The following is a 461,373-nucleotide window of genomic DNA, read 5'->3' as shown; positions in this document are numbered from 1 at the left end:
AACCTACGAGTCCATGCATCATTTGATGCTAAGCATACAAATAAAGAAAGCCTCTATCAATTTCTCACAAGCTACCCTAACTCAAGCTCAAGTAGAACTAAGAACAACTGTTCTAAGGCCGCCTTTTTCACAAATCAGTTCAACTGCATCCGCATTGCTAAAGTTCTCAAAAAACTCCCTCTCATTTCCGTCAGATTTGACTTTTCCAACACTCTGGTAACCGAATGATTTAACTATTTCGGTTCCTCTTTCCCAAGATGACGCAGCAAGGGATACGGAATAGCCCAGTGAGAACAGCGCCTCCAAGACCGGACGGAAATCATTTTCTTCTGTATAGCGACTAAGATGAGTCTCGAAAATCACGGTCGGTCTAATCTCACCATTTCTGATCGCCTCAACCATCCCAGCAAGGACCTGCACCTCATGCCCCTCAACGTCCATTCGAAGAAGGTCTGGTGCACCGTATTCTTTAGCAAGATCAGGCACTGTATATGTCTGAACGTCAATTGACTTTCCAGACAGATGCTCCACCCCTGAGCCCACATTATGAAACGTATTCAGGTTACTCTGGCGAGCCAAATGGAATTTTTTGGTTTCAGCCTTGTCAGAAACCGCACCTTCCCTCACGATTGTATTCGTTACACCGTTCAATTCTAAGTTTCTTTTTAGCAGCGCAACGTTTGATGGTGAAGGCTCAACAGCGATAATAGAACCACTATCCCCGACAAGTTTACTTTCCATAATCGCGTAATAGCCGATATTTGCACCAACATCGAATACACGCATTCCCGGCTTCAGAATACGCTCAAGCATTATCTTGTGCTCCAGCTCCCTTTCCCCGAACAGCACCAATGTGCGCGAAATCCCGCGATCAGTCATATCCAGCAACAGCTGATAATCATAAACACGTCGCTTAACAAATCTCTGACCAAATAAATTTGCCTGGACAAGCGCTGTAGACAAACTGAAAACTGCACGTGCCAGGTGCTTGGGGCCACGTTCGACAAACGTTGAATAAATACTTGAAAACACGATTAATTCCCAATTTTAGGCTGCAAACGGTATTCGGCTAACCGGAACTTTTCTACTGGAGCACCATCGATCTCCGAAACGATATATCCTACATCCTCAAGAAACTCTTCCATTTCTTTGATGGATGCCCCCATCATTTCAATATGACGTGGATGCACACTCAAGAACACGATGGGCTTACTTCTAATGAGGACATTGCGTGCCCCTTTCAGAGCAGCTACCTCTGCGCCTTCAATATCCATTTTGATTATCTCTGGCGCGAGATTGTTTTCTGCACAATATGCATCCAACGTTACTTGCGGTCGCAATACTTCGCTATAAAGCTCGGGATTTTTCGCCACAACCCTTGAATTTTGCCCAGCTGCGTCAGCTTGCTCAAAAAAGGAAACAGTTTCGACTTTGTCTCCAACAAGACATTCTTCAAGAGTTACGTTATGCGCTTCATTTTTTTGCAGATGTTGCTTCAAATACCTCAGGTTTCCGGCACTCGGCTCAAACGTAATCAAGCAACCGCCCGCTGCCAAAACTTTACTGATGGGAAGTGAGACCAAACCAATATGACCACCAACATCCAAAACGCATTTCTTTCCACGACACGCTTCTACTGTAGCAACGAAACCGTTGTTGTGACCATCCCCCCAACTTTCAAGATCACTGAACATAAAGTTCGCGTTGAGCTTAAAAGGGCCATAGCCACCAATCTTTTGTGATACGTAAAATTTCTGACCTAATAACTTGAGACAGTATCGTGAACAGTCACCTGCAAACACCCATACTGGCCCCAACCCCCTTAAAGGACCATGCCGCAGCTTCCTTAAAATGTTTAGGATCGCCATTTTCCTATTCCGCACCCCGCCTTTTAAATTCAAACCTTGTTTTACAATTGGGCCGCCCGAAAGCAACCAAAAATAAATACCGGCACAACAAATATCGACAGCAAACAAAGAGTGATAGCCAAGAGAGAATTGCTTAGGATTTTGGGAACTTAATTTCCGGAACCTTTTTGCCAGCTTCGGAACACCGCCAACGTCTCCTCGCTGACATGGTGTTCGATCCCCTCGGCGTCGAATTCCGCGATTTCGGGATCGACGCCGATGGATACCAGGAAGTTATAGACGATCTGGTGGCGTTCGCGACACTTTTTGGCGAGTGCTTCGCCTTTTTCGGTCAGAAAAATTGCACGATAGGGCCGTGATGTGACGAAGCCGTCGCGTTCAAGGCGTTTGATGGTGTTGTTCACGGTTGCGGCCGTCACGCCGAAGCGTTCGGCAAGGGCGACCGAGCGGGCCTCGCCTTCCTCGGCGATCAGGTCGCCGATCATTTCAACGTAATCCTCGGTCACTTCCCTGGCATGCGCGTCGCGCAGGCGGGCGAAGACTTCGGCCTTGTTGTGACGCGGGTTTACCACGGCTTTGTCGCCCATTGATCTCTCCAATTTCTGTCCCGCAACCTTCATAACAACTAAGTTTGCAAAAATCAATTTAGCCTTGACTAACTTTAAAAGTCCGCACATAAATAGTGGGTATTCGCTGGACTGATTTCAATTTGCTTTCGGGACATCTGATGAGCCTTTTCCGATCCGCACGCCCCATTTTGCTAAGCGCCCTTATCCTTGCAACCGGTCTTTTCGCCGATGCCGATCATGCCATGGCAAAGCCGCTGAATGTTGTTGCCACCACCTCCATGATCGCCGATGCCGCGCGCCAGGTTGCCGGCGACCGGGCCGAGGTCAAGGCCTTGATGGGCCCCGGCGTTGATCCGCATTCCTATCGCCAGACCCGAAGCGACATCGCCGCCATGGCGCGTGCCGATCTTGTTCTTTGGCACGGGCTGTATCTTGAAGCCCAGCTTGAGGAATTCTTCCTTGATCTGGAAAAGCGCCGCAATGTCGTCGCGGTTGGCGAAGCCATCGCCAAGGACAATCTTCTGAGCCATGCCGAATACAAGGGCCGTTATGACCCGCATGTCTGGATGGATCCGCAATTGTGGGAAACCGTCGTTCTGGCCGTGCGCGATGCCCTGATCAAAACCGATCCCGAGGGTGAGGCCACATATCGCGCCAATGCGGACCACCATATTGCCGAGATCGCCAAGCTGATCGACTATATGAAAAAGGTCACGGTCACCGTCCCGGAGAAAAGCCGGGTTCTTTTGACCGCCCATGACGCCTTCAGCTATTTCGGGCGCGGCTATGACTTTGACGTGCTGGGCATCCAGGGCATTTCAACGGAATCCGAAGCGGGCCTGCGCCGGGTCGAAGACCTGGTCAACACCATCGTCGATCGCAAGATCTCGGCGGTGTTTGTCGAAAGCTCTGTGCCTGAGCGCAATGTGCGCGCCCTGATCGAAGGCGCGGCTGCGCGGGGTCAGAATGTGGTGATTGGCGGCACCCTGTTTTCCGATGCGATGGGCGAACCGGGAACCTATGAAGGCACCTATATCGGCATGATCGACCATAACGTTACCCTGATCACCCGTGCCCTTGGCGGCACCGCCCCAAAAGACGGGTTTCAGGGTAAACTTGCGGCCGGGTCCTGATCAGACAATATTTGACGCCAGCCAAGACAATGTACGCACAAGCGAACAAGGAAGCCCCCATGAGCAATGCCAAACTGGTTGCAGAGTCCGGCAAAATCGTTGATGTCGCGGCCAAGGACGCGCCACTGACCGTGCGCGGCCTGACCGTTTCCTATGGCAACAAGCCGGCGGTGTTTTCGGTTGATGCCTCGATCCCGGCCGGATCCATGACCGCGATCATCGGTCCGAACGGGGCGGGAAAATCCACCTTTTTGAAAGGTGCGCTTGGCGTTGTGCCGCGCCTGTCGGGCGAGGTCCGCATTTTCGGCAAACTGTTTGCCGAGGCCCGCGACCGGGTTGCCTATGTGCCCCAGCGCGCCAGCGTTGACTGGGACTTTCCGGCCCGCGTCATTGATGTGGTCCTGATGGGGCTTTACGGATCGGTCGGGCTGTTCCGGCTCTGGCGATCGCGCCACCGCGAACAGGCGATGGACTGCCTTGAGCGGGTCGGCATGGCCGATTTCGCCGACCGTCAGATCGGCCAGCTTTCCGGCGGGCAGCAACAGCGCGTCTTTCTGGCCCGCGCACTGGCCCAGAATGCGGAATTCTATTTGCTCGATGAACCGTTCGCCGGGGTCGATGCCGCCACCGAACGCGCCATTGTATCGGTTCTGAAGGAACTGAAGGCCGAAGGCCGCACGGTTGTTTGCGTGCATCATGATCTGTCGACCGTGCCGGAATATTTCGACCGTGTGCTTCTGATCAATGTCCGGCGCATTGCCGAAGGCCCGGTTGAAACCACCTTTACCGCCGAGAACCTTCAGGAAACCTATGGCGGGCGTCTGGCCGCAACCCATATCGACGAATTGCATCTGGCATAGGCGGGTGGCAAAGGGCGACGGGCAAAGGCAGATATCGTCATGAGTTTTATCGAGTATTTCATAAGCGCCCTGTTTCTTCAGGCCGGATATAACAGCGCCCTGGTCGCGGTTGGCGCAGGGTTGCTTGGCCTGTCTGCGGGCAGTGCCGGGGCGTTTATTTTCCTGCGCAAACGCGCCCTTGTGTCTGATGCCATCAGTCATGCGACCCTTCCGGGTGTCGGTCTTGCCTTTATGATCATGGTCGCGTTTGGCAGCGACGGCCGATGGCTTCCGGGGCTGATCATCGGATCAGCCGTGTCATCGGCGATCGGGCTTTTGATGGTCGAATGGATCACGCGCAAAACCCGCCTGACCGAGGATGCGGCAATCGGTGCGGTGCTGTCGGTGTTTTTCGGGGTTGGCATTGTCCTTTTGACCGTGATCCAGACCATGTCATCGGGCCGTCAGGCCGGACTTGAAAACTTCCTTTTGGGATCAACGGCCGGGATGCTGATTTCCGAGGCCATGACAATAGCCATTGCCGGCGCACTGGCCGCCACATTCGTATTTCTGTTGCGCCGCCCGATGACGCTTGTGGCCTTTGATCCGGAATATGCTGCGACCACGGGCGTCAATGTGCGCAATATCGATCTGGCGATGATGGGGCTGGCGCTGATTGTGACGGTGATCGGGCTCAAGATTGTCGGGCTGATCCTGATTGTTGCGCTTTTGATCATTCCGCCGGTGACCGCACGGTTCTGGACCAACCAGGTCGGACCGATGATCGGCATTGCAGCAGGCGTTGGCGGGCTTTCGGGATATATCGGTGCGGTTCTTTCCGCAGCCGAGGCATCACTTCCGACCGGCCCGATCATTGTTCTGATTGCCTTTGGCTTTTTCCTGGTTTCAGCCCTGTTTTCGCCGTTGCGTGGCGGGTTGGCATCGGCACTTCGTCATCAGCGTTTCCAGCGCCGGGTCCACCGTCGCCAGGGGTTGCTGTCACTTGCGCGGCGTGAACCGATCTATGACGGATTGACCCTGCGTATCCTGCGGCGGTCGGGCATGATCCGGCGCGACGGGGTTGCCACGGCGCGCGGCCGGGTCGCGGCACAAAAAGCCGCCCGTGACGAGGCACGCTGGGCGGTTGCGCGGCGCATGCTGCCCGATGATTCCGCCATTGAACGCTATGACGGGTTGACCCCGATCGAACGCATGATGACCCCCGACCAGATTGACGAGATTGATCGCATCATCGCAGCCCGGAACGGAGCAAAGGCATGATCGACGACCTTATCACAGCCCTTGGCGCCGAGTTTGTCCAGCTGAGCCTGAGCCCGATTGTAATCGGCATTCTGGCAGCAGTTGCCTGTGCGCTTCCGGGGAATTTCCTGTTGCTGCGTCGCCAGGCACTGATTGGCGATGCGATCAGCCATGTGGTTTTGCCCGGTATTGTCGGGGCGTTTCTGGTGACCGGAACCATCACCGCGGTTCCGATGATGCTTGGTGCCGGTGTGGCGGCAATCATCGCGGTTGTCATGATCGAAATCGTCAAGCGCCTTGGCCGGGTTGAGCCGGGGGCAGCGATGGGGCTGGTTTTCACCACATTGTTCGCAGCAGGCGTTCTGTTTCTTGAAGTCACTGATACCAGTTCGGTTCATATCGATGTGCAACATGCGCTTCTGGGCAATCTGGAAAGCCTGATCTGGTTTGATGCCGAGGGATGGGGATCGCTTTTTGATCCGGCGGCCCTTGCGACCTTGCCGCCGCAATTGCCGCGTCTGGCGATTGTTCTGGTCGGCATCGGGTTGTTTATCCTGTTGTTCTGGAAGGAGCTCAAGATATCGACCTTTGACGCCGCCTTTGCCGAGGCAATCGGCATTCGCACCAGACTGCTCAGCTTTGCGCTTGTAGTGGCAACCGCAATTGCCGCTGTTGCGGCGTTTGATGCGGTCGGGTCGATCATTGTCATTGCGATGTTTGTCTGCCCGCCGGCCAGTGCGCGCCTGATGACCAATCAGCTCGGCCGACAGGTTGGCTGGTCAGTGGTGTTTGCGGTTATTTCGGCAGTGCTCGGATATGTCTTTGCCGGATACGGGCCGGGCTGGTTCGGATCGCCCTATGCGGTCAGTGCCGCGGGCATGATTGCCACCATTTCGGGGATCATTCTGATCCTGACCTGCCTGTTCGGGCCGCAACGCAAACGAACCGGTCAGCGCGCCGAAGCCTGAGACACCCGAAATCGGTTCCAAAACATCAAATGTGACCGATTGCTATCGTATCAGCCGGTCAAAGCCCCCATAATGAAGGGATGATCAAACATCCCCCATATCCGGCACGCCCGACTGTCAGGGCCAGTTTCAGGGCCAGTTTCAGGATCACTTTCACAGCCATCCTGACTGTCCTGATCGTGCTTTGGTCTGGCGTCCCGTCCGCGGTCGCGCAACAGACTAGTAACGCCCCGACGGGTGGTGACATCCGTGACGAATTGCAGCGGTTTGGCAATATCGATCTGTTTGTTTTCAGCGATCGTGCGGCGTTTCTGGCGCGGATGGACGAGACACTGGGACTTGCCAATATCAAGGATCCGGACAAGACATTTGCCAAATTGCCGCGATCACCCTTTACCGTTACCGGTCAGCAAAATGGCCAACAGATTGCCACCTGTCAGATTTTTGTCCCGGAAAATGTCACCCCGCAAAGCGGTAATGAGATATTTGCCGAACTGATGCGTGGCTGGTTCGGGAAAAGATTGTCCTATGGCACGGATCCCGCCATGACATATCGCTGGCTGATCTATCACGAGATCCGCCATTGCCAGCCCGATCATTTTGGCGGTGACGATATCGAAAGCCATCGCGACGAACGCGATGCCGATCTTTTCGCACTGGATCAAATCGCAACGAGTCAAAACCGTGACGGGCTGATCGCTGATATCATTGCATTTCGTATGATCACATCGGCCCTGTTTGCCGACCGGTCGCATATGACCGGCCTGTCGGTGCGCTATGCGCTGGACCCGGCATCAGATGGCAAAAGCATCACAACAGATCAGGAAGTGGCAGCGTTTCTGGCAACACGTCGCATGATCGGCGCACATGCCAAGGCCATTGCCGCCAATGTCACGCCGACCAATCTTGAACTTGTTCGCGCGATTACCAAACTTCGCAGCGCCGCCGAGGCCGGGACACTGACACCCGTCATCGCCCATGCGCCCGAAATCCTGATCGGTCTGGATGATGCGATAGCCCATTTTGCCCCGACCCTGCATGCCAGGGTGGCAACAAAACGTTAGGCCATATCGATCAGGCCTGGTCGGTCTTGCGCCAGAATGTCATGGCCGTGCACTGATCACGCCCAAGGCCAAGTTCCTTGCGCCAGTAAGTGTGGATCGGCTTGTAATCGGCATTTTCCACACCGGCCCAGCAATAGATCGCACGACCATCACGCGGCACTTCGACAGCGCGAATTGCATCCTGGATCAGGCTGTGGGTGACTTCTTCGACACTGTCGCGCAAGATCCAGGTCACCTTGATCCCGCTTTTGCTGGCAAGCGGAATAATGTCATCCTTGCTGCCCACTTCGATCAGCGCATGGCCCGCCACATCGGCAGGCATTTCATTCAGATAACGCCCGATCGCCGGAAGCGCCGTTTCATCCCCGGCAAACAGCATCCAGTCAGAAGCCGGCAGATCATTGCCCAGCGGCCCGGTCATCGCCACCAGATCGCCCGGACGCGCATGCAGGGCAAAGGCCGAACCCGGCCCGTTATCGCCATGCATGACAAAATCGACATCCACCCAGCCGCCCGCAGCATCAATGTCGCGAATGGTATAGACCCGCTGTTCGACCAGATCATCACCGCTTGGCCAGACCGGCATGCCATTTTCAGCCAGCGTCGGCCATTTCGGTTGCGCCTTGCCACGTGGCGGGATCAGAAGACGGACATGAATGCCTTCCTGCTCATAGGCGCCCATATCGACCCCGTGCAGACGCAGGCGTCGCATATGGGGCGACAGATCGGTGATCGCGCCAACAGTCAATTCGCGAAAGTTCGGAAGTTTGCCATTGCTTTGTCCTGCCCCCTTCCAGCGGCAGTCGAAACTGGTACCCGGTGCAGCACCCTGTTGAAGCAGTGAAATGATCGCGGCCTTCATCTGGACCACGCCGACCTCGGTCGTGGCCCCGACTTCCACATCAAGACCGTTTTCACGGCTGCACAATTTGATATGCCCGATCGATACCGAAATGCGCGTTGCGATGTCATCCCCCTGCACATCGCAATCATGACTTTTGTAATAGTCGGCAGTCTGCCGGATCAAAGCGGCACTTTCGGGCAAATCGATGCGGGTGGTTGCAGTCAGGATGGAGGACGGCATTGGGGCCTCGGCGCGATGGTGTTGGGATAAAACCACGGAGGCCTATTGATAATAAAAGTGATAGGCATTCTCAACAATATTTATCATGATTTTTCCACCACGGTGCCAGGCCCGGAACCAGTTGGTCCGCTTGGAATGGCTGCGTTCATGTTTGTGAAACCATGGTGATATCACGCCAGGCCTATTGGCATTCGCACAAGGGGTTTGACGTCGGCGTTTGCAAATATAAACTTCGATCGACCATTCAAACCAAATTAACCGGCCCTGCCCCGGCTCTGCCACTGGATGTTTATCCGCCGATCCTGTAAAGGGACGGGCTTGTGACCCAGTTGATTATCGATCCGGAAGATTGAAGACATCGCCATGACAGACAAGATCCGCCGCCTGAAATCATTCGAATTCCCGCTGGCCGTTGAATGGGCCGCCAATGAGGGCTGGAATCCCGGACTTGCCGATGCCGAGGTGTTTTACAATAGCGATCCTGACGGTTTCTGGGGTGCCTTTGACAAACAGGGCATGGCCGCGGTGATTTCCGCGGTTCAATACAGTTCCGATTTCGGCTTTGTCGGGTTTTACATCTGCCGCCCGGACCGGCGCGGATCGGGTCTTGGCTATAAATTGTGGCAGACGGTTCTTGATGACAGCGTCATGAAAACCATCGGGCTTGATGGTGTTGTCGATCAGCAGGACAATTACCGCAAGTCGGGCTTTGAATTTGCCCATCGCAATATCCGCTTTGGCGGGGTGGTCCATGCCAGCGCCCCGACTGATGACGATCTGTTTGCCCTGGCAATTGATGACATCGCCGTTGTCGATGCCTTTGAGCAGACCTGCAATCTGTTTGCCGAAAGCCGGATCGAATTCCTGCGTGGCTGGATCGGCAATGACAACCATACGGCACTGGCCCTTAAAGGGCCGATGGGACTTCGTGGCTATGGCGTGATCCGCCCGTGTAAAGAAGGTCACAAGGTCGGCCCGCTTTTCGCAGCCAATGCACAAGATGCCCGGACCCTGTTTGGCGCCCTTTTGCAAAGCCGCGATAATCAGGACGGCAAGGTCTATCTTGATATTCCCGAACCCAACCAGGCGGCCCGCGAGCTGGTCAATGACCATCAGATGATTGCCGAGTTCGAAACCGCGCGCATGTATAAGGGAACAGCACCCAAGCTGAACCTTGATATGACGTTCGGCATTTCATCGTTCGAGCTGGGATAACCTGCGAGCCAGGTCATCATACAGCCAGACAGCCAGACAGCCGGGCAGCCCGGCAATCGGGCAGGCAAAAAACAGCACCATTCAATCACGCGCCCCCATGATCGCGGCGATACCGGCCATGCGCTATTCAGGGCCGGTTTGCCAGACTGTGCCTACATCGCTTGATCAAGTCGGATTATCCTTACGGCGGGGTTGACCGCGCGGCGATTTCTGGCAACAAACATTTAATGCCAAAGGTATAGCATCCCCTAACCTAATGCCGTAATTTTACAATCGGGCGGCTCTTTTTGTTTGGTCCATTCCGCGCCGTAACGCAGGAAGTTATCGTTTGGTTCTGGAAAACAGGTTGTAGAAACCCAATTTTGAGGAGTGCAGCACCTAAAATCCTGCTTTTATGTAATGGGGTCAGTATGGACTTTAGAAATGCAACCGCACGGCAATTGAAATTTATGCCCGCTGCCGCGCGTTCTTTGCCAATTTTCATCAAGCACGCTTCGAAACAAAAGTTTTAACGCCGGATACAAATAACCGACATGGATATAGCTACACTCATTGGGATTATCGCCGGGGCTGGCGTTATTTTTGGCGCCATCATGATGGGCGGCAGCCTTGATTCTTTTGTTGATATTCCATCCGTCATGGTTGTGTTCGGCGGGACTGCGGCCGCGACCCTGATCAAGTTCCCGATGCGCGACGTCATAAAGTCGCTGAAAATCGGGGTGGGTATTGCATTCAAGAACCCCAAGGAAGACCCGCTTTCGATCTATGAAAAGGCCATCGAACTTGCCGGTCTGGTTCGCAAGAACGGTCTGCTGGGGCTCGAAAATGTTGAAGTCGAAAACGAAATCATGGCGCGCGGCATCCGCATGTGTGTGGATGGTCACAGCGGCGAAGTGATCAGAAGTTCGATTTCAAGCGAAGTGGAAAAATCGATCCAGAATGACGAGCTTGGCGAACTGATGTTCCGCGGGATCGGCGATACCGCACCGGCATTCGGCATGATCGGAACCCTGGTCGGTCTGGTGCAGATGCTGGCCAACCTTTCGGACCCGGATGCGATTGGCCCGGCAATGGCAATTGCGATGCTGACAACATTCTATGGCGCGGTTCTGGCCAACCTGATTGCGCTGCCGATTGCCGACAAGCTGGCCCTTAAGGTCGATCGCCTGCGCAACACCAAACAGCTGATCATTGAATCGGTTGTCCAGATCCAGGCAAGCCAGAGCCCGATGGTGATGAAAGAAATTCTTGGTCCATATCTTCCGGGTGGCGTGCCCGCTGATGCGGAAGACGGAGAATAAGAATGCTGTCATCTGATCTTCAGGTAGCGGTATAGACCCATGGCCAAGAAACCCGCAGCAGGCGCACCGGCTTGGATGGCGACGTTCGCCGATCTGATGTCATTGCTGCTTGTTCTGTTTGTTCTGTTGCTGACTTTTGCCGAGATGGATGTCATCCGCTACAAGCAGATCGCCGGATCGGTCAAAGCCGCATTCGGCTTTTCCAAACAGGACCAGTTGGCCGGGGTGATCGAACTGGACGGGTCGATTGTCGGCAAGTCGCTTAAGGCGCCAACCCCCGACAGTCCGCGCGTGGTTTCGGAAATCCCGCAGGCAGAAACCCCGAAAATCGAAATCGAGAAAACCGACACCAAGGAACAAAAGGCCGAGGCCCTTGAAGAAACGCTTGAAAGCGTTCTTGAGAATATGAGCCTGGAAGATCAGGTCGGGCTGGAACGCATTGACGGCGAAGTCGTGATCCGCTTTCCGAACGAGCTGGCCTTTCCGTCCGGATCATCGGGCATGACCGAAGAATTTGCCGCCATCCTCAATCGGCTGGCACCGGTCATCAACCAGACAGAGGGGGAAGTTCTGGTGGCCGGTCATACGGATAATATTCCGGTATCGTCTTCGTCTCCCTATATATCAAACTGGGACCTTTCCGCAGCACGTGCGACATCGGTTTTGCATTTTCTGATTGATCAGAACGGAACGGACCCCAGACGGATGGTTATTCAGGGCTATGGTGACAGCCGCCCGATCGCCAGCAACGACACCCCCGAAGGGCGGTCCGAAAACCGGCGTGTGGAAATCACCATCCAGATGGTCGAAACAAATGCACCCGATGGTGCAACAGGAAGCGGAGAAAGCGTAAACGATACTGATGCGACGGACTTTGATGCGCCCGATACCGGCAGTTCCGATTCAGGAACCTTCAGCATCGACAATCCCGGTGCAGGCGGGGCGGGTAGCGGCACAGGCAACACCGCCGACACGCCGGGCTCCACATTGCCGCGGCGCTCGTTCAGCATTCCGTCCGCACAGTAACAATTACGCGCAAAAAGGCCGGACATTCCCGGGACAGGAACCGGCTTGCGAATAAGGGAAATCGCGGAACATGGCGAGCAAGGACAATAAAAACAAAACGATCCTGTATGCCGACTACAGTGAACGGAACATGCTTGCCGCCCGCGAAGCAATCGAACCGCTTGGCTTTGGCAATTTCGTCCATTGCGACGACCGCGAAAAGACCGTCGAGCTGATCGGTGAAATGCACCCGGAGCTGGTTCTTGTCGGATTGTATCTTGATGGCATGCGCGGCATTTCGACCATTCGCGCCATTCGCGATTCCGGAAGCGACGAAAACCCGATCGGCCGCACGGTCCCGATCCTTCTTGGTGCGCCGAAACTTGACCGCCGCGGCATGCGCGATGCGGTCGATGCCGGGATCGAAGGGGTGTTTCGTCAGCCGATTGATCCCAAACGCCTGCGCAAGATCATTGAAACAGTCATGCGGTCACCCCGCCGTTTCGTTCTTAAGGAAAACTATTTTGGTCCGGCCCGGCCACAGGACATGATCCGGGCGGGTACCACCATGCCCAAAGCCCCGGCGACAAAGACCCCGTCACAGGCCACCACCCCGGTCGACGAAAGCACCCCGGAAAATCCCGGCCGCCGCAAGCGTGACCGCATCAAGGCCGCAATGCTTGAAACCCCGCCTGTCGTCAGTGCAAGTCCTGCTCCCGCGCGTCGTCGGGCGGCGGTTGGCAAGCCGGCACCCGCCAAAAGCACGCAGCCCGTGGAAACCGTTGCCGATATCCGCGATGACAAATCCCCCCTGGTCGGAATGAGCGACACCATCGAGGTTGCCAATGTACAAGCACGGTTGAATGGCAGCGGGCAGGTCTTTGATGACAGCGACCTTCCCGAAGTGCCGATCGCCCATGACCGCGATACCGGCCCCCAGAATATCGAAGCCGTACAATCCGCGCGCGAGGCATTGTCCCCGGTTATCGAACCGGCATCCCAAGAGCACGAGACCGAAGAACCCGATGACGACCCGATCGAAACCGCAGCAGATGACGACAGCGAAGAGCTGGTTGAAATCGATCTGCATGAAGCCTTGATCAGTCACAAGCTTTGGGTTGATACCGGCGGCAAGGAAGGCACGGTCATGTCGATTGACCATGCCGATCTGCGTGAAGCCGAACTTGAAGGCATTGATCTGAGCCGCTGCGGCCTTCCCTTTGCCAGTTTCAAGCGCGCCAATTGCAAGGATGCGGTTCTTCGGCGCTGTAACCTGACCGGGGCCGATTTCATCGAAAGCAATCTTGATAGTGCCAATCTTGCGGCAAGCCGTCTTTCGGGGGCGCGTTTCAATGATGCGATGCTGCGCAACACGGTATTTCTGGGATCGGATCTTTCGAATGCCAGTTTCCGGGGCCAGCATTTGCTTAATTGCGATCTGAGCGGCACCAATCTGGCCGGGACCGATTTCCGCGATGCGGATCTTACCGGCACGCGCGGACTGTTTGCCGAACAAATTCAGCGCGCGCGGGTCAATGCCAATACCCGCCTGCCCCGCAATCTTAAACTGCGTGATTAAGGCGGCCCCTATCGGCGGCCGAACATCTTTTCGATGTCATGAAGTTTCAGTTCGACATAGGTCGGGCGCCCGTGGTTGCACTGCCCGGAATGCGGGGTGGCTTCCATCTGGCGCAAAAGCGCATTCATTTCATCGGCATTGAGTTTGCGTCCCGAACGCACCGACCCGTGGCACGCCATGGTCGCGCAGACATACATCAGGCGATCTTTTAATGCCATGCCCTGCCCCAGTTCGGCGATCTCGTCGGCCATGTCACGGACCAGGGCGGCAACATCGACCTTGCCCAGCATGGCAGGGACTTCGCGCACCACGATGGCACCGGGGCCGAACGGTTCGATCACCAGTCCGAGTTCGGCGAATTCTTCGGCGCGGTCGGCAATGCGGTCGGCCGATGCTTCGTCGAGTTCGACCACTTCGGGCAGCAGCAATCCCTGACGCTTGACACCATTGGCGGCAAGATCGGCCTTCATGCGTTCATAGACAATGCGTTCATGGGCGGCGTGCTGATCGACAATCACCAGACCGTCGCGGGTCTGGGCAATGATGTAATTGGCATGGACCTGCCCGCGCGCAGCACCAAGCGGATGATCGACAAACTTGCCTTCATCGGCAATGTGATCGATACGGGCCGACGGTGCGGCACTGTCATAGCCGCCCGACAACGCCGCGGCTGCCGCTGCGGCAAAACCGTCACTGCCGGTATCGCGCGCATCATCCGGTGTCCCGGCAAAATCCCGCCCGCGATCAAACAGACCGCCATATCCCGCCCCGGAATCGACCGGGGACTGGGCGGCATAATTGCGTTCGACCGCCGCATGGCTTGGAATACTGGGTTGATACTGCCCGATGTTAAAGCCGCTGCCGCCACCGCTGCGCCCAGCACCACCATACGGAAGTGAGGGTCCCTCACCTTCGCGGCGAACCGCCCCAAGTGCCATATCGGCAACCGTGGTCGAGGCCCGGTGTCCGGCCCCGGCCAGCGCATGTTTGAGCGCCCCGACAATCAGACCACGGACAAGGCCCGGATCACGGAAACGGACTTCGGTCTTGCCGGGATGGACGTTGACGTCAACATCGCGCGGTGACAATTCAAAGAACAGCGCCAGCAACGGATGACGATCCCGCGCCAGGAAATCCTGATACGCACCGCGCACCGCCCCCTGCAACAGCCGGTCCTTGACCGGGCGGCCATTGACAAACATGAACTGCATCTGGGCATTGCCACGGTTCAGGGTCGGCACACCGGCATAGCCGGTCAAACGGATGCCTTCGCGTTCGGCTTCGATCTGAAGGGCGTTTTCCTGAAACTCGCGGCCCATGACAGCGCCAAGGCGTTTGAGGCGCGCATCAAACAGATCGCCTTCGCAGGCCGGGTAATTCAGGATCGATTTATTACCATCCCCCGTCAGGGTAAAACCGACATCGGGCCGTGCCATGGCAAGGCGATCCATGATTTCACGCGCATACATCTGTTCGGTGCGCGCGGTCTTGAGGAATTTCAGACGCGCCGGGGTGGCATAGAAAAGATCGCGGACCTCGACCCGGGTGCCATAGGGATGGGCGGCCGGTTCCGGTTCGCCCTTTGCCCCGCCTTCAATGCTGAGCGACCAGGCATTTTCAGAGCCCCGCACCCGGCTGGTCAGGCGCATCCGCGATACAGAACCGATGGATGGCAATGCTTCACCGCGAAAGCCCATGAACCCGATATTGAACAAATCATCATCGGGCAGCTTTGACGTCGCATGACGTTCAACCGCAAGCGACAGTTCCTCGGGCGTCATGCCCTTGCCGTCATCGGTGATCGACAAAAGCGTCCGCCCGCCATCACGCAGATTGACATCGACCCTGGTGGCCCCGGCATCAAGCGCGTTTTCAACCAGCTCCTTTAACGCCGCAGCCGGGCGTTCGACCACCTCACCGGCGGCAATCTGGTTGATCAGGTTCTGGGGCAGGACGCGCAGGGTCATGATGAAGGCAATGCTCGTGATGTTCGGATTGTTTATCTTGGTTGCCTTGAACCTATCAAAGCACAAAGCGCGGCGAAATCCCTTTCACCGCGCTTTGACATTTTTAGATGTGACTGACGGATCAGAAGGCCAGTTCGCCTTCGGGTTTGCCAACCACGGTCACCGTCACATTGGCCGGGTCCATCAGTTCGGCGGCAACGCGGTTGACATCATCAAGGGTGACGGCATCAACAAGGCTGTTGCGACGATCAAGGAAATCCATGCCAAGGTCTTCTTTCTGCATGCCGACCAGCATGCCCGACAGATTGCCAAGACTGGTAAAGCGCAGCGGGAAGGCCCCGGTCAGATAGGATTTGGCGTTATCGAGTTCTTCCTGGGTAACGCCCTTTTCCTTCATCTTGGTCCATTCGGTGCTGATCAAAGACAGGCTTTGGCCAATCGCGTCATTGCGCGTGGCAACCCCGCCCATCACCATTTCGGCATGGTCCAGATTGGCAAGGTAGCTATAAACCCCATAGGCAAGGCCACGCTTTTCACGCACTTCTTCGGTCAGGCGCGATGAAAAACCGCCCCCACCGAGAATGTAGTTCATGACATAGGCCGCATAGAAATCAGGGTCGGTGCGTTTGATGCCCTTTTGCCCCCAGATTGCCTGGCTTTGCGGGATGTCCTGATCAACCACATCAAGACCACCAAAGGTCGGGGTCACATCAGGAATTTCAGGAAGGTCACTGTGTTCAGGCAGACTACCAAAGGCCTCATCAAGCAGCGGGCCGAGTTCGTCGGCCGTGATATCACCGGCAACACCAATGATCAGATTGTCCTTTGCAAAGGCACGCCCGACGAAATTGCGGAAATCATTGGCATTGAACGACGCAACCGTTTCAAAGGTGCCTGAAACCGGACGGGCATAGGGATGATCGCCAAAGATCGAACTGAAGAATGTCCGGCTGGCAATGTCACCCGGATCATTTTCCGCCCGTCTCAGACCGGCAATGATTTGCGAACGGATACGCTCGACCGCCTCGTCATCGAAACGCGGTTCGGCCAAGGCCAGACGCAGAAGATCAATTGCGGTATCGCGTTCGCGGGTCAGCGTGGTCAGGGACCCGGAAAAATCATCGCGACCGGCATCAAAGGTCAGACTGATTGAACGGTTTTCCATCTCGCCGCGGAAAGTCTGACTGTCCATGGCGCCGGCCCCTTCGTCAATCAGGCCCGAAACCATATTGGCAAGGCCAAGCTTGTCAGCCGGATCGGTTGCCGCCCCCGCACCGGTAAAGGCGATATCCATCGTCATCAGCGGGTTCATATGGTCTTCGATCAGCCAGGCGCGAATGCCGCCTTTGGAAATGACTTCCTGGACTTCGACCGCGTGGGCGGACTGGGTGATACCGACAAAGGTCAGGGCCGCAACGGCAAAACCGGCGGCGTGTTTCATGATCTGGTTCATATCAATGTACTCCTGCGCCGGAATCGATGGGCAGTGCCGGACCCCGGCCGGAAACCGGTCCGTCTTTTGGCGGCATCAGCCAGCCGGTGACAGATTGCTTGTCATTAAAGACGCGCTTGGCGGCGGCGTTGACCTGATCAACAGTAACCGCCGAAATCCGGTCCGGCCAGCTTTCGACCTGATCGACCGTCAGACCAACCGCAAGCGATTTGCCCAGAACACGTGCGCCTGCCGAAAGTGAATCACGGGCAAAGACCGCACTATCAAGCAACTTCTGCTTGGCGCGGGCCAGTTCGTCTTCGGTCACGCCATTGGCAATGACATCGGCAATCTGGTCATCGACCGCCTTTTCAAGATCGGCCAGTTCGACATCGTCACGCGGCACGGCATAGACGCCAAAACTGGCAAGATCGACCGCAACCGGGTCATAGAATGTCCCGACGCTGGTCGCGATGGCCTGATCAACGACAAGCGACTTGAAGAAACGGCTGGTGGTGCCGGACCCGATAATTTCACTGAGCACTTCAAGCGGGGCAGCATCAGCCGCATTGTCGCTGTGATAGGACGGCGCAAGGTAATAGCGCGACATCGATGCCTGACCAACGCGCGGATCATGCATGGTGACTTTGCGCGGGGCGTGCTGGACCGGTTCCTTGACCCGGTTGCGGGTCAGAACATCACCACGCGGAATGACGCCGTAATATTTTTCGGCCATGGGCAGCAATTCATCCATGGTGATGTCACCGGCCACAACCAGAATGGCGTTATTGGGTGCATACCATTTGCGATAGAAATCAAGCGCATCTTCGGTCGAAAGCTGTTCCATCTCGTTGCGCCAGCCAATGATAGAGCGGCCATAGGGATGGGCCATGTAAAGACTTGCCCGCATCTGTTCGCCCAGAAGCGCACCGGGATTGTTATCAATTCGCGACCGGCGTTCTTCGATAATCACATCGCGTTCGGGCAGAACCACATCGTCAGACAGCTGAAGATTGGTCATGCGGTCGGCTTCCATCTTCATCACCAGATCAAGGCGATCGCGTGCGATATTCTGGAAATACCCGGTATAGTCCCAGGTGGTAAAGGCATTGTCATTGCCGCCATTGCGCGCAACGATTTTCGAAAAGTCGCCCGGGGCGATGTCGTTGGTGCCCTTGAACATCAGATGTTCGAGAAAATGGGCAATGCCCGATACGCCAAGCGGCTCGTCGGCCGAGCCGACCTTGTACCAGACCATCTGGGTCACGACAGGCGCCCGGTGGTTTTCCACCAGCACCACCTGCATGCCGTTATCAAGGGTCGCTGTCTGGGGGCTGAAGACCGCGGCTGCGGACATATTCGGGATCAATGCCACCATGACCGCTGCCAGCAAGCCGGCAACTGTACGGTCGCGCATCGAAATTACGGAAAGTCTTGGAATTCTCATTACTTCATCCCATTCGATATCAGGCGTCTATCCCGAATTTCTTAAAAAGCGAATATGACAGAACAAGGGCGCGAAATCTCCGCGCCCTTGTTCATTCTGTTCAAATTTTCGTATGTCGCTGCAAAGCGGCCGGTCCGATCACAATCAGATCAGAAAATGTCTTCCAGCCAGCCTTTTTGCTTGCGCTCGATCACCGGGGTCGAACCACCGCCCGAGACATTGTCACCCAATGCCTGCTGGTCGCGGATGCGCTTTGCCTCGGCAGCCGGATCAACGACGGAATTCGGGTCCTGTTTTTCCTGCCAGAACAGCAAATCGTCGATCACGCTTTCGCTTTCGGAAATAAAGATCGAGGTTTCACGATCCACGGTCGAACGGATTTCCGGATCGGCATATTGCGCGCCCGATGCCGACAACAGCGCAACCTGGCCTTTGCTGCCGGTGCCGGAAATGTCGCGCTTGACCTTGGTCGGGTCATCGCCAACCAGAATGCGGCGCGCCTGATCGGTGGTCGAGCCGGTCTGCGGACGGGCCGCACCCGGTTCAGGAACGCGCATGGTGAAATCAGGCGGCAGGCTGAGCGGCGCACGCGAAACGACCTGGAACTCGTCCGGGGACTGTTTGTTCAGGCCAAAGGTTTCACGGGTCGATTCACAACCGGAAACACCAAGTGCAAGTCCGCCAAGCAGCGCAATTCTGAAAATACTGGTCGTAAGCTTCCGGGCCATTTGTGCCTCTTTACCACTCCGGGACCGGGATCAGATCACCCGGCCAAAAATTCATCAGGCAGATTTTTTACCGCCAAAAAGGGAATCGATCAACAGTAGCGCGGCACCAACCGTAATTGCACTGTCAGCGACGTTGAAGACCGGCCAGTGATAACCGGCAACATGCAGATCGATAAAGTCGGTCACAGCCCCGTGGCGCAAGCGGTCGACAAGGTTGCCGATCGCACCGCCGACAATCATGGCCAGCGCCAGACGCAGCATGGAATCACGCGTCCGCCACATCCAGACACCAAACCCGATGGTGATCGCAGCAGTCACCGCAATCATCACCCACGGGGCCTGGCCCTGGAACAGGCCAAACGACACGCCCGGGTTCCATGCCAGAACAAAATTCATGAATGGCGTGACTTCAATCACCCGAAACGGATTGGACAAGCCGTCAATGGCAAGGGCCTTGGTCCACTGGTCGACACCAAACACAATCGCAATGACGATCAGACCAAACACAAAGGCGCGATGTTTCATTGATACTCTTTCTGACTTGCCGGTATCAGCCTGCACCATGGCAGGACTGATACCAGAAACCACAGACCTTACTGGTCCGCGGTAATTCCCATTTCATCAACGGCATCTGCACAGCGGTTACAGACGGTTTTATGTTCTGCGTGGCTGCCGACTTCCGGCAGGGTCTGCCAGCAACGTTCGCATTTTTCGCCATCTGCCAGCGCCGGAACAACACCAACACCTGCAACATCATCAAGGGTATAGGCACCATCCGGTGCGTCACCCGTGATCAGTTCGATGTCAGATGTAATGGCGATTTCGGCAAGATTAAGGCCGTCAAGTGCTTCGACATATTCAGCCGTTGCGTAAACCTTGGGCGCAGCATCGAGGCTGGCACCAATGCGTTTTTCCGCACGTTCAAGTTCCAGCGCACCGGTGACGACACGACGCAGTTTGCGGATTTTTGCCCATTTGGCGGCAAGAGTTTCGTCTTTCCAGCCATCCGATACCGTGTTGAAGGTTTCCGAATGGACCGAGCTTTCCGCACCATAACGTGCACGCCATGCTTCGTCGGCGGTAAAGCACAGAACCGGTGCCAGCCAGCGCACAAGGCAATCAAACACGCGATCCATGACCGTGCGGGCCGCACGACGGCGCAGGCTGCTTGGCGCATCGCAATAAAGCGCGTCCTTGCGGATATCAAGATAGAAGGCCGACATGTCGAGCGCACAGAAGTTGTGCAGTTCGATGAACATGGTGTGGAAGTCGAAATCACCCGTCGTCTTGCGCACCATATCGTCAAGGTGGCTCAGACGATGCAGGACCCAGCGTTCAAGTTCCGGCAGTTCGTTATCAGCAACTTTTTCCGCATCATCAAATCCGGCAAGGTTCCCCAGCAGGAAGCGCAGGGTATTGCGCAGACGACGATAGATGTCGGAATGGCGCTGAATGATTTCGTGACTGATGCGCAGATCATCATGATAGTCGGAACTGACGACCCACAGACGCAGGATGTCGGCACCAAGCTTGTTGATGATGTCGTTTGGCGCAATCACGTTGCCCAGCGACTTGGACATCTTGCGGCCTTCGCCGTCCAGAACAAATCCGTGAGTCAGAACTGCTTCATACGGTGCGCGACCGCGGGTTCCGCATGATTCCAGAAGCGAGCTGTGGAACCAGCCGCGATGCTGATCCGATCCTTCGAGATAAAGGTCAGCCGGCCATTTAAGGTCCTGGCGTTCCTCAAGCACGAAGGCATGGGTCGAACCGGAATCAAACCATACGTCAAGAACGTCGGTGACCTGTTCATAGTTCGCCGCATCGTATTTATCGCCGAGGAAGTCCTGCGGATCGCGGGTGAACCATGCATCGGCACCTTCTTCGCAAAAGGCTTCATACACGCGATCCAGAACCCCCTGATCACGGAGCGGCTGACGGGTATTTTTATCAATGAATACCGTGATCGGCACACCCCATGCGCGCTGACGCGATACGCACCAGTCCGGACGGTTGGCGATCATGGAATGCAGACGGTTGCGACCGGCTTCGGGCACAAAGCGGGTTTCATCAATCGCCTTGAGCGCCTTTTCACGCAGGTCGTTATCCTGCATGGAAATGAACCATTGCGGCGTGGTGCGATAGATGATCGGGGCCTTGGAGCGCCAGGAGCACGGATAGGAGTGCTTGAGACGGCCACGCGACAGCAATGCGCCAACTTCGATCAGTTTGGCGATGACGGCTTCGTTGGCGTCGGCTTCCTTGCCGTTTTCATCATAGATGCGCTTGCCCGCAAACATCGGAACGGTCGGGTAATAGGCACCGTCACCATCCACCATTTCCGGAATTTCCAGACCGTATTTCAGACCGGTCTGGTAATCGTCCGGGCCGTGAGTCGGTGCGGTATGGACAAAGCCGGTACCGGTATCGGTCGTGACGTAATCAGCTGCGAGAAGCGGTACGTCAAAGTCATAGCCCTGACCGCGGAACGGATGGGCTGCAACCGTGCCGTCAAGCTCCGCACCCTTGAAGGTGCCGACAACCTTGTGACAGGTGATGCGACCGTTTTTGCACAGATCTTCAAGAAGGTCGTTACAAACCGCCATTTTCTCGCCAACGGTGGCCCATGCTTCTTCAGCCGTTTCGGTGACTTCGATCACCGCATATTCGATTTCCGCACCATAGGAAATTGCGCGGTTGCCCGGAATGGTCCAGGGGGTGGTGGTCCAGATGACGATGGTGGCATCTTTCAAGACATCAACCTTGGTCTCGGTGACCGGGAAGCGCACATGAATGGTTTTGGAGGTATGGTCGTGATATTCGACTTCGGCCTCGGCAAGGGCGGTCTTTTCGACCACCGACCACATGACCGGCTTGGAGCCCATATAGAGCGACCCGTTCATCAGGAATTTGCCAAGTTCGCGGGCAATCGATGCCTCTGCCTTGTAATCCATGGTGACATAGGGATTGTCCCAGTCACCCATCACGCCAAGGCGCTTGAATTCTTCGCGCTGGACATCAAGCCATTTCTGGGCGAACTCGCGGCATTCCTTGCGGAACTCGGCAATCGGAACATCATCCTTGTTCTTGCCCTTGGCGCGGTACTGTTCTTCGATTTTCCATTCGATCGGAAGACCGTGGCAATCCCAGCCCGGAACGTAAACAGCGTTCTTGCCCAGCATCTGCTGGGAACGGGTGATGACATCTTTCAGGATTTTGTTCAGCGCATGACCGATATGCAGATGGCCGTTCGCATAGGGGGGGCCATCATGGAGGACAAACATTTCACGGTCGGCCGAAATACCGCGAATTTTGCCATAGAGGTCCTCTTTCTTCCACTGCTCGAGCAGGGTGGGCTCCATCTTTGGCAAACCCGCCCGCATCGGGAAATCGGTCTGGGGCAGGATAACGGTTTTCTTGTATTCGACACTCATCGTGACGGTCCTGTCGTCTTGAACAAATTAAAAGGGCGAACCCCCGGTGAATCCGCAAAAAGCGCGCGGATCATAGCGGGTTCGTCGACAAATTCAAATCTTGCCGAGAATCTCTTTGGCTGCAATCACATCAGCCGCAATCTGGGCCTTGAGGGCATCAAGCCCGTCGAACTTCTGTTCGCCCCGGATAAAGCCGTGCAAACGGACCCGCACGTGGCGATCATAGATGTCCTGATCGAAGTCAAACAGGTGTGCTTCGAGCCCGGCATCGTCATCGCCGCCAAAGCTTGGCCTTACACCAATATTGGCGACTCCGGGCACCCAGCGTTCAACCGTCTGGCCATCCGCATCAGAAATCAGGCCAAGTTCAATGGCATAAACCCCGAATTTGGGACGCAGATGGTCACCCAGCGCAACATTGGCCGTCGGGAAGCCGATCGTCCGCCCACGCGCATCGCCATGGGCAACAATTCCGGCAATTTCCCACGGACGTCCCAGAAGGTGGGCTGCGTCTTCGGGGCGGCCTTCGCGCAGGGCCTGGCGGATGGCGGTCGACGAATAAATGATCCCGTTATCGTGGGTCACAGCTTCGACCGCGGTCACGCCAAATCCGGATTTCTCGCCGATGGCACGCAACAGATCGACATTGCCTGCCCGGCCCTTGCCAAAACAGAAATCCCAGCCGACCACCACATGTTTGACGCCAAGTCCCTTGACCAGAACGCGCTCGATGAATTCTTCGGCACTCATGGCGGCGAATTCGCGATTGAACTCGGCCTCGTAAAACAGATCGATATCGATGCTGCCCGCAGCAGTTTCGCGATCCTCGGCCGAGGTCAGGCGAAATGGCGGATCATCGGCACGGAACAACATGCGCGGATGGGGCTCGAATGTCAGGATCGCAAGCGGCACACCGAGATCGCGGGCAATTTTGCGTGCCTGATCCAGAAGCGTCTGATGCCCCAGATGCAAACCGTCAAAATTGCCGATCGCCACAACAGCGCCGCGCGCCTCATCGGTCAGGTTTTCAAAAGATCGAAAAACGCGCATCCGCGCCGGTCTCTCTTTGCTGCTTTTACCCATGTCAGCCGATCGCATATCGGCAAATCCAGCAGGCAGCTATAAAGGTCCCGCCCCCGGAGCGTAAAGACTTTTCCGCTAAAAAAGCGCAGCCCGTCCTGCATGGCTGATACGACAGCCGTCAAGATCATCCAGATAAGGAAGCGTCTTCGGGGCTGCAAGCGGCAGGCGAACAAACATCCGCCTGCGCCAGATCATTGGTTAGCCGCGGCTTGGCACCATGACGGTTGCTTCGCCCGAAATCACGCAGCGATCCCCGACATAGCAATTGGTTTCAAGGATCGCGCGCTTCTTACCAGCAATGATTTCACGCACGATAACCTTGGCCGTGACGGTATCGCCGATCCGCACCGGTGCCTTGAATTGCAGGTTCTGTGACAGATAAATCGTGCCGGGCCCCGGCAGGCGCGTCCCAAGAACCGTGGAAATGAAGCCGGCCGACAACATCCCATGGGCAATACGGCCTTCAAACATCGTGGTCCGGGCATATTCATCATTGAGATGGACCGGGTTGGTATCCCCCGACAGGCCGGCAAACATGACGATATCGGTTTCCGTCACGGTTTTGGCATAGTTTGCGGCCAGCCCCACCTCGAGATCTTCGAGATACAGCCCTTCCAGTCCGTTCAAATCTTTCATTTCCTCACCTTCCTTGCCTGTCATGGTCGGATTTGACCAACGCGTTATCGCGCTTATGGTTAATTTTGCATCGCAGCATTTGTAACTTTATTGCGCAATTTGAAATTTGGGCAATCCCTATTTCGTCGAATAGGCAAAACTGTTGGACTTGCAATAAATGAAATCAGCGACACATCAGGTACTTGGCTGATGTGTGGGGCATCCGTCATAACCACAAAAAAGATGCCGCCAACCGGCCGCCAGCCCGAAGGAAACAACACCCGATGAACATGACAATTGCCGATACCTATGAAATCGCAATGGGCCGATGGAGCCGCCGTTTGTCGCGCAGTTTCCTTGATTTTGTCGCGGCCCCGTCCTGCGGGGCGCTGGTGGATGTCGGGTGCGGTACGGGCAGTCTGACATTGGCCGCGGCCACCCGTTATCCCAAGGCCGACATTGTCGGGATTGACGTGATGCCCGACTATATGACCGACGCGTTACGCAATTCCGCGCCGAATGTACGGTTCGAGACCGGGGATGCCACCGCCCTTCCCTTTGCGGATGACAGCTTTGACACAGCCTTTTCCCAGCTTCTGTTAAACGATCTTGACGGACCGGCTGGTGCGGTTGGCGAAATGGTCCGGGTTACCCGCGCCCAAGGCCGCATTGCCGCAACCGTCTGGGACCGTGTCGGGGGCCTGACATTCATCCGGCTGTTTCTGGATGTGGCGGCGCTGCTTGCCGATGGCGAAGGCGAAGAATTGCGCGCCAAGGTCTTTGATGTTCCCTATCAGGATGAAGACGATCTTTTTGATCTTTGGTCCGATGCGGGACTGGAAGATGTTTCGACAGCCACACTGGCCGTCAGGATGGATTTCATCGATTTCGATGATTACTGGCAGGCCCTGATGGGGGCACACAGCCTGATCCGGAATTTCTTTGCCAATCAGCCCGCCGATCTTGCCCATGAAATCCAGCAGGCCACCATGCGGGCCTATCTTGGTGGCAAACCGGACGGGCGGCGATCCCTTGTGGCATCGGCCCTTGCGGTGCGCGGGATCGTGCCGGCCTGATTATGGCTGGCGGAACGGCAACCACAACACGCCAAGCAGGCTTTGACTGTTGCGGTCACGGAATTCTTCAAGCCCGATCTGCATGTCATGATCATTGGTCCGGGTGTGATCGGTATAGCTGACAAACAGCCGATCCCAGACCGACAGGATGTTTCCATAATTGCTGTTGGTTTCATCCATGACGCTGGAATGGTGCACCCGGTGCATGTCCGGTGTGACGATCAATAACCGCAACGCACGATCCAGACTTTTGGGCAGATGGACATTGCCATGATTGAACAGGGCAAAACCGCTTAGCATGCTTTCATAAATCACCACCGCCCACGGGTCGGCCCCGATCAGCAAAACGAAAAAGGATTTATAAAGCGCCGAGGCCACGATTTCGAACGGGTGAAAGCGCACGGCCGTTGTGACATCAAATTCGACATCACAATGATGCACGCGATGAAACCGCCACAAAATCGGGATCATATGGGCCAGGCGGTGCTGCCAGTATATGGCGCAATCAAGCACGATGATCGTAATCACCCCGCCCAGAAGTGCCGGCATCCCCACCAGGTTGTTCAGTCCAAGCCCCTGTTGCTGCGCCCAGATGGCCGTCGCAATCATCACCGCACCAATGGTAAAGCGCGCAAGAGCCGCACTGACCAGCAGCAACCCGAAATTGGTCAGCCAGCGCATCGGCCGCCGCACCACTTCCTTGGGGCGATAGGGGGCGATGGCTTCCCACAAGGCCATGACAGCAAGAATGGCCGCGAAAATCCCCAGTCTCAGCAATCCGTTCTGATCCATTCCAAAATGCCCTGGTCGTTGGTCCGCACAGCCGTTTGACAAGAATTTGCCACCCCGGCGGGTTTGATCACCATATAGGAATTGATAGCGATACCTGCCCTTACGAACAATATCTTGCGCGTCGCAGATGCATCACCTTTGTGTTAGATAATAAGTGTTTCGTGATAAATCGCAGTTTTAAACAGTTTGATAATAACAAGGAGGCCCCATGCCACACCCATCCGGACATTTACGGACACTTTTTCTGACCGTGTTCGCAACCCTGTCCCTTGGTGGTCTGGCAAAGGCAGATGGGCCGCCCTTTGATCTTCCGGTCGATTGCCCGAACAATACATGTGACATCGTCCATTATGTCGATCACGATCCCGGCCCGGAAATCCGTGATTATGCCTGTGGCACCACGACCTATGACGGTCATCGCGGCACCGATTTTTCCGTTCCCGACGAAGCCACCATGCTCGAAGGTATTTCTGTCCGGTCTGTTGCCGATGGCACGGTGGTTGCCCTGCGCGAAGGGGTCGAAGATATTGATTCAGGCCGGCTTGCCAAAAACAGCCTGGATGGCATCGAATGTGGCAACGGGTTATTGATCGACCATGCCGATGGCTGGCAAAGCCAGTATTGCCATTTGCGGCGCGGCTCGATCGCGGTCAAGAAAGGCGACCGGGTCACACGCGGACAGATGATTGCCGAAATCGGCATGTCCGGTCAGGCAACATTCCCGCATCTGCATTTCAACTTGCGCAAGGATGGCCAGCTTGTGGATCCGTTCAGCGGATCGGCAATGGGATCAAGCGACCGCAGTCAGTGTTCGGCCGATCAGGCTGTGCTGTGGTCGTCATCGGCGCGTGCCCAGTTGACCTATCATGACATCACGCTTTACGGGCACGGCTTTTCAATGGCGCGCCCGAACGCATCCGATATCAAGCGTGGCTATGGCAAGGAAACTGAACTGCCCCGCACAAGCCCCGGACTTTATTTCTGGGCCTATCTGATCGGGGCCAATAATGGCGACATCATCCGGCTGAGCTTGCAGACCCCGACCGGCAAGGGCGGGCATCGCGACTTTGTGATTGATCAGCCCAATGATCAGGGACCACGCGCCAAGTGGTTCTATATCAATATGGACCGGCCGGGTGCTGCATGGCCATCGGGCAACTATACCGGCGAAGTCATTTTCACCCGCCCGGGCAAACAGCCCAGAACAATCGGGCAGACCGATCTGACGATCCGCTAAGCCGCTAGGCCGCTAGGCCGCTAGGCCGTTATACCTCAACCCAAATCAGTCCCCCACCGCGCCCGGTCAGACCGGGCGCGATCCGTTTGGTATGCGCAAAACGCAACCAAATGAACTGCCGGTATTTTATTGCGTGATCTGCAATTGATACGCAGCCGTAAAACAGTAAACGTGGAATTTTACTAAACAAATTCCGGTCCGAATTCCTGTATTCGCGAAAACAATTGCACGGACATTACATTATCATTTGCGTTGATTGTAATTCAGGAATTAAAATCAAATCAGCAAGCGGCCTTACGCATTGAAACCATTGAATAATGAAATTTATCGGCGTCTGAATGTATAGAATATATGACTGCCTAGCGACCCAGCATGACATTGTATTGGTTCTGGTTGCCATCGCAATCGGCCTGGGCGGAATTCATACGGCCTTTAACCTGTATGCCCGCGCCTGTATGGGGCGGTTGCAGCAACGGTTTGCATGGCTGTTTCTGACCGGCGTTGTCACCGGTGGCGGCATCTGGGCTACCCACTTTATCGCGATGCTGGCTTATGACCCGGTTTTGCCGGTCGGCTATGAGCCCGTTCTGACCGCAACGTCGCTTGTGATTGCCATTGGCGCAACCATGTTCGGCTTTTCGATTGCATCGGTCGCCGGACCGCATTTGTTGCTGTCGCGGCTGGTCGGGGGCCTGGTTGTCGGTCTGGGCATTTCGGCGATGCATTTCACCGGCATGATGGCCATGAGCGTGCCGGGCGTCATCAGCTGGCATATGGATATCGTCATCGCAGCCATTCTGATGGGGGCGGTGTTCGGGATGATTTCGCTGTGGCTGGCCGGCCCGGCGCGGACGCCCAAACAAAAGCTTCTGGGCAAGGTCAATCTGACCATTGCCGTTGCAACCATGCATTTCAGTGCGATGGGCGCCCTTATTGTTACCCCGGACCCGACGGTTCCGGTTCCGGCCCAGCTGATTTCGCAGCAATATCTGGCGATTGGCGTTGCGATTGTCGCTGCCCTTCTGATTGCGATCGGCTTTGTCACCGCACTGGTTGACCGACAGATGCGCGCCCATATCAACAACCGCATGCACATCCTTGGCGATTCCGCGATCGAGGCCCTGGTCCTGACCCAGAACGGGCGGATCATTGATGTGAATGAAAGCTTCCTGCGCCTGACCGGCACCAAACAGCATGACGTTATCGATCAGGACTTCCTGGCGCGCTGGCTTCCGGAAACGCCATTGGCATTTCAGCAAGGCAACCTGAATTATGTCGAAACGTCCTTGCGGCTGGAAAACCAGAAAGAGCTTCCGGTTGAAGTCATTCGCCGTGAAATTCCGGCCGATGACATTGCCGATGACACCACCATTTTCGGTCTGCGCGACCTGCGTGAACGCTATGCGGCGGAAAAGCATATCCGGTTCCTGGCCGAACATGATTCACTGACCAAACTTCTGAACCGGACGACCTTTAACGACCGTCTGTCAGAGGCGCTTCAGGAATCAGACGAAACCGGCGTTCCGACCACCGTGATGTGTGTCGATTTCGACCATTTCAAGGAACTTAACGACAGTTTCGGCCATATCGCCGGGGACCATGCGCTGCGTGAACTTGGCGAACGGCTGGGCAAACTGATCAGTGATGAACTGACCATTGCCCGTGTCGGCGGTGACGAATTTGTTGTGTTGTTGCATCATCAGAACCGCACCAACCCCAACAGCATCAAGACCCATACCCAGGAAGTCGCGCAGAAGATCCTCGATTGCATCGCACTTCCGATCTTTATCAATCAGGAAAACCGCGCCAAATTGTCGGCCAGTATCGGGGTTGCCCATTATCCGCAAGACGGTGCTGATGCCGAAAGCATCCTGTTCCATGCCGATCTTGCGATGTATCGGGTCAAGCAATCGGGCGGCAATGATGTGGTGTTCTATTCTTCCGAAATGGATGAAGAATACCGTTTCAAGCGCCAGCTGGCGTCCAATCTTCGGGTCGCACTCGAAAACGAGCAGCTTGAACTTTATTACCAACCGCAATGCCATGCCGATGACAAGGAAATCCAGTCATTCGAAGCGTTGCTGCGCTGGAAAGATGCCGAACTTGGCCAGGTTCCGCCGGGCCGTTTCATTCCGATCGCCGAGGAAACCGGCCTGATCATTCCGCTGGGTGAATGGGTCTTGCGCACCGCCTGCTTTGAGGCGGCCGGCTGGGACAAGCCGCTTGGCATCGGGGTCAATCTTTCTGCAGTTCAGCTTCAGAAACATGAACTGCCCGAAGTGGTTGCCGCCATCCTTGAGGAAAGCGGTCTTGATCCCAAGCGCCTTGAGCTTGAAGTCACCGAAACCGCCCTGATCCACAACCCGGCACGTTCGATGAAGATCCTTTCCGACATCAAGAAACTTGGTGTGCGGATTGCCATGGATGATTTCGGGACCGGCTATTCATCGCTGGCGACCTTGCAGAACTTCCCGGTTGACCGCATCAAGATCGACCAGTCCTTTGTCACCAAGCTGGTGGGCAATGCCCAGGCCGGGGCGATTGTACGGGCCGTCATAAATCTGAGCCGTGACCTGGCACTTGATGTCATTGCCGAAGGTGTCGAAACCGATGAACAGGCCAACTTCCTGACCGATCACGATTGCCGCGCGGTTCAGGGATACATGTTTGGTCATCCGCGCCCGATCAGCGATTACGCCCATATCGTTCACCCCCAGATACCCGCGCCCGAACCAGCGCCGGAACCCGCCAAAAGCGGCAAAAAACCGGCGAATCGGCAAAGCGGCATCGAAACCGTTTAATCAGGTTGCGGGCGATTCCCCCAATCCTCGGGGGGATTGCACTGCAAAAAGCCGATTTGTGACAAATTCGACGAGAAAAAAGCGACCTTTTCCACGCAGTTGAAAGTTTTTTGACGTTTTTTGACTCACAAGCCTTGTATCGCGGCCATTGCCCTGCATATATTTGTCGAGTGCCCTGTTGGCACGAACAAGCTACCTGTCAGAAGACGGAGTGAACATGATGAATAAGCGCAAAGCCGTTGCTATCGCCGTTGCTCGTGAACAGCAAATTGCCCGTTCGATGGAAATCCTGTTCGCAGGCACCATTGTGGCCCTGATTGCATCGCTACTGGTTCTCTGATCCAGTTATCGCCTTCATCATCCTGTGATCTGTTTCAAACCAGCTGGTTCTGAAATCCACCCTGCTTAGATAGCTTCATGACCAACCGCCACATTTTCACTGCCATCATTACGCGAATTATCTGCCCGGTTGTCTAAGGACACCGGGACGTACCTGTTCGCCTGTTTGATGCACTGAAAATCCGTGAGCATTGTCATGACCAATCATGGTTTTGCGGCGTCCCAAGAAGACGCACGCACCCCAAAATCCGTTTATTGCTTTTCTGTTCATGCGGCTGCTGAACCCGATGTGATGCCGCGCGTTCTTGAACTGTTTGCCAAGCGCAATCTGGTCCCGGCCAGCTGGCATTCCACCGTTGCCGACGGCAATCGCGGTTTCGAAGAACTGCAGATCGACATTCAGGTCCAGCAGCTTGAAACCAAGGTGGCAGAACATATCGCGCGCTGTCTGCGTCAGGTTGTGCACGTCAACACGGTGCTGACATCGGAAAAAGGCTATTCCAATTCTGCACTGAGCGCGTAGGCTGTCGCGGTCGCAGCGCTGCCCCACCGGGCAGCGCGTTCCACCCGACAGGAGTCCCAATTGGCTTATCTTGACCATATCAATGCCTGCAACAATGCCAACCTGTCGCGCTATGCGCGGTTTCGCATTGATGATCAGCCGGTCGGGGCCATTCGGTCGGACTTTGCCACGGCACTCACCGCACTTGGATCGGATTTCATCCGCGACGAGAATGGCGAATACGGCTTTGCCGCGCATATCGAAACGCCGGAACATCGCAACGAAGTCCTTGTCGCTGCGACCCGCCGCCTGTGCGAGCAGGGGGTGATCAAACGGCTTCACGGTGAAAAGTTCGACATCCGCAATCAGTTGTCCGATCCCCCACTTTGTCAGCTGGACCGGTTTGCGATGCCCTATTTCGGGTGCCGGTCGTGGGGCGTGCATATGAACGGCTTTGTGCGCAAATCCGACGGGATCCATATGTGGATTGCCCATCGCGCCAAGGACAAGCCGACCTATCCCGGGATGCTTGACAATATGGTTGCCGGTGGCCAGCCGACCGGGCTTGGTTTCCGCGAAAACATGATCAAGGAATGCGCCGAAGAAGCCGGCATTCCCGAAAGCCTGTCCCGCCATGTCCGCCCGATCGGAGCAGTTTCATATCTTTATGAGACTGCCGAAGGACTGAAACCCGATGTCATGATCAATTTCGATCTCGAACTGCCAGAAGATTTCATTCCACAATGTACCGATGGCGAAGTTGATCGGTTCGAATTGCTGCCCCTTGCCGAGGTCGCAGGAATTGTCCGGTCGGGTTTTGATTTCAAGTTCAACTGTGCGCTGGTGGTGATTGATTTCCTGATCCGCCACGGCTACCTGACCGCAGACAATGAACCAAGCTATGGCGAACTTCTAAGCGGGCTGCATCGCCCGTTAAATGTCTGACAGTTTGCCCCCTAGGCATTCCGTCCCGGTTTCTGACCTGCGATCCCTGCCCCTGACCCACCGACAAAAAAGCACCCGTAATCGGGTGCCATATGCAAATCCATATCGAAACAGGGCGGCATTGATGGGTGCCCACGTGGCTAGCTTGGTTATTGGCGCGTATTGGGTCCGCCCATCAGCGCCCCCACCGCCATCACGGTCAGTTTGGCACGCAAATCGGGATCGAGCCGGTCGAGATCACCCTGCTTGCTGCGCAGGGCCTTTACCGCCTCGTTGATCAGTTCCTGACGGCGCTCATCGGCTTCGGTCGGGATTTTGCTTTTTTGTTTGCCAAGTTTGGCATCGGCCGCGTTCAGGGCCTTCATGATTTCGGTGTGCGGGGTGTCTGCCTGTTCTGTCAGGGTCTCGGCCAGGGCAAGGGCGCGTGCTTCCTCAAGCGACATGCCTTCATCCTGATGGGCAAGGGCACGGTCTTCGATGCGTCGCGCCTGACGGGCCTGGGCGGCGGCCTGTTCGGCGGTGGCCGGATCACGGACCTGAAGGGATTGCGCATCGTTATAGGCACGAATGGCATCTCGGCCCTTCTTGCCGACAAAGACGCGCATCAGCGTTTCCTTGAGCAATCCCATCAATTGATCCTTCGATTATTTTTCCCGCAGGGGGATTCAACCATTATGCACATAAAGGGTTTCGAAATCATTGCCCGGCTTCGTGTGCAAAACCGGCAATGATTTAAATATGTTGTGCAACACGGCCTTCTTCAACTGCCAGAATATAGGCAATCAGCGCTTCGCAATCGGCTGTCTGAAGATGTTCGAGATCACAGACAAAATCGACATTCGCACGCGCCGGATCATCAGAATGGCCAACAATGCCGAATTTGACATATTCCGCATCCATCGCATCAAGCGCCGAGATCAGATCGGCAACACTGACCCGGTCCGGGGATGTCATGGATGTTCGGATCAGCACCAGCATGTCGGCATCGCAATCAATAACCTGGCGGGCAATTGACTGGGCATCGGAATGCGGCGGGGCGACATCCACATCAAAACCGCCATCGGCAAACAGGGTGGCGACATGTTTGTGATGGGCCTGTTCCTCGGACGAGGCGGTGGCCAGAAGAAGCCTTGGATGACGGCCTTCTATTTCTGCAAATCTGGCAAGATTGGTCGCGAGTTGGGGAGACGTCATGATACCTCGCTTGGTTGTGCCCACGATTGCCAAAAGCGACAATCGCCGGACATATCTTTGCGGTATGCCTTTGCCACAGTATCCCTTTGATCGCCGGGGCTGACAAGCCTTGCGCTGCGAGTGCCCCTACCAACCGGCCAATTCAAGCGGATTGACCCCGATCACATGGGCATGCCCGCCCAGAAGCACGGCATAAATCACACATCCAAGCAGCAGATCACGCCACCCGATCGCCCCTTTGAGCAGCCCGGACGGCGAAAACCGCCGAGTCCCTTGTAAAATTGCATCCCGACGGGCCGCAGGCATGTCACGCAGGCGGATTTTCTCCATGCGCCAAAATCCGATCAGGGCAAAGATTGCACTGCCGCCAAAAAAGATCACAGCCACCAAATCGCCATTGGCAACGACATGACCAGCCCCCCACAGCATCACGCCCAGCAACAAAGGATGACGGCAAAAAAGATTGATGCCCGGACGGTCCGGATCAAAGCCGGATCGACGCCCGATTGACAACGGACAGGGTTGAAGAATGGCGCAGGCCCACAAAATAGAAGCGGGTAACATGATGATAATCAACAGTTTTGCACGCACAGGATGAAAATCCCAGAGCCATGACGACTCTGCTGCGATCACCTCGTGAATGACCCATGCAAACAGGATGGTCGAAACAAGTGAGAAACCAACAACATAGGTCCGATACCCGATCAGACCGACGATTTTACCCCTGAGCAGACCGGGAATGACATGTGTCCCAAGGAAAACCGCGAGCGAGATGAAAAACCAGACCAAAGTGCGATCCCCTCTTTACATTGCTGCTTCAACATGCAAATTGCGCTGTTCCCGCATACGGGTCGGGGTGCGAATCTCCAAGACCCTTGCGTTACGAGATATTAGCGGATACCTCTGTATCCCTGTTTGACATCGGACAATTTAGCAACTGCCTGCGGACTGAAACCGTCGGGCGGACAACGGAACACGGAATATACTCGAAATGAGCTGGACGCCGGAAAAGATTGAACTGCTGACCTCGCTCTGGAATCAGGGCTGGACCACGGCACGCATCGGTGAAGAACTGGGTGTCGGCAAAAATGCCGTCGTGGGCAAGGCGCACCGCCTGGGCCTGCCGAAACGCCCGTCCCCGATTCAGCGCCGTGCAGAGGAAGCTGAACAGAAAAAAGCCCCGGCCCCCAAGCAGCAGAGCAAAGGCATTTCGATCTTTGATCTTGGCGCTGGCATGTGCCGCTGGCCGTTTGGTGATCCGGGTGATGATGATTTCCACTTCTGTGGCAAGAAGATCGTCCCGAGCAAGCCCTATTGCGAAGAACATTGCGCACAGGCTTATCTGAACGGCAAGAACCCGCGTGAAGACAACCCGCCTGCACAGCAGGGTCAGGGTGGCAAAGGTCCGCAGGCCGCCAACAAGAAATAACATTTGATCGGGATAGAATGCCCGCCCGAATAAAAAAGCCGCCCGTTTCACCGGGCGGCTTTTCTTATGGTGCATTGTTATGATGCGAAACAAGCAGACAGACTATTTGGTCTGCAGGACATATTTGGCAAAGCCGTCCTGATCTTCACCGATGAAGCTGATATTGTCCGGGGCATTGGCGGCCGCCGATGCCTTGGGGCTGGTGACAAAGGTCACCTTGGACGCATCGCCAATCGGGGCAAAGGTCCAGTTGCCATCGGCCTTGGGATCGATTTCCTTTTCGGTCAGGATATAGTTGGCAAGAACCGTGCGGTTTTCATCGGGGGCCTCGACAATGATGGTCGATCCGTCCAGCCCTGGGAAATTCCCGCCACCGCCAGCGCGATAGTTATTGGTCGCAACGACAAACTGCTGATCTTCGGTAACCGGTTTGCCATCAAAGCTCAGATTGACGATGCGGTGACTATCGGCATTCACCACTTCACCGGCCTTGTTATAGCGGGCAGGTTTGGTCACATCGATCTGATAGGTCACCCCGTCAATCACGTCATAGTTATAGGTCGGGAAATCAGGGTTGATCAGCGGCTGTTCATCGCTGTTGTTCGGGTCAATCTGATTGAACTGGCCCGCCGACATTTCAAGCCATTCACGGACCTGATCACCATTCAGCAGAACCGCACGCACCGTGTTGGGATAGATATAAAGATCAGCCACGTTTTTAAGCGCGATCTTGCCTTCGGGGATGTCGGTGAAATAGTCCGGACCACCACGCCCGCCGGCCTTGAACGGTGCCCCGGCCGACAGGATCGGAATGCCGTCATATTCCGATCCGTTCAGGATCTTTTCCAGATACCATTTTTGGGCATTGGTCACGATCTGGATCGAGGGATCATCAGCCACCAGCGCAAAGAAACTGTTGATCGGGGCCGATGTCGTACCCACACCTTCGCGCATATAGGCGATCGTTCCTTCGTGCTCTTCCTTGACCGCGGCGATGATTTCGGGATCGGCTTCAACCAGCGGGGTGATGGTACGGCCTTCGCGCTGATAGATCGGACGGGCGTCTGACAGGCTGTCAACGACGGTCCATTCCCCCGCATCAGAAACATTGAGCGTCAGATCAATCACGCCAAGATGACTGCCCCAGAAGCCCGGCATGACCGCGGCAACACCATTGATCGTGCCTTTGGCGATATCGACACCTTCAAGATCGGAAAAGGCATCGGACGGGAAGACCGTATGGGCATGACCAAACAGGATGGCGTCAATGCCATCGACCTTTGACAGGTAATAAGTGGCATTTTCTTCCATGCCGTGGCGTTCCATGGTCGAAAGACCCGAATGCGGAACGGCAATGACAATGTCAGCCCCCTTTTCACGCATTTCCGGGACATATTTTTCGGCCATTTCAACAATGTCCTTGGTAAAGACCTTGCCTTCCAGATTGGCCTTGTCCCATTGCATGATCTGGGGCGGGACAAACCCGATCACCCCGACCTTGGCCTTGTGGCTTTTACCTTCGTCATCGACGAATTCGCGATCAAGCAGCACATAGGGCTGGAAGTAGGGTTTGTCATTTTCGGCATTGCCATCACCATCATCAACAAAGATGTTAGCGCTAACATACGGGAAGTTTGCCCCGGCAATCGCGGTTTCAAGGAATTCCATCCCGTAATTGAATTCATGGTTCCCGAGATTGGCCGCATCATAGCCCAGCAGGTTCATTGCCTTGTAGACCGGATGGGTTTCGCCCTTTTTCAGGCCGCGTTCCTTGGCCATGTAATCGCCAAGCGGATTACCCTGGATCAGATCACCGTTATCAACAAAGACGACATTTTCTGCCTCGCCGCGTGCGGTCTTGAGCAAGGTGGCAACCTTTGCCAGACCGACCGTGTCCGATTCACCATCACGGTAATAATCATAATTGACCAGATGGGTGTGAATATCCGTGGTTTCGAGGATACGCAGCGAAACCGTGCTGTCGGCCAGTGCTGTGCCGCTGAGCAATGCCAGCGAAAGTCCGATGGCGGATGCGCCAGCGGTGCGAAGGCCGGCCTTGTGGATGAATGTCATGGGTCTTTTCCCTGTTCGAGTGCTCGGTCGATCAACTTTATTCTTGTTCAGATGGTCAGGTTTTGAAGATTTTGCGAAAAAGATGGGGCAAATACAAATGGAAACGCCCGCGCATCTGCACGGGCGTTTCCGGATTTGAAACAAAGCGCCAAAAAGGCCATTGAGATCAGGCAGGAACGGCATGCGGCGATTTGTAGCCCCGCACCACTTCGTTCCCCGGTTCCGGATCATGGGGCACATTAAGCGCAAGCACCAGCGACACAGCCGCCATCGCCGCACCGGCCAGGAACACCGCACTTGGCGAAAACAGCCACAACAATCCGAATGCCGCGGGGATGAAGACCGCTGCGATATGGTTGATCGTGAAGCTGACCCCTGCTGTTGACGAAATATCGGCCGGATCGGCGATCTTCTGGAAATAGGTCTTGATGGCGATTGCCATGGCAAAGAACAGATGATCGATCACATAAAGGCCACCGGCAACCACATGGTTGTCAACAAAGGCATAGGAGACGAAGACGATGAACAGACCGATATATTCAAAGGTCAGGGCACGGCGTTCCCCCCATTTGCCGATCAGCTTGCCGATCTTGGGTGCAAGGAACATGTTGATCGCATGGTTCAGAAGATACAGCAACGTGATGGTTGCCGCGTCATATCCGAACTTTTCAACCATCAGGAAGCCGGCAAACACGGTAAAGATCTGACGTCGGGCGCCACTCATGAAGGTCAGCGCATAATAAAGCCAGTAGCGTTTGCGCAAGATCAGCTTTTTGGTTTGCGGATGGGCGTCGGAGAATTTCGGGAAAGCGCCCCAGACAAACAACGCCGCAATCACCGTCAGCGCCCCGCCAAACAGATAGACATAACGATAGTCGACATCGAAGATTTCCAGCATCAGCCAGACAACCCCGAACATCACAAGCGATGAAATCGACTTCGCCGAAAGCTGTTTGCCCATCACCATGGCAGTGCGTTCCTTTTTGACCCACTGCAAGGAAAGCGCCTGTTGCATGGTTTCAAAATAATGGAAGCCAATCGACATCAGAACCGTGGTGCAATACAGACCAATCACCGTCGGGAAATATCCCGAAATTGCCACCCCGATCCCCAGGATCAGCAAGGACAGCAACGCAAATGTTTGTTCGCGCAGCACCAGCAAGACAAAGATCGCAGTAAAGGCAAGGAACCCCGGAATTTCACGCAGGGACTGCAAAATTCCGATCTCACGTCCCGTAAAGTCCGCCATCTCGATCGAAAAGTTGTTCAAAAGCGCCATCCATGTCGAAAAGGACAATGGCATGGCCGCGGCCATCACAATCAGAAGAACTTCCGGATTGCGCCAGCCCTTATAGACCGGAACACCGGCCGCCGCCGCATCGGGCACCTCGCCGATCGGGGCCGCGTGGTTGGAGGCTTCGGGTATGATTTCTTCCTTGGACATTTTGTCTCCCCGGACTGGGCCGCATTGGTGGCGGTTCCGCTGTCACGCATCGTATGTTTTGGAATGAAACCAAATTAAACCTATTGCAGACCGTCTGTCTTACGATAATCTGCCATCATATATCGCAAAACAGACACACGAGGCGTTCCGATGGACCGTCCAACCCCGATTGACGAAGCCAACCATATCCGTCCGCGCCCCTATGCGTTGCCGCGCCCGATCTATGTCCGTATGAGCGACGTGCCCGCAGGGCACAGCATCGGTGCGCACAGCCATGACTGGTGTCAGCTGATTTACGCATCCGAAGGGACGATGAAGGTCATTACCGAAGCCGGGATATGGATCGTGCCGCCGCAACGCGCGGTCTGGGTACCGCCCCATCTGGAACATGCGGTGACCCATGCGACCTTTACCCGTGCGCGCCATATCTATATTGACCGCACTGCGCCGGTGAACCTGCCTGATCGGTGCATGGTGCTTGATGTCAGTCCGCTGTTGCGTGAACTGATCCGTGCGGCAACCGAAATTCCGATCGAATATGACGAAGATGGCGCAGAAGGCCGTTTGATGCGGGTTCTGCTTGATCAATTGCGGGCGCCGGATCAGGAAAACCTGCATCTTCCGGCCCCGAAGGACCCGCGGCTTGGCAAGATTTGCGACGCGCTGCTTGAAAACCCGGCAGATAACCGCACCCTGGATGACTGGTCGCGCATCTGCGGGGCGTCGTCACGCACATTGGCACGGCTGTTTCTGCGCGAAACCGGCATGCCGTTTCGCGATTGGCGTCAAAAACTGCGCCTGCTTTATGCACTTGAAAAACTGGCGAATGACCGCCCCGTCACCGAGATCGCGCTTGATCTTGGCTACGAAACGCCATCCGCCTTCATCGCCATGTTCCGCAAGGTTACCGGACGTACACCGGGCGGCTATTTCCGCTGATCATCCCGCGGCGCCAGCACGGCAAACCCGGCCCGCCATCCCGTGCAACGTCAATCGTTCCTGAAATTGCGCAGCGGCGGAAAGATGTCATTGTCGGGTTCGGGATCGATGTCATATCGGCGGATGGCTTTGGCGTGGGCCTGTCCGGATTTGCGGTTCTGGGCACACAGATTGTGAATTTCAACCATCATGTCCGACGACCAGCAAAGGGCATTTGCCTTGCCTTCTGCCCGGGCTTTTTCAGAAGCCTTGTCAGATGCGATGCCGGTTTTGTCTTGAAGGGCTTCTTCATGAAGGCTTTCGCCATCACGACCAACAAGCATCCGATCAAGGGTCGGCATCACATCGGCAATGCTTTTGAGAACCGAGACACTTTCACCGATGGTGCGGATCATTGCCATGGCCATTGCCTCATACGGATCAGAGGGCGGCGGTCCATCGGCAATTTCCTTGCTGCTTTCGGCGATCAGATCAAAATTGGACCGCGACCGCGCCAGCAAGGCCACCGGACTGTTCCCGGCCTTGTAATTGGGTTCGTTAATGCGGCGACCTGGCACAATATGGCAGGCCGGCCCCCAGTCACGTCCCGGATCAGAGAAGTTGCGTTCTCCTTTCCGACGTGCCGGGTGTGAATCGACTGAATTCATGTTCTCCCCCAGAGAGAAATCTCAGCGTTGCCCCGAATGCCCCGCTGTTTCTTCAATCGACCGCAGAGCTTTATATTTTGATGCGCTTGTCTAGCACAGCTTGTGGTTGTCCAATGCACACGGCGTCCAAATCGCTTTGCATTGAGTCCAAAAAATCATCGAAAACCGCCTGTTCCGTAACGTCCATACCTTTGGACCCACCCTTGGGAATAGGCAAATTGACGCCCGCTATACCAAAGGTCTTTTGCACCGGATGGCGATTGGCTGTAGTTAAATTAGAAAAGCTGCAAATTAAAAAAGCGGCAAAAACAATGACCGTCATCACACATGGTTTCCTGCAATACGCAGCGTCGGGTAACGCGACGTATCACCGGATGATGATCACGATCAGGCACATCGATGTCGGGGGAAAGGAGGCGATCGGGATGTGTTATGGCCAATTGCGGCACAGACCATTAAATCAGAATAAACTAATTTAAATTATCCGAATTTAATAGCTTTACCTCATTCGTTAGTTTACTTAATCTCGACCTGTGGATAGGCAAGTACGCCTGACCCAATCCACACCGCATACATTCGTTGTAAGTGTCCGCCACGTAGGCAATTGGGGTAGCAAGATGCAACCGGATCAAGATTCTGCTGGAACCACCAGCACGTTCTTCACTGTCGACAATCTGCCGATGCAGGACCGTTTTGCGGTCTGGAAAGAGTCGATATCCTGTCTTTTCGATGTAGATGCCGAGAAACAGGTTCGGGAAGATGATTTCCGAACAACGATCCGATCCCATCTGTTTGGTTCCTTGATGTTGATGGAAGTTGAGTCCCGCCAGCAGCAATGGCGCCGTGGCTATCAACAGATTGTCGGCAATGGCATGGATCATTACGGCATCGGCGTTTATCAGCGTGGCGAGATCGAATGCGAAACATCGCGCGGGCATGACCGACTTAAACCCGGCGGCATTCTTATTTATGACCTGACCCAACCCTTCACGGCACAGACAAGCGATCATCTGACACTTAATCTTGTGATTCCGCGGGCCCTGCTTGAAGACCATTTGCAGCATCCCGATGACCATTGCATGCGCTTTTTGGCGCCCGATGACCCGATGGTGCAGATCATCCGTGACATGGTTCTGTCGCTTCAGCGCAATGTCTGTGAACTTGGCCATCAGCAAGCCCAAATATTTGAAAAGATGTTCCCCACCATGCTGGCGACCTGTTTGAATTCGGTCAGCAGCCAGACCGCCGATAGCAGCCATGAACGCCAGAACATCCTGAGCATGGTCAAGATGCGGCGTTATTTCCGTGAAAATCTGTGTTCGCCGGACCTCAATCCACGGCGGGCGGCCCAGGATTTGGGGGTATCACGGTCCAAGCTTTATAACTATTTCGCGCCCTATGGCGGGGTTTATACCTATGTCCGTGACATGCGGCTGCGTAAGGCGATATCGCTTTTGAATGATCCGCATTGTGCGCGGTCTTCGATTTATGACATTGCACTGGAATGCGGCTTTTCGAGTGACGCCAGCTTCATCCGGGCATTTCGCGACAAGTATGACGCCACGCCGGGTGAAGTCCGAAACGGGGCCGCGATCCATTCCCGCAAAACCCAGTGCATTGCCGGGCTGGTCAACAAACAGTTTGAAAACTGGATACACGGGCTTGGCTAAGGCCCCGGTGCGGTCTTTGCAAGGCAACAGCACGCACCGATCAGATACGAAACGCAATCGCGTCAGATTTTCCAGATACCGGTAATCTTGGTGTCGGATTTGCAGATGGCGTCATGCCCGAACAATCCTTCGATCGCCAGAATTTCCACATCTTCGGATTTGAAAAGCTTGATCATCCGCAAGCCGATATAGGCATTGGGCACCAGAATGATATCGGCCAGTCCAAGGTACTGATCGATCAGGTGGTCCAGATTTTCCTGATTTTGTTCAATGATCACGACGGGCCGCTGATTGCTGAATCGGCCATATACCAGTGGATCATCACGACGCACTTCAGATACGTTCTGCATTTGCCGGTCTTCCCTACTTGGTTGACGACCTGCACCAACGCGTCATGAAACGGTTTCATTGCCATTGGTACTATTCGTGATCTCCGACAGTTTGGACCATTCCCGGGCCCGTCACTATTCCAGCGGTCCATATTTATGCGCAAAGCGTCCAGAATTTGTAACAAGCAGTCGCGGCATCCCCATTACAATTTCGACATGTAAATTTTTATCAGCCCAGACATGAGAATTTGTCATTCATCGAATGTGGCCAAACTCCGCTATTGATTACATCAGCGCCCCCGGAGTTATCAGCAATGAACAGTGTTTGGACCGGCATAGGATTACGTCTGGCAGCAACCGGCTTGTTTGCCATCATGAGCCTGTTTGTCCGCATGGCGTCCCTTGAAGCGCCGGTCGGCCAGATCATGTTCTGGCGCAGCTCTGTCGCGATTGTGCCGATCGTGCTGTATCTGATGTGGCGCCATGAATTTCCGCGCGCACTCAGGACCAAGCGGCCGTGGGGGCACCTCAAACGCAGCACATTTGGTGGCGTTTCGATGTTTCTTTCCTTTGTGTCGCTGGCATATCTTCCGCTGGCACTGGCCACCGCGCTGGGCTTTCTGGCCCCGCTTGTGGTGATCCCGGTTGCAATCATTGTGTTGCGTGAAAATCCGGGCTGGCTGGTTACGGGCGCGACCGTTGCCGGATTTGCCGGGGTGTTTCTGATCCTGTGGCCGATGATTTCAACACCGGGGCTTGATCATGAAACGATGATCGGGATCGGGGCCGGTATTGCCTTTGCAATTACCACCGCCTTTGCCAAAACCCAGATCAAGGCCCTGACCACGACCGAACCGTCGGGCACGATTGCCTTTTACTTTGCACTTGTCTGTTCGATTGGCGGACTTTTGACCATTCCGTTTGGCTGGGCACCGGTGTCATCGGGCAATCTGGTCTGGCTGATCGGGGCGGGACTGACCGGGGGGCTTGCCCATATCGCCATGACAGAAGCATTGGCACGTGCGCCGGTTTCAACGCTTTCGGCATTTGAATATACCGCGATGATCTGGGCGATCGCGCTTGATCTTCTGGTATTTGGCGTATTGCCGGCCCCCGTAAGCCTGATGGGGGCGGTCCTGATCGTTCTGGCCGCGGCACTGGTGATGTTCAATGACCGGCTTGTCGATTTGGCCAAACGCCAGCTTGCCAAAACCGCACCGGCACTTGATGCGGGGCCACTGTCAGATGCGCCCCCGACCGCACCGGCCAAGACACCAGCTGAATAGCTGGCCGAATATCGAGCATCATCACGCCGAAGACAAAAAAGGGTCCGGAGACCCTAGATCGCCTTTTTGCCTTCCTGAAGCTTGGTAAGGGCAAACAAGGTCAGATTGGTCGGGGTCGGAATGCCGAGTTCCCGGCCCTTGCGCACGATATAGCCGTTAAGATAGTCAATCTCGCTGGGCTTTCCGCGCGCCAGATCCTGCGCGGTTGAGGAAAATTGCGCCGGCATGGTATCAGCAATTTTTTCGATCGCTTCCCAGACATTACCGGGCACGGTGACACCATTGGCCTTTGCCACGGAAAGACATTCATCAACCGCATTGCGCATCACATCCCAGACACCGTCCCCTTCGACCAGTTTTCCATAAGGAAGCTGGGTAATAGCAGACAGCGCGTTATAAGCACAATTCAAGATCATCTTGGCCCACAGGGCGCCGGGGGCGTTTTCGGAAATCTCGACCGGGATGCCGGCCGGACGCAGGGTGTCCGCAACCAACTGGCTTTGATCGGACGGCCCGAAAACCAGTTCCCCGCGCCCGTGATGCTTGACGTGACCAGCCCCGCCCATGCTGGTGGCAACATAGACCACCACGGGAATGACTGCCTGCCCCAGGACAGCACCAAGCCGTTCGGCATTATCGACACCGTTTTGCAAGCTTAGAACAATTGTATCGGGTGAAATGAACGGTTTGATCTGTTCGCCAGCCGATTGGGTATCGGTCGATTTGACGCAAAACAGAACGAGTTCCGCCCCGGCAATCGCCGCGGTGTCGGTTGCGGCATGAACCGCAACATATTCCTGCGACGTCCCGAAATCGAGCAACAGGCCATCGCGGTTCATCGCCTCGACATGGTTGGGACGCCCGATCAGGGTGACGTCGTGACCTGCACGCGCCAGCATCGCCCCGTAATAGCAGCCAACGGCCCCTGCCCCCATAACCGCGATTTTCATATTGCCCGCTCCTGCATTTATTGATGCCCCGGCAATGGCATGGATGACCGCGCCTATTACCGACAAACTTTCCTTTGGCCCTTCATCGCGCAAAACCTGCGATCAGACAACCGGGATCGCAGGTTTTTCACATCGTGGGGATTATCCAGGTTTTGGAAAGCCCCACCACATCAGGGCCTTGGTCTCAAAGCAAGGCCTTGTTCAAAGGCTGTCATCCATGTTTGCGCACAGAAACGTGCGCTGCCGACCAGCCGCCCGGCCAGACTTCGGCATCACCGTTACGCAGGGACCGGATCAACCCGACAGGAACGTCTTCTGCGATCAGAAGCGGTCCGTCCGCGCCATCATCAAAACCGGGTTCAGCCCGGGCAAACAGGCCGCTATGACCCAGTTGCGGTTCGCACGGGGTAAAGACCGAACATCCCGAATAGTTGGTCGGGTTATTGGTGGTGTTGATCGCCGTCCCGGTCGTGCCGCAAGCCGCAACAACTGTCATCAGTTCAACCGCGCGCGCTTTTGCGCAACCGAACACCCGGTTATAGCCCGACGGCGTCATGGTCATCGACGGCACGAGCAAAACATCAATATCAAGCGGCGCAAGCAAACAGGACAAAGCCGGCATTTCGATATCAAGGCAAATCAGAACGGCAACCGTCAGCCCACGCCATTCAATTACATTGAATGCCTTTCCCGGTGTCAAAAACCAGTTTTCCGGTTCCTGTTCCCCCGGGGTCAGTGACAATTTGTCCTGAATGATCGCATCCCCTTCCGGGGTAAAGATCATCGCACTATTGGTTTGGCCGCCTGCCGGTTTTTTAGGGTCGATGTGCCAGGGCATACTGCCCGCCACCAGAAGCATATCGTGCTTTTTGGCAAGCGCAGCGGCGTGTTTGCGGGCCTCGGGGGCAAGATCGGCCATCCATGCGATTTCCTGACCGGTTTGCAGACCGTCGGGCTTGAAAGCCAGCCATTGTTCGCTGGCATATTCCGGCAGGACAAAGATCTTTGCCCCTTTGGCGGCGGCCGTTGCCATCTGGGCATCAACATGCGCGGCCCAGTCGGCCATATCCGTGACCTTGCGGCCAAGATTGGTCGCCCAAAGTGCCAAAGTCACATGTTCGGTAAGAGAAGCCGCAGCGGTCATGATCAGGGGTTCCTGCCAGTTCAATTCACATCGTGTATTCAAAATCATGATCCGGCCCGAATACTCACGGGCCGGATCATCAAGACCGGTTAAAACCGGACCTAGTTTTTAAGTTTGGTCCAGACACGGTTACGCAAATCGCGCGCCTTGACCGAGCAGTTCTGCGACGGGATCAGAAGATCTGCATATTCTTCTGGCATGTTCACAGCCGGATCGGAATTGAGCGACGGATCCATGAATTCGCCAGTCCCCTTGATCGAGTTCATGTAACCGGCATAGTTCGAAGCCTCTGCCGCGTTTTCCGGTTTCATCATCCAGTTGATGAAGGTCTTGGCATTTTCCAGGTTCGGCGCACCGGTCGGAATGACAAAATGGTCAGCCCAATAGGTCAGACCTTCCTTCGGATAGACAAAGACGGCCTCAGGGATGCTTTCCTTGGTCCGATGGGCAGCACCATTCCACTGCATATGCATCTGGACTTCGCGGGCCGACATGCGGTCAATCGTGCCTTCGGAGCTGTAAACCGCGATATAGGGCTTTTGCTTGAGAAGGACATCAAGAACCTTCTGGGCTTCGGCCGGGTCTTCGGTGCATTTTTCAACGCCTGCGTAATAGGACGCGGCATTGAACATTTCGACCTCGTCGTTCAAGGCACCGATCTTGCCGCGGAATTCTTCGCGCGGTTCAAAGAATTCTTTCCAGCTTCGTTCAAGTTCGCCATCAACCACCGAACCGTCATAGGTAAAGCCGGTCGTTCCCCACAGATAGGTGACCGAATATTCGCGGTCGGTATCATATTTCATAGTGTCATGGGGCTTTGCGACATTCTTGAAATTCTCAAGCGACTTGGCATCAAACTTGGTCGCAAGACCTTCCTTGATCATGACATCGACCATGTAGTCGGATGCCACGGCAATGTCATAGCCAGATGCACCAGCTTGCAGCTTTGCCAACATGGTTTCGTTGGAATCATACACATCAAGGGTCACCTTGATGCCGGTTTCCTTTTCGAACTTTTCCATCAATGCAGGCGGGAAATAGTTCGACCAGTTATATAAAAACAGTTCGCCATCCGCCTTTGCCGACCCAACCGACAAAACGGCCATTGCGGATGCTCCCAGAATTACGGAACGTAGTTTCATTGTGAGACTCCCAATTAAGGACGGTTCATTGCTTGTTGTTCGGATGCCCGACCCGTCCGGAAACCGGGCGTCCATTTTTCGATCAATACCGAATGCGATCTATCAGGAACGAGACGCTGACAAACACGATCGAAACGATCAGCATCATCGCGGAAACCGCGTTGACTTCCGGGGTGATACCGATGCGGATCATGCCGAAAATATAGATCGGAAGCGTTGTCGCCCCGGCCCCGCCGACGAAATAGGAAATGACGAAATCATCAAGCGAGATGATGAAAGACAACATCGCCCCCGACAAAATTCCGGGCCACAGCAACGGCATTGTTACGCGCCTGAAAGACTGCCATTCATTGGCATAAAGATCATTTGCCGCCTCGGCCAATGCGGGGTCCATCCCCTCGAGACGGGCACGGATCGGCAAATAGGCAAAGGGAATGCAAAAGACCGTATGCGCAATGATCACGGTAATCAGGCCTAGCTTGATGCCAAGTGCCACAAAGAACAGCAATGTGGCAATCGCGGTCACGATTTCGGGCACCAGCAACGGCAGAACCAGCATTGCCGATACGCCGACTTCACCGCGGAACCGTCCACGCGCCATACCCATCGCAGCAAAGGTTGCGGCAATGGTAGCAAGAATGGTCGCCGAAACGGCCACAATGATCGAATTTTTGGCCGCACGCAGCATATCGTCATTGGAAAGGGCCGTGACATACCAGTCGGTGGTAAAACCCGTCCAGATCGTCGCCAGCTTGTTTTCGTTAAACGACAGCGCCAGCAAAATGACGATTGGCAGATAAAGGTAGGCAAAAAAGAACATTGCCGTGGATGTAATCCCGCGGAAACGCCAAAGCGGGTTGGAAACATCGACTTTCATCGGCTTTCCTCCGGCAATGATTTGAATTTAAGCGAATAGACCATCATCGCGATCAGAACCAGGGCGAGCAGGACAAAACCAAGCCCTGCGCCAAGCGGCCAGTTGCGCGCAGCCCCGAACTGGCTGCCAATCAGATTGGCAATCATCATGAACTTGCCCCCGCCCAGCAATTCAGGCGTGACATAGGCCCCAAGGCACGGAATGAACACGAGAATGCACCCGGCCGCAATGCCCGGTGCCGCAAGCGGCAGGATCACCCGGCTCATCGCACGACGTTTGTCGGCCCCCAGATCAAAGGCTGCCTCGACCAGACGATGATCAAGCTTTTCAAGGCTGGCATAGATCGGCAACACCATGAACGGCAAATAGGTGTAGGTCAGACCGATCGAGACGGCATAGGGCGTATACAGGATATCAAGCCCGCCGGTTTCAATACCGATCCAGCCCAGCATACCGTCGACGAGACCGCCATTGCGCAGCAACAGCATCCAAGCATAGTTACGAACCAGAATGTTGGTCCAGAACGGAATGGTAACCAGAAAGATCAGGAAATTTCGCCGTCCCTGCGGTTGGGTCGAAATATAAAAGGCCGTCGGGAACCCGAGAATCAGCGCAAAGACCGTGGTCATGGCCGACAGCCCGAAGGACCGGGCGAAAACCTGAAGGTAATCGGTATTGAGCACCAGATTATCCATCAGATCGCGTTCAAACAGGAAACTGACATAGGCGTCCATCGAAAACACGCCCCAGTTCACCCCGCCATAATCGCCCCGTTCAAGGATCGAGACATAGGCCATCTGCACCAGCGGCACGGCCATGAAGAAGCCGATATAAAGAACCGCAGGTGCAATCAGCCAGAACCGTTTGGATCGCAGCATTGCTTTCATGATCAGTCCACCAACACCCGGATGGCATCGGCAGGCACATGTACCCCGACCCGTTCACCCCGGCCGAAATCATCCATGGCACCGGTGCCGTTCTGGGTACGCACCTTGACTGTCTGATCATTGCCCAGATCGATTTCATAGGTCGTGTCCGTGCCGAAATAGATCACGGATTTGACCGATCCCATCAGATGGGTCTGATCGGCAAGGTTTTCGGCCACCAGTCCAAGCCGTTCCGGACGGATCGAAATGGTAACATCGCCGGTTTTCTGGCCTGACCTTACGGATGGAAGTTCGATGACATGCTGATTGGCAAGCGTCAGCGCATGTTTGCCATCCGCGGCCGCCACAAGATTGCCGGGCAAAAAGTTACTGTCGCCAATAAAGTCGGCAACAAAACGATCAGTCGGTTCGTCATAAATTTCGCGCGGCGCACCGATCTGCTGGATTTTGCCAAATTGCATGACCGCGATCCGGTCAGACATCGCCAGCGCTTCTTCCTGATCATGTGTGACAAAGACAAAGGTAATGCCGGTTTCGGTCTGAAGACGTTTCAGTTCAACCTGCATTTCCTTGCGCAGTTTAAGATCCAGTGCTGAAAGCGGTTCATCAAGCAACAGCACCTTGGGGGCCGGTGCCAATGCACGCGCAAGGGCGATGCGTTGTTGCTGACCACCGGAAAGCTGGCTTGGCACCCGGTCGCCATATTGGGCCAGCCGAACCAGTTCGAGCATCTCGTCAGCCCGGTGGTTGGCCTTGGCGCGATCAATGCCCTGCATTTCCAGCCCGAATGTAATGTTCTGGCGTACAGTCAGATGCGGAAACAGCGCATAGGACTGAAAAACGGTGTTAATCGGCCGTTTATAGGGCGGCAAATCATTCAGTTCATTGCCTTCGAGCAGAATTTTGCCCGAACTTGCTTCTTCAAAGCCACCGATCAAGCGCAACAAAGTGGTTTTGCCGCAGCCCGACGGACCAAGCATTGTGAAAAATTCGTTCTGAAAGATATCAACCGATACCGCATCCAACGCGGTAACCTTATCTGCACCCGAGCCAAAAATTTTACTGACTGAGCGTGCCGAAATTACAACTTCTGACATGCACATCCCCGATATGTATTTTTTAAAATGATATAAAATCTTCGGAGAGTTTCAAATGCGGGATAAGGAGAACACCGTAGATTGTATAAATTCCGCAGTATCCGCCGCGAATGGCCGCTTTAAGTGACTGCAATTGCGTCAGGACGACCCTTTACAAAATAATGTGCAGCGCACCATTCAACCATAGGAAGGCGCATCACCGGATCCAACAATCCAAAGGTGTTGCACCGTTCCATCCGAAAATTCCAGATCAGACAATTCCTGCGTCGCGCAGTTTGGCAATTTGATCGTCACTCAGGTCGGCGACCTTGCGCAGGATTTCGTCGCTATGCTGCCCCAGCATCGGCGGGGCTTTTTCATCCGTAATCGGCGTTTTGGAAAACCTGATCGGATTGCCGACCGTCGGCACAGTGCCGGCCGTCGGGTGATCAAGATGTTTGACCAAACCACGATGTTTGACCTGCGGATTGTCAAAAACACGATCAAGGGTATTGATCGGCCCGCACGGCACATTGGCCTTTTCAAGGGCCGAGATCCATTCATCGGTGGTTTTCAAAACCATGGCCTGACGGATCAATGGCACCAGCGTATCGCGGTTGGCGACACGATTGCGGTTGGTGGCATAGCGTTCATCAGCCGGTAAATCGTCCAACCCCGCCACCGCACAGAAACTTTTGAACTGACTGTCATTGCCGACCGCCAGGATCAGATAGCCATCGGCACTCGGGAAGGCTTCATATGGCACGATATTGGGATGCGCATTACCCAAACGGCCCGGCGCATTGCCGGTTGTCAGGTAATTCATCGCCTGATTGGCAAGAACAGCGGCCTGCACATCAAGCAGGGCAAGATCAATATACTGGCCTTCGCCGGTTGCATCGCGATGACGAAGTGCCGCCAAGATACCGATCGTCGCATAAAGCCCGGTAAAGATATCGGCAACCGCCACACCGACCTTCATCGGCTGACCACCCGGGGCGCTATCGGGCGCACCGGTGATGCTCATCAGGCCGCCCATGCCCTGGATCATGAAATCATACCCCGGGCGATCCTTATAGGGGCCATCCTGACCAAATCCGGTGATCGAACAATAAACAAGCTTGGGATTGATTGCCGACAGGGTCGCGTAATCAAGACCGTATTTGGCAAGACCACCGACCTTGAAATTTTCCAGAACCACATCGCTTTGGGCCGCGATATTGCGAACGATTTCCTGACCTTCGGGCTTGGTGATGTCAATCGTCAGCGACTTTTTGCCACGGTTGGCCGTCAGATAATAGGCGGCCTCGGTGGTGTCATTGCCGTTGGCATCCTTGGCAAAGGGTGGGCCCCAGCCGCGCGTATCATCACCCGCACCGGGACGTTCGATCTTGATGACCTCGGCCCCCATATCGGCCAGGGTCTGGCTGGCCCATGGTCCTGCCAACACACGCGAAAGATCAAGAACACGAAGCCCGGAAAGTGCGCCAGTCATTTGAATATCCCGAAAGTCGATTTGGAAACATGTCGCAGAATCAAAACGGGCGGCAACATTGCTGCTGCCGCCCGGTCAAAACTTGATCAGCCTTCGGCGGAGAAGGCCTGAATGCCGGTCTGTGCACGGCCCAGGATCAGGGCGTGAACATCGTGGGTACCTTCGTAGGTATTGACCGCTTCAAGGTTCATCGAATGACGGATGACATGGAATTCATCCGCAATACCGTTACCGCCATGCATGTCACGGGCAACACGGGCAATGTCGAGTGCCTTGCCGCAGTTGTTACGCTTCATCAGCGAAATCGCTTCCGGTGCGCCTTTGCCTGCGTCAAGCAGACGGCCCAGCTGAAGCGCGCCCTGAAGACCGAGCGTGATTTCGGTCTGCATGTTTGCCAGTTTCAGCTGGATCAGCTGATTGGCGGCAAGCGGACGACCGAACTGTTTGCGATCAAGGGTATATTGACGTGCCGCATGCCAGCAGAATTCAGCCGCACCCATTGCCCCCCATGCGATGCCGTAACGGGCTTTGTTCAAGCAACCGAACGGACCGCCAAGGCCCTTGGCATTCGGCAGCATGTTTTCTTCGGGCACGAAGACATTGTCCATGACGATTTCGCCGGTGATCGATGCACGCAGCGAAAACTTGCCTTCGATTTTCGGAGCCGACAGGCCGTTCATATCCTTTTCAAGGATAAAGCCGCGAATGACACCTTCGTCATCCTTGGCCCAGACGACAAAGACGTCGGCGATCGGGCTGTTGGTGATCCACATTTTCGACCCGGTCAGGGTGAAGCCACCCTCGGTCTTGCGGGCACGGGTTTTCATACCACCCGGATCGGAACCATGGTCCGGCTCGGTCAGACCAAAGCAGCCAACGAATTCACCGGTTGCCAGTTTCGGCAGATATTTCTTGCGCTGTTCTTCGCTGCCATAAGCAAAGATCGGATGCATCACCAGCGAGCTCTGAACCGACATTGCCGAACGATAGCCGGAATCAACGCGTTCGACTTCGCGGGCAACCAGACCATAGGCAACGTGGTTTACACCCGGTCCGCCGTATTCCTCGGGGATAGTCGGGCCAAGCAGGCCAAGTTCACCCATCTCGGTCATGATTTCACGATGGAAAATTTCATGACGGTTTGCTTCGAGAACGCGGGTTTGCAGGTTTTCCTGACAATATGCACGGGCCGCATCGCGGATCATGCGTTCCTCTTCGCTCAACTGCTCTTCAAGCAGGAGCGGATCTTCCCAATGAAACGGTGCGCGGCTTGCCATTTGCCTGATCCTTTTATGAATTTTTCGATAGAAAGCAGGGGCAGCGCCATAGAAGGGCGAGATGACGCTACCCCTGTAAGCTTATTTGCTTATGCCGTTAAGCTAGGAATTGGCAGACAAAGTTGCAAATGATAAAAGCGATGGAGTTTATGCAAAAAACTCATAAACTTTGAGATATCCAACAAGTCAAAGGTGACGATTGAGCCGTCGTATCCCCAGTCTCAAGGCACTAAGTTGCTTTGAACAAACCGCCCGGTTCGGCAGTGCGTCGCGCGCGGCTGATGAATTATATCTGACCCAAAGCGCGGTCAGCCGGCAGATTCAGGGGCTTGAAAACTGGCTGGGATGCAAGCTTTTTGCCCGCGAGAAGCAACGCCTTGTCCTGACACCCGAAGGGGAAAGTTACCTGCAATCCATCCGCCCGGCCCTTGATCAATTGGAAAGCGCGACCCTGACCGTTCTTTCGGGCGGATCGGAGAGCGGGGTTCTGACGGTGGCTGCCCCGCCAACATTCGGATCGCGGTGCCTTATTCCCTTATTGCCGCAATTTCGCACCAAGCATCCGGAAATCGCGATCAATTTCATCTCACGGATCGGAATGCCCGATTTTGATCGCGAACAGATCGATATCGCGGTTCTGTTTGGTCAGGGCAGTTGGACCGATCTTGAAGCCCATATCCTGCATGGCGAGGAAATGGTGCCGATTTGCGGACCGCAATTGATTGCCAATCTGGATCATCCGCCTTCTGCCGATGACCTGCGCCATTTTCCATTATTGCATATTGCCACCCGCCCGCGTGGCTGGGCCGACTGGCTTGATGCCAGCGGGTTGCGAGATATCGACGGCGAAAACGGCCCGAAGTTCGAGCATTTCACCATGGCCATGCAGGCCGCAGCAGCCGGACTTGGCGTCGCCCTATTGCCGACATTCGCGATCGAGGATGAACTTAAATCGGGCCGGATCGTTGCCCCGTTTGGCCCGCCAAAGGCAAGCCCGTTTCATTATTACGCCTGCTGTCCATCATCACGCGCGCGCCTTCCCAAGATCCGCGCCTTCATGAGCTGGCTTGATCAGCTTGATACGGCATCACAGTTGGCCGGAAAAACGACGGGTACGAAAACCTGATGGATGGCAAAGGCAAGGATCAAACGATCAGCTTGCCTTTTGGCTGGTAAGGGCGCGAATGGCCGACATGCCGCGACGGCGCAAAACATCTGCGTCTTCGGGGCCATCAACGATTTCCAGCAACCGCACTGTTGCCATCAGATTGCGTTGTGCATTGGGGATTTCTTCGGGCGTCAAACGGCCCATACCGTCAACACCGGCACGCCCAATCTGATTGAGCTTTTTCTTAAGCTCAACCACCGCCTTGGCGGCCGAACTTTGTGCGGCCAGCACGTCCGAAATCCGGGCAGTTTCCGCGATTGCTTCGGCCGACTTTTCCGCGGCCAGGACTTTTTCATCGTCAAAATCCTGCGCAAACAGCGGTCGCGCCAAACCCTTGACGCCGGAACCGGGCCCCTGCCGGACTTCCATTTTGGGCAGTGCGTCAATCACGCGTTCCGGGGTTGCGCCAAACATCGTATCGGCCAGAGCGCGCGATACCCGACGGCGCGTTTCCAGAAGCTTTTCACCCCAACGGCCATCCTTGCGAATTTTGAATTCGCGGGTGATGCGGGTGAATTCGGATGCGTACCATCGCGCCAGCGACAGGATATGTGCCTCATCCTTGCCGGTGACAACACCCTGTTCGATCTCGGTCACGGTTTCTGCCAGCAGATCAATGATCAGGTCGCCGGTCTCGGCCAGATTGGTCTTTTCAATCGTGCTGTCATCGGCCTTGGTCGACAAGACACGGATCAGTTTGAACAGTTCACTTGGGCGCAGCAACCGGGCAAGCACGGCCAACAGGAACATCGGCTCGAACCCGGGTTTGTTTTTTGAAATTTCCACAAACCGGTCACGCAGCCAGGTAACGTCGTTGGCATCAAGGCCCCTGATCGGCGCCGACGGAAAACGTGCACGCACCTGGGCGATTTCTTCGCCCACATTCAGAATACGGCCGACTTCGGCAAAGGCCTTCAGATGGACGCGCGATCCAAGGCTTGTTGCAAGGGCACGCTCTTCCTTTATCCCGCCGTGGGACCGGGCGATCTGATCTTCGATGATCCGTGCGCCTGCCTTCCACAGCTTGCTTTCGGCTGCGGCAAGGCTTGTTGTGTCGCGCTTGCCCGCCGCCGCATCAATTTCCTTCATGGCCTCGGCAAATTCCGGGTCATTCGCACCGGTGACCACCCGCCAGATCGGAATCAGGGATGAACGACTGATGCGGATGCTTTTTTCACTGGCCTCGCCCGACGTCAGAAGATCTTCGAACGGATCGCAGAATTGACGCATCGGGGTCGGATAGCGTTCGGGTTTGAGCGATGCAAGACGCGGACGCAGGATTTGCAAAATGGTTTCATGGGGGAGCGGCAATTTGGGGTCTGCGCGATCGCTTTCAATCGCACGGGTAAATCGTGCGATTTCAGAACCGCTTAAGGATTCAAACAGTTGCCCGAGTTGCGAAACACCAAGATTACCTGCGTCTTCAATCTTCATGCAGACTGTCTCCTGAAGCGTTCGAGACGATCCACCATATCGGCATCAATTTCCCCACTGCCCAACTTGCGCAATTCACCGGCCCACAGCATCTGGTTGACGCGAATATCGATCCAGAATTGCTGTTCTGCGGTCGTAATTTCCTCGACCGGGAGTATAGGTGCGAAACTTGCGACTTCTTCGATGATTTCGCGCTGCTTCACCCGATCTGCCACCGGTCTTTTATGCCACAGGTCGATCATTTCCTGCCAGCCATCAAGAAGCCACCACAATTTTTCGATGGTCTTGCCGATATCCTGCTTGGCCCGTTCCCAATCGGTCAGAACCTTGCCCAGTTCGCGGTTCCAGCTATCGACTTCCTCGACACATTTCAGGGCGTGCTTATAGGTCGCGGTTGTCGCACTCGAAATACGTCCGGCCATAAAGCGGAAATCGGATTGTTCGGAATTCGCCCATTCCTCGACGTCATTTGCAAATTTCGCAAGACCGTTGGTCAGTACTCGTAACGGCCCCTTGCAGCCATCAAGCTCAAGCCCGACCGGGGCGATCATTGTGCTCCATTCACCAAGGCTGTCGATGATGGTGTCATTGGCGACTTTATGTTCGGATGCAAAGCGGTTCAGGGCCTTGCGCGCGCGGACCTGACCTTCCATGGTCAGCAATTCTTCGCGCTGCATATCCTGAACGGCGCTTCCGCCAAGCTGGCGCAGTGCCTGATGCAGGACAGCCAGCTGGCCCAATTCACGCGATGACTTTTCCGACCCGCCGCGCTCAATCGCGGTTCTTGCCAGCTCGACCCCGCCAACGCCGGTTACCGCAACCGCACGCGCCTGTTCAAGAACGGTGCCCGGACGAATGTCTTCTAGTTCCAGCAAACGGTCAAACAGCATGCGGTCATGCACGGAAAGATCAAAAACCTCGCGCAGGGTATCAAGCGGCAGTTCATAAGTCCCCAGACCACCGGCAAGGCCGGGCAGCATGATCATGGATCGCCCGCCTTTGCCCGCCGCCACACGGGCATAGCGCAGGGTTTTGGTCGTAAACGGGGTCCGGACCCCGCGCGAAAGAAAGGTGTTGGGCAAACATGCCAACGGGTCTTCCGGCGCCTGGGACGGTTCAGGAGTTTTATGACTGACGGATTTGACGATCTTCTGTTTGGTCATTCTGGGCTTTGGTCAACCTGTGCGGCGCTATTGATTTTCGCCATATGATAAGCGTGTTACAGCCAGATGGCAGACTGTCGGGTGCAGTGCAAACCGGCCTGTGCAAACACGCAAATCCTACATTTGTTACTCAGCATAAATTAACCCGACAAGTTGACAATAACATTAACAACCTTTCGCAAGTTTTGCGGCATCCGACTGCCGACCGAGAGTGCCATTCCCCCATGGCCGGGATCAAGACCTTATAGGGTTTCCTGCGACTTTTCCCAAGTTTTGACATAGGCCTTCCATTCCGCACCATCCGGGATTGAGTCGTCCACCGCCAGGAAATCGTGACTATCGATCATGACGGCCACTTCGTCTGTTTCGACCGGCGCCTTGATCATTTTTTCCTGATAGGATTTCGGATGCGGACCGTGCGGAAAGCCGCTGGGATGGAATGTTGCCATGCCGGCCTTTATTTCCCCGCGGCTGAAGAATTCACCACGATGATAAAAGACAAATTCGTCCATATCCTCATTGGAATGATAAAACGGCACACGCAACATGCCGGATTGGCCTTCACCGACCTTGGGCACAAAGGTACTGACTGAAAACGTGCTGGCAACAAAGGTACAATAAGCTGCTGGCGGGACCTTGTGCCCCGACCCATTTTGCCGCCTGAGATCACGCCAATTCAGTTTGACGACACACAGATCACCTTCCCAGCCGGCGGCATCAAGCGGGTTATAGGGATATGTCAGCGTTGACACCTGACCTTTGCGTTTGATGTGAATTTCCCAGAATGCATCATCCTGCTGGGCGCGAAATGTGTCATCAATGCGCGGCATTGTGAACATCATCGGATCAAGTGGCGTGCCACCGGCCATGGTGCCGGGTTCAGGCAATCCAAACGCATCGGCCGTTGCCTCGATCAGCATGAACTCGCAATGACCGGCCGGTTCCACCCGCCAGGCGGTGCCGCGCGGCAGCAAAATGTAATCACCATCCCGATAGGGCAAATGCCCGTAATCGCAAAATAGCGCCCCCTCGCCATTATGGACGAACATCAGGGTATCACCATCGGCATTGCGTGACAGGGCATGCATTTTGGCATCGGTTTTCCAGTAACGAACTTCCATACTGTCACTGCGCAAAATGCGCCTTGCCTGTAACGGGCAGGCCGGACCGGGGGCGAGCTTTGCCAGATCAAAGGCCCGCGGACGCAATGGCCCTTCAAAGGTTGCCCAGCCGACCGGGGGATGGCGATGATAGATCTGGGCTGATGGCCCTTGAAAACCCTTGCGTCCGATGTGCCTTTGATAGGTTGGCTGATCAGATCGCGTATCGGATTGCGGCGTGCAGGCACCTTCGCTGTTGGGAAGCCTGATCCAGTTTGTCATTGTTTCCTCCCGGCCCTGTATTATGGCATTGCGGCCCGTTATGTTCAGAGCAGTCGCGCATAATATGGATATGAGAAGAAACCTGATGGCTTTCAAGCTATAGGCGTGAAAGCCAGAACGGATCAAAATCCGCACATCAAGGCCTGAAAGGATGGTGCGCCCGACAGGATTCGAACCTGTGGCCCCCAGATTAGGAATCTGGTGCTCTATCCTGCTGAGCTACGGGCGCACACCACAAAAGTGGCCTTCAATTAGCAGCAATTCTGCCGGTGATCAATCCGGGAGGTTATCATATGACCGATCGCAGGACTGCTTGGCTCCCCTCATAGCAACCGGTGATCAAGACCGCAAAAGCAACAAGAGCCTTGGGAAGAAGTTTCTCTTTCCAAGGCTCTTGCTGATTATTCCATGCGGTCTTTTAAGACTGACGCAATATGCGTTGATCAGTCAAAAAGACGGTCAATCGGGAAGGAATAGGTCAGAGAAAGGATTTCCGTGCCCGGGTTTTCGTCGCCGATGCTGGCGTTCGAAATGTGGGCAATACCGAGGCTGAGACGTTCGTGGCTGTCGAAGCGGAAGCCAAGTTCAAGACCGGAACGGAATTCGATCCAGTGTCCGAGGTCTTCGCCATTTCCCTGGTGGTAAGCACCGACAGAGGTATAGACGCTCGAGACGAAATGGTCACCCCAAAGCACGTCAACCGCAAGCCCGCCATACCCATGAACCGCACCTTCAGACGTGACCATAACGCCGCCAATCGGGCGGGTTACGTCAAACATCGCATGCTGGGCGCGGTAATTGATGCGGAATTCGGCAGCTTCTTCGTCCTGAGTGATATCGACCATGCCAGTCGAAAATTCGAGAAGCCCGGAATCTTTGTCATTGCCAAGAATTTCTTGCGCAGATGCCGCGTTTACAAAGCCAAAAAAGACGCAAACTGCAAGCAGTTTCCCCAAAGTCATTTTCATTAATCAAGTCCCCACTGGATCAACACGTCGGACATACTAACCAAGCATGCGGCAAACTCAACCACACATTGGTGTATGTACATCAATTTCCCGCAAAATTTTTGCCATCGAATGAATCCGTTGCCCGGACAAGCTCGCGGACAATCCCCGGTTCACTGGCGGCATGCCCGGCATCGTCAACAATCACCATCTTTGATCCGGCCCATGCATTGTGCAGTTCAAATGCCGACATTGGCGGACACACAACGTCATAGCGTCCCTGCACAATGACAGCAGGCAAATGGGAAATCCGGTTCAAATTGCGAAGAAGCTGGTCTGGTTCGAAGAAGCAGCGATGGACAAAATAGTGATGTTCAAGCTTTGCCAGCGCGAGTGCGATTTCATCGCCTTCGAAATCTTCGACCAGACCGTGATCCGGCAAAAGAGTACAGCAGGTAGCTTCATAGGCCGACCAGACACGTGCGGCATCAATCGCGGCATCCTCACCATCCTTGCCTGCGAAAATCTCGGCATAGCGGTACAGCATTCGCTGCCAGCCGGGATGCGCGTCAAATCCGGCGGTTGCCAAGAAACTGCGTTCGACTTCGGGGAAAAACCGGCCCATGCCATCCATGAACCAGGCAATTTCGGTTTCACGACCAAGGAAAATGCCGCGCAACACAAAGGCCCGAACACGATCCGGGCATGCCTGACCATAGGCCAGCGCCAATGTCGATCCCCAGGACCCGCCAAAGACCAGCCATTTATCAATCCCCCGACTTTCGCGCAGCGCTTCGATATCAGCGATCAAATGGTCGGTGGTGTTGTTTTCAAGGCTTCCGAACGGCTTTGATTTTCCGGAGCCGCGCTGATCAAACAGGATGACGCGGTATTTTTCCGGGTCAAAAAATCGGCGACTATTGGGAGAAACACCGGCCCCTGGCCCACCATGAAGAAAGATGACCGGAATACCGTCGGGGTTGCCGACTTCTTCCCAATAGATTTCGTGACCGTCGTCACGTGACAACATCCCCGTCATTCGGGGCGCAATTTCGGGATAGAGCACGCAGGAACCTCTTTGTGTCTGAGCGGAAACGAGAATGTGCAATTTGCTGGTGGCAACGCATATCTAGAAGTCTCATGACCGGGGGAACAAACACAAGCCTCTATTCCGGTTGAACACAAAGCCAGTCCGGATTTTCCAAAGAGACATAGGGACCACCGCGACTTTCAATAATGCCGCGCACCCGGACTTTCCGCCCGGACCAGCGATCCATCACCTTTTCGAAGTTGTCGCCCCCTGCGATGCTGCGCCGGACCGCATCATCCAGTGCAATGGTAAAATCGCTGCGCCAATCGCCCCCGAAATTCAGGTAGCTGCGCCATTCCTGATGCTCGACCGAGCGAACGACCCCATCAACAACCACAAACCGGCCAATCGCATCCTCTACCGACGGGATACCCGATGGTTGCGCACCAGCCCCATCAGTATTTGCGGCAACAAAATAGGCATGACGGGCATCCCGGATTGACCAGATACCTGCCCCTTGGCGGATCGCGGCATCTTCGGCTTCCATCAAAGATGCGCCATCAGAACCGGTCTGCGGCAATGCCATCACCAGGCCGGCCAAAAGCAACCGTTGCGACCATGGCACACTGTTGTCGCCACCAAGCCCGCCAGAAGGCCTGCTTGTGATCCATGCCGGTCGGCGCCCCAGAAAATCCGGATCATCCAGAAGCAAAAGCGCCTTGTCACTTTCGCGAGACGCTGCCTGAAGCCAGTTCAATGCCAGATCTTGGTATTCCCGGACAAATTCGACATCGGCCAGTCGAAACGTCACATCTGGCAAGTCGGAAGCCGTTAGTTGGTCAACGCGGTGAATATCGATTTGGGATATTTCATGCCAGTTGCGATCGGTCTGATCAGACTGCACGGATTTTGCAATGTCATGATTTGCCGCAACACCGCATTGCCAATCCGGACCGGCATGACCATCAATGGGAAACAGGGTCCCAATGGTCATTATTGTTGCGAGCAGAAACCGGCAGGGAAAACCGGCCTTTGGCATGACCGTAAAATTTCCCCATTTTGGATGTCTGTTCGAAAACTGTGAATCTGTTGAATGATCTTGGAACACGCGCTACCAATTCCCACTTGGTTTCGCTGACAATGACCTGCAGCTTACGCGGCAGAGCGACATGAGGAAAGGTATCAATGAGCTGGTTTAAGTTCAGTCCCAACAAGCACCTGATGGCACTTCTGACTGCTGTTGCGCTCAGCACGGCACTTGCTGGCTGCTCGACCAACCGCGCAACGGGTGAGGACAGCTTCACCGCCTTTATGTCGCCTGACGAGGAAAAGAAAATCGGGTCGCAGGAACACCCGAAAATGGTCAAGGAGTTCGGTGGCCAATATACGGAAAAGGATCTGCAAAGCTATGTCACCGAAATCGGTGAAAAGCTGGTTGCCGTTTCCGAAACCCCGAATGAGAAATTCACCTTCACGGTTCTTGATTCCCCGGTGGTCAACGCATTCGCCCTGCCGGGCGGGTATGTCTATATCACGCGTGGTCTGGCCGCCCTTGCCACCAACGAAGCTGAACTGGCCGGCGTCATTGCCCATGAAATCGGTCACGTTGTCGCCCGCCATTCGGCACAGCGATACAGCCGTGGTGTCCTGACCCAGATTCTGGCCGGTGGCCTGTCAATCGCGATTGGCAACGGGGCTGGCGAACTGATCAATACCGGGGCGAGTGCCTATCTTAAATCGTTCTCGCGTGAGCATGAATTTGAAGCCGACATGCTTGGCGTACGCTATATCACGCGGGCCGGATACGACCCGGATGCCATGGCAACATTCCTTGAAAAACTGCGCGCCCATTCGCGCTTGCAGGCGGTTTTCGCCGGACGTTCGGCCGATGATGTTGACCAGTATGACTTTATGGCAACCCACCCGAGAACCCTTGACCGTATCGAGCAGGCCCATCAAAGCGCCAATGTCACCGCGGTTCAGAATCCTGAACTTGGCACGGTCCGCTATATGACAGCGATTGATGGTATCCTTTACGGGGATGGCCCGGATCAGGGCTATGTTCGTGGCCGGGAATTCGTCCATGTTCCCCTTGGCTTCCGATTTGAAGTGCCCGAAGGCTTTACCATCAACAATCAGCCATCCGCCGTCATTGCGACCGACGGCAAAGGGGCGCAGATTGTCTTTGAAGGCGCACCAAAGGCCAAGGACACCCGACTGGATCGTTATCTTGAAAGCGGTTTTTCAAGCAAGATTTCGCTTCGCGATGTCGAGATGATCGATATTAACGGGCTTGAAGCTGCCACCGGCAGCACGGATGTATCCCTGCGATCGGGTTCGGCAAGATTGCGCGTGGTGGTCATTCGCCACGGTGATTCCGCCTATCAGTTCCTGTTCATCACCCCGCTTGATCAAACCGAAAGCTATAACCTGCCCCTGCGGCACACGACCTATAGCTTCCGGTCACTGAGCACGAACGAGAAGAAAATCTATACCCCGCTTCGGATCAAGGTCCGTGCTGTGAACCCGGAATATAGCTTGCAGACATTTATCGACGACATGGAGGTTGACCGCGCACCGGCAGAAACCTTTGCCACCATTAACGGATTGCGCGAGGGCGAAGCCCCTGAAACCGGATCCCTGGTCAAGGTTGTCCGTCACTAGGCACAAGCAGGCCAAAACAGCAAAAGGCAGCATGAAAATGCTGCCTTTTTTATTGGTCAAAACAGACCAGAGATCCCGGCGCACGATCAGGCGTCGCTTGTAACCTGTTCGATGATTTTGCCCTGACCATCAAGGGCCAGCGCGATCAGCACACCGCCCCGCCCGGCACCACCGTCCACCGACAGGGTAAATTCACGTTCCTGAAGCCCGGTCTGTGACAGTGATGCACCGCGGACAATACGCGCGCAGTCGTAATAACGTTCGGTAATTGCCTCAAACATCGAGCCACCCCACCAGAACGTATCGGTCTGACCGGTAAGAGGACGTGAACCATCAAGCCCGGCATGAACAAAGATCAGACGACCATCCGTGGTATAGGCCGCGTGTTTGAGATCGGATAGCAATGCGCTATGCCCGCTGTGGCGGCGCAATGCATCGGAAAACTGGGACGTCCATTGCGAAATGGCGTGCGCGCCCTGTCGCATGATCGACTGGACATGCGCCGGGTCGAAACCATAGGCACGGGTTGTTCCGGCAATACCGCGGGTCAACATCCAGTCAAAGACTTCGCCGGGATTGGGGGCAAACTGGATCTGCTGCAATTTCGACAGCATTTCTTCGGCCGCACCGCGCAAAAAGGCGATATCGGCGATATCAACCCCGTCCAGGGCGATGAAATAACGACGGAACAGAAGCAATTCGTTGATGGTCGCAACAACGGATTCCGCCGTGCCATCCCCCCAGTAATTGCCAAGATAGACAAGCCTGTCACCGGGTGTGATACGTTCAGCAAGCTTCTGATGAACGGTACGCAACGCACCGTGATCGCCATTGATTGCGCCGACAACCCAGATTCTCTCGGCCGGTTTTATCGGCGCCAGAACTGCACTCATCGCTGTAACCTGCCTAAAACAAAAATAAAACCGGCCCAAGGATAGCTTGCGGGCCGGCTTTTATAAATAGTTGTATAGCTGACTTATTCAATCAGGCAGCTTTTTGCAGAAGCTTTTCGAGCTTGCCCGATGCTTTGTCCTTGTCGATCTTTTCGATCGCGGCCAGTTCGTCCACAAGGCGCTCGAAAGCAGCTTCATAGATCTGGCGTTCGGAGAAGGACTGTTCCGGCTGGGTCGCGCTGCGATGCAAATCGCGCACCACTTCGGCAATGGAGACCGGATCACCGGAATTGATTTTTGCTTCGTATTCCTGTGCACGGCGCGACCACATGGTGCGTTTGACGCGAGCACGGCCCTTAAGCGTAATCAACGCCGAGTCCATCTGCTTTTTGGAGGAAAGTTTACGCAGACCGGAGTTACCCACCTTGTTGACCGGCACGCGCAAAGTCATGCGGCTGGATTCAAAGGTAATTACATAAAGGCGCAATTCCTGACCCGCGATTTCCTGGGTTTCCAGGCCACCAACACAGCCAACGCCGTGTGCGGGGTAAACAACATAATCGCCAACAGCAAAGGGCAACTTATCCGACATCAAGCATCCTTCCGGCCCATTCAGGCCTGGTCATTCAACTGTAACAATATAGACCCAGTGACGCGAAGAGCTGCACACGACCAAGCTTTTGGCGAAGTCGCGGTTTCAGACAGGAATACAAAAAACGGAAATCCGGCAATTCGGAACGAGCCTGTCGAGCCCTTAACGCGAGTTGCCCACAATAGCACAACACGCCACTGGTTCACAGATTTTTTCGGCGCTAATGGCTCAATGCAGCCATGCATTTAACCCGCTGGCATATGCCAACGGGTTAAAAACCGTATGTAATCTGGGGGGTTAGTCCGACAATCAGTCGCCTTCGCCCGGCGCTTCGCTGAGCAATTCGGTCTTGCCGGTTTTACCGTTCCATTCATCAGCATCAGCCGGCGCATCACCTTTGCGGGTGATATTGGGCCAAACTTCCGCGAATTTTCGGTTGATTTCCAACCAGTTGTCCAGATTCGGCTCAGTATCGGGAATAATCGCTTCGGCGGGGCATTCGGGTTCGCAGACACCGCAATCGATGCATTCATCAGGGTGAATAACCAGGAAGTTCTCACCTTCATAGAAGCAATCGACGGGGCAAACCTCGACGCAGTCCTGATACTTACACTTGATGCAGTTTTCCGTCACCACATAGGTCATGGTGTAACTCCGTACAGGTTGCGAGGCCATGTTGCGGCTGCACCCGCGCTTGGCCTTGTTCTCTCTCTGGGGATTGGGTTATCACGCACAGCTGTTGTGTGCAACTCCAATAAAATCCCATTTTTTTGCGTAGTATAGATTTTGTGATGCGATGCGGCGTGGCGACATCCGGTATTTCGGGACCGCACACGACAAAGCAGCGCAGAACATACAGATTTCTTCACAATTTTCCAGTTTGCAGACGCCGCGGATAATTGCTTTTACCCCCGCAAAGCCATAGTGTGCTTCTGATTGAGTGGGAACTGCGGATTTTTGGGGTTACGCGTGCCTGACAAAAGCCTTGATCAGCAACGGCTTAAATGGCGGGATCGCTTGTCTGTCAAACAGGCAAGGATCGCGGTTGCCCTTACCTTGCTGATCGGCCTGCTTTTCAGCGGCATCCAGATTGTCTGGGACTTGCGCGAAGAAAAGAGCCTGATTGACCGCACCGTCATGCAGGTTCTCGCGACATTGCGCGAATCCGCGACACAGGCGGCATACGGCCTTGATGAGACACTTGCCGCACGCGTGGTTTCCGGCCTTTTTGAATATGAACCGGTCTATGCGGCGGTTCTGCGGGACAATTTCAACAATATTCTAGCCCAGAAGACCGAACAGCAGGTCAGCTCCAACCGTACGGTCCTGACCAAACTGATGTTTGGCGAAAACCAGGAATATGAAATCCCGCTTGAAACCGGAAGCGGACGCGATCTGGTTGGCCATCTGAGCGTCAAGATCGATACGGACATGATCGCGGACGGGTTTCTTAATCGCGCCACCCGCATTCTGACATCGGGCATCCTGCGCAACCTGATTCTCGGTCTTATTCTGGTTGTCTTTTTCTACGTCACCCTGACCAAGCCGCTGCTGCGGGTTTCAAGTCTGCTGCGCAAAATTGATCCGCAAAACCCGACCCCCGATGCCATTGTCATCCCCGAAAATCATGACCGCGACGAACTGGGCATGATCCTTCGAACCACGCGGGGGCTGATCGAACGTATTTCAGCAACACTTGATAAGCTGCGCACCACCGAACAACAGGTCCGTGATCGTGAAAACCAGCTGACCGCGATTGTCCAGAACGTTGCGGACGGTATCCTGACAATCACCCCGACCGGCCGGATTGTTGAATATAACGGGGCAACAAAGCAGCTTCTTGGCCTGATGCGCGATGAAACGCCGCAAGGCCGGACATTGCACGAATTCCTGATGCCGCGCGCCATTCCGCTTTTGGAGCACAGTCTGGAAGAACTTGCTGCCCAGTCTTCGGAAAATCAGATGACGGAAAAGCGCCTGACGCTTCCGATCAGACGCGCCGACCAGACCGAAATTGATGTTTCGATTGCGCTGCGCATGATCCCGGATGCGGCAACGCCAATGATGACCGCGGTCCTGACCGACATCACGGTGCGCAAACGCTATGAGGAACAGTTGGTCTATATGGCCAACCACGACACGCTGACCAACCTTCCCAACCGCAGCATGCTTGAATCCAGCCTGTCAAAGGCACTCGACAAGCACAAGGAAGCAAGCAGCACGCGGCACGGTGCGACGGCTGTGCTGTTTATCGATCTTGACCGGTTCAAGGTCATCAATGACAGTCTGGGCCATGATGTCGGTGACCTGTTGCTCAAGGCAGTCGCCGGACGCTTGCAGAAAGTGATCGGTCGTCAGGAAATCGTCGGTCGGCTTGGCGGTGATGAGTTCCTGATCATTATTCCCGATCTGAAAGAAACCCAGGACGCCGCCATTCTGTCACAAGCCGTACTTGATGCACTGGCACCGGCATTTGACATCAAGGGACGCGTTCTGTTTGTGTCGCCATCGATCGGGATTGCGCTTTATCCATCGGACGGCGAAGATTTCCCGGCCCTGATGCGCAACGCCGACACCGCGATGTATAGTGCGAAATCCGGCGGCGGGGGCACCTATCACTTCTTTACCAAGACGATGAATGAAAGTGCCATGGCGCGTCTGGTGATCGAAAATGATCTGCGCGAAGCCCTGGCCCAAAATCAGTTCGAACTGCATTACCAGCCCAAAGTCGATCTGCGTACCAACCGGATTTCCGGCCTCGAAGCACTGATCCGCTGGAAACAGCCCGGGCGCGGCTATATTTCGCCGATGCAATTTATTCCGGTCGCAGAAGAAACCGGCCTGATTGGCAAGATCGGCGAATGGGTGATCGCGGAAGTCTGCCGCCAGATCGCAGAATGGGACGCGCAATCAGTCCCGCCACTGCCGATCGCAATCAACCTGTCGCCCCGACAGCTTATTGAAGGCAGAATTACAGAAACCATATCTCGAATATTGACCGACACCGGCACCCCGGCCGCACGCATCGTTCTGGAAGTAACCGAAACGGTGATGATGCAGGAAATCAAGAAATCGGCCGCCATTCTTGAAGAACTGCGTCATTTGGGGTTGCAGATTGCCGTTGATGATTTCGGGACAGGCTATTCGTCCCTTGCCTATCTGAAACGGTTGCCGATCAATTCGATCAAGATTGATCGATCCTTTGTGCGGGACGTGACAATCGATACCGATGATGCCGCGATTACGCGTACCATCATCGTTATGGGCCACAATCTTGGCCTTAAGGTCATTGCAGAAGGCGTGGAAACCAAAGAGCAGATGGCATTCTTGCGCGAAAGTGAATGTGACGAAGTTCAAGGTTTCCTGATCGCCACCCCGCAACCGCCCCAGGAAATCGTCAAACATATCCTGCGACTTTCCGCAAATGCCGAGACTGAACTATAATCGCAGCCCCGATACACATTGAACCGGTTACCTGAGAAGACATATGGCCCAACAACGTTCCGTTCTGCTTGTCGATGACAGCAAATTTGCCCGCCTTCTGGTCAAGGCTTTCATTTCCAGTAACTTTACCGACTGGGAAATTGACGAGGCCGAAGATGCCAGCAAGGCGCTCGAAATGGTTGAAGGCAAGTCGTATGACTATTTATTGCTTGATTTCAACATGCCGGGGATGAACGGACTGGAGCTGGGCGAACAATTGCGTGGACGGTTCCCGGACTCGGTAATCGCCCTTCTGACTGCCAATATTCAGCAGGAAATTCAGAAAAAGGCTGCAAACCTTGGCCTTGAATTCCTTGCAAAGCCACCGACCGAGGAAAAAATGCGTGACTTCATTCTGGCGCAGGAAGCGTCCAGATGATCGACCTTAGCGAACTTGAACATGACACCATCAGCGAATTGATCAATATCGGGGTTGGTCGCGCAGCGTCGTCATTGTCCGAGATGGTCGAACAGCCCGTCGAACTTACTGTCCCGCGTATTACATTTGTCGAACGTTTTTCCGATACGGAACTTGCCAAGGCCCCGACCGAGGTTGTCTCGGCGGTCAGTCAGACATTTGACGGCCCGTTCAAGGGCGAAGCCATGCTGGTCTTTCCCGAAGAACGCAGCCTGGAGCTGGTGCGCAGTCTTCTGAAGGTCGAAGTGCCGCTTGATACCCTGACCGATCTTGAACAGGAAGCCCTGATGGAGGTCGGCAACATCATTCTGAATGCCTGTCTTGGCAGCATTTCGAATGTGCTTGGCGAACCGATCAACTGTTCAATGCCGTCATTTCGCAAACGTGAAAGCCGGTCGCTGCTTGACGTTGATCAGGCCGAACTTAATGCCGGCAGCATGCCGGTCCTGATGATCCTGCATGTTCAGTTTATGCTGCGTCATAACGACATTGACGGGTATGTTCTTTTTGTCATGGATCTGGATTCCATTCAGATGCTGCGTGAACTGGTTCGTCGCTTTCTTGCCAATTCGCTTGGTTAACCGGTGAGGTGAATGAAAAAGCCATCGTCCAAGCCCCAAAAGGACGCAACGCCGTCATTCGATCTTGATCGTGAAGGCAATGCCGCAGAATTGTTTGCCGCATTGCTTGATACGGCCGATACCGGTTTGGTTGCGCTTGCCCCGGACCGGACCGTTTGTCACTGGAACCAGTGGATGCAAACCCGTTCGGGATTGCGCGCCGACGAGGTTCTGGGCAAGGCGCTTCATGATATCTTTCCCGAAACACGGATGGGACGTGTCAGCCTTGCCATCGAGGATTGCCTGAAATTCGGAATGCCTGCGGTGATTTCACCGTCGCTCAATCAGGGGGCCTTGCCGCTTTCGCCATTGCCGCAATTTGCCGCAAGCTTTGATCGCATGGAACAATCGATCCGCGTCCATCCGATCAAGACCAAAAGCAATGGCACGTTATGTTCGCTGATCATTCGGGACGTGACCCTTGCCGTACAGCGCGACCGTCTGTTGCGCAAACAGGCCGCTGAACTGGCCGAACTGGTTACCCAGTCAAAACGCAGCGAAGACCGCACCAAGGCAATTTTGCAAAACACTATCGATGCCATTCTTGTGGCGTCCGACGATGGCAATATCGAACCACTGAATTCCCGGGCACAGGAACTTTGCGGACCGGATGGTGATCCCGAATTGCGCAATATTATCCGGTTTCTGCTTCCTGACAGTGATCATATCGCAATCACGCCGCCCCCACCCAACCGGCTTCTGACCGATCTTGGTACCGGCGTCATCGAAGTCCTGGCCCTTACCAAAACCGGGCGCAGTGTTCCGCTGGAAGTTGCGATCAGTCATTTTTCGGCGGATCAGCGATATCATTACATCATCACCCTGCGTGACATTTCCCAGCGCAAGCGCCACGAGATGGAAATCCAGCGCACCATGGCCGAGCTTGAACGATCCAACAGCGAACTTGAACAGTTCGCCTATGCGGCGTCCCATGACTTGCAGGAACCGCTTCGCATGGTGTCGAGCTATACCCAGCTTATTGCCCGGCGCTATGAGGGCAAACTTGATGATACCGCCGATGAATTCATCCATTACGCGGTTGATGGCACCCAGCGCATGCAGCGCATGATTGACGATCTTCTGACCCTGTCGCGGGTCGGACGCCATGGCAAGCCGTTTCACCCGGTACCGCTTGATGATCTGTTTGATGCGATTGTTGCCAACTTCAAACGCGCCGGATCGGCCCCGGAAGGCAACATCATCCGCGAAGATCACCTGCCAACGGTCATGGGCGATGCCAGCCAGTTGCTGTTGCTGTTCCAGAACCTTGTGTCGAACGGCTTGAAATACAGCGATCCGCAAAATGGCCGGGTGCGGATTTTTTCCGCTGACACCCCGAACAGTCACCGGATTTTTGTCGAAGATAACGGGATCGGCATTGATCCCCAGTATCACGAAACCATTTTCGAGATTTTCAAACGCCTGCACGGATATGGTGATTATGCGGGTACGGGAATTGGTCTTGCGATCTGTAAAAAGATTACCGACCGGCATGGCGGAATACTTAGCGTTACCAGCAATGTTGGCGAAGGCAGCACCTTCTGCGTCGAGTTACCCAAGGAATTGCCGATTGTCGCGACATCCGAAAGCATGTAGCTTGCAGTTTACGTAAGCGTAAAGATGATTGAGCTACCATGACCGACAGTTACTCCATCACCGATCTTGCCCGCGAGTTCGAGGTCACCACCCGAACCATCCGGTTTTACGAAGATCAGGAACTGATTTCCCCCGAACGCCATGGCCAGACGCGCATCTATAGCCAACGTGATCGCGTGCGGTTGCGCCTGATCATGCGCGGCAAGCGGCTTGGCTTTTCGCTTAAGGAAATCCGTGACCTGCTTGATCTGTATGACGGTGATCGCAGCGAAATCACGCAGCTGACCACCCTTGTCGACAAGATCAATGAACGTCGCGAAACCTTGCGCAAGCAACGCGAAGACATTGATGCCACACTGGACGAGCTCGATAAGCTGGAAGAAACCTGTCAGGAAGAGCTTGGTCGCAAAAAGGCCGGTTAATCCGCCCCGTCCCGGTCATCGCCAACCGCTGTTACTGTCCAGGCCCGACCGAACCTGACGGGGATGCCGACGCCTTTGACAGGCTGACGTCGGATGGCCGAGACAGGATAAAACAACTGACCGGCAAGGCGACCAGCAACTGGATCATCACGATCCAGCGGTTTTCGATAAAGATCAGGGATGCGGTAATCACCACCAGAAAGGCCAGCATGGCAAGAAGCTTGGCCCGACGGTTGATCACGCCATGTTCATTCCATTGACGGATGGACGTACCAAAACGTGGGTGATTGCAAATCCAGTCATGCAGACGCGGCGATCCCTTGGCAAACAGCCAGGCCGCCAGCAACATGAAGGGTGTGGTCGGCAAAAGCGGCAAAAAGATTCCGATCACGCCAAGACCAACCGAAAGCCATCCAAGGGCAAGATAGATATGCGCTATACGCACCATAGATTTCCTGTTTACAGTCCGTTCCACCCCTGACAGGCTAGGACAGGTAATTTAGGCGCTGCGATTGCGAAATTCAACAAATAGCCGACCATTACACTCAGTTATTTTTACCCTCTTTGACACCTTATGATTCCGAACGGTTGACCATGCTTGAAATTGAAAATGGCCTTTATCTGGATGAACGCCATCTGCATTTTCAGTTCGTCCGTGCATCCGGTCCCGGCGGGCAGAATGTCAACAAGGTGTCCAGTGCGGTCCAGATGCGGGTGCGCATTGATGATCTGACCGAACTGCCCCAACGGGTGCGCGACCGGTTGCGTGAACTGGCCGGAAGCAAGCTGACCAATGACGGGGAAATCATCTTTGACGCCCAACGACACCGAACCCAGGAACGCAACAAGCAAGACGCCATTGAAAGATTGCTGGCCCTGTTGCGCAAGGCTGCCGAGCGCAAGAAATACCGCGTCAAAACCCGCCCGTCCCTTTCGGCCAAGCGCAAACGCGTTGAAACCAAGAAAAAGCGCGGCGATATCAAGAAAATGCGCCAACGCCCGATCGACTGAGGCCCGGCTATTGGCCACAGGCACACGGCCCTTTCCATCCTGTTTACACCGGCTGCAACGGGCTTTTAAAACCGAACGGACATGACATTCAGGTTCAGAACATGATCATCGACTGGGATCACATCGCCAAAGCCCCCCTGCCGACCAATTGCGGTTGGAAAGGCACCTATCGTGTGCGCTATTCCGAAATTGGTGAAAACGGCAAAGTCATGATGCCGGCCCTTGCCGACTATATGCAGGATGCTGCCGGTTGGGGCGCGCGGATCCTGAAACTGGCTTATGACGATACGGTTGACCAGGGCATTGCATGGGTTCTGGCGCGTATGGTGATCCATATCCGCGACTATCCCGGCAATGGCGAGGAAATTCTGGTTGAAACCTGGCCGTCAGGTGTATCGCGCCGGGTTGCGACCCGCGATTTCCGCCTGTCGAACAGCAAAGGGGATGTGATCGGCGTTGCGCAAAGTTACTGGGTGATGTTTGACCTGCGCGAACGGCGCGCGGCCCAATGGCCGGACTGGATTGAAGAACGCCTGCCTGATCCGCCCGGCCCCAAACTGATTGAACCGCCCTTGCGCCCGGCCTTTACCACCGATCCCCTGCCTGCAATTGACACGATCAAGGCACGGCCATCGGACCTTGATCTGTATGGGCATGTCAATAATGTGCGCCTGATGCAGTGGGTGCTGGGGGTTTCGGGGCAAAACAGCCGTCCTGATTTCCATCCCGAAAGTCTTGATATCCAGTTCAGAACAGAATGCCGCGTTCATGAACGGGTCGAGCTGCGCCATGCCAACGGCTTTGCCGCGGTCAGTCGCGAAGAAGACGGCACGGACCTTGTGCGTGCCCATATTGTGGCGCGCAATGCCCTGGCACTGGCGTAACGCGGACAAGGATCACGATAACCGGCACCCGGATCGCCTCACGCCCGGTCCATCATGGCATCAAAAAGATCGGCAATCGGTTTGAAGCTCTTGCGGTGATGCGGGGTTGGTCCGACTTCGCCAAGCCCGGCCATGTGTTTTTTCACCCCATACCCCGCATTGCCTTCCCAGCCGAAAAAGGGATAGCGCGTTGCAAGCCGTGCCATGGCGCGATCGCGCACGACCTTGGCCACAATTGATGCTGCGGCAATTGACAAGGATTTGCTGTCGCCCTTGACCACGGTTTCGACATGGCATGGCAGGCCGGGATCACGATTACCATCCACCAGTGCCTGATCGGGCACCACTGCCAAACGTCCGACCGCGCGGCGCATGGCGACGTAGGTTGCCTGCAAAATATTGATCTGGTCAATTTCACGAACGGATGCCGCCCCGATACCGACTTCGGCGCATTCCATGATCACGCCAAAAAGCTTGTCGCGCTTTTTGGCTGACAGCTTTTTGGAATCATTGAGTTCTGCAACCAGAATATCGGGCAATCTTGCATCCCGCGGCAAGATGACCGCGGCCGCCACCACCGGACCGGCCAGTGGCCCGCGACCGACTTCGTCGATCCCGGCAATACGCCCGCTATACTGATCTTCGATGGTAAAGTCCGGCATGTTTCTGGTCACTCTCTCTTTCCACCGTCATAGCAAGCTGCCCGGTGACCGACAATATCGCAGTTTGTCCGGGCTGCTTCCTTGGGGTGAATTCACGCACCAGCATAACAAAAAACGGCACCGGATAACCGGTGCCGTTTGATCAATTAAAGGTCCCCTGCCTTTCAGGTTTCCTTTTCCTTGTATTCTTCGCTTGGGTCGTAACCTTCGGGTCCGATCGGATCAAAGGTGGCCCAGCCTTCATCCTGCTTCGATGGCGGAAGATCCTTGTGCGGATCGACATTCAGCAGCATGTAGGCCTTGGCAATCAGATTTGCGGTGATGGGTGCTGTCAGGAAGATGAACAGCGTAATCAGCAATTCGTGAATGGTGAAATGGCCACGTTCAACCCAGAAGAACAGCATTGACGCGATCAGCACACCGCCAAGCCCGACAGTACTGGCCTTGGTCGGTGCGTGCAGACGCGGTAGCAGTTCTTTGAGTTTGATCATCCCGAAAGACCCGATCAGCAAGAAAGCCCCGCCAATCACGATCAGAAGCGAAATGATGAGTTCAACAACAAACGGCATCTTATCGCTCCCTTATTCGATGATGTCGCCACGCAAGACGAACTTGCAATAGGCCACCGTTGAAACAAACCCGAACATTGCAAACAGCAACGCGCCTTCGAAATACATCGCCGTTGATTTTCCGATGCCATACAGCACCAGAAGCGCAATCGCATTGATCGCCATCGTATCAACCGCCAGAACCCGGTCGGCCGTGGTCGGCCCCACGGTCAGGCGATACAGGTTCATCAAAAGCGCAAGCGCCACACAGACAAAGCCGAAATTCAGTGCATATTCGATCATTCGAAGATCTCCTTCAGACGGCGTTCGTAGCGGTTCTTGATGTCATCGATCACGCCCTGTGGATCGGGGGCATGCAGGCAATGAACCAGAAGGCTTTTGGCATCGGCACTCAAATCGATGGTCACCGTGCCCGGCGTCATGGTGATGGTTCCGGCAAGGGTCGTGATCGCCTCGGGCGAGGTCAGATCAAGCGGAACGACAACGCATTTTGACTCAAGGCTTTCGGTTTTGCGAAACAGGATAAGACCGGCAACAATGACGTTTGCCACCAGAATGTCCCACAAAACCACCAGACCATATTCGCAAATCGCATAGGCATTGCCCACCTTGGGACGGGCCGGCCAGAAACTTGCGGTGATCAACGGAATGATGACCGCAAGAATAAGGCCGAAGATAACGGCACCTGCCGAAACCTCGTTGACCAGAAACACCCACACCACCAGCAAGGCCAGTGTCAAAAGCGGATGGGGGAGATAACGTTTCATCATTATGTTCCTTGTCCTTTCCGCTTACTGGCCCAGCAATGCCAGGGCACCTTCGCCCAGCACCGCCTGGATATAGCCCGAAGTATCAAAAATCTGCGCAGCAACACCGTGCAGATAATCGGTAATCGGACCGGCAAAGACCGTCAGGGCAACCAGTCCACCCAGCATGCCGCACGTGGCAATGATCGGCAGAACCGGCCATTTCGCGCCTTCGACCGTGATTTCACCTTCGACCGACGCACTTTTCCAAAACAGGACACTGCCCGCCCGGCCAAAGCCGATAATGCACAGCAGTGACGTCACCAGAATGATCGCCCAGATCCAGACCATGGCATCGCTTCCACGCGCCGCATCAAGGATCTGAAGTTTACCGATAAAGCCGCTTAGCGGCGGCATACCGGCCATGGCAATTGCCCCGACAAAGAACAGAACAGCCAGGAAGCCCGACTGATGGAATGTCGGTGCGGTATGCAGGCTGTCGCCAAACTGTCCGCGACGTGACACCACCAGATCAGCAATCAGGAACAGGGCCGCGCCCGAGAAGGTCGAATGCAACAGGTAATAAAGGCCCGCCGCAATACTTTCGGGTGTGAACAGGGCAATGGCAATCAGCAGCGTTCCCATCGACCCGATCACCGAAAAGGCGATCAAGCCGTTAAGACGTTTTGCCGCAACCACGCCGACCATACCCAGAACAAGCGTGATCAAAGCTGCCGGCATCAGATACGGCTGTGCAAGCCAGGCCATGTCCCCGGCCGCATCGCCAAAGGCCAGTGAATAGACACGCAGCACGGAATAGGCACCGACCTTGGTCATGATGGCAAACAGGGCAGCAACCGGTGCCGGTGCATTGGCATAGGTTCCCGGAAGCCAGAAATGGATCGGAACCAGTGCCGCCTTGACACAGAACACCAGAAGCAAGACCAGCGCACCAGCCCGCAAAAGAGCAGCATCACCCGGCGCGACATTGGCCACCTGAACCGCGAGATCGGCCATGTTCAGCGTACCGGTCACGGAATAGATCATGCCAACCCCGATCAGGAACAGCGACGATCCCGTCAGGTTAATCACGATATATTGCATGCCGGCCTTCAGCCGTTCAGCCCCTGCGCCATGCAGCATCAGGCCGTATGACGCGATCAGCAGAACTTCGAAGAACACGAACAGGTTGAATACGTCACCGGTCAGGAACGCACCATTGACCCCCATCAGCTGGAACTGGAACAGGGCATGGAAATGCTTGCCGCGCTGATCCCATTCGCTTGAGGCAAACAGGACAACACCAAGTCCCAGAAGCGATGTCAGAAACACCATCATCGCTGACAGGCGATCCAGCACCAGCACAATCCCAAACGGTGCAGGCCAGTTCGACAAGGCGTACATTTCCGGGTCATTGCCATTGGCAAAAACCACCAGTGACAGCGTCACCGCCACAAGGGCCACGGTCGCCGTGATCGAAAATACGCGCTGCAACAAAATGTCGTGACGGACCGCCAGAACAATCAGGGCGGCCATCACGGCGGGCAGCACTATGGGAACAACAATCCAGTCACCCATCAGTTTTTATCTCCTGCTTCGGATGGCTCGCCAACCGGGCGACCGTCAACATGGTCATTGCCGATTTCAAGATAAGCCCGGATCGACAGAACAACGATCAGGGCGGTCATGCCGAACGAGATCACAATCGCCGTCAGGACAAGTGCCTGGGGCAACGGATCGGTATATTCGGTCACGCCATCACGCAGGATCGGCGGCATATTGATCGTCAGGCGGCCCATCGCGAACAGGAACACGTTCACCGCATAGGACAGCAAGGCCAGACCGATCACCACCGGGAAAGTCCGCCCGCGCAGCAACAGATACGTGCCGCACGTGGTCAGAAGCCCAATACTGCTTGCTACAAGAAACTCCATATCAGGCCTCCTTTTCCGGGGTTGCTACAGATGCAGACGGATCATGATCCATCGGATCAAGGTTCACATCGACATGTTCGGCCATGCGTTCAACCTGTGACAGTTTGGCAAGGGCCAGCATCACCGCCCCGACCACGGTCAGGAACACGCCAAGGTCAAAGCCCATGGCAGATGCCAGTTCAAATTCGCCAACAATCGGCAGATGAACATGGGTGAAACCGCTGGTCAGGAACGGAAGCCCCGCAACCCATGCCGAAACACCGGTAATCGCAGCCGCAATCACGCCCAGACCGATCATGCCGTGATAGTTCACCTTCATGCGGTTCTGGGTCCAGCCAAAGCCCGACGCCATATATTGCATGACCAACGCAACCGAAACGACCAGACCGGCGATAAAGCCACCGCCCGGCTCGTTATGGCCACGCAGGAAGATGTAAACACCCACCATCAGCGACAGCGGCAACATCACGCGCGTTGCCACCACCATCATCATCGGATGGCGATCAGCCGACCGGCGATTATCGACAACCCAGTTGGCAAGACGCTTGGCGGCTTCGCCCTGGGTGACGGTTTCAATCAGGGCAAAGATCGACAGTGCCGCGATGCCCAGAACGATGATCTCGCCAAATGTATCAAAGCCACGGAAGTCGACGAGGATCACGTTCACAACGTTGGTACCGCCGCCTTCTGTTTTCGAATTCGCCAGATGATAAGCCGAAATCGAGTTGGGCAGATCACGTGTCATGATTGCCCAGATCGCCCCGCCAATGCCAAGTCCCGCAGCAATGGAAACAATCCCGTCACGCATCTTGCGGCCCGGCAGGCTTTCCTTTGGCGTTTCCTTGGGCAGGATATTGAGTGCCAGCAACATCAGGATGACCGTCACCACCTCGACCGAGATCTGCGTCAGGGCAAGGTCCGGTGCCGAAAGATAGATGAAGCCAAGTGACACGATCAGGCCGATCACACCGACCAGAAGCAAGGTCAGCAACCGGTTGTGATGCATGAAGACCGACGCGATACAGGTCACGACCAGCAACAGCCAGGCAATGGCCGCCGGCGGTGAAACTTCAAGAAGTTCACGCGAACCCGACAGGTAATCGGGTTTGGCATAAAAGCCCGAAACACCGATTGCCACAGCCGAAACCACCATGATCGCCAGATAACGCTGCAAGGAGCCGTTATGCAGGTTGTCCGAGACAAAGCGGCTGAGTGCTACCAGCTTGGCCATTGCGCAATCAAACATGGATTTGGCATCGGGACGCGACAGGTTTGCTGTCGCCGACAGAAGCCCCGCATGACGCATCAACAAAAGCGCCCCCAGAACCAGGGCAATCGCACTCATGCCAAGTGCCGGGGTCAAACCATGCCAAAGTGCCAGATGATATTCCGGCAGTTCCCCGCCAATCACCGCACCGGATGTCGCCGCCACCAGCGGACCGGCAATGGTTGCCGGGAACAGGCCGATCAGAACCACAAGAACGGTCAGGAATGCAGGCGGCGCCCACATGCCGAACGGCGGGTCATGCGGATGATGCGGAAGGTTTTCATCACGCGGTTTGCCCAGCCAGACATGGAAGATAAACCGGAAGGAATAGGCAACCGAGAAGATCGCACCAATCGTGGCCAGCAGCGGCACAAGCCAGTTCTGATCGAACCAGACCGTATGCCAAGCTTCCTCCAGCATCATTTCCTTGGACAGGAAGCCGTTAAACGGAATGACACCGGCCATCGATGCCGCCGAGATAATGCCGATGGTCCCGGCAATCGGCATCAGGTTCAGCAATCCGCCTAACCGGCGAATATCACGGGTTCCCGTTTCATGATCGACGATACCCGCCGTCATGAACAGGGCCGCCTTGAAGGTCGCATGGTTGATGATGTGGAAAACACCGGCAACTGCGGCCATCGGCGTTCCAAAACCAAACAGCATGGTGACAAGACCAAGGTGACTGACCGTCGAATAGGCCAGAAGTCCCTTAAGGTCATGTTTGAAGATCGCGATCCATGCGCCCAGAACCATCGTGACCAGACCGGCGGTCGCCACGATATAGAACCATTCCGGTGTGCCCGACAGAACCGGCCACATGCGCGCCATCAGGAAGATACCGGCCTTGACCATGGTTGCCGAATGCAGATAGGCCGAAACCGGGGTCGGTGCGGCCATGGCATGGGGAAGCCAGAAATGGAACGGGAACTGTGCCGATTTGGTGAAACAGCCTAAAAGGATCAGAACCAGTGCCGGAACATACATCGGCGATGCCTGGATCAGATCGGCATTGGCAAGAATATCGGTCAGGTTATAGGAGCCGACGATATCGCCAAGGATCAGCATCCCCGCAATCATCGCCAAACCACCAGCACCGGTCACGGCAAGCGCCATGCGCGCGCCCTGACGGCCTTCTGGCAGATGTTTCCAGTACCCGATCAGCAGGAACGATGACAGGGATGTCAGTTCCCAGAAAATCAGAAGCAGCAGAATATTATCGGAAAGAACGATACCGACCATGGCCCCCTGGAACAGGAGCAGGAACACATAAAAGCGCCCCATGGGATCGTTCTTTGACAGATAGAACCGCGCATAGATGATAATCAGCAAACCGATGCCAAGGATCAGTGTCGCAAACAGCAATCCAAGACCATCCAGGAAGAAGGTCACATTCAGACCCAGTTCCGGCAGCCAATTATAACTGACCTGAAATACCTCGCCGGCAATGACCGCTGGGGCCTTTGCCATCAAAAGGATCAGGGCAAGCAGCGTGACAGAACCGGTGGCAGTTGCACATGCATTGCGCCCGGCCCTGATCATTATGGCGGGCAAGACCGCCCCAATGAAGGGAAGCAAAACAATGAGGGTGAGACTCATGAAAGACCCTTATTTTTGGATAATCGCCGCATCGCCCCCAACGCGAGACAGCAAGAAAATTCCGGCAGAAGGTAATATTTGTTCAGAAAATGGTCAAGAAAACCCAAACGGCGCAGCTTTTTACCTTGAGCCTGTCAAGTGACACCGATCACGGCACCTGCATTTAAAACTTTCCTGCAACCAAGCATCTCCCACCTCATCCAACACTTGATAGTTGTAACATGCTTAGGAAACCGACTAATAATTTAGATAATTCTTTTGAAAAATAGCTATCGTGAACGAACTCCTCCCTCCGTAAGGCCGTAAAATGATTGAGTATCTTCCAAGCATTTCAAACATTCTGAGTGAATTAATTACTGGCACATTGGGCGGTGTTGTCGTGGCAACAGCCACGTTAGGAGTAAAGTTTTACAACAGGAAAAAGATTGAAGCGAAGTTTCCTGTCTCTGGCGAATACATCTCGTTCTTCGAGGATGTGGTAGGCGGAGAGCAAATTGTGGTACCCAGCATGGCCACAATCAAACAAAAAGGCTCAGAAGTTAGAATTACCAATTCGATGTCTGGGGGAAGAAGCTGGACGCTGGACGGAACCATTCTTCAGGGCGGTCATGTATCGGGGGTATACTCGGCGGACGCCGTTTACGACGAGGGCGTCGGCTCATTTTACCTCAGAATCCAACCGAATATTCTTGACGGCATGTGGAATGGATATGACCACGATAATAAGATAACAAACTCAGGAAGGTATTGGTTTCGCCGTGTTTTAGACTGCCAAATAGTCCGTTATGAATCTGAATACCTAAACGACATCCTTCACACATCTGCGAATGCATTTGGAAACGGATATATTGATCGAACGGCAATTAAAAACGACACAGAACATTATGCTGTTGTTGCACTAGTTAACGGTGAGTTCGCCGGATATTGTTTTGGAAAAGTCGAACCCGCGCATTCCATCAAACATTTGACAAAACTTAATATGGCCGTGCTTCCTGATGACGTTAGGGTAGCGGATGAAGATGGTAATCTAGGAACAATCAAAACTATCGCTGTCCGACGTAAGTTTCGAGGGCACGGGATAGGGACGAAGCTGATCAAGTTTTCTGAGAATGAGCTTAAAGAGCGAGGTTCAACGTGCTTGATCGTACCTGCTTGGACAGTTGAAGGAAAAACTCCGATAAAAAGTCTGTTGCTGCATAACGACTACGCAGAATGGGCGGAAAATAACTGTTACTGGAAAGAAGAGTGCGAAGCCAAGAAATTTGAATGCATTTCTTACGGCGAGAGATGCCATTGTTCAGTTAAGTTCTACCGAAAAGGAAGAATCTGACCCTATTCCGGGCTATCCTGTAGCTCAAATTTCCAAATTAAAATCTTCACTTCCGCCCACCAGCAAGAAGCGATGCTTCGGGCATCATGCGCAAACGGATCATGGCAATTGTGCCGGCTACCGGCCCGATCGACAGCATGGCAAACGCCCCCCACCAACCGGCCCAGTCAGCAACAACCGGCACCAGATGGATCGATACCAGCGCGATCAGAAAACCGATGGCATTTTGCAGAGTCAATGCCGTACCGACCTGATGGGGATCGGCCAGTTCAATCACGCAGGATGAAAACTGTGCGGAATCCGCCACCACCGAAATACCCCAGACAATACAGATCAGAAGAAGGACCGCAAATGGCGCATCCCCGAAGGCACCGGCAACCAGTGCGCAGGCACCGCTGATGACCATGGCGGTAATTGTAACGGTCGTCCGCCCGATCCGGTCGGCATAATATCCCCCGGCAAGCGATCCGAACGCCCCGATCCCGACGATGGCAAAGGTGGATAATGCCGACCACATGCCGGGATTATCGACCATCCGATCTGAATAGGCCCCGTACAGGAACAACCCGATCCAGCCCCACATGGCATAAAGTTCCCACATATGCCCGAAATAACCATAACAGGCATGGCGCAATGGCTTGTTGGACCAGATTTTACCAACCATGCGCGGATCAAAGCGCGGCGACCTTCCCGGTGTTCCGCCCAGATGCACAAACAAAACGGCAAAGGCCGCCAGATAGGCCGACACACTTGCCGTTACGATCACCAATCGCCAATCAAGGGGAACCGCCACCGAAAACAGATGCGGCAAGGCCGACCCCATGGTCAACGCCCCAACCAGAAGCCCGACCAGAAATCCGGTATCGCCGCGCGACCAGGTCGCAACCATTTTCATGCCGATCGGATAGATGCCCGCCATGCATATGCCGGTGATCAGGCGCAGCAAGATCACCACCACACCATCAATCGGCACCACAAGGATCAGGATATTGGCGGTTGCGGCAATGATCGCCGACGCGGCCCAGAAACGACGCGGTTCGATCCGGTCGGCCAATCCGAAAACCGCACTGGTTACCGTCCCCAGTACAAAGCCAAGAAGAACCGAACTGGTAAACAGCGAAGATTGCAATGCGCCGATATCGAATTCGCTGCGCAATTGCGGCAGCACCGCGGTCGCCGAAAACCACAGGGCAAGTGCCATTAACTGGCAAACCGTAATCATTGTAACGGCAAAGCCTTTGCCCGTGCGCGCCATTGTCCCCCCGCATGTTTGATGTTTTGCACATCATACACAGATGCGGACAAAAACCTATCTTGGAACTCTTTGAAATTCTGACCGTTAGATGTTTATCCCGATGAATTTCCAATTCCGAGCGGACGGCAGAAATGAACATTCTTGATCAATATGCATATGGCGTTGTAACGGCCCTTGGTTTTTTCTGGAATGCGCTTTGGGCTTTCGTTCTTGGCTATGCCATCAGTGCTGCAATCCAGGTCTTTGTGCCCAAACGCCGACTGGTTGACCATATGGGCGATGGCGGTGCCAAAAGCATTTCACTGGCCGGGATGTTTGGCGCGCTTTCAAGTTCCTGTTCTTTTGCCGCGCTGTCCGCTGCGAGATCGCTTTTTCAGAAAGGCGCGCATTTCATCGCAACCGTCGCTTTCATGTTTGCATCGACCAATCTGGTCATTGAACTGGGCGTTCTGATCTTTCTGTTTCTCGGATGGCAGTTTCTGGTCGCAGAGATCGTCGGTGGAATCATCATGATCGTGATTTCGGCCATCCTGATCCGTCTGACATATCCGACCAAACTGATTGACAAGGCCCGCGATCATGCAGATGACGCGACCGGTCATGAGGATGACGATTTCGACTGGAAAAAACGCATTGCATCGATCGAGGGATGGCAACAGGTCGGCAACCGTTTCGTCATGGAATGGCAAATGGTTTGGCGTGAAATCCTGATCGGTTTTACCGTTGCCGGATTTATTGCGGTGTTTGTGCCAGACCATGTTTGGCAGACGCTGTTTCTTGCCGATGATGGCGCAAGCGGTGCCGATCTGCCATTCCTGCGGGTGTTGGAAAACGCATTGATTGCCCCGTTTGTTGCCGCTGCGACCTTTATCGGGTCCATGGGCAATATCCCGCTTGCCACTGTGCTGAGTGCAGGCGGCGTCAGTTTTGCCGGTATTATGGGCTTTATCTATTCCGATTTGATGGTCCCGCCGCTGGTGAAAGTGAATGCACGCTATTACGGCTGGAAGACCGCGCTTTATATTGCGGGTGTGATGTATGTCAGTATCGTCGCAACGGCGTTGCTTCTGCATTATGCATTTGCGGCACTTGACCAGGTCCCCGAAAGCAGCCGGGACATTGCCGAAATCAGCGCATTTGGCGTCAATTACACATTGTTCCTGAACATTGCGGCATTTGTACTGGCAGCCGTTTTGATCCGGTTGCGCGCACTGGCACAAAAAGCTGGTTCCGGCGGGCATGGTCACAACCACGATCATGATCACGAACATGACCACGGACATGATCATCACGGCAGCAAGACATCGATACTGACCCCGAAAAATGCCCTGATCGGTGTGATATTCCTGATATTGGCAGGTGGACTTGTGGTGCAGATCGGAACAGCGGTGTCCTAAAAAAACACCGCCCGGTCAGACCGGACGGCGCAAGTTATCCCGAGCGGGAATAAAATTTGGCACTATCGGCGCGATTATCCGTGATCGCGCCGGTCATCAATGACCTTGCCGTCATTTGGCAATGTTCCGGACGGGTTAAAGGCAACCACGCCGCGCAGCTTGCAAACACCGGCCATGGTTTCACCAATCGCGTCCAGATCTGCTGATGCCTCGTTGCCTTCGCACAGAAGGGTCATGACATCATTGTCATTTTCACGGGTTACAACCAGACGCGCCTTGGTGATGGCGTCGTGGCGTTTGACGATTTCGGCAACCTGACTTGGATGGACAAACATGCCTTTGACCTTGGTGGTTTGATCGGCACGGCCCATCCATCCCTTGATCCGGTCATTGGTGCGCCCGCACGGGCTTTGCCCAACCGCAATCGCCGAAAGATCACCCGTAGCAAACCGGATCAGCGGATAATCCATATTCAGGGTCGTGACCACCACTTCGCCGACTTCGCCATCTGCAACCGGTTCCCCGGTGCCCGGGCGCACGATTTCAAGGATAATGTCTTCGGCAATGATCATGCCGTCCTTGGCGTCACTTTCATAGGCAATCAGACCAAGGTCGGCACTGGCATAACATTGCAGCATCGCAATCCCGCGTTCCGCAAACCAGTCGCGCAACGACGGCGGTAATGCTTCGCCCGAAACAAGGGCACGCTTGATCGATGAAATATCGGCGCCGAGTTCATCGGCCTTTTCCATCAGGATTTTCAGGAAAGATGGCGTGCCGCTATAGCCAGCCGGTTTGAGATCACTGATCGCTTTGACCTGGGCTTCGCTTTGCCCGACGCCGGCCGGTACGACCACACAGCCACAGGCACGCGCCCCGCTGTCGAAAATGAACCCACCCGGTGTCAGGTGATAGGACAGGCAGTTATGCACGATATCGCCCGGACGGAAACCGGCCGCAAAGAACGCACGGCCCATGCGCCACCAGTCATCGCCTTTTCCCTGCGGATCATAGATCGGGCCGGGGCTTTGGAACATGCGCGCCATCGCCGGAACCGGCGTTGCATTCAATCCGGCAAGGGGAAGTTCCCGGGCCTGGGCATCAATCAGATCGGATTTGCGGGTTACCGGCAAGTTTGCCAGCGCATCACGCGATGTAATTGTTCGCGGGTCGATATCGGCAAGAATGCGGCCATAGCCGGTCGACTTTTCCTTTGCATGATGAAGGATGCGCGGCAGTGCCGCCATCAGACCGGCTTCGCGGTCTGCGGGATTGCGCGTTTCACGTGCGTCGTAATATGTCGTCAGCATCCTGCCCGTCTTTCTTCAAAATTCAGTCACCAAAGCATTCAGGCCGTTACAGCCAACGCTTGCGGCGTTTGTAGGACTTGATGTTCTTGAAGCTTTTGCGTTCTTCGGAACCACCGCCAAGATAGAATTCCTTGACGTCTTCGTTGTTCAAAAGCTCGTCGCGGGTACCGTCAAGAACCACTTTGCCGCTTTCCATGATATAGCCATAGTCGGCAACCTTAAGCGCAAAGTTGGCATTCTGTTCAACGATCAGCATCGTGATGCCCTGTTCGCGATTGATCTTTTCGATAATCCCGAACACTTCCTTGACCAGAAGCGGCGACAGGCCCATGGACGGTTCATCAAGCAGGATCATTTTCGGACGCGCCATCAGGGACCGACCGATTGCCAGCATCTGCTGTTCCCCGCCCGACAGATAACCGGCAAGCCCGGTGCGTTCCTTCAGGCGCGGGAAATATTCAAAGACCATTTCGATATCGTCTTTGACGCCCTTGTCCTTGCGGGTATAGGCCCCCAGACGCAGGTTCTCGATACAGGTCATGTCTTCAATGATGCGGCGGCCTTCCATCACCTGGAACAGGCCGGAACGCACGATTTCTTCCGGGCTGCCATTGGCGATCTGCTGGCCCATGAAATTGATGTCGCCACGGGTGACTTCGCCGTCTTCGGTTTTCAGCAAACCTGAAATCGCCTTAAGCGTGGTCGACTTGCCAGCACCGTTCGGCCCCAGAAGGGTAACGATCTTGCCTTGCGGAACTTCCAGCGATACGCCGCGCAGGACAAGGATGACCTCGTCATAAACAACTTCGATGTTATTGACCGACAGCATCGGTTCGGCGGTCTCAATTTTGCGGGCGGGCTCTGCCATGGTGTCCCCTTCGAATTATCGCTTGGTGATCCCCCCTGTCGGGGACAAGGCATCTTGCGTCTTATGCCTTGCCCCCGAACAGACTGGGAGACATTCGTCTGTCTGGACTCAGATCTTAGTAACCGAGCCAGTCGTCACGACGCGGCAGGGTAACGGTCGTTTCTTTTTTGACCGTGACTTCGCCGCCTTTGGCGCTGCCGTTATAGATGTTGACGGTGTTGATGCCGCGATGGTCTTCGGCAGTCCAGGTTGCTTCCATGCACACACCTTCAAGGCCTTTGGGGACCCAGTTGGTGCGGGCATACATGCCGGCCTTGATGTTTTCACCGGTAATGCCGCCATTGGCCTTTGCCCATTCCATGGCTTCTTTCATGTAATAGGCCGAGCAAATGCCACGGATGTAATGGTGGGTGCGGAACTCGGTGCCCGAACGATCAGACATCTTGGAGATTTCGCGGACCAGTTCCATGCCCGGAACGCCTTCGTCGGTCCAGAAGCTGGTCATGGCCGGGAAGACATAGTTTTCAACATCGCCAATGGTTTTCAGCGTTTCGTAGTCACCCGCCCAGATGTTGGCCAGCCATTTCGGGGTCGCGCCAACCGTGTCACAGGATTTCACCAGCGACACAACCGACGGGCCAAGGTTGCCAAGATACCCATAGTTGGTCCCGGCTTCTTTCAGGGTCAGGCATTGTGCCTTGAAGTCACCCGGCTTCATCGAAACAACCACCGGTGCGGTTACTTCAAAGCCAAGCTCGTTGGCATATTCTGCACAGGCTTCTTTCGGTGCGTTCGGATACGGGTGGTTGTCCCCGATATGCGAGAAGACCGGCTTGCCCGAACCACCGGAGTTTTTCCAGTCTTCAGCAGCCCACTGAACCATTGCACGGCAGGCATCGGAATAGGATGCGCCATAGAAGAAGTTATACGGTGCCGGTTTTGCCGTTTTCGGGTTTTTCGCGGTCGGGTCGGTCAGGTGACCGGAATAGGATGCCGAGTAGACCGGAACCTTGTCCTTGGCAACGAAGCTGATCAGTGCTTCAGTATCGCCTGTACCCCAGCCCTGCATGGCAACCATGTTGTTGCGCGAACGCCATTTCTTGTAGTTCGCAATCGCCTGGGGAACCTTGTAGGCATAGTCAACCGATTCAGAATCCAGAACCGTACCGTCAATCCCGCCATGGGTGTTGATGTAAGACAGCGCATCACGCACACCATCAGCATAGAACTTGCCGATAAAGCCGGTCGCACCGGTAATATCCATCAGATGGCCGACAAATACTTCGTCTGCTTTGGCTGCCGAGAACGACAAGCCGGTTGCAACCATCGCGGTCGCAGCAATCAGTCTCTTCATAACGACGTCTCCCTTGGACGTTTTCATCAAAGATAGCCTCCCGGTCTCCCCGTTTTGGTCCCGGCCCTTTTTGTTTTTTAAGCGGGGCGGGTTCGGGGTCTTTATCAGTACGAGAAGGGATAAAGCTTCCAGTACGCCCTGATCTGTTGCCAGCGATGGGCAAGCCCATCCGGCTCAAAGATCAGGAACAGGATGATGGCCAGACCAATTGCCATCTCCTTGATATAAGCCAGCCCGTCGGTCACAGCCGTCGAACTTGCCCATTCAAAAACGCTTAATGCGCTGACACCGCTTTCCATGACTTCGGGCAGAAGCACCATAAACACGGTTCCCATCAGGGTGCCTTTGACCGATCCGAGACCACCGATAATGATCATGCCAAGGAACTGGATCGACAGCAGAATGGTGAAACCTTCGGCCGAAACAAAGCCGAGATAATGCCCATACATCGCCCCGCCGACACCGGCATAGAAGGACGAGATGGCAAAGCTCATCAGACGGTATTTCGTCAGATTGATGCCCATGATTTCAGCTGACAGGTAATGGTCACGTACCGCAACAAAGGCACGACCATCACGGGTCCGCATCAGGTTGGTGCCCAACAGATACATCAGCACCAGGAAGAACAGCGACACATAGAAGAAGCTGAAATCATCAAGAATTTCATAGCCGAACACATTGATCGGGTTGGCCGCAGCCCCGTACGAACCACCGGTAAACCATTCGGCACGGGCAAAGAAATCTTCAAGAATGAACTGGGCCGCCAGGGTGGCAATCGCCAGATAAAGCCCCTTGATCCGGGCCGCAGGCAGACCAAACAGCATACCAACAGCCGCTGTCATCAGGCCGGCAAGCGGAATGGACAGCAACACCGGAATACCGGTCGTGTTGTTGATCCAGGCCGATGCAAAGGCGCCAAATCCAAAGAACGCCGCATGGCCCAGTGAAATCTGACCGGTAAAACCGACCAGGATATTCAATCCAAGTGCCGCAATCGCAAAGTACGAGATCTGGATGAACAGGTTGACGTAATAGCCATCCAGAACAAACGGGATCATTGCCACCGCAAGAATGCCAAGGATCGCGGCATTGCGGATATAGGTCGTATCAAAAATCCGCGTATCCTGACGATAGGTCGTTCGGAAATCACCGCAGGGACGCATCGAAAATCCAGCCATAGTACTTTTCCTCGTCCCTTAGATACGTTCGATGTCTTTGGTGCCAAACAGGCCATATGGCTTGATGCACAGAATAATGATCAGCACATAGAACGGCGCGATCGAGAACAGGTTGCCCCAGTTCAGATACTGGCCATCCACAAACTCGGCCGTGTTTTCAAGAAGACCGATAATCACACCACCGACAATCGCACCGACGATGGAGTCAAGCCCGCCCAGAATAACCGCCGGGAACACCTTGATCCCGATCACCGACAGGGCCGAAGACACACCATTGACCATCCCGATCACGATACCGGCGATCCCCGAAACCAGGGCCGAAATCGCCCAGGACATCGCAAAGACGGTTTTGACCGAAATGCCAAGGCTTTGTGCGACCTGCTGATCAAAGGCGGTTGCGCGCATCGCAAGGCCAAGCTTGGAATATTTGAAGAACCAGTAGAACCCGGCCATGATGAACAACGAGATCACGAAGCTCATGATGTAGGCCGTTTCGATCTGCATCCCCAGAAGGTTGATCGAACGGGTTTCAAATACCTGCGGATAAGTTGCTGTGGTGGCCCCGAAAATCCATTTGGTTGCCGCCTGGAAAAAGATCGAAAGCCCGATGGTCACCATGATCACGGAAATGATCGGTTCGCCAATCATGGGCCGCAAGACAACCATCTGAAGAATGATGCCAAACGCCATCATAAACAGCAGCGTAAACAGGAAACCCAGCCAGAAGGGCATACTCATTTCCACAAGGAACGCATAGCAAACCCACGCGCCAATCAGCAGAAACTCGCCCTGGGCAAAGTTAACGATCTGGGTTGATTTATAGATGAGCACGAAGCACATCGCGACGACACCATACAGTGTCCCGACGATCAACCCGTTCAGCAGAAGCTGGAACAGAAGTTCGAAATTCATGTTGCCATCCCTGTAATGGCGGTCCGCGATCCGGTGATCGGGACCACAGTTTTGCTGCTGCCTTATTCGGCGGCTTTCGGGGCCGTCTGTGCGACCTTGTTATCTTCGAGATCGACGACCTTCACGCTTGTCTGGATGCGGGTCTTCGACCCATCCTGGAAGGTGATCATGGTGTCGATATCAACCTTGTCATTGCCGGCATAAACCGCATCGATGATGTCGGCGTATTTTTCGGCAACCACGCCACGGCGCACCTTGCGCGTACGAGTCAGTTCGCCGTCATCGGCATCCAGTTCCTTGTAAAGAAGCAGGAAGCGTTTGATGCGCTGTGCCTCTGGCAGGGTCTTGTTCACCTCGCGGATTTCCTCGGTGATCATGTCATAGACCTGCGGCTGGGCGGACAGGTTGGTATAGTTGGTAAAGGCAATCCCGCGCTGTTCGGCCCATTTCGCCATGATCGAATAACGAATACAGATCATGGTCGACAGGAACGGAAGATCCTTGCCAAGGATCACGGCCTCGGCAATGAAGGGCGAGAATTTCAGTTTGTTTTCAATAAACTGCGGCGAATAACGCACCCCGGTCGAGGTTTCCGCCAGATCCTTCATGCGATCGATCACAACCAGATGATTGTTTTCTTTCTTGAAGTAACCGGCATCACCGGTATGCATCCAGCCATCTCTGACATCTTCGTCATAGGCGGACTGGTTTTTGTAATATCCGGTGAACATGCCCGACGTCCGGGCAACGATTTCGCCAACTCCGTTTTCATCGGTATTGATGACCTGGATGTCGGAATTGTCAAAGGCAACACCGACCGTATCAAAATCGATATCATCGGGCTGATGAATGGTATAGGCGCCGCAAAGTTCGGTCTGGCCATAAAGCTGACGCAACGGCACGCCCATCGCATGGAAGAACTTGAAGGTTTCCGGACCAATCGCCGCCCCGCCGGTTGCGGCTGAGCGCAGGTTGGAAAAACCAAGACGGTCTTTGAGCGCATTCATCAAAATGACGTCGGCCATCTTGGAATGACCGCCATTATCCAGCGCCGTGCGGGCCAGAGCCATGCCGAAATCAAACATCTTTTGCTTGAACGGCGTTGAATCCATCATCCGGGCCCGCACATCGGCGGCAATGGTTTCCCAGACGCGCGGCGCAAGCAGCACGAAGTTCGGACCAATTTCGCGCAGGTCGGCCATCATGGTTTCCTGCTCTTCGACGAAATTGACGATCTGGCGACTGACCAGCGACTGACCAACCACATAGACCTGTTCCATAATCCACGGAAGCGGCAGGACAGATACATAGTTATCACCCGGATATTTCGGGTCAGCACGCAGATACGCCGCGCAATGATCCAGAAAATCACCGGAATTGAGCATCGCCATTTTCGGCTTGGACGTCGTGCCCGATGTCGTGCACAGGATCGCGCATTCATCACCCTTGGTATCGGCGACCATTTGGTCATAGATACCGGGATTTTTTTCTTCGAGTTCGCGGCCAAGCTCGTAAAGCTTTTCGACATCCATCAAACGCGGATCGTCATATTTGCGCATCCCGCGCGGGTCGCAATAAACGATATGTTCCACGGTCGGAATGTCGTCGCCAAGTTCGATCAGCTTGTCACACTGTTCTTCGTCTTCGGCGATCAGGATACGGGCACCCGAATAGGTGATCAGATAGGCGACTTCTTCGTGAAGGCTGTCCTGATACAGACCGACCGACATTCCGCGAAGGGCATGGGCAGCAATTTCGCCCCAAACCCATTCCGGACGGTTTTCACCGATGATGCCAACAACATCGCCCTGCCCGATGCCAAGCGCACGCATGCCAAGCGTCATCCATTTGACGCGGTCATTGTAATCTTTCCAAGTGAATTCCTGCCAGATGCCGAATTCCTTTTCGCGCATGGCAACGTCACCACCCCAGTTGCGCGCATTATAGGCCAGCACTTTCGGGAAGGTATCAAGCGACTGCACGTCGGCATAATCGGGGATATTGCTGCTCATGATCAGGCCACCTGCTCGTCTTCATCCGTTTCGTCGTCTTCTTCACCCAGATAGGCCTTCTTGACGTGACTGTTGGCCATCACCTCGTCGGGGAGGCCTTCGGCAATCTTGCGTCCGAAGTCGAGAACCATGACCCGGTTCGAGATATCCATGACAACACCCATGTCATGTTCAATCATCACAACCGTCATGCCCCATTCTTCGTTGAGGTCGATGATAAAGCGCGCCATGTCCTCTTTTTCTTCGAGGTTCATGCCCGCCATCGGCTCATCAAGCAGGATCAGATCAGGACGCAGTGCAACAGCACGCGCCAGCTCGACGCGTTTGCGCAGACCATATGAAAGCGTGCCGGCCGTTGCCTTGCGGATATGGGAAATTTCAAGAAAATCGATCACGTCTTCGCAGAAGCGACGGTGTTCGAGTTCTTCCTTCTGCGCACCGCCAAACCAGTAAAGCGGCCCGTTCAGGAAGTTGTTTTTCAAAAGATGGTGGCGACCGACCATGATGTTATCGAGAACATTCATATGGCCAAACAGCGCCAGATTCTGGAATGTACGACCGATGCCCAGTTCGGCACGATCATTGGGTTTAAGCCCCGTAACATCCTGACCTTTGAACGATACCGATCCGGTGGTCGGGGTGTAACGCCCCGACACGCAGTTCAGCATGGACGTCTTGCCCGCGCCGTTCGGGCCGATGATCGAAAACAGTTCGCCCGGCTGGACGGAAAAGCTGACATCACTCAGCGCACGTACACCGCCGAAAACCAGCGACACATCGCTGATCTGTAAAATAGGACTCTGTGACGTCATGCCGTCGCATTCCTCCCTGACTTGGGCCGCAAATGCCGCAGAACCACATTTCGGGTTCATCTTGGTGAAATTCGCGAACCGATATTCAGTTTCCCTGATGATGTGTCGGATTTTTTTGGGACCCTGACCTTACGGAAACCGGGCCTGACACATTTAATAGGCATTTAAGTACCAATTTCAGCATATTGCGTCAATGCAATGATCAGCAAGGGATTGCGACTTTTCTACAAATTCGCAATGCACAATTTAAATTCGCCTACCGCGCACCATCTTTCTACCCTTGATTACGTAACGTTATCTGACGGTGAGATCAGTTAGGCAGCCCCGCGCACGTCGCATTGCAAAAAATTTTCGCGATCATGCACCGCACAATATTTGACGGGTGAATGCCCCCGAATAAGGCGGATCCAGATCAGCGCGATTGATCGAATCGGAACGGATTCGGGGCGGGCTTTTACGGCGTCTGGTATCCTCGTTCGCGATCAGCGCACCACCGCACCCCCGACATGCCCCGAAAACGCGCAAGCAATATGGCCAGCAACAGACTCGGCCTCCGAACAGCCCCTATTGAAAGGCGAAATGCGCCTTCACATATCGATCAAAGGTTTACCGATGCTTGTTGGACTTTGCCAATATGCTGTGATCAGCGGGTTTTACTGAATACCCCTTCACTGGGTCTGGACTTTCACAGGGAATTGTGGTGTAACCCCGGTGCACATGCATATGTAGCCGTGACCCGCGTCACGCAACACAGATAGCCCACCGCTCGGCGCTCCGACGGTCGGGGTGTCTTGTCACGACAAGCCCTTTTAACCACCTTGAGGAGGGTCTGATGTCCATTTGTGGCAAAGACAACCTGAAAACGCGCCGCACGCTGAAAGTCGGGGATAATTCCGTCGACTATTACAGCCTCAAAGTTGCTTCCGAAAAACTCGGCGACGTTTCCAAACTTCCCTTCACGCTGAAAGTGGTTCTTGAGAACCTTCTGCGCTATGAAGATGACTTCACTGTCAAAACCGACGATGTTCAGGCTGTTGTAGACTGGCTCAAAGCCCGCAAGAGCAGCCATGAGATCAACTATCGTCCGGCCCGCGTTCTGATGCAGGACTTCACCGGCGTTCCCGCCGTCGTTGACCTTGCCGCGATGCGCGATGCCGTTGTCAACATGGGTGGCGACGCCCAGAAGGTGAACCCGCTTTCACCGGTTGATCTCGTCATTGACCACTCGGTCATGATCGACTTCTTCGGCACCGATGATGCACTCGACAAAAACATGGAAGTCGAGTTCGAACGTAACGGCGAACGTTATGGCTTCCTGCGTTGGGGTCAGAACGCGTTCAACAACTTCCGCATCGTTCCGCCGGGCGCAGGCATCTGCCACCAGGTCAACGTCGAACATCTTGCCAAGGTCGTCTGGACCGGCAAGGACGAAGACGGCAAGACCGTTGCATATCCTGATACCCTGGTCGGCACCGATTCCCACACCACCATGGTGAACGGCCTTGCTGTTCTTGGTTGGGGTGTTGGTGGTCTGGAAGCCGAAGCAGCAATGCTTGGCCAGCCGATCTCGATGCTGATCCCGGAAGTCGTCGGCTTTAAGCTGACCGGCACCATGAAAGAAGGCATCACCGCAACCGACCTTGTTCTGCGCGTCGTTCAGATGCTGCGTGAAAAAGGCGTTGTCGGCAAATTCGTCGAATTCTATGGCGATGCACTTGACCACATGAGCCTGCCGGACCGTGCGACCATCGGTAACATGGCACCGGAATATGGTGCGACCTGTGGCTTCTTCCCGATCGATGACGAAACGCTGAACTACATGCGTTCGACCGGCCGTGACGAAGACCAGATTGCCCTGGTTGAAGCATATGCCAAAGAACAGGGCATGTGGCGCGAGCCGGGCTTCGAAGCAGAATACACTGCAACGCTTGAACTTGACATCTCGACTGTCGAGCCGGCCCTGTCGGGTCCGAAGCGTCCGCAGGACCGCGTCCTTCTTAAAGACGCCGTATCGAGCTTCAATGGCACCTTTGCCGACATGGCACCGGGTGTAGATGCTGATCGTTCCGTTCCGGTTTCGAATGAAAACTTCGAAATGAAAGACGGTAACGTCGTCATCGCCGCAATCACGTCCTGCACCAACACCTCGAACCCGAGCGTGCTGATCGCAGCCGGTCTGCTGGCGAAAAAAGCTGTCGAGCTTGGCCTGAACCGCAAACCGTGGGTGAAAACCTCGCTTGCACCGGGTTCGCTCGTTGTTGCCGACTACCTAGAAAAAGCCGGCCTTCAGGATTACCTGGATCAGCTTGGCTTTAACGTTGCCGGTTTCGGTTGCACCACCTGTATCGGTAACTCCGGTCCGCTTGCCGGCCCGATCGCCGAAGCAATCGACGGCAACGACATGCTCGTTACCGCCGTTCTTTCGGGTAACCGTAACTTCGAAGGCCGTATCAGCCCGCACGTCAAGGCAAACTACCTTGCCTCGCCGCCGCTGGTTGTTGCCTATGCCCTTGCCGGTAACCTGAAGGTCGATCTGAACAACGACCCGATCGGTACCGACAAGAACGGCAATGACGTCTTCCTCAAAGACATCTGGCCGAGCAACAAAGAAATTGCCGACACCATTGCGTCGTCGATTTCGGCTGCGATGTACAAAGAGCGTTACGACAACATCTTTGCTGGTCCGAAGCCGTGGCAGGCCATCGAAATCACCGAAGGCGAAACCTTCGCGTGGGATGGCAAATCCACCTACGTCCAGAACCCGCCTTACTTCGTCAACATGGCGGCAGAGCCGAACGACTTCGCAGAAGTCCACGGTGCACGTCCGCTCCTGATCCTGGGTGACTCTGTTACCACCGACCACATTTCTCCGGCCGGTTCGATCAAGGAAGAAAGCCCGGCAGGTGAATACCTCAAGGCGAATGGCGTTGCGGTTCGTGACTTCAACTCCTATGGCGCACGTCGTGGTAACCACGAAGTCATGATGCGCGGTACCTTTGCCAACATTCGTATTCGTAACGAAATGGCACCGGGCACCGAAGGCGGCATCTCGGTCCATTACCCGTCGGGTGAACAGGGCTGGGTTTATGACGTTGCCATGCGCTATCAGGCCGAAGGCACCCCGCTGGTTGTCGTCGCCGGTAAAGAATACGGCACCGGTTCTTCGCGTGACTGGGCAGCAAAAGGCACCAACCTGCTTGGCGTCAAAGCTGTGATCGCGGAAAGCTTCGAACGTATTCACCGCACCAACCTGGTCTGCATGGGCGTCCTGCCGCTGCAGTTCAAAAACGGTGAAGGTCGTGCGACCTACAAGCTTGATGGTTCTGAAACCTTTGATGTCCTTGGCATCGGTGATGGTATCACCCCGCTTCAGGACGTTACGGTTCGCATCACGCGCAAAGATGGCAGCACCGAAGAATTCGTTGCCACCTGCCGTATCGATACCGAGAACGAAGTTCTCTACTACCAGAACGGCGGCATCTTGCAGTTCGTTCTGCGTAACATGATGAAAGCTGCCTGATTTCAGTACGAAGTCAGACGCTGACCAAAAGACACCCCGCCGGTTTTGTCCGGCGGGGTGTTTTATTTCCGGTTGATGTCAAAACCGGCGAAACAATTCCGACATGTGTCCTTGATCCAAAACAATCCTAAACTGCTTGTTGTCTGCTAAGTCAGGTGCAATTCGAATTGTCTTCTGAGCAGGATCAAATGATACGCCCTACCCCAGCCGAAGACCGGTCTTTTGGTCTGACGGTCGGTACGCTGTCACCCGGAACTGTTTTAAGTTGCTCGCCTGCAACGCCACTTGCGCAAGCCGTCACCAAAATGCGCAATGCCAACAGCAGTTCCATCATTGTGGTACAGTCGAACAAGCCGGTCGGAATACTGACAGAGCACGACCTGTTGTCGTTACCAGCCAACAGCAAAGCTGTGCTGTCGCAACCCGTCGAGATGCGCATGTCGCATCCGGTTCACACCATCTCCATCCATGCCAGCCCGCAATCAGCCATCGTCAGGATGCGCGAACGCAATGTCCGCCACCTGGTCACCGTCGATGAAAATGATTGTCTGGTCGGCATCATCAGCCGGACCGATCTGATCCGGCAGATCAGCAACAAAAAGCCGTTCAGCGCAAATGACGTTGCCGATGCGGTCCGACGGTCGACAATCTTTGTCGATGCCCGGATGCCTGTGTCGGAATTGCGACACCGCATGCATGGCGAAAAATGCGACAGCGCCATCGTTACCGGTTTTCCCGCCGACCTGCCGGTCGATCAGCAAACCGGTATCATTACCGAACGCGATATCCTGCGCGGTTTTGCCGATAACAATGATGGCCTGACAGCAGGTGATATTGCCACCCGTCCGGTTATGGTCATTAACGGGGATGTGAACCTTAATGATGCGCGCACCATCATGTTGCGCAAGAACATCCGCCACCTTGTTGTTCATAACCAGCACCGGGAAATCATCGGCGTTCTGTCCTTTGCCGATCTGCTTGAATTTATCGAGCAGGACTATCTGATCTATCTGAACAACATCAATGATGACAGCGACAGCGAACTGGTCAAGGCCCGCCAGTCACTTGCGCTTGCCCGAAAGCTGATTGAAAACTCGCCAGACTGCGTCATGGTCTGTAATGCCCGCGCCGAGATCGAGGCCGTCAACCCCGCCTTTACCCGTGTCACCGGTTATCAGGCCGAAGAAGTCATTGGCAAAAACCCGAGCATTTTGCAGTCCGGTCGCCAAAGCAAGGACTTCTATCGCCAGATGTGGGTCGAACTTGCCCGGACCGGCAAATGGGAAGGCGAGATCTGGAACCGTCGCAAATCGGGTGAAACATTCCCGGAATGGCTTTCGATCATGGCCATCCGCGACAGCGATGGCACCATAAGCCATTATGCATCGATCTTTACCGACATCAGTGAACGCGAAAAAAACCGCGAAGATATCCTTCGGATTGCCTTTACCGACGAACTGACCGGCATGCCCAACCGCCGACGTTTTTCGGAATTGCTGTCGCTTCATGTCGGGCGCGCCCGGCAGCATGGCCGGCCATTGACTGTCATGATGCTGGATCTTGATAACTTTCAGCGCGTCAACAACGCACTGGGCCACAATGCCGGAGATGATGTTCTGGTTGAAGTATCCCGACGCATCAGCCGCGAACTTGGCCATGATGCGGTCATGGCCCGTGTCGGTGCCGATGAATATGCCGCCATCCTGCCCGACATAAAAACCGAACAGGAAGCCCTGAACCTTGCCGAACGCGTTCTTGTCCGGCTTGGCGAACCGCATCTGACCAGCAAGGGTGATGACCTTTATCTTTCGGCCAGCATCGGCATTGCCTCTTTTCCCAAGGATGCCAATGACACCAGCAATCTTTTGCGCTGTGTTGAAATTGCCATGCTTCAGGCAAAGGAACAGGGACGCAACCGGGTCGGCCGGTTCAGCGTGTCGCTGCAAAGTCAGAAGGGTGCTGATCTGGCACTTGAAACGGCGTTGCGGCGCGCGCTTGATAACAATGAACTCCATCTTGCCTATCAACCGCAATTTGACACCAAAACCGGCCAGTTGTGCGGTGTCGAAGCCTTGGCAAGATGGACAACGGCAAGCGGCGAACATATCCCGCCATCGACCTTTATCCCGGTCGCCGAAGAAATCGGTGTCATCGGCGAACTGGGCCGCTGGGTCATGCGCACGGCCTGTCGTCAACTGGTCAACTGGCGCAGCGAAGGTCTGCACAATCTGCGGCTGGCGGTGAATGTGTCGGTTCAGCAATTCTATGGCACGGTCGATCTTGCAGAACAGCTGCGTGCCATTCTGGTCGACAAGGGGTTGTCTGCCGACCGGCTTGAAATCGAAGTCACCGAAAGCCTGTTCATGCGCGATATGGCCGACATGCGTGCCAAACTTCAGCGTATCCAGGATCTGGGCATTCGCATTTCGCTTGATGATTTTGGCACCGGCTTTTCCAGCCTGAGCTATCTGCGGACCCTGCCATTTGATCAGATCAAGCTCGATCGCAGTTTTGTCACCGACATCGATCGTGGCGAAGAAGGCCGGACATTGGCAATCACCATCATCAATATGGCGCGCAACCTTGGCAAAACCTGCATTGCCGAAGGGGTTGAAAACGACCGCCAGCTTGAAGTTCTGCGGGATGCCGGGTGCGACCTTGTGCAGGGTTACCTGCTTGGCCGACCAATGAGCGCACAGGATATTTCAAGGCTTGCCACCGCAACGGATGGCTGAACCCCAAAAGCAAAAGGGCGGGATTATTCCCGCCCTTTCAAACTTCATGAACCGGTTCTTCTGATCCTAGAAGATACCGAGCCCCTTAAGCAGGATGAAGGCAATCGCAACCGGGGCAACGAATTTGACAATCAGTCCCCAGGCATTGATCCACATCGGGACGATACCGTCATGTGCTGCGATTTCTTCTTTGGCCTTGCCCCAGATGACCCAGCCAACAAACAGCGAAATGAACAGGCCACCGATCGGCAACAGCAGGTTCGAACTGATGAAGTCCATCAGATCAAAGAAGCTTTTGCCAAAGATGGTGACATCCGACATCACGCCAAGCGACAACGAAGACGGGATACCGAGCGCAAAAATGATCACGCCAACCACGATGGCTGCGGTTTTGCGGCTGACACCACGGTCATCAACGAAATAGGCCACAACCACTTCAAGGATCGATACCGCCGAAGTCAAAGCCGCAATGCCCAGAAGCAGGAAGAACATAAAGGCAAATAGCGAGCCCATCGGCATATGTGCAAACACAGCCGGAAGCGTGATAAAGGTCAAGCCGGGACCGGCACTCGGATCAAAGCCGAATGCAAAGACCGCCGGCAGGATCAAAAGACCCGCCATTACGGCAACCGCGGTATCAAGCAGCGTCACCCAACCGGCAGAACCGGCGATGTTTTCTTTTTTCGACAGGTACGAGCCATAGGTGATCATCGCGCCCATACCGAGCGAGAGCGAGAAGAATGCCTGCGACAACGCACCCGATACAGTTTCCCAGGTCACTTTGGAAAAGTCTGGCGACAGCAGGAAGGCGACACCTTCGCCACCACCAGGCAGCGTGACCGAACGGATGATCAGAATGATCAGAAGTGCAAACAGGGCCGGCATCAGGATTTTCGATGCGCGTTCAATCCCGGAACCAACACCGGCCAGAACCACGAAAATCGTCAGCGCCATAAAGATCGCATGGAAGATCAGCGGCGAAACCGGATCGGAAATGAAATCACCAAACAGGCTTCCCAGCGCGGCCGGATCTTCGATCGCCAGCGCACCGGTGATCGATTTGATCATATAGGAAATCGTCCAGCCAGCGACGACGCTATAGAAGGACAGAATGATAAAGGCAGCAGCCACACCAAAGAACCCGATGACCGGCCAAAGACCGCCTTTGAGCTTGGCGAACGCGCCAATCGCATTCTTTTCAGACATGCGGCCAATCACGAATTCGGCCAGCATGACCGAAATCCCGATGGTAAAGACCAGTGCCAGATAAATAATCAGGAAGGCGCCACCGCCGTTTTCGCCCGCCATATACGGGAACTTCCAGATATTCCCAAGTCCGACGGCCGACCCCGCAGCTGCCAGAATAAAGCCGAGGCGCGAGCCCCAGTGTTCACGTTTCATCATTAACCTGCAAACCTTGTTTCGGACCGGAATTGCCGGATGAAGCTCCCGCCGGCAGACCGATTCCAGATTTTTATCATTTAACGCACAGGCGAATTCACCCGATGCGCTGCGACCGTTCCCTCAAGGTGGTCCCGATTGGTCCGCAGCTATTAACATCAATCTTTGGAAATCTCATTTCGAAATTCACCCAAAAAGCGCAAGAATCCGCCCTTTTGGTCTTCCCGTTGCTTTCAAGGCCTTGTGATTAGGGGTTGATGGCAGTTCTCGGGCATGATGATGGGCATGAAACATATTCGCCCCATCATCTGCATGCTTGCACTGGCGTTCATGATGCTTTCCGGCCCGGCATATGCCGCCGAAAGCACAACTCCCCACGCCGTGATAGAGCTTTACACCTCGCAAGGATGCAACTCCTGCCCGCCAGCAGATCGTGTTCTTTATCAGATAAATCAGGAACATACCGACCTTCTGGCACTGTCATACCATGTCGATTACTGGAACTATCTGGGCTGGACGGATCCGTTTTCCGATTCCCAATACAGCGACCGGCAACGCGACTATGCCAACCGGATGCGCGAACGGTATGTCTATACCCCACAGGTCATTATCAATGGTGACAATGTGGTTCAGGCAACCGCAAAACGGCGTATCGAGTCGACCGCCGATGCCCTGCCCGGTTTAAAGGACATCTCGGCAATCACACTGGCATCAGACAGCACCGGTCTGCCCGCCCGCGGTACGGTCGCACTGCGCAACATCACGATGCCGGGTTCGGGAAACGCCCATCGTATCTGGATCATCGGTTTTGACCGTGAACACCAGCGTGACGTTCTATCGGGCGAGAATGCCGGGAAACGGCTGGTACATGCCAATGTCGTCCGCGAGATGATCGACCTTGGTCCATGGGACGGATCATCAAAAGACATTCCGTTTGCCATGACAAAGGCCTGTGACGGTGGCATTGCGGTCCTGGTTCAAAACGGAAATGGTGGCCCGATCATCTCGGCATCTGTCATCCGCTATTAAAATCCGCTGCCCCCCGCACGCCTTTAACGCCCCTTTTATATGTCATTTCATTTGCCCAAACATTCACCGGTTGGAAACCCGTCCCCTGATATGCCCGCACCAGTGCGTGCCAATCTTTCCCGACCTTGTTTGGATTGATTTGAAACAAAGCCATCGCGGCCGCGCTCGGTTAAAGAATGGATAATCAGCCTAAACGCGTTATAGAATACGGCGACCACGGCTGAGACACTGACTATTGAACGGGTTACATGGCAGATTTTAGCGGTTCTGATTTGACCTGCCTGCGCGGCGAGCGACTGGTATTTGGCGGCCTATCCTTTGCCGCCCGATCCGGTGACGCGATTGTGCTGCGTGGCCGGAACGGTGCCGGAAAATCCAGCCTGTTGCGGGTCATGGCCGGACTGCTGTCCCCGCGCGCCGGGCAGATTTGCTGGGACGGTGAAAACATCCTCGAAGACCGCATCGGCCATCAGGCCCGGCTGCAATATCTTGGCCATCAGGATGCCGTCAAACCGGTGCTGTCCGTGCGCGACAATTTGCGCCTTTGGGGGCAGATGCGCGGGGTCGATGACCTTGATGGTGAAATTGATGCGGCCCTTGATGCGCTTGATATTCATCACCTGTCACGGGTCGCTGGCCGTTATCTTTCAAGCGGACAGAAACGCCGCACCGCCCTTGCCCGTATTCTGATCGGTCAAAGTGATCTTTGGCTGCTTGATGAACCGACCGTCGGACTGGACCGCGAAAGCTGTGGCGAAGTCGCCCGACTGATTGCCGAATTTCGGGCGCGTGGCGGCATTGTGATCTATTCGACACATATCGATCTGGATGTCGATGCGCCAACCGTACTTGATCTGGATGAATTTGCCATTCCGATGGTCGAATGGCTAATCGAACATCCGGAAATGGACGGATCGGCGCCGATATCCGCACAGGAGGCCGCCCAATGAACGGTTTCCTTGCCATTTTACAGCGCGACCTGCGTCTTGCACTGCGTCAGGGGGCAGATTCGGTCATGGTGGTTGCCTTCTTTATTGTGACCACCACATTGTTTCCGTTCGGCGTCGGCCCGGAAGCCAATATTCTGGCCCGGATTGCATCCGGGGTGATCTGGGTATCGGCACTTCTGGCAGCGATGCTGTCGCTTGAGCGGGTCTTTCAGACCGATTATGAGGACGGCACGCTTGAACTTTTGACCCTGTCGCCGGTTTCACTGGAATTGCTGGTACTGGGCAAGGTATGTGCCCATTGGCTGACCACCGGCTTGCCATTGATCATTGCAGCCCCGTTGATGGCCGTGATGCTCAATATGGATCAGGACGGGTTTGTTACACTGATGCTTGCCATGCTGCTTGGTACCCCGGCTCTTAGTCTGATCGGCGCGATTGGGGCGGCACTTATTTTGGGGGCACGGCGTGGCGGGGTTCTGGTGTCGCTTCTGGTCTTGCCGCTTTATATCCCGGTTCTGATTTTCGGGGCCGGTGCGGTCGAGGCCGCCTTGCTGGGCATTTCGGCCACCGCACAGTTACAGATCATGGCTGCCATTTTGCTGATCGCACTGGCAGCAACGCCATTTGCCACCGCCCATGCGGTGCGTCAGGCAATGGAATAACGGACAGAAGAATATGCATCGTTTTGCCAAACCAAGTGTTTTTCTGAAGCTGACCGACCCGCTATTGCCGTGGCTGTCCGGGGCGACGGCGATCCTGATTGCCGCTGGGCTATATTTTGCGCTTTTCGCATCCCCGGTTGACTATCAGCAGGGCGATACGGTCCGGATCATGTATCTGCATGTCCCGGCGGCCTGGATGGGGTTGTTCTGTTATGTCGGCATGGCGGTTTGCGGTGCCATGAGCCTGATCTGGAAACACCCGCTGGCCGATATCTGCGCGCGTGCCACGGCCCCGATCGGCGCCACCTTTACGGCATTGTGCCTGATTACCGGATCATTGTGGGGTGAACCGATGTGGGGCACCTGGTGGGTATGGGATGCGCGCCTGACCTCGATGCTGATTTTGCTGTTCCTGTATCTTGGCTATATCGCGCTGGTAAATGCATTTGATGACCCCGAACGCGGGTCCAAGGCCGGATCGGCACTGGCACTGGTCGGGGCGGTCAATGTTCCGATCGTCAAGTTTTCGGTCGACTGGTGGAATACCCTGCATCAGCCGGCCTCTATCGTGCGCATGGACGGCCCGACGGTTGATCCCAGCATGCAATTGCCGCTTGCGCTGATGATCCTTGGATTTACCTGCTATTACTTTGTCATGCTGATTTTGCGGGTAAGGCTTGAACTCAATGAACGGCGTATCCGGGCATTGCAGCTTTCCGGCATGTTTGATGAACGATCCCCCGGCCAGAATACCGACACCCCAAGCTATGATGCGGGTCACAACGCGGAGGCCAGCCAATGAGTGAATTCTTCTCAATGGGCGGATATGGCGGCTATATCTGGGGCAGTTATGCCATCACGGCAATTGCCATGATTGCCTTGTTGGTGGCGACCTTGCGCAGTCTGCGCAACAGCCGCATTGAACGCGACCAGCTGGAAGCCGTGCTGCAATCGCGTCGGTCGCGCCGAAACAAAAAAACCCCAAAGGCACCCTGACCGGAGAATAACTGTGTCACTTTCCCGTGCAAAAGCCCGCAAACGCCAACGCATGTATATCATCGGTGCGGCTCTTTTGGCCGTCGCCGGTGCAGCGGCACTCATACTGACCGCCTTTGAAGATTCGGTTGTCTTCTTCTTCAGCCCGACCGAAATCATCGAAAAATCCCCGATTGATCCGGACCAGCGTCTGCGGATCGGAGGACTTGTCGTCGAAGGGTCTGTTCAAAAGCTTCAGGACGGCAAAACTATTGCCTTTGCCGTAACAGACATGGCGCAAACCGTCCCGATTTCCTATAGCGGCATCTTGCCCGACCTTTTCCGCGAAGGTCAGGGCGTTGTCGCCGAAGGCCACATGTCATCTGACGGGACCTTTGTTGCATCGGAAGTCCTGGCAAAGCATGATGAAAACTACATGCCGCCCGAAGTCGCAGAATCGCTTAAGAAAAGCGGCTACTGGGAAGAAATCGAAGCCAAAAATGCGGAACAGATGCGCAATTAAGCCACATTCTGTGGCCATAAAGTCAAACCAAACGCGTAAGAAAAACCTGTCTTTGACATAACTGTGCCATCAGTGTCCCGTCACACCGCCAGATATGTCATAGGGGATCAATTCGGGGAAGCCTTAGACGGAGATGCTTGCAGAACTCGGACATTTTGCCCTGCTCCTGATTGTGGTGACAGGCTTTGGGCAGGCTGTGCTGTTCAGCCCGCTTTGGCTGCGGTCGTCCATACGCGCGACCTTGCAGGGACGCCCGACCGTTCTCGCCGCGACCGGCCCCAACGGCATATCCCCTGAATTCAACGGAACCGGGCCCGTTTCAGCATCGCTGCCATTTGACAGCCAGATATCCCGACCGGGGCACTATCTTGTTCTGCCTGCCGGATTGTTGCTGATGGCGATCGTTGCACAGGCGGCGTTGCTGCATGCCTTTATCGTCAGCGATTTCAGCCTGCCGATTGTTGCAAATGTCAGTCACTCATCCACCCCGCTTCTTTTCCGGATCGGTGCCGCCTTTACCCCGGATGGCGGGGCGATGATCCTGTGGCTTCTTGCGGCATCGCTGGTCAATGTTGTGTTGGCAATGCAGCTTTTCGGGGCGGGTCAATCGACCTATGCACAGGATGATGACCGCACACTGTTTTACAATGCGATGTCCGTGCTTGGCCTGCTGGTTGGTGTGCTTGGCCTTGCGACCCTGATTGATGCTGATCCGTTCCTGCGTGTTGCCGTGGCACCGCTTGACGGGCGCGGGATGAACCCGCAAAGCCAGGATGTTCTGCGGGTTCTGCGTGAACCGTTTTTGTATCTGGGTCTTGCCGGACTCATGGTGATTTATGCACTGACGCTATCAGGATTGCTGGGCCGCAAATTCGATCGCCGGATTGCAGAAACCTTGCGGTTTTGGGTGATTGCATCATGGGTTGCGCTGGGGGCGGCGATTGCGATCAATGCCTATCGATCCTATAGCCAACAGGCATGGGGAAATTGGTGGTATTGGGACACAGCAGAAAACAGCCTGTTATTGCCATGGCTTTTGACCACCGCGCTTGTGCATTGCCGGGCGGTGTTGGAAAAAACCGAAACCCTTAAGGGCTGGACTGCGTTCCTTGGGCTTTCTGCACTGGCTGTTGGCTGGTTCGGGGTGTATCTGACGCGGTCCGATCTGTTTGGTCCGCTCAATGAAACCCTGATGAAGCCCAATGACAGTATTGCACTTCTGGTCGGGTTCTGCGCGATATTTGCAGGCTCATACTATCTGTTCTGGCGCCGGGGTGATGAACTCGGTGAACCGCGTCCTTTTGAATTGCTGTCGCGCGAAAGCAGCATGTTCATCAACAGTGTGATGCTGGCACTGATTGCTGCTGTGGTACTGATCGGGACGATTTACCCGCTGGTTTTGCGCTGGCTTGACGGTGAAAACATCACGGTTGGTGGCCCGTTCTATGTCGAAGTACTGGTGCCGATTGTTGTTCCGTTGCTGTTTCTGATGGGCTTTGCCCCGACCTTGCGCTGGCGACAGGATGAAATGTGGATGATCGGACGGCGCATGAAGCTGGCGGCAATCCTGTCGATCATCATCGTTCTGTTTGTATCGATCCGCTTTATTGACCTGTCACCCGCACCTTTGATCGGGATCGGACTGGCCGGATGGATTTTGACAGCGTCGCTCAGTGATCTGTGGGCAAGATTGTGGCGCCAGCCCGATCACGGTGAAAGCAAATACCGCAATCTGCAACTGCTTGGCCCACGTTATCTGAGCATGACGCTTGCCCATATCGGCTTGGCCGTGATGCTGGCCGGCGGGGCAGCAAGCAGCGTCTGGGAAGAACAGGTTGTTGTTTCCGCACGGGCGGGGCAAAGCATCCAGGCTGGCCCCTATAACCTGCAATATGAAGGTGTGGCTTTGCTTGCCGGGGAAAACTATGCCACGCGTCAGGCGACCTTTATCCTGTATCGACATGCACTGCCGGTAACCGAACTTTTCCCGGAAATCCGGTATTACCCGATCCGCGGCGTTGAAACACGCGAAGCCGGTATCTGGCATGGCCGTGACGGGGATCTGCATGTCTCGATCGGGGACAGGGGCGATGATGGCGGTCGGGTTGTTTCGGTCCGGTTCCTGCCAATGATGCCCTGGGTCTGGGCAGGCATGATTTTGATGCTGACGGGTGGAACCATCAGCATCCTTACGCGCATCTTCCTGCGTTTTCAGAAGAACGGAGTTTCCGCTTCATGAGATTTTCGATCGCCGTGATCCCGCTGGTTCTGTTTGCGGCACTCGCCGGGGTTTTCCTGATGAATATCGACAAGGACTCTTCTGTTGTGCCCTCTGTCCTGATCGACAAGCCTGCACCGGAATTCTCCTTGCCGCCACTTCCCGGGCGTGAAGCCGGACTGTCACGTGCCGATGTTACCAAGGGTGAAGTTTCGGTTCTGAACGTCTTTGCCAGCTGGTGCATTCCTTGCCGTGCCGAACATCCGTTGATCAAACGTCTGTCACGCGAAGCCGATGTCCCGGTCTATGGCCTGAACTACAAGGAAAAAGACCCGCAGGACGGTGTCAAATGGCTGGCTGAACTTGGTGATCCCTATGCCGCGGTCGGCATGGATTTGTCGGGACGCACCGGAATTGATTTTGGTGTCTATGGCGTGCCCGAAACATTCATCATCGATGGCGCAGGCCAAATCAGATACAAACATGTCGGCCCGGTAACCGCAGATGTTCTTGAAGATGTGCTTCTGCCCAAAATCGCGGAGTTAAAAGAATGACCCGTCGTCTTTTGACCATGATCGGTGCATTTGGCCTGGTGGTTGGGCTTATGGCCGGCACACCGGCATGGGCGGTTAATCCCGATGAAATGTTATCGAACCCGGTTCTGGAAAAACGCGCCCGCGACATCAGTCAGGAACTGCGTTGCCTTGTCTGTCAGAACCAGTCAATTGATGATTCCGATGCCGAACTGGCGCGCGATCTGCGTGTGCTTGTTCGTGAACGCCTGATTGCAGGCGACACCAACGAAGAAGCCATCGATTACATTGTCGCGCGGTACGGGGATTATGTTCTGCTCAACCCGCCGCTGAAACCGGAAACCTATATTCTGTGGGCAAGTCCGGCGGTTCTGGCAATTCTTGCACTGCTGGCGGTTTTTGCCTTTTATCGTCGCAAGCAGCGCGAAGCATCAAATGCGACAACATCGCTATCGCGTGATGAACAGGCCCGCCTTGACGAGATTTTGGGTACCTCAAACGGAGATAAAAAATCCTGATGCGGTGCCTTGTCGGGAAATATCACCATCCTGCCGGAGGTGACCGGTGACCTGGATTGGTCTGTCTTTACTGGCATTGATCGGAATTGCGGTTCTTTACGCAAGCCTTCCCAAATGCGGTGACAAGGTATTTTCACCACGTCGGCTGACCATGGCTGTCGCGCCGGTGCTGGTGGCATTTGGTGTCTATCTGGTCATTGGCAATCCATCCCTGCCCGCCAAGCCGTTTGCCGAACGGGCTGGGGAACGCAACCTTGCAGCCGCCGCCGCTGTTGCCGGGAATGTGACCGATCCCAATTACAAAACCGATCAGCAAATCCAGCGACTGTTGAACCAGATCGTACTGTCGCTTGAAGTGAACCCCCGCAATCTTCAGGGCTGGGTGGCCCTGGCACGCGGGTCATTGCGACTTGGCAATATCGAACGTGCGGTTGCCGCCTTTGCCCAGGCCTATGCGCTTTCCGGGCATAACCCGTTACTGGCAATCGAATATGCCGATACCCGGATTACCGCCCAGAACGGTCAGATCGACAGTACGTCACGTGATCTGGTTCTGCATGCATTGGGTCAGATGCCCAATCATCTGCTTGCGCGGTATTATTACGGCATGATGCTGAAACAAAATGACAAACCCGAACAGGCTTTGCGCGTGCTTCGTGATCTGTATCGGGATTTGCCAAAGGATGATCCGCTGGCCAACGCCACCCAGGGCGAAATCAAGACGCTTCAGGCCGTTTCAGATGCCAGAACCGACACCCAGTAAAACAGCGACCTTTATCAGCGACTAGATCAGAACCTGGATCACGCCCCGAACAGATACAGCACACCAAGAAGCAGGGCGGTGATCATCAACAATGTCCCGCCAAGCGATACCAGCTTCATCACCGGATGAAGCCCGGCAAAGTCGCTTTGACCGGTTTCCGGCCCCTGCCCGTCTGACGAATGACCGTTTTCATGAAACCGGCGCAGGGCTTCTTCGCCGCTCATTGGCGGCATTTTGATACGGTCAAGAACCGTTCCCTCATCCGGGGTACGGTTCTTGCTTTTGCTGCCATTATCTTGCGGCTTGCTGGCGTTGTTGCCGGTCATGAAAGGTATCTGGTGCTTAACGTTGCGCGGTCAAGCCACGATCGCTGTCACCATCTTGCGGCTGGTATGTCGGCCACTGCCCGGCGGCAAGAAGATCAAGCGACGGTGCTTCCTGACCAAAGCGCGAACGATACATCCAAAGATTGGCCATCACACGTTCGATAAACAGACGCGTCTCGCGCGACGGGATGCTTTCGATGAAATACAGCGGATCAACATTGTCCTTAAGCGCCTTTTGCCAGCGACCCAGATTGCCGATCCCGCCGTTATAGGCCGCCATCAACTGCAAAAAGCCGTTATCAACGCCGTTCTGTTCAAGCAAATGGTCAACATATTTCTGCCCGAGCGACAGGTTGATTTCCGGTTCATACAGTTCGGCGCGTTTGGCACCGCGATAACGGGTGTTGCCGATATAGCTTGCGGTGGCCGGCATCAGCTGCATCAAACCGCGTGCGCCGGCATGGCTGCGCGCATCGGTGTTAAATCCGGATTCCTGGCGCATGAACGCATAGATCAGCGCACGGTCGACCTCATAGCCGCCTTCGGGCGACCATGGCGGCACCGGATAAAGGGCGTTTACAAACACATCCCCGGTTTTCTGCGCGATATAACTGCCAAGACGCATGGTCAGCGACGCAAAATTCGCGGTATCGGTCAATGCCAGAACAGCGCGGCGCAGGCCATCATCATCCTTGGCCGCGGCCTTGCGCAATTCGCGTTCGGCTTCATCACGTTGCCCCACCTGCAACAATGCCAGTGCACGACGACCATGCGGATCAAGCTTCAGCTTGTTGGCGCGGTTTTCGTCAAGCTCAAGACTGTCCCAGTCAAACACGTCATCCCGACCAAGGGCACGCATCGCAAGCTGCCCGTAGAAGGAGCGCGGATATTCCGCCGCACGGTTCAGCATCTTGTCGGCTTCTTCAAAACGACCGGCCGCAAGATCGATACGCGCCGCCCAGAACGCACCGGCTGTGCGTGTCCAGCTTGATGCATATTTATTGGTGCTGAGTGCCGCAAAATGTTTGTGTGCGGTATCCATCTTGCCCAAACGCCATGCGGTAAGCCCGGCAGTCCAGTGAGCCTGTGGCAAATATTTTCCCGACCGCTTGGCCGCGTCACCCGCAAGTTTCAGCGCCAGGTCAGGCTTGCCGAAATAGTAATATCCCGATGCAATCGATGCGCGTGCCTGATCCTGCTCATAGGCATCAAACAGGCGTTTTGCTTCCTGGCTTTCGAGAACCTGAAGCGCCCCGGTCGGCCATCCACTGCCAATCCGGTGGCGGATACGACTTTTAAGCGTCGATAGGCGGGAACGCTGTGGTGCTGACAGCTTCTTGGTCGATTTGTGGTAATAGGGCGAAATATCTTCGTAATCATACCCCGCACCCGAAACATAGCTTCCGACTGGCTTTTTCGGATAGCTGGCAGATCCGCGGCGCGTCAGGGCAAGCTTGTAAATACGCGGAGCCTGCGGAAGATCGGCATAACTTGCCAGCCAATCCTTGAGTTCCTTGTAGCGGGAACGATATGCCGTCGGATGAAGATAACGTTGCGCCAGCACATGCCCCATCAGAACATCGTCAGACAGGCGCGAAATCAGGCGGTCTGCATCTTTCCAGCGACCCTGTTCCTGAACGGCAAAAATCTGTTCGTAAAGTTCGGCGTCACGATCGGACAGCGGCTTGGGAATAAGGATCGACAGCGCATCGTCAAGTTCCGGCCCGCCCAAAGCAGCCTGTTCCTGCGTGTCAGCAACAGCAGGTGACGGCGCAACCATGACCGTCGTCATGGTGCCAAACATAGCGATTAAGAGGCCCTGCCTTAGTGTGCGTTTCACACCCGGCAGGCTTGTTCTTATTGCTTCGATCAAAATCAATATCCCCAACGAGGCTTTGCATTAAAGCCGCGTATTTATCCCGAAGCAGTTTGGTCTCGCAACCCGTTGCCTGCGGTGTTCCCCCCGGTGCAACGGCGCCTTTTATACCAGCAAACGCCCAAACCGCGAAATCATTTATCTGGAATCAATCACTTGGCGTGACGGATTTCTGACACCCGAACGGATGCATAGCTCCCATGCGTACGCCAAATTTATCGCCATTTCCTTAAAGCTTTTGCGCAATCGCGCGCAAATCACGCCATGCAAGGCGCTTTTGTTCGGGCGTGCGCAGCAAATATGCCGGGTGGAACATTGCCGTCAGATCGGCCTTTGCCCCATCGCCAAACACCAGCTCTTTCCATGTTCCGCGCAACCGCGTGATGCCGCGATCCTCTTCCATCAGGGTTTTGGCCGAACTGCCGCCCAGACAGACCACGACGCTGGGGCCGATCAATTCAAGATGACGGCGTACAAACGGCTCACATACCGCGACCTCGGCTGTGGTCGGCTGACGGTTGCCCGGCGGACGCCAGGGCAGAATATTGGTGATATAGACTTCCTCGCGGGCAAGTCCGATCGACCGCAACATGGCATCAAGCAACTTTCCGCTTGGCCCGACGAACGGAAGACCCTGCCGGTCCTCCTCCGCCCCTGGCGCCTCGCCAACCAGCACCAGTTTGGCTTCAATATTTCCGGTCCCGAAGACCGTATTGCTTGCCGATTTCTTAAGCGCGCAGCCTTCGAACTTTTCAATCGCGGCCTTCAATTCGTCCAGATTGCTTGCCGCAGCAGCGGCATCACGGGCGGACTGACGGGCTTCGTGCGGTGTATCTGACAGCAAAAACCCGCCATCTGCCCCCGAGGGCACCGGTGCGGGACCGGCACCGACCAAAGCCGCAGGACGGGCTGCCTGTGCCGGACCACGGCGCGCGCCGGTCGGGGATTGCGGCGCAAATCCCGGACGATTGGCAGCATTGCGTGTCAGGCTTTCCGATGCCTTGAAACGATCAAGCGGCTCGTCTGCGATTGCTTCGTCCACGCCCATTTCATATTGCCAGACCAGGGCCTGAAACGGATCGAGATTATTTACATCAAAATCTGTAATTGGATTGCTCATCTACACAAAGGCGGTGTATGTTGCGGCGCACGCGTGATTGGTGCGATGGATTTTGACCGACTTTAACGATTTTGGTCCATATGTACCATATACAAACGCGCGTCAAATCGGTATAGCTATACCGATTAAGCGACAAATGTGAGAAATCAGGGCTTGGGCGAGACCCTGATCGGTGAATACCGGTCTGCAACCAAACGGACGAAAACAGTTCGAAAAAGGTGGCAACCAAAGGAGAGAGGCCATATGGAACGCGAATCCATGGAATTTGACGTGGTTGTCGTCGGGGCTGGTGTATCCGGTCTGTCGGCTGCCATCAAACTGATGCAACTCGCCCAGGAACATGAAAAAGAAATCACCGTCTGCGTGGTTGAAAAGGGTTCTGAAGTCGGCGCGCACACCCTTTCGGGTGCTGTGATGGAGCCCCGCTCCATGAATGAACTTTTCCCGGACTGGAAAGAGCGCGGCGCACCGCTGAATGTTCCGGCTGGCGAAGACCAGTTCCTGATGCTGAGCGAAACCGGCGCGAAAAAGCTGCCAACCCCGCCGCAGATGCATAACAAGGGCAACTACATTGTCAGCCTTGGCAATGTGTGCCGCTGGCTTGGCGAACAGGCCGAGGCCCTTGGCGTTGAAGTTTATCCGGGTTTTGCCGCCGCCGAAGTTCTGTTTAACGAAGACGGTTCGGTCAAGGGTATCGCCACCGGCGATATGGGCTTGCAGCGTGATGGCACGCCGGGCCCGAACCATGAACCGGGCATGGAACTTCATGCGAAATATACCTTCTTTGCCGAAGGTTGCCGTGGATCGCTTTCCGAACAGCTGATCAAGAAGTTTGATCTGCGCAAGAATTCCGATCCGCAGACCTATGGCATCGGCATCAAGGAACTTTGGGAAGTTGACCCGGAAGTCCATAAGGAAGGCCTGATCCAGCACACCGTTGGCTGGCCGCTGGACAAGAAAACCTATGGCGGGTCCTTCCTGTATCATCTTGATAACAATCAGGTGGTTGTCGGCTTTGTCATCGGCCTTGATTACGAAAACCCGCATTTGAGCCCGTTTGACGAGTTCCAGCGTTTCAAGACCCATCCGGAAATCCGCAAGATTTTCGAAAAAGGCCGCCGCATTTCCTATGGTGCGCGTGCATTGAACGAAGGCGGGTTCCAGTCGATCCCTGATCTTGTTTTCCCGGGTGGTTGCCTTATTGGCTGTTCGGCCGGTTTCATGAATGTGCCCAAGATCAAAGGGTCACACACCGCAATGAAGACCGGGATGCTGGCCGCCGAGGCCGCGTTTGAGGCCCTGAGTGCTGATGAAGTTCCGGCACAGATGGACAGCTATCCGTCGCGTTTGGAAAACAGCTGGGTCTATCCGGAACTGCACAAGGTCCGCAACATCCGTCCGAGTTTTGCCAAATGGGGCTTCTGGGGCGGCATGGCCTATAGTGCGGTTGATACATATCTGTTTGGCGGCAAGGCCCCCTGGACCTTCAAAAACCACGAAGATCATTCGTGCCTGAAGCCGGCAGCCGAAATGCCCAAGATCGACTATCCAAAGCCGGATGGCAAAATCAGCTTTGACAAGCTGTCATCGGTCTTCCTGTCAAACACCAACCACAGCGAAGACCAGCCCATTCACCTGACGCTGAAAGATGACAGCGTGCCGGTCAATACCAACCTTGCAGTCTATGACGGACCGGAAGCACGGTTCTGCCCGGCTGGTGTTTATGAATTCGTCGAAGACGAAGACAAGGGCGGCAAACGGTTGCAAATCAATGCGCAGAACTGCGTTCATTGCAAAACCTGCGACATCAAGGACCCGACCCAGAACATCGTCTGGGTGGTGCCCGAAGGTGGCGGTGGCCCGAACTATCCCAACATGTAAGCGGCCTGAAGCTTATCCTCATACAAAAGGGCCGCGTGATGCGGCCCTTTTTTCTAATAGTCTGATGATTGCGGTTTATTCCGGGGCATAGCCAAAAGCGGCCGGCGGATTTGCCGCTGTTTCGGTCCAGACACTTTTGGGCTGCATATATTCCATCAAGCCTTCCTTGCCGCTGGACCGGCCATAGCCGCTGGCACCGAAGCCGCCAAATGGCGACATGACATTGATCGTCTTGTAGCTGTTGATCCAGAACGTTCCGGCCCGGACATTGGCCGCAACCCGATGGGCCCGGTCAACCGACTGGGTCCAGACCGCACCGGCCAGACCGAACTTGCTGTCATTGGCGATCGCCACGGCCTCGGCTTCGTCATCAAACGGGATCACCGACAGAACCGGACCAAAGATTTCTTCGCGTGCGATATTCATATCGTTGCGAACATTGCCCAACACGGTCGGACGCAGGAAATAACCATCCTGATAGGCATCCCCGTCCGGGCGTTCGCCACCAGCGAGCAACTGCGCACCTTCGGCCTGACCACTTGCGACCAGTCGACGTACCGTCTGATACTGGACATCATTGTTGATCGGTCCGATCTGTGTTGCGACATCCATTGGATCGCCGACAGGGATCTGATTCGCACCGGCAACCAGCATATCAAGAAAACGATCAACCACAGTGCGCTGAACCAGCAAACGCGAACCTGCCACACAGCTTTGCCCCGCACCGCTAAAAATAGCGGCCTGTGCGCCAATCACGGCACGTTTCAGATCGGCATCGCCAAACACGATATTGGCCGACTTGCCACCAAGTTCGAGAACACAGGGCACAACATTCTGTGCGGCCTGCCCCGCAATGATGGCCCCGGTCCGCGGCGATCCGACAAAGACCACCTTGCGGGTGGCATCATGGGTGGTTGCCGCAACACCGGTGGTCGCACCAAGCCCGGTCAAAACCGTGATCACACCATCGGGCAGTCCGGCCTTTTTGGACAGAACACCAAGTGCAAGCGAGGTAAGCGGCGTCATTTCCGACGGCTTAAGAACCGCTGCATTGCCCGTGCAAAGCGCCGGGGCAAGCTGCCAGCCCGCGGTAAAGATCGGCGCGTTCCAGGGCGTGATTTGCGTGACCACGCCATATGGTTCCGGGCGGGTATAGTTCAAATGGCTGGTCGGAACCGGAATAACATCGCCATGAAGCTTGTCAGCCCAGCCGGCATAATATTCAAACATCTCGGCGACTTTAAGGACCTCGACCCGGGTATCACGGATCGGCTTGCCCGCCGAAACAGTTTCAAGCAGTGCCAGGTCTTCGAGCTGATCACGGACCAGCTGTCCGATCCGCCACATGATGCGACCGCGTTCAGCCCCGGTCATTTGCCACCAGACTTTCTGCCCGGCAACGGCGGCATCCATCGCCGCATTAACGACATCAGCCCCCGCATCCTTAAGCGCAAGAAACGCCTTGCCGCTTGCCGGGTCGGTCAGTTCGAACATGTCGCCTGTGCCGGGCATCATCGCACCATTGACCCAGCTTCCGATTTCAGTCGTGCCGAAAAACGGGTTCATTGCCTTGTGATAGTCGCGGGCAATCAGATTGGTTTCACCGGTCATGATTTGGCTCCTGCATGGGTGGGATCGCATTCGGTGATGCGGTTGAAATCGGCATCGTCTGCCAACAGCTCGGAACTGGCTGCCCAAATCTGCCCAGCCAGTTCACAGACCGGCAGTGCAACGTCCTTGTCCCGGGCCAAGGCCATGGCAAGACGGACGTCCTTGCGCATCAAGCCCATGGTAAAGCCGCTGTCAAAGGCCCCGTTCATCACCCATTTCGGATAATTGACTTCGCTGATGGCGCTACGCCCGGATCCGGCATTCAGGGCCGCAATCAGGTTTTCCGTCGTCACACCTGCTGCATTGCCGAGCCTTACGGCCTCGCTCATGGTCAGCAGATGGGATGCGACAAGCATGTTATTGACGATCTTGACCGCATGCCCGGCACCAACCGGTCCGACATGGGTGATCTTGCCACCCAGCGATTCCAGAACCGGCATGGCACGCGCAACATCGGCATCATCGCCGCCAACCATCATCGTCAGTTGACCACTATTGGCACCCGCCGGACCGCCACTGACTGGGGCATCGATCAGGATATGCCCCACCCCGCGCAAGACCCTGTCGATTTCGCGGGTCACATCGGGCTCGGACGTTGTGGTGTCAATCACCAGTCGCCCGTCGATATCACAGGATGTCAGGCCGGCGTCACCGGTCAGCACCATGCGAACATGATTTGCCGCTGGCAAAGACAGGATGACGGTTTTGCAGGCTGCATACAGCTCACTGACACTGGCAACAATGGTCGCCCCGGCAAGTGCGGCTTCCGCCTGGCGTTCCGCAGACAGATCAAACCCGATGACGGGAAAACCGTCGCGCAGCAGAGTCCGGGCCATGCCAAGCCCCATATTGCCAAGCCCGATGACACCGATGGTGCCGGTTTCTGGATTACTCACGAAAAATGCCTCTTTGGTTTCAGACAGCCGGGCTCAGCCGGTGAAGACCCAGGTCTTCCCGTCACAACACCGATGCGGTCCGATGTGATTTTTTGATTTTGCCCGTCGACTTTCCGGTGGATACCCGACGAACTCAAGATCAATTGGCGGAACATATTGTTGCCGAAACAGCAACACATATGCTCTGATTAGGTGATCACCATCACGCCAGCAGTCTGGCCAACCACATTTGCGCAGTATTCATCATGAAGATCGACGACAAGCCGCTTCGTTATTTCCTGGCCGTTTTTGAAGCCGGATCGATCCGGACCGCCGCAGAAAATCTGCGTATTGCGCCATCGGCCATCAGCCGCCAGATCGCGGCCCTCGAAGCCCATCTCGAAACGCTTTTGATGGAACGCACCAAACGCGGCATCATCTTTACCGAAGCCGGCCACATGGTCGCAGCCCACGCCCGGCGCCGGTTTGAAATGGACGAAGCCTTTTCGGTTGAACTGGCGGCGGCACGGGGGGCGATTGCCGGTACTGTCCGTATTGCCACGGGCGAAGGATTTGTTGTCGATCTGGTCAATCATGTTGTGCGCCCGTTGCGGGACGAGTTTCCCGATATCCGCCTTGAAATCGATGTCGCCGGTACGGAGAAAATCACCCATGGAATCCTGCGTGACGACTACGATATGGGGCTTGTCTTCAATCCGCCCGGAACGCCCGAGCTTGAACTTCTGGCAGAAGACCACGCACCGCTTTGCGCACTTGTGCCGCCGGGGTTCGAGTTGGCCAACAAGGAAAGCTGCACGCTGTCGGATACGCTGAATTATCCCAGTGCGCTCCTTAATCCGCATTTTGGCGTGGCCAAACTTCTGGCCAATGTCGATCAGGGAAACCGGGTTGCCCAGGACGCGTTTCTGATCGCCGATTCGATCAATGTTGCGGTGCATTTCGTGCTGTCGGGTGGCGGGATCACGTTTCTTCCGGCCTTTGCGGTATCGCGCCAATTGCGCCGCGGCGAGGTGGTGGCAGTCCCGATGACAGACCCGTTTCTGGCGCGTGTGCCATCACATCTTCTGGTGCGCAAGGGACGCCCGAAAACTGCCGCTGTAAGGGCCGTTACCGGCATGATCCGCGACCGGATGGAAGCATTCGGATCCGCCTGGTATCCCGAAGAGCATGCCTGAGCCCGACATACCTGTTGCCATTTTGGCAACAGAAGCATCCCAAAATGGCACTTGCCCAGCCCCCGCCTAGTTTTCATTGTCAGACAAAATTCCGGGTTCAGAAAATGGCAAAAATGTGAAATCTGCCAATACCCGGATGCCGCAGGGATGATGCAACAGTCTGGCTTCTTTCGAACTCCGGGCGAAGTTGCGTCGAACACGCCACGTCAAGGAGACTTGAAAATGAACGCGCTTCGGGGACAGTTGGAGCTTTGGCGGCTTCATCTTGCCGTTATCGTACTCGGCGCCATCGCCGAACTGATCGGTATTCAGAAAATTTCGTTTGGCATCGGGGCAATTTTGTTGCTGCCGCTGCTTTATGCCTTTGTGATGTCAGCGGTGCTGAACCCGAATGTCGTACCGGCACTCGGCAAGTTCATCCGCCAGAAAGAAGTCAAAGCCGCATCGCCCCTGATCGTGATTGCGATCATGCCGTTCATTGCGAAGTTCGGCACCACCATCGGCCCGGCAATCGAAACCATCATCGAAGCCGGCCCGGCACTTCTGTTGCAGGAACTGGGCAACCTTGGCACCATCGTTCTGGCCTTCCCGCTTGCGGTTTGGGGCCTGAAAATGGGCCGCGAGGCAATCGGTGCGACATTCTCGATCGCGCGTGAACCCAACCTGGCGATCATTGCTGATCGCTATACCCTGAAAAGCCCGGAAGGTACGGGCGTCATGGGTGTTTATGTTATCGGCACCCTGTTTGGCACCTTTATTTTCGCCATTCTGGCCTCGCTTTTCGCCAGCAGCGATCTGTTTGATCCGCGCGCACTTGCAATGGCCTGCGGTATCGGCAGTGGTTCAATGATGGCGGCCTGCACCGGGGCACTGACCGAAGTCGTTCCGACAATGAAGGACGAAATCCTTGCACTGGCTGGTGCAAGCAACCTTCTGACCTATGCGACCGGGCTGTATGCCGGCCTGTTCATCGCACTTCCGATTGTTGAAAAACTTTATAACGCGACTGCGGGCAAGAACGATCTCGCCAACGCAAGCAAGAAGGAGGCCTGATCATGTCCGATAGCGCAATCGCAATGGAACGCACCCGTCCGAACATTGATCTTGCCGATCATGCTGTCACCCTGATCATTGTCTGCCTTGTCGGTCTGGTCATGAATACGGTTGGTCCGGCCATTCCGCTGGCGGATGGCTTTGTCGGCATGGTGGTGATTTACCTGATCACCATGGTCGGCTTGCTGCTGACCCGTTTTGCACCGTTCTATCTTCCGAGTGTTGCCTGGATTTCGCTGGTCGGGATCGTTGCTACCCTGCCCTGGACACCGGGTTCGGAATGGATCGTTGCACAGGCCAAATCGGTCAACTTCCTTGCACTCGCGACCCCGGCTCTTGCCTATGCCGGTTTTGCGATCGCCAAGAAGGAAATCGAGGTTGCCAAACATTCCGGCTGGAAGCTGGCACTGGTTGCATGCCTTGTGTTCCTTGGCACCTATGCCGGTTCTGTTCTGGTGGCCGAGTTGATCCTGCGCCTTCAGGGTGCCTGATCACCTTCGAACACACCCCGTATGACCATATAAACGGGGGCAGCTTTGTCCCCGTTTATCGCGGATCAGGATGTGCCGCCTGGCAATGTCTGAACCCGCCCTTGATGACCCGCTATAGAGTATGCAGATGACTGACTCCAATCGCTCCCCTCATCCTCGTGCCACCCAACTTGCTGATGAGTTCAAATCCTGGCGTCAACATCTGCATGCTCACCCCGAAACCGCATTTGAAGAAACGTTGACCAGCGCCTTCATCGCGGAAAAACTGACATCCTTTGGCCTTGAAGTTTCAACCGGCATGGCAAAAACCGGTGTGATTGCAACATTGAAAGGCAACAAGGGTGACGGCAAACGGATTGGTTTGCGCGCCGACATGGACGCGCTTGATATTCATGAAACGACCAATCTGCCCTATGCATCCAAACATCCGGGCAAAATGCATGCCTGTGGTCATGACGGCCATATGGCGATGCTGTTGGGTGCCGCCAAAATCCTGTCCGAGGCCCCCGACTTTGCCGGAACCGTCGATTTCATTTTCCAGCCTGCCGAAGAAAACGAAGGCGGCGGACGTGAAATGGTCAATGAAGGTCTGTTCGACAGCCACCCGGTCGATGCGATTTTCGGCATGCATAACTGGCCCGGACGCGATGTCGGTACCATGGCGATGAAAGCCGGGCCGATGATGGCAAGTTACGACGTTTTTGAAATCAACATTGATGGCAAGGGATGCCATGCGGCCATGCCCCATCTGGGTCGCGATCCGATCACCGCAGCCGGTCAGGTCCTGCTTGCCCTTCAGACGATTACGGCACGCAACGTCAATCCGCTTGAAAGTGCCGTCATCTCGCCAACCCAGATTTCAGGCGGTGACACCTGGAACGTCATTCCCGATAGCGCAACCATTCGCGGAACCGTTCGGACATTCTCACCCGTGGTTCAGGATCTGGTGGAAGAACGGCTGAAGACCGTTGTAAACGCCACTGCCGAGGCATTCGGGTGCAGCGCGCGTGTGATGTATCAGCGCCGTTATCCGGCAACCATCAATAGTGAAGCCGAAACCGCAATTGCCCAAGTCGCGGCCCACAGGACCGTTGGCGAAGACAAGGTCGATCCCAATCCGGAATCATCAATGGCCAGCGAAGATTTCGCCTTCATGCTCAATGCGAAACCCGGCAGCTATGTCTTGCTTGGCAACGGGCCGACCGACGGCAATTGTCTGCTGCATAATGCGGCCTATAATTTTAACGACGATGCCATCCCTTATGGCGTGACATACTGGATCACGCTGGTGGATGAATATCTCGGCTCAGCCTGACGCCGGCAAGCCGCAGGGCCGTATACAAGTTTTTTCTTGTGCAGCTTTCAATCTGCGCGTTCAATAGCCGCCCTTTTCATTAGCGGTTAGACGGACATGAAGATTGCAATCGTGACACTTGACGGTTTTAACGAGATCGACAGTTTTGTCGCCTTGTCCATTCTGAACCGTGCAAAGGCCGATGGCGTCAGTGCTGCAATCACAGCCCCCGGTGACACGGTGACATCAATGAATGGTGTTTCCGTCACAGTGCAAAAGCCGCTTTCCTTTGTTCAGGAAGCAGATGCCGTGCTGATCGGAAGTGGCATCAATACCCGCGAACATATTGATGACGCTGCCCTGATCGGAGAATTGTCGCTTGATCCGTCGCGACAATTGATCGGGACGCAATGTTCAGGTGTGCTTTTCCTGTACCGGATGGGATTGCTGCCTGCAACCATCACCACGGATACCAAAACCCGGCCGCTTCTGGCGCGCACCGACACCGTGGTCGAAGACCGGCCGCTGGTTGCACAGGGCAATATTGTCACCAGTGGCGGCTGCCTGTCATCTGGTTATCTTGCCGGATGGTTCCTTGCCAAGGCACTTGGACTGGACAAGGCAATGTCGATCCTTGAAACAGTGGCCCCGGTTGGCCAGCGATCGCAATTTGGTAAACAGGCGCGCGAAATCATCGGCAAGCAGCTTGATATACCGGCCAAACGCCCGCTTTATTGCTAGGGCTCGGACCTGTTGCCCATAACGGTTTTTGCCAATTTTTCCGTGATTTTGACTTTGCATCGGCTTTGCACGTGATTACGTGTTGCAAATGCTTTGCCTTATAATTGCCGACTGAGTAGGCTAAACCCGAAATTCAACATGGTGTTGTTCAATACCTGACGGCACCGAACCCGAATTGCGGACGCAGGACAAGCCTTTGAAACGTCAACTGTTACACATCATCATCCCGATGACGGCACTTGCTCTTTCGGCCTGTAGCTCATTGCCACAGCATCCCGAACAGGCAGAATTCCAGTATCCGCAATCTGATGGTTTTTCGGGCAATTTCCTTGCCGGGAAAGCAGCCCAGCTTGAAAACCAGTCGAGCTATGCTGCGCAATATCTTTTGCGGGCGCATGAACTTGAACCTGCCAATGCAGAATTGCGTCGCCGGGCGTTTCTTGCCCTGATCAGTGATGGCCGGATTGCCGATGCCAGTTCAATCGCGACCGATCTGCAACGTGAAAATTCCGAAGACCTGTTTGCGGCACTGACTGTCATGGATGCCGCCATCCGCGATGACAGGTTGCAAGATGCAATTGATGTAGTATCGGAACTGCCGCAACGGGGCATCAATGCCCTTATCGCGCCATTGGCCAAGGCATGGCTGTATGCTGGATTGAATGAAAAGTCCAAGGCGCTGTCGGCATTGAATGAAATTCAGGGCAATGGTGCGCTTAACCCGCTTTCGGAATATCATCGCGGCCTGATCCTGGCCTATTTCGATGATTTCGACGGGGCCGAACGCGCGCTTGCCAGTGCCTATGGTGATCCGGCGGATGCGCCGCTGCGCGCGGCCGAGGCCCTTGGCGCGGTATTCGAGCGCAAAGGTCAGGTCCAGAAGGCCGCCCTGCTTTATCAAAGCTATATGGATCGTCATCCGCAGTCACTTGCCATGCCGTTCCATCTTGAACGGCTTAAGCGCGGTGAACCACCGCTTGCAACCATGTTGACGCCGGCCACCGGTCTGGCTGAGGCCTATCTTGATATTGCGACCCTTCTTAGTCAGGAAAATGCCGTTGATCCGGCGTTGCTGATGGCCAGATATTCGCTGTCATTGCGCCCCTATGACGACATTACCCGACTGCTTGTCGGCGAAGTGATGGAAATCCAGGGACGCTATGATGCGGCAATCACGATCTATGGCGCGATCCCGCATAGCTCGCCGCACAGCTGGAATGCACGCCTTCGCACGGCATCCAGTCTTGAGCAGATCGGTCAGGCCGAACGCGCGATCGATATCCTCGAAGACATGGTTTCCGAACGCAAAGACAGACCTGATGCGCTGATCCAGCTTGGTGACATCCTGCGCATTCAGGGGGAATACGCCAAGGCGGCCGATGCCTATAACAAGGCGATTGAACGTCTTGGCGGTGATACCGTTGTCGGATGGCGTTTGCTGTATCGTCGCGGCATTGCCCATGAACGGGCCGGTGACTGGAAAAAGGCCGAAGCAGACTTCCTACTTGCTCTCGAAATTGAACCCGAACAGCCCTATGTCCTGAACTATCTTGGATATAGCTGGGTTGATATGGGAATGAATTTCGACAAGGCCGAAGACATGCTCAAACGCGCCGTCGAATTGCAACCGGAAGACGGCTATATCGTCGACAGTCTCGGCTGGGTCTATTACAAGCTTGGCCGGTTCGAAGACGCGGTTATCCAGCTTGAAAAGGCTGTGGAGCTTAAACCTGATGATCCGACCATCAATGATCATCTTGGCGACGCCTATTGGCAGATCGGGCGGTATCACGAAGCCCGCTTCCAGTGGCATCGCGCGCTTTCATTCAATCCGACAGAAGAACTTCGCGCCACCGTCGAAGCCAAAATCAATGGCCAGGTGCCAAGCGTTGCCCCAATTGTCGTGAACTGATCAGTTCGGGAAGAAACATCCATGTCTGCGACCTATAGCGAACAGGCACAAGCAAAGATCAATCTGTTCCTTCATGTCACCGGCAAACGTGATGATGGCTATCATCTGCTTGAAAGCCTTGTCTGCTTTACCACGACCGGCGATGTGCTGAGCGGGGAATGCCGTGACGATGGTGCCATCAACCTGACCGTTACCGGTCCGATGTCGGCAAGCTTGGCGCTTGAAGATACCGACAATAATCTGGTGGTTCGGGCAGCGCGCATGCTTCAGGCAGAAAGCAGGACCGAACTTGGCGCGGATCTTGTCCTTGATAAACGCCTTCCTGTTGCATCGGGGATTGGTGGCGGCTCGGCCGATGCGGCAAGTGCCATCCGGCTTTTATGCGACATGTGGCAACTCGATATCGATCAGGACAGATTGGCGGAAATTGCACTGGCGCTTGGTGCCGATGTTCCGGTTTGCCTTCATGGCAAGACGTGTCTGATGTCGGGTATCGGCGAAGAACTTACCGATCTGCCCGATTTGCCGCCCATCCCGATATTACTGGTCAATCCCGGCAAGGCGGTCTCGACGCCGGAAATTTTCCGCGCCCGTGAAGATGAAGGTTTTTCTGTTTCCGGGCTTTGGGATGTCAGCCGCGTCTTCACAAGCGGCGCATCGCTTGCCGATGCGCTGTCGGAATGCGGTAATGACCTGACACTTGCCGCAACCAGCATCCTGCCCGAGATTTGCGACGTGCTGAATGCACTGGCGCGTGAAGAAGGCTGTCTTCTTGCACGGATGTCAGGCAGCGGGGCGACCTGTTTCGGGATTTACGACACCGATGAACAGGCCGAAAAAGCCGCGCGTGCCATCGCAGAACAGCATCCTGACTGGTGGATTTCACCCACCCGGATCGTGTGTCAGGAAGCGCGCGTTCTGTCAAATATCGGCGCATCTTTTCCCGACTGAGGCCTGGATAAAAAAACCTTCAAATAGAGGGTTGCACTCTTGTCGCGGGGACGCTATTTTCCGCGCCACACACGCTGATGGGGCGTGGCCAAGTGGTAAGGCATCGGTTTTTGGTATCGTGTACCGTAGGTTCGAATCCTACCGCCCCAGCCAAGACAAACCGCTTTGAGGTTTTCCTCAAAGCGGTTTTCTTTTTGGTCCGAAACGGGTGACAGTTCAGTCACCCAAGCAATCAATCAAGTTCGCGTTGGCGAATGGTGTCGCGGCCGGCCTGTTTGGATTCATACATCGCGATATCCGCGCGAGCGACAAGCGAATCAACCGTGTCATCAGGTTCGGCAATTCCCAGTCCGATGCTCAGGCTAAGCTGGAGTTCTTCGTCACCGGCATGGAAATCGGACTCGCGCACGCGATCGGTCAGGCGCTGAAGATATTTGAGCGCCCCGGCTGCCCCGGTTTCGGGCATCAGGATCAGGAATTCTTCATTCCCCCAGCGCGCAATGATATCCGTATCACGCATCAGGGCCGATGAAACCTTGGCGAACAGTTTCAATGCCTTGTCACCGGTATCGTGACCGTAATCATCATTAAGTTTTTTGAAATTGTCGAAATCCAGAAGGCCAACAACGAACTGCTTGCCATAGCGTTTGGTACGTTCGAGTTCGGATTTCAGGCAATCTTGCATATAGCGCCTGTTATAAAGCCCGGTCAGACTGTCACGGGTTGCAAGATGTTCAAGTTCCTTGCGCGCGGTTTCAAGCGCATGCAAATCCGCCACACGGGCAATGGCATGACCAAGCCAGGATGCAAACAAGCGAACCAGTTCGATATCTTCGCCGGTGAAGGGACGGGTCGGCTGCGGGCTTGAAAAGTTCAAGGTCCCGTACCGTTCTCCATCAACCATGATCGGCGCACCAAGATAGGCCTCAAGCCCGAAATTCTGATAGCAGGGGTGCGTTTTGATGTCACTTTCACCGACATGATGGAAACCGCAAACGTCATCGGCCTGAACCACATGGGCGCAATAGGTATTCCCAAGTTCAAAACTGGTCCCCGGCGTCAGGGCATTTTCCGGATGCAGGGCCTGCTGAATCTCGTATTGGTCGTCGATGATCTTGCTGAAAATGCCAATCGGCAGACCGAAATGCCCGGTTCCAAGCTTGAGGATTGCATCAACACGTTGTTCAAAATTCAAATCGCGCGATGACGTGATCCGGTGCAACGCACTCAGGGCGTTTTCGGTTGCCTTCTGGTGTGCTGTTTCATTGGCCGCCCCCGTGACCGCACCTTTTTGTTCTGTATTCATTATCTCACCAAACGTTGCACCATTTACCACCAAAGCCGCCCGTCGGCGATGGCGCGCATCAGAAACGTAGCTTTAGGCCAGCCCCCTTAACGAACAATTACCGGCCCTGCCCTATTAAGATTAGACCCGTATCATACCTGTGAATAGGGGTTCCGTCCCGAAGATCTGCATCAAACAACCAAGCCGGCCGTTTGGCGTGATCAGATATCCATCGCGTTTTTAAGGGCACGCACGCGATCAGGGGCCACCTTAACACGGCCCGCCCCATCTTCTTTTGCTGCGACATCGGCCTTGCACGACGCATGAAGCTCGGGCGCGCCGGATTTGTTCAGGATGTCAGCGGCATTCGCCGACGATACCCCTGCCCCCGGAAGAATGACGATGCGCCCGGCCGCACGTTCAGTCAGCGCCGCAATCCGGTCAATACCGGTGATGGCATCGGGTGCACCACCACTTGTCAATATCCGGTCAAATCCAAGATCGATCGCCTGTTCCAAGGCTCCGAACTGATCATGCACTTCGTCAAAGGCGCGGTGCAAGGTGACTTCCAAGCCAGCACATTCGGCCATCAGATCGCGCAAGATTTCAGTATCAAGCTGCCCTGCATCATCCGTTGCCCCAAAGACAACACCCGCCGCCCCGCACGCACGGGCCATTGCGATTTCGTGCTTCATGATCGCGCAATCGTTGGCGTCATAGCAAAAATTGCCCGGATGCGGACGGATCATGACCATGCATGGAGCCTTGATGTTGCCGATCATTGCCAGCGCCCCGGGACTTGGCGTAAGTCCACCCAGTGCCAGTGCAGAACAATATTCAATACGATCAGCACCCGCATCAACGGCCAGCACCGCGTCCTGAAAACTTTCAACACAAACTTCAAGTACCCGGGCTGCAACCCGATCCGGTGTTTCCGATAAAGTCATTTCCGCTTAAACCCCACCCTGCGCGGCTGACGGGCTTTGATTGGCATGCAGCATTGCCGCACCGCGCAGACCACCATCCTTGGCAAAATGACCGGGAACAACCAGCCGATCATCATAGCGCCCCAGCACACGGTCGCGAACCAGCCCATCGATCCGGGCAATCAATGCCGGTTCTGACGCCATCCCGCCACCGACCGGAATACAGTCCGGATCAATGACATTGACCATCAGCGCCAATTCGCGCGCCACCAGTTCGCAATAGATTTCAACCGAACGGCTGGCCACGGCATCACCGGTCCGCCAGGCATCGGTAATGTCGAAACTCGACGCAGGATTACCACCGATCTGACGATAGATATGTTCAAGACCACGCGCCCCGCCCCAGGCATCAAGGCACCCGGTTTGCCCGCAACCGCACACCACCGGTGCCAAACCGTTGCGAATAAGGGTACCGGTAACGTCATTGCCATGGCCCCATTCGCCGCGTATGCCGCTGCGCCCGCCGATGAATTCACCATTCACGACAATGCCGCCACCAACCCCGGTGCCCAGGATAATTGCAAAAACCGTGCGTGCATCCTTGCCCGCACCGCTGATGGCTTCGGCAAGTGCAAAGCAGTCCGCATCATTTTCAACCAGAACATGGCGGTTCAGAATTGCTGAAAGTTCGCTTGCCAGTGACCATCCCTTGATCGCGGGTATGTTGGCAGAAATCACGGCACCGGTCTGTGGGTCCAGCCCGCCGGCAAAGCTGATGCCGATATCGGGACGGTCGCCAAACTCACGATCTGCGTCGTCGATAACATCACGGAGGGTTGCGATGAACGCGTCACGGTCATCCTTTGGCGTCGGGGTTTTGCTATGAAGCAGGACTTCACCCGCCTCACCGAACACACCAAATTCGATTTTTGAACCACCAATATCAAAGGCGTATTGCATGGAGTTTACCCCGTCATCCTGATTGATATGGGGATACACCAGTAAGTGCCGGGCAGCAAAAAGAAACGGCACATGCCCGATTTGACACGTGCCGTCGAAAATTAAATATTCCGATACAATCAGCCGCGCAGACGGGCGGCAAGATCATCATATGCCGGCATCTGGTCAACCGGACCAAGGGCGGTGATGGTTGGTTTGCCATCGAGAAGCGCCTTGCCGGAACGGCGAACACTTTCAAGATCAACCCCGTCAATCTTGGCGACGATTTCTTCCATGGTTTGCGGGCGGCCAAAAATCTGGATCTGACGGGCCAGGGTTTCACAACGACCGGAATTGCTTTCCATCGCCATGACCACGGATGCCTTAAGCTGTGCACGTGCACGCGTGACTTCTTCTTCGGTCAGATCATCGGTCGCACGGACCAGTTCGTCACACATGACCGGCATCAGTTCGCCAATATCATTGGCCCCGGTCCCCGCATAGATCGAGAACAGCCCCCCATCAACATAATGCGACGAGAAACTATAGACCGAATAGACCAGACCGCGCTTTTCACGGATTTCCTGGAACAGGCGCGACGACATGCCCCCGCCCAAAAGGGTGTTGAACACCTGAAGGTCATAGAAACTGTCATCGGTGTAGGACACGGTCGGAAGACCGAATATCACATGCACCTGTTCAAGTTTGCGGTTTTCGATCCGGCTGCCGCCTTCGTATTTGAGCGGCTCGATTTCATGCTCTTCATAGGCAGGCAGGCTGTCGAATTTCTTGGCAACCATGTCCACGACACGGTTATGTTCGACTTTGCCCGATGCCGAAAACACCATGTTCTTCGGGCTATAGCGGCGCGACATGAAGTCAAACAAGTGATCACGCGTCAGCGACGATACATTTTCCGGACTGCCCAGGATCGAACGGCCCAAAGCCTGATTTGGCAGGGCGGTTTCCTGGAAATAGTCGAAAATGATGTCGTCGGGGGTATCGTTGGCCTGACCGATTTCCTGCAAGATTACCTGACGTTCACGTTCCAGTTCCTTGGCATCCAGTGTGGAATGCTGAAGGATATCGGCAATCACATCGATCGCCAGTTCCTGGTCTTCGTGCAGGACCTTGCAATAATAGGCCGTATTTTCACGCGACGTATAGGCATTCATCTGCCCGCCGACAGCTTCGATTTCTTCGGAAATCTGAAGTGCGGAACGCCGGCGCGTGCCCTTGAAGGCCATATGTTCAAGCATATGGGAAATGCCGTTGATATCAGGTGTCTCGTTACGTGCACCAACATCAACCCATGTACCAAGGGCGACAGACTGCACATGGTCAAGGCGGTCCGTCGCGACAATCATCCCATTGTCAAGCTGGGTAAGCTCGACTGTCATATAGCATTACTCCTGTTTTTCACGTCTTTCCCGATGTCTGCGTACCTTCAGGCCGCACGCCGGTTTTTACGGACATGCGCCATCAAGGCCGCCACATCATTGGACATGGGTTCGACCTTTTCAGGTCGGTCATATAGATCAGACAGACGCGGCGGCAAGTCCGGGTAGATACCCGATGCCTGCTTTACCGCGTCGGGGAATTTCGCCGGATGTGCGGTTGCCAGTGCCACCATCGGCACCGACTTGTCACGATTGCATTCACGGCCCGAAACAATGCCGATCACGGAATGCGGATCAACCAGTTCACCACTGGTTTCAAGGATGTCCTTGATTGCGGCCTTGGTCGCATCATCATCCAGACGGTAACCGTCAAAATGTTCACGCGCACGGGCAAACTGCCCCTGCGACATTTCCATCACACCGGTTTCACGGAACTTGGTCAGCATTTCGGCGATTGCCAGACCATCGCGGTCATACAGGTCAAACATCAAACGTTCAAAGTTCGAGCTGACCTGAATATCCATCGACGGGCTAAGAGACGGTTCGACACCTTCCATCTTCATGACACCACTTTCAAAGAAGCGGGCCAGAATGTCATTGCGGTTTGCACCAACAACGAACTGCTTGATCGGGAGGCCCATCTGCATCGCGGCATAACCGGCATAGACATTGCCAAAGTTGCCCGACGGCACAGAGAACGAAATTTCGCGTTCCGGCGATCCAAGCTGCACACCCGCCCAGAAATAATAGGCGATCTGGCACATGATGCGTGCCCAGTTGATCGAATTGACCGCAGACAGGCCAACTTCATCCCGGAAGCCGTGATCATTGAACAGCGCCTTGACCAGATCCTGACAATCATCAAACGATCCTTCGACCGCGATGTTGTGCACGTTGTCAGACAGGATGGTCGTCATCTGACGACGCTGAACTTCGGAAACGCGGCCCTTGGGATGCAGAATGAAAATATCGATATTTTCACGATCACGGCAGGCCTCGATCGCAGCCGAGCCGGTATCACCGGACGTCGCACCAACAATCGTGATGCGTTCGCCACGTTTGGCCAGAACATGGTCAAACAGACGACCAACCACTTGAAGCGCGTAATCCTTGAATGCCAGGGTCGGACCATGGAACAGTTCCATCACCCAGTCATTGGCACCAAGCTGCTTGAGCGGTGCCACGGCTTCGTGGTCAAACCTGTTATAGGTATCTTCAAGAATAGCCTTAAGGGCATCGTCATCAACGGTGCCCGCAACAAATGGCTGGATCACCTTAAAGGCGACTTCGGCATATGTCAGAGTTCGCAGCGCACGAATGTCATCCTTGGAAAAGGTCGGCCAGGTTTCAGGGACATAAAGACCACCGTCACGGGCCAAACCGGCAAGAAGAACTTCATCGAACTGCAAAACGGGGGCACTTCCCCGCGTGCTGACATAGCGCACTAGACCTGCTCCTGCATAAGGCGAATACCAGTTCCGTGCGTCCGGACACAAATCGCGCCAAAACACACTCCAACGCCTGAGTTAGTGAGGGTTTGGGCCAATATAGTCAAGGGACAATCAAGCAGGTCTGCCGTGTCATACGCATTATCGCGCAAGGCATGTCACATGGCTGGGTGATAAGCTGTCCTAATTGTCGATCGGAATGCCGTGTTCTTTCAGCTTGGCCTCGGCAAGGGCGGCACGCCGTACCACGGTCCGGTAATTGCCAAGCAGGATTCGCAGGATCGCCTTGATGAAACGGTCCGATCCCGCCATCTTTTTTTCAAATGTCTGGCGGTTGATCGCAATCAGCACCGTGCGTTCGGTTGCCCGTGCCGATGCCATGCGCGGCTTGTTATCAACAAGGGCCAGTTCACCAAACAGTCCGCCGGCTTCGATCGTGCCAAGAATGACTTCCTCGTCACCATTAAGCGTCTTGAAGACTTCGACTTTGCCTTCCTGAACCACATAGGCCGCGTTTCCCGGTTTGCCTTCCCGGAAAATAACCTGATCCATGGCAAAGACCTGTCGGTCCATGACCTTCTTGTTACCGTCGGTTATTCCCATGTGACTGCAATGCCCATGACGCCTGAAAAGGGATAAGGCAACGGATAACCGCTTATCATCATTCGGAAATCCGCCGCCGCAAAAATGCTAGCACATTACCACATGCATTCAATCGAATTTACGCACTGTACCGGCTGATCATGTGGGCCTTGAAGGCATCAACACCAAGAGCACTTCCGGTCGCATCTTGCAGGATTTCATCGGTTGAACGGCTTGATGCCTGGCTGTGGATATTCTGTTCAAGCCACTGCATCAGCGGACCAAACGCCCCGCGGGCCAGAGCTTCCGGGATTTCCGGATTGGCTTTTTTGGCAGCCGCAAAAATCTGTGCTGCCGCCATCGCACCAAGCGTGTAGGTGGGGAAATAGCCCCATGCCCCGGACGGCCAGTGGATATCCTGCAAGCAGCCGTCGCGATCATCGGGCGGCGTGATACCAAGCAGCTTCTGCATCATATCGTTCCAGGCACCCGGCAAATCGGCAAGCTTCATGTCCCCTTCGATCAGGGCACGTTCCAGCCGATAACGCAGAATGACATGTGCAGGATAGGTAACCTCGTCCGCATCGACCCGAATAAGCCCCGGTTCAACCCGGGTATAAAGGCGGTGCAGATTTGATGCACTCCAGGACGCATCGTCGCCGCCAAAGGCCTGCTTGAAGACAGGACCGGCATAGGTCAGGAATTCCTCGGACCGGCAGGCCTGCATTTCAACCAGAAGCGACTGGCTTTCATGCATGGTCATGCCGCGCGCCTTGCCCACCGGCTGGTTACGCCAGTCTTTGGGAAGCCCACGTTCATACATGGCATGTCCGGTTTCGTGCAGAACCCCCATGATCGCCGAGGTAAAATCATTCACATCATATCGGGTGGTGATCCGCACATCATCGGGGATACCGCCACAGAACGGATGGTGCGAAATATCAAGGCGCCCGTGGTCGAAATCGAACCCGACCGCCTTCATCAAATCCAGACCGACCTTGTTCTGGGTTTCAATCGGGAACGGGCCGGTGGGCGAGATCGGCTTTTCTTCGGCCTTCTGGCGTTCGATCACTTCGGCTGTAAAGTCGGGCAGGAACGCTTCAAGTTCAGCAAACAGGCTGTCGATCCGTTCGGAACGCATCATCGGATCATATTGATCAAGCAACGCGTCATAAACCGATGTGCCAAGGGCTTCGGCCTTGGCTTTTCCGGCCTCGATCGACAGATCAAGAACTTCCTGCAATTTCGGAAGCAGCCCTTTGAAGTCGTTTTCTGCGCGCGCTGTGCGCCATGCAACTTCGCAGCCGGTTTCCGCACGTGACATTTTTTCGACCAGATCAGCAGGGACAGCTGTGCCATGCACCCATTCGCGTCTCATTTCGGCCAGATTGGCCTTCTGCCAGCGATCAAGATCCTCGTCTTCGGCCGCCGCCAACAGGTCCCCCATATCAGGTGCATTGATCAGCTCGTTATTCAGAACGCTTAGCGTCGCAAGCTGTTCGGAACGTGCTTCTGCGCCGCCATTCGGCATGATCGCAGCCATATCCCAATGCAGCATTCCACTGACATCGGACAACACATTCATGCGACGAAAACGGGCTTCGAGCTGTTGATATGCTTTGGTCATCGGGGCTCCTGTGCGCAGACCGGGTACGGACAACACGCCTTTTGGTCTTTGGTAAACGGAAAATGTCGGGCAAGTGATACCCTGACAGCAGGGCAATTTCGGTGGTCAGTTTTGCGGCTGACCACCGTTACGGCATACACCGGCGATCAGGCAGCATTACCGTTGCTGTTGTCTTCTTTGTTCTCAACCGGGCGGCGGTGATAGAACACGAAGATCACAATCAGCGACAGCGCAAGGCTGTACCAGGTAATCGCATATTCAAGGTGGTTGTTTGGCAGTTCGACCTTGGCCTGCCCCCCAATCGGAAGCCCGCCGGGAACCTCCGTTTCGTCAAGTTCCAGATAGTATCGGCTGGCCAGTTCCGCACCGCTGTCTTCGGCCATGTGATCAACATCGACATAGAACCATTGATTGGCAAGCGCGTCGTTTTCGGGCTGTGCCCAGTGTTTGGTTTTGGGCAGACGCAGCACACCGGTGACATGTACCGGTTCTTCGATCAAACTTTCCGGGCGGGTTTTCGGATCACGATAATCGGTCGGAACCCAACCGCGATTGACAAGAATGATACGGCCATCTTCCTGTTCAAGTGGCGTGATCAACTGGAAACCGACATTGCCGCGCCGGGTGCGTGCCATCAGGTATTTTTCCTGATCATTCAGGTAGCGGCCTTCGGCAAAGGCGGCACGAAATGCCATGTCGGGATCAACAGCCGTATCCACCGGAACCAGGATCGGCGGCAATTCGGCCTGGGCGTGGCGCTGATCAATCAGGCCCTGTTTCCAGAAAAGTCTGTCCATTTGCCAGGTTCCAAGACCCAGCAGGATCACCAGAGACAATCCGACGCAAATTTTCATCGCCAGACTTGGGCGCGAAGTAAGTAAAGGCATTAACTGAAATCAGTCCTGTTGGGATGTCGATCTATGACGATATTGCAGAGCCACCATGAGACCTTTTAACGGTCGTAGCAAGACCAGTGTCACACCAACAATCACAGGGCCCCATAAAAGCGCGTGCAACCACAAAGGCGGCATATAGCGCATCTCCACCCAAAGTGCCATGGGAACGACCAGAAATCCGAGAATAAAGATCAGAAACACCGCCGGTCCATCCCCGGCATCATGTCCCCGCAAATCCAGCCCGCAGACTTCGCAACGTTCGCGAACGGTCAAATAGCCCTGAAACAATTTTCCCCCACCGCATCGGGGGCATTTGCATGCTAGCCCGGTCCGGATGGGGGAAATGTTTGGATAATAATCATCCATGATCTTTGACCCGGCAAAGCGGATCAGGGCGGCTTATTCGCCGCCCCAGATGTAAACGGCAAAGAACAGGAACAGCCACACAACGTCAACGAAGTGCCAGTACCATGCTGCTGCCTCAAGACCGAAATGATGGTCCGGCTTGAAGCCGTCCTTCATCGCGCGGACAAGGCAAACTGCCAGGAACACCGTTCCGACAAACACGTGGAAGCCGTGGAAACCGGTCGCCATGTAGAAGGTCGAGGAATAGATGTTGTCGGCAAAGCCGAATGCCGCATGGCTATATTCATAAGCCTGAAGGCACAGGAAGATAACACCAAGGGCGACCGTCAATGCCAGGCCCTGTACCAGGTCCTTTTTCTTACCTTCGATGATGCCATGATGCGCCCAGGTCAGGGTGCAGCCCGACAACAGCAGGATCAGGGTATTGAGGAACGGCAGATCCCAGGGATCCAGAACCTCGACACCGGCCGGCGGCCATTCGGTCACACCGGGGCTGAAGATCACAAAGGCGTTGTGGAAGAATGCCCAGAAGAAAGCGACAAAGAACATCACTTCGGATGCGATGAACAGCGACATGCCATAGCGCAGGCCGATCTGAACGACCTTGTTATGGTAAATCTTTGACTCGCTGATCACGTTGCTCCACCAACGGAACATCACAAACAGGATGCCTGCAATCCCGATTGCCGCCAGCCAGAAATCGGCCGGTGCACGATCCGAATGCATGAACATGACCATGCCACCAGTGAAAAGACCGGCCGATGCTGCCGCAACAAGCGGCCACGGGCTTGGGTCTACCAGGTGGAACGGATGTTTCTGAGCATGATCACTCATTCCTTGCCCCCCTCAATCCTTACAAAAGAAACTCAAGTTCGCTTTGTTAAACCGAGACAACAGCACCCGAAAACGGGGTCTGTCAGCCTCCCTGATCTTCATTCCCGTCCGCCGCTTCGACCGAGGCTTCTGCCTTGAAGAAGGTATAGGACAGGGTAATTGTCTTCACGTCCTGGGTATTGATGTCTTCTGCAATGGCAGGATCAACATAGAAACTGACCGGCATGTCGACGCGCTGCCCCGGTTCAAGGGTTTGCTCGTCAAAACAGAAACATGCGATCTTGTTGAAATATTGCCCCGCCTTAAGTGGTGTAACATTGTAAACCGCCTGCCCGGTGATCGGCTGAACAGACATGTTTTCGGCCATGTAATAGGCCAGATTATCTTCGCCAAGACGAACCGTGATCTCGCGCTGTTCCGGTTTGAACTGCCAGTTCAGGCCCGAATTCACATCGGCATTGAACCGCACCTTGATGGTTTTTTCAGAAACCTCGACCGGGGCCTCTGTTGCCACCTGTGTCGTGCCGCCAAAACCGGTAACCTGGCAAAACAGTTTGTAAAGCGGGACCGACGCATAGGCCAGACCAACCATCGCACCGACAACAAACACGCAGCTAAACAGGATTTTCCTGTTCTGCGCCTTCGTTTTATCAATCGGTTTCTGATCGGTCATCGTGCCCTGGTTCCTAGCTCATCTTCAAAATCGTGATTGCAAAAAACAGAACCGCCAGACCACCAAGAATGATCAGGAAGACAAGGTTCTTCTTTTTGCGCTTGGCAAGAAACGCTTCAAGCTCGGCCTTGTTATGCTGTGCCTGTTCGCTCATGCCATAAATCCAACCAGCCAAACATCTGCAACCATCGCCCCGAACAGGACAAACAGATACAGGATGGAATATCCAAACATCTTGTGCGGTGCGCGTTCTTCAGCATCGCGCAGCACGCGGATCGCATGGCGCAGGAACAGAAGCCCGGTAAAGGCCGCCGTCGCACCATAAAAGACGCCAAGCAACCCGGTTGCCACCGGAACGAACGTTACCGGCAACAGCAAAAGGGTATAGATCAGCATCTGCTTTTTGGTTGCCGCTTCACCGGCGACCACCGGCATCATCGGCACACCGACCTTTGCGTAGTCACCGCAACGGAACAGGGCCAGGGCCCAGAAATGCGGCGGCGTCCACATAAAGATAATCATAAACAGCGCAATCGAATTCAGATCGATCCCGCCTGTCACCGACGCCCAGCCGATCATCGGGGGGAATGCCCCGGCGGCACCGCCAATGACGATATTCTGTGGTGTGCTGCGTTTCAGCCACATGGTGTAAACGAACACGTAGAACGCAATCGACACCGCCAGCAAAACAGCAGCCGCAATATTGATGGCAACCGCCATCACGGTTACCGAAACAATCGACAGCGCAATGCCCAGTGACAGGGCTTCGTCTGCCGGAACCCGCCCGGCCGGGATGGGCCGGTTCTGGGTGCGTTTCATGTGGATATCGATGTCGCGGTCGTACCACATGTTAATCGAAGCAGCCGCACCGCTGGCAACAGCGATACAGGCGATTGCGACGAGTCCCAAAAACGGATGAATGGAACCCGGGGCAATCAACAGACCAACAGCACCGGTGAAAACCACAAGGGTCATCACACCGGGTTTCAGCAACGCTATATAGTCGCGCACCTCGGAAATCGGCAGCTGAGCTGCGTTTTCAAGCGCAAGGGTCTGGTCGGCAACCTGCTTGGTCATGGAACTCTGGTCTTCTCTTTTTGGGGCGGTAAGGCGCCCCCCGCAAAGCGCGGTTTGCGGGGGACTTAAACCAGTGTCACTTACTTGATACGCGGCAGTTCGTCAAAGGTATGGAACGGCGGCGGCGAACTGACGGTCCATTCCAGGGTATCTGCCCCTTCGCCATACGGGTTTGCTTCGGCTTTCTTGCCACGGATGAAGGCATGCGCCACCACACCGAGGAAGAAGATGGTTGAAGCAAAGGAAATATAGGCACCGTAAGACGATACAAGGTTCCAGCCTGCGAACGCATCCGGGTAGTCGGCATAACGGCGTGGCATGCCGGCAAGGCCCAGGAAGTGCTGCGGGAAGAAGGTCAGGTTGACGCCGATGAAGAAGAGCCAGAAATGGATCTTCGCACCAAGGTCGGAAATCTCGTATCCCGACATTTTGCTGAACCAGTAATAGAAACCGGCAAAGATCGAGAAGACCGCACCAAGCGACAGAACATAGTGGAAGTGCGCCACAACGAAATAGGTGTCATGCAGCGGCAAATCCATGCCCGAGTTGGCCAGCATCACACCTGTCACACCGCCCACAGTGAACAGGAAGATAAAGCCGATCGCCCAAAGCATCGGCGCCCGCAAGGTGATGGAACCACCCCACATGGTCGCGATCCACGAGAAAATCTTGACCCCTGTCGGCACCGCAATCACCATCGTTGCCGCGGTGAAATATGCACGGGTGTCAACATCCATGCCAACCGTATACATGTGGTGCGCCCACACGATAAAGCCGACAACACCAATCGCAACCATCGCATAAGCCATGCCGAGATAACCAAAGACCGGCTTGCGCGAGAAGGTCGAAATGATGTGGCTGATGATGCCGAAGCCCGGCAGGATCATGATATAAACTTCCGGATGCCCGAAGAACCAGAACAGGTGCTGATACAGGATCGGGTCACCGCCGCCGGCCGGATTGAAGAAGTCCGTGCCAAAGTTACGGTCGGTCAGAAGCATGGTAATCGCGCCACCCAGAACCGGCACCGCCAGCAGAAGCAGGAATGCTGTGACCAGCATCGCCCAGGCAAACAGCGGCATCTTGTGCAGGGTCATGCCCGGCGCACGCATGTTGAAAATGGTGGTGATGAAGTTCACCGCACCAAGGATCGAGCTGGCCCCTGCAAGGTGCAGGGCAAAGATCGCCATATCCACCGATGCATCGGGATGTCCGAGAACACCCGAAAGCGGCGGATAAACCGTCCAGCCGGTACCCGCGCCACTGCCAACCACAGCCGACAGCATCAGCAGGATAAAGGCCGGAACAATCAGCCAGAACGAAATGTTGTTCAAACGCGGGAACGCCATGTCGGGCGCCCCGATCATGATCGGAACGAACCAGTTGCCAAAACCGCCAATCATGGCGGGCATGACAACAAAGAACACCATGATCATGCCGTGTGCGGTCACGAGCACGTTAAAGAACTGGTGGTCTTCAATGATCTGGGTTCCCGGATGCGCCAGTTCCATACGGAACCAGACGGAAAACGCGCCACCGATCAAACCGGCGATCACTGAGAAAACAAGATAAAGCGTCCCGATATCCTTATGGTTGGTTGACAGGAACCAACGGGTAAAGAAGCCGGGGGTATGATCGTGATCATGTGTGTCAGCGTGAGCCATCAATCTCTCCCTCACTCTGCCGATGCCACTGATACCGATGACGGCAGGTCAGCAGATGCGAACTGTTCTTGGGCCTTGGCTACCCAGGCCTCGTATTCTTCCATGGTAACAGCTTTGACCGCGATCGGCATATAGGCGTGGTTCACACCGCAAAGCTCGGAACACTGACCATAGAATGTCGTACCGGCATATTCGGCCGGGATGCGGGTCCAGGTTTCATTCAGACGGCCCGGTACGGCATCAAGCTTGATGAAGAGTGACGGCATGGCCCAGTTATGGATCACGTCATCGGATGTCATGATCAGACGGATATTCTGGCCCACTGGCAGAACAACCGGATTGTCGACATCCAGAAGGCGGTTCTTGCCTTCGGCGACAGCGGTTTCTTCGTCGATCATAAGCGAATCAAAGGTGAAGTTGCCGTTATCGGGGTACTCATAGGTCCAGTACCATTGCTTGCCGATGATCTTGAGCGTCAGATCGGCATCTTCGACACGGTCTGCGAAATACAGCAGACGGAACGACGGGATCGCAATGACAAGGAGGATAAGAACCGGAACAACCGTCCAGACCACTTCAAGAAGGGTGTGGTGCGTTGTTTTCGACGGCACCGGATTGCGTTTCGCACTGAAGCGGAAAAGCACATAAAGCAGCAGCAAAAGAACGATCACGGTAATGATCGTCATCAGCCACGTCAGCAAAATAAAGAATTCATGGCCTTCGACAGCCACAGGCGAAACCGGCTCCTGCAGCCCAAGCTGCCATGGCTCGGGTTGTCCAACAGCAAGTGCTGAACTGTCAAACCCGACGAGTACCGCCAATCCCAACAGAAAGATGGGAAATAGCTTCTTGATCGACATGCGAATCTGCCCCCTCGCATTACATCTCAAGGCGATATGCCTCAATCGTCTCTGCCTCTGATCCTGCGATGGCTGATCCGATATATATCGCCCCCTCTCAAGGACATTATCACGTCTCAACCAAAGATTACCAACAGATCAGACCAGAGCATTTCCTCTGACATATCTTATTCTTAATAAGCCTGCACCCGAAAGTACATCTGTAAGGCAGGCAAATAGCGTATCTTCGACACCTGTTCCAGAAAAAACCTCGCTGCGATGCACAAAAAATGTATTTGATAACACCTCAAATTATCGCTCTGGTTTCACTAAAAACGTTCGAAAATACCCACCCTTAGATAGAAAAACCGCCATTCCGGTCAGACATGATCTGCGCGACCGTGAATTGCTGCCATGCAATATAATCAGAAAGTCAGTTTAAAATCCCTTCAACCAATGGATAAAGCATCCGCGCGATCGGCTGCCATGCCAAAAGCGGTGTTTTGTTCCATCCTGCCGCTACGTCATATTGAAGTTTGCATTTGCGACACCAGATTACGACGGATCAAACGGGTAAGCGCCTGTTTGGGAACGCGATTCGCAATTCGGTCCCGTTGACCCGGCAATGATGGCTCCTGTGCGGAAATCACAGTCAGACACCTTGAAACACAGGGAAATTGTCGCATATCAGATAAATGAATTTGGTTGGCGTGATATGCTTTGCGGACTATTCTACCCAAACGTATGCATCCTGCCCCTCATCCGTAGTAATTCACTTCGCAACGCGGCTCACCGGATGCCGACAGATAAAAGACAGAGGTTCGCCAATGGCACGTCAAGGCAGCAAAAGACTTTTTACCGCCGAGATGCGGCTTCTCAACAAGCTTGAGAACATGAGCGACATGGTCGCTTTCCCGACCGAGATGCCAACGGACGGCCAGGGTGGTGGCAGCGCGGATGTTTCATCGCTGCATACCGCGATCGAGGACCTCAAGCTTGAACTGCTTGCCGACATTCGCATCATGATCGAGGAGCAGAAAAAGGCCAATGCCCGTCCGACCGACAGCGAACAGGAAGATGCGCGAACTGAATTGCGACTTCTGAAAACCGAAATTCGCGCACTGGCAAACTCGATCCAGGAAACCAAACGCGAAATCGCAGCTCTTTATACCGCGCCCGAAGACAGCAGCGGCACGCGTATCAATATCGTGAAGGGTGAACTTGATTCGGTTGTTGCCGCGACCGAGGACGCAACGGCAAACATCCTTGAAACCGTCGAAAAAATCGATGCGGTTGCCCACAATATCCGCTCGGCAGCCCCGGATGAATATACCCAGGGTCTGGCAGACGACATCGTGGAGCTGGTGGTCAAGGTGTTTGAATCCTGTAACTTCCAGGATCTGACTGGCCAGCGCATTACCAAGGTCGTCAACACCATGAAATATATCGAGGAACGCGTGAACCGCGTGATCGAGATCTGGGGCGATGACGACTTCGGCGAATTTGACCTGCCCGCCGACCCCAAAGGGCTCGATAACCTTGACAAGACTGTCACCAAGGCACCGCAAAACGCCGAACGTGTCAGCCAGGACGAAGTCGATCAGATCTTCTCACAGGAAGAAATCGACGCCCTGTTCGACTGATCAGGGACCGAGCAAACAAAAACAACAAAGCCTGCCAAACTGGCAGGCTTTTTTTTGCGAGATCTCTTTGGTTACTCTGATCCCGGCGATGATTGGCGCATTGGAAAGGATCAGGCGTGACCGGCTTCGCCAGACAGCAATTCGGGGGCAAAGCCCAGCTTGGAAAAAGCCTGTTCCCATTTGTCTTCGCAGTCGACATCAAACAGAAGATCCGGGTCGGCATCCACATGAAGCCATCCGTTGGCAAGGATTTCGCTTTCAAGCTGACCACTGCGCCAACCGGCATATCCAAGTGCGAGAATGCGGCTTTTGGGGCCTTCGCCCAAGGCAATCTGTTCAAGAATATCAACCGTCGCCGTCACCGAAACACCCGGATCGACATGCAGGGTTGCCTCGTTCGAGAAATCGGTGGAATGCAGAACAAAGCCCCGGCTGCTTTCAACCGGCCCGCCAAAATGGACCTGAATGTCTTCGATGGTGGGCGCAGGCCGGGCAATGCCAAGCTGCTCAAGAAGTTCGGGGAATGTGATGCTGTCAATCACACGGTTGATGACAAGCCCCATCGCCCCGTCCTGGTTGTGTGCGCAGATATAGACAACACTTTGCGAAAAACGCGGATCACGCATGCCGGGCATCGCCACCAGCAGCTTCCCACCAAGATATTCGCCTGTATCGATACGCTCAGCCATCTCGTAACTCTTTCTGTCCTGTTTCATCAAGCCTAGCGCGATTGGTGTTCCATTACCATCAAGAACCCCGGAAAGGGCCACATAATATGCATATCAAAAGCCCTTTCCACCTATTGAAGATGTAGGAACGCAAAGGCCGTATCGCCAACTTTTTCGCGAAACTTTCATTGCCTAAAACCCGCAAATTCGGGCGATGCCCGACCATGAATGATAAACCGGTCACATAGTCGTGGCTTGATTTGATCGCCACAGAGGATTACGCCTTCAAGTCAAAGATATCTGCCCATATTGCGCCACATCGGCGGTGCAATCTCGGGATACCGAATATCGGCAATTCAAGGACCAAGACGTGCTGCGCCACCTGATCATTCGTTTTACAGTTCTTTTTGCGGTGACGATCCTGTCCGTCAGTTCGTTTGGCACCGCCAATGCGGCACAGGATATGACGACCGCCTGGACCGACGAGGATTTTGCATCGGTTCGCCTGATCAGTGCCCAAACCCGCACAAACGGATCAGACACATTGCGTCTGGGGCTGGAATTCGAATTGCAGCCGGACTGGAAAATCTATTGGCGCAGTGCCGGCGATGCCGGGTTCCCGCCGCAACTTGACTGGACCGGATCGGAAAATATTGGCGATGCCACCATCCTGTGGCCGGCCCCTCACCGGTTTTCGATCTTCGGGTTGGAAACATTCGGCTACAAAAACCAGATCATTCTGCCGATTGATGTTGCCATTCCCAACCCGGACCAGCCGGTATCCGTCCGGCTGAATGTGGATTATCTGGTTTGCAGTGACATCTGCATCCCGGCAAGTGCGAACTTCAATCTCGACATTCCGGCGACCGCAGCCGATAGCAGCGCGTCCGTTGCCAGCAATCAGGCCCATCAGATCGAAAAGTTCGTTTCGCGCGTACCGTTGCGGGGTACGGATCTTCCGATCTCGGTCAACAGCATTACAGCCCAAAGCGGATCTGAACAGCCGGTTTTGCGTCTTGGCATTTCGGGCCTTACCGATGCCGATGTCAGCGTTGACGACATCCTGATTGAAAGCGATCTGCGCGCCGGGTTCGGGACGCCAGCAGCGGTTTCGCAGCCAGCAGGATCATCACCGGACCTGTCATATTTCGAATTACCTGTCTTCGGGCTTGCGGACGGGCAGTCCCTTGATCAGGCCGCCCTGACCGTCACCGTGATTGCCGGGCCGCTGTCTGTTGAACAACCCGTCACGGTTGGAACCTCGACCCCATCGGCCCAAGCGGGCGCATCATCGGCGGACACCACCAGTATCTGGCTGATCGCGATATTTGCCCTTTTGGGTGGACTTATTTTGAATGTGATGCCCTGTGTGTTGCCGGTCCTGTCGATCAAGGTCATGTCCGTGATCAATATGCGGGCCGAGGATACCAAGCATGTCCGGTCGGGATTCCTGGCCAGTGCAGCCGGGATCATTACGTCTTTCTGGCTGATTGCCGCCGCCCTGGTCGCGATCAAGCTGGCGGGGGGATCAATCGGCTGGGGCATTCAGTTCCAGCAGCCACTGTTCCTGACCGTGATGACAATCATCCTTGCGGTATTTGCCCTGAATATGTGGGGACTGTTTGAGATTTCCGGTCCCAGCGAACTTGGCAACGTGGCAAATGATGCCATTACCGACCAGCAAAGCCGTGGCCGCCATCTGAGCAGCCACTTCCTGACCGGCATGTTTGCCACCTTGCTGGCAACGCCGTGTTCGGCACCATTTCTTGGAACGGCAATCGGCTTTGCGCTGGCTGGCAGCCTGTTTGACATCTTTCTGATTTTCACCCTGCTGGGTGTCGGACTTGCCCTGCCCTATCTTGCCATTGCGATCCGGCCCGGTGTTGCGCGCCTTCTGCCCAAACCCGGACGCTGGATGAATGTGGTCAAGATTGTTCTGGGTCTGGCATTGATCGGAACAGCCATCTGGCTTCTGGGTATTCTTTCTGTCCAGATCGGGTTTGGCGGCGCCATTGCGGTCGGTGGCGGACTTGTTGCTGGCAGTCTGTTTGTATGGGCACGCTCGCGCACAGAAAAATTGCGTCCGCGCTTTGCCTTTACGGCACTTGCAGTGACCGGATTTCTGGTCGCGCTGTTTGCACCGGGATTTGCCAAACCGCCGCAACAGGCAACCATGGCCCGCAGCAATGGTCAGCTTGAATGGCAGGCATTTGCCCCTGATACCATTCCGGCATTGATTGCAAATGGCAAAACGGTTCTGGTCGATGTTACTGCCGAATGGTGCGTGACCTGTCAGGTCAACAAGAAGCTGGTGCTTGAAACATCCGAAGTTGCCCGGGCACTTGGTGCAGACAATGTGGTGTTGATGCAGGCTGACTGGACCCGCCCGGATCAGGAAATCGCGGATTATCTGGCCTCCTATGGCCGGTTTGGCATTCCGTTCAATGCGGTATTTGGTCCGGATGCCCCGGACGGCATTCTTCTTTCCGAGTTGCTAAGCGTTGATGCCGTCCTGGATGCGTTGCAAAAGGCAGGGGTCGGTAACGGGGCCAAGATCGCAAAAGGCGGTGCGTAACCACATTTGTTTGTGACCATGCATGATCGCCATCATGCATCGACCTGAATCAAAGTTCCTAAAAACTCTGTTCGATGGCATTGAATGTCCTGCGAATTTGGTGTTTGATTCAGGTCCAAGAGTTCCACCGCGCAGTCAACGGGATTGCGCCATCAAACGGAGATACCCATGACCATCACAGTCGGCAACGAGATCCCGGACGTTACCCTGTTCCGCGCGACCAGTGACGGCCCCGAAGCTGTCAATTCCAAGGAATTCTTCGCAGGCCGCAAAGTGGTCCTGTTTGCAGTGCCGGGCGCCTATACCCCGACCTGTTCTGCAAAACATCTGCCGGGCTTTGTCGCCAAGGCTGACGAGATCAAGGCAAAGGGTGTTGATGAAATCGCCTGCCTGGCGTCGAACGATGCCTTTGTACTCCAGGCATGGTCGGTAAGCGAAAAGGCCGACAACATCACCATGCTGTCGGACGGTGATCTGTCATTTGTTGATGCCACCGGCCTTGAACTTGATCTTACCGGTCGTGGCCTTGGCAAACGCGCCAACCGCTTTGCCATGATCGTCGACAACGGCAAAGTCACCCATCTTGCTGTTGAAGAACCCGGTGTGTTCGAAGTTTCCAGCGCAGAAGCGGTTCTTGAGAAACTCTGATCCGATCCGGTCGATCTGATCACCACAACAGAGAAAGCTCCGCAGATACCTGCGGAGCTTTTCTTTTCATGCAATATGACAGACGATCATGCCCGCGCGACTAGCGCGGCAAAAGAACCGGGATCGGATCTTCGCTTTCGTCGTAATCACATTCAAAGGTCGGATTGGTGTGTTTTGCAATGAAATGCACAACGCCCTCGCGGAAGTTGCCCTTGATCGGCGACCAGCTCATGAAGACGCCACCACGGCCGTCATATTCACGAATGTCCGGATCGCGCATCAGTTCGGCAAAACTGTGCCCCAAATCCTCTGTCGCGCCGGCAACCAGCCATGATGGCTTCAGACCGCCATGCCACAACAGATAAACCCCGCCGACACCATCCAGACCGAGCTCCTTGATGTCGTCGATCATGAACAGGCGGTAATATTCTCCGCGCGGGCTCTTTCGCCATTTGATATCCTGAGCCTTAGGCTGGCGAATAGCACCAAGAGACCAAAATCCCATAGCAACCTCCAAGCACGCCAAAACGCGTGCAACCGTGCGTTACACGCATCCCAACAACGCTTCTTATTCTTATAGGTGTAAACCTATCCCAACATATGTAAACGATTAGTTGACGTCAGATCCTTAGTCACGGCCGTCAACCTTCTTCTTCGGAAGGATCGTGTACGTCTGTTACCGCAAATATAGGAATAAAAACAAGAAATTCATCCCTAATCGAACAATTTGTCGATGTCGTCCTGACTGATGCCTTCGCCCTCAAGTTGCGGACCATTCAACAAATCGGCATCTTCGACCGGATTGTCCTTTTCAGAACTTTCGGGAACCGGAAGGTCAGCAAATGCATCCTCGCCCCAGATCAGGATCATGTTGTGGACGCGTTCTTCGACGAATTCGAGTGTGCGCACAACCTTGTTGATGCGCTGTCCGGTAATGTCCTGGAAATTACAGGATTCAAAGATTTTGGTAACGATAAAGGCAATCTGTTCAACGTGATCGGCCACGAATTCGCTTGGTGCGGAATTCTTCAGCGTCATCGCCAGATCATCAATCTGTTCGGCAGATTCCAGAATGGTGTGGGTTGCCATTTCGGTATCTTTGACAATGGCATCAAGTTCGGATGCTGCACTGATCAGACGGTCATCAGACGCCTTTGGATGGCGTAGCGACGCGATCTGGATCTTGGCCTTGTGAATATGTTCGTTCATTTCTGCGATCTGGGTCCGGATCAGTTCCAGATCATCGCGGTCGGGCTCGGAAGCACCGGGGCGGTTGCTGTGGGTGAAGTTGCTTGAGACCGGATCGGGAAGTTCGTCAACCGGCGCATCATTTGAGGCCACCGGTGCTGCGGCAACCGCATCTGCATTGATGGTTCCGCCCGACGCTACCGCTTCACGCAGTTGCGATACTTCCCCACGCAGCGCGCGGATTTCATCAAGAACAGCCTGTGTCAGTTCAGACGGTTCCGCAGCCGGCTTTGGCGATGGCAGGGATGCCGACATTGCGTCGCCTGCACCCATTCCGCTTTCAAGCGTCGGATCGAAAAAGGAATCCGACCAATCTTCAACGACCCCACCTGTTCGCTCTTTTAACCGACGTTCTGCAGTAAACACCTTCTGAACACGACGCGACATGATCGACTTCAAACCTCCAGAACGGGCAAGGCCCATTCACCAAATCCCCAAACGCACCGTTTGACGGTGTCGTTCATTACCTTTCGAACAAGTATAAGGGTGCAGATTGCAACAAGTCCAATGTGTTTCAAGTACAAGTCCTTGAAAAAGAACACCCCGGCGATTGGCCGGGGTGTTTTCAAGCAGGTAGTAGCGTTGTGTATCAAGCCGTTTCCGGTTGCCAGCGCAAAACAGGCTTACGCGCAGCCGCCGTTTCATCAAGACGGCGACGCGGGGTCAGATACGGCGCATTCTTGAAGAATTCGGCATCACCCGACTCGGCTTTTGCCACCAGTGACAACACCGCATCACAGAACTGATCGATCGATTCCTTGGTTTCGGTTTCGGTCGGTTCAATCAGCAATGCCCCATGGACAACCAGCGGGAAATACATGGTCATCGGGTGGAACCCTTCGTCGATGATCGCCTTGGCCAGATCCAGTGTCGAAACACCGGTATCCTTAAGAAAGCTGTCATCAAACAGGGCTTCGTGCATGCAATAGCCAGGGAAAGCCACGCTGAGCTTTTCCTTGAGACGTGCGAGCAGATAGTTGGCATTCAGAACCGCATCACCGGAAGCCTGACGCAGACCATCTGCACCGTGACTCTTCATATAGGTCAAAGCACGGATGAACATGCCCATCTGACCATGGAAACCCTTCAGACGGCCAAACGGCTTCATGCCGTCATTTTCGTCTGCGGTTTCAACCAGATGGAAGCCGTTTTCATTGCGCACGACATAGGGGATCGGCGCATAGGGTGCCAATGCCTCGGAGAACACAACAGGCCCGGAACCCGGTCCACCGCCACCATGCGGGGTCGAGAAGGTCTTGTGCAGGTTGATATGCATCGCATCAACGCCAAGATCGGCCGGGCGTACACGACCGACAATGGCGTTGAAGTTCGCACCATCGCAATAGAAATAACCGCCTGCTGCATGCACCAGATCGGCAATCTTGCGAACGTCACGTTCAAACAGACCACAGGTATTCGGGTTGGTCAGCATGATGCCAGCCACATCGTCACCAAGCTTGGCTTCGAATGCGGCCAAATCGACACGGCCATCTTCGGTTGCCGGGATCGAGTCCACGGTAAAGCCACAGGCAGCAGCCGTTGCCGGGTTGGTTCCGTGTGCGGATTCCGGCACCAGAACACGACGACGGTTTTCACCGCGCGCATCAAGGGCGGCACGGATCGCCATCATGCCACACAGTTCGCCCTGTGCACCGGCAGCCGGTGACATGGAAACCGCTGGCATGCCGGTCAGAACCAACAACCAGTGCGCACAGGTATCAATCAGTTCCAGGGCGCCCTGAACGGTGCTTTCGGGCTGCATCGGATGAAGGTCGGAAAGACCGGGCAAACGCGCGACTTTTTCGTTCAGACGCGGGTTATGCTTCATGGTGCAGGATCCCAGCGGGAAGAAGCCGGAATCAATACCGAAGTTTTTCTGCGACAGGCGGGTAAAGTGACGCACCACCTGCGGCTCGGACAGGCCCGGAAGGCCGACATTGCTGTCACGGTCAAGACCGCCAAGACGCGACTTGGTTCCTTTGGGTTCCGGAAGGTCAACACCGGTACGGCCCGGCTGACCCTGTTCAAAGATCAGCTTTTCTTCCAGAACAAGTCCACGGTTGCCGGTATGGGTTGCGAACGTCATGCCAGCACCTCCTTCAATGCGCCCGCAAGGGCTGCGATATCTTCGTCGGTATTGGTTTCGGTAACCGCAACCAGAAGGTAGTTATCAAGATCCGAACGGTTCGGATAAAGACGCGACAGCGGAACACCACCCAGAACGCCTTTGGCAACCAGTGCTTCGACCACCTCGGCCGCCGGCTTGGTCAGCTTGACGGTGAATTCGTTAAAGAAGCTGTCATTGACCACCGATGCGCCCGGAACCGCGTCAATTGCGTCTGCGGCCTTGCAGGCATTTTCATGGTTCAACGTTGCCAGACGGCGATAACCGTCTTCGCCAAGCAGGCTCATATGCACCGTGAATGCCAGCGAACACAGGCCCGAGTTGGTGCAGATGTTCGAGGTCGCCTTTTCACGACGGATATGCTGTTCACGGGTCGAAAGGGTCAGAACAAAGCCACGCTTGCCGTCCTGATCAACCGTTTCACCACAAAGACGACCCGGCATCTGACGGACCAGTTTCTGGGTGGTGGCGAACAGACCGACATACGGCCCGCCATAGTTCAGAGCGTTACCGATCGACTGACCTTCGCCGCAAACAATATCTGCGCCAAAGCTGCCCGGTGATTTGATTGCACCGAATGCAACTGCTTCGGTAAAGACAACAACCAAAAGTGCTCCCTTGGCATGGCAAAGATCGGCAAGACGGGTGTGGTCCTGAATGCGGCCAAAGACGTCCGGATACTGAACAACCACGCAGGCAGTCTGATCATCGATCAGTTCGCCAAGTTCTTCGACCGTGGCCTGCTGTTCGGGGTTGCCATCACGTCCGGCAACTTCGGTATCGCTATACTGGCAATAGGTTTCGGTCACTTCGCGGTAATGCGGGTGCAGACCACCCGACAGAACAGCCTTTTTGCGACGGGTCGCACGGCAGGCCATCAGAACGGCTTCGGCACAGGACGTTGCGCCATCCCACATCGATGCGTTTGCCACATCCATGCCGGTGATCGATGCCACCTGGGTCTGGAATTCGAACAGATACTGCAACGTACCCTGTGCGATTTCCGGCTGATAGGGCGTATAGGCCGTCAGGAATTCACCACGCTGAATGACATAGTCAACCGTCGCAGGAACATGGTGGCGATACGCACCGGCACCCAGAAAACTTGGCGCACTTGAAGTACCGATATTTTTGGCAGCCAGTGCCTGCATGTCGCGTTCGACCTGCATTTCACCGAGATGATGCGGCAGGTCAACCGGCGCATCAAGCAACGCGCCTTCGGGCACGTCACTGTAAAGTTCATCAACCGATGACGCCCCGATGGTTTCAAGCATCGCGGCGCGATCAGCACGTGTCAGGGGAAGATAACGCATACTTACAGACCTTCGACGAAGTCTTTATAGGCTGCTTCATCCATCAGCTCATCAAGCTGGGACTCATCAGTCAGCGACATTTTAAAGAACCAGCCATCGGTTTCCGGTGCTTCGTTCACCAGTGCCGGGTTGGCATCAAGTTCTTCGTTGATTTCAACAACTTCACCATCAAGCGGGGCATAAACATCGCTTGCGGCCTTGACCGATTCAACGACGGCGGCATCACCGTCCTTGGTCAGTTTCTTGCCGATTTCAGGAAGCTCGACATACACGATATCGCCCAGCGACTGCTGCGCGTAATCTGTGATGCCGACGGTTGCGATACCGTCTTCGAGCTCGATCCATTCATGTTCCTGCGAGAATTTCTTAGCCATGATCTTTGTCCCTGTTGATCGGTTGTCTGCGAGGCGGCACACGCCGCACATTCTCAAGATTTGCAGCAATCAGCCGCGGAAATAGCGATGCGGTGCGAACGGGAGTTCAACCACCTCTGCCGGACGGGCCTTGCCGCGCACCATAAGATCGACCTTGGTGCCCGGTTCGGAAAATTCAATTGCGACATAGCCCATTGCAATCGGGCCATCGACGGTCGGGCCAAAACCACCAGATGTGATTTCGCCGATCTCTTCGCCGTCGCTGTTCAAAATCTGGGTATGTTCGCGTGCAGGCGCCTTGCCTTCGGGCTTGATGCCGACACGTTTGCGATCCGCCCCGTTTGCCAGCTGATCAAGAATGACATCCGCGCCTTTGAAACCGCCTTCTTCGCGGCGGCGCTTGTTGATGATCCAGTTCAGATCGGCCTCAACCGGGGTCGTGGTGGTGTCAATGTCATTGCCATAAAGGCAAAGCCCTGCTTCCAGACGCAGGGAATCACGGGCACCAAGACCGATTGCCTCGACTTCTGCCTCGGCCAGCAATTTGCGCGCAAGTTCTTCGGCACGATCATTGGGCACGGAAATTTCATAGCCGTCTTCGCCGGTATAGCCCGAACGCGTGACAAAGCAGGCAATGCCGGCAATATCAATCTCGGCAAAGCTCATGAATTTCAGATCGGCAACAGCCGGGGCAAAGCGCGCCAGAACATTGGCGGCCTCTGGCCCCTGAAGCGCCATCAGCGCACGGTCATCAATTTCTTCAAGGGAAACGCCGTCACCAAGGTTGGCACGCATGTGAACAATATCGTCATCCTTGCACGCCGCATTGATCACCAGAAACAGGCTGTCACCGGCATTGGTGATCATCAGATCGTCAAGGATCGTGCCATCGTCCTGGGTGAAGGTCGAATAACGGGTGCGCCCCGGTTTCAGGATCGCGATATCGCCAGGCACCAGTTTTTCAAGTTCGGCGAAGCGGTTTTCACCGGTCAGACGAACCTGTCCCATGTGGGACACATCAAAAAGTCCGGCCTTGGCACGCGTATGAAGATGTTCGCCCTTAACACCCAGCGGGTATTGAACCGGCATGTCATATCCGGCGAATGGCACCATTTTGGCGCCAAGTTCCACATGGAGGTCATAAAGGGCGGTTTTAAGCAGTTCTGGCTGATGATCGGCCATCAAGGTCTCCCGGACAGTCGTTGCGAAACATAGCCGACCAATGGCCAACCACATTCCCCCTCTGTCTTGGAGCCTGAAAGAATCACAGCCGACTTGTCGCGACGGTCTGCTTACATCTTCGGCGAGGCGGTCACCGGCAATTCAAATTGATGCCGCCTGCTTTCCAGAGTCCCATCTCCCCGCGGTCCGTTTGCCTGAGAGTTTCCGGGGTGGTTGCTCCTTCGGCGTCCGCGCAATCCGTTATGGACCGTGGCACTCTCCCACGGGGATCACTTGGGTATGCGTCCTTATACGTATTTCGCTCCCGGTCGACCAGCCCCAAAATTCGGGCAATCACCCGGGCAGGTTTTCAACCCGCCGCTGTCAGTTCGTACCGAAACGACGATTATAGTCGAGCTGATCGGCACTTAGCTGGAATCCGAGATAAATCTCGTAGTCGGGACCGGCCCAGACATCATCAAGCGGAACAGACAGGGTGACCTGCTCGTCACGGTAACGCGCCATATTAAGATTGTCCGCAAACGGCATTGTCACATCAAACACCGACTTCTGAACAAACTTTCCATCGGGATCGCGAAGGGCGACGAAATATTTGAACGATGCCGAACGCCCCTGTGCCGCCGGGCCCAGCTCGGCCGTAATGATCGGGCTGATGATGACATCAAGCGTCTTGTCATCAAGGTCATAGCCACAGTCACCAAGATATCCGGTGAACTCTGCCTCGACGATCACATCGGTCAGATCCTTCCCACCGCCAGCGAACTGAACAAGCTTTGCCGTATCCTTTGGCAGATAGGCTGCCGGGCAGGTCGGAACAGGCTGCTCTTCAAACGGGTTACTGCTGCATGCTGCAAGCAATCCCCCAACCGAGACCATCCCCAATGCACAAACGCGCCGCAGTCCGTTACCGATCGTCATCCAAGCCTCTATCAAACCATCTGTTTTCTGACATATGCATGATCTGCACTGTCGTGGCGCAGTCTATTCTTTCGCCGTAAGCCGCACAACCCGCTTCGACGATTGCCACGAAATGAAAACACAAAATCGGGTGCAATTGTTCCCGGGGGGATCGGTGCTCAGTCATTGCGCCACAAGGTCAGGCAGGTTATGTAACGAGAACGTTTGAATAAGTGCAGCGGGCTTGTCCCGGCACAATTTGGAAACCGGACCCGTATCATGCCTGACAAAGCCAGTCTTCGGATCGTTCTTGCCAACCCGCGCGGCTTCTGCGCCGGGGTAGATCGTGCGATTGAGATCGTGGAAAAGGCGCTCGAAAAATATGGTGCGCCGGTTTATGTCCGTCACGAAATCGTCCACAACAAATTTGTCGTCGACCGCCTGCGTGATATGGGCGCTGTTTTTGTTGATGAACTGGACGCGGTTCCCGATGGTGTGCCGGTCATCTTTTCGGCCCACGGGGTCCCGAAATCCGTCCCCGAAGCGGCCGAAACCCGCAAGCTTGAATATCTTGATGCGACCTGCCCGCTGGTATCAAAGGTCCATCGTGGTGCGGAACGTCATTTTGCCGATGGCAAACATATTCTTCTGATCGGCCATGCCGGCCACCCGGAAGTCATCGGTACGATGGGCCAGCTTCCGGTCGGCAGCATGACCTTGATCGAAACAGAAGAAGATGCCGAAAATCTTGAAGTCGAAAATCCCGAAAACCTTGCTTTCGTGACCCAGACAACCCTGTCACTTGATGACACGGCCAAGATCATCGAGATCCTTCAGCGCCGCTTCCCGGCGATTTCGGTCCCGAAAAAGGAAGACATCTGCTATGCGACGACCAACCGTCAGCATGCTGTCAAACTGATTGCCGAAAAGGCCGATGCGATTCTGGTTCTCGGCGCACCGAATTCGTCAAACTCCAACCGGCTGGTTGAAGTCGCCAAGCGCGAAGGATGCACACGTTCGGTTCTGGTCGAACGGGCGCATGACATTGACTGGAACAAGCTTGACGGTATCAGCACCCTTGGCATTACCGCCGGTGCCTCTGCCCCGGAAATTCTGGTCGAGGAAGTGATTGATGCCTGCCGTGAACGTTATGACGTCACGGTCGAAACCATTACCTTGACCGACGAGAACGTGACATTCAAATTGCCACGTCAGCTTGCCAGCTAAGATATTATAGCTGCTTACTTTTCAAGTTCAGGACCACGTTAAATCCAATGGCCGTCTATACCGACGTTTCAGACGAAGACATCGCCCGTTTTGTCGCCGAATATGACATCGGTGATGTTGTCTCGTTCAAGGGCATCGCAGAAGGTGTCGAAAACACCAACTTCCTGCTTCAGACGACCGAGGCGCCATTCATCCTGACCCTGTATGAGAAGCGCGTTAATCCGGACGACCTGCCATTTTATCTGGGCCTGATGGATCATCTGTCGGCCAAGGGACTGAACTGTCCGACCCCGATCCATGGCACTGACGGTGTTGCGCTTCGTCGCCTGTGCGGCCGGCCCGCAGCAATCACATCCTTCTTACAAGGCATGTCGCCACGGCGCATCCTTCCCCATCATTGTGCGGGTCTTGGCACCGCATTGGCCAAGTTGCATATCGCCGGTCTGGATTTTGAAATGCATCTTCCCAACGCGCTGAGCGTCAAGGGATGGCGTGGTTTGGTCGAAAGTTGCCGGGAACATGCCGATGATGTCGAACCCGGTCTTGGCAAAATGATCGGTGACGAAATCGACTATCTCGAAGCAAACTGGCCCCATGACCTGCCCAAGGGGGTCATTCATGCCGATCTGTTCCCGGACAATGTTTTCTTCTTCCCGGGCAAGGAAGATGTATCGGGGCTGATTGATTTCTATTTCGCGTGCAATGATCTGCTTTGCTACGACATTGCGATCTGCATGAATGCCTGGTGCTTCGAACCTGACAACAGCTTTAACGTCACCAAGGCCAAGAACCTTTTGTCGCAATATGGCAAGGTACGGTCGCTTGGTGATGCGGAAATTGCCGCTTTGCCGGTTCTGGCCCGTGGTGCAAGCCTGCGCTTTTTGCTGACCCGTCTTTATGACTGGGTCAACACCCCCAAAGACGCCCTGGTTACGCCCAAAAATCCCCGTGAATACATCAATAAACTGCGTTTCCATCAACGGGTGGACAATGCAGCCGCCTATGGACTTGACTAAGGATACCACGAGATGAATTCACAAAATGGCGGCGACAACCACGTCGAGATTTACACCGACGGCGCATGCAGCGGCAATCCGGGCCCGGGTGGCTGGGGGGCGATCCTTCGGTTCAAGGGCGTGGAAAAGGAACTTTCGGGGGGTGATCCCGAAACCACCAATAACCGCATGGAAATGATGGCGGCAATCAGCGCGCTTGAGGCGCTTAAACGCCCCTGTGTGGTCGATATTTATACCGACAGCAGCTATGTCCGTGACGGCATTACCAAATGGATTTTCGGCTGGCAGAAGCGCGGCTGGAAGACGGCGGACAAGAAACCCGTCAAGAATGTCGAGTTGTGGCAACGCCTGCTTGATGCCCTGAAACCGCACAAGGTTGAATGGCACTGGGTCAAGGGTCACGCCGGCCATCCCGAGAACGAACGATGCGACGAACTGGCCCGGATGGCGGTTCCAAAATCGTGATATTTTCGGTCTTGTGCCGACAAACGCTTGAAGCTTCAGCACTTCGCCCCAAAATAGACGATGCAGGTTGTTGCAACTATTTATTTATCAGGAAAATAAAATCAAACTTGCGTTTCGACCAACTTCCGGGTTGAGTCGACTCAATCATCGGAGTGTTGGCTCCTATAAGAACGTCGAGTAAAGTATATCTGACTAGCCAAAAGTTGGGTGTCCAGGAGAGAACGCTTGTCGCGCGGATCATACGGCTTTTTACAACGGAAGTCTTTGAGCAGTCGGTTGCTATTCATAGCATTGCCGCTGGTTTCCCTGTTCTCGCTCGCCCTGTTTATTGTGTTTGGCTATGTCAGTTACAAAGTTCTGCGCGATGATCTGAATGGCAAGGTCGAACAGACCGCAGACATCAATGCCCGCGTTCTGGCAACCCCGTTCTGGTATCTTGATGTCGACAATATCGAATCTGCTTTGAACGCAATGGCGCGTGACCGCGATATCGTCGCGGTGCAGGCTCTTGGTGCGGACGGCACCGAATTTGCCCACACCGGCGTTTCGCAATCGGAACTGGCCGATACATTGCGTCTGTCACGCCGTGTCTATTTCGAACGTAACAATGTGCGCCACGATGTCGGCGAACTGGTCATTTACTTTACCGATGCCCGCGTTCAGGACCTTCTGTTCCGCCGCATCGCCATTGACATGATCCTGTTTGGATTGCTGATCGCAGTGGTTGCCGCCAGCCTGCTGATCGCAAACAAACGGTCGATTAAGGAACCGCTGAACCGTCTTTTGCATTCCATTCGCATGACCAAGCATGGCCGCTTGCGCCGTCCGGTGGAATGGAACAGTTCGGACGAGCTTGGCCTTCTGATCCGCGAATATAACGAAATGGTCGCCCTGCAAGGTCAGGCACAGGAAGAAGCCCAGCGCAAGCAGGCCCTTCTCGAAGCGACCCTTCACAATATCGGTCAGGGTATCTGCCTGTTTGATCAGGACCTTAATCTTATGGTCTGGAACGAACGCTATATCGAGCTGCTTAATCTGCCGCGTGATCTGGTCAAGGAAGGCACGCCGCTTTCCGATATCCTGCGCTATAACGGCGAACGCGGCGAATATGGCGATGTCAGCATTCAGGCCCTGATTTCCGATCGTGTTGCCATTGCACGACGTCGCGAACCCTATCGCATGGAACGCACCCGCCCCAATGGTCGCGTTATTCAGGTTGATCACAACCCGATGCCCGGCGGCGGCTACGTCGCGACCTATACCGACATTACCGAACGCAAACAGACCGAAGCACGCATGCGCCATCTGGCCGTTCATGATGTGCTGACCAGCCTTCCGAACCGGACCCTGTTCCTTGACCGTCTGCGTCAGGCATTGCTGTCGGCCCGCCGGTTCCAGCGTGGTGTCACGGTTCTGTTTGTTGACCTTGACCGGTTCAAGGACATCAATGACCACTTTGGCCATGATGTCGGCGATTTGATGATTCAGGAAATGGGTCAGCGTCTGTCGCGGATCATCCGGGATTCAGATACTGCCGCCCGTCTTGGCGGGGACGAGTTTGCGATCATTCAGACCGATGTTCAGAATATCGAAGACACCATCGCCCTTGCCCAGCGCATCATTGACGAGCTGTCCCAGCCGTTTGATTGCCGGGGCATCCGCCTTCATTCAACGGCCAGTGTCGGCATTACCCTGTTCCCGGAAGACGGCGAGAACCCCGAACAGCTGGTCAAAAACGCCGATATGGCGATGTATGCGGCCAAGGCCGAAGGGCGCAACAATTACCGCTTCTTCCTGCCGTCGATGCATGAACGGGTCAAGGAACGCAAAACCATCGAGGAAGATCTGCGCAACGCGCTCGAACAGGATCAGCTCGAACTTTATTATCAGCCCAAAATTGATTGCCGGACGGAAAAGGTTGTCGGTGCAGAGGCGCTTGTGCGCTGGCATCACCCGGAACGCGGCCTGATCCTGCCGGGCGAATTCATCTCGGTGGCCGAGGAATGCGGCCTGATCAACCGGCTTGGTGCCTGGGTTCTTGAAAAGGCCTGCAAACAGACGCAGGCATGGCGTGATTCGTCACTACCCGGCATGCGGATTGCGGTGAACCTGTCACCTGCGCAGTTTCAGGATGCCGAACTGGTCGAAAGTGTTACCAAAATCGTCAAGGACACCGCACTTCCGGAAGGTACCCTTGAACTTGAGATCACTGAATCGATCCTGATGAACAACCCGGAAAAGGCGGTTTCAACGCTGAAGGAGCTTAAGGCGCTTGGCGTGATGATCGCGATTGATGACTTTGGCACCGGTTATTCGTCCCTGAACTATCTGAAACGCTTCCCGGTTGGTTCGATCAAGATCGACCGGTCGTTTGTGAATGACATCCATGTCGATCTTGATGACAAGGCAATTGTCGATGCGGTGATCGGTCTTGGCCACAGCCTTAATCTTGAAGTGGTTGCCGAAGGCGTGGAAGAAGTCGAACAGCTTGAATATCTGCGTGAAAAGGGCTGTGATTTCATTCAGGGCTTCCTGTTCTCCAAACCGCTTCCGGCCACCACATTCGAAAGCTGGGTCAGTGACCGCCACAGTCGCGTGCCCGAACGGGTTGCTGCAAAGTCCTGATCACGCCCGATATTCTTGAAAACAGCCTTGGCATTGCTTTGGCTGTTTTTTCGTTCAAGGGACAAGACACCCCATGCGCCCGTTTCACGAAATAGAACAAGCCGCCATCGCCCGCAAAGGAAGCCAAACCGCACTTTCCACGGCCCTCGTCACCCCCAGACCACGCGGTGAAATCGCCGCGATTGCCAATGATCGCTGGCTGTCAGAATTCAGCAAATCGGTTTTTCAGGCCGGTTTCAGTTGGAAAGTGATTGAAAACAAATGGCCACGGTTTGAAGAAGTCTTTGACGGTTTCGATATCGGCCGACTGTCGATGATGCATGACGAAGATGTCGAACGCCTGCTTAAGGTCGACGGGATTGTCGCCCATGGGCCAAAGATCAAATCAATTGGGGAAAATGCCCGCTTCCTGCGCGACCTTGCCGACAAAAATGGATCAGTCGGCGCATTCTTTGCCAGTTGGAAGCTTCCCGATTATTGCGACAATTTGCGCCTTGTCCAAAAAGGCGGATCACGGCTTGGCGGCAAAACCGGGCAGGTTGCCCTGCGCCGTATTGGAATGGATACGCCGATTTTCTCCAACGACGTCATCGAGGCACTAAAGACCGAAGGCGTGGTTACCAAGATGCCGTCATCGAACAAGGATTTCGCATCGGTCCAGGCCGCCCTTGACCAATGGCACAAGGAATCCGGCCGACCCTTAACTCAGATCAGCCAGATTCTGGCATTTTCAGCAGGATAAAGGCCGCCTAATACACCGTTGCGCTGCGCCCGGCATCATCATTTGGGTGCGTGCCCGTTGACGATGGGCGGTCCGACGACTTGCGATCAACAAGATCGACAATCTCGGAAATCACCCGGACCAGCTGATAATCCTTGGGCGTGTAGACGGCTGCTACCCCCATTTGCCGCAAAACAAGCATATCGGCCTCGGGGATGATCCCGCCGACCACGACGGGGATGTGACCGGCCCCTTCTGCGCGCAAGCCATTGACCACTTCGCGCACCAATGGCACATGCGACCCCGACAGGATCGAAAGCCCGATTACATGGGCTCCTTCGTCAATTGCATTGCGAACCAGTGCATCGGGTGTCCAGCGAATACCCTCGTAAAGAACTTCGATACCGGCGTCTCCGGCCTTGACCGCAATCTGTTCCGCACCGTTGGAATGACCATCCAGCCCCGGTTTCCCGACCAGCATTTTCATGCGCTCGCCAAGCTTGTCAGACACTTCATCAACCCGGTCACGAAGGGTCTGGATGTCCTGTGCATCGCCCGTGACAATCATCGACGTAATACCGGTTGGGGCACGATATTCGCCAAATACGTCGCGAAGCGTTTCCGACCATTCCCCGGTCGTTACACCGGCATGGGCACAGGCGATTGAACTTTCCATGATGTTGCGCCCTTCGCTGGCGGCGGATTTAAGGGCCTCAAGATTCTTGGCGACCGTCGCCTGATCACGGTCCGAGCGCCAAGCTTTGAGTTTTTCGATCTGCTCCTGCTCTGCCATGTCATCGACCGTCAGGATCGATTTTTCACCCGATGTAAGCGGCGATGGTTCGGTTTCGGTAAAGGCATTCACACCGATCACTTTGGTCAATCCGTTTTCGATATCGGCCAGACGGCGGGCGTTGGAGCGCACCAGTTCCTGTTTCATGTACCCGCGATCAACAGCCGCAATCGCGCCCCCCATGGCATCGATCTTTGCCAGTTCCGCGCGCGCCCCTTCCTTAAGGGCACCGACTTTGCGCTCAATCGCCGGGTTGCCGTCAAACAGGTCCTCATATTCCAGAAGATCGGTTTCATAGGCCATAATCTGTTGCAGGCGCAGTGACCATTGCTGATCCCACGGGCGCGGGAGCCCAAGCGCCTCGTTCCAGGCGGGCAATTGCACCGCACGCGCACGCGCATTCTTGGAAAGCACCACGGCCAGCATTTCGATCAGGATGCGATAGACGTTGTTTTCGGGCTGCTGTTCGGTCAGGCCAAGCGAATTGACCTGCACCCCATACCGGAACCGGCGATATTTTGCATCTTCAATGCCATAGCGATCCTGCGTGATTTCATCCCAAAGTTCGCAGAATGCCCGCATCTTGCAGATCTCGGTCACAAAGCGAATACCGGCATTCACAAAGAATGAAATACGCCCGACAACCTTGGCAAAGTCCTCTTCGGGGACCTGACCCGAATCGCGAACCGCATCAAGAACCGCAATCGCCGTTGCCAGTGCATAGGCCAATTCCTGTTCCGCCGTCGCCCCGGCTTCCTGCAGATGGTACGAACACACATTCATCGGATTCCATTTCGGCACCTCGCGATAGGTAAATGCCGCAACGTCGGTAATCAGTTTCAGGCTGGGTGCGGGCGGGAAGATATATGTCCCGCGTGACAGATATTCCTTGATGATGTCGTTCTGGGTCGTGCCCTGAAGGCTGTCACGCGCTGTTCCCTGCTTTTCGGCAACCGCAATATAAAGTGACAAAAGCCAGGCCGCCGGGGCGTTGATCGTCATCGATGTATTCATCTGATCAAGCGGGATGCCGTCAAACAGCGTCATCATGTCCCCAAGGTGGGCGACCGGCACCCCGACCTTGCCCACTTCACCACGTGCAAGAATATGGTCCGAATCGTATCCGGTCTGGGTCGGCAAATCGAATGCAACGGAAAGCCCCGTCTGCCCCTTGGCCAGGTTTTGACGATACAGGGCATTGGAAGCCGAGGCCGAGCTATGCCCCGCATATGTCCGGATCAGCCAGGGCCGATCACGATCCTGCTTTGCTGCGCTGCGCTTATTTTCCATCGACATCACGACCTCTTGTATTTTTATTACCTTTTGGCTTTTCGATAATTACGCCTGAACGTTATTAAATTATCTACTAGACATCACTTGGGTAATTATATAACAATTTGTGCAACGCGATAAAAGCGAAAACAAATATCGCCTCGGTTCATTCTGCATACAAACCGCAGAACTCCGGGAAATGCCCAGGGAAAATAAAACAAATTCTGTGGCTTGGAGGTTTCGTCGACCGCAACGCAGCATAGGTAATTTTATTACCCTGCTATCCGGATCGACCCTGAAGAAGGAGTGAAGGCCATGAACACCACTGCTGAAGTGCTGCCTTTCCGTGGCGGTCAGGAAGAAAAAGATCTTTATGAAATCGGCGAAATCCCGCCGCTGGGTCATGTGCCCAAAAATATGTATGCATGGGCGATTCGCGAAGAACGCCACGGCGAACCCGATACCGCCATGCAATGTGAAGTTCTGCCGGTCACCCAGCCAGACAGCCACGAGGTCCTGGTTCTCGTGATGGCGGCGGGCGTCAATTACAACGGTATCTGGGCGTCCCTTGGCAAACCGATCTCGGTTTTCAACTCCCATGACTGCCCGTTCCATATTGCCGGGTCTGATGCCTCGGGCATTGTTTGGGCGGTCGGGTCAAAAGTTACCCGCTGGAAGGTCGGCGATGAAGTCGTCATTCATTGCAATCAGGATGATGGCGACGACGAAGAATGTAACGGCGGCGACCCGATGCTGTCCCCGACCCAGCGCATCTGGGGCTATGAAACCCCGGATGGGTCATTCGCCCAGTTCACCTGTGTCCAGGCACAGCAATTGATGCCGCGCCCCAAACATCTGACCTGGGAAGAAAGTGCGTGCTACACGCTGACCCTTGCCACCGCGTATCGCATGTTGTTCGGGCATCGCCCGCATATCCTGCGTCCGGGGCATAATGTTCTGGTCTGGGGGGCGTCCGGGGGACTTGGTTCCATGGCGATCCAGTTGATCACTACCGCCGGGGCCAATGCGATCGGGGTGATTTCAGACGAATCAAAACGCGACTTTGTCCTTGGACTTGGGGCCAAGGCCGTCATCAATCGCAAGGATTTCAATTGCTGGGGCCAGCTTCCCACGGTCAATGGTCCGGAATTTGGCGACTATATGAAAGAAGTCCGCAAATTCGGCAAAGCGATCTGGGAAATCACCGGCAAGGGCAATGACGTTGATATCGTCTTTGAACATCCGGGCGAACAAACCTTCCCGGTATCATGTAACGTGGTGAAACGTGGCGGCATGGTCGTGTTTTGTGCCGGGACAACCGGGTTTAACCTGACCTTTGATGCGCGTTTCGTCTGGATGCGCCAGAAACGCATTCAGGGCAGCCACTTTGCCAACCTGAAACAGGCGGCACAGGCCAACAAACTGGTGATCGAGCGCCGCCTTGATCCCAGCATGTCCGAAGTTTTCAGTTGGGAAGACATTCCGCGCGCACATATGAAAATGATGCGCAACGAACATAAACCGGGGAACATGGCGGTTCTGGTTCAGGCCAAGCGGCCGGGCATGCGCACCCTTGAAGAAGCAGTCGAAGGTTAATCCCACATCGGGGCGCAGCCGTCCCGGCCTTTGACTGATTGCTGGCACCCCGAGCGCGTTCTCGCCCGATCCGCGTGCGGGGTGCCACCACCCTTTTCGACCAAGATATCCGTTTTCGACCAGTGCAATCGCCCCACACGATTGCCGGGCAAAGGACCAAGCCAATGACTGATACCGCCCTGCTTCCTGATCTTGACCAGCTTTGCGACGATGCACTGGCTGCACTGGCATCGCTTTATGATGCCACCGAAAATGCCATTCGCGCCCGGGTCACCATTGATGGTCGTATTGATGCCAATGCCTTTGACGAACATCAGTTTGCCGCCCATGGCTTTGCCTGGTTCACGACCTATGTCACCGCCCTTCAACAGATGAAGGCATGGTCGGACAGGCTGGTCACACAGGGCAAACGCGGGCATCTTGAAACCCTGATCCTGCAAGTCGCCTTTGGCGAATATCTTGCCCAGATCAAGGGCGGCATTCCGATGTCGCAGGGCGAAATCATTCGTCTGACCACACTGGGTGTTTCCGAAACCGATATTAAGACCTTCAGTTCAAGTCGCGCGGTTTCTGTTCTGTCAGCCCATGGTAATTCTGATGCTGCGCGCCGCGCCATTGCCACTGAAATCGAAGACAGTCTTGATACCGGTCGCTTTGGCGAAACCGGACTGGAAGACGAGACACTGGATCTTGTCCGCGATCAGTTCCGGCGGTTTGTCGAAGAAAAAGTAACGCCCTATGCCCATGGCTGGCATGAACGCGACGAGTTGATCCCAATTGAAATTGTGACTGAAATGTCGGAACTCGGCGTTTTCGGCCTGACCATCCCCGAAGAATTCGGCGGACTTGGCATGGGCAAAACCGCGATGTGTGTCGTGACCGAAGAACTGTCGCGCGGCTATATCGGGGTGGGATCGCTTGGTACCCGTTCCGAAATCGCTGCGGAACTGATCCGCCTTGGCGGCACGGATGCGCAAAAGGAACATTACCTGCCCAAACTGGCATCGGGTGAAATCCTGCCAACGGCAGTCTTTACCGAACCCAATAACGGCTCCGACCTTGCCCATCTGCGTACCCGCGCGATCAAGGATGGCGACACCTATAAGGTGACCGGGAACAAGACATGGATCACCCATGCGGCACGGTCCGATCTGATGACGCTTTTGACGCGCACCAACCCTGATGAGGCCGGTTATCGCGGGTTGTCGATGCTTCTGGCCGAAAAGCCGCGCGGCACCGATGACGACCCGTTCCCAGCCAACGGCATGTCTGGCGGTGAGATCGAGGTTCTTGGCTATCGCGGCATGAAGGAATACGAGCTGTCCTTTGACGGGTTTGAAGTCCCGACGGCCAACCTTCTGGGCGGTGAAGAAGGCCTTGGTTTCAAGCAACTTATGGCAACCTTTGAGTCGGCCCGCATTCAAACAGCTGCACGTGCTGTCGGCGTTGCCCAGAACGCGCTTGAGATCGGCATGCGCTACGCCAAGGATCGCATCCAGTTTTCCAAACCGCTTTTCAGCTTCCCGCGGGTGTACGGCAAAGTTGCATGGATGGTTGTTGAAACCATGATTGCCCGTCAGCTCACCTATTTCTCGGCACTTGAAAAAGATCAGGATATCCGCTGCGACATTGAAGCAGGCATGGCGAAGCTTCTGGGGGCACGGGTTGCCTGGTCAAATGCTGATAACGCGCTTCAGATTCATGGCGGCAATGGTTATGCGCTGGAATATCAGATCAGTCGCGTGCTTTGCGATGCCCGTATCCTCAACATTTTTGAAGGTGCCGCCGAAATTCAGGCGCAAGTTGTGACCCGCGGATTATTGGGTCGATAACCGGCTAACAGATTGAAAGCCGAACCTTATTTTCATTGCGAACCGTGGCCCCTGTGATCAACGAGGGCAAACTTGGCCCGTCAACCTTGACGGGCCGCTTTTCTATATCAACCTAAAGTATGATATATTTACCACTTACCTGTGGTGATAGACTGAAATTAAGCAAACACAGAAGCCTAAAAATCTGTGCAAAACAGGCCCAATTGCCTTTTAGGGAAAAGGGGAGAGACGTTTCAATGAATTACGCCTCTGCAATGCCGGAAACCACAATCTATGCGCGAACAGGTGAAGCCAAGGACCTGTTCGATCAGCATGCTGATCAGATCGCAGAAGGCCTGGTGACCGAACTGCTTGGATCAGGACAAAGCAGCGTCGACAGGAATGCGCCGCAGACGCTTGTCTCGGGTCTTGCCCAGCAGTTTCGGGCAATGGCATCTGCCGGTTCTGCTGATGCTTTCAATCAGTGTTTTGCCAAACACGTTTTGGCAGAAGCCACCGCCAATCTGACACCCGACGCCATCGTGCTTGCCTATTACAAGTCGGCAGCAAATTGCGTCACGCTGGCGTCGCGGACCAAGGGCATTCGACCGTCGCCTGCCCTTAATGATGCGGCACGGTGTGTTTTGATGGCTGATATGGCCTGCCTGATGGCTGATCAGCAAAAACAGATCGCCCAGCATCGCGCATCGTCGGAAATCCAGTCGATGTCCGAGATCATCGAACGCGAAACCGACAACATCATTTCCGAAGTCGGCTTTCAGGCCGGGCGCACCAACGATGTGGCCCAAACCATGGAAAGTGATGCCGGCGAATTGTCGCAACTGGTCGAACGCATTACCGCCACCACGGAAGTCGCCAGCAGCAACGTTGCCACGGTCGCATCCGCGACCGAGGAATTGCAGGCGTCAAGTCATGGCATTGCTGATCGCATCCACAAAACAAACGATATTGCCGGACAGGCCGTTATCCGCGCCCAGGAAACATCCCAGACGATGAACAGCCTGTCGGAAACCGCCAGTGAAATCGGCAAGGTTGTCGATATTGTCAAACGCATTTCCGATCAGACGAAAATGCTGGCACTGAACGCCACGATCGAGGCCGCCCGTGCCGGGGATGCCGGCAAAGGATTTGCTGTGGTCGCCAACGAGGTCAAAAACCTTGCGACACAGACCGAAAAGGCAATCCTTGATATCAATTCCCAAATCACAGCCATTCAGGGGGCAACATCAGAAGCCGTCACCGCAATCGAAGGAATCGGTGGCGCGATTGATGAGGTCAGCCAGCTTTCAGCGGATATTTCAGCATCGGTCGAACAGCAGACCGCCGCGATCGCCGAAATTTCGACAAGCGCACAGGAAGTATCAACCCATATGCGGGGCATTTCCGGTGATATCGAACTGGCCAGCGTGAAATCACAAAACGCCAGCGAAACCGCCGAGAACCTGCGCATTCTGGCTTCCAATATTCGCAAAGACATCAATGAAATGGAAAGCCGGTTCCGCACGGTGCTTCGCAGTACCGAAAGCGCAAACCGGCGTCACGAAGAACGCGTCCCGATCGCGGTCGATCTTTCATTCGATTTCGGAAATGGTGACGTCCGCAATGGCGTTACCGCCGATATGTCACTGGCCGGATTGCTTGCGCGCATTGATGCCAGTGACAAGGATCGCAACAAGCACGTCACGATCACCATGGTGGATGGCACGGTTCTGCATGGCGTGATCAAGGCCGTTTCGGCACTTGGAACCCATGTTCAGTTTACCGAAGTCGATGACAAGGCCAATCAGGTCATTCTCAATCACCTCAAGAAAACCCACGATCACGACAGCAAGATCGCCGAACTTGGCAAACAACTGTCACAAGATCTGGCCAAGGTGCTTGAGAACGGCCTTCGCAATAATGAAATCAAGCACGAAGACCTGTTCAATCCGCGCTATGAACTGATCGAAGGCAGCGATCCCAAACAGTTCATGACGCCCTATATTCCGTTCACGGACCGGCATTTCACCCCGCTTCAGGAAGCCATTCTTGAAAAGGACAAGCATATCGTGTTTGCCGCCGGTGTGGATATTAACGGCTATCTTCCGACCCATAACAAGATCTATAGCCAGCCGCAGCGCCCGGGCGAAGCCGCCTGGAACATGGGCAATTGCCGCAACCGGCGGATCTTTGATGACCGGGCCGGGCTGGTGGCCGCGCGCAACACCAAACCGCACCTGTTGCAGACCTATTTCCGCGACATGGGCGACAGTGTGGTCTTCATGAAGGAATGCGACGTCCCGATCATCGTAAATGGCGAACAGTGGGGCAACCTGCGTATCGGGTACCGCGCCTGACCCTTTGGACCGAGCAAACTATAAAAAAGCCCCCGACCAATAAATGGCCGGGGGCTTTAATGTTAGCGCTAACATCCTTGCAAGAGTGTTCCGCCGTCAACTGTGCGAGTGCAGGATCGCCTCGGCGATTTCGCGTTCGATCTCGGCCGGGTAATCATAAAATCCCGGTTTGAACGCATTGGCCCCGCCCGATGCCAACCAGTCAATTCCACGGATCAGAATGGCGGAAAACGGATCAAACAGATCCTTGCCCGAACCACCCATCCCTGGTGCCAAGTTCAAAAGGCTGCCACGGTTGAGCAAATACACTTCGCGGCTGTTATCGAATTCGAATTTTTCGATATAGCGGCGCATTTTGGTGTGTTTCTGGGTATCAAGCCAGGCCACATCGATCTCGGTATTGGAATGACCGACATTGACCAGAATGGCACCACGGCGGGCCTGCTTGATCTGCTTTTCACCCAGAATGCCCGAAAGACCGGTTGCGGTCACAATAATCGCGCATTCCTTGATGCCGTCTTCAAGACTGACGACACGGCATCCGTGATGCTGGGCTTCAAGGGCGCGCACCGGATCGCGTTCGGCAACCGAGACCACCGCACCAAGATTGCGCGCACGTTCGGCAACACCACGCCCCACCGGACCAAACCCGATCACCAGAACCGAACGACCATAAAGCGCCAGCCCGGTTACATTGGAAAAGACCGGCCACATTTCCTGTGCCACGTGATGGCGGTTATGCAGGCGATCCTTGATCGCGATGTCGTTCCAGTTAAAGACCGGGAATGAATAATCAAGCTTTTCAACGCGGTGAACACCCGTCGTCGTGGCTTCAAGCGCACCGTCGACCTTATGACCTTTTTTGACAAAAGCCTCGATCAGCTCCCCACCCATGTCAGCGACAATATCGGCCGGCTCGGACGACAGGATATCGATGCTTTTGGCGTATTCTTCTGGTGTCATGCCCGAAAAGGCATGGACCTCTACCCCGTTCGCAGCAAGGTATGCGGCGGCAACGTCATCGGTACTATCGGGGTTACATGCCCCGACCTTGACCTTCGCACCCGCCTTCACAAACGGCAGCAATGTGGGAATGGTGTCTTCAAGAACGTGCTGGAAGCTGACGATGGTCTTGTCGCGCAAGTCACGCTTGGCGACATAGTTTCCGTATTTCGCCGTTACCGGACAGATGACTTCGCGCCATGCAAGCGTTTCGTCATTGATCTGGGCGGCAAGTGCTGCGTCCTTGATGCGGCTGGTCATTAATCAATCTCTTGGGTTCAGTGGTGGCGTAACGAATAGTATCGTCCCCTAATTAATGATAGCCGGACCGGATGGAAAGCATTTCTGACCATCCGGTCAATTTTGAGCCTGTTCAGGCAACCCGGACCTTATGGCCGTGCCGGAATATCAAGACCGCGCTGAACAGCGGGCCGCGCAAGACCGTGTTCAAGCCATGCCGGTACGTTTTTGAGCGTGTCATAAGCCACCAGATCACCTGCCTCGTAAAATCCGATCAGATTGCGGACCCAGCCAAGGATTGCGATATCGGCAATGGTATATTCATCGCCCATAATCCAGTCGCGCCCGTCAAGACGGGTTTCTAGAACGCCCAAAAGCCGTTTGGATTCATTCACATAACGGGTCAGCGGGCGTTTATCTTCGATCTCTTTGCCGGCAAATTTATGGAAAAAGCCAAGCTGCCCGAAAATCGGGCCCAGTCCGGCCATCTGGAAATAGACCCACTGGATGGTTTCCATCCGCCGCGCCGGATCAGCAGGCAACAGCTTTCCGGATTTTTCGGCAAGATATTGCAAGATCGCCCCGGATTCAAAAAGCCCGAACGGTTTTCCATCCGGGCCGTTCGGATCAAGAATGGCGGGGATTTTGCCATTCGGGTTAAGCGACAGAAATTCCGGGGTCCAGGTTTCGTCTTCACCGATTTTGATGGTGTGGGCTTCATAGGGAAGACCGATTTCTTCGAGCATGATCGAAACCTTTACCCCGTTGGGGGTCGGGAATGAATAAAGCTGCAGAATATCGGGGTTCTTTGCCGGCCAGCGTTTGGTAATGTCGAATGCGGAAAGGTCAGCCATCTGAATTTGATCCTTGTTGTTTGGCCGATACGCAAAACCAAATCAGGCATTGCATACAGGCAATTACATATCTTCAGGATTTAGCAGATCGCATCCTTTTCGCCAGTAGCATCCGACAAGACTTTCACCACGCTCATACGGAGCAGGCCCGAATGCGCATGCAAACGGGCCTGACCGGACTGCGGCATTCGATGATCAACCCCATCGGTACCGCCAATTAATTTCACACCGGAAGATATCCTTACCAGGCGCGGTATTTCAGGAACTTGCCATCCAGGGTAATCACGACACGGTCACCTTTCGGGTCTTCCTTGCGTTCGATATACATTTCGTAATCGATCGCACTCATGATGCCGTCGCCGAATTTCTCGTGGATGATTTCCTTGATGGTTTCGCCGTAAACACCAACGATTTCATACAGACGATAGATGGCCGGATCGGTCGGGACCGCCTGGTCCCAGATTTTCATCGGGCATTCCTGAATGACAGCCGATGCTTCGGGCGGCAGGTCAAACAGGGCAACCAGCATGTCGGCCTTGTCCTTTGGCGCCGAATTCATGCCAAAGCACACGGAAGTTGTCCAAACCGGGGACATACCGATCTTGCTTGCGATCTCTTCCCAACCGAGCCCTTTGGCCTTTTTGGCTTCGAGAATGAGTTCTTTGACGTCAGCTTTTTTCATGGGTTTTCTCCACTTCTGATACAGCACGTTGTTTTGATTAATCGGCACGATTGACCGCACGCTTGCGCGTGCCGGACTTGCTGCCTGTTTCTGATGAGATTTCCGCCCCGGCATTTGCCCCGAACCGGACGACTTTTGGTGCGGAATTCGCATCATCGTCCTGTTTCCCGGCAAGTTCGCGCGACCGTGTGGCCAGGAACTCCACCAGGTGATTGCGGATGTCGTAATAGTCGGGATGATGGATAATGTTGGCCCGTTCACGCGGTCGTTCGATTTCGACCTGAACGGACTCGGCAACCCGGGCATAGGGACCGTTGGTCATCAACAAAATGCGGTCCGCAAGCAGGATGGCTTCATCAACATCATGGGTGATCATAAAGACCGTCTGGTCCGATCCCGACCAGATGCGGATCAACTCGTCCTGGATGCTGCCACGGGTCAGCGCATCAAGTGCGCCGAACGGCTCATCGAGCAAAAGCAGTTCCGGCTGAATGGCAAAGGCACGTGCAATCGATACACGCTGACGCATCCCGCCAGACAGTTGCGATGGCTTGCGCAATTCCGCCCCGCCCGCAAGACCGACCATTTCGAGATATTTCATCGAATGATCGTGAACCTGCTTTTTGCTCCAGGATTTGTAGCGCGCCTGAACGGCAAAAGTGACGTTCTTGAGCGCGGACAACCATGGCAGCAGGGAATAGTTCTGAAACACGATCCCGCGATCCAGACTGGGCCCGGAAACTTCCTTGCCATTCATGATGACCGCGCCGTCGCTTGGTTCATCAAGCCCCGCAAGAATGTTCAGGATGGTTGATTTGCCACAGCCGGAATGACCGATGATGCAAACAAACTCGCCCTTCTCGATCCCGAGATTGACGTTTTCAAATACCGTCAGGCTTTCGCCACCCTTGGGGGCCTGAAAACGTTTGGTAAGGTTTTGAACACTCAGGAATGGTGTCGACATATCTGGTCTCCTTATTCCTGGTACTGCACAAGGCGTGCGCAATAGGCGAAGGCCGTATCAAGCAACATGCCGACAACCCCGATCATCAGGATCGAGAACACCACACTGGTCAGATCAAGGTTGTTCCATTCATTCCAGACGTAGTAGCCAATGCCGGTACCGCCCACGAGCATCTCGGCAGCGACAATCACCAGCCAGGCAATCCCGATGGAAATGCGCATTCCGGTCAAAATGGTTGGTGCCGCAGCGGGCAGGATGACGATCCATGCGGTTTTGAAAGGACCCAGTTCGTGGGTTCGCGCCACATTGACCCAGTCCTTGCGCACCCCGGCCACACCGAATGCCGTATTGATCAGCATCGGCCAGATCGAACAGATGAATATGACAAAGATTGCCGATGCCTGACTGTCCTGAATGACAAACAGGGCCAAAGGCATCCACGCCAGCGGGGAAATCGGTCTTAGCACCTGAATAAACGGATCAAGCGCCTTATACATCAGGGGCGACATTCCGATCAGGAACCCGACCGGAATGGCCAGCGCCGCAGCAAGGAAATATCCCGAAAGAACCCGATAAAGCGAATAGCCGATCTGGATGCCGATCCCCTTGTCGTTGGGGCCTGCATCATAGAAAGGATTGCGAAGTTCTTCCCATGCCTTGCCGATCACTGCCGAGGGTGGCGGCACGGCCGCCTTGGGTTCTGCCCCACCCATCAGAAGTTCATATTCTGTCAGTTCGCCAGAAATGTTCTGTTTCGGGCTGGCGGCCTCCCAAAGGCCAAGGAAGACCGCCAATAGCACGAGTGACAAAACCAAAGCCCTGGCATTCAACGATGCCAGCATGTCAGCTTACCCCTTTGCCAATCGCAAAGCTGTTGACATAGGCTTCGGGCTGATCGGGATCAAAGGTCTTGCCCATGATGGTATAGGACTTATAGGTCGAAGTCGGGGCCTCATATCCAAGGTCTTTCATCACCTTGGCACAATCGGTCGCGACATAGACTTCCTCGGCGATTTTCTTGTAATCGATATCGCCTTCGATATAGCCCCAGCGCTTCATCTGGGTCAGAATCCACACCCCCATCGAATGCCACGGGAACGGATCGAAATCGATGCGATCAGGGACGTTTTTAACTTCGCCCAGACCATCGGCATAACGTCCGGTCAGGACCTGTTCAATGACTGGAACCGGCTGGTTCAGATAGTTGGCCGGGGCAATCGCCGCCGAAATTTCCTTGCGGTTTTCGGGCTTGGCCGCGTATTGGGTCGCATCCACAATGGATTTCAAAAGCGCGCCATAGGTATTCGGCAGTTCTTCGGAAAAGGCCTTGGAACAGGCAAATGCACAGCACGGATGACCTTCCCAGATATCTTTGGTCAGGGTGTGCAGGAAGCCGATTTTTTCCCATACCGCACGCTGGTTAAACGGATCGGGTGACAGATACCCGTCAAGGTTACCGGCACGCAGGTTTGCCACCATCTCGGGCGGCGGAACAACGCGGATCTGGATGTCCTTATCCGGGTCCAGACCATGTTCAGCGACATAATAACGCAGCAGGAAGTTGTGCATCGAATATTCGAACGGCACACCAAACTTGAAGCCTTTCCACTGTCTCGGATCGCGCTTATCCAGATGGTCATTGTGCAGAACGATGGCCTGGCCATTGATGTTTTCAACAGCCGGCATCAGGAACGGGGTCGCGGTTGAACCCGCCCCCATCGAAATGGCCAGCGGCATCGGGGTCAGCATGTGCGACGCGTCATATTCATTGTTCAGCGACTTGTCGCGGGCCACCGCCCAGCCCGCGGTTTTGATGACATCAACATCAAGACCGTATTTTTCATAGAAGCCCATCGGCTGCGCCATGATGATCGGCGTGGCACAGGTGATCGGCACAAAGCCGATATTGAGCTTCGACTTTTCCGGTGTCCCCAGATCATCAAGGATGGCTGCCTTGACCTTGTCGATTGGCAATACCGATGCCAATGCCGCCATCATGGTGCTGCCGCCAACCATCTTGGCAAAGGAACGACGTGAAATTTCGTTGTGACCGAAAACCGAACGGACAATCGCGCTGTCGATGGCGCGATCAAGGATTTCTTCGCTGCTTTCCGGTGTCTTTGCCGCCATATCGCTATGAGCAGGCATCGTCGACAGATCGTGCTTTACACCATGATCATGATCCGATTGGTGATGCCCGCCCTTTGACGCGCACATATCACAACCGCACGATTTGCTGTGCCGCAGGTCGGTATCACCGCTAAATGGATCGCCCAGACTTTTAACTGACATTTGATCACCCCCTGTGTTGTTTCGCTGTCCAGATCAGAACAGCACCAGACATTCAGTCAGGATAAGAGCAACCGTCGTGCCAGTTTGCTGCAATGCGGAATTTTCGTTGAAAATGCTGGACTCAGGGGATGATGACAGGCAGTCTTCACATATACGAAAAATCGTAATTTACGATAATTCGTAACCATAATTACGAATTATCGTAGGAAATTCGTATGAACCATGACGTAAACCAATCTGTTTCAACGTCTTTGGAGCCGCTCCATCTGCAGGCTCTTTTGGCGCATACGCATCCGACAATTCTGGTTCACCCCAAAACCGACAGCATCGTGTTCGCCAATGAGGCGGCGGCAAAATTGCTGGGCCGCAGCATAGACGCCCTCATATCCCTGAAAATGAGCGCCCTGCACAAGGGACAGGTGCCAAGCCTTGTCGTGTTCAGCGAAGCCGCCCTTTATCACGGATTTTCCTGGACCCGCGGACTGGACCTGAGCCGGCCGGACGGCACCCAACTGAAACTAGAACACGAAGCCCGCGCCATCACGCTAGGCGATGAAGAATATCTTACGGTAACGATATCGGATCTTGATGCCCGCCACCGCCGGGATGTTGACTCCGAGGCCGACGATTACCTGCGCGAAGGTATTGCCGAATGGCGACGCGCCGAACGGTTTTTCCGCGAGATCGAACGCGAGAACCAGCTGATCCTGGGCGCGGCCGGCGAAGGCATTTACGGCGTGAATTCGGACGGGGTAACCACCTTTGTCAATCCGGCGGCCGAACGCATGTTGGGCTGGACCGCCGAGGAACTTGTGGGCAAGGAAATCCATTCGATCATCCACCATTCCCATGTTGATGGCGAACCCTATCACGCCGAGCACTGCCCGATTTACAATGCATTCCGCGAGGGCATCGTAAGACGGGTTGATGATGAAGTCTTCTGGCGCAGCGATGGCAAACCGATCCGGGTCGAATACACATCCACCCCCATTCGCGACCATGGTCTGGTCATCGGGGCAGTGATCGTGTTTCGAGACATTACCGAACGCAAAATCGCCGAAGAAAAACTGCACGCCGCCCTTGCCGAGGTCGACCGTCTTCGTGAACGGCTTGAACTTGAAAATGCCTATCTTCAGGAAGAAATCCTGTCGACCAACAATCACCATGAAATCATCGGGCAATCGGATGCCATTCAAGGCGCGCTCAAACAGATTGATCTGGTTGCACCGACTGACGCCAACGTTCTGATCACCGGGGAATCCGGCACCGGCAAGGAATTGATCGCGCGCGCCATCCATCAGGCCAGCACACGATCTGATCGCGTTCTGGTGCGCGTGAATTGTGCGGCCATCCCCCATGAACTGTTTGAAAGCGAATTTTTCGGGCATGTGCGCGGGGCCTTTACCGGCGCCATTCGCGACCGTGTCGGGCGCTTTGAACTGGCCGATGGCGGCACCCTGTTCCTAGATGAGGTTGGTGAAATCCCGCTGGAACTTCAGGGCAAGCTTTTGCGGGTTCTGCAAGATCAGAAGTTTGAGCGTATCGGCGAAGAACGCACACGCGAGGTCAATGTCCGCCTGATTGCCGCCACCAACCGCGACCTTAAGGAAGAAGTCCGTCAGGGGCGGTTTCGCGAGGACCTTTATTTCCGCCTCAATGTGTTTCCGATTGAATGTCGACCGCTTCGTGAACGGCCAGACGACATTCCGCCGCTGGCCGCGCATTTCCTGCGCAATATCTGCCAGCGCCTGAACATTGCCCAACCCACCCTGACCAAGGGACAGGTTCATGTTTTGCAAAATTATGGCTGGCCCGGAAATGCCCGCGAACTTGAAAACGTGATTGAACGCGCTGCCATCTTGGCCCATGACGGTAAATTGCATTTCGATCTTCCCGATTTCAGCACCCGGGACGGCAAAAAACCATCCCCCGCGTCCAAAGCTGATCGGGATACCCAGCCCGCCCGGACCATTTTGACGCGCGCTGAAATGCAACAAACCGAATATGACAATATCACCCATGCCCTAAGACAGACGCAGGGCAAGATTTTTGGCCCGGACGGAGCCGCGGCACTTCTTGATATCAAACCGACAACGCTGGCGTCCCGTATCAAGAAATTCAAAATCGATCGCCGTGACTTTGCCGCACCGGAAAATCAAAATACCCGATAATGTCGAAAAGTTTCCATCCACCAGTTGCCTGCGGTCCCGGTTTGGCGCAGCATGACGCCGCCCGTAAGATGGCATCAATAAATTCGACCTGCGGCAAGTTCGGCTTGTTCCGATTGCGGCCCCTGTTTTCAGGTGACCATCAGCAGGCAACAGACAGGGAAGAAGACAGATGACCGCATTTCTTCAAATTGGCGTGCTGGTCGCGATGGCCGCCGTTGCCGGTGTTCTCGTGATGGGGATCATTTCAATGGCCCGCGGCAAGGATGCACGCAAATCCAACAAACTGATGCAGCTTCGCGTGCTGCTTCAGGCCGTCGCATTGTTGCTTTTGTTCATTCTGTCGATGATGGCACTTGGCAAATAGGCATCTGCGACCGTTTTCAATTCTTATGACATCTTGCGCATTAATGGACGACACATGGTTCAACTGACCCGCATCTACACGAAATCCGGCGACAAGGGCAAAACCGCCCTTGGCAACGGGACACGCGTCCCCAAAAATTCAGTCCGCGTCGAGGCCTATGGCACGGTTGATGAAACCAACGCATTCATCGGTGTCGCCCGGTTGCATGCGGATGGCGACATAGATGCGATGCTCGCCCGAATCCAGAATGATCTTTTTGATCTGGGTGCGGACCTTTGCACCCCGGGTGACGGATCGGATGACAATCCCGAACAGCCCGCCCTTCGCATCACCGCAACCCAGACCGAACGCCTTGAACAGGAAATCGATCAGATCAATGCCGGCCTTGATCCGCTGAAATCCTTTGTCCTGCCGGGTGGCAGTGCACTTTCGGCACAGCTTCATGTGGTCCGGACCGTATCACGCCGCGCCGAACGGCTTATTGTCGAACTGGCCGGGGTCGAGCCGATCAACCCGGAATGCGTTCGTTATATCAACCGGCTGTCGGACCATATGTTTGTTCTTGCCCGCCACGCAAATAACGGCGGCAAGGATGACATTTTGTGGCAACCCGGCCTGACACGCTGACGAAAATATTTGGACAAACCCCTGTCATTTGGCGGCTTTGTGCCGTATCAAGGTTGCGAAGGGCATCAAAAAATCAGTAAAGAAGTTATCGTTAACGTCAACCTCTTTACGTAAATTGACAACCTGCGTAGCACCCCCTATTGTGCATCGCGGGGAAAACAGTAACATGCGGGCCGCAGCGAACTGCCTCGGCAGGGAGCAGAAAGCCCATAGTTTCGACAACAAAAACGAACAGGTCTGTCATGAAGGTTCTTGTCGCCGTTAAGCGCGTTGTGGATTACAACGTCAAGATCCGAGTCAAACAGGACCAGTCTGGCGTTGAATTGAACAACGTCAAAATGTCCATGAACCCGTTTGACGAAATCGCCGTTGAAGAGGCTGTCCGCCTCAAGGAAGCAGGTACCGCGACCGAAGTGGTTGCCGTATCGCTCGGCGTTAAACAGTGCCAGGAGACCCTGCGCACCGCCCTTGCCATGGGTGCCGATCGCGGCATTCTGGTCGAAACCGAGGATGAGCTGCAACCGCTTGCCGTTGCAAAACTCCTGAAAGAAGTCGTCGCCAAGGAAAGCCCGGATCTTGTGATCCTCGGCAAGCAGGCGATTGACGATGACGCCAACCAGACTGGCCAGATGCTGGCTGCTTTGCTGGATTGGCCGCAGGGTACTTTCGCATCCAAAGTTGCCGTTGCTGACGGCAAACTTGACGTTACCCGTGAAGTTGATGGCGGTCTTGAAACCGTCAAGCTCGACCTTCCGGCAATCGTCACCACCGACCTGCGCCTCAATGAGCCGCGCTATGCGTCGCTGCCAAACATCATGAAAGCCAAGAAAAAGCCGCTCGATACACTGAGCCCGGCCGATCTTGGTGTTGATACCGCGCCGCGCCTGAAAACCCTGAAAGTGACGGAACCGCCGGCACGCCAGGCAGGTGTCAAAGTTGCCGACGTCGCAGAGCTTGTCGACAAGCTCCGCAACGAAGCAAAAGTAATCTAAGCGGGGATCAATCAAATGAGCATTCTTGTTATTGCCGAACACGACAATACCGAACTGAAGGGCGGCACGCTTAACACCGTTGCAGCCGCACAGAAGATCGGTGGCGACATTGCCATCCTCGTTGCTGGTGAAAACTGCCGCGGCGTTGCCGAAGCAGCCGCAAAAGTTGCCGGTGTTTCCAAGGTACTGGTCGCAGACAATGCCGCCTATGGCCACTTCCTGGCTGAAAACATGGCCGGTCTGGTTTGCGAACTTGCCGATGGCTACAGCCACATTCTGGTTCCGGCATCGACTTCTGGTAAAAACTTCATGCCGCGCGTTGCGGCATTGAAAGACGTCGCACAGATTTCCGACATCACCGATGTTGAAAGTGCCGATACCTTTGTCCGCCCGATCTATGCCGGTAACGCACTGGCAACCGTGCAGTCGGCAGACAGCCTGAAACTGATCACTGTTCGCACCACGGGCTTTGATCCGGTTGCTGCTGAAGGCGGTTCTGCTGCCATCGAAGACGTTTCCGTTGTTTCCGATGCCGGCAAGTCCAGCTTCGTTGGTCAGGAACTGACCGAGTCGGAACGTCCGGAACTGACCGCGGCAAGCGTCGTCATTTCCGGCGGTCGCGGCATGGGATCGGCTGAAAACTTCCATCTGATCGAACCGATTGCCGACAAACTGGGCGCAGCCATTGGCGCATCACGCGCTGCGGTTGATGCCGGATATGCTCCGAACGACTGGCAGGTCGGTCAGACCGGCAAAGTTGTTGCACCGCAGCTATACATTGCTGTAGGCATTTCGGGTGCTATTCAGCACCTTGCCGGCATGAAGGACAGCAAGGTCATCGTTGCAATCAACAAGGACGAAGAAGCGCCGATCTTCTCGGTGGCGGATTACGGCCTTGTCGGTGACCTGTTCGAAGCCCTTCCCGCACTGGCGAGTGAACTCGACAAATAATCTGATCCCGATTAGGGTCAAAGCAATGCATACTGTTGTTTTGACCCTAGGGGACGAGTGGGGAACAAATGGCTTCGTTGGAAGATATCAAAACCATTGGCGTGATCGGCGCCGGTCAAATGGGCAATGGCATTGCCCATGTGATCGCACTTGCCGGTTACGACGTCCGAATTCTCGACATCTCGCAGGACGCCCTTGATAAGGCGCTTGGCCTGATGGACAAGAACATGGACCGTCAGGTCAAAAAAGAACTGATTACCGCAGCGCAAAAAGATTCCGCACTTGCGCGGGTCTCAACCGGAACGGAATACAGCTTCCTTTCGGACTGCGATCTGGTGATCGAAGCGGCAACCGAAAATGAAGAGATCAAGAAACAGATCTTCAAGGCGCTTTGCCCGGTTCTTGGCCCCGAAGCCATCATCGCAACCAACACTTCGTCGATCTCGGTGACGCGTCTGGCATCCTATACGGATCGCCCGGCGAAATTCATGGGCATGCACTTCATGAACCCGGTGCCGCTGATGAAGCTGGTGGAACTGATCCGCGGCATTGCCACGGATGAAACCACCTATCGCACCATTCATGAATTGACCAAGAAACTGGGCAAAGACACGGCAAGTGCCGAAGATTTCCCGGCTTTCATCGTCAACCGTATCCTTCTTCCGATGATCAACGAGGCGATCTACACGCTTTATGAAGGTGTGGGGAACGTCGAATCCATCGATACCGCAATGCGTCTGGGTGCAAACCACCCGATGGGTCCGCTGCAACTGGCAGACTTTATCGGTCTGGATACCTGTCTTTCGATTATGCATGTTCTGCATGATGGTCTGGCCGACACCAAGTATCGCCCATGCCCGCTTCTGGTCAAATATGTCGAAGCAGGCTGGCTTGGCCGCAAGGTTGGCCGCGGTTTCTATGATTACAGCGGTGATGAGCCGGTCCCGACCCGCTAGGGACTGCTTTAAAACATTCGCATTTTCAAATTAAAGCCGCTGTCTTGTTCAGCGGCTTTTTTTGTTGCAATCGGACCGCCAACCATCTGGAATAAGGTCCGTTAAAACCCGCACGGATGGAATGCGGGACAAAATGACAAAAGAAGTCTGGAGGCCGTCCGAAAATGTATCTCGGAATTGATGTCGGCACATCGGCCGTCAAGGCATTGCTGATTGACGAACACTCGGCCACGGTTGCTGAGACAGATATTCCTTTGTCGGTATCAAACCCCCACCCGTTCTGGAGCGAACAGAACCCCGATGACTGGTGGGACGCGACATTGCGCGCGATTGATGCCCTGCACCATCAAAATCCGGGCGCTGTTGCCGCCACCCGCGCGATTGGCCTGTCCGGACAGATGCATGGCGCGACGTTGCTTGATGAAAATGACAAACCGTTGCGCCCGGCAATTCTGTGGAATGACGGCCGTGCCAAGGCCGAGTGTGACAAACTTGATGCCATGCTGCCCGATCTCGGGACAAGGGCCGGTGTCGCGACCATGCCGGGCATGACTGCACCGAAAATGCTGTGGCTGCAAAAACATGAACCCGACATCTTTGCCAAAGTACGCACCATCCTGCTGCCCAAGGATTATATCCGGTTTTGCCTGTCTGGCGACAAGGTGACGGAAATGTCCGATGCGGCCGGGACCTTGTGGCTTGATGAAGAAAGTCGCAGTTGGAACAGGGCGGCGATCGATGCCTGCGGGCTTTCGATGGACCAAATCCCCGAACTGGTCGAAGGATCGGACATTACCGGAACCTTGCGGGCCGAACTTGTCAAACGCTGGGGCATGAAGGGTGACGTCATCATTGCCGGTGGCGGGGGGGATGCCGCGACCGGCGGCATTGGTGTTGGTGCCGTCAGTCACGGTGACGGGTTCATATCGCTTGGCACATCGTCACAGATTTTTGTCGCATCGGACAAATACCGCCCAAAACCCGAAGAACTTCTGCACAGCTTCACCCATGCCATTCCGGCCCACTGGTTTCAGATGGCAGTTCTGCTGAACGGGGCCAGTTGCCTGCAATGGGCGGCAAAGTTGCTTGGCGAAAGTGATATTGGTGGCTTGCTGAAACGGGTTGAGGCCCAGCATCATAAGCCCGCCGATATCGTCTTTTTGCCGTATCTGAACGGGGAACGGACACCGCATAACAATCCCTATGCGCGCGGGGTGTTTTTTGGCCTGGGCAGCGACACATCGCGCGAAGCCATGGTCCAATCGGTTCTCGAAGGGGTTGCCTTTGCGCTGAGTGACGCACAATCGCGTCTGCATGCTGCCGGGACCCGCTGTGCCCTGCCCGGTGTGATTGGTGGCGGCGCAAGAAGCCGTTACTGGATCCAGTTGATATCCGACATCATGGGCACCCCCCTTGCCCGATACGAAGGTGCAGCCAAAGGTCCGGCATTCGGTGCCGCACGTCTGGCGCGACTGGCCCTGACACAGGAAGCAGTCGAAGATGTATGCCTGAAACCGGTTATCGAGGAAATTATCGAACCGGACACATCACGACACGCATCCTATCAGCCGCGCTTTGCAAAGTTCCGCAGGCTTTATAATGCACTGGCCGATGAATTTACGCCCGATTGAAAATGACCTTCCCGACGCACCAACCGCACATATTTCCGAAGACGCCCGCGATCATGAGTAAATTAATCTCCCGCCTTCTTTAAACCAATGATTTAACACCAACATTAGTACGAGTATTAATTTTCGACCATTTGGATAGTCCATGAGTATTGCAGTTGTCGGAAGCTCGAACATTGATTTCGCAGCGCGCGTAGCCAAGCTTCCGAAACCGGGTCAGACCGTCCCGGCAAAGGAATATATCTCGGGCCCCGGGGGCAAGGGATGTAACCAGGCGCTGGCCATCGCACGTCTTGGCGTTTCCCCCGTTTTCATATCAAAGATCGGTGACGATGCACTTGGCCGGCAACTGGTGACCAGCCTTGCCGCCGAAGGCATCGATACCAGCCACCTGATCATTGCCGATGCCGCACAGACGGGGACGGCCCTGATTTCAATTGATGAAGCCGGTGAAAACATGATCACGGTCGTTGGTGGTGCCAACATGACGATGACCCGTGGCGATTTGCATGAAAAACAGGATTATCTGCGCGACTGCGACTATTTGCTGCTGCAACTTGAATGCCCGGTGGTCGCTGTCGATTGCGCGATCAAATATGCGCGTGAAGGCGGGGCAAAAATCATGCTTGATCCCGCCCCCGTACCCGATCACATGGTGATGCGCGATCTTTTGGCGCTGACTGATATCGTCACCCCCAACAGCACCGAATGCCGCGCCATGACGGGCATAGAACCGGTCGATGAAGCCAGTGCAAAGAAGGCCGCAAAGGTCCTTCATGACATGGGCCCAAAAACCGTGATCATTAAAATGGGGCGTGAAGGCGCCTATTATTCAACAGCCGGCATGTCGGGGTTGGTCGCGTCTTTTACCGTCAGTGCCATTGATACGGTCGGTGCGGGGGATTGCTTTAATGCCGGACTTGCGGTTGCCCTGCATGGCGGGCAGGCCCTTCCTGATGCCGTGCGGTTTGCATGTGCGACCGGCGCATTGGCAACCACCCGCAACGGTGCCGGCGATGCCGCCCCCACCCTTGATCAGGTTCTTGCATTGCTGGAACCAGGAAGCTGATGGCGGATTGCGGTTCAGAAATCAGGATGTCTGTTCGATCAGATCGTTAAAATAGGAAATGACATCGGGGGCATCCCAGCGCGCGATGCCTTCAAGCTTGCCGCGCACCACACCGTGACCATCAATCACGAAACTGGTCGGAAGACCGCGCGCCCCCATTTTGCGGGCGGTTGCCCCCCGCGGGTCAAGAACGACATCCAGATTGTCGATTCCATTCTCTTCAAAGAATTCCGTAACGGCAGCCGCCCCGCCACGATCCTGACTAAGGGCAAGAACACGGAACGGCTTTCCATCCATTTCCGCAGCCAGCCGGTCAAGTTCCGGCATTTCCTTGACACAGGGCACGCACCAGGTCGCCCACAGATTTACCAGAATAACCTGACCTTTCAGTTGGTTAAGCTGTTTTTCATCGCCATTTTCATCGACAAAGGTTGCGCCATCGGGCAAAGAACCATCATCAGACGGTGCCACCATCTTTGAAAGTTCTTGTGGTAATTGCGTATCTGCAAAGGCAGGGGTTGCATAAATGCCCGATATGGCGACAATCACGCCAAGTTTTACGTAACGAAGCAAAGCCTTCACAACACCCACCTTCCAATACTGCGGATCAAGATGACCGATCAAAACGCTACCGACCAGAAAAACGCCAACTCCCTGTGGGGAGGTCGCTTTGAAGCAGGACCGTCTGCCATCATGGAAGAAATCAATGCTTCCATCGGCTTTGACAAGCGCCTTTATGCCCAGGACATTCAGGGCTCCAAAGCCCACTGCGCGATGCTGGTCAAGCAGAACATCATCCCCGCAGAAGATGGCGAAAAGATAACCAATGGTCTAGACCAGATCCTTCAAGAAATCGAGAGCGGTCAGTTCAAGTTTTCGAGCGCACTTGAAGACATTCACATGAATGTCGAAAGCCGCCTGCGCGAACTGATCGGCCCGGCGGCCGGTCGCCTGCATACTGCGCGTTCGCGTAACGATCAGGTCGCAACCGATTTCAAACTGTGGGTCCGTGATGTTGCCCTTGCCGATCTCGAAGCCGGCCTTAAGGGACTTCAGGAAGCCCTGATTTCACAGGCTGAAACCCATGCTGAAACCATTATGCCGGGCTTCACCCATCTTCAGGCGGCCCAGCCGGTGACGTTTGGCCATCATCTTCTGGCCTATGTTGAAATGTTTGGTCGTGACCGTGGTCGCGTGGCCGATTGCCGGACGCGTGTGAATGAAAACCCGCTGGGGTCCGCGGCCCTTGCCGGGACGCCCTATCCGATTGACCGTCACCTGACGGCAAGTACGCTTGGCTTTGATCGCCCGACGGCGAACTCGCTTGATGCGGTATCGGATCGTGACTTTGCACTGGAATATCTGAACGCGGCATCGATTGCCGCCATGCATCTGTCGCGCCTGGCCGAGGAAATGGTTATCTGGTGTTCGGCACAGTTCCGCTTTATCGGGATGTCCGACAAGTTTTCGACCGGCTCATCCATCATGCCGCAGAAACGCAACCCGGATGCCGCCGAACTGATCCGATCGAAAATCGGCCGTATCGTTGGCTGCTATAATTCCCTGATGCTGTCGATGAAGGGACTTCCGCTGGCCTATTCCAAGGACATGCAGGAAGACAAGGAACCGGTATTCGAGGCCCACGATCATCTGGGTCTGTGCGTTGCTGCCATGACCGGCATGGTTGCCGACATGAAGGTCTATGCCGATAACATGCGCGCAGCTGCCGGTGCCGGTTACACCACCGCAACCGATCTTGCCGACTGGCTTGTTGCCGAACTTGGCATGCCGTTCCGTGACGCCCACCATGTGGTTGGCGCAACCGTGAAACTGGCAGAGTCCAAAGGGTGCGATCTTGATCAGCTTTCCCTTGAAGATCTTCAGGGGATCGAGCCGAAAATCACCAATGCAGTATATGACGTTCTGACTGTCGAAGCATCGGTCGCCGCCCGCCAGAGCTTTGGCGGAACTGCACCGGTTCGCGTCAAGGAATCCGTCAAGGCAGCAAAGGAAAGGTTTCTGAAATGACCCCCGCCTTGCTTAAACGCGGCACCGTGATGACACTGGCAATCATGCTTGGTCTTTCGGTGGCGGCTTGCGGCAAAAAAGGCCCGCTCGAACCGCCAACCGATAAAGGTTATGAATATCCAAGGGACTACCCGGCGCAATGAACCACTTTGAATATATTAATGGCGTGCTTCACGCCGAAGGTGTCTCGATCCCGGAAATGGCAGAAAAAGTCGGCACGCCGTTTTTCTGTTACTCGACCGCGACGCTTGAACGTCACTACAATGTCTATGCCGATGCGTTCGAGGGGCTTGATGCCACTGTCTGCTTTGCGGTCAAGGCGAACTCGAACCAGGCGGTTCTCAAAACCCTCGCCAATCTTGGTGCTGGTGCTGATGTCGTCTCGGTTGGCGAGATGCGCCGTGCGCTGCGCGCCGGTATTGATCCCGCCAAGATCATCTTTTCGGGTGTGGGCAAAGCCGACGCCGAAATGCGCGAAGCCCTTGAAGCCGGTATCGCGCAGATCAATGTCGAAAGCATCCCGGAACTGGCCGAACTTAACCGTGTTGCCATCGACATGGGGACAAAGGCACGCATTGCATTGCGCATCAACCCGCATGTCGATGCCAAAACCCACGAAAAGATCGCAACCGGCAAGGCCGAAAACAAGTTTGGCATCGACTGGACCCGTGCGATTGAAGTGTACCGCGATGCTGCGGCTATGGACGGTATCGAGGTTACCGGCATTGCCATGCATATCGGATCCCAGTTGACCGACCTGACCCCCTTCCGCGAGGCATTTACCCGCCTTGCCGATCTGGTCGAACAGCTTCGTTCCGAAGGCATTGAAATCCGCAATCTTGATCTTGGTGGCGGTCTTGGCATTGCCTATCAGGGTGAAACACCGCCGCTTCCAGATGCCTATGGGCAGATGGTGCGCGAAACGGTCGGTCATCTTGGTTGCCACATCACCCTTGAACCGGGCCGCCTGATTGCCGGCAATGCCGGGATCATGGTGTCACGCGTCATGTATATCAAAGACGGCGAAGCAAAACGCTTTGTCATCCTTGATGCGGCGATGAACGATCTGATCCGTCCGACACTTTACAGCGCCTATCACGAAATCATCCCGGTCGATGAACAGGGCGAAGATGACGTGCAGGCGACCGTGGATGTCGTTGGTCCGGTTTGCGAAACCGGTGACACCTTTGGCAAGGATCGCAAACTTCCTGATGACCTTAAGGCCGGTGATCTGGTTGCGGTCATGTCGGCTGGTGCCTATGGCGCGGTGATGTCATCAACCTATAACACCCGTGCATTGACGCCGGAAGTTCTGGTCAAGGGCAACAATTTTGCGATTGTGCGCCCGCGTCAGGAAATCGATCAGTTGATCAATATGGATCAGATCCCGGCCTGGCTTGGAAACTCGTAAGCCATAAGACCGGTCCTGAAACACATCCGGGTGGTCCGTTGATTGCGGACCACCCTTTTTATTTCTGCCACACCTTCGGGAATAGCTTGACCCGTCCTGCCAAAACCCCAAGTTTTAAAGGGTAGCATTGCGATTAATCTCGCAACTTTTGGCAATCAGGGACGACCGGTCGCATGTCGTTGATACCACCCTATCCCGGAATGGAACGCCATGTGCGCAGAACGCGCATGGTCATGATATGGGAAGCGGCCTGGCCCTGTCTGATCCCGTCATTATCGATTGTGCTTCTGACCGGTGGATTGACGCTTACCGGGACGTTCGAATTTTTGCCGGCCACCGGTCATATCATGTTGCTGTCGATTTTGTCGGTCATCACCATGATTGCCGCAGTCGCTCCGTGGCGGAATTTCCGCTGGCCAACAAGACGCGATATCCTGCACCGGCTTGAAATCGAAAACGGGCTTTCAAACAACCCGTTGCAAAGTCTTGAAGATCATATTGATGAAACAGATGATCCGCTGACCAGTTTCCTGTGGCAACGCCAGTTGGGTCTGCATGAAAGGACGCTGGGGCAGCTTCGCCTGCCGCGGCCGATCCCGGCACTGACGCGCATTGACCGTTTCGGGCTGACCGCCATTCCCGTTTTATTGATCTTTGTCGGGTTGCTTGCCGGTCACGACCATATATCCGAACGGTTTTCAAAGGCGTTCAGCCCCCTGCAACGCCTTGGTGCCGCGGACTTTAGTGCGACACTCTGGGTCACCCCGCCCGCCTATACCGGACAGGTCCCGCGTGTATTGCGATTTAATGCAGTTTCATCTGACAGCGGGACGACTTCATCTTCAAGTGATACGGACACCACCCAAGCGACCGAGAGCAAGGTCATTACGGTCAAGGTCCCGGTTGGATCAACACTGGATGGCAGCATTTCGAGCATCTGGCAGCCAACCCTGACCGCGCCGGACGGGGCACGCGACTTCACCGAAAGCAGTGAAAACAGCTATGTTCTGTCGACAGCAATCGAACAATCCGGTGAGTGGCGCATATCTGTCTGGGGCAATGACCGGCTGACCCTGAATATCGAACTGGTGCCGGACAAGGCACCAAACCTTTCCTTTGTCAGTTCACCCGCCATTACCCGGCGCGACCATGTCCGGCTGGATTATACGGCCAATGATGATTATGGCCTGGCGAAGCTTGATCTTGTAATCACGCCCGCCCCCGATGACGGGTCATATGACCAGTATGGCCCGATTGAAAAGATCGTGATTGATGTTCGCGGCGAAGGCATCAGCCAAACAGCAATGCCCACCCGTATAGAAGGACCACGTTTCATTGATCTTGTTGCACATCCCTGGGCGGGATTGCCGGTCAATATCCAGCTGGTGTCGCAAGACAATGCCGGTCAAACCGGACAAAGCGACATCAGGTCCTTGATGTTGCCCGAACGCGAATTCACCCATCCGGTTGCGCAAAAGCTGATTGCCATCAGACGCGGGCTATTACGTTACCCCGAGCGCGCACTTGAAATGCACCAGGCGATCTTGCCAATCCTTTATGCCCCACAGGCCTTCAATGGGCATATCGGAGTGTTTCTTGCATTGTCGGTTGCCGAAAACCGGCTGGCAGCCAATCTGCATGACCGTGCTGTTCATCAAGATGTCGCGGGCCTTCTTTGGCACATCGCCGAGGAGGTCGAGCGGGGCAGTTACGGCATTGCCGAACGCAACTTGATGGAGGCCGAGGAACGGCTGCTTGAAGCGTTACAAAACCCCGATATCACCGAAACCGAGATTGCCCGCCTGATCGAGGAATACCGTCAGGCGCTGAACGAATATCTGGCCGCATTGACCCGCGAAAGCCCCCAGATGGGCGAAGATCAGCCCGAAGCATCTGCCACCCTCGAACAGCAGGATCTTTCGCGTATCATTGATCAGATTGATGCGCTGATGCGGGCCGGTGCGCGTGATCAGGCACGCCAACTGATTGATCGCCTGCGCGAACTGGTCGAAAACATGCAGGTCACAACCGGCGAAGGCGGCATGGACATCACGTCCACCCTGCGCGAAATGCTTGATGGGATGCGTGATCTGGCGCGCCGCCAACAGGACCTTATGAACCAGGGCGACAATTCATCAGCCCAATCTGGTCCGGTTCCACGCGCCAATCAGCAACAGGGGCTTGCCGATGATGCCACCGACATCATGAACAGTCCGGGCATCAACCAGTTTGGTGATGTCAGCGGCATGAATACGGTCATTGATGCCATGCGCGGGGCTGCGGATGCGCTTGGACATAACCGCTCACACGAGGCATTGCAGTTCCAAAGACAGGCGATGGAAGCCTTGCAACAGGGCATTGGCGAGATCAGCCGCGCACTTGAAGGTCTGAGCCAGATGGCCCCGATGCTCGAAGATCTGGAAGGAACCGGCCGCCGGGACCCGTTGGGCCGCCCGGTCGGTGGTGATGGAACAACCATCATTCCCGATGTGAATACCCTGGAACGGGCATGGCGCATCCTTCAGGAATTGCGCCGCCGGTCCGGTGATCCCGATCTCCCGCAAATAGAACAGGAATATATCGACAGATTGCTGAAACGGTTCTGAGCGTTACCGCCCGCCAACAAGGACCAAGGACCCCAGACACAAAAAAGGCAGCGTATGACAACGCTGCCTTTTGATTTGATCGATCGGGTTCCTTACGGCTCGACCGCTTCGCGCGGATCAAGGAAGGTAACCTGCAACCGGGTTGCCGTCGGGTTCGGACGACGGATTTTGGTTTCAACCGTCAGGCTTTCGCCAACCGGCAACATTTGCTGTTCCATCGGCATTTCAGCACCGGCGGGTACTTTGGATTCGTCATAGATCAGCGGAACCTTTTTGCGCTGGACCACACGATCAAGCGGATCAAGCAGCTCGATCAGAAGATAGGGCAGTACGCGCGGTTCTTCGCTGATATTGACGATCTCGGCACGGACGACCAGAACATCAACACCGTCTTCATCTTCACGGGTCGGCGGCAATTCCCGGATATCAAGGCCTTCGCCAACATGGGGCACATCAAGCCCGATCATGTCATAGACCTTGGCAACCGGTGGCCACAGATTGATCAGGTAATCCTTGGCAAAATAGCCACCCGCACCAATGCCGCCAATCAGCAGCAGGAAGATGATCCAGCCAACGATACCCTTTTTCTTTTTGGGTTCGGGCTTGGGATTATTGCGAATCAGCTGCTGGGGAATGGGGGGCGGATCGGGGATCTTGTCCGCTTCTTCAAATCCGGGATCAACTTGTCCCCCACCCATCTGGTCGGCATTGAAGTCCGCACCAAGCGAGCCTTCCTGATTGAAGGGTGGCGGAAGATCATTTTCCGGTGCTGCGGGCTGTGGCGCAGGCTTCTTTGCCCCCGGCGGGTCCTGATGCCAGCTATTGCCGCAGCTTTTACAGCGCACGGTTCGGCCTTTTGGACCGATTGCTTCTGTTTTAACTGAGTATTTCTTTGAACACTCTGGGCAAGTAATGATCATTGCAAACCTGGCATTTCGATGACAGCGGCATCAAACATCGGGGACAACAAAGCATGCACGACTGACGATCCCCCAATCACGTCAGCAGTGAATTACACTATATGTAAATAGCCGCGATTTAACAGACTGTTAAGTACAGATAACAGAAGCTGCCCGGATTTGGGTGTCTAATCGTTGCCTAATTGCTGCGAACATGGCATCCGAAAGCATACGAAATCCGGGTAAACCGATTTGGTCATTTCCGATATTGTCATGGCAAACGTGAATTCCAACCGTGCCAGACCATAGAGAAACCTTGATCATTTGCCCCGGCACACGCCAATGTAGACCGTCATTCTGCCAGATGGAGCACCGATTTTGACCGAAGTTGTCAGTTTCAGGAATGTCGGGGTCCGATACGAATCCGGGCCGGAAATTTTGCGCGACCTGAATTTTTCTTTGGGCCGTGGCAGTTTCCATTTCCTGACCGGGGCTTCCGGGGCGGGCAAATCGACGCTGATGCGACTTTTATATCTGGCGTTGCGTCAAACCCGTGGCGAAATCAATATTTTCGGTCGCGACAATATCCGCATCCCGCGCGAAGAACTGCCTGCGATTCGCCGAAAAATCGGCGTCGTCTTTCAGGACTTCCGTCTGATCAATCACCTGACGACCTTTGAAAACGTTGCCTTGCCGTTGCGGGTCGCCGGGGTTGAGGATCTGCAAATCCGCAAAAACGTGACCGAACTTCTCGAATGGGTCGGTTTGGGCGATCATATCAATGCCCAACCATCACGACTTTCGGGTGGTCAGCAACAGCGTGTCGCCATCGCTCGCGCCGTGATCGGCCGTCCGGCCCTGTTGCTGGCCGATGAGCCGACCGGGAACGTCGATGACCGAATCGCCATGCGGTTGCTATATCTGTTTGAAGAACTGAACAAACTGGGCACCACTGTTCTGATCGCCACCCATAACCGGCAACTGGTCAGGCGATTTGGCCATACGCAGTGGCTTCTCGAAGGTGGCACCCTTCACGATGTCACCCACAGCGGCTGACGACGACCTGAACGACAAGATCAAACCGATCAACAGGACCAAACGACGATCATGGCATTTCGCGCACATCCATCGCATCTACCGCTTGAAAGCGATTCATCCTCGCGCTTTTTGCCGAGCATCGTCGCCCTGATGGTTGCCTTGCTGACTTTTTCGATTGTCGGCCTGGCGGCCCTGCATGACAGCGTTGGTCAATGGTCTGGCCAAATCGAAGGCAGCCTGTCCATTCAGGTCCCGCCAACCGAACTTGCCAACCGGTCACCTGATGAACGTGAACAGGCGCTGCAAAATACCGTTGATGCAATCATTGATGATGTCTCCGACATGCCCGGCATTGCCCGGATAGAGGAACTCAGCCCTGATACGATGGCGGCCTTGCTTGAGCCGTGGCTTGGCCCGGATGAAGTGGTCAGCGAACTTCCCATACCACGCATTATCGAAATTACCCCCGAAACCGGGTTCAATTACGACGCGCTTGAAAGCCGCCTTGGCGTCATTGCGCCCGAGGCGGTTCTTGATGATCATCGCATCTGGATCGAACGCATTGCCGATGTTGCCTTCTCGGTCGAACTTGCCTTGTCGCTGCTGATTGTTGTGCTGTTCGGGGCCACCATGCTTTCGGTGGTTTTTGCAACCCGTTCGGGCCTTTCGATCCATCACCGGATCATTGAATTGCTCCATCTGATCGGGGCGCAGGATGGCTATATCGCCAAACAATTCGGGCGTCACAATCAGCGACTGGCGTTTTTCGGGGCCTTGATCGGCCTTCTGATTGCCCTTCCTGTATCGGCCCTGATTGCCTGGCTTGGTCTGCGGGCTGGCTGGCCGATACCGTCACTTGTCCTTAGCCCGACTTTCATTGCGCTGATTGTGGCCATTCCCTTTATCGTTGCGATGGTGGCCGGGATCACAGCAACACGCACGGTTCTTCGTGTATTGCACCGAATGTTGTAACCCGCCGCCCGGCTCCGTATAGTCCGTTTGTAGAGCTGCTTCCCTTTTGGGATCATGGCCTTGGCCACCTCAGGAGACCCGAACACATGCCCGCGCACTGCTATCCAGGCTCGCATTCATGAATAAGCCACCGCTCAGCGTGCAGCACCGTCGCCGGTTCCGCCGGTTTCGTTTTCTGCTTTCAATGTTGATTGTATGTGCACTGGTGTGGGCTGCCGGGTTTGTCTGGTATGTCAGTTCGATCCCGGTTTCCGTCGAAAACACCGATCAGCATACCGATGCCATTGTTGTTCTGACCGGGGGCAGTGAACGCCTTTCGGAAGGGCGTCGTTTGCTGACCCGTGGCATGGCTGACAAGCTTTTCATTTCCGGTGTGTATCGCGGTGTTGAAGTTGATGAACTTCTGTCAGTCGGAAAGTCGGACCCGCGCCTGATATCCTGTTGTGTGGTTCTGGGGCATGTCGCCGAAAACACGCGCGGCAACGCACTGGAAACAGCGGTCTGGGTCTATGAGGAAGGGTATAAAAGCCTTCGCATTGTGACCGCGAACTATCACATGCCGCGATCGATGCTTGAATTCAAAAGTCTGATGCCCGATGTCGAGATCATCCCGCACCCGGTCTTTCCCGATAATGTCAAAATCGATAACTGGTGGCGGTTCCCGGGAAGCACGGCGCTGATTGCCAGTGAATTCAACAAATACATGTTTGCCAGCCTGCGCAACACGCTGTTGCAATGGTTGCCCGATGGCAATCATCCGGGCTTGCACGGTCCCGGTGATGCATCGCCCGCCCCGCAGGATTATTCCGCATCGAATGCGACAGGCAAAGGCAGTTGAACAATCGGCATTTTCCGATTGCAATATAGCTGTTACAAAGCAGTAAATATCAAGATCATGTAAGTGGGTTTAGACCCAAGGCGTATGAAGGACTTTTCTGTATGAGAACCCTCCGCGCGTTACTGTTTAACGTGTTGTTTTTCGGTGGAACGGCGATTTTGTGCCTCAGCCTGATCCCGTTAATGTTGTTTGGGCGCAAGGCCAATCAGTTTGTCGGTCATGCCTGGTGTCGGCTGGTGCAGTTCATGCTGCGCTATTCGGTTGGCATGCGCAAACGCATTACCGGACTGGAAAACCTGCCGGATGGTCCCTGTATTCTGGTGGCAAAGCATCAGTCTGCGTGGGAAACACTGACCTTCCATACCGTGGTTACCGATCCGGCCTATATCCTGAAAAAGGAACTGACGAAAATTCCGGTCTTTGGACAGTTCCTGACACTTTCGGGGCAGATTGCCGTTGACCGTTCGGCGGGTGGATCCGCCCTTAAGGACATGATCAAAGGTGCCGCCGAAGCACTGGCAGAAAATCGCCAGGTGGTGATCTTCCCGGAAGGAACGCGAACACCACCCGGTTCAGACCGCCCGTACCATCCGGGTATCTACGCGCTGTATAAGGCGTTCCCGCAATATAAGGTGATACCTGTTGCGTTGAATTCCGGCATGTTCTGGGGGCGTCACAGCTTCATGAAATATGGCGGCAAGGTCACGATGGAATTCATGAAGCCGATCGAACCCGATCTTGATCGCAAGACCTTTATGAAAGAAATCAAGAACCGCATCGATACCCGTACCCGGGAACTCGAAGCCGAAGCACAGCAGGAATTCAGCCTGCCGATGCTGACATCCGATGACATTGCCGCGGAAAAGGCCGATCAGGCAGCCGCCAAACAGCAAGACACCCTTTCGGACAAGGCATCCTGATCCGGTTTGGGCATGGCTGAAATCAACCTCGGCCCGCCCAACCGATACAGCAACATCAGATATACAAATCGTACAAATAAAAGGCCGGTGATATTCGTCACCGGCCTTTTTGATTGAATACGGATCGCGATCCGTGCGGTCTATTTTTTGCGGCGCGTCGCCTGCCAGATGCCAAAGGCAATCAGAACAATCCCGCCCAGGTGATACATATGCAATTCTTCCCCAAGGAAGATGATCGCAAGCACACTGGCAAAGACCGGCATCAGATACAGGAAGACCCCGGCATTGGCCGGACCAACCACCGAAACGCCCTTGTTCCAGAACAGATACCCAAGGAAGGCCGGCCCCGCACCGATATAGAAAATCTTGAGCATGTCGGGCCATGCCGGATCAAGATGGGTAAAGAACGGTTCCCCATCAATCAGGATCGACCAGATATAAAGCGGCGTCAAAAAGCACAAGCCGACCAGCGCGGAAACGAAGACAAGGCTCAGCGGATGAACACCCTTGGGCGCACGTTTCAGCAGCATGGAATAGGCGGCCCACACCATCGCCGAAATCATCGCAAACACATCGCCCGAAACGAAATCCATCCGCGCAAAGACCGAAAGGTCCCCTTTGGCAATGATGGTAGCCGTTCCGGCACCCGCGACAAGAACACCGACCCATTGCCCGAGCTTGGGCTTGTCAGCACTGAGGACTGCGGCAAACAACAACACCCAGACCGGGGTTGTCGCATTCAAAAGGCCGGTATTGACCGCGGTCGTGTTATAGGCCGCCAGATAAATCACGACCGAAAACAGGAACACGCCGGTAAAGCCGATCAGGAACATCGACATTTTTTGCTGTGCCATCAGCTTGAGGTCGCGGCGCAAATATTTAAAGCAGACCGGAAACAGCATCACGGCTGCCACGACCCAGCGCCAGAATGACAATGCTTCAAACGGCACAGTCGCATTGACACCGCGCGCCACCACATGGTTGGACCCCCACATCATCGCGCAGGCAATCAGCATCAGATAGGCGACCGTCATCGGGGTATGATCACCAGCCGAACCGGTTGTTGCTGTCGCAGAGCCCTGTGTAAGATTATTCCCCTGCGCCATCAGATACCGGCTCCCATATTGATCTCACCATATTCGCGCCGAACCAGATCCATCAGATCATGCAAAGGCGGGTCGACAATGCCCATCTCGTCAAGATGTTGCACCGTATTTTCAAGATATTCCAGATTGGGACCAACATTGCCGTGTGCAGCAACAATGATCTCAACAGCCGTACGTACCGGAAGATTGCCGGCATATTGCTGATGGGTCGGATCGGCGACATAGGTATGCGCAATCACGGTGCGACCATCATCAAGTTCGATTTCAACATCGGCCGGAATATAGGTATTGGTCACAAGTTCCCGTTCATCGAGATACGCCTTGACCGCGTTCCAGTCTTCCGGCGCGATACGAAATGCATTCCCGACACACTCGCCCCCGGCATTCAGGCCAAGAACAAGCCCCGGATTTTCCGGCGTTCCGCGATAATGATGGGAATAGATGCAGAATGACCGGTGATAGCCACGCAACAATGCACGCGACCGTTCGGTAAATTCAAAACCGGGCCGCCACAACAGCGACCCATACCCAAAGACCCATCTTTCTGCGTGCTGAACCAAAATTTCCTCCGGCGACAAGACCTTCCTGCCAGTGCACGCGCCTGTTTACAGCGTCTTGCAAGCATCTGGTCAGCAAGGAAGGTGACCCTAATCATTTTCGACTTGTTTGAAAACAGCCGAGCACAAAAGAAATGGCTTTCTTTGCCGACCCTGAAAGCAGCCCCGAGATACAAACACCCCGACCGGGTCAAATCACCGGTCGGGGTGCCATGTTTGGGCTGAAATCGGGACGAGGTTATCCCAGCTAGCTTTGTGATGCCGCCTTTTGCCGCCCCTGAAGAACCATGCGCACAATCAGGAACCCGGACAGGCCCAGCATGATTACCGCGATTGGCGATTTCAGAAGGAAGAGCGCATCACCACCACTGGCGGTGAATGCACCGCGGATCAATTGTTCAAGGGCCGGGGCCAACAAGAACCCGATCACGAATGGCAACGTTGAAACCTGAAGCCGTCTTATCAGATAACCGATGACGGCAAATACCAGTGCCGTACCCAGACCACGATACCCGCCATCCTGAACATAGGCAGCTGTCAGCGAAACCAGCAAGATCAGCGGCATGACGATATCTTTGGGGATGCGGGCCATATGCACTAGGAAGCGCATGACAAACCCGCCAAAGGTCCAGTTGAAGATATTGCCCATCACCATCAGCGTGAACAGACCGAAAGCCATGACCAGATCCTTGTTCATGATCATGCCATAGCCGTCAATTTCCTTGATCTCGGTGAATTTGAACACCGATGGACCAAACGAGAAATCGCCAATTGTCTCGACCGCAAGGATCAGGAACACAGCCGCGAAATTCCCCGGAATGCCCAAGCTCATCACCGGAATAAGGTTGGCACCCGATACCGCGGAATTGGCGGCCTCGGTCGCAACGACGCCTTCGGGCGTGCCTTTGCCGAATTCGTCGGGCTTTTTGGAAAGACGCTTGGCCGTATCATAGGAAAGCGTTGCCGCCGTGGTGGTCCCGATACCCGGCAGGGCACCGATGACAGTCCCGATGCTTGCCGAACGCAGGATTGCCGGCATCATTCGCAACCGTTCCGCCCATGTGAGCGGCGGCCCCATTTCAGGCGTTTGGGGCAAGCTTTCACGCGCCTTTCGGGCGCGCGACATGTCTTCGACACTGATCAGAACTTCTGAAAGAACCAGAACGCCGAGGACCGCCGACGTCAAAGGCACGCCGGAACCAAGACCATCAAGGCCAAGGGTCAGACGCACACCATTCCCCGAAAGCGTTGTGCCAACCAGTGACAGCAACATCCCCAAAAGCCCGCCAAGCAATCCTTTAAGCGGAGCATTCCCGACAACGGCCGCCATGAAACAAAGCGACAGGATAATCAGGGCCGACTTTTCCGGAAGGTCGAGAACACGTTCAACCGCCACCGCAAATACGGGTGCGGCCACAAACAGCACGATGTCGGAAAAGCTGTCGCCCATGACCGATGCAAAATGGCTGGTCTGGATCGCCTTGCGGGCCTGACCTTTTTGCGCCATCGGATAACCGTCAGCAGTCGTCAGGAACGCATCGGGCGTGCCTGGCGTATTAAACAGGATGGCCGGCACAGCACCGCCAACCGTCGCCCCCTTCATCAGACCGACAAGACAGCCCAGAACCGGCAGCAATGCTTCGTTCGAATAGCCAAAAACAGATGTCAAAACCGGCAAGGCAAGCGCAAGCGCAAATGGCCCGCTCAGCCCCGGAATGGCACCAAAGAAGATCCCCGATATAATTCCGGTCAGAACCATCAGGACCGGCATCAGCCAGAACTGTCCATCGGCATCAAAGAACACCGAATGGATGCCCAGCCCGATATATTGAAACGCCAATTCCATGATCGTTCCTTAAAGATTGCGGTTGGGCGGCAGCGACACGTCTTCGAGCAGGCCGTTAAAGACGAGAATCAAAAACAGCACGGTCAAAAGACAGATCAGCACATCACGCCAACGCAGACGATGCCGGGTCATGAAAACAAAGCCGCAGGTAATCACCATTCCGCCCAGGAAGAAGCCAGCGACATTGATCGGGAACGTGGTGGAAACCGCGCGATAAGACGAAATGACACCAAGGCCAAGACCGTTCCACGCCCATACCAGCGCCGGGCCGGTATTGGACATGAAGAACAACCCGACAAAAGTCAGCAACAGGAACTGCACCAGGAAAAAGATATTGGCGCCCGTGATTTCACCTGTCGGTTCCCCGGCATTATCCGGACCGCGACGAAAGTGACCAAGCGTAAGCAGCAAGCCAAGCGGCATCATCAGTCCGGCCAGGATCACCGGAAAGAAGGAGTCTCCGGGCGCAATCCGCCCGGAGATCGTACGTTCGATAATGCCGCCCCGAATGTCATTGGGAAACCAGACGGTGAAGCACAGAACACAGAAAACAAGTGTTCCCACCCCCAGCCAAAGGTTCCACCGCGCCTTTTTCTCTGGCGCTTCGAGACGGGAAGCACTCATTCTACCAGTGCTTTCATCATCTCGACATTGGCGGCATAGCCATCAATGATGGTTTTGCGCAATGCGTCGCCGGTTTCGATAACCGGTGCCGGCGGATACTGTTTTTCGATGAATTTCCGGGTTTCACTTTCCGGATTATTCAGGATTTCAGCAACCGCTTCCGCGATGGTGTCGCGAACTTCGTCAGACATGCCTTTCGGCGCAACGATGATGTATTTGTAGCCAAGATCAAGGTCGATACCCTGTTCTTTCAGGGTCGGGGTATCAGGCGCCTGCACCAGATGGGTGCTTTCGGCCGACGACAGAATGGTCAGTTCGCCAGCTTCGACCAACGGACGCTGAACACCACCGCCCCAGGACAGGTTGGCGTCTTCGGCAACAACGGCGTTCAGGGCACCTTTGCCGCCTGCTGTGCGCAGGTGGTTAACAGTGATGCCAAGTTTACGTGCAATAACTTCTGCACCGGCTTCAACCTGGGTACCCCAGTTGGCCCAGACAAGGGTTTCACCGGCTTCTGCCGCGGCTTTGACGTCATCAAGCGATTTCCAGCCCGACGAAGTCCGTGCCAGCACCGCCATCTGCGAACCGGCAGTGGTGGTGATATAGGTGAAGTCTTCGGGCGAGATATTATCGCTGTTCATCGGCGCGAAGTTATAGGTCGTGGTGATGGCAAAGCCGAGAGTCTGGCCATCGGGTGCTTCATTCTTGAGCTGTGCAGACATCACAGCGCCATCTTCGCCGGATTTGTTTTCCGGGACCAGAATCCAGCCACGGGTCTGTTCAAGTTCCTTGGCCAGCATACGGGCCTGAACATCGGTTCCGCCACCTGCGCCATAACCGATCCAAAGACGGATCGGTCCGTCAGGTTTCCAGTCTGCGGCGAATGCCGAACCGGTGCTCAAGGCCAGCATTGCAGCTGCCGCCAGTACCTTTTTCATTCTCAAACTCCTCGTTCTCCAGACGTGATAGGTTCCAAAATCTTTACGATTTTTTTCCTTCGATGATTTCCATCGGACGGTGCCCCCTTGGCAGTTCGAAACGCTGCACAAGAATTTGTTTTTCGTTGAAACTGCGATCTGTTGCTTCCCAGATCAGGCCAACATGCGGTGCCGCCAGATCAAGGTTTGCGCAGGCCTTGGCAGACAGTTCGTCCGCCGTGACACGATGTGTGACCGACAAGGTCGGCAGATTGAATTTTTCTGCGAGATGCCGGTGAACCGAAACCCCGTCGAAATTGTTCAGACCACCACGGTCTGACAGTCCTTCGGCGTGGGCCTTGCGCAGGAAAATGGAACTGAAGACCGGGCGTTCGCCCTCGATCCAGACCAGACGATCAAGTCGCACGACCGGATCGCCTTCAAAGCCGGCGGCCAAAGGACCGAGTTCTTCGGTATGGGCTTCTTCGACCGCGATTCCCCGCGTATAGGGCAACAGGTTTTCACCCGTGACCGGATCGCGAAACCGATAGACATGCACCTCGGGGACCTGATTTCGGAAATCGGCAATAAAGGTCCCGAGTTTGCGCCGACGCACAACGATGCCCTGCTCAACCAACTGCGCCAGCGCCTTTTGCACGGTGCTTAAACCGACCGGAAGGACGTCGCACAGTTCCGTCTCGCTCGGCAAAGGATCACCGGGCAGGTAATGACCATCACGGACACAGCCGTAAAAGGCTTCGGCAAGGCGCGCATATTTTGGAAGCGAGCTGTTTGCATCACCGGCTTCCATTTCTGCGGCCACACGTTTCAGTGCGTTTGTTGTGCGTTCCTTGTTCATGACACAATCATAAAACTAACTAGTTATGACTTGTCAACTACGTAGTTAAAGAATAGAAACAGTTATGAAGATAACGGCGGTTGGGCGCGTTGCGTCCCGTCTTTGCTGTTTTGGAAAGACTTCAAGGAAAACCTATGAGTACCAATAACTTCGCCATTGCCACAGGCCACCCGGTCGCCACAGAAGCAGCGGAAACAATGCTGCGCGCAGGCGGCAATGCCATCGATGCCGGCGTTGCTGCGGGGCTGGCACTTGGCGTTGTTCACCCCGAACTTGTGTCTGTTGCCGGTGTTGCCCCGATCATTTTGCGCGATGGCAAAACCGGACGGATTACAAGCTATGACGGGGTTGGTGTTTGGCCAAAGGCCGCCAATGTCGAATGGTTCCACAAAAATTTCGGCGATTCCGTGCCCGAGGGCATTTTGCGTACTGTGGTCCCCGCCGCCCCGGCCGCCTGGATTCGCGCCCTGTCCGAATTTGGCACCATGCGCTTTGGTGATGTGGCAGCCCCGGCGATCAAGGCGGCACGTGACGGTTTTCCGGTGTTCGAATTGCTTTCCGAATTCGTAAAATCCCGCCACCGCGAATATCAGCGATTTGAATCAACAGCCGAGATTTTCCTGCCCAATGGCAAACCGCCGGTCGTTGGCGAAACCTTTGTCCAGACGGATCTCGCCAACAGTTTGCAAATCATGGTCGATGCCGAACGCAATGCCAAAGGTGACCGCAAAGCCGGATTGGCCGCGGCAAGGGCAGCGTTTTACGAAGGTGAAATTGCCCAGCGCATCACCGCATTCCATGCTGAAAATGGCGGTCTTCTGACCATGGAAGACATGGCATCCTATGAGGTGCGCGAAGAAACAACGTTTCCGGTGAAGTTCCGCGACAGCGAAATTTACTGTTGCGGGGCATGGTGTCAGGGCATTTCAATGGCTGAAACACTGACCATGCTTGAAAAGGCTGGCAAGGAGCGAATCCTTACGCCAGATGGCGATATTGACCGGCATTTCCTGCTTGAGGTGCTTAAACGGGTTTTCGCCGACCGCGAAGCCTTTGTCACCGACCCCGATTACATGAAAGTTGATCCGGCGTCCCTGCTTGATGCCTCTTTTGTTGCCCAACGACTGGCAACGATATCGGAAACCCGTTCTGATCCGATGCCCGCCCCGGGCGACATGGATCACATCAATGCCGCGTATCGCAATAACGCCGGCAAAACTCCCGAATATGCGCGTGGTTCTGCCGACACGTCACATGTCAGTGTGATTGATGGCGACGGCAACATGTTTTCTGCCACGCCAAGCGACCCAAGCTCAGACACCCAGGTCATTCCCGGCACAGGACTGAGCGTATCGTCGCGCGGGTCACAGTCACGCGCCATCCCGGGGCATCTGAATGCATTGGCACCGGGCAAACGCCCGCGCCTTACGCCCAACCCGATCCTTGGCCTGAAAGATGGCAAACCATGGATCGCAATGGGAACGCCGGGCGGTGACATTCAGATCCAGGCGATGGCACAGGTTCTTATCCATATGACGGATCGCGGCAAATGCCTGAAGGAAGCCATTCTGGAACCGCGCGTTTCAAGTTATGCCTATCCCGGCTCCTTTGCCCCCCACATCGCCTATCCGAACAAGGTTCTTTATGAACAGGACCTGCCAGATGCCGCGATCGCGGAACTGCAAGCGCGCGGTCATGACATGGAAGCCTGGCCGCAACAAACCTGGAAGGCTGGCGGGATCTGTGTCGCCATGTCTGATGAAAACGGCAATCTGACCGCCTTTGCCGATCCCCGCCGTGCCGGCACCGCAACAGTCAACGCTTAACCCCTTCGCGCCACCACCACGCAGGAGACAGGCACCATGGAAATTCCGACCGAACTGTTTGCGCAACTGACCGATCCGGCGACGGCAGATACAGCGTTTCACGACCTTTGTGCGAACGCGATCCCAAACGAACTATATAGCGCCATGCGTTACCACCCCGCCACGATCGAGGTAGAGCGCATAGCGTCAACCATGCCCGAAATTTACCCGGTTGGCGGTCGCAAACCGAAAAAGGACACGCCGTGGGGACAAAAGGTCCTGATAGATCGCCACATCAATCTTGGCAGCGGTGCTGACGATATTCGCTGGGCATTTTCCGACCACGAAACCATCCTTGGGCTGGGTCTTGATCAGGTTATGAATGTCCCGGTTATTTTGGGCGAACAGGTTGTCGGCACGATGAATTACCTGCGCCCGCACCAACCGTTTAGCCTGCAGGAACAAGCCATCGCCCAGCTTCTTGCCGCCTGCCTGGCAGCAAGACTGGCCTGACCGGCCTAGCGTTTCATAATCACCAGCGCAACGCCAAGTGCCGCAACCCCGAAACCGGCAAAGCCAAGCGCACCAAGATGTTCATCAAACAGAACCCACGCAAAGAAAGCAGCGGTCGGCGGCACAAGATAAAACATGCTGGCGACCCGGGTTGCTTCGCCCTGTTTGATCAGAACCATCAACAACATGATCGCACCGATTGACAGCACCAGCACAAGCCACGCCATCGCCAGAATGAAATTCATGCTCCATTCGACGGTCAGCTCATCCTTGAACAGTGCGACGACACCGACAAAGGCCGCAGCGGCAACATATTGAATGACCGTACCGCTCATCAGGTCCATGCCTGTACAGAAACGCTTTTGATATAATGTACCGGCGGTCATCCCCAGCAAGGCCATCACGGCCAGCCCGATGCCAAACGGGGTAATGCCAATGCCATCGCCAATTTTGGGCACAAGGACAAGGGCCACACCGACAAGTCCGAGAACCAGTCCACCCCACTGGCGCATCGAAACCCGCTCGCCAAGAAGACTGCCAACAACCGATGCGGTGACGACGGGCTGCAACCCGACAATCAATGCGGCAAGGCCGGATGGCAAACCGGTATCAATCGCCCAGAAAACGCCGCCCAGATAAATGCCATGCACCAGAACGCCGGCCGTTCCGATATGCGATGCTTCCCGCCAGGAAGACGGCCACCTTGCCTTCATCAGCATCACGACCGGCACCATCAACAAGATGACAATCGCAAACCGGACAAACAGGAAAACAAACGGATCGGCATATGGCAGGCCGAATTTGGCGCCGACAAAACCGGTGCTCCAGAGAAATACAAAGACAAACGGCATGATCCGGCCAAATGCCGGGTGGTTGGTAGCAGACATGACTTCCCCTCTAACCGGCGGGCGGTGCAGAATGGGGCGCATCACCAACCGAATGACGGCCTGTAATAACAGGCCGTCTCGATATTATTCCGTGGGCTTTTTCTTGCCCTTTTCGTCGCTTTGGCGGTTTTCACCCTCGGCCGAGAAATTGGTGAAATACTGTCCGGCATCGACAATGCCACGGCGGATTTCACGCGTGCGGGTAAACAGATCAAACAGTTTGTCCCCCTCGCCCCAGCGGATGGCGCGCTGCAATGCCATCAGGTCTTCCTGAAAACGGCCAAGAACTTCAAGCACGGCTTCGCGGTTGTTCAGAAACACGTCGCGCCACATGGTCGGATCGGATGCCGCAATACGGGTAAAATCACGGAAACCCGATGCGGAAAACTTGATCACTTCCTGACGCAGGGCATCTTCAAGATCGGTTGCCGTACCGACGATGGTGTAGGCAATCAGATGCGGCAGATGCGATGTGATCCCCAGAATGCGATCATGATGGTCGGCATCCATGCATTCGACATACATGCCACAGGCTTCCCACAGGGCTTTGACTTTTTGGGTCGCACTTTCGGGTTCGCCCGCAATCGGGGTCAGGATGCACCAGCGTTCCTCGAACAATTCGGGAAAACCTGAATCCGGACCGGAATGTTCGGTCCCGGCAAGCGGATGGCCCGGAACAAAATGCACGCCTTCGTCAAGATGCGGTGCAATGTCACGAATGACCGATTGCTTGACCGATCCGACGTCAGAAACAATCGCACCCTTTTTCAAGGCACCGGTAAGCTGTGCGCCAATGGCTTCGTTGGCACCGACCGGCGCACAGATCATCACCAGATCCGCATCCCCGACCGCTTCCTTGATGTCACAATAAGCTTCATCGGCGATGCCAAGTTCAAGCACGCGATCGCGGGTCTTTTCAGACCGCACGGCACAGGTGATCTTGTTGGCAAGGCCGTCACGTTTGATGCGACGCGCCATCGAGGACCCGATCAGGCCCATACCGATAAAGGCGACAGTATCAAAAAGCGGCTGGGATGCGGTATTGGTCATTTTACTGGTTCACAAAGTCTTTGATGGTCTGAAGGCAGATTTCCATTTCTTCCTTCGTGCCGATGGAAACACGAAGCATCTGCGGCAAACCATAGGCACCGATTTTGCGCGGGATCACGCCACGGGCCATCATGAAATCATTGGCGGCATCGGCATCCTTGCCAGCAACTTCCGGGAATTCGACCATGACAAAGTTGCCATAGCTCGGATGTGCCTTAAGGCCTGCAATCGCATTAATCTCGTCACGGAACCAGGCAAGCGTTTCCGCATTGTGGCGTACACATTCATTGACGAAATCATCATCATCAAGGGCCGCAACGCCCGCTTCCTGGGTCGGCAACGGCACGTTGAACGGATTGCGCAGGCGCTGCAACACATCGGCAATTGCCGGCGGCGCATAGCACCAGCCCAGACGAATGCCGCCAAGACCATAAATCTTGGAGAATGTCCGGGTCATCACGGTGTTGTTGCCGGCTTTGACCAGTTCTTCGCCCGCGCTGTAATCTTCCTGACCGGTCATGAATTCGGCATAGGCCGCATCAACCACCAGAACGATATCTTCGCGCAGGCCATCACGCAGACGCTTCATCTCGGCATCGGTGATATAGGTCCCGGTCGGGTTGTTCGGGTTGGCAACGAAGACGATCTTGGTTTTGTCGGTAACAGCGCCAAGCAATGCATCGACATCGGTCGTCATGTTGGTTTCCGGCGCGGTGACCGGGGTTGCACCAACACCCATTGCCGCAATCGGATACATCAAAAAGCCGTGCTGCGAATAAAGAACCTCGTCACCCGGACCGGCATAGGCACGGATCAAAAGCGTCAGCAATTCATCAGAACCGGCACCACAAACAAGCTGATCAACTTCAAGGCCGTATTTTTCGGCAAGCTTGTTGCGCAAAAGATCACAACCACCATCCGGATAACGATGCAGACGATCAGCAGTATTGCGAAGGGCCTCCATCGCCTTGGGGCTCGGACCAAGGGCACCTTCGTTGGACGACAGCTTGATCACGCGCTGGGCACCAGCAGAGCTGGATTTTCCGCCTTTGTAGGGCGCGATATCAAGAATTCCGGGGCGGGGGGTGGGCGCAGACATAACTTAGGTTCTCCCAGAGGAAGCGGCAGCCAATGGCAGCCTGCCAAAAATTGTTAACTCAGTGCGTCTTCTGAAATCGGCACCGCATAGGCACCGACCACACGCAAGCTTTCAGGGGCAAGTCCCTGTTTTGCGAGTGTGTCCTCGAACGCGTCGGCGCGATTACAAAAGAATCCCGGCACATCAACAAGAACAAAACGCCGATCTGCGACCGTATCGTCAGAAAAGCCAAGGATTGTCGCCCCGTCGATACCATCCGCAATTTTTTTGCGCACCGTATCCATCGATATTTCTTTCGACAAGCTGACAACAAACAGAGTCCGGTCATCGCCACTGTCTTCCAGATCAATCGCGGCAAGAACAAAACCCTCGGTCTGTTCGCCGCGCCCGACCGGGCGACCGCCAAATGGCAATTTGGAGACGACCTTGACTGCCGTATCATCCGTCAGCAACGTCCACCACGGCATGGCTTCACCAAATTCGGGTTTGGGAAACACACCGACCGCCGCCCGGCCGTCTTCAAGCGCACCGAATGCTTCGCGCGGGGTATCAAATTCGATAATTTCGTTCAAACAGCCAAAGTTAAGGCGGGCAAGTTCCCAACAATCCTGACCATCGGCGTTACGGCACAATGCAACCGTATATGGCGCTTCAAGCCTTGTGCCCGCCGCGATCATTTCGCGCCAGATCTGGATCAGTGCCGATTTCGGAAAAGCCCCGTCATGACGATTGACCAATGTCCGCATGATGCGGGCTTCGCGGGCCGGACGATAGGGCACCTTGACCTTGCCACCAGCAGCAATCACCCGGTCCTTATAGGCCCCGACGGCCTGGACTACTTTGGTACGCCGAATGATCAGCGATTGCAGCGCCTGATCGATTTCGTCGATCTCGCCGCGCAAGCCATCAAGGTCAAGATTTGCCAAATTTTTATCGTCAGACGCCATAATCTACTCTTCTTTTGAACGGCGCACAGTATTAGGACAGGGCCGCCGAATTGCAAAGAAAAGATTGACTAAACCGGGTCTGCTTCATAGCTAGAACAGGCGAATTTTCCGCAAACCGGGTAACAAATGCAAAAACACTGTCCGGTTTTGACGAGAAGTCACGTTTTGACAGGGAAACCAACGTCCATGAACACCGCCCTTAACAAAGACAAGCGCCCACCGCTTCCCGGCCATCATATGGTTCTGGGAGAGGCGGACAAGCTGCGCCTTGATAGCGGTGTCGAGTTTGGTCCCTTCACGCTGGCTTATCAGACCTATGGCGAACTCAATGCCGAAAAATCAAACGCGATTCTGGTCTGTCATGCCCTGACCGGGGATCAGTATGTTGCCGATGATGTTCATCCGATTACCGGCAAGGAAGGCTGGTGGCGCGAAATTGTCGGGCCGGGCAAGATCATCGATACCGACAAATATTTCGTGATTTGCAGCAACGTGATTGGCGGCTGCCTTGGCAGTACGGGTCCCAAGGATATCAACCCGGAAACCGGCAAGCCCTGGGGACTTGATTTCCCGGTGATCACGATTGCCGATATGGTGCGCGCCCAGACCATGTTGATTGACGCCCTTGGCATTGACACCCTGTTCGCTGTCATTGGCGGTTCCATGGGCGGCATGCAGGTCCTTGAATGGTGCAAAAGCTATCCGGAGCGCGTTTTTGCCGCAGCACCGATTGCAACATCGTTCCGCCATTCCGCGCAAAATATTGCCTTCCACGAAGTCGGTCGTCAGGCCGTCATGGCCGATCCGGACTGGTGCGGGGGCAATTACCTGCTCGAAGGCAAGAAGCCGGCGCGTGGTCTGGCCGTTGCACGCATGACCGCGCATATCACCTATCTGTCACAGCCGGCCCTGCATCGCAAATTCGGCCGCAAGCTTCAAAACCGTGGCGCAATCACATACAGTTTTGACCATGATTTTCAGGTCGAAAGCTATTTGCGTCATCAGGGCAAAAGCTTTGTCGATCGCTTTGACGCCAACAGTTACCTTTATATCACCCGTGCGATGGATTATTTCGATCTGTCGATGGAATATGATGGCAGGCTCGCCGAGGCCTTTACCGGCTGCAAAACCCGCTTCTGCGTTATCTCGTTCTCAAGCGACTGGTGCTTTACCACCGCCGAAAGCCGGACCCTTGCCCATGCATTGAATGCGGCATCGTGCAATGTCAGCTGTGTCGAGATCGAAAGTGACAAGGGCCATGATGCCTTCCTGCTTGATGAACCCGATTTCCACATGGTTCTGAGCGGCTTTATCGATGGTGCTGCCGAAAGCCGGGGACTGAAATAATCATGACCAATACTGTTTCAAATGCCGCCAGCAACCCGTCGCTTCCGGCACATAGCGACCGCATCCGTGTTGATCTTCAGCTGATCGCCGACATGGTCGAGCCCGGCACACGTGTTCTTGATATCGGGTGCAGTGACGGGGAGCTTCTTGGCTATCTGACCCGCACCAAAAATGTCGATGGCCGCGGTCTTGAACTTTCCAACGAAGGGGTGCGCAACTGCGTCGCACAGGGGCTTCCTGTGATGCAGGGGGATGCGGATCGCGATCTTGGCGATTATCCGGATGGCGCGTTCGATTACGCGATCCTCAGCCAAACCCTTCAGGCCACCCATCGGCCGAAAGAAGTCCTGTCGGAATTGCTGCGTATCGGCAACAAGGCGATTGTGTCCTTTCCGAATTTCGGACATTGGCGTGCGCGGTTTGACCTGATGTTCCGCGGCCGGATGCCGCAAAACCCGAACCTTCCGATCATGTGGTATGAAACGCCAAACATCCATTTCTGCACCGTGCGGGACTTTGTCGCCTTGTGTAATGAAATGAATCTCAAAATCGAACGATCAATGGTTCTGAATGAAAGCGGTTCACGTGTTTCGATGGACAGTCATTCGGGCTTTGCCAATTTCTTTGGCAATCAGGCCCTGTTCATGCTGAGCAAATAGCCCATCTTTCCTGTTTCCGATCTGACAAACGCCGCAATTGCTGTTGCGGCGTTTTGTTTTGCATCACAAACCCGGTCTGTCCGCGTCTGATGACCATCAAATTCATCGCGGGGACAAAAGATGTTTTGCACATTCAAACGCATCATTCGTAACGGTGCCCTTGTCACTGTCATCGGCCTGCTTGCCGCATGCAGCCAGAAGGCCGAGACACTCAAACTTTCGGTCACACAGTTTGGCACGGCAACCGAAACCGCCTTTGACGGATATGATGCCGCCTTCAGTGCCCAGTTTGCCCCCTTCCCCAAATCGGCGGATGCACAGCGTGATGAATTTGTGCGCAACATGGCTGCATTCACCGGGCCTGTAACACCATCAAATATCGAAACACTTCTGGATCCGGATGCGGTCAAGATATCCCCGACCGTGCGCGATCAATGGACAGCAACGCTTCGTGATCTGCGTAACCAATATCAGCAATTCGTAGCCATCTTTGACAATATCGAAGCCGGTTCCGCACTTGGTGCATCTGCTGTTACCCAATCTGGGCCGATATTGGAAAAGCTGCGCACGCAACTGGCAACCATCACCAGTGATTTTGCGCGCAATCCGCCGACATATCTGACACGACGCAGCACACTGATCGCCGAACTGAATACATTCCGCAAGGATGACAGCAACGACCCCGAAGCGCGCGACCTGGAATACCAGATCTGGTGGCAACGCTGGCAAGGCCTTCTGGCAGAAGAACAGGCAATGCAGTCCAAAACATTGCGGGCATTTTTGACCGCGACAAAACTTGGCGACAAATTGCAGGGACAGATCAACAATTACGCCAGACTGGATGTCGCATCGCTGATCGGGGCTGTTGAACAGGGCATCACCCTTGCCGATCAGATCAACAAGCTCAGTCCGCAAGAACTTGTCACGCAGGGCATGGGCCTGCTTGAAACTGCAACACAGTAAAGCCGGGGATTATCACATGACCGAGAATATCGACACCCTGATCTCAGCCGCCGAGCAGGCCTATCAACAGGCATTGGTGACCTACCAATCTGCAAGCATTGATCAAAAGATCGCCACCAAACCCAAACTTGATCAGGCTGCGGAGCTGATTGTCACCCTGCGTACCAAGCAGCTGCAAGGTGCCATTACTGTAAGCGATCAGGATGTCGCCGCCATGCAGGATTTGCGGAACAAGGTAAATGATGCAGCCACCCTGCAAACCGCCTTGTCATCGATGGTGGCGCTGATTTTGAAATTCGTCTGACGGGCCTGAAAGGGCGACCTGACGTCAGTTCCACCGATCGGCATCGGCGTCGTCCGATGCCTTTGCGGTGACCCATTTTTCACCTTCCGGCGTTTCTTCACGTTTCCAGAATGGTGCGCGGGTTTTCAGGAAATCCATAATGAAATCGCAGGCCTCGAACGCGGCACGTCGATGCGCGGATAAGGTAATAACGAGCACGATACGATCGCCTGGCAGCATTTTGCCGAAACGATGAACAATGCGAACATCATCAAGCGGCCAGCGTTGTGATGCTTTGTCCGCAATTTTTTCAAGTTCGCGTTCTGTCATGCCCGGATAATGATCCAGCGTCAGGCTTGATACCCGATCATCGCCATGAAGATCACGTACCAGTCCGACAAAACTGACAGCAGCCCCGATATCGGTGCGACCATCGGTCAGTGCAGACAGTTCTGCCCCTGGGTCAAAATCATGTTGTTGAACAGAAACGCGCGACATGGCCCTAGCCTGGAAATTCGAAACTCAGTCGAGATGCTTAAGCCCGGTCCGCAAATAGATATAGCCGGTCTGAACCGTTACAATCCCTGCGATCCACAGCAAGATATCACCAATCAGGATCGACGGGATCATATCGGGCGACGCATCCCCGACCAGAAGAAAGCCGATCGCCAGAATTTGGGCGGTTGTTTTCCATTTCGCAAGCACCGTCACCGGAAGCGGCACCTTCAGTTCGGCAAGATGTTCGCGCAAGCCCGAAACCATGATTTCGCGGCACATGATCACGACAGCCGGCAATACCGCAAGACCGGCAATGCGTTCAAACGCCACCATCATCATAAGGGCTGCAGCCACCAGCAACTTGTCCGCAATCGGATCAAGGAACCGGCCAAGCGGAGAAACCACATTCATGCTGCGCGCCAGATAACCGTCAAAGAAATCGGTCACCCCGGCAAAGGCAAACAGCGCAAAACCGATCCAGTTGCCAACCGGGCCGTCAATGTAAAACGATGCGACCAGTGCCGGGATCACGATGATGCGCGACAAGGTCAGCAGATTGGGAATCTGGTTTTTCATGAACAGGCCTGTTTGCGGGTATTTAGGGCGACAATTTCCGGCCAGAGGGATTTGCACCCCGAAGCCGCGCAATTATTAAAGCCTTGGGTCCATGACGACAAGGGCCGTGTTCAATTGCCATAAAACTGAGACACGGCCCAAGTCATTTACCTAAGCGGCTATGGCGTCTTTCTTTTTCCGGCCGATGCTCAGGACCTGATAAAGAATGATCGCTGCCAGAGTAGCCGTTCCAATCCCGCCAATCGCAAAACCACCGAACGTCACGGTAAAGTCGCCACCACCGAAAATCAGGGTAATACCAACCGTAAACAGGTTGCGCGGATCCGAAAAATCAACCTGGTTATCAACCCACAAACGGACCATTGCCGCGGCAATCAGTCCGAACACAGCCACGCCAAGCCCGCCCAGAACCGGTGCCGGAATTGTGTGCAGCAATGCCCCGAATTTCGGAGAGAACCCAAGCAAAATGGCAATCACCGCCGCAATGACAAAAATCAGGGTCGAGAAAACGCGTGTGACCGCCATGACACCCATATTTTCAACATAGGTGGTCACACCCGTGCCACCACCCGAGCCAGCCAGCATGGTCGCCAAGCCGTCGCCAACAAAACCGCGACCGATATAACGATCCATATTCTGTTTGGTCATGCCGCCGATCGCCTTGATGTGACCAAGGTTTTCAGCCACCAGAATGAAGGCCACCGGTGCGATCATGACCATGGCGGAACTTTCAAAACGCGGCGCGACGAAATCCGGCATGCCAAACCACGCGGCGTGCGCAAGACCAGAAAAATCAACACCCGGCATCAGTCCCAGACCATTCCCCAGAACAAGAACAAGTCCGTAACCCGCCAAAATACCGACCAGAATCGAAACACGGCGCAACGCAACAGGTGCATAGACAGAAACAGCAGCAACGGACAACAGGGTCAGAAGCGCCACTAGCATGTGCATATTGTCACCTGTAATGCCGCTGATCCCCACCGGCGCAAGGTTCAGGCCAATGGCCGCACCGACGGCACCCGTTACCGCAGGCGGCATCAGTTTTTCAACCCACCCCGTCCCGGTTGCCATAACAACCAGACCGATGGCTACATAAAGCGCCCCGGCTGCAATGATACCACCAAGCGCGCCCCCGATATCGGGGTTCGGACCGGTCCCCGCATATCCGGTCGCCGCAATGACAACCGCAATAAACGCAAAGGACGAGCCCAGATAACTTGGCACCCGACCGGCAGTACAGATGAAGAAAATCAGGGTTCCGATACCGGAAAAGAGAATGGCCAGATTGGGATCAAACCCCATCAGAAGCGGGCCAAGAATTGTGGCACCAGACATGGCAACAAGATGCTGCAATCCCATCGGGAACATCTCACCCCACGGCAGACGTTCATCAGGCATGACTGTTGAAGACCGGGTCAAAGACCAGGAAGGAAAATATCGCATTTGTTTCCTTAAGCTGAGATCGTTGATCGCACAAAAGCGCGCTGCCGGGACGGCAATATGCACACGGGGTATTACCCGCCTGCCGCCAAAAAGCAAGACATCAGCAACAGGTTATCAGTCATTTTCGTGGAAATGATCGTAGATCTTTCGCGCCAGGGCGGCACTGATGCCCTCGACTGCCTCAAGATCCGAAAGCCCGGCATCGGCAACCCCCCGGGCCGATCCGAAATGGTGCAAAAGCGCCTTTTTGCGCGCACCGCCAACACCCGGAACCGAATCCAGAACACTTTTGCCGATCTGCTTGGCCCGCTTTGCCCGGTGGGTTCCGATCGCCCAACGGTGTGCTTCGTCGCGCAGGCGCTGAATGAAATAAAGAACCGGGTCTTTCATATCAAGACGCACCGGCGCCTTTCCCGGGATGTGAAGAACTTCCTTACCGGCATTTCGATCAACACCCTTGGCGACACCAACCAGCATCACATCTTCGATGCCAAGATCTTCAAGGACCTCGCGCGCAACGCCAAGCTGCCCCAACCCCCCGTCAATCAGACACAGGTCCGGCCAGGTGCCATTTTCGCGATCCGGGTCTTCTTTTTGGGCGCGGGCAAACCGACGGGTCAAAACTTCGCGCATCATGGCAAAGTCGTCACCCGGTGCGATGTCGCCCTTGATGTTGAATTTGCGATAGGCGTTTTTCATAAAGCCTTCCGGTCCGGCCACAATCATCCCGCCCACCATGTTGGTCCCCTGGGTATGGGAGTTATCGTAAACCTCGATCCGTTCGGGCGTGCTTTCCAGATCAAGCTTGTCAGCAAGGTCTTCAAGCAGCTTGCGCTGTGTCGCACTTTCGGCAAGACGCCGCCCCAGCGCATCCTTGGCGTTGGTCAGGGCATGCTCGACCAGTTTGCGTTTGCCGCCCCGTTTGGGCACCAGCAACTCGATCTTGCGGTTGTTATTGATGCCCAGTGCATTTTCGACCAATTCCTGACCTTCGATCTCGTGAGACAGGAAAATCTGTTTGGGCGCGGGCTTATCGGCATAGAACTGCCCGACAAAGGCCGACAGGATTTCGGGAATTTCCGCAGACTGTTCATGGCGCGGAAAATAGGACCGGTTGCCATAGTTTGATCCAGACCGGAAAAAGAACACCTGCACACAGCTTTGTCCGCCTTCCTGATGAAGGGCGATGACGTCGGCTTCTTCGACGCCTTCAAGATTGATGTCCTGATGCGATCTGATCTGGCTTAAGGCGCGGATGCGGTCGCGATACATCGCGGCCTGTTCGAATTCCATGCGCTCGGACGCCGCCATCATATCAGCTTCAAGCTGCTTGAGGATTTTCTGGCTGCGGCCGGTCAGGAAGTCACGGCAGATATCAACAAGCCCGTCATATTCCGGCTTGGATATGCGGTCGACACAGGGGGCGGCACACCGCTTGATTTGATACAGCAAACACGGGCGCGACCGGTTCGAGAAAACCGCATCGGTACAGGATCGCAACAGGAATGCGCGCTGCAAATGGTTGATCGTATTGTTCACCGCCCAGGCAGACGCAAAAGGCCCAAAACAGCTGCCATCCTTGGCGCGTGCCCCGCGATGTTTGACGATGCGCGGGTAATCATGATCTTCGGTGATCAGGATATAGGGAAAGCTTTTGTCATCCCGCAAAAGAATGTTGTAACGCGGCTTGAGCTTCTTGATCAGGTTGGATTCAAGAAGAAGGGCTTCGGCCTCGGTATGGGTGGTGATGATTTCCATCCGGACCGTCTGCGCGACCATACGGGCAATCCGGATCGGCAATTGCATGATGCGGGTATAGGCCACCACACGCTTTTTAAGGTTCTTGGCCTTGCCGACATAAAGAACCCGGTCCTTGTCATCGAGCATCCGGTAAACGCCCGGTGCACCCGGCATGGTTTTCAGGGCGTATTTGATTGCCTCGACACCACGCGCGGCCCCGCCCCGGTTCTCGTCACCTTCAAGGGACAAACCGATTTCCCGTCCCGGGGCATCTTCCCCGTTCGGGTTTTCGGAGGGGGCATCAGGCTTCATAAAGGCACTCCGCAATCAGACAAATACATCCAAAGTTGTGACGGCCGTCACAATCTGGCCGGGCTTTGGAACATAGCCGAAAAGATTAACATCGCAACACCGCGTCAGGGAATCGTGGCGGAAAAAAGATGTCCACCAAGACTGTGGATAACTATGTGGGTAATAGGGGGGCTTCTTCCTGCACCCCTTGAGAGTCTTAACTTTCTGTGAAGTGCCCAAATATTGGGCAAAACAGTTAAGTTATTGATTTATATATCAAAAATAACTGTCAACATGAAATCATTCGGTAATACAGCCGTAAAAATCGAATATTTTCCTTTGATTCCATCTCGCCAAATGCTTGTGCATAAGGACTGCTGCGATTCGCCCCAAGGGAATCACAGAGTCCCTTGGTCCGCCGGTTTGAAAAAGTAAATTTTTTAACGAAATCGGGCGTAAATCAACGCGCGATATTGTGCCGTTCGATTTCGACCCCGACCGCCGAGACGTCTTCAAAAACGTCGAGCTTTTCAACCCGGACGATCACCTTACGCACGCGCGGATCAGCAAGGCACATATCCGCAAGTTTTTCCCCAAGGGTTTCCACAAGGTTCACATGACCATCCTGGCAGATGCGTCGGGTCCCAACCACAAGATCCTCGTAGCTCAGGACCGTGGTGATATCGTCATTCTGAACCCCGTCCCCTTCGAGGACTGCCAGATCAAGATTGATCCGGACCCGTTGCGGGGCTTCCTTTTCATGGTCATAAACACCGATCGAGGTATGAATGACCATATCGCGCACAAAGACACGGCGCAGGCTGCCGGCCCGGTCTGCATGAGGCAGATCGGCAAAAGGCAATGTCGTAATTTTGGCATCCTGTTTCAGGCCTGCGGTCATAGTCGGGTCTTCCTTGTGCTGCTTTTGGGTATGGGCGCCTTGTGCTGCCCTCCCCGTCCGGCCGATGTCAGACCATCATGCCTGACATCATTCGATTGGCTTGTCATTATTGCCACTGGGCGCCCAATCAAGGTGCTGCCCGCCGTCAAGGGCTAACATTTGCCCGGTGATGGCAGGCGCGGCAAGGAAAAATCGAACCGCGTCGCAAATCTCTTGCGGGTTTGTCCCGACTTTAAGCGGGGTTTTCTCGCACTGCTGATCGAAAATGTCCTGTGTTTGTCGGCTACTAGGCAAAGCCGGCCCCGGCCCGATCGCATTAACACGAATTTTTGGCGCCAATGCCAGTGCAAGGGTCTGGGTCAAGGTCCACAACCCGGCCTTTGACAATGTATAGGTCACGAAATGCGGGTTCAGATTCCAGACCCGCTGATCGATAATGTTGACGATCAGGCCTTTGACATCGTCGGGCAGGCGTTTGGCAAATTCCTGTGACAGAACAAACGGCGCCCGCAGATTGGCCTCCATATGAAGGTCCCAGCTTTCGCGGGTGGCCGACTGAATGTCATCATATTCAAATGTCGACGCATTATTGATCAGAACCGCAATCGGCCCCAAGGCCGCCTGTGCTTCGCGCACGATCCGGTGGGTGTCTTCTTCGCTGGCGAGATCGGCGGAAATCACACAGGCGCGTCGGCCAAATGCACGGATTTCCTCGGCCAGGTTTTCGGCATCCTTGCGCGAATGATGACAGTGCAGCGCTACATTATAGCCATTTCGCGCCAGATCAAGCGACAGGGCCCGACCGATGCGTTTAGCTGCACCTGTAATCAAAACGGTTTTGGGCACCTGTGCAGTCATTTTCTGCGGATCCCTTTATGCGTCTGTCAATTCAACCAAGCCGGTTTTCAGGCTGCTACAAGTTGGAAGACATAGACCAAATAGGCAATCACAAATGCACTTCCGGTAATGCGCGAAATTTTGCGAAACGCATAGGCAACAGCAAGCAACCCGACGGTTACCGCCAGCATGATCCACAAATCGGAATTCAAAATCTGTTCCGGCACCGGAATTGGCGCAATAAGCGACACCCCGCCAATAATCACCAGAAGGTTCAAAAGGTTCGAGCCCAGCACGTTGCCAAGTGCAACATCTGAATGACCACGGAATGCTGCAACCACAGATGCCGCAAGTTCGGGCAATGATGTTCCGAACGCAACCAGCGTCAATCCGATAACGGCCTCGGAAACACCGAACTGCCGGGCAACGGCAACGCCACCGTCAACAAGCCATTCCGCCCCGAACATCAGTGCGACAATCCCGATCAGGGTCGCCACAAGCGGCTTGACCCAGCCTTTGGGCACCTCGCCGACTTCATCGACTTCTTCTTCATGCAGATGGCTGGCTTCGCTGGGCATGTTTTTGTCATGCTTGTAGGTGAAGTACCAGATAGCCGCCAACACACACAGCATCAGGGCCCCGGCCCACCGGTCAATCGCCCCGAACATGCAAAGTGCGATGAACAAAACGGTGCCCAGCAGCATGGTGCCACCATCGCGAACAACCGTGATGCGTCCTGCCGCAACCGGTTTAAGCACCGCAACCGCACCGAGGATCAGCAGGATATTGGCAATATTGGAACCGACCACATTGCCCATCGCAATATCGGCCGTTCCTTTGAGCGATGCGTTCAATGACACGACAAATTCCGGCGCAGATGTCCCGGCCGCAACGATCGTCAAACCGACAATTACTTTTGACACCCCAAGCAAAAGAGCCAATCCAACGGCACCACGCACGATAAATTCGCCACCAGCCGTCAACAGGACAAGACCGGCGATAATCTGAAGATAGGGGATAAGCTGTTCCAAAACGCGTTTGCTCTTATTGGGGGTCAATTATATGGACCTGATCAGGCCCGCGGAACATGGCATCTGGCACCAGGATTGGCAAGTCATCAGGGCATGACAATTTTCACAGCACACAATTGAATTCCCCGCCCGGCGCATTAGGTCAAACCAACAAGACAAGCCTTGAAACAGATCAAACCGGTACGGGTTAATTGCGTTGGCATCGTCAAATTTCCACAGGACGATACCGTTCAATTCCGCTATCCTGATCATCTCGTTGTTTTCAAATATTTATCTGCTTTGCCGGATCAATTCTGACCATGCATCACAGCGTTCTGTTCGAGCTGTTCCTGATCCTTGCTGCGGCTGTGGTTGCAGTACCCATCGCGCATCGTTTGCGCGCCAATTCGATTATCGGTTTTCTGATCGGCGGATTTTGCATCGGGCCATTCGGGTTTGGACTGATTACCGAACGTGAAGACATTTCCACAGTTGCCGAACTGGGGGTCGTCTTCCTGCTGTTCATGATCGGGCTTGAACTGTCGCGCGAACGATTGCGCGTCATTGGCGGGCGGTTTGCGGCACTCGGTCTGTTGCAGATCCTGGTTTCAATGGCTGCGATCATGGGCGTTCTGGCGCTGCTTGATCTGCCATTGGCGGCATCCCTTGTAATTGCGGGTGCGCTGGCCCTGTCATCAACCGCGATTATCCTTAAACAGTTGTCTGACGACCGGCAGCTCAATACCCGTTTCGGGCGGGCCGCCCTTGCAATCCTTCTGGTCCAGGACGTGGCGGTTGGTCCGTTCCTGATCATGGTTCAGGCGGCGGGCAATGCCGGTACCGAAACCAGCCCGTGGATCAGTATTCTTCTTGGCTTCGGTTCTGTCGCCCTGCTTCTGGTCGCAGGACGGTATCTTTTGCCGCATCTGTTTCGCTATATCGCGTCGCTTAAAAACCCGGAACTGTTTGCGATTGGGACCCTGTTCGTTGTTCTTGCCGCCAGCACCCTGACCGAGGTTTCCGGACTTTCGATGGCACTTGGCGCGTTCATTGCCGGTGTAATGCTGGCCGAAACCGAATTCCGCCATCAGATCGAAGCCGATATCGCGCCATTCCGTGGCGTTTTCCTGTCGCTGTTCTTTATGTCGGTCGGGATGTCGGTCAATGCCAATGTTGTCTATGAACAGTTTGGCAGTGTGCTGCTGTGGCTGATTGCATTGCTTGTCATCAAGACGGCCGTTCTGTTTGTCTTGTCCTTGGCGATTCGGTTTGAACGGGGTTCGGCCCTTCGTGTTGCGATGAGCCTGGCAGCAGGCGGTGAATTTGCATTCGTCATGTTTGCACTGGCGGCCCAGAATGGTGCAATTCCGCGCGATCTTGCCGCGATGCTGATCCCGGTGGTTGCCTTGTCGATGGCATTGACACCGACCCTGATCAATCTTGGCCACCGGATCGAGGAAAAGCTGCATCCCAAGGAAGACGACCAGCTTGGCCCGATCTCGGATGAAACCGAAGGCATCCACCAGCATGTTCTGGTCATCGGCAGCGGACGTGTCGGCAGGGTTCTGGCGCGTCTTTTGAAAACCCGCGATATTCCGTTCATTGTTCTCGACAGTGATGCCCAACAGGTTTCGCGCGGCCGTGCAGAGGGGCTCCCCGTATTCTTTGCCGATGGGTCACGCCCGGAAACATTCCGCGCCGCCCACACCGATGAAGCGCGCATCGCGGTTGTTGCCATGGGTAACCCGCATGCAACCGAAAAGACCGTTGCGCTTCTACGTCAGCATTATCCGCATCTCAAGATCTTTGCCCGCGCCCAGGACATCACCCATATCGGTCCGCTGTCGCGCAGCGGGGCCGATGCGGCAATTCCCGAAGTACTGGAAACCGGCCTTCGGCTTTCGGATCATGTGCTGTCGGCCTGCGACGTGCCACAAGAAGACATTGATGCCGAAATCGCCAAGTTCCGGCGCGCTGACATGCTGTTGATGAACGAACTGGCACCAAGGACCCAGCGCAAAAAGGCCCCGGAACCGGCACAAGCAGCACCGGCATCAGAAGTCGCACCAGCGACAACACCATCTGCGGCACCTGCATCCGCGGCATCTGCATCCCCGGCGACCGCGAAGACAACAAAGGCATCCGGCACGGCTGCGCAAACCGCCAAAACCAAACCGACGGCAAAGAAACCTGCGTCGCGTGCCACGCCAAAGAAAACAACCGGGCGCAAGGTTGCGACAAAACCCGCCGCAACCAAAACAACGTCGGGCAAAACCACATCGGGCAAAAAAGCAGCGCCCCGCAAACCGGCGACAGAGACTGCGCCATCAGACAAGCCGGCAACATCCCGGTCAGGCCGCACCACACGTGGCAAAGCTAAAGACTAGCTAAATGCAAAACCCCCGCGGCCTGTGGCAACGGGGGTTTTGTTTGATCTGAGTGTCAGAATTTTTTCAGACGCGCCTAGCAACGAGCCCGCAGTCCGGCCTTGTGGCCGGATCAATCAGGCCGCAGTTTCCGAATCCAGCGCATAGCCGGCTGCCCGAACCGTCCGGATGATATCGCGGGTACCTTTGACATCATTCAGGGCCTTCCGCAGGCGGCGGATATGCACATCAACCGTACGGGTTTCGACATAAATGTTCGGTCCCCAAACAGCATTCAAAAGCTGCTCGCGGGAGAAAACACGCCCCGGATGTTCAAGGAAGTAGCGCAGAAGACGAAATTCGGTCGGACCAAGGTGGATGGCCTTGCCATTGCGGCTGACGCGATGGGCGGCAAGATCCATTTCGATATCGGAATAGACCAACTGCCCTTGTGGTTGCGCCGGACCGGATCGGCGCAGAAGTGCGCGAATACGTGCCAGCAACTCGCCAATCGCGAACGGTTTGGTGACATAGTCATCAGCACCGGTATCAAGCCCGCGAATGCGATCCCCTTCTTCGCCACGCGCAGTCACCATGATGACCGGCAAATCGCGGCTTTCGGGCTTGCGGCGGATCTGACGGCAAACCTCGATCCCCGACATGACCGGCAACATCCAGTCCAGAAGGACAAGATCAACATGCGTTTCAGCAAGAATTTTCAACGCTTCGTCACCGTCACCGGCTTCGACAACCTGCATCCCCTCACGTTCGAGGTTGTAGCGCAACATGGTTACGATTGCAGCTTCGTCCTCGACGATAAGAACCGTTGGGTCCATCTTCCTATGCTCCAGTGTCACTCATTCGGTTCGACAACAGCAAAGTTCGCTGCATCATTTTTTGGCCGGTCGATTGCCGGCAGGTCTTCGCCCTTGATCCGGTAATAGATCGTTTCGGCGATATTGGTGGCATGATCGCCAATACGTTCGATGTTCTTGGCGATGAACAGCATGTGGGTCGATGCCGTAATGTTGCGCGGATCTTCCATCATGTAGGTCAGCAATTCGCGGAACAGCGAATTGTACATGTCGTCGACTTCCTGATCGCGCGCCCAGACGCGTTCCGCCTTTTCGGCGTCACCTTCGATATAGGCGTCGAGAACATCCTTGATGATTTCCTGGGCCAGCTTGCCCATATTAGGGATCACCTGGACCGGACGGATCGGCGGGATCTGGTTCAGGACCTGGGCACGTTTGGCAATGTTCTTGGCCAAATCACCAATACGCTCAAGATCATTGGACAGCTTAAGCGCCGTCACGACCTGACGCAGGTCATCAGCCATCGGCTGGCGCAGGGCCAGAAGACGGACCGCAAAATCCTGCACTTCCTGTTCAAGAACATCGATACGATGGTCTGAAAGAATGACTTTTTCAGCCAGTTCCGAGTCACGCTTTACAATAGAGCGGATCGCAGAGATCAGCTGACTTTCTGCAAGCCCGCCCATCTGCGAGATGATGTTGTTCAGACGGGTCAGTTCCTCGTCGAACGAACTCACGATATGTGTTTTGTCGTCAGCCATTTATGCGTTCTCCTCGTATCGCTTAACCAAAGCGACCGGTAATGTAACCCTTGGTGCGGTCGTCTTTCGGGTTGGTGAAGATCTGATCGGTTTCACCAACTTCTACCAGCTTGCCAAGGTGGAAAAATGCGGTCCGCTGCGATACACGCGCAGCCTGCTGCATGGAGTGCGTCACGATCACGATCGTGTAGTTCGAACGCAGTTCGTCAATCAGCTCTTCGACCTTTGCCGTTGCGATCGGATCAAGTGCCGAGCACGGCTCGTCCATCAGAATGACTTCTGGGCTGACCGCAACCGCACGTGCGATGCAAAGACGCTGCTGCTGACCACCCGAAAGACCGGTAGCCGGGGATTGCAGGCGATCTTTGACTTCCTTGAGAAGACCGGCACGCTCAAGCGAGGTCATGACAATTTCATCAAGTTCGTCACGCGAATTGACCAGCCCATGAATGCGCGGGCCATAGGCCACGTTGTCATAGATCGATTTCGGGAACGGGTTCGGTTTCTGGAACACCATCCCGATACGTGCGCGCAGCTGAACAACGTCGATCCGCTTGTCATAGATATCGCGGCCATCAAGGGTCACCTTGCCATTGATGGTCACACCATCAATCGTGTCGTTCATGCGGTTCATGCACCGCAGGAAGGTCGACTTGCCACAACCCGACGGGCCGATCAAAGCGGTAACCTGACGTTCGACGATATCCAGATTGACATCGAACAGCGCCTGATTGTCGCTATAGAAAAGATTAAGGTCACGTGCCGTCATTTTCGGGCTTGCGACCGACGGCTCTGCCGTCATTGCGCTCTGGGATACAGCAGCCATTTTACCACTTCCGTTCAAATTTTTTGCGCAGATACACAGCCAGTCCATTCATCAGGATCAGGAAGGCCAGCAACACCATAATCGCTGCCGAGGTTTTCTCGACAAAGGCACGTTCCGGGCTGTCTGCCCACAGATAGATCTGGACCGGTAGAACCGTTGCCGGATCAAGTGCACCACCCGGGATATCAACGATGAAGGCAACCATGCCAATCATCAAAAGCGGTGCCGTTTCACCAAGTGCCTGTGCCATCCCAATGATCGTCCCGGTCAGAATGCCCGGCATCGCCAGCGGCAGCACATGGTGGGTTACGGTCTGAACCGGCGAGGCACCAAGACCAAGGGCCGCCTGGCGGATTGACGGCGGAACCGCCTTGATCGCTGCACGCGACGCAATGATGATGGTCGGCAAGGTCATCAGAGCCAGCGTCAAGCCACCGACAACCGGGGCCGAACGCGGCAGATGCATGACATTGAGATAGACCTCAAGACCAAGCAGACCGAACACAATCGACGGCACAGCAGCAAGGTTGTTGATATTGACTTCAACAATGGTCGTGAACCGGTTCTTCGGTGCGAATTCTTCAAGATAGACCGCCGCAAGAACCCCGATCGGGAAAGACAGGGCCAAGGTCACAAGCAGGGTATAGAACGACCCGACAGCCGCCCCCCAGATACCGGCAAGTTCCGGCTCGCGGGAGTCACCACTGGTAAAGAAGCGGGCATGGAACTGCTTTTCGACCGCACCGTCTTCGACCAGCGCATTGTACCATCCGATTTCCTGGTCATTGAGACGACGGCTGCTTTCATCAACTTCGGCATCGATATAGCCTTTGTTGAGCATGTCGAAATCATCACCGGAAATCAGCCAGATCTTGCGGGTCTGCCCGATCAGGTTCGGGTTTTCCATAACCCGTTCACGCAGATCATAGGACGCACCACCTGACACGATGCCATACAGATCACGGCGATCGCGGCGGCTGGTTACTTCGGGGAACCGTTCACGCAGGGACTGCTTGATCAGGCCGTCAAAGTTAGCCTTGCCGATAACGGCCGGATCACCCGTCCTGTCCGGATCGATTTCCGCCGGATCAAAGTGAACTTCAAGCTGAATGTAGGTCTGGAAGAATGCGCTATAGCCTTTGGAGACAATAGAGAAACCCAGAACAAACAAGGCCAGAAGCGCAACACCGATCGCGCTTAGTCCATAGATTTTAAAACGACGCTCAGCTGCGTAACGCTTTTTGATGTTACGTGCGATCTTCGGGCTGTCCCAGTCTACGGGCTTGTGCATTTTGTCCGAAATCACCTTTGCTGCGGCTCTGTCTTCCATAAGGGATGCCATATCAGTCATATTTCTCGCGATACTTCTGAACTACCTTAAGGGCAAATACGTTCAAGCCCAAGGTGACAAGGAAAAGAACCAGCCCCAACGCAAAGGCTGAGAGGGTTTTTGCACTGTCAAACTCCTGGTCGCCGACCAGAAGAGTAACAATCTGCACAGTCACAGTCGTCACGGCCTGAAGCGGGTTGACCGTCATGTTGGCAGCAAGACCTGCGGCCATCACCACAATCATCGTTTCACCAATTGCGCGCGACACAGCCAGAAGAACCGCACCGACAATCCCGGGCAAAGCCGCCGGGAAAATCACGTGGCGGATGGTTTCGGATTTGGTTGCGCCCAATCCATACGACCCGTCACGCAGCGATTTGGGCACCTGTGACATCACATCATCCGAAAGTGACGATACGAACGGGATGATCATGACCCCCATGACAAGCCCCGCCGCCAGCGCGCTTTCCGAACTGACATCAAGACCAAGGATAGCACCATTGTTGCGCAGGAACGGCGCAACCGTAAGGGCTGCGAAAAAGCCGTAAACAACGGTCGGCACACCAGCCAGAATTTCCAGTGCCGGTTTGGCAACCGCACGGAATTTCGGGGATGCATATTCCCCCATATAAATGGCCGAGAACAAACCGACCGGAACCGCAACACACATTGCAATCACGGTAATCAGAAGTGTTCCGACAAACAGCGGAATGGCACCGAATGCGCCTTCGGATGCGACTTGGTCGGCGCGAATGGCCGTCTGCGGGCTCCATTCCAGACCGAACAGGAATTCAAGCGGGTTGATCTTGCTAAAGAAGTGCAGTGCTTCGAACAGAAGCGAAAACACAATTCCGACCGTCGACAGGATTGCAATCGCCGAACAGGCAATCATCACCCAGCGCGAAATGCGTTCGACATTGTTACGTGCGCGCAGTTCCGGCGAAATTTTGCGATAGGAAAGCGAAACCCCGATAACCGCACCACACAGCATCACGACAATCAGTGCTGCGTTGGCAATCGACTGCAAATTCGCAAGACGGCGACCGGCATCGACAACTTCGGGTGAAACAGTCAGATGCTGACCATTCCCCGCCGCAATCAACGAAATGCTGTTGAGTGCAAGCGACAGCTGACCGCTGTCAGATGTGATTTCTGCAGGCAGATCGGCAATGATCATCGCTTCGATGACCGATCCCTGGAACGTGTGCCAGACGAACAGCAACAGCAAAGCAGGAAGGCCGCACCACAGGGCAACATATGTCCCGTAATGAGCCGGAAGAGAATGAAGATTGCTGTAGCGTCCACCCGAAAGGGCAACGGCCCGCTGGCGCCCGAAATAGAAGGACAATGCACAAAGTGCAGCAACCGCGAGCAACAGGAAAGACAGGGACATTACGTTAAATCCGTTTGCCAGGTGAGCCTGTAGTAATCAGATGAGAGGCCAATAGGACAAAAACAATAAATTAATCAAGCCTGGAAACAAAGAAACCGATGGCAGCATTAGCCGCCATCGGTTGAAAGATCGCGTTACATGCTCAGCGGCGAAAGGTTCATCGCAGCGTTGCGTACAGCTTCACGCTCGGCGGCATCCATCGGGATCAGACCGCGGTCAGCAAGGTAACCTTCGTCACCGAATGCTTTGTCAGAGGTGAATTCTGCGAGGTATTCTTTCATACCCGGGATGGTGCCGACGTGTGCGTTCTTTACGTAGAAGTAAAGCGAACGCGAAACCGGATAGTCACCAGCCGAGATGGCTTCGAAGGTCGGCGAAACGCCTTCGATTTTCGAACCCTGAAGCTTGTCGCCATTCTGGTCGAGGAAGGAGAAACCGAAGATGCCAAGCGCATCGTGGTTTGCTTCAAGCTTCTGAACGATCAGGTTGTCGTTCTCACCAGCTTCAACATAGGCACCGTCTTCACGAACGCCTGCGCAAACTGCTTTGTGCTGGTCTTTGTTGCTGTCTTTCAGAGCAGCAATCGCCGGGAAGGCATCGCAAGCTTCTTCGAGTACCAGCTCGGTGAAGGCGTCACGGGTACCGGAGGTCGGCGGCGGGCCGAGAACTTCGATTTTAACGTCCGGCAGGCTCGGATCGATTTCCGACCAGGTGCTGTAGAAGTTGTCTACAAGCGACTTGCCGTCTTTGGACGGAACGGTTTTGGCAAGCGCCAGGAAGATCTGTTCTTTGGTCAGATCGATTTCAGGTGCTTCGTTCGAGTTCGACAGAACGATACCGTCGTAACCGACTTTAACTTCGGTAACTTCGGAGATGCCGTTCTTTGCACAAGTTTCAACTTCGGACTTCTTGATGCGACGCGAAGCGTTGGTGATGTCCGGGTGCTGTTCGCCAACACCTGCACAGAACAGCTTCAAACCACCGCCAGAACCGGTCGATTCAATAACCGGGGTTTTGAACGAGGTGGTTTTACCGAATTCTTCTGCAACTGCGGTTGCAAACGGGAAAACGGTGGACGAACCAACGATACGAATCTGGTCACGTGCCTGGGCAGCGCCAGCAAAGGCAACGCTCATCAGCGCCGCAACAGCAAGAGTCTTCTTCATGGTATATTCCCCAATGGTTGTTCCACTTCGGAACGGTGCAACGATCTGCGAGGCGGACTCTAACGCTGGGTGCTTACGGTATTGTGTCGCTTTTGTTAACGTTATGTGACAACGTATCAGAGCAGTAAAAACGCCGTGATTTATTCATAAATATCAATGACATAAAATAATCACGGCCCGGCAGAAATCACATCAAATCCGACCGGTTTTCTGCCTTGGCGGGCCAATTGGCGACACACTGTAACAAAAACTGTCACATTTGATGGTTCCGGCTGATCGGGCAAAGATGCAGCCACACGGTTCAGGAATAATCCCGGCGCCCTCTTTACATGACAGGCAATCCACGCAACTGTGCATCAGGGACAGCAAAACGCCGCCCGCACGACCGGGCGGCATCATCAGGAGAACGACATGAGCAACGCATCGATCGACGAGATTCAGGAACTGATCCAGAAACTGTCAGGGGAACTCGGCGAAATGTCCGAAGCAGCATCCCGGCATATCGATGATCTGCATGTCGCAGTAAATAACGTGGCATCCCACGTTCTGGCGATCGAGGCGATTCTGGCGCTTGTCGCGCAAAAGGTCGAAATTGACGATGCCGCCGCAATACAGTGGATTCGCGACAAGACCGCAGCATATGCCGAAGACGGCAACGAAGGGTCGGCCGCCGAAGGCATCGCACAAAGCCTGTTGGGCAAGGAAGAATCCTGAGCCGGCATTAACCGGCCGACACGCCAATTGACCAGTTCGTGATCGCGCATGACGATCCTTAAATAAAAAAGACGGCGGGATAACCTGCCGTCTTTTTATATTTCGTCTTCTTTTATTAATGGCCCAGGGAAGTTTTTCCCAGCAGAATCCGGACCGGGGTCAGGACGCCAGGCTTGCTGCGCCAATCCGGTCGCGCAGCTTTTCGGGCACCGGGCCACCTGCCGCCCAGTCAAGCAACTGCACAGTATGAATGACCTTAAGGTCGTCGGTTTCAATCTGAACCATGCAGCCAATATTGCCCGTCGCCACCAGATCAGGTTGGGTCGCGCGAATATTGCCGCGTTTGCGTTCCTGGAGTTTGCCCGCAATTTCGGGCTGCAACAGGTTATAGACACCGGCCGAGCCACAGCACAAATGGCCTTCGGCAATTTCAAGCACCTCATACCCGGCCATTTTCAAAAGATCGCGTGGCGGGCGTGTGATCTTTTGGCCATGCTGCATCGAACAGGCAGAATGATAGGCAACGCGCGGACCACCATGTGTGGCGTTGGCAAACACATTGTCTTCGATATCAAGCCCGGCAAGATATTCGGTGATATCCTTGGCCAAGGCAGACACCGTGGCAGCCTTTTGCGCATAGGCAGCATCATTGCGCAACATATGCCCGTAATCCTTGACCGTGGTGCCGCAACCAGATGCGGTAATGACAATGGCATCAAGCCCCTCGCCGTCAATTTCGGCACACCAGGCATCAATATTGCCTTTGGCCTGATGGTGGGATTTTTCTTCCTTGCCCATGTGATGGACAAGCGACCCGCAACAGCCCGCACCCTTGGCGACCACAACTTCAATCCCAAGCCGGGTCAATAGACGAACCGTCGATTCGTTGATTTCCGTTTCAAGAACCTGCTGGGCACATCCCGTCAAAATTGCCACCCGACCCTTGCGCGAACCGATGGCCGGAATGATTTGCGGTTTGTCCACCCAGCTGGGCGGGGCCATGTGGCGCGCGCCCATTTTCACCATGCCCTTAAGACGGCCCGGCATCAGGCGCGCAAAAGGTGCCGCCATTTTTGCCCCGATCATCGACAACCGGAACAGGGTCGGGTTGGGCACGACAAGCGCAAGCAGTTTGCGCAACAGACGATCGCCAAGCGGACGTTCATAGGTTTCTTCGATGTGGGCCCGCGCGTTGTCGATCAAATGCATGTAGTCAACACCCGACGGGCAGGTGCTGGTACAGGACAGACATGACAGACAACGGTCGAGATGTTTTACAACCCGATCCGTTGCCGGCTTGTCATTTTCCAGCATGTCCTTGATCAGATAAATACGCCCACGCGGACTGTCGAGCTCATCCCCCAACGTTACAAAAGTCGGGCAGGTCGCAGTACAAAAGCCGCAATGCACACATTTGCGCAAAATCTGTTCGCTTTCGGCAAACATCGGATTTTCAAGTTGGGCGGTGCTGAAATTCGTCTGCATTACGCGCCCTCCGCAATCTGGGTGCCAGGCGTCAGTCGTCCCGGATTAAGGATGCCTTCCGGATCAAAGTTTTCTTTGATCTTGGCGTTGATGCGCGCAAGTGCAGGACTTTCCGGATGGAACACCGGCACTGTTTCACGCATCCTTTCAGGGGCCCAGACCAGATTGGCCTGCCCGCCTGCCATTTCTGCAATCTCGCGAATCCGGTTTGCCATCGCGTCGGCATCATCAAGCGCCAACCAGATCAAACCACCGGCCCAATCCATCATTGCCCGGCCGCCTGTGACATCTTGCAACTGCGCGCACACATCGCCGCCGATTGCCGGTGGAACCGACACCCGCCACAGCAGGCTTGCCGCCCCTGACGTTTCCACAAACGGTCTTACATCGGCAACATATTGCCAGACACGGTGGCTGTAGCTGTCAGCCAGTTCATGGGTTTCACCAAAAGATGCCAGCGCCTTGCAAAGCGCCTCGGCCCGCCAGGCGACGGATGGCTTTGGTCCTTCGACCCGCAAGACAACAAGCCCCGACCCGAATTCAGAAGCCACCGGAATTTCAAGCCCGGCGATATCAGCCGCCGAAATCCAGGCCGCGCCGGAAACTTCGTTCTCGCTCCCCATCGCAGCAGTCATTGCCTTGCCTGCCTTTCTCGGATCATCACAGGCAACGATAACGGTTGCCGACTGTTCGTCACAGGGCATGACCTTCAAGGTCACGGTATGCATGACACCAAGCGTTCCGAAAGATCCCGACATCAGTTTGGACAAATCAAAACCGGTAACGTTTTTCATCACCCGGCCACCCGATTTGAAATCTTCGGCACGGCCTGACACGGCTTGGAACCCCAAAAGATGATCACGGGCCGACCCGACCTTGATCCGGCGTGGTCCGGCAAGGTTACATGCAACAAGGCCGCCGATCGTTCCGGCATCCGGCGCGTTCCCGCTGCCAAGAAGTTCCGGAAAGTTTCCGGGTTCAAAATGGAATTGTTGGTTCTTTTCAGCCAAAGCAGCCTTGATATCGGCCAATGGCGTCCCGGCATAGGCCGATATCACCAATTCTTCGGGCTCATAAAACAGAATTCCGGACAATTTCGAACAATCAAGCACCGCATTGGTCTTTACGGCATGTCCAAACGCGCGTTTTGATCCTGATCCGATGATTTCAAGCGGGGTCCGGGAACCAAGCGCCCAGCCAACGGCATCGCGCAGTTGTTCCGGGGTGGTGGGTGTCAAAATTTCCGCCATGGCGGTCTCTCTTTTCCTCTCCTGAACCAGACATGCCGGATTTGCGGGAAACGACATGCTGATATTTGGCTTTATTGTTGCGTCTTATGATCGACGGTCTTGTTTGAATTCCGACCTAGAAGCGCGGGATATCGGGGAATTTGTCGGCAACGGCCTTGGCATGAAGTGTCTTGAGCTCGCCACAGCCATGCAAGGTCGGGAATACCTTGCCCGGATTAAGTAGCTGATCCTCGTCAAAGGCCATCTTGATCCGTTCCTGATGCATCATGTCGTCTTGGGTAAACATTTCGCCCATCAAATCACGTTTTTCGACGCCGATGCCATGTTCGCCAGACAGCACGCCGCCAACCTCGACACATAGTTTCAGGATGTCGGCACCGAATGCCTCGGCCTTTTCAAGATCGCCGGCCTTGTTGGCATCAAACATGATCAGCGGATGCAAATTGCCATCACCGGCATGAAAGACATTGGCAACGCCAAGACCGTGTCGCTTGGACAATTCCTGCATCCCGGTCAGGACTTCGGCCAGACGGCCGCGCGGGATTGTGCCGTCCATACACATATAATCGGGGGAAATGCGCCCGATGGCCGGAAAGGCATTCTTGCGCCCCGACCAGAACAGAAGCCTTTCTTCCTCATTCTCGGAAATTCGTGAATAGATCGCGCCACAATCGGTCGCGATCTTGCCAACCTGATCAATCAGGTAATCAACTTCGACCTGGGGTCCATCCAGCTCGACCAGAAGCAATGCCTCCACATCCAGCGGATATCCCGCATGGACGAAATCCTCGGTCGCCTTGATCGCCGGGGCATCCATCATCTCAAGGCCGCCCGGAATGATCCCGGCGGCAATGATAGCCGCCACGCATTTACCGCCTTCTTCCGATGAATTGAACCCAAGCAACAGCGCGCGTGCCGTTTCGGGTTTACGCAAAATGCGAACCGTGACCTCGGTAACGATGCCAAGCAACCCTTCGGATCCGGTGATCAGACCAAGCAGGTCATATCCCGCCTGATCCAGGCCCTTGCCGCCGACGCGCAGGATTTCGCCTTCGATCGTGACCATTTCAACGCCCAACACATTGTTGGTCGTCAAACCGTATTTCAGGCAATGCACGCCGCCGGAATTTTCGGCGATATTGCCGCCAATCGAACAGGCGATCTGGCTGGACGGGTCCGGCGCGTAATAGAAACCCTTATGTTCGACCGCGCGGGTAATCCCCAGATTGGTGACACCGGGCTGCACAACAGCCGCCCGGTTGTCCCAGTCAATTTCAAGAACGCGATTGAACTTCATCATCGAAATCGTGATGGCATCAGCCATCGGCAAAGCCCCGCCGGAAAGTCCGGTACCGGCCCCCCGCGGGACAATGCGCACCTTGTTTTCGTGACAATATTTAAGAATGGCTGCGACCTGCCCGGTATTTTCGGGCAGGACCACAATCATCGGGAGCTGGCGATAAGCCATCAACCCGTCACATTCATAGGGCCTGAGCTGATCCTCATCGACGATTACGCCGCCGGTTGCGGGAACAATGTCACGCATGGCCGCAATAATGTCCTTGCGACGCGCAAGTGTGTTCTGGTTCGGCTCAGGCATCCTAAGCATCGGTAGTTACTCCTTCAATTCGACCAGCAAATCCTTGCTGTCGACCTGTGTACCGGCCGGTGCGTGGATTTTGGCCACGATACCGTCCTTTTCCGCGTGAACTGCGGTTTCCATTTTCATGGCTTCAAGTGAACACATCACGTCCCCGGACTTGACCTTCTGGCCTTCGGCGACATGTACCTCGACCACAAGACCCGGCATCGGGGCTGCGACATGCAGCTTGTTGCCGTCTTCGGCCTTCGGTTTTGCCTTGCCCGAAGCCGCCAGCGTCTTGTCCGCGACCTTGACTGTGCGGGGTTGGCCATTCAGTTCGAAGAACACTGTGCGATGGCCTTCTTCGTCACCGAATTCGGACGTCGCCAAATATCGGATGACAAGGGTTTTGCCCTTTTCCAGATCAACCGAGATTTCCTGATTCTGGTTCATCCCATAGAAGAAGACCGGTGTTGGCAGAATGGATACATCGGCGTGGTGACTGCGATGTTCGGCATAATCAAGGAACACCTTGGGATACATCACATAGGATGCCACTTCGGCGTCGCTGATGTTGCTGCGGTGCGTCTTCTTTTCGATTTCCTTGCGGGTGACCTCGAAATCAATCGGCGGCAATGACTTGCCCGGACGATCTGTCAGCGCCTCGGCGCCCTTAAGCACCTTGCGCTGAAGGGCGGGCGGGAAGCCGCCGACCGGCTGGCCGATTTCACCGCGGAAGAACGAAATCACACTGTCGGGGAAGGCGATATCCTTTTTGGGATCAAGAACGTCTTCCTCGGACAGGCCCGATGTCACCATCATCAGTGCCATATCGCCAACCACCTTGGAGCTTGGCGTGACCTTGACGACATCACCAAACATCTTGTTGACCGCGGCATAGGCCTTGGAAACTTCGGGCCAGCGATCCTCGATCCCCAATGCACGGGCCTGCTGACGCAGGTTGGTATATTGGCCGCCGGGCATTTCATGGACATAGACATCGGACGTGCCGCTGCGAATGTCGCTTTCAAAGCCGGCATAGTAACGACGGACCTGTTCCCAATAAGTCGACACTTCCTTAAGTGCCTCGGCCTTGAGCCCCGGATCACGCGGCTGACCGATATAGTTATTGGCAATCGAGCCCAGGCTTGGCTGCGATGTCAGACCCGACATTGAATCCATTGCGGCATCAACCGCATCCACCCCGGCATCAATCGCTGCAATTACCGTTGCCGCGGAAATGCCGCTGGTATCATGGGTGTGGAAATGGATCGGGATATTGACCGTATCCTTAAGCGCCTTGATCAGCTCGGTCGCCGCTGCTGGCCGCATAACCCCGGCCATGTCCTTAAGGCCCAGAATATGCGCACCAGATTTTTCAAGCTCGCGCGCCATATTCACATAGTAATCAAGGTTATATTTCGGGCGGCTCTTGTCATAGATATCGCCGGTATAACAAATGGTCGCTTCGCAAAGTTTATCGGTCTTGAGAACCGATTCCATCGCGACCTTCATGTTTTCTACCCAGTTCAGGGAATCAAACACACGGAAAACATCCATGCCATGTTCAGCCGCCTGTTTGACGAAGTAATCCACCGCATTGTCAGGATAGTTGGTATATCCCACCGCGTTTGACGCCCGCAGCAACATCTGGGTCAGGATGTTTGGCACCCGTTCGCGCAGCTTGACCAGACGGTCCCACGGATCTTCTTTCAGGAAGCGCATGGCAACATCAAACGTCGCCCCGCCCCAGCATTCCAGCGAAAACAGTTCCGGAAGGCCGTGCGCATAATATGGCGCAATTTCAAGCATGTCATAGGTACGCATACGCGTTGCCAGAAGCGACTGATGCGCATCACGCATGGTGGTATCGGTAATCAGGACACGTTCCTGGTCTTTCATCCAGCGTGAAAAACCTTCCGGTCCCAATTGATCAAGCTTTTGCTTGGTGCCCGGACGAATTTCACCCAGATCAATCGATTTCGGCATGACCGGATCATGCAGATTGGTCGGGACAACGCGGCCTTCGACTTCCGGGTTGCCATTGACCGCGACCTCGCCAATGAAGCGCAGCAAACGCGTTGCGCGGTCACGACGGCGCACGAACTTGAACAGATCGGGCGTTTCATCAATAAACCGCGTGGTATATTCACCCGCGCGGAATTTCGGATGGTTGATCAGGTTTTCAAGGAAGGCCAGGTTGGTCGCCACCCCGCGAATTCGGAATTCGCGCAATGCACGGTCCATGCGGTCAACGGCTTCGCGCGGGGTGCTGCCCCATGCGGTGACCTTTTCCAGCATACTGTCATAGAATGGCGTGATCACCGCCCCGGAATAGGCCGTGCCACCATCCAGACGAATGCCAAAACCGTTGGCCCCGCGATAAACCTTGATGATCCCGTAATCGGGGACAAAGTTGTTTTCCGGGTTTTCAGTCGTGATGCGGCACTGAAGCGCATGGTCACGCAGCTTGATCTTGTCCTGCCACGGAATACCAGTTTCTGAAGGGAAACCGATGCGACCACCCTGGGCAATCAGGATCTGTGCCTTGACCAGGTCGAAGCCGGTGACGCATTCGGTCACGGTGTGTTCGACCTGAATACGCGGATTGACCTCGATGAAATAGAATTTGGATGTATCAACATCCATCAGGAATTCGACCGTACCGGCATTGACGTAGTTTGCCGCCGTCCCGAGCCGAATGGCAGCATCACAAATTTCCTGACGCTGTTCATCATTCAGATACGGGGCCGGTGCACGTTCGACAACCTTCTGGTTTCGGCGCTGAACCGAACAGTCGCGTTCATAAAGATGTACCAACGTACCGTGGGTATCGCCCAAAAGCTGAACTTCGACATGCCGCGCACGGCGGATCAGCTTTTCGAAATACACTTCGCCATTGCCAAAGGCCGCCTCGGCCTCGCGGCGTGCTGCCAGAACCTGATTGGCAAGGTCCTTGCCATTTTCGATGACCCGCATACCGCGGCCACCGCCGCCCCAGCTGGCTTTGAGCATCAGCGGATAGCCGATTTCCTCGGCGATGCGCGTGACTTCCTTCATGTCTTCGGGAAGCGCACTGGATGCCGGCATGACAGGCACGCCTGCACTTTCGGCCAGATTACGTGCAGACACCTTGTTGCCAAGCGTGCGCATGACATCGGAATCAGGACCGATAAATTGAATTCCGGCCTCGGCACAGGCATCAGCGAATTCCGGATTTTCAGACAGGAAACCATATCCGGGGTGAATTGCATCCACGTCGGCATCACGTGCCACCCGTAGAATGTCTTCAATATCCAGATAGGCGCGAATGGGTTTGTTGCCCTTGCCCACCGTATAGCTTTCATCAGCTTTGAAACGGTGAAGGGCGAACCGGTCCTCGTCAGAGAAAATCGCAACGGTGCGAATGCCAAGTTCGTTGGCAGCTCGCAAAACACGAATCGCGATTTCGCCACGGTTGGCGACCAGAAGTTTACGGATACGCTTAGGTGCAGAACGCGTCATTGACACCGGGCTCCTACCACATTTTCCTGGCAGGAACGTGCCTGTGCGCGCCTGCCAAAACCAAGTGAAACGCCACGATATGGTCCCGGAATGCGCTGCGGTGCGGGATGCCTGCAACGCCATACCTTTTGTGGCGGAACAAGATGCCTGCACGCTGAGATCTTGTGCAATGCATCCAGAGCTTTTGGCGCCCGGTGGGCAGGCGTCGGTTCTGGTATATGCGCATTGCCCTCTCCCTGTCAAAGCATGATCTCATGAATTGGTAATACCAATCACGCAAAAGCAAGGCCAGCCGCTTTTCACCATGCGGAACGAAAATCGCCTTTCCACGTGAACGGTGACGTGCAAATCCGTGATCTTTGGGGACTTTTGTCTCAGATATGTTATTGTCCGCCCACGCCTGAAACACCCAATTCCCAGAACGGTCGCGCCCATGCCGAAGCTCAATCTTCGACTAAAGTTCCTGCTGCTTTCCATTTTGCCACTGGTTCTTGCCGCATCGGCCATCTCATGGCTGGTCTTTGCGCAGGCCGAAAGACTGGCCGAAGCCGAAATCAGGACTTTTGAACGCAACATCCTTGAAGCCCGCAAGGAGGAGCTCAAAAGTTATCTTGAGCTCGCCATGGCATCGATTGACCATATCTATTCGGTGGCAAGCCCGCTGGATGCTGTTTCCAAGGAACGGGTAAAGGCGATTATCGAAGATCTGACCTATGGCGAGGACGGCTATTTCTTCATTTACGACCGCGACGGCACCGCGCTTGTTGAACCGCCCCAACCATGGCGGGTTGGGCGGACCTATTGGAACTTGCGTGACATCAACGGCAATTCGGTCATTCAGGGGCTGATATTCAATGCCGAAAAGGGTGGCGATTTCATGCGCCATGTCTGGGAAAAGCCCTCAACCGGCGAGCCGACCGAAAAGATCACCTATTCGCTGATGCTTGATAAATGGGACTGGATGATCGGGACCGGCATCTATATCGACGACATTGCCGAACAAGTGACCGAAATCGAGGCAGAGGTCTCCACCCATATCCGCGAAACCACAATTTCCATCATCGGTGTCACCATTCTTGCGGTCTTGCTGGTTGGCATTTCCGGAACTGTGGTCACGCTTTCGGAACGCAAGCTTGCCGATTCCAAGCTCAAGGAACTGACCCATCGCGTGGTCGATGTCCAGGAACAGGAACGCCTTCGGGTGTCGCGCGAACTGCATGACGGCATCAGTCAGATTCTGGTATCGGTCAAATATTCGGTTGAAACCGCAATCGCGCGGATCGGGCAGAACCGCGAAAATGCGATTGAACCGATGGAAAAGGCCGCCAAACGGTTGCAGGACGCCATTCACGAAGTCCGGCGTATCTCGCGCGATTTGCGTCCGGCGGTTCTTGATGATCTTGGCCTGAAACCCGCAATCGAAAGCATGTGCGCCGAATTGCAGGACCGGTCGGGCATCCTCATGGAAGTCAAGATCGACAATATCGACAACCAGCTTGATATGGCCAAAAAGACAACGCTTTATCGTGTCTTGCAAGAAACACTGACCAATATTGAACGCCATGCAGATGCAACTGTGATCAAGATATCCATCAAGCGCGAAGGCACCAGCGTGGTCATGCGCATCACCGATAACGGTGTGGGCTTTGAAACCAACCGTTATATCCGTAACCGCGACCCGCGCGCCGGGATCGGATTGCGCAACATGCGCGAACGCATGGAGTTCCATGGCGGTGGTCTTTCCGTGCGCTCGGAACCCGATGACGGAACCAAAATTACCGCATTTATTCCCGCCACCAGCCAGAATGATCTACCCGACGGGCGAATCAGCGGTTAATCTGGGCTGGCAACCATACCCATCGACAGGACCAAGTTTCGATCAATGAACAGTGCCAATCAAATCTATTCCAATGACCGCCCGTTGCGTATCTTGCTGTGCGATGACCATGCGCTTGTGATGGATGGCATTCGTTCGCGGCTGGAATGTTTTGATCACATCAACATCATTGGGGAAGCCAGCAACGGCGTCGAAGCCCTTTCGCTGGCCGGTGAATTGCGCCCCGATGTCGTATTGATGGATATTTCAATGCCGGTCATGAACGGGCTTGAAGCCGCCGAAAAGTTCCGCGAAACGCTTCCGGATACCAAGGTTGTTATTCTGTCGATGCATGAAAACCCGGAATATCTGCGCACCGCCCAGCAGGCTGGCGCCAAGGGATTCATCCTTAAGGATGTTTCATCCAACGACATGGTTCGCGCGATTGAAACCATCGCCAATGGCGGCGAAGCATACAGTTCGACCTTTGATCGCATCAGTGCCGGCGAAGGCAGCAACAGTGACGGCGTGCCGCTGACGACGCGCGAACGAACCGTTTTGCGTCTTCTTGCCAAAGGGGCCAGCAACAAGCACGTTGCCCGCGAACTCGATATCAGTGTGCGAACAGTTGAAACCCATCGCCGCAACATCAAGCGCAAACTTGATATCGACAGTTCTGCCGGTCTTGTCCGTTACGCAATCGAAAAAGGTCTGGTCACGCTCGACACCAACGCCTGATCGTCCGGTTCCGATCTGGTTTGTGACGTGCTAGATACGACTTTATATTGATTTAACAAATGAAACCGGTACATTGGTCAATGGTTTGGATTGATTAAACTTTTCATCTGACGTCACGCTACCTGTATATAGCTCCTTGATAGGCGGAACGTGTGAACCATTCAGTAAGCTATACATTCCGACCCGACCTTGCGCGGTGCCGCGATTGTGGCGTGCGAAAGTTTGCGCTGTTTAACAATATGACGGACGAGGATTTCAAACTCGTTCATATGCCGGTCGAAGACATTACTCTTCCGAAACGCGGTACGCTTTACAATTCCGGCGATCAGGCCCAATCGATTTATACCTTGCGCAGTGGTCTCGTAAAACTTGTCCACTATCTTCCGGACGGCAATCAACGGGTTGTGCGACTTGTGCGACCCGGCGGCACCATCGGACTTGAAGCCATCGTCAGTGATTGCTTCACCCATCACGCCGAAGCCATTCAGGACAGTCAGCTTTGCCGCATTCCGATTGCCGTGATCGAGAAACTGGATCGCGAAAGCCCCCGTCTGCACAAACAGGTCCTTAATCGCTGGCATCAGGCAGTGATGGATTCAGATAACTGGCTGACCCAGATGTCGACCGGGACAGCCCGCGAACGGGTGGCCCGTCTGTGTCTGTTTCTGAACGATCCCGAAACCGGCACCTGTCAGTTGCCCGGCCGCGAAGATATCGGGGCGATGCTGGGTATCACCACGGAAACGGCAAGCCGTATCATCGCCGATTTCAGGCGGGCGGACTTGCTTGCCTTCTTGTCACGCAATGTCTTCCGACTGGACCTTGACGGGATCAGGGAAGTGGCTGGGCTTGATGAAACCGACACCCTGCCCGACGAGACAGGGTGATATCCCCACTACCGGATGGCTTGTTGCAAAACGGTCTGGAATGCTGAATTCGGACCGCAGGCCAAGGACAGTCGTTGATATTCTTCGGGGGTGTCGATCTGGCGCTGTTCTTCGCGACGGCGCCGGTCAATATCGCGCAGCCGGCGCTTGAAATCCCGACCATATTCCGACAATAGCCGCTTGATCGCGGATGGCACATTATCCGCAGAAAGCGGGAACATCGCACTGACCTTGCCCACAACATCATTGACCAGGTCATCAAGGGCGGCGCGAATATCGGCTTCCATGCCCTGATTGACTTTCACATGTTCGCCTTCGTGGGCGTAAACCACATCATATTCGCATGACCCGCGTTCGAGCTCGGATGCGATATAGACCAGATGTTTGACGACATCGACCTTTGGGCTGACCCGCACCGGATCCAGACAATACCGCCCAAACCCGACTTCGCGCGGCTCAAACCGCATGTCAAATGATGCCCGCATTTCATATTCGGTCAGTCCGGCCACCAGATAACGCGATCCACCGCCCGCGCGACTATTTAACCATCGTACCGACCGGTGACGATCAAGCATCGGGTCCTTGTGATTGAACTCAAGCATTGCCTTGGGCGACCTTACCGGTGCACAGGTCCCTTGCGCATATGCGGGGCTTTGCCATGTCCATATGACAAGCAAAACCAGCAGACCAACAACTTGGTATCGCGATAACAGCCGGTATCGTTGATCGCATTGCGACACGTCAGTTCCCCGCGCTGATGCGATAAAGCCGGCTGCAAATCTCAGACATGACGAACCTTGTCTGCACATTCGACACAAAGCGGTGTGGTCGGATCAAATTCCAGACGCCGTTTGTCGATGTCTTCACCGCAATTATGACAATGGCCATATTCGTCATCGTCCATCCGCTTGAGCGTCTTTTCGATCCGGTCGAGTTCAGCACTACGACGACGTTCCTGTTCCAGATGCATTTGCTGGTTCTGAAGTGCGTCCATGCGTGACAACCGCCCAACCGCCTGCTGATCCAGCTCGACAGGTTTTCGATAGTCTTCTGAATGGCTTGAATGTGCCAGGATGTCAGCGCGCCTTTCTTCAAGACGCACACGCAGCGAAGCCAGATCGATGTCTTTACGGTCCGTCATGCGAAACCTCGTGACCAGTTGTTGTTCTTCTTTATTCCATATGGGGATCGGCACCGCTGTTTCGCCAACCCCCGAACAGATTTGACCGGTTTGCCAACCGATCAGGCGCAATTACCGCATGCATCGACAAGCTTTTCCAATGCTGCCTTTGCCTCATCATCATCAAGACCTTCGGCTTTAATATTTTTCTGGATTTTGCAGCAAAGCGCCGGCCCGTCGGGGAACGGCTTGTCTGTCCAAAACGGTGCTGTTGTGCCGAAATACCCCGCCTGATCAAGGAACGAAACACCGTAGTAATAAGCAGCCCCGACCGAATTATAAAAGGTCGGGTCATCGATAAATCCGCCATCGGGTGTCATCGACTTTGTCAAACACCAGTCCAGGACAAGTGCGATGTCAGATGCGGCTGCCTTTTGGGTATCGGCATCGACCTTTGACCAGCCCAGATCGAAGATCTTGGTTACGTCATAGTTATTGTGGTTATTGAAATCGCCATTGTGCTTCCAGCCGAACGGATAAGCGTCATCGCGGATCGCCAGCGTGGTTTGGAAAATCTCGGTCCATAAATCGACCTTACCGTGCTGATAGGAAATATTGTGGAAGGTCAGGCTAAGATCGCTGCTTTTAAGCACGCCCTGATCGGGTGTATCGAACCACCCGCCCCAATAACCGCTTTGCCCGTCCTGCCAGCGATCAAGCCACTTTTTATAGGCATCGATGTAATCCTGGGTCAGATCAAACCCTTTTACATTGGCCTGGAAATAGTCGCGAATTTCGCTTTTGAAGCACATTTGTGAAAGGGCCGCACTGACGGCCCCCAGTGCATCGCGACGATCAAGACCATCAGCGTAAATCTTTGATGTTTTTTGATTTTCAAGCCACGCGACCATTTTTTCCGGGGTGGCTATCGGGGCAAGAAATGCCAACGGGTATTGCGGTGCCTGCCCTTCATCGGCAAGGGTATTGACCGCATCGATCATGGCATCAACCTTCAGAAACCACTGATCGTAGCAAGGCCCCCAAGACCCATCGCTTGCAACCTGTTTCCCGGCCCAGTCCTGATCGCGATTATCAAGCGATGCCGCAAAGGCATCAATCTTGGTCGAAAGCGTTTTCCAGTCGGCTGTATACATCAACAGCCATTTGCATTCGATCATCTGCTGATCGGATGCGGCCATGCTGTTGCCGGTCTTCTGGATTTCGATCAACTTGTCCTGCAAAGGGGAAAGCTTGGCGGCAAAAGCCGATTGCTGCGTCACATAATCCGGATCAAATGCCGTGAACTGTTGTGAAATCAGTTTGGTAAAATCTGTCATTGGCCTTTTGCGCCCCCCGTTACGCGTGGAAGCCATCAGCATGACAAAAAATCACCTGTTGCCAAGGAATTATCGGAAGACAAACCGATGATGTCACGAATTTGCAGCCACAATCACGCAGGTGGCGTGATCGGGTAACCTTATTCTTCCAAAAGCCAGTTCCGAATAATCCGAAGCGCCTGATCAGGATCCGTTTCAACAAGCTTTGTCGCGACATTTGCCTTTTTGCGGTCAATCATTCCTTCGATGCCCGCAACACTGATGCCATCAGCATCATTTTGGACCGGGACAATTGACGTCGCCGATGATGTGCCACGCAAACGATCCCGCAAAGCCGCATCCGAACCCGGTTCATATTTCGGAATCGGCGCCGCAGGTTTCGGACCGCCCATGAATGGGGCCGAAATGGACTGCGTTTGCTTTTTTGCACTTTCCGTCACGACCTGTCCTTCGTCAGATGGCAAACATGGTTCTTCGTCAGAATATGGCGACTCGTCGTTGGAACTGCACCGTCTTTCAATAATTTTGCCTGCCGGGAAGCCGGAAAACCTAAATTAGCGGATATTAAACTTTAGTAGGATATGTATGAGCAAACGATCCCGGTGACCAAAAAAATCTCAACCCAGGATAACACGCTCCGCACCCTCGAACGTTTTCAACTTGTCGTCAAAACCTTTCAGTTCTGCGGGGTTTGCCGTGATAGAGACCGAACCATTCGATACAACCCATTGTAAAAACACCAATAGAACAATCCAATTAAGTAAATTGTTTCGCAGGAGGAAAGTTCAATTCCTGTCATTTTGGGGTTTATCAAGCCCACTGGTGTATTTACCTTCGTATCCACTCAGGGTATTCACCACCTTTGAATAGTTTTGCCGATACCTTCGATCAAACGGCAACACGATGGGGGCTCAGTTTCTTTGAAGCAGTTTAAGTACATATTGATCGCCGCACTGGGGACCATTTTGGTCAACATCCCGGAAGCGCGTGCCGTGGAATTTGGTGAATCCCCGATCCTTGCGTCGCAAGTTGCCGCCGGAACACTTCCCCCTGTCAAAGATCGTCTACCAACCACGCCGATGATTGTCACGCCAAACGATCGAATTGGCGTCTATGGCGGCACCTGGAAAATGGCCCAGCGCGATCAGCGCGACCAGGCATTGTTGATCCGCAACATCGGTTACGAGCCGCTTTTGCGCTGGACGCCACAATGGACGTCGACCATTCCGAACGTTGCCCTTTCCTTCCAGCCCAGCAGCGACGCGACCGAGTTCTTTTTCCGTCTGCGTCCTGGCATGCGCTGGTCTGATGGCGCGCCGTTTACCGCTGATGACATTACGTTCTGGTACGAAGACATTCTGCTGAACCCGGCCTTTCCCGATGCGGTTCCCGAATGGCTGACGGCTGGCGGAAACGCCGTTCAGATTGATGAAGTCGACGAAAATACCGTCGCCTTCCGCTTCAGCACGCCTTATGGCCTGTTCCCGACCGCACTTGCCCGGCCAGAAGGCGTTGAACCGGTCAGCTATCCGGCACATTTTTTAAAGCCGCTTTTGCCCAAATATAATCCGAACGCGGATGAAGAAGCCCGTGCTCTTGGCTTCGCGGGTTGGAAAGATCGCTTCATTGATGTCTTTGGCAATCCGGGAACGATCGACGATCCGTCGCGCTGGCTTAATCCCGATGTTCCGACATTGAATGCCTGGGTCCTGACCGGTGTCTATGGCAAAGACGACCCACTGATCGCCAAACGCAATCCCTATTACTGGAAAATAGATCCGACCGGACGTCAGCTGCCCTATATCGACGAGGTATCCTTTACCCTGGTTCCGTCGAAAAGTGCCGCGGGGGATGCCGCGATCGCCGGCAAGGTCAATATGCAGGAACGCCATGTCAGCACACGCGCGGACGAAGTTCTGGCTGCCAATGACAATCTGTTGCCATTCACGCTGATTGAAAGCGATATGAACACTCTGACCTTGTCATTGAATCTGAATGACAAGGACCCGGTACTGCGCAAGATTTTCCAGAACAAGGATTTCCGGATCGCGCTTTCACATGCGATTGACCGTGACAACATCATTGCGCGTTTCGTGCCCGGTGCCCTGCCCCATCAGGCGGCACCACGCCCGGAAAGCCCGCTTTACCACACCGTTCTTGCCCGCCAATACATCCATTATGACCAGGCACTGGCAACGGACTATCTGGCCAAGGCCGGCCTGATGGAAAAGGATCAGGATGGCTTCTTGTTGCGTCCGGATGGCAAACGCTTGTCATTCACCATCGACACAGAGGGTGCCGACCGGTTCGCGATGCTTGATGCCGTCATCCAGTATTGGCGTGATATCGGTATCGACGTTACCGCAAGAAACCTGCCCCGCGACGAATTCGTCTCGCTGCGTGAACGCAACGACCACGAAGCAAGTGCCTGGGGCGGTGATGGCGGGCTTGATGCCATGGTTATCCCGATCAACTATCTTCCGATGTCGGCCGAATCATCATGGTTTGCAACCGGCTGGGCCAACTGGTACGTCAACCCGAACAGCCCCGATGCCATGACGCCACCTGAAGCGGTCCAAAAGCAGCTGGCCCTTTATAACCAGCTCAAGGAAACCGCGAATGCAGAAAAACAAAATCAACTGATGCGCGACATCCTCGACATCAGCGCCGATCAGTTTTACGTTATGGGCATCGCTCTGCCGCCAAACCGGAAAGGCGTGGTCGCCAAAAACTTCCACAACGTTCCAAAGGTAATCCCGGCGGCCTGGAGTTATGCAACACCGGCACCGACCAACCCGAGCCAATATTATATTGAGCAAAAGTAATCGGCACGGGCTCGGATCATTGGTCAGGGGGACGACGAGGCGTGAAGAAGCTGTTTGACCGAATGATCGGCAGCCTGGTTTTCAAGATCGCACTGGCGATTGTGATTGTCGAAACCATCCTGCTTGGATTGTTCGGCGGCTATTACGTTCAGTATTTCGGTGCCGAAATTGACCGGCGCATTGCAGAACAGATCAGCACCCCCGGCCGCCTGATTCAGGACGAACAGCTCAAGGTCTCCATTCTCAGTGATGCCAAGCAGATGAAATTGCTGCTTGGCGATCATTTGCAGCAAGCCATGGCAATCGGCTTTGACGGCACGATTTATCATGCGATTGATCCGCTTCTGATCGGCAGTTCAACCGACGTTCTTCCGGATTTCCCGTCAGATGAATTGCGCCCCAATATGACCGAGCCGGCGCTGTTTACAGTTGATGACGTCGATGGTCACAGCATCGTTTCGATCACCCCGCTTTTCAGCCTGAATGCCAATCAGCCATTCATGTATGTGTTTCTCAAAGTCTCGACCAAGGGCCTTGAAGAAAGCCAGCGCCAGATGCAGTCGGTTCTGCTGATCGGATCGGCAATCTGTATTCTGATGACATCTGCGCTGATTTTCCTGTTCACACAGCAAACCGTTCTTCGGCGCCTGATTTCAGCAGCCCAGTTCGTGAACAAGATCCAGCTTGGCAAACTGAGCTCGCGGCTGACACCGATGGGACGCGATGAAATCGGAACCCTTGAGCGCGGCCTGAATGCCATGGCCGAAAGCCTCGAACGGCGAACCCAGCAACATCAGATCGCCCAGGACGCCTTACGCGACAGCGAAGAACGTTTCCGTGACTTCACTCTGTCATCGGCGGACTGGTACTGGGAAATGGGTGCGGATCTCAAGATCGCGTTCGCATCCTATAAATTCTATCAGCTGATCGAAGAAATTAACGGCTCCCCACAGGGGCAGTCATTCGACAAACTTGGCCTGACATCCGAACATCCAGAAGGCTGGCACTATCTGCAACGCAGGCTTGATGCCCATATGGCGTTCCAGAATGTCGAATTTTCCTGGACGTCACGCAAAGGCGAAAAGAATTATGGCCGCATCAACGGTGTCCCGGTCTTTTCGCTTGATGGTCGATTTAACGGATATCGCGGCACCGGCAGCAACATCACCGCCCAGCATCGCGCCGCTGAAGAACAGCAAGCTCTTCAGCGTCAGCTTGCCACATCCCAAAAGCTTGAAGCTGTTGGTCAGATGGCCGGCGGGGTTGCCCATGAATTCAATAACTGCCTTGCCGGCATTCTGAGCTTTGCCGAAGTTGCGCGTGCCAAAATTGATGATCCCGAACGGGTTAAGGAATATCTTGATCACGTCATCTCGCTTGGCGAACGTGCGACCAGTGTTGCCGATCAGCTTCTGATGTTCTCGCGGCGGCGCATTGACCAGCCGACCAATATCCGCGTGCAAAGCATTTTCTCCGAGATGGAGAAACTTCTGCTGACATTGCTTGAACACCGGATTGAACTGCAAATCTGGTCGGACAATCCGGAACTTTACACCCGTGTCGACCCGACGCAGCTTTCGGCCTGTATCCTTAACCTTGCGATCAATGCGCGTGATGCAATGCCCGATGGCGGCACATTGCAAATATCGTCGCGCAGTGTCGAAATCCCGCCCCTTGCCCAGCGCAACCCCGACGAGGACGAAGATACCTATCCCGAAGATGTCGCAGGCGAATTTGTTGTCATTACGGTACAGGATACCGGCACCGGTATTCCCGACGACATTATCGAAAATATTTTCGAACCCTTCTTCTCCACCAAGGAACCGGGCAAGGGTACTGGTCTTGGTCTTTCAATTGTTCACAGCTGGGTCGAAGAATCACACGGCTTTATCAATGTCGAAAGCATCGAAGGCGAAGGCACGACCTTCTCGGTTTATCTGCCGCGCTCCGAAGCAGGCGGCGAGACCGCCCTTCGTGTGGATGAAGTCGACAAATTCCCGGGCAATGGCGAGCGGGTTCTGATTGTCGATGACGAACAGGCACTGCGCACCACCGCACGTATTATTCTTGAAGATGTCGGCTTCAGAACCGAAACCGCCAAAAACACCGAAGAAGCGCTAAACCTGCTAAGTGCGGCCGAACAGGATGACCCGTTTGACGTCATTCTGACCGATGTTGTCATGTCCGGCCGAAGTGGCCCGCAACTGGTCATAGAAGCATTGCGCAGCAACCCGCGTTATGGCGTTGTTTTCATGTCGGGCTATCCCGCGCGCTCGCGCAAGGAACTCGACAAGCTGCTCGGCAATTACGTGTTTGTCAAAAAGCCGTTCCGCCCCAGCCAGTTGCAAAAGGCCATCCATGATGCCTTGGCCTTGCGTGCCGAGCGGCAGAAAACCTGACAGCGGCGTATTCGAACCGGAAATCCGCGGCTTTATCGGGCACCAGTCCGCCCGAGTCCCTCGCCAAACAACAGCATTTCAAACCGCGATTATCGCGCAAAGGTTAAAAAATTCTTTCGATACCGTTGCCCGCTAAGCAATTGGCGTGACTGCGGTTCTTTGTGTGATGAGCTGCTCGTAACCAGCCCGGTGTGACAGCCGTCACTTTTTTTGATCTGTTTCATCCCTACCTTTATAAACAGACAGATTTCGCACGAGCATGAAGAGGTCAGGATGATCGGTTCAGTACAAGGTTCAGGACTTGGTGCCGCAGCACAGGCTGTTAACGATGCCATCACCCCGAATGGTGGTGCTGACCCGTCCCTGCCCTTTGCCGCAGCAGAAGGTGCCATTAACAAGGCAACCGGTCTGGCCAAGGTTATCGGATCCATTGTGACCGAACATCAGCCCCTTGAAACCAGTGGCCATCGCGGCACCAAGGTTAATATCCTAACGTGATTTTCCCTCTCGTTAGCTTCCTCCGGGGGTGGTCTGCGACCACCCCTTTTTGTATTTGAATGCTTTCAAATACCCGGTCATGACAAGCAGCAAGCCCCGTGCTAAGGTTCGGGGGATATTGCGCATTTGGACGGTATAATGGTCGCCAACAGAATTGGAACAGGTTCGTCCCAGACGGGACTTCAGGATGCACGATCCCGCCCCCAAGGTGTCCCGGGCATGGGTGGTCGTGTTACGGCCAATTCAGACCAACCATCTTCTGACAGCTTCATTGCAGCCCAGCTTGCGCGTCTGCGCAATCTGATTGCCACCGATCAGATTGATCATAATGCGCGTCGCGGGACCTATCTTAACATCCTGCTTTGATGCTCTTTTCGGCCATCTTTATGAATTGCCCGACGTGAACCGATCCGTTGTTTGCGACGCCTTTCGCACACCTTCCCGCAACATTGGCAACGTCACAAAATAAAAGGCGGACCAAAAGGCCCGCCTTTTTGCCTGCTCCCTTCATCCGTCACGAACAAAGAAAAGTGCCCCGTACCGAAGTACGGGGCCAGTTCAATTGTCCAGGTGTGTTGGACAAGGGAGCTTGCGCAAAAGCGTGATCAGATCACGCAGTTGCCTGGTTTTCGCTCTCGGAGCGAATAGGATGTTCCAGTTTGTCGACGATTTCCTTCGGCACGATCTGCCAGAAGTTGCCGCGTTCACGATCCCAGTTATCAAGGATCGTACGTGCATAACCGCTTTCGGTTTCTGCAACATGCTCTTCAATGAGCGAACGGCAATGTTCGTCCCAATACTGGGTTTCAATGCGCTGATACAGGATGGAGCCATCATTGACGACGTCGGCAAAGGTGCCTTCAACGTCATAGATGAATGCCATGCCACCGGTCATGCCGGCCCCGAAGTTTTCACCGACCGAGCCCAGAATAACTGCGGTACCGCCGGTCATGTATTCACAACCGTTCGAACCACAACCTTCGACCACGACGGTCGCACCGGAGTTACGCACACAGAAACGTTCACCGGCCTGACCCGCAGCAAACAATTTGCCCGACGTCGCACCATAAAGAATGGTGTTGCCGATGATGGTGTTTTCATTGGTCTTAAGCGGGCTGGAAGGCCGCGGACGCAGAACAATCGTCCCGCCCGAAAGGCCTTTGCCGACATAGTCGTTGGCATCGCCCTGAACTTCGATCTTGAGCCCCTGAACCGCAAAGGCACCAAGTGACTGACCAGCCGAACCGCGCAGACGGACATGCAGATGGCCCGGTTTCAGGCCGGTCATGCCGTATTTCTGCGTGATCAGTGACGACATCCGGGTCCCGATTGCACGCTGGGTGTTCTGGATGTTGTACTGAAGCTGCATCTTCTCGCCGTCTTCAAGAAGCGGACGGGCATCCTTGATCATCTGGGCATCAAGGGTATCCGGGACTTCGTTGCGGCCTTCGATGGTGCAGAAGCGTGCATGATCACCGGCATCAGCCTGTGCCAGCAGCGGGTTCAAATCAAGGTCAACAAGGTCTTTGGCGCCACGGTGAACCTGCTGAAGAAGGTCGGAGCGGCCAATCACGTCTTCCAGCTTGTCATAGCCAAGCTCGGCCAGAACGTCTTTGACTTCTTCGGCCATGAAGGTGAACAGGTTGACCAACTTGTCGGCCGTACCAACGAATTTGGCACGCAGGGCCGGATCCTGGGTACAGACACCAACCGGGCAGGTGTTGGAATGGCACTGACGGACCATGATGCAGCCAAGGGCGATCAGCGAAGCCGTACCGATGCCGAATTCCTCGGCACCAAGCATCGCACCAATCACAACGTCACGACCGGTTTTGAAGCCACCGTCAACACGCAGTTTGACTTTGTCACGCAGGTTATTGAGCGTCAGAACCTGGTTGACTTCCGACAGGCCCATTTCCCACGGAACGCCTGCATATTTGATCGAGGTCTGCGGGCTTGCACCCGTACCGCCGTCATAACCGGAAATCAGGATCACGTCGGCTTTTGCCTTGGCAACACCGGCTGCAATCGTACCAACACCCGAACGTGACACCAGCTTGACGCAAACGCGGCAACGCGGGTTGATCTGTTTGAGGTCATAGATCAGCTGCGCCAGATCTTCGATCGAATAGATGTCATGATGCGGCGGCGGCGAAATCAGGGTCACACCCGGCGTCGCATGACGCAGCTGTGCAATTTCAACCGTGACCTTGAAGCCCGGAAGCTGACCACCTTCGCCCGGTTTTGCACCCTGGGCGACCTTGATCTGAATTTCTTCACAGTTGTTCAGATATTCAGCCGTCACACCAAAGCGACCGGACGCGACCTGTTTGATCGAGGAACGCGCATTGTCACCGTTCGCACGCGGACGGAAACGTTCACGCGATTCACCACCTTCACCCGAGTTCGATTTCGCACCGATGCGGTTCATGGCAATCGCCAATGCTTCGTGGGCCTCGGTCGACAATGCGCCATGGGACATGCCCGGGGTGACGAAACGTTTGCGGATTTCGGTGATGCTTTCGACCTTGTCCTGGTGAACAGGGCTGCGATCGGAACGGAAATCAAGCAAGTCACGCAGATGCAGCGGTTCACGCGAACGCAGACCTTCCGAGAACTTGCGGAACGTGTTGTAGCTGCCCGTCGTGACAGAAGACTGCAACGTATGGATCAGCGGACCGGTCCAGACATGGCGCTCGCCACTGCGACGGTATTTATAAAGGCCACCAACCGGAAGGCTGACGACATTGCCGTTAAACGCTTCTTTATGCTGGGCGATCGTGCGGCGCTGGATACCCTGAAGACCGATACCCGAAATACGCGACGGCATGCCCGGGAAGAATTCGGCCACCAGCGAACGCGACAGACCGATACTTTCGAAGTTATAGCCACCGCGATAGGAACTGATGATCGAAATGCCCATTTTGGACATGATCTTGAGCAAGCCCGCATCAATTGCGGCCTTGAAGCGCTGCATGACTTCGGCGGTGCTGTTCACATTCGGGAACAGGCCGCGCGCATAACGGTCAAGCAGACCTTCCTGTGCCAGATAGGCGTTAACCGTGGTCGCGCCAACACCGATCAGAACCGCGAAGTAATGCACGTCCATGCATTCTGCCGAACGCACGTTCAGCGAGATATAGGTACGCAGCGACGTCTTCACGAGATGGCTGTGAACACCACCGGTCGCAAGGATCATCGGGATTGCTGCACGTTCTTCGCTGATCGCTTCATCGGTCAGGATGATGTGTAATGCACCGCCACGAACGGCTTCTTCGGCTTCGCGCTGAATACGGGAAATCGCATCGCGCAGGGCCGACTGGCCACCATTGATGTCAAAGGTGGTGTCAATCTCGACCGCCGTGTCACCCATATAGCCGCGCATGGCGTCATATTCGGCGTTGGTCAGAACCGGGCTTTCGAGCTGAAGCAGATCGCACTGGCTTTCATCTTCGTCCAGAACGTTGCCAAGGTTACCAAGGCGGGTCTTCAGGCTCATGACGCGCGCTTCACGAAGGGAATCGATCGGCGGGTTGGTCACCTGGGAGAAGTTCTGACGGAAGAAGTGATGCAGGCCGCGATACCGATCCGAGAGGATCGCAAGCGGGGTGTCATCCCCCATCGAGCCAATGGCTTCCTTACCGTCTTCACCCATCGGATGAAGGATCAGCTCAAGATCTTCGTGGGTCAGGCCCATCGCCTTTTGCAAACGCAGCAGACGTTCTTTTTCGATATGCGACGGCTCGGTATGTTCCGGCGAAATCAGATCATCAAGAACCTTGGTGCGACCGACCCATTTCGACCAGTCACGACGGTTGGCCAGTTTGTCCTTAAGCTCGCGGTCATGATACAGCTTGCCCTCTTCGAGGTTGACGGCAATCATCTGGCCCGGGCCAAGGCGGCCTTTTTCAATGCAGCTTTCTTCGTCGATATGCACCATACCGGCTTCGGAACCGGCGATCAGAAGGCCGTTACCGGTGACCGCATAACGCAGCGGACGCAAACCGTTACGGTCCGTACCACCAAGAAGCCATTTGCCACCATATGCCGCAAGTGCTGCCGGACCGTCCCACGGCTCCATCACAGCGTTGCAATAGGCATACAGGTTTTTATAGCTGTCAGGCGTCGATGCCTTTTTCGACCATGCTTCCGGAACCATCATGGTTTTCACCATCGGAAGGTCACGGCCGGCACGGATCATCAATTCGAACACCGCATCAAGGGCTGCCGAGTCAGACGAGCCCGGCTGAATAACCGGTTTGAGGTCATCGATGCTGTCGGCGAACACTTCGTGCGCCATACGTGCTTCGTGACTTTTCATCCAGTTGACGTTACCGCGCAGCGTGTTGATTTCGCCGTTATGAGCAAGAACCCGGAACGGCTGTGCCAGCGGCCAGCTCGGGAAGGTGTTGGTCGAATAACGCTGATGATAGACGCAGAAGCTTGAAATAAAGCGTTCGTCGCGCAGATCCGGATAGAAGGTATCAACATCTTCTGCCAGGAACATGCCCTTGTAGATGATCGAACGGCACGACATCGAACAGATGTAGAAATCCTTGATCGCTTCGGACAGAACCGCCTTTTCGATACGACGACGGATCGCATAAAGGTCGATTTCGAATTTCTCTTCGTCGACATCGTCACGGACACCGATCAGAACCTGTTCGATTTCCGGGCGGGTCTGGTTTGCCTTTTCACCGATGACCGAAACATCAACCGGGACCTGACGCCAACCAAGAATACCATAACCCTGTTTGAGGATTTCGGTTTCAACGATTGCGCGGCAACGTTCCTGTGCCGACATGTCGATACGCGGCAGGAACACCTGACCAACTGCAATCAGGCTTTCCGGGGCTTCCTGGTTGATCACCTTAAGGTAAGCCTTGAAGAAATCCTGCGGGATCTGAAGGTGGATACCAGCGCCATCACCGGTTTTGCCATCGGCATCAACAGCACCACGGTGCCAGATTGCCTTCAGGGCTTCGATACCGGCTTCAACCACTTCGCGGCGTGGTTTGCCATCAATGGCACCGACAAGACCCACACCACAGTTGGCGTGTTCTTCGGCCGGGTCATACATGCCACTGGCTTCAAGATGTGCCGCGTTTTTCTCAAAACGGGCGATCTCGGCAGCACCGCGGCCCTGATCCAATTTGTCCTGAACGATCTTGTTCATAACTTCTCTCTCCTAATGCGGCAGCGGGCTTAAGCAGCAGCTTCTTTGCGCGCCAGCAAATACTCATCAATTCGATCTGCCGCATCACGGCCATCACGGATCGCCCAAACCACAAGCGACGCCCCACGGGCGATGTCACCAGCAGCAAACACGCCATCAAGATTGGTCATCATCGTGCGGAAATCGATTTTGACCGTGCCCCAACGTGACACACCAAGTTCCGGCGCATCAAACAGGGTCGGCAGATCTTCGGGCTCGAAGCCAAGTGCCAGGATGACCATGTCGGCATCCATGGTGTAGCTCGATCCTTCGATGACTTCCGGGCTCTGGCGGCCGCCGGCATCGGGGGCGCCAAGGCGCATTTTCACGGCGCGAACACCGGTGACCTTGTCATCGCCGACAAAGGCTTCCGGGTTGGTCAGCCAGACAAACTCGACGCCTTCTTCCTCGGCATTGGCAACTTCGCGCTGGGAACCGGGCATGTTGGCACGGTCACGGCGATAGAGACATTTGACCGACTTCGCCCCCTGACGGATCGCGGTACGGACACAGTCCATGGCGGTATCACCACCACCGATCACGACAACATTCTTGTCCTTGGCGTTCAGCGTTCCGTCTTCATATGCCGGAACCTTGTCACCCAGACCATGGCGGTTGGACGTGGTCAGATATTCAAGTGCGGGATAAACATTTCCAAGACCGGCACCCGGCAGTTTCAGTTCGCGGGCCTTGTAAACACCGGTCGCGATCAGAATGCTGTCATGCTTCTTGCGCAGATCATCAAGGGTCGCGTCGCGGCCAACCTCGAATTCGGTGTGCATGATAACGCCACCTTCCTCAAGAAGCTTGACCCGGCGCTCGACCACATCTTTTTCAAGCTTGAAGCCCGGAATACCATAAACCAGCAGGCCGCCCATACGGTCATAACGGTCATAGATATGGACTTCATATCCTTTGAGACGCAGCTGCTCGGCAGCCGCCATACCACCCGGACCACCGCCGATGATACCGACCGACATGCCGTTTTCCTTTGCCGGTTTCGGGGCTTTGACCCAACCGTTCGCAAAGGCGGTATCGGTGATGTATTTCTCGACCGAACCGATGGTGACAGCACCATGGGTTGACTGTTCGATCACGCAATTGCCTTCGCACAGGCGATCCTGCGGGCAGATGCGACCAGTAACTTCGGGCATGTTGTTGGTTGCGGCCGAGATGGCATAAGCCTCCTCAAGGCGACCTTCGGTGGTCAGGCGCAGCCAATCGGGGATGTTGTTATAAAGCGGGCAATGGGCCTGGCAGAACGGCACGCCACACTGGGAACAACGCGACGCCTGATCGGCAGCCTTGTCGTCCTCGAATGCTTCATAGATTTCGTTGAAGTCTGTCCGACGCTCGGACGCCTCTCTTTTGTGCGGATATTTTTGTTCGAGATGAACAAATTTCAGCATCTTTTCTGTCATGACGGCCCTCTGGAAGGGTTTTATGTTGCGGGTTTCGGTCTGTATACGTGCCAAATACGCAAGAATCTAGCACAAAATGCATTATAGGTCAGCTTTCCTGACATAAATATCCGCACAATTTTTCGGGTCTTCCAGAAATCACTGCCGGTTTGGCCCGCAATAAAGTTTCATTAGTACCAAAATGGAACTATTTATGCATTTCGCCGAATCACGCTAAACTGCTATAAGCGATGAGTTTTTAAAGCGAACAGGCACAGAGGCCGGCGTGACCTTACAGCACATTATTCTTCTGGCAGTCGTCCAGGGGATCACCGAATTTCTTCCCATCAGCTCATCAGGACATCTCATTCTGGCACCGGCCCTGACCGGCAGTCCGGATCAGGGTTTGTTGGTAGATGTTGCGGTTCATGTCGGTACTTTGGCAGCTGTTTTGATCTATTTCTGGCGCGATGTGTTCGCCATGCTCGGCGGATTCGTCCGGCTGTTTACCGGGCGAATCAACGCAGGTGCCCGTCTGGCAATTCACATTGTGCTTGCAACCATCCCGGTCGTCGCGGTCGGTTTCTATCTCAAGGTCTCGGGCATCGAGGAACAATTGCGATCTGTCGAGATCATCGCATGGACCACACTTGGCTTTGGGATCCTGCTCTGGATTGCAGACAAGGTCGGGATGACGATCAACCGGCTCGAACATATGCGCTGGGGCGGCGCACTGTTTATCGGCCTGGCACAGGTCTTGGCCCTTATCCCGGGCACCAGCCGATCAGGCATCACCATGACCGCTGCCCGTTTTATGGGTTACGAGCGCTCCGACGCTGCACAGTTTTCGATGCTGATGTCCATTCCGGTTATTTTGGGCGCGGGTCTTTTGGCCGGTATCGACCTGCATCAGGCCGGGAACATCGCCCTTAACCAGGACGTGCTTCTCGCAGCCGGGCTTTCTTTCCTGACAGCACTTATTGCCATTGCAGTGTTGATGAGCTGGTTGAAGCGTTCAAGCTTCACCCCGTTTGCGATCTATCGCATCCTGCTTGGTGGTGGCCTGCTGATCTGGCTTTACGTTTATGGTGGCGCGCCGCTGCCCTTTATGAGCTGACCGGTTTTGTTATTCCGCCTGGCAGGCACCAAACAGAATGGCACATTCCCCCATCTACCTGCGTCCGCTTGATCCGGTTGCCGATGGCCCGGCATTGCACACCATATTCGGCGACCCGCAATGCTGCCTTTGGCTTCCGGAACCGGCCTTTGCAGACATTGATGCAACCATTGCAAAACTGACCGACTGGACCACCGGGTTCGAAAAGACATCATGGGCCATTGCCCGGACGCCCGACGGCCCGGCCATCGGGCGAATTTCGCTTTTCAACACCGGCCATGACAAGGATGTCTGGGAAGCTGCCTGTATGGTGTCGCCCGCCACACGGGGACAAAACATCGCTGCGCGTGCGCTATCTGTCGCCATTGAGTATCTTTTTGCCACGACAACAGCACGCCGGATCTATGCCGACATAGACCCGGACAATCATGCATCCGTCAAAACATTTGAAAAACTTGGCTTTACCCGGGAAGGCGTCCTGCGCGGGGAATGGGTTACCCATATCGGCATCCGGGATTCGGTCATTTACGGCCTGCTCAGAACCGACCCACGCCCGCCTATTCCTGACAAACCCGTGCTTGTCGAACCCGGCAAATAGCCACCCTAATCCTGCCAGACCGGACCACCGGCCAATACCATTTGCGCACGCGCCGGATCTTCGGGCGCGTAATCGGAATCATCAACAAATCGCATCAGGAACGGCTCATGCGACAGCAGAAATTCAAGTGCGCCAAGCTGCACTTCGTTTGACGTAATCCCGGCACGCAGATCATCCAGCCCCAGCCCGGTTTGCGCGATCAGTCCTTGCAGCAATTCCTCATCCCCGGCAATATGGGCGATGGCGTTGATGGCCAATGTTTCGGCTGCATCCTTATTCACTTCTAATCTTCCAGCTTTCTTACTCTTCTAACCACAAGCTGCTTGATAGTTCCATCATATGCGAGCTGTCGCCAGAATAGTATATTTACGTCGGCAGGTATCCGAGAGATATAGCTACTCAAACTTACAGCTATAGCCCCTAATGTTTTTTCATCGACATTAGGTTCAAGCTTGAACGGTATAGTCCTAGCTTCCTCATAGATATAGGCGCGCCCAGTCTTATTATTTGCATTGAAAGCTGAGACGACCCCTGCCGCCACAATATCAGTATAGTCTTTGTGAGTTTCTTCCAGGAACCTTTTGGATTGACTGTCCATTGTAATGACATTGTTGTCACCATTAATGATGCTAATCCCTGAACACCCGTTTCCAATTACCGTATGCGCCCTTAAAGCAGCCGGCGTTACCGCCTCGACTACAGCCGCGACGTCGCCCTCTCTATCTTTTGCTAACTTTTTGACTAGTTCTGTGTCCGGCTTTCCCTTTTTACCAATTGCTTTAGAATAAACTAACTTGAAAAAATCCGTCGCAAAGTTGGCAACGAGCCCCAATGAGACCGTACCAAGTGTAGCATTGATAGCTTGCTCGTTGTTCACGTAGAACTCAAACACACTCTCAAAACTACCTGCACGAGATGGTCTGAGAAACACCTGCAATGATTGGTCGAACGGATATCGGTGTCGCAACTCGCCGGTAAAAAGGTAATGGTTTGTCATCGTAAGGGACCTAGCAATGCCCTCCATTGATTTACCAGCCTCATACGCAGGTAGTTTGTGTTGTTCCGCAACGCCACCAGTAAACTTAGCAACAAACATTACCGCCCCACCATTGAAGGATTAACCAACACAATATTGACGACGGCTAATAAAATTAAAAGTTGTTTTCTCAGATCAACAGCTGAAAAACGTGATCATTTCTTCACTTGAACCATTTGGCCTTGGACATGGCCCGCCAGATCACCAGACCAGCAATGACAATTACAGCAGCAGCAACACCACCCAGGCCGTTCCCCGCCATAAGCACCAGCCCCCAAAACCCCACTGTTCCGAACCCAATAGCAAGGCTCAGGAATGCGGACTTGGTCAGGGTATCCTGATTTTTCTGCGCAGCTTCTGCGCGTTTGATTTCATCGACAATCTCGTACCAGGCAAGCTGCTGCCAGCGGGAATATTTCAGCCCCTTTCGCGGACCTTTGCGCAGGAACTCGTCGAGTTGTTTTACGATGTTCGCAGCGCGCTCTTCGGGGGCAACATATTTGCCAATCCGTTCTTTTTTGCGCGGTGCATCATCTTCTTTCTCGATCATGTTCACTCGATCTTTTCCCCTGTGGCCGGCAAAGCCAGACCCTGTCCGAAAACAGACCGTAGCCCCAACCGATTTACATCAGGTAAATCATCGATACACGGGGTTTGAACGAGAAGCGCATCACCATGCATCACATCCCGAAAGACAACGCGCAGCTATGATGCCCTAAAACCTTTTCCAAGATTTTACCGCGCTGTTTTCCGTTTTTTCAAACACTTCCCGGACAGCCGGGTCAAAGACAATCCGCAAGTATCGACTTCAGCCCTGTAAAGAGCCGATCACCCGCCATACATAAAAACAACAATGCATGAGACCGGGACCTTTGGATGCTGCGTAAATTGAAAATCATCGGATGTCTGATAACGGCATGCCTTTTCCTGCCCTCCGCCGGGCATGCCAGTGGCGAAACCGGCATCGAGATCGTCGCATCCTGCAGCCCATGGCCGCCATACGTTACCGAAGGCAACAGCCCCGGGGGTATTCTCGTCGATTACGTCGAAGAATTGCTGGCATCCTTCGGATACAAGACAAGGATCGAAATTTACCCTTGGAAGCGCGCAATTGATGCGGCACGCAACGGTGATGTCGACGTTATCTTCTGTGCCGAAGCCGGACAGGCGCAAAATTACGGTCTTGAATACGAGTTCCCGATTCTGATCAGCGACACGGTACTGCTGTCGCATCGTGACTATCCGCTTCCGACGGATCAACTATGGGAACACCGCATCGCTCTGGGTGCGGGATATTGGTATGGCGATGAATTCGAAAACCGCCGCGACGAAGTCGACATCATGGAAGTGGTCGACGATTTTTCGATCCTGCGCATGGTGGCATCAAGGCGCGCCGATGGCGGGTTGATGGAAAAATCTGTGGCCGACGCCCTGATACAGGCCCACCCTGAACTTGGCCGTGTCATTCATATCAGCAACACGCCCGTTGCCACCCAAACGTTCTATTTCGCGACATCACCGGCATCTCGGCTGAACATGGAACACATTCGCCAGCACCTGGCAAAGGCCAAGCCGACACCACTTAAGCAGCAAATCCGGATCGATACGAATTAGAACGGGTGCCGCCGATTGCTGAATTTGGCGGCAGATAAACTGGCCTCAGGCCACGGTCAGTGCTGTTAGGGCAATAACGCCAAATGCGATCAGATGGATCATTTTTCTGTCTCCTGAATTTGCGCAGCACAAACCACGTCCAATGGCGAACACGGCCAAAGGACAGCGAAAGCAAACGCTAAAATGCAAAACAGGTAATTTAATGGCGCAATCAGGCCAATTTGATGCCCGGCTATCAAAGGCAACCGCTCAGGACAATCAAAAATGGCCGGTAAAAGATGGTGCGGGCGGCCGGACTTGAACCGGCAAAGCCTTTAGGGCCGGCGGATTTTAAGTCCGCTGCGTTTACCAATTTCGCCACGCCCGCATTGCGTGTCGCACCCGGCCTGTAACCGGAAAAAGGGTTCTAGCGCGGCTTTGAAATTGGTGCAACATCCTATTGCCGCTTTATCGCATCACACAGAAATGATCCCCGATCAACAGCCACCAGATACTGATTACGGCAAAATTGCCCGCCTTACTCCATAATCCCTGCACTTTTGCCCTGCAACATGGCGCCAGATACCAATCAACGCGCTGTATCGCACATGCACCGGCATCTGAAAACTGCCCTCGCGGCCACGGTTTGCATCGCAACCGCTGCGCTGTATTACCACCGCGGGGTTCTCCCAAGGATGATCTCGCTGGCCCTTGCCGGCGACGGCGGAGCTCGCCCTGATTCATTGATTTTGCGAAGCGAAACCTTGAACCGTGCGGATAACCGCCGACGTCATATGAACCGGCTTTATGACAAGATCGACAACGATCTGTATGAAAGCACCATATCGCCGCTGTTGTTTGACGATTTTGTTGACCCGGCCGATGAAACATCCCCGTCGCTGTACCTTGATACAAACACGGACCCGAGTGTCGAAGTCTTTGGCGGTCGCGCAGCACTAACGTCTCTTGCCCGGCGTATCGATTTTGACAGTGCGGCGGGAACCTTCCCCATGCAGTCACGCACCGTGCGCGTCCCCATCAGCATCTGGGTGGTCGGAAACCACACCGATCTTGAAAACCGCATCACCCGGGCCGGATATGATCCGGGATTAAGCGGTGATTCGGTTTCGATTGATAGTGGCGTTGACTATTTGCTTGATGACGGCCTTGTCGTTGGACTTGGCATTGGCTGGGGCAATACTCTGGGCGAAACAGGCTCACGGCAATTGCGATATCGCGAAAGCAACCTTGCAGTTTCCCCCTATTTCGTCGCCCGCATGACAGACTGGCTTAATCTGCGCGGCAGTCTGAGCTTTGGCAAAAGCATGATCAGCCAATCGGCCATTGCTTCCCCGCCAAGCGATGTGCCCTATGCCGAAAGCCTCGAAAGCAACACGTTTTCCAACTCGATCGGGTTTGCCTCGAAATACGATTTTGGCGGCTTGCCGGTAAGCTTGCAGCTTGATGGCGATATGATCACCGCCCATGAATATATCGGCTCTGCGCGGGCGACCGATGGCAGCACAATCACCGCAAAAACCGCGACGACAAGGCTGTTTGATGCAGCACTTGAAGCACGATACGACCTTGATCTTGGCCGTCACAAAATCACGCCCTTTGCCGGTCAGGAAGAAACGATTTCGCTGTTGAACCAGAATTATGGACGCAGCGGATCAACACGTTATTACGGCGGATCGGAATACCGCTATGACCCGCTGAAATTTGATCTTAGCATCACCGGCTTCCGCGAAGTCGCAACCGACAGCGAACCGCTGGAAGGTATTCGGTCCGAAATCGCGCTGACCCGCGACTTGCCCCAAAGCTATGTGACCCTGCAGCCGTTTCTGATGGTTGAAAGTACGAATATGTATCTCGATACGGGCGGCGGCATTACCCAGAACTGGGGCGCAATTCCCGGCCAGTTGAGTTTTGAAGTACGCCGAAAATTCACCTATGAAGTCCGGCACAGCGACTATTCCGGGCTACTTACCATCGATTTCCCGTTCTAGGATGTAACCCAAATCATTGGCGCAGCGCCAATATCACCAAAGACGGCATCTTGCTATTGGCGATCCCCCCTGTGACAGGTAGGGTGCAAACAGAAATACAGAAATAACGCCAATTCCAGCAGGTTTGCGCCATGAACAAGCCAGATCCGGGAAACCGGTCCACGGTGGATACCAAAACCCTGACCCCGCCGGTCTTTGACCGGAATTTTCAAAAACAGTTCATCGATCTGTTGCTGTGGCGGCGTGATGTGCGGCGGTTCCGCACCGACCCGATCCCGCAAGATGATATCAATGACCTGATCAAGGAAGCCTGCCTTGCGCCGTCGGTTGGCAATTGCCAGCCCTGGCGATTTGTAAAGGTCAATGCCCCCGAACGACGCAAAGCCATTCGCGACAGTTTCGAACGCGCCAACAATGACGCGCTTAATGACTATCACGGTGAACGGGCAAAAATGTATGCGTCCCTGAAACTTCAGGGCATGGATCAGGCCCCCGTACAGCTTGCCGTTTTTGCCGACGAAGAAACCGAAGCCGGCATGGGGCTTGGCCGCAAGACCATGCCTGAAATGCTTGATTATTCTGCTGTGGCAGCGGTTCAGCTTTTGTGGCTGGCAGCCCGGGTAAAAGGCATTGGTGTGGGCTGGGTCTCAATCCTTGAACCCGATGTGGTTGGCAAAACCCTTGAAGTCCCCGATCATTGGCGACTGATTGCCTATTTGTGTATCGGCTATCCGGAAGAAGACCACATCGTTCCCGAACTGGTCCGCGAAGGTTGGCAGGATCGCATTGATCCCGATGCCCTGACCCTTGAACGCTGATAACGCCCGCATCTATTCCAATTTCAAGACACAAGGATACCAGGATGTCCGCCGACAAAACCCAACCAAACACCCCCGAGCAGCCTGAGAAGAAAGGCCTGTCAAACGGTGTCTATTTCAAGATCATGGGCTATTTGCTGACGGCTGGCTGGGTCGGTTTTATTCTGGCGGCATCGGGCGGTGACACCGCTCATCCGCTGTTTGACTATATTTTTGTGGTTCCGTTGGCGGGCTGGATCATCGGGATGATCGTGGCACGCATCATCGTCAAAAAGTCCGGGGCAGACCGCCCGTAAGAGGGCATTCAAACAGGATATTTCACCCCAGTTTGCAGCAAAGGCGCCCCTGGTCGGGCGCCTTTTTTTTTCTTACCGATCCCGCGGATCATGACCTCTTAATTGGGTTCGCGTAGTCGCTTGGATTAGCGCTGAGCCCCAAACGAACCCGCCGGAAAGCAGAGAGGAATCATTCAGGGTTTCGCGACGATGCATATCCTGCAGATATAAGCTCTGCCGCTCCGATCAAATTATCAGGTCCTGCCCCTAATCATCATGTCTTTGATTTCGGGATCGTTCATCCCGGTATCGGTCATCATCGGAAAAACCGCCAAGCGTCATGATCCCGATGCCAAGACTGATTCCGCCAAAGGTAACGAACAGTCCGAAAAACAATAAAAACACAAAGATCGGCGCATCCCGCGATGCCATCGCAAGGCTGTATATGCCACCAATGTCGAAATAAAGAACCAGCCCACCAAACACCAAGGCACCAAACCCGCCATAGGCAGTATGCTCGATCATGAAGCGCACGATCGACCGGGCCTCACGCGCAGCCTTGCTGTTGCGAATATCCTGTTCGGGATTGCGATCGGGGTCGTTGTGATGCTGTTCCATGCCCTGTCCTTTGTTCAAGGTCAGAACCATTCTAGACATCCATCCCGCGCGATGCTTTGACCAAACGCAATTGGTCAAAGCTGACATGACGTATAGGATCGAGGATTGAAGTCGGGGTTCCGGGCTAGGCGCTGACAGTACCGCTATCTTCGATGACCTCACGCCCGCTTTCGATAATTACAAGACGGATACGCTCGGCTGCGTGATTGACATCATCTGGGCTTTCCCCGCGCACAACCAAAGTCGTGCCAAGTTTCCCTTCGCGCAGGAACGGATAGGACCCGATATCGGTATCCGGGAAATCTCCCTGAATTTCTGCAAGCATCTTGGCGATTGTGCCTTCGGGGATATAACCACCGACAGAGCGCGACACCATCGGCTTGCCACCGACCAGTTGATGTTTGATGCCCTGGAACATGGCCTGCATGATCATCGGCACACCGGCCATGACATAAACATTGTCCATGCGGAAACCCGGCGCCTTTGAAATCGGGTTCTGCACAAGTTCGGCACCGACCGGTACATGCGCCATTCGCAGACGCGCCTCGTTCAGGTCTTCGGGGTTTTCATAGTGGCTTTTAAGAAGTTCATGCGCCTTGGCATTGAGTTCAATTTCTACGCCAAACGCCTTGGCAACGCATTCCGATGTAATGTCATCATGGGTCGGCCCGATGCCCCCGGTGGTAAAGACGTAATCAAACTTCGCCCGGCATTCATTGACTGTGGCGATAATGGTGTCTTCGATATCGGGGATCACACGGGCCTCGGCCAGCCGCACGCCGATCTTGTTCAGCTCTTCTGCCAGATAGGGCAGGTTCTTGTCATGGGTACGGCCAGACAGGATTTCATTGCCGATAATAATCAAACAGGCACGGACCGGATCAGACATCACTTCCCCACAACTTCAATATCATTATCAGACTCTAGACCTTACGCACCTAACAGGCGTCCGGGTCACAGGAAATCGCGCAACATCGCAACCAGCGGCACATCAGCCGGCGGCATCGGATAGTCACCCAGACGCACCGGACGCACCCACTTTACCTGCTGGCCTTCCAGCGGGGTAATTTCCCCTTTCCAGACGCGGCACAGATAAAGCGGCATCATCAGATGGAAGTCATCATAGGGAAATGAGGCAAAGGTAAAAGGCGCCAAGCAGCTTTCGGTAATATCGATACCAAGCTCTTCCTTCAGCTCACGCACCAGTGCCATTTCCGGGGTTTCACCGGGTTCGACCTTACCACCAGGAAACTCCCAAAGCCCCGCCATGGATTTGCCTTCGGGGCGCTGCGCAATCAATACGCGATGATCTGCATCCACCAGTGCCACGGCACTGACAAACACTGTTTTCCCGGGTATTTTACCCTGCCGCAAGTCGACCGACATGCAGCCTTTGTCTGGTTGTTGTATTGTCATGACAATGTTTTATCGCGGCCAATGTGCTTCGCCAAGTGCAGAAAAATCCATATGGCAACTTTGGCAATAAATCTAATCCTTCAATCTGTTATCCCTGAGGCAACGTATAAAAAACCTCTATTTCGTCCCCTGACAGGTATTGAATGTTCTTTTCTTTCAGATCGACAAAACAGCATGAAAACGGTTTCCGACGCTTCTTTGGCGTCACGGCCAATTCCCTTCTTGCGCTCTTTGTGCTGACGGGATGCGACAAACTTGGCGCCTACAACACCTGGCAGGCGGGAAGCTACGAACCCGATTTCAATGGTCTTTCTTATGGTCACGACATCAGGCAGGTTGTGGACCTTTATCTCCCAAACAGGACGGCCCGCCCCGCGCCACTATTGATCTGGCTTTATGGCGGATCATGGAATTCTGGTGATCGGGCAAAGTACGCCTTCATCGCCAAGAGGTTCAACCAGCTAGGGTATGCGGTTGCCATTCCGGATTACCGGCTTTTCCCCAATGTGCGCTTTCCTGCTTTTCTTGAAAACACAGCATCTGCCATCGGTTTTCTAAGCGACTATGCTGCACAAAACCCTGATCAATTACAGCAGAGCCCGGTCATTCTTGCTGGTCATTCTGCCGGGGCTTACAACGCGGTTCAGGTGGTTGCTGATCAGAATTATCTGAAATCAGTCGGCTTGCCCCCAAGTCACATTGCCGGGGTCATCGGGTTATCCGGTCCTTATGACTTTTATCCCTATGACGTCCGGGCCACCCAAAATGCCTTTGGCGACACGCCCCCCGAACGAAGTCAGCCGGTCGCAATGGACCTCTCATCCATGCCGCCACTTTTGCTCATCACCGGAAATCGTGATCAAACTGTTTTCCCGCGCAATTCCCGCAAGCTAGCTGACCTTGCCCCGGATGCAATATATGTCGAAATCGAAGATACCGGACATGCCGGAACTTTGATTGCACTGGGTTTTTATCTGACGACAAACAAGTCTGTGCTAGATCCGGTCGAGCAGTTCCTGCGTGATAAACTGCCATCTTTACCCCAACGCTAAAATACCCCACTGAAACAAAAAAACGCGCATTCCGAAGAATGCGCGTTTTGTGATCGATATTACCAGATGCAATCAGGCAAGCTGACCATGGCAATGTTTGTATTTCTTGCCTGAACCGCACGGGCAGGCCTGATTGCGGGCGACACGCCCCCAGGTGGACGGGTCATTCGGGTTCACGGTGCCCGATGCCTGACGCGACTGAACAGTTGCGCTGTCCGATCCCTGTTCGCTGCCTTCAAGTTCGTCGCGGTTTTCGTGCATTTCCTGCTGCGGACGACGGGCTTCAAGGTCTTCGGGACGCGGTGCTGATTGCAGTTCAACATGTGACAGCATCTGGGTCACACGTTCGCGCAGATTGGCCAGCATCCCTTCAAACATGTTGAACGCTTCACGCTTGAATTCATTCAGCGGATCGCGCTGTCCATAGGCCCGAAGCCCAATGCCCTGACGCAGATGATCAAGCGCCAGAAGGTGCTCTTTCCACGACTGGTCGAGCAACTGAAGAACAAGGCTTTTCTCGACCTGACGCATGATGTCCGCGCCGTAATTCGCAACCTTGGCAGCCATTTTTTCAGATGCTGCCTTTTCGATGCGTTCACGCATGACTTCCTGATCGATGCCTTCTTCCTTGACCCATTCCGAAATCGGAAGATCAAGGCCCAGAAGTCTCGTGGTTTCCTCATGCAGGCTCGCGACTTCCCACTGTTCCGGGTAAACCTTTGCCGGGCAGTATTTCTCGACAAGTTCTTCGATCACTTCGGCACGCATGTCGGCCACGTCTTCGGCGACATGCTTGGCCTGCATCAGATCACGGCGCTGCTCATAAACGACCTTACGCTGGTCATTCATGACATCGTCAAATTTCAGAACGTTCTTACGAATGTCGAAGTTACGTGCTTCAACTTTCTGCTGGGCCTTTTCAAGCGCCTTGTTGATCCACGGATGGTAGATCGCCTCGCCTTCCTGAAGCCCCAGTTTCTGAAGCATCCCGTCCATGCGCTCGGACCCGAAAATACGCATCAGGTCATCTTCAAGCGACAGATAGAATTTCGAACCGCCCGGGTCACCCTGACGGCCGGAACGACCACGCAGCTGGTTGTCCACGCGGCGTGATTCATGACGTTCGGTACCAATCACAAACAGACCACCGGCAGCCAGAACCTTTTCCTGATCGGCCTTGACTTCGGCTTTGATTTTTTCAATTGCAGCCGCGCGCTTGGCCTCGTCAGTAACGTCAGCCAGTTCATGTTCGACACGCATCTCGACGTTACCGCCAAGTTTGATGTCCGTACCACGACCGGCCATGTTGGTGGCGATCGTAATGGCGCCGGGCGCACCGGCCTGGGCAACGATCAATGCTTCGCGTTCATGCTGCTTGGCATTGAGAACTTCGTGCGGAATTTTCTTCTGCTTAAGAAGGTCAGACAGAATTTCCGATTTTTCGATCGAGACGGTCCCAACCAGTGCCGGCTGACCGCGTTCGTGGCAATCTGCAAGCTGTTCGGCAATTGCCACCCATTTTTCCTTGGCAGTGCGATAGATCTCGTCATCGGCATCTTTACGGGCAATCGGGCGATGGGTCGGGATTTCAACGACCTGCAGACCATAGATTTCTTCGAATTCCTCGGCCTCGGTCATTGCCGTACCGGTCATGCCTGCCAGGGTCGGATACAAACGGAAATAGTTCTGGAACGTGATCGATGCCAGCGTCTGGTTCTCGTTCTGGATTTTGACCTTTTCCTTGGCTTCAAGCGCCTGATGCAGGCCATCCGAATAACGGCGGCCTTCCATCATACGACCGGTAAATTCGTCAATGATGACGACCTTGTCGTCCTTGACGATGTAATCGGTGTCCTTCTGGAACAGCTTGTGCGCACGAAGGGCCTGGTTGACGTGATGGACCAGATGAACGTTGGCAACGTCATAAAGCGTGCCTTCGGTCAGGATGCCCATTTCCATCAAAAGCTGTTCGGCGTGCTCGGTCCCGTCTTCGGTCAGGGTAACGGCACGGGCTTTTTCATCTTTTTCGAAATCATCTTCGGTCAGTTTCGGGATCAGGACATCGATCGCACGATACAGTTCCGAGCTGTCTTCGGCCGGACCGGAAATAATCAGCGGGGTACGGGCTTCGTCAATCAGGATCGAGTCGACTTCATCGACGATCGCAAAGTTGAACGGGCGCTGTACCATGTCTTCAAGGCGGAACTTCATGTTATCGCGCAGATAATCAAAGCCCAGCTCGTTGTTGGTCGCATAGGTGATGTCACGCGCATATGCCTCGCGGCGCTGATCATCGGTCATGCCATGCATGATCACGCCAACCGAAAGACCAAGGAAGCCATACACTTCGCCCATCCATTCCGCATCGCGGCGGGCCAGATAGTCGTTGACGGTCACCACATGAACGCCCTTGCCTTCAAGCGCATTCAAATAAACCGGCAAGGTTGAAACAAGCGTTTTACCTTCACCGGTTTTCATTTCGGCAATCTTGCCCTGGCACAGAACCATGCCGCCAAGCAACTGGACATCGTAATGCCGTTCGCCGCGAACACGTTTGGATGCCTCGCGGATGGTCGCGAATGTATCGGGCAGAATATCGGTAAGAGTCTCGCCGTTTTTCAGACGTTCGCGCAGCCAGTCCGTGCGGGCGCGCAGTTCGTCGTCACTAAGCTTTTCGACTTCGGGTTCCAGGGCATTGATTTGCTCGACCGTGGCCCGCAGGGCTTTGACTTCACGATCGTTAGCTGAACCGAAAATTTTCCGGGCAATGGCGCCGAGCATTAATACGTTCCTGAACAAATGAATAAAGACACGATTAGGCAACGGCAGAAAGCCGAGCCCGATCACAGATAGAACCCTGCCTGCCATCTGTCAACGGAACGAACCAATATCGCTAATGTTGGGCCGAAAATAGGCACCGATCGAACCACCGTTTTACGCCCAATCACCATGCCAGGGAGAGTTGGCTTTGCCCCTGATCGCTTCTGGCTTGAGAAATGCACAAAAAAACTGTATTATTTGGCCCACAGTTTTAAACTTCAAAGAGCATGTAGCTCAGTTCCGGCAATCAAAAAGGGTTTTGTCCCGATGCCTGAACGCATCCTCAGGAGGAGGAAATGGTAGATTTCTCCGCGCTTAATCCGTTCCGTCAAGGCCAATCCAGCCTGCAGGACGCGCGTCAGGCCATTGCAAAACCCGGCACAGAAAACGGTCAGGACTCCGCACAGGCGAATGCCAATGCGCGCAGCCGTATGGACCCGGTGGCCCTTTCTGATGATGCGCTGGCCGCTCATAATGAAAGTCAGCAGCTCGCACCGGCCAATGGCAAAGCCCTTTCAAACAAACCGCTGACGACCGAAGAATTGTTTGAGCGCGCCCTTGATGCGTCGCTTGACATGATCCGCGGCAGTGTCCAGGAAATGTTTGCCCTGTCCGGGATGAGCCAGGAAGACGCAATTGCCGCAACCGATGCCATGTTTGACGGCATTCGCGATGCCGCAAAGGGTCAGGACCAGTTTGAATTTTCCTTTGACCAGGCCATTGCAAGTCACAGCAAGACAGCGATTTCATATGCTGGCGCGAATGGTGCCGCCGTTGGTGTTTCCGAAACAGCCATGATGGCCGTCCAATCACTTGATATCAGCATCAATAACGATACCGGCGAATTCTCGTTCAATTATCAGGCCGCCAAAATCGAGGTTGTCCGTACCGAAGCCGTTGCCATCGGCAACAGCATGGGTGCCGCATTGGGTGCGCTTGGCACCGTAATGGACGGCCTTGGCGGCGGTTCTCTTGTTGATATGCTGGGCAACCCGGCCAATGCCGAAGATGGCGGTTTGCTGTTTGATATGAATGATAACGGAGTCGCCGAGTTCATCCGCGAATTGATGAATGCAACAGTCGGTTCGGATGATAGCAAATCTGGCGACGGCGAAGACGGAACCGCAACCCCGGCAACCGGCCAGTCGATTGCAGCAGAACGTATGGCTGCACTCAATGCCCAGATCACCGAACAGTTCATGGAACAGGCGACATTGATCGTCCGTGGCATCAGCCAGTCCGCACCGCAAGAAGGTGCTGACAACAATCAGTTGAAACTTACCGTCGACATGTTGATGCCGATGGGACGTTTTGGTCAGGATGGCGGTGATGCAACCTTTACCTTCCCGACTGGTGAAACCGTACCGGTGATCGACCCGTCACAGGAACAGGACGTTCTGATTTAACTGCAAACGGGATGCCCTGTGGCATCCCGCAGCCCTTCAGGAAGGAGGCGCTGAATGTTTGACCATACCAGCCTGACAAATCCGACGGCCCATCAAAATGCCGCCACGGCCGCATTGTCGCAGGCCGCATCACAAAATGCGCTCAGCGTAACCGCAAAGTCGGGTGATAATGACGCAGCCGACGGGGAACTTGCCCGTCAGCGCGCGATCGTCGATCAGATTGATCTCAGCATCGAAGCAAACCAGCGTATCGAACAAACGCTTGGCCAATTGCAGCGCCCGGTTTTCGAAGTTCAGACCAATGCCCTTGATGTGGTCAATGCCATCAAACCGGCAATGGACGAAGCCCAGACGCGTATGAACCGCGAAGCTTTCATCGTGCTGGCAATGATGGGCATTCCCCCGGCCAAGGCACGCGCCATGGCCAATGCCATGACCGGTGGCGCCCCCGAAGATATGGCCGTTTCCGGTGCGAACGGTTCGGGTCGGGCGATTTCGGCACAGGAACTGTCACTGAACATCAGCAATGGCGCAAGCCAGATTAATCTTGGTGCCCTGTCCGTTTCATCCCAACGGGTTGAAATCGATATCAGTGCCTTTGAAGCGAAATTTTCGCGCATCGGTGGTCAGGCAAATGTCTCGATCTCGGAATTCAAGGCACATATCGAAATGGTGCGGATCGAAATTGCCCAGATGTTCCAGCAAGACCCCCTGATCCTTGACCTTGATGGTAACGGCATAGACATCACACGCCTCAAGGACGGGCAGCTGTTTGACATTGATGGCGATGGCACACTTGACCAGACCGCCTGGATAAAGGGCGCAGATGCCCTTTTGGCACTTGACCGCAATGGTGACGGTGAAATCAACGATGGTCGCGAATTGTTTGGTGACCAGCACGGCGCCAAGGACGGCTTCGCGGAACTGTCGAAATTTGACGACAATCTTGATGGCCTGATTGACCAGCAGGACGGCGTATTTTCATCCCTTGTCTTGCTGCGCGCGGATGGCAGCCAGCAAGGCCTGGCTGATGCCGGCATCAAATCCATTTCGCTTGCCATGGTAACCCCGATCGATAAACGCCTGATCGGGGGTGATCTGGTGGCACAGTCGAAGTTTGAACGCGATGACGGATCAACAGGTCAGGTCGGCGAAGTCTTTTTTGACGTGAAAGCCTGATCAGCCCCACCCCAAATTTCATAAATCGGTCATTCACCGGATTTGCCATGCCCGCGTCATTGAAAGGGATTTTGATGACGCGGATGACCGCGGGCATTTTCACAGCTATTTGGCGCGCAAAGTTATATTTTTACTCTTGCATGTAAGGGTTTCACATTTTGGACAGATTGCTTTGCGAAAAAGCCCGACTTCCACGGCGAAGCCTTGTGCATGACCCGCTTATGTGATTTACCCGTGGAGAGAGGCACTGGGCTGAAAGCCCGCGAAATCAAAGTCTGGAGAAACTATGCTGCGCAATACCCTTCTTGCCGCGTCGCTGGCATCCGTCATTTTTGCATCCCCTGTTCTGGCACAGGATGCTGCACCGGCCGAAGACCCGGTTCTGGCAACGGTGAACGGCGAAGAAATTCTTGAATCTGAAGTCCGTGCAACCCAACAGGGACTGCCGCAACAGTATCGCCAGCTGCCGTTCGAAATGCTCAAGGCCGATCTGCTGACCCGCGAAATCAACCAGCGCCTGCTGATGATTGCCGGTAGCGACGCCGGTCTTGCCGACGACGAGGAAGTCAAGGAACGCGTCGAAGCGCTTGAGCGCCGCGTGATTGCCGAAACCTACCTTGACCGTGCGCTTGACGATGCCGTCACCGAAGACGCGATCAAGGCAAAATATGATGAGTTCGTCGCAAATAATGAACCCGAACCGCAGGTTCACGCCCGTCATATCCTTCTTGAAAACGAAGAAGACGCCAAAGCAGTCATCGCCGAACTTGATGATGGCGCGGACTTCGTAGAACTCGCCAAGGAAAAGTCGACCGGCCCGTCCGCCCCGAATGGTGGCGATCTTGGCTTCTTTAACCGTGCTGACATGGTTGCCCCGTTTGCCGAAGCAGCCTTTGCAATGGAAGCCGGCACCTATTCCAAAGAACCGGTTCAGACCCAGTTTGGCTGGCACGTGATCAAGGTTGAAGAAAAGAAAGAAGGCACCCAGCCTTCGCTTGACGAAGTTCGTCAGCAACTGACTGCCGAAGTCACCCGCGATGCCATCAACACCATTGTTGAAGGCCTGCGCGAAAAAGCCGACATCGTGAACAATGTCGAAAAAGCAGCAGAAGAAGCTGCCAAGGACGCACCGGCAGAAGACAAGAAGAACTAATCAGCCCGGCTCATACCGACTGATCTTGAATTCACTTGAACCAAAACGGGGTGCGGCCACTGGCTTCACCCCGTTTGTGTTGCCGATCACCGATCTGAATAAATGCATTCTGCTGCTTGCTTTTCGTCACCGTTGCGGCAGGATGAACCAAACTTGTCCATTTAAGGAAATTGCACTGATGGTAGCGACCTCGCTTTCACCGCTTGCCCCCGCAGGGTTCCCTGAACTCCCGGCTATTGCCGGTGTCAAACTGCATACGGCCACCCTTGGCATTCGATACAAGGGCCGCCCGGATGTTCTGTTTGCCGAACTTGAACCGGGCACCCAGGTTGCCGGTGTCTTCACAACATCGACCACCGCATCTGCGGCTGTTCGTTGGGGCCGCGAAGCACTCAAAGGCGGGACCGCACGTGCATTTTTTGTCAATGCGGGCAACTCGGTTGCCTTTACCGGCAAGGCCGGCGAAAAGTTCGTCGCAGACAAGGTTGAATGCGCTGCCAAGGCCCTTGGCTGTGCCAAAAATGAAATCTTCACCGCGTCAACCGGGGTGATTGGCGAGCCAACCACCGCAACCCGCATTACCGATGCGCTGGACGATATTCTTGCCAATGATGCAGGCTGGCTTGATGCGGCCAAGGCCATCATGACCACCGACACCTTCCCCAAAGGGGCGTCGGCGACCGCGACCATCAATGGCACCAAAGTCGCCATTGCCGGCATTGCCAAGGGTTCAGGCATGATTGAACCGAACATGGCCACCATGCTCGGCTTTGTCTTCACCGATGCGGCCCTTCCGCACAGTGTCCTTCAGGCATTGCTGTCGGACTGCAACAATCGCAGCTTCAACGCGATTACGGTGGATAGCGACACCTCCACGTCTGACACCTTGCTGCTTGCCGCTACCGGCAAGGCTGGCAATGACACCGTGTCTGATGCCAATGACCCGGCTATCGCCGAATTCAAGGATGCTCTTGAAGGTGTTCTTCGTGATCTTGCCCATCAGATCGTTCGCGACGGCGAAGGTGCATCGAAATTCATCACGGTCAATGTCACCGGCGCAGTGACTGAAAAAGAAGCAAAAATTGCAGCCAAGGCGATTGCCAATTCCCCGCTGGTCAAAACCGCGATTGCCGGTGAAGACGCCAACTGGGGCCGTATCGTCATGGCTGTTGGCAAATGCGGTGTGACCGCGGATCCGAACAAACTGACCATTTCCATCGGCGGCATTGAACTTGCCAAAAACGGCGAACGGGTTGCCGATTATGACGAAGGCCCGGTCGAAGCCCATATCAAGGGCCAGTATATCGACATTGCGGCGGATCTTGGCTTTGGCGATGGTGCGGCCACGGTATGGACCTGTGACCTGACCCATGGCTATATCTCGATCAATGCGGATTACCGCAGCTGATCGACGATCGTTTGATCAAACATTAAAAAAAACGCCGCCTGACCGGGCGGCGTTTTGCATTTCACATGATGGTGTAATGCCCGATCACTTGCGGCCCGGGATATAGCCATTAAGGATCAGACCAACATTTGAACCTTCAAGTTCGACTTCGGTCAAATCCGTTGCGCCAAATGCAACACCGGCAACATTCGCCTTGGTCAGATTGGCACCTTTCATCTGGGTTTCTTCAAAAACCGAATTGCGCAAATCAGCCTGTTCGAAATTGGCATTGGTCAGATCGGCCCGCCAGACAGAGCCGGTTTTGGCCCCCTTCTTATCGCGCTGATCGACACCGCCAAATTTCACGCCCTGAAACACGGCCTCGGTGCAGTCGGCATTTGCCATCCGCACCCCGTCAAGTACCGCCCCGTTCATGCGGACCTTGTGCATTTCGGTATCGCGCATTGAACACATGGCAAGAATGGTGTCGACAAACAGCGCGCCGCGCAGGATGCATTTGTCAAAACACGCCCCCGAAAGATCAAGCCCCGAAAAATCAAGCCCGCTCAGATCGCGACCAACCGCAATCATCGGAACACCGCTTTTCCCGCTTGTCGAAAGCCATTCACTGTGCCCGTTGACCAGATCACGAATATCGTCAGCCAGTGGTGCGGACGGTGTTCCGCCACCGATCGAATAGGATGTATTCGCCTGACTGATATCGACATCGGTCATGTCCACATTGCGCAGGTTCGCCCCGCTCAGATCCGCACCAACCAGTTCACAACCGGCAAGTTTCGCCCCCTTGAGATTGGCATTGCGCAATTTCGCACCGCTGAGGTTGCACCCCGTAAGGTCCGCACCTTCAAGATTGACCGCAAACATGTTGGCATCGCTCATGTCAGTGTGGGCCAGCCGCGAACCGGACATATTGGCTCCCGACAGATTGGCCCCCCACATCATTGCACCTTCAAGATCGGTGTTGCTCATGTCGGTTGCTTTTTTGACCGGGCGTTCCTGGCTGCCCTCGACCACGACCATGATGCCTGCACGCAGATCAATGCCGCTTAAATTGGCGTATCGCAATTTGCTGCGTGCCATGTTCGCACCACGAAGATCGGCACGCAAAAAGCTTGATCCTTCAAGATCTGCTTCGACAAAATTGGCCCCGAACAGATCGCAATAATCAAAACAGACCTGGTGCGCGGTTGCCTGAATGAAGTTCGCGCCGGGCAGGACGGCCTCCTGCAAGCTGATTTTGCTCATCTTGATGCGCGACAGGTTGCCGTTGCGCACCTGCATGCGCCGGCCACCCGGTTTTTGGTTCAGATAAAGCTGATGCAATTTGATTGCATCAATCAGCTCGGCACGCGCTGTCATGTGACCAATTTTCCCCCACACCAAGATCACACTGTTTTGTATTAATCTAATAAACTGCAACAGTTAGCTGCAACGCAATGCAAATCGCACCGCACCTGTCGCTAAATTAGTTTTATCGGAAGAATTTCGGTTTTCGGACTATCCTGATGAACAGGAAACCGGCAAAAACACTATACTTGTTCGGGAATTGTGCCGCTAAGGATGGCGCCGATATTGGTTCCGGTCAGCTCAACTTCGGACAGGTCGGTTTCCCCGAATGCGACGCCTGCGATATTTGCCTTGCTCAGAATCGCACCCTTCATCTGCGGGGCTTCAAATACAGAATTCCGAAGATCGGCATGTGAAAAATCCGCCGCCGTCAGATCCGCCCGCCAGACATCACCGGTCTTGTTGCCCTTGGCATCGCGCTGTTCCACGCCACCAAACCGCACGCCCTGGCAAATTGTCTTGGCGCAATTGGCATAAGACATCCGCACGCCATTCATGATCGCACCGCTCAGACGGGCATTGCGCAGATCGGCGTTGCGCATTGATGTCATTGCCAGAATGGCATCCACAAACAATGCACCCTTGAGAATGCAATCATCAAAACACGCCGCCGAAAGATCCAGTCCCGAAAAATCAAGTTCGGTCAGATCACGGCCGGTGACATTTAACGGCACACCTGAGGAACCCCCACTGGTCAGCCATTCGGTGTGACTGTTGATCAGTTCGCGAATGTCTTCGGGCAAGGGGGTTACGGCCTTGCTGCCAATTGAATTGGCAATATTGGCCTGCGAAAGATCGACAGACGTCAAATCGACATTGCGCAAATTTGCGCCGGTAAGATCGGTTCCAACCAGCAGACTGTCTTTAAGACGCGCCCCTTTGAGATTGGCGTTTTTAAGCTTCGCCCCCGAAAGATTACATCCCGTCAGATCAGCCCCGGCAAGATTGACGGCAAACATGTTGGCATCGCTTAAATCGGCATCGGCAAGACGCGCCCCTGAAAGATTGCTTTCGGCCATATTGGCCCCGGACAACATCGATCCTTGCAAATCGGCATTGGCAAGATCCGTTGCGCGTTTGACCTTTTTCTCGCGCCCGGCATCAACAATCACCATCACACCGGATCGAAGGTCAGCCCCCTTAAGGTTGGCGTGCCGCAATTTCGCCCGCGCCATATTTGCCCCGCGCAAATCTGCGCGAACAAAACTGGATCCTTCAAGGTCGGCTTCGACAAAATTGGTACCAAACAGGTCACAGAAATCGAACTTAACGTCACGGATCACGGCCTGAATGAAGTTCGCGCCCGGAAGGACTGCGTCTTCGAGGGTGATCTTGCTCATTTTGATGCGGGAAAGGTTGCCGTTACGCAGTTGCATACGTTTGCCACCCGGCTGCTTCGTCACATACAGCTGGTGTTTTTTTATCGCGTCAATCAGTTCTGAACGCGTTGTCATCTATTAAACCGCACCCCGATCATTCATACGGCAATATACTTCTATGTCGTTCGCGAGCCACATAATTGTAACTGTCCCCGGCCGGTTACAGTCTGACAAAATATGACATTTGCATAAAAAAGCACTGCAAATATAGATGCTTACACGCAGATAACTATACCCAAGGATAAGCCATCCATACCTTATCCATCCGGATTGGACAATGTGTCAATCTTGCCCTGTCCATCCACGAAACCGCATCACACGTCACACCCTGGCTGCCTTTTTTCAGCTTTCCCTGAATTAAACAGCCGATCTTGTGATCGCTCCGCAAAGCCCCCACCTGCAAAGCGAGAAAAACAAGGCGACCCTGCGAATGCATCACATCCTTTTTGTTGATGACGACACCAATGTTCTAAGCGGATTGCGCCGCTGGCTGCGCAGTGCGCGGCCGGAATGGAATCTCTATTTCGCGACCAGCGGCGCAGAAGCCCTGACACTTGCAAGCAAGATGAATTTCGATGTGATTGTTTCCGACATCCAGATGCCGGAAATGGACGGGATTACCTTGCTTGAAAAACTTCAGGAAACCCACCCCGACGCTGTCCGGATCATCCTGACCGGGCATGCTGACAATGCATCCTATCTGCGCACCATCGGCCCCGCCCACCAGTTTCTGAGCAAACCCTGCGACAATCAGACACTGATCGAAAGCATGGAAAATGCGCTGGGACTGCGCCAGTTGCTGCAAAGTCCGGAACTAAGAACACTGGTGGCTGATTCCAAAAGCCTCGCCTCCCCGCCCGATACCTATATCCGGCTTGAGGACGCCTTTGCCGATCCGGACTATTCACTCGAAAGCATTTCGGAAATTGTCGAGTCTGATATTGCGCTGACGACCGAAGTTCTCAAACTGACCAACTCGTCCTATTTCGCAGTTACACAGACGGTGTCATCGGTCTCGCATGCGGTGCGCATGCTGGGCAAGGAAACGCTCAAGGCGCTGGCGCTTTTTGTCGGGCTTTATCGCGGTTTTGAAGGCCCGCCCAATCAGGCCGCCAACCTCAAACGCCTGTGCCATCGCAGCCAGCAAATCGGTGTCACGGCCGCTCTTATTGCTGAATTCGAAGACCTGCCGCGCGAAATCTGCCACGCGGTGCCCAGTATCGGGATGCTCAGCCACATCGGCACATTGATCCTGTATGCCAACCGGCCTGACGAGATGGAGGCCGTCACCAAACGGGTCGAGACCGAAGGCATTTCAATTGCCAAGGCCGAAACCGAGCAATTCGGTGCCTGTCATGCCGAAATCGGTGCCTATCTTTTGGGGCTGTGGGGGTTCCCGGCCCCGGTAATCCAGGCTGTTGCCTATCACCATCGCCCGATGGATCTCCCCCATAAGGAGATGAATGCCCTGACGGCGATTTATGTTGCCCAGCATCTCACCCGTGAAATCGCCGACCAGGAAAACGGACAAGATCCCGAAAGCCGAATTGATATGAACTATCTGGCATTGATCGGCAAAACGGGCCGGATCGAAGAATGGACAAACATTGCCCGAATTGTTTCGCAAAAATACAGTGAACTTACCAACAGCTGACACATCCGCCGCATCCCGGCATTGCAGGCCAATTGCCATGGGTTTCCTGCAATTATCTGAACTCCCTCCTCAAATGCGGACTGTGAATGGACGGTCTGCAATCCCATCTAAACAATATGAAACGTGCGTAAGAGGGTAACCATGAGCATCATCCTGTTTGTCGATGATGAAACAAACATTCTGGAAGGATTGCGTCGACGTCTGCACTCTGTGCGTCCTGACTGGAAATTGTCATTTGCGGCGAATGCCGAAAGTGCAATTGCCCAAGCCGCGGAAACAGAGCCCGATGTCGTCATTTCCGATATGCGTATGCCCGGTACGGACGGGGCAGAACTATTGACCGTGATGCAGCAAAAGCATCCACACACGGCACGTATCATTCTTTCGGGCTTCAGCGAAGAAGAAGCCGTCTTGCGAACTGTCGGCCCGGCCCATCAATATCTGGCCAAACCTTGCGACGACAACATGTTGCTTGAAACCATCGACAACGCGCTTGATCTTCGCAATTTGCTGACCAATCCGGACTTGCGATCATTGGTTGGCGGGATTGATACGCTGGCATCCCCGCCCAGCACATATACCAATCTGGTCAATGCCCTTGAAGACCCGATGGTCAGCAATGACAAGCTGACCTCGATCGTGGCGTCTGACATTGCCCTGACTGCCGAAATCCTGAAACTGACCAATTCGGCCTATTTTGCCATTCGTCAGAACATCACGTCTGTATCACTTGCCATCCGCATGCTTGGCATTGATACGCTTAAGGCGCTTGCACTTTTTACCGGCCTGTTTCGCAGTTACGACGGCCCCAAAACCGATGCCACGCGCATGATGCAACTGTGCCAGCGCAGCCAGCAACTTGGCGTTCTGGCAACCCTGATTGCCGAACAGGAAAAGCTCGCCCCGGAAATCATCAATGTCATGCCCGCCATCGGCATGCTGAGCCACACCGGCAGCCTGATCCTCTATGCGTTCCGCGCCAAGGAAATGACCGAAGTCATCAAACGCGTCGAAAGCGAAGATATCCCGATCAACCTTGCCGAACGTGACCAGTTCGGTGCCGCCCACCCGGAAATCGGCGCCTATCTTCTGGGCCTGTGGGGTTTCCCCAGCGCGATGGTTCAGACGGTCGCCTATCACCACCGCCCCCAGGACACGCCCCACAATGAAATGGACGCTCTGACGACAATTTACGTTGCGCAACACCTTGCGCGCGAAGTCGCCATAGAACTCAGAACCGGCACAGCCCCGGAAAGCCGGATCGACATCGAATATCTTGAACGGATGAACAAGGCCGACAGACTGCCGGCATGGCGTGAAACCGCAAAGCTGGTCGAAGAAAAATATTCGGAACTCGCCAAGTAAGGGAGGGACATATCATGGAAGAGCCGCGTGTACTTTTCGTCGATGACGATGAAAACCTGCTGATGGGACTGAAACGCCGGCTGCGGGGCAAATTCAGTTTCGACACCGCCCTTGGCCCGCTTGAGGCCATAGAAAAGATCAAGGGCGGGGCAAAATACGCGGTTTGTGTTGCCGATATGCGCATGCCCGAAATGGATGGGGTCGAACTTCTCAGCAATGTCGCAAAACTCAGCCCCGATACCGTCAATATGATGCTGACGGGCAATGCCGACCAGAAAACAGCGGTCGAAGCCATCAACCAGGGGCGGATTTTCCGTTTTTTCAACAAGCCCTGCGAAGACGAAGAACTGCTTGTCGGGGTCAATGCCGCCTTGCGCCAGCATCAGTTGATCACAGCTGAAAAGGCCCTGATTGAACAGACACTTGCCGGCAGCATCAAGGTCCTGACCGAAGTCTTGTCACAGCTGAACCCCGCGATTTTTGGCAAGGCCATGCGCGCAAAGGTCTGGTGTGATCAGGTCGCCAAGTCGATCGGATACCCGCACCCCTGGGAATTGGGGCTTGCCGCCCTTCTTGCGCCAATCGGGTATGTTTCGTTGCCCGCCGATATCTTAAGCCGCCTTGGCGAGGAAAAGCCGCTTCAGCCCCTTGAACGCGATGTCGTAAGACGCACGCCAGAAGTTGCGCGCAGCCTGATTTCAAATATCCCCCGTCTCGAAAATGTCGCGCAGATTGTCTATATGCAATATCGCGATTTTGATGGTTCCGGCTTCCCGTCAGACGGCCCGAAAGGAACCGATATCCCGCTGGGATCACGGGTTCTTCGGATATTCAACGATCTTGGGAAAATCACGGAAAGCGAACTGGTGGTCAAACAGCATTTTGACGAACTGCGTCAAAAGCCGAAACGTTATGACATGAGCCTTCTCGACAAGATCGAAATGGTTCTCGCGGTTGTTGATCCGTCCTATGACAAGACCGCTTTCCCCGAAGGAACCGAACATGACATCTATCTCAAACATCTGCGGATGGGCGATTTCCTGCTGACCGACATCGAAACCCGTGACGGGCATGTCTTGCTGACCCACGGAAACTATATTTCCGAAGTTCAGATCCAACGCCTGCGTGTTTTCCAGAAACTGCATCAGTTTCATGAGCCGATCCGCGTTCGCCGCGGCGGCAAGGGCGCAAGCGGTTGATACCGCAACAATTTCGTGACGGAAAGAACCATGGCCGAAGATCAGGATAACATCGAAACGCCGAAAATCATGAGCGGCGGTGACGAGTTGATCACCAATGACGACTTGCTTGACGAAATCAGCAAGATCGAAGCCCCCGAAGAATTCCAGAAGCAATTCATGGAACTGTTCAACGAACAGAGCCGCCGCAAACTGGAAATCACCCAGCGCCTTAAAACGATCCTCGATACCGTGGTCGAAGGCATCCTGATAGTGGATGCCGCCGGCATCATTCAGGACTTCAACAAATCCGCCGAAGAAATCCTGCGTGCGCAAAGTGGCGAGTTGCTTGGGACATCGGTCGACGTGATGTTTATCGACCGCAAGATGACGGTGCGCCACCGGCTTTTGAACCGGTGTATCAATATCAGCTCCGGTGTTCTGAAATACGACTATACCGAAACCATGGCCCAGCGACTGGATGGCGACAGTTTCCCGATGGAAATCATCGTCAGCCCGGCCAATTTCAGTTCGGAAATGAGCTATCTTTACATTTTCCGCGACATCACCCGCCGCCGTCAGGCCGAAGATGCACAAAAGAAGCTCGAAGAAGATCTGCGTGAAGCTCTGAAGCTTGAGGCAATTGGCCATCTTGCCGGCGGTATCGCCCATGAGATCAATACGCCAAGCCAGTATATCCGCGACAATCTGAAATTCCTTAATGACAGCTATGGTGCGCTTTCGCGTGTCCTTGGACTGTCATTGCAAACACTGTGGAAAAACCGCGCATTTCTGCCCGACAACACCTTTGAAGAATTCGCCAAGCAATTGCGCAATTCAGATATGGAATTCCTGCTCGAAGAAATCCCGCATGCGACCCAGCAATCCCTTGACGGTATCAATCAGGTCGCGCGCATCGTCCTGTCGATGAAGGAATTCTCCCATCCCGGCGGGGCGGAAAAAACAACAACCGACATCAATCGGGTACTGTCAAACGTCATTGTGATTTCGCGCAATGAATGGAAACACTATGCCGACGTGGTCGAAAAGTTTGACCCGGAAATTCCGCATATCCCCTGCTATATCAACGAGGTCAACCAGGTCTTTCTCAATCTGATTGTCAATGCGGTCCAGGCCATTCAGGAAGCCGGACGCAAACCGTCCGAAGGCGAGATTGTCGTCAAAACCACATCCCTTGATGACAGCATCCTGATCAGCATTTCCGATAACGGCACGGGCATCGACAAGGAAAACAGATCGAAAATCTTCAACCCGTTCTTCACCACCAAGGAAGTCGGCAAGGGCACCGGTCAGGGGCTTTCGATTACCCATGACATCGTAACGGTGCGCCATGGTGGCAGGATCTGGTTTGAAACCCAGGTCGGCAAGGGAACAACGTTCCATGTGCTGCTTCCGGGCGAGGACCGCACAGGCAAATCGGCAAGCGAATAAACAGATCGACGATCAAGGACGCCGCAGCTGACAACCAACCACTCAGCGCGGTGCAAACAATATGATGCCAGCACCAAGCAGGCATACCATAAGCCCGGTCACATCCCATCGATCGGGACTGCTGCGTTCAACAACCCACATCCATAAAACCGATGCGGTGATGTAAACCCCGCCATAGGCTGCATATGCACGCCCGGCAAATTCGGCATCGACCTTGGTCAGCAACCAGGCAAACACCACAAGCGATGCAACCCCCGGCACGATCCACCAGATCGACTTCCCCGATCGCAGCCAGGCCCAGAAGGCAAAGCATCCGGCAATTTCAGCAATAGCTGCAAAGATATAGGCCGCAATGCTTTGCATATACTTTTCCGTTTATCCGCAATCAGAAAGCCGGACGTAAATCACCGGCATATTTGCCCGCCCAGTTGGTCAAAACCGGGGTCAGATAGTTTTTAAGAATTTCTGCCTTGGCATCGTCGATCACACCATGCTTGCGCAACAATCCGCCCATGGCGACTTCCGCGCCGCGCTGGGTCCCGTCATCGATCTTAAGGGCAACGCCCAACCCTTGTTTCGGGAAGGCCGCGCAATAGACACCCTCTGCCCCGACCTTGACCAATGCATCTTCGCCGCATTCTTCCATGATCCCGGTACAGAAACGACCGGTACCAGCGACCATGAAGGGCGCATTTGCACATCCCTTGCGGATGCGTTTGATCGCATCAACGCGCTTGGGATCAAGCCCGGCCGGGTCCGCCATTCGCGCCATGGCAAGTCCAAGGTCACGCAACCGCATGCCGATCACCGGAATGCCGCAGCCATCAATACCGCGCGGGGTCGATGACAAATCACAATCGCCCATTTCCTCAAGCACCTTGATCAGGCGCTGTTGGGCGGGATGGGCTTCTTCGATATATCCTTTGGGGTCTTCGCCCAGATGCGCAATCGTGCTGAGAAAACCTGAATGTTTGCCCGAACAATTATTGTGCGCCTTGGTCAGGGTCACGTGATCGGCTGCCTGCTTGATCCCGGCTGCTGCACTAAGTGAATAGTGCGGCGCGCATTCAAGCGTATCGACCGAAAATCCGATCTTTTCAAGCCAGGCTTTTACCGTCTGTGCATGTTCTTCTTCGCCATTATGGGACGAGCACGCCAGTGCAATATGTTTGTCCTCAAGCCCGAATGCCTCAACCGCGCCGCTTTCAAGAAACGGGATCGCCAGCAACGGCTTGATGGCGGATCGTGGATACATCAACTCATCGATATCCCCGCCCTGATCAATCACCGTACCATCCGCTTTCATCACCACATAGCGTCCACGATGGAAACTTTCGACCATCTCGCCACGGGTGGCTTCAACCAGGATCGGATTGGCGGCTTGGGACATCTTGTTGCTCCGGCAGATGTGGGACTGTTCTTCCTATGCCCGAAACATGGGGCCAAAAGCAAGTCTCGCCAAGCACCCCCGATCATTTCCACCGTGCCGTCCTGCCATTTCAGGGCAGTCTGGGCATCGGGATGGCGGTCAGATTCTTGTATTCCTTAAGAACCAGACTGGACTGCACATCACGGACATTGGGCATTGAAAGCAACTGGTGGGTGACGAAATCGCCGAAACTTTCGATATCGCGTGCAACGGCAACCAAAAGGAAATCCTGCCTGCCGGTCATCGCCCAGCAGGACAGAACTTCCGGAAGATCGTTCATCGCACGGGCGAATTCCTCTGCCCCGGCTTCGGTGTGGCTTTGCAGACGGACCTGAATGGTTGCCAACACCCCGAATCCCAGTTTCTTGCGATCAAGCAGTGCGACCTGTCGTTTGATCACCCCGCTTTCTTCAAGTTGCTTGACCCGGCGCAAACAGGGTGACGGGGACATACCAACCATTTCAGCCAGTTGCACATTACTGATCGAGGCATCCCGTTGCAGAACTTGCAGAATGCGGATGTCTGTTGTGCTTAAGGTTACATCGGTCATTTTTCACCCCAAAATATCAACCCATGGTCACATTATATCAACATCACCCGATTTTGATATCTTATTGGCCCGAAAATGACATTTAAACTGATGTAGAATCGTTCTCATAAATCGGCACAAGAACCAAAATGAGGACGGCCATGGATCAGGGAAAAAATCTGCGCGGCGATTACAGCCACATCAATGATGATTACACCATCTTGCAGGATTGGGATGCCTACACAGAGGCAGAACACGAATTATGGCGCAAGCTTTATGCCCGCCAGTCGGCCATTCTGCCGGGCTATGCCGCCCCGGATTACATTCGAAATCTTGCCCGCCTTGATGCCGCGGATCAGATTCCGCATTTCGGCCGGGTCAGTGAACAGCTTCATGCCGCCACCGGTTGGCATCTTGTCGCGGTGCCCGGGCTTGTTCCCGATGATGTGTTTTTTGATCATCTTGCCAACCGGCGCTTTCCGGTGACGGTCTGGCTGCGCAAACCCGAAGAAATGGACTATCTGGTCGAACCCGACATTTTCCATGACTTCTTTGGCCATGTGCCGATGCTTTATGATCCGGTCTTTGCCGATTACCTTGCTGCCTATGGCGCAAAGGGGGCCGAGGCCATCGCCATGGGCGGCCTAAAAAACCTGGCGCGGATGTATTGGTATATGGTCGAATTCGGCCTGATCATCACCGAACATGGCCTGCGCGCCTATGGCGCGGGCATGTTGTCATCGCAAACCGAAACCATTTATTCGGTAACCGATCCGACGCCAAACCGCGTGGCTTTTGACTTAGAACGGGTGATGGCGACCGACTATGCGATTGACGATTTCCAGAAGACCTATTTCGTGCTGGAAAGCTATGATCAGTTGTTTGACGCCATGAAAACATCAATGGCGCCGATCTATGAACGCCTTGTAAATCAGCCGTCGATTGATCCCGAAACCACCCTTCCGACCGACCGCCTCTATCACCTGCATGGCGACGCAGACGGTATCATTGCCCTAGGCCCGCAAGGCAGCACGCACAACATCACCGCCAAACAACAACGCCCTGCATAAAGCAGGGCGTCCAACATCCACCTACGATGATTCGGCGATAATGGTCAGCAGGCGCTGATGGATTGTCCAAGAACACGGTTAAGCTGTTCAAGCACCACGGTCGGGCTGGCATCCTTGCTGATGAAATCAGCAGCGCCAAGTGCATCTGCCTGCGCGCGGGTATCGGCGTCATAATGGGCCGAGAAGAAAAATACCGGCACATTCACCGCATCGGGATAACGGCGGCGAATTTCACAAAACGCTTCAAAGCCACTCATGCCCGGCATTTCGATATCAAGGATGATGGCCCGGGGATACAGCCCGTCAAGCTGATCGATCAGGTCATCTGCACAATCAAAACCGGCCACGTCATATCCTGCCCGGCGCAACACTGTTTCAAGTGCGGCCTTGGCACTGGGACTGTCGTCGGCAAAGGCAACCAGCCCATCAGGACTGATTTGCGACGGCATGGCGCTAAGCGCGTTCATGGATGGCGATACTCCGAGAATTGGGACAGCCCCAAATTGGCAGATGAAAATGTCAAATTGGTTAAACCTGCCGATTTTTTGCCACATAGCTTTGGCAACCGGGATTCTGCCATCAAAGTACACGACGATTTTCTGACCGGCCTTACCCCCAAGCACCTATGTGCAGCGCAAGAAAATCCGCTGGTTTCTACGACATGACGTTACGGAACCATCATCTCTGACGTGGCGACTACGCCTAAATAGGTATTTCCATGCCTATTTACGGAATTACTGTCAGGTGCTATAAACCGCCCTGTCGCAAATGTGACCGGGAAATATCGTCGGGAATCCGGTGCGGTCTGGTGCAAATATGCTGTCGCCAAATCCGGAACTGCCCCCGCAACTGTATGTGCAAAGGCGGATTTTGCCGATGCACGAGTCAGAATACCGATACTGTTTCCGTGGTTTGAATTGGGCCGGGCGGGGTGTACCGGGTACAGGGAATCCATAGTAAAATAATATTTGGAAACGTTCTGTCGGTTGCGCACCATCCCCATATACCGCGGATCAGACAGAAGTCACCAAGCCGGGAGAATCCATGTCCGACCCGCTTAAACTTGCATCTGAATTTCCATCTGCCGACTACGCAAGCTGGCGTAAACTTGCCGAGGACGCCCTTAAAGGCGCGCCTTTCGACAAGAAACTGGTGACCCGTGCCCGCGACGGATTCTCCGTTCAGCCGATCTACACCCTTGATGATCAGGATGATGCAACCCGATTGATCCACGAAGTTCTGACCGCAACGGTCGAACCGCGCGAAACCGTGACCGGCTGGGATATTCGCCAACTTCATACCCATCCCGATCCCAAGGTAACCAATGCCGCGATTCTTGACGATCTCGAAAATGGCGCGACATCGATCACGCTGAAGCTTGATGCCGCTGCCCGTCAGGGGCGCGAAATTTCATCGGGCGAAGTCGGTGTTGACGGGATCGCGATCCATTGCCTGGCGGATCTTAAGATCGTCCTTGATGACATTTATACCAATCTTGCCACCATCGGGCTGGATGCCGGGGCCGCCGGTGTTCCCGCAGCCGCCCTTCTGGCGGCTCATATCGCAAGCTCCGACGATGCCGATGAAGCAGCGCCGGCCTTTAATATCGACCCGATCGGCACCCTTGCCGCCACGGGTGCCCTGCCGTGTAGTGCCGAAGACGCCATTGGTCATGCCGCATCTGTTGCCTGTGATCTGATTGATCTGTTCCCGCTGGCAACTGCAATTTCGGTAAATGGCGCACCTTATTACAATGCGGGCGCAACCGACGGTCAGGAACTGGCATGCTTGCTGGCATCGGGTGTGACCTATTTGCGCGCCCTGACCGATGCGGGCATGGCCGTTGATCAGGCGGCGGGTGCGATTGTCTTTAACGTTGCGATTGGGACGGATTTCTTTGCCGGGATTGCCAAGCTCCGTGCGCTTCGCATGATGTGGAGCCGCGTTCTTTCCGCATCCGGCGCACAGGATGCAACGATTTCGATCAACGCGATTTCCGCTGAAATGGCCCTGACCAAGGTTGATCCATGGGTCAATATGCTGCGCACGACGGTTACAAGCTTCGCGGCCGGTCTTGGCGGTGCAGATAGCGTGACCTGCCTGCCCTATGATCATCTGATTGGCCTTCCCGATGGCTTTGCCCGTCGCATCGCACGCAACACGCAACTGATCTTGCAGGAAGAAAGCAACGTTCACCGCGTGATCGACCCGGCTGGCGGGTCATGGTTTATCGAAAACCTGACCAAGGAACTGGCCCAAACCGCGTGGGGCAAGTTCCAGTCGCTTGAAGCATCCGGTGGTATCCTTAAGGCCCTTGCCAACGGGTCCCTGAAATCGGAAATCGAAACTGTCTGGCAGGAACGAGAAAAGCGTCTGGCGACCCGGCGTGATCCGCTGACCGGCGTTTCGGAATTCCCCAATATCGCCGAGGCAAAGGTTCAATGCGATATGCCTGACCTTGATGCGATTCAGGCCGACGCCAAATCCCGTCAGACCAAATATGACGGCACCGTTGGCAAAGATCTGGCATCGATGATGGAAGCCGCCCGTGCCGGTGCCACCATCGGTCATATCTTTACCGACCTTTATGGCACCAGTGCCGCGGCCCGTATTTCACCGCTGACGCCGCATCGTTTGTCCGAAAGCTTTGAGGCCCTGCGCAAACGTGCAGACGCGCATAAATCCGCATCGGGCAGCTTCCCGCAAATCTTCCTGGCCAATCTTGGCAAGGTTGCCCAGCACACCGCCCGCGCGACCTTTGCCCGCAACTTCTTTGAAGCCGGCGGGATCGAGGCGATTACCAATAACGGTTTTGATACTGCCGATGCCGCCGCAAAAGCCTTTGCCGAAAGTGGCGCAAAGATCGCCGTCATTTGTGGATCGGATCCGCAATATGGCGACATGGCCGGTGATGTTGCCAAGGCCCTGAAATCGGCCGGGGCCAGCATGGTTTACCTTGCCGGGCATCCGGGCGAGGCCCGCAACAGTTACGAGGCCACCGGGATTGATGAATTTATCTATGTCGGGGCGGATGTTCTGGCGATTTGTGGTACCGCACTTGACCACCTTCTTGGCAAACGGGGGGAGAAATAACCATGACCCGCATTCCTGATTTCTCCGACCTTCCGCTGTTTGACGGGGCTTCTGCCGGGGCAAAGGACCCGTTCCAGTCAGAACCATGGACCACGCCAGAAGGCATTGACGTCAAACCCGTTTATGGCCCCGGCGACCTTGACGGTATTGATCATCTGTCAACCATGCCCGGTATGCCGCCCTTCTTGCGCGGTCCCTATCCGACCATGTATGTGCAGCGCCCCTGGACGATCCGCCAATATGCCGGTTTCTCGACCGCAGAAGAATCCAACGCGTTCTATCGCCGCAACCTTGCAGCCGGTCAAAAGGGCCTTTCGATTGCCTTCGACCTTGCCACCCATCGCGGTTATGACAGCGACCATCCCCGCGTAACCGGCGATGTCGGCATGGCCGGTGTGGCGATTGACAGCATCTATGACATGAGAACCCTGTTTGATGGCATTCCGCTTGATCAGATGTCGGTTTCCATGACCATGAATGGCGCGGTTCTACCCGTCATGGCGCTTTATATTGCGGCTGCAGAAGAACAGGGTGTGAAACACGAACAGCTTTCGGGCACGATCCAGAACGACATTCTCAAAGAATTCATGGTGCGCAACACCTATATCTATCCGCCCAAACCATCGATGCGCATCATTTCCGACATCTTTGCCTTTACCTCGCAAAACATGCCGAAATTCAATTCGATCTCGATTTCGGGCTATCACATGCAAGAAGCAGGCGCGACCGCCGATCTTGAACTGGCCTATACCCTGGCCGACGGTATCGAATATGCCCGTGCCGGTCAGGCCGCAGGGTTGCCGATTGATAAATTCGCGCCGCGCCTGTCGTTCTTCTGGGCGATTGGCATGAATTTCTTTATGGAAATCGCCAAAATGCGTGCCGCACGCATGATCTGGGCCAAGCTGATCAAACAGTTTGATCCGCAAAACCCCAAATCCTTGTCGCTGCGTACGCACAGCCAGACATCAGGCTGGTCTCTGACCGCGCAGGATGTGTTTAACAACGTCATCCGCACCTGCGTCGAAGCCATGGCATCAACCCAGGGCCATACCCAGTCGCTCCATACCAATGCACTGGACGAGGCACTGGCCCTTCCGACCGATTTCTCGGCCCGGATTGCCCGTAACACCCAGTTGTTCCTGCAACAGGAAAGCGGCACGACCAATGTCATCGATCCGTGGGGCGGTTCATATTATGTCGAACGCCTGACCCGCGATCTGGCCGAAAAGGCATGGGCCCATATTGCCGAGGTCGAAGAACAGGGCGGCATGGCCAAGGCGATTGAAGCAGGCATCCCCAAAATGCGCATCGAAGAAGCCGCCGCCAGAACACAGGCCCGCATCGATAGCGGCCGTCAGACATTGGTTGGCGTAAACAAATACCGCGTGACCGATGATCGCCCGGTCGACGTCCTTCAGGTCGATAACGCCGAAGTGCGCCGCCAACAAATTGCCAAGCTTGAACGCTTGCGGGCCGAACGTGACAATGGTGCGGTTGAAAGTGCCCTGACGGCCCTGACCAATGCCGCAGACAGCGGTAAGGGCAACCTGCTTGAACTTGCTGTTCAGGCCGCACGTGCCAAATGCACCGTCGGCGAGATTTCCGATGCACTGGAAAAGGTTTATGGACGCCATCAGGCAGTTATTCGTTCCATCTCCGGCGTTTACAAAACCGAAGTTGGTGCTGATAACGAGGCCCTGGCCAAGGTTGATCGCCTGATCACTGAATTCGAAGCCGCCGAAGGCCGCCGTCCGCGTATCCTGATCGCCAAGATGGGACAGGATGGCCATGACCGTGGTCAGAAAGTCATTGCCACCGCCTTTGCCGATCTTGGCTTTGATGTTGATATCGGCCCGCTGTTCCAGACCCCGGAAGAAGCCGCAAAGCAGGCTGTTGAAAACGACGTTCATATTGTCGGCGCAAGCTCCCTGGCCGCGGGCCACCTGACCCTGGTGCCGCAGCTTCGCGCCGAACTGGACAAGCTTGGCCGTGAAGACATCATGATCGTTGCCGGTGGCGTTATCCCTCCACAGGACTTCGACAAACTGTTCGAAGCCGGGGCGGAGGCGATCTTCCCACCCGGAACGGTGATTGCCGAAGCCGCGGGCGACCTGCTAGAAAAGCTAAATCAGTCTGGCGAAGAAGCAGCCTGATCGGCTTGCTTCTTCCGGCTTTCATGCCCTAACCTGACGGCGGGCATATCTCCGTGATCCGGCATCCGCAAAGGAACCATCGGTGAAAGAAACGCTGCGCACCATACCCGCAGGCACGGGCGGCAATATCAGCCCGCGCAAGGCCGTGCGCAGGCGTGTGCTATCAACTGATGAACTGGTTGATGGCGTGCTTGCCGGTGATCGCACCATCCTTTCACGCGCCATCACCTTGGTCGAAAGCCGCAATCCCAAACATTTCGAACAGGCCCAGGCGGTTCTGGCCCGCCTGATGCCCCATACCGGCGGATCGCAACGCATTGGCATAACCGGTGTTCCCGGCGTGGGTAAATCCACCTTTATCGAAGCGTTCGGCAAGAACCTGACCGGTGCGGGCAAAAAGGTCGCGGTTCTGGCCGTCGATCCGACCAGTGCCCGATCCGGTGGCTCGATTCTCGGCGACAAAACCCGCATGAACGAGCTTTCCATTGATCCCAACGCCTATATCCGCCCGTCCCCCAGCAGCGGATATCTTGGCGGGGTCAATCGCATGACCCGTGAAACCATCCTTCTGTGCGAAGCCGCCGGCTTTGACGTGGTTCTGGTCGAAACGGTGGGTGCCGGACAAAGCGAAACCATGGTAGCCCAAATGACCGATTTCTTCCTGGTGCTGATGCTGCCCGGTGCCGGGGATGAATTGCAGGGCATCAAAAAAGGTGTGCTTGAAATCGCCGATCTGATCGCGGTCAACAAATCCGATGCCGACCCCGCCAAGGCGCGCGAAGCCAAACGTGAGTATTCCTCGGCTTTGCGAATTTTGCAGCCAACCAGCAAACATTGGCGCCCGCAATCAGTGATGGTTTCCGCCCTGATCAATGACGGGCTTGATACCATCTGGGACCTGATCAACCAGCATCGTGCCGTGATGGAAAAGGAAGGCGAATTCACCGCCAAGCGCGCCCGTCAGCAACGCGACTGGATGTGGACCATGCTGCGTGACCGGCTGCTTGAAACCTTTACCCATCGTGATGACGTCGCAAGCCGCCTAAGCGCGCTTGAAGCCGACGTTCTTTCGGGCTCCACCAACCCGACCGCCGCGGTCGAGGAATTGCTGGGCCTGATCAAAACAACCGGATAGGCATAAACCGGCCATAACAAAAGGCCGCACCAGAAATGTGCGACCCTTTGAATTTTCAAACGCTGATGCGTTACTTGTTTTCCGGCTCGGCCTTGAGCTTGTCCTTGAGGATTTTAAGCTTCTCGACGGCATCATTGATTTCGCGATCAAGATGGGCAAGGCCTTCGCGCTTTTCGCGCGGCATTGCTTCGAGTTCGTCCAAAGCTTTTTCAACGATATAAAGCATTCTCAATCCTCCTTCATGCGTCTTGGCACTGACACGCGTCGTGTCGGGCTGGCACATAATGACCATAGCACCAAGCATGTACCTGTTCGTGTTGCAATTCAAAGATATAGATCAAACCTGCGGAAACACTTTGTGTTTGCCCGGGTAATCGTCTTTGAGGGAGCATCTCGATATGGCTTTAACGGATCAGGAGGCGGTCTGTTCCAGACGTTCTTTCAGAACCTGAAGGCTTTCAGACGTTGACTTTAACACCGTTTCAAGACCGGAAAGCTTTTCACGGGCTTCGCGCGAAACAGCTTCGACTTCATCAAAGGCACTTTCAAAAATATACAGCATCTTTTTTGGCTCCTGCCCTGTCAGATACCAACCATTGTCTGAGCAATGTCTGAGTCTGACCGGACGTTTCATTGTTGTTTTTGATACTTTAAATGTGGCTCGTAAATCGGCTGGAAAGGTGTCAGCAATACGCTTTTTTCCGCCTTATTTCGGTGGTCGCGCACATTCCTGCTCTGTGATTTTTCAACGGCACGTTTGTGCGGTTTGTGGTAAAAGCCGCCCTCTGATTTCAGGAAACAGGATTAAACGGCGATGACGCATCTGGTGCTGGCACCGATGGAAGGACTGGTTGACTGGCGCGTTCGGCAATTGCTGACCGCGACGGGCGGCTTTGATCTGTGCGTCACCGAATTTATCCGCGTGTCGCAGAACCTGTTTCCCGCCCATGTGTTTCATCGTTATTGCCCGGAACTTCTGAATGGCGGCAACACCCTTTCAGGTGTGCCGGTACTGGTCCAGTTGATGGGGCATGACCCGGAACTGATGGGCGAAAATGCTGCCTTTGCAGCAACACTTGGCGCACCGGGGATCGATATCAATTTCGGGTGCCCGTCCAAGACAGTCAACAAACGCGAAGCCGGTGCATCGCTTTTGAAATGTCCGGACAATCTGTTTCATATCGTTTCGGCGGTGCGCCGTGCTGTTCCGGCCGACATTCCGGTCAGCGCCAAGGTTCGCCTTGGGTTCAGTGACAAGGAGCTGTTTCTTGATATCGCCCGTGCGGTCGAAGCAGGCGGCGCGCAGCATCTGACGGTTCACGCGCGCACCAAGCTTGAAGGTTACAAACCACCGGCGCATTGGGAATATCTGGCTCGTATCCGGGATGCCATTTCCATCGGCATGACCGGTAATGGCGAAATCTGGGACGTCGCCGATTATGAGAAATGCCGCGATATTTCGGGCTGCGACAGCTTCATGCTGGGCCGGGGTGCGATTGCGGCCCCGGATCTTGCCAACCGGATCAAGGCATTCGAAGGCGGATCCCGCCTGCCCAAGGAAAGCTGGGCAGATGTTCTGGCCATGTTGCTGGCCTATTGCGATCTGATGGACGAAGACGGCGCGTCGGAAAACCATCAGGCCGGGCGCATCAAACAATGGATGGCACTGATCCGCAAAAGCCACGCGCAAGGGGCGACCTGTTTTGATGAAATCAAACGGATACGGTCAATCGACGAACTGCGTGCCAAACTGCGCCACGATATGACGCTTCGGGAAAATCAGCGGCAAGACGTTCCGATTGCGGCGGAATAGTCAGCGCCTTTTTTCTGTCTGAAATGCAAAACGGGGTGCCCTTTGACCACCCCGTTTTTGTGTCTTCTGCGTTCCGTGATCAGCCGTCACTTAACTGCCAAATCCAAAATCATCGGCATCAAGGTCATCCGGATCATGAACCCCCATCAGGGTCACGGATGCATCATTGCCAAGTTCGATCACGACATTGCCGTCAACATCGACATGCATGTCGTTCTGGATCTGGTTGAAGTTGTTGTAGTTCCATTCCGACAGATCAATGATGTCTTCGCCCGGCGTAAAGTCGGTGATGATGTCATGACCATCGGTCTTGCCGATTTCGAACGTATCCCAACCGGTCCCACCGGTCAGGGTGTCATCCCCGGCACTGCCATACAGATGGTCATTGCCCGCACCGCCCAGCAACAGATCGTCACCGGCATTGGACCACAGGGTATCGTTGCCCGCGCCACCATCAATCGTGACATTGCCATAGCTTTCAATATCGCTGGTCAGATCGACGATATCGTTGCCATCACCGGCTTCGATCACCTCGATACCGCTGATACGGACATTGGCACTGCCTTCGCTGACCGAGTCACGCAGGAACAGGGCATCATCGCCACTGGTCATCTGAAGGGTATCGACACCCTCGCCACCGATGAAGACGTCGTTGGACTGGTTGTAACCACCCAGATTGACATATTCGCCAGTGCCTTCGTCGCCACCGTCATGATGTCCCCAACCATTGCCATTATGGTTGTTGTGACCCCAGCCATTGTCGTGGTTGTGACCATCCTCGCTTGGCGAGCCGTCATTCAGCGCGTACCAGCTGTTACCCCAGGTATCGTCTGCATTGTATTGCAGGACATCATCGCCCGCGCCGCCATTAAGGATATCAACCCCGTTGCCGCCACTGATGGTATCGGCACCCGAACCACCCCACAGGGTGTCATTGCCTTCGCCACCATTGATAACGTCATCACCGGCGTTGCTCCAGACGATGTCATCGCCTGTGCCGCCCAGAATGGTGACATCGCCATAAGACAGCGTATCGCTGGTCAGATCGATAATGTCATCGCCGTTACCGGCATCAATGACTTCGACATTCGATATCCGCGGGCTGGTGCCCGGATCGGTAAAGGTATCATCCAGGAACAGCGCGTCATTGCCGCTGGTCATCGACAGGGTATCGGTCCCGTCACCACCGTCAAAGATATCTTCCGAACGGTTGTAACCCGAAAGATTGATCTGTTCGTTGGTGCCATCCATACCTGGATCGCCAACGTTTTTCGCAGCATAGCTGCCGCTCCAGGTTGCGTCTTTCTGATATTCGATGGTGTCATTGCCCGCACCCGCATCAATCAGATCCGAACCCGACCCGCCATTGATCGTATCGTTGCCGGCACCGCCCCAGATGGTGTCATCACCATCATCGCCACCAAGAACATCATTTCCGTCCAGACCCGAAAGCAGGTTCGATCCATCATCCCCGAACAGATAGTCGTTGAAGTTCGACCCGATCAGGTCTTCGATCGAAGACAGAATATCATTGCCAGCACCGCCAACGGCCGTGCCACTTTCAAGACTTACAGCAACGGCTGAGGATGCATTGGCATAGCTTGCCGCGTCACGACCCGACCCGCCATTGAGCGTGTCATTGCCAGCGCCGCCTTCAAGCGTGTCATTCCCGGCTTCGCCATACAATTTGTCGTCGCCGTTGCCACCGCTCAGCGTGTCGTTGCCATCACCGCCATACAGCTTGTCGTTATTTTCGCCGCCATCAAGCACGTCATCGCCAGCGCCACCTTTAAGGGTGTCGTCGCCGGTACCACCAAACAGGGTATCGTTGCCGGCATCGCCAAACAGCTTGTCCTGGCCCTGACCGCCCAGAAGCGTGTCATTGCCATCCCCGGCCGAAATGCTGTCATCGCCCGAACCGCCATCCAGCGTATCGTCGCCTGTACCACCGGTGATCTTGTCCTGACCGCTGCCACCTTCGACAAGGTCATTTCCGGCATCACCCGACAGGGTATCGTCGCCGTCACCGCCATACAGGCTGTCATTGCCTTCCATGCCAGACAGGGTGTCCTGCCCGTTCAGGCCATAAACCGTATCGTCACCGGCAAGGGCCGCAATCGTGTCATTGTTGCTGGTGCCATAAAGCACATCATCATACGGGGTCGGGCCGCTTGATGCCTCAACACCGACAAACATGTCAGCGGTAAGTGCACCCATCGAAACACCGACCAGCGTCAGCGATCCCTGACCGTTCAGATCAATGACCGTGTTGCCGTTGACTTCGCTCATCAGGCCGCGCAGTTCCGTCCAGTCATCAACATCAAGCGATGCCAGGTTGATCTGGTCTTCCTGCGGGTTGAAGTCGGTAACAACCTTGTTGCCGGAATTATTGGAAACAAGAATCTGATCAGCACCGGTACCGCCGGTATAGGTGTCATCACCGGCACCGCCATCAAGCGTATCGTTGCCCGAACCACCAATCAGGGTATCTGTCCCGTCGGTTCCGGTCAGGGTGTCATTACCGGCACCACCGTCAAGCAGGTCATTGCCCGCACCGCCAGACAGAACATCATCGCCGTCCCCGCCGCTCAGGGTGTCATTGCCGTCACCGCCCAGAAGCGTATCGTTCCCGGTGCCGCCATCAATCGTATCGTCGCCGGCATCCCCGGACAGAAGGTCATTGCCCGCACCACCGGCAATGCTGTCATTATCGTCGCCGCCGGAAATGACGTCGTCGCCACCTTCGCCATCAAGGCTGTCATTACCGGCCGATCCGTAAATGGTGTCGGTTTCGTCGCCGCCGGTGATGGTATCGTCGCCATCCATGCCATCGATATGGTCATCGCCGCCGCCGCCATCCATGACGTCGTTGCCGCTGCCACCGATAAGGGTATCGTTGCCCGCACCACCCGAAATCACGTCATGGCCTTCGTTGCCGTCAAGCGTGTCGTCACCGTCACCGCCCGAAACAACGTCATTGCCACTGCCGCCGGTGATGGTGTCATCGCCGGTACCGCCCGAAAGGTTGTCATCACCTTCCATGCCGTTGATCGTGTCATCACCGGCACCGCCATCGACAACATCATTCCCGGCCAGTGCGTCGATGTAATCATCTTCGCTGGTACCGATCAGAACATCGTCAAACGGCGTTGCACCACCATCATTTTCAATGCCGACAAACATGTCGGAAGAAACATCGTTCAGACGCACACCAAGCAGCGTGACCGATCCCTGATCACCCAGATCGATAACCGTGTTGCCATTGACTTCCGACAGAAGCGGCGCCAGTTCCGACCAGGTGCTGATATCAAGGGCATCGAGCGAAATCTGGTCAACGCTGGTGTTGAAATCGGTGACCACCTTGTCACCAATCAGGCTGCTGACCTGAATAAGGTCCGCACCCGAACCACCGGTCAGCGTGTCATTGCCTTCACCACCATCGAGGGTATCGTTGCCTTCGCCGCCAATCAGACGGTCCGTACCGGCACCACCATCGAGATAGTCGTCGCCTTTTTCACCATTCAGATAGTCATTGCCCTCACCACCCGACAGGGTGTCCGAACCGTCACCGGTCCAGATGGTGTCATTGCCAAGACCGCCATCAATGGTGTCTTCACTGACATCGGCTTCGACATTGTCAAACGTGTCATTGCCATCGCCCAGATCAACTTCGTTGTTCTGGCTGTTGCCATAAATGTAGTCGTCATGGGCCGACGCGATGACTTTTTCAAAATTGGCAAGAATGTCACCGGCGGCATCGCCGCCAAAGGCACGACCGCCATCACCCGGGTTGCGGGCATTGGCATCGGTTTCGCCAAGATAAACCTCGACGCCCGCATCCGATCCTTCATAGCTGATCGTATCGCGGCCGTCGCCACCATCAAGATAGTCGCCACCGGCACCGCCTTCGATGGTGTCATCACCGGCCCCACCCAGAAGGGTGTTCGCGCCATCCGATCCGCTTAGAACATCATTGCCGTCCGAACCGATGACATTTTCGATGCTGCTGATTGCATCCGATCCGGTCGCATCCGAGCTTGCCGTACCGGCATCAAGATCAACCGTTGCACCGTTGGCCGCACCCATATCAAGGGTATCTTCACCCTCGCCGCCATCGATGCTGTCATCACCGGCTGCTGCGATCAGGCTGTCATTGCCAGCACCGGCATCGACAACGTCGTTGCCTGCACCATCATTGATGGTATCGGCACCGTCGCCCGCCGCGATCGTATTCGCCGCGTCATTGCCCGTGATGGTGTCACCACCGGACGACCCGATGACGTTTTCGATATTGGCAAGGGTATCATTCCCGGTTTCGGCCGAGGATGCCGTACCCGCTGCCAGATCAATCGTCGCGCCATTGCTGGTCGATGCATCGAATGTATCGGCCCCTTCGCCACCGTCGATCGTGTCATCACCGGCACTGCCCGTTACGGTGTCGTCCCCTGCACCGCCATCGACAACATCATTGCCCGCACCGTCATTGATCACGTCATTGCCCGCACCGCCAAGCACCGTATCGTTGCCCGAACTGGTCCACAGGGTATCGTCGCCGTCACCACCATCAACGGTGACATCACCATATGCGTGGGTCTGGCTGGTCAGATCGACAACGTCATTGCCATCACCGGCATTGATGACTTCGACATCTTCAAGGCGCACGTCATCGGTAACCGGCGTTTCAATGACCGCTTCATAGGAAATCGACTGGACATAGAAATCGCTGCTGTCACTGCCAACCGTGCCATCGGCATACGGTTCGGCCTGGAACGCAATATAGCGGAAATCAACCGGTGCACCCGATGCGTCGGTGATCGAAATGGTCGCGCTTCCGACACCGTTGGTGCCATAGGTTACCGTGCTGTCATCAAGAACGCCCGAACCGACAAGGTTTCCGTCGGCATCAAAGGCCTGCCAGGACGCTGTCTCGCCGCCATGTTCGTTGCCATAGAAGGCAGAAAGTTGAACATTCGCGCTGCGGGCATCATTGCCAAGATCAACAACAATCGCCTCGCTGTTGCCAGATGGCGCATCATGATTGATCTCGCTACCGGCAACCTGACCACCGCTATTGCCAAGACCGGCACCAAAGAACCCGACGGTGTCATCCGCAGCCGACAGATCAAGCTTGCCATTTTCATCAACAAGCGACGTTCCGAAATCAAAGGCATACAGGTTGGCATCCGACCAGGCCGCTTCGACAGCCGATGCCGAACCGCTGCCCGACAGGCCAAGTGTTCTGGTTTCAAGCGTTGTGTCTGTTTCGCCCAGTTTGGCGCCATCAAGAACCAGCGCATCATCACCACCGGTCAGGTTCAGCGTGTCATTGCCATCCCCGCCGACAAAGGTGTCATCACTGATATTCTTGCCACTGATGTCGGCAACATCACCGGTCCCTGCAACGCCCGGGCTGCCGTCATGGGTGGTTTCCGAATTGGTCGCGGCAACATCGTCGGCATCGAATTCAAAGGTGTCATCACCCGATCCGCCATCAAGCGTATCGTCACCTTCGCCACCCGAAAGCGTGTCATTGCCGTCGCCACCGGAAACGGTATCGTCGCCCGCGCCACCGATCAGGGTGTCATTGCCACCGTCGCCTGCAATCGTGTCATCGCCAGCAAGACCGTCAATGCTGTCATCGCCGCCCGTGCCGCTCAGATTGTCGTCTTCCGGTGTGCCGATGTTGGACACACCTTCAAACTGATCCGGGCCAAGCTGATCAAGCGCCACACCCACCAGCGTCACGGTACCGCCCGCCGGCAGATTGATTACCGTGTTGCCATTGCCATCATCGGCCAGAAGCGCCTTAAGGTCAGTCCAGGCATCGATGCCAAGATCAGGCAATGAAATGACGTCTTCGCCGATATTGAAGTCACTGACGACGTCGTCATCGGTGCCATTTTCAAAGATCAGCGTATCGGCACCAGCACCGCCGGTGATGGTGTCATTGCCATCGCCTGCGGCGATCGTGTCGTTGCCAGCACCGGCATCAATCACGTTATCGCCCGACGATCCAGTAATCGAGTCATCTCCGTCGCCGGTCGTCAGATTTTCAAAGCCGGAAATACTGTCATTGCCGGTCTCGGTCGAGCTTGCCGTACCCGCCGACAGATCAACTGTTGCACCGCTGGTGGCTTCAGACAGATCAAGCATGTCGGTGCCTGCACCACCCGACAGGGTGTCATCACCGGCACCAGCCATCACCGTATCGTTGCCAGCACCACCCGAAATCGTGTCATTGCCAGCACCACCGTCAAGGACATCGTCCCCGCCATTGCCGGAAATCACGTTGTCGCCGTCAGAACCGGTAATGGTGTCAGAACCGGCACCACCGACAACATTTTCAAATCCGGAAATGCTGTCATTACCGGTTTCGGTCGAGCTTGCCGTACCAGCCGAAAGATCAACCGTCGCACCATTGGTGGCTTCAGACAGATCAAGGGTATCGGTTCCGTCGCCACCGGCAAGGGTATCGTCGCCGGCCCCTGCAAGGACGGTATCGTCACCCGCACCACCATCGACAATGTCATTGCCCGCACCGGCATTGATCACATCATTGCCGTCGCCGCCCGACAGGGTGTCTTCGCCCGCACCACCGTCAAGGGTGTCGTTTCCGGCACCGCCTTCAAGAACGTCGTTGCCATCATTGCCAACAAGCGTGTCATTGCCAAGACCACCGACCAGGGTGTTATCCCCGTCCGATCCGGTCAGCGTGTCATTGCCGCCTGATCCGATCAGGTTTTCGATGCTTGAAAGCTTGTCGGTTTCGGTATTGCCGATCTGGGCGGTTCCCGTCGACAGGTCGGCATTCACCGCACCGGATGCGTTGCTATAATCAACGGTATCCGAACCTTCGCCACCGCGCAGGGTATCGTTGCCCGCACCACCGACCAGCGTGTCGTTGCCCGCACCACCGTCAAGGATGTTGGCTTTGTGATCGCCCTTGATGGTGTCGTCATGGTCCGAACCGGTAACGTTTTCGACCTGATAGATCGCGTCGTTACCCGCACCGCCGGTGGCCGTGTAATTGGCCAGATCGACATCAACACCGGATGTCGCATCGTCATAAATGACGGTATCGACATCGGCCCCGCCAACGATTGTGTCATCGCCTGCACCACCACGAAGTTCATCTTCGCCCGTGCCGCCAAGCAGGGTGTCATTGCCAACCCCGCCATTGATCACATCATCGCCATACCCACCATCAAGGTAATCATCACCGGCACCACCATGGATGTTGTCATCACCCAGTTCGCCGCGAATGGTATCGTCGCCGGCGTTACCCCAAAGGGTATCGGCACCCGAACCACCATTGATGGTTACATCGCCATAGGAAATCGTATCACTGGTCAGATCGACAACATCGTTGCCGTCACCGGCATTGATGACTTCAACCCCGTCAAGGCGCGCCCCGTCAGCGATTGTTTCATCAACAACCGTGTCATAGCTGATCGACCGGACAAAGAAGTCACTGCTGTCAGAACCGCTTGAACCGTTGGCATATGGTTCGCTTTCAAATGCCAGATAACGGAATTCGATCGGGTTGCCTGCACCATCGGTCACACTGATGGTTGCCGTGCCAACACCGTTACTGGTGTAGTCGATCGTGCTGTCATCAAGCGTACCCGACGCAACAAGGTTGCCATCGGCATCAAAGGCCTGCCAGGAACCAACTTCGCCGCCGCCTTCACCGGCCATCAGGTTGGAAACCTGAACCGTTGCGGTGGTTGCATCGGCACCAAGATCGACAACGATTGCTTCGCTTTCGCCGGTTGCAGCATCGTGGTTGATCTGGCTGCCTGCCGGGCTGCCACCATTATTGCCGATACCATTGCCATCAAAGGTCACGGTATCATCCGCAGCACCAAGGTTCAGCTTGCCGTTCTCGTCGACAAAAGATGTCCCGAAATCATAGGCATACAGGTTGGCATCCGACCAGGCGGCCTGAACATCGGCCGCACTAGCAGAATTCGTCAGACCCAGAGTGCGGGTTTCAACGGTTGGCGTGGTGGTTTGACCATCGCCCAGTTTCGAACCGTCCAGAACCAGTGCATCACTGCCACCGGTCATGTTCAGGGTGTCGTTGCCGTCACCGCCAATGAACGTATCATCGGAAATGTTCTTGCCACTGATGCCGGCCAGATCGCCGGTGCCGTCAACACCCGGGCTTCCGGTATGTTCGGTCGTTTCACCGGTGTCCGCGGTGCTATCGGCTTCGAAGTTCAGAACATCGTCGCCAGCACCGCCATCAAGGGTATCGTCGCCCGCACCACCGGTCAGGGTGTCGTTGCCATCGCCACCGGCAATGTCGTCATTCCCGGCACCACCGGCCAGCGTGTCATTGCCCGAACCGCCGTCAATGTCATCGTTTCCGGTTCCACCATCAATGGTGTCCGAACCGTCATTGCCAAGAAGGGTATCGTCACCTGCACCACCGGTTACGATGTCATCACCGGCCAGCGCATCGATGGTGTCGTCACCATCGGTGCCTTCAAGAACGTCATCATACGGTGTCGCGCCATCGGTGATGTTGGTGAAGTCATCTGCGCTCAGTTCGCTCAGACCGACACCGACAAGGGTCACGGTCCCGCCAGACGGCAGGTTCAGCACCGCGTCGCCATTGCCATTTTCACTTAGCATCGGCACAAGGTCGGCCCAGCGTTCGATGCCAAGATCATCAATCGAAAGCTTGTCTTCGCCGCGGGTGAAATCGCTGACGACATCGTCATCGGTGCCATCGGCAAAGACAAAGGTATCGGCACCCGCACCACCCGAAAGGGTGTCGTCACCGGCACCGCCATCAATGGTGTCATTGCCTGCACCGGCATGGATGACGTTATCACCGTTCGACCCGGTGATCTGATCATCACCGGCACCGGTGGTTACATTTTCGAAGTTCGAAATCTGGTCATTGCCGGTTTCCGACGAGCTTGCCGTTCCGGCACCCAGATCGACAACCGCATCACCGGACGCGTTCGACATATCAAGGGTGTCAACACCGTCGCCACCATCAAGGCTGTCATTGCCGGAACCGGCAACAACCGTATCGTCGCCCGCACCCGCCATGACAAGATCACTGCCGGCACCGTCGGAAATCACGTCATTTCCGGCACCCGCATCAATCAGGTCAATGCCATCGCCACCATCAATGGTATCGGCACCTTCGCCGGTCGCAATCGTGTCATCGGATGCGCTGCCGGTTACCGTATCGTCGCCCGAACCGGTGATCAGGTTTTCAAAGCCCGAAACAACGTCCGATCCGGTTTCGCTGCTATTGGCGGTGCCATCATCAAGATTGACCGCGATATCCGCATCGACACCGGACATATCAAGGGTATCGGCACCATCACCACCAATCAGGGTGTCATTACCGGCATCACCGACAACCGTGTCATCCCCTGCACCGGCATCAACGATATCATTGCCTGCACCGGCATTGATGTGGTCATTGCCGTCACCGCCACTGATGCTGTCATTGCCTGCGTTGGTCCAAACAGTGTCATCGCCCGCACCGGCATCAACCGTCACATCACCATAAGAATGAACCTGGCTGGTCAGATCGACGACATCGTCACCGTCACCGGTATTGATAACTTCGACATCAACGATGGACGGATTTGCTGCACCATTTTCATGATCGCCATCAAGAATGATCGCGTCCCCGCCGCTGGTTCCAACCAGCGTATCGGTGCCCGCACCACCGTCATAGACATCATTGCTGACACCAAGACCTTCGAGATCGGCGACATCGCCGGTACCATCAACACCCGGGCTTCCGGCATGGTCGGTGCTGTCACCGGCCTGTGCCGTGCCATCCGCGCCGAATTCAAGCACGTCATCGCCATCGCCACCGTCAAGGGTGTCGGTGCCGCTGCCACCTGTCAGGGTGTCATTGCCCGATCCGCCTTCAAGCGTGTCGTCACCTTCACCACCACCGAGCGTATCATTCCCGCCGCCGCCGGAAATCGTGTCATCGCCGCCGCCGCCATTGATGGTGTCATCACCATCGGTGCCACCAAGGCTGTCATTGCCTTCGGTCGGAACGTTATCGATGCCTTCAAAGTCGCCCGGACCAAGATCCTCGACCGCGACACCCGAAAGGGTGACCGTGCCACCGGACGGCAATGTAATCACTGCACCGTCGGGACCATTGGACAGCATGTCACGCAACTGGGTCCAGCTGGTCACACCGCTATCTGGCAGGGCGATCTGATCGGTTCCAACGGTAAAGTCGGTGACCAGATCATCATCCGTACCATCTGCAAAGACAAAGGTATCGGCACCCGCACCACCCGTCAGGGTGTCATCACCAACACCTGCATCCATCCGGTCATTGCCAGCACCACCGTCCAGAATGTCGTTTCCGGCACCGCCCAGCAGGCTGTCATTCCCGGCACCGCCGTCAATCACGTCGTCACCGGCACCACCATCGACGATATCGTCGCCGGCACCCGTTGCAATGGTGTTTGCGCCATCGCTGCCTGTGATGGTGTCTGCACCGTCACTGCCAGTTACATTTTCAAAGCCGGAAATTGCGTCATTACCGGTCGCGCTCGAAGATGCACTGCCCGCATCCAGATCAACCACCGCACCATCGGCACCGGTCATATCCAGGGTGTCAGTACCTTCACCACCGGCAAGCGTATCATCGCCTGCACCGGCCAGAACCGTATCGTCACCTGCACCGGCGATGACGGTGTCGTTACCTGCACCACCATCAAGGGTGTCATTGCCTGCACCGCCATCAATTTCGTTGGCCGCATCCGAACCGGTGATGATGTCATCACCAGCCGAACCGGTCACATTTTCGATGTTCGAAACGGTGTCTGATCCAAATGCACCGGACTGTGCCGTCCCGGCATCCAGATCAACATTCACACCATCGGCATCCGACAGATCCAGAAGATCAATGCCGTCGCCACCGTCAATGGTGTCGTTGCCTTGGCTGCCTTCGATGGTGTCATTGCCCGCACCGGCATTGACGATATCATTGCCCGCACCGTCATGAATGACGTCATCACCGTCACCGGCATTGATTTCATCATTGCCCGCACTGGTCCAGACCGTGTCATTGCCGGTCCCGGCATTGACGGTCACATCACCATATCCATCGGTCTGGCTGGTCAGATCGACAACATCGTCGCCCGCGCCCGTATCAATCACTTCGATACCGCTGATCGACGGGGTATTCGAACCATCGACGTGATCGTTATCAAGAATGATGGCATCCGCACCGGACGTCCCCAACAGGGTATCTGTACCAGAACCACCTTCGAACTGATCGTCGCTCAGACCAAGACCTTCGAGGTCGGCAACATCCCCGGTGCCATCAACACCCGGGCTGCCGGCGTGGTCGGTGCTATCGCCAGCCTGACCGGTACGATCGGCTTCGAACTGAAGAACATCGTCACCGTCACCACCATCAAGGGTGTCGGTTCCGCTGCCACCGCTCAGGGTGTCGTTGCCGCCACCGCCTGCAACCGTGTCATCGCCCGCGCCGCCACCGACAGAATCATCCCCATCGCCGCCATCAACGGAATCGTTGCCATCACCGCCATCGACCGTATCGCTGCCGCCGCCGCCCTGAAGGGTGTCATCACCGCCGCCACCATCAACGGTATCATCACCGTCACCGGCATCGACCGTGTCATCACCTTCGCCGCCACCAAGTGTGTCTTCACCCGGCGTGCCGACATTTTCGATACCGTCAAAGTGGTTCGGTGTCAGATCGGCAACCGAAATGCCCGACAGGGTAACCGTGCCACCGGACGGAAGCGTGATCACCGCGCCATCCGGTCCGTCTGACAGAAGCGGCTGCAAGTCGGTCCAGGTCGAAACACCGGAATCCGGCAGCGAAATCACATCGCCATTCAGATCAAAGTCACTGACAAGATCGGCATCACTGCCATCTTCAAAGACAAAGGTATCCGCCCCGTCACCGCCCGACAGCGTATCGTTGCCGTCGCCCGCAACAAGCGTGTCATTGCCAGCACCACCCGACAGGATGTCGTCGCCAGCACCGCCATCGATCACATCGTCGCCGGCACCACCATCAATGACGTTGGCATCATCCGAACCGGTAATGGTATCGGCATCATCCGATCCCGTAACATTTTCAAAGTTGGCAATCGTGTCCGAACCGGTATTGGCCCCACTTGCCGTACCTGCGCCCAGATCAACCGTAACCCCGCCGGTCGTTCCGGACAGATCAAGGGTATCGATACCCGCGCCACCATCGAGATCATCATTCCCGGCATCCAGCGTCACACTATCGTTGCCTGCACCGGCATCAATCGTGTTGTCGCCGTCCGACCCGGTAATGGTGTCGTTACCGTCGGTCGCTATGACGTTTTCAAATCCGTCGATGCTGTCGCTGCCGGTTTCATCGCTGCTTGCCGTGCCCGCAGCAAGGTCAATGGTCGCGCCATCTGCGCCGGACATATCAAGGGTGTCAGAACCGTCGCCACCGATCAGGACATCGTCCCCGGCACCGGCCACGATCGTGTCATTCCCGGCACCACCGTCGATGGTGTCGGTCCCTTCGCCGCCATCAATGATGTCGTCATCGGCACCGCCATCGATAACGTCGTTACCCGCACCACCGTGGATGTTATCGGCACCTTCGCCACCGGCAATCACGTCATTGCCATCATTGGACCAGATGGTGTCGTCACCTGCGCCACCATCAATGGTCACATCGCCATAGGAATGGGTTTCGCTGGTCAGATCGACAACGTCGTTGCCATCACCGGCATCGATGTTTTCAATATCGACAATTGCCGGGTTCGCCGATCCGCCACCGGCGTGATCACGGTCGAGGATAATCGCATCGTCGCCGGAACCGGCAACCAGGGTGTCATTGCCTGCCCCACCGACAAAGCTGTCATCGGAAATGTTCTTGCCGGAAATATCAGCTACGTCACCCGTACCATCCGTGGTCGGGCTGCCGACATGATCGGTGGTTTCACCGTCCGCACCAATGCGATCACCCTCGAACGACAGAACGTCATCACCCGCGCCGCCATCGACAAGGTCCGCACCCTCGCCACCGGCAAGCGTGTCATTGCCGGCACCGCCACTCAGGGTGTCATCACCGGCACCGCCAGCCAGAATGTTATCGCCGCTCGACCCGGTCAGGGTGTCATTGCCCGCACCACCGGTCGCACCTTCGATACCGTCAAGGGTATCGGTACCATCGGTCGCAATGCCGGTACCGGTTTCAAGATCGACTGCAACACCGTCAGTATCGTTGGAATAATCAACGATGTCGGCACCATCGCCACCGATCAGCGTGTCATTGCCCGCACCACCCGAAAGCGTGTCGTCACCGGCACCGCCATCAATGACGTTATCGGCATCATTGCCGGCAAGCATATCGTCATGGTCCGACCCGATCAGGGTTTCGAAACCGTCAATGACGTCATTGCCTGCGCCACCCGTGGCCGTTCCGGCATCGAGATCGACATCTACACCGCCTTGGGCATCTTCATAGGACAGGACATCGTCGCCGTCGCCACCGATCAGGGTGTCATCACCGCCATTGCCGTAAACGGTGTCATTGCCTGCGCCACCGTCAAGGATGTTGTCATTGTCATCACCGACAAGAACATCATCACCGGCGCCACCGGTAACGTTTTCGATGCTTTCAAGGGTGTCATTGCCTGCTTCGCCGGTCGCGGTCCCCGCGCCCAGATCAACAGTCACACCTTCGGTCGTGTCGGAATAGTCGGCCGTGTCGCTGCCATCGCCGCCGCGCAGGGTATCATTGCCCGCGCCACCAATCAGCGTGTCATTGCCTTCATTGCCGTAAATGTCATCATTGCCGGCCTGACCATCGACGATATCGTCGCTTTCAAGAGCGTGGATTTCATCGCTGATCTGGCTGCCGGTGATGTTGTCTTCGAATTCGGTGCCATAAATGACGTCATAGCCAAAGAAGTTCTTTGGCGACAGGTCATCAACCGACACGCCTTCGAGCGTGATGCTGTCCCCATCATCAAGTGTGATGACCGCATTGCCATTTTCGTCATCGGCCATCTGGTCACGCAAGGTGGCGTAATCTTCGATGCCATAGGATGACAGATCGATCATGTCTTCATCGACATTGAAATCGGTTGCGGTGTCATGGCCGCCACCCGGCTTCAGAACGATCATGTCTTCGCCGTCACCGGTGATGATGACGTCATCACCCGCACCACCAAACAGGGTGTCGTTGCCCGATCCGCCATCAAGGGTGTTGATGCCGTCGCTACCGACCAGCGTATCGGCATAATCGGTACCGATCACGCGTTCGAAGTTGCGCACGATGTCATCACCGGCCGCACCGGTCGCATATTCCTTGATCAGGTCAACCGTGACGCCGCCATCGACATTGGAATAGTCGACCGTATCAAGATCGCCATCGCCGCCATCCAGGATATCATCCCCGGCATCGCCATAGACCCAGTCATCACCGCTGCCGCCTTCGACGATGTCATCGCCATCGCCGCCGCTCAGCGTGTCGTCGCCTGCTTCACCCAGAAGGATGTCACCACCGGCACCGCCTTCGATGGTGTCATTGCCGTCACCGCCGCTGATTTCATCGGCACCGTCACCGGCATCAATCACGTCATCCCCGGCACCACCATCCACCGCGTCAGCACCCGCGCCCGACGAAATGGTGTTGTTCGCGGCATCACCACGGATTTCATCATTAAAGTCCGAACCGACAACATTTTCGACATCGTTCAGGCGGTCTGTGCCCTGACCGGTTGCCGTTCCGGCATCCAGATCGACATTAACGCTTTGGGTTGCGGTGCTGTAATCAACGGTATCGGACCCTTCGCCGCCATCAATGACGTCATCACCGGTCCCGCCGACAAGGGTATCATCCCCGTCCAGACCAGACAGCGTGTTGTTCTGATCATTCCCGATCAGGGTATCATCATGCAGCGTGCCGGTAACATTCTCGATCCCGTCAAGAACGTCGTCGCCGTCACCGCCGGTAACCGTGCCGTTTTCAAGATCGGCGACAATGCCGGCACCTTCGGTCGAATAATCAACCGTATCGCTGCCTTCGCCACCGACCAGCACGTCCGAACCCGAACCGCCAACCAGCGTATCGTTGCCGGTCCCGCCATCAAGGGTATCGTTGCCGGAACCACCGATCAGGCGGTCATTGCCAATGCCGCCTTCGACGGTGTCATCGCCGCCCAGCGCATTGATAATGTCATCGCCGTCCCCGCCGATCATTTCATCAGCATCGTCGGTGCCCAAACGGACATCGACACCAATGAAGTTGTCTGCACTAAGCTGGGCTGCCGACACGCCTTTAAGCGTGATGGTATCGCCGCTTTCAAGATTGATGGTCAGATCGCCGTTGGCATTGGTGCCAAACATTTCCTCAAGCGCGTCATAACCGGCAATGTTGAAACTGGTCAGATCGATCTGGTCGGCACCGACATTGAAGTCCGTGATGGTGTCATTACCGTCACCCGGATTGAAGATGACCTGATCGGCACCGCCACCAAGGCTCAGCGTGTCATTACCGGCACCGGCATCAAAGGTGTCATTGCCTGCGCCACCGATAAAGGTGTCGCTTTGACCGCCGCCGATAAAGGTATCGTTGAACTCCGAACCGCGGACCACTTCGATCCCGTCAAGGGTATCAGTACCGCTTGATGTGCCGCTGACAGTATTGTTGCTGGTGTCAACGGTGACGGCGGATTCTGAATCGATATAGCTTGCGGTATCAACGCCATCGCCACCGATCAGGACATCATCGCCTTCGCCGCCGCGCAGGGTATCGTTGCCTGCACCACCATCAAGGGTGTCATTTCCGCTTCCGGCCGAAATGGTGTCGTTCCCGGCTCCGCCTTCAACAAGGTCATCCCCCGCGCCAGACGAAATGACATCATTGCCATCACCGCCCAGAACGGTATCGGCACCCGCACCACTATTGATGGTGTCATTACCTGAGCCGCCATCAATAATGTCTTCGCCGTCACCGGTGCTGATGGTATCGGCACCCGCACCGCCATTGACGGTATTGTCGCCATTGCCGGCATCGATCACGTTGCCGTTGCCATCGCCGGTGATCAGGTCATCGCCATCGCCGGTCGTGACATTTTCAATATTTCTGAAGCTGTCGGTATCCGTGCCATTCGTCGCAGTACCAGTGGTGAAATCAACGGTCTGGTCACCATCAATATCCGACAGATCCAGGGTATCAATACCGGTACCGCCATCAAGGGTGTCACTGCCTTCACCACCGCGCAGGGTATCATTCCCCGCCCCGCCGGACAGAACATCATCACCGCCACGACCATCAAGAACGTCGTTGCCCTGTCCACCTTTCAGGGTATTGCGACCTGCATCGCCCCGAAGGGTGTCATCACCAAGCGAACCGGTAATATTTTCGAAGTTGGAGACAATGTCGCCGGTGCTTGTCACGCCGGTTTGCAAATCAACAGATACACCAGATTCACCTGCAAACGATACGGTATCCTCGCCCGCGCCGCCATCAAGCGTGTCACGGCCGGATCCACCCGAAATCGTATCGTCACCATCTTCACCAGACAGCACATCATTGCCAGCACCGCCGGTGATCGTATCATTCCCGTCGCCTGCCAGAACTGTATCGTCGCCAGCACCGCCGGTAATCACATCGTCGTGGTCGGATGCGATAACCTGTTCAATGCCGCTAAAACTATCCGTCCCGGTATCGGCACCGGTCGCGATATTTGTCTGCAAATTGATATCCAGACCCGAACCGGCATCCGAATAATCAAGCGTATCAGCACCTTCGCCACCGAAATAGGTGTCATCACCAAGTTCACCGACAAAGCTGTCATCACCTGCACCACCGCGCAGGGTGTCGTTACCAGCGCCACCAGTCAGAAGATCATTACCCGCACCGCCGTCAATAACGTTGACGGCATCGTCCCCGGTAATCGTATCCCCGTATTCGGTCCCGACGACATTCTCGAACCCGGAAATGGTGTCTTCGCCATCCGCGCCGCTTGCCGTGCCGGTCGCAAGGTCAATGGTCTGTGCACCCGTTGCATCGGAATAATCGAGTGTATCCGTACCCTGACCACCAGCAAGGGTATCGTTCCCCTCACCACCCGCGATCAGGTCGTCTCCCGCACCGCCATCAATGGTATCGTCGCCAGCCCCGCCTACCAGGGTATTGGTGTCGGCCGATCCGGTAATGCTGTCATTGGCATCCGAACCAATAACATTCTCGATGTTGCTCAGACTGTCGGTGCCGTCGGCCTTGTCAGCCGTCCCCGCACCAAGATCAACATCCACACCGGTCTGACTGTTACTGTAGTCAACGGTGTCGATACCGGCACCGCCGTCAATCACATCATCGCCGGCACTGACATTGAAGGTATCCTGACCACCGCCGCCAAGCAGGGTGTTATCCGCATCGGATCCGGTAATGACATCGTTAAAGCCGCTACCGACGACATTTTCAACATTCAGGACGGTGTCACCGGTATTCTCGTCGGTTTCGCCGGTCCCGAGATTGATCTCGATACCTTGCTGTTCACCTGCATAATCGACGGTGTCGATACCATCGCCACCATCAATCAGGTCATTGCCCCTACCACCGACAAGGGTATCGTTGCCAGCCCCGCCAAGCAGGGTATCATCGCCATTGCCGCCCGACAGAATGTCGTCGCCGCCTTCACCGGACAGAATATTGTCAAGCTCGTTACCACTGATCGTATCGTTGTAATCCGATCCCGTCAGGTTCTCGATATTTTCAAGCTGATCGGTGCCAAGACCGGTTACCCGACCGGCCTCAAGGTCAGCCGTGATGCCACCGGTTGCATTGCGATAATCGACAGTGTCCGATCCCGCACCACCGCGCAGCACGTCATCGCCGCCCGTTGCAACAATGGTGTCGTTGCCAGCCCCGGCATTGATGCTGTTATCGCCGCTATCCCCTTCGAGCATGTCGGCATGGCCGGAACCGACAATGTTTTCGATCCCTGAAAGGGTGTCTTCGCCTGCTGCACCGCTTGCGGTCTGATCTTCAAGATTGACCGTCACCCCGCCGTCTGCATTGGCATAGCTGACCGTGTCGCGCCCGTCACCACCAACCAGCGTGTCGTTACCATCCAGTCCTTCAAGGACGTCGTCGCCTTCGCCACCGACAAGAATATTGTCCGCATCAGAACCGGTCAGGTGATCATTGCCCGCACCGGAAACGATGTTTTCGATGTTGCGAAGCGTGTCATTCCCGCCATCTGTCGTGGCCGTCCCGGCGTTCAGGTCGACAGTAACCTGTTCGGTTTCGTCGCTGTAATCAGCAGTATCGACACCATCGCCGCCATCAAGGACGTCATCTCCGTCCCCGCCAACCAGCGTATCATCACCGTCGCCGCCATAGATGCTGTCATCATCTTCAAGACCATAGATGATGTCATTACCGTCAAGCCCCGACATCGTGTCCTGGCCGTCGGTACCATACATTGTGTCAGCGCCGGTACTTCCGACAATGTCACGTACCCCGATAAAGTTGTCGGCAGAAATGTCATCCAGACCGACCCCTTCAAGGATCATCGACGTGCCTTCACCGAAATCGATGACAAGATCACCGTTTTCGTTCTCCGACATCAGTTCGAACAACTGGCCATAGGTATCTATACCCAGGCCGGTAATATCGATCTGATCTTCACCAACAGCGAAATCGGTTACTGTATCGGTTCCGTCATTTGGACCAACAACATAGACATCAGCACCAGCACCACCGGTCAGGGTGTCATCGCCCGCCCCACCGGTGATGGTATCTGCCCCGCCACCGGCTTTGATAATGTTGGCCCCATCGTCACCCGTAATCGTGTCGGCCTGGTTCGAACCGATGACATTTTCTACGCCACTAAGACGATCTGTTCCATCTGCACCGGTTGCGACACCTTCTGACAGGTCAATATCTACAGCACCACCGGTTTCATAACTGACCGTATCAACGCCTTCACCGCCTTCAAGTGTGTCATTCCCGACACCGCCAATCAGAAGATCGTCACCAGCCCCGCCGTCAAGCACATCATCACCAAGGCCACCGGCAAGCGTGTTGGCACCATCATCGCCGACAAGCGTGTCGTCGTGATCGGAACCAGTAACATTTTCGATGGTTGCAAGGGTATCATTCCCGGACGCACCGCTGGCTGTGCCCGCGGCCAGATCGACAGTAACCCCACCATCGGCGGAACTGTAGTCGGCAAGGTCAACGCCTTCGCCACCGACCAGTGCATCGTCGCCCGCACCGCCAACCAGCTTGTCATTTCCGGCACCGCCCAGAATGGCGTCATCACCGGCACCGCCCGAGATCGTATCATCACCGGCACCACCGCTAAGGGTGTTGGCACCGTCATCCCCAGAAATCACATCATTCAGGTTTGAACCGCTGACATTTTCAATGCTGACAAGAGTATCTTCACCATTAACACCGCCAGTGCCCGCAGCCAGATCGACTGTTACGCCGCCGCTACCGTTGTAATCGACGGTGTCTTCGCCGTCGCCACCATCAATGATGTCATTGCCCTGACCGCCGGAAATTGTGTCATCACCACTGTTCCCGTATATTGTGTCGTCTCCGGCGCCACCACTGATCGTGTCGTTGCCATCAAGCCCGTCAATGATTTCTTCGGCGGATGTACCCTCAAGCACATCATCACCGTCGGTGGCACCAAGGCTGTCGATATCGAGAAAATTATCCGCACTCAGCTCGTCCGGGGAAACGCCGGTCAGTGTCATTGTTCGATCATTAATCGAAATGACCGCGTCACCATTGTCGTTGCTGGTGATCAGCTTCTTGAGTGCTTCGAAATTCGGAATGCCGAAATCACTAAGATCAATTTGATCTTCGGCAGGGTCAAAATCGGTCACCACCACGTCGTCACTGATATTGCTCAGGACGAAAGTATCTGCCCCGTCGCCGCCCGATATCACATCCTGCCCGGCACCGGAATTGATGGTGTCATCACCGGCACCACCGATAATCGTGTTATCAACAGACGACCCGGTTAAAACGTCGTCATAATCGGATCCGATAAGGTTTTCGATTTCGACAAGTTTGTCTTCACCGTCTGCACCGGTTGCGGTCCCAGACGCAAGGTTAACGTTTACGCCACCCGTTGCATCCTCGTAGGTAACGGTATCGAAGCCAGCTTCACCATTGAGGATATCATTGCCTGCACCACCGGCAAGCGTATCCGCACCGGCACCACCAATCAGTTCATCGTCACCGCCGCGCCCCTCAAGCACATCGTTCCCAAGGCCACCCTTCAGGATATTGGCATTGTCATCGCCCGATATGTTGTCGTTATATGAGGACCCTGTGACATTTTCGAAATTCGATATCGTATCGCTGTCACTGCCCGACACGGCCTGATTGGTCTCAAGATCGACACTGACCCCTGATGACTGGCCTTGGTAGACAAGCGTATCAACGCCGTCGCCACCGTCCAGAACATCACTGCCCGATCCACCATTGATGGTGTCATTCCCATCACCGCCGGTAATGGTATCGGAACCTTTGCCGCCAGATATCAGATCATTGCCCGATCCGCCGTCAATGATGTCATTACCGTCACCACCGGTAACAGTATCGTCACCAGCCTTTGCCGTAATGACGTCGCTGCGACTTGTACCGTCCAGAATGTCTTTCTGATCCGTGCCTTCCAGCGACCGGATACCCCGGAAGTTTGCATATGTCAGGCTATCGGGATCAACACCTTCAAGGGTAATTACCGCATCACCAACCGTGATCGTCGCATTACCAGCAGCATCCTGGCCGATGAAATCAGTGATGTCCGAGAACAGTTCAAGACCATCAATGCCTTGAATATCGATGACGTCCACCGCCGGATTGAAGTCAGTGACGACATCGTTTCCGCTTTCTGGGGACACAACAAAAGTATCAGCGCCTGAACCGCCTGTCAGGGTATCGTCACCACCGCGCCCATCGATGGTGTCATTACCCGCACCGCCGATGAAAACATCATTGCCGCTGCTACCCAACATGGTATCAGCGCCAACGGAGCCCTCTATTTCCTCAAAACCGGAAATCTGGTCGACAAAGTTGCGCCCGGTAACCGTGCCAGCCTCAAGATCAACTGAAACACCAGATGCAAGGGTACTGTCCGCGCCAGAGTTGTAGCTCAGGGTGTCTGTGCCGTCGCCACCGATCAGGGTGTCGATGCCACCACTTCCGTAAACGGTATCATCACCGGCACCGGTATCGATAATGTTGCCCTGACTGTTCCCGACAACAACGTCATCACCGGCACCTGTGACAACATTTTCGATGTCGGACAAACTGTCGGTGCCATCCCCTTGGGCAACGCCGCTTACAAGGTCGACCTGAACACGACTTGCGACATCTGAATAGTCAACGGTGTCAATTCCGTCTCCACCCAGCAGGGTGTCATTGCCACCGCCACCGGCGAGGGTGTCATCACCAGCCAGACCGGAAAGAACGTTGTCACCATCATCGCCGGTAATAATGTCATCATTGCCGGTGCCGACCACGTTCTCGAAATTCGAGATTTGAGACGTACCGGAATTGGTAACCGCAACACCGGTCTCCAGATTGACATTCAGCCCGCTTTCGCTGCCAAAGCCAATGGTGTCGGTTCCTTCGCCGCCATCAAGGGTGTCGTTGCCACCAACACCACGGACAAGATCGTCACCTGCGCCGGTGGAAATGAAGTTGTCATCCCCACTGCCAATGACCGTATCGTGGCCCGCACCTGTGATGATGTTTTCGATGCCCGAAATGCTGTCGCTTTCGCCAGTTTCGGAATCGCGTGCGGTCCCCGTATTCAGACGCACATCTTGCGCGGTGTCACGCGCACTGAGATCAAGCGTATCTGATCCGTCACCACCGATGATGGTGTCATTGCCGTCTTCACCGACAAACAGATCATCACCCGCGCCACCATCAAGGGTGTCATTCCCGTCACGGCCGACAATCGTGTCATTGCCAGCCCCGCCGGCAAGAACGTTTACGCCACTATCGCCGTAAATTTCGTCGTCATGGTTTGAACCGGTGACGTTTTCGATACGATCAAGAAGATCGTCCCCGTCCGCACCGCTTGCGGTGCCGGCTTCAAGGTCGACGCGGACGCTGCCATTCGCACCGGAATAATCGACGGTGTCGATGCCTTCCTGACCGCGCAGCGTATCATTGCCCGCACCGCCCGAAACGGTGTCATTGCCAAAGCCGCCGGAAATGACGTCGTCGCCGTCGCCACCGCCAAGCGTGTCATTGCCCCCGTAACCGTAAACAGCATCATTGCCGCCGGTTCCGAATTCGATGTCATCATCTTCGGTTTCAAAGATACGACCGAAACCGCGGAAATCATCGGCAACAAGGCTGTCGCTGCTTACCCCTTCGAGGGTAAGAACGCCCTGTTCACCGAAATCGATGACGGTATTGCCGTTGCCATCGTCCGACATCATGGTTTGCAGGGTCGCGAAATCCTGAATGCCCAGACGCGACAGATCGATGATATCTTCAGAACCGTTGAAATCGGTGATGGTGTCACTGCCGAAATTCTCGGTCAGTTCGAAGTCATCCTTGCCCGCGCCACCGCTCAGCGTGTCATCACCCGCCCCGCCGGTCAGGGTATCGATGCCCGCACCGCCTTCAAGAACGTTGTTGCCGTCGTCACCCTTGATGTGGTCGTCGAAATCCGACCCGACGACATTTTCAACCATCTGGACAACGTCATTGCCCGCCGCACCGGTCGCCGTTTCATTGGAAAGATCGACCGTCACTGCACCGGTTGCATCGCTGTAATCGACGGTATCGGTGCCGCTACCACCCTGGATGTGATCATCCCCGGCGCCACCGGAAAGGGTATCATCCCCCGATCCACCGGCCATAACGTCATTACCGGCCCCGCCGATCAGCTGATCGTTGCCCGATCCCCCTTGCAAGACATCGTCGCCCATGCCGCCATCAAGACTGTCATTGCCTTCACCGCCCTGAAGAATGTCGTTGCCAGCTTCACCGCTCAGAACGTCATCACCGGCCGCCCCCTGCAAAAGGTCATCGCCGGTACCGCCCAAGAGGGTATCGTCGCCACCATTGCCCTGAAGGGTGTCATTGCCCGCACCGCCGCCAAACACGTCTGCATCTTCGCCGCCCTGTACCAGGTCATCACCTGCGGTCGGGACGTTATCAAACGAAATTGCCGTGCTGTCGCCGTCGCCAGCATCGCCAGAGGCCGGAGCATCCCCGTCGCCATCGGCGGTTTCTTCACTGGTTTCGTCACCGGTACCGGTATCGCCGGTCTGCTCGGTTTCGTCGCCAGAGGACGCAGTATCTTCGTTGGTTTCGGTATTGGGATCGACTTCGTTCGATCCGGTTGCTTCTTCGCCCTCGGCGGCACCTTCGGTTTCACCATCAGTTGGTGCACCTGCTTCGGCATCGCTGGTCGCATCACCGCCAGCGCCTGAACCGGCCTGCGCGCCCGGGGTCGTGTTGTCTTCCTGGGTGGTGGTGCCATCACCTGCACCCGCATCCCCCAGCGGATCGGAACCGTCACCACCGGCAACAGGATCTGTTCCATCCTGCGCACCGGTTTGCAGCGCACCGTCAGACCCTTCGCCACCTTCGAGGCCGGTATCACCGGTATCAACAGTGTCGCCGGCATTGCCGTCAGCACCATCAGCACCATCAGAGCCGCCAGTACCATCGGTGCTATCGGATCCATCCGAACCGCTACCGGTTTCAGCTTGCGTGCCGCTGCCTTCCGCGCCCGAAGTTTCATCACCGGCACCGGTTTGTGGCTCCGAACCGCTTTCGGTCCCGGAATCACCCGCAGACTGATCTGCCCCGGTATCCGTACCGGCATCTGCACCCGCATCACTGCCGGCGTCAGCAGAACCGCCATCTCCAGATGTGCTGTCGCCAGCATCTGATCCGCTGTCACCCGATGCGGTCTCGCCCGAACCCGCATCGTTACCCGCGCCGTCATTGCCGGCATCGCCACCAGCTGTGTCACCACCGTCGGAACCGGCTGTTTCATCCGTACCGGAACCGCTATTTACGCCATCAGAACCACTGGACGCAGTTTCGTCTGCACCACCGGCTGATGCACCGGAATCAGAAGATCCGCCATCTGATGAACCACCGTCCGAAGAACTGCCATCACCGGTCGCATCATTTGAACCGGTTCCGGTTTCGGCGGGTGTATCACCCTCACCGCCCGATGCTACATTCGCACCGTCATCTGCACCGGAACCCATTGAACCGCCTGTTCCACCAGTTTCTGCGCCACCGGTTTCACCAGATGCATCAGAACCGCCGGGCGTTCCGGCATCCGCGCCGGATTCCGTGCCAGAATCCGCACCGCTGCCCTCTGCCCCGGCAGAAGCGCCGTCGCCACCAGTGCTGTCTGTGCTGTCACCGGCACTCGTTGCATCGGTCGGATCAGGCGTCGTGTCATCCGATCCGCTACTGGAACCTGCATCGGAACCCGGATCGGAACTCGTATCGCTGCTGCCTGCGCCGGACTCCACCGGGTCCGCGCCGTCCGATCCACTGGCATCATCGCTTGCGGAACCGCCACCTGTCGTATCGCCGCTTGTATCGGTTTCAGATGAATTGCCCGTATCCGTGCTGCCCTCGCCGGACGCGCCCGCATCACCGGCATCCGGATCAGTTGCACCTGCATCGCCTGATGCGGAGTCACCCGTGCCGGCTTCAGATGAACCGGACTCAGCCGTGCTGTCGCCGCTGGTCGAACCGCCGGCATCGCCAGAAGCAGAATTTTCCGACGTCTCATCGACGTCATTGCCTTGCGCAGCACCCGAACCGAGGTCAACGCGAACGCCCTGCTCGGAACTGCTGTAATCAAGGGTGTTCTCGCCCGTACCGCCGTCAATGACATCGCTGCCGTCACTGACCTTGAACGTGTCATCGCCAGCACCGCCGACAAGCGTGTTGTCACCGGAATCACCGGCAAGCACATCATTGCCCGACGTGCCGCGAATATTTTCAAAATTGCTGAACGAAACACGGTTGGCACCAAGATCATCGGTCGCCAGCCCCTCGCCGAGATCGGCCCGCATGCCATCAGCAGCACCGTCAAGCGACAGGGTGTCTTCACCCGCGCCACCGTCGATAGTATCCGCCCCACCGCCCGACGAAATCATGTCATCGCCGTCAGACCCGGCAATGGTGTCATCGCCCGAAGTGCCATCGATGACATTGGCCGCCTCGTCGGTTGCTGCATCGCCACCGGCATCGGAGCTGTCATCGGAAACCACGGTTACCGGGGAAATTTGCGGTGCTTCGACAATGGTTGCACTGGCAAGCTGCGCCTTGGTCACCCCTTGCAGCACCAGAACATCGCCGGTGGCAAAGGTCACAACCACATTGCCCGCACCATCATCGGTCGCCAGCAACATCAGGTCGTTGATACTGTCGACGCCAAGATCGGTAAAGGCCAGCTCGTCTTCGTCGACATTGAAGTCGGTGATGGTGGTTTTCTCGAACCCGCTTTCAAGCACAAAGGTATCACGCCCGGCACCACCGGTTACGACATCCTCACCCTCGCCCGATTCGAGGATATCGTCACCTTCGCCGCCGATCAGCGTGTTGTTTGCACCATCCCCAACCAGAACATCGTCATAGGCGCTGCCGATGACGTGCTGAACATTGGTGAAAACCTGATTGGCCAAAGCCGGGGAATTGCCGCCGCCCTGCGCGCTGGTTCCGGAATCGGAATTTGCCGCCGCAGAATCATCTTCTGCGCGGTTATCAAGAACCTGTTCAATATCGGTGTCGGTAACACCAACACCATCATCTTGATTGGCGGGCGAGGCCACGAGAGTTACTCCCTACTTGGGAATTATATTTACCTGATTCGAATGCAGCGGCGCTGACAGCAGAATCGATTTATACACTAGTATAGATCACTATCTGCAACCCATCAACCACTGAAAGGCTGGAAACCAACCTGTTTTAGTTTTTTTTCATGTTTTTTCGGGATTTGGAAGCTCTAAATACAACCTGTCAGATTCTGTCAGGTTGTATAGGTCGAACACCGCACCCAATCAGAGCATAAAAATCGTTATTGCTCGCGGAAAGCGCGCTCGAAACTGGTGGTAATCGGGGAAAACAGATAGGCCAAAATCGTCCGGGAACCGGTTACGATCTCAAGCTGGGCAGGCATACCAGGGGATAGGATCATGCCTTCATGTTCGGCAAGACTGTCTGCATCGATCTCGACCATGGCCTGAAAATACGATCTGCCTTCCGAATCGGTAAGGCGATCGGGCGATACATCGGTGACAACCCCTTTGACCGGCGCGAACCAGCGCTGACTGAAGGCGGTGACACGGATATTCACACCAAGCCCGACAGAAACCACGTCGATATCATTGGGCGAAACACGCGCTTCGATCACCAGACGGTCATCAAGGGGCACAATTTCAAGAACCTGCGCACCGGGCGGAATGACCCCGCCAACCGTCGTGAATTGCATGTTGGTCACTGTCCCGTTGCGCGGTGCCTTGATGTCGGAGCGCACCAAAACATCCTCGGCCGAGCGCAACCGTTCATTCAGATCGGAAATCTCGCTCTGGACATCGCGAAGCTCGGTATTGATCGATTGCAGATGGTCGCGCATCAATTGTGACTGGCTGGCCTTGACCTGCTGAATTTGCTGCTCGATCCGGGCGATATCGGCGGAATAGCGACCGATATTGCCCAGCGTCTCGACCAACCGACTTTCAAGCTGCAAAAGCCGGGTGCGGCGCGCATAGCCAAGCTCGACCATCGGCTTGACCATCGCAAGCTCTTCCTTGACGATCCCGACTTGCTGTTCGGCGGCTGTTTTCTGTTCGCGCGTGCCGACGATTTCGCGGCGCAATTCCTTGATCCGCTCGTCATACAGCTCGACCTCGCCCTTGAACGCACTGCGCCGGCTTTCAAACAGCGTGGTTTGCGCATCCGTAATCGAAAAATATCGCGGATCGTTCAGAACATCGGGGAATGTCAGTTCGTCTTTTTGTGCCCGTTCGGCAATCAGGCGCGTCTGGGTCGCCAGCGCATTCAGATAACGGTTATTGAGCAAATCATAACTTGCCCGCGACCGCGTATCATCCAGACGCACCAGAACGTCCCCGGCCTTTACCCGCGTTCCGTTACGCACAAGGATCTCGCGGATGATGCCGCCTTCAAGATGCTGCACACTTTGCCGCCCGGAAAACGGGGCCACGACACCACTTGCGGTTGCCGCCGAATTGACCTCGGCCGTGCCCGCCCACAGCAGAACCGACCCAACCCCGAGAAACAGGATAAGCAGCCCGATCCGCACAAGCGGCTTCACATCGGTATCAAGCTGGCGTGCGGTTGGTAATTCTACTCCGGACATCAGGCCCCACCTTGTCGACGTTCAGCCGATCCTTCGACAACCCGCAATTGCGGGCGACCACGACGCGGTGCATCCCCCGATGTGGCGGGTGCAGTCGGCTTCTTGCGGGTGGCCGCGCGCTGTGCGGCGGCGCGTTCGGCGTCTTCGCGAACCTTTCGCATGCGCATTGCCGCCTCTTCACGTGCCCGTGCGATGGCTTCGGCTTCGCTCATCTTGCGTTTCGGCGCTTCCGGCTTGGCCGGTTCGCGTACAGCTTTCCGGCTACCTGGTTGCTGACGCTCGGCGCGCGGCTTTTGCGCAGCAGTCTTTGCTTTTGCAGCCGTCTGCTCAGATTTTTCGTCTTCGGACCAGCTGACCGATTTTTTCACCGGCGCGGATTTTTCCGCCTTTTCCGCCTTTTCAGCCTTTGGCACGACCGGGCGCATGGTCATCATGGTTCCACCCGGGGTCGGCTGCGGTTTCATTTCCGGCTTGGCAATTCCGGCGGCCTGTTTGGCGGCCCGTGCGCGGTCCGATCCGGCATCACTGCTGCGCCCGAAATCCTCGATCTCGGGCATTGCATCGGCGATTTCCGGTTCTTCGATCACGCTTGCCGGGTGTTGTCCGGCACTGGAATTCTTTTCAACAATCGGGCGCGGTGCGTCGGGGTTGGGGACCTCGATCTGCTTGGGGGTGATCCGCATTTGCCCGTCTGTGGTGCCCGCTGCGGCAACAGCCGACGGATCGGCATTCTCAACCGGGCGGGCCACAGGCGGCAGACCGCGCGCGATATCTTCGGTCTGGACGGTCGGTTTGCCGGTGGCGACACCGGCCGGGTTTTTGACCGGAACCACCTGAATCTGCCCGTCTGCAAGTGCAAGGATCGCATCCGCCCGGGCCAGAATGGCGCGTTCGTGACTGACGATAAATGTCGTAATGCCGTTCTTGCGCAGAATGTCGATCAGATCACTGATATGGCTGACACCGGTGTCATCAAGGGCGGTTGTCGGCTCATCAAGCAACAACATGCGCGGCCGCGAAAACAGGGCCGCGGCCAATGCAATCAACTGGCGCTGCCCGCCCGAAAGGTTACGCCCGCCGCGATCAACGCGCGTGTCATACCCATCCGGAAGATCCAAAATAAACTGATGCGCCCCGGCCAGTTCGGCGGCCTGGATGATATCGCGCATTTCCGCATTGCCAAGGCGGGCAATATTTTCGGCAATCGTACCCGGGAACAGGAACGGGTTCTGCGCAAGATATCCGATCTGCGCCCCGATTTCCGAACGGTCGACACGCGATGCTTCGACATCGTCAAGCTTGACCGACCCGGACCCCGGAAGCCAGATCCCCATAATCAGCTTCAACAGCGCAGTTTTGCCAACACCATTAAACCCGGCAATCGCAATGATCTGGCCCGGTCCGGCCTTGAAGGAAAACCCCTTGAACAGGACGTTGCGACTGTTGGGCGGCGCAAAGACCAGCCGATCCACACTGACAGCCATACCCCGACCACGCGGCAGCGGTGCGGGAACGGTCTGTCGCTTATCGAGCAAAATTTTGTTCAGACGCTCAAACGAATTGCGCGCTGCATTCCAGCTGCGCCAGGCACTGACCGCACCATCAAATGGCGCAAGCCCGCGCATGCCCAGGATCATCGACGCCACCATGATCCCGATCGTGATGCTTTCGGACAAAACCAGATAGGCACCAACCCCGATAAAGCACACCTGCATGGCAAGCCGGATGAAATGCGAAAGCGTGGTTGATGTCCCGACCCGGCGGCTGGCCTGACCTTCCCAGTAAAGGGCGTCCGACTGGTCTGCCTGCCAGCGCTGGCGGGCAGACTGGGTCATGCCCATGGCTTCCATGGCCTCGGCATTGCGGACATAGGTTTCTTCCTGCGCGATGCCGCGGTTCTGGCTTTCTTCGGACCGGTCGACGGAAATCTTGGCTGCGGCCTCGTTGGCAATGGCGATGGCAATCAACAGCACCGCCCCGCCACAGGCAACAAGCCCAAGCCGGACATCAAAGATAAACACAACCCCGATATAGACCGGCGCCCACATGAAATCGATCAGCGCAAAGGGCCCGCTTCCGGTCAGGAACCCGCGAAGCCCGTACAAATCGCGCAACGGACGCTGGCGCATCTGGGCGCCGCGTGCCGATTGCTGCACGACATGGGCAAACAGATCCCCGCCAAGACGCAGATCAAGGGCCGTTCCCACCCGGATCAGAACCCGGGATCGCAATTGCTCCATCGAGGCAATGAACAAAAGAACAAGCCCGATACCAACGGTCAAAAGTGCCAGTGTATCGACACTGCGGCTTGAAAGGACGCGATCAAATACCTGCATGGAATAGATCGGGATCACCATGTTGAGCATGTTGATCACCATCGAGAATCCGCCGACAAGCGCGATCGACCGCCAGAACAACCGTTCAAGCGGGGTCCGATCCCCCTCGCGTCCCGCATCCGCTTTGCGGGTTGGCCGGATTTTATCGAGCAGGCCCATGCATTCCTTCCGTTTTGTCGCCTTTGGCAACTGCCTTATCATATCATGCCGCTGCACATTGGCATCTGCCTATTGCGCATAGCAAACGCCCCGCGCAACAGTGCTGCGACGGGTAACCTAGCCAATGGCATACTGCCACTATTCTGGTTGAATATATAAGGATGTGTTAAAATCCTGCCCGAAATCCCTTTATTTCATTGCGCTATCCTCTGCCTGGCAACCCTGCCTGACCACGGGCTGCACCGAAACGACATCCGATATTTCCGCCATCACAAATGTCATAGATCAATGCCGGCAACGCCTTGTCATTCATACTTGTTTGACAATTCAGCCGATCGCGATTTGCGCAAGCCCCGTCTCAACCCCCATCTATAGATCAGGGCCGGATATCGCGACCACTTCACGATCGGCACCCTCAACGCCCAAGTGCCGTAATCGCCCCCGGAAATACTGCCACCGGGCATGTCACCCCAAAGACTCGCAACATGCGGAATGCCAATGACAAACGAAACCCCGCAACTTCCTGACGTCATCCAGCGATTTCTTGCCATCGAACCTGGCAGCACATCCCATGCCGGTACGCTGATGGCCTGCATGATTGGCGTTCTGGCGGCATGCGCCTGGATGCTTGGCGGGTTTTCGATGATGATTTCGGCCGGTATTGCCGTGTCGCTGATGCTGTTTCTGACACCGATGATATCGCCCGAAATTCTGATGAAGATGCTGCGCGCCAATCCGCTGCGCCCCAAAGATTATCCTGCGATCCATGAAATGATGCATCTGTTGTGCGAACGCGCAGGGCTTGATCACACGCCCAAGCTTTTCATCCTGCCGGGCAAGGGCGTGAATGCAATTACCACCGGCACCGATGCGCAAACCACCATCGCCATTTCAAGTGACGCACTCCATGATCTGTCTCCGCGACAGATGCGGGCCATTCTGGCCCATGAAATCGCCCATGCCTGGCATGGGGATACGCGGATTTTGCTGATGACGGATGTTTTGTATCGCGCGACATGGACCATTGCGCTGTTTGGTCTGGCGATCTTTATCTTTGGGGATTTCAATCCGCCGGTATGGATGGTTGTTCTGTTTGGCGCGGTCCCAACCATCAGCTTTTTACTGCAACGGGCGGTCATCCGTGATCGCGAATTCGCCGCCGATCACGGGGCCAGTGATTTGCTGAACGGTCCCGAAGACATGATTGATGCCCTGCTTCATATTGATCAGATCAATCGCCGCCGCTTGGGACTTATCCCCTATCGCAGCACGCAGCCGCCAACACTTCTCGACACCCACCCGTCGGTCACTGCCCGGATAAAGGCCTTGCGCGCGCTCAAACCCGAAACCTGGCAGAAATTTTTTGAAAACCGCCGCATGCCCGGACAATAATGGGTCATGGCGTCGCACCGTGACAAAACCGATACCGACCTTGGCCCCTGCCCGATCTGCGGCCGTCTGATGATTGCCGGGCCAAGTGTTGATCGCCATCACTGGCGACCCAAATCACAGGGTGGCACCGATACCCAGTGGCTCCATCGGGTGTGCCATCGCATGATCCACCGCCTGTTTGACGAAGCAACGATTGCGCGTGATTACGACACCCCCGACAGGCTGAAAACCCATCCCGACATCGTCAAATTCATCACTTGGGTTCGCAAAAAGCCCGTTGATTACATCGACTGGCCCGAAAGTGCCGGCCGTTATGGCAGGAACCGGGGAAAACGTCGTTAAGACCGGCGACAATTGGCAAAAAAACATTTACCTGCCAGACTATGCTCGCTACTTGTCCAGCCCACCGGGCTTATGGTGATCCTGCCCGATTGCACCGTAACTGTCGTTTTCAGGAAAAGCCGATGCCAAGCTTTGACATGCTCAATGAACTGATCCCGGTCTTTGTCACGCTTTTCGTGATCATTGATCCGCTGGGTCTGGTCCCGGTTTTCATTGTCCTGACCCAAGGCACAAGTGCCGCCCACCGTCGGCGCATGGCAATCCGCGCCTGTATCACCAGCTTCTTCATCCTTGCCGCCTTTGCCCTGATTGGCGAGGGATTGCTGGGCATTTTCGGTATTCACATGCCGGCCTTCCGCATTGCCGGTGGCACGCTTCTGTTCCTGATCGCACTTGAAATGCTGTTTGAAAAGCGCAGCCAGAAACGAAATGAGCGCGCCGAACAGGTTCATCAGGAACTTGAAGACGACCACGACGGCGAAAAGACCAAACCCGACAGCACATCCGCCCCGCAAACAGCCGAACATACCATCCCTGACGAAGAAGCCGACGACATCTCGATCTTCCCGATGTCGATCCCCTTCCTGTCAGGTCCCGGTGCAATTGCCTCGGTCATGCTTTTGATGGGCAAGTTTGAAAACAACATTGCCATGCAAGCCAGTGTGATTGGCGTGGTTGCTGTTGTCATGCTGATCGCATTTGCCTTTTTCCTGGCATCGAACGTTGTTGCCAAGCGCCTCAGCCCGACAGTGGCAACCGTGGTATCGCGCCTGCTTGGCATGATCCTGGCCGCCCTTGCGGTTCAGTTCATCATTGATGGCGTCAAACAGGCGTTTTTCCAGTAACCGGAAACCCGGGCCGTTCAAACTCTATTGCGCGGCCCAGACATAAACGCCGTAACCGATCAGCATCACCAGACCGACCGGACGTCCGATTGACGGGCGCCTCAGCAATACGGTCAGTAACAGCGAAACTGCAATCATCACCGGCAAATCAAAGCTCAGAAAACGCGCGGCAACCGGGATCGGGGATATTGCCGCGGTCAGGCCAAGTATGCCCAAAATATTGAAAATGTTCGATCCGACGATATTGCCGATGGCAATTTCGGACTGTTTGCGCAGGGCGGCGATCAATGATGTCGCAAGCTCTGGCAGGGATGTGCCCACCGCAACAATCGTCAAACCGATAAAGGCTTCTGAAACACCAAACGATCGGGCAATCGTGACCGACCCGTCGACCAGAAAACGGGCACCAACCATCAAAAGAACCAAACCGGCAACCACCCAAAGTACCGACACCCACAAGACCCCGCCGGGCACTGACGGATCGGTTGGCGCATCCTCATTCACCGGCTGGCTTTGCGACTGGCGATAGGCCACCAGCAAATACGTCACCAGCCCGGCAAACATCACACATCCGGCAATGCGTCCAACGTCACCCAATGCAAATATCGGTATCAGAATAATCGCTGCTGCCAGCATGACCGCGGTGTCACGACCAAGGGTCCCGCCCGAAACCGCAATCGGCCAGACAAGTGCCGAAACCCCGACAATCAGCAGGATATTGGCAATATTCGATCCCACCACATTGCCAAGCGCAATATCGGGCACCCCGCGCAAGGCCGCATCAAGGGATACTAGAAGTTCGGGCGTTGACGTCCCGAAACCGACCACAGTCAATCCGATCAGCAGGGATGACATCGAAAGCCGGCGCGCGATGCCGACACTGCCGCGGACAAGGGCCTCTCCCCCGAAAAACAGCCCCGCCAAACCACCCAGCAACATCAAATATTCCACAATCGACGCCTTTTCATCTGCCGACCAATGACTTTGCCCCAGATGGGTCCGAAATGCCCCCACATGGCCGCAACGCCGAGATGTGTGTCACGCCCGCCCCGTTTGCAAGCAATACAGATCACAGCGCAAAAATAAAAAACGCGACAGGGCCAAAGGTACCGTTCAAACCATGTAGTTTCCCTAGCCCGCCATGGTCAGCGCAACCAATTCGTCATGCAGGGCCTTGGGGATCGTCACCCCGTTTTGACGGCTGCGTTCACGCGCTTCGAACCGGCGCTGCGACGGCAGACGGGCACCTTGTGCCATGATCCGTTCAAACAGGTCTTCGGCATGATCAAGATGTTGTTGCGCCTCTGCGCCAAGGAAGGTTTCCGGGGAGAAGGCAATAATGATCTCGCCGTGATGCGGATTGCCCGGTGCATCTTCGGACGCCGCATGGGTTTCATGGCCCAGCACATCACCGATCAAGGGTCCGGCCAGCAAACCGATCATGGTCGAAAGGGCCGACCCCTTATGCCCGCCAAATGTCAGCATCGCACCTTCAAGGGCCTTGGTGGCATCGGTGGTCGGCTGACCATCGGCATCGATCGCCCAGCCTTCCGGAATGTCCTTGCCCGCCCGGCGATGCAGTTCGATCTCTCCACGCGCAATGACGCTGGTCGCGAAATCAAACGTGTATGGCGTCTTGCCCGGTCGCGGCCATGAAAAGGCAATCGGGTTGGTTCCCAAAAGCCGCTTTGTGCCGCCCGCGGGTGCGACAAAGGCATGGGTCGGCGTCATTGCCATCCCCACCAGCCCATGGGCGGAAATCTGCTCAACCTCGGGCCACAGGGCCGAAAAATGGAAACTGTTATTGATCGCCAGAACCGAAATCCCGCAATGGCGCGCCTTTTCCACCAGATAGGGCAAACCGGTTTCAAACGACAATAGTGAACAGCCTTTATGGGCATTGACGCGCGTGATCGCCGGGGCCTGATCGATCACTTCGGGCAGAACCTTGGTATCAAGCCCGCCATTGCGCGCGGTTTGTACGCACCCGATAAGTCGATACAGCCCGTGGGAATGGCATTCGTCAATTTGTGCTGACATAACACTGCGCACAATGGCACCTGCATGTGCGCTGCTAAAACCATTGTCTTCAAGCACGGCAAGACCAAGTTTCTCGGCCTGATCAATCGATAGGGTGACGGTATCGGTCATAGGGGCTTCCAACTTCTTAAAACACGTTCAATTCGATGAAATTTGGCGGGCTTGATCACTGCCAAGCCCCGCATGGGCAAGGGCGGCAATCAGATCGGTACGCGTGACAATGCCGATGATCTTGCCATATTCCACCACCGGCACTGCATCACAGGCCCCGTCCGCCATCAGGGGCAAAAGGGCCGCAAACGGCGTGTTTGCCGTGGCACGCGATTCGGTCACGGACATGATTTCAATCGCACGCACCGGCACGCTGCGTTTCCGGTCAATCAGGCGCCCCATCGCTGCCATCAGGCCACGATCAAGCCGCAGGGCATCATCCCCCGCCCGCCGGATGAGATGGATCTGGAAAATCACACCAAGATACCGCCCGTTATCATCCACAACCGGAAGCGATGTAAAACTGTGGCGGCGAAACAGATCGGCAACCTCGCCAAGGGCGGTATCAGCACCGACCGTCACCAGATCACGCGACATGATGTCTCCTGCGGTCAGCGGGCCGGTGCGATGGGATGCGACCTGCAATTCCGCGGCCCCGATCAGCCGTGCCAGATCCTCGACGCCAAGATTAAGCGACTGGCGATACCGGGCCAGAATGCCATTCAGCTCGTCTTCATCAAGGCCCAGCCGTTCAATCGCCGGGCGGTCTGTTGTCAGATGCGTGCCCTTGCCCTCAAAATGACGAAGCGGGTATTTGCGCCCGGTGGCACGCGCATAGACCATCGCAATCACCACTAGGGCCGCGGTAATCGCTGCCACCGGCGTTAGGGCAAACCGAAAACCAAGTTCACGTGCGATATCGGGGCTAAGTGCTGCAACCATGGCAACTGCGCCGCCGGGCGGATGAACCGCACGCACCAGGATCATCACTGCAATGGCAAGCCCGACCGCAAGCGCCACCGCCAGAACCGGATCATCAATCAGCAAACAAACCGCAATCCCGGCAAGGGCCGCAACACTGTTGCCAATGATCGCCGACCATGGCTGTGCCAATGGACTGTTGGGCACAGCAAACAGCAGCACCGACGTCGCCCCGAACGGCGCAATCAGGTAAAGCCCGGCATCATGAAGATCAAAAAGTGACAGAAGAAAACCAGCCACCCCCAAACCGATCAGCGCACCAACCCCGGCACGGACGGCTTCAACAGGTGAACTGAACGGCATCGCAGGCATTAACCCGCGAATGTAATTGTGTCTCATTGGTACGTTTCATAACCCGACCTGCCATTCAACAGGCCATAAGTGTTTAATTGTTATAAATTACTTTCCTCCCTCGTACGTTGAAACGACCATGCGGTCAATCGCAACACCACACCTGCCCGAAACCTGCCCGAACAAAAAAGGGAGGGCAATTTGCCCTCCCTCAAATCAAGTGATGTGCGCAACCTGAACGCTGATCAGTCCCAACGTTTTGCTGCACGCAGGATCGCATCGGTGCCGATCTGGTAGTGATCATAAAGCGCGATGCTGTCGCCGCACTGGCCAAAGCCATTCACACCAAGCGGTGCGACCGCATGACCACGGACCGAGCCAAGCCAGGCAAGGGCGGCCGGATGACCGTCAATCACCGTGACAAGGCGCGCATCGGATGCCAGCGGTTTAAGCAGGTTTTCAACATGCGACATTTCGCCCTTTGCCTTGCCTTCAAGACGGGCGCGTTCCAGATCCTGCCATTCATTGTAAAGCCGGTCGGTAGAGGTCACAGCCAAAAGTCCCAAGCCCGGATGGGTTTCGGAAAGCTTTTCCCAGGCGGCGATTGCCTCGGGCGCCATTGCCCCGCAATAGGCAATGACCATTTTGCAATTCTTGCCCGGCTCACGCAGCCAATAGCCACCGGAAACAATTTCCGCCTTGGTGGTATCGGAAAGTTCGCGTTCGGGCTGTGCCAGCGGTTTGGTCGACAGGCGCAAATAAACCGACCCGCCCTTGGGGGCCTGCATGTGATCAAACGACCAGCCCATGATGGTTGCCAGTTCATCGCCAAAGCTTGGCTCAAAGCTGGTCAGGCCCGGCTGCCCCATGCCGATCATCGGGGTCGAGATCGACTGATGCGCGCCCCCTTCCGGGGCAAGGGTAATGCCGCTTGGCGTTGCCACGACCATGAACCGCGCATCCTGATAACAGGCATAATTAAGCGCATCCAGACCACGCGCAATGAACGGATCATAAAGGGTGCCAATCGGGAACAGACGCTGCCCGAACAGGCTGTGCGACAGGCCAAGGGCGGCCAGGTTCAGGAACAGATTGTTTTCGGCAATGCCAAGCTCGACATGCTGCCCCCCCGGCGATCTGATCCATTTCTGGGCCGAGGGAACTTTGCGTTCGCGGAATTCATCGGCCAGTTCTTCGCGCCCGAACAGGCCGCGCTGGTTCACAAATCCGCCAAGGTTGGTCGAAACCGTCACGTCGGGCGATGTGGTAACGATGCGATCGGAAAGATCGCTGTCTTTCATCTTGGCCAGTTCATTGAGGATCTTGCCAAACACTTCCTGGGTGCTTGATGTCTCAACCCGGGCATAGGGCATTTCGGGGATGGTAATGACTTCGGCCATCTTGTGACGCGGGGCACGGTCATTGAACGGTGCATTGGCAATATAGTCGCGCACACGCTCGGCACTGACATCAAGGCCCGCCGCCATATCCCATTCCTGCCCGTCGGCGATGTTGTTTTGCAGCTTGAAGGCATCCATCTGCGGGATGTTCATCAAACCGGCATGGTTGTCCTTGTGACCCTGAAGCGGGGTGGCATAGCCCTTGACCGTATAGGCAATAAACACGGTCGGTTTATCGTTGGGAACTGCATCAAAGGCATTAAGCACCGCCTCCATGCAATGACCACCCAGATTGGTCATCAGATCATGCAGGGCGTCATCATCATAATCCCCCAGAAGATTGGCCAGCGCATTATCGCCGGGCATATCGGATGTGATCTGTTTGCGCCATGCGGCCCCGCCCTGGAAGGTCAGAGCCGAATAGATGTCATTTGGCACATCATTGAGCCATTTCTTAAGCGACTTGCCGCCTGGCTTGGCAAAGGCATCATGAAGCTTGCGACCATATTTGATGGTGATGACGTTCCAGCCAACCGCGCGGAAGAACCGGCCGATGACGCGGAACAGATGCGCATCAATCATGCCATCAAGGCTTTGACGGTTATAATCGATCACCCACCAGACATTGCGAATGTCATGCTTCCAGGTATCAAGCAGGGCTTCGTAAATATTGCCTTCATCAAGTTCGGCATCCCCGACAAGGGCGACCATGCGGCCGGGCTTCTCGCCCTTGGGCAGCATGTTTTTATAGCGCAGATAATCCTGTGTCAGGGCTGCGAAATTGGTCACCGCCGCACCAAGCCCGACCGATCCGGTGGAAAAATCAACCTGATCGCCATCCTTGGTCCGCGACGGATAAGATTGCGCGCCGCCAAATGAACGGAAGTTTTCAAGCTTTTCCTTGGTCTGACGTCCAAACAGATAGTTGATCGCATGGAAAACCGGACTTGCATGCGGCTTGACCGCCACCCGGTCCTGCGGACGCAGAACATTGAAATAAAGGGCCGTCATAAGGGTCGTCATCGACGCACAGCTGGCCTGATGGCCGCCAACCTTGATGCCGTCGCGCTTCGGACGCAGATGGTTGGCATTATGGATCGTCCAGCTTGATAGCCAGCGCACCTTCTTTTCGATCTGCCCCAGCATCTCAAGGTCTTCGGCTTTGACATTGCCGGTGCTGGTGGCTTCGATAATTTCACCGATTTCGGGTGCGGCATCCTGTGCTGACATTTTCCTGATCCCTTGTTCGAGCCTGCTGTTCCGGGTCTTTTGCGGGACTTTTATCGGCCCGCGACATTCCGGTATTGAATTACCGATTTTTAAGGGGAAATGACGGAAATCAAGGGATGCCACCTGCATTTCACACAAGATTCGTCACTTTTGCCTCAAACGTGGAATCGGCTGCGACAATCCCGGTCAAACATTCGAATTTCCCGTCTGAAACAATATTTCGTGGTCGCGAATTGGCACATTTATGACAGCGATTCGTCATGCATATCGCGAAACTTCGCCGCAAACCGGGTTTAAGGGAACAATAACCAATTCAAGGCAATCTCGCCAATCGTGTAGTAATTCTACCATTCGTATAGCATGCGTCTTCGCCCATTCTTTCACCCCGGAATTTAATTGATCAGATTTCATTTTTCCCCAATGGCGATTTCGATCTTCAGGCACAGGCCCGTGAAGATCATGGCTTCTGCCGCCTTGGCGCTGTTTCTGGGGATCGGGCAATCCGCACAATCGACGGCCACCGCACAGGATGCATCCAGCGATCTTGAGATCACGCTGCCGATGGATCATCAGTCGGCCTATTGTCAGGGACAAATTCCGTGGGAACAGCATTCGGAATATCACATTGATTTGTTGCGGCTTGCCGCCCGGCTAAGCGGTCGTGACATCACAATCACCCCGGTCTGCATGGATTACCCGACCGAAGAACGCCGCATTTCGATGCTGCTGACGGCAAGCCAGATCAATACTGTCTTTTTCGGGACGTCTTCAAACCGTGAAGAAAAACTGCTGCCGGCCTATGTTCCGATATATCTTGGCACGACCGGTCTGCGTCTTTTTATGGCGCGCCCCGAAACCCTGCCAGCACTGCGTGAAGTCGAAACCATAGACGACCTGCGCACCTTTTCGATGGGACAGGGCCTTGGCTGGCCGGATTCCGCCATTCTGATCGAAAACGGCTTTACCGTCGCCGATGGTCGCTACAAGACATTGCACCGGATGCTTGGTGCCAACCGGTTTGATCTGTATCCCCGCGCTTTCTGGCAGATCATTGGCGAATGGACCTGGATGCAAAGCCAGGCCCCCAATATCGCCGTGTCACGCGACATTGCCCTTTATTATCCGCAACCGATCTATTTCTTTTTCAGCCCGACAACACCGGCCCTGCGTGATGCCATTCAAACCGGACTGGAACGGGCCTATTCCAACGGCATGTTGCTTGAACTGCTGAAATCACATCCGGAAACCGCTCCGTCCTTTAGCGGGCTGGACCTCGGCAGTATCCGGATCATTCACGGCACAAATGAAAACCTTCCGGAAAAATCACGCCAAATCATGAAACAATACGGCCTGTTTGAATAATCCCGACAAATCAATCTTCCAAACACCAAAAGGCCGATCTGCGAAAACAGACCGGCCCTGTTACCCCCGGGTCCAAATACAGCACCGGGTGATTTTTGGTTTGATTGTTCGACTTGTTATTCGGCGGCAATCGCCATTTCGCCACCATCAAGCGCATTGGCCAGATCGGCCAGAATGTCATCGATGCTCTCAAGACCGGCCGACAGGCGGATCAACCCATCGGTGATCTGATATTCGGCGCGTTCTTCGGCGGTATAGGTCGAATGGGTCATTGACGCCGGATGCTGGATCAGGGTTTCGGCATCGCCAAGGCTGACCGCACGGGTAATCATGTTAAGGCCGTTCATCAATTTGCGCCCTGCTTCGATCCCGCCCTTAAGCTCGAACGCGATCATGCCACCGAAACGGTCCATCTGCGCCTTTGCGAGCGCATGCTGCGCAAAGCTTTCAAGACCCGGGTAATAAACCCGCTCGACCTTGGGATGGGAGTCAAGGAAAGCCGCGATCTTTTCAGCATTGTCGCAATGGCGTTCCATCCGCAGTTCAAGCGTCTTGAGCCCGCGCATCACAAGATTGGCATCCTGTGCCGACAGAACCGCACCGGTCATGTCCTTAAGACCGACCAGACGCACCTGCGTCATATCTTCAAGCGATCCGATCACTGCACCGGCCATAAGGTCCCCATGGCCGCCCAGATATTTGGTGGCGGAATGCACGACGATATCGGCACCAAGTTCAATCGGGCGCTGCAAATACGGCGTACAATAGGTGTTATCAACCACCACCTTGGCACCGTGTTTGTGGGCGATGTCGGAAATGGCTTTGATATCGACCAGACGCATATTCGGGTTGGCCGGGGTTTCAAAATAGACAATCTTGGTCTTGTCCGAAATCGCCTTTTCCAGTTCGGCCGGATCGGTCAGATCGACATGGGTGTGCTTGATCCCGAACTTTTCCAGACCATGACGGAAATAGGCAAATGTGCAGCCATAAAGGGTGCGATCCACAATGATCTCGTCACCCGGCTCGATAAAGGTCCAGCAGACCGATGTAATCGCCCCCATGCCCGACGCCGTCGCAAGGGCTGCTTCACCGCCTTCAAGCACCGCCAGACGCTTTTCGAGAAGATCAAGCGTCGGGTTGGCAATACGCGAATAGATAAAGCCCTGCTCGTCACCGGCAAAGAACCGCCCGCCCTGCTCGGCCGTTTCGAACGCAAAGGTCGAAGACATGTAAACCGGCGGGTTCAGCGCGCCATTATGGCTTTGCGGATCATATCCGTGATGGATCGCACGGGTGGCGAAACCGGTTTTGGCGACATTGCTGTTGCGGCTGTCATTGGCAGACATGTGAGGCTCCTGAAAATGCGTTTATTCTGCCTCGATAACCGCAAACCCCGTGCCAGATCACAAAAGCCCCGGTTTTCCGGGATTTGGACAAATCTGGTCGCCTTTTAGTGTAAATATTTATTTACACTTATTCGCTCGGATTTTGCATTTACCACAAAATCCCTGGAAATCAGCGGCATGTGAATGTACACTTTTCGGTACAGTGTAAACTTTTCGGTACAGACATGCGGTTTGAAATTCGCGGTGAAAACAGGGTCGGCATTACGCGCGACGTGGTCAATGTTCTGACCGATCAGGGGCTTGATATCCGCGCATTTGAGGTCACAACCCATCACATCTATGCCGATATTCCGGCCATTCGCCCCGGTCGCTTTCCGCTTTTGGCCCATGCCCTGAAACAAATCCCGGGCATTTCCGACATTCGCGAAATTGACCGCCTGCCCACCGAACGCAGACGCGCACAGCTTCACGCCACCCTTGCCGCCCTTGGCGATCCGGTGATTGCGGTTGATGCCAATGGCCAGATCGCCCAGGCCAATCCGGCGGCCCAATCGATCGCAGGCACCAGTGAAAAACCGCTTCGCGATCAGGATATTTCCACAATCCTTGCCGAACCAAGCATTGAAGATTTGCGCCAAAGCGGCTTTCGCATGCCCGAACATGAAGTAATCCTGGGCGGGCAGACATATCTGTTGCAGGTCGAACCGATCGGTCATGTTGATGATGGCTCGGACGCGGCCGACGATGCACCGTGGGGCGGGGTCATGGTCTTTCACCGGGCTGCACGACTGGGGCGGGTCATGACCGCCCTTCAGGATCGCAGCCATACCGGTTTTGACGACATCATCGGTACCAGCCGTGCAATGACGCGGGTAAAGTCACAGGCACAAAGACTTGCCGCGATTGATGCACCGCTTCTGATCCTTGGCGAAACCGGAACCGGCAAGGAGCTTTTTGCCCGCGCCTGCCACCGCGCCAGCACACGCGCCGATCAGCCGTTTCTGGCGCTCAACTGTGCCGCCATGCCCGAAGGTCTGGCTGAAAGCGAACTGTTTGGCTATGCGGCGGGCGCCTTTACATCGGCACGGCGCGGCGGCAAGCCCGGCCTTCTGGAGCTTGCCGATGGCGGCACCCTGTTTCTTGATGAAATCGGTGAATTGACCCCCTATCTGCAGGCCAAACTTTTGCGCGTCCTGCAAGACGGCCGGTTCCGCCGCGTTGGCGGCACGGACGAGATTGCCGTCGATGTCCGGATCATCAGCGCCACCAACCGGGACCTTGAAGCCATGTCGCATGATGGCACATTCCGCGAAGATCTTTATTTCCGCCTCAATGTTCTGGCCATCACCCTGCCGCCGCTGCGCGACCGGATCGAAGACATCGCGGAACTGGCAAGGTTCTTTATCGACCGCACCGCCCAGCAAACCGAACGCCCGGCACCCTATCTTGCCAGGGACGGGCTTGACTGGCTGCGCGCCCATGACTGGCCGGGCAATGTCCGCGAACTGGAAAACACCCTGTTTCGTGCCGTCGCCCTGCTGGATGGGGATGTTCTTGGTGCGGGCGATCTGACCAGTGCGGCCACCGGCACCATGACGTCAGCTGACACACCCCCATCCGACAATCCCCCCAGCCTGCCTGCAAACCGCCACAACAATATTGCGACCAGTGCGGACCCGATTACAGCCGCCCTGGCACAAGACGATTTCAATGCCGGCCTTGACCTGCTTGAACGTGAAATGCTGATGCGGCTTTATCCGGATTATCCAAGTTCGCGCAAATTGGCAGAACGACTGGGCGTTTCGCACACATCGATCGCCAATAAACTGCGCAAATACGGCATTGGACAGTAAACCGCCCGGATACCCCGCCATGATCAAGTTTATGGCGATTGGTCACGCCACTTCTTGCCAGCTTGGTTGCAGTGCGGCATGATCTTCCTAAATCAAGGGGTGGAAAGCCCCGAAAACAGGGAGAAGAAATATGCTGACAGGAAAACGCGCACTCGTGACCGGCTCGACCAGCGGGATCGGCCTTGCCATGGCAAAGGCGCTCGCAGGTGCTGGCGCTGATGTGATGCTCAATGGCTTTGGCGACGCGGATGAAATCGAGGCAACCCGCAAGAGCCTTGAAACCGATTATGGCGTCACCGCGCACTATAACGGTGCCGACCTGTCCAAACCCGACGAGATCGAAGCCATGATGAAGGATGCCGAGGCCAAATTTGGCGGCATTGATATCCTGATCAACAATGCCGGCATTCAGTATACCGCCAATGTCGAAGATTTCCCGCCCGAAAAATGGGATGCCGTGATCGCGATCAACCTGTCATCGGTTTTCCACACCACCCGCCTTGCCGTTCCCTATATGCGCAAGAAAAACTGGGGCCGGATCATCAATACCGCCTCTGCCCACGGCCTTGTCGCCTCGGTCCAGAAGGCGGCCTATGTCGCGGCCAAACATGGCGTAATCGGATTGACCAAGGTCACGGCCCTTGAAACGGCCGAAACCGGCATCACGGCAAATGCAATCTGCCCGGGCTGGGTCCGCACCGAACTGGTCGAACGCCAGATCGAAGCGCGCGCCAAGGAAGCCAACATTTCGATTGAGGAATCCGCAACCCGCCTGGTCTCGGACAAACACCCGTCCAAACAGTTTGTCAGCCCCGAACAGATCGGCCAGACCGCACTCTTCCTGTGCTCTGACGCCGCATCGCAAATGACCGGCACGCATCTTTCAGTTGATGGCGGCTGGACCGCGCAATAAAAATCTTTGCGCGGGTTACTCGAACCACCACTTGCCAGCTAACCAACCCGCGCAGAACACCTTACACTTGGCGGAAAGCACGTATTTTCCTATGCATATTAGATCTCTCATGCTAGGAACTACCAGTTGGCCAAATACATGCGAAAACGTTCGACCCATGATAAGCGCGACCCAAATTTTCCTTAACAAGGCAGCGCTACGGCTATTACCCAACCTGTACCGACGCAAAGCAATCCGATGGGCAAAAGACCACATCGCGGATAATGCCGTTTTTTTTCTGTCTTTTGATTGCGATACCAGCCGTGATGCGTCAGCCTCATTGAAAATCCAAAGGCAACTTCACAGCGCCGGAATGAACGCAGCTTATGCCATACCAGGGCAGTTACTGGAAAAACATTGGGACAGCTACAAGGAACTTATTTCCTTGGGGGGCTATTTTATAAACCACGGCTATCGCGAACACGCTGCCATAGATCCGATAAGCGGGCGTCCGTATTCAACTTTCACATACCGAGACGTAGAAGATCATGTCTGGCAACAAGACATTATCGATGGTCACAATACGATTAAAGCCTTAACTGGTAAGGCCCCAACAATTTTCCGGACTCCCCATTTTGGTGAATTCGACAAGCCGGAACAACTCGAGCGCCTGTATGATTTCCTTACCACCCTTAACTACCAAATCTCAACGTCTTCGACGCCAATATTGGGACACATTCTCGGCCCAATACATCGGCAAAAGCATAGTATAATCGAAATTCCGCTTAGCGGCTGCCTGACAAGACCAGCACAACTAATCGACAGCTGGGGCTTCATTTCAGCTCCAGACGCTCTAGGCAGACAGAGCTTAATTGACGCACTAAAAGATTACCTTTCAACCTTATCATTAGGCTCAAATCTCGTGATGAACATTTACTTTGACCCCGCCGACATTTCAGAAGATCAAGAAATATTAGATTTGCTCGTGAAGTTTAAGCCGTATTGCCTGCCGGGCTATAACGTTTCATTTCCTTGTCAGGTTAACTGAGTAAGCACATATGACCAAAAGCCCGCGGATTCTTGTCATAGGCTACTGCTATCCCCCCACCGCTAGCCCAGAAGCATTTGTAACCGCGAAATTATTACGCAATATACCAGAATGTGAAATTGACGTCCTTACACTTGAAGACGGCCTCGTGAGTGACTATTGTGACTTGGAAATGGGGAGGTATGCAGAAGGCATTAATGGTAAAGTTATTAAAGTAACCCCCTCTTGGCTAACCAAAAAGTTATGCCGCATTCCACGCCTTCCACTACGACCAGACAGATGGTTACTTGCAAATAGAATAACGAAAAAACAAGCTCTAAAACTTGATCCTGCAAGCTATGACTGCATTGTCACAAGATCGCAATATCATTCCGCGCACTTGGTTGGCCTGTCTCTTAAGAGAAAATTTCCTCATCTACCTTGGATCGCATGCTTTTCCGACCCTTGGTCAGGATCAGACCACCAACAAAGCGTGCCGCTATTTTCGCGCTACAGTAAACTTCAAGAAAACCGGGTCCTGAAGAATGCTGATTTCTTGGTTTTCCCGACAGCGGGATTACTACAGCACATGACCAAAGGAACAAAAGATTTAACAAAAAAATCTACTGTAATCCCACACTGCTATGACGTTGAGCTTTACGGTGAACGTGAAGCTTCGATCGCCTCTAACGCCAAAGTTGACCAGACAGAACTTCAATGGCGAATTTTCGGATCCTTCTATGGGAATAGACAGCCCGACATACTCATACGCGCACTATCGCTTTTGCAAGTCCCCAACAACAAGAAACTACAAATTGAAATATATGGGGCTTTTCACGAGAAATATCGCGAGTTCGAGCAGTTCAATCAAACGCATGCAAACTGTAAAATAGCCCATATGGGACAAATTCCGCACAAGAGCGCTTTGCGAATTATGCAGAAATCTGACCTGCTAATCGTCATCGACAGTACCGAACTGAGTGAAAGCTTCTATTTGCCGTCAAAGATAATTGATTACTTTGGGAGCGGAACCAGCATATTAGCTATCTGCAAACAAGGAACAGTAGAAGAAATCACGACATCCAGAAACCAACACGTCGCAAATATTGACGATGTGAATTCAATAACATCCGCAATGTTTAACATCCTAAATCAACACAAGCGCACACCCACACACAACTCCTCAGACAAAACCTACGCCGCCACCGAAGTGGGGAAAAACTTTTTATCATTAATAAAAAGAAATAGTAAAAAAAATGATTAAAAAAATAAAAACACTACCAACAATTATCGGATTCTCATTATCATCTATTACACTGATATCTTTTTGCACAATTACAATAAATGGAAATGATATAAAAGCACCAAATTTAATACAAATACTAACAATCATGACACTTCAAATAGGAGCAACCGCTTTCCTACCAAGATCTGAATGCATAGAAAAAAAACAATTAATATCCCTATCACTTATTTACTTATTTCTCAGTCTAATATCATCTATATTATCAGACAGCACAGAAACAAGCCTCTACAGGCTTGCAATCACCTACGTCTCACCAATTATATTAATATACATATTAATAAGAAAAGAAGTACCTATTGAATTCTCAAACGGGATAATGAATGGTATAATAATTATTACAACAATATCTGTATTATACTCATTATCTGGAGCAATCATTTCAGAGAGATACATTTCCAGGCTAGCCACAAACACAATAGATTTCAATATATTTGGAGTAGAATTATCCCAAAAAGTTGCGCATAGATCTTTCTTTTTTGAAGAAGCAAAATACTTACTCCAGAGAATTCCAGGAATATTTCCAAACCCAAATGGATTCGCCATAGTTTGTGCAATTACTTTTGGACTTTCATATAATTTTAAATACTCGAATCGGATTAAATACACTATCCGCATCATTTCAATCACTGGATTGATTCTATCATTTTCACGAATGGGTGCAGTGCTATTTCTGGCAAATTTCACATACATGAGCTTACCATCAGTGAAAATCAGAAAATTATTCGTGCTCACATCATCTATATTTATTATTTCTTTCCTCATATATTCTGCAGGAACGTCAAATACGCTGCTATCAAACATGCCATTGGTCCAGAAACTTGAGTTACTGCAACTCCGTGAACGCGCAGATAGTTGGGCCTTAGCTTGGAATGCGGCCTTGCAAAACTGGGGGTTTGGTGTGGGTTTTGGTGTTGGATCCGAGTACCTGTTCGGAGATGCCGCAAACACACAAGCCGTCCATTCAGTCTTCCTCAACTCATTTCTGGAAATTGGCGCATTAGGGACTTTCGCCTTGATCGCGATTTGGATAGCTCCAGCACTGTCTGACGACTACACCTCAAACAACTGCAGTCCCAAAGAAAATCATCGTCACGTAATTTCAGGCGTTCTATTTGGACTTTTTGTTGCAGAGGCGTTTGATTTAAGTGTAACCCGGTTCCACTACATTCACTTGATATTCTTTACTCTGCTTGGAATATGGGTCTCTCTGAATCCAAGCAAGGATAATACAGCAGGCCAAAATGCTCGAAGTTCTCAATCGCCAACATTGCTCTAAAGCTCTTTGGAACCAAGCTGCCGACGACATCGACAACGCTTGGGCATGGCATCGATGGGAACTTCTGGAAGCTCGCAGCAACTGGGCGCGTACGAACGATTTATCCTTTGCGATCTTAGATCGACAGAACGGCTCAAAGCTAGTGGCTTTAATTCCGCTTGTCGCTGTCCAACCGCAACGCGCACAATTACTTTTGGGACCACATCTTGAAAGTACTGGAGGCCCTGCTGTTAACGATAAACTGCCGAGAAGAACGCAAGACAAAGTGCGTGCTCTGATAGCACAGGAAATCAAGAATTTAGCGCTATATGCAGCAGCAAGAAGAGTAGACCTTTCTTGCCCTCCGCTGGCACCAAACCTCCTACTCGCATCGCACCCCTGTCCAAACCCATTATGTCATTTCGGCTACTCTGATACCTCAACACAATCTTGGCTGGTTAACATTGCAGGCAAGAGCGAGAGTGAGATTTGGTCGAACCTAGAGCACCGTTGCCGAAAACAAATCAAAAAGGCCGAACGAAACCAGTTATCCGCAAACTTGGTTGAACCAGCCGCCTCTTTGCTCGACCACTACTACGCCTTGCATTTGGAAACCTGTAGCCGAAATGGCATTCCACCGCATCCAAGAGGTTATTTTGAATCCATATTTGGTGAAGTCGCAGAAGCAGGCCTATCCAAATGCTGCATCGTTCAAAACGGACCTACTATTCTGGCGATTCATACTTTTCTGCTTTACAAAAACAAAGCGCTTTATTGGACGACAGCAGGAAGCAATGATGCTTTAAAGCTTTGCGCAAACGATTTCGGGATATGGCATGCAATTACCGAGTTCTCAAAATCTTCAATTGACTACCTAGAGTGTGGAGAAGCATTTCCCGGCGCGGCAGACGGCAAACTCAAGGGCCTGAACGACTTCAAAAAATCATTTGGGGGAACATTATACCCTTACTTCCGGGGACAGATGATATATCGACCTGTTACGGAATCCCTGATGAACATTGCAAGATATCTGCGACAGGGCAGGACTAAAAAGTGACATCTACAGAACAAAAGCATTTTAATGAGCGTGCAGCAGGGTACGAAACCGAAATTGGCGAAGAGTATGCTCAAGCTCTTAAATGGCAACTTATTGAGAAATATTCAGAAACGGGCCAGACGGTTATTGATGTTGGTGGCGCCAATGGCCGACACGCCGTAGACCTTTCCTGTCTTGGGCGGAAAGTTATATGTGTCGATCTAAGTCCCGGCATGCTCAAGCAGATGTGTAAACGCAAAGAATTCCTTGCAATCACGCAAGAACAGCGTCCAATCCCTGTTGTTTCAGCTGCACAGTCCCTTCCGATCACAAACAATTCGGCAGACATGGCTTATTGTTTTGCCACACTTCTCCTTATGCCGGATCAGGGAAACGCAATTGCCGAACTTGTTCGCACCGTCAAGCCAGGGGGATATATCATCCTGGATATCGCCCGTCCCTGGAACATCGGATGGCTTTATTGGCGAAATCACTACAAGAAGATAGGATTTCCGGGGATTTTTCCCCTCTCGGCAGGTAACACCCGAAAACTCTTCAGAGATTTGAGATGCACTGTAATCGAAAGCATCGCAACAGGCTTCCTGAGCCAATTATTGTATCTTCCATTTGTTGAAAGCAGAACACGCCTGCGTAGCTTGATCCACTCCACGCGGCAGGCTCCCGATCTTGATGGCAAAATTTCTGCACGGATACCCACCTTCGCCAATCGCGAATATATCGTTCTGCAAAAGGCCTTTGAAACTTGATCGATAACGTATCAAGGAAAATGATCACATTTTTCAAAAGCGACCTTGGCGTGAGGTTTGTCGCAGAAGGTGTTGTGCGCTCAAACGCATTTATCCTAACCCCACTTCTCTCATGGTCTCTTGGTGCTGTTGTTTTTGGCAGTTACCTTCAGGTAATGAGCCTTGCCTTTGCATTTGTACCGTTGGTATCAGCCGGTCTCGGATTTACCGTAATCCGCAAACTGGCAGGTCGGACCGATAGCTCTGATGCCCCGAATCTTTTGCTGACAGCGATAGGAATCGTAAGTTTTTTGTGCCTATCTCTCATGCTGATTCTTGCATTCACGGCCGAAAACGTACTGATATTTCTATCTCTCAACACTATTTTAGCCCCCAGCTGGCTTACGATAGTGGTGCCAAGCCTTGCATGGATTTTTGCCGTCGAAGCATTAATCGGCGAATATATGCGCGCAATGATCAAAGCGCGACTTTCTCTTTATATTCAAATTGTCAGTTTCGCACTTCAAATGGCATTCTTAGGTGTCGTTCTTACGTTTGACAAACTGTCTTTGGGATCGACGCTGCTGTCGATTGCAGCTGCCAAGGTCGTAGTAATTGCATACTTACTCATACCGATCCTAATTCGTATAAAGAAGCACAGCACCAAGAACAAAAGCTCTCTTTTACAAGTCGCACTCAGCGGATTACCATTTATGCTGGCAGGGCTGGCAGAATGGGCGGGGAACTTGGGCGATCGACTGATTGTGGGGCGCTTTCTTGGCCCCGAGGCCGTTGCACATTACGGCGCATCGATCATGATTTTGTCCGTTCTGGCTGCATTGGGGGCACCAATTTGGTGGTTGCTTTTTCCAACCGTCTCCGCCCACGTGCGTAATGGTGAAACTGAGCATTGCCGGGTTACTGTCAGGCAACGCACCATGCTGTTTACAGAATTGGCTTTACCGATATTGGCTTTGGCCATTCTGGTCGTAAATCCCGCGGTTTCACTTTTATTGAACAGCCCAGTAAGCAACATGACGGCGGTCATACTCCTTGCCGGCTGTGCAATTCTGATATCGCAGATGACCACCGGCTGGGAATACTACCTGGTCTGCGTTTCATCCGGAAAAAGGCTAATGACAGCTTCGGTTATTTGCTCCTTGCTGAGCTTTGGCTCCGCTTGGCAATTAGCTCCCTCCTGGGGATTGGTCGGAGTTGCGTCTGGAATGCTGATTGGCAAGGCAACGCTTGGGCTATTTTTCGCAATAAGCGCCAATCGAAACGGATTTGTAGGTTGTGCTTGGCCAATGCGCTCATTCGTGACGCTGGTGACCGTTAATGGTATCACGGCAATCACAACATACTTCTTTGCACATCAAATACTTACGATATCTTCGCTCTTCTACCAAATTGCGTTTTCTGCTGTTATTTTTGCAGCAACGTACGGGGCAATCCGTTTTTTGCTTACACCAGTTCTGCAACGGTTAAACGCGCAATAAGAATCTTTGATATTGCTTCTGCCGCCTTGCCTTTTCCCTGAATACTCTGCCAGCGCTCAACTGCCCGTTCATCTACACCAAGAGCAAGCAATCTCTCCAGCTCATCAGGGAGACTTGCTCCACACGCCCCGGCAAGCTTGCCCAAACCCAGATCAATGATCTCGGGCCGTTCGGTGACATCGCGCATCACAATAATGGGCACACCACAATATGGTGCTTCTTCCTGCATTCCCCCGGAATCGCTGATGACGATGCGAGCTTGCGGAAGCAGAGCCATCATTTCGTCATAGGGCAGCGGCTCAACAAAATACATATTTGGGAGCTTGGCAACGAAATGGCGCCCGACAGTATCGCGAACCTTCGGGTTCGGGTGCACGGGCCACACAAAGTCAATTTCGGGATGTCTTTTTATGGCAAGCTCGAGGTTCTCACAGAACGCGTCCAGTGCACCCTGAAGCGCCTCACGTCGATGCATTGTCACAAGCGCGAAAGGCTTGTTTCCCGGGCAATAATGCTCAACCACGCCAACACGCGAACTTGTTGAGTTGATTTTTTGGGTCGCGACCAGGCTATCGATACCCGGGTTCCCAACAACATGAATGCAATCGTCAGAAATGCCCTCAGTAAGAAGATTTTGTTTTGCTATGGGTGTTGGAGCCAAATGGATCGATGCAATCCGCGCGATCATCTGCCTCAACCCTTCCTCAGGCCAGGGATTATTTATGTTATGACTTCTCAGCCCTGCCTCAACATGAGCAACCGGAATATGGTTAAGAAACCCGGCCATTGCACCACCAAATGCAGAGATCGTATCGCCTTGAACGACAACAACATCTGGTTTTCTCGCCTGAAATTCGCGGTCCAGAGCAGATATAACTCGACGCTGTATCTCAGCAGCGGGCTGCGCATGCGTCATCAAATCAAAATCAACATCAACTTTTAAATGCAGACTGTGGATTGCCTGATCCATCAGGCTTCTGTGTTGACCGGTTGAATAGACCCTAACACGGGCTTCCCCCAATTTTGCACGCAGAGAACGAATAACGGGAGCCAGCTTGATGAACTCTGGTCGCGTGCCTGCAACAACGGCAATCTGTTTCGGTGCAATATCAGTCACGCAATCCTATTCCTCGTTCCACGGGCGCAGACAATCATTCTCGCTCTGCGATAGTAGATCAGCCATCATTTTTCCAGCAAAAACAGGCTCAAACCATCTTTCGAAATGCTTTCGCGTGCTATGACCTATTCCCTGCCACTTTTCCCGACAAGCCCAAAAGTCCTTAAAGGCATTATAATAGCCGTCTGCGTTCGCATTAGCCCAAAAAATCGGCGCATCGACGTACTCTCGGGATGCTGTTGCAACAGGCTGGTTTAAAATAATTGGCAACCCGATCAAGCCAGCTTCGATCACTGTCTTGGGGATCTCGGCGTAACTTGTGTGCGCTACGAACAAGTCAAAATCCTTTAAAGAAGCAATAAGTTCTTTATTGCGCATGGATGCAATGAACGTGACATTTGTTTCCTTGCCATGCTTCATGACCCACGTTCTTATTTCTCCTTCGCACGGCCCACTACCGACAATGGTCAAGTGCCACTGATCAAGCTTAAGAAGTCCTTCCAGGATTGGCAGCAAACTTTTCCCCGGAACAAGCCGACCCACGCATATGATTTTCAGGTCGCCCGAGCGGGAAAAGTCAGTTTTTCTGTCGCTTTTTTTAACGTCAACGGCGTTGGGCACAATGTAGGTTTTATCGTGATATGAAACTGAAATCGATGCCGTGATCGGGCTATAAACCGGAGCAAGCGCATCAATATGCCGATGTGCATATTCTCGCGACCACCCCTCAAGAATTCTGATGATCTTGCTCTTTGGTGTCTGGACCTCTTGGGATGGTAAATGGGTGAATGTGGTGTGAATACTGGCAACAGATCGGCACCGCAGAAAACTCGCAAGAATTGCCGCAAACTTGCCCGAAAATGTATCACCATATGACCGCACAACAAACTCGCGGTTCGTCGGTAATTTCGGCGCGACCCACTTCTTTATATAAAAGCCCGTCAGGTATGCGTTAAATCCTGCCGAACGCAGTAAACCGGAAACGGACAGAAAATTTAGCGGCACAAACAAACATTCCGCACCACCACACAAATATCGAAGCACGTCTTGCCCCGCAGCGTCTTGGACCAGCGACACAACGACAATTTGCTCAAATCTACTGTCTGGATTGAAATACCCTGGGGAAACCTCCCCTTTCTCAACCCATTCTGTGATGCGCGCGGCAACAACGACAATCAGCGTTTTCGTCAAAACAGGGACCTTTTAACGGCAGCTCGCAATCTTGTTCCACTCCGAACCAAAACATCGGGTAACGACTTTGACATCAATCCAAAGCCGTGAAGTTCAGTATAAAACAATCAAACCCTGATAAAAGAAAGTCCAAATCCCCTCGAACGAGTTCAAACTTCATCAAAGACCGTCATCCCAAATACCGCCCCAAATGCTCAACCAGCATCCTGATTTTCGGGCTGAGATGGCGGTTGGTCGGATAGATCGCCCAGATGCCTTCGTCTGAAGGCTGGTATTTGGTCAGGACCGGGATCAAATCGCCGCTGGCGATCCAGGGATCGACGTAATAGTCGGGCAATTGCACAATCCCGATCCCCTTAAGCGCCGCATCGAGAAGCGCCTGCCCGCTATTGGCATGGATGGAGCCGTGGATACGGATGGTGCGTTCGCGGCCATCCTCTTCAAAGCGCCAGTAATCAAGCGTCCCGACAAGGCAATTATGGTGGGTCAGTTCCGAAAGGGAATATGGCTCGCCGCGTTTGGCGATATAGCTGCGCCCCGCACAGGCATAAAGACGGCGGGTCGAAAGTTGCTGGGTCATCAGGCTTCCGGTCGTGCCTTCCAACCGGCCAAGACGGATCGCCATGTCATAGCCTTCAAGCACCAGATCAAGCTTCTGGTTGGTAAAGCGGCACTGGACTTCAAGATCGGGATAGCGCGCGACGAAATCATTTACCAGCGGCGCGATCACCGTTTCCCCGTAGGTCGTCGGCGCGGTCAGTTTAAGCTTGCCGCGCGGCACCTCGCTCAGATTGCCAATGGCGCGTTCCGCCTCGCCCAGACCATCAAGCAACTGACGGCAATGCTGGTAATAAATCTGCCCGGCTTCGGTCACACTGACCTTGCGCGTGGTCCGGTAAAAAAGCTGTGTGCCAAGCTTTTCTTCAAGGGCGGTGACCTGACGGCTGACCTGGGCAACCGAAATGCCAAGCTGTTTGGCCGCCGCCGTAAAGCTTTGATGTTCGGCAACCGCGATAAATTCGCTGATTCCGTTCCAGGTATTCATGCCCGCATCCGATCAGACTATTACACAATAGTAAAAGTTATTTACCAAAATACCGGATTATCAGATCAGAAGAAATAAATAGACTGGGCATATTCAAATATTCATCTGCCGGAGAAGCGTCATGAGCCTTGAAACCATCACCTGCAAAGCCGCCATCGCATGGGAAGCGGGCAAACCGTTGTCGATCGAAGAAGTCCAGGTCGCCCCGCCCAAGGCCGGCGAAGTGCGCGTCAAAATCGTTGCCACTGGTGTTTGCCATACCGATGCCTTTACCCTGTCGGGTGACGATCCCGAAGGTATTTTCCCGGCCATCCTTGGCCATGAAGGCGGCGGCATTGTTGAATCCATCGGCGAAGGTGTGACCAGCGTTGCCGTCGGCGATCACGTGATACCGCTTTACACCCCGGAATGCGGCGAGTGCAAATTCTGCAAATCGGGCAAAACCAACCTGTGCCAGAAAATCCGCGTCACCCAGGGCAAGGGCCTGATGCCCGATGGCACCACCCGTTTCTCGCAGAATGGCAAGCCGATCTATCACTATATGGGTTGCTCTACCTTCTCGGAATACACCGTGCTGCCGGAAATCTCGCTGGCCAAAATCAACAAATCCGCCCCGCTTGAAGAAGTTTGCCTGCTTGGCTGCGGGGTCACCACCGGCATGGGGGCGACGGTCAACGCCGCCAAGGTGCAAAAGGGTGACTCCGTGGCCGTCTTTGGCCTTGGCGGCATTGGTCTTTCGGCGATCATCGGCGCGCAAATGGCCGGTGCCGGCCGTATCCTTGCCATCGATATCAATGAGAAAAAATTCGATCTCGCCAAACAGCTCGGCGCGACCGATTGCATCAACCCCAAGAAATTCGACAAACCGATCCAGGAAGTCATTGTCGAGATGACCGACGGTGGCGTCGACTGGTCGTTTGAATGCATTGGCAATGTCAATGTCATGCGATCCGCGCTTGAATGCTGCCACAAGGGTTGGGGTGAATCGGTGATTATCGGTGTTGCCGGTGCCGGTCAGGAAATCTCGACCCGTCCGTTCCAGCTTGTCACCGGTCGCGTCTGGCGCGGCACGGCGTTTGGCGGTGTCAAAGGCCGTTCGCAGCTTCCTGATTATGTTGAACGCTACCTTGCCGGTGAGTTCAAGCTGTCGGACTTCATCACCCATACCATGAAGCTTGAAGACATCAACGAGGCTTTCGACCTGATGCATGAAGGCGAAAGCATCCGTTCGGTTATCCATTACTGATCATCGATTATTTAATTGAACTATCACGCCATTTCCGGAAAAAGTCCGGCAATGACCGATCAGAAGGAGCCCCGAAATGGGTATTGAAAACGCGTCAAGCAACAAGGTGTTTGGTGGCTGGCAAAAGCAATACACCCACCCGTCCGCGGTATTGGGCTGTGACATGCGCTTTGCCATCTTCCTGCCGCCACAGGCGGGCAACGGCACCAAGGTTCCGGTGATGTACTGGCTTTCGGGCCTGACCTGTACCGATGAAAACTTCATGCAAAAGGCCGGTGCGTTTCGCGTTGCCGCCGAACTCGGCATTGCGATTGTCGCCCCGGATACCAGCCCGCGTGGCGATCACGTCCCCGATGACGAGAACGAAGCCTATGATTTCGGCAAGGGTGCGGGCTTTTATGTCAATGCCACCCGGGAACCCTGGGCACGCAATTACCGCATGTATGATTACGTGACCAAGGAACTGCCCGAATTGATCAGGGATCATTTCCCGGTCAGCGACGATGCCGTCATTTCCGGCCATTCGATGGGCGGGCATGGTGCCTTGATGATTGCGCTGCGCAATCCCGGCACCTTCAAATCGGTTACGGCCTTTTCACCGATCACCAACCCGATCAATTGCCCGTGGGGCCAAAAGGCGCTTGGCAATTATCTTGGCGATGACAAATCGGTCTGGAAGGCATGGGACAGTTCGGAACTGATGAAGGCGGCCACCGCATCCGATGCCCAAACCCCGGCACTGGTGGATCAGGGCGATGCTGACGGTTTCCTTGCCGAACAGCTTAAGCCAGAGGCGCTAGAAGCCGCCGCCAAGGCATCAGGCTATCCGCTGACCCTGCGGATGCAGGATGGCTATGACCATAGCTATTACTTCATCTCAAGCTTTATCGAAGATCACATCCGCTTCCACGCCAAGCATCTTGGCCTGAGCTGATTGCACCCCTGATCTTCGAACTCCCCCGGCACGTCGCCATGCACCCTACCCCCCTGACGTGTCGGGGCTTTTTCTTTTTTCATGCATGATTGATCGCCTAGTCAAAGCTGCGCGCTTCAATCGCATCGGCAACATCATCGGCCATTTTAAGGGTTCGGATGATCAGTGGTACGATCATCGCAAGGATGGATCGATCAAGGCCGCGCGCACGCTGGGCATCACGGATTTCCGATGCGACCGTGGCAATCACCGGGATAAAGCGCAGCACCATTGAAATGGCAAGGCTGACCTTTTCCGGGTTCACACCAAGTGGCTTAAGCGGACGCAGGGCGCGCTCAAGGGAAGCCAGCATGTCCGATGTTTTGGTGGTCAGCGTGATCAGAGAAGCAAACATGACGATGGCCGCAATCCGGGTAATGACAAGCAACCCCGCCTGCCAGTCATTCAGCCACAGCTGAACCGCAAAAAAGATCGCCAGCAACCACGCCATCGGCCTGATCTGGGCGATGATAACCCGCCAGCCAAAACCCGAAAGCCGATAAAGCGCAATCACACTTGCCAGCACAAGACTGACAACCGGCCAGTCCGGCACCATGAAAACACCAGTACCAAGGGCAACCATCGCAAGGATCTTTGGCCCGGCCTGTGCCCGATGGAGCACCGAATTCCCGTCGATATAAAGCCCGGTGATCATGCCATCATCTCGCGATATCGGGCGATGGCGATGGCCGGGCGGTCATCAACGGCAATCCGGCCATTTTCGATCACCAGAACGCGGTCATACTCTGCAATCAGATCAAGATCATGCGATACCGTAATCACCGTCTGATCCAGATCGGCAATGGCCCGTTCAACCCGGTTGCGATTGCGCAGATCAAGCAAGGTGGTCGGCTCGTCAAAAACGACGTAGCGCGGCGCCATCACCAGAACGCCGGAAATGGCCAGAAGCTGTTTCTGACCACCACTAAGCAGATGACTGGGATGGGTTTTGAAATCCGACAGATCATACCGCGCAAGGATTTCATCAATGCGACGATTGATCTCGTCCCTGGGCAGTTTCAGGGCCTTGAGCCCGAAGGCCAGGTCTTCATCGACCACCGGATAGACGATCTGATTATCGGGGTTCTGAAAGACAAAACCGACATGGCGGCGGACCTTGCGGCCATCCTTGGCCGGATCAAGGTCATCAACCAAAACCCGTCCGCTGGTCGCGGTCTGAAGCCCGTTCAGAAGACGCACAAGGGTGCTTTTGCCCGATCCGTTGGCCCCGATGATCCCGATCCGCTTTTCACCAAGCGCGAGATCGATATTTTCCAGCACCCTGCGCTGATCGAACTGCACGGAAACATTTTCAAAACGGATCATGGGGTTGTCGGTCCGGCCTGTTGCGGGAAGTGATCGGCAGTTGTCTGGTCATAAAACGGGCGCAAGCACACCGCAAAGGCGAATGCTGCTTGCGCCCATCAAACGTCAGGCTGATTTGGAAATCAAGGGATAGGACTTGCGCACCGCAAGACAGGCCGCAGTCGCAATTGCAACCTTGATTACATCACCAATCAGGAACGGTGCGGCACCAACGGTTGCCTGCCAATAGCTGATTTCAGCCACGACCGCGACCCAGGCATTGCCAAGCGCATAAAGCACAACAATCCCGCCAAAGGCGATCGACAGGGCCGCCTTGATGACATTCAGGCTGTTCCAGAATTTCTCGATCAGAAGCCCGATGACAAAGGCCGAAACGGCCCAGCCAAAAATAAATCCGCCGGTGACCCCGATCATCACGCCAAAACCACCGCGACCACCCGACAGTAACGGCAGGCCAAGTGCAACCAGCACCAGGAACAGCACGATCGAAAGGCCGCCACGACGCGCCCCCAGAATGGCACCAGCCAGCATCGGTCCCAATGACTGGGCCGTGACCGGCACACCGGTAATCGGAAGTGTGATTGGCGGAAACAGGCCAAGAACAGCGGTCAAAGCTGCGAACAAGGCGATATAGACGATATCTTTGGTCTTCATGTAACGGTTCCCATTGCCGTTATAAAGCATCCCTGCATCAACCCCTTGCGCAAGGATGCTTTCGTTAACCGGTCCGCCCGACCGGCTCAACGCGCTATGGGATAACCGCAAATTTTCATCCCGCCAAGCAAAATGACACCGGGCTTTTGCCCCTGATATCGCAGCGCACCAATTATGCGATGAATATCAAAAAGTTAGCTGTCATCGCCTTCGACAAAGGTTTTAAGCCGCATCAGGGCCATTTCCCAACGTCCCGCCACCTGATCGAGATAGGCACGCGCCTGTGCCAGCTGTTCGGGGCAAAAGGCATATTGGCTTTCACGCCCGACCTTGTGGCTTTGCACCAGACCGGCGCCTTCAAGCACCCGCAGATGTTTGGTCACGGCCTGGCGCGTCATATCGGCATCATCGGACAGAACCGAGATCGAACGCGGCTTGCCATCGGCCAGTCGATCAAAGATCGCCAACCGTGTCGGATCGCCCAATGCAGCAAACATGACCGAAAAATCACGGCCATGTTCACCATTCACAGGATTTTGTTCAGCTTTCGACATGTTTCTTGATGTTTTCCAACTGGAAACCCCAGCCATTTGTATTGGCCCGCAACGCATCGGCAATGCGATGGGGTGGTAAATTGTCAAATCCGGTTTCGCGCACCCGGACCGATGTCTGACCACCGGTTTCTTCCAGCCAGAATTCGACAAGCGTTTCGGGTTCATCGCTGTAATCCACGTCGGGATCAACCGCATATGGATGCCATGTATAGGCGAAATACCCCGGTTCCTCCATCGCCTTGATCGTCGATGTCCATGGAACGTGAGTGAATCCTTCGATGGTGATTTTTCCCGACGACACTTTGCCCACCGCAAACGGTGCATCGATATCAACACCAAACCACGCGCCGAACTGGCGATGATCGGTCAGGGCCTTCCAGACACGCGACCGCGATGCTTTGATCTCGATCGACTTTTCAATGCTATTTGACATAACGCAACCTCCTGGTTGCATTTAACCTGCCAGAAGAAATCCCGTTACGCAACTAAAAAGTTGCATATTTGATTTGATCGCCGAATGCACAAACGCCCGACCGTTTCCGGCCGGGCGATGCGTGCTCCCGTCATCCTTGGGTCAATGCCGTGTTGATGTAACCGGCAATGCCCGTGCGGCTATCCTTATATCCCCATATCAGGATGCTGCGGATTGGCGGAGCCCCCCTGTCTCGATGATGAAATTCTTGACGTCTTCAAGACCATCCATGGCCTTGAGATTGGTAAACAGGAACGGACGATCCCCGCGCATTTTCCTGGCATCGCGGTCCATCACGCCAAGATCGGCACCAACAAGCGGTGCGAGATCGGTCTTGTTGATCACCAGCAAATCCGATCGTGTAATGCCCGGTCCGCCCTTGCGCGGGATTTTATCCCCGGCCGACACGTCGATGACGTAAATAGTAATGTCGGCAAGCTCCGGCGAAAACGTGGCCGACAGGTTATCGCCACCCGATTCAATAAAGATCGCCTCAAGCCCGGCATGTTTGGCAGCCATATCTTCGACCGCCGCCAGATTGATCGAGGCATCTTCGCGAATGGCGGTATGCGGACAGCCGCCCGTTTCAACACCGGCAATCCGATCCGGGGCCAATGCGCCCGACCGGGTCATGAATTCGGCATCTTCGCGGGTATAGATATCATTGGTGATGGCCGCGATATTGAACTCGTCGCGCATGGCTTTGCACAGGCGCTCCAGAAGTGCGGTTTTGCCCGAGCCAACCGGCCCACCAATTCCGATACGAAGGGGAGAACTCATGATCTAAATAGCCTCGTATATTGGGTTTCGTGTTTCATCGATGTCCAGTCGATCAACGGGGCAGATGCCCCGAGATCGGCAAGTTCGGCCGCCATCGCGTGATCCACCGCGACAGAAACCGCGTGATCAAGGGATGACAGGGACCGGACCCCATCGGTCTGACCAAGCGGCACCAGACGTACCGCACTGGAAACAAGGTTTGCCGCCATGGCATGCAAATAGGCGGTCAGGGCATCACATAGCGGCACTTTGGCCTCGGCCGCCGCAATACCGACCACTACCGGATAGGATGGCAAACGATCATCACCGCGCATCCGGCTGGCCCAGCGCGACAGCATCCCGTCCCCCCAGACCTTTTCCACCGTCGAGACAAAGGCACGTCCCTGTGCCGTTGCCTCCAACGCCATTTCAGAAGTCCCGCGCCAGCAATCGGCTTCGATACCGATGTCAAAAAGCGCGTTCTCATCCCCGGCAAGGGTCGCCCGCCATGCCGCACAAAACAGCACCGCATCAATCCGCCCGGCCCCGAATTCCAGTACCCCCTCAACCCAGTTGATCAGGCTTTCGGCCGAGCTTACCCGTCCGTCTTCCACCGCATATTCCACGCCATGGGAATAGGTATAGGCACCGACCGGAAATGACGGACTAAGCCAGGTCATCAACCGCATCAGGCCCGCGGGGTTAAGGGTCAGGGTTTCAGTGGTCATGCGGTTTCCCTGCGGCATGGGCGTGGGAATGACTGTGATCACCGTGGCTGTGTGAATGGCTATGACTGTGATCATGACCCTGTTTGTGGTCATGATCCTCATGATCGAAATGATCATTGCCGTGACTATGGCCATGCGCCCCGCTAAGGCCGTGATAGGCCCCGTTTAGCGGATTGAACGGCGCGATTTCATTTTCGACAACGCCACCAAGGCCGGTAATCATGTCTCGCATCACATGATCATCAATGATGCGCAACCGCCCATCTTTAAGGACCTCGACCGGGGTATGGCGGTTGCCGATATGCCAGGCCAGCTTGGCCGCGGCAATCGGGCCGGATGCCGTGATGGTCAGAACCGGCTCCTCGGCGGCGCGCACCACAATCACCCCGCCATCAACAAGGCGCAACCGATCTCCGTCGGCCAGACGCACCGCATGCGGAAGATCAAGCAGGAAAGGCTCGCCCGCATCATCATGCAGACGAATACGGCGGCGGTGACGGTCGGAAAAGACCAGTGTCACCGTCCCGCGAACCTCGGATGTATCGGTGCGATCAACCGGGATATGTTCAATGGCATGACGCATAAAACTGATCCGATCAGAACAGGAAGTAACGTTGTGCCATCGGCACAACATCGACCGGCTGACAGGTCAGAAGTTCACCATCCGCCGTCACCTGATAGGTTTCCGGATCAACTTCCATGACCGGAAGCGCATCATTAAGCTTCATGTCCTTTTTGCCGATAGCGCGCGTGTTCGACACAGCCAGCAATTCCTTGGAAAGCCCGAACTCGGCGGCAATTCCGGCATCAATGCCGGCTTGCGATACGAATGAGAAACTCGATTTCGCAAGCGCATTGCCATAGGCCCCAAACATCGGACGGTAATGAACCGGCTGTGGCGTCGGGATCGAGGCATTCGGATCGCCCATCGCCGCTGCAATGATCATCCCGGCCTTGACCACCATGTCGGGCTTGGTGCCAAAGAACATCGGTTTCCAGACCACAAGATCGGCAATCTTGCCTACTTCAATCGACCCGACATGGGATGCAATGCCCTGCGCGATTGCCGGGTTGATGGTGTATTTGGCGACGTAACGCTTGGCACGGAAGTTATCATTGCCCTTGCCCGCATCTTCGGGCAGTGCCCCGCGCTGCTTTTTCATCTTGTCTGCCGTCTGCCAGGTACGGGTGATGACTTCACCCACACGGCCCATGGCCTGACTGTCCGACGAAATGATCGAAAACGCGCCAAGGTCATGCAGGATGTCTTCGGCGGCGATGGTTTCGCGACGAATGCGGCTTTCGGCAAAGGCGACATCTTCAGGGATTTTCGGATCAAGGTGATGGCAGACCATCAACATGTCCAGATGCTCGTCAATCGTGTTGACCGTGAATGGACGTGTCGGGTTGGTCGAGCTTGGCAGAACGTTGGCTTCGCCACACAGCTTGATGATATCCGGCGCATGGCCACCACCAGCACCCTCGGTATGGAAGGTGTGAATGGTGCGCCCCTTGAACGATGCGCGGGTATGTTCGACAAAGCCGCTTTCATTCAGCGTATCGGTATGGATCATGACCTGAACGTCAAGATCATCGGCAACCGAAAGGCAGGTATCAATGGCGGCCGGTGTCGTGCCCCAGTCTTCATGAAGCTTAAGGCCACAGGCGCCTGCCTTGATCTGTTCGATCAGCGATCCCGGAAGGGTTGCATTCCCCTTGCCAAAGAAACCGATATTCATCGGAATGCCGTCGGCAGCCTGCAACATCCGGGCAATATGCCAGGGACCGGGCGTACAAGTGGTGGCGTTCGTACCCGCCGCCGGGCCGGTGCCACCGCCCAGCATGCTGGTGACGCCGGAATAAAGGGCGTCTTCAACCTGTTGCGGGCAAATCCAGTGAATATGGGCATCAATCCCGCCCGCGGTGATGATATTGCCTTCACCGGCAATAACCTCGGTCCCCGGGCCGATAATGATATCAACACCGGGCTGAACATCCGGGTTTCCGGCCTTGCCGATCCCGGCAATGCGCCCACCGGTGATGCCGATATCGGCTTTGACAATCCCGGTATAATCAAGGATCAGCGCATTGGTGATCACGGTATCAACCGCCCCTTCGGCGCGGGTTGCCTGTGACTGGCCCATGCCGTCACGGATAACCTTGCCACCGCCGAACTTCACTTCTTCGCCAAGGGTGGTGAAATCCTTTTCGACCTCGATGATCAGGTCGGTATCGGCCAGACGGACTTTGTCGCCAACGGTCGGACCAAACATCGCCGCATAGGATGGACGATCAATTTCATATGCCATGTCTCGTTCCCCCTTGCTTAGAGCTTGCCGTTGATTTTGGCGTTAAAGCCGTAAACCGTGCCGGACCCGGCATATTTCACCAGATTGACTTCGCGCGACTGGCCCGGCTCGAACCGGACTGCGGTCCCGGCCGGGATATCAAGGCGGAAACCGCGGGCGGCTTCGCGGTCGAAATCAAGACCCGGATTGGTTTCATAGAAATGATAATGCGATCCGACCTGCACCGGACGATCCCCGGTATTGGCCACCATGATGGTTTTGGTTTCGCGCCCCTCGTTAAGAATAAGGGTGCCTTCCTTGGTAATGATTTCACCTGGAATCATGTGCTTACCCCCTTAACGGATCGGTTCGTGAACGGTCACAAGCTTCGTCCCGTCCGGGAACGTTGCTTCGACCTGGATTTCATGGATCATTTCGGCAATGCCATCCATCACCTGATCGCGCGAAATCACGGTGGCCCCGTCGCGCATCAAAGCCGCAACAGATTTGCCATCACGCGCCCCTTCGACGACATAATCGGTGATGATTGCGATGGCTTCGGGGTAATTAAGCTTTACCCCCCTTTCAAGGCGATTGCGTGCGACCATCGCCGCAACCGAAACCAGCAGCTTGTCCTTTTCGCGTGGCGTCAAATTCATGCCTGCCTACTCCCTGGATCCACCGTTTTAAATCTCCCACAAACGCGGCAAACGTTCGGGAAGCCCCCGTGTCTTGTGGCGGAATTGTTTCCACCAAGCACCGTATACCCGGCGCAATTTCATCGGTTCACGCGCCATGAAACGCGCAATCACAATGCCCTTCATCGCAGTCGCCCCACACAGGACATCATCCCTTGCAAGCCCCGCTGATGCCTGTTCAAGACATTCACGCGCATCATCAAGGTGATCTTCGACCCCGTGCCCGACCAGAATGGCCGTGGCATTGGCGCGTGCGCCATCAAAGGCCGCCGCATGATCAAGAATGCGCAACACATCGCCTTCAAGATGCAGCGCATCCCGCCACACCGGACGTCCGTCAATCGACACATCCCATGCGTCGCGCGCCAGTCCGGTTTTAAACACTTCGCCGCGCGCAAGGCGCCCAAACACCATCATCTCACCTGCAAGAACCCGGCCTGATCCGGCTGCTGCAATCGTGGTTTTGCGCTTTAACCGTGCCTGATCAAACAGGATGCTTTCATGGGGCAACCATTCAAGCCAACCGCCATCTTCAACCGTCAGATCAACCGACATTTCACAATCGGGCCCGACGGATCGATAAACTTTCTCGGCGGCTTGGGCGGTGAAAAGGGCGGATGTACCCGCCTCGACCTTGCCGGCAAAGGCAAGCTTGTCGCCGCCAACCATCCCGCCCGATGTCGTCACCAGAACCGCCGTCGTCAAATCCCCCGCCACCGGACGCGGGAACAGGATTTTCATCGGATCACGGTAATAAAGATGATCAAGTGCCGCATGCCCGCCCTGATGGGCCGGGCCGGAACCCTGGCGGAACGTTACCTCAGCACGGCCATCGGTAATGATGCGCGCGGGCGTTCCGTTCGTTGCTGTATCTGCATTGGGGGACGCAGATATCGGGGTTTCGAGTTTGCTAAGCTGCACAAAGCCACCTGATCATTGCGGTTCGTTTGATGAACCTGATACCGTTTTCCGGCAATTCCAAGGGCCGTAACAGCAAGATGCGGGCCAACCGCCCGATCCCCGCCAGACCCCGGTTTTGGCGGGGATCGGGCGGGCAATGGTCTGATCAATCACGCGAAAGCTGCGCAATTTTTTGGCAAATGCTGATCAAACAGTCAGATAGGCGCGCACTTTTTCCCGGTCGAGTGTTTCCTTCGCCCCGGACAAAACGACCTCGCCACGTTCCAGCACGACAATCTCGTCGGCCAGTTCATGGGCAAATTCGAAATATTGCTCGACCAGCAGGATCGCCATATCGCCGCGATCGGCCAACTGTTTGATGACGCGCTGAATATCCTTGATGATTGATGGCTGAATACCCTCGGTCGGTTCATCAAGCACCAGCAACCTTGGACGGGTCACAAGCGCACGCCCGATGGCAAGCTGCTGCTGCTGCCCGCCCGAAAGATCCCCACCACGACGCCCCAGCATGTCGCGTAAAACCGGGAACAGTTCGAATATTTCATCAGGGATATGACGCAAGGCACGCGGAAGGGCGGCAAACCCGGTTTCCAGATTTTCCTTCACGGTCAGAAGCGGGAAAATCTCGCGCCCCTGGGGCACAATGGCAATCCCGTTCGCCGACCGGCGCCAGGACGGATCGCGCGAGATATCCTTGCCTTCCCATTTAATATTACCGTCGGCAATCGGGTGCTGGCCGACGACGGCGCGCATCAGCGATGTTTTGCCAACTCCGTTCCGCCCCAAAACCGCGGTTACCTTGCCGGTCCGGGCATTCAGCGACACTTTGCGCAAGGCATGGGACGCGCCGTAAAACAGATCAATATTGCTGACATCAAGCATGTTCCAGCACCTCCCTAGCGGCCCAGATAGACTTCAATGACCCGCGGGTCTTTTTGCACATGATCAAGTCGGCCCTCGGCCAGAACCGATCCTTCATGCAGAACCGTCACCTTGCAATCAAGGTCACGGACAAATTCCATGTCATGTTCGACCACGACGACCGAACGATCCTTGGCAATCGACCGCAAAAGCTTTGCCGTTTCCTCGGTTTCGGAATCGGTCATCCCGGCAACCGGCTCATCGACCAGAAGCAATTCGGGCTCCTGCATCAACAGCATCCCGATTTCGAGCCACTGCTTCTGACCGTGTGACAGGTTGGCGGCCATTTCATCGCGCTTGTCCTCAAGCATGATGGTGATCAGGGTCTTTTCGATCCTGATCTTTTCGGCATCGCTCAGGCGATGGAACAGTGCCTGAAACACCCCGCGCCCGCCCGAACAGGCCAGAAGCAGGTTGTCAAAAACCGTGTGGCTTTCAAACACGGTCGGCTTCTGGAACTTGCGCCCGATGCCAAGATTGGCGATCTCGGCCTCGTCCATTTTGGTCAGATCGATCTCGCTTTTGAACAAGACATCGCCGGTATCAGGCCGCGTCTTGCCGGTGATGATATCCATCATCGTGGTCTTGCCCGCGCCGTTCGGACCAATGATGGCGCGAAGTTCGCCCGGCTCGACATAAAAGGACAGATTATTCAGTGCCCGGAACCCGTCAAAGGTCACCGAAACTCCGTCGACATACAAAATGGTTTCCGCCCGCGCCGATTTGACCTGCGGCTCCATCGAGGCACTTTTTTCCATGACAGCAGCTTCGCTCATGCCTTACCTCCTTCATTTGCGCGGCGTTCGGCAATACGTTTGCGCCATGTCGTGAAGAATGACTGGCGATCTGCTGCACCAAATGCCGGGACCGCACCAATCACCCCTTTTGGTAGGAACAGCGTCACGGCAATGAACAAACCACCAAGGAAGAACAGCCAGAAATCCGGCATCACCCCGGTAAAGAAGGTCTTGGCATAGTTGACAATAAACGCGCCAAGCACCGCCCCATAAAGGGTGCCACGCCCGCCGACCGCGACCCAGATGACGATTTCAATCGAAAGCGCCGGGGCAAATTCACCCGGATTGATGATGCCAACCTGCGGCACATAAAGCGCGCCGGCAATCCCCGCCATCACAGCAGAAACGGTAAAGACAAACAGCTTGTAATATTCCACCCGGTAACCGGTGAAACGCACCCGGCTTTCGGCATCACGAATGGCAATCAGAACCTTGCCCAGACGTGACTGGGTAATGCCGCGCGCCACGATATAACAAAGACCAAGAAACACACAGGATGCTACAAACAACCCGGCACGCGTGCCATCGGACTGCAACGAGAAGCCCAGCAAATCCTTGAAATCCGTCAGGCCGTTATTGCCGCCAAAGCCCATATCGTTGCGGAAAAAGGCGAGCAACAGCGCATAGGTCATGGCCTGCGTAATGATCGAAAGATAAACACCTGTCACACGCGACCGGAACGCCAGGAACCCGAAAACAAAGGCCAAAAGCCCCGGTACAAACATCGCCATGACAATGGCAAACCAGAACATGTCAAAGCCGTACCAGTACCAGGGCAGTTCCTTCCAGTTCAGGAACACCATGAAATCCGGCAGGATCGGATCGCCATAAACCCCGCGATCGCCGATCTGACGCATCAGATACATGCCCATGGTATAGCCGCCCAACGCAAAGAACGCGCCATGCCCCAGCGACAAAATGCCACAAAAGCCCCAGATCAGATCGACACTTAACGCCAAAAGCGCATAGCAAAGATACTTGCCCAGAAGGCTGACCATCCAGGTCGGCACATGAAAGGCCGAACTTTCGGGAACCAGCAGATTGCCAACAGGCACCAGAATGGCCGCCGCAATCAGGATCGCCAGAAGCGTCATCCCGCCCCGGTCATTAAGGAGCCAGCCAACAACCGGCGTCATTTTGTATTTTTGACGATAATCGGTCATGGATCAGGCCTCCACCGCGCGACCTTTAAGGGCAAACAGGCCCTTGGGTCGTTTCTGGATAAACAGGATCAGCGCGATCAGGACAAAGATCTTGGCCAGAACCGCCCCTGCCATCGGCTCAAGGAACTTGTTGACGATGCCAAGGCTGAAGGCGCCCAGAACCGTCCCCCACAGGTTTCCGACCCCGCCAAACACCACCACCATGAAACTGTCGATGATATAGGTCTGACCAAGGTTCGGGCTGACGTTTGAAATCTGGCTCAATGCCACACCGGCAATCCCGGCAATCCCCGAACCAAGTCCGAATGTCAGCGCATCGACGTAACCGGTGCGAATGCCAACCGATCCGGCCATGCGGCGGTTTTGCGTTACCGCGCGCATCTGAAGCCCGAAGGCCGTGTAACGCAGAACCGCGGCAATCCCGGCCACCACAATCACGCTGAACAGGATGATCCAGAGACGGTTATAGGTCAGGACAAGACCGGTCGAAAATTCAATCGCTCCACTCATGAAATCGGGTGCGGTAACCTGCTGGTTGGTTGCACCGAAAATCGAACGGATGGCCTGCTGAAGAACAAGACTTACCCCCCATGTCGCCAGCAGGGTTTCAAGCGGACGGCCATAAAGGAACCGGATCACGCACCGTTCAATGACAACCCCGACCGCCCCGGCCACAAGAAATGCCGCCGGAACAGAAATGGCAAGTGACCAAGCCGATCCCGATGACAAAAATGGCGCCAGCGCCTGCTGGACCACAAAAGTGGTATAGGCACCAATCATGATCATTTCGCCATGCGCCATATTGATCACGCCCATCACGCCAAAGGTAATGGCAAGACCGACAGCCGCCAGCAACAGGACCGAGCCCAGGCTGATACCCCGATAAACATCGCCAACCGTCTGCCATGTGGACAGGCGCCGTTCGACCGAGGCAAGCGCGTCTTTTGCCGCGGCGACGACTTCGGGCTGATATCCTTCGGCCTCGGCACTGGAAACAAATTGCGACAGCACCGCGCGAATTTGCGGGGTGGTCTCACTGGCCAGAACGGCAATCGCGGCCAGACGTTCATCTGTGGTTTCACCAGCCGCCAGCGCCATGGTTGCTTCGGCCAGTTGCATGCGGGCCAAAAGGGTTTCGTCCTCTTCGCGATCAATTGCCCGCAACAGCAATGGCAACATCGCCGGATCACGGGCATCCATGATCTGTTCGACCGCCGCACTGCGCACGGCCAAGTCCGGACTGAACAGGTTCAGTGTCGCCAACGCATCGCGCAGCGCCCCGCGCAAACGGTTATTGATCTTGATCTTCGACAGCTCCTTGGAACTGCTTTCACCGGCAACTTCGCCGCTTACAATGTCGATATGGGTGTAAACCTTGCCCTTTTTGGTGGCGATCACGACATGCTCGTCGCTGTCACGCACATAAAGATCACCGTCAAGCATCGCTTTTAAGATCGGGGCAACACGTGGGTCGCCATCGGCCGCCATTTCTTCGATCACCGCAACCTTTTTGGTCGCACTTTTATCGTCAAGCTGCTCGGCAATATTACGAAGTTCTTCGTCGCTAAAGGCCTGTGCGGTATCGGGAACAAAAGCCGCCAACACCACAACAAATCCCAGCACCCCCATCACACGGGAGGCAATTTCATGCATCTTGCACATTGAAAACGGAGAACGGCGCAGCACTGATAAAATGTCATTGCGCATGATCACCAAACCTTTGAATTCAAACTGGAAAATTAAGAAAAGAAATCATCAGGATCCGGGATCTGATCCCGCCCCGATAAAGAACGGGCCGGTCGCGCGTTCACGACCGGCCCATCCAAAAACCAATTAGTACATCGGTTTTTCACAGTTGCCGCAGACCCACGGATAGGTCCAGTCGGCGGTCAGCTTTGCGCTTTCAGGCAGGAAGTCCGACCATGCATCGCCAACGACGGTGCCTTCGGTTTCCCAAACAATGTCGAACTGGCCATCATCCTGGACTTCACCGATCAGAACCGGCTTGGACAGGTGGTGGTTGGTGTTCATGACAGCCGTGCCACCGGTCAGGTTGGCAACTTTCTGGCCATACATTGCCTGGCGAACCGCATCGACATCGGTGGTGCCAGCCTGTTCGACAGCCTGTTTCCACATGTTAAAGCCGATATAGGTTGCTTCCATCGGGTCGTTGGTCACGCGGCTTTCATCACCGATGAAGGCATGCCACTTTTCGATGAAGGCAGTATTGGCATCAGACTCAACCGACTGGAAATAGTTCCAGGCAGCCAGATGACCAACCAGCGGCGCGGTATCGATACCGGCCAGCTCTTCTTCACCGACCGAGAATGCAACAACCGGAATGTCTTCGGCCTTGATGCCCTGGTTTGCCAGTTCCTTGTAGAACGGAACGTTCGCGTCACCATTGATGGTCGAAACCACGGCGGTTTTCTTGCCGGCCGATGCAAATGCCTTCACATCCGCAACAATCGACTGCCAGTCGGAATGACCGAACGGGGTGTAGTTCTCCATGATGTCTTCATCGGAGATCCCCTTGCCGTTCAGGTAGGAACGCAGGATTTTGTTGGTCGTACGCGGATAGACATAGTCCGTCCCCAGAAGAACGATACGTTCTGCAGAACCGCCATCTTCGCTCATCAGGTAATCAACAGCCGGAATGGCCTGCTGGTTCGGCGCGGCACCGGTATAGAACACATTGCGCGAGCTTTCCTCGCCTTCATACTGAACCGGATAGAACAGCATGCTGTTGAGTTCTTCAAATACCGGCAGAACCGATTTGCGCGAAACCGAGGTCCAGCAACCGAAAACAACCGAAACCTGATCTTTTTCGATCAGTTCACGTGCCTTTTCGGCGAAAAGCGGCCAGTCCGATGCCGGGTCAACGACCACAGCTTCGACCTGTTTGCCAAGCAAACCGCCATTCTTGTTCAGATCATCCACCAGCATCAGGACGGTGTCCTTGAGCGTGGTTTCAGAAATCGCCATCGTACCCGAAAGAGAGTGCAGCACACCGACCTTGATGGTATCTGCTGCCTGTGCGGCTGACATGGCCATTGCCGACCATGCCATGGCCCCAGCGCCGACAAGCGCCTGAAGCTTCTTATTCATTTATAGCCTCCACTGCGAGTTTATTGCACCGCAGTGATACTTGCTAAAACCGTGCCAGATTCTTTTGGCGGTAGAATAAAATCAAGAATCGAGGGATTCCCACGCAATATGCGACTATTTTACACCCGATCTAAGGATAATATTTGCGCCATCCGCATTTTTGATGGCTATTTTTCAATCACAGATTAAAAAATGATTACTTTTTAATCACATTGACGCCACATTCTTCGCCGCTTATTTGAAAGGTGGAAGTTTCGGGTCAGACCACGATCTGACCTCGCCTTCATTGCGGTTATTGCACCACAATCCACCACCTTGCGGGCAGCTTCCCGCCCCGCCGGTCCCCGGTGGGGCGTCATAATTTTCACTGCTGACTATTCTGCGGCAAGGAACATCCGGTCCGGATCAATCGCGTCAATCACGCCACGGATCTGATCACGCAGCCAAACCAGGCCGACATCCTTGTCCGTCCACACCGCCCAGTTCATGGTCACCGGCGGAAATCCAATATCAATCGGCATCGGACAGAATGAAAGCCCGAATAGCGGCGCATACTGAATCGCAATCCGGCAAGGCACGGTTGCCACGACCGGAGAATTACGCGCTGCGGCCAAAAGCGGCATAAAATCTGGTGCCGCCATCACAACATTCAGATCAATGCCCACCCCCTGCAAAGCCGCGCCAACACATCCAGCGACATTTTCGGTTTGCGACAACACCGCATGACGGGACGCCAGATATTGTGCACGGGTGATCGGCGCACTCAGCCCCGTCAGCTCAGGGTTAAAGCAACATGCCACTTCGGAATTGAACAACAATTCCCCATGATAACCGGTTTGCAGCTGGGTCTTGCACCCGATTGCCAGATCAATCTCGCCATTATTGATCATGGTATCGACGGTATCGGTCGTAATCGAACGACTTAAAATCTTGGTGCCCGGCGCTTCACGCTGAAGATGGCGCACCAGTTCCGGCAACAGGATCATTTCCATTTCACCGGTCACACCCAGACGAAATACCCGCTCGGCCTTGGCCGGATCAAAACAATCGGTCGCCTGAAGGGCATTCTGCGCCTGTGAAAGTGCGGTTCGCACCGGCCCTGCCAATGCACGCGCCTTGGCGGTCGGTTGCATTTTTTGACCCACACGCACGAACAATTCATCGGCCAGCAACATGCGCAGGGTCGATAAATTGTGGCTCATCGCGGACTGGCCAATGCGCAGCTTTTCCGCCGCCTTGGTGACACTCATCTCTTGCATCATTGCGTCAAACGCGATCATGAGGTTGAGATCAAAGGACCGTAAATTGAAATGATCAATATTATCCATGACTGGCATCGATTTGATTACTGACTGAACCCACTATAGCTTTTCCCCAGAAGCTTACAACCCGCCGGTTCCCCACCGGCACGATTTGAGGGAGAAGAAAATGTTATCACGTCGCGAATTGCTTAAGGGTACGCTTGCCGCCGGTGCCGTCGGCGCGATTGGCAGCACGGTCTTCGTGCCGCTGACGGCCAAGGCAAAGGCCCCTTTGGTCGGCACACAGGCACCGGGCTACTACCGGCTGATGGTGGGTGATGTCGAAGTCACCGCCCTTTCTGATGGCGTTGGTCTGTTTCCGATTGCCGACCTTTATCTTAACACCACGCCTGAACAGGCGCGCCTTGCCCTTGCTAACGCGTTTCAGGGCACGCCCACCCATCTTTCGGTCAACACCTACTTGCTGAATTTCGGCGACCGCCTGGTATTGCTTGATGCTGGCACCAGCGATCTGATGGGTCCGGCACTGGGCAAACTTCCGGCCAACATCATCGCATCAGGCTATCACCCCGATCAGATTGATGATGTTGTCATCACCCATGTCCATCCTGATCATACCGGCGGTCTGACCCTTGGCGGCAAAAAGGTCTTTGCCAATGCCACGGTCCATGTCCCGCAACCCGATGCCGATTTCTGGCTGAGTGCCGAAAGCAAGGCCGCGGCCCCCGACGATGCCAAGGACTTCTTTGATCAGGCGGCGGCCTCCCTTAAACCCTATATCGACAGCAACGCCTTTCAGAACTTTGCCCCCAACGCACCGGCCATCCCCGGCCTGATCAACACGACCTTCCGTCCGGGCCATACGCCGGGGCACAGCGCGCTTTGGATCGAAAGCAAGGGCGAGAAGTTTGTCTATTGGGGCGACATCACCCATGGCGACGTTGTTCAGTTTGATGAACCCGGTGTTGCTATCGCCTTTGACAGCGATCCCGATCTTGCCATCAAGTCGCGTGAAGCAGCCTTTGCCGAGGCCGTTTCGGAAAAATATCTGGTTGCCGGGTGCCATATTGCGTTTCCGGGCATCGGTCACGTCCGCGAAGACGCGACCATGTATGACTGGGTGCCGATGAATTATCGCGCCGACGTCTGATCACTTCACGCCCCCCACCCAGCACATTAACGCAAAAGGGCGGCCGCATCACGCGACCGCCCTTTCTGCTGATGAACCGGGATGGGAAAATACCCTTATTCAGGCATGCCCGCACGGATCCACTGGCCGAGCTGGGCGCGTTCCTCGTCCGTCATTTCGGTGATATTGCCAAGCGGCATGGCCCGGCCAATTACGGCTTGTGCCAGAATACGCTGGGCATTGGCTTCGATCTGGGCCAGATCATCAAACATCACCCCTGCCGGGGCCTCGTCAAAGCCTTCATCGCGCGGATTGGCGGAATGACAGGTGCTGCATCGGGTCTGTACAATCGCCAGGGCATGATCGGCCGTGATGATATCCTCGTCTGCCAACTTGACCGCATTGGGGTCATAGGATGCAAACATCGCCAAAATCGCCATGCCGACACCGGCGGCGGGCAGTTGCCAGACAATTGCCTTGCCCGTCCCACCGGCATTGCGGGTATTGAAGAAATGGCGCACCAGACCACCGATGATCAGGATCAGACCAACGATCAGCCACGACTGATCATGGGAAAACAGCATCGAATAATGGTTGCTGATCATCATCAGCAACACCGGCAGCGTCAGATAGTTATTGTGCGTTGAACGCTGCTTGGCCTGAAGCCCCAGTTTGGGATCGGGTTTTTCACCGGCCATCAGGCTGGCGACAACCTTTTTCTGGTTCGGGATGATGATGCGAAACACGTTGGCTGCCATGATCGTGCCAATCATCGCACCGACATGAATAAACGCGCCACGCCCGCTAAAGACATGGGTGAACAGATAGCTCGCCACCATGATCAGGATAAACAGCGCAATCGCCAGCGTATCGGTCCGCTTGCCGATCGAACTTTTGCAGATGATGTCATAGATCACCCAGCCGGCAAACAGGCTGCCAAGCCCGATCAGGATCGCATCCATCTTGGTCAATGCCAGAACGCCCGGATCAATCAGATAGCTCTCAGCGCTCCAGTAATACATGGTCACCAAAAGCGCAAAACCGGTCAGCCAGGTGAAATAGGCTTCATATTTGAACCAGTGCAGTTCCGGCGGCATCGAACTTGGTGCGACCATCCATTTATTGACGTGATAGAACCCGCCACCATGGACCATCCAGGCTTCGCCATAGACGCCTTCATCCATGCCCGGACGTTTGCGCAAACTCAGATCCAGCCACACGAAATAGAACGAAGACCCGATCCAGGCGATGCCCGTAATCAGATGCGCCCAGCGCAGGATCAGATTGATCCAGTCCTGAAACAGAATATCCACGGTGTCTGAAACCTCCGTCTCGCCCGCCTGCGGATGATCAAGATCCGCGCCCGGGCCGCCCCTCTGACAGTTATGATTCCGGCTGCAATTTCCCCATACAATCCGGAATCATTCAAAATAATCTCTTACATTCTCCTAACATAGGCATGCGGCCGCCTCTATTATTAAGGGATCGAGCGTAATCGAAATGACTTTCAAACTATTCTTTAAAATGGCACAGTGCGGCCATGGGTTTCGACCCTAGAATAGAATATCAAACGATAATAAACGCCAAAACAACGTCATATCAGGAGCCTCCCGCGTCATGTCCGATTTTGAGGACATCCAGATTTTTGTCCGTGTTGCCGAACTGGGGAACCTGTCTGCTGCCGGTCGCGAGTTGCGTCATTCCGCAGCCGTCGTCTCGAACCGGATTGCGCGCCTTGAAGAACGTCTTGGTGTGCGGCTTCTCAATCGCACCACACGCAGGGTCAACCTGACGACCGAGGGGGATGTTTATTACCGCCATTGCCTGCGTATCCTTAGCGAAATGCAGGAAGCCGAAAACGCCATCGCCAATCAGAAAAACACCACACGCGGTCCGGTAACGCTGACCTGCCCGGTGGCGTTTGGCAATAAATATATCGCCCCGATCATTCCGAAATTCGTTGAAATGAACCCGGATGTGCAGATCCGGCTGCACCTGTCCGACCGGCTTCTCGATCTGTTGCAGGACAAGGTCGATCTTGCCATCCGCATTGCCGAGCTTAAGGAAAGCTCCCTGATCGTCCGCAAACTTGCCGCCAACAGGCGCATGCTGGTCGCAAGCCCCGATTATCTGGCAAAGCACGGCACGCCGCAAATACCCGCCGACCTGATGAACCACAATTGTCTGCTGCTGCGTTTTCCGGGATCGCGACAATATCAATGGACCCTGACCGGCCCCAATAGTGACGATGCACCGGTCACACTGGCCGTATCGGGATCAATGGATTCAGATAATGGCGAAGTGCTGACCCGCTGGTGTCTTGACGGGCATGGCATTTCACTGAAATCGAACTGGGAAGTCGGCGAATATATCCGTGATGGCAAACTCAAGGTCGTATTGCCCGACTACCAACCACCGTCACATGCGGTCTATACGCTATATCCGGAAAACCGCTACCTTCCGACCCGTGTACGGGCCTTTGTCGATTTTCTGGTATCCGAATTTGGCGGCACCCCGCCCTGGGAACGCTAGGTCACCAAAACAAAACGCCCCGGCGAACTGCACGGGGCGTTTTGACATTCAAATGATATTCAAAAATCAGCGCTTCGCCTGATCCAGATATCCCGAAAGTACTGCGGCGACATTCAGCCCGATCACATCATGGGCATAGCCGCCTTCCATCACAAACACGGTCTTAAGGCCCAACCGCCCGATCATCTGACCGATCCGGTTGAAATCATCGGTCTGGAGTTTGAAATCACAGATCGGTTCGGCCTCGTGCGCGTCAACGCCAAGTGCGATGACCAGCGCATCGGGTTGCCAGGTAACAAGCTTTTGCATCGCCTTGGCAAAGCCCTGCCCCCACGCCCCGAAATCGCTTCCCCCGGCAAGCGGGATATTCAGGTTGGCACCTGCCCCGTCATTGCGTCCGGTTTCGTTGGCATAGCCCATAAAGAACGGGAACTGATGGGTCGGGTCCGCATGGATCGAGATGGTCAGAACATCACCACGCTCATAGAAAATATCCTGCGTGCCGTTGCCATGATGGTAATCGATATCCAGGATCGCGACCTTTTTCGCGCCCTTGGTGATCATCTGCTGGGCAGCAATCGCCGAATTGTTCAGGAAGCAATATCCGCCATAACGGTTGCCATGTGCATGATGCCCCGGCGGACGGGTCAGGGCAAAGGATGCCTCGCCATCATTCCAGGTGGCATCGGCGGCCGATGTTACGGTCTGCGCGCCCCAATAGGCCGCTTTCCAGGTGCCTTGCGTAATCGGGGTATCGCTTGAAATGGCGAACTGCCCCAGACGCGCACTGATATGCTTTGGATTGCCGCCCGAAAAACCGGCTGTCGGCCAGACATAGGGAAAGGCATCGCCGGTCTTGCCGGCCCTGGTCCATTCCGACCAGGCATTTTCGACGAAATCGAGATAGTCGGGATCGTGAATGGCGCGGATCGGGTCCATCCCGTGATCGGCCGGATCAACCAGCTGCGCCTTGACCGCATGGGCCACCGCATCACGAATGATCGGAATGCGCCGGGCATTTTCAAAACAGGGCACCATGCGTCCATGATGCATTTCGCCCGCACCGTCATGGGCATCGTGGCGGGAATTGAAAAAGACGCGCATCGCCCCGTTTCCTTGTTTCAAGATAACAACAGGGTGTCACACTGACACCCTGTCTATGTGTTGCACGGTGAAAGCGGCTATTTCTTGGCGGTATAAAGCAGCTTTTCGATGGTATCGAGGAACCCGCCCAGATGCTTGCGCAGATTTTCCGACTGCTCTGCCAGACGGTCTGCCATTTCACGTGTGGTATCTGCGGCCTCGCCGGTACGTCCGGCCATGTCGGAAACAACCGTGATGTTATCGGTCACTTCCTGTGCGCCGCTTGATGCCTGTTCGACATTGCGCGTGATGTTCGATGACAGATTGGCCTGCGTTTCAACATTGCCCGAAATCGTATCGGACCGCGCGGCAAGATCATCAATCACACCGGCAATCTCGCGGATTGCCGCAACCGACTGACCGATTGCATTCTGGATGTCCTGAACCTTTTCCTCGATGCTTTCGGTTGCCTTGCTGGTCTGGTTGGCAAGGCCCTTGACCTCGTTGGCAACCACGGCAAAGCCTTTGCCTGCTTCGCCAGCACGCGCGGCCTCAATGGTCGCATTCAGCGCCAGAAGGTTGGTCTGGGCGGCGATATCACGGATGAAGCTGACAACCTCGACAATTTCGCCGGCTGCGGCTTCAAGTTCGCCGATGCGACCGTCGGTTTCCTGGGCAAGGCCGTTGGCGCGATTGGCAATCTGAACGGATTCACGCGCCTGTTCGGAAACTTCACGGATCGACTGGCTGAGTTCTTCGGAGGCCGCGGAAACTTCGGTCACGTTGCTTGCGGTCTGCCGCGCAGCAGCAGCCACATTGGTCGAGCGGGAGCTGGTTTCATGGGCGATGGTATTGGCTTCGCCCGATGCTTCGGCCAGTGCCGATGCCGCATGGGCAATATCATCAACCGCTTCGAACGATCCGCTTTTGAATTCATCAAGAATCTCGGCAAAGCCCGACAGTTTCTGTTCGATCGCAGCTGTCGCCGCATTGATGCGCTTGGCCGAAGACAGATATTCCCCGACCAGCCCGGTTTCGACGATACGGCGATAATAACGGTTTTCGGAAACCGCCCCCATCGATGCCGCACTTTCGCGCAAGAACGCGTCATTCCGATCGATCAGACGGTTGATCGCAATAAACAGGTCGCGCATGTCGGGATGACTGTCGACATTGGTGATACGGGCTTCGTAATCACCTTCTGCCGCAGCCAGAACCACGTCCAGCGCCTTTTTGATTCCTGTTTTCGAACCACCAAATATCGCCATTGCGAACCTCGAACCTTCGATTTGGGAGTACCCTGGGTCCTGACCCTAGAGACTTTGGATGAACTGGTCATATGCCATGCCGGCATCTGACAATTTTTTGGCAAGCGCATCAGATGCGGCATTCATGCCGTCCTTCCGGTTGCTTGTACTTTCTTCGATTTTACGAAGCTCCGCATAAAGCGGAATGATCTTGTTTTTCAGAATTTCGGGATCTGCGACACGCCGGTTCGAATGATATCCGATCACCTTGTGCTGGGCGTCAAAGGTCGGCGTCACATGGGCATAAACCCAGTAATGGTCGCCCTTCTTTCCCATGTTCAGCACATAGGCAAAGATCTCCTTGCCCGAACTGATCTGATCCCACAGCAGCTTGAAAACACAGCGCGGCATGTCCGGATGACGGATCAGGGAATGCGGTTTACCAAGAACTTCCTTCTCGGTGTAATCCGACAAACGCAAAAACACTTCGTTAGCATAGGTAATATGACCCTTAAGGTCGGTCTTGCTAACAATCAGCTCTTCTGGCTTGAAATGGCGTTCCTTGCCGGATGGCTGGACGCCCGGACGCTTTTCGCTCACCTTGATACCCCGTCTTTTCTGATCCCGCCCTACAATTATGACATGCAGGCAAGTTTGACATTTCGATTATCACGTAACCATAGTTCGGCGAAGGAAAAATGTAAATTTTTCATATGCTTCATAGCTGATTTACAATGATAATTTTTAGAATTCTTCTAATCGCACCGACCTTTTTACCCCCGCATTTCGGGGCGAAATATTTGTAAAATTTGCAATATTTCCAATCTGGTCATCGGGTGTTTTTGCTGATCCCCCGACCGGGGGATGCGCGCCCCCTGAAATTGACCTTCAATCCCCTGACAAGCATCCCGGCCCCTACAAACTTTCATCAATGACTGCCGGGTTCAGCATATCAGGAGAACCAGATGAAGAAGCTCGTCGTTTCATGCGCGCTGCTTGCCGGTTTGGCAGCATGCCAGACCACGGACAATGTCGTCCGCAACACCAATGTCAATCTGCTGTCGCTTCCCAAGCCGGAACTGGCCGTTGGTGACCGCTATGCCTATTACCGCAATGGCGACCATGAAATTGCGACCGTCACCGCCAAGGGGGATGGTGTTTACAGCTTTGAGGTAACCGAAGGCCCGGGCGCTGGTTGCAGCTATGACGGCGAAGGTTTCCTGTCGCCGGACGTCAAATGGGAAAATTGCGATGGGTCGACCGGGACACAGACCTTAACGCAGACCGGTGAAATCTGGCCGCTTAAGGTCGGCAATACCGTCTCCTATGCCGGCGAAGGCACTGACGGGGCGGTTTCCTGGTCCTTTAAGCGCGATTGCAGCGTGATCGGCACCGCGATGGTCACCATCGGCACCGGCACCATTCCGACCTATGAGGTTGTCTGCAAGGACGGCTCGAACACCCGGACCTGGTTCTATTCGCAAAGCCACAAATGGCCGGTCAAATACACCAAGGTGCACAAAAAGCGCGGTCTTGTTGACCAGCGCGAAATCGATCTTGGTCAAAAGGCCGGCTGATCGACGCAACGAAATGTGAATGGGGTCTTGTCTGCAAATGGGCGCCATTCGGGTCTGGTTTCCGGTTTGACCGGAAATCAGGCCCCCACCCGCCTGACATCAAAGGCCGGTTACCCTGAAATGATCTGGTCTTCGCGAAGCGGGATGATCATTTGAACGGCCAGACGCACCAGTTCCAGGCGGTCCTTGACCCCGGTCTTGCGATAGACACTGGCAAGTTGGGATTTGACGGTTTCCGGCCCCTTGCCCAGATGATCGGCGATTTCGCTGTTGCTAAGCCCGCGCAACACCGCGTCAAAAACGTCGGTTTCGGTCCGGGTCAGGGCAAAATGCCGGTTCAAAAGGTCGGTATTGATATCGGTGTACCAGAACGGATCGACGACCGTTGCCAGCACCCCGGTAAACTGCCCGCCAAAAGTTCCGTGCTTTTCGCGCAACGGCGCAAGATCAAGCAGATAGGCACTGCTTTCATTGATCCGGCTGTTCAGACGCAGGTTTTCCGATGACTTTTCAATAAACGCCATACGGCCAAGCTTTTGCACCGCCTGGGAAAGACGCCGGGCATCCTGATCATCACGGGCGGTCAATTTTTGTCCCGCCCCGACGGTCAATGCATCCTTGCTGTCAAGAATGCGGGTAAATTCTTCGTTGATGATGACGATTTCACCATTGGCATTAAGGATCGCAACCCCGATCCGCAACCGGTCAAGCACATCAAGAAACGCCCCATACCGGTGACGCAACAGATGAACCGGCCGGTTCATTTCCAGAACCTTGGTCAGATGGGGACCGATAAACCGCAATTTGTCCGATGCCGCGGTCGGTTCGAACAGCCCGTCATCGCGGTAATGGACCGTCAGGATATCGTAACCCGCCGCATCCTTGGAAACACACATCCCCGCCGCCTGATTGCAGCCGGTGGTTTTTTCAAGCCAGGGATAAAACCGTGACGGTGTCGTGTCGCCATTGCTGTGGCGGACTTCGTCACCGACGGAAAAATCATAAAGGTCCTGCTGATGGAAATAGGCTGACCCGTCATTCTGGTTCAGACCAAGGCTGAGATATTCGGCAATTGCTTCGCCCGGTACCCAGCTGTTGGCGTGAAATGAATATTCGGAAATTTCGGGCCGAATGTTCTCGATATGCATGATGATGGCATTTTGCGTCTGCAACATCCCGGCAAGACAATCCAGCCTCTCACACCACAGTTCAGGCGAAATTGCTGCCTCGTACAATTGCGGAATGAACTTGTTATATTCGTCCAGTTCTTTCGCAGACCACATAAAGCCATTATCCATATTCAACTATCTTTTTAGTCAAACACGGAAAAACACTATATATCAAGAAGTACTGAACCACCCAGATCATCGGGCGCGGGCCCGCAAGGGAAAACAAGATGACGAAAGACCTGCGAAATTTTCCATATCGCGTGGTGATACACGAAAAACATTCTGCCCAGGCGGTGCTGGACTGGCTTGATCTGAATGTGCGCAGTGACATGTGGACGATGGGAATTCGCAACATCGAACTGCCGCGCTCGGACCAATCGGCACCGTTTGTCGATATGGTGATCTATTTTTCGCGCCGTGATGACATGGACCTGTTTCGCGAACGCTGGGCAGGCAAGGCGCGCGAACACAAGGTAAAGCTTCGGGGATTGCGCGCGGCACTCTATGCGCTGATGCATCCGCACACCGAAATGGTCGCTTATGAAAAATCCGATGACACACCGGTACGTCCCGCCCGCACCAAGCCATAGACCAGATAAAAAAAGCCCCGCGCAAATCAATGCACGGGGCTTCGTCATTTAGCCAATCCGTATGGACTGGAAATCTGACTTATTTCGGCAGTTCGGCATCGATGCCCTTGATGTACCAGTCCATGCCAAGCAGCATGCCGTCATCAGCAACTTCGCCTTCTTTCACACGCAGCTCGCCAGCCTGGTCATAGATCGGGCCGGTGAACGGGTGGAATTCGCCCGATGCGATTTTGGCAGCAGTTTCTTCTGCCAGTGCTTTCACATCGTCAGGCATGTTGGTGTAGGGTGCCAGTTCGACCATGCCGGTATTGATACCGCCCCAGGTGTCCATCGACTCCCAGGTGCCATCAGCAACGGCTTTGGCGCGTGCGACATAGTAGCTGTCCCAGTTATCAACAATCGCGGTCAGCTGTGCCTTCGGTGCGAACTTGATCATGTCAGAAGCCTGACCGAAACCAAGTACGCCGCGGTTTTCAGCAACCTGAAGCGGTGCCGGGCTGTCGGTGTGCTGAACCATGATGTCTGCACCCTGGTCAATCAGCGCCTTGGCAGCATCGCCTTCCTTGCCCGGATCATACCAGGTGTTTGCCCAGACGATTTTCACTTTGACGTCCGGGTTGACCGACCATGCGCCCATCATGAAGGAGTTGATGCCGCGAACAACTTCCGGAATCGGGAAGGAGCCGACATAACCAACGATGTTCGACTTGGTCATTTTACCGGCGATCACACCAGCAACATAACGGCCTTCATAGAAACGTGCGGCATAGGTCGACAGGTTGTCGGCGCGCTTGTAACCGGTCGCATGTTCGAACTTCACGTTCGGGAACTGCTTGGCAACTTTTTCGGTCGGGTTCATGTAACCGAACGAGGTGGTGAAGATCAGGTTGTGGCCGGTCTGGGCCATCTGACGGATCACACGTTCGGCGTCCGCACCTTCCGGAACGCTTTCGACATAGCTGGTCTCTGCACCGAGTTCAGCTTCGATGGCCTGACGACCGATGTCATGGCGATAGGACCAGCCATGGTCACCAATCGGACCAACATAAACAAAACCGACTTTGACGTCTTCAGCCTGGGCTGCACCCATGCCGGTTGCAAGCGCACCAACGGCTGCAACAGCGGCAATCGTGCGCTTCATGAAACTTGCATTCATTCGTTAGGTCTCCCTGTTAATCAGCAGATCAGGATTTAAACACAATCCACTAAGCAATCAATGACACGTTCACACCGAAACCAAGACTCAGTCAAACCGATCACACTTTTCGCCAGATCCCCCGATCAGCTTGTGTGAGTTTTGGTCCGGTATGAGCTTTTCCTCCCGACAGGCCGGAACGTCATTTGACGCGTTCCGGTCCAGCAAGCAGACCGGCCCTTATTGGGCCGGTCGGAACGCCTGACCAATACAGGCAGGCGCATTCAGTCTGATTTTCGCACGGTCGCTGGAAATAATCACCAGCACAATCACGGTCGCCAGATACGGCAGCATCGACATGAACTGGCTGGGCACATGAATACCGGCCCCTTGGGCATGAAGCTGCATGACCGAAATCAGGCCGAACATATATGCCCCTGCCAGCAAACGGCCAGGACGCCAGGTCGCAAACACCACCAGCGCCAGTGCAATCCAGCCACGACCAGCAGTCATGTTTTCCGCCCACATCGGCGTATAGGACAGTGAAAGATACGCCCCGCCAAGACCGGCCATCGCCCCGCCAAACATGGTAGCAAGATAGCGGATCTTGATCACGGAATAGCCGATGGCATGGGCTGAATGATGCGAATCCCCAACTGCCTTAAGCACAAGACCCGCCCGCGATTTTGCCAGGAACCAGCCAACCCCGATCACAACGGCAATCGAAAGATAAACCAGGAAATCCTGCCCGAACAGAATCGGACCAATCACCGGAATGGCACTGATGCCCGGGATCGAAAGGGCCGGCAGCGGATCAATCGCAAAGCCGACAAACTTCGAACCGACAAGGGCCGAAAACCCGATCCCGAAAATGGTCAGCGCCAAGCCTGTCGCCACCTGATTGGCCATCAGGCTCAGGGTCAGAAACGCAAAGATCAGCGACATCAGAACGCCTGCCACAACCGCGGCCAGAATGCCAAGAATGGCCGATCCACTTGATGCGGTCACCGCAAATCCGGCAATCGCACCGACCAGCATCATGCCTTCGACACCAAGGTTCAGAACCCCGGACTTCTCGGTCACCAGCTCGCCCGATGCCGCCAGCAAAAGCGGCGTCGATGCGGTAATCACGGTCAGGATAAAGGGTACAAGCCATTCCATTATGCGGTTCTCCCTTTGGCCGCGATTGAACCGAAACGAATGCGATATTTGGTCAGAACGTCACAGGCCAGCAGGAAGAACAGCAAGATCCCCTGAAACAGTCCCGTTACCGCATTGGGCAGACCAAGCGTGATCTGGGCAAGCTCGCCCCCCAGATAGGTCAGCGCCATGATCAGACCGCCAAACAAAATGCCGACCGGATGCAACCGCCCAAGGAAGGCCACAATAATCGCGGTAAAGCCGTAACCGGGCGATATTTGCGGCTGCAACTGGCCGATCGGACCCGATACTTCGAACAGACCGGCAAGACCGGCAAGCGCACCGCCCAGAAGCAGGGTGAACCACACCATGCGTTTCTGACGGAAACCGACATGGCGGGCGGCCTGCGGGGCCTTGCCGACAACACGCAACTGGAAACCGATCACGGATTTTGACAACAACAACCAACCGGCAATCACCACAAAGACGGCAATGGCCGTGCCAAGGTGCACACGCGTGCCGTCATAAATGATCGGCAGCAATCCGGCATCCGGGAACGGACGCGATTCCGGGAAGTTGAACCCTTCGGGGTTACGCCACGGGCCATGCACCAGGAAGCTCAAGAACAGTGTTGCAACATAGGTCAGCATCAAACTGGTCAGAATTTCATTGGCATTGAATTTGGTGCGCAGCAAGGCCGGGATCGATGCCCAGAAAGCCCCGCCAATCGCGCCCAGCACAAACATCGCCGGAAGTAAAAGTGCGCTTTCGCTGTCATGGAAATAAAGCGCCAGACCACCGCCGAAAATCGCCCCCATGGTCAGCTGGCCTTCGGCCCCGATATTCCAGACATTGGCCCGGAACCCCATGGCAAGACCGACCGCAATGATGACAAGCGGTGTGGCCTTCACAAACAGCTCGGAAATGCCATAGCTGTTATTGATCGGCAGAATGAAGAAGGTGTAAAGCGCATCAAACGGGTTCTTGCCCATAAAGGCAAAGATGATCCCGCCGACCACCAGCGTCATGAAAATTGCCAGAACCGGCGACAGATAAACCATCGCCTGGGAATGCTGGCGACGGGGTTCAAGCCTGACCAACGCGACCTCCTGTTTCTTCCATGTCGTTCGCCGGGGTCGCGTTGCCTTCAAGATCATGAAGGCCCCCCATCAACAAACCGATCTCTTCAATACTGACATCGGCCATCGGACGCGGTTTGGACATTTTGCCTTCCGCCATCACGACAACCGAATCACAAATGGCAAAAATCTCGTCCAGGTCCTGTGAAATCACCAGAACCGCCGTGCCCTTGGCCGCAAGATCAAGCAAGGCCTGATGAATGGCACTGGCGGCACCGGCATCCACACCCCAGGTCGGCTGCGAAATCACCAGCACACCCGGATCCTGAAGGATTTCACGCCCGACGATGAATTTCTGAAGGTTCCCGCCCGAAAGCGATCCGGCCTCGGCCCCCGCCCCGGTCGTGCGCACATCAAATGTCTTGATGATGTTATCGGCAAAGGACCTTGTCGGGACTTCGCGGATCAAACCGCGCGCGGCGAGCGCCATGCGTCGAAACGCCGTCAAGAACCCGTTTTCCGACAGGCTCATATCGGGCACGGCACCATGGCCGTTGCGTTCTTCGGGCACAAAGGCCGCCCCAAGACGACGACGGCGACGCGGGCCGAAATGGGCCACCGATTTGCCATCAATCTTGATGCTGTCGGGGGCAGCTTCATGCTCGGTCTCGCCGGCAAGCGCCTGGAACAGCTCGTTCTGACCGTTCCCGGCAACCCCGGCCACGCCCATGATCTCGCCACCGCGGACCTTGAGATTGATGTTCTTAAGGTGGGTGCCAAACTGCTCGTCACTGATCAGCGACAGGTCGGTAACGTCAAGGCGCACATCGCCAAATTCACGCTGCTTGCCCCGATCCGGCGCGGTCAGTTTCTGGCCGATCATCATTTCGGCCATGGATTTTGCGGTTTCCTCGCGCGGGTCACAGCCGCCAACCACCTTGCCGCCGCGCAGGACGGTCGCGCGCTGACACAGCGCTTTGACCTCGTGCAGCTTGTGGCTGATATAAAGGATCGCACAGCCTTCATCGGCAAGACGACGGAGCGTCTCAAACAGCTTTTCGACTTCTTGTGGTGTCAGGACCGAGGTCGGCTCATCAAGAATAAGCAGCTTGGGGTTCTGCAACAGGCACCGCACGATCTCGATGCGCTGACGTTCGCCAACCGAAAGCGTATAGACATGGCGATCCGGATCAAGCGGCAGGCCATAGGTCTTTTCGACTTCGATCACTTTCTGGCGCAGGACGGCCATATCGCGCACATCATTCATGGCAAGCGCGATATTTTCCAGAACCGTCATGGTTTCAAACAGCGAGAAATGCTGGAACACCAGACCAACACCCATTTCGCGCGCGTCATGCGGGCTATGGATGGTTACCGGTTTGCCTTCCCAGATCAGGTCGCCCTGATCGGCCTGAAGCACACCATAAATGATCTTCACAAGCGTACTTTTGCCTGCGCCGTTTTCCCCGAGCAGCGCATGGATTTCGCCAGGCTCGATACGGAAACTGATATCGTCATTGGCCAGACAGCCCGGAAAGGCCTTGGTCACGCCGCGCACTTCCAACTGCGCAGGTGCATTCCCCTTCATTGCTTCTGCCCCGGCATCACCGGTCATTGACGTCACTGTTGCCACCCCTATTTAGCGATATGATTTACAAGGCCCCGGCGGTTTTACCGCATAACGGTTTGCAATCAAACGGTCTCAATATTCGATCTTGTCGGTTTTGGCATCCCACGCGGCAAATACTTCGCGCGCTTCGGGCAAATCGACATGGACAATCGGCAAGGAACGATCATGGATCGGCTTTGCCACTTCATCATACAGGAACTGATCATCAAAACCGATGGCAGCAGCATCCTCGCGGCCATTGGCATAATAGATCTTGTCAAGACGGGCCCAATAGATCGCCGAAAGACACATCGGGCAGGGTTCGCAACTGGTATAAATTTCACAACCCGACAGATTGAAAGTCCCCAGCTTGGCACAGGCCGCACGAATGGCGCTGACCTCTGCATGGGCAGTCGGATCATTGTTGGAGGTCACATTGTTCCACCCTTCTGCAATCACTTCGCCATTGCGAACAATGATTGCGCCGAACGGACCACCGCATCCCTCTTCCATTTTTTGCCGCGACAAATCCACGGCGTGGCGCATATGGCCTTTGGCGTCACACACAGCCAAAATCTCCTTTACGAAACCCCTGATCTGGTCCCCAGATCACCTGACTGGGCCGTCATTTCGCGGCCCTTTATCATTAAAAAGTCCTTCAATGAAGGCTTTATAATCAGCCAACCCCGTCTGATGCGGTTTTGGTCGTCTGATTTTGTGCCATCTGTGCTTCGCGCACGGACAACAATTGCGCGGCAACCGATGCCGCAATCACCACCGGCTGTTTTCCGGTAATGCCTTGAATCCCAATCGGGCATGTCAAACGGCTGATCTCAGCCGCCCCCAACCCCCGATCTGAAAGCCGTCGAATGAAACGTGCCCGTTTGGTTTGGCTGCCAATCATGCCGACAAAACCAAGGTCATTGCGCATGATCGCCGCCCGACAGATGTCAAAATCCAGCGCATGGTTATGGGTCAGGATCAAAACATGGGCACCAGACGGGATGTCGGACACCTCCAGCTCTGGCCTATCACTTTGAATGATATGAAGTTTTTTGCTTTCTGGCAGATCAAGATACGCATCACGCGAATCGACCAGATGCACATCAAACGGCAAGGGTGCCATGGCCTGTACGATTGCCTTGCCAACATGGCCGGCCCCGAAAATCCACATCGGTGTCAGCGCTTCATCAAGGCGCAAACACAGCATATCCAGACCATTGATTGCCATGATTCCGCCGCGTGCTGTGCCAAATCCGGATGCCAGCATCGTGGCATTCGTCGTGTCCGCCCCCACCAACTCGGTGCGGCCCTGACCGCCATCGACCGGCAACATCACCCAGCGTCCGGATTGTGAAACAGGGCACGCAACAATATCGGCCAATACTGTTCTCAGATCGGCACGATCGCCATCGCTTAACAGATGGAAACCAACTTCGACAGAACCGCCACAACACTGGCCCAAACCCGGCCCCAGCGGAAAGCGTTTGATCCCGGCAACGGGCATGTTCGCAACACCGTTTTCCAACACGCTGCGCACCTGCAAGGTCACCTGATGTTCAAGATTACCGCCGCCAATCGTGCCCGCTATTTTGCCAGACGTAATCAGCATGAATGCCCCGACCTCGCGCGGGGTCGATCCCTTGATCGCCGCCACCGACACCAGCACCACCGGATCGGGTCCGGACAAAACACTGATATGATCACGCAGTGACAGGGTCATGGTTTCATTCCCCTGCGACCGAAACCGGCTGCCCGGCCTGTTCGATCATGCGTTTGGCAACATCGGCCACCGCATAAAGAACCGCCTCGGGCGTTGCCGGGGTATCAAGGTTTGGCACCACCTTGTGATCGGCAACCGATGCCACCGCATCGGCAATCGCACGGTGCACCGAAATTGCCAGCATCAAGGGCGGCTCGCCAACGGCCTTGGACCGATGAATGGTTTTTTCCACGTTTCGTCCGGACGACCATAATTGCATCCGGAAATCTTCCGGACGATCCGAACAGGCCGGGATTTTATAGGTCGATGGCGCATGGGTCCGCAGGTTGCCCTTGTCATCCCACCATAATTCCTCGGAAGTCAGCCATCCCATGCCCTGAATGAAACCGCCTTCGATCTGACCACGGTCAATCGCCGGATTAAGCGACCGCCCGACATCATGAATGATATCGACCCGCGTCACCTTGTATTCACCGGTCAGGGTATCAATCAGAACTTCGGAACAGGCCATGCCATAGGCAAAGTAATAGAACGGCCGACCCGACGCGGTTTCGCGGTCATAATGGATTTTCGGCGTCGCGTAATAGCCGGTCGCCGACAGTGACACACGCGCCAGATACGCCTGCTTGATCAGATCGGCAAAGGCAAGCTCCGCCACATCCCCTACAATGATCTTGCCCGGCACAAAGCGCACGGCACTTTCCGCAACACCGTATTTTTCCGCCGCAAAGGCAATCAGGCGGTTCTTGATCGTCATCGCCGCATCACGCGCAGCCATACCGTTCATATCCGCCCCGCTTGATGCGGCGGTTGCCGATGTATTGGGAACCTTGCCGGTATTGGTTGCGGTTATCTTGATCTGATCCAGATCGATCTGGAATTCTTCGGCAACGACCTGGGCCACCTTGATGAAAAGCCCCTGCCCCATTTCCGTGCCACCATGGTTCAGATGCACTGATCCATCCTGATAAATATGGATCAGCGCGCCCGCCTGGTTAAGGAAGGTGGTGGTAAAGGAAATGCCGAACTTCACCGGCGTCAGGGACAGGCCCTTTTTCAGAACCGGGCTTTCGGCATTGAATGCTTCGATCTCGGCGCGGCGCTTGCGATAGTCACTGGCTTTCAGGATATCGTCGGTCAGTTCCGGCAGAACATTGTCTTCGACCACCATATGATATGGCGTCGTATTGCGATCCTTGGTCCCGTAATAGTTGGCAATGCGCACATCCATCGGATCGCGCCCTATGGTCATGGCGATTTCATCAATGATGCGCTCGATTGCCACCATCCCCTGCGGCCCGCCAAACCCGCGGAATGCGGTATTGGACACAAGGTTGGTTTTGCAGCGATATGATCTGATTTCGACATCGCCAAGGTAATAGGCATTGTCGGTATGGAACATCGCGCGGTCGGCAATCGCGGCAGACAAATCGGCGGAAAACCCGCAATTGGCCGCGTATTGAAGATCAAGGCCGCAAATCCGCCCGTCATCATCAAAGCCGACGTCATAATCAACGATAAAGTCATGGCGCTTGCCGGTCATGACCATGTCATCATCACGGTCCAGACGGAATTTGGCCGGACGTCCGGTTTTCACCGCCACAATGGCCGCCAATGCCGCCCATTGTGATGCCTGCGTTTCCTTGCCGCCAAAACCGCCGCCCATACGGCGGACCTCGACCGTCACCGCATTGGCCGGACGGCCAAGGACATTGGCGATATTATGCTGGACCTCGGACGGATGCTGGGTCGAACAATGCAACAGAACATCACCATCCTCCTGCGGGATGGCAAAGGTGATCTGCCCTTCGAGGTAAAAGTGATCCTGCCCGCCAATTGCCATCCGCCCGGCACGACGATTTTTGGCCTTGGCCAGGGCCGATTTGGCATCGCCCTGTTTCATCACATGTGGCGGGGCGACGAATTGCTGCTTCTCCAGTGCATCTTCGATCGACAGAACTGCTGGCAGTTCTTCATATTCGATTTCCGCAAGCTTGGCGGCCGCGCGGGCCTGTGCGCGGGTTTCGGCTGCGACGCAAAATACCGGCTGCCCATAGAACTGCACGATACCATCGGGCAAAACCGGATCATCATGGGTGTGGGCGGGTGACACGTCATTCACACCGGGCACATCATCCGCGGTCAGAACGCAAACCACACCGGGGGCGGACCGGACCTTGGACAGATCCATCTTCCTGATCTTGCCATGCGCAATCGTTGCCGCGCCGGGGGCCAGATGAAGCGTGCCATAAGGTTCGATAATGTCATCGATATAGACCGCTTCGCCCGCCACATGTTTCGGGCCGCTATCATGTTTGGAACTGGACCGCACCCCACCCGAAAGACCGGCGGTCGGGGCGATCACTTCATCGGTTTCGGTTTGGCTGATCTGATCAGACATGGGCTGCCTCCTTGCCGACAAGGCGGGTGGCAATTTCGGGTGCGTTGGTTTCGATAAACAGCTTGGTCAAAAGGTTCTGGGCCACCAGCATGCGGTATTCCTTCGATGCCCGCATATCGGTCATTGGTGCGAAATCCTTGGCCAGTGCCAGTTGGGCCGCATTCAGGCTGGCTTCATTCCAGTCCTTGCCGATTATGGCCGCTTCGCATTTGGCTGCCCGCATCGGGGTGCCGGCCATGCCCCCAAACGCCGCACGGAATTCCACGACCTTGCCCTCAACGACCTTGATCGCAAAGGCGCCAAGCACCGCGGTAATGTCCTGATCAAACCGTTTGGAAATCTTGTAGGCCTTGAACACCACGCCTTTGGCCGGTTTGGGCACGATCACGCTTTGCACAAACTCGCCCGGATGACGGTCCTGTTTGCCATAGGTCACAAAGAAATCTTCAAGGGCGACTTCGCGTCTTACATCGCCCATGCGCAAAACAATCTTGGCCCCCAACGCAATCAGGGCCGGTGGTGTGTCACCAATTGGCGAGCCATTGGCGATATTGCCCCCCACGGTTCCGGCATTGCGAATTTGCCGCGAACCGATCCGGCGTACCAATTCCCCGACATCAGCAGCAACCCGGCCAAGCGCATCATGGGCGCGGCTATAGGTCACACCAGCCCCGATAATCAGGGCATCTTCGGTTTCACTGACCGATTTCAGGTCTGCGACATCGCCAATATAAATAATCGGGTCCAGACGTTTGAGCATCTTGGTCACCCAAAGTCCGACATCCGTCCCGCCGGCCAGAACCGTGGCATCGGGATGCTGGACCAGAAGTGCGGCAAGTTCATCAGATGTTTGCGGCGCATAATAGCGCCCTGCCGGATGTTCAAGCGCAACCGTACCCGCACCATCAACCATCGCACTCAGACGGGCCGCAATATCCAAACGACGCTTTTGCTCAGCCGCGTCGTTGGCAGCAACCCCGCCAGCCTTGCGGGCGGCCTCGATGATCGGGCCATAGCCTGTGCACCGGCAAAGGTTCCCCGCCAGCGCATCATTGATCGCACCGCGGTCATCTTCGCCACCATCAAGCCACAGCTGATAAAGGCTCATGACAAAGCCCGGCGTGCAGAACCCGCATTGCGATCCATGGGTATCGACCATCGCCTGCTGTACGGGATGAAGGGTGCCGTCACTTGATTTAAGATGCTCGACCGTCAAAAGCTGCTTGCCATCAAGGGTCGGCACAAACTGGATACAGGCATTGACCGTGCGATACGCCATGCCGCCCTTGCCGTCCGGCTCCCCCAGAACGACGGTACAGGCACCGCAATCGCCTTCGGCACAGCCTTCCTTGGTGCCGGACTTGCGTTCGTACAGACGCAGATATTCAAGAACCGTCATCTGCGGATCAACATCACGCAGGCTGCGTTCTTCATTGCCCAAAAGAAAATGGATATCAGAACGGAAAGAACCGGTCGCGTGCGCCATGATCAACCTCAGCTTCCGCGATAGGTGGAATAGCCGAACGGCGACAACAACAGCGGCACATGATAATGCGCCTGCCCGTCAGAAATACCGAACCGGATGACAACCTGATCAAGGAATTTGGGATCGGGAAGATTTTCCCCGCACGCATCAAAATACGCCCCGGCATGGAACACCAGTTGATATTCACCGGGTTTGAAAGAGGCACCTTCAAGCATCGGCGCATCGGTGCGGCCATCGGCATTGGTCACGGCCTCGGCAACCAGATCATCATGACCATTGCCATAGCGGTGCAGCTCAATGCGGATTCCAGCAGCCGGGCAGCCTTTTGCCGTATCCAGTACATGGGTAGTCAGTCGTCCCATGCCGGGCCTCCTCTCTCTTATTCTTACTTTTGTGGTCGGTCGCTTCTCCCGTGTTCGACATTCTTTTTGGGGCGGGCCCTTTGGTTTTGTGTCGAACTTTATAGCGCTTCAAAAGGGTCGCATTCCGCCTGCCCTCGGGAAAGAGGGGATAAAGTGAAACTATATCAATAATTCTTTGAAAAACGAATGTATCAGTTTAAGGCACTATAACATGCAACCGTGGCAAAAAGCCTTGGAAGACCGCGTAAAACGTGGCCCTACTTACCTTCCGTCCAGGAACATTATCAAAACCGTCTTGATAGTGCGGCACTTATCAGGTCCGGCAGGCACGGGTTTATCCCTTGCTGCACCGCGACCTATGGTTAATTGTAACCACAAAGATGCTACACCAAACGGTCCCCACAACAAAGCCGGGCGTTAGGCACAGGACCGATTAGAATTCAGGAGAAGGCCCAAATGAACGACCAGACATATGCGCGCGACTTGATCGGATATGGCGAAAACCCGCCCAAGGCCAATTGGCCCAATGGCGCACGCGTGGCTGTTCAGTTTGTCCTGAATTACGAAGAAGGCGGTGAAAACTGCATCCTGCATGGTGACCGCGCGTCCGAGGCGTTCCTGTCTGAAATCGTCGGTGCCGACATGCGCGAAGGTGTGCGTCATATGAGCATGGAGTCGATTTACGAATACGGCTCGCGCGTTGGTGTGTGGCGCATCCTGAATCTGTTTCGCGAACGCCAGATCCCGATCACCATCTTTGCCGTCGCCATGGCCCTTGCCCGCCATCCAAAAGTTGGCGAAGTCGCGATGAAGGATGGACACGAGATTTGCTCGCACGGCTATCGCTGGATTGACTATCAGTATGTGCCCGAAGATATCGAACGCGAACATCTTCACAAGGCGATTGATATCATCAAGGACGTCACCGGCGAACGTCCGCTTGGCTGGTACACCGGCCGCACCAGCCCCAATACCCGCCGCCTGGTCAATGAGGAAGGCGGCTTCCTCTATGACGCTGATGACTATAGTGACGAACTTCCGTTCTGGAGCACCCAGACCGAAAAGCCGCATCTGATCGTGCCCTATACCCTTGATGCCAACGACATGCGTTTTGCCGCCCTTCAGGGTTTCAATTCCGGCGAACAGTATTTCCAGTATCTCAAGGACAGCTTCGACACCCTCTACGAAGAAGGCGCACATACCCCGCGCATGCTGTCACTTGGTCTGCATTGCCGACTGGTCGGGCGTCCGGGCCGCTTTGCCGCGCTGAAACGTTTCGTCGATTATGTCCAAAGCCACGATGACGTCTGGTTTGCCCGCCGGATCGATATCGCCCGCCACTGGCGCGAACATCATCCGTTCGCTGGCTGAGACCGACGCAGGAATACCAATATCATGACAGAATCCACCAAATCCCTGTTTGAAACCCGCCCGCCCAGCACATTGGCCAAAAGCGCCTTTGTCTCGCTGTATGGCGGGGTTTACGAACATTCGCCCTGGATCGCCGAACAACTTTATGATCGCGGCATCACCGATGCCCATAACACGCCGGCGGCCTTGGCCGATGCGATGGCGGCCATTGTCAACGGGGCGGTTGATGCCGACAAGCTGGCACTTTTGCGCGCCCATCCCGACCTTGCCGGGAAACTGGCCCTTGCCGATCTGACGACCTCGTCCCAGAACGAACAGATGGGGGCGGGTCTTGATCAATGCAGCGCCGATGAACTGGCCCGCTTTACCGAACTCAATGACCTTTACAAACAGAAGTTCGGTTTTCCGTTTATCTTTGCGGTCAAGGGATTCCATCGCACCGATATTCTTGCCGCCTTTGAACGGCGGGTGAAAAACGACGTCGAAACCGAATTTAACGAGGCGATCAATCAGGTCCATCGCATTGCGAAATTGCGGCTGGAAGCGCTGTAAACCGGACTTCCGACAAACCGGATTGATCACCGAATAATAAACGACCATTTCAGGATTTTATGACCATGAGCCATCAGGAAAATCACGACGCACCGGAATTTACCCGGAAGTTTGTCAACCTTGCCGATGAACGTCTTGGCGCAGAGGCCATTTTTGCGACAGATGATTTCTTTGCCGACAAACAGCGGATGCTGCAAACCGGTGATGCCGTGTTCTATCCGGATCGCTATGACGATCATGGCAAATGGATGGATGGCTGGGAAAGCCGCCGCAAACGGGTCGAAGGCCATGATTACTGCGTCGTCCGCCTGGCGACGTCGGGGCGGATTTACGGTGTTGATATCGACACCAGCCACTTTACCGGCAACTTCCCGCCAGCCGCATCGCTTGAAGGCTGCTATTGCCCGAATGGCGATCCGGCCGATGATGCCAAATGGGATGAAATCGTTGCCCCCATGGGCCTTGGTGCCAGTGCCCATCACTATGCCGATGTAACCTCGGATGCCATCTATACCCACGTTCGCCTGCATATTTACCCCGATGGCGGTGTTGCGCGCCTGCGTGTCTATGGCCGCCCCAACCGCGACTGGACGGAAATGGCCGCCAAGGGCGAACAGGTCGATCTTGCCGCCATGATCAATGGCGGCGTGGTTGTTGGCTGGTCCGATGCCCATTACGGCAACCCGAACGCCATTCTGGCACCGGGCCGCGGGGTCAATATGGGGGATGGCTGGGAAACCCGTCGTCGCCGCGAACCGGGTAATGAATGGCTGATCGTCGAACTTGGCCACCCCGGCGAGATCGAAAAAATCATCGTTGATACCTGCCACTTCAAGGGCAACTACCCGGACCGCGTTTCGATCCAGGGGGCCTATGTGGACGGCGAAAAGGACAAGTCGCTGCGCGCACGGTCCATGTTCTGGTCAACCATCCTGCCCGAAAGCAAAATGCAGGCTGATCACATCCATGAATTCGACGCATCGGCCCTGACCGTCAATGGGCCGGTCACCCATTTGCGGGTTAATTCGATCCCGGATGGCGGCATCAGCCGTCTGCGCATCCTTGGCAAACCGGCCACCAGATAAACCGCCACCAACCAAAAGGATTGTGCAGGTATGAAGCTTCCGGTCGAACACCTGACCCAAGATGCCTTCGCCCCGTTTGGCGAAGTCATTTCGATTGCCACCGCGCGCGACAGCTACAAGATCAATCAGGGCACCACCACCCGGTTTCACGACATCTCGCGCGTTGATGTTGCCGACGAAGGCGGGGCTCCGATCATCAGCATCTTTCGCGGCACACCGCGGCCAAAACCGATTGAAATCACGATGATGGAACGTCATCCACTGGGCTCGCAGGCCTTCATGCCGCTGTCGGGGCAGAAATTCCTGATCGTCGTGGCATCGGGTACAGATGATCCGGCCCCGGAAAACCTGCGCGCCTTCCTTTCGGACGGAACACAGGGGGTGACCTATGCCAAAAATATCTGGCATCACCCGCTTCTGGTGCTGGAAGAAGACAGCGATTTTCTGATCGTGGATCGTTCGGGTCCCGGCAACAACCTTAATGAAATTGACCTGCCGCTGGTCGATGGCGAAGTCATCACACTGGACTGGGCTTAACCCCTACCATCGCGATCCCGGCTGATCAGACCCAACTTACGCAGGTAGCAGTGCAAATCCGCGCTGCTTCCTGCAACATATTCCGCCCCGGCATCGCGCAGGATCCCTTCGTCCCCGGCATTGCGATGCGCCCCGCCAAGAAATCCGACACACCGCATCCCCGCCGCACCGGCTGCGATCACTCCGGACGGGCTGTCTTCGATCACAAGGCAGCTTTCCGGCTCCCATCCGCAAGTTTTCGCAGCAAGCAGGAAAACATCCGGCGCGGGCTTGCCATGTGCCACTTGTTGGGCTGAAAAAATACGTCCCTCAAAGAATTCGGACAGTCCGGTTATCGAAAGACAGTGATCAAGCCGCGCCAAGTCACTCCCCGAAGCCAGGGCAAAAGGTACGGTCAGGCACCCAAGAAGCTCAGCCATCCCGGCAATGGCCCGCAGATCGGTTGCAAACAGGCGCGCCAGTTCGGCCTCGCACTGTTGCTGATAGGCAGCCGGGTCAATATCGGTGCCAAATCGCGCATTCAGCTCGGCCACCATCTCGCGATAGGCAACACCACCGAATGTGCGTGCAAGTTCTGCAGCCCCAAGGCTAATGCCATATTCGGGCAGCATCCTTTCATCGACCGCAAAAGACAGAATCTCGCTGTCAATCAGGACACCGTCGCAATCAAAGATGATATGCCGGGTCATTGCGCGGGCTGGATATTGCCACCGCTATTAAGATCAAGCGCCAGAAGGCGTTTCTGAATGGTTTGCGACAGAACCGGGCCCGCCCCGGCCTGCAATGCACGCTGATAGGCGGCACGCGCCATATCGGTTTTCCCCATCGCCAGGGCATTGTCGGCGAAATGGGCAATATGTTCTGCGGTCGGCATTGCCTTGTTGACCCGAATGAAAACTTCCTCGGCCTCGGCATAGCGGCCCTGGCGATACAGGATCAGCCCATAGGTATCAAGTGCCCCGGGATCATCGGGCGCCACCGCAAGCGCCTGTTTCGAAAGTCTTTCCGCCTCATCAAGGTTTTCGCCGCGCACCGCATAGTGATAGGCAAGCCAGTTCGCCGCCCCCATATTGCCCTGGCCTGCCGCCTGATAGGCCTCGGCCGTCATGGTATCGCCATAGGACTTGATCACGCTTTCAATGGCAGCCTGATCAAGGCCATCCACCCATGTCAGCCCGACCCGCACCGCCTTGCAGCCTTGTGCATTGGCCTGGCTGCACATGGCAACGGCCTCTTCGACGGCGCCCATGACGGTGGCCTTCGGACCGGCGGCATATTCCTTGCCCGTCTCGTCGCGCGCCATCGCCTTGAAATCGATCATCGCCCGGTAACGGTCATCAAGCTTGGCCTCGGTGGGGGCTGCAAACATATCCTGCGGTTCCCAGTTCGGACTGGTATCCCCGCAGGCCGCAACGGCCAAAACCATTCCAAGCCCGATAACGGAACGCAAAGGTGCAAATTCAAACTGGCGGCGCATAAACAAGACGGTCATTCCCCATGTTCGAGCAAAAGAGCCGGAAGCATCATAACCCAATTGCGTAATTGCAGGGTTAACATCCTGATCACAGACGAAAAAGCCGCCGGGATCCGTGATCTCCGGCGGCTTTAACATGCTGGCGTAAAACGCCAATATCAGGGCAACACAGCCTGCGGCTTAGGCGCGGCGTTCTGCGATCATCTTTTTGATTTCGGTGATCGCAAGCGCCGGATTCAGGCCTTTCGGGCAGGTGTTGGTGCAGTTCATGATCGTGTGGCAACGATACAGGCGGAACGGATCTTCGAGTGCATCGAGACGTTCACCGGTATATTCGTCACGCGAGTCTGCCAACCAGCGATATGCCTGAAGCAGAACAGCCGGGCCGAGGTAACGGTCGGAGTTCCACCAGTAGGACGGGCACGCGGTAGAGCAGGAGAAGCACAGAATGCATTCCCAAAGACCATCAAGCTTCGCACGTTCTTCACGCGACTGAAGACGTTCGCCATCCGGCGGGGTCGGGCTGTCAGCTTTAAGCCACGGCTCGATCGAAGCAAGCTGTGCATAAGGCTGCGACAGATCAGGCACCAGATCCTTGACCACCGGCATATGCGGCAGCGGATAGATCTTTACTTCGCCCTTGATGTCTTCGATCGGCTTCAAGCACGCAAGCGTGTTACGGCCATCGATATTCATCGCGCACGAACCGCAAATGCCTTCGCGGCATGAACGGCGGAAAGTCAGGGTCGCGTCGATCTCGTTCTTGATCTTGATCAGCGCGTCCAGAACCATCGGACCACATTTGTCGAGATCGATATCGTAGGTATCCGTACGCGGGTTATCGCCGCTATCGGGATCATAACGATAGATCTTGAACGAACGGACATTCTTCGCGTCAGCCGGAGCAGAGAACGACTTGCCCTCTTTCACGACCGAATTGGCGGGAAGATTGAATTCTACCATCTCTCAAATCCTCTCTTGCCGCGCCTTAATAGACGCGCTCTTTCGGCTCGATATACGACACTTCGTCGGTCAGGGTGAAGGTATTGACCGGACGATAGGTCAGATCAACGCCATAGCCCTTCTCGGTGTCGACCTTGGCGATCGTGTGCTTCATCCAGACTTCGTCATCACGCTTCGGATAATCTTCGTGGGCATGTGCACCACGCGATTCATGACGCGCTTCTGCCGAATTCATGGTTGCTGCGGCACAGGTCATGAGGTTCTCAAGCTCGAGAGTCTCGACCAGGTCCGAGTTCCAGATGAGGGAGCGATCCGAAACGCCGACGTCGGGAAGCGTCTTTGCGGTTTCGGCCAATTTGCCAACGCCTTCCTTGAGGATTTCCGAGGTCCGGAACACGCCGCAGTTGCCCTGCATGACGCGCTGCATTTCCAGTCGGATATCCGCAGTCGGACGCGAACCCTTTGCCCAGCGCAGACGGTCGAAACGTGCAATCGCTTCGTCGCCATCGTTGGTTTTGAGTTCCTTGAACGATGCTTTGCTGTCGACCACTTCGGCGGCATGAAGACCACATGCACGGCCAAACACAACAAGGTCGAGCAACGAGTTGGTGCCCAGACGGTTTGCACCGTGGACCGACACGCAAGCTGCTTCACCTGCCGCCATCAGGCCCGGAACGATTGCGTTCGGATCATCAGCGGTCGGACGCAGAACTTCGCCCTTATAGTTGGTCGGAATACCGCCCATGTTGTAATGGACCGTCGGAAGAACCGGGATCGGCTCCTTGGTCGCATCAACACCGGCAAAGATTTTTGCGGTTTCGGTAATACCCGGCAGACGTTCCCAAAGTACTTCCGAACCAAGATGTTCAAGATGCAGGTGGATATATTCGCCATGTTCGCCAACACCGCGACCATCACGGATTTCCTGTGCCATGCCACGCGACACAACGTCACGCGATGCAAGGTCCTTAACGGTCGGCGCATAACGTTCCATGAAACGTTCGCCTTCGGAGTTGGTCAGGTAACCACCTTCGCCACGGGCACCTTCGGTGATCAGGCAGCCCGAACCGTAAATGCCGGTCGGGTGGAACTGAACGAATTCCATGTCCTGAAGACCAAGACCCGCACGGGCCACCATGCCATGACCGTCACCGGTACAGGTATGGGCCGAGGTGCAGCTGAAGAATGCACGGCCATAACCGCCAGATGCCAGAATGACCATCTTGGCGTTGAAACGGTGCAGTTCGCCGGTATCAAGATCCCAGGCAACCAGACCTTTGCACGAACCATCGTCATCCATGATCAGATCAAGGGCGATATATTCGACAAAGAATTCGGCTTTGTGCTTCAGGCACTGCTGATAAAGCGTATGCAGCATGGCGTGACCGGTACGGTCAGCCGCAGCACAGGCACGTTCAACCGGCGCCTTGCCGTGGTCGCGGGTGTGACCACCGAACGGACGCTGATAGATTTTGCCATCTTCGGTCCGCGAGAACGGCATGCCGTAATGTTCAAGTTCATGAACCGCCGGAACGGCGTTACGGCACATATATTCGATCGCGTCCTGGTCACCAAGCCAGTCGGAACCCTTGACGGTGTCATACATATGCCACTGCCAGTGATCCTCGGACATGTTGCCAAGCGATGCACCGATACCGCCCTGGGCAGCAACGGTGTGCGAACGGGTCGGGAAGACCTTGGTGATACATGCGGTTTTCAGGCCGGCTTCAACCGTGCCCAGCGTCGCGCGAAGACCAGCGCCGCCCGCACCCATAACAACGACGTCGTAGTTATGGTCGATAATTTTATATGATTCAGTCATTGGCTCAGGCTCCGGCAAAAACGATACGCAGGACTGATACGATGGCTGCAACCGACAGGAACGCCGCAACAGCTTTGATCAGCATCAGCGAAATCACTTCTGCTTTACGGTTATGCACATAATCTTCGATCACGACCTGCAGGCCGTGCGTGAAATGCACAGCAACGCTGATGATCAGAAGGATCATCATGGTCGAGTGGAAGTACGAGCTCAACCAGGCGTGAACGGCATCGTAATCGGCCGTGTGCCCTGCAAGAATCGAAAGAATGAACCAGATACCGAGCGGAAGGTTCGCAGCAGCCGTAACGCGCTGGGTCCACCAGTGCGAAGAGCCACTTTTGGCAGAACCGAGACCGCGGACACGGCCTAGATCGGATTGCATCTTCATGACAAGTTTGTCCCCTCTTGCCCGGCCTTAGGCCAGACCGATGATCCAGGTGATAATGGTCAGCACAACTGCCGCGCCAAGGACGATCGGGTTGCCTTTGGCAGCACCCTCATTCGTCAGGCCGCGACCGGTATCCCAGATCAGGTGACGGATACCGTTGCAAGCGTGGTAATAAAACGCCGCCGTCCAACCGAACAGCAGCAGCAGACCAAACCACGAGGTGAAAAATGCGTGATAGCCGTTAAAGGCGTCACGACCAGCGCCGGCACCAATCAGCCAGGACGCCAAAAATACGAAACCAATGGCAAGGCCGACACCCATCGCGCGGAAGGAGATGGACATCTTTGCCGTCATCGGAAGCCGGTACACCTGCAAGTGCGGAGACAGCGGCCGATTGGCTTTGCTCATAGCGGAATTGCCTCTTCTCAAAGTAGCTGGCGGGAAAGCAGGGTTTATTTACCCATGCAGCGGGTTTGAGTCAATCTGAACCCCTTCTAAATCCAAAGAATTCAGGACAAAAACGCCTCAACTGCCTCCGTTTAACTACGTAGGTTGACCTCTCAGACGCCGTAAACACCCCCGCGGGAAGGGTTCAATGAACAACACAGGGTCATCCATTTGACGCGCATACGACGTAACGTGGATTTAGCAATTGCACAATTAGACCTTCTTACGCAAGGAAACTGCCCCTGGTTCAGGCCGAATTTATTGCAAACACATGTGGATGCGATAACGCCTGATCAAGATCAGAACGCCAGACCGCGTCAAATTACCCCCGACATCACAAAAGAACGGTTAAGGAAAGCCGACCACAGCCCCGGACCAACACACAGTCGGAACAGGGACCTGCACAAGGATCACCGCGGCATCAGCACCGTGTAATCGAAATCAAGCAACACATCGGGATGATATTTGCCATCCTCGCTACGCAGCGGAAAATCACTGGCCTGACGGTTGCGCACCGCAACAAGACGCAGACGCAACGCCCCCAGATCCCGCCTGCCCGGCAGCTCGAATTTTCCAAGCACCTCGGACCAGGCAAATACCGTATCCCCGGCAAAGGCCGGGTTGGCATGGGCCCCGGCATTGATCGCGGCAATCCGGAATGCATTGCCAAGCCCGTTGAATGAAAGTGCGCGCGCCAGTGAAATGATATGTCCGCCATAAATCAAACGCTTGCCAAACCGGCCTTCATTGGCCGCAACCTGATCGAAATGGACCTTGGCGGTGTTTTGATAGAGTCGCGTCGCAATCTGATGTTCGGATTCTTCAAGCGTCATGCCATCAACATGATCGATCTTCTCGCCGACATAATAGTCATCCCAGCGATGCGGCGATCCGGCCAGCTGCGTTTCATAGGATGTCATCGCAAGACCGACAGGGATCTGAAACGCCTCGGGTGCGACCATCCCGGGCAATTCGGGCAAAACGGTTTCAGGGGCCGGGGCATTTTCATCGCGCTTGCGCACCATGACCCAGCGATTGTAATCGAGAACCATCTCGCCGCGCTGATTGCGTCCGACGGAATTGACATAAACCACACCGGTCTTGCCGTTTGAATTTTCCTTCAAGCCGATCACGGTTGAGACCGAACTGACCGTATCACCCGGATAAACCGGCACCCCGAACACCCCGCCCGCATAGCCAAGATTGGCCACCGCATTAAGCGACACATCCGGTACGGTTTTGCCAAACACCATGTGAAAGGCCAAAAGATCATCGACCGGGGCCGACTGGAACCCGATAGAACGGGCAAATTCGTCCGATGACTGAACCGCAAAGCGCGGCCCGTAAAGCCCGGTATAAAGGGCGACATCGCCACTGGTAATCGTGCGCGGTGTGGCGTGGCGGATTTCCTGTCCGATCTGGAAATCCTCAAAATAATTACCCGGATTGGTCTTTGACATTTCTAGCCTCCCTGAATGGCAAAGTTCCTGCAATTTCGGTCCGCAATGATCCCGGCCGGCCTTTTCATGCCTGTTTTGGGGATCGGACGCGGACCGTTTCGGCCCGATTTCAGCTCGCATCCATTTCGGAAATCAGATCGGCCATCGCCACCAGCTTCTTGGCCGACACCACATGCAGGTTTTCAATCAACTTGCCATCCACCACGACAACCCCCTTGCCCGCGGCTGCGGCTTCTTGGTGGGCGGCAATGATTTTCCGCGCCCAGTCAATTTCGCTTTGGGCCGGGGCAAAGGCCGCATTGGCTGCCGCAATGGTTTTGGGATGAATAAGCGTCTTGCCATCAAAGCCAAGCTCGCGCCCCTGCTTGCAGGATGCCGCAAACCCGTCATCATCCCCCAGATCAAGATGCACACCATCAAGGATCGCCAACCCATAGGCCCGCGCGGCCAACAGGCAAAGGCCAAGACTTGTGATCATTGGCAAACGGTCCGGGGTATGGGCACAGTTCAGATCCTTGGCCAGATCCGACGTCCCCATGACAAAGCCCCCCAGTCGCGGGTGCGCACCTGCTATTTCCTTGGCATTCAGCATCGCAAGCGGCGTTTCCATCATGCACCAGATGCTCATGCCGGCGTGCGCCCCCTCGGCCTCCATGATATTGGCGACCTGACGGACCGTATCGGCACTTTCGACCTTGGGCAGCAGGATCGCATCGGCAGCCGTCTTTGACGCCGCAACAATATCGGCATAGCCCCACGGGGTATTCAGGCCATTGGTTCTGATCTGGATTTCACGTTTGCCATATCCACCCTCGGCAAGGGCGGCGACGATCTGGTCACGCGCGGTTTCCTTGGCATCCGGGGCAACCGCATCCTCAAGATCAAGAATAAGGCCATCGGCCGGAAGGCTCCTGCCTTTTTCCAGTGCACGGGCATTCGATCCCGGCATATAAAGCACAGAGCGGCGCGGACGTGGGGCAGCAGCCATCAGATTTCTCCCGTTTGATAATTTTCGTTCAATATTTTACGTTAATTTTTACGAAAATTACCCAAACTTGTTTTGCACTGCAAGTCACTTTTTGCACTGCATCATACCAAAATCACCGCACAGGATCAGAACAGCCTGCTGATGTTCAGCCCGCCATCCGACGGGGCACTTTCCTGTTCGATGGTAACGACCGCACTCCGCCCGGCGACCAGCTTCACACCTTCGGGCACGTGATCAAGGGCAACGCGAACCGGAACGCGCTGGGCCAGCCGGACCCAGCTGAAGGTCGGTTTGACCTGTGCCAGACCGGCAGAACTGCCCGACCGTTCGCTATCCTGAATGCCGCTTGCGATGCTTGCGACATGGCCGTCAATCGGGCGATCTTCGCCCATCAGGCTGATCTTGACGCGATCGCCAATCGCAATGCGCGGTAATTTGTTTTCTTCGAAATAGCCCGCGACATAGAACGAACTGCTGTCGACAAGGGCGGCAATCGCGGTTCCCGCACCAACATAATTGCCCGGGCGCAGCGAAAAGTTGGTAACCACACCATCCACCGGCGCCACGACACGGGTCCGCGACAGATTCAATTCCGCCAGATCAAGATCGGCCTTGGCCAGATCAAGGGCGGCCTGTGCGGTTGCAAGGCCGGTTTTGACCTGTTCCTTTTTCTGGGCGGACACCACGGCACTATCAAGCCCGCCATAACGATTGACCTCGCGTGCGGCCTGATCACGGGCGGCCTTGGCACTTTCAAGTTTTGCACGCGCCTGATCGACGGCCACCTGATAGCGCGCGCCATCAATGGTGAACAAAACGTCCCCTGCCTTGACCGGCTGGTTGTCTGTGACCTTTACCTCGGCCACAAGCCCGGCAATGTCGGGCGCAATCGACACCACATCGGCACTGATCCGACCATCACGGGTCCAGGGTTCGTTCATGTAATAATCATAAAGATGCACACCACCGGCAATGGCGGCGACAACAAGTAAAAGCGTAAATCCGATACGCAGGCTTTTGGTCAAAGCGGTTTTCATTTCATCACCTATTGAATGAACAGCGCCGAAAGTCCGGTCAGGATCAGCACATAAAGCGCAAGATCGGTCAGGGCGGGATGAACAGTTATTTTGTAAAAACCGATCCGCATCAGACCGATACGGGCAAGCGAAAGACATGCCCATGCTGCCAGTGCCAGTCCAAGCAATGCCGGAACAAACAGGCCATAGATATTGAGAGTTGGCGCAATCATGCGATTTCTCCGATTTCGGGGGACAAGGGCATCGGGCTGCTCGCATTCCCGCCGGCGCGATCAAGTTTCGGCGCATCGGTTTTCGAAAGTGTCCGGCGCAATGCCACAAGCGGGATCAGAAGTTTTTGCCGCTGCTCGTCATCCCGCATGACGGTAACCAGTCGAAGGATGTTATCGACCTCGGCCAGGATTTTGGGATCCGGGGCACGGTCAAAATCATCAAGGCGGGCTTCGAAATGCCGGGCGATATTGCGCAACAGAACATCGATACGCGCGCTGATATCGCGATCAACAAACAGCCTGATCCGGCGCAGGTCATACAAACTTGCCGCAATCGAAACTTCGGGCATCACCCGGATCAGGGTTTCACGATGACGTGTCGCCATGGCAAGGCGCGGCAAAATCAATCCCTGACGATCCAGAAGCCGGCGGATCATCACCATACGGGCTATGTTCAACGTGCCCCGCGCGATCCCGGCAATGTCACGCCAGTTGGCCTGCACCAGTCCGCGGATAAAACTGTCGACGGGCACCACCCGGACAAAGGCCGTGACAATCGCTGCCACCCCAAACCCCGCCAGTGACGCAATCCCCCCGCCCAGCAAGGCAGACACATTGCTGCTATAAGCCGTATCAACATTCAGGATCATCACCACATTGACCAGCATCGCCAGTCCAAACCCATAGGTCTGCGGCGTTGCCATCAACACACCAAGCAAGATGAAATAGGGCGCAAAGGCCATGACCAGCAACGCAAACCCGTCAATCCCGGGCAGGATTGCCAGACTGTAAACCAGCACCACCGCCACCGACAGCGCGGTATAGCGAATGAACCCCTTAAGGGCCGGCACCGGGTTATCCAGAAACGACATGATGCTCGCCCCGACGGCGGCCATCATGGCTGCTGTCGATCCGCTTGGCCAACCTGATGCGATCCAGAAACCGCACACGATGACTGTGGCAATCAATGCGGTCAGCCCGCTGCGAAAGGCGGCACCATAATCGCGATGCAGGGCCGATGCCCTGGCCCCTTCCTGCCAGCGATCAAGAACATCTGCCGGCACCTCGCCAGCACGGATACCGTCCCAAAGGGTGCGGCAATCATCATGGAAATCAAGAAAACGGTGCAGCCGGTTGGCCAGATTGATCTGAAGCAGCCCTGCCCAGTCGCGCTCCTGTGCAACCCGCGCGGCAAAGACATCAATATCGTGGTGAAGTGCACCTAACCGCCCCTGATCGTGGCTGGGGGCCTTGATGTGGGCCGTAACCTTTTCAAGGATGGCGGTCACATCATCTGGCAGGGTGCCAAGTTCACCCTTGATCGCAATCAGCCGGTCGTGAATGCCATACAAAACCGGAAGCAAGGCCGCGACCACACTTTGCAAGGCATGCAACTGTCGGGTCCGCCCGGCAAAACCGGATTTTTCATATCCCAGATGCAAGGCAAGCCCGTGCAATTCCCCAAGATCAGCCGCAATACGCGCGCGTTCATTATGCAGGCTGTCCGCATCGGTATCGGGATCAAAGCTTTGATCGGCCAGCTTGGCGATATCACCCATCCAGCCATCAATACGTGCGGCAATCACCGGACCGATATGACGGGGAAAAACGATATGGCTGACCAGCGTCGCACAGATAATGCCAAGACTGATTTCCTGGCAACGTGCAATCGCGGTCGTGAAAACCGCGGTCGGATCGCCAACGCACGGAAACCCGACAATGGCGGCTGTATAGCCCGCCAACATGAAAAGATAACTGCGCGGCGTACGATCAAGGCGCGACAGGAACAAACATCCCCCCACCCAGATCGCCAGCACCAGCGACAGCAAAACCGGCGCACTGACAAGATTGGGCACAAAAATGACCGCAGCCACCCCGCCCAGAATGGTGCCAAGAACGCGATAAACTGCCTTTGATGCCAGAACGCCCGATAACGGGTGGGCGACGATATATACCGTCGCCATGGCCCAGACCGGGCGGTCCAGATCAAACGCAAGCGCAATGAAAAGTGCCAGGATCGATGCGGCAAATGTTTTAACGGAAAACAGCCAGTCGGTCGCTTTGGGGCGCAATGAAAGGATTGTGCTTAACATGCCACATCCTCCTACTCGGCCTTGTCACGCTGCGCCAACTGGTCAAGCAGGGCGCGCATGACTTCAAGGGTAATGTTGAGTTTTTCGGTTGGAATATCGGCCGTAATTTCCCCGCGCAACGCACCCAGCAAAACCTCGATCTCGGATGCCTTGTCTTTGCCCGCATCGGTAAGCGCCACCATCTTGGCCCGGCGGTCCGTCGGGTCACAGACCCGCGAAATCAACCCGTCCCGCTCAAGCTGATCGATGACCCGCACAAGTGACGGGCCTTCAACACCGATTTCGTCGGCAATCACGCCCTGCCGGACCGCACCGCGGCTGCGATGCAAAACAATCAGCGGCATCACCATGGTTTGTGAAAGACCATGCGCGGCAAGGGTGCGATTGACTTCGCGCTGCCAGCACCGGGCGACGCGCATCAGCGCACTGCCAAGGGTCAGATAAGGGGTTTCAAGGTCAATGTTTTCCATGGCCCTGATGATACCAGAAAATTAGTTAGGATTCTAACTATTATCATTCTATCAGTTATGCGCCGAATGCATGATGAAATTTAGCAACCACTAATGGTGGTCAAACAGATCCCCCGTCACCACATATAAGCGCAGAAACGATCCGGCATCGCCGCATGCCCGTATCATCAGAAAAAGCCGGTAAAAATGCCGGGTGGGAGAATAGCCTGGCTCCATCACCGGAGCCAAAATGTTCGCATCACTACCCATCACGCGATCTGGAATGAAAGCCGCGATCCTGACCCTGTTCATGCTGTGCCTGTGCGCACAGATGGCATCGGCCAGATCCCTTAAATTCAGCCTGATTTCCAAGGATATCGAAGATGTCAATTTCATCACCGCCTGGCGCGGCTGCCATGATGCGGCCCTGCGCAACGGTGACGAATGCCTGCATATGGGCGACACACAGATCGGCTATTTCCGCGGACAGCGCGATGCCATTCACAAGGCCATCGACATGAATGTCGACGGTATTGCGATTTCGGTAACCAATTCATCCTTCATCGCCCAGGACGGCCTGCCAAAAGCACACGCCAACAAAATCCCCGTCATCACGTTTGATTCCGATCTTGAAAATCCGGACCGCCATTTGCGCCGGACCTATATCGGGCCCGACAATTTTGAAATCGGCATCCGGCTTGCCGAATTGCTTAAATCTGTCCGCCCTGATGGCGCACGGATCTGCATCATCAGCGGCGGCCGCTTTGACCCCAATCTCAATGAACGGATTGCCGGCATTCGCCATACCTTGCGCGGGACACTTCCGGTTCCCGATGACATGCCAGCCCCCCTTCATCCGCCAGCAGCCCTTAAGGGGGAAAATGGCTGGCGCGAAGATGAACGCTGTCCGCTTTTCAATCGCGGTGACGAGGAACTCGGCCTTGCACAATTATCCCAGGCAATTCAGAACCCGACACTTGATTTCATTGTGCCGGTCGGTGACTGGCTTCTGGGCGACACCCAACGGCTGAGCAAAATCATCACCGCATCGAGCCCGCGCGCGCCCAAACTGTTCATGGCAACCGGCAGCCCGACCGACGAGCAGGAAGAATTGACTGCCAATGGCACGATTGACGGTTATGTCGCCATTGATTTTTATCGGATCGGAGAACTGGTTTACCGCCAATTGCGCAATTATGCACTGGGGCAGAATGTCGTGATTGCCGAAGAACCCGCCCTTCAGGTCCGCCAAAGCAGCGCGCTTCTTAATCAGGAAAGCCAACCGCCAATGTGACCATCCATTTGATCGGCACCGCAATGGCCTTCGCACATTTCGCACATATGGCTATTGCGGCTTGCCAAATATCCCGGTCATCAGCATCCCCGTGACATTGGGGACCTCGTTAAGGGCGCGGCCATTTGCCAGAAATACCACCACCGTATCCTGATCGGGGAACCATGAAAATTCGGCGGAATAGCCGAAATAGATCCCGTCATGCCCCCAAACCGGCCCCCAGTCACTTGACCCGATCATAAGCCCATAGCCATAAGACCCTTCACCGGCAAAGGCCGCATCAGAAGTCGCACGCTTGATCGCATTGGGACCCAGCAACACCCCGTCAACAAACAGGGCACGCGCGAACTTTACCATATCCTCGGCCGTTGAAATCACCCCGCCATCGGCAAGCTGATCGCCGACATCGAAATCCGTGACATCTTCAAGCTGCCCGTCCCCGTCCGCATCATCAAAGCCATGGGCCAAAAGATCCGGTCGCGGATAGCGGCCAAACGATGTATTGGCCATTTCGGCCGGTTCGAAAATGCGGCGGTTAAATACCTTTTCGATATGATCGCCCTCGACCGCTTCGATCATCACGCCCAGCAGGATGAAATTGCTGTTTGACGGGGCATAACTTTTCCCCGCTTCGAAATAGGCGTCCCGATCGGCAATCAATGGCAGCAACTCGACATTTCGCCAGCCATGCTGCGGATCACGCCCGACAAGCTGGAAAAAGAATTCCCCGTCAAGATAGTCGGGAATGCCTGAACTGTTGCGCAAAAGGTCACGAATGGTCGCATTTCGGGCATTGGCAATCCGGCCTTCGAATTCTTCGGGCAAATATTTGGCAATCGGATCGGACAGATTGATCCGTTTTTCCGATGCCAGTTGCAGGGTCACAACCGCCGTCATCATTTTGGTCAGCGACCCGATATAAAACTGCCGATCTGCCGTCATGCCGACATCGGGACCAACCGTTGCATATCCGCTGGCGGCATAGCGCACCTGTCCCGTGCCATACCCAATGCCGATCACCCCGCCCGGAAGCCCCGCATGTTCAAGATATTGATGCAAAAAGATCTCAAGCGGATCACCCGGATCCTTGCCATTCCCCTGGGCGCTGGCCGTCCCGAAGCCCGCACCAACCACCATCACAGCCATCAGCCCGACAACACAGATCCGCGTTGCCAGTCGCCCGATACCGCCTTGTGCCTTTGTGAAAAACAGCCCCATCTGCCGCCCGCATTCCTTTTCCGGTCCGATCCGACCTGACAAACACGCCATTTTACGATGCGCCCTGCTCAATCCGCTCAATCCAGGCTGCCAATGCCGCCATCAGGTCCGCGGTCGCAACCTCGACCGGATCATCCCCCATGGCGTCATCGGCTGATGATATGCCCGATTTGTCTTTGCCCACAGTAAGGATATGGGCATTCATCACCATTTCCCAACCACTTGATGTCCCCGTAACAACATCCTCGATCTCGCGCGCGACCCGGCCCGCCCATTGCGGTGCATTGCCAATATCAAGAACCAGCATCGCGGCAATCCGGTCATGGCCCGGATCATCCGCCCGCCGACCCGGCCAATCGGGAACCATAAGGTCACCCGTCCTGTTTGCGCACATCACCCGTCCCCCTGATCCTGAACCTAGCGCAGCGGAAAGGCGGTGTTGATCCGCCCGTCACGCAGCAACCCGATCGCAATCATGAAAACCCCGTCCGAATCATCCCCAACACAAAGCCCGACCGATGACGCGGCATCCATCGGCCGGTTCAGTCCGCATTGCCACCAACCGGGCGATCCCGCAGGACAGTCCATACGATTTTCATAGGCATAAAGGATCGATGCCACGATCTGATCATCATCACAGCTGTCAGGAAAGATGCTTGAAAACTTTACCGGATCACGCCCACCCGATCCGCCGGACTTGGTATCGGGATTGGCAAAAGTCACCATCCCGGCATACACCCCGTTCGCATTGGCGGGCTGGGTGATGTCGACTGATTTGACCGATCCCGGATTAATCCCGCCCGGCCGGGCATGAAACCCGGCGGCACGGCCATTGGATTTCACTTCGCCACAAAACACATGCGCCAGATTGATCGCAGGCTCGGTATTGCTCCAATGCGGTTTGGCCGGGCAAATCTGATCAGCCCGAGCAATCCCCGACAGCATCAGAACGCACGACACCGCCCCGATCTGCAAGATCTGCGAGATCATTGAGACCCGTACCATCATCCGAGACCCGAACATGCCCAACGGAACGCCTCCTGATCGGCAAGGTTAAAGCTGTGAAAATTCGAGCCCGATCCGCAGTGCCAGAACACTGGCCGGCTCAAACCGCATCGGCACACCACCCAGTTTTCCGCCATGCCATTGCGCCTTGGTCAGAACAAACGCCCCCAACGGCAAGGCATGACTGCCCCGGAAATTGACCAGTGCCCGGATTTCCTTGGGCTTGCGGATCGCCTCATCGCGCCACAGACAATGATAGGCAAATAACGGCGTGCCCGACCGGCGATCAAGGAACACAAACGGCACCTCGTAATGTCCCCAGCGCGCATAATACAGGCTTTCCATCCCGACACTCGATGTCAGAAACTGGGTCTGGATCGCGGTTTCGGCCAGTCGCGTGATCGTCGCACTATCAGATGCCCGCCCGCCAATCAGACCACTGCGCAATCCCGGATGGATCAGATGGACCTTGAACGCCACCGCACGCTGGAACGGTTTGGCATCCTGATCAACACGTTCCAGACGGCGCACAAGCCAGGCACTTTCAAGATATTCCAGATACCGGCGCAGCGTGTTTTTGGCGATATCAAGTTCGCGCGCCAATGTCTCGATCGAGAATTCCGACCCGGTATTATAGGCCAGAAGCGCAAACAGGCGATGCAGGTCCGACGGGCTTGAAATCCCGTGCAGCCCCGGCAGATCGGAATGAAGAGATCGGTGAATGGCCCCGGCTTCGCCATTGGCATCGTGGAAGCCGCCTTCATTGATGTAATCTTCAAACAGATCATTGAGCGCAACCAGACCGTCCGGCACATCGGCGGTATAACGCCCGACATTTGGCGTTTCGGGCAAAACGTCACTTGGGGCAATGCCCTTTTGCTCAAGATATTCGGCAAAGCTGAACGGGGGTAAAAACAGACTTTGAATATGCCCGGCACTGTCGGCACCGGGGGCGAGCGCACTGACCGCCACCACGCGCAGCATCGGATCGGCAACGATCAACCGTGCAAGCCGGTCCTCCCAATCACGCTGATAGGAAACCTCGTCGATAAAAAGCCATAACGGATGATCAGCCGAAATACCGCGCATCGATCGCAGTAATTTTGGCAAACGCGGCAGATCAATTTCCAGAAACAGCGGATGTTCAAGCGAGATATAGCAAACATGGCGCCTTGGCGTATCGGCATTCAAAAGTTCGGCCACCGCCTGGCGCAACATCACGGTTTTGCCAACCCCGCGCGGCCCGGTCAGAACCACGGCCTTTTGCCCGTCATGCTTTTCAATGGCCGACCAGAACCGCTTGAAAAAGGCGCGCTGGGGCAATCCCTGCACCACATCATCGGTGACCCCGTCCCACCACGGATTATCCAGCAGCAACCGGTGCAGGAAATCCTGTTCGCCGGGATGTTCAATCATGGTCGCCATGCATAATTCCCCAAAAGCAGCATCCCATATATGGGCCTTTTCGCCGACTTTGCCGGTAAAACCTTTAAATTAGGTATAGTGATAAACGCTATTTGGGAATTTTTCCGCAAGGAACTGCGAATAAAAAGAAAAACCGGACCACACATGTGATCCGGTTTTATGTTTGACGGCGACCTCATTGCGTTAAAACGCGAGAGGGGATTGGGGAAAGCTGAAACCGCCGTCAATCTTCTGGACCGTCAGGCCAAAGACTTATGCCTTTGGTTCTTCGGGTTTATTGGCATCATCACCGTCCTTTTTGGCGGCGTGCGATGCGTCGTCTTTTTTCATTTTCTCAAGTTCGGATGCGACCTGATAATCGCCGGACGCCACAAAGCTTTCCATCGATCCGGTGCGGCGTTCCAGATCGTCAAACTGCTCGCGCAGTTCTTCCATCCAGCTTTCTTCGTAATCGACACCCACGGTCGGGTTGTCATGCGTGTCATCGGTTTTGCTCGCACGGGCCTGGGCTTTGGCCTGGGCACGGCGTGATGATCCGCGCAACTTGCCGCGCAATCCGTCAAACCATTCCGGATGATGCACATAGGCCCATGCAAGACCAAACAACATCACACCGACCGGGAAACTGAAAATCAGGATCAGAATGAAAGCAACCAGAACCCCTTTGCGCGGAATGCCAAAGGCCTGGGAAATTCCCCGCGTGGTCCGCCCGATCACCCCGTGGCATTTCTTGCCATCGTGACCGTGATTGGCAAACCGGCATCCGTGACGCGCGTTTTTCGTGTGACCGCGCCCAAATCCGTTTCCGGCAGCAGCTTGCTGGGCAGTCATATCCTGTTCCTCCATTCGGCAACCTCGGCATCTAACAGGCGTTCAAGTGTTTCGACACGGGATTCAAGCTTCGCTGCCCGCTTTTTGAGCCCCGCCACCATTTCCTGTTCACGGGCGGTTTGTTCGGGGTTCTGTGCGCGTTGCTCTGCCTTCATCCGTTTCCAGACGGTGATGTAATGAAACACCACCCAGACCGGGCCAACAACGGCAACGAATACAATCAAGGGTACGGCAATCGCCCACATATCTGACAGCTTCTTCCTTGTGCTGGCCTACGTGCCGAAACACACAAACCAATGATTATTTATCTTTCTTTACGCGCGCCTTAAGCTCTTTGAGATCATCTTCGATCCCGAGCTCGGCTTCAAGATCCTCGAACTGCTCTTCAAGGCTCTGCCCGCGACCAAGGTCCCAGGAGTCCGCATTGGCTTCAAGCTCGTCAATCCGGCGTTCCATCTGCTCATAACGCAAAAGCGCTTCGTCAATCTGACCGGAATGAAGCTTTTCTTTCATTTTGACACGCTTTTCAGCGGTCTGCATACGGATTTCCACCGCACGCTGCTTGCCTTTTGCTTCATTGAGCTTGTTCTGCAACTTGTTGAGATCCTCGTCAAATTTGCCAAGGGTTTCCTCGATCACTTCAAGCTCGCGCTCAAGCACAACGCTCTGATCGGCCAGACGGCGGCGCGCCATTAGCGCCCCCTTGGCCAGATCATCGCGGCCTTTGGAAACGGCAAACTCGGCTTTGGTTTCCCATTCAAGCTGACCGTCATGCAGTTTTTTAAGCTTGCGCTCGACTTCCTTCTTGTCGGCGATCGCCTTGACGGCAGCGGACCGGACTTCAACCAGCGTATCTTCCATTTCCTGAATCATCAGGCGCACCATTTTCTCCGGATCTTCTGCACGATCCAGAAGCGCGTTGATGTTGGCATTTACGATATCGGACAAACGCGAAAACACGCCCATTGTCTGATCTCCTTACTTCATCGGGGGACGGTAAAACTTCTGCACTCTCTATTTCAAATGCCGTGCCAGTTTTGGAAGTGAACAAAATCAATGACTTACAAATTCCCCACATCAGGACATTACATTTATCGCGACATTATTGTCGTTTTCCGATAACGTTTTTCGCGAAATGGATAGCTTGCAACCGATATTGGGCGAAGACCCCGTATTTCTGGCCGCCCTCGAACATGTTTCGCGTCTGGCGCCGATTGATCGGCCGTGCCTTGTCATTGGCGAACGCGGATCGGGCAAGGAACTGATTGCCGCCCGCCTGCATTACCTGTCACGCCGCTGGGGCGGCCCGCTGGTCAAGGTCAATTGCGCTGCCCTGTCCGAAAGCCTGCTTGATACCGAACTGTTCGGCCACGAAGCCGGCGCCTTTACCGGGGCAACCAAACGTCATATCGGACGGTTCGAGCGTGCCCATGGCGGCACCATCATCCTTGATGAAATCGCCACCGCCAGCCCCGTGGTTCAGGAAAAGCTTCTGCGGGTTGTCGAATATGGTGAAATCGAACGCGTTGGCGGGTCGGACACCATTGATGTCGATACCCGCGTCATTGGTGTGACAAATGAAAACCTGCGCGAACTGGCCAAAACCGGGAAGTTCCGCGCCGATCTTCTGGATCGCCTGGCTTTTGACGTCATCGCTGTACCACCACTCCGTCAAAGGTCTGATGATATCCTTTTGCTGGCCGAACAGTTCGCGCTCGATATGACCAAGCGCCTTGGCCGCACGGTTTTTGCGGGCTTTTCCACCCATGCCACCCATCAGCTTTTGCATCATGACTGGCCGGGCAATATCCGCGAATTACGCAATGCGGTTGAACGCAGCATCTATCTTGCCGATGATGAAGACGCACCGCTTGCCACCATCAAACTCGATCCGTTTGAGGACATCTGGTCTGAAACCGCGCGCGCCCCTGAAAAACAGGTAAGCCCACCGGTCACCCCCAGCACACACGAAGCGATTGATTTCAAATCACAGGTCGCAGACTTCGAAATCAGACTGCTCGAACAGGCCCTCGCCCAAACCGCCAACAACCAGACCGAAGCCGCAAAGCTGCTCAATCTGAATTACCATCAGTTCCGCAGGCTTCTGGAAAAACACGGGCTTTCCCCTCGCGGCTAAGCACCACAATCTGTGCAATTCCACCGCTATCGGAGAATTTCGGATTTTTATTGCACAGCAAAACACTTATAGGTTTAATTACATCAAATAATTCAACTACTTATATGAGATTTGTTTGATGTTGCCGTTTTTGCAGTTGCCGAAAACACACAAACCCGGTCGGAAAGCTGCTCGGATTCCTGTTTTCGCGACACTTGGCGTTTTCGCACTAACCACAACAGCAACCGCGAAAGAATGGCTGCTTACCCCGTACCTCCGCGCCGATCTGGGCTATTCAAGTACGATTGATGATGATGCTGATTCGGCTGATGCGATCCGCGATACATGGGACACCGACCCACATACAGGCACGCGATATCAAGCTGGCGCCGGATTGAAGCTCAACAATTACCTTCGAACCGATCTTACGATTTCATATCGCGATAACATGGCAAATATGGATTCTTTCACCTTCAACAACAACACCGGTTCAACGCGTCAGGCTACCGGAGGTCGCCACAACACGTCTAATGTCACAACCATGTTGACTGGATATATCGATCCGCTTGCAGCTTATGGCATCAATACCGGGGCCTTTTCGCCCTACATCCAAGCTGGCATTGGCTGGGCCCACAACAGCACGAAATCGACGGGTATTGGGGGCACCACCAATACAATTGATGGGGCGCAACATGATGATGTCGCCTGGCAAGCAGGCGCTGGCCTGAATTACGCGCTAACCGATCACTGGAAGATCGATTTTTCCTATCGCTATATCAATATGGGCGAAGCGCGCGCCAGCAAACATTTTACATCAGGCTCCGTCCCAAACGGCAGACTAACGCAGGAACTACGCTATGATCTCCATGCGCACGAAGTCATGCTGGGCCTGCAATATCAGTTCTGATCACGCCAAACGGCGACATCCTGAAATCACCTGATCTATGCAGACACCCCGGACCACGATACTCTCGCGGTTCGGGGTGTTTTGTTTTGGCAATTTGCAACCAAACCACCTCGGGCCCGCCCGCCGCTTTAAGGAGTCCCCATGCCCTCAGATAAACTTTCGCCGCAAATCCCGCTCCGTGCCGTTTTCATGCGTGGCGGGACAAGCCGGGCACTGGTTTTCCGGGCCGAAGACCTGCCGCAAGCCGGATCGACGCGCGATTCCATGATCCTGGCGGCCATGGGCAGCCCCGATCCCAACAAGCGCCAGCTCGATGGCATGGGGGCCGGAACATCGTCGACGTCAAAAATCGCCATCATCGCCAAATCATCGCGCGAAGATGCCGATATTGATTACACATTCGGGCAGGTTTCGATCGATGCATCGGTGATCAGCTATAAGGGCAATTGCGGCAACATCTCCTCGGCTGTCGGCCCCTATGCGGTTGAGGAAGGTCTGGTCAAAACCACGGGTGATCAGGCCATTGTGCGCATCCACAACACCAATACCGGCAAGATTATCGTCGCAACCTTTGCGCTTCAGGATAGCTTGCCGATGGTCGATGGCGATTTCGCCCTTGATGGGGTCGGCGGCACCCATGCGCCGATCGCGCTTTCCTTCCTTGAACCGGGCGGTTCCAGCACCGGCAAGACACTGCCGACCGGCAAGGCATCGGAGCTTCTGGAAACCGACGGATTTGGCGCGATTGAAGTATCCCTGATTGATGTCAGCAACCCGATTGCCTGCGTGCGCGCATCCAATCTGGGCCTGACAGGCCGCGAAAGCCCGGCCGGGATTACCGAAACGCCGGACCTGCTCAATAAAATCGAAACCATCCGAATTGCCGCTGCCGTCCGCATGGGGATTTGCAGCCGCGAAGAAGCCCAGACCAGCGTACGCAACCTGCCACAAATCGCCATCGTCTCAGCCCCGACCGATCAGGACAGCCCCGATGCCAACCTCGACGCCAATCACGGCGCCAATATCGTTTTGCGGATGATTTCGACCGGACAGGCCCATGCATCAAGTCCGATCACTGGCGGCATGTGCCTTGCCGCAACCATGCGACTAACCGGATCGGTCGCCCATCAAATAGCACGTCACAACAGCGCCACCGATCAACCACTGACCATTGCCCATCCATCGGGCACACTGGTGCTTGATGCCGATATCACCGGCACCACGGCCGATGACTTTACGGTCAATTCCGTCACCGTCTTCCGATCCGCCCGCCGCCTGATGCAGGGTGAAGTGATGATACCGCGTCACCGGATAACCGGTGACGCCTGATCGCCCCTAGTCGGCCAGTGATCGCGCAATCACCATGCGCTGGATATCGGATGTGCCTTCATAGATCTGGCAAACGCGGACATCGCGATAGATGCGCTCGACCGGGAAGTCTTTAAGATAGCCATATCCGCCATGGATCTGGATCGCGGCTGAACAGACTTCCTCGGCGATTTCGGATGCAAACATCTTGGCCATGCAGGCCTCGGTCAGACAGGGTTTGTGATCATCGCGCAATTCGGCGGCACGATGAACCAGAAGCCTTGCGGCATCGATCTTGGTCGCCATATCGGCAAGACGGAATGCCACTGCCTGATGTTCAATGATCTTTTTGCCGAATGTTTCGCGCTCATTGGCGTAATCACGGGCCGCTTCAAATGCCGCACGCGCCATGCCAACCGACTGGGCGGCAATGCCGATGCGCCCGCCTTCAAGATTGGCCAGTGCGATTTTATAGCCCTGCCCTTCCTCGCCCAGCATATTTTCATCGGGCACCCGGCATTCAACAAAGGTGATCTGGCAGGTATCGGATGCATTCTGACCCAGCTTTTCCTCGACCCGCGACACCACATAGCCCGGTGTATCGGTCGGCACGATAAAGGCTGAAATGCCGCGTTTGCCTGCGGCCGGGTCGGTCACCGCAAAGACGATGGCAATGTCACCTTCGGAGCCGGATGTGATAAATTGCTTTGCCCCGCTGATGATCCAGTGATCGCCATCGCGCACCGCACGGGTTTTAAGCGCGCTGGCATCGGACCCGGCCTGTGGTTCGGTCAGGCAGAATGCACCGATCTTTTCGCCCTGCGCCATCGGGACCAGGAATTTCTGTTTCTGTTCTTCGGTGCCGAATTTCAGGATCGGCATGCAGCCAACCGAATTATGCACCGACATGATGGTCGATGTTGCACCATCGCCCGCAGCAATTTCTTCGAGCGCCAGCGCATATGCGACATGGTCCATGCCCGCCCCGCCATATTCGTCGGGCACCAGCATGCCAAGAAAGCCCAACTCGCCCAGACCGGCTATCGCCTCGGCCGGGAAAGTGTGATGGGTATCCCATTTTGCAGCATTGGGTTTGAGTTCATTTTCGGCGAACTCGCGCGCGGTATCGCGCACCATGATCTGATGTTCTTCCAACCGCATGGCGGTGCCCCTCCCGGTTGGGCGACGCACCGGCCATGCGATCAAAACAGGCTGTGACCCCGTGGGCCACCCGCAGATCAGACCGGGCTTATTCTTCGCCCTTGATAAACTTGTCCTGTTCGGCGTCGAAACGCCACAGGATGCCTTCTTTCATGCCGTACCACCAACCATGAAGGTTAAGATCGCCGGCTTCGACCCGTTCCTTGATGAACGGGAACGACATCAGGTTTTGCAACGAATTGCGAATTGAATGACGCGAAACCTTGTCGACATCAGGGCCATGATGCAGGCAGCATTTTGCAATACTGACCCATTCACCGATAAAGTCGCGGTCCGGCACTTTGCCGGCCTCGCCATGTTCGACCAGTGCCGCCATGCCCCCACAGGCCGAATGACCGAGAATCACGATATCCTTGACCTTAAGGTCGCGGACCGCAAATTCGATCGCCGAGGAGGTGCCGTGATAGTTTTCATCGGGCTCATAGGGCGGAACAAGGTTTGCCACATTTCGGATAACAAACATTTCGCCCGGTTCGGCATTGGTCAGGATGGCCGGATCAACCCGGGAGTCCGAACATGCAATCAGAAGCACTTCGGGCTTCTGGCCCATATTCACCAGATCTTCAACGCGTTCAGGGCGCTGTTCGTAATACATCGCCTTGAAGCTTTTAAAGCCGGCAAGCATCCGATCCACAGTCGACTTTGTCATCGCGCGAATTCCTCTATTCCATCGTTATGTCTGGCGACAAAATAAGGTGAATTCGCGCAAGTTGGTAGCCCCCAATCTCAGACTTTTTAGAACCGGTTTAAACTAAATCACAACGGCGTTCAGATCAGCTCGATCGCAACCGCCGTTGCCTCGCCCCCACCGATGCAAAGTGATGCCACGCCCTTTGACCCGCCATGGGTTTTCAGCGCATGGATCAGGGTCACCAGCAAACGCGCACCGGTTGCGCCAATCGGATGGCCAAGTGCACAGGCACCGCCATGGACATTGACCTTGCCGTGATCAAGCTCAAGATCGCGCATGGCGGCCATGGCAACAACGGCAAAAGCCTCGTTGATTTCCCAAAGATCGACGTCATCCTTGCTCCAGCCTGCCTTGGCCAAAACCTTTTTGATCGAGTCAATCGGCGCTGTCGTGAACCAGCACGGTTCCTGGGCGTGGGTGGCCTGACCAACAATCTTGGCAAGCGGCGTCAGCCCGCGCTTTTTGGCCTCGGACGCACGCATCATCACAAGGGCAGCCGCCCCATCGGAAATCGATGCCGAATGAGCGGCGGTCACCGTGCCATCCTTGGCAAAGGCCGGACGCAGGGTCGGGATTTTTTCCGGTTTGGCTTTTGGCGGCTGCTCATCGGCATCAATGGTGACCTCGCCCTTGCGGGTACTGAAGGTTACCGGGGTGATTTCATCCTTGAAATGACCGGCGTTGGCCGCATTCTGCGCACGGGTCAGGGACGTGATGGCGTAGTCATCCTGCGCCTCGCGGCTAAAACCGTATTTCTCCGCCGTTGCCTCGGCAAAGGTGCCCATGGCCCGGCCCTTGTCATAGGCATCCTCAAGACCATCCAGCGCCATATGGTCATAGACCATGTCATGACCGTATTTGTGGCCCGACCGCATTTTCGGCAGAAGGAACGGCGCATTGGTCATGCTTTCCATACCGCCGACCACCATGACATCGGCCCCGCCGGCAACCAGCGTATCATGGGCAAACATCACGGCCTTCATGCCTGATCCGCACATCTTGTTGATCGTGGTCGCCCCGGCCGAACGCGGGATACCGGCATTCCAGGCTGCCTGGCGTGCCGGGGCCTGCCCCTGCCCAGCGGGAAGAACATTACCCATGATGACTTCGTCAATGTCATCTGGCGCAACACCACCGCGCTCAAGTGCTGCCTTGATGGCGACACCGCCAAGCTCGGCGGCGGTAACGGTGGCAAAATCGCCCTGCAAACCGCCCATGGCGGTACGGGCGCACGATACGATAACAACCGGATCGGAACTGGTCATGATGTGGGTCCTTGTGGTCTTTCTGGGGGATCAGTTAACGGGAAACCGCAATTATGCGGTTTCACCAAACAGTTCACGGCCAATCAGCATACGACGGATTTCGCTCGTACCTGCCCCGATTTCGTAAAGCTTGGCATCGCGCAGCAACCGACCGGTCGGATATTCATTGATATAGCCGTTGCCACCAAGGGTCTGAATGGCTTCAAGCGCCATCCAGGTGGCCTTTTCTGCGGCATACAGGATCACACCGGCCGCATCCTTGCGCGATGTTTCACCGCGATCACAGGCCTTGGCGACCTCATAGACATAGGCACGGCAGGCATTCATGGTCGTGTACATATCGGCGATTTTACCCTGCATCAGCTGGAATTCGCCGATCGCCTTACCGAACTGTATGCGTTCATGGATATAGGGCACAACCACATCCATGCAGGCCCGCATGATCCCGGTGGGGCCCGCCGCCAGAACCGCACGTTCATAATCAAGGCCGCTCATCAACACGCGGACACCGCCATTGAGCTGACCGAGAATGTTTTCTTCGGGCACTTCGCAATCTTCAAACACCAGCTCACAGGTGTTCGAACCGCGCATACCCAGTTTGTCGAGCTTTTGCGCAGTCGAGAACCCCTTGAAGGTTTTTTCGATGATAAAGGCGGTAATGCCCTTGGGTCCGGCATCGAGATCGGTTTTGGCGTAAACCACCAGCGTATCGGCATCCGGGCCGTTGGTGATCCACATCTTGTTGCCATTGAGGATGAAACGATCGCCCTTTTTCTCGGCGCGAAGCTTCATCGATACCACGTCCGAACCAGCGCCCGGCTCACTCATGGCAAGGGCGCCGATATGTTCGCCGCTGATCAGTTTGGGCAGGTATTTTGCCTTTTGTTCGGCATTGGCGTTGCGTTTGATCTGGTTGACGCACAGGTTGGAATGCGCACCATATGAAAGCGCGACCGAGGCCGAAGCCCGGCTGATTTCTTCCATCGCAATCACATGTTCAAGATAGCCTAGACCCGTACCGCCATCTTCTTCGGGAACGGTCATGCCCAAAAGGCCCAGATCCCCGAATTTGCGCCACAGATCGTTGGGGAACTGGTTGGTTTCATCGATTTCTGCCGCGCGCGGGGCGATTTCGGCCTCGGCAAAGGATGAAACAGTTTCGCGGATCGCGTCCGCGGTTTCGCCAAGATCAAATTTCAATCCGGGAAATTCGAAAAATGCCATGATGACGTTCCTGCCTGACTGGGTTTGATTATTAGGTAAATTTTATCAATTGATGGAATTATGCAGCGCTATCTAATAGTTCCGGCGGCAGCTTCATGACCTTGAGTGTCTGAAGCGAGGTCGCGCACAGAACCGGCTCGCTATTCCTCATACCAAAGATATCGATGCGGGTGACGATGATCGATCGCCCGCGCGAGACAACCTCGCCGACGGCACGCAGACGATCACCCTGCCCCGGGGCAACGATATTGAGCTTGTATTCAATCGTCAGCATCCCCTGATCAGCTTCAATCAGGCTCCATCCGGCAAAACCACCGGCAATATCGGCAAGCCCTGCGATCAGTCCGCCATGGAAATAGCCGTTATGCTGGATCAGATCAGCCCGCGACGGCACGATGACTTCAACGCGGCCCGGTTTAACGTCGGCGACTTCGGCCCCGATCGACAGATTATAGGGCTGCTGCGCAAAGCGTTTGCGGACTTCAGCATCAAAATCGGGATTTTGCGGTTCGAACTGTGCCATATCGCGGTCCTAAGAAGTCACGGTCCTGAGAAGAAGGCAGATACCCGTTACGGGCATCGCGGGAGAATGCGACTCCCTTGTAGTTGACGTTAACGTTAACGTCAAATCAAATCCGCATAGCTCTACCACTTTATCTCAAAACCCGCCCTTACCAGCATTCCTGAGCCCCTATCAACCGGAAAACGGGCCGTTTCGCGGCTCTCAAACTCCAACTCACCGGATCACGCAATCCCGACGACAACAGGCATCCGGTTTGATGCGCGAGGCGTCGTATCGGGCGGGGTGGGACAGACGGTTCCCCGGGCATGCAATGCCGGGACAAGCAATTGCTGGGTGAGCAATGGTTTGGCGAGTAACGGCTTGGGGTGCGGGTGTGAGGCCATGGTTTTGCGGCCATGGGTTTGTGCGCAACGGATTTTTCGCGATCCGCAAACTCCAACTCCCCCGATCACGCTGTCCCAGCGACAACAGGCATCCGGTTTGATGCGCAGGGCGTCGTATCGGGCGGGGTGGGACAGGCGGTTCCCCGGGCATGCAATTCCGGGACAAGCAATTGGCGGGTGAGCAATGGTTTGGGGAGTAATGGCTTGCGGCGTAGGTGTGGGTGTGGGTGTGGGTGTGGGTGCGGGTGCGGGTGCGGGGCCATGGGTTTGCGGGCGCGTGTTTGTGGCCATGGGTTTGGGGGCGACGGATTTGGCGCCAGTTTGCTGAGGCGTCGTTTCTGCAAGGCAACGACTGGTGCCGGGTAGCCTTGGGTGACGCCGCGTGATGTCGTGTGATGCCGCGTGGTGTTGGATGGTGTCACGTGTTTTGGGTGGCGCGGGGAAACGGATGGTTTGGGTGCCCGATGAAAGGCGTTCCAGGTGCATTTCATGCGGCGGGCATCGGAGAGCTGCCGGGGACGGCAGGCGGGTGATGCGGGCTTTTGCGCCGTTGCACGAGGGTCGAGGGTCGAGGACCGAGGACCGAGGCCGCGGATCTTTGAACGGTGAACAGATGCCGGAGAGCGTTGGTCGAGGGTGGCTTGGTGGCCGGAGGGCAATGGTCGCCGGTGTGTGTCGGAGGGCGATGGCCGACGGCGTATGGTGCTCAGAGGGCGTTGGCCGCCGGTGGCTGATGGCCGCAGGTGCGTGATGGTCAGAGGTCGCAGGCTGGTGGCTGGTGGCTGGTGGCTGGTGGCTGGTGGCTGGTGGCTGGTGGCTGGTGGCTGGTGGCTGGTGGCTGGTGGCTGGTGGCTGGTGGCTGGTGGCTGGTGGGCATGTGACGAACCAGCACGCAGGTCAACCGTTAGCTTTGCGTTAATTGGTGTTTTCGCCCCAGCGGCGGATGCTGGCTTCGAGCATGTTTTGCATGGCGTCATCGGCAAGCAGTTTGAGAATCGCCTGGGTGATGCGGCCGCGCAATGCGCCGGTATTGCATTCGGAGCGATGCGACATGGTCAGATAGAGATTTTCGGTACTGACCGGGGTCTCGTAGCTGCGGATATTGGTGATATGTTCGCGCGCTGCCACGGCCTTGCCGGGGAATTCTTCGTAAATCAGATATTCACCGCGATTATAGGACAGCATGCGCAAGCCCTGTTCGAGGCTGGGCACTTCGGTGATGCTGAGATTTTGCGCCGCATAGGTATCAAAATCCTGACCGAAGCTGTTATTGATCACGGTCAGACCTTCGAGCCCGCGCAAATCAGACCAGTGCTGATAATTGAGATCAAGATTATCGCGGGTCCAGATGACGGTGCGCGTCCCCTGAAACGCCGGATAGAAGTAATCCATATATTCGAGCCTCGGCAGTGTCAGGAAGGCCCCGGCAATCATATCAAGGGTGCCGTCACGCATGCTTTGCTGCACACGGCCCCAACTGCCGGCATGCAGGACTTCGATCCGCACCCCGGCCAGTTCACCAACCTGTTTGAGAAAGTCGGCCGCCGCCCCTTCGAGATACTGACCATCAGCCGATTGCCATAGATAAGGCGGGTAGTCCGGATTGCCCGATGCCAGAAGATGGCCGCAATCGCGCGATCCGTCAGCATTCCGTTTGAAATGCCCGGTTCGCTCATCTGCAAATGCGATATCTGCACCAAATGCACAGGCCATCGCCGCAGCCAGGACGACCAACATCCTTTTCATGCAGAGCCAACTCCTTGTTACCTCAGCCATGGCACGCCGACATTCCCCATATGTGGTGAGACACCACCGGAATTTCCCGAGGGGCCGGTCGATTATTTTGACCTGCCAGCCATCCGCCGTGCCGATCCGTTCCACCAAACCGCGCCAGAGCCCGTATCACTGGTTCAAATCACTGACCCGAAACTTGGTCCGGGAATCGGCATCGAACATCAAAACCATGGCAGCAAATCCGCACACCAGACCGGTTTTCAGTCAAGTCGCCATCAAGCCATCTGCAATCTGATCGCAACCTGACTGCAACCCGGCTGCAAACCATCCGTAAATCGCCGACCATCCCCCTATAAAGGATAGGTGTTTGGGTTGGAATTTACAGCTTTTGTTTTCAACCAGGAATCGAAAACGAAAAAGCCGGCCATAACAGCCGACTTTTTCTTTGATTTCCGGACGTTCCGAAGCGCAGAAGCTGTGCTGTGGAACGTTATATCCGTATGCGATCGTGCGAGATCAGCCTGTAATCAGGCCGAACGACGCTTCATGCCCTGATTGCCACCACGGCCTTCGGAGCGGCGCGGGCGATCAGAGAAATCACGGCGTCCGCCGTCACGACCGGCATCACGGCCACCATCGCGACCGCGGAAATTGCCACCACGATCACCACGCGGCTTGTCGGCAAAACGACGTTCGTCACGGTTGCCGCCTTCGCCGCGACCTTCACCACGGGGGCGGAAGTTGCCACCGCGATTGCCACCGCGTTCTTCACGATCACCGCGCGGTGCACGATCATCATTGTCAAAGCGCGGCTTGCGATCATTGCGGAATTCGCGGTCATCACGACGCGGACGATCGGCGAAATCACGACGGCCACCGTCACGGGCACCATCACGACCGCCATCACGGCCACCGAAACCGCGCGCTGCGCGTTCACCCTGGAAGCCGCCTTCGCGACCACCTTCACGAGCACCATCGCGACCGGCATCACGACCGCCGCCAAAGCCGCGACCACGACCACCGTCACGGCCACCGCCGAAACCACGACCACGGCCACCATCGCGACCGCCGCCAAAGCCGCCACGACCGCGACCACCAAAGCCACGACCAGCGCCTTCACGGCCACCACGACCACCACCGGAACGCGGCGGCGGGGGCGGAGCATGGAATTCGTGATCTTCGTCGATATCGACATCCTGCTTGATGATGCGTTCGATGTTGCGCAGCAGACGAATGTCACGCGGTTCGCAGAACGAAATCGCGGTACCTTCGGCGCCACCACGACCGGTACGGCCGATACGGTGGACATAGCTTTCCGGATCGTGCGGCAGGTCATAGTTGATGACATGCGTGATGCCCGGAACGTCAATACCACGTGCGGCAACGTCGGTCGCAATCAGAACCGGGAAACGGCCATTGCGGAAGTTGCGCAGGATTTTCTGACGGATGCGCTGCTGTTTGTCGCCATGGATCGCATCACTGTCGACACCTTCATCGCGCAGCTGGAACGACAGTTCGTCCGCATCGGCCTTGGTTTTGGTGAAGACCAGAACGCGTTCGACTTCGTCACGGTTCAGCAGCTGAACCAGAAGCGACATCTTGTCATGGCGTTTCACGAACATGCCACGCTGGGTCACACGTTCGGTCACGCTTGATTGCGGGGCAGTTTCGACCTTGACCGGGTCTTTGAGCAGACGGTCGGTCAGATGTTTGACTTCGGCCGGCATGGTTGCCGAGAACATCACCGTCTGGTGGTTGTTCGGCAGCAGTTCGGCAACGGTCAGAACATCTTCGGAGAAGCCCATGTCAAGCATACGGTCGGCTTCATCAAGGATGAAGACTTCGACATCGTCAAAGCGAACCGTGTTGCGCGACATATGGTCAAGCAGACGACCCGGGGTCGCAACCAGGATATCAACGCCACGGCGCAGTTCCTGAATCTGCGGGCCCATCGGCGAGCCGCCATAGACAACAGAAGAAAACAGGCGGATGCCTTTTTTGAAGTCACGCAGGCACTGGCCGATCTGGGTCGCCAGTTCGCGGGTCGGCGCAAGAATAACGGCGCGCGGCTGACCCGGTTTCGGGCGCTGCGGGTTTTCAGCAAGACGCTGCAGCAACGGCAGGCAGAAAGCGGCAGTTTTGCCGCCACCCGTATGGGAAATACCCATAAGGTCACGCCCTTCGAGAAGTGCCGGGATCGTCGCAGCCTGGATTTCGGTCGGCGCGGAGAAACCAGCAGCTTCAACATTGCGCAGCAGGGGCTCGATCAGGTTGAGCCCATCAAAATTCGTCATAAAGGATAGCCCTTCGTTTATCCGGTCGGCGCCATGTTCACGCCAATGGTGCCTGCTCAAACGCAGTCGAGACCGGTGCATGGCAAAGCAGCCACTGCGTCGGACCCTGCATGAGAGGCAAATGATGTGAGGTTACGACGTCATCACGTCGAAACCGCCCTCGCCTTGTTCATACAGTTCCTGACAGCTCATTCTGTCTTTGCAAGCGAAGGAATGAGCCGGGTGATACAGATGTCTTGCGCATAAGTCAATCAAATGCCTGCGCCGGGCAGCCATGCAAAAACGCGCAGATGACACATTCAACCAAGGCGATTTACGGTTTCGTTTACGATTTGCGGTAAATAATTCAATCGCCACAATCGCTTGTAAGGGGAAAGTTATGCGGTTCCGGGTTGTTACGGGGATATTTTCCATTCCCGCCATTTGTTTACTTGTGCTGCTTGCCATCATCGCAACGGTCGCACTGAATTACCAAACCAGCCTTCGTAACGGGAAATTCGAACAGATTTCCCATCTGACCGAAGGCGCTGTGACCATCGTCAACAGCTATGTCGCCAAAGCCAAAAGCGGCGATATGAGCGAGGACGAAGCCAAGGCTGCGGCATTGGCAATCCTGAATGCCTATCGGTTTGACGGCGCGAACTATATCTATGCGTCCGATTACAGCCATTGCATGGTGCTTGATCCGTTAAGCCCCGAAGATGTCGGCAAATGCAACCCCGACAGCAAGGTTCGCAACATGATCGTCAATACCGCCAAGGCCGGCGGTGGCATCATCACCTATGAAACCAAGAAACCCGGCGAAGGCGACAAGCTGATTGAAAAGGCAGCCTATGTCCGCCCGATCAAGGAATGGGGCTGGGCGCTGGGTGCGGGTGTCTATATGGATGACGTGCAGTCGGAATTCATGTCGATCATCCAGCATATCGCGGTCATTTCGATCATTGCCATTGTCATTGCAGGGTCCCTGTCCTGGGTTGTCGGCACGCGAATCACGCGCAGCATCGTCGGTTTGAACAGTTCAATCCGCACAATCGCCGAAGGCAATTACGATGCCCCGGTCGAAGTCGAATCGCGTTTCGTTGAAATCGGCGATATGGCGCAGGGCGTTCTGGCGTTGCGTGACAAATCCGCACAGGCGCAGAAACTTGAATCCGATGCAGCCGTTCAGAAGCAGAAAGCCGAAGAAGAACGTCGCAGCAATATCCGGTCAATCGCCCAGAAACTTGAAAGCGAAGTTGGCGGCATTGCCGGGGCACTTGACCGTTCGATCCAGCGCAGCAACGATCTTGCGATCAGCATGGCCCACAATGCCGACGGCATCCTGGGTCAAAGCCAGCAGGTGGCATCGGCCGCCGGTGAAGTATCGCAGAATGTCGATGCGGTTGCCGCCGCGACCGAAGAACTTTCATCCTCGATCACGGAAATCAACGTTCAGATTTCCCAGATGTCGCACACTGTTGAACGGGCAACCGATGAAAGCCAAAGCGCATCGAACGATGTTGCCGGCCTGTCGGAAACAGTCGAGAAGATCAAGGAAATCATCGGCCTGATCAATGACATTGCCGGTCAGACCAACCTTCTGGCCCTTAACGCAACCATCGAGGCGGCCCGTGCGGGTGAAGCCGGCAAAGGCTTTGCCGTGGTGGCAAACGAGGTCAAGAACCTTGCGACCCAGACCGCCAAGGCAACCGATGAAATTGCCGCCCAGATCAATGCCATTGTGGATGGAACCGAACGTGCCGTAACCGGCATCTCACGGGTTTCGGAAACCATCGAACAGGTGCGCAGTGCATCCACCGCAATTGCCGCGGCCATCGAAGAACAGGGTGCAGCGACCCAGGAAATTTCGGGCAACGCAAACCGCAGTGCGGATGGCGTGAAACAGATTTCCTATAGCGTTGATGAAACCATGAAGAACGCACAAAGCACCACCGATGATGCCGACGAACTGAAATCGGCATCGGCCGAACTTTCGAACCGTTCGGCCGAGCTGACCCAGATCATTCATCGGTTCTCGGGCGATCTTTTGAAACAGGCCGGGGATTGATCCCGACCCGATCAAACGACTTTGAACGACATTAAACAAGAAAGGGCCGAACAATTTCGTTCGGCCCTTTTTTCATGTCTGACGTCAAGGGTGCCAAACGCACCGCGCCGATGATCATTCCGCGGGAAGGTCATTTTCCTTGCGGAACGGGTGGGCCGGATAAACGCCCAAAATGCGAACTTCGTGCGAGAAGAATTGCAGTTCTTCGAGCGCGTGGCGCAGGCCAAGCTGTTCGGGATGGGCTTCGACTTCGGCAAAGAACTGGGTCGCGGTGAAGTGGCCTTCGACCATGTAGCTTTCAAGCTTGGTCATGTTGATGCCGTTGGTGGCAAAACCGCCCAGTGCCTTGTAAAGGGCGGCGGCAACGTTGCGTACCCGGAAGACAAAACTGGTGACAACCGGGGTGCCGTCATTGGCGATATCAAGCGGCTCCCGGGCGAGAATGATAAAACGCGTGGTGTTGTGGGCGGCGTCTTCGACCTCGGTACGCAGCACATCAAGGCCGTAAATTTCAGCCGCCAGAACCGGGGCAATCGCGGCAATGGATTTATCGCCGCGATCGGCGACTTCCTTGGCACAGCCGGCCGTATCGGGACCGACCACCGCATTGACACCGAGTTCCTTGCGCAGTTTGCGGCATTGGCCGAGGGCGTGCACGTGGCTGTGGATTTCCTTGATGTCTTCGATCTTTGTGCCCGGTACGGCGACCAGCGCATGGTTAATGCGCAGGAAGGTTTCTCCGATGATATGCACACCCGATTCCGGCAGGATGTGGTGCACATCGGCGACACGCCCGGCAAGGGTGTTATCAATCGGGATCACCGCCAGTTCGACTTCGCCTTCTTCCAATGCACTAAAGGCGCCTTCAAAGGTCCTGTAGGGTACTGTCGTTGCACCCGGAAAGGCGCGACGGGCTGCCTGATCTGAATAGGCACCGTGCATTCCCTGAAAAGCGATCCTTTGTTGCGCAGTCATCTGGCTGTTTCCTGATAGTTTAGACGGACTTGTATCAACCGCCCCGAACAGGCGGCCTGATAGAAAACCCCAATTGGGGCGCGAACTCAATCCAATGTTTGGAAATCAGGCCCCGAGAACCTGACGGGCCCGTTCAAGATCTTCGGGCGTGTCCACGCCAAGCGGCACGCCATCCACCAGCGCCACCGCAATCACCATGCCGTTTTCAAGCGCACGCAACTGTTCGAGCTTTTCACGGCTTTCAAGTTCGGCCGGTGGCAGGGCAACAAAGCGGTCGAGTGCCGCACGGCGATAGGTATAAAGCCCGATATGATGATAAAGCGGCCCGTCACCATATGGCGCGGTCGCGCGCGTGAAATAAAGCGCACGGGCAACACGCCCCTTGCCAAAGGCGGCGACCGCCTTGACCACGTTGGGGTTGGTGCGTTCTTCAATGCGGGTGATTTCAGCAGCCAGCGTTGCAATATCGACCGCCGGATCATTGAGCGGTTCAAACACGGCGCGGATATCGGCGGCATCAATGGTCGGCAGATCGCCCTGCACATTGACGACCGCATCATATTTGCCGTCGGGATCGAAAGTTTGCAGCGCCTGATGAACACGATCCGATCCGCTGGGCAGATCCGGGTCGGTCAGAACCGCGATGCCGCCCGCGGCTTCGACCGCATCGGCAATTTCCTGTTCGGCACAGGCCACCAGAACCGGGCCAATCGCGGCCTCGTTCGCGCGTCGCCAGACCTGAACGATCATGGGTTCCCCGCAAATATCAGCCAACGGTTTGTTGGGCAGGCGGGTAGAGGCCATGCGGGCAGGAATTACAACAACAGGATTGCGCGGCGTCGACATTTTGGAACTCCGGTCAGGCATAAATTCCCTGTGTTTGATCTCGCGCAATGCGTGTTCGATCAACGCGATGGCAAAACACGGGTGTGAATCGGCGCGACATTAGCCGGTTTTGGGGAGTTTACGAAAGACGGAAATGTTTTTCAGATGCTACTAGACGAAAGTTCTAGAGCATCCGTTTTCGCCTTGGTGTTTAAGAAAGGTTGATGCAAATCGCTGAAACGTATAGTTTCCCACCGAACAGTTTTGCCTGCGGTAACATGTGTGTTTCTCAACTACGAGGATTGCCAGGGGGGCGCATGGATGAACTGACTATAATGAGAAACCTGAGAGTGATTAGGCTGTAACGGGGTCCCGTCATGAACACGATGGAAATCAACAAGATCGTCGCCGGAGTCATCTGCGCCGTACTTCTGGTAGTGGTTGTCGGCAAAATTGGTGGCGCACTGGTTCATCCCGATGAACTGGAAGCACCGGTTTATCCCTTCTCCGAGGATCTGATGGCGGGTGCGAGTGCCACGACCGCAGCAGCACCGGCTGCGCCGGCCGGCCCGGAACCGATTCTTGCGATGCTGGCATCGGCTGATCTTGCCGAAGGCGAAAAAGTCTTCAAGAAGTGCGCATCCTGCCACGATGTCGAAAAAGGCGGCCCGAACAAGACCGGCCCGAACCTTTATGGAATCGTTGGTGCGGCCTTTGCGCATAAAAGCGACTTCTCCTATTCCGATGGCATGGCCAACCATGGCAGCAATTGGGGCTTTGAGGAGCTGAACGAATTCCTTTACAAGCCGCGCGATTACATCGATGGCACGAAAATGAGCTTCGGCGGCCTGAAAAAGGCATCTGATCGTGCTGCTGTCATTGCATGGCTTAATACCAAATCCGACAATCCGCTGCCGCTGCCCGATCCGGCAGAAGCTGCTGCGGCCGAACAGGGTGCCGCCGAAGAAGCTGCTGCACCGGCAGAAGGTGAAGCTGCTGCGCAGTAAGCGGATGTGACGTCGTCAGATTTTTCTGATCAGACATTGATTTTTCACAGGGGACAGGTAACTGTCCCCTGTTTGCGTTTGGTGGTCGCGTTTTTGCCGGGACCAGCAGGCAGATGTTATTTGCCGGCCCGATATCGGGTGTTCTGGCAGGCCCTTTGATGCCAACTTCATTCAGGAATGTGCTTTCATGGAAAATCTCGACCGCTTTTTAGAGATCGCCCACAAACTGGCCGATGCGGCCCGCCCGGTTGTGCGCAAATATTACCGCACCCCGGTTGCCGTGGACGTGAAAGCAGATGACAGCCCGGTCACCATTGCCGATCGCGAAGTCGAACGCACCATGCGCGATATCCTGAATGCCGAATTGCCCGATCACGGCATCCTTGGCGAAGAACACGGGCGCGAAAATATCGATGCCGAATATGTCTGGGTTCTTGATCCGATTGACGGCACCAAATCATTCATTTCCGGCAAGCCGAGCTTTGCCACCCTGATTGCGCTTTGCCACCGGGGCAAACCGGTGATGGGCATTATCGACCAGGCGATCACCGATGAACGCTGGGTCGGAGTGATGGGCAAGCCCAGCACCATGAACGGTGCTGAAATCAGTGCGCGCGAATGCGAAGACCTGGCAAGTGCGACCTTCTTTACCACCGCGCCCGAACTTTTCCGCGACAAGACGTTTGCCGCCTATCAGGCGGTTTCCAAACAGTGCCGGGTTCCGATGTACGGGGTTGATGCCTATGCCTATGGGCTGACCGCGCTTGGCCTTGCCGACACGGTGGTTGAATGCGGGCTTCAGGCCTATGATTTCTGTGCGCTGGTGCCGGTCGTCGAAGGGGCCGGCGGGGTGATGACCGACTGGTCGGGCAAGGAACTTGGCATCAACAGTGCCGGTGATGTTGTCGCAAGCGGTGATGCGCGCTGCCATGCCGATGTTCTTGCCGTCATCAAGGGCGCGATGGCGTAATCGCGCGCGGTTCGCGACCCGCCAAACAATCAACGACCCGCCCTGCCCGATCGCTGGGCGGCTCCATTGTTGGCTCCACTGTTAACTCCCTTGGCTTCGGCCCGTCCCGATCCGTCGGCGCAATTGTTATTTCACGGTTTTTCGGGCACACTTTTGCGATGAAACAACCAGTCGGGGAAACAACCAGTCGGGTCGGGTGATGTTTGAATGGGTGATCATTCTTTTTCTGGGATCGGGGCTGGTTTACGGGCTGTTTTCCCGCCGCCTGCAACGGCGTAATATTTCATCACCGATGATGATGGTTCTAAGCGGGGCGCTGATTGCGTTGCCGCTTGGCATCTGGCATGAGGCGCCGCTTCGGGCGCTGAGTGGCGGGCTTCATTTCGCCACCCGTTTTGCCGAGATGACGCTTGCGATCATTCTGTTTCTTGATGCTGCCGTTCTGAATTATCGCAAGGAACAGGCGGCCAAGAACATTGCCTTGCGGCTGCTTCTGATTGGATTGCCGCTGACCATTTTGGCGACCTGGGGCTTTATTGTCGGGCTTGATGACAGTGTGCGGCTGATCCCGGCACTTATTCTTGCACTGATTGTCAGCCCGACCGATGCCGCCCTTGGCCGTCCGGTTCTTGAGAATCGGGACGTGCCCGACCCGGTGCGCCAGGGCATCAATATCGAAAGCGGGCTTAATGACGGGCTGGTCTTGCCGGTGTTTACCACGGCGGTTTTGCTTGAAGCCAATCTTCTAAGCAATGGGCATCAGGGCTGGATCAAGGAAGCGTTGCTTGAAATTTCGGCAGGTGCCGGGATTGGCATCGGATGCGGGTTCGTGCTGGGCAAGATCGTCAATCATGTGGTGACCCGCGACATGATTGTTGACCGGTTTGAACGGCTGCTTGGTGTGCTTGCCGCGATCCTGATTTATCTTTTGGCCGAACAGCTTGGCGGCAACGGTTTTGTCGCGGCCTTTGCCGGGGGGCTGTCGCTTAATATTTCCAGTGACCGGGTGCGCGACACCATCGAAAGTTTCGGCGAGGCAGAGGCAGAACTTCTGACCATGCTGACATTCTTTGTGTTCGGGATGATTGTCGTGCCGGCGGTGTATGAAAGCTGGACTTGGGAGATGCTGGCATTCTCGGTTGCAAGCCTTGTGATCCTGCGCCCGCTTTGTGTGTGGATCTGCATGATCGGGTCGCCCTACAGCCCGGGGGAAAAGCTTTATATCGGGTGGTTCGGACCGCGCGGGATTGCCTCGGTGATCTATATGCTGATCATGGCGACCCTGATTGATCCGGGCGAATTCATGCCGCTTTTTGCCGCCGGAACCATGATCATCTGCATCAGCATCGTCGCCCACGGCATCAGTGCCGCCCCGGCATCGCGCGCCCTTGTGCGCTATCTGGCAAAAAGATCCGCCAAGGATTGAGCCGCCATCATTGGCCACCGGGCCGGGATGGGGGGCTGGGATGGGAGCCGGGGTGGAGAATTGGCATGCCTTTCGCCAGCATCCCATACCAGGCATGTGACCGGACCTTCATGACTGATGCTCGTGCCTGATGCATGTGGCCGGTGCTTGTAGCCGATGCCACCCTCCAACACCTGAGGCCAATACGTCCCCTGCCCGGCCCGCCAATACATACCGGGCGCGCACGACAAATCACGGCACAGCATGGCCCCGCGAGATGCCGGATGGCTCAGGATGGTGATGGCGCAGGGGGGGCAAATGGCGCCGGATTACGACGGAGGGCGAAGGAGGCCTTCCGGGGTGCAAGGCCGGACTATTGCTGGCTGATGGCCAGCCGTGCGCCAAGGGCAATGAACATGGCACCAAGGGCGCGCTGCAACCATGCGCCAAGTTTTCTGTGGCCCCTGATCCGAACGGCTGCCGCCGCGACCATCAGGACAAGGCTGCTTTCAACCACAAGCCCGATCAAATTGACGACAGATCCCAGCACCAGAAACTGCATCGCGCCATCACCGCTTTGCGGATCAACAAATTGCGGCAGAAACGCCATGAAAAAGATCGCGACCTTGGGGTTAAGCACATCAATCATCACGCCCTGTCGCCATGCCTGAAAGACCGTCATCGGCCTGGTGGAAATGGCAATGGCCGGGGTACTGTCATCATTCCCATCACGGCCCGGTTTACCTGCAAAGCTTGCGCGCAACGCCCCGATGCCCAGCCACACCAGATAGGCCACCCCGACCCATTTGACGATGGCAAAGGCAAGGGCCGACGTCGCAAGGATCGCCGATAGACCAAGAGCCGCAGCCAAGACATGCACAAAGGCGCCCGACACCACGCCAAAACTCGAAAACAGTCCGATCTTGCGGCCATGCACGGCGGTTTGGCCAACGATATAGGCCATATCAGGCCCCGGCGAGATATTGAGCAAAAAGGCCGCCATCAGAAACGGGCCATATTGCACCAGAAGATCGAACATCAAAGCTGCTCGCGGCCATAATAGATCAGATCGATTTCAAGCGCCTTGCCACCGGCCTCAAGCACCATGCTGGAAACCTGTCCGCGATGGTGGGTCTGATGATTGAACATATGACCCAGCACCAGATCACGCGGCATGGTATAGGCCCCGGCGGTGACCGACTGATAGGTCAGATCCGATGCAATTACATCGTCAGTCAGGGTTGCGATGAAATCGGTAATGTCCTGATCCTGTGCGATGCGCGCAGCACGCAAATCATCAAAATCGGAAAACAGAATGGTATCAAGCGCCATGGCAACCGGTGCGCCACTGAGCCGCGACAACCACAAGCGATCAGCGACCAGAAGATGGTTCAGGGTACGCATGATCGACGGAAAGAACGCCCGGCGCGGCGCATCAAGTGCAGCTGGCGGCAGGGCGGCACAGGCATCATAGACATGCCGGTTGGCCCAGGCATTGTAATCTGCCAGACGCTTGAAATAGGCCACACTGTTCATTCTGATCTCCGTTGACAGGCGGTTGCGCGACCGCAGTGCTCAGGGCTTGAGCCCGGTCGGACTACCGGCAACCTGTTCAAGCACGGCCGCGGCCGGTTTGGGAACACGTTTGGTCAGAATAACCACATTGCCCACCAAAGTCAGGCCCACACCCCAGATGACGTGGCTGGTCCAGTGGAAATCCTCAAACCAGGTCGACAGCAACAGTGCCACCACCGGAAACATCACCGAACTGTAGGCCGCCCGATCCGGCCCGATCTTGCCCAGAAGGGTCAGATAGAAGCCGAATGCCAGCACCGATCCAAACAGCGACAGATACACAAGGGCGGCAATAAAGCTTGGGCTGGTATCGAAGGTCACCGGAATCCCGGCAAGCCCGATATAGGCAAACAGCAGAACCGAGCCATAGAGCATGCCAAAGGCATTGGCCTGCAACACCGGAATGCCGCGCGCATGGTTGCGCGCCGAAGCCATATTGCCAAGCGATGCGATATAGCTTCCGGCAAGCGACACCAGAAGGCCGATGCTGCCCCCGGTTGCCAGATCGAATGCCGCAAGATCATCGGCAAATACCATCGCAATGCCCGAAAGCCCGATCGCCGCCCCGATCAGGGTGCGGGTTTCGGGACGACGGCGGAAAAAGATCACGCCATTGACCATGTTCATGATCACGATGGTCGAAAACACCACCGCCAGCAGACCTGATGTCAAATGCGCACTGGCAACATAGATCAGAACATAGTTCAGCGAAAACAGGCACACCCCGAGTGCCGCCATGAAGAAATGATCGCGCATACCAAACCGCATCGGCAAACGACGCACCACACACCAGGCCATCAAAATAAAAGTCGCCAGCGCAAAACGCAGGACCACGGCGACTTCCGGCGCAACGGTAAGCTGATACTGAATGGCGATCCAGGTCGATCCCCAGATTAAAACGACAGCGGCATAAAGACCGAACATGGTCGGGGTGCTCCAAAAGAATTGAAGCAGCAATTTAAGCCAGAACCCACCCCGCACCAAACCAGCATTTTTGATCCATGCATTAGTCCAACTAATGCCAATCCGCCCAATCTAATGCATCAGGCATCGAGGTTTGGCGGTGCACTGAATGGGGCGTGGGTTGGGGGAGGCGCGGGTTGGGTTGGTTCCGGTTCCGGGTGTAGGTCCGGGGTGCAGGTGCAGGTGCAGGTGCAGGTGCAGGTGCAGGTGCAGGTGCAGGTGCAGGTGCAGGTTTGTCTATTCCCTGCACCTGACTGATCAAGGTGATTTATGGCCGGTGTCAGGCTTTTTTGCCTGGTGCCTTGGTCGTCGATGATGTGTCTGCAACATCTTTTTCCGCCGTCGGGGCGGGTGTTTTCGCAGCGTCGGTGGAATTGTCATCGGGTGCCGAGGGGTCGGATGGGCTTGACGCGCGGTCCGGGTCGGGATTTGCATCCTGATCCGGATCCGTAACCGGGTTTTCGGACGGATCACCGGTGCGTTCATCATCGCTGCCACTGTCAGGATCATCTGTCGGCAGCGCCGTGGCCGGGGTTCCGGCAGTCAAAGCCGCATTCTTTTCCGCGCGTTTGCGTTTCTGCCAGTCTTTCCAGATTTCAAGCAATTCGGCGCGCGACTGGAAGATCGGGATGCGGCGTTTGGGTTTGGCTTTTTGCTGTTCAACGGCAAGGCCGACTTCGATCACGCCATGTTCATCATCGGTCCGGCGCACGATCAGCTCAACCGTTCCGTAAGGCACACGGTCGCCGAGTTCGACATCACCAGACAGATCGCGTTTGAGGATATCGGCCACCGTCAGTTCGGCATCGTCTTCGTCCACGGCAAAGCCGTAAAGACGGCCGATATCGGCAATATGGGTATCGGGCGGGAAGCTGAAATCGCCAAACAGGTCGATGTCATTGGCCCCCTCGGCCGGGCCGGCAAACAGCTGATCAAGCAGTTCGACATGGCGCGGCGGGGTGATGATATAGACCTGATCACCCGCCTGGATATGACCGGCCGAATGCGGGCGCAAAGAAGCACCATCGCGCAAAATCAGGCTGGGTCGGGCCCAGCGCGGAATGCGCTGACCGGTGGCAACGGCACTGGCTTCGTGCACGCGATAGACCACGATTTCCTGATTGGCATTGCCCGGCAATTCCAGATCGATACGATCGACCGGCCCGTGACGGGGCGGCACGATAATGCCCAACCATTTCGCAACCCGCCGGATCGTCCAGCCCTGCAACAGAAGCGACGTGATGACGACGATGAAGGCGGTATTGAACAGAAGCTGGCCTTCGGGGATGCCTTCGACCATCGGTACGATGGCAAGCAGGATCGACACCGCCCCGCGCAAACCGACCCACGAAATAAAGGCGGTATCATTGCGCGAGAAATTAAAGAACATCAGGCACAGCCACACCGCGACCGGCCGCGCGACAAAGACCAGCACCAGTGCCAGGATCACACCCGGAACAATCACCGCCCCGAATTCGGATGGTGTTGCCAGAAGACCGAGCGTGACAAACATCGCGATCTGGGCAAGCCAGGTGGTAACATGCTGAAAACGCCGGACACCGACACTCATATGCATCTTGCTGTTGCCGGCAAACAGACCGGCGACATAGACAGCAAGAAATCCGCTGCCGCCCAGAATACTGGTCGCACCAAACAGGGCCAGCGCACAGGCCATGGTAATGATCGGCACCAGACCCGGTTCAAGTTTTACACGGTTGATCATCTGAACCAGCGCATAGCCGCCCGCCACACCAAACACCGTGCCAAGCCCGATTTGCAGGATGAAGCGTTGCAACAATTCAACAGCGATATTGTCGCCACCGCCCAGAATGATCAGTTCCACCAGCGAAATGGTCAGAAACACCGCCATCGGGTCGTTCGAACCCGATTCAACTTCCAGCGTGCTGCGCGTACGGTCACGCAGATTGATCCCGCCGACCCGCAACAGGAAGAACACCGCCGCAGCATCCGTCGAACTGACAATCGCCCCGAACAGCAATGCCACCAGCCATGGCACATCGAGCACCAGCCAGGTCACACCGCCAATCACAAAAGTCGTGATCATCACCCCGATCGTGGCCAGCACCAGTGACGGGGCAGCGGCAATTTTCAATGTTCGAAGCTGGGTTTCAAAGCCGCTGTCAAACAAGATCAGGGCAAGCGCGATCGAGCCGATAAAATAGGCCAGCGGCGCATTGTCAAACATGATGCCGCCAATGCCGTCTTCACCGGCACCAAGGCCGACAAACAGAAACACCAGCAGCAATGGCGCGCCGACCCGGAAACTGACAAGGCTTGTGAAAACCGCGACCACAACCAGAATCGATGCAATCAGGATTACCAGATTCATCGATTCAATCATGTTGGGGCTCCTCTGTCGGGAATGTCAGAACGGGATCAGTCGGCAATTCGCATCGCAATATCGCATCAGATACTTAGGAAATGATGACCGGAAATGCCACTACAGCAGATAGTTCCGAATTTCGTCCGAATTATGAAAGCCGATCAGTCATTTTCCAGTTGAGCCGGAACAAACATGGTTTCCTTTGCCGTCGACAGGGCAATTTCCGGAAGCACTTCGACAACGCCGGGCATTTCCTTGATCGTGTCGGAAACAAAGCTTTCGAGATGGGCGGTATCGCGCAAACGCAATTTGACCAGAAAATCAAACCGTCCGGTCATGTGATGACATTCAAGTACCTCATCAGCCTTGATCAGCGATTTGACCAGTTTCTTGTTGCCCTTGGCCGGGTCGGTGCGAAGCCAGACCATGGCGGTCAGTGCGCGACCGATTGCCTGCGGATCAACCGCAATGCGATAGGCCTGAATGACCCCCTGTTCGCGCAGTTTGCGCACCCGATCATTCACCGCAGAAACCGACAATCCCACCTTGGTCCCCAAAACCGAATAGGACAGCGATGCGTCTTCCTGCAGGATGTCGATCAATTTGCGATCAATAGCATCCATTTATCTTCCCCCTGATGGATTATTGTCGACGGCCCTGATCTTACACGAAAAGCCGGCTTGCGCGAACTGTTCGCCAAAATCGGTGGGGCTGCCATGCGCAATTAGTATGATAAATCGCGCCGTGCAGACTGGATTTTTTCCAAAATCACGCTTATTCGTTGAGGATAATGGTTTTTTCACGCGTCACCACCGACAACACAGCCCTTAAGGGCGCCCTGCTGATGATCACTGCCGCGCTGTGTTTTGCGGCGATGGCGGTGCTTATCCGGTATGTCACGCGCGATGTTCATCCGTTCGAGGCGGCATTTTTCCGCAACTTTTTCGGCCTGTTGCCGATGGTGCCCTGGCTGATCGGTAATGGCCTTGGCGGATTGAAGACCGAACGGTTCAAGTTGCATTTCCTGCGCGGGGCATTGGGGTTTGGCGCGATGTCGTGCCTGTTTACCGCGCTTGCGATCACGCCGGCCGCCCAGGTGATTGCGATCAACTTTACCCTGCCGATCCTGACCACGGTGCTGGCTGCGATCATTGTACGCGAAACAGTACGCGCACGACGCTGGAGTGCGGTTGCCATCGGCTTTGTCGGGGCCATGGTGATTATCCGCCCGTTCGGACAGGATTTTGAAACCGGTGCGATTCTGGCACTTTTTGCGACCCTGTTCATGGCATGCGCGATGACGACGGTCAAAATGCTGTCGCGTACCGATAGTGCCAATGCCATCGTGACATGGATGGGGCTGGTCATGACGCCCCTGTCGCTGCCGCCTGCGATCTATTTCTGGCAGACGCCGAGCCTGTGGCAATTGTTCATCATGTTGCTGATTGCGGTCACGGGAACGGCTGGCCAGCAGCTTCTGGTGCGGGCCTATCGCACGGCCGATCAGTCCTATGTGATGATTTTCGACTTCCTGCGCCTGCCCTTTGTCGCGGCCATGGCCTTTGTGATGTTTGGCGAAGTGGTTGATCTTTGGACCTGGGCCGGGGCGGCATTGATTATCGGATCGGCCCTTTATATCGCAAGGCGCGAAGCGGTTTTGGCCAAGCGCGCCAAGATGGCCGCCCGCGTCCCAACCACGGCCCCGGCCGATCCGCAAGCCATTCCGGCAACCAGACCGGATCGCCCCAAACAAGGCCCGGCTGATGCCGATCAGCAGAGTAATACCGGCGACAACAGACAGGAAAGAACACCCGATGCGTGATCGGTTCAACGCCCTTCCCCCTTATTTGCAGGCATCCGTCTTTGGGGTGATGGCGTCGATCAGTGCAGCGATCTTTTCGGTGTTTGTCCGACTTGCCACCGAACATATCGATCCGCTTCAGGCGGTGTTTTTCCGCAATCTGTTCGGACTGATCCTGATTGCGCCGCTGGCTTTTCGAAGCGGTCTGGCGCCGCTCAAGACCCGGCGTCTGCCGATGTTTGTGTTGCGCGCCGTGCTGTCGATGGGGGCAATGAGTTTCTGGTTTTCCGCGATTGCGGTGATGCCGCTGGCCGAGGCAACGACATTGAACTTTACCGTGCCGCTGTTCGGAACGGTTCTGGCGGCGATTTTTCTGGGTGAGCAGATCCGAAGATACCGGGTTGCGGCCCTTCTGGCCGGTTTTTGCGGGGTCCTGATCATCATCCGCCCGGGCAGCGAAACCATGCAGGTCGCCAGCCTGCTTCCGATTGCAGCAGCAATTTGCATGGCCAGTGCGGGATTGACGATCAAATCACTGTCACGCACCGAAAATCCGACGACGATCATTCTTTACATGATGGCCCTGACCACGCCGATGACCCTGATCCCGGCCTTGTTTGTCTGGCAAACGCCAAGCTGGACGGCGATCGGCCTGATGGCGGCGGGGGCGTTCATGGCCAACATCACCCAGATTTGCAACACCAACGCATTCCGGGTTTATGATTACGGCTTTGTCATCGGGTTCAATTATTTGCGCCTGCCCTTTGTGCTGGTGATTGCATTGGTGATGTTTGGCGAAGTGCCCGAAATCTGGCTTGTGCCCGGTGCGGGACTGATTATCGGTGCGGCCCTGTTCATTGCGCGCCGCGAGGCCAAGCTCAATCGCGAAGCCAACCGGATAAAGCGTGGCCCGTCATCAACCGCAAGCGATCTTGACCCGCCGCCAGCCAAACCCTGATCGCCCCACAACGCAAAGGTTCCCCGATGATGCCCGGTTCAGTGACAACATGGTTTGAAGGCCAGCCTGCATCGATCCGGGCCAGTTTCTTTGCGCTTGCCGCGGCCGTCCTTGCGGCCTGTTTTACCCTGACCATCCGGTTTGCCACCGCGGAAATCCATCCCTATCAGGCGGTGTTTCTGCGTTTTGCCTTCGGGCTTTTATTGATGGTGCCGATGGTGATGAAAGCCGGGGTCGCAACCCTTGTCACCAGGCGCCTGCCCTTATTCGGGGTGCGCGGGGTTCTGTCAGCCGCCGAGATGTGTTTGTGGTTCATGGCCGTGCTGTATCTGCCGCTGGCCGAGGCGACGACGCTTAATTTCACCGTGCCGCTTTTTGGCACCATTCTGGCGGCCCTTGTCCTGCGCGAGACGGTGCGTATTCACCGCTGGCTTGCGGTTGTGATCGGTTTTGTCGGGGTGGGACTGATCATTCAGCCCGGAACCGATGCCATGCAACCGGCCAGTCTTTTTCCGATTGCGGCGGCCATGTGCATGGCCTGTGCCGGGATGATCACCAAGCAACTGGTCAGCACCGAAAGCACCACGTCGCTGTTGTTTTACCTGATGGTGATTACGACCCCGGTGTCCCTGATCCCGGCACTTTTTGTCTGGCAGACGCCAAGCTGGACCGCCATCGGCCTGATGGCGGTAGCAGCCCTGATGATGAATGTGATGCAGATCTGTAACGTCAAGGCATTGCAGCTTGCCGATTACAGCTTCTTTGTCGGGTTTTCCTATTTGCGATTGCCGATTATCGCCATCCTTGCCCTGATCCTGTTTGGCGAAGTGCCCGATATCTGGATCATTCCGGGCGGGGCGATGATTATCGGGGCGGCAATTTATGTTGCCCTGCGTGAACGCAAACTTGCGCGTGAAACTGCCAACGACAACAGCGTGACCATCCCGGCCCAGGACCCGCAGGGCGGAACAATCCCGCGCAAATAATCCGGTTTCACACGATTCCCGCACCGTTAAAATGGGGTGACAGAATAGCCTTGCCCGTTAAAGATATAATTTGGTATAGAAATACCAGATTAAGTGAAATCATCAAAAAATGCGGGAGGCTTCACGCCATGCAGATCAAGGGTTCCATCGCCATTGTAACCGGCGCGGCATCGGGGCTTGGTGCGGCGACGGCGGCCGTTTTGGCCGGGGCCGGGGCGAAAATTGTTGCCTTTGATCTGAACGAAGCCGGGGCGAAGGCCACCGCAGAAAAGCTTGATGGTGCCGGATTTGGCGTTGATGTGTCCGATGCCGTCAGTGTCGAAAAGGCGGTGTCTGATGTGGTTGCGTCGGTCGGCACACCGTCCATTCTGGTCAATTGCGCCGGGATCGTGCATGGCGAACGCATTGTCGGACGCGAAGGCCCGGCCGATCTTGCGGCCTTTGCGCGCGTGATCAATGTCAATCTGATTGGCACATTCAACATGATGCGGGTTGTGGCAAACGCCATGAGCAACAATGACCCGTCGGCCAGTGGCGAACGTGGCGTGATCATCAACACCGCATCCATCGCCGCCTTTGAAGGGCAGATCGGACAGGCGGCCTATGCCGCATCGAAGGGCGGGGTGGCGTCCCTGACCTTGCCGGCGGCACGCGAACTTGCCCGCCACGGCATTCGGGTCGCATCGATTGCGCCCGGCCTGTTTGGCACGCCGATGTTGATGGGACTTCCCGACGAGGTTCAGGAAAGCCTTGCAGCCAATACACCGTTCCCCAAACGCCTGGGCGATCCGGCGGAATATGGCCGGTTGGCGATGCATATCTGTGAAAATGAAATGATCAATGGCGAGACCATCCGGATTGATGGCGCGGTACGACTGGAACCGAAATAGTCCCGCATAACCGGTTCCGGATATGCTCCAATCACCGCAGCCACATGCACCCTGCCGTCCCCCACCGGCAGGGTGTTTTCGTTTTCAGGCGGCCTATTGGCCCGATGCCTTGTCACAGAAACTTGCCAGATCAATGTCCTTTTGCGTGACACCGCCGGCATCATGGGTGGTCAGGGTTACCGCGACCTTGTTATAGACATTGAACCATTCGGGATGGTGATCCATCTTGTCAGCCATCAGGGCGACCCGGGTCATGAAACCGAAGGCCGCATTGAAATCGCCAAATTTGAAGGTCCGTTCGATTGACAGCCCGTCTTTGGCAAGCTGCCAGTCCTTAAGGGATTTCAGCGCCGTTTCGATGGCGGATTTTTCAAGTTTTTTCATATCGTTGCCTCCTGACTGTTTTCCGGCATGGTGACCGGTAAAACGTTGCGGTATCAGACCATAAAAGACCATCTAACCCAACAGGTGATGCACACGGTCACGCAAGACCGGCAAAAGATCGGCTTCGAACCACGGGTTCTTTTTCATCCAGGCAGTGTTGCGCCAGCTTGGATGTGGCATCGGCAACAGATTGTCGGGCAGATAATCGGCAAAGCGATGCACGGTTTCGGTCATGGTTTTGGCCCGCCGTCGCCCCAGATAGTAGCCTTGCGCATATTGCCCGATCAGCAGGGTCAATTCGATATCAGGCATATGATCAAGCAAGGCACGATGCCAGGCCGGTGCACATTCGGGCCGCGGTGGCAAATCCCCGCCGCGCTCAAACCGGCCGGGATAACAAAAGCCCATCGGCATGATCGCAAGCTTTGCCGGGTCATAAAAATCATCGACCGACAGATCAAGCCAGTCACGCAACCGATCCCCCGATGCATCATTCCAGGGCAGACCGGTTTCATGAACCCGGGTGCCCGGGGCCTGCCCGATGATCAGAATACGGGCCCCCTTTGCCATGCGCACCACCGGACGCGGCCCCAGCGGTAATGCTTCGGCACAGATGCGACATGCGCGCACATCGGACAACAGCGCATCAAGTGCCCGATCCCCGCCCGGCGGGTCAATTTCAGGTAAATCACCACGCAGACCGGGCATGGGTTATTTGACCTCGGACTCTTGGATCACCCATTCCTCGGCGGCGGCATCGGCGTACCATTCCTTCATCGCAGGCAGATCAAAGATCGCCTGCATATAGGCATTGCCAACCGGGTCAAGATCGACGCCATAGGTTTTGAACCGTGTTATCACCGGGGCATACATCGCATCGGCAATCGAAAAATCGCCAAACAGGAAATCCCCACCCTGCCCATATTGCGTGCGGCACATTTTGAAAATCCCGGCGATGCGGGCGATGTCCTTGTCCACGCCATCTGCCCGGCCCAGTCCCGGCAGGCTTTGACGGCAATTCATCGGCATATGGGTGCGAAGGGCAGAAAACCCGCCATGCATTTCAAGCGACACCGCCCGCGCAATCGCGCGCACATCGATATCAAGCGGCCATAGCAGGGTGTCCGGGCGGCTATCGGCGATATATTCAAGAATGCCCAGGGCCTCCCAGATGGTTTTGGTGCCATCATAAAATGCCGGGACTTTGGCCGTCGGCGAAAAGACCGGGGCCTTTGCCGCCCATTCATCGGTTCGCAGCGGCACCAGCCGTTCTTCGAAATCGATCCCGGCCACTTTGAGGCCAAGCCATGCGCGCAGCGACCAGGATGAGTAATTCTTGTTGCCTATATAAAGAACGGGGCGCGTTTCCATGATGGTTTCTTTCTGTTCGGGGACGATGATCCCGTGGCCGGGACACCGGAACTATCGGGTGTTTGGATTTCGGGTTCAAGCCCATCTCGGGAATTTGATTTACCGTTTTTGATGCCCCGGACGTCGTAAAGATCAGAGGCGGCATTATTTCAGTTTGCCCCGCATGCATCATCTGGTTCAGGGGGCTTTATGCCGGTATCACTTCGTCGATTTGTCTTTGCCGCCGCGTCGCTGTTTGGTGTTGTCCATGCAAGTACGGCAATTGCCGATGACCAGCCCAAAGCACCAACCATCATGGCCCCGACCGAGGTGATTTATGAACATGTGGTGCATTCGGATCTTTTGGGCCGTGACATGCGGCTTCTGGTCTGGAAACCCGATCATGATGCGCCCAAAGCCGGGTTTCCGGTGATTTACAGCTTTGACGGCGAAACATCGATCACGGCCTTTGCCGAATTTGCCGCACAGGCCGGTGTTCTTGGCGCACGATACAAACTCAGCGCCCCGATGATTGTTGCCTTTGCCGAAATGCCCGGCGCGCACAGCAATGACCAGCGCATGTATGATTTCACCCCGTTTGCCGAAACCTATGAGCTTCATGAACGGCCCAATATGCTTGAATGGCCGAAACTGGGCGGCGGGGATATTTACCTTGATGCGGTGATGACGGAATTCAAACCGTTCATCGCCGCGCAATATGCCATTGATCCGGATCGCGAAACCCTGTTTGGGCATTCACTGGGCGGGATGATGGTGTTGCACACGCTTGCCACCCGGCCCGATGCGTTCGACGCCTATGTCGCGGTCAGCCCGTCGCTTTGGTTTAACTGGCCGCAACGGTTTGACGAAATCCGCGATCTGATTGCCAATCCCGATTTTGCACCGGCCCGGCCAGTCCCGGTCATGATCACGGTCGGGGCCGATGAGTCGGACCTGACAGCATGGGACAAGATGCGCCTTCCCTCTGATCATCAGGAACGGCGCCTTAAATGGAAAAAGATCAATGCCATGGTCGATAATGCCCGCGCATTGGCGGCCCTGATCGCGCGTGATGGCAGTACCAAGATCGATCTGGATTTCTCGGTGCTTGATCGCACCAATCACCATACCGCCAAGCCCATCACGATGTATCGGGCAATCGAAATGGCCATGACCCCGCGCGAGGCCCCGTAACAGGCATCGGCAAGCGCAAGCGGCGCGAGAGGTGCATCGGACGCCAGAAGCTCAACCGGTGTGAAAAGCGCGGGGAGCTCGAGAGGCGTGAGAAGCTCAGCCGCGCGGCGGGCGCGAGAGGCGTGGCGGATGCCGGTGGACTGGGGGCTGCATGACCGCGGGGCCGTATTCCGGTGTTGCAGCGTGGCCGCATTACGGCATTGTGGCATTACGCCGTGACCGCCCAACCGCCGAAGGTTCACTTTGTGCAGGCAACCATGATTTTCATCGCCGCACCCCCGCGCCCGATATGACCGATGGGCCTGATGGACCTGACGGACCTGATGGGTCCAATGCGGGCGGGGTTTTGTTTTCTGGAATTGCCCTGTGACGGTGGCAGCCTTAAGATCGCGACACATATCTTGTTCTGACAGCCGGGCCGTGCCCGCAAATCTGTCAGCCATCACCCGTCGCATGTCACCAGCAGGGAAGTCTGAAATTGTTCGACCACATTATCGCACGCGATCATTCCACAAACCCGATCACCATCACCCCGATTGCCGAGGGCGATTTCCAAAGCTGGCTTTCGGATCAGTCCGAAACCACCAAGGCCTGGGTGGCGGCAAACGGCTATGAGGCAAAGCGCGGTACGCAGCTTGCCCTGCCCGGTACCAACGGGGCGTTTGGATCGGTCCTGATCGGTTATGTCGATGATGCCAAGGCAATCTGGGATTTTGCCGGGCTTCCGGCCAGTCTTCCCGAAGGTGTTTATGGCCTTTCGGCCAGCATTTCAGACAATGCCGCCCTTTATGAAAAGGCAGCCCTTGGTCTTTATCTTGGCGGATATCGCTTTGACCGGTATCGCAAGGATGACGGCAAAAAGGACAAACGCGCCAAAATCGCCCTGCACGACAATGACGCCACCAAGCGCGCGGAAAATGTTGCACGTGGCATCGGGCTTGCCCGTGATCTGATCAATGTTCCGGCCAATGACATGGGCCCGGCCGAACTTGAAACCGCAGCACGGACACTGGGCGATGAGTTCGGCGCCAAGGTCAGCGCGATTGTCGGTGAAGAGCTTTTGAAACAGAACTTCCCGGCCATTCACACGGTCGGTCATGGCAGCGACCGCGAACCGCGCCTGATTGATCTTGTCTGGGGCGATGAGAATGCGCCGAAAATCACCCTGGTTGGCAAGGGCGTGTGCTTTGACACCGGTGGCTATGACCTTAAGCCGTCCAGCAACATGCTTTTAATGAAAAAGGATATGGGGGGCTCGGCACAGGTTCTTGGCCTTGCGCGAATGATCATGGCGGCCAAGCTTCCGGTGCGTTTGCGCGTTCTGATCCCGGCAGTCGAAAACATGGTTTCGGGTCGCGCCTATCGCCCGAGTGACATTTTGCAAACCCGCAAGGGCATCACGGTCGAGGTCGGCAATACCGACGCCGAAGGCCGTCTTGTCCTGTCCGATGCACTGACCCTTGCCGCGGCAGAAGATCCGGAAATGCTGCTTGATTTTGCCACCCTGACCGGGGCGGCGCGCGTTGCACTTGGTCTTGGCCTGCCGGCACTGTTTTCCAATGATGATGATCTGGCCAACGGGCTTATGGAAAACGGGTTGGCGCTGAATGATCCGTTGTGGCGTCTGCCGCTGTGGGATGATTACCGCAGCCAGCTTGATAGCAAGGCCGCCGACATGAACAATATTTCCGGATCACCGTTTGGCGGGGCGATCATTGCCGCCCTGTTCCTGGACCGCTTTGCCGAAGGCGCAAAAAGCTGGGCGCATATTGATCTGATGGCCTGGAACCCGACCGACCGTCCGGGCCGCCCGACCGGTGGCGAAGCCCAGGGAATTCGCGCTGCTTTCAAGCTGATCGAAGATCGTTTCGGTAAGTAAACAATCATAAAAACCATCGGCAACGATTGTTGCCACCGCACGGATCAGGGATCACGGGCATATTACCTTCATGCTTTGTGATCCCTGGCTTACAGCCCGAAAACGGATGGCTGCGCGACCGTTTCAACCCAGAGCAAAAAAGCATCGGCCTGCATATTTCCCAATAAGACCTTTGACATATGCGCAACCGTCAGGTAGACAGATTACGTATTCGTAACAAATTAATTGTTAGGCACAAGCATGTCGATCGAGATCAAACCGTCTCAGGCGCTCGACCTTTGGCGTATCGCGATTGTAGAAAGTGTGCGTCGGGATTCACCCGATCTTTCTGCCCGGCAAATGGCCTTGTTGCTTAATGTTTACCTGACCCCGGCGCCACATACGGTGCGCGGCCTGTCAGAAGCACTGAACATCTCCAAACCCGCAATTACCCGTGCTCTTGACCGCCTGAGTTCGCTTGGCATGGTCAAACGCAAGGTCGACGAAGAAGATCGCCGTTCTGTCCTGATCCAGCGGACCGTCAAGGGATCGGTTTTCCTGCGTGAATTTGGTGATATCATCGTTTCGGCGGGCAAGGAAACCGAATGACCTGATCACACTGGCCGGTAAAACACCGCCAGATCGTCGATCAAAAACCCCGATCATGCTAGATCATGAATGACATTCGGGGTCGCCGGAACCAAGAACCGGCATTTAGGACAAGATCCCTTCCCCATTTTACATACGCATCATCTGATATGGCGAAACCGCGCTATATACAGACCAGTCGGTTTGTATGACGTCCATTTACGTGATATTGACGCGGCGCGTTTTTATCAATGATAACAGATTGTTGACGGCAGATCGGTCAGGCGGAACTCATCCCGCACATCGCAAATGCCCGCACACACAGATCACACTGCCAATGATCAGTGACGGGTGCCCGCGACACTTTCGGGCATCTCGATCAGCGATAAAAGCCCGGCTGCGATGATCAAAATGCCACCAGAAACACGCGCAATGACATTTGTGCCGCCGCGTCTGATCAGCCAGGGCATGATCCGCGCAGCCCCCATCGCATAAATCATTACGAAAGTGTAATCAAGAACCACAAAGGTTGCCCCCAGGATCAGCAATTGTGGTGCAAGCGGTGCCGTCGGGTCGACAAATTGCGGGAACAATGCCCCGAAAAAGGCAATTGCCTTGGGATTGCCAGCGGCAACAAGGAAGCCTTCGCGGAACAGCTTGCGCCGACTGACCGGCTCATAGACACCGGTATTTTTTATTTCGATACCGGTTTGGTCCTTGTTTTTCGGAGACTTGCGAAAGAATGACATCAAACCGATGACCAGCAGGAAGGCAACACCGCACCATTTCACCACCGCAAAGGCGGCTGCCGATGTTGCAAGAACCGCCCCCAACCCGACAGCCGCAATCACCATCTGGATCATGTTGGCACTGACATCCCCAAGGGCGGTCATCAGGGTCGGACGCGCGCCATAGCGCAAGGCGTGAGACATGCCGATCAGAATGCTGGGGCCCGGTGTCAGGACCATCAGAAAGACAAGGACAGTAAAACTCAGCCAGATTTCGAACGACATGGTGGGGCTCCGCTAAATTGCTTGCACCGGAATAGCACAGCGGGCCGGTCACACAATTGCATCCTACGCAATCGCCCCATGCGTCCGTCGGCGCACGTCAGATGTGGCGGACAACATGCGCTGCGACAGACACCTCCGGGGTCTTCCTCGGAAATACCGCGAAGGGCCAATGCGGGGTGCTTGAGGCGTCCTGGAAAGTCGTGAAGGAGGAAGAGGGGGAAGCTTTAAGGCCTGAGGCCTGAGGCCTGAAGCGGGAGGCGGGAGGCGGAAATTGGACGATGAACGGGACGGTGGACGGGACGGTGGAGGGAGGCATATGGGCGATGTTTTGCAAATCACGGTTACACGATGATCGACCGCTTCCTGTTCCGGTATGCGGGGAAGTCGGCCGACACAGTAATGCCGGCGCCGCCCGGCACAGGTCGACACGCAGTCACAGTCGGGGCGGATTGCGATCAAGGGTAATGGCGTAACGTCGCAACCAGATGAGCATCATGCAGGTACGAGCCGTGCCTTATTCCATCCCACAGCATCAGTGATCAGGATCGGGGCACACCGGCGGCAGAGACACGTATCTGGCAGGCGAGATGAAACAGGCCGGGGCGTTGCCTCAACCCCTTTGATGGCGGTGACGGGCAAGGCAGGCACATCACAGGACAGCCCCCGCCTAGCGTTTTTGGGCGTCCCCCGGCCAGTGATCATAGAACATCCGGACCTGCACCGAACGCAGGGTATCGGGCGGCAGGAAGCTTTGCCCGGTACGCAGAAGCTTGTTCTGAAGGGCTGCGAAATAGCGGTTGGTGACCGGCGCAAACGGGCTGAAGGGCGGCTCGGGAACGATTTCCTCGCCCTTTTCCTTGGCGGCTTCGATTGCGTCGGCCTCGGCGGCAAGTTCTTCTTCGGTTTTGGGTGGCGGCGGGGGCAGCAATGCCGGGCCGCTATATTTGAAGGACCGCTTGCCGGCCGGACGGGTTTCAAACCGTTGCTTGGTATCGCGATACATCAGGCGTTGCAGATCAACGAGGAAGCCATTGATGATCTTTGGCAGGTTATGTTCGATCAGCGGCACGGCTTCCCTGCTTTGGGCTTCCAGCCAGATATGGAAAACGATCTGACGGATCGCACCGCTTTTGGGCAGCAAAACCGTCAATGAAACCGGATCGGGTACAATCACGGTTTCGGGGATTTCCGGTTCGGCATTGGCCGGTTCTTCGGATTCCTTGGCGTCGGTCTTTTCACTGCTGGCAAGTGCCGGGCCCGACAGGGAAACAAACGCAAACAGCGCAAGGGATATCATTGCCCAAAAGGCCGTATCCCATAGGCGATTAACGTTTGACCGGTTGCTCCTGCGCGCAAGCATGATGACTTACCACCCTGTTATCATTCCCTTTTCTGACACTGTTGTAACATGTCTGATGGCGAAATGTCGCGATCACTTACTGACAAATTCTGCCCCGGCAGCCTTAAGATCGAGTGCCGCGGCCAACAATGCCTTGGTATAGGGCTTTTGCGGATGATCAAACACATCCGCCGCCGCCCCGCTTTCGACCAGTTTGCCGCCTTGCATGACCATCACACGGTGTGACAGGGCGCGAACCACGCGCAAATCATGGCTGATAAACAGATAAGCCATTTTGTGGCGCGCCTGCAGGTCCCGCAGCAATTCGACAATCTGGGCCTGTACTGACATATCAAGTGCCGATGTCGGTTCATCAAGTACGATGAAACGCGGTTTTAGGACCAATGCGCGTGCAATCGAAATGCGCTGGCGCTGTCCGCCGGAGAATTCATGGGGATAACGATCCATCGCATTTTGCGGCAGATCGACTTCTTGCAGGGCTTCGGCAATGCGGGCTTCGCGTTCGGCAATTGTCAGATCGGGCTCGTGAATTTCAAGCCCCTCGCCAACGATCTGGGCAATCGACATGCGCGGGCTGAGCGATCCGAACGGGTCCTGAAACACCACCTGCATGTCACGGCGCAATTTGCGCAAATCCGCACCGGCATATTTGCGGATATCCTGTCCGCCAAACCGGATATCGCCATCCGATTTCAAAAGACGCAGGATCGCCATGGCAAGGGTGGTCTTGCCCGATCCGCTTTCCCCGACAATGCCAAGTGTTTCACCCTGTTTAAGGGTCAGGGATATCTGATCGACCGCATCAAGATAGCGTTCCGGACGCCCCAGAATACCCTTGCGCCCAATCGGGAACCGCACGTGAATGTTGCTGGTTTCCAGAAGATCGGCGGCATTTTCGGGCAAGGGTGGTGCCGAACCGCTTGGCACCGCCGAAAGCAGCTTTTTGGTATAGGGATGCTTGGGATTGTCAAACAGGCTGTGCCCGACCCCGCGTTCGACAATTTCACCATCCTTCATGACACAGATGCTTTTGGCCATTTTCTGCACGATTTGCAGATCATGGGTAATCAGCAACAGCGCCATGCCAAGCTTGTTTTGCAAATCCTGAAGCAGTTCAAGGATCTGGGCCTGAATGGTAACGTCCAGGGCCGTGGTCGGTTCATCGGCAATCAGCAGTTCCGGTTCATTGGCAAGCGCCATGGCGATCATAACGCGCTGGCGCTGACCGCCGGAAAGTTCATGCGGAAGGGCCTTGAGCCGTGATTTCGGATCGGGAATGCCCACCAGATCAAGCAGTTCGAGAATGCGCGCACGCGCCTTTGCACCGCGCAATCCCTTATGGAGCAACAGCACCTCGCCGATCTGCTTTTCGATGTTATGGAGCGGATTAAGAGATGTCATCGGCTCCTGAAAGATCATCGAAATCCGGTTGCCCCGGATTTCGCGCAGGGTCCGCTTGTCGGCCCCGACCAGTTCATGCCCGTCAAAGGTGATGGAGCCGGACGGGTGGCTGGCACGCGGATAAGGCAGCAATTGCAGGATCGAAAGCGCGGTTACCGATTTACCCGATCCGCTTTCGCCGACCAGTGCCATGGTTTCGCCGCGCGCCATGGAAAAGGACACGCCCTTGACGGCCTGCACATTGCCGAAATTGACCGAAAGGTTGCTGACATCAAGGAGCGGCTGATGGACGGATTGATCTGTCATGGTTCAGGTCCCCTAAAATGTCTTGCGCGGATCAAAGGCGTCGCGGACTGCTTCGCCGATGAAAATCAGAAGACTGAGCATGATGGCAATCGCAAAGAAGGCCGTCATGCCAAGCCAGGGTGCCTGCAGGTTGTTTTTGCCCTGTGACAGCAATTCACCCAGCGACGGCGATCCCGGCGGCATGCCCAGCGACAGGAAGTCGAGTGACGTCAGCGCGACAATCGACCCGTTAAGCACAAAGGGCAGGAAGGTAATGGTCGCCACCATGGCGTTGGGCAGGACATGGCGATACATGATCCGGTAATCGGTCATGCCAAGTGCCTTGGCCGCGCGAACATATTCAAAGTTGCGCGCCCGCAGGAATTCGGCACGGACAAGTCCGGTCAAACTCATCCAGCTAAACAGTACAAGGATGAACAAAAGCGTCCAGAAGCCCGGTGCAAACAGGCTGGCCAGGATGATCAGGATGAACAGCTGAGGCAGGCCCGACCAGATTTCGATCACACGCTGGAACCCAAGATCGACCCAGCCGCCAAAATAGCCCTGCACCGCGCCGGCGGCGATCCCGATGACCGAACTGACCGCGGTCAGCGCCAGGCCAAACAGGATCGAAATCCGAAAACCGTAAATCAGCCGCGCAAGAACATCGCGCCCCAATTCATCGGTGCCCAGCAAGTGGCGCGAAGATGGCGGTGCGGGTTGCGGTTCACGCATTTCGAAATCGATGGTCGAATAGGAAAACGGGATCAGCGGCCAGATGGCAAAGCCGTGATGGTCGATCTTGCCCTGAATATAGGGATCATAGAAATCGGTCTCGACATCGAAATCCCCGCCATAGGTGGTTTCCGGATGGTCGGAGAAGATCGGCATATACCAGTTATCGTCATATTTGACGAAGATCGGCTTATCATTGGCAAGCAGTTCGGCAAACAGGCAGATCACAAACAGGATCGTAAAGATCACAAGCGACCAGTAGCCGCGCTTGTTGGCCTTGAAATTCGCAAGACGACGTTTGTTAAGTGGAGAGAGGGCCATCAATGTCATGATCAATTCTCCCGCGCTTCAAAGTCGATGCGCGGATCGACGAAATGATAACTCAGGTCGCTGATCAGGTTCAGCACCAACCCGAACAGCGTGAAGAAATACAGGGTCGCAAACATCACCGGATAGTCACGCGTCATCACGGCGTTAAAGCCAAGCAGGCCCAACCCGTCGAGCGAGAAGATCACTTCGATCAGGACCGATCCGGTAAACAGCAACCCGACCAGGGCACTCGGGAAACCGGCAATGACCAGCAACATGGCATTGCGAAAGACGTGACCATACAGCACACGCCGTTCTGTCAGGCCCTTGGCCCGCGCGGTGACGACATATTGCTTGTTGATTTCATCAAGGAACGAGTTTTTGGTCAGCATGGTCAGGGTCGTAAAGCCCCCGATGGTCAGGGCAATGATCGGCAGCGTCAGATGCCAGAAATAATCGCCGATCTTGCCCAGAAGCGACAATTCATCAAAGTTCGATGACGTCAAACCGCGCAACGGGAACCAGTCGAAATAGGTCCCCCCGGCAAAGACGACAATCAGCATCACCGCAAACAGGAAACCCGGAATGGCATAGCCGACAATGATGGCCGCCGATGTCCAGATATCGAAACTTGATCCGTCACGCACCGCCTTGGCAACGCCAAGCGGCACGGAAATGATATAGATGATCAAGGTCGACCAAAGCCCGAGTGATATCGACACCGGCATTTTATCGAGCACGATATCGACAACATCGCGATCCTGAAAATAGCTTTGGCCGAAATCGAAGGTCAGATAGTTCTTCATCATCATCCAGAACCGTTCATGGGCCGGTTTGTCAAAACCGAACTGGACTTCGAGCTGTTTGATGATTTCGGGATCAAGCCCCTGAGCACCGCGGTAGCTGGAGGTCGAGGAGAAATTGTTCCCTGCCCCGGATGAGGATGACCCACCGCTGTCGCCCCCCTGATTGGTGATGCGCGCGGTCGATGAAACGTCGGTGCCCTGAAGTTGGGCGATGACCTGTTCGACCGGGCCGCCAGGTGCGAACTGGATAATCACGAAGTTCAGCAACATGATGCCAAACAGCGTGACCGGGATCAGAAGAAGACGCCGCAGGATATAGTTCAGCATGGTCTAGTTCCCCCCCATCGGCAGTTTTGCGGCTTTTTGCGGATCAATCCACCAGCGCATGACCGACTCGCCCTTCAGCGGGACGGTATCGGGCCGACCAAAGATGTTCCACCAGGCCAGCCTGTCCCCGCCAAGGTAATATTGCGGGATCACGTAATAGCCCCACAGCAACACCCGATCGAGCGCATGGGTCGCGGTGACCAGTTCGTGCCAGCTGTCAGCGGTTGCGACCTTATCGACCATCGCATCGACGACCGGGTTTTTGATGCCGGCAAAATTGCGGCTGCCGGGTTGGTCGGCGGCCTCGCTTGACCAGAAGACGCGCTGTTCATTGCCCGGGGTCAGGGCCTGCGTCCACCAGAAGGTTGTAACGTCAAAATCAAAGGCCTGAATACGGTTGACCCACTGGCCGGTATCGATCAGGCGGATGTCCATCTCAACGCCAAGCTGTTTGAGGCGGGCCTTGAAGACCAGCGCGATTTTTTCCAGTCCGGGCTGGCGAATGATCAGCTCGAAGCGGAACGGTTCGCCGGTTTCCTTATTGACCAGAATCTTGTCGCGCAGTTCCCAACCCGCTTCGTTCAGAAGGGTCATGGATTCCCTAAGCGCCTTGCGACGGCCATCGGGTTCGTCAAAATTCGGCAGCCTGAAAGGCTGGGTAAACAGTTCCGGCGGTAATTGATCGCGATAGGGTTCAAGCAAGGCCAGCTCATCGCCGGTTGGAATGCCGCTTGACGCCAATTCGGAATTCACGAAATAGCTGTCCGTGCGCTTATAGGCCCCATAGAACATAGCACGGTTGAGCCACTGGAAATCAAAGCCGTATTGCAACGCCTTGCGCACCCGCCAATCGGCAAAAAGCGGCAGACGGTTATTCATCACATAGGCCTGCATGCCCACCGGAAGGTTATCGGGCAGGAATTCTTTTTGAATGTCGCCGCGTTCAACTGCCGGGGTGTTGTAGGCCGTGCTCCAGTCGCGCGACGAATGTTCGGAGCGCACCATATATTCGCCGGCAAGGAATGCCTGGCGCTGGACTTCCGGATCGAGATAGGTGTCGTAACGGATGATATCGAAATTGTTCTGGCCGCGATTGACCGGCAGATCTTCGGCCCAGTAATCCTTGACCCGTTCATAGGTGATGCGTCGGCCCGCCTCGATGCTGGCAATGCGATAGGCGCCGCTGCCGACCGGGATTTCAAAGGTGGTTTTCGAGAAATCCTTACCGTCCCAGAATTTCTTGGGCATGATCGAAATGCCCGCCGCCGTCATTGGCGTTTCGCGGTTATTGCCGGGCTTGAAGGTGAATTTGACGGTCAGATCGTCAATCGCTTCGGCCCCTTCGATCTGGGAGAAATATTGCCGGTAGACCGGACTTCCTTTTTCGACCAGCACTTCATAGGAAAACACCACATCTTCGGCGGTGATTTCCGATCCGTCCTGAAAACGGGCGCGCGGGTCCAGATGGAAGATGGCAAAGGACCGGTCATCGGGGACTTCGATGCTGCGCGCAATCAGGCCATACATCGCATAGGGTTCATCGGAACTGGCGACCATAAGGCTGTCATAGATCAGACCAAGCCCGGCGGCCGATGTCCCCTTGAGCGTGAAGGGGTTGAGGGTGTCAAAGGCGACAATCGATGACTGGATCAGGGTTCCGCCCTTGGGCGCGTCGGGATTAACATAATCGAAATGGGTGAAATCCGGGCCGTATTTCAGATCACCATAAAGCGATATGCCATGGGATGTAGTGGTCAGGGGGGCAAGTTCGGCTTCTTCGACGGCGACGGTCGGGGCCGGCTTGATCACCGGTTTGTCACTGTCCTGTGCCCGGGGGGCGGTGACGGGCAATAGCGATGCGAAAACCGTCACACCAAGCGCAAGACATGCGGATGACACCGCCTTGCGCACAAGTTGCTTGCCCGACAGTTTCATATTGGCGACATACGCGATCATGTGACTTATCGTCTTTCCCCTGATGCAAACTGGTTGCGAGTCTTGTCACGAATTGGGACGCAGCAGGCCGGGTTTCCCGGACATAATATTCGATACACGGTCATCGCCCGGCTGCGGTCTTTTATCTGCGGATCATAATGAAGAATAAAATGGTTCAATTTCAAGGCATCATGACGGCCCCGGTGCCTTTTGCGCCAGTTTTCGCCGTTCGGTTTCAATTTTGATTTCACCCATCAACCAGTTGCGGAACGCCCGGACCTTGCGCCGTTCAAGCCGACCTTCGGGATAACAAAGCGAATAGGCGTAGGGACTGTCGACCGGCAGATCAAAAGGCACGGTCAGACGATTGGTCACGACATATTCCCCAATCATCGCCGGATCGGAGATCACCACGCCAAAACCACTTGCCGCGGCCTCCATCGCCATATCAAGGGTGGCAAAGACCGGGCCGCGATCGGCATCAACGCCCTTGATCCCCGTACCGCTCAGCCAGATGCGCCAGTCTTCGCGCTGGGCCGAGCAATGCAAAAGCGTCACCCCGGCAAGGTCTTCGGGGGTTTTGAGCTTTTTGGCAAGATCGGGATGACAGACCGGCAATAACCGTTCCCCGGTCAGAAATTCATGCACAAGCTGTTCATCCTGGGTATCGGCGAAACGCACGGCGATATCGACCTCGTTGAAATCGACCGGGGCCTTGTCATCATTATAGGTGCCCAGTTGCACCTGAAGATCGGGATGCTCCATCTGAAAGCGGCCAAGTCGTGGCACGATCCAGCGCATGGAAAAGGTCAGCGGCGCCAGAACCGAAAGCTGGGTGTCATCAGCACGGTCTTCGACCCGGGCCACCGCATGTTCGATCGCATCAAAGGCCGGGGTCAACCCAACCAGAAGATTACGCCCCGCGCGGGTGAGCTTGAGACTTCTGTGCTGTCGCTCAAAAAGTTTACGGCCCAAAACTTCTTCAAGATGCTGCACCTGTCGGCTCACGGCACCTTGGGTCACGTTAAGCTCATGTGACGCTTTGGTGAAACTTTCAAGACGACCGGCTACTTCAAAGGCACGAAGCGCATTTAATGGCAATGGACGGCGTTTCATCGCGATGACTTTGCATGACTAAAACTCATGCCATGATGACAAAAGATGGTTTGAGCGCAAGTGTTTTTCGGCGTAACTCTGGGTTTATCGAAACGAGACACACGCATCACAGATGCCGGGCCGCTGATGTATTGAGAGCAGGCCTCAGATTACAAGGATGAGAATCATGGTCGCGATCACCAAAGATGCAGGCGCATTTGTTGCAACCCGCCCCCATAACACCGTCAGCCTGATGGATCTGCCGCGCGAATGGTACAAACGCCACGATCTGCGCAAGAGACTTGGCCTGATGGATGCCCGTATGCTGCGCGATATCGGCTGGAACGTCTATGACGCCCGTCGCGAAGCTGCAAAACCGTTCTGGAAAGCCTGATTTCCGGACAAAACCCGCGCTATTGCGCACAACAGAGTATGTATCATGTCTGCCCCGATGTTTCGCTTGCAGGGGTCCCTTTCATTCCCCCTGCAGGTGCTTGATGCTCTTTTGAGCATATTGAAGATCCCGAGCCTTAAATAAGGTTTGGCATTCTTCTTCTCCCTGAACGCAGATGCCAGCATCCCCCCGTTGGCACATGCGTATGAGATTGCCGGTCACTTCCCCTGGTGACCGGCATTTCTTTTGCGTGATTCCCGTCTGTTAAAAGTCGCTATTTCTTTGCCGGCTGGCGCAAATACATCAGGTTTGCGGCATTCAAAACCGAATACATCACGGCAAACTGCGCATTAAATTCAAATTTTTCCGGTTTCGGATCGAACATTTCGTAAATTTCACGAATGCTGCGTTTACCATCAATCCGCGACAGGATGGCCGGTGATGCGGCGGGCATGGTGCGGGTAACGGACAGACCGGTAAAGGTGATCTTGATATTGCCCGACTTGGCCACCGACCGGGCAAGGGCCGCACCATCAACCCGGGTAAAGAACGGAATGGCGTCTTCGGCCGGGACCGGTGGTTTGGTCTTGTTCTTGGCCTTTACCACATAAAAGATGTGCTTGGTAATATTGCCCGCCATCAGTTCGGCCAGCGCGGCCCGTTCACGGAACGGCACATGAACCGCCTTTTCCAGAACATCATGGCGCGAACAATAGGTGGTCGGGTCATAACGCATCGGTTCGATAAAGCTTTGCAGGCGCAGACCGGCCTTTTCAACGAAATCAAACACTTCATCGACGCGATAGGCCCGATCCTGCTGATGCAAAAGCAGGTCATAAAACCCGGCATCGCCGCCATGAATATGATCGCCGACAAACGGATTGCGCTTGAGCCAGTTGGTCCCGGGCAGGGAATTGAACAGCGCCTTGCCGAAATTAAGGCGGCGCGCCCCGCCGGCCTCGGCATTGAGGCGTTCCATCATTTCCTGCATGTGATAGACGCCCTGGCGACCCAGTTCGCCATAAACCATCAACCCCATGCCACCATTGGGTTTGAGCGCATCAGAAAGCGCGCGCAATCCCGCATCGGGATCAGGCAGATGATGCAGCACCCCGCAACAGTCAATGTAATCAAACGGCCCGTATTCGGATGCCAGATCAACGAACGAACCGGTGACAAAGGTCACGTTCTTTTCAAGATTGCGGCGCTTGATACGGGCTTCGGCGATCTCGCGGGAACTTTCGGACAGGTCGATATAGACGATATCGGCCTTGGCCTTGCGGTCGCGGGCCTGCTGGGCCAGCATGACGAGCGCATCGCCCGTCCCACCCCCGGCGACCAGAATTTTGATCTTGCCGCTTTTGGTTTGTGCGGACGGATCACGCCCGCCAAAAACGAAATGCACCACTTCGTCCCAGTTGCCCGGCGATCCGGTGACAAGTCTTTTATCCTCATCCTCGGGATTGCGGGCCGGATAGGGATATGTCTCGTACTGGTCGCGTGTCTTTTCAGACGATTGCACAGCATCGGCACTTTTTTTGTTGTCGGGCATTACCGAGTTTTCCAGCAGAGAAGTGATTGGGACGGAAACATCCTATACCAACGAATTAATTAATAAAATCCAGCAGTTCATGACAACTCAATCCATCCGGATCACAAGTTTGCCGGTCGCGGTGCGATTGCGGATGGCATCAAGGGCGACCATCGCGTCATCCAGGGGATAGGTTGCTGAAATCATCGGCGTGATCCGGCCATCGCGCAGCAGATCAAGAAGCTCGCCCATGCCCTGTCGGGCGATATCGGGATTTTGTGCCAGATAGGCGCCGAAATAAAATCCGATCGCGGCAACGTTTTTGACCAGAAGAATATTGGCCGGGATTTGCGGCACGGTGCCGCTGGCAAAGCCGATCAGCAATATCCGCGCGCCCGGCGCAACACAGCGCAGGCTTTGATCAAACACATCCCCGCCCACCGGATCATAAACCACATCAACCCCGGCTGACCTGCCAAGGCCGGTGGCAATTTCGCGTACCCGGTCGCGGATATTTTCGACCTTGTAATCAATGGTGTAATCGGCCCCGTGATCGCGCGCGATCCGGCATTTGTCAGCCCCGCCGGCCGTGGCAATGACCGTTGCCCCCAAAAGCTTGGCACATTCCACCGCCGTCAGCCCGACACCGCCAGCCGCCCCGTGCACCAGAACGATGTCACCAGCCACCACACCGGCGCGATATTTCAACCCGAACCAGCTTGTGCCATATGCGATCTGAAAGGCCGCTGCGCCATCCATATCAACCCCGTCGGGCAAGGCAACAACACCGGATGCCGGAACAACCACCTTTTGGGCAAATCCGCCCCAGTCGGGCATCGCCATCACCCGGTCACCAATTTGAATATCATCGACATTTTCGCCGACCGCATGAACAGTGCCACTGACTTCAAAGCCGGGGGAAAAGGGACCATCAGGGCGCTTTTGATATTTGCCTTGCAAGATCAGGGTGTCGGCGAAATTCACGCCACAGGCGGCAATATCAATCACCACCTGATCCGGACCGGGTTGGGGATCAGCCCAGTCAACCAGTGCCGGTGTTTCGCCAAATGCCTTGCAAATCCACGCCTTCATACCCGTCCCCTGCGATCATCTGTCCAAGTGATACGAGTTTGCCGACCAAGCCCGCCCCAGACAAGCCGACATTCGACTAAACACACCCGATCAGCAGCATGACGGCCGGATCAGACCGGGTCAGACCGGATCGGAAAGCAGATCAGATTGGAAATCAGAAAGGAAAAAGACAGGCCGGAACCGGCACAAGGAACAATCAGAAAATGCGCTGACGCTTGCGCTTGCGGGTCAGCACCAGCAGAACCAGTGACGGCACAAGCAAAACCACAAGGGCCGGTGCCAGCAAGACCGGGACAAAAAGCGTGTCCCATGCCCAGGAGGACACATAACGCTGGATGAAAGACTGCAACAGGTTCAGGCTTCCGGCATCCAGTCGATACCAAAGCTCACCGGCGGCAACCAGTCGAAAACTGCCTGTTTGAAGTGCGGTAATGGAATCGTCGACCAGCACCGCGATGCTGGCAAACAGTAAAATCCATCCCAAGGCCCTTAGAACCCACATTATCTTCTCCAGACTACCCGTCACGGGCGGCTTATATTAGCGAACCCTGATCGCACCCTAACGGCTCTGCCCTGCCAAGGTAAAGGGGCAGGAAAAGCGCGTGCAAAGACATAGCGATCGGAAATCCTAACGTGAAACCTTACGGATCAAGCATCAAGAAGAAGTAAAGATCACGCCAAGCCACGGTTTATCAAGGGTTTCAGCCGGTTAAACCGGGCTTTGGCACCCTGTTTGACCGATGAAATCCCGCTGATTTCATGAAAGTGAAAAAAGAGGCTTATTGGGCCTTGTCAAGCAAGGTCGGGTCGGCTAATGTCCGCCCGCTTTCGCGATATATACAAGATCGCATGTGGAGAGGTGGCCGAGTGGTTTAAGGCGCACGCCTGGAAAGCGTGTTGGGGTGTAAGCCCCTCAGGGGTTCGAATCCCCTCCTCTCTGCCACTGACTTTTCAAGCCAAAAAATTCAGCAAAAACAATCGCTTGAAGCGTAGTCCGAAAGATATTCCACCAACGTTTTCCACCAACGCTTTGATTGGGTTCAGCAGAACGCAAAGCGGCCAGATCGAATCTTCTTCCTTCCGCTTATTCTAATACGTGACACTAATACGACCATCTGCAAGACTACAACCTCTAAGATATTGGCAGAATGGAAATGCAATGCACATTGAACGTATTGTCATTCAGAATTATCGAGCAATCCGAAATCTGGATATGCAACTCCAAGACGGCTTTAATCTAATCGTTGGGGACAATGAAACAGGCAAGTCGTCACTTTTAGAAGCGATTAACCTCTGTTTGCGCGGTCAACTCAATCGAAGACCCATCCGCTATGAGCTTCATCCATTCTTGTTCAACGTTGACACAGTTGCGGACTACTTGGAGCAACTGCGGGCCGGAAACAATCCGCGACCACCCGAGATACTGATTGAAACTTACTTCACTGGTTGCCCGCCAGACCTCCAGCACCTCGAGGGAATAGCTAATAGCAAAGGAACAAACAGCGCAGGCCTCAGATTACGCATTTCACTCGATGAAGAGAACTTCGCAGCGGAATACCGCGATTTTATTCGTGAGCCAGATAAACTCACTTCGATTCCAGTCGAGCTGTACAAGGTAGAGCGTTGGACATTCAGTGACAAGCAAGTCAACCAAAATCTACCACCTGTTCGATGCGCACTAATTGACCCTAGTGAGATTTCAAACACACATCATGCGAACAAGTATCTACTGGAGCTCGTCGAAGATCAGTTATCCGATCAACAACGGGTTAGCTTGTCTCTCTCTTATCGTGAACTCAAAGACAAGTTTTTAGCTCAAGACGAGGTCCTTGAAGTAAACGAGCAGTTAGAGCGTAACAGACGACACTTACTCGGAAACAAGTCTTTAACAGTTGGCCTTGATACAACCTCAAAAGCTAGCTGGGAGAACACGGTTCAGCCGCACATTGAAGGCATTCCAATCAGCCTTATTGGCAAGGGAGAGCAAAGCAACATCAAGATTCGCCTTGCGGTAGAAGCAGCCAATGCAACCGGTGTCATTTTAATCGAAGAGCCTGAGAACCACCTATCACACACGCGCCTTCACACGCTTCTAAGCCAGCTTCGGGAACGCGCAAACGGTCGACAATTTATTATCTCCACACACAGTAGTTTTGTCCTGAACAAACTTGGCGTAGACAATACGATCATGTTCAACAGAGCAAATCACAGCTCACTGGAGAACCTAAGTCCCAGTACAGAGAACTATTTTCGCAAACTGCCGGGACAAGACACGCTGCGGATAATCTTAGCCACAAAGACAATCTTGGTTGAAGGTCCATCTGACGAGCTGATCATTCAAAAAGCTTATTTCCAAGTTCACGATGCGCTTCCAGCAGACCGCGGAGTTGAAATCATCTCTGTCCGAAGCCTTGCCTTCAAAAGGTTTATGGAGATAGCCCAACTAATGGAATCAGAAACACACGTTATAACAGACAACGACGGCGACCCTGCTCGCGTTGCAGCCCTCTACGCAGACTTTATGAAATCCCCCAACATCCATGTTCATTTCCCACCAGAGGCCCACCTGAACACCTTAGAGCCACAGATTTGCGCAATAAACACCCTAGAGGTTTTGAACAGAGCCCTTGGCAAGGAGTTTCAGGATAAAGACGCCGCACGTGATTGGATGTTAAAAAACAAAACAGAGGCTGCTCTCAGAATCTTCGACAGCGACGAGACGATTGAGATACCGGAGTACATACTAAATGCCGTTCGCTAACTCCGTAATCGTCGCCACCGCAGGCTCTGGGAAAAGCACATCGCTAATCCAGCATGCAATCGACAACCCAGAAAATCGAATTGCAATTGTAACATACACCAAAGCAAACGCTGCAGAACTCGTGTCCAAGCAATACGAGCTAGCTGGAACCCCGTTACCAAATTTGACCATTTACACTTGGTTCTCTTTTTTGCTGGAACACTGTGTTCGCCCATACAGCAGAGCGCTGTATCCACACCGCATATCTGAAATGGTATTCGTTCAAGGCAGGTCGGCGCCTCGCAGTCGAGAAGCCAATTTGGGAGAACATTACTTCAGCAGAGCAGGCTGTATTTATTCAGACAAAGTGTCAAAATTTTCTGTCAAACTTAATCGACACACAAACCTTCTCCCAATGGAACGGTTAGCAAAGTGCTTCGATCATGTGATGATTGATGAATGTCAGGACTTACAAGGATATGACCTTGACCTGATAGAAGCATTCTTCAGGACAGACTTTAACGTAACACTAGTGGGAGACCCACGTCAGGCCACATATTCGACCAACAACAGCAACCGACACCCAGCGTACGCAGGGCGAAATATCGTTAACAAGTTTGCTGAGTGGGAAGAAGCAGGTCTGTGTGAAATAGCCCGCCAAACACACAGCTATCGTTGCAACCAAGACATCTGCGATTTTGCAGATCGCTTGTATGCAAACGAGCGCGAACTATTTCCACCGGCGAACTCACGCAATGAAACCAACACGGGTCATGATGGGGTCTTCGCCGTTCGTCTGAGCGATGTAGCTCGCTACTGTGAAACTTATGCCCCACAACCGTTGAGATATGACAGAAAAAGCAAGCAAGCCCCAACAGACTCAATTAACTTTGGCGAGGCAAAAGGCCAGACGTTTAACCGGACTCTGGTATATCCGCACGGCCCTCTCCAGAAATACTTATGCGACGGTAACCTTGAACACATTAGGGGAAGCCTTGCGAAAGTTTACGTTGCAGCAACACGCTCACGACACAGTGCTGCATACGTTATCCCTGACAAGCTCCAAGAGTGTATCTTGCCCATAATGTATGAAGATGAAAAACATTGATACACCCCAGCAAACAGACGCCCAAAATATAACATTTCAAAATCGTAAAATATAAAAAGAACTGATCAGTCTTACATTCTAACTCAAGCAAATTTTCGGCTTCACTCAACGCCGGTCAAGCTACTGAGCCTTTGATTGCCTGCATGACCCTGTATACAGAAGACCTGGCAATACCGAGTTCCTTGGCAATGATCGTCGCCCCCTTGCCCTCACCAAGCATGCGCTTGATCGCGGTGGGGTCAATCTCCGAAGGCCTGCCCTTGTACTTGCCTTCGCGCCTTGCTTTCTCGATACCCTCACGCTGTCGCTCAAGCATGATCTCGCGTTCGAACTGGGCTATGGCAGAAACAACTGTAAGCATCATTCGGCCTGTTGCTGTCGCGGTGTCGATGCTCAGATCAATGATGCGCAGCGCTGCACCCTTACCTTCGATAATTTCCATCAACTCCAGCAAGTGAGCGGTGGAGCGAGCAAGACGGTCAAGCTTGGTAACAACCAACGTGTCGCCTTCGCGCATGAAGTCTAGCGCCGATGCAAGCTGCTCCCTTGCCTTCAAGTCGACAGATGAAACCTGCTCAGTGAATATCTTCTCACAGCTAAGAGCATTAAGCTCCCTGACCTGAGCCTCCATGCTGGCCTTCTGGTCTAGCGTTGATGCACGAGCATAGCCGATTAGCATAGCGTACCTCTCCCACCAATGTGTCCTATTTACGTCTAAGACGTCTGGCAGAGAATGTCTCATAAGTCAATTAACAATATAAAAGAGACACACTAACGCTATGACATGAGACGTCCTGTATGACCATGATTAAACAAGACACTCGAACGCGCAGAGCTTGAGTAAAGCCATGACTATGAAGGAAAGACGTCGAAATAAATCAACGCTCAGAGAAACCACCAAAGCCCCTATCTAGGGCCTGCTTTGACGGGGTAAGGGGGGAAAGAGTGCAGGGTCTTCATACATCAATACCCTCTCAAAAATTTTTAACCAAAATATTCTAGGTCAATAGGGAGGCGTCTTTGGTCCTCAATGTCACCCTGATGGTAGATCATTATGACCAGCATAGAGTTCTTCATCAGGCTTCCATTGAGTTATATCTCTATGAAACATCTATTAAGATTTTTACCATTAAGAAGATAATATCCAGAGCTATCTCTATGATATCTTTATGTTATTGGTCTTGGCATCCCTCAATTAGTGCAACCTAATTCAGGTCGACGATAAGGGGCATTTTTGAGTCGTACAGAGCAACTGCTCATGTCAGCACCTATCCCAGCCAGCAGAGCGCCAGAGACTCTCCAGCGCCTGATTTTGGACTCCTGCGGATATTCTCAATTGACGTTATACACGAGCAGCCTCTGCGGGGTTTGAGAAGTCTGGAAGCGCCGGGGCTTGAGCTTTGAGCTGTGCCTCCATGCGATTGAACTCTGCCATGTACCGGAGTTTGAACTGCATGGCTTTCTTCCCGGTGTAACTCATGGCCAGCAGCGTGAAGCCATCCTTGGTCATGTCATAACAACGATGAAGACGTTCATTGGCTGGACTATAATAGGAACCCTCTTGAAACAGGTCTGAGGGGGAGGCTTGAGATTCCAAGGCACCTATCGTCTTGTCGATATCCTGTAAGACATTGAAATGCTTTTTCCCAAAGTAAGCCGCAACGTCTCGACTATTGGCGAACACTTCGTTGTTCTTGATGGTGACGATAGGGGTGGTGATCAGTTCACACGGGGACAAGGCCGAGCTATATGCCCGACCTACGCTGCCTCCATGAAGCGCTTTGCTTCAAGGTAAGCAAGCTTATCAACACGCTCATTGCCCTTGTTTCCAGCATGACCCTTGACCCATCGCCATGCGACATCATGGATTTGGCAAAGAGAGTCAAGACGCTTCCAAAGCTCAACATTCTTTACTGGCTTTCTTCCTGAAGTCCGCCAGCCATTCGCCTTCCAATTCTCAATCCACCCGCTAATTCCCTTCTGAACGTATTCGCTGTCAGTAAACACGGTAACTGCTAGGGGCCGCTTCAAGGCTTCCAGCGCCTTGATTGCTGCCAACAACTCCATCTGATTGTTGGTTGCCTCGGCTTGACCGCCTTTGAAAACTTTCACACGCTTGCCTTGGCTTATCTGAGCTGCCCAACCACCGGGGCCAGGGTTTCCGATGCACGCGCCGTCTGTGTGGATTGCGATTGGTTGTTTCTGACTCTTTGCCATCTTCTGCGTTCCTTTCGAGGATTGTGGTTCGTCACATAGTGCAACCCAATTACGTGAGGCAGCAGCAGAAACAATGCCAATGGATAACAATGACTACCCTAGCGAGAGTGTTTCATTGGGAACCAAAATAAGCGAGAAATCATGGAGGTTGTTTAAGTGTGGGGAGCTTGGAAAATGCGGCAGTTGTTAATGATGGTATTCGCCGGTGCTGGAATCTTGTCATTGTCTGGATGTATGACCGCATCGCAGTACGAGGAAATACTTAACTCATGGGTCGGCAGCTCAGAGCAGAGTTTGATTGAATCTTGGGGCCCGCCTAGCAGCCACTATATATCTGGCAATACCAAGTATTTGACCTATTCAAGCCAAGGCAGCATGACTATTCCGGGAACGCAGCCTACATATCAGTCAACAGTCATCGGGAACCAAATATACACTAACTCCTATGGCGGTACGGCACCGACAACCATTAATCTGTCATGCCAACAAACCTTCACTGTTGAAAATGGTTACATCAAAAGCTGGAGCTACAAGGGCAACAATTGCTATTGAGCTCTGGTCATATCAGAAGTAAGCCCCGCCAAAGCGGGCAGGGCATCACTTCCGTCATCACCGAGAAGCAGGCAGCATGTTCGGATTTCGGGAGCGTTTGGTGTTGCAAACAAAGAACTCCAACAATCCATTTCGCCCCCTGAACACGAATTGAAAACCTGTCTCGTTCCTGTAAGCATCAAAACGCGGCAGGAGCTCGAACCCCTTGGGCGCTGACGGCACCAAGTCAAGCTCTATGCGGGTGAATGGAATTCGGAAGCTCCAGCATCGAAGATGATCAAGTAACACTTAGTAACCCTTCTTGAAGATTGTTATCGAGGGTTATGAAGGTGATTCGATAGGTTACAAAAAACCAGACTTGATGTTTCTTTTTCTTTCTGGAAAATATAATTACATCAAATGCTTACGAAATCGAAAGTGTTACCAAATTGTAGGTTTTACGATATGGCTGCAGGCCCTTGGCTTTCTTCCTTAGCGTGGTGCCCAGATACACTTTTGTTTTCTTCTTTTTCCTGCCGCTTGGCATCAGCAATTTCAACGACACGTTTTCGTCTTTGTTGTCTCTCGTGGCGCTGTACATACCAAGTTTGAAACAAATCCTCGATCAACTCGATAAGTGCCACAGCTTCTTCCGGTTCTACAGAGAGGATTAAATTGATATCCTTCTCCATGTGAGCGCCGATATTTCCCAGCCCCCTTACAGCGTCAATCGCTTGCCATGTGTCCGGGTCAACCTTGTCTTCCAATGCTTTAATCTCGTCCACGAGACGACTTTTTTTGATACCCCAGTAATCTCTTATCATGCCTTGCAGGCAGCGTCGTGCAAGTGTGGCTGATGCTTTTGGGCTCACGTCTACTGTTTTACAGGCTTCTTCATAGTCTTCGCGAAGTGCATCGGGAATATATTCAGGAAGCGACATAGCTCTCGACTCGGGTAGAAGCTTCCAGTACTTCACTTGCTGGGTAACATGAGGTGTCCGATTGCGCCTCAATGTTACCTCGAGTGTTGGTTTACGACATATAGGATTTGGGCAGAGCGTCGCTTGTACTTGGTAACTAATGCGTCCCCAATATGAGTCGTCAAAAAGCCGCATATTTGTGTTGAACTGATCATCCGGGCCAACAACTGCGTTCGTTTCGCAGTGTGGACATCTCCAAGGTTTCACCATGTTCTTCCATATCTGAATAGGTTTTCGAGCACTGGAGCAACAACTTAAAGATGATCGTAACTGCACCCGTTATATAAGTACAGATGCATTGACGTCCTCAAGATTGTGGATAGTCCAGCTTTTCAATCGCTTCCTTCAAACCAGACAATACGTTACCACCAGAATACAGGCCGTAAGTCATTCTAGGCTTTTCATGACCCAAGATATCGGCGGTCACATTTTCCTGAACCCCTGCTCTCTCAAGCTGCGTGGAAACACCTTTTCTGATTGAATGGAAAACATATCGGTTCGAATACCCGAGACGAGTTCGCAGATTACCAAATCGCTTACCAATGGCATTCGACCGGCTGCCGTACTTGTTCTCGGGCAGCCCTGATAAAACATAACCGTCTTTACTGTCCTCACAGAGACGGTCCAGAGCGTCTTCGAGCTGAGAGTGCACAGGAACTCTGCGCCATCCAGCTTCCGTTTTTGCGTCTGCAATCTCGATGAAGCGAATACCGTCCTGATCTATTCCTACATTCGCAGTAGATAAAGCACACAGCTCATCAATGCGGCACCCTGTCCACATCCCCAATACAATCAAATCGGCCAAACTCTGATCGCCTTTGTCGATTGCAGCAGCCAAAAGCCTCGACACATCATTAGGCTCAAAGTGCATTCGTTTGTCTTGGGCACTCGTTTTGCTGTGTTTGCTTTTCGTGCCTGTTACCGCCTGCTTGAACGGCTCAGCGTCCTCGGCGGCAATTTCGATCTTTTGGAGATATGCCCAGTAGCCTCGCGCACTGGAGATAATCCGAGCGACGGTCTTTCGCTTAAGACCCTCGTTAGTTTGTAGCTCCCCAACCCAACGCGTAACTTCCCTCTTAGAAATATCTGCAAGATACGGGAACTTCTTACTCATTCTGGCGAGGTCAGATCGCTTCATGTCGACGGTTTTCGGGATATTATCCAACGTAGATAAGTACTCCGAAACATGTTCGCTGGTCTTCACCATCTGGCCAGTAGCAAGTTGATAGAAGCGCTTGCTGTCTTCGAACTCCGGCAACTGCTCAAAGCGCGGGTCTCGATCATCCGTTATCCCGGCCTTACGTGCCGCACGAGTTACTCGGTCGAAAGCTTCTTCTACGAGAAGATATTCAAGAATGCTCTTCTGTTCCTCGTCAGCTTCTTTGATTTGCTCTCGCCAAAACAGCGCATCTCGTTCGATTGCATCCCCAGACTGACTTCGAGCTCGCTCAATCTGATGGAGCCATCTTTGCTCCAGCACGGCAGCTCTTCTTCTGGCCTCTTTGGGGTCTTCCGTTTTCAAGCTCGCGGTGAAACGTTTTTTGCCAAACACCTCGTGCAAATCAGCAGGCAAATCATGCAAAGCATAATAAAGTTTGCGGCGCTTCTGAACGTACATCAAAGACCTTTTCCACCAACGTTTTCCACCAACGCTATAGTGAAAAATCCCTTATTTCGCAAGGAACTGCGGGGCAAAAATTTCTATTCAGAACATCCCCTCCTCTCTGCCACTGACCAAATTCCCGAAAAATGACAGATCAGACGCCACACAGTTCTCACTGTGTGACGAAATGCGTTTGCCTATTTATCCGATCCGGTTCGGGCGGAAACGGCACCAAGCCATTTGCGCAACAATCCATCAAGCTGATCCAGCTCATCGGCATTAAGGCCATCAAGCAACCGGTGCTGATTGGCGACGTGGTCGGTGACGGCGGCATCGATCAACTCAAACCCGTGCGGGGTCAGAGCGACAACAAAGCCGCGGCCGTCTTCGGGGTTGCGCTGACGGGTGATCAGGCCGGCTTCTTCGAGTTTATCAAGCCGGTTGGTCATGGTGCCCGATGTCACCATCGTCCATTCGATCAATTGCGACGGGCTTAGCGCATAGGGTGGCCCCGACCGGCGGAGTGTCGCCAATACGTCAAAGCTGGCCCCGTTCAGATCGTGCTGTTTGAAGACACGATCCATTTCCGCCATCAGAATGGCGCGCAATCGCCCGACCCGGCCAATCACCCCCATCTGGGCAACATCAAGATCGGGACGTTCGCTGCGCCATTGCGCCAGAATGCGATCGATTTTGTCTGTGCTGTTTTCCATGGCTTGAGGATATGCCGAAAATTTATCTTGACGTCAAGATTTCTGATTATATCTTGACGTCAAGATAAATGGAGCCACCATCATGAACCGAACGACCGACTTATTCCTGACAGCAATTGCCCCGGTGATCTGGGGCAGCAGCTATATCGTGGCGACCGAATTGTTGCCGCACGGCTACCCACTGACCGTATCGCTTTTGCGCGCCTTGCCTGCCGGATTGATCCTGTTGCTGGTGGTGCGCCAGCTTCCCGGTGCCGGGTGGCGTGGCCGGGTTTTCATCCTGGGCGCGCTTAACTTCGCGATATTCTGGGCCATGCTGTTTGTCGCGGCCTATCGCCTGCCGGGCGGGGTGGCGGCAACGCTTGGCGCGATCCAGCCGTTGCTTGTGCTGTTTCTGGCACGTTTTGCCTTGGGAAACACCATCACCCTGCTTGGCATTTTTGCCGCCATTTCGGGACTGATCGGGGTTGCGATGCTTGTTCTTGGCCCATCGGCAAGCCTTGATCCGATTGGCATTGCCGCGGCCCTGTTTGGCGCAGCTTCCATGGCGGCGGGTACGGTCCTGACCCGCAAATGGCAACCACCGGTATCCCCCCTGACCTTTACCGCATGGCAATTGACCGCGGGCGGCATCCTTTTGATCCCGGTTGCCCTGATTGTCGAGCCGGGCTTTCCGATGCCAACCCTCACCAATCTTGCCGGGCTGATCTGGTTGGGACTGATCGGTGCGGCGCTTACCTATTTCCTGTGGTTTCGGGGTATTGCGCGGCTTGGCCCGACCACGGTGACAAGCTTTGGCTTCTTAAGCCCGACCAGTGCGGTTCTTTTGGGCTGGGTCATTCTGGGCGAACAGTTATCGCCACTTCAGATCGCCGGTGTTGTCGTTGTCCTGATCAGTATCTGGCTGGGACAACGTGCCGCACGACCCAAACCGGCCCTTGCCCCCGACATGACCGCCGATAACAGCCCCCTTGCTGCCACCCCAAAACCGTAACGCACCACCAAACACAATTCAGAAAAGGAACGCCCCATGACCAATACCGCCCCGCATAATCGTAAAATCGTTGTTTTTGGCGCCACCGGCGATGTCGGCCGCGAAGTTGCGACCGAAGCACTTTTGCGCGGATATCAGGTCACAGCGGTTGCCCGCGACATTGCAAAACTGTCGGCTCTTCCGGACATTGTCGCCCGCCAAAGCATCGATATCCTTGCCAATCCCGAGATTGTCGCAGAAGTCCTTGCCGACCATGACGTTGCGGTCAGCGCACTTCGCCCGGCGACCGGACAGGAAACGCTGTTACCGGAAATGACCAGGGTGCTGCTGGATGCGGCCCGGCAAAGCAAGACGCCAATATTGGTCACCGGCGGGGCGGCAACCCTGAAACTCGCCGATGGTAGCGGCCATACGGTTCTGAGCGCGCCGGACTTCCTGCCCGATAGTGTGCGCCCGATTGCCGAGGCCTGCGAACAGGTCGATATCCTGTTTGATCAATATGACGATGTGCGATGGACCTGCCTGCGCCCGCCGGCCATGCTGATCCCCGGCGAGAAAACCCGTAATTATGTGCGCGGCACCGATACGCTGGTTACCGATCACGATGGCGTTGCCCGGATTTCCTTTGCCGATTTCGGTGTGGCGATGGTGGATCTTGTCGATGCCGGTTTTGAGACCGTTACCCGCAACCCGCAACGCTTGACGGTTGGCTATCGGTCACAGGTCGCGGCGGCCTGATCCGCCATAAACAACACATATATAGATATGAGTGCAAAACGGGCGGCGCGACAAAACCGGATAAAGCCGCCCGTTTTCAATTCTGATCAGTCGGCCCCGGATGCGGCCTTGATCCGGGCAAAGACTTCATCAAGGGCGGTATGGAGTGCAGATGCGCCGTTTTCACGGACAAAAGCCTTGGCGACCTGTTCATTCAGGCCACCCGGTGTGGAATGGCCATCAACCAGTTCGGCAAAGCTTTTATCCGGTGACTTGGCCGTATTTTGCGCGAGCCCCGAAAACAGGGCGGCAAGGTAACGCCTGGCATCGGCCGCATCCGACCCCTGTTTGACCATCCAGTCCGCCGCACTTTCAAGCACCGTGAAATAGGTCGCCATCAGCGCACTTCCCGCTGCATAACCATCGAAGGCATCAATGGTTTTGGCGGCAACCGCCCCGCCAAGTTTGTCAAACAGAGCCATCACATCGTCCGATCCGGGATAGATTGCGGTCACGCAGGCATGATGTTCGACCGATGGCAGGGGAATGGCACGGTCATATTGCGCATTGGTGCCAAGCCAGGATTTAAGTTCAGCAATCGGGATGGTGGCGATCAGGCTGACGAGTTTTTTGTCATCGGGCACATCAAGCGGTTCAAGCACATCACGGGCAATTTGCGGCAAAACGGCAAGGAAGATCATATCGGACTGATCAATAATCGCCTGATTGTCATCGCAGATACGGACATTTTCAAAATCAGCGGCAAGCTTGCGCGAGACCGCATCACTGCGCCGCGAAACAATGAATTCGGACACCGGATAATCCGATGAAGCCAATCCACGGATCACCGCATCACTGATGGCGCCCGTGCCGATAAAGCCAAGCTTCATTTAAAGTCCCCTGTCATATCCTTTGCCCTATCGTCTGGCATCTCGCCAAACATATCCTGTGGCGCAAACGCATCGGTCCGATCAGATGATCGCGTGACCGCATCGCTGCCATCATAGGCGGCAATGACCCGGAATTCCGGCCCGTCCGAGGTCGAATGGCTTTCATAAAGACAGAACCGATCAATGGTGAAAACCCGCGAAGTCAGATCAACATGATCGGCAACCGTTTGTTCGATGGTGGCACGCGCAGCATCGCGGTTCCGGCCGAGCGTGATATGCGGGGTGAATTTGCGCATATCCATATCCGGGCATTCATCAAGTGCCAGAAGCGCGTTTTCAACCCGGTGCGCCAGGCGGTGCAGAGCCGGCTGGTCCTTTATCCCGGCCCAGAAGATGCGGATCTTGCGGCTGGAGGCAAAGACATGCAGTCCCTGAACCTGAAGATCAAAGGGTTCGAACGATACCTGGGCAAGGGCGTGATCGATCTCGGCCGCCAGACCGGGATCGACATTGCCGATGAATTTAAGGGTGATATGCATGTTTTCCGGGGTCTGGGCATCCAGCCCCTTGATCCCGCGCGCAAGCGGATAAAGATCGGCTGCGATATCGCCGGGAATTTCCACGCCGACAAACAAACGCATGACTGGGGGTATCCAATTCTATTCTGGTGGCAGGGTGGCTTTTGGAAATATCGCCTAGCCGGTGGAACGTCCGGGCAGCGGAAGGACATCGTCCTCGCCATCAATCTGCGGAAAGTTACCCGATGCCCAGTCGGCCTTGGCCTTTTCGATGCGTTCCTTTGAAGACGCAACGAAATTCCACCACAAATGCCGATGGCCCAGCGGCAAACCGCCCAGCAACATCACGCGGCTTTCGGTGGCAGCAACAATATCGGGGATTTCTTCGGGCGCGACATAGACGAAGCTTTCCGGGCCAAAGGCATCGCCATCAATGGCGACACTGCCCGAGACCACATAAATCGCGCCTTCCTGATTTTCACCGGGAAGCAGCAATTGCGCGCCTTCATCCATGTGAACATCAAGATAATACAGCTTGGATTTGACCGGAACGGGTGCGGTTTTGCCAAATGCCTCGCCCGCGATCAGGCGCATGTGAAGACCGGCATCTTCAATGATCGGAAGGTCATGCTTGGGCACATGATAAAAGGCGGGATCGGATTCTTCGGCTTCTTCGGGAAGGGCGACCCAAAGCTGCAAACCGTCAAGTTCGTGAACCGAATTGCGGACTTCGGGTGTTTCGCGTTCGGAATGGGTAATGCCATGTCCGGCATTCATCCAGTTGAGATCACCGGGCGTGATTTCCAGATTGCTGCCCAGACTGTCACGATGAAGCACCGCCCCCTTGAACAGATAGGTCACGGTTGCCAGACAGATATGGGGATGCGGGGGCACGTCAATGCCCTGACCAGGTTGGAATTCGGCCGGGCCCATATGATCGAAAAAGACGAACGGCCCGACAGACCGCACTTCGCGATGGGGCAGAACGCGGCGCACGGAAAAAGCCCCAAGATCGGCTTCCTTGCCAGTGATAAGCTTAACCATGCGCCGCCTCCTTATATATGTGGGTCGGACACAGCCCGATGCGGGCTGCGCCGATTTACGAATGCGTGATGACCATCCCGATTACGGGCACGGGAACGGCCATTTCTGATGGATCGCCTCGATCTCGGCCAGAACATCGTCGGACAGGGTAATGTTGGCCGATCCGATATTGGTTTTGAGCTGTTCCATGCTGGTCGCGCCAATGATGTTTGCAGTCAGGAACGGACGCGAATTGACATAGGCCAGCGCCATCTGGCACGGATCAAGACCATTGTCCTTGGCCAGTTTCACATAGGCCTCGGTCGATTTGATGCCGTTTTCGGTCTGGTAACGGCCGAAATATTGCGGCCATTTGGCAACCCGCGATCCTTCGGGACGGGCACCGCCCAGATATTTGCCCGAAAGCGCCCCGCCGCCCAGCGGCGAATAGGCCAAAAGACCGGCATCTTCGCGGATCGAACATTCAGCCATGCCGACTTCGTATTGGCGGGTCAGAAGGCTATAGGGATTCTGAACCGAAACCACGCGCGGCCAGCCATTTTTTTCGGCCAACTCAAGGAACTTCATCAGTCCCCACGGGTTTTCGTTCGACAGCCCGATATGGCGGACCTTGCCGGCCTTTACCAGTTCATCAAGGGCCTCAAGGCTTTCCTTGATCGGGGTGAAATCCTCGTTCTCGTCATGGACATAGCCCAGCTTGCCAAAGAAGTTGGAATTCCGGTCCGGCCAATGGAGCTGATAAAGATCGACATAATCGGTCTTGAGACGTTTGAGCGATCCGTCGATTGCCTCGTGAATTTGGGCACGGGTCAGACGCGGCCCGTTGCGGACATAGGCAAAACGTTCAGCCGGGCCAACAATCTTGGTCGCGATCACCAGATCATCACGACGGCCGCGCTTTTCAAGCCAGTTGCCGATGATGGTTTCGGTCGCGGTAAAGGTTTCTTCCATTGCCGGGACCGGATACATTTCGGCGGTATCGATGAAATTGACTTCGTTTGCAGTCGCATAGTCGAGCTGTTCGAACGCTTCGTCCTGCGTATTCTGCTGTCCCCAGGTCATGGTGCCCAGGCAGATAACACTGACATCAATGTCAGTACGTCCCAATCGACGATATTCCATATAACAATCCCCTTTTGCATCCCGCCGCCAAGCGGCTCCTGAAAGGATGCGACTTTTCACAATGGTATGAATATATCCCGTGACGGGCGTGATGAAACCGCCCGCGGCAAAAAATCTTATGCGATCACGGATTTAGCCAACAATTTCCGGGGATGTTAGC

At 55.0% G+C, this 461,373-nt stretch carries 394 protein-coding genes, 4 tRNA genes and 3 riboswitches; of the genes, 157 read left to right on the top strand and 241 right to left on the bottom strand.

Translation table 11 applies throughout. The features are described from left to right. Positions 1-87: 87 nt before the first annotated feature. Genes M9H61_RS17475 through mntR form a run of 3 tightly spaced genes read right to left on the bottom strand, consistent with a single transcriptional unit; the run spans position 88 to position 2,455 of the window. A complete protein-coding gene (locus M9H61_RS17475) occupies positions 88-1,032 on the bottom strand; it encodes an FkbM family methyltransferase (RefSeq protein WP_250281935.1) in 945 nt (314 codons plus the stop codon). A 2-nt stretch (positions 1,033-1,034) separates the two neighbouring features. Further along, a complete protein-coding gene (locus M9H61_RS17470; RefSeq protein ID WP_250281933.1) occupies positions 1,035-1,976 on the bottom strand; it encodes an FkbM family methyltransferase in 942 nt (313 codons plus the stop codon). A 41-nt stretch (positions 1,977-2,017) separates the two neighbouring features. After that, positions 2,018-2,455 (bottom strand): manganese-binding transcriptional regulator MntR, encoded by a 438-nt coding sequence (gene mntR, locus M9H61_RS17465; RefSeq protein ID WP_250281930.1) that lies wholly within the window; start codon positions 2,453-2,455, stop codon positions 2,018-2,020. Positions 2,456-2,595: 140 nt separating this feature from the next. Between mntR and M9H61_RS17460 the strand changes: the two genes are divergently transcribed. From M9H61_RS17460 to M9H61_RS17440, 5 genes are all read left to right on the top strand, one after another. Then, complete coding sequence (locus M9H61_RS17460; protein ID WP_250281929.1) at positions 2,596-3,570, top strand: metal ABC transporter solute-binding protein, Zn/Mn family; 975 nt, start codon at positions 2,596-2,598, stop codon at positions 3,568-3,570. A gap of 59 nt (positions 3,571-3,629) precedes the next feature. Beyond that, complete coding sequence (locus tag M9H61_RS17455; RefSeq protein ID WP_101245885.1) at positions 3,630-4,430, top strand: metal ABC transporter ATP-binding protein; 801 nt, start codon at positions 3,630-3,632, stop codon at positions 4,428-4,430. Between the two features lie 39 nt (positions 4,431-4,469). Next, complete coding sequence (locus M9H61_RS17450) at positions 4,470-5,690, top strand: metal ABC transporter permease (RefSeq protein ID WP_250281927.1); 1,221 nt, start codon at positions 4,470-4,472, stop codon at positions 5,688-5,690. Further along, positions 5,687-6,637, top strand: coding sequence for a metal ABC transporter permease (locus M9H61_RS17445; protein ID WP_101245523.1), 951 nt, complete (start codon positions 5,687-5,689; stop codon positions 6,635-6,637). The genes M9H61_RS17450 and M9H61_RS17445 overlap by 4 nt, the downstream gene beginning before the upstream one ends. A gap of 179 nt (positions 6,638-6,816) precedes the next feature. Continuing rightward, positions 6,817-7,701, top strand: a complete 885-nt coding sequence (locus tag M9H61_RS17440) for a hypothetical protein (RefSeq protein ID WP_250281924.1) — start codon at positions 6,817-6,819, stop codon at positions 7,699-7,701. A gap of 10 nt (positions 7,702-7,711) precedes the next feature. On the opposite strand, the gene M9H61_RS17435 is transcribed toward M9H61_RS17440, so the two are convergent. Next, positions 7,712-8,785 carry a siderophore-interacting protein gene (locus M9H61_RS17435; RefSeq protein WP_250281921.1) on the bottom strand — a complete coding sequence of 358 codons (1,074 nt, stop codon included), beginning with the start codon at positions 8,783-8,785 and terminating at the stop codon, positions 7,712-7,714. 363 nt (positions 8,786-9,148) lie between these two features. Between M9H61_RS17435 and M9H61_RS17430 the strand changes: the two genes are divergently transcribed. The 4 genes from M9H61_RS17430 (at position 9,149) to M9H61_RS17415 (ending at position 13,885) form a co-directional block, all read left to right on the top strand. Further along, positions 9,149-10,000, top strand: coding sequence for a GNAT family N-acetyltransferase (locus M9H61_RS17430; RefSeq protein ID WP_250281920.1), 852 nt, complete (start codon positions 9,149-9,151; stop codon positions 9,998-10,000). Positions 10,001-10,533: 533 nt separating this feature from the next. Continuing rightward, positions 10,534-11,301, top strand: a complete 768-nt coding sequence (locus M9H61_RS17425; protein WP_101245518.1) for a motility protein A — start codon at positions 10,534-10,536, stop codon at positions 11,299-11,301. 39 nt (positions 11,302-11,340) lie between these two features. Next, complete coding sequence (locus tag M9H61_RS17420) at positions 11,341-12,327, top strand: OmpA family protein (RefSeq protein ID WP_101245517.1); 987 nt, start codon at positions 11,341-11,343, stop codon at positions 12,325-12,327. 70 nt (positions 12,328-12,397) lie between these two features. Continuing rightward, complete coding sequence (locus tag M9H61_RS17415) at positions 12,398-13,885, top strand: pentapeptide repeat-containing protein (protein WP_250281918.1); 1,488 nt, start codon at positions 12,398-12,400, stop codon at positions 13,883-13,885. An 8-nt stretch (positions 13,886-13,893) separates the two neighbouring features. On the opposite strand, the gene mutL is transcribed toward M9H61_RS17415, so the two are convergent. From mutL to M9H61_RS17375, 8 genes are all read right to left on the bottom strand, one after another. Beyond that, positions 13,894-15,852: a DNA mismatch repair endonuclease MutL gene (gene mutL / locus M9H61_RS17410; protein ID WP_250281917.1), complete on the bottom strand. Its 1,959-nt coding sequence runs from the start codon at positions 15,850-15,852 to the stop codon at positions 13,894-13,896. A gap of 121 nt (positions 15,853-15,973) precedes the next feature. Continuing rightward, entirely contained in the window at positions 15,974-17,305 is a 1,332-nt protein-coding gene (locus M9H61_RS17405; protein ID WP_250281915.1) for a pitrilysin family protein, read from the bottom strand. A gap of 1 nt (position 17,306) precedes the next feature. After that, positions 17,307-18,731 (bottom strand): pitrilysin family protein, encoded by a 1,425-nt coding sequence (locus tag M9H61_RS17400; RefSeq protein WP_250281913.1) that lies wholly within the window; start codon positions 18,729-18,731, stop codon positions 17,307-17,309. Between the two features lie 149 nt (positions 18,732-18,880). Then, positions 18,881-19,459 carry a DUF3035 domain-containing protein gene (locus M9H61_RS17395; protein ID WP_250281911.1) on the bottom strand — a complete coding sequence of 193 codons (579 nt, stop codon included), beginning with the start codon at positions 19,457-19,459 and terminating at the stop codon, positions 18,881-18,883. 54 nt (positions 19,460-19,513) lie between these two features. Further along, positions 19,514-19,984 carry a signal peptidase II gene (gene lspA / locus M9H61_RS17390; protein ID WP_101245512.1) on the bottom strand — a complete coding sequence of 157 codons (471 nt, stop codon included), beginning with the start codon at positions 19,982-19,984 and terminating at the stop codon, positions 19,514-19,516. Between the two features lie 68 nt (positions 19,985-20,052). Continuing rightward, positions 20,053-22,893, bottom strand: coding sequence for an isoleucine--tRNA ligase (gene ileS, locus M9H61_RS17385; protein WP_250281909.1), 2,841 nt, complete (start codon positions 22,891-22,893; stop codon positions 20,053-20,055). 93 nt (positions 22,894-22,986) lie between these two features. Next, the gene (locus M9H61_RS17380) at positions 22,987-23,943 is read right to left on the bottom strand and encodes a bifunctional riboflavin kinase/FAD synthetase (protein WP_114112907.1); all 957 of its coding nucleotides are present in this window, start codon (positions 23,941-23,943) and stop codon (positions 22,987-22,989) included. Positions 23,944-24,174: 231 nt separating this feature from the next. Continuing rightward, positions 24,175-24,612 carry a MaoC family dehydratase gene (locus M9H61_RS17375; RefSeq protein ID WP_250281907.1) on the bottom strand — a complete coding sequence of 146 codons (438 nt, stop codon included), beginning with the start codon at positions 24,610-24,612 and terminating at the stop codon, positions 24,175-24,177. Between the two features lie 263 nt (positions 24,613-24,875). On the opposite strand from M9H61_RS17375, the gene M9H61_RS17370 reads away from it, so the two are divergent. After that, a complete protein-coding gene (locus M9H61_RS17370; protein WP_250281905.1) occupies positions 24,876-25,667 on the top strand; it encodes a class I SAM-dependent methyltransferase in 792 nt (263 codons plus the stop codon). Here the strand turns inward: M9H61_RS17370 and M9H61_RS17365 are convergent, their stop codons facing one another. Then, positions 25,668-26,459, bottom strand: a complete 792-nt coding sequence (locus M9H61_RS17365) for a sterol desaturase family protein (RefSeq protein WP_250281902.1) — start codon at positions 26,457-26,459, stop codon at positions 25,668-25,670. It lies immediately after the preceding gene. Positions 26,460-26,667: 208 nt separating this feature from the next. On the opposite strand from M9H61_RS17365, the gene M9H61_RS17360 reads away from it, so the two are divergent. From M9H61_RS17360 to M9H61_RS17345, 4 genes are all read left to right on the top strand, one after another. After that, on the top strand, positions 26,668-27,696 hold the full coding sequence (locus M9H61_RS17360; RefSeq protein ID WP_250281900.1) for a M23 family metallopeptidase: 1,029 nt from the start codon (positions 26,668-26,670) through the stop codon (positions 27,694-27,696). Between the two features lie 338 nt (positions 27,697-28,034). Further along, positions 28,035-30,497 carry a bifunctional diguanylate cyclase/phosphodiesterase gene (locus tag M9H61_RS17355; protein WP_250281898.1) on the top strand — a complete coding sequence of 821 codons (2,463 nt, stop codon included), beginning with the start codon at positions 28,035-28,037 and terminating at the stop codon, positions 30,495-30,497. A gap of 535 nt (positions 30,498-31,032) precedes the next feature. Then, positions 31,033-31,359: a hypothetical protein gene (locus tag M9H61_RS17350; RefSeq protein ID WP_101245506.1), complete on the top strand. Its 327-nt coding sequence runs from the start codon at positions 31,033-31,035 to the stop codon at positions 31,357-31,359. A 60-nt stretch (positions 31,360-31,419) separates the two neighbouring features. Then, complete coding sequence (locus M9H61_RS17345; protein ID WP_250281892.1) at positions 31,420-32,283, top strand: NUDIX hydrolase family protein; 864 nt, start codon at positions 31,420-31,422, stop codon at positions 32,281-32,283. A 149-nt stretch (positions 32,284-32,432) separates the two neighbouring features. Here M9H61_RS17345 and M9H61_RS17340 read toward each other — a convergent pair whose 3' ends face one another. The 3 genes from M9H61_RS17340 to M9H61_RS17330 form a co-directional block, all read right to left on the bottom strand. Continuing rightward, on the bottom strand, positions 32,433-32,912 hold the full coding sequence (locus M9H61_RS17340; RefSeq protein WP_101245504.1) for a hypothetical protein: 480 nt from the start codon (positions 32,910-32,912) through the stop codon (positions 32,433-32,435). A gap of 103 nt (positions 32,913-33,015) precedes the next feature. Beyond that, entirely contained in the window at positions 33,016-33,477 is a 462-nt protein-coding gene (locus M9H61_RS17335) for a hypothetical protein (protein WP_101245503.1), read from the bottom strand. A gap of 126 nt (positions 33,478-33,603) precedes the next feature. Further along, complete coding sequence (locus tag M9H61_RS17330; protein ID WP_250281890.1) at positions 33,604-34,266, bottom strand: NnrU family protein; 663 nt, start codon at positions 34,264-34,266, stop codon at positions 33,604-33,606. A gap of 202 nt (positions 34,267-34,468) precedes the next feature. Here M9H61_RS17330 and M9H61_RS17325 point away from each other — a divergent pair, with 202 nt between their 5' ends. Then, a complete protein-coding gene (locus M9H61_RS17325; protein WP_101245501.1) occupies positions 34,469-34,906 on the top strand; it encodes a GcrA family cell cycle regulator in 438 nt (145 codons plus the stop codon). A 102-nt stretch (positions 34,907-35,008) separates the two neighbouring features. Here the strand turns inward: M9H61_RS17325 and M9H61_RS17320 are convergent, their stop codons facing one another. After that, positions 35,009-36,979, bottom strand: a complete 1,971-nt coding sequence (locus M9H61_RS17320) for a bifunctional 2',3'-cyclic-nucleotide 2'-phosphodiesterase/3'-nucleotidase (RefSeq protein WP_250281889.1) — start codon at positions 36,977-36,979, stop codon at positions 35,009-35,011. Between the two features lie 166 nt (positions 36,980-37,145). Then, positions 37,146-38,423 carry an MFS transporter gene (locus tag M9H61_RS17315; protein WP_250281887.1) on the bottom strand — a complete coding sequence of 426 codons (1,278 nt, stop codon included), beginning with the start codon at positions 38,421-38,423 and terminating at the stop codon, positions 37,146-37,148. Between the two features lie 150 nt (positions 38,424-38,573). Between M9H61_RS17315 and M9H61_RS17310 the strand changes: the two genes are divergently transcribed. Then, positions 38,574-39,362, top strand: a complete 789-nt coding sequence (locus M9H61_RS17310) for a helix-turn-helix domain-containing protein (protein WP_101245498.1) — start codon at positions 38,574-38,576, stop codon at positions 39,360-39,362. A gap of 50 nt (positions 39,363-39,412) precedes the next feature. Here the strand turns inward: M9H61_RS17310 and M9H61_RS17305 are convergent, their stop codons facing one another. Further along, a complete protein-coding gene (locus M9H61_RS17305) occupies positions 39,413-40,009 on the bottom strand; it encodes a hypothetical protein (RefSeq protein WP_250281885.1) in 597 nt (198 codons plus the stop codon). A 70-nt stretch (positions 40,010-40,079) separates the two neighbouring features. Then, positions 40,080-40,331: a hypothetical protein gene (locus tag M9H61_RS17300; protein ID WP_250281883.1), complete on the bottom strand. Its 252-nt coding sequence runs from the start codon at positions 40,329-40,331 to the stop codon at positions 40,080-40,082. Positions 40,332-40,626: 295 nt separating this feature from the next. Here M9H61_RS17300 and M9H61_RS17295 point away from each other — a divergent pair, with 295 nt between their 5' ends. Then, positions 40,627-41,679: a helix-turn-helix domain-containing protein gene (locus tag M9H61_RS17295; protein ID WP_114112896.1), complete on the top strand. Its 1,053-nt coding sequence runs from the start codon at positions 40,627-40,629 to the stop codon at positions 41,677-41,679. A gap of 62 nt (positions 41,680-41,741) precedes the next feature. Here the strand turns inward: M9H61_RS17295 and M9H61_RS17290 are convergent, their stop codons facing one another. Beyond that, positions 41,742-42,029: a hypothetical protein gene (locus M9H61_RS17290; RefSeq protein ID WP_101245494.1), complete on the bottom strand. Its 288-nt coding sequence runs from the start codon at positions 42,027-42,029 to the stop codon at positions 41,742-41,744. 293 nt (positions 42,030-42,322) lie between these two features. Between M9H61_RS17290 and M9H61_RS17285 the strand changes: the two genes are divergently transcribed. Next, positions 42,323-43,294, top strand: a complete 972-nt coding sequence (locus M9H61_RS17285; RefSeq protein WP_250281881.1) for a DMT family transporter — start codon at positions 42,323-42,325, stop codon at positions 43,292-43,294. 53 nt (positions 43,295-43,347) lie between these two features. Here the strand turns inward: M9H61_RS17285 and M9H61_RS17280 are convergent, their stop codons facing one another. The 8 genes from M9H61_RS17280 to M9H61_RS17245 form a co-directional block, all read right to left on the bottom strand. Further along, positions 43,348-44,244, bottom strand: coding sequence for a ketopantoate reductase family protein (locus M9H61_RS17280; protein ID WP_250281878.1), 897 nt, complete (start codon positions 44,242-44,244; stop codon positions 43,348-43,350). Positions 44,245-44,455: 211 nt separating this feature from the next. Continuing rightward, the gene (locus tag M9H61_RS17275) at positions 44,456-45,388 is read right to left on the bottom strand and encodes a nitrilase-related carbon-nitrogen hydrolase (protein WP_250281877.1); all 933 of its coding nucleotides are present in this window, start codon (positions 45,386-45,388) and stop codon (positions 44,456-44,458) included. Positions 45,389-45,489: 101 nt separating this feature from the next. Continuing rightward, entirely contained in the window at positions 45,490-46,530 is a 1,041-nt protein-coding gene (locus M9H61_RS17270) for an extracellular solute-binding protein (protein ID WP_101245491.1), read from the bottom strand. A gap of 82 nt (positions 46,531-46,612) precedes the next feature. Beyond that, complete coding sequence (locus M9H61_RS17265) at positions 46,613-47,407, bottom strand: ABC transporter permease (protein WP_250281874.1); 795 nt, start codon at positions 47,405-47,407, stop codon at positions 46,613-46,615. Continuing rightward, positions 47,404-48,294, bottom strand: a complete 891-nt coding sequence (locus M9H61_RS17260; protein ID WP_101245489.1) for an ABC transporter permease — start codon at positions 48,292-48,294, stop codon at positions 47,404-47,406. The genes M9H61_RS17265 and M9H61_RS17260 overlap by 4 nt, the downstream gene beginning before the upstream one ends. 2 nt (positions 48,295-48,296) lie before the next feature. Next, complete coding sequence (locus M9H61_RS17255) at positions 48,297-49,391, bottom strand: ABC transporter ATP-binding protein (protein WP_206926803.1); 1,095 nt, start codon at positions 49,389-49,391, stop codon at positions 48,297-48,299. 250 nt (positions 49,392-49,641) lie between these two features. Then, positions 49,642-50,865, bottom strand: a complete 1,224-nt coding sequence (locus tag M9H61_RS17250) for a CaiB/BaiF CoA-transferase family protein (RefSeq protein ID WP_250281872.1) — start codon at positions 50,863-50,865, stop codon at positions 49,642-49,644. Between the two features lie 86 nt (positions 50,866-50,951). Beyond that, complete coding sequence (locus M9H61_RS17245; RefSeq protein ID WP_114112891.1) at positions 50,952-52,142, bottom strand: acyl-CoA dehydrogenase; 1,191 nt, start codon at positions 52,140-52,142, stop codon at positions 50,952-50,954. A gap of 199 nt (positions 52,143-52,341) precedes the next feature. On the opposite strand from M9H61_RS17245, the gene gcvA reads away from it, so the two are divergent. Beyond that, on the top strand, positions 52,342-53,268 hold the full coding sequence (gene gcvA / locus M9H61_RS17240; RefSeq protein WP_250281871.1) for a transcriptional regulator GcvA: 927 nt from the start codon (positions 52,342-52,344) through the stop codon (positions 53,266-53,268). Positions 53,269-53,295: 27 nt separating this feature from the next. On the opposite strand, the gene M9H61_RS17235 is transcribed toward gcvA, so the two are convergent. The 7 genes from M9H61_RS17235 to M9H61_RS17205 all read right to left on the bottom strand — a co-directional run bounded on the left by M9H61_RS17235 (position 53,296) and on the right by M9H61_RS17205 (position 60,260). Beyond that, positions 53,296-54,744 carry a hypothetical protein gene (locus tag M9H61_RS17235; protein WP_206926800.1) on the bottom strand — a complete coding sequence of 483 codons (1,449 nt, stop codon included), beginning with the start codon at positions 54,742-54,744 and terminating at the stop codon, positions 53,296-53,298. Further along, a complete protein-coding gene (locus M9H61_RS17230) occupies positions 54,741-55,907 on the bottom strand; it encodes a hypothetical protein (RefSeq protein WP_250281869.1) in 1,167 nt (388 codons plus the stop codon). Before M9H61_RS17230 ends, M9H61_RS17235 begins: the two co-directional genes overlap by 4 nt. Before the next feature lie 242 nt (positions 55,908-56,149). After that, on the bottom strand, positions 56,150-57,289 hold the full coding sequence (locus M9H61_RS17225) for a homogentisate 1,2-dioxygenase (protein ID WP_250281867.1): 1,140 nt from the start codon (positions 57,287-57,289) through the stop codon (positions 56,150-56,152). Positions 57,290-57,441: 152 nt separating this feature from the next. Further along, positions 57,442-57,518, bottom strand: a tRNA-Arg gene (locus M9H61_RS17220). A 214-nt stretch (positions 57,519-57,732) separates the two neighbouring features. Beyond that, positions 57,733-58,257 carry an acyloxyacyl hydrolase gene (locus M9H61_RS17215; protein WP_101245482.1) on the bottom strand — a complete coding sequence of 175 codons (525 nt, stop codon included), beginning with the start codon at positions 58,255-58,257 and terminating at the stop codon, positions 57,733-57,735. 82 nt (positions 58,258-58,339) lie between these two features. Continuing rightward, positions 58,340-59,302, bottom strand: a complete 963-nt coding sequence (pip, locus tag M9H61_RS17210; protein ID WP_250281865.1) for a prolyl aminopeptidase — start codon at positions 59,300-59,302, stop codon at positions 58,340-58,342. A gap of 100 nt (positions 59,303-59,402) precedes the next feature. Beyond that, a complete protein-coding gene (locus M9H61_RS17205; protein WP_250281863.1) occupies positions 59,403-60,260 on the bottom strand; it encodes a hypothetical protein in 858 nt (285 codons plus the stop codon). Positions 60,261-60,451: 191 nt separating this feature from the next. Here M9H61_RS17205 and M9H61_RS17200 point away from each other — a divergent pair, with 191 nt between their 5' ends. Beyond that, positions 60,452-61,930: a M48 family metalloprotease gene (locus M9H61_RS17200; protein WP_250281861.1), complete on the top strand. Its 1,479-nt coding sequence runs from the start codon at positions 60,452-60,454 to the stop codon at positions 61,928-61,930. Between the two features lie 86 nt (positions 61,931-62,016). Here M9H61_RS17200 and M9H61_RS17195 read toward each other — a convergent pair whose 3' ends face one another. The 3 genes from M9H61_RS17195 to fdxA all read right to left on the bottom strand — a co-directional run bounded on the left by M9H61_RS17195 (position 62,017) and on the right by fdxA (position 64,060). Continuing rightward, complete coding sequence (locus M9H61_RS17195; RefSeq protein ID WP_101245478.1) at positions 62,017-62,823, bottom strand: hypothetical protein; 807 nt, start codon at positions 62,821-62,823, stop codon at positions 62,017-62,019. Positions 62,824-62,914: 91 nt separating this feature from the next. Beyond that, a complete protein-coding gene (locus tag M9H61_RS17190) occupies positions 62,915-63,415 on the bottom strand; it encodes a CarD family transcriptional regulator (RefSeq protein WP_101245477.1) in 501 nt (166 codons plus the stop codon). 309 nt (positions 63,416-63,724) lie between these two features. After that, on the bottom strand, positions 63,725-64,060 hold the full coding sequence (gene fdxA, locus M9H61_RS17185; protein WP_101245476.1) for a ferredoxin FdxA: 336 nt from the start codon (positions 64,058-64,060) through the stop codon (positions 63,725-63,727). A 324-nt stretch (positions 64,061-64,384) separates the two neighbouring features. Here fdxA and M9H61_RS17180 point away from each other — a divergent pair, with 324 nt between their 5' ends. From M9H61_RS17180 to M9H61_RS17160, 5 genes are read left to right on the top strand one after another with little or no spacing between them, the layout of a single operon-like run. Then, positions 64,385-66,859, top strand: a complete 2,475-nt coding sequence (locus M9H61_RS17180) for an EAL domain-containing protein (protein WP_250281859.1) — start codon at positions 64,385-64,387, stop codon at positions 66,857-66,859. A 43-nt stretch (positions 66,860-66,902) separates the two neighbouring features. Beyond that, positions 66,903-67,277 (top strand): response regulator transcription factor, encoded by a 375-nt coding sequence (locus tag M9H61_RS17175; protein WP_101245474.1) that lies wholly within the window; start codon positions 66,903-66,905, stop codon positions 67,275-67,277. Then, complete coding sequence (locus M9H61_RS17170) at positions 67,274-67,897, top strand: chemotaxis protein CheC (RefSeq protein WP_101245473.1); 624 nt, start codon at positions 67,274-67,276, stop codon at positions 67,895-67,897. The genes M9H61_RS17175 and M9H61_RS17170 overlap by 4 nt, the downstream gene beginning before the upstream one ends. Positions 67,898-67,909: 12 nt before the next feature. Next, positions 67,910-69,532 (top strand): ATP-binding protein, encoded by a 1,623-nt coding sequence (locus tag M9H61_RS17165; protein WP_101245472.1) that lies wholly within the window; start codon positions 67,910-67,912, stop codon positions 69,530-69,532. A 38-nt stretch (positions 69,533-69,570) separates the two neighbouring features. After that, the gene (locus tag M9H61_RS17160) at positions 69,571-69,954 is read left to right on the top strand and encodes a MerR family DNA-binding transcriptional regulator (RefSeq protein WP_101245471.1); all 384 of its coding nucleotides are present in this window, start codon (positions 69,571-69,573) and stop codon (positions 69,952-69,954) included. A 31-nt stretch (positions 69,955-69,985) separates the two neighbouring features. On the opposite strand, the gene M9H61_RS17155 is transcribed toward M9H61_RS17160, so the two are convergent. Next, positions 69,986-70,402: a YbaN family protein gene (locus M9H61_RS17155; protein WP_206926792.1), complete on the bottom strand. Its 417-nt coding sequence runs from the start codon at positions 70,400-70,402 to the stop codon at positions 69,986-69,988. A gap of 146 nt (positions 70,403-70,548) precedes the next feature. On the opposite strand from M9H61_RS17155, the gene arfB reads away from it, so the two are divergent. Together arfB and M9H61_RS17145 are read left to right on the top strand one after the other, a co-directional pair. Beyond that, the gene (arfB, locus tag M9H61_RS17150; RefSeq protein WP_101245469.1) at positions 70,549-70,965 is read left to right on the top strand and encodes an alternative ribosome rescue aminoacyl-tRNA hydrolase ArfB; all 417 of its coding nucleotides are present in this window, start codon (positions 70,549-70,551) and stop codon (positions 70,963-70,965) included. 101 nt (positions 70,966-71,066) lie between these two features. Continuing rightward, positions 71,067-71,849: an acyl-[acyl-carrier-protein] thioesterase gene (locus M9H61_RS17145; protein WP_250281857.1), complete on the top strand. Its 783-nt coding sequence runs from the start codon at positions 71,067-71,069 to the stop codon at positions 71,847-71,849. 38 nt (positions 71,850-71,887) lie between these two features. Here M9H61_RS17145 and M9H61_RS17140 read toward each other — a convergent pair whose 3' ends face one another. The 7 genes from M9H61_RS17140 to M9H61_RS17110 form a co-directional block, all read right to left on the bottom strand. Beyond that, complete coding sequence (locus tag M9H61_RS17140; protein WP_250285071.1) at positions 71,888-72,511, bottom strand: ribonuclease HII; 624 nt, start codon at positions 72,509-72,511, stop codon at positions 71,888-71,890. A 164-nt stretch (positions 72,512-72,675) separates the two neighbouring features. Further along, the gene (locus M9H61_RS17135) at positions 72,676-73,080 is read right to left on the bottom strand and encodes a Na+/H+ antiporter subunit G (RefSeq protein ID WP_101245466.1); all 405 of its coding nucleotides are present in this window, start codon (positions 73,078-73,080) and stop codon (positions 72,676-72,678) included. A 12-nt stretch (positions 73,081-73,092) separates the two neighbouring features. Continuing rightward, entirely contained in the window at positions 73,093-73,362 is a 270-nt protein-coding gene (locus tag M9H61_RS17130; protein WP_101245465.1) for a K+/H+ antiporter subunit F, read from the bottom strand. Further along, positions 73,359-73,847, bottom strand: coding sequence for a Na+/H+ antiporter subunit E (locus M9H61_RS17125; RefSeq protein WP_233432970.1), 489 nt, complete (start codon positions 73,845-73,847; stop codon positions 73,359-73,361). The genes M9H61_RS17130 and M9H61_RS17125 overlap by 4 nt, the downstream gene beginning before the upstream one ends. Positions 73,848-73,871: 24 nt before the next feature. Further along, positions 73,872-75,404 carry a monovalent cation/H+ antiporter subunit D gene (locus M9H61_RS17120; RefSeq protein WP_101245463.1) on the bottom strand — a complete coding sequence of 511 codons (1,533 nt, stop codon included), beginning with the start codon at positions 75,402-75,404 and terminating at the stop codon, positions 73,872-73,874. Next, positions 75,404-75,760 (bottom strand): Na+/H+ antiporter subunit C, encoded by a 357-nt coding sequence (locus M9H61_RS17115; RefSeq protein ID WP_101245462.1) that lies wholly within the window; start codon positions 75,758-75,760, stop codon positions 75,404-75,406. Before M9H61_RS17115 ends, M9H61_RS17120 begins: the two co-directional genes overlap by 1 nt. Before the next feature lies 1 nt (position 75,761). Next, on the bottom strand, positions 75,762-78,626 hold the full coding sequence (locus M9H61_RS17110; RefSeq protein ID WP_250281855.1) for a monovalent cation/H+ antiporter subunit A: 2,865 nt from the start codon (positions 78,624-78,626) through the stop codon (positions 75,762-75,764). Here M9H61_RS17110 and M9H61_RS17105 point away from each other — a divergent pair. Both M9H61_RS17105 and M9H61_RS17100 read left to right on the top strand, forming a co-directional pair. Then, positions 78,625-78,768, top strand: coding sequence for a hypothetical protein (locus M9H61_RS17105; protein ID WP_250281853.1), 144 nt, complete (start codon positions 78,625-78,627; stop codon positions 78,766-78,768). The two genes, M9H61_RS17110 and M9H61_RS17105, sit on opposite strands and share 2 nt — an antisense overlap. Positions 78,769-78,933: 165 nt before the next feature. Continuing rightward, complete coding sequence (locus M9H61_RS17100; RefSeq protein ID WP_250281852.1) at positions 78,934-79,956, top strand: GNAT family N-acetyltransferase; 1,023 nt, start codon at positions 78,934-78,936, stop codon at positions 79,954-79,956. A 46-nt stretch (positions 79,957-80,002) separates the two neighbouring features. Here M9H61_RS17100 and M9H61_RS17095 read toward each other — a convergent pair whose 3' ends face one another. Next, a complete protein-coding gene (locus tag M9H61_RS17095; protein ID WP_228194546.1) occupies positions 80,003-81,211 on the bottom strand; it encodes an MFS transporter in 1,209 nt (402 codons plus the stop codon). A 131-nt stretch (positions 81,212-81,342) separates the two neighbouring features. On the opposite strand from M9H61_RS17095, the gene M9H61_RS17090 reads away from it, so the two are divergent. Further along, a complete protein-coding gene (locus M9H61_RS17090) occupies positions 81,343-82,608 on the top strand; it encodes a permease (RefSeq protein ID WP_250281850.1) in 1,266 nt (421 codons plus the stop codon). 74 nt (positions 82,609-82,682) lie between these two features. On the opposite strand, the gene M9H61_RS17085 is transcribed toward M9H61_RS17090, so the two are convergent. The 7 genes from M9H61_RS17085 to M9H61_RS17055 form a co-directional block, all read right to left on the bottom strand. Then, on the bottom strand, positions 82,683-83,918 hold the full coding sequence (locus M9H61_RS17085) for a phenylacetate--CoA ligase family protein (RefSeq protein WP_250281849.1): 1,236 nt from the start codon (positions 83,916-83,918) through the stop codon (positions 82,683-82,685). 46 nt (positions 83,919-83,964) lie between these two features. Further along, complete coding sequence (locus M9H61_RS17080; protein WP_206927130.1) at positions 83,965-84,747, bottom strand: ABC transporter ATP-binding protein; 783 nt, start codon at positions 84,745-84,747, stop codon at positions 83,965-83,967. 154 nt (positions 84,748-84,901) lie between these two features. Continuing rightward, on the bottom strand, positions 84,902-86,140 hold the full coding sequence (locus M9H61_RS17075) for an ABC transporter substrate-binding protein (RefSeq protein WP_250281847.1): 1,239 nt from the start codon (positions 86,138-86,140) through the stop codon (positions 84,902-84,904). Between the two features lie 104 nt (positions 86,141-86,244). Continuing rightward, positions 86,245-87,318 carry a branched-chain amino acid ABC transporter permease gene (locus M9H61_RS17070; protein WP_114112875.1) on the bottom strand — a complete coding sequence of 358 codons (1,074 nt, stop codon included), beginning with the start codon at positions 87,316-87,318 and terminating at the stop codon, positions 86,245-86,247. Positions 87,319-87,336: 18 nt separating this feature from the next. Further along, complete coding sequence (locus tag M9H61_RS17065) at positions 87,337-88,230, bottom strand: branched-chain amino acid ABC transporter permease (RefSeq protein ID WP_101245455.1); 894 nt, start codon at positions 88,228-88,230, stop codon at positions 87,337-87,339. A gap of 62 nt (positions 88,231-88,292) precedes the next feature. Further along, a complete protein-coding gene (locus M9H61_RS17060; protein WP_101245454.1) occupies positions 88,293-90,242 on the bottom strand; it encodes a long-chain fatty acid--CoA ligase in 1,950 nt (649 codons plus the stop codon). A 2-nt stretch (positions 90,243-90,244) separates the two neighbouring features. Next, the gene (locus tag M9H61_RS17055) at positions 90,245-91,054 is read right to left on the bottom strand and encodes an ABC transporter ATP-binding protein (protein WP_114112980.1); all 810 of its coding nucleotides are present in this window, start codon (positions 91,052-91,054) and stop codon (positions 90,245-90,247) included. An 832-nt stretch (positions 91,055-91,886) separates the two neighbouring features. On the opposite strand from M9H61_RS17055, the gene acnA reads away from it, so the two are divergent. Both acnA and M9H61_RS17045 read left to right on the top strand, forming a co-directional pair. Further along, complete coding sequence (acnA, locus tag M9H61_RS17050; RefSeq protein ID WP_101245453.1) at positions 91,887-94,574, top strand: aconitate hydratase AcnA; 2,688 nt, start codon at positions 91,887-91,889, stop codon at positions 94,572-94,574. A gap of 188 nt (positions 94,575-94,762) precedes the next feature. Next, complete coding sequence (locus M9H61_RS17045) at positions 94,763-97,309, top strand: EAL domain-containing protein (RefSeq protein WP_250281844.1); 2,547 nt, start codon at positions 94,763-94,765, stop codon at positions 97,307-97,309. 66 nt (positions 97,310-97,375) lie between these two features. On the opposite strand, the gene M9H61_RS17040 is transcribed toward M9H61_RS17045, so the two are convergent. After that, complete coding sequence (locus M9H61_RS17040; protein ID WP_101245451.1) at positions 97,376-98,713, bottom strand: sodium-dependent transporter; 1,338 nt, start codon at positions 98,711-98,713, stop codon at positions 97,376-97,378. Positions 98,714-98,995: 282 nt separating this feature from the next. Between M9H61_RS17040 and M9H61_RS17035 the strand changes: the two genes are divergently transcribed. The 10 genes from M9H61_RS17035 to M9H61_RS16990 all read left to right on the top strand — a co-directional run bounded on the left by M9H61_RS17035 (position 98,996) and on the right by M9H61_RS16990 (position 106,881). Continuing rightward, positions 98,996-99,739 carry a thioredoxin family protein gene (locus M9H61_RS17035; protein WP_250281841.1) on the top strand — a complete coding sequence of 248 codons (744 nt, stop codon included), beginning with the start codon at positions 98,996-98,998 and terminating at the stop codon, positions 99,737-99,739. A gap of 248 nt (positions 99,740-99,987) precedes the next feature. Beyond that, a complete protein-coding gene (ccmA, locus tag M9H61_RS17030) occupies positions 99,988-100,689 on the top strand; it encodes a heme ABC exporter ATP-binding protein CcmA (protein WP_206926784.1) in 702 nt (233 codons plus the stop codon). Beyond that, complete coding sequence (ccmB, locus tag M9H61_RS17025; RefSeq protein ID WP_101245448.1) at positions 100,686-101,351, top strand: heme exporter protein CcmB; 666 nt, start codon at positions 100,686-100,688, stop codon at positions 101,349-101,351. The genes ccmA and ccmB overlap by 4 nt, the downstream gene beginning before the upstream one ends. A 13-nt stretch (positions 101,352-101,364) precedes the next feature. After that, the gene (locus tag M9H61_RS17020) at positions 101,365-102,153 is read left to right on the top strand and encodes a heme ABC transporter permease (protein WP_114112871.1); all 789 of its coding nucleotides are present in this window, start codon (positions 101,365-101,367) and stop codon (positions 102,151-102,153) included. Next, complete coding sequence (gene ccmD, locus M9H61_RS17015; protein WP_250281839.1) at positions 102,150-102,347, top strand: heme exporter protein CcmD; 198 nt, start codon at positions 102,150-102,152, stop codon at positions 102,345-102,347. Before M9H61_RS17020 ends, ccmD begins: the two co-directional genes overlap by 4 nt. 52 nt (positions 102,348-102,399) lie before the next feature. After that, positions 102,400-102,849 (top strand): cytochrome c maturation protein CcmE, encoded by a 450-nt coding sequence (ccmE, locus tag M9H61_RS17010; protein WP_233432999.1) that lies wholly within the window; start codon positions 102,400-102,402, stop codon positions 102,847-102,849. A 133-nt stretch (positions 102,850-102,982) separates the two neighbouring features. Then, positions 102,983-105,088 (top strand): heme lyase CcmF/NrfE family subunit, encoded by a 2,106-nt coding sequence (locus M9H61_RS17005; protein WP_250281837.1) that lies wholly within the window; start codon positions 102,983-102,985, stop codon positions 105,086-105,088. Then, complete coding sequence (locus tag M9H61_RS17000; protein ID WP_101245443.1) at positions 105,085-105,621, top strand: DsbE family thiol:disulfide interchange protein; 537 nt, start codon at positions 105,085-105,087, stop codon at positions 105,619-105,621. Before M9H61_RS17005 ends, M9H61_RS17000 begins: the two co-directional genes overlap by 4 nt. Then, positions 105,618-106,118 (top strand): cytochrome c-type biogenesis protein, encoded by a 501-nt coding sequence (locus M9H61_RS16995; protein ID WP_114112867.1) that lies wholly within the window; start codon positions 105,618-105,620, stop codon positions 106,116-106,118. The genes M9H61_RS17000 and M9H61_RS16995 overlap by 4 nt, the downstream gene beginning before the upstream one ends. A 46-nt stretch (positions 106,119-106,164) precedes the next feature. Then, entirely contained in the window at positions 106,165-106,881 is a 717-nt protein-coding gene (locus M9H61_RS16990; protein ID WP_250281832.1) for a cytochrome C biogenesis protein CcmI, read from the top strand. A 38-nt stretch (positions 106,882-106,919) separates the two neighbouring features. On the opposite strand, the gene M9H61_RS16985 is transcribed toward M9H61_RS16990, so the two are convergent. The 3 genes from M9H61_RS16985 to M9H61_RS16975 all read right to left on the bottom strand — a co-directional run bounded on the left by M9H61_RS16985 (position 106,920) and on the right by M9H61_RS16975 (position 110,203). Then, positions 106,920-107,207: a hypothetical protein gene (locus tag M9H61_RS16985; protein WP_250281830.1), complete on the bottom strand. Its 288-nt coding sequence runs from the start codon at positions 107,205-107,207 to the stop codon at positions 106,920-106,922. 16 nt (positions 107,208-107,223) lie between these two features. After that, entirely contained in the window at positions 107,224-109,011 is a 1,788-nt protein-coding gene (locus M9H61_RS16980; protein ID WP_250281828.1) for a transglycosylase SLT domain-containing protein, read from the bottom strand. Positions 109,012-109,312: 301 nt separating this feature from the next. Continuing rightward, complete coding sequence (locus M9H61_RS16975; RefSeq protein WP_250281822.1) at positions 109,313-110,203, bottom strand: uracil-DNA glycosylase family protein; 891 nt, start codon at positions 110,201-110,203, stop codon at positions 109,313-109,315. 243 nt (positions 110,204-110,446) lie between these two features. On the opposite strand from M9H61_RS16975, the gene M9H61_RS16970 reads away from it, so the two are divergent. Continuing rightward, complete coding sequence (locus M9H61_RS16970; RefSeq protein WP_114112863.1) at positions 110,447-112,084, top strand: electron transfer flavoprotein-ubiquinone oxidoreductase; 1,638 nt, start codon at positions 110,447-110,449, stop codon at positions 112,082-112,084. Between the two features lie 75 nt (positions 112,085-112,159). Here the strand turns inward: M9H61_RS16970 and M9H61_RS16965 are convergent, their stop codons facing one another. Both M9H61_RS16965 and M9H61_RS16960 read right to left on the bottom strand, forming a co-directional pair. Beyond that, positions 112,160-113,695 carry an aldehyde dehydrogenase family protein gene (locus tag M9H61_RS16965; protein ID WP_250281820.1) on the bottom strand — a complete coding sequence of 512 codons (1,536 nt, stop codon included), beginning with the start codon at positions 113,693-113,695 and terminating at the stop codon, positions 112,160-112,162. Beyond that, positions 113,692-114,591: an NAD(P)-dependent oxidoreductase gene (locus M9H61_RS16960; protein WP_250281819.1), complete on the bottom strand. Its 900-nt coding sequence runs from the start codon at positions 114,589-114,591 to the stop codon at positions 113,692-113,694. The genes M9H61_RS16965 and M9H61_RS16960 overlap by 4 nt, the downstream gene beginning before the upstream one ends. A gap of 245 nt (positions 114,592-114,836) precedes the next feature. On the opposite strand from M9H61_RS16960, the gene M9H61_RS16955 reads away from it, so the two are divergent. From M9H61_RS16955 to M9H61_RS16920, 8 genes are all read left to right on the top strand, one after another. Next, positions 114,837-115,766, top strand: a complete 930-nt coding sequence (locus tag M9H61_RS16955; RefSeq protein WP_114112861.1) for a LysR family transcriptional regulator — start codon at positions 114,837-114,839, stop codon at positions 115,764-115,766. A gap of 222 nt (positions 115,767-115,988) precedes the next feature. Further along, positions 115,989-116,819 carry a DUF3100 domain-containing protein gene (locus M9H61_RS16950; RefSeq protein ID WP_101245435.1) on the top strand — a complete coding sequence of 277 codons (831 nt, stop codon included), beginning with the start codon at positions 115,989-115,991 and terminating at the stop codon, positions 116,817-116,819. A gap of 2 nt (positions 116,820-116,821) precedes the next feature. After that, positions 116,822-117,310 carry a hypothetical protein gene (locus tag M9H61_RS16945; RefSeq protein WP_101245434.1) on the top strand — a complete coding sequence of 163 codons (489 nt, stop codon included), beginning with the start codon at positions 116,822-116,824 and terminating at the stop codon, positions 117,308-117,310. A 127-nt stretch (positions 117,311-117,437) separates the two neighbouring features. Beyond that, the gene (locus M9H61_RS16940) at positions 117,438-118,625 is read left to right on the top strand and encodes a M20 aminoacylase family protein (RefSeq protein ID WP_250281814.1); all 1,188 of its coding nucleotides are present in this window, start codon (positions 117,438-117,440) and stop codon (positions 118,623-118,625) included. A gap of 96 nt (positions 118,626-118,721) precedes the next feature. Then, complete coding sequence (locus M9H61_RS16935; RefSeq protein ID WP_114112860.1) at positions 118,722-119,345, top strand: DJ-1/PfpI family protein; 624 nt, start codon at positions 118,722-118,724, stop codon at positions 119,343-119,345. 196 nt (positions 119,346-119,541) lie between these two features. Continuing rightward, positions 119,542-121,257: a tetratricopeptide repeat protein gene (locus M9H61_RS16930; protein WP_114112859.1), complete on the top strand. Its 1,716-nt coding sequence runs from the start codon at positions 119,542-119,544 to the stop codon at positions 121,255-121,257. Positions 121,258-121,278: 21 nt separating this feature from the next. Next, entirely contained in the window at positions 121,279-122,208 is a 930-nt protein-coding gene (locus M9H61_RS16925; RefSeq protein WP_250281812.1) for a 4-(cytidine 5'-diphospho)-2-C-methyl-D-erythritol kinase, read from the top strand. Between the two features lie 78 nt (positions 122,209-122,286). Continuing rightward, positions 122,287-122,361, top strand: a tRNA-Gln gene (locus M9H61_RS16920). A 79-nt stretch (positions 122,362-122,440) separates the two neighbouring features. Here M9H61_RS16920 and M9H61_RS16915 read toward each other — a convergent pair. From M9H61_RS16915 to coxB, 15 genes are all read right to left on the bottom strand, one after another. Continuing rightward, positions 122,441-123,514 (bottom strand): diguanylate cyclase, encoded by a 1,074-nt coding sequence (locus M9H61_RS16915; RefSeq protein ID WP_101245426.1) that lies wholly within the window; start codon positions 123,512-123,514, stop codon positions 122,441-122,443. Positions 123,515-123,714: 200 nt separating this feature from the next. Further along, the gene (locus tag M9H61_RS16910; protein ID WP_250281810.1) at positions 123,715-124,440 is read right to left on the bottom strand and encodes a copper homeostasis protein CutC; all 726 of its coding nucleotides are present in this window, start codon (positions 124,438-124,440) and stop codon (positions 123,715-123,717) included. A gap of 6 nt (positions 124,441-124,446) precedes the next feature. After that, positions 124,447-125,379, bottom strand: a complete 933-nt coding sequence (locus M9H61_RS16905; RefSeq protein WP_250281808.1) for an ROK family protein — start codon at positions 125,377-125,379, stop codon at positions 124,447-124,449. A 119-nt stretch (positions 125,380-125,498) separates the two neighbouring features. Next, a complete protein-coding gene (locus M9H61_RS16900; protein WP_250281805.1) occupies positions 125,499-126,758 on the bottom strand; it encodes a pitrilysin family protein in 1,260 nt (419 codons plus the stop codon). Between the two features lie 47 nt (positions 126,759-126,805). Next, the gene (gene thrC, locus M9H61_RS16895; RefSeq protein WP_250281803.1) at positions 126,806-128,203 is read right to left on the bottom strand and encodes a threonine synthase; all 1,398 of its coding nucleotides are present in this window, start codon (positions 128,201-128,203) and stop codon (positions 126,806-126,808) included. A 186-nt stretch (positions 128,204-128,389) separates the two neighbouring features. Further along, positions 128,390-128,809 (bottom strand): cyclic nucleotide-binding domain-containing protein, encoded by a 420-nt coding sequence (locus M9H61_RS16890; RefSeq protein ID WP_101245421.1) that lies wholly within the window; start codon positions 128,807-128,809, stop codon positions 128,390-128,392. Positions 128,810-128,927: 118 nt separating this feature from the next. Then, a complete protein-coding gene (locus M9H61_RS16885) occupies positions 128,928-130,415 on the bottom strand; it encodes a carboxypeptidase M32 (RefSeq protein WP_250281801.1) in 1,488 nt (495 codons plus the stop codon). Positions 130,416-130,561: 146 nt separating this feature from the next. After that, a complete protein-coding gene (locus M9H61_RS16880; protein WP_256469505.1) occupies positions 130,562-131,269 on the bottom strand; it encodes an SURF1 family protein in 708 nt (235 codons plus the stop codon). A gap of 42 nt (positions 131,270-131,311) precedes the next feature. Then, complete coding sequence (locus M9H61_RS16875) at positions 131,312-131,677, bottom strand: DUF983 domain-containing protein (RefSeq protein WP_101245418.1); 366 nt, start codon at positions 131,675-131,677, stop codon at positions 131,312-131,314. Between the two features lie 33 nt (positions 131,678-131,710). Next, a complete protein-coding gene (locus M9H61_RS16870) occupies positions 131,711-132,511 on the bottom strand; it encodes a cytochrome c oxidase subunit 3 (RefSeq protein WP_101245417.1) in 801 nt (266 codons plus the stop codon). Between the two features lie 82 nt (positions 132,512-132,593). Next, complete coding sequence (locus tag M9H61_RS16865) at positions 132,594-133,184, bottom strand: cytochrome c oxidase assembly protein (protein WP_101245416.1); 591 nt, start codon at positions 133,182-133,184, stop codon at positions 132,594-132,596. A gap of 13 nt (positions 133,185-133,197) precedes the next feature. Next, complete coding sequence (locus M9H61_RS16860; RefSeq protein WP_170310068.1) at positions 133,198-133,338, bottom strand: hypothetical protein; 141 nt, start codon at positions 133,336-133,338, stop codon at positions 133,198-133,200. Continuing rightward, positions 133,335-134,261, bottom strand: coding sequence for a heme o synthase (locus tag M9H61_RS16855; RefSeq protein ID WP_101245415.1), 927 nt, complete (start codon positions 134,259-134,261; stop codon positions 133,335-133,337). The genes M9H61_RS16860 and M9H61_RS16855 overlap by 4 nt, the downstream gene beginning before the upstream one ends. 80 nt (positions 134,262-134,341) lie before the next feature. Further along, positions 134,342-135,925, bottom strand: coding sequence for a cytochrome c oxidase subunit I (gene ctaD / locus M9H61_RS16850; protein WP_101245414.1), 1,584 nt, complete (start codon positions 135,923-135,925; stop codon positions 134,342-134,344). A gap of 11 nt (positions 135,926-135,936) precedes the next feature. Beyond that, positions 135,937-136,785 carry a cytochrome c oxidase subunit II gene (coxB, locus tag M9H61_RS16845; protein WP_250281797.1) on the bottom strand — a complete coding sequence of 283 codons (849 nt, stop codon included), beginning with the start codon at positions 136,783-136,785 and terminating at the stop codon, positions 135,937-135,939. A gap of 806 nt (positions 136,786-137,591) precedes the next feature. Here coxB and M9H61_RS16840 point away from each other — a divergent pair. Beyond that, the gene (locus tag M9H61_RS16840) at positions 137,592-138,407 is read left to right on the top strand and encodes a hypothetical protein (protein WP_170310067.1); all 816 of its coding nucleotides are present in this window, start codon (positions 137,592-137,594) and stop codon (positions 138,405-138,407) included. Positions 138,408-138,517: 110 nt separating this feature from the next. On the opposite strand, the gene M9H61_RS16835 is transcribed toward M9H61_RS16840, so the two are convergent. After that, the gene (locus M9H61_RS16835) at positions 138,518-139,096 is read right to left on the bottom strand and encodes a YqgE/AlgH family protein (RefSeq protein ID WP_101245412.1); all 579 of its coding nucleotides are present in this window, start codon (positions 139,094-139,096) and stop codon (positions 138,518-138,520) included. Positions 139,097-139,445: 349 nt separating this feature from the next. Here M9H61_RS16835 and M9H61_RS16830 point away from each other — a divergent pair, with 349 nt between their 5' ends. Next, positions 139,446-141,650, top strand: coding sequence for a protein-disulfide reductase DsbD (locus M9H61_RS16830; protein ID WP_250281791.1), 2,205 nt, complete (start codon positions 139,446-139,448; stop codon positions 141,648-141,650). Between the two features lie 168 nt (positions 141,651-141,818). After that, entirely contained in the window at positions 141,819-142,298 is a 480-nt protein-coding gene (locus tag M9H61_RS16825) for a peroxiredoxin (RefSeq protein ID WP_101245410.1), read from the top strand. 100 nt (positions 142,299-142,398) lie between these two features. On the opposite strand, the gene M9H61_RS16820 is transcribed toward M9H61_RS16825, so the two are convergent. The 7 genes from M9H61_RS16820 to M9H61_RS16790 form a co-directional block, all read right to left on the bottom strand. Next, positions 142,399-142,803: a hypothetical protein gene (locus tag M9H61_RS16820; RefSeq protein ID WP_228194580.1), complete on the bottom strand. Its 405-nt coding sequence runs from the start codon at positions 142,801-142,803 to the stop codon at positions 142,399-142,401. A gap of 209 nt (positions 142,804-143,012) precedes the next feature. Beyond that, positions 143,013-143,933, bottom strand: coding sequence for a protein phosphatase CheZ (locus tag M9H61_RS16815; protein ID WP_101245873.1), 921 nt, complete (start codon positions 143,931-143,933; stop codon positions 143,013-143,015). 202 nt (positions 143,934-144,135) lie between these two features. Further along, on the bottom strand, positions 144,136-145,632 hold the full coding sequence (gene gcvPB, locus M9H61_RS16810; RefSeq protein WP_250281788.1) for an aminomethyl-transferring glycine dehydrogenase subunit GcvPB: 1,497 nt from the start codon (positions 145,630-145,632) through the stop codon (positions 144,136-144,138). Further along, positions 145,629-146,984 carry an aminomethyl-transferring glycine dehydrogenase subunit GcvPA gene (gene gcvPA / locus M9H61_RS16805; protein ID WP_206926763.1) on the bottom strand — a complete coding sequence of 452 codons (1,356 nt, stop codon included), beginning with the start codon at positions 146,982-146,984 and terminating at the stop codon, positions 145,629-145,631. Before gcvPA ends, gcvPB begins: the two co-directional genes overlap by 4 nt. A gap of 2 nt (positions 146,985-146,986) precedes the next feature. Beyond that, positions 146,987-147,358 carry a glycine cleavage system protein GcvH gene (gene gcvH, locus M9H61_RS16800; protein WP_101245406.1) on the bottom strand — a complete coding sequence of 124 codons (372 nt, stop codon included), beginning with the start codon at positions 147,356-147,358 and terminating at the stop codon, positions 146,987-146,989. Between the two features lie 69 nt (positions 147,359-147,427). After that, a complete protein-coding gene (gene gcvT / locus M9H61_RS16795) occupies positions 147,428-148,540 on the bottom strand; it encodes a glycine cleavage system aminomethyltransferase GcvT (protein WP_250281786.1) in 1,113 nt (370 codons plus the stop codon). A gap of 59 nt (positions 148,541-148,599) precedes the next feature. Then, positions 148,600-148,709, bottom strand: a riboswitch (glycine riboswitch). A gap of 3 nt (positions 148,710-148,712) precedes the next feature. Then, positions 148,713-148,813, bottom strand: a riboswitch (glycine riboswitch). 90 nt (positions 148,814-148,903) lie between these two features. Next, on the bottom strand, positions 148,904-149,458 hold the full coding sequence (locus tag M9H61_RS16790) for a hypothetical protein (protein ID WP_250281785.1): 555 nt from the start codon (positions 149,456-149,458) through the stop codon (positions 148,904-148,906). 258 nt (positions 149,459-149,716) lie between these two features. Between M9H61_RS16790 and ispH the strand changes: the two genes are divergently transcribed. The 5 genes from ispH to M9H61_RS16765 all read left to right on the top strand — a co-directional run bounded on the left by ispH (position 149,717) and on the right by M9H61_RS16765 (position 155,512). Further along, positions 149,717-150,664, top strand: a complete 948-nt coding sequence (gene ispH, locus M9H61_RS16785) for a 4-hydroxy-3-methylbut-2-enyl diphosphate reductase (RefSeq protein ID WP_101245403.1) — start codon at positions 149,717-149,719, stop codon at positions 150,662-150,664. Between the two features lie 47 nt (positions 150,665-150,711). After that, on the top strand, positions 150,712-151,680 hold the full coding sequence (locus M9H61_RS16780; protein WP_101245402.1) for a homoserine kinase: 969 nt from the start codon (positions 150,712-150,714) through the stop codon (positions 151,678-151,680). A gap of 12 nt (positions 151,681-151,692) precedes the next feature. Beyond that, positions 151,693-152,145, top strand: a complete 453-nt coding sequence (gene rnhA / locus M9H61_RS16775; RefSeq protein ID WP_101245401.1) for a ribonuclease HI — start codon at positions 151,693-151,695, stop codon at positions 152,143-152,145. A 276-nt stretch (positions 152,146-152,421) separates the two neighbouring features. Then, positions 152,422-154,770: a bifunctional diguanylate cyclase/phosphodiesterase gene (locus tag M9H61_RS16770; RefSeq protein WP_228194586.1), complete on the top strand. Its 2,349-nt coding sequence runs from the start codon at positions 152,422-152,424 to the stop codon at positions 154,768-154,770. A 73-nt stretch (positions 154,771-154,843) separates the two neighbouring features. Then, positions 154,844-155,512: a DNA-3-methyladenine glycosylase I gene (locus tag M9H61_RS16765; RefSeq protein WP_250281782.1), complete on the top strand. Its 669-nt coding sequence runs from the start codon at positions 154,844-154,846 to the stop codon at positions 155,510-155,512. Positions 155,513-155,519: 7 nt separating this feature from the next. Here M9H61_RS16765 and M9H61_RS16760 read toward each other — a convergent pair whose 3' ends face one another. Continuing rightward, positions 155,520-157,580, bottom strand: a complete 2,061-nt coding sequence (locus M9H61_RS16760; protein WP_250281781.1) for a protein meaA — start codon at positions 157,578-157,580, stop codon at positions 155,520-155,522. Positions 157,581-157,871: 291 nt separating this feature from the next. On the opposite strand from M9H61_RS16760, the gene ccrA reads away from it, so the two are divergent. From ccrA to M9H61_RS16745, 3 genes are all read left to right on the top strand, one after another. After that, positions 157,872-159,152, top strand: a complete 1,281-nt coding sequence (gene ccrA / locus M9H61_RS16755) for a crotonyl-CoA carboxylase/reductase (protein ID WP_101245871.1) — start codon at positions 157,872-157,874, stop codon at positions 159,150-159,152. A 164-nt stretch (positions 159,153-159,316) separates the two neighbouring features. After that, a complete protein-coding gene (locus M9H61_RS16750; protein ID WP_250281779.1) occupies positions 159,317-160,984 on the top strand; it encodes an acyl-CoA dehydrogenase family protein in 1,668 nt (555 codons plus the stop codon). A gap of 236 nt (positions 160,985-161,220) precedes the next feature. Next, on the top strand, positions 161,221-163,320 hold the full coding sequence (locus M9H61_RS16745; protein ID WP_101245397.1) for a methyl-accepting chemotaxis protein: 2,100 nt from the start codon (positions 161,221-161,223) through the stop codon (positions 163,318-163,320). Positions 163,321-163,416: 96 nt separating this feature from the next. Here M9H61_RS16745 and M9H61_RS16740 read toward each other — a convergent pair whose 3' ends face one another. The 6 genes from M9H61_RS16740 to M9H61_RS16715 all read right to left on the bottom strand — a co-directional run bounded on the left by M9H61_RS16740 (position 163,417) and on the right by M9H61_RS16715 (position 169,354). Beyond that, a complete protein-coding gene (locus M9H61_RS16740) occupies positions 163,417-164,583 on the bottom strand; it encodes an adenosylhomocysteinase (RefSeq protein WP_250281776.1) in 1,167 nt (388 codons plus the stop codon). 128 nt (positions 164,584-164,711) lie between these two features. Beyond that, the gene (locus tag M9H61_RS16735; protein WP_101245395.1) at positions 164,712-165,416 is read right to left on the bottom strand and encodes a glutathione S-transferase N-terminal domain-containing protein; all 705 of its coding nucleotides are present in this window, start codon (positions 165,414-165,416) and stop codon (positions 164,712-164,714) included. Positions 165,417-165,657: 241 nt separating this feature from the next. Next, the gene (cynS, locus tag M9H61_RS16730; RefSeq protein ID WP_101245394.1) at positions 165,658-166,098 is read right to left on the bottom strand and encodes a cyanase; all 441 of its coding nucleotides are present in this window, start codon (positions 166,096-166,098) and stop codon (positions 165,658-165,660) included. 37 nt (positions 166,099-166,135) lie between these two features. Next, positions 166,136-167,062 (bottom strand): ABC transporter ATP-binding protein, encoded by a 927-nt coding sequence (locus M9H61_RS16725; RefSeq protein ID WP_101245393.1) that lies wholly within the window; start codon positions 167,060-167,062, stop codon positions 166,136-166,138. An 11-nt stretch (positions 167,063-167,073) separates the two neighbouring features. After that, entirely contained in the window at positions 167,074-167,904 is an 831-nt protein-coding gene (gene ntrB / locus M9H61_RS16720) for a nitrate ABC transporter permease (protein WP_101245392.1), read from the bottom strand. A 1-nt stretch (position 167,905) separates the two neighbouring features. Continuing rightward, the gene (locus tag M9H61_RS16715; RefSeq protein ID WP_101245391.1) at positions 167,906-169,354 is read right to left on the bottom strand and encodes a CmpA/NrtA family ABC transporter substrate-binding protein; all 1,449 of its coding nucleotides are present in this window, start codon (positions 169,352-169,354) and stop codon (positions 167,906-167,908) included. Between the two features lie 215 nt (positions 169,355-169,569). On the opposite strand from M9H61_RS16715, the gene M9H61_RS16710 reads away from it, so the two are divergent. The 8 genes from M9H61_RS16710 (at position 169,570) to rbsK (ending at position 178,112) form a co-directional block, all read left to right on the top strand. Continuing rightward, positions 169,570-171,525 carry a sigma 54-interacting transcriptional regulator gene (locus M9H61_RS16710; RefSeq protein WP_101245390.1) on the top strand — a complete coding sequence of 652 codons (1,956 nt, stop codon included), beginning with the start codon at positions 169,570-169,572 and terminating at the stop codon, positions 171,523-171,525. Between the two features lie 169 nt (positions 171,526-171,694). Then, positions 171,695-171,889 carry a twin transmembrane helix small protein gene (locus M9H61_RS16705; protein WP_114112836.1) on the top strand — a complete coding sequence of 65 codons (195 nt, stop codon included), beginning with the start codon at positions 171,695-171,697 and terminating at the stop codon, positions 171,887-171,889. 54 nt (positions 171,890-171,943) lie between these two features. After that, positions 171,944-172,516, top strand: a complete 573-nt coding sequence (locus tag M9H61_RS16700; protein ID WP_206926750.1) for a cob(I)yrinic acid a,c-diamide adenosyltransferase — start codon at positions 171,944-171,946, stop codon at positions 172,514-172,516. Positions 172,517-172,758: 242 nt separating this feature from the next. Beyond that, positions 172,759-173,508 carry an electron transfer flavoprotein subunit beta/FixA family protein gene (locus tag M9H61_RS16695; protein WP_101245387.1) on the top strand — a complete coding sequence of 250 codons (750 nt, stop codon included), beginning with the start codon at positions 172,759-172,761 and terminating at the stop codon, positions 173,506-173,508. Positions 173,509-173,523: 15 nt separating this feature from the next. Continuing rightward, positions 173,524-174,459, top strand: a complete 936-nt coding sequence (locus M9H61_RS16690; RefSeq protein WP_114112834.1) for an electron transfer flavoprotein subunit alpha/FixB family protein — start codon at positions 173,524-173,526, stop codon at positions 174,457-174,459. A gap of 68 nt (positions 174,460-174,527) precedes the next feature. Further along, complete coding sequence (locus tag M9H61_RS16685; protein ID WP_101245385.1) at positions 174,528-175,415, top strand: 3-hydroxybutyryl-CoA dehydrogenase; 888 nt, start codon at positions 174,528-174,530, stop codon at positions 175,413-175,415. Between the two features lie 164 nt (positions 175,416-175,579). Then, positions 175,580-177,046, top strand: a complete 1,467-nt coding sequence (gene xylB / locus M9H61_RS16680) for a xylulokinase (RefSeq protein WP_250281774.1) — start codon at positions 175,580-175,582, stop codon at positions 177,044-177,046. Positions 177,047-177,188: 142 nt separating this feature from the next. Next, on the top strand, positions 177,189-178,112 hold the full coding sequence (rbsK, locus tag M9H61_RS16675) for a ribokinase (RefSeq protein WP_250281772.1): 924 nt from the start codon (positions 177,189-177,191) through the stop codon (positions 178,110-178,112). 21 nt (positions 178,113-178,133) lie between these two features. Here the strand turns inward: rbsK and M9H61_RS16670 are convergent, their stop codons facing one another. After that, on the bottom strand, positions 178,134-178,694 hold the full coding sequence (locus tag M9H61_RS16670) for a TlpA disulfide reductase family protein (protein ID WP_250281770.1): 561 nt from the start codon (positions 178,692-178,694) through the stop codon (positions 178,134-178,136). A 30-nt stretch (positions 178,695-178,724) separates the two neighbouring features. On the opposite strand from M9H61_RS16670, the gene argH reads away from it, so the two are divergent. The 4 genes from argH to M9H61_RS16650 all read left to right on the top strand — a co-directional run bounded on the left by argH (position 178,725) and on the right by M9H61_RS16650 (position 184,157). Further along, positions 178,725-180,140: an argininosuccinate lyase gene (gene argH, locus M9H61_RS16665; protein ID WP_101245382.1), complete on the top strand. Its 1,416-nt coding sequence runs from the start codon at positions 178,725-178,727 to the stop codon at positions 180,138-180,140. After that, positions 180,137-180,283: a lipoprotein gene (locus M9H61_RS16660; protein WP_250281768.1), complete on the top strand. Its 147-nt coding sequence runs from the start codon at positions 180,137-180,139 to the stop codon at positions 180,281-180,283. Before argH ends, M9H61_RS16660 begins: the two co-directional genes overlap by 4 nt. After that, a complete protein-coding gene (gene lysA, locus M9H61_RS16655) occupies positions 180,280-181,551 on the top strand; it encodes a diaminopimelate decarboxylase (RefSeq protein WP_250281765.1) in 1,272 nt (423 codons plus the stop codon). The genes M9H61_RS16660 and lysA overlap by 4 nt, the downstream gene beginning before the upstream one ends. 173 nt (positions 181,552-181,724) lie before the next feature. Continuing rightward, a complete protein-coding gene (locus M9H61_RS16650) occupies positions 181,725-184,157 on the top strand; it encodes a DUF4175 domain-containing protein (RefSeq protein ID WP_250281764.1) in 2,433 nt (810 codons plus the stop codon). A gap of 92 nt (positions 184,158-184,249) precedes the next feature. Here the strand turns inward: M9H61_RS16650 and M9H61_RS16645 are convergent, their stop codons facing one another. After that, positions 184,250-185,077 carry a DUF3426 domain-containing protein gene (locus M9H61_RS16645; RefSeq protein ID WP_101245379.1) on the bottom strand — a complete coding sequence of 276 codons (828 nt, stop codon included), beginning with the start codon at positions 185,075-185,077 and terminating at the stop codon, positions 184,250-184,252. A gap of 357 nt (positions 185,078-185,434) precedes the next feature. Between M9H61_RS16645 and ftsE the strand changes: the two genes are divergently transcribed. The 4 genes from ftsE (at position 185,435) to M9H61_RS16625 (ending at position 188,824) form a co-directional block, all read left to right on the top strand. Continuing rightward, positions 185,435-186,112, top strand: a complete 678-nt coding sequence (ftsE, locus tag M9H61_RS16640) for a cell division ATP-binding protein FtsE (protein WP_101245378.1) — start codon at positions 185,435-185,437, stop codon at positions 186,110-186,112. A gap of 51 nt (positions 186,113-186,163) precedes the next feature. Further along, entirely contained in the window at positions 186,164-187,066 is a 903-nt protein-coding gene (locus M9H61_RS16635) for an ABC transporter permease (protein ID WP_101245377.1), read from the top strand. A gap of 118 nt (positions 187,067-187,184) precedes the next feature. Next, positions 187,185-187,904: a YdcF family protein gene (locus tag M9H61_RS16630; RefSeq protein ID WP_250281762.1), complete on the top strand. Its 720-nt coding sequence runs from the start codon at positions 187,185-187,187 to the stop codon at positions 187,902-187,904. Positions 187,905-188,005: 101 nt separating this feature from the next. After that, entirely contained in the window at positions 188,006-188,824 is an 819-nt protein-coding gene (locus M9H61_RS16625; RefSeq protein WP_250281761.1) for a 1-acyl-sn-glycerol-3-phosphate acyltransferase, read from the top strand. Between the two features lie 140 nt (positions 188,825-188,964). Here M9H61_RS16625 and M9H61_RS16620 read toward each other — a convergent pair whose 3' ends face one another. The 6 genes from M9H61_RS16620 to M9H61_RS16595 form a co-directional block, all read right to left on the bottom strand. Next, a complete protein-coding gene (locus M9H61_RS16620; protein WP_228194604.1) occupies positions 188,965-189,930 on the bottom strand; it encodes a DMT family transporter in 966 nt (321 codons plus the stop codon). Next, positions 189,930-190,490 (bottom strand): gamma-glutamylcyclotransferase, encoded by a 561-nt coding sequence (locus M9H61_RS16615; protein ID WP_250281758.1) that lies wholly within the window; start codon positions 190,488-190,490, stop codon positions 189,930-189,932. The genes M9H61_RS16620 and M9H61_RS16615 overlap by 1 nt, the downstream gene beginning before the upstream one ends. Before the next feature lie 244 nt (positions 190,491-190,734). Next, complete coding sequence (locus tag M9H61_RS16610) at positions 190,735-192,333, bottom strand: tripartite tricarboxylate transporter permease (RefSeq protein WP_101245373.1); 1,599 nt, start codon at positions 192,331-192,333, stop codon at positions 190,735-190,737. A 9-nt stretch (positions 192,334-192,342) separates the two neighbouring features. After that, positions 192,343-192,957: a hypothetical protein gene (locus tag M9H61_RS16605; RefSeq protein WP_101245372.1), complete on the bottom strand. Its 615-nt coding sequence runs from the start codon at positions 192,955-192,957 to the stop codon at positions 192,343-192,345. Continuing rightward, positions 192,954-193,895, bottom strand: a complete 942-nt coding sequence (locus M9H61_RS16600) for a tripartite tricarboxylate transporter substrate binding protein (RefSeq protein ID WP_206926744.1) — start codon at positions 193,893-193,895, stop codon at positions 192,954-192,956. Before M9H61_RS16600 ends, M9H61_RS16605 begins: the two co-directional genes overlap by 4 nt. Before the next feature lie 43 nt (positions 193,896-193,938). Beyond that, positions 193,939-194,733, bottom strand: coding sequence for a GntR family transcriptional regulator (locus tag M9H61_RS16595; protein ID WP_206926743.1), 795 nt, complete (start codon positions 194,731-194,733; stop codon positions 193,939-193,941). Between the two features lie 134 nt (positions 194,734-194,867). Here M9H61_RS16595 and M9H61_RS16590 point away from each other — a divergent pair, with 134 nt between their 5' ends. Both M9H61_RS16590 and M9H61_RS16585 read left to right on the top strand, forming a co-directional pair. Next, positions 194,868-196,559 carry a gamma-glutamyltransferase family protein gene (locus M9H61_RS16590; protein ID WP_250281756.1) on the top strand — a complete coding sequence of 564 codons (1,692 nt, stop codon included), beginning with the start codon at positions 194,868-194,870 and terminating at the stop codon, positions 196,557-196,559. Positions 196,560-196,595: 36 nt separating this feature from the next. After that, entirely contained in the window at positions 196,596-197,051 is a 456-nt protein-coding gene (locus tag M9H61_RS16585; RefSeq protein ID WP_250281754.1) for a GAF domain-containing protein, read from the top strand. 5 nt (positions 197,052-197,056) lie between these two features. Here M9H61_RS16585 and M9H61_RS16580 read toward each other — a convergent pair whose 3' ends face one another. From M9H61_RS16580 to M9H61_RS16565, 4 genes are all read right to left on the bottom strand, one after another. Beyond that, the gene (locus tag M9H61_RS16580) at positions 197,057-197,938 is read right to left on the bottom strand and encodes a DMT family transporter (protein WP_101245369.1); all 882 of its coding nucleotides are present in this window, start codon (positions 197,936-197,938) and stop codon (positions 197,057-197,059) included. A gap of 84 nt (positions 197,939-198,022) precedes the next feature. After that, positions 198,023-198,988 carry a prephenate/arogenate dehydrogenase family protein gene (locus M9H61_RS16575; protein WP_114112822.1) on the bottom strand — a complete coding sequence of 322 codons (966 nt, stop codon included), beginning with the start codon at positions 198,986-198,988 and terminating at the stop codon, positions 198,023-198,025. A gap of 1 nt (position 198,989) precedes the next feature. Beyond that, entirely contained in the window at positions 198,990-200,087 is a 1,098-nt protein-coding gene (hisC, locus tag M9H61_RS16570; protein WP_101245367.1) for a histidinol-phosphate transaminase, read from the bottom strand. Positions 200,088-200,140: 53 nt separating this feature from the next. After that, positions 200,141-201,034 carry a chorismate mutase gene (locus tag M9H61_RS16565; protein ID WP_101245366.1) on the bottom strand — a complete coding sequence of 298 codons (894 nt, stop codon included), beginning with the start codon at positions 201,032-201,034 and terminating at the stop codon, positions 200,141-200,143. A 237-nt stretch (positions 201,035-201,271) separates the two neighbouring features. On the opposite strand from M9H61_RS16565, the gene M9H61_RS16560 reads away from it, so the two are divergent. From M9H61_RS16560 to M9H61_RS16545, 4 genes are all read left to right on the top strand, one after another. Beyond that, the gene (locus M9H61_RS16560) at positions 201,272-202,381 is read left to right on the top strand and encodes a homoserine O-acetyltransferase (RefSeq protein ID WP_371922231.1); all 1,110 of its coding nucleotides are present in this window, start codon (positions 201,272-201,274) and stop codon (positions 202,379-202,381) included. 2 nt (positions 202,382-202,383) lie between these two features. Next, positions 202,384-203,040: a methionine biosynthesis protein MetW gene (metW, locus tag M9H61_RS16555; RefSeq protein WP_206926740.1), complete on the top strand. Its 657-nt coding sequence runs from the start codon at positions 202,384-202,386 to the stop codon at positions 203,038-203,040. A gap of 120 nt (positions 203,041-203,160) precedes the next feature. Next, positions 203,161-204,003, top strand: coding sequence for a hypothetical protein (locus tag M9H61_RS16550; RefSeq protein ID WP_250281751.1), 843 nt, complete (start codon positions 203,161-203,163; stop codon positions 204,001-204,003). 16 nt (positions 204,004-204,019) lie between these two features. After that, on the top strand, positions 204,020-204,307 hold the full coding sequence (locus tag M9H61_RS16545) for a hypothetical protein (RefSeq protein ID WP_101245363.1): 288 nt from the start codon (positions 204,020-204,022) through the stop codon (positions 204,305-204,307). Between the two features lie 24 nt (positions 204,308-204,331). On the opposite strand, the gene moaE is transcribed toward M9H61_RS16545, so the two are convergent. The 7 genes from moaE to M9H61_RS16510 form a co-directional block, all read right to left on the bottom strand. Next, a complete protein-coding gene (gene moaE, locus M9H61_RS16540; RefSeq protein WP_250281749.1) occupies positions 204,332-204,784 on the bottom strand; it encodes a molybdopterin synthase catalytic subunit MoaE in 453 nt (150 codons plus the stop codon). Between the two features lie 24 nt (positions 204,785-204,808). After that, positions 204,809-205,360: a CDP-diacylglycerol--glycerol-3-phosphate 3-phosphatidyltransferase gene (gene pgsA, locus M9H61_RS16535; protein ID WP_101245361.1), complete on the bottom strand. Its 552-nt coding sequence runs from the start codon at positions 205,358-205,360 to the stop codon at positions 204,809-204,811. 150 nt (positions 205,361-205,510) lie between these two features. After that, positions 205,511-206,761: a uracil-xanthine permease family protein gene (locus M9H61_RS16530; protein WP_228194615.1), complete on the bottom strand. Its 1,251-nt coding sequence runs from the start codon at positions 206,759-206,761 to the stop codon at positions 205,511-205,513. A 159-nt stretch (positions 206,762-206,920) separates the two neighbouring features. Further along, positions 206,921-208,858, bottom strand: a complete 1,938-nt coding sequence (uvrC, locus tag M9H61_RS16525) for an excinuclease ABC subunit UvrC (protein ID WP_250281747.1) — start codon at positions 208,856-208,858, stop codon at positions 206,921-206,923. 439 nt (positions 208,859-209,297) lie between these two features. Further along, complete coding sequence (folB, locus tag M9H61_RS16520; RefSeq protein ID WP_101245358.1) at positions 209,298-209,738, bottom strand: dihydroneopterin aldolase; 441 nt, start codon at positions 209,736-209,738, stop codon at positions 209,298-209,300. Positions 209,739-209,825: 87 nt separating this feature from the next. Then, positions 209,826-210,596 carry an SDR family oxidoreductase gene (locus M9H61_RS16515; protein ID WP_250281745.1) on the bottom strand — a complete coding sequence of 257 codons (771 nt, stop codon included), beginning with the start codon at positions 210,594-210,596 and terminating at the stop codon, positions 209,826-209,828. A gap of 47 nt (positions 210,597-210,643) precedes the next feature. After that, positions 210,644-211,606: a calcium/sodium antiporter gene (locus M9H61_RS16510; protein WP_250281743.1), complete on the bottom strand. Its 963-nt coding sequence runs from the start codon at positions 211,604-211,606 to the stop codon at positions 210,644-210,646. Between the two features lie 299 nt (positions 211,607-211,905). Between M9H61_RS16510 and M9H61_RS16505 the strand changes: the two genes are divergently transcribed. Further along, complete coding sequence (locus tag M9H61_RS16505; RefSeq protein WP_250281741.1) at positions 211,906-213,972, top strand: cation:proton antiporter; 2,067 nt, start codon at positions 211,906-211,908, stop codon at positions 213,970-213,972. Between the two features lie 116 nt (positions 213,973-214,088). On the opposite strand, the gene phoB is transcribed toward M9H61_RS16505, so the two are convergent. The 6 genes from phoB to M9H61_RS16475 all read right to left on the bottom strand — a co-directional run bounded on the left by phoB (position 214,089) and on the right by M9H61_RS16475 (position 220,242). Continuing rightward, positions 214,089-214,787 carry a phosphate regulon transcriptional regulator PhoB gene (phoB, locus tag M9H61_RS16500; RefSeq protein ID WP_101245355.1) on the bottom strand — a complete coding sequence of 233 codons (699 nt, stop codon included), beginning with the start codon at positions 214,785-214,787 and terminating at the stop codon, positions 214,089-214,091. A gap of 17 nt (positions 214,788-214,804) precedes the next feature. After that, on the bottom strand, positions 214,805-215,527 hold the full coding sequence (gene phoU, locus M9H61_RS16495; protein ID WP_101245354.1) for a phosphate signaling complex protein PhoU: 723 nt from the start codon (positions 215,525-215,527) through the stop codon (positions 214,805-214,807). A 22-nt stretch (positions 215,528-215,549) separates the two neighbouring features. Continuing rightward, positions 215,550-216,353, bottom strand: a complete 804-nt coding sequence (gene pstB, locus M9H61_RS16490) for a phosphate ABC transporter ATP-binding protein PstB (protein WP_170310064.1) — start codon at positions 216,351-216,353, stop codon at positions 215,550-215,552. 1 nt (position 216,354) lies between these two features. Then, positions 216,355-217,644: a phosphate ABC transporter permease PstA gene (gene pstA, locus M9H61_RS16485; protein ID WP_228194620.1), complete on the bottom strand. Its 1,290-nt coding sequence runs from the start codon at positions 217,642-217,644 to the stop codon at positions 216,355-216,357. Positions 217,645-217,696: 52 nt separating this feature from the next. Continuing rightward, positions 217,697-219,076, bottom strand: a complete 1,380-nt coding sequence (gene pstC, locus M9H61_RS16480; protein ID WP_101245352.1) for a phosphate ABC transporter permease subunit PstC — start codon at positions 219,074-219,076, stop codon at positions 217,697-217,699. Between the two features lie 134 nt (positions 219,077-219,210). Continuing rightward, positions 219,211-220,242: a PstS family phosphate ABC transporter substrate-binding protein gene (locus M9H61_RS16475; RefSeq protein ID WP_101245351.1), complete on the bottom strand. Its 1,032-nt coding sequence runs from the start codon at positions 220,240-220,242 to the stop codon at positions 219,211-219,213. Between the two features lie 411 nt (positions 220,243-220,653). On the opposite strand from M9H61_RS16475, the gene M9H61_RS16470 reads away from it, so the two are divergent. Then, positions 220,654-220,956, top strand: coding sequence for a hypothetical protein (locus M9H61_RS16470; RefSeq protein WP_101245864.1), 303 nt, complete (start codon positions 220,654-220,656; stop codon positions 220,954-220,956). 159 nt (positions 220,957-221,115) lie between these two features. Here M9H61_RS16470 and glcF read toward each other — a convergent pair whose 3' ends face one another. The 4 genes from glcF to pyc all read right to left on the bottom strand — a co-directional run bounded on the left by glcF (position 221,116) and on the right by pyc (position 228,777). Further along, positions 221,116-222,441, bottom strand: coding sequence for a glycolate oxidase subunit GlcF (gene glcF, locus M9H61_RS16465; RefSeq protein WP_250281738.1), 1,326 nt, complete (start codon positions 222,439-222,441; stop codon positions 221,116-221,118). Continuing rightward, entirely contained in the window at positions 222,441-223,691 is a 1,251-nt protein-coding gene (gene glcE, locus M9H61_RS16460) for a glycolate oxidase subunit GlcE (RefSeq protein ID WP_250281736.1), read from the bottom strand. The genes glcF and glcE overlap by 1 nt, the downstream gene beginning before the upstream one ends. Before the next feature lie 115 nt (positions 223,692-223,806). Beyond that, on the bottom strand, positions 223,807-225,291 hold the full coding sequence (locus tag M9H61_RS16455) for an FAD-linked oxidase C-terminal domain-containing protein (RefSeq protein ID WP_206927127.1): 1,485 nt from the start codon (positions 225,289-225,291) through the stop codon (positions 223,807-223,809). 15 nt (positions 225,292-225,306) lie between these two features. Further along, a complete protein-coding gene (gene pyc, locus M9H61_RS16450; RefSeq protein WP_250281733.1) occupies positions 225,307-228,777 on the bottom strand; it encodes a pyruvate carboxylase in 3,471 nt (1,156 codons plus the stop codon). A gap of 433 nt (positions 228,778-229,210) precedes the next feature. On the opposite strand from pyc, the gene M9H61_RS16445 reads away from it, so the two are divergent. The 3 genes from M9H61_RS16445 to M9H61_RS16435 all read left to right on the top strand — a co-directional run bounded on the left by M9H61_RS16445 (position 229,211) and on the right by M9H61_RS16435 (position 232,218). After that, on the top strand, positions 229,211-230,614 hold the full coding sequence (locus M9H61_RS16445; protein WP_101245346.1) for a cache domain-containing protein: 1,404 nt from the start codon (positions 229,211-229,213) through the stop codon (positions 230,612-230,614). A 45-nt stretch (positions 230,615-230,659) separates the two neighbouring features. Next, positions 230,660-231,331: a response regulator transcription factor gene (locus M9H61_RS16440; RefSeq protein WP_101245345.1), complete on the top strand. Its 672-nt coding sequence runs from the start codon at positions 230,660-230,662 to the stop codon at positions 231,329-231,331. 152 nt (positions 231,332-231,483) lie between these two features. Continuing rightward, the gene (locus M9H61_RS16435; RefSeq protein WP_114112810.1) at positions 231,484-232,218 is read left to right on the top strand and encodes a Crp/Fnr family transcriptional regulator; all 735 of its coding nucleotides are present in this window, start codon (positions 231,484-231,486) and stop codon (positions 232,216-232,218) included. An 8-nt stretch (positions 232,219-232,226) separates the two neighbouring features. Here M9H61_RS16435 and M9H61_RS16430 read toward each other — a convergent pair whose 3' ends face one another. The 4 genes from M9H61_RS16430 to M9H61_RS16415 form a co-directional block, all read right to left on the bottom strand. Then, positions 232,227-232,820 (bottom strand): hypothetical protein, encoded by a 594-nt coding sequence (locus M9H61_RS16430; protein WP_233432962.1) that lies wholly within the window; start codon positions 232,818-232,820, stop codon positions 232,227-232,229. Positions 232,821-232,999: 179 nt separating this feature from the next. Then, complete coding sequence (locus M9H61_RS16425) at positions 233,000-233,359, bottom strand: TraR/DksA family transcriptional regulator (protein WP_250281732.1); 360 nt, start codon at positions 233,357-233,359, stop codon at positions 233,000-233,002. Positions 233,360-233,460: 101 nt separating this feature from the next. Then, entirely contained in the window at positions 233,461-234,675 is a 1,215-nt protein-coding gene (locus tag M9H61_RS16420) for a hypothetical protein (protein WP_250281729.1), read from the bottom strand. 140 nt (positions 234,676-234,815) lie between these two features. Then, positions 234,816-235,115, bottom strand: coding sequence for a hypothetical protein (locus tag M9H61_RS16415; protein ID WP_250281727.1), 300 nt, complete (start codon positions 235,113-235,115; stop codon positions 234,816-234,818). 480 nt (positions 235,116-235,595) lie between these two features. Here M9H61_RS16415 and M9H61_RS16410 point away from each other — a divergent pair, with 480 nt between their 5' ends. From M9H61_RS16410 to M9H61_RS16395, 4 genes are all read left to right on the top strand, one after another. Continuing rightward, positions 235,596-237,500, top strand: coding sequence for an ABC transporter substrate-binding protein (locus M9H61_RS16410; RefSeq protein WP_250281725.1), 1,905 nt, complete (start codon positions 235,596-235,598; stop codon positions 237,498-237,500). 41 nt (positions 237,501-237,541) lie between these two features. Then, positions 237,542-239,899 (top strand): ATP-binding protein, encoded by a 2,358-nt coding sequence (locus tag M9H61_RS16405; protein ID WP_250281723.1) that lies wholly within the window; start codon positions 237,542-237,544, stop codon positions 239,897-239,899. A gap of 273 nt (positions 239,900-240,172) precedes the next feature. Beyond that, entirely contained in the window at positions 240,173-240,397 is a 225-nt protein-coding gene (locus M9H61_RS16400; RefSeq protein WP_101245338.1) for a hypothetical protein, read from the top strand. Positions 240,398-240,616: 219 nt separating this feature from the next. Continuing rightward, entirely contained in the window at positions 240,617-240,763 is a 147-nt protein-coding gene (locus M9H61_RS16395; RefSeq protein WP_233432961.1) for a hypothetical protein, read from the top strand. A 244-nt stretch (positions 240,764-241,007) separates the two neighbouring features. On the opposite strand, the gene gltB is transcribed toward M9H61_RS16395, so the two are convergent. Together gltB and M9H61_RS16385 are read right to left on the bottom strand one after the other, a co-directional pair. Further along, a complete protein-coding gene (gltB, locus tag M9H61_RS16390) occupies positions 241,008-245,573 on the bottom strand; it encodes a glutamate synthase large subunit (protein ID WP_250281721.1) in 4,566 nt (1,521 codons plus the stop codon). Between the two features lie 29 nt (positions 245,574-245,602). Further along, positions 245,603-247,033, bottom strand: coding sequence for an NAD(P)-dependent oxidoreductase (locus tag M9H61_RS16385; protein WP_101245336.1), 1,431 nt, complete (start codon positions 247,031-247,033; stop codon positions 245,603-245,605). 265 nt (positions 247,034-247,298) lie between these two features. Here M9H61_RS16385 and M9H61_RS16380 point away from each other — a divergent pair, with 265 nt between their 5' ends. Both M9H61_RS16380 and M9H61_RS16375 read left to right on the top strand, forming a co-directional pair. Further along, positions 247,299-248,129 carry an undecaprenyl-diphosphate phosphatase gene (locus M9H61_RS16380; protein ID WP_101245335.1) on the top strand — a complete coding sequence of 277 codons (831 nt, stop codon included), beginning with the start codon at positions 247,299-247,301 and terminating at the stop codon, positions 248,127-248,129. A gap of 37 nt (positions 248,130-248,166) precedes the next feature. Next, positions 248,167-248,727: a GNAT family N-acetyltransferase gene (locus tag M9H61_RS16375; RefSeq protein ID WP_250281719.1), complete on the top strand. Its 561-nt coding sequence runs from the start codon at positions 248,167-248,169 to the stop codon at positions 248,725-248,727. Between the two features lie 5 nt (positions 248,728-248,732). Here the strand turns inward: M9H61_RS16375 and M9H61_RS16370 are convergent, their stop codons facing one another. From M9H61_RS16370 to M9H61_RS16360, 3 genes are all read right to left on the bottom strand, one after another. Then, complete coding sequence (locus tag M9H61_RS16370; protein WP_250281716.1) at positions 248,733-249,008, bottom strand: DUF3572 domain-containing protein; 276 nt, start codon at positions 249,006-249,008, stop codon at positions 248,733-248,735. A gap of 2 nt (positions 249,009-249,010) precedes the next feature. Further along, the gene (locus tag M9H61_RS16365; protein WP_250281714.1) at positions 249,011-249,823 is read right to left on the bottom strand and encodes a hypothetical protein; all 813 of its coding nucleotides are present in this window, start codon (positions 249,821-249,823) and stop codon (positions 249,011-249,013) included. Positions 249,824-249,926: 103 nt separating this feature from the next. Beyond that, on the bottom strand, positions 249,927-250,313 hold the full coding sequence (locus M9H61_RS16360; protein WP_228195133.1) for a hypothetical protein: 387 nt from the start codon (positions 250,311-250,313) through the stop codon (positions 249,927-249,929). A gap of 326 nt (positions 250,314-250,639) precedes the next feature. Between M9H61_RS16360 and M9H61_RS16355 the strand changes: the two genes are divergently transcribed. After that, entirely contained in the window at positions 250,640-251,377 is a 738-nt protein-coding gene (locus tag M9H61_RS16355; RefSeq protein WP_250281713.1) for an ABC transporter substrate-binding protein, read from the top strand. A 279-nt stretch (positions 251,378-251,656) separates the two neighbouring features. Here M9H61_RS16355 and M9H61_RS16350 read toward each other — a convergent pair. After that, a tRNA-Leu gene (locus tag M9H61_RS16350) sits at positions 251,657-251,744 on the bottom strand. A gap of 376 nt (positions 251,745-252,120) precedes the next feature. Between M9H61_RS16350 and M9H61_RS16345 the strand changes: the two genes are divergently transcribed. From M9H61_RS16345 to M9H61_RS16335, 3 genes are all read left to right on the top strand, one after another. Then, positions 252,121-253,365 (top strand): autotransporter domain-containing protein, encoded by a 1,245-nt coding sequence (locus tag M9H61_RS16345; RefSeq protein ID WP_250281711.1) that lies wholly within the window; start codon positions 252,121-252,123, stop codon positions 253,363-253,365. Positions 253,366-253,496: 131 nt separating this feature from the next. Next, a complete protein-coding gene (gene bluB / locus M9H61_RS16340) occupies positions 253,497-254,183 on the top strand; it encodes a 5,6-dimethylbenzimidazole synthase (protein ID WP_101245330.1) in 687 nt (228 codons plus the stop codon). 44 nt (positions 254,184-254,227) lie between these two features. Next, complete coding sequence (locus M9H61_RS16335; protein ID WP_101245329.1) at positions 254,228-254,479, top strand: hypothetical protein; 252 nt, start codon at positions 254,228-254,230, stop codon at positions 254,477-254,479. Positions 254,480-254,725: 246 nt separating this feature from the next. Here M9H61_RS16335 and M9H61_RS16330 read toward each other — a convergent pair whose 3' ends face one another. From M9H61_RS16330 to mutT, 3 genes are all read right to left on the bottom strand, one after another. Next, the gene (locus M9H61_RS16330; RefSeq protein WP_250281708.1) at positions 254,726-255,076 is read right to left on the bottom strand and encodes a hypothetical protein; all 351 of its coding nucleotides are present in this window, start codon (positions 255,074-255,076) and stop codon (positions 254,726-254,728) included. Positions 255,077-255,200: 124 nt separating this feature from the next. After that, positions 255,201-255,965 carry a molybdopterin-binding protein gene (locus M9H61_RS16325; protein ID WP_250281707.1) on the bottom strand — a complete coding sequence of 255 codons (765 nt, stop codon included), beginning with the start codon at positions 255,963-255,965 and terminating at the stop codon, positions 255,201-255,203. 65 nt (positions 255,966-256,030) lie between these two features. After that, positions 256,031-256,462, bottom strand: a complete 432-nt coding sequence (mutT, locus tag M9H61_RS16320; protein WP_250281705.1) for an 8-oxo-dGTP diphosphatase MutT — start codon at positions 256,460-256,462, stop codon at positions 256,031-256,033. Between the two features lie 173 nt (positions 256,463-256,635). Here mutT and M9H61_RS16315 point away from each other — a divergent pair, with 173 nt between their 5' ends. Next, on the top strand, positions 256,636-257,544 hold the full coding sequence (locus M9H61_RS16315; RefSeq protein ID WP_250281703.1) for an alpha/beta hydrolase: 909 nt from the start codon (positions 256,636-256,638) through the stop codon (positions 257,542-257,544). Positions 257,545-257,616: 72 nt separating this feature from the next. On the opposite strand, the gene secA is transcribed toward M9H61_RS16315, so the two are convergent. Then, positions 257,617-260,325, bottom strand: coding sequence for a preprotein translocase subunit SecA (secA, locus tag M9H61_RS16310; RefSeq protein ID WP_250281701.1), 2,709 nt, complete (start codon positions 260,323-260,325; stop codon positions 257,617-257,619). Between the two features lie 335 nt (positions 260,326-260,660). Between secA and M9H61_RS16305 the strand changes: the two genes are divergently transcribed. The 4 genes from M9H61_RS16305 to argJ all read left to right on the top strand — a co-directional run bounded on the left by M9H61_RS16305 (position 260,661) and on the right by argJ (position 265,510). Further along, a complete protein-coding gene (locus tag M9H61_RS16305) occupies positions 260,661-261,770 on the top strand; it encodes a hypothetical protein (protein ID WP_250281699.1) in 1,110 nt (369 codons plus the stop codon). Between the two features lie 54 nt (positions 261,771-261,824). Beyond that, entirely contained in the window at positions 261,825-262,949 is a 1,125-nt protein-coding gene (locus M9H61_RS16300; RefSeq protein WP_250281697.1) for a hypothetical protein, read from the top strand. Between the two features lie 286 nt (positions 262,950-263,235). Beyond that, positions 263,236-264,102 (top strand): peptidylprolyl isomerase, encoded by an 867-nt coding sequence (locus M9H61_RS16295; RefSeq protein WP_101245322.1) that lies wholly within the window; start codon positions 263,236-263,238, stop codon positions 264,100-264,102. A 178-nt stretch (positions 264,103-264,280) separates the two neighbouring features. Then, entirely contained in the window at positions 264,281-265,510 is a 1,230-nt protein-coding gene (gene argJ / locus M9H61_RS16290; RefSeq protein ID WP_250281696.1) for a bifunctional glutamate N-acetyltransferase/amino-acid acetyltransferase ArgJ, read from the top strand. A gap of 84 nt (positions 265,511-265,594) precedes the next feature. Here argJ and M9H61_RS16285 read toward each other — a convergent pair whose 3' ends face one another. Next, positions 265,595-266,869 (bottom strand): pentapeptide repeat-containing protein, encoded by a 1,275-nt coding sequence (locus M9H61_RS16285; protein WP_250281694.1) that lies wholly within the window; start codon positions 266,867-266,869, stop codon positions 265,595-265,597. 170 nt (positions 266,870-267,039) lie between these two features. After that, positions 267,040-268,311, bottom strand: coding sequence for a pentapeptide repeat-containing protein (locus M9H61_RS16280; protein WP_250281692.1), 1,272 nt, complete (start codon positions 268,309-268,311; stop codon positions 267,040-267,042). A gap of 355 nt (positions 268,312-268,666) precedes the next feature. Between M9H61_RS16280 and M9H61_RS16275 the strand changes: the two genes are divergently transcribed. The 4 genes from M9H61_RS16275 to M9H61_RS16260 all read left to right on the top strand — a co-directional run bounded on the left by M9H61_RS16275 (position 268,667) and on the right by M9H61_RS16260 (position 273,885). Beyond that, positions 268,667-269,890 carry a response regulator gene (locus tag M9H61_RS16275; protein ID WP_101245858.1) on the top strand — a complete coding sequence of 408 codons (1,224 nt, stop codon included), beginning with the start codon at positions 268,667-268,669 and terminating at the stop codon, positions 269,888-269,890. Positions 269,891-270,031: 141 nt separating this feature from the next. Then, the gene (locus M9H61_RS16270; protein ID WP_101245318.1) at positions 270,032-271,255 is read left to right on the top strand and encodes an HDOD domain-containing protein; all 1,224 of its coding nucleotides are present in this window, start codon (positions 270,032-270,034) and stop codon (positions 271,253-271,255) included. 14 nt (positions 271,256-271,269) lie between these two features. Further along, positions 271,270-272,454, top strand: a complete 1,185-nt coding sequence (locus M9H61_RS16265) for an HD domain-containing phosphohydrolase (RefSeq protein ID WP_228194643.1) — start codon at positions 271,270-271,272, stop codon at positions 272,452-272,454. A gap of 30 nt (positions 272,455-272,484) precedes the next feature. After that, complete coding sequence (locus M9H61_RS16260) at positions 272,485-273,885, top strand: nitrogen regulation protein NR(II) (protein WP_250281690.1); 1,401 nt, start codon at positions 272,485-272,487, stop codon at positions 273,883-273,885. 42 nt (positions 273,886-273,927) lie between these two features. Here M9H61_RS16260 and M9H61_RS16255 read toward each other — a convergent pair whose 3' ends face one another. The 3 genes from M9H61_RS16255 to M9H61_RS16245 form a co-directional block, all read right to left on the bottom strand. After that, positions 273,928-274,248, bottom strand: a complete 321-nt coding sequence (locus M9H61_RS16255; RefSeq protein ID WP_250281689.1) for a YnfA family protein — start codon at positions 274,246-274,248, stop codon at positions 273,928-273,930. 22 nt (positions 274,249-274,270) lie between these two features. Next, complete coding sequence (locus M9H61_RS16250; protein WP_250281687.1) at positions 274,271-275,275, bottom strand: asparaginase; 1,005 nt, start codon at positions 275,273-275,275, stop codon at positions 274,271-274,273. A 109-nt stretch (positions 275,276-275,384) separates the two neighbouring features. Next, entirely contained in the window at positions 275,385-275,864 is a 480-nt protein-coding gene (locus M9H61_RS16245; RefSeq protein WP_250281684.1) for an Lrp/AsnC family transcriptional regulator, read from the bottom strand. 140 nt (positions 275,865-276,004) lie between these two features. Here M9H61_RS16245 and phhA point away from each other — a divergent pair, with 140 nt between their 5' ends. Continuing rightward, positions 276,005-276,913, top strand: a complete 909-nt coding sequence (gene phhA / locus M9H61_RS16240) for a phenylalanine 4-monooxygenase (RefSeq protein WP_250281682.1) — start codon at positions 276,005-276,007, stop codon at positions 276,911-276,913. Between the two features lie 44 nt (positions 276,914-276,957). Here phhA and M9H61_RS16235 read toward each other — a convergent pair whose 3' ends face one another. Next, positions 276,958-277,380, bottom strand: coding sequence for a response regulator (locus tag M9H61_RS16235; RefSeq protein ID WP_114112788.1), 423 nt, complete (start codon positions 277,378-277,380; stop codon positions 276,958-276,960). A gap of 321 nt (positions 277,381-277,701) precedes the next feature. Next, positions 277,702-277,809, top strand: a riboswitch (cobalamin riboswitch). Positions 277,810-277,957: 148 nt separating this feature from the next. On the opposite strand from M9H61_RS16235, the gene M9H61_RS16230 reads away from it, so the two are divergent. The 3 genes from M9H61_RS16230 (at position 277,958) to meaB (ending at position 283,297) form a co-directional block, all read left to right on the top strand. Then, positions 277,958-280,006 carry a methylmalonyl-CoA mutase family protein gene (locus M9H61_RS16230; RefSeq protein ID WP_250281681.1) on the top strand — a complete coding sequence of 683 codons (2,049 nt, stop codon included), beginning with the start codon at positions 277,958-277,960 and terminating at the stop codon, positions 280,004-280,006. A 2-nt stretch (positions 280,007-280,008) separates the two neighbouring features. Then, positions 280,009-282,162, top strand: a complete 2,154-nt coding sequence (gene scpA / locus M9H61_RS16225) for a methylmalonyl-CoA mutase (protein ID WP_250281679.1) — start codon at positions 280,009-280,011, stop codon at positions 282,160-282,162. An 82-nt stretch (positions 282,163-282,244) separates the two neighbouring features. Beyond that, positions 282,245-283,297 carry a methylmalonyl Co-A mutase-associated GTPase MeaB gene (gene meaB / locus M9H61_RS16220; RefSeq protein WP_250281677.1) on the top strand — a complete coding sequence of 351 codons (1,053 nt, stop codon included), beginning with the start codon at positions 282,245-282,247 and terminating at the stop codon, positions 283,295-283,297. Between the two features lie 70 nt (positions 283,298-283,367). On the opposite strand, the gene M9H61_RS16215 is transcribed toward meaB, so the two are convergent. Together M9H61_RS16215 and M9H61_RS16210 are read right to left on the bottom strand one after the other, a co-directional pair. Beyond that, positions 283,368-283,523, bottom strand: a complete 156-nt coding sequence (locus tag M9H61_RS16215; RefSeq protein WP_170310062.1) for a hypothetical protein — start codon at positions 283,521-283,523, stop codon at positions 283,368-283,370. Positions 283,524-283,709: 186 nt separating this feature from the next. Beyond that, positions 283,710-283,859: a hypothetical protein gene (locus tag M9H61_RS16210; RefSeq protein WP_170310061.1), complete on the bottom strand. Its 150-nt coding sequence runs from the start codon at positions 283,857-283,859 to the stop codon at positions 283,710-283,712. A 252-nt stretch (positions 283,860-284,111) separates the two neighbouring features. Here M9H61_RS16210 and M9H61_RS16205 point away from each other — a divergent pair, with 252 nt between their 5' ends. Beyond that, complete coding sequence (locus tag M9H61_RS16205) at positions 284,112-285,110, top strand: tRNA-dihydrouridine synthase (RefSeq protein WP_250281674.1); 999 nt, start codon at positions 284,112-284,114, stop codon at positions 285,108-285,110. A 90-nt stretch (positions 285,111-285,200) separates the two neighbouring features. Here the strand turns inward: M9H61_RS16205 and M9H61_RS16200 are convergent, their stop codons facing one another. The 3 genes from M9H61_RS16200 to M9H61_RS16190 form a co-directional block, all read right to left on the bottom strand. Further along, positions 285,201-310,946, bottom strand: coding sequence for a M10 family metallopeptidase C-terminal domain-containing protein (locus M9H61_RS16200; RefSeq protein ID WP_305879844.1), 25,746 nt, complete (start codon positions 310,944-310,946; stop codon positions 285,201-285,203). A gap of 245 nt (positions 310,947-311,191) precedes the next feature. Then, positions 311,192-312,496 (bottom strand): HlyD family type I secretion periplasmic adaptor subunit, encoded by a 1,305-nt coding sequence (locus M9H61_RS16195; RefSeq protein WP_101245304.1) that lies wholly within the window; start codon positions 312,494-312,496, stop codon positions 311,192-311,194. Beyond that, positions 312,496-314,991, bottom strand: coding sequence for a type I secretion system permease/ATPase (locus tag M9H61_RS16190; protein WP_250281673.1), 2,496 nt, complete (start codon positions 314,989-314,991; stop codon positions 312,496-312,498). The genes M9H61_RS16195 and M9H61_RS16190 overlap by 1 nt, the downstream gene beginning before the upstream one ends. 498 nt (positions 314,992-315,489) lie before the next feature. On the opposite strand from M9H61_RS16190, the gene M9H61_RS16185 reads away from it, so the two are divergent. The 3 genes from M9H61_RS16185 (at position 315,490) to M9H61_RS16175 (ending at position 317,570) form a co-directional block, all read left to right on the top strand. Further along, the gene (locus tag M9H61_RS16185; RefSeq protein ID WP_250281670.1) at positions 315,490-316,383 is read left to right on the top strand and encodes a M48 family metalloprotease; all 894 of its coding nucleotides are present in this window, start codon (positions 315,490-315,492) and stop codon (positions 316,381-316,383) included. A gap of 6 nt (positions 316,384-316,389) precedes the next feature. After that, positions 316,390-316,725: an HNH endonuclease signature motif containing protein gene (locus M9H61_RS16180; protein WP_114112781.1), complete on the top strand. Its 336-nt coding sequence runs from the start codon at positions 316,390-316,392 to the stop codon at positions 316,723-316,725. A gap of 122 nt (positions 316,726-316,847) precedes the next feature. Continuing rightward, positions 316,848-317,570: a MarC family protein gene (locus M9H61_RS16175; protein ID WP_250281668.1), complete on the top strand. Its 723-nt coding sequence runs from the start codon at positions 316,848-316,850 to the stop codon at positions 317,568-317,570. 24 nt (positions 317,571-317,594) lie between these two features. Here the strand turns inward: M9H61_RS16175 and M9H61_RS16170 are convergent, their stop codons facing one another. From M9H61_RS16170 to M9H61_RS16155, 4 genes are all read right to left on the bottom strand, one after another. Then, positions 317,595-318,521 carry a calcium/sodium antiporter gene (locus tag M9H61_RS16170; protein WP_250281667.1) on the bottom strand — a complete coding sequence of 309 codons (927 nt, stop codon included), beginning with the start codon at positions 318,519-318,521 and terminating at the stop codon, positions 317,595-317,597. 180 nt (positions 318,522-318,701) lie between these two features. Next, complete coding sequence (locus M9H61_RS16165) at positions 318,702-319,721, bottom strand: Ldh family oxidoreductase (protein ID WP_250281664.1); 1,020 nt, start codon at positions 319,719-319,721, stop codon at positions 318,702-318,704. Between the two features lie 27 nt (positions 319,722-319,748). Continuing rightward, positions 319,749-320,921, bottom strand: a complete 1,173-nt coding sequence (locus M9H61_RS16160) for an HPP family protein (protein ID WP_250281662.1) — start codon at positions 320,919-320,921, stop codon at positions 319,749-319,751. 197 nt (positions 320,922-321,118) lie between these two features. Beyond that, on the bottom strand, positions 321,119-323,503 hold the full coding sequence (locus tag M9H61_RS16155) for a transketolase (protein ID WP_250281660.1): 2,385 nt from the start codon (positions 323,501-323,503) through the stop codon (positions 321,119-321,121). 459 nt (positions 323,504-323,962) lie between these two features. Here M9H61_RS16155 and M9H61_RS16150 point away from each other — a divergent pair, with 459 nt between their 5' ends. Next, complete coding sequence (locus M9H61_RS16150) at positions 323,963-324,865, top strand: hypothetical protein (RefSeq protein WP_250281658.1); 903 nt, start codon at positions 323,963-323,965, stop codon at positions 324,863-324,865. Positions 324,866-324,981: 116 nt separating this feature from the next. Here the strand turns inward: M9H61_RS16150 and M9H61_RS16145 are convergent, their stop codons facing one another. Continuing rightward, positions 324,982-326,214 (bottom strand): methionine gamma-lyase, encoded by a 1,233-nt coding sequence (locus tag M9H61_RS16145; RefSeq protein ID WP_228194659.1) that lies wholly within the window; start codon positions 326,212-326,214, stop codon positions 324,982-324,984. A 224-nt stretch (positions 326,215-326,438) separates the two neighbouring features. Here M9H61_RS16145 and M9H61_RS16140 point away from each other — a divergent pair, with 224 nt between their 5' ends. From M9H61_RS16140 to M9H61_RS16105, 8 genes are all read left to right on the top strand, one after another. Then, positions 326,439-328,067: a sigma-54-dependent transcriptional regulator gene (locus M9H61_RS16140; protein WP_250281656.1), complete on the top strand. Its 1,629-nt coding sequence runs from the start codon at positions 326,439-326,441 to the stop codon at positions 328,065-328,067. Between the two features lie 130 nt (positions 328,068-328,197). Continuing rightward, on the top strand, positions 328,198-328,980 hold the full coding sequence (locus tag M9H61_RS16135; RefSeq protein ID WP_250281653.1) for a 3-hydroxybutyrate dehydrogenase: 783 nt from the start codon (positions 328,198-328,200) through the stop codon (positions 328,978-328,980). Between the two features lie 157 nt (positions 328,981-329,137). Beyond that, positions 329,138-330,007, top strand: a complete 870-nt coding sequence (locus tag M9H61_RS16130; protein WP_250281651.1) for a polysaccharide deacetylase family protein — start codon at positions 329,138-329,140, stop codon at positions 330,005-330,007. 10 nt (positions 330,008-330,017) lie between these two features. Next, the gene (locus M9H61_RS16125) at positions 330,018-331,250 is read left to right on the top strand and encodes a hypothetical protein (RefSeq protein WP_250281649.1); all 1,233 of its coding nucleotides are present in this window, start codon (positions 330,018-330,020) and stop codon (positions 331,248-331,250) included. Beyond that, a complete protein-coding gene (locus M9H61_RS16120) occupies positions 331,243-332,568 on the top strand; it encodes an O-antigen ligase family protein (protein ID WP_250281647.1) in 1,326 nt (441 codons plus the stop codon). Before M9H61_RS16125 ends, M9H61_RS16120 begins: the two co-directional genes overlap by 8 nt. After that, positions 332,534-333,604: a GNAT family N-acetyltransferase gene (locus tag M9H61_RS16115; protein WP_250281645.1), complete on the top strand. Its 1,071-nt coding sequence runs from the start codon at positions 332,534-332,536 to the stop codon at positions 333,602-333,604. Before M9H61_RS16120 ends, M9H61_RS16115 begins: the two co-directional genes overlap by 35 nt. Further along, positions 333,601-334,350, top strand: coding sequence for a class I SAM-dependent methyltransferase (locus M9H61_RS16110; RefSeq protein WP_250281643.1), 750 nt, complete (start codon positions 333,601-333,603; stop codon positions 334,348-334,350). Before M9H61_RS16115 ends, M9H61_RS16110 begins: the two co-directional genes overlap by 4 nt. 20 nt (positions 334,351-334,370) lie before the next feature. Continuing rightward, the gene (locus M9H61_RS16105; protein ID WP_250281641.1) at positions 334,371-335,828 is read left to right on the top strand and encodes a lipopolysaccharide biosynthesis protein; all 1,458 of its coding nucleotides are present in this window, start codon (positions 334,371-334,373) and stop codon (positions 335,826-335,828) included. On the opposite strand, the gene wecB is transcribed toward M9H61_RS16105, so the two are convergent. From wecB to M9H61_RS16090, 3 genes are all read right to left on the bottom strand, one after another. Continuing rightward, positions 335,794-336,945 (bottom strand): non-hydrolyzing UDP-N-acetylglucosamine 2-epimerase, encoded by a 1,152-nt coding sequence (gene wecB / locus M9H61_RS16100; protein ID WP_250281639.1) that lies wholly within the window; start codon positions 336,943-336,945, stop codon positions 335,794-335,796. The two genes, M9H61_RS16105 and wecB, sit on opposite strands and share 35 nt — an antisense overlap. A gap of 6 nt (positions 336,946-336,951) precedes the next feature. Next, positions 336,952-338,136 carry a glycosyltransferase family 4 protein gene (locus tag M9H61_RS16095; RefSeq protein ID WP_250281637.1) on the bottom strand — a complete coding sequence of 395 codons (1,185 nt, stop codon included), beginning with the start codon at positions 338,134-338,136 and terminating at the stop codon, positions 336,952-336,954. A 169-nt stretch (positions 338,137-338,305) separates the two neighbouring features. Next, positions 338,306-339,181 (bottom strand): LysR substrate-binding domain-containing protein, encoded by an 876-nt coding sequence (locus M9H61_RS16090; protein WP_250281636.1) that lies wholly within the window; start codon positions 339,179-339,181, stop codon positions 338,306-338,308. Positions 339,182-339,302: 121 nt separating this feature from the next. Here M9H61_RS16090 and M9H61_RS16085 point away from each other — a divergent pair, with 121 nt between their 5' ends. Beyond that, complete coding sequence (locus M9H61_RS16085) at positions 339,303-340,427, top strand: S-(hydroxymethyl)glutathione dehydrogenase/class III alcohol dehydrogenase (protein WP_101245291.1); 1,125 nt, start codon at positions 339,303-339,305, stop codon at positions 340,425-340,427. A gap of 76 nt (positions 340,428-340,503) precedes the next feature. Beyond that, complete coding sequence (gene fghA, locus M9H61_RS16080) at positions 340,504-341,361, top strand: S-formylglutathione hydrolase (protein ID WP_101245290.1); 858 nt, start codon at positions 340,504-340,506, stop codon at positions 341,359-341,361. 97 nt (positions 341,362-341,458) lie between these two features. Here fghA and M9H61_RS16075 read toward each other — a convergent pair whose 3' ends face one another. The 18 genes from M9H61_RS16075 to M9H61_RS15990 form a co-directional block, all read right to left on the bottom strand. Continuing rightward, positions 341,459-342,055, bottom strand: coding sequence for an energy-coupling factor transporter transmembrane protein EcfT (locus M9H61_RS16075; RefSeq protein WP_250281634.1), 597 nt, complete (start codon positions 342,053-342,055; stop codon positions 341,459-341,461). Then, positions 342,052-342,726: an energy-coupling factor ABC transporter ATP-binding protein gene (locus M9H61_RS16070; protein WP_250281632.1), complete on the bottom strand. Its 675-nt coding sequence runs from the start codon at positions 342,724-342,726 to the stop codon at positions 342,052-342,054. Before M9H61_RS16070 ends, M9H61_RS16075 begins: the two co-directional genes overlap by 4 nt. A gap of 105 nt (positions 342,727-342,831) precedes the next feature. Continuing rightward, positions 342,832-343,380 (bottom strand): biotin transporter BioY, encoded by a 549-nt coding sequence (locus tag M9H61_RS16065; RefSeq protein WP_101245855.1) that lies wholly within the window; start codon positions 343,378-343,380, stop codon positions 342,832-342,834. A gap of 194 nt (positions 343,381-343,574) precedes the next feature. Next, the gene (locus M9H61_RS16060; RefSeq protein ID WP_250281631.1) at positions 343,575-343,934 is read right to left on the bottom strand and encodes a helix-turn-helix transcriptional regulator; all 360 of its coding nucleotides are present in this window, start codon (positions 343,932-343,934) and stop codon (positions 343,575-343,577) included. Next, positions 343,921-344,367, bottom strand: coding sequence for an SRPBCC family protein (locus M9H61_RS16055; protein ID WP_101245286.1), 447 nt, complete (start codon positions 344,365-344,367; stop codon positions 343,921-343,923). The genes M9H61_RS16060 and M9H61_RS16055 overlap by 14 nt, the downstream gene beginning before the upstream one ends. A gap of 198 nt (positions 344,368-344,565) precedes the next feature. Beyond that, positions 344,566-345,186, bottom strand: a complete 621-nt coding sequence (gene ureG, locus M9H61_RS16050; RefSeq protein WP_101245285.1) for an urease accessory protein UreG — start codon at positions 345,184-345,186, stop codon at positions 344,566-344,568. Further along, entirely contained in the window at positions 345,183-345,893 is a 711-nt protein-coding gene (locus M9H61_RS16045) for an urease accessory protein UreF (RefSeq protein WP_250281629.1), read from the bottom strand. The genes ureG and M9H61_RS16045 overlap by 4 nt, the downstream gene beginning before the upstream one ends. Then, positions 345,883-346,476: an urease accessory protein UreE gene (locus M9H61_RS16040; RefSeq protein ID WP_250281628.1), complete on the bottom strand. Its 594-nt coding sequence runs from the start codon at positions 346,474-346,476 to the stop codon at positions 345,883-345,885. The genes M9H61_RS16045 and M9H61_RS16040 overlap by 11 nt, the downstream gene beginning before the upstream one ends. A gap of 13 nt (positions 346,477-346,489) precedes the next feature. Next, on the bottom strand, positions 346,490-348,202 hold the full coding sequence (gene ureC / locus M9H61_RS16035) for an urease subunit alpha (RefSeq protein ID WP_250281625.1): 1,713 nt from the start codon (positions 348,200-348,202) through the stop codon (positions 346,490-346,492). A gap of 17 nt (positions 348,203-348,219) precedes the next feature. Continuing rightward, the gene (locus tag M9H61_RS16030; protein WP_206926689.1) at positions 348,220-348,525 is read right to left on the bottom strand and encodes an urease subunit beta; all 306 of its coding nucleotides are present in this window, start codon (positions 348,523-348,525) and stop codon (positions 348,220-348,222) included. 12 nt (positions 348,526-348,537) lie between these two features. Continuing rightward, entirely contained in the window at positions 348,538-348,840 is a 303-nt protein-coding gene (locus M9H61_RS16025; RefSeq protein ID WP_101245281.1) for an urease subunit gamma, read from the bottom strand. A 27-nt stretch (positions 348,841-348,867) separates the two neighbouring features. Continuing rightward, positions 348,868-349,800 carry an urease accessory protein UreD gene (locus M9H61_RS16020; RefSeq protein WP_250281623.1) on the bottom strand — a complete coding sequence of 311 codons (933 nt, stop codon included), beginning with the start codon at positions 349,798-349,800 and terminating at the stop codon, positions 348,868-348,870. A 186-nt stretch (positions 349,801-349,986) separates the two neighbouring features. Beyond that, positions 349,987-350,682: an urea ABC transporter ATP-binding subunit UrtE gene (gene urtE / locus M9H61_RS16015; RefSeq protein WP_250281622.1), complete on the bottom strand. Its 696-nt coding sequence runs from the start codon at positions 350,680-350,682 to the stop codon at positions 349,987-349,989. 14 nt (positions 350,683-350,696) lie between these two features. Beyond that, positions 350,697-351,479, bottom strand: a complete 783-nt coding sequence (gene urtD, locus M9H61_RS16010; protein ID WP_371922230.1) for an urea ABC transporter ATP-binding protein UrtD — start codon at positions 351,477-351,479, stop codon at positions 350,697-350,699. Positions 351,480-351,493: 14 nt separating this feature from the next. Then, the gene (urtC, locus tag M9H61_RS16005; protein WP_250281620.1) at positions 351,494-352,681 is read right to left on the bottom strand and encodes an urea ABC transporter permease subunit UrtC; all 1,188 of its coding nucleotides are present in this window, start codon (positions 352,679-352,681) and stop codon (positions 351,494-351,496) included. A 3-nt stretch (positions 352,682-352,684) separates the two neighbouring features. Next, a complete protein-coding gene (gene urtB, locus M9H61_RS16000; protein WP_371922229.1) occupies positions 352,685-354,310 on the bottom strand; it encodes an urea ABC transporter permease subunit UrtB in 1,626 nt (541 codons plus the stop codon). Positions 354,311-354,514: 204 nt separating this feature from the next. Beyond that, positions 354,515-355,789: an urea ABC transporter substrate-binding protein gene (urtA, locus tag M9H61_RS15995; protein WP_101245277.1), complete on the bottom strand. Its 1,275-nt coding sequence runs from the start codon at positions 355,787-355,789 to the stop codon at positions 354,515-354,517. Between the two features lie 374 nt (positions 355,790-356,163). Further along, positions 356,164-357,117: a LysR family transcriptional regulator gene (locus tag M9H61_RS15990; RefSeq protein WP_250281615.1), complete on the bottom strand. Its 954-nt coding sequence runs from the start codon at positions 357,115-357,117 to the stop codon at positions 356,164-356,166. 100 nt (positions 357,118-357,217) lie between these two features. Between M9H61_RS15990 and M9H61_RS15985 the strand changes: the two genes are divergently transcribed. Continuing rightward, positions 357,218-358,201 (top strand): MBL fold metallo-hydrolase, encoded by a 984-nt coding sequence (locus M9H61_RS15985; RefSeq protein WP_250281613.1) that lies wholly within the window; start codon positions 357,218-357,220, stop codon positions 358,199-358,201. A gap of 95 nt (positions 358,202-358,296) precedes the next feature. On the opposite strand, the gene M9H61_RS15980 is transcribed toward M9H61_RS15985, so the two are convergent. Then, complete coding sequence (locus tag M9H61_RS15980) at positions 358,297-359,493, bottom strand: urate hydroxylase PuuD (RefSeq protein ID WP_114112759.1); 1,197 nt, start codon at positions 359,491-359,493, stop codon at positions 358,297-358,299. 304 nt (positions 359,494-359,797) lie between these two features. Here M9H61_RS15980 and M9H61_RS15975 point away from each other — a divergent pair, with 304 nt between their 5' ends. Beyond that, positions 359,798-360,712, top strand: a complete 915-nt coding sequence (locus tag M9H61_RS15975; RefSeq protein WP_206926684.1) for a LysR family transcriptional regulator — start codon at positions 359,798-359,800, stop codon at positions 360,710-360,712. Positions 360,713-360,778: 66 nt separating this feature from the next. On the opposite strand, the gene M9H61_RS15970 is transcribed toward M9H61_RS15975, so the two are convergent. The 3 genes from M9H61_RS15970 to M9H61_RS15960 form a co-directional block, all read right to left on the bottom strand. Further along, positions 360,779-361,816 (bottom strand): histone deacetylase family protein, encoded by a 1,038-nt coding sequence (locus M9H61_RS15970; protein ID WP_250281611.1) that lies wholly within the window; start codon positions 361,814-361,816, stop codon positions 360,779-360,781. A 77-nt stretch (positions 361,817-361,893) separates the two neighbouring features. Next, positions 361,894-363,063, bottom strand: coding sequence for a methyl-accepting chemotaxis protein (locus M9H61_RS15965; RefSeq protein WP_101245273.1), 1,170 nt, complete (start codon positions 363,061-363,063; stop codon positions 361,894-361,896). A gap of 45 nt (positions 363,064-363,108) precedes the next feature. Next, the gene (locus M9H61_RS15960; RefSeq protein WP_250281609.1) at positions 363,109-363,642 is read right to left on the bottom strand and encodes a PAS domain-containing protein; all 534 of its coding nucleotides are present in this window, start codon (positions 363,640-363,642) and stop codon (positions 363,109-363,111) included. A 365-nt stretch (positions 363,643-364,007) separates the two neighbouring features. Here M9H61_RS15960 and M9H61_RS15955 point away from each other — a divergent pair, with 365 nt between their 5' ends. Then, positions 364,008-364,619 carry a hypothetical protein gene (locus tag M9H61_RS15955; RefSeq protein WP_250281607.1) on the top strand — a complete coding sequence of 204 codons (612 nt, stop codon included), beginning with the start codon at positions 364,008-364,010 and terminating at the stop codon, positions 364,617-364,619. 110 nt (positions 364,620-364,729) lie between these two features. Here the strand turns inward: M9H61_RS15955 and M9H61_RS15950 are convergent, their stop codons facing one another. After that, a complete protein-coding gene (locus M9H61_RS15950) occupies positions 364,730-365,902 on the bottom strand; it encodes a helix-turn-helix transcriptional regulator (RefSeq protein WP_206926682.1) in 1,173 nt (390 codons plus the stop codon). 113 nt (positions 365,903-366,015) lie between these two features. Between M9H61_RS15950 and M9H61_RS15945 the strand changes: the two genes are divergently transcribed. Beyond that, the gene (locus tag M9H61_RS15945) at positions 366,016-366,378 is read left to right on the top strand and encodes a hypothetical protein (RefSeq protein WP_250281605.1); all 363 of its coding nucleotides are present in this window, start codon (positions 366,016-366,018) and stop codon (positions 366,376-366,378) included. 79 nt (positions 366,379-366,457) lie between these two features. Here the strand turns inward: M9H61_RS15945 and M9H61_RS15940 are convergent, their stop codons facing one another. The 9 genes from M9H61_RS15940 to uraH all read right to left on the bottom strand — a co-directional run bounded on the left by M9H61_RS15940 (position 366,458) and on the right by uraH (position 377,313). Further along, the gene (locus M9H61_RS15940; RefSeq protein WP_101245851.1) at positions 366,458-367,519 is read right to left on the bottom strand and encodes a BMP family ABC transporter substrate-binding protein; all 1,062 of its coding nucleotides are present in this window, start codon (positions 367,517-367,519) and stop codon (positions 366,458-366,460) included. 234 nt (positions 367,520-367,753) lie between these two features. Beyond that, on the bottom strand, positions 367,754-368,674 hold the full coding sequence (locus tag M9H61_RS15935) for an ABC transporter permease (RefSeq protein ID WP_101245268.1): 921 nt from the start codon (positions 368,672-368,674) through the stop codon (positions 367,754-367,756). Beyond that, entirely contained in the window at positions 368,674-369,753 is a 1,080-nt protein-coding gene (locus tag M9H61_RS15930) for an ABC transporter permease (protein ID WP_101245267.1), read from the bottom strand. Before M9H61_RS15930 ends, M9H61_RS15935 begins: the two co-directional genes overlap by 1 nt. Next, positions 369,740-371,347, bottom strand: coding sequence for an ABC transporter ATP-binding protein (locus M9H61_RS15925; RefSeq protein WP_250285070.1), 1,608 nt, complete (start codon positions 371,345-371,347; stop codon positions 369,740-369,742). The genes M9H61_RS15930 and M9H61_RS15925 overlap by 14 nt, the downstream gene beginning before the upstream one ends. Positions 371,348-371,434: 87 nt before the next feature. Then, positions 371,435-371,908: a nucleoside deaminase gene (locus M9H61_RS15920; RefSeq protein ID WP_220153943.1), complete on the bottom strand. Its 474-nt coding sequence runs from the start codon at positions 371,906-371,908 to the stop codon at positions 371,435-371,437. 109 nt (positions 371,909-372,017) lie between these two features. Continuing rightward, positions 372,018-373,064: a xanthine dehydrogenase accessory protein XdhC gene (gene xdhC / locus M9H61_RS15915; RefSeq protein WP_250281604.1), complete on the bottom strand. Its 1,047-nt coding sequence runs from the start codon at positions 373,062-373,064 to the stop codon at positions 372,018-372,020. 4 nt (positions 373,065-373,068) lie between these two features. After that, complete coding sequence (gene xdhB, locus M9H61_RS15910) at positions 373,069-375,465, bottom strand: xanthine dehydrogenase molybdopterin binding subunit (RefSeq protein ID WP_250281602.1); 2,397 nt, start codon at positions 375,463-375,465, stop codon at positions 373,069-373,071. Further along, positions 375,458-376,951 (bottom strand): xanthine dehydrogenase small subunit, encoded by a 1,494-nt coding sequence (gene xdhA, locus M9H61_RS15905; RefSeq protein ID WP_250281601.1) that lies wholly within the window; start codon positions 376,949-376,951, stop codon positions 375,458-375,460. Before xdhA ends, xdhB begins: the two co-directional genes overlap by 8 nt. 8 nt (positions 376,952-376,959) lie before the next feature. Then, complete coding sequence (uraH, locus tag M9H61_RS15900; RefSeq protein WP_101245263.1) at positions 376,960-377,313, bottom strand: hydroxyisourate hydrolase; 354 nt, start codon at positions 377,311-377,313, stop codon at positions 376,960-376,962. Between the two features lie 456 nt (positions 377,314-377,769). Here uraH and puuE point away from each other — a divergent pair, with 456 nt between their 5' ends. The 4 genes from puuE (at position 377,770) to M9H61_RS15880 (ending at position 380,858) form a co-directional block, all read left to right on the top strand. Then, complete coding sequence (gene puuE / locus M9H61_RS15895) at positions 377,770-378,684, top strand: allantoinase PuuE (protein ID WP_101245262.1); 915 nt, start codon at positions 377,770-377,772, stop codon at positions 378,682-378,684. Between the two features lie 24 nt (positions 378,685-378,708). Then, positions 378,709-379,236 carry a 2-oxo-4-hydroxy-4-carboxy-5-ureidoimidazoline decarboxylase gene (gene uraD / locus M9H61_RS15890; protein WP_250281599.1) on the top strand — a complete coding sequence of 176 codons (528 nt, stop codon included), beginning with the start codon at positions 378,709-378,711 and terminating at the stop codon, positions 379,234-379,236. A gap of 65 nt (positions 379,237-379,301) precedes the next feature. Continuing rightward, the gene (gene alc, locus M9H61_RS15885; RefSeq protein WP_114112748.1) at positions 379,302-380,321 is read left to right on the top strand and encodes an allantoicase; all 1,020 of its coding nucleotides are present in this window, start codon (positions 379,302-379,304) and stop codon (positions 380,319-380,321) included. Between the two features lie 30 nt (positions 380,322-380,351). Beyond that, complete coding sequence (locus M9H61_RS15880) at positions 380,352-380,858, top strand: ureidoglycolate lyase (RefSeq protein ID WP_114112747.1); 507 nt, start codon at positions 380,352-380,354, stop codon at positions 380,856-380,858. Here M9H61_RS15880 and M9H61_RS15875 read toward each other — a convergent pair. The 12 genes from M9H61_RS15875 to M9H61_RS15820 form a co-directional block, all read right to left on the bottom strand. Then, positions 380,855-381,547, bottom strand: coding sequence for an HAD family phosphatase (locus tag M9H61_RS15875; RefSeq protein ID WP_250281597.1), 693 nt, complete (start codon positions 381,545-381,547; stop codon positions 380,855-380,857). The genes M9H61_RS15880 and M9H61_RS15875 overlap by 4 nt on opposite strands. After that, positions 381,544-382,350 (bottom strand): M48 family metallopeptidase, encoded by an 807-nt coding sequence (locus tag M9H61_RS15870; RefSeq protein ID WP_228194685.1) that lies wholly within the window; start codon positions 382,348-382,350, stop codon positions 381,544-381,546. The genes M9H61_RS15875 and M9H61_RS15870 overlap by 4 nt, the downstream gene beginning before the upstream one ends. 162 nt (positions 382,351-382,512) lie before the next feature. Then, positions 382,513-383,295 carry a succinate dehydrogenase iron-sulfur subunit gene (locus tag M9H61_RS15865; RefSeq protein ID WP_101245257.1) on the bottom strand — a complete coding sequence of 261 codons (783 nt, stop codon included), beginning with the start codon at positions 383,293-383,295 and terminating at the stop codon, positions 382,513-382,515. Between the two features lie 25 nt (positions 383,296-383,320). Beyond that, positions 383,321-385,117, bottom strand: coding sequence for a succinate dehydrogenase flavoprotein subunit (gene sdhA, locus M9H61_RS15860; protein ID WP_101245256.1), 1,797 nt, complete (start codon positions 385,115-385,117; stop codon positions 383,321-383,323). A gap of 4 nt (positions 385,118-385,121) precedes the next feature. Beyond that, positions 385,122-385,505 carry a succinate dehydrogenase, hydrophobic membrane anchor protein gene (sdhD, locus tag M9H61_RS15855; protein ID WP_101245255.1) on the bottom strand — a complete coding sequence of 128 codons (384 nt, stop codon included), beginning with the start codon at positions 385,503-385,505 and terminating at the stop codon, positions 385,122-385,124. Between the two features lie 27 nt (positions 385,506-385,532). Beyond that, entirely contained in the window at positions 385,533-385,913 is a 381-nt protein-coding gene (gene sdhC, locus M9H61_RS15850) for a succinate dehydrogenase, cytochrome b556 subunit (RefSeq protein WP_101245254.1), read from the bottom strand. A 449-nt stretch (positions 385,914-386,362) separates the two neighbouring features. After that, on the bottom strand, positions 386,363-387,412 hold the full coding sequence (locus tag M9H61_RS15845; RefSeq protein ID WP_114112744.1) for a MaoC family dehydratase: 1,050 nt from the start codon (positions 387,410-387,412) through the stop codon (positions 386,363-386,365). A 109-nt stretch (positions 387,413-387,521) separates the two neighbouring features. Beyond that, a complete protein-coding gene (locus M9H61_RS15840) occupies positions 387,522-388,400 on the bottom strand; it encodes a CoA ester lyase (RefSeq protein ID WP_250281595.1) in 879 nt (292 codons plus the stop codon). 125 nt (positions 388,401-388,525) lie between these two features. Continuing rightward, positions 388,526-389,437 (bottom strand): HlyD family secretion protein, encoded by a 912-nt coding sequence (locus tag M9H61_RS15835; RefSeq protein ID WP_101245251.1) that lies wholly within the window; start codon positions 389,435-389,437, stop codon positions 388,526-388,528. Positions 389,438-389,445: 8 nt separating this feature from the next. Then, positions 389,446-389,649, bottom strand: a complete 204-nt coding sequence (locus M9H61_RS15830) for a DUF1656 domain-containing protein (RefSeq protein WP_101245250.1) — start codon at positions 389,647-389,649, stop codon at positions 389,446-389,448. After that, the gene (locus tag M9H61_RS15825) at positions 389,646-391,742 is read right to left on the bottom strand and encodes an FUSC family protein (protein WP_250281593.1); all 2,097 of its coding nucleotides are present in this window, start codon (positions 391,740-391,742) and stop codon (positions 389,646-389,648) included. The genes M9H61_RS15830 and M9H61_RS15825 overlap by 4 nt, the downstream gene beginning before the upstream one ends. A gap of 11 nt (positions 391,743-391,753) precedes the next feature. Continuing rightward, positions 391,754-392,212 (bottom strand): MarR family winged helix-turn-helix transcriptional regulator, encoded by a 459-nt coding sequence (locus tag M9H61_RS15820; protein WP_114112740.1) that lies wholly within the window; start codon positions 392,210-392,212, stop codon positions 391,754-391,756. A gap of 229 nt (positions 392,213-392,441) precedes the next feature. Between M9H61_RS15820 and M9H61_RS15815 the strand changes: the two genes are divergently transcribed. After that, entirely contained in the window at positions 392,442-393,485 is a 1,044-nt protein-coding gene (locus tag M9H61_RS15815; protein WP_250281591.1) for a substrate-binding domain-containing protein, read from the top strand. Positions 393,486-393,536: 51 nt separating this feature from the next. Here the strand turns inward: M9H61_RS15815 and M9H61_RS15810 are convergent, their stop codons facing one another. The 7 genes from M9H61_RS15810 to pspA all read right to left on the bottom strand — a co-directional run bounded on the left by M9H61_RS15810 (position 393,537) and on the right by pspA (position 398,930). Then, positions 393,537-394,703: a serine hydrolase gene (locus M9H61_RS15810; protein WP_250281589.1), complete on the bottom strand. Its 1,167-nt coding sequence runs from the start codon at positions 394,701-394,703 to the stop codon at positions 393,537-393,539. Positions 394,704-394,755: 52 nt separating this feature from the next. Beyond that, positions 394,756-395,070: a hypothetical protein gene (locus tag M9H61_RS15805; RefSeq protein WP_250281587.1), complete on the bottom strand. Its 315-nt coding sequence runs from the start codon at positions 395,068-395,070 to the stop codon at positions 394,756-394,758. Positions 395,071-395,120: 50 nt separating this feature from the next. After that, positions 395,121-395,711 carry an EndoU domain-containing protein gene (locus tag M9H61_RS15800; RefSeq protein WP_250281585.1) on the bottom strand — a complete coding sequence of 197 codons (591 nt, stop codon included), beginning with the start codon at positions 395,709-395,711 and terminating at the stop codon, positions 395,121-395,123. Positions 395,712-395,756: 45 nt separating this feature from the next. Further along, positions 395,757-397,133: an ATP-binding protein gene (locus M9H61_RS15795; protein ID WP_101245244.1), complete on the bottom strand. Its 1,377-nt coding sequence runs from the start codon at positions 397,131-397,133 to the stop codon at positions 395,757-395,759. Between the two features lie 252 nt (positions 397,134-397,385). After that, complete coding sequence (locus M9H61_RS15790) at positions 397,386-397,964, bottom strand: hypothetical protein (protein WP_250281583.1); 579 nt, start codon at positions 397,962-397,964, stop codon at positions 397,386-397,388. After that, positions 397,961-398,209, bottom strand: coding sequence for an envelope stress response membrane protein PspB (gene pspB, locus M9H61_RS15785; RefSeq protein WP_101245243.1), 249 nt, complete (start codon positions 398,207-398,209; stop codon positions 397,961-397,963). Before pspB ends, M9H61_RS15790 begins: the two co-directional genes overlap by 4 nt. A 55-nt stretch (positions 398,210-398,264) precedes the next feature. After that, positions 398,265-398,930, bottom strand: coding sequence for a phage shock protein PspA (pspA, locus tag M9H61_RS15780; protein ID WP_101245242.1), 666 nt, complete (start codon positions 398,928-398,930; stop codon positions 398,265-398,267). A 169-nt stretch (positions 398,931-399,099) separates the two neighbouring features. Between pspA and pspF the strand changes: the two genes are divergently transcribed. The 3 genes from pspF to M9H61_RS15765 all read left to right on the top strand — a co-directional run bounded on the left by pspF (position 399,100) and on the right by M9H61_RS15765 (position 402,316). Continuing rightward, entirely contained in the window at positions 399,100-400,101 is a 1,002-nt protein-coding gene (gene pspF / locus M9H61_RS15775) for a phage shock protein operon transcriptional activator (protein ID WP_250281581.1), read from the top strand. Between the two features lie 118 nt (positions 400,102-400,219). Beyond that, positions 400,220-400,987, top strand: a complete 768-nt coding sequence (locus M9H61_RS15770) for an outer membrane protein (RefSeq protein WP_250281579.1) — start codon at positions 400,220-400,222, stop codon at positions 400,985-400,987. A gap of 141 nt (positions 400,988-401,128) precedes the next feature. After that, positions 401,129-402,316 (top strand): 2-methylaconitate cis-trans isomerase PrpF family protein, encoded by a 1,188-nt coding sequence (locus tag M9H61_RS15765; RefSeq protein ID WP_250281577.1) that lies wholly within the window; start codon positions 401,129-401,131, stop codon positions 402,314-402,316. A gap of 6 nt (positions 402,317-402,322) precedes the next feature. Here M9H61_RS15765 and M9H61_RS15760 read toward each other — a convergent pair whose 3' ends face one another. From M9H61_RS15760 to M9H61_RS15740, 5 genes are all read right to left on the bottom strand, one after another. Next, complete coding sequence (locus M9H61_RS15760) at positions 402,323-403,456, bottom strand: acyl-CoA dehydrogenase (protein ID WP_250281575.1); 1,134 nt, start codon at positions 403,454-403,456, stop codon at positions 402,323-402,325. 88 nt (positions 403,457-403,544) lie between these two features. Continuing rightward, entirely contained in the window at positions 403,545-404,165 is a 621-nt protein-coding gene (locus tag M9H61_RS15755) for a carbonic anhydrase (RefSeq protein WP_101245236.1), read from the bottom strand. A 119-nt stretch (positions 404,166-404,284) separates the two neighbouring features. Further along, positions 404,285-405,472: an acetyl-CoA C-acyltransferase gene (locus M9H61_RS15750; protein ID WP_250281572.1), complete on the bottom strand. Its 1,188-nt coding sequence runs from the start codon at positions 405,470-405,472 to the stop codon at positions 404,285-404,287. Between the two features lie 51 nt (positions 405,473-405,523). Then, on the bottom strand, positions 405,524-406,696 hold the full coding sequence (locus M9H61_RS15745) for an isovaleryl-CoA dehydrogenase (protein WP_250281570.1): 1,173 nt from the start codon (positions 406,694-406,696) through the stop codon (positions 405,524-405,526). 58 nt (positions 406,697-406,754) lie between these two features. After that, positions 406,755-407,219: a PaaI family thioesterase gene (locus tag M9H61_RS15740; RefSeq protein ID WP_250281568.1), complete on the bottom strand. Its 465-nt coding sequence runs from the start codon at positions 407,217-407,219 to the stop codon at positions 406,755-406,757. A gap of 1,126 nt (positions 407,220-408,345) precedes the next feature. On the opposite strand from M9H61_RS15740, the gene M9H61_RS15730 reads away from it, so the two are divergent. Beyond that, positions 408,346-408,483: a hypothetical protein gene (locus tag M9H61_RS15730; RefSeq protein WP_250281566.1), complete on the top strand. Its 138-nt coding sequence runs from the start codon at positions 408,346-408,348 to the stop codon at positions 408,481-408,483. 34 nt (positions 408,484-408,517) lie between these two features. Here the strand turns inward: M9H61_RS15730 and M9H61_RS15725 are convergent, their stop codons facing one another. Both M9H61_RS15725 and M9H61_RS15720 read right to left on the bottom strand, forming a co-directional pair. Continuing rightward, positions 408,518-409,348 carry an ABC transporter substrate-binding protein gene (locus M9H61_RS15725; protein WP_206926655.1) on the bottom strand — a complete coding sequence of 277 codons (831 nt, stop codon included), beginning with the start codon at positions 409,346-409,348 and terminating at the stop codon, positions 408,518-408,520. Positions 409,349-409,863: 515 nt separating this feature from the next. Next, on the bottom strand, positions 409,864-411,630 hold the full coding sequence (locus tag M9H61_RS15720) for a DEAD/DEAH box helicase (RefSeq protein ID WP_101248199.1): 1,767 nt from the start codon (positions 411,628-411,630) through the stop codon (positions 409,864-409,866). Positions 411,631-412,009: 379 nt separating this feature from the next. On the opposite strand from M9H61_RS15720, the gene M9H61_RS15715 reads away from it, so the two are divergent. Further along, the gene (locus M9H61_RS15715; RefSeq protein WP_101248200.1) at positions 412,010-413,680 is read left to right on the top strand and encodes a methyl-accepting chemotaxis protein; all 1,671 of its coding nucleotides are present in this window, start codon (positions 412,010-412,012) and stop codon (positions 413,678-413,680) included. A gap of 114 nt (positions 413,681-413,794) precedes the next feature. Here M9H61_RS15715 and M9H61_RS15710 read toward each other — a convergent pair whose 3' ends face one another. Both M9H61_RS15710 and M9H61_RS15705 read right to left on the bottom strand, forming a co-directional pair. Then, entirely contained in the window at positions 413,795-414,655 is an 861-nt protein-coding gene (locus M9H61_RS15710; protein WP_114111946.1) for a prephenate dehydratase, read from the bottom strand. A 105-nt stretch (positions 414,656-414,760) separates the two neighbouring features. Further along, positions 414,761-415,501 carry a 3-deoxy-manno-octulosonate cytidylyltransferase gene (locus M9H61_RS15705; RefSeq protein WP_206926652.1) on the bottom strand — a complete coding sequence of 247 codons (741 nt, stop codon included), beginning with the start codon at positions 415,499-415,501 and terminating at the stop codon, positions 414,761-414,763. Between the two features lie 356 nt (positions 415,502-415,857). Between M9H61_RS15705 and M9H61_RS15700 the strand changes: the two genes are divergently transcribed. The 3 genes from M9H61_RS15700 (at position 415,858) to M9H61_RS15690 (ending at position 418,883) form a co-directional block, all read left to right on the top strand. After that, positions 415,858-416,487 (top strand): cytochrome c family protein, encoded by a 630-nt coding sequence (locus M9H61_RS15700; RefSeq protein ID WP_114111948.1) that lies wholly within the window; start codon positions 415,858-415,860, stop codon positions 416,485-416,487. Positions 416,488-416,674: 187 nt separating this feature from the next. Further along, complete coding sequence (gene hisN / locus M9H61_RS15695; RefSeq protein WP_250281564.1) at positions 416,675-417,457, top strand: histidinol-phosphatase; 783 nt, start codon at positions 416,675-416,677, stop codon at positions 417,455-417,457. Positions 417,458-417,656: 199 nt separating this feature from the next. Further along, on the top strand, positions 417,657-418,883 hold the full coding sequence (locus M9H61_RS15690) for a sodium:proton antiporter (protein WP_114112336.1): 1,227 nt from the start codon (positions 417,657-417,659) through the stop codon (positions 418,881-418,883). 352 nt (positions 418,884-419,235) lie between these two features. On the opposite strand, the gene M9H61_RS15685 is transcribed toward M9H61_RS15690, so the two are convergent. The 5 genes from M9H61_RS15685 to M9H61_RS15665 all read right to left on the bottom strand — a co-directional run bounded on the left by M9H61_RS15685 (position 419,236) and on the right by M9H61_RS15665 (position 424,367). Then, entirely contained in the window at positions 419,236-419,901 is a 666-nt protein-coding gene (locus tag M9H61_RS15685) for a LysE family translocator (RefSeq protein ID WP_250281562.1), read from the bottom strand. After that, entirely contained in the window at positions 419,901-420,398 is a 498-nt protein-coding gene (locus tag M9H61_RS15680) for a DinB family protein (protein WP_250281559.1), read from the bottom strand. The genes M9H61_RS15685 and M9H61_RS15680 overlap by 1 nt, the downstream gene beginning before the upstream one ends. Positions 420,399-420,437: 39 nt before the next feature. Next, positions 420,438-421,361: a DMT family transporter gene (locus M9H61_RS15675; RefSeq protein WP_250281557.1), complete on the bottom strand. Its 924-nt coding sequence runs from the start codon at positions 421,359-421,361 to the stop codon at positions 420,438-420,440. 319 nt (positions 421,362-421,680) lie between these two features. Beyond that, positions 421,681-423,762 (bottom strand): potassium/proton antiporter, encoded by a 2,082-nt coding sequence (locus M9H61_RS15670; protein WP_250281556.1) that lies wholly within the window; start codon positions 423,760-423,762, stop codon positions 421,681-421,683. Between the two features lie 143 nt (positions 423,763-423,905). Further along, a complete protein-coding gene (locus M9H61_RS15665) occupies positions 423,906-424,367 on the bottom strand; it encodes an Lrp/AsnC family transcriptional regulator (RefSeq protein ID WP_101248208.1) in 462 nt (153 codons plus the stop codon). A gap of 167 nt (positions 424,368-424,534) precedes the next feature. Here M9H61_RS15665 and M9H61_RS15660 point away from each other — a divergent pair, with 167 nt between their 5' ends. The 4 genes from M9H61_RS15660 to M9H61_RS15645 all read left to right on the top strand — a co-directional run bounded on the left by M9H61_RS15660 (position 424,535) and on the right by M9H61_RS15645 (position 428,379). Continuing rightward, positions 424,535-425,566: a DMT family transporter gene (locus M9H61_RS15660; RefSeq protein ID WP_250281554.1), complete on the top strand. Its 1,032-nt coding sequence runs from the start codon at positions 424,535-424,537 to the stop codon at positions 425,564-425,566. After that, positions 425,559-426,503 (top strand): DMT family transporter, encoded by a 945-nt coding sequence (locus tag M9H61_RS15655; RefSeq protein WP_250281553.1) that lies wholly within the window; start codon positions 425,559-425,561, stop codon positions 426,501-426,503. The genes M9H61_RS15660 and M9H61_RS15655 overlap by 8 nt, the downstream gene beginning before the upstream one ends. Before the next feature lie 26 nt (positions 426,504-426,529). Beyond that, entirely contained in the window at positions 426,530-427,489 is a 960-nt protein-coding gene (locus M9H61_RS15650; protein ID WP_250281551.1) for a DMT family transporter, read from the top strand. A 128-nt stretch (positions 427,490-427,617) separates the two neighbouring features. Then, positions 427,618-428,379, top strand: a complete 762-nt coding sequence (locus tag M9H61_RS15645; protein WP_250281548.1) for an SDR family NAD(P)-dependent oxidoreductase — start codon at positions 427,618-427,620, stop codon at positions 428,377-428,379. Between the two features lie 93 nt (positions 428,380-428,472). Here the strand turns inward: M9H61_RS15645 and M9H61_RS15640 are convergent, their stop codons facing one another. The 3 genes from M9H61_RS15640 to M9H61_RS15630 all read right to left on the bottom strand — a co-directional run bounded on the left by M9H61_RS15640 (position 428,473) and on the right by M9H61_RS15630 (position 430,134). Then, positions 428,473-428,763, bottom strand: coding sequence for a 4a-hydroxytetrahydrobiopterin dehydratase (locus M9H61_RS15640; protein ID WP_250281546.1), 291 nt, complete (start codon positions 428,761-428,763; stop codon positions 428,473-428,475). Between the two features lie 72 nt (positions 428,764-428,835). After that, complete coding sequence (locus tag M9H61_RS15635; RefSeq protein WP_250281545.1) at positions 428,836-429,471, bottom strand: uracil-DNA glycosylase family protein; 636 nt, start codon at positions 429,469-429,471, stop codon at positions 428,836-428,838. A gap of 3 nt (positions 429,472-429,474) precedes the next feature. Further along, the gene (locus M9H61_RS15630) at positions 429,475-430,134 is read right to left on the bottom strand and encodes a glutathione S-transferase family protein (RefSeq protein ID WP_250281543.1); all 660 of its coding nucleotides are present in this window, start codon (positions 430,132-430,134) and stop codon (positions 429,475-429,477) included. A gap of 189 nt (positions 430,135-430,323) precedes the next feature. Here M9H61_RS15630 and M9H61_RS15625 point away from each other — a divergent pair, with 189 nt between their 5' ends. The 3 genes from M9H61_RS15625 (at position 430,324) to M9H61_RS15615 (ending at position 433,774) form a co-directional block, all read left to right on the top strand. Then, positions 430,324-431,307, top strand: coding sequence for an alpha/beta hydrolase (locus M9H61_RS15625; protein ID WP_250281541.1), 984 nt, complete (start codon positions 430,324-430,326; stop codon positions 431,305-431,307). A gap of 478 nt (positions 431,308-431,785) precedes the next feature. After that, positions 431,786-433,186: a M17 family metallopeptidase gene (locus M9H61_RS15620; protein ID WP_250281539.1), complete on the top strand. Its 1,401-nt coding sequence runs from the start codon at positions 431,786-431,788 to the stop codon at positions 433,184-433,186. Positions 433,187-433,426: 240 nt separating this feature from the next. After that, positions 433,427-433,774 carry a MarR family transcriptional regulator gene (locus M9H61_RS15615; protein ID WP_101248215.1) on the top strand — a complete coding sequence of 116 codons (348 nt, stop codon included), beginning with the start codon at positions 433,427-433,429 and terminating at the stop codon, positions 433,772-433,774. 320 nt (positions 433,775-434,094) lie between these two features. On the opposite strand, the gene M9H61_RS15610 is transcribed toward M9H61_RS15615, so the two are convergent. From M9H61_RS15610 to M9H61_RS15580, 7 genes are all read right to left on the bottom strand, one after another. After that, the gene (locus M9H61_RS15610) at positions 434,095-434,766 is read right to left on the bottom strand and encodes a LysE family translocator (RefSeq protein ID WP_101248216.1); all 672 of its coding nucleotides are present in this window, start codon (positions 434,764-434,766) and stop codon (positions 434,095-434,097) included. A 667-nt stretch (positions 434,767-435,433) separates the two neighbouring features. Next, positions 435,434-436,063: a hypothetical protein gene (locus M9H61_RS15605; RefSeq protein WP_250281537.1), complete on the bottom strand. Its 630-nt coding sequence runs from the start codon at positions 436,061-436,063 to the stop codon at positions 435,434-435,436. Positions 436,064-436,198: 135 nt separating this feature from the next. Then, positions 436,199-437,833 carry an ABC transporter ATP-binding protein gene (locus tag M9H61_RS15600; RefSeq protein WP_250281535.1) on the bottom strand — a complete coding sequence of 545 codons (1,635 nt, stop codon included), beginning with the start codon at positions 437,831-437,833 and terminating at the stop codon, positions 436,199-436,201. A 12-nt stretch (positions 437,834-437,845) separates the two neighbouring features. Then, complete coding sequence (locus tag M9H61_RS15595) at positions 437,846-438,877, bottom strand: ABC transporter permease (RefSeq protein WP_101248218.1); 1,032 nt, start codon at positions 438,875-438,877, stop codon at positions 437,846-437,848. A 2-nt stretch (positions 438,878-438,879) separates the two neighbouring features. Beyond that, entirely contained in the window at positions 438,880-439,989 is a 1,110-nt protein-coding gene (locus M9H61_RS15590) for a microcin C ABC transporter permease YejB (protein ID WP_101248219.1), read from the bottom strand. 3 nt (positions 439,990-439,992) lie between these two features. Further along, positions 439,993-441,945 carry an extracellular solute-binding protein gene (locus tag M9H61_RS15585; RefSeq protein ID WP_250281533.1) on the bottom strand — a complete coding sequence of 651 codons (1,953 nt, stop codon included), beginning with the start codon at positions 441,943-441,945 and terminating at the stop codon, positions 439,993-439,995. Positions 441,946-442,113: 168 nt separating this feature from the next. Beyond that, positions 442,114-443,040 carry a LysR substrate-binding domain-containing protein gene (locus tag M9H61_RS15580; RefSeq protein ID WP_101248220.1) on the bottom strand — a complete coding sequence of 309 codons (927 nt, stop codon included), beginning with the start codon at positions 443,038-443,040 and terminating at the stop codon, positions 442,114-442,116. Positions 443,041-443,206: 166 nt separating this feature from the next. Here M9H61_RS15580 and M9H61_RS15575 point away from each other — a divergent pair, with 166 nt between their 5' ends. Then, positions 443,207-443,413: a DUF1127 domain-containing protein gene (locus M9H61_RS15575; protein WP_101248221.1), complete on the top strand. Its 207-nt coding sequence runs from the start codon at positions 443,207-443,209 to the stop codon at positions 443,411-443,413. Between the two features lie 274 nt (positions 443,414-443,687). Here the strand turns inward: M9H61_RS15575 and M9H61_RS15570 are convergent, their stop codons facing one another. The 3 genes from M9H61_RS15570 to M9H61_RS15560 all read right to left on the bottom strand — a co-directional run bounded on the left by M9H61_RS15570 (position 443,688) and on the right by M9H61_RS15560 (position 446,538). Further along, the gene (locus M9H61_RS15570) at positions 443,688-444,965 is read right to left on the bottom strand and encodes a bifunctional 2-polyprenyl-6-hydroxyphenol methylase/3-demethylubiquinol 3-O-methyltransferase UbiG (RefSeq protein WP_206926636.1); all 1,278 of its coding nucleotides are present in this window, start codon (positions 444,963-444,965) and stop codon (positions 443,688-443,690) included. Between the two features lie 87 nt (positions 444,966-445,052). Continuing rightward, a complete protein-coding gene (locus M9H61_RS15565) occupies positions 445,053-446,036 on the bottom strand; it encodes an NADPH:quinone oxidoreductase family protein (protein ID WP_250281531.1) in 984 nt (327 codons plus the stop codon). Positions 446,037-446,232: 196 nt separating this feature from the next. Beyond that, entirely contained in the window at positions 446,233-446,538 is a 306-nt protein-coding gene (locus M9H61_RS15560) for a hypothetical protein (protein WP_101248224.1), read from the bottom strand. Positions 446,539-446,889: 351 nt separating this feature from the next. On the opposite strand from M9H61_RS15560, the gene M9H61_RS15555 reads away from it, so the two are divergent. The 3 genes from M9H61_RS15555 to M9H61_RS15545 all read left to right on the top strand — a co-directional run bounded on the left by M9H61_RS15555 (position 446,890) and on the right by M9H61_RS15545 (position 449,884). Next, positions 446,890-446,979: transfer RNA gene (locus M9H61_RS15555), tRNA-Ser, on the top strand. 216 nt (positions 446,980-447,195) lie between these two features. Further along, the gene (locus tag M9H61_RS15550; RefSeq protein ID WP_250281529.1) at positions 447,196-448,797 is read left to right on the top strand and encodes an ATP-dependent endonuclease; all 1,602 of its coding nucleotides are present in this window, start codon (positions 447,196-447,198) and stop codon (positions 448,795-448,797) included. After that, positions 448,784-449,884 carry a UvrD-helicase domain-containing protein gene (locus tag M9H61_RS15545; protein WP_250281526.1) on the top strand — a complete coding sequence of 367 codons (1,101 nt, stop codon included), beginning with the start codon at positions 448,784-448,786 and terminating at the stop codon, positions 449,882-449,884. Before M9H61_RS15550 ends, M9H61_RS15545 begins: the two co-directional genes overlap by 14 nt. Before the next feature lie 115 nt (positions 449,885-449,999). Here M9H61_RS15545 and M9H61_RS15540 read toward each other — a convergent pair whose 3' ends face one another. From M9H61_RS15540 to M9H61_RS15515, 6 genes are all read right to left on the bottom strand, one after another. After that, complete coding sequence (locus M9H61_RS15540) at positions 450,000-450,563, bottom strand: recombinase family protein (RefSeq protein ID WP_250281525.1); 564 nt, start codon at positions 450,561-450,563, stop codon at positions 450,000-450,002. A gap of 663 nt (positions 450,564-451,226) precedes the next feature. After that, the gene (locus M9H61_RS15535; RefSeq protein ID WP_250281523.1) at positions 451,227-451,622 is read right to left on the bottom strand and encodes a Rha family transcriptional regulator; all 396 of its coding nucleotides are present in this window, start codon (positions 451,620-451,622) and stop codon (positions 451,227-451,229) included. Between the two features lie 20 nt (positions 451,623-451,642). Further along, positions 451,643-452,101 (bottom strand): ribonuclease HI, encoded by a 459-nt coding sequence (gene rnhA / locus M9H61_RS15530; RefSeq protein ID WP_250281520.1) that lies wholly within the window; start codon positions 452,099-452,101, stop codon positions 451,643-451,645. Positions 452,102-453,090: 989 nt separating this feature from the next. Beyond that, positions 453,091-453,573, bottom strand: coding sequence for a DUF4145 domain-containing protein (locus tag M9H61_RS15525; protein WP_250281518.1), 483 nt, complete (start codon positions 453,571-453,573; stop codon positions 453,091-453,093). Between the two features lie 346 nt (positions 453,574-453,919). Then, complete coding sequence (locus tag M9H61_RS15520; RefSeq protein WP_250281511.1) at positions 453,920-455,230, bottom strand: tyrosine-type recombinase/integrase; 1,311 nt, start codon at positions 455,228-455,230, stop codon at positions 453,920-453,922. A 182-nt stretch (positions 455,231-455,412) separates the two neighbouring features. Further along, positions 455,413-455,928 carry a MarR family winged helix-turn-helix transcriptional regulator gene (locus M9H61_RS15515; RefSeq protein WP_250281509.1) on the bottom strand — a complete coding sequence of 172 codons (516 nt, stop codon included), beginning with the start codon at positions 455,926-455,928 and terminating at the stop codon, positions 455,413-455,415. A 79-nt stretch (positions 455,929-456,007) separates the two neighbouring features. Here M9H61_RS15515 and M9H61_RS15510 point away from each other — a divergent pair, with 79 nt between their 5' ends. Then, positions 456,008-456,922: an EamA family transporter gene (locus M9H61_RS15510; protein ID WP_250285068.1), complete on the top strand. Its 915-nt coding sequence runs from the start codon at positions 456,008-456,010 to the stop codon at positions 456,920-456,922. A gap of 36 nt (positions 456,923-456,958) precedes the next feature. Beyond that, on the top strand, positions 456,959-457,660 hold the full coding sequence (locus M9H61_RS15505; protein WP_250281507.1) for an NAD(P)-dependent oxidoreductase: 702 nt from the start codon (positions 456,959-456,961) through the stop codon (positions 457,658-457,660). A gap of 86 nt (positions 457,661-457,746) precedes the next feature. Here M9H61_RS15505 and M9H61_RS15500 read toward each other — a convergent pair whose 3' ends face one another. From M9H61_RS15500 to M9H61_RS15485, 4 genes are all read right to left on the bottom strand, one after another. Next, complete coding sequence (locus tag M9H61_RS15500) at positions 457,747-458,529, bottom strand: pyrroline-5-carboxylate reductase (protein WP_250281506.1); 783 nt, start codon at positions 458,527-458,529, stop codon at positions 457,747-457,749. Beyond that, entirely contained in the window at positions 458,526-459,170 is a 645-nt protein-coding gene (gene thpR / locus M9H61_RS15495) for an RNA 2',3'-cyclic phosphodiesterase (RefSeq protein ID WP_250281504.1), read from the bottom strand. The genes M9H61_RS15500 and thpR overlap by 4 nt, the downstream gene beginning before the upstream one ends. Positions 459,171-459,224: 54 nt before the next feature. Continuing rightward, positions 459,225-460,091, bottom strand: a complete 867-nt coding sequence (locus tag M9H61_RS15490) for a pirin family protein (protein ID WP_114111973.1) — start codon at positions 460,089-460,091, stop codon at positions 459,225-459,227. A gap of 81 nt (positions 460,092-460,172) precedes the next feature. Next, positions 460,173-461,213 carry an NADP(H)-dependent aldo-keto reductase gene (locus tag M9H61_RS15485; protein WP_250281502.1) on the bottom strand — a complete coding sequence of 347 codons (1,041 nt, stop codon included), beginning with the start codon at positions 461,211-461,213 and terminating at the stop codon, positions 460,173-460,175. Positions 461,214-461,373 lie beyond the last annotated feature (160 nt).

The organism is Thalassospira sp. GO-4 (assembly GCF_023588965.1).
In the GTDB taxonomy this organism is placed as follows: domain Bacteria; phylum Pseudomonadota; class Alphaproteobacteria; order Rhodospirillales; family Thalassospiraceae; genus Thalassospira; species Thalassospira povalilytica.
The sequence above is the reverse complement of the archived record's forward strand: the minus strand, read 5'-3'. Positions and strand labels throughout refer to the sequence as shown.

Coding starts and splice junctions, on each gene's coding strand:
- mntR (WP_250281930.1), bottom strand. CDS start 2,455: ATGGGCGACAAAGCCGTGGTAAACCCGCGTCACAACAAGGCCGAAGTC.
- M9H61_RS17460 (WP_250281929.1), top strand. CDS start 2,596: ATGAGCCTTTTCCGATCCGCACGCCCCATTTTGCTAAGCGCCCTTATC.
- M9H61_RS17455 (WP_101245885.1), top strand. CDS start 3,630: ATGAGCAATGCCAAACTGGTTGCAGAGTCCGGCAAAATCGTTGATGTC.
- M9H61_RS17450 (WP_250281927.1), top strand. CDS start 4,470: ATGAGTTTTATCGAGTATTTCATAAGCGCCCTGTTTCTTCAGGCCGGA.
- M9H61_RS17445 (WP_101245523.1), top strand. CDS start 5,687: ATGATCGACGACCTTATCACAGCCCTTGGCGCCGAGTTTGTCCAGCTG.
- M9H61_RS17435 (WP_250281921.1), bottom strand. CDS start 8,785: ATGCCGTCCTCCATCCTGACTGCAACCACCCGCATCGATTTGCCCGAA.
- M9H61_RS17430 (WP_250281920.1), top strand. CDS start 9,149: ATGACAGACAAGATCCGCCGCCTGAAATCATTCGAATTCCCGCTGGCC.
- M9H61_RS17425 (WP_101245518.1), top strand. CDS start 10,534: ATGGATATAGCTACACTCATTGGGATTATCGCCGGGGCTGGCGTTATT.
- M9H61_RS17420 (WP_101245517.1), top strand. CDS start 11,341: ATGGCCAAGAAACCCGCAGCAGGCGCACCGGCTTGGATGGCGACGTTC.
- M9H61_RS17415 (WP_250281918.1), top strand. CDS start 12,398: ATGGCGAGCAAGGACAATAAAAACAAAACGATCCTGTATGCCGACTAC.
- mutL (WP_250281917.1), bottom strand. CDS start 15,852: ATGACCCTGCGCGTCCTGCCCCAGAACCTGATCAACCAGATTGCCGCC.
- M9H61_RS17405 (WP_250281915.1), bottom strand. CDS start 17,305: ATGAACCAGATCATGAAACACGCCGCCGGTTTTGCCGTTGCGGCCCTG.
- M9H61_RS17400 (WP_250281913.1), bottom strand. CDS start 18,731: ATGAGAATTCCAAGACTTTCCGTAATTTCGATGCGCGACCGTACAGTT.
- M9H61_RS17395 (WP_250281911.1), bottom strand. CDS start 19,459: ATGGCCCGGAAGCTTACGACCAGTATTTTCAGAATTGCGCTGCTTGGC.
- lspA (WP_101245512.1), bottom strand. CDS start 19,984: ATGAAACATCGCGCCTTTGTGTTTGGTCTGATCGTCATTGCGATTGTG.
- ileS (WP_250281909.1), bottom strand. CDS start 22,893: ATGAGTGTCGAATACAAGAAAACCGTTATCCTGCCCCAGACCGATTTC.
- M9H61_RS17380 (WP_114112907.1), bottom strand. CDS start 23,943: ATGCGCGTTTTTCGATCTTTTGAAAACCTGACCGATGAGGCGCGCGGC.
- M9H61_RS17375 (WP_250281907.1), bottom strand. CDS start 24,612: ATGAAAGATTTGAACGGACTGGAAGGGCTGTATCTCGAAGATCTCGAG.
- M9H61_RS17370 (WP_250281905.1), top strand. CDS start 24,876: ATGAACATGACAATTGCCGATACCTATGAAATCGCAATGGGCCGATGG.
- M9H61_RS17365 (WP_250281902.1), bottom strand. CDS start 26,459: ATGGATCAGAACGGATTGCTGAGACTGGGGATTTTCGCGGCCATTCTT.
- M9H61_RS17360 (WP_250281900.1), top strand. CDS start 26,668: ATGCCACACCCATCCGGACATTTACGGACACTTTTTCTGACCGTGTTC.
- M9H61_RS17355 (WP_250281898.1), top strand. CDS start 28,035: ATGTATAGAATATATGACTGCCTAGCGACCCAGCATGACATTGTATTG.
- M9H61_RS17350 (WP_101245506.1), top strand. CDS start 31,033: ATGACCAATCATGGTTTTGCGGCGTCCCAAGAAGACGCACGCACCCCA.
- M9H61_RS17340 (WP_101245504.1), bottom strand. CDS start 32,912: ATGGGATTGCTCAAGGAAACGCTGATGCGCGTCTTTGTCGGCAAGAAG.
- M9H61_RS17335 (WP_101245503.1), bottom strand. CDS start 33,477: ATGACGTCTCCCCAACTCGCGACCAATCTTGCCAGATTTGCAGAAATA.
- M9H61_RS17325 (WP_101245501.1), top strand. CDS start 34,469: ATGAGCTGGACGCCGGAAAAGATTGAACTGCTGACCTCGCTCTGGAAT.
- M9H61_RS17320 (WP_250281889.1), bottom strand. CDS start 36,979: ATGACATTCATCCACAAGGCCGGCCTTCGCACCGCTGGCGCATCCGCC.
- M9H61_RS17315 (WP_250281887.1), bottom strand. CDS start 38,423: ATGTCCAAGGAAGAAATCATACCCGAAGCCTCCAACCACGCGGCCCCG.
- M9H61_RS17310 (WP_101245498.1), top strand. CDS start 38,574: ATGGACCGTCCAACCCCGATTGACGAAGCCAACCATATCCGTCCGCGC.
- M9H61_RS17305 (WP_250281885.1), bottom strand. CDS start 40,009: ATGAATTCAGTCGATTCACACCCGGCACGTCGGAAAGGAGAACGCAAC.
- M9H61_RS17300 (WP_250281883.1), bottom strand. CDS start 40,331: ATGACGGTCATTGTTTTTGCCGCTTTTTTAATTTGCAGCTTTTCTAAT.
- M9H61_RS17295 (WP_114112896.1), top strand. CDS start 40,627: ATGCAACCGGATCAAGATTCTGCTGGAACCACCAGCACGTTCTTCACT.
- M9H61_RS17290 (WP_101245494.1), bottom strand. CDS start 42,029: ATGCAGAACGTATCTGAAGTGCGTCGTGATGATCCACTGGTATATGGC.
- M9H61_RS17285 (WP_250281881.1), top strand. CDS start 42,323: ATGAACAGTGTTTGGACCGGCATAGGATTACGTCTGGCAGCAACCGGC.
- M9H61_RS17280 (WP_250281878.1), bottom strand. CDS start 44,244: ATGAAAATCGCGGTTATGGGGGCAGGGGCCGTTGGCTGCTATTACGGG.
- M9H61_RS17275 (WP_250281877.1), bottom strand. CDS start 45,388: ATGACCGCTGCGGCTTCTCTTACCGAACATGTGACTTTGGCACTTTGG.
- M9H61_RS17270 (WP_101245491.1), bottom strand. CDS start 46,530: ATGAAACTACGTTCCGTAATTCTGGGAGCATCCGCAATGGCCGTTTTG.
- M9H61_RS17265 (WP_250281874.1), bottom strand. CDS start 47,407: ATGAAAGTCGATGTTTCCAACCCGCTTTGGCGTTTCCGCGGGATTACA.
- M9H61_RS17260 (WP_101245489.1), bottom strand. CDS start 48,294: ATGAAAGCAATGCTGCGATCCAAACGGTTCTGGCTGATTGCACCTGCG.
- M9H61_RS17255 (WP_206926803.1), bottom strand. CDS start 49,391: ATGTCAGAAGTTGTAATTTCGGCACGCTCAGTCAGTAAAATTTTTGGC.
- M9H61_RS17250 (WP_250281872.1), bottom strand. CDS start 50,865: ATGACTGGCGCACTTTCCGGGCTTCGTGTTCTTGATCTTTCGCGTGTG.
- M9H61_RS17245 (WP_114112891.1), bottom strand. CDS start 52,142: ATGGCAAGCCGCGCACCGTTTCATTGGGAAGATCCGCTCCTGCTTGAA.
- M9H61_RS17235 (WP_206926800.1), bottom strand. CDS start 54,744: ATGAAGATTGAAGACGCAGGTAATCTTGGTGTTTCGCAACTCGGGCAA.
- M9H61_RS17230 (WP_250281869.1), bottom strand. CDS start 55,907: ATGACCAAACAGAAGATCGTCAAATCCGTCAGTCATAAAACTCCTGAA.
- M9H61_RS17225 (WP_250281867.1), bottom strand. CDS start 57,289: ATGACAAACTGGATCAGGCTTCCCAACAGCGAAGGTGCCTGCACGCCG.
- M9H61_RS17215 (WP_101245482.1), bottom strand. CDS start 58,257: ATGAAAATGACTTTGGGGAAACTGCTTGCAGTTTGCGTCTTTTTTGGC.
- M9H61_RS17205 (WP_250281863.1), bottom strand. CDS start 60,260: ATGACCATTGGGACCCTGTTTCCCATTGATGGTCATGCCGGTCCGGAT.
- M9H61_RS17200 (WP_250281861.1), top strand. CDS start 60,452: ATGAGCTGGTTTAAGTTCAGTCCCAACAAGCACCTGATGGCACTTCTG.
- M9H61_RS17195 (WP_101245478.1), bottom strand. CDS start 62,823: ATGAGTGCAGTTCTGGCGCCGATAAAACCGGCCGAGAGAATCTGGGTT.
- M9H61_RS17190 (WP_101245477.1), bottom strand. CDS start 63,415: ATGTCGGATAAGTTGCCCTTTGCTGTTGGCGATTATGTTGTTTACCCC.
- fdxA (WP_101245476.1), bottom strand. CDS start 64,060: ATGACCTATGTGGTGACGGAAAACTGCATCAAGTGTAAGTATCAGGAC.
- M9H61_RS17175 (WP_101245474.1), top strand. CDS start 66,903: ATGGCCCAACAACGTTCCGTTCTGCTTGTCGATGACAGCAAATTTGCC.
- M9H61_RS17170 (WP_101245473.1), top strand. CDS start 67,274: ATGATCGACCTTAGCGAACTTGAACATGACACCATCAGCGAATTGATC.
- M9H61_RS17165 (WP_101245472.1), top strand. CDS start 67,910: ATGAAAAAGCCATCGTCCAAGCCCCAAAAGGACGCAACGCCGTCATTC.
- M9H61_RS17160 (WP_101245471.1), top strand. CDS start 69,571: ATGACCGACAGTTACTCCATCACCGATCTTGCCCGCGAGTTCGAGGTC.
- M9H61_RS17155 (WP_206926792.1), bottom strand. CDS start 70,402: ATGGTGCGTATAGCGCATATCTATCTTGCCCTTGGATGGCTTTCGGTT.
- arfB (WP_101245469.1), top strand. CDS start 70,549: ATGCTTGAAATTGAAAATGGCCTTTATCTGGATGAACGCCATCTGCAT.
- M9H61_RS17145 (WP_250281857.1), top strand. CDS start 71,067: ATGATCATCGACTGGGATCACATCGCCAAAGCCCCCCTGCCGACCAAT.
- M9H61_RS17140 (WP_250285071.1), bottom strand. CDS start 72,511: ATGCCGGACTTTACCATCGAAGATCAGTATAGCGGGCGTATTGCCGGG.
- M9H61_RS17135 (WP_101245466.1), bottom strand. CDS start 73,080: ATGCCGTTTGTTGTTGAACTCATCATTTCGCTTCTGATCGTGATTGGC.
- M9H61_RS17130 (WP_101245465.1), bottom strand. CDS start 73,362: ATGATCGAATATGCACTGAATTTCGGCTTTGTCTGTGTGGCGCTTGCG.
- M9H61_RS17125 (WP_233432970.1), bottom strand. CDS start 73,847: ATGAAACGTTATCTCCCCCATCCGCTTTTGACACTGGCCTTGCTGGTG.
- M9H61_RS17120 (WP_101245463.1), bottom strand. CDS start 75,404: ATGGGTGACTGGATTGTTGTTCCCATAGTGCTGCCCGCCGTGATGGCC.
- M9H61_RS17115 (WP_101245462.1), bottom strand. CDS start 75,760: ATGGAGTTTCTTGTAGCAAGCAGTATTGGGCTTCTGACCACGTGCGGC.
- M9H61_RS17105 (WP_250281853.1), top strand. CDS start 78,625: ATGAAAGACCCTTATTTTTGGATAATCGCCGCATCGCCCCCAACGCGA.
- M9H61_RS17110 (WP_250281855.1), bottom strand. CDS start 78,626: ATGAGTCTCACCCTCATTGTTTTGCTTCCCTTCATTGGGGCGGTCTTG.
- M9H61_RS17100 (WP_250281852.1), top strand. CDS start 78,934: ATGATTGAGTATCTTCCAAGCATTTCAAACATTCTGAGTGAATTAATT.
- M9H61_RS17095 (WP_228194546.1), bottom strand. CDS start 81,211: ATGGCGCGCACGGGCAAAGGCTTTGCCGTTACAATGATTACGGTTTGC.
- M9H61_RS17090 (WP_250281850.1), top strand. CDS start 81,343: ATGAACATTCTTGATCAATATGCATATGGCGTTGTAACGGCCCTTGGT.
- M9H61_RS17085 (WP_250281849.1), bottom strand. CDS start 83,918: ATGCTGACGACATATTACGACGCACGTGAAACGCGCAATCCCGCAGAC.
- M9H61_RS17080 (WP_206927130.1), bottom strand. CDS start 84,747: ATGCTGTCGGTCAATAACATCGAAGTTGTTTATGACGAGGTCATCCTT.
- M9H61_RS17075 (WP_250281847.1), bottom strand. CDS start 86,140: ATGAAGAGACTGATTGCTGCGACCGCGATGGTTGCAACCGGCTTGTCG.
- M9H61_RS17070 (WP_114112875.1), bottom strand. CDS start 87,318: ATGGCTGGATTTTCGATGCGTCCCTGCGGTGATTTCCGAACGACCTAT.
- M9H61_RS17065 (WP_101245455.1), bottom strand. CDS start 88,230: ATGAATTTCGAACTTCTGTTCCAGCTTCTGCTGAACGGGTTGATCGTC.
- M9H61_RS17060 (WP_101245454.1), bottom strand. CDS start 90,242: ATGAGCAGCAATATCCCCGATTATGCCGACGTGCAGTCGCTTGATACC.
- M9H61_RS17055 (WP_114112980.1), bottom strand. CDS start 91,054: ATGACGTCACAGAGTCCTATTTTACAGATCAGCGATGTGTCGCTGGTT.
- acnA (WP_101245453.1), top strand. CDS start 91,887: ATGTCCATTTGTGGCAAAGACAACCTGAAAACGCGCCGCACGCTGAAA.
- M9H61_RS17045 (WP_250281844.1), top strand. CDS start 94,763: ATGATACGCCCTACCCCAGCCGAAGACCGGTCTTTTGGTCTGACGGTC.
- M9H61_RS17040 (WP_101245451.1), bottom strand. CDS start 98,713: ATGATGAAACGTGAACACTGGGGCTCGCGCCTCGGCTTTATTCTGGCA.
- M9H61_RS17035 (WP_250281841.1), top strand. CDS start 98,996: ATGAAACATATTCGCCCCATCATCTGCATGCTTGCACTGGCGTTCATG.
- ccmA (WP_206926784.1), top strand. CDS start 99,988: ATGGCAGATTTTAGCGGTTCTGATTTGACCTGCCTGCGCGGCGAGCGA.
- ccmB (WP_101245448.1), top strand. CDS start 100,686: ATGAACGGTTTCCTTGCCATTTTACAGCGCGACCTGCGTCTTGCACTG.
- M9H61_RS17020 (WP_114112871.1), top strand. CDS start 101,365: ATGCATCGTTTTGCCAAACCAAGTGTTTTTCTGAAGCTGACCGACCCG.
- ccmD (WP_250281839.1), top strand. CDS start 102,150: ATGAGTGAATTCTTCTCAATGGGCGGATATGGCGGCTATATCTGGGGC.
- ccmE (WP_233432999.1), top strand. CDS start 102,400: ATGTATATCATCGGTGCGGCTCTTTTGGCCGTCGCCGGTGCAGCGGCA.
- M9H61_RS17005 (WP_250281837.1), top strand. CDS start 102,983: ATGCTTGCAGAACTCGGACATTTTGCCCTGCTCCTGATTGTGGTGACA.
- M9H61_RS17000 (WP_101245443.1), top strand. CDS start 105,085: ATGAGATTTTCGATCGCCGTGATCCCGCTGGTTCTGTTTGCGGCACTC.
- M9H61_RS16995 (WP_114112867.1), top strand. CDS start 105,618: ATGACCCGTCGTCTTTTGACCATGATCGGTGCATTTGGCCTGGTGGTT.
- M9H61_RS16985 (WP_250281830.1), bottom strand. CDS start 107,207: ATGACCGGCAACAACGCCAGCAAGCCGCAAGATAATGGCAGCAAAAGC.
- M9H61_RS16980 (WP_250281828.1), bottom strand. CDS start 109,011: ATGTTTGGCACCATGACGACGGTCATGGTTGCGCCGTCACCTGCTGTT.
- M9H61_RS16975 (WP_250281822.1), bottom strand. CDS start 110,203: ATGAGCAATCCAATTACAGATTTTGATGTAAATAATCTCGATCCGTTT.
- M9H61_RS16970 (WP_114112863.1), top strand. CDS start 110,447: ATGGAACGCGAATCCATGGAATTTGACGTGGTTGTCGTCGGGGCTGGT.
- M9H61_RS16965 (WP_250281820.1), bottom strand. CDS start 113,695: ATGACCGGTGAAACCAATCTGATTGCCCGCGACTATCACAAGGCAATG.
- M9H61_RS16955 (WP_114112861.1), top strand. CDS start 114,837: ATGAAGATCGACGACAAGCCGCTTCGTTATTTCCTGGCCGTTTTTGAA.
- M9H61_RS16950 (WP_101245435.1), top strand. CDS start 115,989: ATGAACGCGCTTCGGGGACAGTTGGAGCTTTGGCGGCTTCATCTTGCC.
- M9H61_RS16945 (WP_101245434.1), top strand. CDS start 116,822: ATGTCCGATAGCGCAATCGCAATGGAACGCACCCGTCCGAACATTGAT.
- M9H61_RS16940 (WP_250281814.1), top strand. CDS start 117,438: ATGACTGACTCCAATCGCTCCCCTCATCCTCGTGCCACCCAACTTGCT.
- M9H61_RS16935 (WP_114112860.1), top strand. CDS start 118,722: ATGAAGATTGCAATCGTGACACTTGACGGTTTTAACGAGATCGACAGT.
- M9H61_RS16925 (WP_250281812.1), top strand. CDS start 121,279: ATGTCTGCGACCTATAGCGAACAGGCACAAGCAAAGATCAATCTGTTC.
- M9H61_RS16915 (WP_101245426.1), bottom strand. CDS start 123,514: ATGAATACAGAACAAAAAGGTGCGGTCACGGGGGCGGCCAATGAAACA.
- M9H61_RS16910 (WP_250281810.1), bottom strand. CDS start 124,440: ATGACTTTATCGGAAACACCGGATCGGGTTGCAGCCCGGGTACTTGAA.
- M9H61_RS16905 (WP_250281808.1), bottom strand. CDS start 125,379: ATGCAATACGCCTTTGATATTGGTGGTTCAAAAATCGAATTTGGTGTG.
- M9H61_RS16900 (WP_250281805.1), bottom strand. CDS start 126,758: ATGACAGTCGAGCTTACCCAGCTTGACAATGGGATGATTGTCGCGACG.
- M9H61_RS16890 (WP_101245421.1), bottom strand. CDS start 128,809: ATGGGAATAACCGACGGTAACAAGAAGGTCATGGACCGACAGGTCTTT.
- M9H61_RS16885 (WP_250281801.1), bottom strand. CDS start 130,415: ATGACCAAAGCATATCAACAGCTCGAAGCCCGTTTTCGTCGCATGAAT.
- M9H61_RS16880 (WP_256469505.1), bottom strand. CDS start 131,269: ATGAAAATTTGCGTCGGATTGTCTCTGGTGATCCTGCTGGGTCTTGGA.
- M9H61_RS16875 (WP_101245418.1), bottom strand. CDS start 131,677: ATGGATGATTATTATCCAAACATTTCCCCCATCCGGACCGGGCTAGCA.
- M9H61_RS16870 (WP_101245417.1), bottom strand. CDS start 132,511: ATGAGTGATCATGCTCAGAAACATCCGTTCCACCTGGTAGACCCAAGC.
- M9H61_RS16865 (WP_101245416.1), bottom strand. CDS start 133,184: ATGACCGATCAGAAACCGATTGATAAAACGAAGGCGCAGAACAGGAAA.
- M9H61_RS16860 (WP_170310068.1), bottom strand. CDS start 133,338: ATGAGCGAACAGGCACAGCATAACAAGGCCGAGCTTGAAGCGTTTCTT.
- M9H61_RS16855 (WP_101245415.1), bottom strand. CDS start 134,261: ATGACCAAGCAGGTTGCCGACCAGACCCTTGCGCTTGAAAACGCAGCT.
- ctaD (WP_101245414.1), bottom strand. CDS start 135,925: ATGGCTCACGCTGACACACATGATCACGATCATACCCCCGGCTTCTTT.
- coxB (WP_250281797.1), bottom strand. CDS start 136,785: ATGTCGATCAAGAAGCTATTTCCCATCTTTCTGTTGGGATTGGCGGTA.
- M9H61_RS16840 (WP_170310067.1), top strand. CDS start 137,592: ATGGCACGTCAAGGCAGCAAAAGACTTTTTACCGCCGAGATGCGGCTT.
- M9H61_RS16835 (WP_101245412.1), bottom strand. CDS start 139,096: ATGGCTGAGCGTATCGATACAGGCGAATATCTTGGTGGGAAGCTGCTG.
- M9H61_RS16825 (WP_101245410.1), top strand. CDS start 141,819: ATGACCATCACAGTCGGCAACGAGATCCCGGACGTTACCCTGTTCCGC.
- M9H61_RS16820 (WP_228194580.1), bottom strand. CDS start 142,803: ATGGGATTTTGGTCTCTTGGTGCTATTCGCCAGCCTAAGGCTCAGGAT.
- M9H61_RS16815 (WP_101245873.1), bottom strand. CDS start 143,933: ATGTCGCGTCGTGTTCAGAAGGTGTTTACTGCAGAACGTCGGTTAAAA.
- gcvPB (WP_250281788.1), bottom strand. CDS start 145,632: ATGACGTTCGCAACCCATACCGGCAACCGTGGACTTGTTCTGGAAGAA.
- gcvPA (WP_206926763.1), bottom strand. CDS start 146,984: ATGCGTTATCTTCCCCTGACACGTGCTGATCGCGCCGCGATGCTTGAA.
- gcvH (WP_101245406.1), bottom strand. CDS start 147,358: ATGGCTAAGAAATTCTCGCAGGAACATGAATGGATCGAGCTCGAAGAC.
- gcvT (WP_250281786.1), bottom strand. CDS start 148,540: ATGGCCGATCATCAGCCAGAACTGCTTAAAACCGCCCTTTATGACCTC.
- M9H61_RS16790 (WP_250281785.1), bottom strand. CDS start 149,458: ATGACGATCGGTAACGGACTGCGGCGCGTTTGTGCATTGGGGATGGTC.
- ispH (WP_101245403.1), top strand. CDS start 149,717: ATGCCTGACAAAGCCAGTCTTCGGATCGTTCTTGCCAACCCGCGCGGC.
- M9H61_RS16780 (WP_101245402.1), top strand. CDS start 150,712: ATGGCCGTCTATACCGACGTTTCAGACGAAGACATCGCCCGTTTTGTC.
- rnhA (WP_101245401.1), top strand. CDS start 151,693: ATGAATTCACAAAATGGCGGCGACAACCACGTCGAGATTTACACCGAC.
- M9H61_RS16765 (WP_250281782.1), top strand. CDS start 154,844: ATGCGCCCGTTTCACGAAATAGAACAAGCCGCCATCGCCCGCAAAGGA.
- M9H61_RS16760 (WP_250281781.1), bottom strand. CDS start 157,580: ATGTCGATGGAAAATAAGCGCAGCGCAGCAAAGCAGGATCGTGATCGG.
- ccrA (WP_101245871.1), top strand. CDS start 157,872: ATGAACACCACTGCTGAAGTGCTGCCTTTCCGTGGCGGTCAGGAAGAA.
- M9H61_RS16750 (WP_250281779.1), top strand. CDS start 159,317: ATGACTGATACCGCCCTGCTTCCTGATCTTGACCAGCTTTGCGACGAT.
- M9H61_RS16745 (WP_101245397.1), top strand. CDS start 161,221: ATGAATTACGCCTCTGCAATGCCGGAAACCACAATCTATGCGCGAACA.
- M9H61_RS16740 (WP_250281776.1), bottom strand. CDS start 164,583: ATGACCAGCCGCATCAAGGACGCAGCACTTGCCGCCCAGATCAATGAC.
- M9H61_RS16735 (WP_101245395.1), bottom strand. CDS start 165,416: ATGGCTGACCTTTCCGCATTCGACATTACCAAACGCTGGCCGGCAAAG.
- cynS (WP_101245394.1), bottom strand. CDS start 166,098: ATGAAAAAAGCTGACGTCAAAGAACTCATTCTCGAAGCCAAAAAGGCC.
- M9H61_RS16725 (WP_101245393.1), bottom strand. CDS start 167,062: ATGTCGACACCATTCCTGAGTGTTCAAAACCTTACCAAACGTTTTCAG.
- ntrB (WP_101245392.1), bottom strand. CDS start 167,904: ATGCTGGCATCGTTGAATGCCAGGGCTTTGGTTTTGTCACTCGTGCTA.
- M9H61_RS16715 (WP_101245391.1), bottom strand. CDS start 169,354: ATGTCAGTTAAAAGTCTGGGCGATCCATTTAGCGGTGATACCGACCTG.
- M9H61_RS16710 (WP_101245390.1), top strand. CDS start 169,570: ATGAACCATGACGTAAACCAATCTGTTTCAACGTCTTTGGAGCCGCTC.
- M9H61_RS16705 (WP_114112836.1), top strand. CDS start 171,695: ATGACCGCATTTCTTCAAATTGGCGTGCTGGTCGCGATGGCCGCCGTT.
- M9H61_RS16700 (WP_206926750.1), top strand. CDS start 171,944: ATGGTTCAACTGACCCGCATCTACACGAAATCCGGCGACAAGGGCAAA.
- M9H61_RS16695 (WP_101245387.1), top strand. CDS start 172,759: ATGAAGGTTCTTGTCGCCGTTAAGCGCGTTGTGGATTACAACGTCAAG.
- M9H61_RS16690 (WP_114112834.1), top strand. CDS start 173,524: ATGAGCATTCTTGTTATTGCCGAACACGACAATACCGAACTGAAGGGC.
- M9H61_RS16685 (WP_101245385.1), top strand. CDS start 174,528: ATGGCTTCGTTGGAAGATATCAAAACCATTGGCGTGATCGGCGCCGGT.
- xylB (WP_250281774.1), top strand. CDS start 175,580: ATGTATCTCGGAATTGATGTCGGCACATCGGCCGTCAAGGCATTGCTG.
- rbsK (WP_250281772.1), top strand. CDS start 177,189: ATGAGTATTGCAGTTGTCGGAAGCTCGAACATTGATTTCGCAGCGCGC.
- argH (WP_101245382.1), top strand. CDS start 178,725: ATGACCGATCAAAACGCTACCGACCAGAAAAACGCCAACTCCCTGTGG.
- M9H61_RS16660 (WP_250281768.1), top strand. CDS start 180,137: ATGACCCCCGCCTTGCTTAAACGCGGCACCGTGATGACACTGGCAATC.
- lysA (WP_250281765.1), top strand. CDS start 180,280: ATGAACCACTTTGAATATATTAATGGCGTGCTTCACGCCGAAGGTGTC.
- M9H61_RS16650 (WP_250281764.1), top strand. CDS start 181,725: ATGTCGTTGATACCACCCTATCCCGGAATGGAACGCCATGTGCGCAGA.
- M9H61_RS16645 (WP_101245379.1), bottom strand. CDS start 185,077: ATGATCATTACTTGCCCAGAGTGTTCAAAGAAATACTCAGTTAAAACA.
- M9H61_RS16635 (WP_101245377.1), top strand. CDS start 186,164: ATGGCATTTCGCGCACATCCATCGCATCTACCGCTTGAAAGCGATTCA.
- M9H61_RS16630 (WP_250281762.1), top strand. CDS start 187,185: ATGAATAAGCCACCGCTCAGCGTGCAGCACCGTCGCCGGTTCCGCCGG.
- M9H61_RS16625 (WP_250281761.1), top strand. CDS start 188,006: ATGAGAACCCTCCGCGCGTTACTGTTTAACGTGTTGTTTTTCGGTGGA.
- M9H61_RS16620 (WP_228194604.1), bottom strand. CDS start 189,930: ATGGCGCAGGGGAATAATCTTACACAGGGCTCTGCGACAGCAACAACC.
- M9H61_RS16610 (WP_101245373.1), bottom strand. CDS start 192,333: ATGGAATTGGCGTTTCAATATATCGGGCTGGGCATCCATTCGGTGTTC.
- M9H61_RS16605 (WP_101245372.1), bottom strand. CDS start 192,957: ATGAGTGCTTCCCGTCTCGAAGCGCCAGAGAAAAAGGCGCGGTGGAAC.
- M9H61_RS16600 (WP_206926744.1), bottom strand. CDS start 193,895: ATGAAAAAGGTACTGGCGGCAGCTGCAATGCTGGCCTTGAGCACCGGT.
- M9H61_RS16595 (WP_206926743.1), bottom strand. CDS start 194,733: ATGAACAAGGAACGCACAACAAACGCACTGAAACGTGTGGCCGCAGAA.
- M9H61_RS16590 (WP_250281756.1), top strand. CDS start 194,868: ATGAGTACCAATAACTTCGCCATTGCCACAGGCCACCCGGTCGCCACA.
- M9H61_RS16585 (WP_250281754.1), top strand. CDS start 196,596: ATGGAAATTCCGACCGAACTGTTTGCGCAACTGACCGATCCGGCGACG.
- M9H61_RS16580 (WP_101245369.1), bottom strand. CDS start 197,938: ATGTCTGCTACCAACCACCCGGCATTTGGCCGGATCATGCCGTTTGTC.
- M9H61_RS16575 (WP_114112822.1), bottom strand. CDS start 198,988: ATGACCAATACCGCATCCCAGCCGCTTTTTGATACTGTCGCCTTTATC.
- hisC (WP_101245367.1), bottom strand. CDS start 200,087: ATGTCTGCGCCCACCCCCCGCCCCGGAATTCTTGATATCGCGCCCTAC.
- M9H61_RS16565 (WP_101245366.1), bottom strand. CDS start 201,034: ATGGCGTCTGACGATAAAAATTTGGCAAATCTTGACCTTGATGGCTTG.
- M9H61_RS16560 (WP_371922231.1), top strand. CDS start 201,272: ATGGTTCTGGGAGAGGCGGACAAGCTGCGCCTTGATAGCGGTGTCGAG.
- metW (WP_206926740.1), top strand. CDS start 202,384: ATGACCAATACTGTTTCAAATGCCGCCAGCAACCCGTCGCTTCCGGCA.
- M9H61_RS16550 (WP_250281751.1), top strand. CDS start 203,161: ATGTTTTGCACATTCAAACGCATCATTCGTAACGGTGCCCTTGTCACT.
- M9H61_RS16545 (WP_101245363.1), top strand. CDS start 204,020: ATGACCGAGAATATCGACACCCTGATCTCAGCCGCCGAGCAGGCCTAT.
- moaE (WP_250281749.1), bottom strand. CDS start 204,784: ATGTCGCGCGTTTCTGTTCAACAACATGATTTTGACCCAGGGGCAGAA.
- pgsA (WP_101245361.1), bottom strand. CDS start 205,360: ATGAAAAACCAGATTCCCAATCTGCTGACCTTGTCGCGCATCATCGTG.
- M9H61_RS16530 (WP_228194615.1), bottom strand. CDS start 206,761: ATGCCTGATGAACGTCTGCCGTGGGGTGAGATGTTCCCGATGGGATTG.
- uvrC (WP_250281747.1), bottom strand. CDS start 208,858: ATGAAGCCTGATGCCCCCTCCGAAAACCCGAACGGGGAAGATGCCCCG.
- folB (WP_101245358.1), bottom strand. CDS start 209,738: ATGACCGCAGGCCTGAAACAGGATGCCAAAATTACGACATTGCCTTTT.
- M9H61_RS16515 (WP_250281745.1), bottom strand. CDS start 210,596: ATGACTGCACAGGTGCCCAAAACCGTTTTGATTACAGGTGCAGCTAAA.
- M9H61_RS16505 (WP_250281741.1), top strand. CDS start 211,906: ATGCATCACAGCGTTCTGTTCGAGCTGTTCCTGATCCTTGCTGCGGCT.
- phoB (WP_101245355.1), bottom strand. CDS start 214,787: ATGGACCCAACGGTTCTTATCGTCGAGGACGAAGCTGCAATCGTAACC.
- phoU (WP_101245354.1), bottom strand. CDS start 215,527: ATGGCTGACGACAAAACACATATCGTGAGTTCGTTCGACGAGGAACTG.
- pstB (WP_170310064.1), bottom strand. CDS start 216,353: ATGGCTGCTGTATCCCAGAGCGCAATGACGGCAGAGCCGTCGGTCGCA.
- pstA (WP_228194620.1), bottom strand. CDS start 217,644: ATGCACAAGCCCGTAGACTGGGACAGCCCGAAGATCGCACGTAACATC.
- pstC (WP_101245352.1), bottom strand. CDS start 219,076: ATGTCCCTGTCTTTCCTGTTGCTCGCGGTTGCTGCACTTTGTGCATTG.
- M9H61_RS16475 (WP_101245351.1), bottom strand. CDS start 220,242: ATGAAGAAGACTCTTGCTGTTGCGGCGCTGATGAGCGTTGCCTTTGCT.
- M9H61_RS16470 (WP_101245864.1), top strand. CDS start 220,654: ATGAGCAACGCATCGATCGACGAGATTCAGGAACTGATCCAGAAACTG.
- glcF (WP_250281738.1), bottom strand. CDS start 222,441: ATGCAGACGAATTTCAGCACCGCCCAACTTGAAAATCCGATGTTTGCC.
- glcE (WP_250281736.1), bottom strand. CDS start 223,691: ATGGCGGAAATTTTGACACCCACCACCCCGGAACAACTGCGCGATGCC.
- M9H61_RS16455 (WP_206927127.1), bottom strand. CDS start 225,291: ATGCCTGAGCCGAACCAGAACACACTTGCGCGTCGCAAGGACATTATT.
- pyc (WP_250281733.1), bottom strand. CDS start 228,777: ATGACGCGTTCTGCACCTAAGCGTATCCGTAAACTTCTGGTCGCCAAC.
- M9H61_RS16445 (WP_101245346.1), top strand. CDS start 229,211: ATGCCGAAGCTCAATCTTCGACTAAAGTTCCTGCTGCTTTCCATTTTG.
- M9H61_RS16440 (WP_101245345.1), top strand. CDS start 230,660: ATGAACAGTGCCAATCAAATCTATTCCAATGACCGCCCGTTGCGTATC.
- M9H61_RS16430 (WP_233432962.1), bottom strand. CDS start 232,820: ATGCTTGAGTTCAATCACAAGGACCCGATGCTTGATCGTCACCGGTCG.
- M9H61_RS16425 (WP_250281732.1), bottom strand. CDS start 233,359: ATGACGGACCGTAAAGACATCGATCTGGCTTCGCTGCGTGTGCGTCTT.
- M9H61_RS16420 (WP_250281729.1), bottom strand. CDS start 234,675: ATGACAGATTTTACCAAACTGATTTCACAACAGTTCACGGCATTTGAT.
- M9H61_RS16400 (WP_101245338.1), top strand. CDS start 240,173: ATGATCGGTTCAGTACAAGGTTCAGGACTTGGTGCCGCAGCACAGGCT.
- M9H61_RS16395 (WP_233432961.1), top strand. CDS start 240,617: ATGGGTGGTCGTGTTACGGCCAATTCAGACCAACCATCTTCTGACAGC.
- gltB (WP_250281721.1), bottom strand. CDS start 245,573: ATGAACAAGATCGTTCAGGACAAATTGGATCAGGGCCGCGGTGCTGCC.
- M9H61_RS16385 (WP_101245336.1), bottom strand. CDS start 247,033: ATGACAGAAAAGATGCTGAAATTTGTTCATCTCGAACAAAAATATCCG.
- M9H61_RS16375 (WP_250281719.1), top strand. CDS start 248,167: ATGGCACATTCCCCCATCTACCTGCGTCCGCTTGATCCGGTTGCCGAT.
- M9H61_RS16365 (WP_250281714.1), bottom strand. CDS start 249,823: ATGTTTGTTGCTAAGTTTACTGGTGGCGTTGCGGAACAACACAAACTA.
- M9H61_RS16360 (WP_228195133.1), bottom strand. CDS start 250,313: ATGATCGAGAAAGAAGATGATGCACCGCGCAAAAAAGAACGGATTGGC.
- M9H61_RS16355 (WP_250281713.1), top strand. CDS start 250,640: ATGCTGCGTAAATTGAAAATCATCGGATGTCTGATAACGGCATGCCTT.
- bluB (WP_101245330.1), top strand. CDS start 253,497: ATGAACAAGCCAGATCCGGGAAACCGGTCCACGGTGGATACCAAAACC.
- M9H61_RS16335 (WP_101245329.1), top strand. CDS start 254,228: ATGTCCGCCGACAAAACCCAACCAAACACCCCCGAGCAGCCTGAGAAG.
- M9H61_RS16330 (WP_250281708.1), bottom strand. CDS start 255,076: ATGGAACAGCATCACAACGACCCCGATCGCAATCCCGAACAGGATATT.
- M9H61_RS16325 (WP_250281707.1), bottom strand. CDS start 255,965: ATGTCTGATCCGGTCCGTGCCTGTTTGATTATTATCGGCAATGAAATC.
- mutT (WP_250281705.1), bottom strand. CDS start 256,462: ATGTCGGTCGACTTGCGGCAGGGTAAAATACCCGGGAAAACAGTGTTT.
- M9H61_RS16315 (WP_250281703.1), top strand. CDS start 256,636: ATGTTCTTTTCTTTCAGATCGACAAAACAGCATGAAAACGGTTTCCGA.
- secA (WP_250281701.1), bottom strand. CDS start 260,325: ATGCTCGGCGCCATTGCCCGGAAAATTTTCGGTTCAGCTAACGATCGT.
- M9H61_RS16305 (WP_250281699.1), top strand. CDS start 260,661: ATGGTAGATTTCTCCGCGCTTAATCCGTTCCGTCAAGGCCAATCCAGC.
- M9H61_RS16300 (WP_250281697.1), top strand. CDS start 261,825: ATGTTTGACCATACCAGCCTGACAAATCCGACGGCCCATCAAAATGCC.
- M9H61_RS16295 (WP_101245322.1), top strand. CDS start 263,236: ATGCTGCGCAATACCCTTCTTGCCGCGTCGCTGGCATCCGTCATTTTT.
- argJ (WP_250281696.1), top strand. CDS start 264,281: ATGGTAGCGACCTCGCTTTCACCGCTTGCCCCCGCAGGGTTCCCTGAA.
- M9H61_RS16285 (WP_250281694.1), bottom strand. CDS start 266,869: ATGACAGCGCGTGCCGAGCTGATTGATGCAATCAAATTGCATCAGCTT.
- M9H61_RS16280 (WP_250281692.1), bottom strand. CDS start 268,311: ATGACAACGCGTTCAGAACTGATTGACGCGATAAAAAAACACCAGCTG.
- M9H61_RS16275 (WP_101245858.1), top strand. CDS start 268,667: ATGCATCACATCCTTTTTGTTGATGACGACACCAATGTTCTAAGCGGA.
- M9H61_RS16270 (WP_101245318.1), top strand. CDS start 270,032: ATGAGCATCATCCTGTTTGTCGATGATGAAACAAACATTCTGGAAGGA.
- M9H61_RS16265 (WP_228194643.1), top strand. CDS start 271,270: ATGGAAGAGCCGCGTGTACTTTTCGTCGATGACGATGAAAACCTGCTG.
- M9H61_RS16260 (WP_250281690.1), top strand. CDS start 272,485: ATGGCCGAAGATCAGGATAACATCGAAACGCCGAAAATCATGAGCGGC.
- M9H61_RS16255 (WP_250281689.1), bottom strand. CDS start 274,248: ATGCAAAGCATTGCGGCCTATATCTTTGCAGCTATTGCTGAAATTGCC.
- M9H61_RS16250 (WP_250281687.1), bottom strand. CDS start 275,275: ATGTCCCAAGCCGCCAATCCGATCCTGGTTGAAGCCACCCGTGGCGAG.
- M9H61_RS16245 (WP_250281684.1), bottom strand. CDS start 275,864: ATGACCGATGTAACCTTAAGCACAACAGACATCCGCATTCTGCAAGTT.
- phhA (WP_250281682.1), top strand. CDS start 276,005: ATGGATCAGGGAAAAAATCTGCGCGGCGATTACAGCCACATCAATGAT.
- M9H61_RS16235 (WP_114112788.1), bottom strand. CDS start 277,380: ATGAACGCGCTTAGCGCCATGCCGTCGCAAATCAGTCCTGATGGGCTG.
- M9H61_RS16230 (WP_250281681.1), top strand. CDS start 277,958: ATGTCCGACCCGCTTAAACTTGCATCTGAATTTCCATCTGCCGACTAC.
- scpA (WP_250281679.1), top strand. CDS start 280,009: ATGACCCGCATTCCTGATTTCTCCGACCTTCCGCTGTTTGACGGGGCT.
- M9H61_RS16215 (WP_170310062.1), bottom strand. CDS start 283,523: ATGCTTTATATCGTTGAAAAAGCTTTGGACGAACTCGAAGCAATGCCG.
- M9H61_RS16210 (WP_170310061.1), bottom strand. CDS start 283,859: ATGCTGTATATTTTTGAAAGTGCCTTTGATGAAGTCGAAGCTGTTTCG.
- M9H61_RS16205 (WP_250281674.1), top strand. CDS start 284,112: ATGACGCATCTGGTGCTGGCACCGATGGAAGGACTGGTTGACTGGCGC.
- M9H61_RS16195 (WP_101245304.1), bottom strand. CDS start 312,496: ATGTCCGGAGTAGAATTACCAACCGCACGCCAGCTTGATACCGATGTG.
- M9H61_RS16190 (WP_250281673.1), bottom strand. CDS start 314,991: ATGGGCCTGCTCGATAAAATCCGGCCAACCCGCAAAGCGGATGCGGGA.
- M9H61_RS16185 (WP_250281670.1), top strand. CDS start 315,490: ATGACAAACGAAACCCCGCAACTTCCTGACGTCATCCAGCGATTTCTT.
- M9H61_RS16180 (WP_114112781.1), top strand. CDS start 316,390: ATGGCGTCGCACCGTGACAAAACCGATACCGACCTTGGCCCCTGCCCG.
- M9H61_RS16175 (WP_250281668.1), top strand. CDS start 316,848: ATGCCAAGCTTTGACATGCTCAATGAACTGATCCCGGTCTTTGTCACG.
- M9H61_RS16165 (WP_250281664.1), bottom strand. CDS start 319,721: ATGACCGATACCGTCACCCTATCGATTGATCAGGCCGAGAAACTTGGT.
- M9H61_RS16160 (WP_250281662.1), bottom strand. CDS start 320,921: ATGAGACACAATTACATTCGCGGGTTAATGCCTGCGATGCCGTTCAGT.
- M9H61_RS16155 (WP_250281660.1), bottom strand. CDS start 323,503: ATGTCAGCACAGGATGCCGCACCCGAAATCGGTGAAATTATCGAAGCC.
- M9H61_RS16150 (WP_250281658.1), top strand. CDS start 323,963: ATGGCTTCTGCCGCCTTGGCGCTGTTTCTGGGGATCGGGCAATCCGCA.
- M9H61_RS16145 (WP_228194659.1), bottom strand. CDS start 326,214: ATGTCTGCCAATGACAGCCGCAACAGCAATGTCGCCAAAACCGGTTTC.
- M9H61_RS16140 (WP_250281656.1), top strand. CDS start 326,439: ATGCGGTTTGAAATTCGCGGTGAAAACAGGGTCGGCATTACGCGCGAC.
- M9H61_RS16135 (WP_250281653.1), top strand. CDS start 328,198: ATGCTGACAGGAAAACGCGCACTCGTGACCGGCTCGACCAGCGGGATC.
- M9H61_RS16130 (WP_250281651.1), top strand. CDS start 329,138: ATGATAAGCGCGACCCAAATTTTCCTTAACAAGGCAGCGCTACGGCTA.
- M9H61_RS16125 (WP_250281649.1), top strand. CDS start 330,018: ATGACCAAAAGCCCGCGGATTCTTGTCATAGGCTACTGCTATCCCCCC.
- M9H61_RS16120 (WP_250281647.1), top strand. CDS start 331,243: ATGATTAAAAAAATAAAAACACTACCAACAATTATCGGATTCTCATTA.
- M9H61_RS16115 (WP_250281645.1), top strand. CDS start 332,534: ATGCTCGAAGTTCTCAATCGCCAACATTGCTCTAAAGCTCTTTGGAAC.
- M9H61_RS16105 (WP_250281641.1), top strand. CDS start 334,371: ATGATCACATTTTTCAAAAGCGACCTTGGCGTGAGGTTTGTCGCAGAA.
- M9H61_RS16090 (WP_250281636.1), bottom strand. CDS start 339,181: ATGAATACCTGGAACGGAATCAGCGAATTTATCGCGGTTGCCGAACAT.
- M9H61_RS16085 (WP_101245291.1), top strand. CDS start 339,303: ATGAGCCTTGAAACCATCACCTGCAAAGCCGCCATCGCATGGGAAGCG.
- fghA (WP_101245290.1), top strand. CDS start 340,504: ATGGGTATTGAAAACGCGTCAAGCAACAAGGTGTTTGGTGGCTGGCAA.
- M9H61_RS16075 (WP_250281634.1), bottom strand. CDS start 342,055: ATGATCACCGGGCTTTATATCGACGGGAATTCGGTGCTCCATCGGGCA.
- M9H61_RS16070 (WP_250281632.1), bottom strand. CDS start 342,726: ATGATCCGTTTTGAAAATGTTTCCGTGCAGTTCGATCAGCGCAGGGTG.
- M9H61_RS16065 (WP_101245855.1), bottom strand. CDS start 343,380: ATGAAGACCAAAGATATCGTCTATATCGCCTTGTTCGCAGCTTTGACC.
- M9H61_RS16060 (WP_250281631.1), bottom strand. CDS start 343,934: ATGTCGAAAGCTGAACAAAATCCTGTGAATGGTGAACATGGCCGTGAT.
- M9H61_RS16055 (WP_101245286.1), bottom strand. CDS start 344,367: ATGTCAAATAGCATTGAAAAGTCGATCGAGATCAAAGCATCGCGGTCG.
- ureG (WP_101245285.1), bottom strand. CDS start 345,186: ATGAGTTCTCCCCTTCGTATCGGAATTGGTGGGCCGGTTGGCTCGGGC.
- M9H61_RS16045 (WP_250281629.1), bottom strand. CDS start 345,893: ATGACCACTGAAACCCTGACCCTTAACCCCGCGGGCCTGATGCGGTTG.
- M9H61_RS16040 (WP_250281628.1), bottom strand. CDS start 346,476: ATGCGTCATGCCATTGAACATATCCCGGTTGATCGCACCGATACATCC.
- ureC (WP_250281625.1), bottom strand. CDS start 348,202: ATGGCATATGAAATTGATCGTCCATCCTATGCGGCGATGTTTGGTCCG.
- M9H61_RS16030 (WP_206926689.1), bottom strand. CDS start 348,525: ATGATTCCAGGTGAAATCATTACCAAGGAAGGCACCCTTATTCTTAAC.
- M9H61_RS16025 (WP_101245281.1), bottom strand. CDS start 348,840: ATGAATTTGACGCCACGCGAAAAGGACAAGCTGCTGGTTTCGGTTGCG.
- urtE (WP_250281622.1), bottom strand. CDS start 350,682: ATGCTTGATGTCAGCAATATTGATCTGTTTTACGGCGCGTCCCATGCC.
- urtD (WP_371922230.1), bottom strand. CDS start 351,479: ATGGAAAAAAGTGCCTCGATGGAGCCGCAGGTCAAATCGGCGCGGGCG.
- urtC (WP_250281620.1), bottom strand. CDS start 352,681: ATGACCGATTATCGTCAAAAATACAAAATGACGCCGGTTGTTGGCTGG.
- urtB (WP_371922229.1), bottom strand. CDS start 354,310: ATGGGGGTGCTGGGATTTGTTGTGGTGTTGGCGGCTTTTGTTCCCGAT.
- urtA (WP_101245277.1), bottom strand. CDS start 355,789: ATGAATAAGAAGCTTCAGGCGCTTGTCGGCGCTGGGGCCATGGCATGG.
- M9H61_RS15990 (WP_250281615.1), bottom strand. CDS start 357,117: ATGGATAATATTGATCATTTCAATTTACGGTCCTTTGATCTCAACCTC.
- M9H61_RS15985 (WP_250281613.1), top strand. CDS start 357,218: ATGTTATCACGTCGCGAATTGCTTAAGGGTACGCTTGCCGCCGGTGCC.
- M9H61_RS15975 (WP_206926684.1), top strand. CDS start 359,798: ATGTCCGATTTTGAGGACATCCAGATTTTTGTCCGTGTTGCCGAACTG.
- M9H61_RS15970 (WP_250281611.1), bottom strand. CDS start 361,816: ATGCGCGTCTTTTTCAATTCCCGCCACGATGCCCATGACGGTGCGGGC.
- M9H61_RS15965 (WP_101245273.1), bottom strand. CDS start 363,063: ATGGCGATATTTGGTGGTTCGAAAACAGGAATCAAAAAGGCGCTGGAC.
- M9H61_RS15955 (WP_250281607.1), top strand. CDS start 364,008: ATGAAGAAGCTCGTCGTTTCATGCGCGCTGCTTGCCGGTTTGGCAGCA.
- M9H61_RS15950 (WP_206926682.1), bottom strand. CDS start 365,902: ATGTGGTCTGCGAAAGAACTGGACGAATATAACAAGTTCATTCCGCAA.
- M9H61_RS15945 (WP_250281605.1), top strand. CDS start 366,016: ATGACGAAAGACCTGCGAAATTTTCCATATCGCGTGGTGATACACGAA.
- M9H61_RS15940 (WP_101245851.1), bottom strand. CDS start 367,519: ATGAAGCGCACGATTGCCGCTGTTGCAGCCGTTGGTGCGCTTGCAACC.
- M9H61_RS15935 (WP_101245268.1), bottom strand. CDS start 368,674: ATGGAATGGCTTGTACCCTTTATCCTGACCGTGATTACCGCATCGACG.
- M9H61_RS15925 (WP_250285070.1), bottom strand. CDS start 371,347: ATGACCGGTGATGCCGGGGCAGAAGCAATGAAGGGGAATGCACCTGCG.
- xdhC (WP_250281604.1), bottom strand. CDS start 373,064: ATGACCCTGTCACTGCGTGATCATATCAGTGTTTTGTCCGGACCCGAT.
- xdhB (WP_250281602.1), bottom strand. CDS start 375,465: ATGTCTGATCAGATCAGCCAAACCGAAACCGATGAAGTGATCGCCCCG.
- xdhA (WP_250281601.1), bottom strand. CDS start 376,951: ATGGCGCACGCGACCGGTTCTTTCCGTTCTGATATCCATTTTCTTTTG.
- uraH (WP_101245263.1), bottom strand. CDS start 377,313: ATGGGACGACTGACTACCCATGTACTGGATACGGCAAAAGGCTGCCCG.
- puuE (WP_101245262.1), top strand. CDS start 377,770: ATGAACGACCAGACATATGCGCGCGACTTGATCGGATATGGCGAAAAC.
- uraD (WP_250281599.1), top strand. CDS start 378,709: ATGACAGAATCCACCAAATCCCTGTTTGAAACCCGCCCGCCCAGCACA.
- alc (WP_114112748.1), top strand. CDS start 379,302: ATGAGCCATCAGGAAAATCACGACGCACCGGAATTTACCCGGAAGTTT.
- M9H61_RS15880 (WP_114112747.1), top strand. CDS start 380,352: ATGAAGCTTCCGGTCGAACACCTGACCCAAGATGCCTTCGCCCCGTTT.
- M9H61_RS15875 (WP_250281597.1), bottom strand. CDS start 381,547: ATGACCCGGCATATCATCTTTGATTGCGACGGTGTCCTGATTGACAGC.
- M9H61_RS15870 (WP_228194685.1), bottom strand. CDS start 382,350: ATGACCGTCTTGTTTATGCGCCGCCAGTTTGAATTTGCACCTTTGCGT.
- M9H61_RS15865 (WP_101245257.1), bottom strand. CDS start 383,295: ATGGTAGAATTCAATCTTCCCGCCAATTCGGTCGTGAAAGAGGGCAAG.
- sdhA (WP_101245256.1), bottom strand. CDS start 385,117: ATGACTGAATCATATAAAATTATCGACCATAACTACGACGTCGTTGTT.
- sdhD (WP_101245255.1), bottom strand. CDS start 385,505: ATGAAGATGCAATCCGATCTAGGCCGTGTCCGCGGTCTCGGTTCTGCC.
- sdhC (WP_101245254.1), bottom strand. CDS start 385,913: ATGAGCAAAGCCAATCGGCCGCTGTCTCCGCACTTGCAGGTGTACCGG.
- M9H61_RS15845 (WP_114112744.1), bottom strand. CDS start 387,412: ATGTCAAAGACCAATCCGGGTAATTATTTTGAGGATTTCCAGATCGGA.
- M9H61_RS15840 (WP_250281595.1), bottom strand. CDS start 388,400: ATGGCTGCTGCCCCACGTCCGCGCCGCTCTGTGCTTTATATGCCGGGA.
- M9H61_RS15835 (WP_101245251.1), bottom strand. CDS start 389,437: ATGAAAACCGCTTTGACCAAAAGCCTGCGTATCGGATTTACGCTTTTA.
- M9H61_RS15830 (WP_101245250.1), bottom strand. CDS start 389,649: ATGATTGCGCCAACTCTCAATATCTATGGCCTGTTTGTTCCGGCATTG.
- M9H61_RS15825 (WP_250281593.1), bottom strand. CDS start 391,742: ATGTTAAGCACAATCCTTTCATTGCGCCCCAAAGCGACCGACTGGCTG.
- M9H61_RS15820 (WP_114112740.1), bottom strand. CDS start 392,212: ATGGAAAACATTGACCTTGAAACCCCTTATCTGACCCTTGGCAGTGCG.
- M9H61_RS15815 (WP_250281591.1), top strand. CDS start 392,442: ATGTTCGCATCACTACCCATCACGCGATCTGGAATGAAAGCCGCGATC.
- M9H61_RS15810 (WP_250281589.1), bottom strand. CDS start 394,703: ATGGGGCTGTTTTTCACAAAGGCACAAGGCGGTATCGGGCGACTGGCA.
- M9H61_RS15805 (WP_250281587.1), bottom strand. CDS start 395,070: ATGGTTCCCGATTGGCCGGGTCGGCGGGCGGATGATCCGGGCCATGAC.
- M9H61_RS15800 (WP_250281585.1), bottom strand. CDS start 395,711: ATGATGGTACGGGTCTCAATGATCTCGCAGATCTTGCAGATCGGGGCG.
- M9H61_RS15795 (WP_101245244.1), bottom strand. CDS start 397,133: ATGGCGACCATGATTGAACATCCCGGCGAACAGGATTTCCTGCACCGG.
- M9H61_RS15790 (WP_250281583.1), bottom strand. CDS start 397,964: ATGACTGCCCAGCAAGCTGCTGCCGGAAACGGATTTGGGCGCGGTCAC.
- pspB (WP_101245243.1), bottom strand. CDS start 398,209: ATGTGGGCGATTGCCGTACCCTTGATTGTATTCGTTGCCGTTGTTGGC.
- pspA (WP_101245242.1), bottom strand. CDS start 398,930: ATGGGCGTGTTTTCGCGTTTGTCCGATATCGTAAATGCCAACATCAAC.
- pspF (WP_250281581.1), top strand. CDS start 399,100: ATGGATAGCTTGCAACCGATATTGGGCGAAGACCCCGTATTTCTGGCC.
- M9H61_RS15770 (WP_250281579.1), top strand. CDS start 400,220: ATGTTGCCGTTTTTGCAGTTGCCGAAAACACACAAACCCGGTCGGAAA.
- M9H61_RS15765 (WP_250281577.1), top strand. CDS start 401,129: ATGCCCTCAGATAAACTTTCGCCGCAAATCCCGCTCCGTGCCGTTTTC.
- M9H61_RS15760 (WP_250281575.1), bottom strand. CDS start 403,456: ATGCGGTTGGAAGAACATCAGATCATGGTGCGCGATACCGCGCGCGAG.
- M9H61_RS15755 (WP_101245236.1), bottom strand. CDS start 404,165: ATGACAAAGTCGACTGTGGATCGGATGCTTGCCGGCTTTAAAAGCTTC.
- M9H61_RS15750 (WP_250281572.1), bottom strand. CDS start 405,472: ATGACCAGTTCCGATCCGGTTGTTATCGTATCGTGCGCCCGTACCGCC.
- M9H61_RS15745 (WP_250281570.1), bottom strand. CDS start 406,696: ATGGCATTTTTCGAATTTCCCGGATTGAAATTTGATCTTGGCGAAACC.
- M9H61_RS15740 (WP_250281568.1), bottom strand. CDS start 407,219: ATGGCACAGTTCGAACCGCAAAATCCCGATTTTGATGCTGAAGTCCGC.
- M9H61_RS15725 (WP_206926655.1), bottom strand. CDS start 409,348: ATGAAAAGGATGTTGGTCGTCCTGGCTGCGGCGATGGCCTGTGCATTT.
- M9H61_RS15720 (WP_101248199.1), bottom strand. CDS start 411,630: ATGACGAATTTTGATGGGCTCAACCTGATCGAGCCCCTGCTGCGCAAT.
- M9H61_RS15715 (WP_101248200.1), top strand. CDS start 412,010: ATGCGGTTCCGGGTTGTTACGGGGATATTTTCCATTCCCGCCATTTGT.
- M9H61_RS15710 (WP_114111946.1), bottom strand. CDS start 414,655: ATGACTGCGCAACAAAGGATCGCTTTTCAGGGAATGCACGGTGCCTAT.
- M9H61_RS15705 (WP_206926652.1), bottom strand. CDS start 415,501: ATGTCGACGCCGCGCAATCCTGTTGTTGTAATTCCTGCCCGCATGGCC.
- M9H61_RS15700 (WP_114111948.1), top strand. CDS start 415,858: ATGAACACGATGGAAATCAACAAGATCGTCGCCGGAGTCATCTGCGCC.
- hisN (WP_250281564.1), top strand. CDS start 416,675: ATGGAAAATCTCGACCGCTTTTTAGAGATCGCCCACAAACTGGCCGAT.
- M9H61_RS15690 (WP_114112336.1), top strand. CDS start 417,657: ATGTTTGAATGGGTGATCATTCTTTTTCTGGGATCGGGGCTGGTTTAC.
- M9H61_RS15685 (WP_250281562.1), bottom strand. CDS start 419,901: ATGTTCGATCTTCTGGTGCAATATGGCCCGTTTCTGATGGCGGCCTTT.
- M9H61_RS15680 (WP_250281559.1), bottom strand. CDS start 420,398: ATGAACAGTGTGGCCTATTTCAAGCGTCTGGCAGATTACAATGCCTGG.
- M9H61_RS15675 (WP_250281557.1), bottom strand. CDS start 421,361: ATGTTCGGTCTTTATGCCGCTGTCGTTTTAATCTGGGGATCGACCTGG.
- M9H61_RS15670 (WP_250281556.1), bottom strand. CDS start 423,762: ATGATTGAATCGATGAATCTGGTAATCCTGATTGCATCGATTCTGGTT.
- M9H61_RS15665 (WP_101248208.1), bottom strand. CDS start 424,367: ATGGATGCTATTGATCGCAAATTGATCGACATCCTGCAGGAAGACGCA.
- M9H61_RS15660 (WP_250281554.1), top strand. CDS start 424,535: ATGGTTTTTTCACGCGTCACCACCGACAACACAGCCCTTAAGGGCGCC.
- M9H61_RS15655 (WP_250281553.1), top strand. CDS start 425,559: ATGCGTGATCGGTTCAACGCCCTTCCCCCTTATTTGCAGGCATCCGTC.
- M9H61_RS15650 (WP_250281551.1), top strand. CDS start 426,530: ATGATGCCCGGTTCAGTGACAACATGGTTTGAAGGCCAGCCTGCATCG.
- M9H61_RS15645 (WP_250281548.1), top strand. CDS start 427,618: ATGCAGATCAAGGGTTCCATCGCCATTGTAACCGGCGCGGCATCGGGG.
- M9H61_RS15640 (WP_250281546.1), bottom strand. CDS start 428,763: ATGAAAAAACTTGAAAAATCCGCCATCGAAACGGCGCTGAAATCCCTT.
- M9H61_RS15635 (WP_250281545.1), bottom strand. CDS start 429,471: ATGCCCGGTCTGCGTGGTGATTTACCTGAAATTGACCCGCCGGGCGGG.
- M9H61_RS15630 (WP_250281543.1), bottom strand. CDS start 430,134: ATGGAAACGCGCCCCGTTCTTTATATAGGCAACAAGAATTACTCATCC.
- M9H61_RS15625 (WP_250281541.1), top strand. CDS start 430,324: ATGCCGGTATCACTTCGTCGATTTGTCTTTGCCGCCGCGTCGCTGTTT.
- M9H61_RS15615 (WP_101248215.1), top strand. CDS start 433,427: ATGTCGATCGAGATCAAACCGTCTCAGGCGCTCGACCTTTGGCGTATC.
- M9H61_RS15610 (WP_101248216.1), bottom strand. CDS start 434,766: ATGTCGTTCGAAATCTGGCTGAGTTTTACTGTCCTTGTCTTTCTGATG.
- M9H61_RS15605 (WP_250281537.1), bottom strand. CDS start 436,063: ATGATATCCCTTGCGCTGTTTGCGTTTGTTTCCCTGTCGGGCCCGGCA.
- M9H61_RS15600 (WP_250281535.1), bottom strand. CDS start 437,833: ATGACAGATCAATCCGTCCATCAGCCGCTCCTTGATGTCAGCAACCTT.
- M9H61_RS15595 (WP_101248218.1), bottom strand. CDS start 438,877: ATGACATTGATGGCCCTCTCTCCACTTAACAAACGTCGTCTTGCGAAT.
- M9H61_RS15590 (WP_101248219.1), bottom strand. CDS start 439,989: ATGCTGAACTATATCCTGCGGCGTCTTCTTCTGATCCCGGTCACGCTG.
- M9H61_RS15585 (WP_250281533.1), bottom strand. CDS start 441,945: ATGATCGCGTATGTCGCCAATATGAAACTGTCGGGCAAGCAACTTGTG.
- M9H61_RS15580 (WP_101248220.1), bottom strand. CDS start 443,040: ATGAAACGCCGTCCATTGCCATTAAATGCGCTTCGTGCCTTTGAAGTA.
- M9H61_RS15575 (WP_101248221.1), top strand. CDS start 443,207: ATGGTCGCGATCACCAAAGATGCAGGCGCATTTGTTGCAACCCGCCCC.
- M9H61_RS15570 (WP_206926636.1), bottom strand. CDS start 444,965: ATGCCCGACAACAAAAAAAGTGCCGATGCTGTGCAATCGTCTGAAAAG.
- M9H61_RS15565 (WP_250281531.1), bottom strand. CDS start 446,036: ATGAAGGCGTGGATTTGCAAGGCATTTGGCGAAACACCGGCACTGGTT.
- M9H61_RS15560 (WP_101248224.1), bottom strand. CDS start 446,538: ATGTGGGTTCTAAGGGCCTTGGGATGGATTTTACTGTTTGCCAGCATC.
- M9H61_RS15550 (WP_250281529.1), top strand. CDS start 447,196: ATGCACATTGAACGTATTGTCATTCAGAATTATCGAGCAATCCGAAAT.
- M9H61_RS15545 (WP_250281526.1), top strand. CDS start 448,784: ATGCCGTTCGCTAACTCCGTAATCGTCGCCACCGCAGGCTCTGGGAAA.
- M9H61_RS15540 (WP_250281525.1), bottom strand. CDS start 450,563: ATGCTAATCGGCTATGCTCGTGCATCAACGCTAGACCAGAAGGCCAGC.
- rnhA (WP_250281520.1), bottom strand. CDS start 452,101: ATGGCAAAGAGTCAGAAACAACCAATCGCAATCCACACAGACGGCGCG.
- M9H61_RS15525 (WP_250281518.1), bottom strand. CDS start 453,573: ATGTCGCTTCCTGAATATATTCCCGATGCACTTCGCGAAGACTATGAA.
- M9H61_RS15520 (WP_250281511.1), bottom strand. CDS start 455,230: ATGTACGTTCAGAAGCGCCGCAAACTTTATTATGCTTTGCATGATTTG.
- M9H61_RS15515 (WP_250281509.1), bottom strand. CDS start 455,928: ATGGAAAACAGCACAGACAAAATCGATCGCATTCTGGCGCAATGGCGC.
- M9H61_RS15505 (WP_250281507.1), top strand. CDS start 456,959: ATGACCAATACCGCCCCGCATAATCGTAAAATCGTTGTTTTTGGCGCC.
- M9H61_RS15500 (WP_250281506.1), bottom strand. CDS start 458,529: ATGAAGCTTGGCTTTATCGGCACGGGCGCCATCAGTGATGCGGTGATC.
- thpR (WP_250281504.1), bottom strand. CDS start 459,170: ATGCGTTTGTTTGTCGGCGTGGAAATTCCCGGCGATATCGCAGCCGAT.
- M9H61_RS15490 (WP_114111973.1), bottom strand. CDS start 460,091: ATGGTTAAGCTTATCACTGGCAAGGAAGCCGATCTTGGGGCTTTTTCC.
- M9H61_RS15485 (WP_250281502.1), bottom strand. CDS start 461,213: ATGGAATATCGTCGATTGGGACGTACTGACATTGATGTCAGTGTTATC.